321 protein-coding genes, 5 tRNA genes, 3 rRNA genes, 1 other RNA gene and 5 pseudogenes (2 of these 335 only partly in view) are annotated in these 461,373 nt (G+C 38.6%); 201 read left to right on the forward strand and 134 right to left on the reverse strand.

Annotated features, from left to right (window positions below):
* On the forward strand, positions 1–3,985 hold the 3' portion of the coding sequence (locus MS2017_RS10940) for a beta strand repeat-containing protein (protein ID WP_164707552.1). Its footprint begins 104 nt before the window's first position; only the last 3,985 of its 4,089 coding nucleotides appear in the window; the start codon falls outside the window, past its left edge; its stop codon occupies positions 3,983–3,985.
* Positions 3,986–4,034: 49 nt separating this feature from the next.
* Here MS2017_RS10940 and MS2017_RS00385 read toward each other — a convergent pair whose 3' ends face one another.
* Complete coding sequence (locus MS2017_RS00385) at positions 4,035–4,922, reverse strand: phosphoribosylaminoimidazolesuccinocarboxamide synthase (protein ID WP_122950900.1); 888 nt, start codon at positions 4,920–4,922, stop codon at positions 4,035–4,037.
* A gap of 74 nt (positions 4,923–4,996) precedes the next feature.
* On the opposite strand from MS2017_RS00385, the gene MS2017_RS00390 reads away from it, so the two are divergent.
* Complete coding sequence (locus MS2017_RS00390; protein ID WP_071563738.1) at positions 4,997–5,623, forward strand: hypothetical protein; 627 nt, start codon at positions 4,997–4,999, stop codon at positions 5,621–5,623.
* A gap of 49 nt (positions 5,624–5,672) precedes the next feature.
* Here the strand turns inward: MS2017_RS00390 and MS2017_RS00395 are convergent, their stop codons facing one another.
* From MS2017_RS00395 to uppS, 5 genes are all read right to left on the reverse strand, one after another.
* The gene (locus MS2017_RS00395) at positions 5,673–6,095 is read right to left on the reverse strand and encodes a hypothetical protein (protein ID WP_139458462.1); all 423 of its coding nucleotides are present in this window, start codon (positions 6,093–6,095) and stop codon (positions 5,673–5,675) included.
* 316 nt (positions 6,096–6,411) lie between these two features.
* Positions 6,412–7,233, reverse strand: coding sequence for a peptidoglycan DD-metalloendopeptidase family protein (locus MS2017_RS00400; RefSeq protein WP_071563740.1), 822 nt, complete (start codon positions 7,231–7,233; stop codon positions 6,412–6,414).
* Positions 7,226–8,383 carry a 1-deoxy-D-xylulose-5-phosphate reductoisomerase gene (gene ispC / locus MS2017_RS00405; RefSeq protein WP_122950902.1) on the reverse strand — a complete coding sequence of 386 codons (1,158 nt, stop codon included), beginning with the start codon at positions 8,381–8,383 and terminating at the stop codon, positions 7,226–7,228. Before ispC ends, MS2017_RS00400 begins: the two co-directional genes overlap by 8 nt.
* Before the next feature lies 1 nt (position 8,384).
* Positions 8,385–9,194: a phosphatidate cytidylyltransferase gene (locus MS2017_RS00410; RefSeq protein WP_164707553.1), complete on the reverse strand. Its 810-nt coding sequence runs from the start codon at positions 9,192–9,194 to the stop codon at positions 8,385–8,387.
* Positions 9,187–9,876: a polyprenyl diphosphate synthase gene (uppS, locus tag MS2017_RS00415; RefSeq protein ID WP_122950904.1), complete on the reverse strand. Its 690-nt coding sequence runs from the start codon at positions 9,874–9,876 to the stop codon at positions 9,187–9,189. The genes MS2017_RS00410 and uppS overlap by 8 nt, the downstream gene beginning before the upstream one ends.
* Before the next feature lie 38 nt (positions 9,877–9,914).
* On the opposite strand from uppS, the gene hisF reads away from it, so the two are divergent.
* The 4 genes from hisF to MS2017_RS00435 all read left to right on the forward strand — a co-directional run bounded on the left by hisF (position 9,915) and on the right by MS2017_RS00435 (position 12,404).
* Complete coding sequence (gene hisF, locus MS2017_RS00420; RefSeq protein ID WP_071563744.1) at positions 9,915–10,685, forward strand: imidazole glycerol phosphate synthase subunit HisF; 771 nt, start codon at positions 9,915–9,917, stop codon at positions 10,683–10,685.
* 81 nt (positions 10,686–10,766) lie between these two features.
* The gene (locus MS2017_RS00425) at positions 10,767–11,300 is read left to right on the forward strand and encodes a hypothetical protein (RefSeq protein ID WP_071563745.1); all 534 of its coding nucleotides are present in this window, start codon (positions 10,767–10,769) and stop codon (positions 11,298–11,300) included.
* A 14-nt stretch (positions 11,301–11,314) separates the two neighbouring features.
* A complete protein-coding gene (cyoE, locus tag MS2017_RS00430; protein WP_071563746.1) occupies positions 11,315–12,199 on the forward strand; it encodes a heme o synthase in 885 nt (294 codons plus the stop codon).
* A 10-nt stretch (positions 12,200–12,209) separates the two neighbouring features.
* Positions 12,210–12,404 carry a DUF2970 domain-containing protein gene (locus tag MS2017_RS00435; protein WP_071563747.1) on the forward strand — a complete coding sequence of 65 codons (195 nt, stop codon included), beginning with the start codon at positions 12,210–12,212 and terminating at the stop codon, positions 12,402–12,404.
* Here MS2017_RS00435 and MS2017_RS00440 read toward each other — a convergent pair.
* Positions 12,401–13,387, reverse strand: coding sequence for a COX15/CtaA family protein (locus MS2017_RS00440; protein ID WP_122950905.1), 987 nt, complete (start codon positions 13,385–13,387; stop codon positions 12,401–12,403). The two genes, MS2017_RS00435 and MS2017_RS00440, sit on opposite strands and share 4 nt — an antisense overlap.
* A 183-nt stretch (positions 13,388–13,570) precedes the next feature.
* On the opposite strand from MS2017_RS00440, the gene coxB reads away from it, so the two are divergent.
* The 9 genes from coxB (at position 13,571) to MS2017_RS00485 (ending at position 30,112) form a co-directional block, all read left to right on the forward strand.
* Positions 13,571–14,671 (forward strand): cytochrome c oxidase subunit II, encoded by a 1,101-nt coding sequence (coxB, locus tag MS2017_RS00445; protein WP_071563749.1) that lies wholly within the window; start codon positions 13,571–13,573, stop codon positions 14,669–14,671.
* Positions 14,672–14,692: 21 nt separating this feature from the next.
* Positions 14,693–16,300, forward strand: a complete 1,608-nt coding sequence (gene ctaD / locus MS2017_RS00450; protein WP_071563750.1) for a cytochrome c oxidase subunit I — start codon at positions 14,693–14,695, stop codon at positions 16,298–16,300.
* Positions 16,301–16,405: 105 nt separating this feature from the next.
* A complete protein-coding gene (locus tag MS2017_RS00455) occupies positions 16,406–16,927 on the forward strand; it encodes a cytochrome c oxidase assembly protein (RefSeq protein ID WP_071563751.1) in 522 nt (173 codons plus the stop codon).
* A 20-nt stretch (positions 16,928–16,947) separates the two neighbouring features.
* Complete coding sequence (locus tag MS2017_RS00460) at positions 16,948–17,835, forward strand: cytochrome c oxidase subunit 3 (RefSeq protein ID WP_071563752.1); 888 nt, start codon at positions 16,948–16,950, stop codon at positions 17,833–17,835.
* A gap of 219 nt (positions 17,836–18,054) precedes the next feature.
* The gene (locus MS2017_RS00465) at positions 18,055–18,288 is read left to right on the forward strand and encodes a twin transmembrane helix small protein (RefSeq protein WP_071563753.1); all 234 of its coding nucleotides are present in this window, start codon (positions 18,055–18,057) and stop codon (positions 18,286–18,288) included.
* Positions 18,285–18,977, forward strand: a complete 693-nt coding sequence (locus tag MS2017_RS00470) for an SURF1 family protein (RefSeq protein ID WP_071563754.1) — start codon at positions 18,285–18,287, stop codon at positions 18,975–18,977. The genes MS2017_RS00465 and MS2017_RS00470 overlap by 4 nt, the downstream gene beginning before the upstream one ends.
* Positions 18,978–19,701: 724 nt before the next feature.
* Positions 19,702–22,233 carry a calcium-binding protein gene (locus tag MS2017_RS00475; RefSeq protein WP_122950906.1) on the forward strand — a complete coding sequence of 844 codons (2,532 nt, stop codon included), beginning with the start codon at positions 19,702–19,704 and terminating at the stop codon, positions 22,231–22,233.
* A gap of 426 nt (positions 22,234–22,659) precedes the next feature.
* Complete coding sequence (locus MS2017_RS00480; RefSeq protein ID WP_122950907.1) at positions 22,660–25,071, forward strand: calcium-binding protein; 2,412 nt, start codon at positions 22,660–22,662, stop codon at positions 25,069–25,071.
* 1,162 nt (positions 25,072–26,233) lie between these two features.
* Complete coding sequence (locus MS2017_RS00485) at positions 26,234–30,112, forward strand: calcium-binding protein (RefSeq protein ID WP_122950908.1); 3,879 nt, start codon at positions 26,234–26,236, stop codon at positions 30,110–30,112.
* A 388-nt stretch (positions 30,113–30,500) separates the two neighbouring features.
* Here MS2017_RS00485 and MS2017_RS00490 read toward each other — a convergent pair whose 3' ends face one another.
* Both MS2017_RS00490 and MS2017_RS00495 read right to left on the reverse strand, forming a co-directional pair.
* Positions 30,501–31,082, reverse strand: coding sequence for a LolA family protein (locus MS2017_RS00490; protein ID WP_071564529.1), 582 nt, complete (start codon positions 31,080–31,082; stop codon positions 30,501–30,503).
* 3 nt (positions 31,083–31,085) lie between these two features.
* Positions 31,086–33,371 carry a DNA translocase FtsK gene (locus MS2017_RS00495; RefSeq protein ID WP_122950909.1) on the reverse strand — a complete coding sequence of 762 codons (2,286 nt, stop codon included), beginning with the start codon at positions 33,369–33,371 and terminating at the stop codon, positions 31,086–31,088.
* Positions 33,372–33,432: 61 nt separating this feature from the next.
* Between MS2017_RS00495 and trxB the strand changes: the two genes are divergently transcribed.
* Both trxB and MS2017_RS00505 read left to right on the forward strand, forming a co-directional pair.
* Positions 33,433–34,377 carry a thioredoxin-disulfide reductase gene (gene trxB / locus MS2017_RS00500; protein WP_071564531.1) on the forward strand — a complete coding sequence of 315 codons (945 nt, stop codon included), beginning with the start codon at positions 33,433–33,435 and terminating at the stop codon, positions 34,375–34,377.
* Between the two features lie 29 nt (positions 34,378–34,406).
* Positions 34,407–34,482 (forward strand) — tRNA-Phe (locus tag MS2017_RS00505).
* Between the two features lie 349 nt (positions 34,483–34,831).
* Here the strand turns inward: MS2017_RS00505 and MS2017_RS00510 are convergent.
* From MS2017_RS00510 to MS2017_RS00525, 4 genes are read right to left on the reverse strand one after another with little or no spacing between them, the layout of a single operon-like run.
* On the reverse strand, positions 34,832–35,389 hold the full coding sequence (locus tag MS2017_RS00510; protein WP_071564532.1) for a UPF0149 family protein: 558 nt from the start codon (positions 35,387–35,389) through the stop codon (positions 34,832–34,834).
* Between the two features lie 3 nt (positions 35,390–35,392).
* The gene (locus tag MS2017_RS00515) at positions 35,393–36,346 is read right to left on the reverse strand and encodes an aspartate carbamoyltransferase catalytic subunit (RefSeq protein ID WP_122950910.1); all 954 of its coding nucleotides are present in this window, start codon (positions 36,344–36,346) and stop codon (positions 35,393–35,395) included.
* Positions 36,327–36,755 carry a Holliday junction resolvase RuvX gene (gene ruvX / locus MS2017_RS00520; RefSeq protein WP_071564534.1) on the reverse strand — a complete coding sequence of 143 codons (429 nt, stop codon included), beginning with the start codon at positions 36,753–36,755 and terminating at the stop codon, positions 36,327–36,329. The genes MS2017_RS00515 and ruvX overlap by 20 nt, the downstream gene beginning before the upstream one ends.
* Complete coding sequence (locus MS2017_RS00525) at positions 36,755–37,930, reverse strand: lytic murein transglycosylase (RefSeq protein WP_122950911.1); 1,176 nt, start codon at positions 37,928–37,930, stop codon at positions 36,755–36,757. The genes ruvX and MS2017_RS00525 overlap by 1 nt, the downstream gene beginning before the upstream one ends.
* Here MS2017_RS00525 and MS2017_RS00530 point away from each other — a divergent pair.
* Positions 37,929–38,918 carry an FAD:protein FMN transferase gene (locus MS2017_RS00530; protein ID WP_122950912.1) on the forward strand — a complete coding sequence of 330 codons (990 nt, stop codon included), beginning with the start codon at positions 37,929–37,931 and terminating at the stop codon, positions 38,916–38,918. The genes MS2017_RS00525 and MS2017_RS00530 overlap by 2 nt on opposite strands.
* A 7-nt stretch (positions 38,919–38,925) precedes the next feature.
* Here the strand turns inward: MS2017_RS00530 and MS2017_RS00535 are convergent, their stop codons facing one another.
* The gene (locus tag MS2017_RS00535) at positions 38,926–39,795 is read right to left on the reverse strand and encodes a delta-class carbonic anhydrase (protein ID WP_122950913.1); all 870 of its coding nucleotides are present in this window, start codon (positions 39,793–39,795) and stop codon (positions 38,926–38,928) included.
* Between MS2017_RS00535 and MS2017_RS11590 the strand changes: the two genes are divergently transcribed.
* Positions 39,776–40,003 (forward strand): hypothetical protein, encoded by a 228-nt coding sequence (locus MS2017_RS11590; RefSeq protein WP_122950914.1) that lies wholly within the window; start codon positions 39,776–39,778, stop codon positions 40,001–40,003. The genes MS2017_RS00535 and MS2017_RS11590 overlap by 20 nt on opposite strands.
* A 50-nt stretch (positions 40,004–40,053) precedes the next feature.
* Here MS2017_RS11590 and MS2017_RS00545 read toward each other — a convergent pair whose 3' ends face one another.
* The 3 genes from MS2017_RS00545 to MS2017_RS00555 form a co-directional block, all read right to left on the reverse strand.
* Positions 40,054–40,641: a Tll0287-like domain-containing protein gene (locus tag MS2017_RS00545; RefSeq protein ID WP_071564563.1), complete on the reverse strand. Its 588-nt coding sequence runs from the start codon at positions 40,639–40,641 to the stop codon at positions 40,054–40,056.
* Between the two features lie 338 nt (positions 40,642–40,979).
* A complete protein-coding gene (recN, locus tag MS2017_RS00550) occupies positions 40,980–42,641 on the reverse strand; it encodes a DNA repair protein RecN (RefSeq protein ID WP_122950916.1) in 1,662 nt (553 codons plus the stop codon).
* A gap of 5 nt (positions 42,642–42,646) precedes the next feature.
* Positions 42,647–43,465 carry an NAD(+) kinase gene (locus tag MS2017_RS00555; RefSeq protein ID WP_071564564.1) on the reverse strand — a complete coding sequence of 273 codons (819 nt, stop codon included), beginning with the start codon at positions 43,463–43,465 and terminating at the stop codon, positions 42,647–42,649.
* A 64-nt stretch (positions 43,466–43,529) separates the two neighbouring features.
* On the opposite strand from MS2017_RS00555, the gene grpE reads away from it, so the two are divergent.
* From grpE to erpA, 12 genes are all read left to right on the forward strand, one after another.
* The gene (grpE, locus tag MS2017_RS00560; RefSeq protein WP_071564539.1) at positions 43,530–44,123 is read left to right on the forward strand and encodes a nucleotide exchange factor GrpE; all 594 of its coding nucleotides are present in this window, start codon (positions 43,530–43,532) and stop codon (positions 44,121–44,123) included.
* A 291-nt stretch (positions 44,124–44,414) separates the two neighbouring features.
* Positions 44,415–45,053 carry an adenylate kinase gene (locus MS2017_RS00565; protein WP_122950917.1) on the forward strand — a complete coding sequence of 213 codons (639 nt, stop codon included), beginning with the start codon at positions 44,415–44,417 and terminating at the stop codon, positions 45,051–45,053.
* A gap of 114 nt (positions 45,054–45,167) precedes the next feature.
* The gene (locus tag MS2017_RS00570) at positions 45,168–45,698 is read left to right on the forward strand and encodes a DinB family protein (RefSeq protein ID WP_241156943.1); all 531 of its coding nucleotides are present in this window, start codon (positions 45,168–45,170) and stop codon (positions 45,696–45,698) included.
* 284 nt (positions 45,699–45,982) lie between these two features.
* A complete protein-coding gene (locus tag MS2017_RS00575; protein WP_122950919.1) occupies positions 45,983–46,978 on the forward strand; it encodes a thioredoxin family protein in 996 nt (331 codons plus the stop codon).
* Between the two features lie 63 nt (positions 46,979–47,041).
* A complete protein-coding gene (locus tag MS2017_RS00580) occupies positions 47,042–49,267 on the forward strand; it encodes a protein-disulfide reductase DsbD (protein ID WP_122950920.1) in 2,226 nt (741 codons plus the stop codon).
* Positions 49,268–49,745: 478 nt separating this feature from the next.
* Positions 49,746–50,186 carry a type II 3-dehydroquinate dehydratase gene (gene aroQ, locus MS2017_RS00585; protein WP_071564544.1) on the forward strand — a complete coding sequence of 147 codons (441 nt, stop codon included), beginning with the start codon at positions 49,746–49,748 and terminating at the stop codon, positions 50,184–50,186.
* 2 nt (positions 50,187–50,188) lie between these two features.
* Positions 50,189–50,626 carry an acetyl-CoA carboxylase biotin carboxyl carrier protein gene (gene accB / locus MS2017_RS00590; RefSeq protein ID WP_071564545.1) on the forward strand — a complete coding sequence of 146 codons (438 nt, stop codon included), beginning with the start codon at positions 50,189–50,191 and terminating at the stop codon, positions 50,624–50,626.
* On the forward strand, positions 50,623–51,972 hold the full coding sequence (accC, locus tag MS2017_RS00595) for an acetyl-CoA carboxylase biotin carboxylase subunit (RefSeq protein ID WP_122950921.1): 1,350 nt from the start codon (positions 50,623–50,625) through the stop codon (positions 51,970–51,972). Before accB ends, accC begins: the two co-directional genes overlap by 4 nt.
* Positions 51,973–53,289 (forward strand): AAA family ATPase, encoded by a 1,317-nt coding sequence (locus tag MS2017_RS00600; RefSeq protein ID WP_122950922.1) that lies wholly within the window; start codon positions 51,973–51,975, stop codon positions 53,287–53,289.
* Positions 53,289–53,771 carry a hypothetical protein gene (locus tag MS2017_RS00605; RefSeq protein ID WP_143108755.1) on the forward strand — a complete coding sequence of 161 codons (483 nt, stop codon included), beginning with the start codon at positions 53,289–53,291 and terminating at the stop codon, positions 53,769–53,771. The genes MS2017_RS00600 and MS2017_RS00605 overlap by 1 nt, the downstream gene beginning before the upstream one ends.
* Positions 53,764–54,801 carry an N-acetyl-gamma-glutamyl-phosphate reductase gene (gene argC / locus MS2017_RS00610; protein WP_122950923.1) on the forward strand — a complete coding sequence of 346 codons (1,038 nt, stop codon included), beginning with the start codon at positions 53,764–53,766 and terminating at the stop codon, positions 54,799–54,801. The genes MS2017_RS00605 and argC overlap by 8 nt, the downstream gene beginning before the upstream one ends.
* 13 nt (positions 54,802–54,814) lie before the next feature.
* A complete protein-coding gene (gene erpA / locus MS2017_RS00615) occupies positions 54,815–55,168 on the forward strand; it encodes an iron-sulfur cluster insertion protein ErpA (RefSeq protein ID WP_071564550.1) in 354 nt (117 codons plus the stop codon).
* Positions 55,169–55,704: 536 nt separating this feature from the next.
* Here erpA and MS2017_RS00620 read toward each other — a convergent pair.
* Positions 55,705–58,575 carry a cadherin domain-containing protein gene (locus MS2017_RS00620; RefSeq protein ID WP_122950924.1) on the reverse strand — a complete coding sequence of 957 codons (2,871 nt, stop codon included), beginning with the start codon at positions 58,573–58,575 and terminating at the stop codon, positions 55,705–55,707.
* 604 nt (positions 58,576–59,179) lie between these two features.
* On the opposite strand from MS2017_RS00620, the gene MS2017_RS00630 reads away from it, so the two are divergent.
* From MS2017_RS00630 to ychF, 9 genes are all read left to right on the forward strand, one after another.
* Positions 59,180–59,548 carry a transposase gene (locus MS2017_RS00630; RefSeq protein WP_478209811.1) on the forward strand — a complete coding sequence of 123 codons (369 nt, stop codon included), beginning with the start codon at positions 59,180–59,182 and terminating at the stop codon, positions 59,546–59,548.
* Positions 59,549–59,572: 24 nt separating this feature from the next.
* Positions 59,573–60,013 carry a transposase gene (locus MS2017_RS00635; RefSeq protein ID WP_277424511.1) on the forward strand — a complete coding sequence of 147 codons (441 nt, stop codon included), beginning with the start codon at positions 59,573–59,575 and terminating at the stop codon, positions 60,011–60,013.
* 391 nt (positions 60,014–60,404) lie between these two features.
* The gene (locus MS2017_RS00640; RefSeq protein ID WP_071564556.1) at positions 60,405–61,541 is read left to right on the forward strand and encodes a citrate synthase; all 1,137 of its coding nucleotides are present in this window, start codon (positions 60,405–60,407) and stop codon (positions 61,539–61,541) included.
* Entirely contained in the window at positions 61,541–62,284 is a 744-nt protein-coding gene (gene ubiE / locus MS2017_RS00645; protein ID WP_122950928.1) for a bifunctional demethylmenaquinone methyltransferase/2-methoxy-6-polyprenyl-1,4-benzoquinol methylase UbiE, read from the forward strand. The genes MS2017_RS00640 and ubiE overlap by 1 nt, the downstream gene beginning before the upstream one ends.
* 8 nt (positions 62,285–62,292) lie before the next feature.
* Positions 62,293–62,763: an SCP2 sterol-binding domain-containing protein gene (locus MS2017_RS00650; RefSeq protein WP_071564558.1), complete on the forward strand. Its 471-nt coding sequence runs from the start codon at positions 62,293–62,295 to the stop codon at positions 62,761–62,763.
* Positions 62,763–64,367: a 2-polyprenylphenol 6-hydroxylase gene (ubiB, locus tag MS2017_RS00655; protein WP_071564559.1), complete on the forward strand. Its 1,605-nt coding sequence runs from the start codon at positions 62,763–62,765 to the stop codon at positions 64,365–64,367. The genes MS2017_RS00650 and ubiB overlap by 1 nt, the downstream gene beginning before the upstream one ends.
* 185 nt (positions 64,368–64,552) lie before the next feature.
* Complete coding sequence (locus MS2017_RS00660; protein WP_122950929.1) at positions 64,553–65,224, forward strand: 50S ribosomal protein L25/general stress protein Ctc; 672 nt, start codon at positions 64,553–64,555, stop codon at positions 65,222–65,224.
* 56 nt (positions 65,225–65,280) lie between these two features.
* A complete protein-coding gene (gene pth / locus MS2017_RS00665) occupies positions 65,281–65,856 on the forward strand; it encodes an aminoacyl-tRNA hydrolase (protein WP_180334747.1) in 576 nt (191 codons plus the stop codon).
* Between the two features lie 17 nt (positions 65,857–65,873).
* Positions 65,874–66,965 carry a redox-regulated ATPase YchF gene (ychF, locus tag MS2017_RS00670; protein ID WP_071564562.1) on the forward strand — a complete coding sequence of 364 codons (1,092 nt, stop codon included), beginning with the start codon at positions 65,874–65,876 and terminating at the stop codon, positions 66,963–66,965.
* Positions 66,966–67,437: 472 nt separating this feature from the next.
* On the opposite strand, the gene MS2017_RS00675 is transcribed toward ychF, so the two are convergent.
* On the reverse strand, positions 67,438–80,445 hold the full coding sequence (locus MS2017_RS00675; protein ID WP_122950930.1) for a BspA family leucine-rich repeat surface protein: 13,008 nt from the start codon (positions 80,443–80,445) through the stop codon (positions 67,438–67,440).
* A 496-nt stretch (positions 80,446–80,941) separates the two neighbouring features.
* The gene (locus MS2017_RS11595; RefSeq protein WP_122950931.1) at positions 80,942–93,988 is read right to left on the reverse strand and encodes a BspA family leucine-rich repeat surface protein; all 13,047 of its coding nucleotides are present in this window, start codon (positions 93,986–93,988) and stop codon (positions 80,942–80,944) included.
* Positions 93,989–95,143: 1,155 nt separating this feature from the next.
* Between MS2017_RS11595 and MS2017_RS00685 the strand changes: the two genes are divergently transcribed.
* The 4 genes from MS2017_RS00685 (at position 95,144) to MS2017_RS00700 (ending at position 107,349) form a co-directional block, all read left to right on the forward strand.
* Entirely contained in the window at positions 95,144–96,166 is a 1,023-nt protein-coding gene (locus MS2017_RS00685) for a hypothetical protein (RefSeq protein WP_122950932.1), read from the forward strand.
* A gap of 216 nt (positions 96,167–96,382) precedes the next feature.
* Entirely contained in the window at positions 96,383–103,768 is a 7,386-nt protein-coding gene (locus tag MS2017_RS00690; protein WP_164707554.1) for an FISUMP domain-containing protein, read from the forward strand.
* A gap of 117 nt (positions 103,769–103,885) precedes the next feature.
* Positions 103,886–105,490, forward strand: coding sequence for a hypothetical protein (locus MS2017_RS00695; protein ID WP_122950934.1), 1,605 nt, complete (start codon positions 103,886–103,888; stop codon positions 105,488–105,490).
* An 878-nt stretch (positions 105,491–106,368) separates the two neighbouring features.
* Positions 106,369–107,349 carry a hypothetical protein gene (locus MS2017_RS00700; RefSeq protein ID WP_122950935.1) on the forward strand — a complete coding sequence of 327 codons (981 nt, stop codon included), beginning with the start codon at positions 106,369–106,371 and terminating at the stop codon, positions 107,347–107,349.
* 582 nt (positions 107,350–107,931) lie between these two features.
* On the opposite strand, the gene MS2017_RS00705 is transcribed toward MS2017_RS00700, so the two are convergent.
* Positions 107,932–108,936, reverse strand: coding sequence for an IS5 family transposase (locus MS2017_RS00705; protein WP_122950936.1), 1,005 nt, complete (start codon positions 108,934–108,936; stop codon positions 107,932–107,934).
* Between the two features lie 471 nt (positions 108,937–109,407).
* Here MS2017_RS00705 and MS2017_RS00710 point away from each other — a divergent pair, with 471 nt between their 5' ends.
* The 7 genes and pseudogenes from MS2017_RS00710 (at position 109,408) to tsf (ending at position 125,201) form a co-directional block, all read left to right on the forward strand.
* A complete protein-coding gene (locus tag MS2017_RS00710) occupies positions 109,408–110,361 on the forward strand; it encodes a hypothetical protein (RefSeq protein ID WP_122950937.1) in 954 nt (317 codons plus the stop codon).
* 216 nt (positions 110,362–110,577) lie between these two features.
* Positions 110,578–117,963 carry an FISUMP domain-containing protein gene (locus MS2017_RS00715; protein WP_164707555.1) on the forward strand — a complete coding sequence of 2,462 codons (7,386 nt, stop codon included), beginning with the start codon at positions 110,578–110,580 and terminating at the stop codon, positions 117,961–117,963.
* Positions 117,964–118,080: 117 nt separating this feature from the next.
* Complete coding sequence (locus MS2017_RS00720; protein ID WP_122950934.1) at positions 118,081–119,685, forward strand: hypothetical protein; 1,605 nt, start codon at positions 118,081–118,083, stop codon at positions 119,683–119,685.
* 1,174 nt (positions 119,686–120,859) lie between these two features.
* The gene (gene gpmI / locus MS2017_RS00725; protein WP_122952204.1) at positions 120,860–122,398 is read left to right on the forward strand and encodes a 2,3-bisphosphoglycerate-independent phosphoglycerate mutase; all 1,539 of its coding nucleotides are present in this window, start codon (positions 120,860–120,862) and stop codon (positions 122,396–122,398) included.
* An 18-nt stretch (positions 122,399–122,416) separates the two neighbouring features.
* Complete coding sequence (rpe, locus tag MS2017_RS00730) at positions 122,417–123,088, forward strand: ribulose-phosphate 3-epimerase (RefSeq protein WP_071564578.1); 672 nt, start codon at positions 122,417–122,419, stop codon at positions 123,086–123,088.
* Between the two features lie 222 nt (positions 123,089–123,310).
* A pseudogene (gene rpsB / locus MS2017_RS00735) lies at positions 123,311–123,988 on the forward strand (30S ribosomal protein S2); the annotation flags it as partial.
* Positions 123,989–124,322: 334 nt separating this feature from the next.
* Positions 124,323–125,201, forward strand: a complete 879-nt coding sequence (tsf, locus tag MS2017_RS00740) for a translation elongation factor Ts (RefSeq protein WP_122950940.1) — start codon at positions 124,323–124,325, stop codon at positions 125,199–125,201.
* A 102-nt stretch (positions 125,202–125,303) separates the two neighbouring features.
* On the opposite strand, the gene gltB is transcribed toward tsf, so the two are convergent.
* Entirely contained in the window at positions 125,304–129,800 is a 4,497-nt protein-coding gene (gene gltB, locus MS2017_RS00745; RefSeq protein ID WP_122950941.1) for a glutamate synthase large subunit, read from the reverse strand.
* A 198-nt stretch (positions 129,801–129,998) separates the two neighbouring features.
* Here gltB and yaaA point away from each other — a divergent pair, with 198 nt between their 5' ends.
* The 3 genes from yaaA (at position 129,999) to MS2017_RS00760 (ending at position 133,180) form a co-directional block, all read left to right on the forward strand.
* Positions 129,999–130,751 carry a peroxide stress protein YaaA gene (gene yaaA, locus MS2017_RS00750; protein ID WP_122950942.1) on the forward strand — a complete coding sequence of 251 codons (753 nt, stop codon included), beginning with the start codon at positions 129,999–130,001 and terminating at the stop codon, positions 130,749–130,751.
* A gap of 26 nt (positions 130,752–130,777) precedes the next feature.
* Positions 130,778–131,401, forward strand: coding sequence for a ComF family protein (locus tag MS2017_RS00755; protein ID WP_084032349.1), 624 nt, complete (start codon positions 130,778–130,780; stop codon positions 131,399–131,401).
* Positions 131,402–131,845: 444 nt separating this feature from the next.
* A complete protein-coding gene (locus MS2017_RS00760) occupies positions 131,846–133,180 on the forward strand; it encodes a trypsin-like serine protease (RefSeq protein WP_071564570.1) in 1,335 nt (444 codons plus the stop codon).
* A gap of 451 nt (positions 133,181–133,631) precedes the next feature.
* Here the strand turns inward: MS2017_RS00760 and MS2017_RS00765 are convergent, their stop codons facing one another.
* The 3 genes from MS2017_RS00765 to MS2017_RS00780 form a co-directional block, all read right to left on the reverse strand.
* Positions 133,632–133,949 carry a hypothetical protein gene (locus tag MS2017_RS00765; protein WP_071564569.1) on the reverse strand — a complete coding sequence of 106 codons (318 nt, stop codon included), beginning with the start codon at positions 133,947–133,949 and terminating at the stop codon, positions 133,632–133,634.
* A 128-nt stretch (positions 133,950–134,077) separates the two neighbouring features.
* Complete coding sequence (locus MS2017_RS00770) at positions 134,078–134,368, reverse strand: hypothetical protein (RefSeq protein WP_071564568.1); 291 nt, start codon at positions 134,366–134,368, stop codon at positions 134,078–134,080.
* 656 nt (positions 134,369–135,024) lie between these two features.
* A complete protein-coding gene (locus MS2017_RS00780) occupies positions 135,025–135,948 on the reverse strand; it encodes a Nudix family hydrolase (protein WP_122950944.1) in 924 nt (307 codons plus the stop codon).
* 49 nt (positions 135,949–135,997) lie between these two features.
* Here MS2017_RS00780 and gshA point away from each other — a divergent pair, with 49 nt between their 5' ends.
* The 12 genes from gshA (at position 135,998) to rrf (ending at position 170,558) form a co-directional block, all read left to right on the forward strand.
* Positions 135,998–137,548 carry a glutamate--cysteine ligase gene (gene gshA, locus MS2017_RS00785; RefSeq protein WP_122950945.1) on the forward strand — a complete coding sequence of 517 codons (1,551 nt, stop codon included), beginning with the start codon at positions 135,998–136,000 and terminating at the stop codon, positions 137,546–137,548.
* A gap of 422 nt (positions 137,549–137,970) precedes the next feature.
* Complete coding sequence (locus MS2017_RS00790; RefSeq protein ID WP_071564642.1) at positions 137,971–138,432, forward strand: toxin-activating lysine-acyltransferase; 462 nt, start codon at positions 137,971–137,973, stop codon at positions 138,430–138,432.
* Positions 138,433–138,544: 112 nt separating this feature from the next.
* Complete coding sequence (locus tag MS2017_RS00795) at positions 138,545–160,459, forward strand: C80 family cysteine peptidase (protein WP_122950946.1); 21,915 nt, start codon at positions 138,545–138,547, stop codon at positions 160,457–160,459.
* A 97-nt stretch (positions 160,460–160,556) separates the two neighbouring features.
* Entirely contained in the window at positions 160,557–161,897 is a 1,341-nt protein-coding gene (gene mnmE / locus MS2017_RS00800) for a tRNA uridine-5-carboxymethylaminomethyl(34) synthesis GTPase MnmE (RefSeq protein ID WP_122950947.1), read from the forward strand.
* A gap of 33 nt (positions 161,898–161,930) precedes the next feature.
* Positions 161,931–163,415: a GAF domain-containing sensor histidine kinase gene (locus MS2017_RS00805; RefSeq protein WP_071564594.1), complete on the forward strand. Its 1,485-nt coding sequence runs from the start codon at positions 161,931–161,933 to the stop codon at positions 163,413–163,415.
* Positions 163,412–164,041, forward strand: a complete 630-nt coding sequence (locus tag MS2017_RS00810) for a response regulator (RefSeq protein ID WP_071564593.1) — start codon at positions 163,412–163,414, stop codon at positions 164,039–164,041. The genes MS2017_RS00805 and MS2017_RS00810 overlap by 4 nt, the downstream gene beginning before the upstream one ends.
* A 14-nt stretch (positions 164,042–164,055) precedes the next feature.
* Entirely contained in the window at positions 164,056–164,520 is a 465-nt protein-coding gene (locus MS2017_RS00815) for a rhodanese-like domain-containing protein (RefSeq protein ID WP_071564592.1), read from the forward strand.
* A 265-nt stretch (positions 164,521–164,785) separates the two neighbouring features.
* A 16S ribosomal RNA gene (locus MS2017_RS00820) occupies positions 164,786–166,319 on the forward strand.
* Between the two features lie 250 nt (positions 166,320–166,569).
* Positions 166,570–166,646, forward strand: a tRNA-Ile gene (locus MS2017_RS00825).
* A 104-nt stretch (positions 166,647–166,750) separates the two neighbouring features.
* Positions 166,751–166,826 (forward strand) — tRNA-Ala (locus tag MS2017_RS00830).
* A gap of 489 nt (positions 166,827–167,315) precedes the next feature.
* Positions 167,316–170,207 (forward strand): 23S ribosomal RNA (locus MS2017_RS00835).
* A 235-nt stretch (positions 170,208–170,442) separates the two neighbouring features.
* Positions 170,443–170,558: ribosomal RNA gene (gene rrf / locus MS2017_RS00840) — 5S ribosomal RNA — on the forward strand.
* The 16S, 23S and 5S rRNA genes sit together here with 2 tRNA genes alongside, the layout of an rRNA operon.
* Before the next feature lie 1,012 nt (positions 170,559–171,570).
* Here the strand turns inward: rrf and MS2017_RS00850 are convergent.
* Complete coding sequence (locus tag MS2017_RS00850; protein ID WP_071564590.1) at positions 171,571–172,041, reverse strand: SGNH/GDSL hydrolase family protein; 471 nt, start codon at positions 172,039–172,041, stop codon at positions 171,571–171,573.
* Positions 172,042–172,104: 63 nt separating this feature from the next.
* Here MS2017_RS00850 and MS2017_RS10995 point away from each other — a divergent pair, with 63 nt between their 5' ends.
* Positions 172,105–172,347, forward strand: a complete 243-nt coding sequence (locus MS2017_RS10995; RefSeq protein WP_164707556.1) for a hypothetical protein — start codon at positions 172,105–172,107, stop codon at positions 172,345–172,347.
* A gap of 228 nt (positions 172,348–172,575) precedes the next feature.
* On the opposite strand, the gene MS2017_RS00855 is transcribed toward MS2017_RS10995, so the two are convergent.
* Positions 172,576–173,241, reverse strand: a complete 666-nt coding sequence (locus MS2017_RS00855) for a hypothetical protein (protein WP_122950949.1) — start codon at positions 173,239–173,241, stop codon at positions 172,576–172,578.
* Positions 173,242–173,538: 297 nt separating this feature from the next.
* Positions 173,539–173,826 carry a rhodanese-like domain-containing protein gene (locus MS2017_RS00860; RefSeq protein ID WP_122950950.1) on the reverse strand — a complete coding sequence of 96 codons (288 nt, stop codon included), beginning with the start codon at positions 173,824–173,826 and terminating at the stop codon, positions 173,539–173,541.
* A gap of 80 nt (positions 173,827–173,906) precedes the next feature.
* Between MS2017_RS00860 and serS the strand changes: the two genes are divergently transcribed.
* The 4 genes from serS to secF are packed head-to-tail and all read left to right on the forward strand — an operon-like array spanning position 173,907 to position 178,333.
* Positions 173,907–175,193: a serine--tRNA ligase gene (gene serS, locus MS2017_RS00865; protein WP_122950951.1), complete on the forward strand. Its 1,287-nt coding sequence runs from the start codon at positions 173,907–173,909 to the stop codon at positions 175,191–175,193.
* A gap of 12 nt (positions 175,194–175,205) precedes the next feature.
* Positions 175,206–175,544: a preprotein translocase subunit YajC gene (gene yajC, locus MS2017_RS00870; RefSeq protein ID WP_071564586.1), complete on the forward strand. Its 339-nt coding sequence runs from the start codon at positions 175,206–175,208 to the stop codon at positions 175,542–175,544.
* Positions 175,545–175,562: 18 nt separating this feature from the next.
* On the forward strand, positions 175,563–177,416 hold the full coding sequence (gene secD, locus MS2017_RS00875; RefSeq protein WP_071564585.1) for a protein translocase subunit SecD: 1,854 nt from the start codon (positions 175,563–175,565) through the stop codon (positions 177,414–177,416).
* A complete protein-coding gene (gene secF / locus MS2017_RS00880) occupies positions 177,413–178,333 on the forward strand; it encodes a protein translocase subunit SecF (protein ID WP_071564584.1) in 921 nt (306 codons plus the stop codon). Before secD ends, secF begins: the two co-directional genes overlap by 4 nt.
* Before the next feature lie 456 nt (positions 178,334–178,789).
* Here secF and fabB read toward each other — a convergent pair whose 3' ends face one another.
* The 16 genes from fabB to MS2017_RS00960 all read right to left on the reverse strand — a co-directional run bounded on the left by fabB (position 178,790) and on the right by MS2017_RS00960 (position 193,025).
* Entirely contained in the window at positions 178,790–180,007 is a 1,218-nt protein-coding gene (gene fabB, locus MS2017_RS00885) for a beta-ketoacyl-ACP synthase I (protein ID WP_071565240.1), read from the reverse strand.
* Positions 180,007–180,516, reverse strand: a complete 510-nt coding sequence (fabA, locus tag MS2017_RS00890) for a 3-hydroxyacyl-[acyl-carrier-protein] dehydratase FabA (protein WP_122950952.1) — start codon at positions 180,514–180,516, stop codon at positions 180,007–180,009. Before fabA ends, fabB begins: the two co-directional genes overlap by 1 nt.
* Positions 180,517–180,550: 34 nt before the next feature.
* Positions 180,551–181,720 (reverse strand): O-succinylhomoserine sulfhydrylase, encoded by a 1,170-nt coding sequence (locus MS2017_RS00895; protein WP_122950953.1) that lies wholly within the window; start codon positions 181,718–181,720, stop codon positions 180,551–180,553.
* 22 nt (positions 181,721–181,742) lie between these two features.
* On the reverse strand, positions 181,743–183,260 hold the full coding sequence (gene purF / locus MS2017_RS00900; RefSeq protein ID WP_071565243.1) for an amidophosphoribosyltransferase: 1,518 nt from the start codon (positions 183,258–183,260) through the stop codon (positions 181,743–181,745).
* Between the two features lie 14 nt (positions 183,261–183,274).
* Positions 183,275–184,114 (reverse strand): CvpA family protein, encoded by an 840-nt coding sequence (locus tag MS2017_RS00905; RefSeq protein WP_122950954.1) that lies wholly within the window; start codon positions 184,112–184,114, stop codon positions 183,275–183,277.
* A gap of 32 nt (positions 184,115–184,146) precedes the next feature.
* The gene (locus tag MS2017_RS00910) at positions 184,147–185,334 is read right to left on the reverse strand and encodes a bifunctional folylpolyglutamate synthase/dihydrofolate synthase (protein WP_071565245.1); all 1,188 of its coding nucleotides are present in this window, start codon (positions 185,332–185,334) and stop codon (positions 184,147–184,149) included.
* Complete coding sequence (locus MS2017_RS00915; RefSeq protein WP_122950955.1) at positions 185,322–185,771, reverse strand: FxsA family protein; 450 nt, start codon at positions 185,769–185,771, stop codon at positions 185,322–185,324. Before MS2017_RS00915 ends, MS2017_RS00910 begins: the two co-directional genes overlap by 13 nt.
* Complete coding sequence (gene trmB, locus MS2017_RS00920; RefSeq protein WP_241156964.1) at positions 185,768–186,388, reverse strand: tRNA (guanosine(46)-N7)-methyltransferase TrmB; 621 nt, start codon at positions 186,386–186,388, stop codon at positions 185,768–185,770. Before trmB ends, MS2017_RS00915 begins: the two co-directional genes overlap by 4 nt.
* Before the next feature lie 53 nt (positions 186,389–186,441).
* Complete coding sequence (locus MS2017_RS00925) at positions 186,442–186,807, reverse strand: PIN domain-containing protein (protein ID WP_122950957.1); 366 nt, start codon at positions 186,805–186,807, stop codon at positions 186,442–186,444.
* Positions 186,808–187,035, reverse strand: a complete 228-nt coding sequence (locus MS2017_RS00930; RefSeq protein WP_164707557.1) for a hypothetical protein — start codon at positions 187,033–187,035, stop codon at positions 186,808–186,810.
* Positions 187,036–187,143: 108 nt separating this feature from the next.
* Positions 187,144–188,667 carry a tetratricopeptide repeat protein gene (locus MS2017_RS00935; RefSeq protein WP_338134309.1) on the reverse strand — a complete coding sequence of 508 codons (1,524 nt, stop codon included), beginning with the start codon at positions 188,665–188,667 and terminating at the stop codon, positions 187,144–187,146.
* A gap of 3 nt (positions 188,668–188,670) precedes the next feature.
* Positions 188,671–188,922: an exonuclease/endonuclease/phosphatase family protein gene (locus tag MS2017_RS00940; protein WP_122950960.1), complete on the reverse strand. Its 252-nt coding sequence runs from the start codon at positions 188,920–188,922 to the stop codon at positions 188,671–188,673.
* 72 nt (positions 188,923–188,994) lie between these two features.
* Positions 188,995–190,512, reverse strand: a complete 1,518-nt coding sequence (locus tag MS2017_RS00945; RefSeq protein ID WP_084032330.1) for a tetratricopeptide repeat protein — start codon at positions 190,510–190,512, stop codon at positions 188,995–188,997.
* The gene (locus MS2017_RS00950) at positions 190,509–191,270 is read right to left on the reverse strand and encodes an exodeoxyribonuclease III (protein WP_071564220.1); all 762 of its coding nucleotides are present in this window, start codon (positions 191,268–191,270) and stop codon (positions 190,509–190,511) included. Before MS2017_RS00950 ends, MS2017_RS00945 begins: the two co-directional genes overlap by 4 nt.
* 1 nt (position 191,271) lies before the next feature.
* Complete coding sequence (locus MS2017_RS00955; protein ID WP_122950961.1) at positions 191,272–192,597, reverse strand: M14 family metallopeptidase; 1,326 nt, start codon at positions 192,595–192,597, stop codon at positions 191,272–191,274.
* Entirely contained in the window at positions 192,594–193,025 is a 432-nt protein-coding gene (locus tag MS2017_RS00960) for a hypothetical protein (RefSeq protein ID WP_122950962.1), read from the reverse strand. Before MS2017_RS00960 ends, MS2017_RS00955 begins: the two co-directional genes overlap by 4 nt.
* A 117-nt stretch (positions 193,026–193,142) precedes the next feature.
* On the opposite strand from MS2017_RS00960, the gene pyrE reads away from it, so the two are divergent.
* The gene (gene pyrE / locus MS2017_RS00965) at positions 193,143–193,781 is read left to right on the forward strand and encodes an orotate phosphoribosyltransferase (protein WP_122950963.1); all 639 of its coding nucleotides are present in this window, start codon (positions 193,143–193,145) and stop codon (positions 193,779–193,781) included.
* Positions 193,782–193,923: 142 nt separating this feature from the next.
* Here the strand turns inward: pyrE and MS2017_RS00970 are convergent.
* A tRNA-Ser gene (locus MS2017_RS00970) sits at positions 193,924–194,013 on the reverse strand.
* 121 nt (positions 194,014–194,134) lie between these two features.
* On the opposite strand from MS2017_RS00970, the gene rpmB reads away from it, so the two are divergent.
* From rpmB to MS2017_RS00985, 3 genes are read left to right on the forward strand one after another with little or no spacing between them, the layout of a single operon-like run.
* The gene (gene rpmB, locus MS2017_RS00975; RefSeq protein WP_071564213.1) at positions 194,135–194,371 is read left to right on the forward strand and encodes a 50S ribosomal protein L28; all 237 of its coding nucleotides are present in this window, start codon (positions 194,135–194,137) and stop codon (positions 194,369–194,371) included.
* A gap of 10 nt (positions 194,372–194,381) precedes the next feature.
* A complete protein-coding gene (rpmG, locus tag MS2017_RS00980) occupies positions 194,382–194,537 on the forward strand; it encodes a 50S ribosomal protein L33 (RefSeq protein WP_066045648.1) in 156 nt (51 codons plus the stop codon).
* On the forward strand, positions 194,537–194,854 hold the full coding sequence (locus MS2017_RS00985) for a hypothetical protein (protein WP_122950964.1): 318 nt from the start codon (positions 194,537–194,539) through the stop codon (positions 194,852–194,854). The genes rpmG and MS2017_RS00985 overlap by 1 nt, the downstream gene beginning before the upstream one ends.
* Positions 194,855–195,079: 225 nt before the next feature.
* Here MS2017_RS00985 and MS2017_RS00990 read toward each other — a convergent pair whose 3' ends face one another.
* Positions 195,080–197,638, reverse strand: a complete 2,559-nt coding sequence (locus MS2017_RS00990) for a bifunctional aconitate hydratase 2/2-methylisocitrate dehydratase (RefSeq protein ID WP_122950965.1) — start codon at positions 197,636–197,638, stop codon at positions 195,080–195,082.
* Positions 197,639–197,809: 171 nt separating this feature from the next.
* Here MS2017_RS00990 and purB point away from each other — a divergent pair, with 171 nt between their 5' ends.
* From purB to MS2017_RS01010, 4 genes are all read left to right on the forward strand, one after another.
* Entirely contained in the window at positions 197,810–199,186 is a 1,377-nt protein-coding gene (gene purB / locus MS2017_RS00995) for an adenylosuccinate lyase (RefSeq protein WP_122950966.1), read from the forward strand.
* Positions 199,187–199,243: 57 nt separating this feature from the next.
* Positions 199,244–199,720 (forward strand): 30S ribosomal protein S16, encoded by a 477-nt coding sequence (gene rpsP, locus MS2017_RS01000; RefSeq protein ID WP_122950967.1) that lies wholly within the window; start codon positions 199,244–199,246, stop codon positions 199,718–199,720.
* 34 nt (positions 199,721–199,754) lie between these two features.
* Positions 199,755–200,246: a ribosome maturation factor RimM gene (rimM, locus tag MS2017_RS01005; RefSeq protein ID WP_241156944.1), complete on the forward strand. Its 492-nt coding sequence runs from the start codon at positions 199,755–199,757 to the stop codon at positions 200,244–200,246.
* 143 nt (positions 200,247–200,389) lie between these two features.
* Complete coding sequence (locus MS2017_RS01010; RefSeq protein ID WP_071564201.1) at positions 200,390–200,659, forward strand: hypothetical protein; 270 nt, start codon at positions 200,390–200,392, stop codon at positions 200,657–200,659.
* Positions 200,660–201,211: 552 nt separating this feature from the next.
* Here the strand turns inward: MS2017_RS01010 and MS2017_RS01015 are convergent.
* Complete coding sequence (locus tag MS2017_RS01015; RefSeq protein ID WP_122950969.1) at positions 201,212–201,865, reverse strand: carbonic anhydrase; 654 nt, start codon at positions 201,863–201,865, stop codon at positions 201,212–201,214.
* An 83-nt stretch (positions 201,866–201,948) separates the two neighbouring features.
* Between MS2017_RS01015 and MS2017_RS01020 the strand changes: the two genes are divergently transcribed.
* Positions 201,949–203,889, forward strand: coding sequence for an SLC13 family permease (locus MS2017_RS01020; protein ID WP_122950970.1), 1,941 nt, complete (start codon positions 201,949–201,951; stop codon positions 203,887–203,889).
* A 38-nt stretch (positions 203,890–203,927) separates the two neighbouring features.
* Here MS2017_RS01020 and truA read toward each other — a convergent pair whose 3' ends face one another.
* A complete protein-coding gene (gene truA, locus MS2017_RS01025) occupies positions 203,928–204,671 on the reverse strand; it encodes a tRNA pseudouridine(38-40) synthase TruA (RefSeq protein WP_071564195.1) in 744 nt (247 codons plus the stop codon).
* A 210-nt stretch (positions 204,672–204,881) separates the two neighbouring features.
* Here truA and MS2017_RS01030 point away from each other — a divergent pair, with 210 nt between their 5' ends.
* From MS2017_RS01030 to MS2017_RS01055, 6 genes are all read left to right on the forward strand, one after another.
* Positions 204,882–205,238 carry a diacylglycerol kinase gene (locus MS2017_RS01030; RefSeq protein WP_122952205.1) on the forward strand — a complete coding sequence of 119 codons (357 nt, stop codon included), beginning with the start codon at positions 204,882–204,884 and terminating at the stop codon, positions 205,236–205,238.
* Positions 205,217–205,969 (forward strand): biotin--[acetyl-CoA-carboxylase] ligase, encoded by a 753-nt coding sequence (locus MS2017_RS01035; RefSeq protein ID WP_122950971.1) that lies wholly within the window; start codon positions 205,217–205,219, stop codon positions 205,967–205,969. The genes MS2017_RS01030 and MS2017_RS01035 overlap by 22 nt, the downstream gene beginning before the upstream one ends.
* 191 nt (positions 205,970–206,160) lie before the next feature.
* On the forward strand, positions 206,161–206,889 hold the full coding sequence (gene lptB / locus MS2017_RS01040) for an LPS export ABC transporter ATP-binding protein (protein ID WP_122950972.1): 729 nt from the start codon (positions 206,161–206,163) through the stop codon (positions 206,887–206,889).
* Positions 206,882–207,910: a tRNA (adenosine(37)-N6)-threonylcarbamoyltransferase complex transferase subunit TsaD gene (gene tsaD, locus MS2017_RS01045; protein ID WP_420481218.1), complete on the forward strand. Its 1,029-nt coding sequence runs from the start codon at positions 206,882–206,884 to the stop codon at positions 207,908–207,910. The genes lptB and tsaD overlap by 8 nt, the downstream gene beginning before the upstream one ends.
* Entirely contained in the window at positions 207,894–209,402 is a 1,509-nt protein-coding gene (locus tag MS2017_RS01050; protein ID WP_071564187.1) for a YifB family Mg chelatase-like AAA ATPase, read from the forward strand. Before tsaD ends, MS2017_RS01050 begins: the two co-directional genes overlap by 17 nt.
* A gap of 305 nt (positions 209,403–209,707) precedes the next feature.
* Entirely contained in the window at positions 209,708–210,226 is a 519-nt protein-coding gene (locus MS2017_RS01055) for a hypothetical protein (protein WP_122950973.1), read from the forward strand.
* Between the two features lie 27 nt (positions 210,227–210,253).
* Here the strand turns inward: MS2017_RS01055 and MS2017_RS11855 are convergent, their stop codons facing one another.
* On the reverse strand, positions 210,254–210,463 hold the full coding sequence (locus MS2017_RS11855; protein ID WP_420886040.1) for a phage integrase N-terminal SAM-like domain-containing protein: 210 nt from the start codon (positions 210,461–210,463) through the stop codon (positions 210,254–210,256).
* A 183-nt stretch (positions 210,464–210,646) separates the two neighbouring features.
* Between MS2017_RS11855 and MS2017_RS01065 the strand changes: the two genes are divergently transcribed.
* On the forward strand, positions 210,647–211,384 hold the full coding sequence (locus tag MS2017_RS01065; protein WP_122950975.1) for a hypothetical protein: 738 nt from the start codon (positions 210,647–210,649) through the stop codon (positions 211,382–211,384).
* Positions 211,385–211,761: 377 nt separating this feature from the next.
* On the opposite strand, the gene MS2017_RS11755 is transcribed toward MS2017_RS01065, so the two are convergent.
* Positions 211,762–211,887 carry a hypothetical protein gene (locus MS2017_RS11755; RefSeq protein ID WP_257468828.1) on the reverse strand — a complete coding sequence of 42 codons (126 nt, stop codon included), beginning with the start codon at positions 211,885–211,887 and terminating at the stop codon, positions 211,762–211,764.
* Positions 211,888–211,917: 30 nt separating this feature from the next.
* Here MS2017_RS11755 and MS2017_RS11000 point away from each other — a divergent pair, with 30 nt between their 5' ends.
* Positions 211,918–212,100: a hypothetical protein gene (locus tag MS2017_RS11000; protein WP_143108858.1), complete on the forward strand. Its 183-nt coding sequence runs from the start codon at positions 211,918–211,920 to the stop codon at positions 212,098–212,100.
* Here the strand turns inward: MS2017_RS11000 and MS2017_RS01075 are convergent.
* Complete coding sequence (locus MS2017_RS01075) at positions 212,064–212,417, reverse strand: hypothetical protein (protein ID WP_122950977.1); 354 nt, start codon at positions 212,415–212,417, stop codon at positions 212,064–212,066. The genes MS2017_RS11000 and MS2017_RS01075 overlap by 37 nt on opposite strands.
* Before the next feature lie 16 nt (positions 212,418–212,433).
* Positions 212,434–212,904: a hypothetical protein gene (locus tag MS2017_RS01080; protein ID WP_164707558.1), complete on the reverse strand. Its 471-nt coding sequence runs from the start codon at positions 212,902–212,904 to the stop codon at positions 212,434–212,436.
* A 435-nt stretch (positions 212,905–213,339) separates the two neighbouring features.
* On the opposite strand from MS2017_RS01080, the gene MS2017_RS01085 reads away from it, so the two are divergent.
* Entirely contained in the window at positions 213,340–215,733 is a 2,394-nt protein-coding gene (locus MS2017_RS01085) for a CotH kinase family protein (protein ID WP_164707559.1), read from the forward strand.
* A 304-nt stretch (positions 215,734–216,037) separates the two neighbouring features.
* On the opposite strand, the gene MS2017_RS01090 is transcribed toward MS2017_RS01085, so the two are convergent.
* Entirely contained in the window at positions 216,038–217,699 is a 1,662-nt protein-coding gene (locus MS2017_RS01090; RefSeq protein WP_122950980.1) for an FAD-binding protein, read from the reverse strand.
* Positions 217,700–217,925: 226 nt separating this feature from the next.
* Between MS2017_RS01090 and hisA the strand changes: the two genes are divergently transcribed.
* The 5 genes from hisA to MS2017_RS01115 are packed head-to-tail and all read left to right on the forward strand — an operon-like array spanning position 217,926 to position 222,265.
* Positions 217,926–218,657 carry a 1-(5-phosphoribosyl)-5-[(5-phosphoribosylamino)methylideneamino]imidazole-4-carboxamide isomerase gene (gene hisA / locus MS2017_RS01095; RefSeq protein ID WP_122950981.1) on the forward strand — a complete coding sequence of 244 codons (732 nt, stop codon included), beginning with the start codon at positions 217,926–217,928 and terminating at the stop codon, positions 218,655–218,657.
* Positions 218,647–218,943 (forward strand): RnfH family protein, encoded by a 297-nt coding sequence (locus MS2017_RS01100; RefSeq protein WP_071564973.1) that lies wholly within the window; start codon positions 218,647–218,649, stop codon positions 218,941–218,943. Before hisA ends, MS2017_RS01100 begins: the two co-directional genes overlap by 11 nt.
* A gap of 38 nt (positions 218,944–218,981) precedes the next feature.
* Positions 218,982–219,785 carry an HlyC/CorC family transporter gene (locus MS2017_RS01105; RefSeq protein ID WP_237732543.1) on the forward strand — a complete coding sequence of 268 codons (804 nt, stop codon included), beginning with the start codon at positions 218,982–218,984 and terminating at the stop codon, positions 219,783–219,785.
* Positions 219,786–219,789: 4 nt separating this feature from the next.
* Positions 219,790–221,106: a metalloprotease PmbA gene (gene pmbA, locus MS2017_RS01110; RefSeq protein WP_122950982.1), complete on the forward strand. Its 1,317-nt coding sequence runs from the start codon at positions 219,790–219,792 to the stop codon at positions 221,104–221,106.
* Between the two features lie 7 nt (positions 221,107–221,113).
* On the forward strand, positions 221,114–222,265 hold the full coding sequence (locus MS2017_RS01115) for an FAD-dependent monooxygenase (protein ID WP_122950983.1): 1,152 nt from the start codon (positions 221,114–221,116) through the stop codon (positions 222,263–222,265).
* A 315-nt stretch (positions 222,266–222,580) separates the two neighbouring features.
* Here the strand turns inward: MS2017_RS01115 and MS2017_RS01120 are convergent, their stop codons facing one another.
* Positions 222,581–223,132, reverse strand: coding sequence for a 5-formyltetrahydrofolate cyclo-ligase (locus tag MS2017_RS01120; RefSeq protein ID WP_071564980.1), 552 nt, complete (start codon positions 223,130–223,132; stop codon positions 222,581–222,583).
* Between the two features lie 42 nt (positions 223,133–223,174).
* Positions 223,175–223,386: non-coding RNA, 6S RNA (gene ssrS / locus MS2017_RS01125), on the reverse strand.
* Between the two features lie 68 nt (positions 223,387–223,454).
* On the opposite strand from ssrS, the gene dbpA reads away from it, so the two are divergent.
* Positions 223,455–224,834 carry an ATP-dependent RNA helicase DbpA gene (gene dbpA / locus MS2017_RS01130; protein WP_122950984.1) on the forward strand — a complete coding sequence of 460 codons (1,380 nt, stop codon included), beginning with the start codon at positions 223,455–223,457 and terminating at the stop codon, positions 224,832–224,834.
* 627 nt (positions 224,835–225,461) lie between these two features.
* Here the strand turns inward: dbpA and MS2017_RS01135 are convergent.
* From MS2017_RS01135 to MS2017_RS01160, 7 genes are all read right to left on the reverse strand, one after another.
* Positions 225,462–227,582 (reverse strand): hypothetical protein, encoded by a 2,121-nt coding sequence (locus tag MS2017_RS01135; RefSeq protein WP_122950985.1) that lies wholly within the window; start codon positions 227,580–227,582, stop codon positions 225,462–225,464.
* Between the two features lie 35 nt (positions 227,583–227,617).
* Positions 227,618–227,794: a hypothetical protein gene (locus MS2017_RS11005; protein ID WP_158009289.1), complete on the reverse strand. Its 177-nt coding sequence runs from the start codon at positions 227,792–227,794 to the stop codon at positions 227,618–227,620.
* Positions 227,795–228,237: 443 nt separating this feature from the next.
* Entirely contained in the window at positions 228,238–229,113 is an 876-nt protein-coding gene (locus MS2017_RS01140; protein WP_122950986.1) for a discoidin domain-containing protein, read from the reverse strand.
* A 351-nt stretch (positions 229,114–229,464) separates the two neighbouring features.
* Positions 229,465–234,936, reverse strand: coding sequence for a galactose-binding domain-containing protein (locus MS2017_RS01145; RefSeq protein WP_122950987.1), 5,472 nt, complete (start codon positions 234,934–234,936; stop codon positions 229,465–229,467).
* Positions 234,937–235,366: 430 nt separating this feature from the next.
* Positions 235,367–240,838 carry an FISUMP domain-containing protein gene (locus MS2017_RS01150; RefSeq protein WP_122950988.1) on the reverse strand — a complete coding sequence of 1,824 codons (5,472 nt, stop codon included), beginning with the start codon at positions 240,836–240,838 and terminating at the stop codon, positions 235,367–235,369.
* Between the two features lie 52 nt (positions 240,839–240,890).
* Entirely contained in the window at positions 240,891–242,750 is a 1,860-nt protein-coding gene (locus MS2017_RS01155) for a hypothetical protein (RefSeq protein ID WP_122950989.1), read from the reverse strand.
* A 476-nt stretch (positions 242,751–243,226) separates the two neighbouring features.
* Positions 243,227–244,009 (reverse strand): phosphatase PAP2 family protein, encoded by a 783-nt coding sequence (locus MS2017_RS01160; protein ID WP_122950990.1) that lies wholly within the window; start codon positions 244,007–244,009, stop codon positions 243,227–243,229.
* Positions 244,010–244,539: 530 nt separating this feature from the next.
* Here MS2017_RS01160 and MS2017_RS01165 point away from each other — a divergent pair.
* Positions 244,540–245,343 carry a hypothetical protein gene (locus tag MS2017_RS01165; RefSeq protein ID WP_122950991.1) on the forward strand — a complete coding sequence of 268 codons (804 nt, stop codon included), beginning with the start codon at positions 244,540–244,542 and terminating at the stop codon, positions 245,341–245,343.
* Between the two features lie 444 nt (positions 245,344–245,787).
* Positions 245,788–250,659, forward strand: coding sequence for an NACHT domain-containing protein (locus tag MS2017_RS01170; RefSeq protein ID WP_122950992.1), 4,872 nt, complete (start codon positions 245,788–245,790; stop codon positions 250,657–250,659).
* 11 nt (positions 250,660–250,670) lie between these two features.
* Here MS2017_RS01170 and MS2017_RS01175 read toward each other — a convergent pair whose 3' ends face one another.
* The 13 genes and pseudogenes from MS2017_RS01175 to MS2017_RS01235 form a co-directional block, all read right to left on the reverse strand.
* Positions 250,671–251,081: a hypothetical protein gene (locus MS2017_RS01175; protein WP_122950993.1), complete on the reverse strand. Its 411-nt coding sequence runs from the start codon at positions 251,079–251,081 to the stop codon at positions 250,671–250,673.
* A gap of 1 nt (position 251,082) precedes the next feature.
* A complete protein-coding gene (gene purH / locus MS2017_RS01180; RefSeq protein ID WP_122950994.1) occupies positions 251,083–252,621 on the reverse strand; it encodes a bifunctional phosphoribosylaminoimidazolecarboxamide formyltransferase/IMP cyclohydrolase in 1,539 nt (512 codons plus the stop codon).
* A complete protein-coding gene (locus tag MS2017_RS01185) occupies positions 252,622–252,855 on the reverse strand; it encodes a helix-turn-helix domain-containing protein (protein WP_071563643.1) in 234 nt (77 codons plus the stop codon). It lies immediately after the preceding gene.
* Positions 252,842–253,816 (reverse strand): tRNA dihydrouridine synthase DusB, encoded by a 975-nt coding sequence (dusB, locus tag MS2017_RS01190; RefSeq protein WP_122950995.1) that lies wholly within the window; start codon positions 253,814–253,816, stop codon positions 252,842–252,844. Before dusB ends, MS2017_RS01185 begins: the two co-directional genes overlap by 14 nt.
* The gene (gene def, locus MS2017_RS01195) at positions 253,816–254,364 is read right to left on the reverse strand and encodes a peptide deformylase (protein WP_198934552.1); all 549 of its coding nucleotides are present in this window, start codon (positions 254,362–254,364) and stop codon (positions 253,816–253,818) included. Before def ends, dusB begins: the two co-directional genes overlap by 1 nt.
* Positions 254,361–255,917, reverse strand: a complete 1,557-nt coding sequence (gene nadB, locus MS2017_RS01200) for an L-aspartate oxidase (protein WP_071563640.1) — start codon at positions 255,915–255,917, stop codon at positions 254,361–254,363. Before nadB ends, def begins: the two co-directional genes overlap by 4 nt.
* Positions 255,918–256,454: a DUF4760 domain-containing protein gene (locus tag MS2017_RS01205; protein ID WP_122950996.1), complete on the reverse strand. Its 537-nt coding sequence runs from the start codon at positions 256,452–256,454 to the stop codon at positions 255,918–255,920. It abuts the gene before it with no gap.
* Positions 256,455–256,560: 106 nt separating this feature from the next.
* Entirely contained in the window at positions 256,561–258,936 is a 2,376-nt protein-coding gene (locus MS2017_RS01210) for an efflux RND transporter permease subunit (protein ID WP_180334742.1), read from the reverse strand.
* A 3-nt stretch (positions 258,937–258,939) separates the two neighbouring features.
* The gene (locus MS2017_RS01215) at positions 258,940–259,596 is read right to left on the reverse strand and encodes a protein-L-isoaspartate O-methyltransferase family protein (protein WP_071563637.1); all 657 of its coding nucleotides are present in this window, start codon (positions 259,594–259,596) and stop codon (positions 258,940–258,942) included.
* Positions 259,597–259,648: 52 nt separating this feature from the next.
* Positions 259,649–260,479 carry a DNA ligase gene (locus tag MS2017_RS01220; protein ID WP_122950998.1) on the reverse strand — a complete coding sequence of 277 codons (831 nt, stop codon included), beginning with the start codon at positions 260,477–260,479 and terminating at the stop codon, positions 259,649–259,651.
* A 20-nt stretch (positions 260,480–260,499) separates the two neighbouring features.
* Positions 260,500–261,009, reverse strand: a pseudogene (locus MS2017_RS01225) (Fic family protein); the annotation flags it as partial.
* A 16-nt stretch (positions 261,010–261,025) separates the two neighbouring features.
* On the reverse strand, positions 261,026–261,310 hold the full coding sequence (locus MS2017_RS01230; RefSeq protein ID WP_122951000.1) for a hypothetical protein: 285 nt from the start codon (positions 261,308–261,310) through the stop codon (positions 261,026–261,028).
* Positions 261,304–261,522 carry a protein NO VEIN domain-containing protein gene (locus tag MS2017_RS01235; RefSeq protein ID WP_122951001.1) on the reverse strand — a complete coding sequence of 73 codons (219 nt, stop codon included), beginning with the start codon at positions 261,520–261,522 and terminating at the stop codon, positions 261,304–261,306. The genes MS2017_RS01230 and MS2017_RS01235 overlap by 7 nt, the downstream gene beginning before the upstream one ends.
* 118 nt (positions 261,523–261,640) lie before the next feature.
* Here MS2017_RS01235 and MS2017_RS01240 point away from each other — a divergent pair, with 118 nt between their 5' ends.
* Positions 261,641–262,645: an IS5 family transposase gene (locus MS2017_RS01240; RefSeq protein ID WP_122950936.1), complete on the forward strand. Its 1,005-nt coding sequence runs from the start codon at positions 261,641–261,643 to the stop codon at positions 262,643–262,645.
* 177 nt (positions 262,646–262,822) lie between these two features.
* Here MS2017_RS01240 and MS2017_RS01245 read toward each other — a convergent pair.
* The 3 genes and pseudogenes from MS2017_RS01245 to MS2017_RS01255 form a co-directional block, all read right to left on the reverse strand.
* Positions 262,823–263,383, reverse strand: a pseudogene (locus MS2017_RS01245) (protein NO VEIN domain-containing protein); the annotation flags it as partial.
* Positions 263,384–263,496: 113 nt separating this feature from the next.
* On the reverse strand, positions 263,497–264,900 hold the full coding sequence (gene lpdA / locus MS2017_RS01250; protein WP_122951002.1) for a dihydrolipoyl dehydrogenase: 1,404 nt from the start codon (positions 264,898–264,900) through the stop codon (positions 263,497–263,499).
* A complete protein-coding gene (locus tag MS2017_RS01255; RefSeq protein ID WP_122951003.1) occupies positions 264,893–266,437 on the reverse strand; it encodes a dihydrolipoyllysine-residue acetyltransferase in 1,545 nt (514 codons plus the stop codon). Before MS2017_RS01255 ends, lpdA begins: the two co-directional genes overlap by 8 nt.
* 67 nt (positions 266,438–266,504) lie before the next feature.
* On the opposite strand from MS2017_RS01255, the gene MS2017_RS01260 reads away from it, so the two are divergent.
* Together MS2017_RS01260 and MS2017_RS01265 are read left to right on the forward strand one after the other, a co-directional pair.
* Positions 266,505–267,419, forward strand: coding sequence for an ABC transporter ATP-binding protein (locus tag MS2017_RS01260; protein ID WP_071563632.1), 915 nt, complete (start codon positions 266,505–266,507; stop codon positions 267,417–267,419).
* Between the two features lie 2 nt (positions 267,420–267,421).
* The gene (locus MS2017_RS01265; protein WP_071563631.1) at positions 267,422–268,180 is read left to right on the forward strand and encodes an ABC transporter permease; all 759 of its coding nucleotides are present in this window, start codon (positions 267,422–267,424) and stop codon (positions 268,178–268,180) included.
* Here MS2017_RS01265 and plsY read toward each other — a convergent pair.
* The gene (plsY, locus tag MS2017_RS01270; RefSeq protein WP_122951004.1) at positions 268,170–268,754 is read right to left on the reverse strand and encodes a glycerol-3-phosphate 1-O-acyltransferase PlsY; all 585 of its coding nucleotides are present in this window, start codon (positions 268,752–268,754) and stop codon (positions 268,170–268,172) included. The genes MS2017_RS01265 and plsY overlap by 11 nt on opposite strands.
* Before the next feature lie 33 nt (positions 268,755–268,787).
* On the opposite strand from plsY, the gene folB reads away from it, so the two are divergent.
* From folB to hisH, 15 genes are all read left to right on the forward strand, one after another.
* Entirely contained in the window at positions 268,788–269,165 is a 378-nt protein-coding gene (gene folB, locus MS2017_RS01275) for a dihydroneopterin aldolase (RefSeq protein WP_122951005.1), read from the forward strand.
* A gap of 3 nt (positions 269,166–269,168) precedes the next feature.
* Entirely contained in the window at positions 269,169–269,651 is a 483-nt protein-coding gene (folK, locus tag MS2017_RS01280) for a 2-amino-4-hydroxy-6-hydroxymethyldihydropteridine diphosphokinase (protein WP_122951006.1), read from the forward strand.
* A gap of 16 nt (positions 269,652–269,667) precedes the next feature.
* The gene (locus MS2017_RS01285) at positions 269,668–270,399 is read left to right on the forward strand and encodes a thiol:disulfide interchange protein DsbA/DsbL (protein WP_122951007.1); all 732 of its coding nucleotides are present in this window, start codon (positions 269,668–269,670) and stop codon (positions 270,397–270,399) included.
* 2 nt (positions 270,400–270,401) lie between these two features.
* Positions 270,402–271,181, forward strand: coding sequence for a bifunctional hydroxymethylpyrimidine kinase/phosphomethylpyrimidine kinase (gene thiD, locus MS2017_RS01290; protein ID WP_122951008.1), 780 nt, complete (start codon positions 270,402–270,404; stop codon positions 271,179–271,181).
* A gap of 146 nt (positions 271,182–271,327) precedes the next feature.
* Entirely contained in the window at positions 271,328–271,630 is a 303-nt protein-coding gene (locus tag MS2017_RS01295) for a hypothetical protein (RefSeq protein ID WP_122951009.1), read from the forward strand.
* Entirely contained in the window at positions 271,631–272,695 is a 1,065-nt protein-coding gene (gene hisC / locus MS2017_RS01300) for a histidinol-phosphate transaminase (protein ID WP_122951010.1), read from the forward strand.
* Positions 272,688–273,428, forward strand: a complete 741-nt coding sequence (locus MS2017_RS01305; RefSeq protein WP_122951011.1) for a Nif3-like dinuclear metal center hexameric protein — start codon at positions 272,688–272,690, stop codon at positions 273,426–273,428. Before hisC ends, MS2017_RS01305 begins: the two co-directional genes overlap by 8 nt.
* Entirely contained in the window at positions 273,428–274,813 is a 1,386-nt protein-coding gene (locus tag MS2017_RS01310; RefSeq protein ID WP_122951012.1) for a tetratricopeptide repeat protein, read from the forward strand. The genes MS2017_RS01305 and MS2017_RS01310 overlap by 1 nt, the downstream gene beginning before the upstream one ends.
* 334 nt (positions 274,814–275,147) lie before the next feature.
* Positions 275,148–275,816: a CsgG/HfaB family protein gene (locus tag MS2017_RS01315; protein ID WP_071563418.1), complete on the forward strand. Its 669-nt coding sequence runs from the start codon at positions 275,148–275,150 to the stop codon at positions 275,814–275,816.
* A 2-nt stretch (positions 275,817–275,818) separates the two neighbouring features.
* The gene (locus MS2017_RS01320) at positions 275,819–276,184 is read left to right on the forward strand and encodes a DUF4810 domain-containing protein (RefSeq protein ID WP_084032258.1); all 366 of its coding nucleotides are present in this window, start codon (positions 275,819–275,821) and stop codon (positions 276,182–276,184) included.
* Positions 276,181–276,831 (forward strand): DUF799 domain-containing protein, encoded by a 651-nt coding sequence (locus MS2017_RS01325; RefSeq protein ID WP_071563419.1) that lies wholly within the window; start codon positions 276,181–276,183, stop codon positions 276,829–276,831. The genes MS2017_RS01320 and MS2017_RS01325 overlap by 4 nt, the downstream gene beginning before the upstream one ends.
* A gap of 310 nt (positions 276,832–277,141) precedes the next feature.
* Positions 277,142–278,167 (forward strand): aspartate-semialdehyde dehydrogenase, encoded by a 1,026-nt coding sequence (locus MS2017_RS01330; RefSeq protein ID WP_071563421.1) that lies wholly within the window; start codon positions 277,142–277,144, stop codon positions 278,165–278,167.
* A 13-nt stretch (positions 278,168–278,180) separates the two neighbouring features.
* A complete protein-coding gene (locus MS2017_RS01335) occupies positions 278,181–278,414 on the forward strand; it encodes a hypothetical protein (protein WP_071563422.1) in 234 nt (77 codons plus the stop codon).
* 2 nt (positions 278,415–278,416) lie between these two features.
* Positions 278,417–278,995 carry an imidazoleglycerol-phosphate dehydratase HisB gene (gene hisB, locus MS2017_RS01340; protein WP_122952206.1) on the forward strand — a complete coding sequence of 193 codons (579 nt, stop codon included), beginning with the start codon at positions 278,417–278,419 and terminating at the stop codon, positions 278,993–278,995.
* Positions 278,996–279,001: 6 nt separating this feature from the next.
* A complete protein-coding gene (hisH, locus tag MS2017_RS01345) occupies positions 279,002–279,619 on the forward strand; it encodes an imidazole glycerol phosphate synthase subunit HisH (protein WP_084032259.1) in 618 nt (205 codons plus the stop codon).
* On the opposite strand, the gene MS2017_RS01350 is transcribed toward hisH, so the two are convergent.
* From MS2017_RS01350 to sbcB, 4 genes are all read right to left on the reverse strand, one after another.
* A complete protein-coding gene (locus tag MS2017_RS01350) occupies positions 279,616–279,864 on the reverse strand; it encodes a TfoX/Sxy family DNA transformation protein (protein WP_071563424.1) in 249 nt (82 codons plus the stop codon). The genes hisH and MS2017_RS01350 overlap by 4 nt on opposite strands.
* A 107-nt stretch (positions 279,865–279,971) precedes the next feature.
* Positions 279,972–280,391: a DUF1841 family protein gene (locus MS2017_RS01355; protein ID WP_071563425.1), complete on the reverse strand. Its 420-nt coding sequence runs from the start codon at positions 280,389–280,391 to the stop codon at positions 279,972–279,974.
* Positions 280,392–281,024: an endonuclease III gene (gene nth / locus MS2017_RS01360; protein ID WP_071563426.1), complete on the reverse strand. Its 633-nt coding sequence runs from the start codon at positions 281,022–281,024 to the stop codon at positions 280,392–280,394.
* Between the two features lie 269 nt (positions 281,025–281,293).
* Positions 281,294–282,709, reverse strand: coding sequence for an exodeoxyribonuclease I (gene sbcB / locus MS2017_RS01365; RefSeq protein WP_122951013.1), 1,416 nt, complete (start codon positions 282,707–282,709; stop codon positions 281,294–281,296).
* 406 nt (positions 282,710–283,115) lie between these two features.
* Between sbcB and MS2017_RS01370 the strand changes: the two genes are divergently transcribed.
* Genes MS2017_RS01370 through MS2017_RS01380 form a run of 3 tightly spaced genes read left to right on the forward strand, consistent with a single transcriptional unit; the run spans position 283,116 to position 285,758 of the window.
* Entirely contained in the window at positions 283,116–283,538 is a 423-nt protein-coding gene (locus tag MS2017_RS01370) for a DUF2141 domain-containing protein (RefSeq protein WP_122951014.1), read from the forward strand.
* A complete protein-coding gene (locus tag MS2017_RS01375) occupies positions 283,535–285,013 on the forward strand; it encodes a carotenoid oxygenase family protein (RefSeq protein WP_122951015.1) in 1,479 nt (492 codons plus the stop codon). The genes MS2017_RS01370 and MS2017_RS01375 overlap by 4 nt, the downstream gene beginning before the upstream one ends.
* 13 nt (positions 285,014–285,026) lie before the next feature.
* Positions 285,027–285,758 carry a LytR/AlgR family response regulator transcription factor gene (locus tag MS2017_RS01380; protein ID WP_164707560.1) on the forward strand — a complete coding sequence of 244 codons (732 nt, stop codon included), beginning with the start codon at positions 285,027–285,029 and terminating at the stop codon, positions 285,756–285,758.
* Positions 285,759–285,807: 49 nt separating this feature from the next.
* Here MS2017_RS01380 and MS2017_RS01385 read toward each other — a convergent pair whose 3' ends face one another.
* The 3 genes from MS2017_RS01385 to MS2017_RS01395 form a co-directional block, all read right to left on the reverse strand.
* Positions 285,808–286,011 carry a cold shock domain-containing protein gene (locus MS2017_RS01385; protein WP_071564309.1) on the reverse strand — a complete coding sequence of 68 codons (204 nt, stop codon included), beginning with the start codon at positions 286,009–286,011 and terminating at the stop codon, positions 285,808–285,810.
* Positions 286,012–286,335: 324 nt separating this feature from the next.
* Positions 286,336–288,069, reverse strand: coding sequence for a SulP family inorganic anion transporter (locus MS2017_RS01390; protein ID WP_241156946.1), 1,734 nt, complete (start codon positions 288,067–288,069; stop codon positions 286,336–286,338).
* Between the two features lie 6 nt (positions 288,070–288,075).
* Positions 288,076–289,908: a DEAD/DEAH box helicase gene (locus tag MS2017_RS01395; protein WP_122951018.1), complete on the reverse strand. Its 1,833-nt coding sequence runs from the start codon at positions 289,906–289,908 to the stop codon at positions 288,076–288,078.
* A gap of 608 nt (positions 289,909–290,516) precedes the next feature.
* Between MS2017_RS01395 and MS2017_RS01400 the strand changes: the two genes are divergently transcribed.
* The 6 genes from MS2017_RS01400 (at position 290,517) to ccoP (ending at position 295,210) form a co-directional block, all read left to right on the forward strand.
* Positions 290,517–291,293: a Crp/Fnr family transcriptional regulator gene (locus MS2017_RS01400; RefSeq protein ID WP_071564303.1), complete on the forward strand. Its 777-nt coding sequence runs from the start codon at positions 290,517–290,519 to the stop codon at positions 291,291–291,293.
* A gap of 264 nt (positions 291,294–291,557) precedes the next feature.
* Complete coding sequence (locus MS2017_RS01405; RefSeq protein ID WP_071564299.1) at positions 291,558–292,127, forward strand: Yip1 family protein; 570 nt, start codon at positions 291,558–291,560, stop codon at positions 292,125–292,127.
* Between the two features lie 4 nt (positions 292,128–292,131).
* Positions 292,132–293,571, forward strand: a complete 1,440-nt coding sequence (gene ccoN, locus MS2017_RS01410) for a cytochrome-c oxidase, cbb3-type subunit I (RefSeq protein WP_122951019.1) — start codon at positions 292,132–292,134, stop codon at positions 293,569–293,571.
* A 10-nt stretch (positions 293,572–293,581) separates the two neighbouring features.
* Positions 293,582–294,184 (forward strand): cytochrome-c oxidase, cbb3-type subunit II, encoded by a 603-nt coding sequence (ccoO, locus tag MS2017_RS01415; RefSeq protein ID WP_122951020.1) that lies wholly within the window; start codon positions 293,582–293,584, stop codon positions 294,182–294,184.
* Positions 294,184–294,339 (forward strand): hypothetical protein, encoded by a 156-nt coding sequence (locus MS2017_RS11010; protein ID WP_158009311.1) that lies wholly within the window; start codon positions 294,184–294,186, stop codon positions 294,337–294,339. Before ccoO ends, MS2017_RS11010 begins: the two co-directional genes overlap by 1 nt.
* A complete protein-coding gene (ccoP, locus tag MS2017_RS01420) occupies positions 294,332–295,210 on the forward strand; it encodes a cytochrome-c oxidase, cbb3-type subunit III (protein ID WP_122951021.1) in 879 nt (292 codons plus the stop codon). Before MS2017_RS11010 ends, ccoP begins: the two co-directional genes overlap by 8 nt.
* Before the next feature lie 247 nt (positions 295,211–295,457).
* Here ccoP and MS2017_RS01425 read toward each other — a convergent pair whose 3' ends face one another.
* Genes MS2017_RS01425 through MS2017_RS01445 form a run of 5 tightly spaced genes read right to left on the reverse strand, consistent with a single transcriptional unit; the run spans position 295,458 to position 299,046 of the window.
* Positions 295,458–295,856, reverse strand: coding sequence for a hemerythrin domain-containing protein (locus tag MS2017_RS01425; RefSeq protein ID WP_122951022.1), 399 nt, complete (start codon positions 295,854–295,856; stop codon positions 295,458–295,460).
* A 5-nt stretch (positions 295,857–295,861) separates the two neighbouring features.
* Positions 295,862–297,037 carry an NnrS family protein gene (locus MS2017_RS01430; protein WP_122951023.1) on the reverse strand — a complete coding sequence of 392 codons (1,176 nt, stop codon included), beginning with the start codon at positions 297,035–297,037 and terminating at the stop codon, positions 295,862–295,864.
* A gap of 25 nt (positions 297,038–297,062) precedes the next feature.
* Positions 297,063–297,614, reverse strand: a complete 552-nt coding sequence (locus MS2017_RS01435) for a thioredoxin family protein (RefSeq protein ID WP_071564288.1) — start codon at positions 297,612–297,614, stop codon at positions 297,063–297,065.
* A gap of 14 nt (positions 297,615–297,628) precedes the next feature.
* Entirely contained in the window at positions 297,629–298,366 is a 738-nt protein-coding gene (locus MS2017_RS01440; RefSeq protein ID WP_071564286.1) for a tRNA threonylcarbamoyladenosine dehydratase, read from the reverse strand.
* Between the two features lie 2 nt (positions 298,367–298,368).
* Entirely contained in the window at positions 298,369–299,046 is a 678-nt protein-coding gene (locus tag MS2017_RS01445; RefSeq protein ID WP_122951024.1) for a TatD family hydrolase, read from the reverse strand.
* Between the two features lie 275 nt (positions 299,047–299,321).
* Here MS2017_RS01445 and rplM point away from each other — a divergent pair, with 275 nt between their 5' ends.
* Both rplM and rpsI read left to right on the forward strand, forming a co-directional pair.
* The gene (gene rplM / locus MS2017_RS01450; RefSeq protein WP_076982496.1) at positions 299,322–299,750 is read left to right on the forward strand and encodes a 50S ribosomal protein L13; all 429 of its coding nucleotides are present in this window, start codon (positions 299,322–299,324) and stop codon (positions 299,748–299,750) included.
* Positions 299,751–299,779: 29 nt separating this feature from the next.
* Positions 299,780–300,175, forward strand: a complete 396-nt coding sequence (gene rpsI, locus MS2017_RS01455; protein WP_071564280.1) for a 30S ribosomal protein S9 — start codon at positions 299,780–299,782, stop codon at positions 300,173–300,175.
* A 196-nt stretch (positions 300,176–300,371) separates the two neighbouring features.
* Here the strand turns inward: rpsI and MS2017_RS01460 are convergent, their stop codons facing one another.
* The 11 genes from MS2017_RS01460 to MS2017_RS01510 all read right to left on the reverse strand — a co-directional run bounded on the left by MS2017_RS01460 (position 300,372) and on the right by MS2017_RS01510 (position 308,463).
* Positions 300,372–301,055 (reverse strand): glucosaminidase domain-containing protein, encoded by a 684-nt coding sequence (locus MS2017_RS01460; RefSeq protein ID WP_071563498.1) that lies wholly within the window; start codon positions 301,053–301,055, stop codon positions 300,372–300,374.
* Positions 301,052–301,579: a histidine phosphatase family protein gene (locus tag MS2017_RS01465; RefSeq protein WP_122951025.1), complete on the reverse strand. Its 528-nt coding sequence runs from the start codon at positions 301,577–301,579 to the stop codon at positions 301,052–301,054. The genes MS2017_RS01460 and MS2017_RS01465 overlap by 4 nt, the downstream gene beginning before the upstream one ends.
* Positions 301,576–302,553 carry an NAD(P)H-dependent glycerol-3-phosphate dehydrogenase gene (locus MS2017_RS01470; protein WP_071563500.1) on the reverse strand — a complete coding sequence of 326 codons (978 nt, stop codon included), beginning with the start codon at positions 302,551–302,553 and terminating at the stop codon, positions 301,576–301,578. The genes MS2017_RS01465 and MS2017_RS01470 overlap by 4 nt, the downstream gene beginning before the upstream one ends.
* Positions 302,553–302,804: a glutaredoxin domain-containing protein gene (locus MS2017_RS01475; RefSeq protein ID WP_122952207.1), complete on the reverse strand. Its 252-nt coding sequence runs from the start codon at positions 302,802–302,804 to the stop codon at positions 302,553–302,555. The genes MS2017_RS01470 and MS2017_RS01475 overlap by 1 nt, the downstream gene beginning before the upstream one ends.
* Before the next feature lie 8 nt (positions 302,805–302,812).
* Positions 302,813–303,238: a rhodanese-like domain-containing protein gene (locus MS2017_RS01480; protein ID WP_071563501.1), complete on the reverse strand. Its 426-nt coding sequence runs from the start codon at positions 303,236–303,238 to the stop codon at positions 302,813–302,815.
* 3 nt (positions 303,239–303,241) lie between these two features.
* The gene (locus MS2017_RS01485) at positions 303,242–303,823 is read right to left on the reverse strand and encodes an anthranilate synthase component II (protein ID WP_071563502.1); all 582 of its coding nucleotides are present in this window, start codon (positions 303,821–303,823) and stop codon (positions 303,242–303,244) included.
* A gap of 6 nt (positions 303,824–303,829) precedes the next feature.
* Positions 303,830–304,423 carry an NYN domain-containing protein gene (locus MS2017_RS01490; protein WP_158009222.1) on the reverse strand — a complete coding sequence of 198 codons (594 nt, stop codon included), beginning with the start codon at positions 304,421–304,423 and terminating at the stop codon, positions 303,830–303,832.
* 170 nt (positions 304,424–304,593) lie between these two features.
* A complete protein-coding gene (cmoA, locus tag MS2017_RS01495; protein ID WP_122951026.1) occupies positions 304,594–305,307 on the reverse strand; it encodes a carboxy-S-adenosyl-L-methionine synthase CmoA in 714 nt (237 codons plus the stop codon).
* Positions 305,300–305,767: a chorismate--pyruvate lyase family protein gene (locus tag MS2017_RS01500; RefSeq protein ID WP_071563505.1), complete on the reverse strand. Its 468-nt coding sequence runs from the start codon at positions 305,765–305,767 to the stop codon at positions 305,300–305,302. The genes cmoA and MS2017_RS01500 overlap by 8 nt, the downstream gene beginning before the upstream one ends.
* Positions 305,768–306,007: 240 nt before the next feature.
* Positions 306,008–308,074, reverse strand: coding sequence for an ATP-dependent DNA helicase RecG (recG, locus tag MS2017_RS01505; protein WP_122951027.1), 2,067 nt, complete (start codon positions 308,072–308,074; stop codon positions 306,008–306,010).
* Positions 308,074–308,463 carry a RidA family protein gene (locus tag MS2017_RS01510; RefSeq protein WP_071563496.1) on the reverse strand — a complete coding sequence of 130 codons (390 nt, stop codon included), beginning with the start codon at positions 308,461–308,463 and terminating at the stop codon, positions 308,074–308,076. Before MS2017_RS01510 ends, recG begins: the two co-directional genes overlap by 1 nt.
* Before the next feature lie 143 nt (positions 308,464–308,606).
* On the opposite strand from MS2017_RS01510, the gene MS2017_RS01515 reads away from it, so the two are divergent.
* Positions 308,607–308,813 carry a hypothetical protein gene (locus MS2017_RS01515; protein ID WP_122951028.1) on the forward strand — a complete coding sequence of 69 codons (207 nt, stop codon included), beginning with the start codon at positions 308,607–308,609 and terminating at the stop codon, positions 308,811–308,813.
* Here MS2017_RS01515 and MS2017_RS01520 read toward each other — a convergent pair.
* Positions 308,782–309,678 (reverse strand): ADP-ribosyltransferase, encoded by an 897-nt coding sequence (locus MS2017_RS01520; protein ID WP_122951029.1) that lies wholly within the window; start codon positions 309,676–309,678, stop codon positions 308,782–308,784. The genes MS2017_RS01515 and MS2017_RS01520 overlap by 32 nt on opposite strands.
* A 689-nt stretch (positions 309,679–310,367) precedes the next feature.
* Entirely contained in the window at positions 310,368–311,258 is an 891-nt protein-coding gene (locus tag MS2017_RS01525; protein ID WP_071563494.1) for an ADP-ribosyltransferase, read from the reverse strand.
* Between the two features lie 785 nt (positions 311,259–312,043).
* On the opposite strand from MS2017_RS01525, the gene MS2017_RS01530 reads away from it, so the two are divergent.
* The 13 genes from MS2017_RS01530 to MS2017_RS11860 all read left to right on the forward strand — a co-directional run bounded on the left by MS2017_RS01530 (position 312,044) and on the right by MS2017_RS11860 (position 332,948).
* Positions 312,044–313,612, forward strand: a complete 1,569-nt coding sequence (locus tag MS2017_RS01530; RefSeq protein ID WP_164707536.1) for a hypothetical protein — start codon at positions 312,044–312,046, stop codon at positions 313,610–313,612.
* A gap of 30 nt (positions 313,613–313,642) precedes the next feature.
* Positions 313,643–315,703 carry a hypothetical protein gene (locus tag MS2017_RS01535; protein WP_122951031.1) on the forward strand — a complete coding sequence of 687 codons (2,061 nt, stop codon included), beginning with the start codon at positions 313,643–313,645 and terminating at the stop codon, positions 315,701–315,703.
* A gap of 100 nt (positions 315,704–315,803) precedes the next feature.
* Entirely contained in the window at positions 315,804–317,387 is a 1,584-nt protein-coding gene (locus MS2017_RS01540) for a hypothetical protein (protein ID WP_122951032.1), read from the forward strand.
* A gap of 84 nt (positions 317,388–317,471) precedes the next feature.
* On the forward strand, positions 317,472–319,478 hold the full coding sequence (locus MS2017_RS01545; RefSeq protein ID WP_164707561.1) for a hypothetical protein: 2,007 nt from the start codon (positions 317,472–317,474) through the stop codon (positions 319,476–319,478).
* 101 nt (positions 319,479–319,579) lie between these two features.
* The gene (locus tag MS2017_RS01550; RefSeq protein ID WP_122951034.1) at positions 319,580–321,181 is read left to right on the forward strand and encodes a hypothetical protein; all 1,602 of its coding nucleotides are present in this window, start codon (positions 319,580–319,582) and stop codon (positions 321,179–321,181) included.
* Between the two features lie 30 nt (positions 321,182–321,211).
* A complete protein-coding gene (locus MS2017_RS01555; RefSeq protein ID WP_122951035.1) occupies positions 321,212–323,272 on the forward strand; it encodes a hypothetical protein in 2,061 nt (686 codons plus the stop codon).
* 101 nt (positions 323,273–323,373) lie between these two features.
* Entirely contained in the window at positions 323,374–324,957 is a 1,584-nt protein-coding gene (locus tag MS2017_RS01560; RefSeq protein WP_122951032.1) for a hypothetical protein, read from the forward strand.
* Between the two features lie 30 nt (positions 324,958–324,987).
* Positions 324,988–327,024 carry a hypothetical protein gene (locus MS2017_RS01565; protein WP_122951036.1) on the forward strand — a complete coding sequence of 679 codons (2,037 nt, stop codon included), beginning with the start codon at positions 324,988–324,990 and terminating at the stop codon, positions 327,022–327,024.
* Between the two features lie 504 nt (positions 327,025–327,528).
* The gene (locus MS2017_RS01570; protein ID WP_122951037.1) at positions 327,529–329,031 is read left to right on the forward strand and encodes a hypothetical protein; all 1,503 of its coding nucleotides are present in this window, start codon (positions 327,529–327,531) and stop codon (positions 329,029–329,031) included.
* 25 nt (positions 329,032–329,056) lie between these two features.
* Complete coding sequence (locus MS2017_RS01575; RefSeq protein ID WP_122951038.1) at positions 329,057–330,721, forward strand: cell envelope integrity TolA family protein; 1,665 nt, start codon at positions 329,057–329,059, stop codon at positions 330,719–330,721.
* Positions 330,722–330,872: 151 nt separating this feature from the next.
* The gene (locus MS2017_RS01580) at positions 330,873–331,547 is read left to right on the forward strand and encodes an alanyl-tRNA editing protein (protein ID WP_122951039.1); all 675 of its coding nucleotides are present in this window, start codon (positions 330,873–330,875) and stop codon (positions 331,545–331,547) included.
* Between the two features lie 43 nt (positions 331,548–331,590).
* Positions 331,591–332,595 (forward strand): IS5 family transposase, encoded by a 1,005-nt coding sequence (locus MS2017_RS01585; protein ID WP_122951040.1) that lies wholly within the window; start codon positions 331,591–331,593, stop codon positions 332,593–332,595.
* A 152-nt stretch (positions 332,596–332,747) separates the two neighbouring features.
* On the forward strand, positions 332,748–332,948 hold the full coding sequence (locus tag MS2017_RS11860; RefSeq protein ID WP_122951041.1) for a hypothetical protein: 201 nt from the start codon (positions 332,748–332,750) through the stop codon (positions 332,946–332,948).
* An 81-nt stretch (positions 332,949–333,029) separates the two neighbouring features.
* On the opposite strand, the gene MS2017_RS01595 is transcribed toward MS2017_RS11860, so the two are convergent.
* The 5 genes from MS2017_RS01595 to MS2017_RS01615 form a co-directional block, all read right to left on the reverse strand.
* The gene (locus tag MS2017_RS01595) at positions 333,030–333,887 is read right to left on the reverse strand and encodes a DNA adenine methylase (RefSeq protein ID WP_071564647.1); all 858 of its coding nucleotides are present in this window, start codon (positions 333,885–333,887) and stop codon (positions 333,030–333,032) included.
* A gap of 3 nt (positions 333,888–333,890) precedes the next feature.
* The gene (locus MS2017_RS01600; RefSeq protein WP_071564648.1) at positions 333,891–335,447 is read right to left on the reverse strand and encodes an AAA family ATPase; all 1,557 of its coding nucleotides are present in this window, start codon (positions 335,445–335,447) and stop codon (positions 333,891–333,893) included.
* Between the two features lies 1 nt (position 335,448).
* Complete coding sequence (locus MS2017_RS01605) at positions 335,449–336,855, reverse strand: hypothetical protein (RefSeq protein ID WP_122951042.1); 1,407 nt, start codon at positions 336,853–336,855, stop codon at positions 335,449–335,451.
* 151 nt (positions 336,856–337,006) lie between these two features.
* Positions 337,007–337,507 carry a DDE-type integrase/transposase/recombinase gene (locus MS2017_RS01610; protein WP_122951043.1) on the reverse strand — a complete coding sequence of 167 codons (501 nt, stop codon included), beginning with the start codon at positions 337,505–337,507 and terminating at the stop codon, positions 337,007–337,009.
* A gap of 37 nt (positions 337,508–337,544) precedes the next feature.
* The gene (locus MS2017_RS01615) at positions 337,545–337,808 is read right to left on the reverse strand and encodes a hypothetical protein (protein WP_143108777.1); all 264 of its coding nucleotides are present in this window, start codon (positions 337,806–337,808) and stop codon (positions 337,545–337,547) included.
* Between the two features lie 517 nt (positions 337,809–338,325).
* On the opposite strand from MS2017_RS01615, the gene MS2017_RS01620 reads away from it, so the two are divergent.
* The 3 genes and pseudogenes from MS2017_RS01620 to MS2017_RS11640 all read left to right on the forward strand — a co-directional run.
* Positions 338,326–339,375, forward strand: a complete 1,050-nt coding sequence (locus MS2017_RS01620) for a Fic family protein (RefSeq protein ID WP_122951044.1) — start codon at positions 338,326–338,328, stop codon at positions 339,373–339,375.
* A gap of 380 nt (positions 339,376–339,755) precedes the next feature.
* Positions 339,756–339,917: a hypothetical protein gene (locus MS2017_RS11015; protein ID WP_164707562.1), complete on the forward strand. Its 162-nt coding sequence runs from the start codon at positions 339,756–339,758 to the stop codon at positions 339,915–339,917.
* A 17-nt stretch (positions 339,918–339,934) separates the two neighbouring features.
* Positions 339,935–340,012 (forward strand): annotated as a pseudogene (locus MS2017_RS11640) (helix-turn-helix transcriptional regulator); the annotation flags it as partial.
* A gap of 100 nt (positions 340,013–340,112) precedes the next feature.
* Here MS2017_RS11640 and MS2017_RS01630 read toward each other — a convergent pair.
* A tRNA-Leu gene (locus MS2017_RS01630) sits at positions 340,113–340,199 on the reverse strand.
* 108 nt (positions 340,200–340,307) lie between these two features.
* On the opposite strand from MS2017_RS01630, the gene MS2017_RS01635 reads away from it, so the two are divergent.
* Genes MS2017_RS01635 through MS2017_RS01655 form a run of 6 tightly spaced genes read left to right on the forward strand, consistent with a single transcriptional unit; the run spans position 340,308 to position 344,599 of the window.
* Entirely contained in the window at positions 340,308–340,523 is a 216-nt protein-coding gene (locus tag MS2017_RS01635; protein WP_164707563.1) for a PP0621 family protein, read from the forward strand.
* Complete coding sequence (locus MS2017_RS01640) at positions 340,520–341,170, forward strand: inner membrane-spanning protein YciB (protein ID WP_122951046.1); 651 nt, start codon at positions 340,520–340,522, stop codon at positions 341,168–341,170. The genes MS2017_RS01635 and MS2017_RS01640 overlap by 4 nt, the downstream gene beginning before the upstream one ends.
* Entirely contained in the window at positions 341,163–341,321 is a 159-nt protein-coding gene (locus MS2017_RS11020) for a hypothetical protein (RefSeq protein WP_158009353.1), read from the forward strand. The genes MS2017_RS01640 and MS2017_RS11020 overlap by 8 nt, the downstream gene beginning before the upstream one ends.
* Positions 341,318–342,394 carry a glycine cleavage system aminomethyltransferase GcvT gene (gene gcvT / locus MS2017_RS01645; RefSeq protein WP_122951047.1) on the forward strand — a complete coding sequence of 359 codons (1,077 nt, stop codon included), beginning with the start codon at positions 341,318–341,320 and terminating at the stop codon, positions 342,392–342,394. The genes MS2017_RS11020 and gcvT overlap by 4 nt, the downstream gene beginning before the upstream one ends.
* A 9-nt stretch (positions 342,395–342,403) precedes the next feature.
* Positions 342,404–342,778 (forward strand): glycine cleavage system protein GcvH, encoded by a 375-nt coding sequence (gene gcvH, locus MS2017_RS01650; protein ID WP_071564653.1) that lies wholly within the window; start codon positions 342,404–342,406, stop codon positions 342,776–342,778.
* A 9-nt stretch (positions 342,779–342,787) separates the two neighbouring features.
* Positions 342,788–344,599, forward strand: a complete 1,812-nt coding sequence (locus MS2017_RS01655; protein WP_122951048.1) for a ribonuclease catalytic domain-containing protein — start codon at positions 342,788–342,790, stop codon at positions 344,597–344,599.
* Here the strand turns inward: MS2017_RS01655 and MS2017_RS01660 are convergent.
* Together MS2017_RS01660 and MS2017_RS11645 are read right to left on the reverse strand one after the other, a co-directional pair.
* Complete coding sequence (locus tag MS2017_RS01660; RefSeq protein ID WP_122951049.1) at positions 344,576–345,283, reverse strand: UDP-2,3-diacylglucosamine diphosphatase; 708 nt, start codon at positions 345,281–345,283, stop codon at positions 344,576–344,578. The two genes, MS2017_RS01655 and MS2017_RS01660, sit on opposite strands and share 24 nt — an antisense overlap.
* A 275-nt stretch (positions 345,284–345,558) precedes the next feature.
* Positions 345,559–346,038 (reverse strand): annotated as a pseudogene (locus MS2017_RS11645) (peptidylprolyl isomerase); the annotation flags it as partial.
* Positions 346,039–346,139: 101 nt separating this feature from the next.
* Between MS2017_RS11645 and rplU the strand changes: the two are divergent.
* The 4 genes from rplU (at position 346,140) to fabG (ending at position 348,483) form a co-directional block, all read left to right on the forward strand.
* The gene (rplU, locus tag MS2017_RS01670; protein WP_071565399.1) at positions 346,140–346,451 is read left to right on the forward strand and encodes a 50S ribosomal protein L21; all 312 of its coding nucleotides are present in this window, start codon (positions 346,140–346,142) and stop codon (positions 346,449–346,451) included.
* Positions 346,452–346,462: 11 nt separating this feature from the next.
* Positions 346,463–346,720 (forward strand): 50S ribosomal protein L27, encoded by a 258-nt coding sequence (gene rpmA / locus MS2017_RS01675; protein WP_071565400.1) that lies wholly within the window; start codon positions 346,463–346,465, stop codon positions 346,718–346,720.
* An 87-nt stretch (positions 346,721–346,807) separates the two neighbouring features.
* A complete protein-coding gene (fabD, locus tag MS2017_RS01680) occupies positions 346,808–347,737 on the forward strand; it encodes an ACP S-malonyltransferase (protein WP_122951051.1) in 930 nt (309 codons plus the stop codon).
* Positions 347,737–348,483 (forward strand): 3-oxoacyl-ACP reductase FabG, encoded by a 747-nt coding sequence (fabG, locus tag MS2017_RS01685; protein ID WP_122951052.1) that lies wholly within the window; start codon positions 347,737–347,739, stop codon positions 348,481–348,483. Before fabD ends, fabG begins: the two co-directional genes overlap by 1 nt.
* A 10-nt stretch (positions 348,484–348,493) precedes the next feature.
* Here fabG and MS2017_RS01690 read toward each other — a convergent pair whose 3' ends face one another.
* Genes MS2017_RS01690 through MS2017_RS01700 form a run of 3 tightly spaced genes read right to left on the reverse strand, consistent with a single transcriptional unit; the run spans position 348,494 to position 351,713 of the window.
* Complete coding sequence (locus MS2017_RS01690; RefSeq protein WP_122951053.1) at positions 348,494–350,698, reverse strand: thioredoxin domain-containing protein; 2,205 nt, start codon at positions 350,696–350,698, stop codon at positions 348,494–348,496.
* A complete protein-coding gene (locus MS2017_RS01695) occupies positions 350,695–351,183 on the reverse strand; it encodes a hypothetical protein (RefSeq protein WP_122951054.1) in 489 nt (162 codons plus the stop codon). The genes MS2017_RS01690 and MS2017_RS01695 overlap by 4 nt, the downstream gene beginning before the upstream one ends.
* Positions 351,180–351,713, reverse strand: a complete 534-nt coding sequence (locus MS2017_RS01700) for an RNA polymerase sigma factor (RefSeq protein WP_164707564.1) — start codon at positions 351,711–351,713, stop codon at positions 351,180–351,182. Before MS2017_RS01700 ends, MS2017_RS01695 begins: the two co-directional genes overlap by 4 nt.
* Before the next feature lie 495 nt (positions 351,714–352,208).
* On the opposite strand from MS2017_RS01700, the gene MS2017_RS01705 reads away from it, so the two are divergent.
* On the forward strand, positions 352,209–352,649 hold the full coding sequence (locus MS2017_RS01705) for a rhodanese-like domain-containing protein (protein WP_122951056.1): 441 nt from the start codon (positions 352,209–352,211) through the stop codon (positions 352,647–352,649).
* 250 nt (positions 352,650–352,899) lie between these two features.
* Here the strand turns inward: MS2017_RS01705 and MS2017_RS01710 are convergent, their stop codons facing one another.
* Entirely contained in the window at positions 352,900–356,598 is a 3,699-nt protein-coding gene (locus MS2017_RS01710; protein ID WP_122951057.1) for a beta strand repeat-containing protein, read from the reverse strand.
* 183 nt (positions 356,599–356,781) lie between these two features.
* Between MS2017_RS01710 and MS2017_RS11600 the strand changes: the two genes are divergently transcribed.
* On the forward strand, positions 356,782–356,961 hold the full coding sequence (locus tag MS2017_RS11600; protein ID WP_206423660.1) for a hypothetical protein: 180 nt from the start codon (positions 356,782–356,784) through the stop codon (positions 356,959–356,961).
* Between the two features lie 22 nt (positions 356,962–356,983).
* Here the strand turns inward: MS2017_RS11600 and MS2017_RS01715 are convergent, their stop codons facing one another.
* The 5 genes from MS2017_RS01715 to guaA all read right to left on the reverse strand — a co-directional run bounded on the left by MS2017_RS01715 (position 356,984) and on the right by guaA (position 362,618).
* A complete protein-coding gene (locus tag MS2017_RS01715) occupies positions 356,984–357,688 on the reverse strand; it encodes a hypothetical protein (RefSeq protein ID WP_164707565.1) in 705 nt (234 codons plus the stop codon).
* A gap of 581 nt (positions 357,689–358,269) precedes the next feature.
* Positions 358,270–359,067 (reverse strand): hypothetical protein, encoded by a 798-nt coding sequence (locus MS2017_RS01720; RefSeq protein ID WP_071563238.1) that lies wholly within the window; start codon positions 359,065–359,067, stop codon positions 358,270–358,272.
* A gap of 328 nt (positions 359,068–359,395) precedes the next feature.
* Positions 359,396–360,172 carry a hypothetical protein gene (locus MS2017_RS01725; protein WP_122951059.1) on the reverse strand — a complete coding sequence of 259 codons (777 nt, stop codon included), beginning with the start codon at positions 360,170–360,172 and terminating at the stop codon, positions 359,396–359,398.
* A gap of 398 nt (positions 360,173–360,570) precedes the next feature.
* On the reverse strand, positions 360,571–361,044 hold the full coding sequence (gene tadA, locus MS2017_RS01730) for a tRNA adenosine(34) deaminase TadA (RefSeq protein WP_071563236.1): 474 nt from the start codon (positions 361,042–361,044) through the stop codon (positions 360,571–360,573).
* Positions 361,044–362,618 carry a glutamine-hydrolyzing GMP synthase gene (guaA, locus tag MS2017_RS01735; RefSeq protein ID WP_122951060.1) on the reverse strand — a complete coding sequence of 525 codons (1,575 nt, stop codon included), beginning with the start codon at positions 362,616–362,618 and terminating at the stop codon, positions 361,044–361,046. Before guaA ends, tadA begins: the two co-directional genes overlap by 1 nt.
* A gap of 304 nt (positions 362,619–362,922) precedes the next feature.
* Here guaA and clpS point away from each other — a divergent pair, with 304 nt between their 5' ends.
* Positions 362,923–363,219 (forward strand): ATP-dependent Clp protease adapter ClpS, encoded by a 297-nt coding sequence (gene clpS, locus MS2017_RS01740; protein WP_071563234.1) that lies wholly within the window; start codon positions 362,923–362,925, stop codon positions 363,217–363,219.
* 88 nt (positions 363,220–363,307) lie between these two features.
* Here clpS and MS2017_RS01745 read toward each other — a convergent pair whose 3' ends face one another.
* From MS2017_RS01745 to MS2017_RS01760, 4 genes are all read right to left on the reverse strand, one after another.
* Positions 363,308–369,895 (reverse strand): beta strand repeat-containing protein, encoded by a 6,588-nt coding sequence (locus MS2017_RS01745; protein WP_122951061.1) that lies wholly within the window; start codon positions 369,893–369,895, stop codon positions 363,308–363,310.
* A 441-nt stretch (positions 369,896–370,336) separates the two neighbouring features.
* Entirely contained in the window at positions 370,337–371,341 is a 1,005-nt protein-coding gene (locus MS2017_RS01750; RefSeq protein WP_122951062.1) for an IS5 family transposase, read from the reverse strand.
* 77 nt (positions 371,342–371,418) lie between these two features.
* Positions 371,419–372,750, reverse strand: a complete 1,332-nt coding sequence (locus tag MS2017_RS01755; protein ID WP_122951063.1) for an IS5 family transposase — start codon at positions 372,748–372,750, stop codon at positions 371,419–371,421.
* Between the two features lie 316 nt (positions 372,751–373,066).
* Positions 373,067–407,809, reverse strand: coding sequence for an Ig-like domain-containing protein (locus tag MS2017_RS01760; RefSeq protein WP_122951064.1), 34,743 nt, complete (start codon positions 407,807–407,809; stop codon positions 373,067–373,069).
* A 493-nt stretch (positions 407,810–408,302) separates the two neighbouring features.
* Between MS2017_RS01760 and clpA the strand changes: the two genes are divergently transcribed.
* The 10 genes from clpA (at position 408,303) to MS2017_RS01810 (ending at position 420,599) form a co-directional block, all read left to right on the forward strand.
* Positions 408,303–410,522, forward strand: coding sequence for an ATP-dependent Clp protease ATP-binding subunit ClpA (gene clpA, locus MS2017_RS01765; RefSeq protein ID WP_122951065.1), 2,220 nt, complete (start codon positions 408,303–408,305; stop codon positions 410,520–410,522).
* Positions 410,519–411,262: a 5'/3'-nucleotidase SurE gene (gene surE / locus MS2017_RS01770; RefSeq protein ID WP_122951066.1), complete on the forward strand. Its 744-nt coding sequence runs from the start codon at positions 410,519–410,521 to the stop codon at positions 411,260–411,262. The genes clpA and surE overlap by 4 nt, the downstream gene beginning before the upstream one ends.
* A complete protein-coding gene (locus tag MS2017_RS01775) occupies positions 411,241–412,965 on the forward strand; it encodes a phosphoethanolamine transferase (protein WP_122951067.1) in 1,725 nt (574 codons plus the stop codon). The genes surE and MS2017_RS01775 overlap by 22 nt, the downstream gene beginning before the upstream one ends.
* Before the next feature lie 463 nt (positions 412,966–413,428).
* Complete coding sequence (locus tag MS2017_RS01780; RefSeq protein WP_071563264.1) at positions 413,429–413,728, forward strand: hypothetical protein; 300 nt, start codon at positions 413,429–413,431, stop codon at positions 413,726–413,728.
* Positions 413,729–413,829: 101 nt separating this feature from the next.
* Complete coding sequence (locus tag MS2017_RS01785; RefSeq protein ID WP_071563263.1) at positions 413,830–414,234, forward strand: c-type cytochrome; 405 nt, start codon at positions 413,830–413,832, stop codon at positions 414,232–414,234.
* Positions 414,234–415,700 carry a multicopper oxidase family protein gene (locus MS2017_RS01790; RefSeq protein WP_071563262.1) on the forward strand — a complete coding sequence of 489 codons (1,467 nt, stop codon included), beginning with the start codon at positions 414,234–414,236 and terminating at the stop codon, positions 415,698–415,700. The genes MS2017_RS01785 and MS2017_RS01790 overlap by 1 nt, the downstream gene beginning before the upstream one ends.
* A 20-nt stretch (positions 415,701–415,720) precedes the next feature.
* Positions 415,721–418,201: a heavy metal translocating P-type ATPase gene (locus MS2017_RS01795; RefSeq protein ID WP_122951069.1), complete on the forward strand. Its 2,481-nt coding sequence runs from the start codon at positions 415,721–415,723 to the stop codon at positions 418,199–418,201.
* Positions 418,202–418,262: 61 nt separating this feature from the next.
* Positions 418,263–419,111: an acetylglutamate kinase gene (gene argB / locus MS2017_RS01800; protein ID WP_122951070.1), complete on the forward strand. Its 849-nt coding sequence runs from the start codon at positions 418,263–418,265 to the stop codon at positions 419,109–419,111.
* Positions 419,104–419,961, forward strand: coding sequence for a dihydroorotate dehydrogenase electron transfer subunit (locus tag MS2017_RS01805; RefSeq protein WP_071563259.1), 858 nt, complete (start codon positions 419,104–419,106; stop codon positions 419,959–419,961). Before argB ends, MS2017_RS01805 begins: the two co-directional genes overlap by 8 nt.
* Positions 419,958–420,599, forward strand: a complete 642-nt coding sequence (locus MS2017_RS01810; protein ID WP_071563258.1) for a YggS family pyridoxal phosphate-dependent enzyme — start codon at positions 419,958–419,960, stop codon at positions 420,597–420,599. Before MS2017_RS01805 ends, MS2017_RS01810 begins: the two co-directional genes overlap by 4 nt.
* Here the strand turns inward: MS2017_RS01810 and MS2017_RS11025 are convergent.
* The gene (locus MS2017_RS11025) at positions 420,552–420,761 is read right to left on the reverse strand and encodes a hypothetical protein (protein WP_143108558.1); all 210 of its coding nucleotides are present in this window, start codon (positions 420,759–420,761) and stop codon (positions 420,552–420,554) included. The two genes, MS2017_RS01810 and MS2017_RS11025, sit on opposite strands and share 48 nt — an antisense overlap.
* A gap of 354 nt (positions 420,762–421,115) precedes the next feature.
* On the opposite strand from MS2017_RS11025, the gene MS2017_RS01815 reads away from it, so the two are divergent.
* The 31 genes from MS2017_RS01815 (at position 421,116) to MS2017_RS01940 (ending at position 451,224) form a co-directional block, all read left to right on the forward strand.
* Positions 421,116–421,832, forward strand: a complete 717-nt coding sequence (locus MS2017_RS01815) for a complement resistance protein TraT (protein WP_122951071.1) — start codon at positions 421,116–421,118, stop codon at positions 421,830–421,832.
* A gap of 165 nt (positions 421,833–421,997) precedes the next feature.
* A complete protein-coding gene (locus MS2017_RS01820; RefSeq protein ID WP_071564840.1) occupies positions 421,998–422,492 on the forward strand; it encodes an asparaginase domain-containing protein in 495 nt (164 codons plus the stop codon).
* 9 nt (positions 422,493–422,501) lie between these two features.
* Positions 422,502–424,991 (forward strand): YhdP family phospholipid transporter, encoded by a 2,490-nt coding sequence (locus MS2017_RS01825; protein WP_122951072.1) that lies wholly within the window; start codon positions 422,502–422,504, stop codon positions 424,989–424,991.
* Positions 424,988–426,406: a metalloprotease TldD gene (gene tldD / locus MS2017_RS01830; RefSeq protein WP_071564842.1), complete on the forward strand. Its 1,419-nt coding sequence runs from the start codon at positions 424,988–424,990 to the stop codon at positions 426,404–426,406. The genes MS2017_RS01825 and tldD overlap by 4 nt, the downstream gene beginning before the upstream one ends.
* 163 nt (positions 426,407–426,569) lie before the next feature.
* Positions 426,570–426,707, forward strand: a complete 138-nt coding sequence (locus tag MS2017_RS11030; protein WP_164707566.1) for a hypothetical protein — start codon at positions 426,570–426,572, stop codon at positions 426,705–426,707.
* Positions 426,708–426,771: 64 nt separating this feature from the next.
* The gene (locus tag MS2017_RS11035; RefSeq protein ID WP_158009393.1) at positions 426,772–426,930 is read left to right on the forward strand and encodes a hypothetical protein; all 159 of its coding nucleotides are present in this window, start codon (positions 426,772–426,774) and stop codon (positions 426,928–426,930) included.
* 67 nt (positions 426,931–426,997) lie between these two features.
* A complete protein-coding gene (locus MS2017_RS11040) occupies positions 426,998–427,147 on the forward strand; it encodes a hypothetical protein (protein ID WP_158009394.1) in 150 nt (49 codons plus the stop codon).
* A 1,031-nt stretch (positions 427,148–428,178) separates the two neighbouring features.
* Positions 428,179–428,535, forward strand: a complete 357-nt coding sequence (gene ndhC, locus MS2017_RS01840) for an NADH-quinone oxidoreductase subunit A (RefSeq protein WP_071564845.1) — start codon at positions 428,179–428,181, stop codon at positions 428,533–428,535.
* Between the two features lie 15 nt (positions 428,536–428,550).
* The gene (locus tag MS2017_RS01845; protein WP_071564846.1) at positions 428,551–429,030 is read left to right on the forward strand and encodes a NuoB/complex I 20 kDa subunit family protein; all 480 of its coding nucleotides are present in this window, start codon (positions 428,551–428,553) and stop codon (positions 429,028–429,030) included.
* A complete protein-coding gene (locus MS2017_RS01850; protein ID WP_071564847.1) occupies positions 429,031–429,645 on the forward strand; it encodes an NADH-quinone oxidoreductase subunit C in 615 nt (204 codons plus the stop codon).
* 1 nt (position 429,646) lies between these two features.
* A complete protein-coding gene (locus tag MS2017_RS01855; RefSeq protein WP_122951073.1) occupies positions 429,647–430,900 on the forward strand; it encodes an NADH-quinone oxidoreductase subunit D in 1,254 nt (417 codons plus the stop codon).
* A 145-nt stretch (positions 430,901–431,045) separates the two neighbouring features.
* A complete protein-coding gene (gene nuoE / locus MS2017_RS01860) occupies positions 431,046–431,519 on the forward strand; it encodes an NADH-quinone oxidoreductase subunit NuoE (RefSeq protein WP_122951074.1) in 474 nt (157 codons plus the stop codon).
* A complete protein-coding gene (nuoF, locus tag MS2017_RS01865; protein ID WP_122951075.1) occupies positions 431,516–432,784 on the forward strand; it encodes an NADH-quinone oxidoreductase subunit NuoF in 1,269 nt (422 codons plus the stop codon). Before nuoE ends, nuoF begins: the two co-directional genes overlap by 4 nt.
* Positions 432,784–435,036: an NADH-quinone oxidoreductase subunit NuoG gene (gene nuoG / locus MS2017_RS01870; RefSeq protein ID WP_122951076.1), complete on the forward strand. Its 2,253-nt coding sequence runs from the start codon at positions 432,784–432,786 to the stop codon at positions 435,034–435,036. Before nuoF ends, nuoG begins: the two co-directional genes overlap by 1 nt.
* Positions 435,033–436,097 carry an NADH-quinone oxidoreductase subunit NuoH gene (nuoH, locus tag MS2017_RS01875; RefSeq protein WP_071564852.1) on the forward strand — a complete coding sequence of 355 codons (1,065 nt, stop codon included), beginning with the start codon at positions 435,033–435,035 and terminating at the stop codon, positions 436,095–436,097. The genes nuoG and nuoH overlap by 4 nt, the downstream gene beginning before the upstream one ends.
* 24 nt (positions 436,098–436,121) lie before the next feature.
* Positions 436,122–436,616: an NADH-quinone oxidoreductase subunit NuoI gene (nuoI, locus tag MS2017_RS01880; protein ID WP_122951077.1), complete on the forward strand. Its 495-nt coding sequence runs from the start codon at positions 436,122–436,124 to the stop codon at positions 436,614–436,616.
* Positions 436,617–436,810: 194 nt separating this feature from the next.
* Entirely contained in the window at positions 436,811–436,957 is a 147-nt protein-coding gene (locus MS2017_RS11045; RefSeq protein WP_164707567.1) for a hypothetical protein, read from the forward strand.
* A 25-nt stretch (positions 436,958–436,982) separates the two neighbouring features.
* On the forward strand, positions 436,983–437,597 hold the full coding sequence (locus tag MS2017_RS01890) for an NADH-quinone oxidoreductase subunit J (RefSeq protein WP_122951079.1): 615 nt from the start codon (positions 436,983–436,985) through the stop codon (positions 437,595–437,597).
* A complete protein-coding gene (nuoK, locus tag MS2017_RS01895; protein WP_122951080.1) occupies positions 437,594–437,899 on the forward strand; it encodes an NADH-quinone oxidoreductase subunit NuoK in 306 nt (101 codons plus the stop codon). The genes MS2017_RS01890 and nuoK overlap by 4 nt, the downstream gene beginning before the upstream one ends.
* A gap of 2 nt (positions 437,900–437,901) precedes the next feature.
* Positions 437,902–438,681: a restriction endonuclease gene (locus MS2017_RS01900; protein WP_122951081.1), complete on the forward strand. Its 780-nt coding sequence runs from the start codon at positions 437,902–437,904 to the stop codon at positions 438,679–438,681.
* On the forward strand, positions 438,678–439,763 hold the full coding sequence (locus MS2017_RS01905) for a DNA cytosine methyltransferase (RefSeq protein ID WP_071564049.1): 1,086 nt from the start codon (positions 438,678–438,680) through the stop codon (positions 439,761–439,763). Before MS2017_RS01900 ends, MS2017_RS01905 begins: the two co-directional genes overlap by 4 nt.
* A gap of 2 nt (positions 439,764–439,765) precedes the next feature.
* Positions 439,766–441,727, forward strand: a complete 1,962-nt coding sequence (gene nuoL / locus MS2017_RS01910; protein WP_071565171.1) for an NADH-quinone oxidoreductase subunit L — start codon at positions 439,766–439,768, stop codon at positions 441,725–441,727.
* Positions 441,728–441,729: 2 nt separating this feature from the next.
* On the forward strand, positions 441,730–443,235 hold the full coding sequence (locus tag MS2017_RS01915) for an NADH-quinone oxidoreductase subunit M (protein WP_122951082.1): 1,506 nt from the start codon (positions 441,730–441,732) through the stop codon (positions 443,233–443,235).
* Positions 443,232–444,686 carry an NADH-quinone oxidoreductase subunit NuoN gene (gene nuoN, locus MS2017_RS01920; RefSeq protein WP_122951083.1) on the forward strand — a complete coding sequence of 485 codons (1,455 nt, stop codon included), beginning with the start codon at positions 443,232–443,234 and terminating at the stop codon, positions 444,684–444,686. The genes MS2017_RS01915 and nuoN overlap by 4 nt, the downstream gene beginning before the upstream one ends.
* 209 nt (positions 444,687–444,895) lie before the next feature.
* Complete coding sequence (locus MS2017_RS11050) at positions 444,896–445,054, forward strand: hypothetical protein (protein WP_158009467.1); 159 nt, start codon at positions 444,896–444,898, stop codon at positions 445,052–445,054.
* A 49-nt stretch (positions 445,055–445,103) separates the two neighbouring features.
* Positions 445,104–445,253, forward strand: coding sequence for a hypothetical protein (locus tag MS2017_RS11055; RefSeq protein WP_158009466.1), 150 nt, complete (start codon positions 445,104–445,106; stop codon positions 445,251–445,253).
* 54 nt (positions 445,254–445,307) lie between these two features.
* Entirely contained in the window at positions 445,308–445,463 is a 156-nt protein-coding gene (locus tag MS2017_RS11060; protein WP_158009465.1) for a hypothetical protein, read from the forward strand.
* 259 nt (positions 445,464–445,722) lie between these two features.
* A complete protein-coding gene (locus tag MS2017_RS01925; RefSeq protein ID WP_122951084.1) occupies positions 445,723–446,826 on the forward strand; it encodes an HlyD family secretion protein in 1,104 nt (367 codons plus the stop codon).
* A gap of 4 nt (positions 446,827–446,830) precedes the next feature.
* The gene (locus MS2017_RS01930; RefSeq protein WP_122951085.1) at positions 446,831–448,915 is read left to right on the forward strand and encodes a peptidase domain-containing ABC transporter; all 2,085 of its coding nucleotides are present in this window, start codon (positions 446,831–446,833) and stop codon (positions 448,913–448,915) included.
* 3 nt (positions 448,916–448,918) lie between these two features.
* Positions 448,919–449,908, forward strand: a complete 990-nt coding sequence (locus MS2017_RS01935; RefSeq protein ID WP_071565165.1) for a hypothetical protein — start codon at positions 448,919–448,921, stop codon at positions 449,906–449,908.
* The gene (locus MS2017_RS01940; protein ID WP_122951086.1) at positions 449,908–451,224 is read left to right on the forward strand and encodes a TolC family protein; all 1,317 of its coding nucleotides are present in this window, start codon (positions 449,908–449,910) and stop codon (positions 451,222–451,224) included. The genes MS2017_RS01935 and MS2017_RS01940 overlap by 1 nt, the downstream gene beginning before the upstream one ends.
* A gap of 353 nt (positions 451,225–451,577) precedes the next feature.
* Here MS2017_RS01940 and bioC read toward each other — a convergent pair whose 3' ends face one another.
* Both bioC and MS2017_RS01950 read right to left on the reverse strand, forming a co-directional pair.
* Positions 451,578–452,366 (reverse strand): malonyl-ACP O-methyltransferase BioC, encoded by a 789-nt coding sequence (gene bioC / locus MS2017_RS01945; protein ID WP_122951087.1) that lies wholly within the window; start codon positions 452,364–452,366, stop codon positions 451,578–451,580.
* Positions 452,354–453,208, reverse strand: coding sequence for a metal ABC transporter solute-binding protein, Zn/Mn family (locus tag MS2017_RS01950; protein ID WP_122951088.1), 855 nt, complete (start codon positions 453,206–453,208; stop codon positions 452,354–452,356). Before MS2017_RS01950 ends, bioC begins: the two co-directional genes overlap by 13 nt.
* Positions 453,209–453,263: 55 nt before the next feature.
* Here MS2017_RS01950 and MS2017_RS11065 point away from each other — a divergent pair, with 55 nt between their 5' ends.
* A complete protein-coding gene (locus MS2017_RS11065) occupies positions 453,264–453,437 on the forward strand; it encodes a hypothetical protein (RefSeq protein ID WP_164707568.1) in 174 nt (57 codons plus the stop codon).
* On the opposite strand, the gene cmoB is transcribed toward MS2017_RS11065, so the two are convergent.
* Positions 453,415–454,368: a tRNA 5-methoxyuridine(34)/uridine 5-oxyacetic acid(34) synthase CmoB gene (gene cmoB / locus MS2017_RS01955; RefSeq protein WP_241156947.1), complete on the reverse strand. Its 954-nt coding sequence runs from the start codon at positions 454,366–454,368 to the stop codon at positions 453,415–453,417. The genes MS2017_RS11065 and cmoB overlap by 23 nt on opposite strands.
* 71 nt (positions 454,369–454,439) lie before the next feature.
* Here cmoB and MS2017_RS01960 point away from each other — a divergent pair, with 71 nt between their 5' ends.
* On the forward strand, positions 454,440–454,895 hold the full coding sequence (locus MS2017_RS01960) for a hypothetical protein (protein WP_122951090.1): 456 nt from the start codon (positions 454,440–454,442) through the stop codon (positions 454,893–454,895).
* A gap of 78 nt (positions 454,896–454,973) precedes the next feature.
* Here the strand turns inward: MS2017_RS01960 and frr are convergent, their stop codons facing one another.
* Together frr and pyrH are read right to left on the reverse strand one after the other, a co-directional pair.
* Positions 454,974–455,531 (reverse strand): ribosome recycling factor, encoded by a 558-nt coding sequence (gene frr / locus MS2017_RS01965; RefSeq protein WP_122951091.1) that lies wholly within the window; start codon positions 455,529–455,531, stop codon positions 454,974–454,976.
* Positions 455,532–455,533: 2 nt separating this feature from the next.
* A complete protein-coding gene (gene pyrH, locus MS2017_RS01970; protein WP_071565219.1) occupies positions 455,534–456,247 on the reverse strand; it encodes a UMP kinase in 714 nt (237 codons plus the stop codon).
* Positions 456,248–456,329: 82 nt separating this feature from the next.
* Here pyrH and uvrA point away from each other — a divergent pair, with 82 nt between their 5' ends.
* The gene (gene uvrA / locus MS2017_RS01975) at positions 456,330–459,161 is read left to right on the forward strand and encodes an excinuclease ABC subunit UvrA (protein ID WP_122951092.1); all 2,832 of its coding nucleotides are present in this window, start codon (positions 456,330–456,332) and stop codon (positions 459,159–459,161) included.
* Between the two features lie 268 nt (positions 459,162–459,429).
* On the opposite strand, the gene MS2017_RS01980 is transcribed toward uvrA, so the two are convergent.
* Positions 459,430–459,648 (reverse strand): hypothetical protein, encoded by a 219-nt coding sequence (locus tag MS2017_RS01980; protein ID WP_071565221.1) that lies wholly within the window; start codon positions 459,646–459,648, stop codon positions 459,430–459,432.
* A 242-nt stretch (positions 459,649–459,890) separates the two neighbouring features.
* Between MS2017_RS01980 and MS2017_RS11760 the strand changes: the two genes are divergently transcribed.
* A complete protein-coding gene (locus tag MS2017_RS11760; protein WP_277424491.1) occupies positions 459,891–460,025 on the forward strand; it encodes a hypothetical protein in 135 nt (44 codons plus the stop codon).
* A gap of 98 nt (positions 460,026–460,123) precedes the next feature.
* Here MS2017_RS11760 and purN read toward each other — a convergent pair whose 3' ends face one another.
* Together purN and purM are read right to left on the reverse strand one after the other, a co-directional pair.
* Positions 460,124–460,702: a phosphoribosylglycinamide formyltransferase gene (gene purN / locus MS2017_RS01985; protein ID WP_122951093.1), complete on the reverse strand. Its 579-nt coding sequence runs from the start codon at positions 460,700–460,702 to the stop codon at positions 460,124–460,126.
* On the reverse strand, positions 460,677–461,373 hold the 3' portion of the coding sequence (gene purM, locus MS2017_RS01990; protein WP_122951094.1) for a phosphoribosylformylglycinamidine cyclo-ligase. It continues 305 nt past the right edge of the window; the window shows 697 of its 1,002 coding nt (coding positions 306–1,002); its start codon lies off the right edge, out of view; its stop codon occupies positions 460,677–460,679. Before purM ends, purN begins: the two co-directional genes overlap by 26 nt.

The following is a 461,373-nucleotide window of genomic DNA, read 5'->3' on the forward strand; positions in this document are numbered from 1 at the left end:
ACCACAAACTGGCATCGCCTACCAACTAAACCCCAAAGATTTTAATACTAAAAAAACCAGCCTAATCGCCAAAAGAGTAAACGATGATTTAGAAGTCACATTTGCAGAAAGCGTCCTCATCTTTGACAACTATTTCACCCTTTGCAAAACCGACTTATCTTGCCTAGTTTCCCTCCCCACCGAAGACGGTGGTCTTTACCATGTGGTTGCCGATACTTTCTTTACTTTAGAAGACAGCACTCAAGTCGTTTATTTTTATGGCGAACAATCCATTGTTGCCACAGAATCTAGTGCAACAAGCACAGACGGCAATCGAAGTTTCTCTGATGTTATTACCTCAAACATAGGCATCGTGGCTGCCGTTGTGGTTGCAGCCGTTGTGGTTGCAGCCGTTGTGGTAGCCAATAGTGGTAGTGATGGCGATGTCAATGGCGATGTCAATGGCGATGTCAATGGCGATGTCAATAGTGACGATACAACACAGCCACTCGCAATTGCTTTAACGAATGACTCAGGTTCATCAAATAGCGATGGGATTAGCAAAAATGGCGAAATTACGATTAAGCATTTAAAAAGTAGTGACACTTGGGAGTATTCCACTAACGGCGGCAATCGTTTTATCAGCGGCACAGGCAATAGTTTTGTGCTGGCTAGTGGCACTTATGGGGCAAACGATATTCAGATTAAAGTGAGTGGCGGCGCCACAATTATCAAGTACGCCTCCTCTATTACTATAGACACCTTAGCCCCTTCCTTCACCAGTGCAGCAACTGCCAAGGTTGAAGCAAATACCGAAGCATCGACAACAATATATACAGCAGCAACAGACGACAACACGGTAACTTATACTTTAAAAGCGGGAGAGCAACAAGACAAATTTACCATTAGTAATACTGGCGAATTAAAATACAAACAAGCGCAAACGCAAGCAGGCACTCACACAGTGACTATCATTGCCACCGATATTGCAGGCAATACAGCGGAAAAAACTGTTAGCGTATCGGTCGTAGATATCGGTTTGTCAACCTCAATTACTTGGAACAATATCGGCATTGACAATATCATCAATACTGCTGAGATGGCAACGGCTACTTTGAGTGGCACAGTGAGCGTTATTGGCACAGTGAGTTCAATAAGTGTTAGTAGCATTGTTTTTAAACAAGGTGATACTACTGTCCATGTGATTACTACCAATCTTCCAGCTATTGTTAACAATAGCTGGACTTTAGCCAATAACAGTGCTTGGACTTCACAACTTACCCAGGGCGATTATACGGTTATTGTTAATCTTGCTGGCAAAGGTGCTAGCAACCAATATGTTACAGGATTAAACTCAATAACAACAAAGATTGACACAATTCCACCAGCCCAGCCCACATTTATTTTAGTAAATGACACAGGGGTATCAGATGACGATAAGGTTACCAAGATTGGTACACTAACGGTTGGTAGTTTGGAAGAAGACACACCTTGGCAATATTCCACGAATGGTGGTACTAACTGGACTAACGGCACAGGCACCAGTTTTACGCTGACTGAAGGCACCCATGCTATTGATGCCATTCAGGTTAAACAAACTAATGTAGTGGGTAATTCAAGTGTTGGTAAGAATGATGTCGCTATTGTTGTGGACACCTTAGATCCTTTGTTTGGTGTTATAACCACTGTTAATGTAGCGATGAATACTGATATCACTACAATTGTTTATGATGCTCAAGCAAGTAATCTTAATGGTGGCAATGCAGATGATGGTATTACTTATAGCATAAAAAATGCAAGCACCAGTAAGTTTGCAATTACTACTGATATTGGCATCGTTACTTATAAAGCACTACAAACTGCAGTCCACACTGATGTGTTAACTATTATTGCTACTGATGTTGCGGGTAATGCAACAGAGCAGAGGGTTATTGTGTCGGTGGTAGGTTCTATTGCACAAGGTTTTGTTATGAATGGTGAGAGTGCTGGGGATTCTAGTGGTCGATCAGTATCATCAGCAGGCGATGTCAACGGTGACGGCTTGGATGACTTAATTGTTGGTGCTTATCAAGCAGACCCTGATAATAAAGATAAAGCAGGCAAATCTTATGTTGTATTTGGTAAAAATAATGCAAGCGCTATTAACTTATCAGGCATAGCCTCAGGCACAGGAGGATTTGTTATTAATGGCGAGAATGCCAAGGACAAGAGTAGCCTCTCAGTATCCTCAGCAGGCGATGTCAACGGTGATGGATTAGATGATTTGATTGTTGGCGCACATCGAGGTGACGGGAATATAGGCAAAGCTTATGTTGTATTTGGTAAAGATAATGTAAGTGCTATTAACTTATCAGACATATCCTTAGGGACAGGAGGATTTGTTATTTATGGAGAGGTTGATCGTAATTGGAGTGGCCTCTCAGTCTCCTCAGCAGGCGATGTCAACGGCGATGGCTTGGATGATTTGATTGTCGGTTCTATTCAGGGAGCAAGTAACAAAGGTAAATCTTATGTTGTCTTTGGTAAAAAAGACAAAGGTTATGTTGACTTAGAAACCGTAGCCTCAGGCACAGGAGGATTTGTTATTAATGGTGAGTATGCGAATGATCAAAGTGGTTACTCAGTATCATCAGCAGGCGATGTCAACGGTGATGGATTGGATGACTTGATTGTTGGTGCTCATTATGCAAATTATAATAATAGAAGCTTTGCAGGTAAATCTTATGTTATCTTTGGTAAAAACAATAGTTTTGCTGCTACTTTAGCAAATTTAGGCACAGGTGGATTTTCTATTGGTGGTGAGCGTTCATATGATAATAGTGGCCACTCAGTATCATCAGCAGGCGATGTCAACGGTGATGGATTAGATGATTTGATTGTTGGCGCCTTTCAAGCAGATCCTGATAGTAGAAGCAATGCAGGTAAATCTTATGTTATATTTGGTAAAAATAATGCAAGCGCTATTAAGTTATCATCCATAGCCTTAGGGATAGACACAGGCGGATTTGTTATTAATGGCGAGAGTGCCGAGGACGAGAGTGGCAATTTTGTATCCTCAGCAGGTGATGTCAACGGTGATGGTCTGGATGATTTGATCGTTGGTGCTCGTTCTGCCGACCCTGATGGTAAAAGCAATGCAGGTAAATCTTATGTTGTATTTGGTAAAAACGATAGCAGAGCCGTTGATTTGTCAACCATAGCCTTAGGGACAGGAGGATTTGCTATTCATGGTGAGAATACCGAGGATTTGAGTGGCTACTCAGTCTCCTCAGCAGGCGATGTCAACGGTGATGGATTAGATGATTTGATTGTTGGTGCCTTTCAAGCAGATCCTGATAGTAAAAGCAATGCAGGTAAATCTTATGTTGTATTTGGTAAGACAGGCACAGAACCCGTTTATTTATCAGATATTAGTAGTATCAAAGGTGCTACTGCTCATGCAGTTGATTTTTTAGGTGGCGATAATACTGACACACTAACAGGCACCCCTGCCGATGAGTTGTTTGTCGCTGGTTTAGGCGCTGATACTTTAATAGGTAACGGAGGCACCGATGTCTTTAATGCAGGAGCCGGTAACGATACTATTGTTATTAATGCGGACAACCTTGCTAAACTCTCCAGCAAGGTACTGAGTAATCATTTACTCGCTCGTGTTGACGGGGGTGGTAATACCGATACGCTGAAATTAGCAGGTGCGGATCTAAATCTAGATCTCACGCAAATAGACAATGGTCGCATTCAAGACATTGAAATCATTGATTTAACAGGGTCAGGTAACAATACTTTGAAACTTAATCTTAATGACTTATTGGATATTTCCAGTTCAACCAATTTTCTTAAAGTTATAGGTGATACGGGTGACAAAGTTGATATAGAACTTAGTAACAATGCTTTTGCTAAAGATTCTACAAAAATAGAGGACGGCATTACTTATGATATTTATAACAATGTTAATGCTACTGCTACTGTAGAATTATGGGTAGAACAAGATTTAGCGGTGTTTTAGATAATTTTTTTAAAGTTTTTTATTATTTAACCTTGATGCAATATTTCGACTAAATCTTTGTTGTTTGCATTAGCAATTGTTGCACTTGGTGGTATTGTTGTGCAGTTTTTTGGGTGATATTATCTGGTAGGCTTGGTGCAGGTGGGGTTTTGTCCCAGTCTAGTGTTTCTAAATAATCACGCACAATTTGCTTGTCAAAACTTTTTGGACTGGTGCCGATGTGGTAGTCAGATTTTGACCAAAAGCGTGATGAATCAGGGGTTAGAACTTCGTCCATTAGGGTTAAGCAATTGTTTTCATCCAGTCCAAATTCAAATTTGGTGTCAGCGATAATAATGTCTTTTTTCAGGGCGTAGTCGCTGGCGAAATTGTAGAGCGCTAGGCTGGTTTGTTTGATTTGTTGTGCCAAATCTTCGCCAGCGATTGCAATTGTTTGGGCAAAATCAATATTTTCATCATGCGCACCGACAGCGGCTTTGTTTGATGGGGTGTAGAGTGCGGTGGGTAGTTTTTCGGCTAGACGCAAGTTTTTTGGCAATTCGATGCCACATATTTTGCCAGATGCTTGGTAGTCTTTCCAGCCAGAGCCAATGAGATAGCCACGAACAATGGCTTCAATTGCTAGGGGTTTGAGTTTTTTAACGATGATGGCTCGCCCTGCTACTTGCTTGATTTCTGCTGGTGTTAAAACGCTATCAAGTGGCTCGCGTGTTAGATGGTTGGGGACAATGTGTTGTGTTTTTTCAAACCAAAAATTTGCCACTTCGGTCAGCACTTGACCCTTGCCAGCAATAGGTTCTGGGAAAACCACATCAAAGGCACTGAGGCGGTCAGTGGTAACAATTAGTATGCGTTTATCGTCAATAGCATAAATATCTCGCACTTTGCCTTTTTGGATAAGGGGCAGATTGAGTGAAGTTTCAAAAAGTGTTTTCATAGATGTTTTGAGTGGAAATTTAAGTGTTATTTTAACCTAAATTGCATTTTCATTGTCTGTGGTAAAATTTGCCCATGATATGCAAAGTTCTCAGTACAATTAAAAAACTTATCCCAATTTTATTGTTGTTAATGCAGCCTGTGGTAGCCTCATCATTGAGCGAAGGCGCACTGAGGTTGATTCAAACGGGTAATGAAATTAACTCTCCTAGCGTGATTATGAGTGGTCAGAGGTTGTTGCTAAAGGGAATGTTTAAGTTTAATGACTTGGATGCGGCGTATGAATCTTCCAAGCAAGTGCGTTCTGGTAATCGTTTAATGGGCTATTCGCCACAAATACCCATGGCCAATAAAATATTAGCCACTTTGCTTAAAAAAGGTTACGACCCAGCAATTTATGACAGTGCCTTGTACTTATTAGATGGCGACAATGGATTTGTTCAAGATGCGTTGATGGCACTTAATTTATTTGAAGAATCGGTGAGGATGTATGCCAATCCGCAGTCTGCTTTTATTGCTGCGGTTATCAGAAATGAATCTTTAGTGTCGGTTTTGAAAGACAAATGGCGTATCGATGAGCTGATTACTTTTGCTGTATTAAATCGCGTTAAAGGCGCAGTTCAATATCAAGCACAATACATTAACAATAGACAGAATCATTTACAAGTGAAAAATTGGCGCAATTGGCTTGCCAATCAATAATACCAAGCCAATCCAAAAAAAAGCCTTATGAAGACAGGGCTTTTTTCGATTAAAACTTATCAATAACCTTGGAAAGCGTCAAAAAGAATCCCATCATCGCAAACAAAGACCACATATTTCTATTCAATGCCTTCTGAATAGAATGCTCCATTTTTTCAGTGAATAATTCAAACTTCGCCTCAAGTCCAACAAATCTTGATTCAAGCTCAGCAAATCTTGACTCAAGTCCAACAAATTTTGACTCAAGTCCAGCAAACTTTTGGTCAAACTTCGCCTCAAGTGCCATCACACTCTGCGTTACCTCGTTCAACTTTAAATCCAAATGATTGATATGATTATATTGTGATTTCAGCAACAAGGTATTAATATCATCTTGAGAAAGCCCTTCTCCTCGAGAAAACTTCTCCTCAATCTCTTTAACTTTGGGTGTAATCATCTCAATTAGCATATCGTCCACTCTTGTCTTGTCCACCACTTTCCCCGATCTTACAAAAAATCCAATTTTAACACAAAACACGCTTCTTCAAAACCAAGCAAAATCCACGCGAACATTTTTATTCATTAAGAGACCTCTGCATAAATATAAATAATCATCAAGAATCCACTCGCCCATTTGGTAATTTTTTAAACCCAGCCTTAGCCCTGCTAGGACAAGATTTAAGAAAATCATTAATTGGGCAAAAAATGAATTTTGCTAATCATCCATATTTATGCAAAGGTCTCTATTAATACTTGGGTGATTATAAACACTATATTATTTATTTTATTTTTGAAAATGGCATAGCCACTTACATTTTTAGGTTGCGTAAAATGCTATTTGCTCTATTTTGGAAGCGTTTTAAGTCAGAACTTGCTACTTTTTTTTGCTTAGGTAAGCGGTAAGTAAGTGGATTTCTACGAATGCCTTTGTAGCGTAATTCGTAATGCAGGTGTGGCCCAGTTGAGCGGCCTGTTGAGCCTACGAAGCCAATTACTTGACCTTTTTTAACTTTGGACGAAGGTTTGAGGCCACGGGCAAATTTAGACAAATGCGCATAAACCGTGGTGTAGTTGCTACCATGTTTGATATAAACCACCTTGCCTAAAGCGCCCATTCTTTTGTTGTGCTTAATAATGCCGTTGGCAACGGCGTAAACGGGTGCCCCTCTGTTGGCGACATAGTCAACAGCCCTATGTGGTAGGTAGGTTTTTAGGATGGGATGAAAGCGTTTTCTGGTGAATTCTGAGCTAATGCGACTGTATTTCAAAGGTGATCTTGCAAAAGAAGGGTACAGTGTTTTGCCATGGTTGTCGTAGTAACCTAGGCGCCCTCGTTTATCAATATAGGAAAAAACAGCGATTCGTTTTTTGGCACCAATATAAATTATTGCACTTGGGGTGGCACCTCTATTGCCTACAACAATAAATTTATCGCCTTTTTTTAGGTCTCTATTAAAGTCAATTCTCCACGAAAAAATACGCAAAATATTGTCCACAGTCTTTTGGTTGATGTGTGCTTTTTGTGCATCGTAATTAAGTGAGCGGGTAATGTTGATAGTGGTATGCTCCAGTGCGTTGGCGCTACTGATAAGAAATAATAGAAATAATAGAATTGGTGGGAGTTTACGCATTGATGATCCTTTGTGCAGTTTCGCGTGCAATTTTGTCGTTAGTAACAATGGCCTCTAGTGAGGTTATATATGTGTGCTGAACAGTGTTTAGGGTGCGTTCAACAATTTTTGCAATTTCTAAAAAGCCGATTTTGTTGTTTAAAAAATGTTCAACAGCAACCTCATTGGCAGCATTTAGTGTTCCCATGGCGCTACCCCCTTGCTTGAGTGCTTCAAATGCCAACCGCAAACAAGCAAATTTATCTAAATCAGGTGTATAAAATTCCAATGGCGAGTTACCTGCTAAGTCTAATGGTGCAACGCCAGAAGTCATTCTATCGGGATAACTCAGTGCATAGGCAATAACTGTGCGCATATCGGGATTGCCGAGTTGCGATAAAGTAGAGCCATCTTGGTAATAAACTGAGGAATGCACAATAGATTGTGGGTGAATAACAACCTCAATATTTTCCGCAGGTAAATTAAACAAATAATGTGCTTCAATAACCTCTAGCCCTTTGTTCATCATTGTGGCAGAATCTACTGAAATTTTACGCCCCATAGACCAGTTTGGATGGGCGCACGCCTCGTTGGGGGTGATGGTTTTTAGTTGTTCAATGGGCGTGTGTAAAAAAGGGCCACCACTGGCAGTGAGCTGAATTTTGCTGAGTCCAGTTTGTCCGTTTTGTAAGCATTGGAAAATTGCTGAATGCTCAGAATCCACTGGAATAAGTTCGGCGTTATTATCACGCACCGCTTGCATAAACAAATCTCCTGCTAACACCAAAGACTCTTTATTTGCCAACATAATGCGTTTGCCTGCTTTGGCAGCGGCAAGACTAGATGCCATGCCAGCAGCACCAACAATTGCGGCCATAACAAAATCAGTTTCAGCGTGTGCAGCAAGTCCACATAATGCTTCTTCGCCACTGAGCACTGCACAGTTTGAGGCTTGGCTTTGAGTAAGGGATTGTTGCAATTTATTTGCTGATTCTTCTTCTGTCATAACGACAAATTTGGGGTGATATTTTTCACATAATGCCTGCATTTTTTGCCAGTTAGTATGGGCACTGAGTGCAAAAATATTAAATTTATCGGGGTGTAAATCTACCACTGATAGTGTGCTGTCGCCGATAGAGCCAGTTGCGCCTAAGATGACAATGTTTTTCATCTTAAAGATTTAGGGCTATTAGGACTATGGAAAATATTGGCGTAGCAGCCAACAGCCCATCCAGTCTGTCGAACATACCGCCATGTCCTGGCAAAATATTGCCACTGTCTTTTACCCCTGCTTCACGCTTGTAAATGCTTTCATATAAATCGCCTATTACCGAAAAAATGCCAGTTATTAACGCCAGCAATAAGAAACCATAATTGGTATTTTCAGTAACAAACATCCATATACCTGTGATAAGCAACACGCCTATCAAACCACCGACAACACCCTCAATAGTTTTTCCGCCACTTAGATTGGGTGCCAGTTTATGTTTACCAAAGGCTTTGCCTGTGAAATAGGCAAAACTATCTGCCCCCCAGACGATGAACAGTAACAATAAAATAATAGCAACGCTTTGTGCTTGTAATATAGGCAAGAAAGTAAGCGGTGTAATTAATAAAAATAAGTTGGTGGCTTTTCTGAGTTCGGTATTTTTTGGTTTTTTATTGGGGTAATTAAAGACTAAAAATAAGTTTTTAAACCAAAATGCCGTGCTTAAGTAAAGCAATGGCAGTAAATACATTGTTATTGAATAGTGGCTAATATGAAAGATATTAGTTAGAGCATGGGGAACAATAAAAATAAGTGCCATTACCAGCCATAATAAAAGCGGCTTCATTTTGCTCAGTTTGGTAAACTCATATCCCACGATTACCCCCCCTATGCCAACGAGTATTAAAAAGCCAATTTGAGATTTAAAAATCAAAAATAAGACGAGTGGCACCAAGATGCTGGCGGTTAGTATTCTTTTTGTTAATTCATTCATTCCGTCCTCCGTATCGTCTATCACGATGATTAAAACTCTCAATTGCCTTGTCCATTTCCAAGGCATCAAAATCAGGCCACAGTGTATCAGTAAAATATAACTCACTATAAGCAATATCCCACAGTAAAAAATTACTAATACGCTGTTCACCACTACTGCGAATGAGTAAATCCACGGTGTTATTTTTTAGGGATAAATATTGTGAGAATTTTCCCTCATTTAATTCATCAGTAGTTACTTTATTGTCAATTATTTGTTTGCAAGCGTTAACAATGTCCCATTGTCCGCCGTAATTGGCTGCAATGACCAAAGTTAGCCCCGAATTGTCTGCTAACAATGTCTGGGCTTCGACGGCTATTTTCTGCACATCGGTAGGAAATAGTGCCAGTTCGCCAATAATTTTAAGTCGAACATTGTATTTGTTGAGTTTGTTTACTTCTTTTTTAAGTACCGTTAAAAACAATTTAAACAACAGTGAGACTTCTTCATTGGAACGATTTTTATTCTCACTACTAAAGGCGAATAGCGTCAGTGTTTGCACGCCAATTGCGCCACAGTATTTAACGATAGTGCGCACTGCGTCCACCCCTTTTTTATGTCCTACAATGCGAGGCAACTTGTGCTTTTTTGCCCAGCGACCGTTGCCGTCCATAATAATTGCAATGTGTTTTGGAATATTCATAAGCGCAGATTATACCGACTACGGTAAAATCTGCGTTTATGAGTTTAGCAAAAAGAATTATTCCTTGTCTTGATGTGCGTGATGGCCGTGTGGTCAAAGGCACCAAGTTTGTCAATATCAAAGATGCAGGCGACCCTGTTGAGGTGGCAAAGCGTTACGATGATGAGGGTGCAGATGAAATTACCTTTTTAGACATTACCGCTTCACACGAGGGCAGAGATACTACTGTGCATATGGTAGAAGCGATTGCCGAGCAGGTTTTTATTCCACTGACAGTGGGCGGTGGCATTCGTAAGGCGGATGATGTGCGGATGATGTTGAATGCTGGGGCAGACAAAGTTGCGGTTAATTCGGCGGCGATTTTTAATCCCGATTTAATCAATCAGTTGAGTGAAGAATTTGGCTCACAATGTATTGTCATTGCAATTGATGCGAAAAAAGTAGCAGAGGGAAAATGGGAAATTTTTACCCACGGCGGGCGTAATACTACAGGCATTGATGCGGTTGAGTGGGCAGTAAAAATGACACAGGGTGAAAATGGTGCGGGTGAAGTGTTGTTGACTTCAATGGATTGTGATGGGGTTAAAACAGGATTTGATTTAGCGCTTACCAAGGCAGTTGCTGATGCAGTGGATGTGCCAGTGATTGCATCTGGTGGCGTTGGGAATTTAGCACATTTATCGGAAGGCATTTTACAAGGTGGCGCAGATGCCGTATTGGCGGCAAGTATTTTCCATTTTGGCGAATACACCATAGCGCAAGCTAAACAGGCGATGCAAGCACAGGGCATTGAAGTTAGACTGAATTAGAAAAATTCTCATATTGATTGTTTGACTGTTTGGTCATTATAGGCGTATCATCTTGTGCATTGCATTGCAAAATAGGATTGTATGGACTCTAAAAAAGAATTATGGGTATTGCTGGCTTCCTTTGTGTTGCCGATTGCGCTTGGTACGGCATTTTTCTATTGGAATCCGACCGCCTTTACTGGTAGCACTGTGAACTACGGTGTGTTTGTTAATCCAATTATTACCACGGAAGAGCAAGATGTGCGCTTTTTTAACAATACACAAGGCAGTTTGCAAGGTTTGTGGACGCTAACCTATGTGACCAATACTTGTGATGGCGCTTGCAAGAAGACACTCAAAGATATGAAAACCATTCGCATTTTGATGAATGAAAATATGCGTCGTATTCAAAGAATGCTATTGATTAATGGCCCAACTGATATACAAGAAGCAGGGGTTTTGGTTGCACATCCTAGTGCCAAACTTAGTCAACAATTGACCCAATTTCCTAACAATACCTTGTTCTTAATTGACCCATTGGGTAATGTGATGATGCATTACAATCCACAAACGCTTATTATTAAACGCGTGCTCAAAGACTTGAAGCGCTTGTTTAAATACTCGCGCATTGGTTAAGGGGTAGGTGAATAATGATGCCATCACTTCGTAGCTTACTCGGACTTTGCAAACTAAAGGTGGTGGCATTAATTTTACTCACCGCAGTGGTGGGCATGTTTTTATCAGTGCCTGCACCGTATGTGCCAGATGCAATGTTGGTGATGACTGCTTCTATAGGTATTGCCCTGGCATCTGCTTCAGCGGCAGTGTTTAATCATATTGTTGATGAGCATATTGATGTGCAAATGTCACGCACTGACAAGCGCCCTTTGCCACAAGGTAAAGTGAGTCGCAATCAGGCGTTGGTTTGGGGGGTGTTTTTAGGTATTGTTGGGTTGGGAATTTTGCAGTTATTTGTGAATACCATTACCATGGTGCTGACCTTTATTTCACTGATTGGTTATGCCGTGATTTACACCATGTATTTAAAGCGGGCTACACCGCAGAATATTGTGATTGGTGGCGCAGCAGGTGCAGCGCCACCGATATTGGGCTGGACTGCAATTTCAGGCACACAAGGTATTGAGCATGCGTTGTTGTTGTTTTTGATTGTGTTTGTTTGGACGCCACCACATTTTTGGGCGTTAGCAATATTCAGAGTAGAAGAGTATAAAAAAGTTGATGTGCCAATGTTGCCAGTTACTCATGGCTTGGCTTATACTCGGCTACAGATTTTGCTCTATACAATTTTGTTGTTATTGGTAACATTATTGCCTTATTTGTCGGGTATGTCGGGCTTAATCTATCTTGCTTCGGCTTTAATTTTAGGTGTTATATTTTTGGTATACGCCATTAAGATTTATACAAACCCAGATGACAATCGAATTGCATGGCAAACATTTATGTTTTCGGTGAATTATCTCATGTTGTTATTCGTGGCGTTATTGGTTGACCATTATTTTTTGATAACTTTATAAAGGCAGTATTATGAAAGGATTAGGGCAGGTATTCAAAGCGGTAACTTCAGCCATGATTGGCGTGGGAAAAAGAGAAGATCTTATCAAAGATTTTGAACGCACAGAAAAACAGGGGCCGTGGCCTTATATTATTGTTGGCTTTGTTATGACCATTGTTTTTATTGTGGCAGTTATTACCGTTGTAAGGCTGGTATTGCCAAGTTAAGTCATAGTGGCTGGCATTTTCACTACTTTGTGCAGTAATGCCAGTATGCTCAATAACAATAACAATGCTACCGTATTGTGCAGAACTGCGATAGCCATTGGAATTGACAATAACACATTTAAAATACCTAGGGTTACTTGTGTCGCTAATAAGCCACCAATCAGCATTAAGTTTGACCTAAGGTGCTGCTGGTAACTGAATACATAAATTAATAATGCGACAAACAATGTGGTGATTAACGCACCAATGCGATGCATCATTTGAATGCCAGCACGGGCTGAATTTTCTAATACGCCATATTCATAATCATGCTCTACACCAATTGGCCCCCAATGTAATGCGTTGACAAAATCCATTGCTGGCCACCAAGATCCTAAGCATGTTGGAAATTCTTCACCACAAGACAATGCTGCATAGTTGGTAGAAGTCCAGCCACCAAGCGCAATTTGCACACTTAAAATAAATAAAGTTATTAGCAATAAGAATTTATGCCTTTTCAAAATATGCCTATAGGTAATAGTAGGCCTCCCTTGGTTGAGTAGCAGCCATGTTAGTAAAGCAGTGGTAACAAAGCCACCAATAAGATGCGTGGTAACAATACCGGGGTGAACCAACAAAGTAACCGTCCACATGCCAAAAGCACCTTGTAACACAACAAATAAGGTGGTAAATGCTGGCAATGCAAGCGCTTGAGGGCGTTTTGTTTTATCTTTAATGGCTAAGAAAAATAGTGCAAAAATGGCTAGCCCCAATAGGGAGGCGGCATAGCGATGCAGCATTTCTTTCCAGCCTTTGGTGGATTCAAGTGGGCGTTCGTAGCCTGCAAGTTTGGTGCCATCTATTGCATCTGGCACAATGAGTTGACCATAACAAGTTGGCCAATCGGGGCACCCCAATCCAGCATCGCCAAGGCGTGTATAAGCACCTAAGATAACAACAATGAACGCAAGAACAATGGATATTTTTAGTAATTTTTTAAACATTTGAGTTAAGCGAGTTAAAGTGGGGGCTAATATACTTATTTTTTGTTGCTATGGTAATGCATTACTTTATTATTATATTACCACATTATTACATTAATATATTACTAAATTATTATAGACTTGCAAAATATTATTTCTTGTGAATAATGCACATTTAGTTAATTAAAGTTCTGGGGAGAAATAATGAAAAAACTAGTCGTGGCATTTGGATTATTATTGAGTTTTAATGCGTTTGCCGAATACGGACTGAATATGACCGAAGGGGTCACTTCAATCAGCCGTGATATTTATGGTTTACACATGATGGTTTTTTGGGTGTCAGTCGTTATTGCCATTGTAGTATTTGGTGCGATGTTTTATTCACTATACGCACACAGGCAGTCAAAAGGTGCGGTTGCAGCGAATTTTCACGAAAGCACTAAGGCAGAGTTGGTATGGACAATCGTTCCAATTATTATCTTGATTGGTATGGCAATTCCAGCATCAAAAGTCTTGATTGATTTGGAAGACACAACCAAGGCTGAGATGAGCGTTAAAATCACAGGCCATCAGTGGAAATGGCAGTATGATTATCCTCAAGAGGGCATTAGTTTTATTTCAAACTTATCACAAGGCTCTAGAGATGCGGTTAACGGTACAGACGCAGGGCGTGAAAAGGCTGATAACTATTTATTGGATGTTGATAAGCGTCTGGTCTTGCCAGTGGACACCTCAATTCGTTTCTTAATCACTTCTAACGATGTTATTCACAATTGGTGGGTTCGTGATTTTGGCGTTAAACAAGATGCCAATCCGGGTTTTATTAATGATGCATGGGCTAAGATTGACAAAATTGGCACTTATCGTGGGCAGTGTGCTGAGTTATGTGGCAAAGACCATGGTTTTATGCCAATTGTGGTTGATGTGGTTTCTAAGGCAGATTATAAAAAATGGGTATCTAAGCAACAAGCAGCCGCAGCCGCAGCAGTAGCGAGCGCCAGTAAAACTTGGTCTAAAGCAGACTTAATGGCAAAGGGTAAGACAATTTATAACGCCAACTGCGCTGCTTGCCATAAAGCAGATGGCTCAGGCATGCCACCAGTGTTCCCAGCAATGAAAGGTTCGGTTATTGCTAATGGGACGGCAGCAGGACACATTAATATTGTTCTACATGGCAAAGGCGCTATGCCAACCTTTAAGATGTTAGGCGATAGCGACCTTGCAGCAGTAATGACTTATGAAAGAAATGCCTTTGGTAACACAGGTAGCGTTGTTCAACCGTCAGATGTTAAATCTGCGCGATAATTAAAGAATAAGGAGAAGACTATGACAGCAACAACAGCCCCTCATGACGATCATCATCACGGCCCTGAAAAAGGTTTGATGAGATGGGTCAAAACAACGAACCATAAAGATATTGGTTCTCTTTACCTGTGGTTCGCCTTTACTATGTTATTAGTAGGTGGTTCATTTGCCATGGGTATTCGTGCTGAATTATTACAGCCAGGATTACAACTAATGGAGCCACAGTTTTTCAATCAACTGACTACGATGCACGGCTTGATTATGGTATTTGGTGCGATTATGCCAGCTTTTGTTGGTTTGGGTAACTGGCTCATTCCAATGATGATAGGTGCGCCTGATATGGCGTTACCACGAATGAACAACTGGTCTTTTTGGATTTTACCATTCGCTGGTGGCATTTTATTAAGTACCTTCTTTATGGAAGGTGGTGCACCCGCATTTGGCTGGACATTCTATGCGCCATTGTCAACAACTTTTGCCCCAGATAGTACAGACTTCTTTATTTTTGCAGTTCATTTATTGGGTTTCTCGTCTATTATGGGTGCGATTAATATTATTGCCACAGTGCTTAATATGCGTGCCCCTGAGATGAAGTTAATGGATATGCCTTTATTCGTATGGACATGGCTAATCACTTCGTTTTTATTGATTGGTGCAATGCCAGTATTGGCAGGGGCAGTAACAATGATGTTGACAGATCGTAACTTTGGTACCGCATTTTTTGATGCAACTGGTGGGGGTGACCCAGTGATGTTCCAGCATATTTTTTGGTTCTTCGGGCATCCTGAGGTGTATATTATGATTTTGCCAGCGTTTGGTGTGGTTTCTCATATTATCCCAACTTTTGCCCGCAAGCCATTGTTTGGTTATTCTTCAATGGTATATGCAACAGCATCAATTGCATTTTTGTCCTACATTGTGTGGGCGCACCATATGTTTTTGACAGGTATGCCTGTTGCAGGTGAATTGTACTTTATGTATGCCACGATGTTAATTGCAGTGCCCACAGGTGTTAAGGTGTTTAACTGGATATCAACAATGTGGCGGGGTTCAATGACTTTTGAAGCGCCGATGTTGTGGGCGGTTTCATTTGTATTCTTATTTACAATTGGTGGTTTTTCTGGTTTGATGTTGGGTATTGCGCCAGCAGATATTCAATATCACGATACTTATTTTGTGGTTGCACATTTCCACTATGTATTGGTAACAGGTGCATTGTGGTCAATCATTGCAGCAACCTTCTATTGGTTGCCTAAGTGGACAGGCAAGATGTATAACGAAAAATTGGCAAAAATACACTTTTGGTGGGCGGTTATTTCAGTCAATATATTGTTTTTCCCTCAGCATTTCTTAGGTCTGGCAGGTATGCCACGCCGTATTCCTGATTATTCATTACAGTTTGCAGACTTTAACTTTATTTCTTCCATCGGTGGCTTTGCATTTGGTGCATCGTTTATTTTATTAACTTATATTGTGATTGATTGTATTCGTAATGGCGAGCCAGCCAGTTCACGCCCCTGGGAAGGTGCAAAAGGCTTAGAGTGGACATTGGAGCCAAAAGCGCAATACCATAGTTTTAATACGCCACCATCAAGAAAGTTGATAGAGGCGGAGTCGCAGAATTCTTAATGGATAACAGGAAAAAAGGCGTTGTTATTACTGCGGTAATTGTAGGCGTTATAGCAGCAGGAGTATTTATAGCCACCATCGTGTTATTTAATCCGACTGGCTAATATGGAACGAAAAAAAATAACAAAAGGGTTCTGGATAAAGTTAGTGTCAGCACCAATATTAATGTTTGCTTTTGCTTATGCAATGGTACCTATTTATGATGTTTTTTGTGAAATTACTGGATTTAATGGCACCACAGGTAGAGTAGATAGTGAACAACAATATAGGGTTGATGAAAATCGCAAAGTTGAGGTAAGTTTTTTTGCCATGACAATGGGTGGGTTTCCAGTGCAGTTTGGGCCAAAGGTAAATTCAATGGTAATCGTACCGGGTAAGTTTTACACCACCAGTTATATTGCCAAGAATAATACCGATGAGACCATTATTGGACAAGCGATTCCTAGTGTGGCACCGACAGATGCGGCACTTTATTTTAAAAAATTAGAATGTTTTTGTTTTAATAAACAGATATTCAAGCCACATGAAGAGGTTGAAATGACCTTGAGGTTTGTGGTTGAGCCAGAATTGGATAAGCGTATAAAAGATATAAGTTTGTCTTATAATTTTTTTAAACTTGAAAAATAGAAAAAATGAGGAGAGGGGATATGAGTAAAGAGCAAGCATATTATGTGCCACACGGTACATACTGGCCAATTATTGGCTCAATTGGCATCGCAACATTATTTGTTGGTTTTGCTAATCAAATGCATGGGGTAGAATGGGGGGGATCGGCAATGGCACTTGGTTTTGCAATTGTGGTGTTTATGATGTTTGGCTGGCTTGGTCAAGTCGTCAATGAGAGTACTAGTGGCGTTTACAATAATCAGGTTGACCGCTCATTTCGTTGGGGTATGAGTTGGTTTATCTTTTCTGAAGTGATGTTTTTTGCCGCCTTTTTTGGTGCATTGTTTTACGCAAGGCAACTTTCGGTACCGTGGTTAGGTGGTGCAGACAACAATATATATACGCCAGAGTTGTGGAACGGCTTTAAAGCAGGATGGGATGCAGTTGCCTTCACAACACCCGGTGCAACTTTGCAATCAGGTGTTGAAATGTCAGTGCCAACGCAATTGGTTAATACCTGGGGGTTGCCAGCACTTAATACATTGTTGCTGTTGCTATCAGGCGTAACATTAACCTTTGCCCATCATGCATTGCGCACTGGGCATCGCAATCAAATCATTGGTTGGTTAGTGGCAACCATTGCATTAGGATCGGCTTTTCTAGGGTTTCAAATTATGGAATACGGGCACGCTTATCATGATGGCTTAAAACTCACTTCAGGCATTTATGGTTCAACCTTTTATATGCTAACAGGCTTCCATGGTTTTCATGTAACGATTGGCGTCATTATGTTAACAATCATTTTGTATCGTATACAAAAAGGTCATTTTACTGCAGACAACCATTTTGGCTTTGAGGGCGTGGCTTGGTATTGGCACTTTGTAGATGTGGTGTGGTTAGGTTTGTTCATCTTTGTGTATTGGTTATAAGATAAGGTAAATAATCTCAAAAAAGGCTTCAAAATGAAGCCTTTTTTAAAGACATTTGTAGTGATATGAATCATCAAAAATCCATTTTTTATTCACTTGTAAATTCTTTATGAATAGCCTTATCTTTGCCAGGTAAAGGTTTAAAGGATTTTATTTACACAAAGTTTTTTTTAATCTGATACACTTAATCGTATCAAAAAATGTAGTGAGGGCTCGCTAATGGAAATTTTAATCGTTATTGTTATCATTGCTATTCTAGTGGCATTAGGCTTTGGGCTTGTTGGCATGGTAAAAGGTGGGAAACAAGGATCAGACAAAATGTTTAAGTCTTTGGTAACGCGCGTTACACTATCAATTGTCTTGTTTTTATTTGTGATGTTCGCTGGTTATATGGGCTGGATTCAGCCTAATACAGTGATACTTGATGCGCCATCAGCGATACAAAAACAATGAAACGCGCGTTTATTCTACCCACTATATTGATTGTGATAACATTATGGGGCTTGTTGTCCCTTGGTTTTTGGCAATTAGACCGTGCTGCTGAAAAGCGTGCAATAGAGGCTGATATTGTCGCCGCACAGTTGAGCCCTGCTGAGTTTGTGCCAGTGAATGAGCTTGTTAATAAAGAGCATTATCAAGTTTTACTTCGAGGGCATTATGATAACGACAAACAATTTATTTACGACAATCAAATTGTTAATAGCAATGCAGGATATTATGTTTTAACCCCTTTTGTGCTTGAAAATCAAACTGCAATCTTGGTTAATCGTGGCTTTGTGCCGTGGTATGGCAATCGTGATAAATTAATTAATACGAATATTGGCAAAAATATAACCACCATTCAAGTTAAGCTGATTAGCCCTAAAGAGCGCATTAAACTTAAACAACAGAATGCCAGTCCAATCTTTCCATTGTTAATTCAGTCTCTAGATTTAAATCAATTGTCGCAATTGTCAGGTTATTCTATTGTGCCCATGTTGGCACAACTTAATGTGAATGCCAAGCATGGTTTTTATCGAAAATGGCAACCCTTTTATGGCTCTGTTGATAAGCATTTGGGCTATGCCCTGCAATGGTTTTTAATGGCATTTGTACTTGGCATTATTGCCCTTAGGTTGCTGATAAAGAAAAGCGGGAAATAACATTACTTTTTGATAAATTCAAAAGTAGGGTCGTTGCGCTAAAATTTAGCAGGTAATAAACCCCAATATTCAAAGGTAATCTACAGAACAAACATTGCAAAAAAAAAGAAAGTTCTTAATAAAAATTTAGTTCCAACTTACACCATTTTCAAAAATAAAATGGATAACATAGTGCATATAATCACCGATATTTTACTGCTAATATTTGGAATGAGAATAAATGCCAAATTGTTTGATTTATTTTTGAAAATGGCATTATTTATGGATCGAAATTAATTTTATTTTTAAATAACATAGTGAGACCTTTGCATAAATATAAATAATCATCAAGAATCCTCGTTTCACCCACTTGGTAATTTTTTAAACCCAGCCTTAGCCCTGCTAGGACAAGGTTTAAGAAAATTACCAAGTGGGCAAAAATTGAATTTTGCTAATCATCCATATTTATGCAAAGGTCTCATAGTGATAAAAATTAGTATAAAATTAAACACAATCTTTAAAAATAGTTTAATATAGAAGGTAAATTATGGTAAAAGAAAAGCCTTAAGGAAAATTTAATTTTGATAGGACATTGTTGAGGCTGTCCCATTAGAAATAGAAGGTACGCATCTGAGATGAGCCAACATTTTCTTAGTGCAATAGCCTTGCATTCAGACATGAATCAGCCTTACATTAGAATCAAAAATAATTTCAATCGCTTTTAAATGCAACAGAGGAGAGGGTAATGATAGAATACGGACATAAAGATAGTATGATGTATCGTACTTACGATGATGCAGTTCAACATATAATTGAATTGTTAGATAAGGCTATGAAAGATGATAAGGTGCCGTTGTGGGCAAGAAAAAAAGTTGGAGTAAGGTACGCTGATGATACGATTAAAATTAATGTTACTTTTGATAGTGCTGATGATGTCAAAATGGTGACAAAGGTTGGTCATGCTGTTGCTGATGTTTTCAGTCATTTGAATGAAGTGGAAGGGACGATTGTGGTGGCTACTGATACTAAAGTAACTGCACCAGTGATTAGCGTTGAGTTAGTTGTGCAAAAAGATGACAAAACTAAAGACACTATTCCCGATGTCTACGATTATCTAAAACACAAAGACGAGCAAGAAATAGACACTAAAGTCCCAGCAGCCTTTATAAATGGCTTTGAAAAAGGTTTTATAGGCCATCTTTTAGAGACTGACATTCTTGTTTTAAACGCCCTGCTCGAGAATATTCAAGATTTGCTTAGCTCAGCAGCAGATTTTATAAATAACGACCCATTGGCTTTCGATCTAAATGGTGATGGCATTGAAGTAACGCCTATCAATAATGGCGTAATGTTTGACCATAACTCAAATGGCGTTAAAACCAAAAGCGCATGGTTAGGTGAGGATGATGCTTGGTTAGCACTTGATAAAAATGGCAATGGCGTAATTGACAACGGCTCAGAATTGTTTGGCGACAGCACTATATTGTCAAATGGAAACAAAGCCAAGAATGGCATTGAGGCTTTGGCTGATTTGGATAGTTATAAAGATGGCGTTATTGATAATAAGGACGATCAGTTTGAAAATTTTAAATTGTGGCAAGATGCTAATCATGATGGCATTAGCCAAAAAAGTGAACTCAAAACCTTGACGGAACTAAGAATAAAATCTATTGACCTTACTCGCACAGGTAAAACCAATACTTTTGATGGTGCAAAGCAAACTGACGGACTTGAATTTACTAAAGCTGATGGCTCTACTGGAGAGGTGGCTGAGTTACACCTGAATAAGAATGAATTTTATTCTGAATTTTTAGCCGATGTTAAATTTAAAAATGCCGATTTTAATGTCAAGGGCTTGGGCTATGTTCGCGATTTAGCAGGAGCCATGAGTGTGGATGATACTCTGAAATCCTTGGTTACTAATTTGATGAGTAAAAGCACCTATAGTGAGCAATCACAAATTTTTGATCAAGTGCTTTACCAATGGAGCAAAGGTGCCATTCAAACCTCTGCTTTTAATGCTGAGTTTGTTGCTGGTAGTAAAGTACAAAAGTACAAAGAAAGATTAGTTCGTTTTGATATTGACGACACACTTAGGCAGAAACTTGCCGTCCTAGAGACTATGAGTGCTGAGGATATTCTAACAAAGAGCACTTGGGTAAAGGCCTCACAAAAAACAGATATAGGCAAGGCAGTTGATGTATACAGTTTTAACAAGAGCAATAGAGTGGATTCTCAGGCTTTTTATGAGCAAGCTTATGATGCTCTAAAATCCTATCAAATGACTCAAGTTGCAAGGTACACTTTGTTTAAGCCCTTGGTTAATCTTCTTGAACTAACCTTTGTAGAAGGCGAATATCATATTGATACTAGTGCCACTAAAGAATCAATAGTAAAGGATTTTGCGACTGATCACGATAATACTATGGCGTTGACACTTGGTTTTAATGAAGCATATGGACACAATCAAAGTCTATCCGAAGACTTTAATTATTTATCAATACTCAAAAACAATAATTCAATCTTTGCAGATATGACTTTGGAAGAAATAGCAGTGCGCATTGACAATAAACAGATTTTATTTGCCAAAGATACACAATCTATTAGTGCAAGAAACGGCCAGGCACATTGGCTTATTGGGCTTGCCGGGGATGATGTATTGAAGGGTAATGTTGGTGATGACACTCTGGTAGGTGGAGAAGGTAACGACACTCTAAATGGAGGAGAAGGTAACAATATTTTAGTGGGCGGAACAGGCAATGACATTCTCAGTGGCAGTCATCAGGGTAAAGACATTTATTTATTTAACTTAGGCGATGGACAGGATAAAGTTATTAATACATCTTTTGATAAACCACCAGCATTTAAGGATAAAAAGAGCGCCAAATCACTCTTTAGTAGTCTTGATGAAATTGTTTTTGGTGCAGGTATTGACAGCAAGGATATTGTAGCGACAAAATTAGGATGGAATTTGGTTTTATCTAACAAAAACAACACAGATAAAATTACCATCGAAAATTGGTTTAATGGCAAGTACCGGATTGAGAAATTTGAATACGCTGACGGTACAATCATTGACGCTAGCGCTTATAGCGATATTAGCGAGAGCGCACCTCCTGTCCCTAAAGGTTGGTTTTCTGGTGGCGATATTGAGGTATTTGAACATGCTGATGGCGCAAAATTTAGTGCTAGTATTGACCCTCAATATAGTGCTTTAAGCAATGAACAAGATAAAGTTGCTTTTCATCCAGATCTAATAACGACGATATTACACTGATAAATTTAAGGTTAGATTTATTTTTATTTGGCAACAACACAGGTAAAAGTATTACCAAAGATTGCTTTTTCTGATACCGATTTAGATTGAACAATTTGAATGTGCTGACGACATAATTGTTAACGCCAGCGCTTATTTGATATTAATCTTGGATCTGCCAATAATGACATGAATGTTGCACTTATGGTGTGAATTTAAGAGAGTTGAATTCACTGTTTGAGAAAATTTAATTTTGATAAGACGCTTATATTAAAGAATAGACATCGTCGAAACTACTCCATTAATAAGGGAAGGCACGCATCTGAGGCGAGCCAACATTTTCTTGGTGCAATTGCATTGCATTCAGACAGGAATACTGCACATTATCAGTCTTACATTAGAATTAAAAATAATTTTAACTAATTTTAAACAACAAAGGAGAAGGTAGTGATTGAATATAAATGGAATTTTAGTGAGACATTTTATACTTACGATGAAGCAGTTAAACATGTAACTGAATTGTTAGATGAGGCTATGAAAAACGATAAGGCACTATCTCAAGTAGGGCAAAAAGTTGGAGTAGTGTATGTCAAAGGCATGATTAAAATTAACGCTACTTTTGATAGTGATGATGATGTCAAAGTGGTGGCAGAGGTTGGTCGCGTTATTGCTGATGTTGTCAGTAATTTGAGTGTTCTAAAGATTGTGGTGGCCTCTGGATTCACACTTCAACCAAGGGTTGGCGTTAGGTTGGTTGTGCTAGAAACAACAAAAGGAGGTGTCACAGTCAAAGACATTACTGACAATGTTTATGATTATCTAAAACACCAAGACGCTAAAGAAATAAACACCGAAGTCTCGTCAGCCTTTATGAGTGGCTTTGAAAAAGGTCTTATAGGCTCTCTTTTAAAGGCTGATATTTCTGCTTTAGAAGCCCTATTACAAAATATTCAAGGCTTGCTTGGCTTGGCAGGAAATTTTGAATATAACGACCCATTGGCTTTTGATCTAGATGGTGATGGCATTGAAATAGTGCCTATCAAGAATGGCGTAATGTTTGACCATAATTCAGATGGCATTAAAACCAAAAGCGCATGGTTAGGTGAGGATGATGCTTGGTTAGCACTTGATAAAAATGGCAATGGTGCAATTGACAACGGCTCAGAATTGTTTGGCGACAGCACTATATTGTCAAATGGAAACAAAGCCAAGAATGGCATTGAGGCTTTGGCTGATTTGGACAGTAATCACGATGGTATTATTAACAATGAGGATGAACAGTTTAAAAATCTTAGATTATGGCAAGATGTTAATCAGGATGGTGTTGGACAAAGAAATGAAATCAAAACCTTGGAGGATCTAAATATAGAATTTATTAATCTTACTCGCACAGGTGAAGCCAATACTTTTAATGGCGCAAGGCAAACCGACGGACTTGAATTTACTAAAACTGATGACTTTATTGGAAGGGTAGCTGAGTTATCTCTGGATCAGAACGAATTTTATTCTGAATTTTTAGCCGATGTTAAATTTAAAAATGCCGATTTTAATGTCAAGGGCTTGGGCTATGTTCGCGATTTAGCGGGAGCCATGAGTGTGGATGATACCCTGAAATCCTTGGTTACTAATTTGATGAGTAAAAGCACTTATAGTGAGCAATCACAAATTTTTGATCAAGTGCTTTACCAATGGAGTAAAGGTGCCGTCCAAGCCTCTGCTTTTAATGCTGAGTTTATTGCTGGTAGTAAAGTACAAAAGTACAACAAAAAATTAATTCGTTTTGATATTGACGACACGCTTAGGCAGAAACTTGCCGTCCTAGAGACCATGAGTGCTGAGGGTAGTTTTTTAGATAACAACAACACTTGGTTTGTCACACAAGAAACAGATGCAGGTAAGGTTGATGTATACAGTTTTAACAAGAACAATGGAGTGGACTCTCAGACTTTTTATGAGCAGGCTTATGATGCTCTAAAATCCTATCAAATGACTCAAGTTGCAAGGCAAACTTTGTTTAAGCCCTGGGTTCAGTCTCTTAAGTTAACCTTTGAAGACGGCGAACCCAATATCGATACTAGCGCTACTAAATCATTGATAGCAAAGGATTTTTTGACTGATCACGATAATACTATGGCGCTGACACTTGGTTTTAATGAAGCATATGGACAAGCCCTATCCAAAGACTTTAATTATTTATCAATACTCAAAAATAATAGTCCAATCTTTAAAAATATGACCCAAGAAGAAATGGCAGTACGCATTGACAATAAACAGATTTTATTTGCCAAAGATACACAATTTATTAATGCCACAGAAGGCTACGATGTACATTGGCTTATTGGACTTGCTGGGAATGATGTATTAAATGGTGGTTATGGTGACAATATTCTGATAGGTGGAGAAGGTAATGACACTCTAAATGGAGGAAACGGTTATTGCAATACTTTAGAGGGCGGTGCAGGCAATGACATTTTAAATGGAGAAGGGCTTTTCAATACTTTAGAGGGCGGTGCAGGCAATGACATTCTCAATGGCGGTAATTTTTATCGTGAAAACACTTATTTATTTAACTTAGGCGATGGTCAGGATGAGGTTACTGTTTGTAAGGATATTGGATCTGATGTTGGTTATAGGCATAGCAAAATTATTTTTGGTGCAGGCATTAACATAACTGATATTACAGCGACAAGTTTAGAATTGGATTTGGTTTTATCTAACGAAAACAACGCAGATAAAATTACCATTAAAAATTGGTTTGCTAGTGAAGGGTACCAGATTGAGCAATTTGAATACGCTGACGGCACAATCGTTGGTGCTAGTTTTTATGCTGACATTCATGACATGGGTGTTATGATGTAATCGAATAGAGGAATATTAACGACAAACCTTAGGAATTAAAACCTATCAATATATTGATTGTGTGTGGTTTTTGTATAATTTACGAACAATCATTAAAAATCCATCTTTTGTCAACTTAGTGATTTGGTGTACCAGCGTAGTTTTTTTTTGTGGGCGTTGGAAGGCAAGGTTGTGCGCTACTAGCGCTTGTCAATAACCTGCGTTGCTCATGTTGCTGATAACGCCTGAGGTTTCCATATCATCAGGAGCGGTTGGTGGTGGCTTGAAATTGAAGCTTTGCGTGATGAGGTAACAATTTACACTGCTTCATCATAGATTCTAGTTCTGGTGCACCCTTCCCCTTTTCGGCAGTTAATTCATTGAAGCTTGGATCAAGTAATGGCGTTCCTTTTTCTTTGGACTTTTAAAGTTTTTCGTTAAAGCCTTAATGTTTCGAACCTCAAATTTAGCCAGTAATAAGTAGCAGTTCCATTTCATTGACACACCATCACAGTGCAGAGGCAACTTGATTCATACTAGATAAATCCGTATTAAAAGTAGTCTAAAAATAGAAAAAAATATTATGCTAAAAACTATTGAGAGCGTTTTATTAGTAGATAAAATTCAATCATTAGAGCAAACCAAAAGACAATACAAATCCAGCGCTTATTGGTTTTTAGGTTTGAGTTGGCTGACCAGTTTTTTGTTGATTTGGATAATATAACTGGGCAAAGATTTTTTTGGATTTTGTGTGCCGATGGTGGGTAGATTGGAGAATATCAGGCTTTATAGCGTATCTGACCCATTTGTCTGTATTGTTATATTTTGTTTTATTATGTGGCTTTTTAGGTGTATACTTAGGGTGAATGTGCTTTATATGATGATTTTGGTTAAGGGAAATTTTAACTATAATAAAGAGAGCAATTTAAGCGGGGTTATAACAATAAAAGATATTATTAGCAGGTATTACGATAAAAAAATATGTTGCTATTTTGGGATTTTCATGGTTACTACACCGCCAACATTCCTGTGTAAGTGGTGAAGCGTCAACAAATTGGTTTAAAACTAGGTATATTTATTATTCAGTAAGAGCTTTTGGTGCAATATTTACTATAGGAGCACTACTCTCATTGATAATTTTTATATATAGCCACTCTTTAATTAAACAACAGGAGAAAAACCCATGCCAAATAATAATCAAAATTTACCAGAAGACAGCACAATAGTCGAAATTACTAGCAATATAAACGCCGCCTTATATTCTGCAGTTAGTGATGCTATGAGCAAAGCACCACCTTCATTTAAAGCAGGATTGTCTTTAATTAGACAGTCGAGTGGTGTATTGCAAATTGGCATTGCTGCTGATACTGACAATCAAGCACAAGAAATGGCTGAATTTGTTGGTGGTGTGATTGGGGGTTTTTTAGGTAGCTTTGGATCTCCTCTTGTTGGCATTGACTTAGGTTCCGCTGGTGGAGTAGCAGATGAAGCAATCTACGACTACTTCACTGATAGCGCAAGAACTGCTCAAGCCGATCCACGACTTGCTACTGATAAAGGCATTGATTTAGATGCTGCTATTGAACACGCTAGAACTGATAATTCTGAATCTCGTGCTGATGTTAAGGCGTTAGAAGGTTTAGAAAACGGTGACTCCACCGCCATCAAAGGTGACAATACTCTCAGCGAAATCGCTCAAGCCAATAGCATGACCCTCAACGAACTCCTCGCTCTCAATCCTGACTTTTCAGGCAATCCAGAACTTGTCCGCCCAGGAAACTTGGTCCTTTTAAAAGACACACAAGGCACGCAAACCTTCACCCAGTGGCTAAACGATAACCCAGATGTCAGACAAGATGTGATTAACCAAGTTAAAAGAGACTTGGGGCTTGCTACTAATTCTAAAAGTCCACTTGTTTTAGATCTCGATCTTGATGGCGTAGTAGAAACCATTTCTAAAGCAAACTCAGGAGTGTATTTTGATCATGATGGTAACGGCTTTAAAGAGCAATCAGCTTGGGTAGGTAGTGACGATGGTTTATTGGTGTATGACCGTAATAATAACGGTAAGATTGACGATGGATCTGAGTTGTTTGGCAATAACACTCTACTTGCCAATGGTAGAAATTCTGTTAATGGTTTTAAAGCACTGAGTGAGTTAGATAGTAATGGAGACGGCATTATTGACAATACAGATGCTCAATTTAATAACATTAAAGTTTGGCAAGACAAAGACTCTGATGGTGAATTGGATGACGGTGAGCTTTTAAGTCTGAGTGAGGCAGGAGTAGTTTCACTTGGTACTACTTACATCAGTTCAAATGAAGTAGATAGCAACAACAACGCTCATAAACAACAAGGACACTTTACCCGTAGTGATGGCGGTAGTGCCAAGATGAACGATGTTTGGTTTGATGTAAATTTGGCCGTTACCAAGGAAACTAACTTGGTGGCAGTAAGTGATGTTATTAAGAATTTGCCTAATTTACTAGGCTTTGGCAATGTGCGCAGTCTGCACCAAGCCATGGCACTAGATGCCAGTGGTGAGTTGCAAACTCTGGTAGAGCAAGTAATTGGCAGTAGCGATGATGAGCAAGATGCGCTACTTACACAGATGATTTATCACTGGACAGGCGTTGAAGACATAGATCCAAACAGCAGGGAGGCAACAACAAAAAATTACAGTAATGTTATCGACGCTAGAAAACTAGAGGCGCTTGAAGAATTAATGGGAAAAAAATGGCTTGACGCTCGGTGTTTAGGAGGTGATAACGGCCTATATGGGCAAGCGGCACCAGTATTACTCAAAACTTTTGATGATTTCAAAGTGTATATCAAAGAAAAAATGCTTAAGAATATAAGTGATGATTTTCTTGCTAAGATTCGCATTGACACCGATATTGAGGCAGTGTATGTAGATACTCTTGTAAACTATATACACTTTGAATATGCAAGCAATCCAAAAAATATTCTAATTAAACTTAAACAATTAAAATTATTATTGCAGAATATGGGCGCAGAAGGTGAAATGGCTTTACTGGCTATTAGGGCAACTGGTGACATTTATGGCGATGAAATTGCACAAGAGTTAGCAAGGGATTGTGATCAAGTTTTGACTGGAACAAATGGCAATGATATTCTCAATGGCGGTACTGGAAACGATATTTTAAATGGTGTAAATGGTAACAATACCTTAGAAGGTGGCAAAGGTAACGATACCCTGAGTGGCGGTGGTTTTCAGAGTAAAAATACCTATTTATTTAACTTAGGCGATGGTCAGGATAAAATTATTGATTATAGTATTAACTATGCCTCTAGTAAAGATACAATTATTTTTGGTGCAGGCATTAATGTCAATGATATTGTGGCGACAAATCTAGGGCTAGATTTGGTTTTATCTAACAGCAGTAACACAGATGAAATTACCATTAAAAAATGGTTTGTTGGCAATAGATACTGGATTGAAAAATTTGAATACGCTGACGGCACCACCATTGACGCCAGCGCTTATGCTGATATGATCTTTAAAATAAGGGGCACAAATCAAGATGACATCTTGACAGGGAGGATGGATTTTAATAATAGCATTTACAGTTTGGCAGGCAATGATATTTTGACAGGTGGCTATAAGAACGACATTTTGAATGGTGGTAGCGACAACGATATTCTAAGGGGTGGAGAAGGCAACGATACCCTAGTAGGCGGAACAGGCAACGATACTTTAGATGGCGGTGGTTTTCGTAGTAAAAATACCTATTTATTTAACTTAGGCGACGGTCAGGATGAAATTATTGAGGATAGCGCCAACTATGCCTCTGGTGACGATACAATTATTTTTGGTGCAGGCATTAATGTCAATGATATTGTGGCGACAAATCTAGGGCTAGATTTGGTTTTATCTAACAGCAGTAACACAGATGAAATTACCATTAAAAAATGGTTTGCTGGCAATAGATACCGGATTGAAAAATTTGAATACGCTGACGGCACAATCATTGACGCCAGTGCTTATGCTGATATGATCTTTAAAATAAGGGGCACAAATCAAGATGACATCTTGACAGGGAGGATGGATTTTAATAATAGCATTTACAGTTTGGCAGGCAATGATATTTTGACAGGTGGCCATAAGAACGACATTTTGAATGGTGGTAGCGACAACGATATTCTAAGAGGTGGAAAAGGCAACGATACCCTGGTAGGCGGAACAGGCAACGATACTTTAGATGGCGGTGGTTTTCGTAGTAAAAATACCTATTTATTTAACTTAGGTGACGGTCAGGATGAAATTATTGAGGATAGCGTCAACTATGCCTCTGGTGACGATACAATTATTTTTGGTGCAGGCATTAATGTCAATGATATTGTGGCGACAAATCTAGGGCTAGATTTGGTTTTATCTAACAGCAGTAACACAGATGAAATTACCATTAAAAAATGGTTTGCTGGCGATAGATACCAGATTGAAAAATTTGAATACGCTGACGGCACAATCATTGACGCCAGTGCTTATACTGATATGATCTTTGAAATAAGTGGCACAAATCAAGATGACATTTTGACAGGGAGGATGGATTTTAATAATAGCATTTACAGTTTGGCAGGCAATGATATTTTGACAGGTGGCCATAAGAACGACATTTTGAATGGTGGTAGCGACAACGATATTCTAAGAGGTGGAAAAGGCAACGATACCCTGGTAGGCGGAACAGGCAACGATACTTTAGATGGCGGTGGTTTTCGTAGTAAAAATACCTATTTATTTAACTTAGGTGACGGTCAGGATGAAATTATTGAGGATAGCGTCAACTATGCCTCTGGTGACGATACAATTATTTTTGGTGCAGGCATTAATGTCAATGATATTGTGGCGACAAATCTAGGGCTAGATTTGGTTTTATCTAACAGCAGTAACACAGATGAAATTACCATTAAAAAATGGTTTGCTGGCGATAGATACCAGATTGAAAAATTTGAATACGCTGACGGCACAATCATTGACGCCAGTGCTTATGCTGATATTAATCTTGAATCTGTTAATGATGGCATGAGCGTTATGTAATCGAATAGAGAAATATTAACGGCAAACCTTAGGAATTAAAACCTATCAAATATGAGGCCTTTGCATAAATATGGATGATTAGCAAAATTCAATTTTTGTGCCATTGGTAATTTTCTTAAATCTTGTCCTAGCAGGGCTAAGGCTGGGTTTAAAAAATTACCAAGTGGGTGAAAAATGGATTCTTGATGATTATTTATATTTATGTAAAGGTCTCAATATATTGATTGTATGTGGTTTTTGTATAATTTATGAACAATCATTAAAAATCCATCTTTTGTCAATCTGGTGATTTTTTAAATTCAGTTTTAGTTTACTAGGGCAAAGTTTAGAGAAATTGTCAATTCGGTAAAAAATGGATTTTTTAACCATTCATATTTATGCAAAGGCTTTATTTAATAATATCAAAACTTGGGTCAATCGCCAATTCAAAAGTTTTTGGTATGATATTGGGGTTAATGACTAGTTGGTCAAACGAAACGCTAACTGTTTGTTCTAAATCGTTGATTAGCACAATGGCACTCAGTAGTCCGTCTTGAAAGCCAAATTCTACTGATTGAGTGTTACCTTTTGCTAAATACCAGTCAATGCCGCCCGCTTGATGAGAAAATTTTGGCACATTTTTAAGGGTGTTGGGTTTGTTGATTAGCCAGTAGAGGGGTGTTTCTGCAAAATTTTTGGTTTTTTGTAAAACCGCTTGTTCAAGTTCGGTGTCGATTAGCCATAATTCATCGTTGCTCAGTAGCAGTGTTTGTTCGTTGGGCTGGGTGGTGTGCCAGCGTAGTTTTTGTGGGCGTTGGAAGGTAAAGTTGCCGGTTGTTTTGCTTAACAAATTGTAGCCGTCGTCATACACTGTTTGTGAGAAGTTGGCACTGAGTGATTCTATTGAATTGAAAAACTCGGAAAACTGGTTGCGTTCACTGAGCGCTGTATTTGCCCACAAGAAAGATACGATAATAAATATTTTGATCATTTTTTAATCCTTGCCAATTGGTTTTGGCGCTAGTACTTGTCGATTGCCTGCGCTGTTCATGCTACTAACAACGCCTGAGGCCTCCATGTCATCAATAATCCGTGCGGAGCGATTGTAGCCAATGCGTAGGTGGCGTTGTAGGCTTGAAATTGAGGCTTTGCGTGATGAGGTAACAATTTGCACTGCTTCATCGTATAAGGCATCCATCTCGCCTCCAGTTTCGCCAGTGCCCTCGTGGGAGCTGGCAGATTCGCTGTGTGCGTTAACAACGCTATCCAGATAATTGGTTTCAGAGTGTTCGCGTAAAAAGCCTACCACGCGTGCAATTTCATCGTCTCCAACAAAGGCACCGTGTACACGAGTTAAGTGCGAAATGCCGGGTGTCATATAGAGCATATCGCCCATACCTAATAATTGTTCTGCACCGCCTTGATCGAGAATGGTTCGAGAATCAACTTTTGAAGTAACTTTAAAGGCGACACGAGAAGGGACATTGGATTTGATAAGACCTGTAATCACATCAACACTTGGGCGTTGGGTGGCAATGATTAAATGAATACCAGCAGCACGCGCTTTTTGCCCAAGGCGTATGATGAGCGCTTCTACGCGCTTGGCTTTGGCACGGTCTTCTTGTGCTAGCGAGCCTAGCATATCGGCATATTCATCGATGACCAGCATAATCAGTGGCAATGACTCTAGTTCTGGCGCACTTTCTCCCTCTTCGGCAGTTAATTCATTAAAGCTTGGGTCAAGTAATGGCGTCCCTTTTTCTTTGGACTTTTTAAGTTTTTCGTTAAAGCCTTCAATGTTTCGAACCCCAAATTTAGCCAGTAATAAGTAGCGGCGTTCCATTTCATTGACACACCACCACAGTGCAGAGGCGGCTTGATTCATATCGGTGATAACGGGTGTGAGTAAGTGTGGCGTGTCTGCATAACACGATAATTCGACGACTTTAGGGTCAATCATAATCATTCGCACTTGTTCTGGCGTGGCTTTATAAAGCACACTTAGAATCATCGCATTTAGCCCAACTGATTTTCCCATGCCCGTTGCGCCTGCCACTAACAAATGCGGCATTTTTGCTAAATTTGTTACTATGGGTTGTCCGTTAATATCTTTGCCGAGCGCCATGGTGAGCATAGAAGATGAGTTAGCAAACACTTCGCTAGATAAAATTTCTTTTAACCCAATTATTTCTCGTTCGGTATTTGGAATCTCTAAACCAATCACAGGTTTACCAGGAATAACATCAACAATACGCACACTTTCAACCAACAAAGCACGCGCCAAGTCTTTGCTCAAGTTCATAATTTGCGATACCTTAACACCCGGTGCGAGAGAAAGTTCAAATTGTGTAATGACGGGACCCGGTGTTACTGCGGTAGTGGTTACACTAAAGCCAAAGTCCTTGAGTTTGAGTTCTACTTGGCGTGATATTTCTTCAAGTTCTTGTTCAGAATAGCCTTTGGTGCTGACTTTGATTTCATCAAGCAGTGACAAATCAGGTAGTCCGCTTAAAGTTGTGCCGTTAAACAGATTGGAATTTGTTGCTGCCTTGATTTTCTTTGGAGGCATATTCTTTTTGGTCACATTCACTTTATTTATTAGATTGGGCTTTGGGGCTTTGGCTTGTTGTGCCTTAGCAAAGGCTTTGGCGGCTTTTCTTGCTTCAGATTTTGCACGGGATTTTGCACGATATCGCACAAAACTAGCGTACAGCCTACGAAGCACTTTGCCGACAGAAGCAAGAATACTGTTCCATGAAGTGGCACTAGCAACGCTAAAACTAATCATCATAATGCTTAGGTAAACAAGCAACGATGTTGACCCGAATAACGAACCAAAGTAATTGTGTACCATTTCGCCAACCCAACCGCCAGCGGGGGGCAATGTATTTCGTGCTAGTAATGCTGTGCTAGAGGCAAATAATAGAATGGTGGCAACAAGTCGGATGGCAATAGTAAGGTAACTGTTCGATTCTTTCTTAGTGTTTTTGTGAATTTTGTAGCCCAGCCAAGTTAGTGAAATTGGGATTAAATAAGCGCCATAACCTAAGATTGACAAAGAAAAATCACCCAAATAAGCGCCAAACACACCCGCTAAGTTAGTTGCAGTTCCACTGAGGGCAACGCCAGACCAAGGATTTTCCTCTGGTGAGTAAGTAATTAATGCCACAAGATAAAGCAGGCTAAAGGCAATGAGTGCAATAAAAAACACCTCGTTTTTGGCACGGGTGTAGCGAGGCTGAGTGGTATTTTTTGCTTTAGATTTGGTATTTTTTTTCAAGATGATTTACGCTTACTCTATAATATTCATAATTTAGTAATTATAAAGGGTTGGTATATCAATGAGTAAAAATAAACATTGCAAAGTATTAATTGTTGGTTCTGGCCCTGCAGGTTATTCTGCAGCAGTTTATGCAGCTAGGGCAAACCTCGATCCAGTAATCATTAGTGGCATGGAGCAAGGTGGCCAGTTAATGAGTACCACTGATGTGGACAATTGGCCAGGCGACAATGAAGGCGTGCAAGGGCCTGATTTAATGGCACGCATGCAACAACATGCCGAGCGTTTCAATACCGAAATTATTAACGATACCATTACCAAGGTTGACTTTTCTGCTCGTCCCTTTACATTAAACAGTGCCGAAACCACTTATACCGCTGATGCTGTTATCATTGCTACGGGTGCCAGTGCGCGTTACTTAGGCTTGCCTTCGGAAGAAGCGTTTAAGGGCAGAGGCGTTAGTGCTTGTGCGACCTGCGATGGCTTTTTCTATCGAGGGCAAAAAGTTGCGGTGATTGGCGGGGGCAATACTGCGGTAGAAGAGGCGTTATTTTTGTCAAATATTGCAGACCATGTAACGATTATCCACCGTAGAGATAAATTTTCTAGTGAAAAGATTTTGTCCGACCAGTTAATTGAAAAGTCAAAAACGGGCAATATTACCATTGAATACAATTACAATCTTGATGAAGTATTGGGTGATGATGCAGGCGTAACAGGTTTGCGATTAAAAAATAATGATGGCAGTACCAAAGATATTGCAGTGCATGGCGTGTTCATTGCCATCGGACATACGCCTAATACAGGTATTTTTGAAGGCAGTTTAGAGATGAATCATGGCTATATTCAAGTGCAAAGTGGCACGCAAGGCAATGCTACTCAGGCCAGCGTTGAAGGTGTATTTGCCGCAGGGGATGTGGCAGATCATATTTATCGTCAAGCCATTACTTCGGCAGGTTCGGGTTGTATGGCAGCGTTGGATGCCGAAAGGTTTTTAGGAGAGTAATTTTGCAGGTATAATTGCTATTTTTTTAAGGCCACATAGCTCAGTTGGTAGAGCAAGGGATTGAAAATCCCTGTGTCCCTAGTTCAATTCTAGGTGTGGCCACCATTTTTTAAGAAGCCTGTATTTATACAGGCTTTTTTTTTGGATTAAACTCCCGCAACCCCTTCTATTGTGCTGATTTTAATTCATTATTTTTTATATAGGCTATATTAGTATTTATTTATACAATAAACTTGTAATATTATAAAATAATGATATAATTTCTCCTATGCCACCATTCTCCCCCAAGAACTTATCCTCTCCTCAAGAGATAAAAGTGGTGGCATACTTATTCATTGTTAAGTGTTAAACAAAAAAAAGTGTTGGCACTTAATACACCAAAAAGCGTTATTAACCATTTGTTAATAACGCTTTTTTGTGGGAAATTGGTTATTCTTAATTTATTGCTATGTGCTTAGTGTAGTGTATCTGTAGATATATAATCTTGCTTAGAAGGCTGCAAAGTCTCTTGAATAAGTAAGGTGCCCATACGCACAAATTCGATAATTTCGCTCAAATCATTTGCATTTTCTTCATCGTCTAGCACCTCGCTATCTAATTGAGATATTTCACTAAAGTCTTTAATCATTTCCAGTATATCTTCATCATGCGTGGATATTTTTTGTAAACCTAAGCCGACTAAGAATCCTTGACACCACTGAATTAATGTATCGGCTTGCTCTTTTAGTGTGCAGTCTTCATCTGCAATTAACAACTGGAAATTGAGTGTTTCGTCACCCAGTTGTAGGAGTGTACTGTTGTAAATTTGTGCTAATTTCTCATGGGCAGATTTTTCATTAAGATTGTCAAAATCAATGCTTACCAGCACTTCATTTAGCCATTCATCTAACGAAAGATCAGGTTTAACACAGGCAAAGCCACATAAAATACCATGGGCGCTGGCAATCGTGTCATCGGTGTTTAAGTGATGCAGGGTGTTTTTAACTTCATCGTAGTTGATTATAATTTCCATATTTTATGATTTTCCAGCTAAAATTTCCATTACCGCCATACGCACAGCAATACCATTGGTAACCTGTTGAAGAATGACAGATTGATTGCCATCAGCAACAGATGAATCAATTTCAACGCCACGATTGATTGGGCCAGGGTGCATAACAATTGCATCAGGTTTGGCCAGTGCCAATCGTTCAGGCGTTAATCCATAATTGTCAAAGTATTCTTGTTCATTGGGAATGTCAGCCTCAAGCATACGCTCTTTTTGCAAGCGTAATACTATGATCACATCACAATCCTTAATGCCAATTTCAATATTATCAATACATTGCGAGTTGCAGTCATGGTATTGTAGTCCTGTTGGCGCTATTAGGCGGATATCAGTTGTGCCTAGCGTTTTGAGTGCTTGAATATCGGAGTGTGCCACGCGTGAATGCACAATATCGCCTACAATTGCCACTGAAATGTGTTCAAAATTTTGTTTATGTTGGCGAATGGTGAGCATGTCTAATAGTGCTTGTGTTGGGTGTGCATTAATGCCATCTCCAGCATTTAAAATAGCAATATTGTTGATATTTTCAGCCACATAATGTGGCAGGCCACTTTGTTTGTGACGAATAACAAACATATCGATTTGCATGGCTTGGAGGGTGTGCATGGTGTCAAGTAAATCTTCATTTTTTTTGAGCGCTGAGTTAGCAAGATCAACATTAATAACATTGGCGCTACTACGCATCGCAGCAATTTCAAAAGTATTGCGGGTTCGGGTTGAGGGTTCAAAAAACAAGTTTGCCACACTCATATCATCCAGTGCTTTAGATTTTTTTAGATCACCTTGGTCGTCAATTAGATTGTCAGCAACATCCAGAATACGGGTCAGCTGATTTTTGGAAAGGCCTTTAAGCCCCAATAAGTGGATTAATTTGCCAGAAGAGTCTAGCTGAATGTCGTTACTAATCAAGTCTGTTTTCATTGAGCCATGTTTGTAATATTAACTGTGATGATTGTTTGTCAACCTCACCCCGTTTTGCATTTGGGTGATAATGATTGTATTTTAATTGTTTTTTGGCATCAAATGAGGATAAATATTCATCAATAAATACCACTTCAATGTTGTATCTATTGGTGAGTTTGCGCCCAAAGGATTGGGCAATAAAGGTCATTTCTTGTGTCTTTCCATCCTTGTCAAGTGGCAGTCCGATGATAAATTTACTAACATTGTGGGCATTAACAATCTCATCAAAACCTGCAAAATTAGTGGAGCCATCTTTGTTGTTTTTAACCACGCTAATGCCATTGGCTGTATGCGTTAGACTATTGGCGATAGCAACACCTGTGCGTTTTGTGCCGACATCAAAGCCTAGGTAGGTCTCAATATCCACTAAGGTGTTTTTAGTTGTTGAAGTAATTGATAGCCCACATAGCCATCAATTGGAAACCCCAGATAGCGCTGAAATTGGCGTGTTGCTTGACGCGTTTTTGGACCCGAAATGCCATCGGGTTTGCCCGCGTCAAATCCCAAGTCATTGAGTGTTGTTTGAATAAAAGCAACATCTTCTCGATTGAGCAATGGCTCAATAATTGGCTCAGCCACCAGCGCTTGGTTATCCAGCAATCTATCAGACAAATGCCCAACAGACAAAGCATACAAGATTGAACGATTCCATCTAAGAATGGCATGAAAATTACGATATACTAAAAACGCAGGGCCGTTTACACCCATTGGCAAAATCAATGATGCCTTGAGTGATGCTTTGGGTAAATCCTCACCTGCTGCATTGCGAATACCTAGTTTTTGCCATTTACCAATCGGTTTTTTGATTTTTAAGGTTGCCAATGAAAAGTCGAAACCAACAGGGACGGTTACTTCACGCCCCCATTTTTCACCTCTGTGCCAACCAATACGCTTGAGAAAGTTAGAACTTGAATGGAAAATATCTATCTTACTATGCCACAAATCCAGTTTGCCATTGTTGTCCGCATCTATGGCATAAGTTGCAACATTACTAGGCATAAACTGTGTATTACCCATCGCCCCAGCCCATGAACCTTGTGCGTCAAATGGCAATTTACCTTCGTCAATCAATTTAAGTAGTACCAACAATTCACGGGTAAAAAACTTACGCCGACGCAAATCAAAACTCAGTGTTGCTAATGAACGCACTAAATTCATTTTTCCCACATTTTTGCCATAGTTGGTTTCCAAGCCCCAAAATGCTACTAAAATTGAGGGTGGCACGCCATATTTTTGATAAACAGCATTTAATAATACTCGGTTTTCTTTGAGTTTAATTTTGCCTTTTTCTAAACGATTAGCACTTACTCTTGAAGTGATATAACGCCAAAAGTTTAGGCTAAATTCCGCTTGATTACGGTCATATTTGATAACTTTTGGATTTAGTGTCAATCCCGTCAAAGCACGATCAAGTGTAACCTTTGATACGCCTTGCTTCATGGCCTTGACACGAATATCTTGCAAAAACGCCTCAAAACTTTGTGCATTTTCAACGCTAAGGGTATCATCTCTGGCATTAGCAACGCTTGTATACGCTGACATGGCAAAGATAAAAAGGAATATAAATCGAAACATAACAAAATTATACCTTATTGGCATCGTCTTTTTGCTGCTTGGTGGCTGTGGAAAGAATGAAAAAATAAACACTCTTACCGGTTCAACTATGGGGACGACTTGGACGGTAAAAACCATTGGTAATCGCGTTATTTCTCGGCAAGCTGTTGATGCCAGACTGGTGGCAATTAACCAAATATTTTCTACTTGGGAGGCAAAATCTGAATTGTCTTTGCTGAATAAGAAACCAGTACAACAATGGATATCCGTATCTGATGAGTTGTTTTATGTGCTAAAAAAATCCAAAGAAATTTACCAGCAAACCCACGGCTATTTTGACCCAGGTATTGGGCGCTTGATTGATATTTGGGGCTTTGGCGTCAATAAAGTTGCACAAAAACCCAGTCGTTACCAAGTGAAAAAAGCCTTGTATAATAGTTCTATTCGTTATCTAGCGCTTAAAGACGGCACTAATAAGGCAGTTAAAAAAATCAGAGATATTCATATTAATTTATCTGCCATTGCCAAAGGCTATGCCGTTGATGAAATTGCTAAATTATTGAATATTAAAAATTACCTGGTAGAAATTGGCGGTGAAGTGCGAAGCCGTGGTAAGCACAATGGTAAACCATGGGTATTAGGTATTGAGCGACCCAACAATCCCACGCCTATTGCCATCAAGCCTAATAATCAATCAATTGCCACCTCAGGCAACTATCGCAATTATTTTATTTGGGAAGGGCAACGCTATATGCACATTCTTAATTCAAACACTGGATTTCCTGCTAATAGCGACTTAGCCTCAGTCAGCGTTCTGCATTCTCAAACCATGAAAGCAGATGCCTATGCCACCGCAATGATGGCAATGGGCAACAAAAAAGCAACCGCACTGGCAAAACGCCTAAATTTATCAGTTATATTGATTTTAAATCAGCGTGCTAATTTCAAAATCAATAAGATAAACTTTCTTTATTAACTTGGGTTTAACGCTTAATTTTAGAGAGAAGATCGGGGTTTGTAACAAGGTTCCTTACACCATGGGCGTGGTCCTCGTTAAAAACATTGCCTTCACACCACTTGCCAACACTGTTGATATTCACTTTTGCGACATTAGGTCGTACACTCCATGTAACTTGAAAGGGAGAGCCTTTTTCATTATAACCAGGGCCAGTAGTTGATCCTGCATATTGCACGGGTGTTCCAGTGTTATTTGGAATGTTTGTTGCTTGATATAAATTATTCTCTACGCTATATTTAGTTAGGTTGTTGAAATCAAGGGCATTTTTTTGGTTAACCAAAACATATACCTGTGTTTCCACACGCAACTGAGGGTTTTTGATTGCTTCGTTTAAGCACGAACCTAAAGTTGGGCCAGGTTTAACTTGGGAAGTTGAATATACATAATGCACTTCAATGGTATCTCCTGTACTTAGAGCGCTGTGCTTGCTAGGGCAAATATTATGCTTGATTGAGCCCAACTCAGATGTGGACAATTTACCTGAATATTTGTAACCACTTTGGTACCCGTGTCCATCTCCATTGCCAGCATATTTGGTGAACTCACCCCCTTTATGTTCTGCATTCTTATGAAAATGAATATTGCAAAGATTCATTTCTGTAGAGGCAGGAGCGGCAACAAATAAGCGTAAGTTTTTACCTGAAATTGCATCAATATCACGAGGCGCTTGAGGGCCAAATCCCTTTCCTTTTGTGTTTTCTTCAAGAAGGCGCTTTTGTTCAAATATAACTTTATCTGCTACCATTTCATCTGTGTGATGAGCGTTTTGTTGCGCACTGACGCAGATAGGTAACAGTGTTGTTATTGCTAAAGTGATGATTATTTTTCTTTTCATTGTTTTTATTCCTTCATTTAAGGCAAGAAAACTAACTATTAGAGACCTTTGCATAAATATAAATAATCATCAAAAATCCACTTTTCACCCACTTGGTAATTTTTTAAACCCAGCCTTAGCCTTGCTAGGACAAGGTTTAAGAAAATCACCAATTGGGCAAAAATTGAATTTTGCTAATCATCCATATTTATGCAAAGGTCTCTATTAGAGACCTTGCATTTTGTATAACTTGATTTTTTTAACGCAACAATTGCTTATTTATAATTTCTTAGACAGGCTAAATGCACCACGAATTTGACCTAGAGAGTATCCTGTCGCTTTGTCATTTGGATAATGTTTGTCAATTGCACTTTTAATATTTTTTGCAATTTTTTTAGAATGACAACTCAAGCAAGGCATGCCCACACCTTGAGCCTTCATAAATCTAAATTCACCGTCAACCACTTCTGAATAGGCCATTTTTTTTGCACTTTCGCCATTACTTTGTCTTTTATCAAACATTTGTAAAACCTTTTTCTCCCAACTGTCAGGCTTGGCATTTGGATTGCGATTTTTTAAACTTACTCGTTTAATAGTCCAATCTTTGTTTTCTTGATTGATTTTTTTGGTAATTTCAGGCGCTCTAACTGCACAAAACTCAACTGCATGCTCCAGCCCTTTAGTTTTAATTACTTTCTTTAATTCTGGCTTTAAAGCGCCACCAAGTTGTTTCACCAAGCCAATCGCTTCTTTGCTTAATTTTTGTTTTTCAGCGGCGCTTATTTTGTTAGCATCATTTGTTTTTGTTTCGTTGTACATGCAAGAGGTTGATAAGATGGCAATCAGTACAGTAATAAATAATTTCATGGTTTTTCCAATAAAAAAAGAAAAAATTATACCGTAAAAAAACAATGAGGAGACGGAAGTAAACGGGGAACTTGCATTTAGAGACTTTTGCATAAATATGAATAATCATCAATAATCCACTCCCCCACTTGGTAATTTTTTAAACCCAGCCTTAGCCCTGCCAGGATAAGGTTTAAGGAAATTACCAAGTGGGAAAAAATTGAATTTTGCTAATCATCCATAATTTATGCAAAGGTCTCATTTAGCCTTCAAATGCAATATTTTGTAAAAAATGAAATGAAAAAACACCCTAACGAATTGCCTTAAATAACTGCTAAATAGAGTGGTATTTTTGAGTGCTAACTACTGAGCTTAATCATCTCTTCAGCGGCAATTCGTGCCTTATCAGTAATGGTAGAGCCGCCTAAAATACGGGCAATCTCATCTATACGCTGATCATCGGACAACTGTTTAACTGTGGTTTGCGCACCTTCTTCTTCTTGCGCTTTTTGCACGCGCAAGTGTTGATGTCCAAAGGCGGCAACTTGTGCTAAATGGGTGATGCAAATGATTTGATAATGCTGACTGAGTTGCTTGAGTTTTTTGCCAACGATTTCAGCAACTGCACCGCTGATGCCGACATCAACTTCATCAAAAATCAAGGTTGGCGTGTATTCGTTATCGCTACTAACTACTGAAATTGCTAGAGAAATACGGGAAAGTTCGCCACCTGATGCAACCTTTTTTAAGGCTTTGAAGTCGCTGCCCATATTGGTTTGGACTAAAAAATCAACGCTTTCATTGCCATTAAAATGCACCCCAAGTGCTTTTTTCGGTAAATCAACTTTAAATCCACTGCCTGGCATACCTAAGACTTGCATTGCTTCAGTGACTAAGTTTGACAGTAAGTTGGCCTTTTCAAGTCTAACTTTACTTAAAACTTTAGCCTGCTTATGATATTTTTGTGCCAAAAGTTCTTTTTGTTGTTGCAGTCCATGTAGGGATGTTCCTGCACCATCAATGGCGTCTAATGCTGTGGAAATGGTATCTTTCGTGGTGATTAATGCAGTGATTTGACAGGTGTGTTTGCGGGCTAAATCGTGTAATTCACCTAAACGAGCTTCCAGTTCAGTGGTGGATTGTTCGTCAAATGACAAACTGTTTAAATAATTGGTTAACTCATAAATGGTTTCTTGAGTTTGCACTTGTGCGCTGGAAAGCATTTGTGCAATTGGCGTGAGTTTTTCATCGATTTCAAGTGCTTGATTGAGGGCATGTGTTAAATTTAATAATTGTGCATTAGCGCCTGATTCTTGCTCTAGTTGACCCAATATATTTGAAGTTTTCTCAATCAAACTGACGGCGTTGGCACTGGTTTTAAAATCGCTTTCAATTGTATCGAGCTCTTCTTGAACAAGGGTGGTATTGTTTAATTCTTGTAATTGGTGTTGTAATAATTCTTGCTGTTGTTGCTTCAGGTCTTGGTTGTTGCTTAATTCGTCAATCTGGTGGCTAATTGCATTGTATTGCGTTACAATTGCATTAAGTGCATCGCAGGTTGTGGTGTGTTGCGCATAAGTGTCCAGCAAATCACGCTGTTGTTCGGCTCGTAGTAACAATTGATGTTCATTTTGACCGTGCATATCAATTAACAACTCGCCCACACCTCGTAATACTGAAAGTGGCACATTAATGCCATTGACAAAGGCTTTTGAGCGCCCATCATTGCTAATAATACGGCGTAAGATACACTCGCCATCTTCCTCCAATGAATGTGTTTGCAAATAGGCTTGTATTTTTTCTTGATTGTGCACATCAAAAGCCGCACTGACTTCGGCTCTGTTTTGTCCGTGACGCACAAGAGTAAAGTCACTACGATGCCCTAATGCCAAATTCAGAGCTTGTAATAAAATAGATTTGCCCGCACCTGTTTCGCCAGTAACGGTACTCATGCCTGCTTCAAAAGACAAGTCCAGTTTTTCAACGACCGCTAAGTTTTTAACACTTAATTGAGACAGCATTTTGATTAAAGTTTATGCCCCCAATGTAATTTAGAGCGAATAATTTCAAAATAATCATAATTTTTTGGATGTAATAGATGAATTAAATTACGATATTGATGCAGGCAAATATCCTGCCCCACTGAAACCGCCATTGAAGTCTGGCCATCAAAACTAACAATTGCACCATTGTCTAAATCCTTTACTTGAATCACCACTTCACTATCACCCGGCACAAGAAGTGGACGATGACTCATGGTATGTGGGCAAATGGACACCAAGCCAATAGCATTCACACCGGGATGCATGATGGGGCCACCACTGGAGAGTGCATACGCAGTTGAGCCTGTTGGCGTGGTAACAATCAGCCCATCTGCCCGTTGATTATTGACAAATTTGCCATCAATTAATAAATCAAACTCAATCATTTTTAAGGTCTCTGCTCTGTGCACAACCACATCGTTTAGTGCTAAAAATTGCCCTAATATTTTACCATCTTGTTCAATTTTACATGACAATAAATGGCGTTTTTCTTGGGTAAAGTCGCCATTTAGCACCTCAGTAACAATATCCACCATGCTGGTGGCAGGTACATCTGCTAAAAATCCAAGGCGACCTAAATTAATCCCCAATATGGGTATTTTATTATCAACAAAAGTGCGAGCAGTGTTTAGTAACGAGCCATCGCCACCGACCACAATAATTAAATCTGCCTGCTCGGCAATTTGTTTGTCACCTTGCACCACATCTACGCCTTTGCCTTTAAGTAAAGCGCTAAGTTCCTTGGCTTTATCATTGCTACGAGGGTCGTTAGGTTTGGTAATTATGCCAATTGTGTGAAACATATTTGATTTTTCCATAATAGACCTTATATAATGAGCGAAATATACACGAATTGAGTATTAAAAAATGACAAAAAAGAAAACACAAAACAAAAAACCAGTAGAAACTTCTGTAGAGGAAGAGAAGAAAACAGACGCCCCAGTTGAAGCAGTTGACATTGAGGCAGCCATTAAAAATGCCTCAAAAATGCCAGCAAGCGATGATTTAGAATCGCAATTAGCACAGGCACAACAATCTGCCAAAGATAATTGGGATAAAGTCTTGCGTGCTCAGGCGGAAATGGAAAATCTAAAGCGCCGTAACGCTAAGGATTTAGAAAATGCACATAAGTTTGCACTTGATGGCTTTGTTAAAGCATTACTTGAAGTCAAAGATTCTCTGACCATGGGGCTAAAGACCGCCAATGAAGAAACTGCTACGATTGAAAGCATTCTTGAAGGTTTAGAAATGACTGACAAGGTTTTTCTCGCTACTTTTGAAAAATTTGGCGTTGAAGCACTTAATCCAACAGGAGAAGTTTTTAATCCAGAATTTCACGAAGCCGTTACCATGGTGCCGATGCCTGACAAAGAGTCTAATTCTGTTTTAGAAGTTGTGCAAGTCGGTTTTACTTTAAACGGTCGCTTGGTGCGCCCAGCGATGGTGGTTGTGGTTCAGTGATTTTTAGAGATGCTTTTATGGTATAATTCTCGCTCACTTTTAGTCTGACAATATTGGTTTGGTATTTAACTGCCAGATTAATAGAGACCTTTGCATAAATATAGATGAATTAGTAAAATTCAATTTTTGCTCACTTGGTGATTTTCTTAAACCTTGTCCTAGGACTAAGGCTAGGTTTAAAAAAATCACCAAGTGGGTGAAAAGTGGATTCTTGATGATTATTCATATTTATGCAAAGGTCTCTAATTATAAGGCTATATTTTATTCACTATTTTTTAAGGAAATAACATTATGAAACTTATTCTTTTAGGTGCGCCAGGTGCTGGCAAAGGCACAGTTGCAAAATTACTAACTAAAATTGACGGCTCAGTTCAAATTTCTACTGGCGATATTCTGCGTGGCGCAGTTGCTGCTGGCACGGAATTAGGCAAACAAGCACAGGCAGCTATGAAAGCTGGTGATTTGGTATCCGATGACTTAATTATGGGCATTATGGAAGAAAGACTTAAAGAAGACGATTGTAAATCTGGCTATTTATTAGACGGCTTCCCACGCACTATTCCGCAAGCAGAGGCGCTCAAAGCATTACTTGAAAAAATGGGCGAAAAATTAGATGCTGCGGTTGAAATTGATGTGTCTAGAGATGTTATTCTTGACCGTTTAACCACACGCCGTACTTGTTCTGGCTGTGGTGCGATCTACAATGTAAAATCAAATCCAACCAAAGTTGACGGCGTATGTGACAAATGTGGCGAACCAGTGGTTCAACGCGATGATGAAACCGAAGAAGCCATTAGCAATCGCCTTAATGTTTATAGCGACCAAACTGCTCCTTTGGTTGGTTTTTATAAAGAAGAAGGCTTATTGCTTAGTGTTGATGCTACTTCATCTGAAGCAGTGATTAACGCCATTCAAGAAAAAATTGGCTAATTAAGCAATTCATTGAAAAAAGTCAAAAACCCCGAGCACAATGCTTGGGGTTTTTTGTAATAGATTTTTTTATTATAACTTTACATTAAAAAAGAAAGCCATAACTTGCCTACAATGAATCAATTTCCTTTATTGGCCAAATACAATCAACTGATGAACCAACGACAATACGAGGCCGTTACCAGCCTATCTATGTCCGAACTTTATGAAAATAAAGGTGCTTTTTTTAAATCTGTGTTTGGTACACTTAATCATATAATAGTTGGCGATATTATTTGGCTAAAAAGATTTGCTGAACAGTCGTCAAGCCCTAAAGCACTGTCTTATATTTTACAACAAGAAACGCCAAAATCATTAGATGCAGTATTATTTTCTGATTTTGAAGAGTTGAAAAGAGAGCGAATAATAATTGATGAAATTATTATTAACTGGATAAAGTCGTTAACTAGCTATGATTTAAATAAATGTATTACATATAGAAGTATCAATGGAAAATTATTTATTAAGCCACTTGTTAATTTGATTCACCACTTATTTTTACATCAAGTTCACCATAGGGGGCAGGTGACAACCTTGCTTGCCCAGTATGGCGTGGATTTTGGTGAAACGGATCTTGTTGAAATTATTGATGCATGCGGAGTATGATAAGTCCATTGTAATTAGTTTACTTTCGCTTTCAAGCTTTACATAACATCACTTCACAAATTTTTTTTACAAGAGGGATTGAATAAAAAACTAAAAGAGGTGCGTTGTCACGCATAGCGTGAGAACAAGGTATTAAACGACTAAATATTTTTTTATTTTTGGGCAAGAAGTGCATTATTTTTTATACTCTCTTAAGCCACATTGAGTCCCTTATTGGTTCTGATGGTTGCATTATTAATATAAACACTTATAATGTTGTGCGTAAAACAAAATGCAGGGGGAGCATGATGAAAATTTTAAAAACGATTATTTTAATGGTGTTATTTGTCGGGATAGTACAGGCAAAAACAGGTGTGGTAACGGGTGGGGCGACATATACGATGTTGCCTTGGTTTAAAAGTAGTTTTTTGGAACTTGAGGATGATGTTGATGAGGCAAAACAAAACAACAAACATGTGTTATTGTTTTTTCACCTAGCCCAATGCCCGTATTGTGAGCAAATGGTTAAAGATTTTGACCAGCAGCCGCTCAAGGCATTTATTCAAAAACATTTTTCCGTGATTGCCATTAATATTCGGGGCGATAAAGAGGTGGCGATTAATGCGGAATACACCTTAAGTGAAAAAGAATTAGCAGATGAAATTAAGGTGGGATATACACCCACGATGGTCTTCTTGAATCAAAAGAATGAGACGGTAATGCGAACAAATGGCTATCGTTCTCCTGCTAAAATTCGCCAAATTTTGGGCTATATTAGTAGTAAGGCTTATGAAAAATTGACCTTGCAACAATATATTGAGAAAACCAAAAAAGTTGGTAATTATCAATTACAAGATCACGCAATGTTACAAAAAATTACCGATTTTTCTGCCATTAAAACACCATTGGCAGTTATTTTTGAGGATAAAAACTGTGATGCTTGTGCCTATTTTTACAGTACAACGCTTAAAAATAAAAGTGTAAAAAATGAATTTGACGCATTCAAAGTGGTGCGTTTTGATGCGGATTCAACACACGCCATTATTGACAATAAAGGTAACCGAACTACGCCAAAAGAGTGGGTGCAACAACTCAAACTCGCTTATCGACCCGGTATTATTTTATTTAATGAAGGCGGTGAAATTATTCGTATTGATGGATTTTTATACCCCTTTCATTTTAAAGAGGCACTGCGTTTTGTTGGCGGTGATTTTTATAAAAGATTTGCAACTTATGGTGCCTATCTTGCGTATAGACAAGCACAATTGTTAGAACAAGGGATTGATATTAATATCAAATAATTTGTTTTATTGCAACTAAGTGTATAACATAATGCAATTGTATTGATATATCAAGGGGGACACATGAAACGATTTTTATTGCCTTTATTTTTACTGCTATTTTTGCCATTAGCGCAAGCAGAAGATGGGTTGTTGCCTGCTGATGAGGCGTTTGCATTTCAAGCCAAGGTGGCTAATGACAAGATTTTTCTTAATTGGGATATTGCCAAAGGTTATTATCTTTATAAAGAAAAAATCAAAATTTCTTCAGATTATTCTGCTCGTCTAGGCGAAGCGAAGTTTCCTATTGCAAAAATCAAAAATGATGAGTTTTTTGGCAAAATAGGCACTTATCGTGACAATACGCTTGTTGTTGTTCCTGTGCTTGAAGGCGAGGCAAAAACTATTGTATTAACCGTTGAATTTCAAGGGTGTGCAGATTTGGGCGTGTGTTATCCGCCGATTACCAAATCGGTTGAGTTGAATATTGGTGGCATACAGAAGCCTTCTTTGGCACAGGGTGCGTTTAATATGTTCTCTAAAGCTAAGTCTACTATGCAGTCAATAGTTAGTAAAGCAGCGTCAATTTCTGACGAGCCGTTACCCGCAGATGAGGCATTTAATTTTTCAGTAACTGCCATTGATGCCAATACTTTGCGTGCAAGTTGGGTTATTCATCCGGAATATTATTTGTATCATGATAAATTTTTTATTGATATTAAAGGGGCAAAATTTGACGATATCGCCTTTCCTAAGGGCAAAATTAAGGACGATGATTTTTTTGGCAAAGTGGAGGTTCACAAAGGGTTGCTAGAACTTGATATTCCGCTCACCGAAATAAACGCTCAATCCCTTTCATTCAGTGCCAAATATCAAGGTTGCTGGGCAGGTGGCGTTTGTTATCCGCCGCTGAAAAAAATCACAGACATTGTTATGCCGAAAGCAAGCGAAGTCGTTGTGACTAAACCCATTGAGGCGTCGTTAACACCAACATCAAGCACCACAAAGAGTGAGCCACTAAATGAAACTGACAAAATTACCGCTTTATTACAACAAGATAATATGTGGCTTGTGTTGGCAAGTTTCTTTGGTTTTGGTTTATTGCTTGCATTAACCCCTTGTGTGTTCCCAATGATACCGATTTTATCGGGTATTATTATTGGTCAAAAAGGCACAATGACCACCAAAAAAGCACTGATTATGTCCATTGTATTTGTGCTATCAATGAGTGTTACTTATTCAATGGCAGGTGTTTTGGCAGGCTATTTTGGTGAAAATTTACAAGTATTGTTTCAAACGCCTTGGGTATTGATAACCTTTAGTTTGGTTTTTGTCGCCTTGGCATTTTCAATGTTTGGCTATTACGACATTCAATTGCCCTCTAGTCTACAAAGCAAAATTGCCAATATTAGCAATAATCAAGAAGGCGGAAGCCTGATTGGTGTGGCGATTATGGGCTTTTTATCAGCATTAATTGTAGGACCTTGTGTTGCGCCACCATTGGCAGGTGCACTGATTTATATTGGCCAAACAGGTGATGCTCTGCTCGGTGGTTTGTCCTTATTTGTGATGAGTTTGGGCATGGGTGCGCCATTATTGGCAGTGGGTGCTGGCGTGAGTAAACTGCCTAAAGCGGGCGGCTGGATGGACAATGTTAAGTATGTATTTGGCATTATGATGTTAGCTGTGGCAATTTATTTACTAGACCGTATTATTTCACCCTATACTTCGTTGATATTGTGGGCATCGCTATTTACTTTGTCGCCAATGGCAATGGGTGTGTTTAATTCCATTAGCAATACGCCAACGCCGTGGCAACGCATTTTTAAAGGTATTGGCTTATTGATATTAATGTATGGTATGTTGCTCTGGGGGTTGGTTGCTCGTGGTGGTGGCGATATGTTGGTGCCACTGGCTGGTTATGGCACAAATGTCCAAGCAGAAAAAGTACATGTGGCTTTTGAGAAAATCAAATCAAGTGCTGATTTAGACCGTGTGCTCGCTAGGGCGCAAAGCAACAATCAAATAGTAATGTTAGATTTTTATGCGGATTGGTGTATTTCTTGTAAGGAGTTAGAGCGTTTTGTATTTTCAAATACCACAGTGGTTAATGAGATGAAAAATGTCATTGCTTTGCAAGCAGATGTTACCGCTAATGATGAGGATGATAAAGCGTTAATGGCGCGTTTTAGCATTATTGGGCCACCGGGAATTTTATTTTTCAAAGCAGGAGTTGAAAATCGTTCTCAGCGTATTGTGGGTGAAATCAATGCGCAAGATTTTCTTAAGCATTTGAATAATTCAATGTAGTGGAGGTTTTTTTGTATAAATATGAGCAATCATCAAAAATCTACTTTTTACCCACTTGGCAATTTTTCTAGTGGCTTACAGCAAGCCTCTAAGAGGGTAAGTCAGCCATAAGGAGCGGTTTATAACTGTTCCTTTTCTGTCGAAACAAAGTTTAAGAAAATCACCAATTGGGTAAAAGTTGAATGTTATTATTTATCCCTAGAGATCCCTGCATTAGATATGGGTATTGAATAAAGGGCAACTTTTATTCTGTTATAATTTTTTATAAAAGCCTATTCTAGCAGGGCTAAGATGGATTTTATAAGAATTTACCAATGAGTGAAAGCTGATCTTTGATTAAGATTTATGTCTAATACAGAGTCTCCCCCTATTGCATGCAAAGGCTTCTAGTGGTTTAAAGTAGTTAAAATTGACTAACATTCATTAAGTTGGTGGTAAAATTGCCCTTTTTCATAACTTTTAACTTTGGTTGCACATAATGGATATTTTATTTCTTAACGGACCTAACTTAAATATGCTTGGTACGCGTGAGCCAGAACAATATGGCACGCAAACTTTGAGCGATATTGTTGCTCACATAGAAGCATTAGCCACTGAGGCAGGGTTGTCAATTGAGCATCATCAGGACAACTCAGAGGCTGGGTTGATTGATAAAGTTCACGCTGCCAGTAAGAATGGCACAAAATATATGATTATCAACCCTGCGGCATTCACACACACTTCTGTTGCTTTGCGTGATGCAATATTAGCCACAGGTATTGCTTTTACAGAAGTGCATTTGTCTAATGTTTATAAGCGTGAAGAATTTCGTAAGCAATCTTATTTTTCAGACATTGCAGAAGGAGTAATTTTAGGCTTTGGCGCACAAGGCTATGAATTTGCACTTAATGCAGCAATTAAATACATCAAGGAGCGTTAAAAATGGATATTCGTAAAGTAAAAAAACTCATGGAACTGCTAGAAGAATCTGGCATGGCAGAAATTGAAATTGTAGAAGGCAAAGAGTCAGTTCGTATTTCTCGTTATGGCAATGCCCCTGTGGCAGCCGCACCTATTCAAGTTGCAGCACCTGTAGCGGTCGCACCTGTTGCTAATGTCGAAACAACAGAGGCTACAGTTATTGACGGGCATCCAATCACTTCACCAATGGTAGGCACATTCTACGGTGCAGCGTCGCCTACTTCCGAGGCGTTTGTTAAAGTTGGACAACATATCAATCAAGGCGATACTATTTGTATTGTTGAAGCCATGAAAATTATGAATAAAATTGAGGCCACTCAATCTGGCACAGTTACTGAAATCTTGTGCAACGATGGTGATGGCGTTGAATTTGGACAAACCTTAATTATTATAAAATGAATAAAATTAATAAAGTTTTAATCGCCAATCGTGGCGAAATTGCATTGCGCATTTTGCGTGCTTGCAAAGAACTCGGCATCAAAACTGTTGCCGTCTATTCGACTGCTGACAAAAAACTCAAGCATGTGCGCTTGGCAGATGAAGCAGTATGTATTGGCCCACATTCATCAAAAGACAGTTATTTAAACATTCCCGCCTTGATTGCTGCCGCAGAGGTTACTCATGCTGATGCCATTCATCCGGGTTACGGCTTTTTGTCCGAAAGCGCGGATTTTGCACAACAAGTAGAAGAAAGCGGCTTTATTTTTATCGGCCCTCGTGCTGAGAATATCCGTGTTATGGGTGACAAAGTTGCTGCCATTGAGGCCATGCAAGGATCAAGTGTACCTTGTGTTCCAGGTTCTGATGGCGGACTTGGTACCGATGATGCACAAAATATTGCAATTGCCAATAAAATTGGACTGCCAATTATCATTAAAGCCTCTGGTGGCGGTGGTGGACGAGGTATGCATGTGGTTGAAAAGACAGCAGATTTGTTGACCGCTATTGAATTGGCTAAGACCGAGGCACAAAGTTTCTTCGGCAATCCAGAAGTATATATGGAAAAATTTCTAACCACACCTCGCCACATTGAAATTCAAATTTTAGCCGATGAACACGGTAATGCAGTACATCTCGGTGAACGCGACTGCTCAATGCAACGCCGTCATCAAAAAGTGGTAGAAGAAGCCCCTGCCCCCGGCATCACGCCTGAATTGCGCCATAAAATTGGCACAATTTGCGCTGATGCCTGCAAAGCAATTAACTATCGTGGTGCTGGCACTTTTGAGTTTTTATTTGAAAACAATGAATTTTATTTCATTGAAATGAACACCCGTGTGCAAGTTGAACATCCCGTAACCGAGATGATTACTGGCATTGATATCGTGCGCGAACAAATACTCATTGCCGACGGCCAAACACTGTCATTCACCCAAGACGATGTGGCAATCAAAGGCCACGCAGTTGAATGCCGTATTAACGCCGAAGATCCCAACAATTTTATGCCCTCCCCTGGAAAAATCACCCAATATCATGTTGCTGGCGGCTTAGGCGTGCGTGTCGATTCACACATATACAACGGCTACACCGTCCCACCTCACTATGATTCAATGATCGGCAAACTCATCACCTTTGCCGACACCCGCCTAGGCGCCATTATCAAAATGCAAAATGCCCTCGACGAAATGGTCATTGACGGCATCAAAACCAACATCCCTTTACAAACACGCATTATGGAAGATAAAGTTTTCCGCAAGGGTGGTATGAATATTCATTATCTTGAGAAAATGCTGGGAGAGCATTAAATGCAATTTAAATTAGAAAATTTTAAACCCATAAAATCGGCAGAAATCAAAGTTAATGACTTAACTTTGATTTTTGGTGATAACAATACGGGCAAAACTTATATTGCTTATGCTTTGTATGGATTGTTGTCAACATGGGGCGATAGTGTATCTGATATTAAATTTTTTACTAAGCAACAGCGAAAGGATTTATTAAATAACGGGAAACTGTCTGTCGATAAAAGCACTTTAGATAAAAATAAAATCTTGAAAGATATTGCCAACAATTATGTTAATGGAAATCCTTTTGGCAGTATGGCTTCTAATGTATTCTCTAGTCAACCAAAACAAAGCGACACAGCTGTTAGCTTGTCAAATATTAACTTTGTTCAAAATAAACGCCTGAAAAGACAGGTGGGGGCAGATACTTGGCTATATGTCGATATTGACTCAAACAATATTGAAATCAAAATAGACGGTGAAATGTCACTAGATTTTACGAGTACAGACCGTTTAATGCTTAGTGGAATTTTTGAAATACCTAATGTTTTTATCTCTGTTTCTGAAAGATTAGGCATCAGTCTATTTCAAAAAGATTTAGATGAAAATATGGCAAACTTAATGGATCGTTTAAAGAAAAATAAAGACTTAGATCCTTTCAATATGTTAATAGAAAACAGTTCGAGATATGCTCTACCGATTAAAGATAATATTGACTTTATGCGAGCCATTGAGAGGCATCAAAAAACAAAGTCTGAATTAGGGGTAGATTTATCAAGCCATATAGAAAATATGTTTGGAAGCGACGGATATGGTGGAAAATTAAAACATAATGGCACAGAAATTAGATTTTTAAATAATAGAAAGGGCAATAATAAAATGGATATTCCATTACATTTGGCATCTGCTTCAGTTCGCGCCCTATCTAATCTGTATTTTTTCTTAAAACACAAGGCCAAAAAAGGCGATTTAATTATTATTGATGAACCAGAAAGTCATTTGAGTTTAGCAAAACAAAGATTGTTAGCCAAACTCATTGCAGATTGTATCAACAATGATTTAAAAATATTGCTAACTACGCATAGCGATACTTTGGTATTAGAATTGAACAATCTAATGATGTTGAATAGCGATTTTAAGGATAAAAATGTTTTTATGAAAAAGCATAAATACCAACAAGCACATACTATCAATCCCGACAAGGTTAGTGCTTATATTGCCAAAGATGGTAGCGTTAGCGAGTGCAAAGTTGACAAATACGGTATGGAAGTTGAGAGTATGGATAATGCGATTAACGATTTAAACGAAGTTAATGACGGGTTGCTTGCTAGAATCTAATGATGTTTGAGAAATTTTTTGATACGCCTGGTAAATATCAATATCGATATAAAGATTGTTGCAGGGATATTGACTTGATTGAACAGCAACAGAATCAAGAACACACGATTGTTTTTGATGTAGAAAAAAAGATTGAATGTTTTGATCTTAAGCCACTTGTAAGCAACATAAAAAATGTAAAAGTTTGTGATTATGTGCTAATAAATCATACAGATAAAAAGATACTTTTTTGTGAGCTTAAAAATGCTAAAGACAAAAGCGATGCGATAAAGCAACTTCGGCATTCTAAAAATATTGTTGATTGCCTAATTAACATCTTAGATAGCAATATCAGTTATAAGCGAGGATATGTAGTTATCAATAAAAAGTCTTTAAACAAAGGGAACACTAGAAAGAAGTGGAAATTAATATCTGGAAAGCACTTTAAATATATATATACTGGGCGCACATCCATTAACTTCGATAAATTAAATTATGAATAAAATTAAAGTAGGCATCATCGGTGGCACAGGCTATACAGGCATTGAATTGTTGCGTTTATTACACAATCATTCACAAGTAACAGTGATTGCAATTAGTTCTCGTTCAGAGGCTGGGCAACGGGTGGATAAAATGTTTCCCTCTTTGGCTGGGCAGTGTGATTTGGTATTTTCCTTGCCAGATGATGTAATTTTAAACCAGTGTGAGGTAATATTTTTTGCTACTCCCCATGGTGTGGCAATGAAAAGTGTGGGTGGCTTTATTAAACAAGGTATTAAAGTGATTGATTTAGGTGCAGATTTCCGCTTGAATGACACAGTTGAATATCAAAAATGGTACGGCTCAGAGCATACGCAAGATGATTTATTGTCATCAGCAATTTATGGATTGTGTGAGGTTAACCGTGAACAAATTAAAAATGCCACTTTAGTTGCCAATCCTGGTTGTTATCCAACCGCTATCCAGTTGGCACTTAAGCCACTAATTGACAATAAATTAATTGATTTGTCTAACATTATTGCCGATTGCAAATCGGGTGTGAGCGGTGCAGGTCGTGGCGTCAATCAAGCCACTTTGCTATGCGAAGTGAGTGAATCATTTAAAGCTTATGGCGTCAGTGGACATCGACATTATCCCGAAATTAAACAAGAACTAGCGTTGTTAGCAGGCGAGAGCGTTGGGCTAACTTTTGTGCCACATCTGGTGCCAATGATTCGGGGCATGCAAGCCACACTTTATGTGGACTTATTAGATGGCAATACTGAGGTACAATCTGTATTTGCAGAGGCTTATAAAGACGAGCATTTTGTTACTGTGCTTGATGCAGGCATAATGCCCGAAACGCGCAGTGTCAAATCCAGTAATTTTTGCCAAATTGCTGTGCAAAAAGCCCCCGATAGCAACAAATTGATTATCGTCTCAGTGATTGATAATTTGGTTAAAGGCGCCTCTGGTCAAGCCATTCAAAATATGAATATTATGTTCGGACTTGATGAAAATACAGGATTAGAGCAAATTGGCTTATTGCCATAAAAAGGAGAAAAATATGGAAGCAGCACAAATCTTAGAAACAGCAGACATCATTTTTAGCGACAACGCCGCTAAAAAAGTATCCGACCTGATTCAAGAGGAAAAAAACAACGATTTAAAATTGCGTGTGTACATTACTGGCGGTGGCTGCTCAGGTTTTTCCTACGGTTTCACTTTTGACGACAAGCACAAAGAAGGCGACTCTGGTGTCGAAAAAAACGGCGTTCAATTAGTCGTTGACCCCATGAGTTACCAATACTTAATCGGTGCCACCGTTGATTATCTGGAAGACTTACAAGGCTCTCGTTTTATTATTCACAATCCTAATGCTAAAACCACTTGTGGTTGCGGTTCGTCTTTTTCGGTGTAGAGTAAAGGCTTAAGTAGAATTAATATTATTAGTGGTCAAAATAATGTTGGTAAAACTGTATTGTTAGATTCTTCCTTGTTACAAACTCTGAAGTAGCAGTTATTGCAAAAAATAGAAATATTAACGAAGATCAATAATAAGAGACCTTTGCATAAATATAAATAATCATCAAGAATCCTCGTTTTACCCACTTGATAATTTTTTAAACCCAGCCTTAGCCCTGCTAGGATAAGGTTTAAGAAAATTACCAAGTGGGCAAAAATTGAATTTTGCTAATCATCCATATTTATGCAAAGGTCTCAATAAGTTTAAACCCATTATTGATTTTGTATTAACAATTTTTAGTTAAGAACATATAAAATTACCACTTTTACAACACTTTAAATTTTACCAAAGGAGGTTGTTGAAAACAAGAACCTAAATTACTTTGCCCCCATACTCGGCATGAGACCAAAAAAAATCTTACAATAAATCAGGCAAAAAAAAGCCCTATTTTCACAGGGCCTTTTGTCAGTATGTTTACTTGATTTATTTACTTAATGAGAAAATCGGCGCTTTCTTCTGATTAAATAATAAGCGCTCAATGTCATTAATAGGATAAAAACCATATCAAATCTAGCAGATGTATTGGGATTGTAAACACAACCACCACCACTGCTACTGTTGCTATTATCGTCAATATTGCCACTACCACCGACAACAGGTGTTGCTATTGAAACAGTGTTTTCAACCACACCATTTGCATGATTACCGTCAGCGTCATTTTCGCCACCATCTTTAAGGGTTAGTTTAAGGCAAGTTGCACCAGTGATTAATCCAGTTTGCCAAATGCCATCGGTGTCGGTACAGGTATTGCTTGTGTTGGTTTTAGATTGTATGTTATTGTTATCAACTACAAAATTACGCCAGCCAGTTACCAGTGAGTATTGACGCAATACTGCATTTTCAGGGATTGGTGTGGTAAGTTCAATGGTTACTTGGGTGGAGGCGCCACTGGCGCTTAGGCCTTCAATTATATAGTCGTAGATATCGCCAGTGGCTAGGGTGTCTTTGGTGTAGTCAGATAGGTGGTTGGCTGCTCTGTATTGTTTTAGTTGATCGAGGGTTAGTTGTCCGGAATCTTCGCCCATGATGCCAGGTAGTATTCTGGTGTTGTTTGGGCTGGTGATTTTTTTGTTTGTGCTTGCGGGTAATTCGTTGTTGCTATTTCCGGATTCTTTGCTGTCGGAAATGCCGTTGCTGTTTGTGTCTGTTCGTCCATTGGGGTAGGTGTCAACTAATTTAAGTTTTAGCACTCTTTCTGATGAAAAATCGCCAGTTGTTACTTTTAATGTGATTGTTCGGGTGCCGACATTGACGCTTTGGGGGTTAAAGACAAAAGTCTTGTTGGTGTTTGTGCCAGAAAAATCGTCACTGCTCCAAGCGTAAGTGCCTGTGCCTGCTGAGGCGCTGATGGTAACTTCTCCGCCATCTTTGCTAATTAAAGGACCTTTGTTTTCACCCTGGGTTACGGTGAATTGGGCGATTACTGGGGCAGCGATGTGGGTGGCGGTGATGGTGATGTCAAAGGATTGTGGCTCGGAGGTGTGAACGCCGTCGTTGGCGGTAACGATGATTGGATATGTGTGTATTTCGGTGGTTACTTGTTTGATTTTTAGTTTGTTACCAGAAATTTCAAAATTGTTGATGTCGTTGACGGTGTAGGTTAAATCATCATCGTCTGTATCGGTTGCGAATAAGGTGCCTATGACTGTGCCAGCGGGTTCGCCGAGTACAATATTTTTCTTGCTCAGGGTAATGTTGGTGGGAGCGGTATCATTAAGATTGTTGAGGCTAATGGTGATTTCGGCAGTTTCGTCTTTGGCATCGGTGCCTTTGATTTCGACTGTGAGGATGTAGTTTTGTTTGGTTTCGTGATCAAGACCTAGTTTGGCAACTTGGATTTGTCCTGTGCTGTTGATTGTAAAGAAGCCGTCGTTATTACCAGTGGTAATGGCGAAGGATGTTACTGTGCCTACGGTGGCTAGGGGGGTTCCAATGTCGGTGCCGACGGCTGAGTTTTCATTGATAGAGCGGGTTTGATTGGCGATGGTGATGGTGTTTTCTTTGAGGTTGTGGATGGTGATGGTAATGGCTTTAGAGGTAGTGGAAATTGTGTCGTTGACTTTTAACTCTAGGTTGTAGATGTTGTCACTACCATTGTCATTTGGGACTTCATAGTCGGGGGCGACTTTAAAGGTAACGATGTTGCCGTTTAGATTAAAAAGTTCTGCGTCTGCACCTGAGATTTCATAAGTCAAGGTTTGACCGCTAGGCTCATTGGTGGCAGTGATAGTGAGAGCGGTAAGGGCACTGCCTTCGTCACGCACTATATTGACATTGGTGATGTTGATGGGGTTTGGATTAACAGTAAGGGTAAATGTTGTAGCATCAGAGGTATTTACGCCATCATTGGCAGTTATATTAATGTTATAGCTGGATTTAGTTGAATAAACAACATTCTCCGCTATTTTTAATTGATTGCCGTTAATGCTGAAACTGGATGCGTCATCGCCGCTGAGGGCGTAAGTCAATGTGCCAACGGTGTCTGCGTCGGTGGCAGAAAGCGTGGCAATTGTAGTGCCACTTTCTGCGCCATCATTAATAACAGTGGTGCTTAGAATTATGTTGCTGGGATTAGTGTCGTTGGCATCAGTAATGGTGATGGTAAATTCTTTATCAAAAGTTAAGGCGCCGTCTGTGGCACGCACTTTAATGCTGTATGAAGTTTTACTTTCATAATCTGCTGCTGTGTTTAAAGACAGTGTTGCGCCAGTAATGCTGAAACTGGCATTATCGCCAAAGCCTGAAATTAATGAATAAGTCTCTGTGCCTAGTGCGTCATCGGTATTGGTTAATGTGCCAATGGTGGTGGTGTTTTCTATCACGGTAGTGTTGGAAAGTGTGATGTCGGTAGGGGCTTCGTTGATGTCGTTGATATTAACGGTGATGGTTTGTTCGGTGTTTTGGTGGGCTGCTTTTCCTATGGTGGCTTTGACTTTGACAGTGTAGGATTTACTGCCGTTTTTAAAGTCGGTTCCAGTGCCGTTAAAGGTTAGGGTTGTGTTATTAGTGCCACTAAGGCTAAATAAATTTCCAGTGGAATTTTCAGTAATGCTGAAAGTAGCGGCGGTATCGCTGGGGATAAGGGTGTAGGTAGAACTGTCGCCTTCGTTAGCGTTAAAAGTATTGAAGGATAAAATGTTGAGGTTGCTATCACCAGCAAGAACAAGATTATTATGATAAGACTGTTCACCCTGTTCTCCATCTTTATTACGGGGAGACACATTATTAAGATATAGAGTAACTGAATGTTTACCGCTATTATCGGCTAAATTAAAACTGTCTTGATTAAGTGTGATTTTCATCTGTTGAGCGAAACCATCAACTGGGTTTAACGATTCTGGAAAAAAAAATCAGCATTGGCCATAGCAGAGCCTAAATAGTATGTGAGAGTAGAGGCAGGATTTTGGGGGTCCCTTTCGGAATATAAGTTTACTGAGAGGCCTTTATTTACGGGATACTCGGGCATTTTAACAGGCTGGTCAAAAGTAATGAGAATCGTCTTATGGTCTATTCTTTTGGCATTCGTAAGTAAGGGTTTGGTGGCAAATACCTGTGAGGTAAATAAAACTAATAAAGTAGTGATGATAAAACGATTAAACATGTTCATTGGTAAACTCCGAGATTTAAGAATAGAACAAGACATTAATTGCAGATTATTTCATAAAAAGCAATGTTTGTGGGGATTCTTTAATTAGTTGACCCTTAAAAACCACCTAACCATTTAGATATAATAAAAAATTAAAAAACCATAGGCAAATAAACCAATTTTTGGCATAATAACACTCTTTTTTTGGTCGTTTTACCTAAAAATATGCTAACCGAATCTTTACCAATATCCACCAAAAAAAACTTATTTCACTCAGAATTCTTTAATCAATTAGACACCAAAGTGCACTATTCCACACCATAGACTGGCAAGTTTTTAATGATGTCTTCACCAAGCACTATTGCATTAACAATGCCAAACCCTCAAAACCCATTCGCCTAATGGTGAGCTTGCTCATCCTTAAACAACTGGAGAATCTCTCAGATGAAGTCGCTGTTGTGCAGTTCAAAAGAAACCCGTATTACCCATACTTTTGTGACTACAGCGCTTATATTGCCAATGTGCCTTGCAACGCCACTGAGTTAGTGCATTTTAGAAAACGCATTGGCGTTGAAGGCTTCAACCTTATCTTTAAAATGAGTGTTGCATTACACGGTAAAAAAGCACAAGAGTCAGCCGTGTTAATTAGACACCACTGTTCAAGAGAAAAACATCGCTTATCTCACTGACGCTAAATTGGCAATAAAGTCTCAATCGTCTCCACCAAAGACAGCAACATCATCGTTGGTGTAGCAAGTCACGAGACAAACATTCACAATTCGAAAACACTAGATACAGCCATTGCTCACGCTAACGCTAATCGTATCAAGCCCATTCAGAAGGCAGTATGTGATAGAGGGTATGTGGGTGCAAAAGAAGTATTAGGTGCTGAAATCATCTTACCTAAAAAGCCCCTGAAACGAGACAGCCGTTACCAACGAGATAAAAAGCGTAAGTTGTGTAAAAGACGAGCAGCAATAGAACCTATCATTGGACATCTTAAAGCAGATTTTAGATTGTCTAGGAATTTACTCAAAGGGCAAGTTGGTGATGAAATTAATGTTTTAATGGCTGTTATGGCGTGGAATTTGAAAAAGTGGCTGATTGCCACTGTTATTTTTTGTTTTTGCAGAAAGTTGGCTGGTTTTTTGTAAAAAGGGCGAAGATTTTGTGTATTATTGTCTGAAAACTGGTTTGGTTGATTAAGGGTGGCGGGGTTTGGATTTTTTTTGGATTTTGGCTTAGGGTTTTTAAGGGCTGACTAATTAGCAATTTTCCCGGCGACACTCAACAGCTCTTTAGGCGGGTAAACTCAGCCTTAGTTTTGCTAGACAAGGTTTAAAGAAATCAGCAATTGGGCAAAAATTGAATTGTGCTAACCATTCATATTTATGCAAAGGTCTCATTTAGGTGTTTTAGAGCACATAGAGGCGGGGAAATATTTTGCAGGATAAGAGGGTATTTGAGCACTTGTTGCAAAAATGAAATTCGTTCAACGAAGCTGTATTCAGGGTAAAATTTTTAGTTTTTTAGTTACAATTAATTATGATCGAATATATTCCAGGTTTAGCTGGTGTTCCAGCAACAGAGTCGTCCATTTCTTCGATTGATGGGGAAAATGGTATTTTGGCGTATCGTGGCTACTCGATTGAGGAATTGGTAAAATATGGTTCGTTTGAAGAAGTGGCAATGTTGCTTAGAGATGGGGAATTGCCGAGTGCTAATGAGTTAGAGGATTTTCAGCGAGTATTACATGAGCGTTATGAGGTTAAACGGGATATTCGTCATATGATGTGGGCGTTACCTGCGAATGGGCATCCGATGGATGTGTTGCAAACGGCGATTGCGTCAATGGCAACTTTTTATCCAGATGCGGGTGCGGCTGATCCCAATTCGGCTTATACGCAGAGTGCTTTGACCAAAATTATTGCCAATATGAGTACACTGGTGGCGATGTGGGCGCGTATTTCATCGGGCTATGACCCTATTCCACCGAGTAAGGAAATGTCGTATGCGCAGAATTTTTTATATATGTCATTTGGTGAAGATCCGGATGAAGAAATTGTCAAATTGTTTGATGCTTGTTTGATTTTGCATGCGGAGCATACTATTAATGCCAGTACTTTTTCGGCAATGGTAACGGCTTCCACGCTTGCCAATCCGTTTGCTTCGGTATCGGCGGCAGTTGGCACGCTGGCGGGTTCGTTGCATGGCGGGGCGAATGAAGATGTGTTAAATATGTTGGATGACATTGGCGAAGTTAAAAATGTGCGTGGTTACATTGAAAATCGTTTGCAGAATAAGCAAGTGATTTGGGGTATGGGGCATCGGGAATACAGTGTGAAAGACCCACGGGCAAAGATTTTGCAAGGTATGATTGAGACTTATATTAACAAATCTAATATTGCATTGTCTCGGCGTTTTGAGGTTGCCTTAGAAGTGGAGCGAGTTTGTGAGGAATTGTTAAGCGCCAAAGGGGTTTATCCAAATGTGGATTTTTATTCAGGGATTTTGTATGCTGAAATTTTTAAAATTCCAAAAAAACACTTTACGCCGATTTTTGCAATGGCCCGCTCAAGTGGTTGGGTTGCGCATTGGCATGAACAAGTGGCACATAACCGCATTTTCCGACCCACGCAAATTTATACGGGTTCGGATTTTAGAAGCTACCCGAGAAAATAATGGACAATACCACACATTTTGGCTTTAAAGATGTTGCCACACAAGACAAACAAGGTATGGTGCGCAGTGTATTTGACTCAGTTGCCAATAAATATGATTTGATGAACGATGTGCTGTCGTTTGGTGCACATCGACTGTGGAAGCACTATACCATTGCAATGGCAAATGTTAAAACAGGGGATAAAGTTTTAGACATTGCTGGTGGCACAGGAGATTTAGCACGAGCATTTGCGGCGAAAGTTGGCGATACAGGGCAAGTGGTATTGTCAGATATTAACGCCGCTATGTTAAATGAAGGACGCAAAAACTTAATCAACAAAGGGGTTACGGGGGTTGAGTTTGTGCAGTTAAGTGGCGAGCAAATTCCGTTTGCAGACAACAGTTTTGATTGCGTATCAATTGCTTTTGGTTTGCGTAATGTAACTGATAAAGACCAGTGTATTCGGGAAATGTATCGTGTTTTAAAGCCGGGGGGGTGTATGCTCATTCTGGAATTTTCTAAAACCAATATTGTGCCATTAGAAAAGTTTTACGATTTTTATTCGTTTAATGTGATGCCGAAACTTGGGAAATTTATCGCTAATGATGAAGAATCTTATCAATACCTAGCCGAGTCTATTCGCAAACACCCTGACCAAGAAACCCTTAAACAAATGGTATTAGATGCAGGCTTTGGTTTATGTGAATACCACAATTTATCAGGCGGAATTGTTGCCTTGCATAAGGGTATTAAGATCCCATAAGGCGACCGATGAAAACCTTAATTTTAGAAAATGCACTGAATCATTTATTATCAACACACCAAGTTGATATTAGCCCATTAGAGGGCAAAACTATTCGCTTGTCATTGCAAGATTTTCCGTTAGATGTTTATTTTATCTGCACCAATAATCGTTTTTTTGTTGTTACCAGCAGTGATGTTGTTGATGTGGAAATCACGCTAACGGTGAGCGCTTTTTCTGATTTGTTGAAAAAAACAGAATTGCACGATATGCTCAGGCAGGACAAAATTATTATCCATGGCGATGTAAAAACAGCACAGTTGTTAGTAGACATATTGCAACAACTTGATTTTGAAGAGGTGTTGTCTCAGTGGACGGGTGATATTATTGCTCATCAGGCGGGGAAAGTGATCAAACATTTGAAATCTAGTGATCGCCCAATATCGGCATTCAAAGACAAGATTGCCGCTATTTTAATCAATCCCAAGGTGGTGAAATAATGCGTAATTTGGCTCGATTTTTTAAAATTTTACGGGTTTTAATTTATTATCGTATTGATGCATTATTATTGTCCACATCGCTTTTAAGTCGTTTTAAGTTCTTACTTTATATCACGCCGTGGCATTATATTCCCAGAAAAAAACGCACCAGAGGGGAGCGCATTCGTTTGGCGCTTGAAGAACTTGGGCCGATTTTTATTAAATTTGGGCAAACGCTCTCCACACGCCCTGATTTGTTACCTAAGGATATTAGCGATGAACTGGTCAAATTGCAAGATGCTTGCCCTGCCTTTGACGGCAAACAAGCGCAAAAAATGATTGAAGCGTCATTGGGTGATAGCACAGAAGTGTTGTTCAAGGAATTTTCGATTGAGCCATTAGCCAGCGCGTCAATTGCACAAGTCCATACTGCAACAACACATAATGGCGACGATGTGGTGGTGAAAATAATCCGCCCAAAAGTAGGGGAAATAATTCAGCGTGACATTGCCTTAATGTTTGTTTTTGCTCAATTTTTTAATCAGTTTAAAATCAGTGAAAAAATCCGACCAACTGAGATTGTAAAAGAGTTTGAAGATATTATCTTGTTGGAATTAGACATGGCACGCGAGGCGAATAATGCACAACGCCTACGCGATAATTTTGCAGACTCAGATTTGCTGTATGTGCCCAAAGTGTATTGGGATTTATGCACAGCCGATGTGCTAACAATTGAACGAATTTATGGCACGCCAGTGGGTAATATTGCTCAGTTAAAGGCTGATAAGGTTGATATGAAACGCTTGGCAGAAGAGGGGGTGATTATCTTTTTTACCCAAGTATTTGTACACAATTTCTTTCATGCTGATATGCATCCAGGCAATATTTTTGTTGATAAAAATGGCCGTTATGCGGGCATTGATTTTGGCATTATGGGTGTCTTAGACGAGTCAGACAAAGATTTTTTGGCGGATATTTTTCTTGCATTTTTTAATCAAGATTATCACGGCGTGGCAAGTGCTTATATCGATTCGGGGTGGGCGAGTGCTAGCACCGATGTGCAGGCCTTTGAGCGTGCAATTGGTAGAATTTGTGCGCCGATGTTTGAGAAATCTTTGGATGAAATTTCGTTTGGACAAGTGTTAATGGATCTAATGGCTGAGGCAAAAAACTTTGATATTACCGTTCAACCGCAACTTTTGTTGTTGGATAAAACGCTATTAAATATTGAAGGATTGGGCAGGCAACTCTACCCAAAACTTGACTTATGGGCAACCGCCAAACCCTTTTTAGAAAACTTAATGCGTGAAAAGCACAGCTTAAAAAATACAGTTGAAAAATTTAAGAAACAAGTACCACAATTACTTAAAGACATACCAGAGTTGCCAACATTAACCATCAATGCACTGAAAAAATTGGACAAAGTGCAGGATTTCAACCGCCTTAGTGCGCAACAAACCGCACTTATTACTAAGCAACTAAAAATCAACCATAAAAAACAAACTGCGGCTATCTTTGCGGGTACTTTGACTGTCGTATCCAGTATTTTTATTTCTCAATCTTGGTGGATTGCTGGCAGTATTAGTGCTTTCTTCACATTTATATTTTGGCTAAAATCTAAATAAAACTCCTGTGAACCCCTACCTTCTATGTTTATACAAAGGTCTTTATATAAGGGTTTTGGATAAACTTTCATTCTTGGTGGTTTTCGGGTAAAATTCATCCCTTAATGCGTTTGGTCGCAAAACGCATTCAAGCAACATCCAAAAAAAATGGATGTTTTTTTATTTTTCAGAAAAGGAAGAAAAACATGAATATTACAATTAACGCCACAACGCGTAAAGACCAGGGGAAAGGTGCGAGCCGCCGCCTGCGTCATAATGAACAAATTCCTGCTATCATTTATGGTGCAGGCAAAGAACCCGATACAATCACACTAAATATCCATGAGATAACGCATCTTTTGGAAAATGAGGAAACTTATACCTCAATATTAGATTTAACGATTGATAAAAAAACACAGCCTGTGATTATCAAAGACTTGCAGCGTCATCCGGCTAAAAATTTGGTTACTCATGTAGACTTCTTGCGTATTGATATGAACAAGGAAATTGTTACTAACATTCCATTGCACTTTATGGGCGAAGAGGACAACGAAGCAATGCGTCTTGGTGCAATTCTTAACCAATTTGTTACTGCAATTGAAGTTTCTTGTTTGCCAGCAAATTTACCGAATTCTATTGAAGTTGATATTAGTAAACTTGGTATGGGTGACCATATCAGTCTAACAGGTATTAATATGCCAGAAGGCGTTACCATTATTGCACTAACACACGGTGATATTGAAGCGCACGATCAAAGTGTTGTTTCTGTTCAAGAGCCGAAGTTGATGTCTGAAGAGGCTCAAGTTGTTGATTCTGAGACTGAAGAAGGTGCAACTGAAGGTGGTGATGATAAGGCTGAAGATACTTCAGGTTCTTAAAAAAAGCATTTTTGCATAAATTTGATTGAGCGTTTATACACATACAAAAAGATCTGATGGCGATTAAATTGATTGTTGGCTTGGGTAATCCTGGTAAGGATTATCAAGCACATCGTCATAATGTTGGTTTTTGGTTTTGTGATGCGCTTGCACATTTATATGCGGGTATTTTTAAGAAAGAATCTAAGTTTTTTGGTGATGCGACGCAAGTCAATATTGCTGGTGCAAATGTTCGACTGTTAAAACCAGATACTTATATGAACGCTTCTGGTAAGTCAGTTCAAAGTATTGCTAAATTCTATCAAATAAATGCAGATGAAATTCTGATTGTGCATGATGAATTGGATCTTAATCCTGGGGTTGCTAAAATCAAATTTAGTGGCGGACATGGCGGGCACAATGGACTTCGTGATACGATTAAGGCCTTGGGTAGCAAAGATTTTTATCGACTTAGAATTGGCATTGGACACCCAGGTGACAAATCCAAGGTGGCAGATTTTGTTTTGCATGCACCTAACAAGTCTGAATTTGAGCCAATCCAAACGACTTTGGTTGACTCGCTTAATGTAATTGAACAGCTAACAAAAGGTGATGTTGACTCGGCAATGAAAGTGTTACACACACAAAAATAAGAAACAGAGGTAAAGAAATGGGATTTAAATGTGGTATTGTGGGCTTGCCCAATGTAGGAAAATCAACTTTATTTAATGCACTTACCCAAGCAGGGATTGAATCAGCAAATTATCCATTTTGCACTATTGAGCCTAATGTGGGCATTGTGCCAATGAATGACAAGCGCCTTGAGCAATTGGCTGAAATTGTGAATCCGCAAAAAATCTTGCCAACCACCATGGAGTTTGTGGATATTGCAGGCTTGGTTGAAGGTGCGTCAAAAGGCGAAGGGTTGGGCAATCAATTTTTAACCAATATTCGAGAAACAGATGCGATTGTGCATGTGGTTCGTGCATTTGATAACGATGATATTATCCATGTGGCTGGTAAAATTTCACCCCTTGATGATATTGAAATTATCAATACAGAATTGGTTTTGGCAGATTTGACTGCGGTTGAAAAACTGTATCAAAAAGCGATAAAAGGTGCCAAATCTGGGCAAAAAGATGGCTTGCCACTTAAAGCTCTATTGGAAAAAATTTTACCAGTGCTTGAAACAGGGGAAAGCGTCCGTACCTTGTCTTTTGATGATGAAGAAACAAAACTGTTAAAAGGCTTTCAACTACTCACTATTAAACCTGTGTTATATGTTGCCAATGTCAGCGAAGATGGCTTTAGCGATAATCCATATCTTGATAATATTCAAAAATTTGCACAAGCAGAGGGCGCACAAGTTGTGGCAATTTGTGCCGATGTTGAGGCAGAAATTTCTGAATTAGATGCAGAGGAAAAACAAGAATTTTTATCTGAGATGGGACAAGATGAATCAGGTTTGGACCGCCTTATTAAAGCAGGTTACAAGTTACTCGGATTGCAAACTTATTTTACCGCTGGCGTGCAAGAAGTGCGTGCTTGGACGATTAGCATTGGCGATAGCGCACCACAAGCAGCAGGCAAAATTCATGGAGACTTTGAAAAAGGTTTCATTCGTGCCGAAACTATTGCCTTTGATGACTTCATCGAATGCAAAGGTGAAAAAGGCGCTAAAGAAGTAGGGAAATTACGCTCAGAAGGCAAGGAATATATTGTCCAAGATGGCGATGTTGTCCATTTCTTATTTAATGTCTAACCTTGTTACCATGAAGAAATATTCCACACCCCACATATCCCGAAGCACAATTTTCCAATAGAGAACGGTCGTACGCCTCACTTTTTCAGCGTTAGTTAGAGTAATTTACTGCATTTTTCATACTTTCATTTTGTATTAAACATTGAGGTTTAAAAAATAGCTAATTCTATGCGCATTTGTTTCCTTGACTAGGTTTTTAAAATCTTCGTTATAAGAATATTTTAGAAGAAAGCGGGAGTTCTTTACAATATAAGGCAGATGGATGATTAACAAAATTCAATTTTTTCCCTAAAGGATAACCCAATTAGCGATTTTTTTTAAAGCAAGACTAAAACTGAGTTAAAAAATTGTCAAGTAAAAGAGTTCCAGCCAATTTTTATTGTTTACCGAGGACGATGAACACAGCACAATATTCATTGAGCCTTGCCTTAAATCTACACTAGACACATTACAATAACAAGACTTATCACCACTACTCAAGCACTAAGTTACCATAAGTCGCCATATTGCTCACCAAATTAGGATGATAATCAACACCCTCTAAGGTGATGGTTATCAAGATATTCTCTGCTCCAGTGCCATCGTGGTCAATCGTTAGTCTAGTGAAAATGTTATCTGCAGTACTATCAGCAGCGGAGGCTGTTACAAAATCACTTAGATAAGAAGCAGAGCCATATCCTATCAATAAGTCACTCAGGTCGATAACATCTAAATCATATTTATCGCCTACAACAAAGTCTTTGATCCAGTCGTTACCTGCATTTGTAAAGCCGTAATCAAAAGTATCACTACCTCCACCACCAGTTAAGATGTCATTGCCAGCACCGCCAATCAAAATATCGTCTGTGGTGCCTCCATTTAGGTTGTCGTTACCTCCTAAGCCGTGTATGGTGGTTTTTGCGCTAGTGGTAAAGAGTGTGTCACTTTGAGTATTGCTGCCTTGTATTGTTTTGCTGCCATCAAAAGTGCTAGCATCAATAGTCCAGTTGTAAGTGTCTATTAAATATTGTCTAGCAGTGGCATCAGTGTAATTTGCAATATCCCACACAACATCTCTCTGAATAGCAGTCTCTCCTGTGGTGGTATCAAGCTTTGCCCAACCACGCAAAGTGTTATCCATATTGGCAGTAGTCATTGAGGTTGTAACAAACATGTCTTCTGCATCTATTAAACTCGAAATATCCCAACTGCCAATGTCTTGATTAAAGGCGGTTGCTCCATAAAACATCTTATACATATTAATCGCCTTGCTAACATCCCAACTGCTAATATCTTGGTTAAAGGCGGCTGCTTTATTAAACATATATTTAGCAATGGTCATTTCGCCAACATCCCAACCGCCAATGTCTTGATTAAAAGTGGTTGCCTCATAAAACATCGATCCTGCATTAATCATATTGCTAACATCCCACTTGCCAATGTTTTGGTTGAAGCCAGGTGAATCACTAAATGCACCAAGTGCACTGCTTATATGAGACACATCCCAATTCGTTAAATCGGCATCAGCACCAACATGCCCTTCTAAATTGAAAAGTCTGGTTGCATTTTTAGTAGTGACAGTATTGGCATTGCCAGCGCTATCTGTAAAGGTATTTGCTGCAACGGTAATGGCAACATTCCTATGTATTCCACCTAGACTTGGGGTTACTTTAATGGTGTATTGAGTTGCACTTACTCTGGTAAATGAACCTAGGTCAATAGTGCCATTGACAATATCAATGTCATCTACGGTAAATGTTCCATATCCAATGGTTTCATTAAAATTAAATGTGATTATTTTATTAACGGCATGCCTGCCACCACTACCTGTAATCGTTAGGATCGGTTTGACAGTTCCAAGCACCAAGTTACCATTAGCAATCATATCATCCAATAAATTAGCCCTATAAGCAATATTTCCTAAAATAATGGTTACTGGACTATTAAGCTCTCCAGCGCCATCATGGTCAATAGTCAATTTCGTGCTAGCACCATCAGCAGTTGCTGTTATAAAATCACTCAAATTAGAAGTAGATTCATACCCTATCAACAAGTCTTTAAGGTCAACAATATCTGCATCAGCATTTGTGTTTATGTCTCCTACAGTAAAGTCACCAATAAGGTCATTGCCTGCGTTTTCAAAGCCGTAATCAAAGGTATCTCTACCACCTTCACCAATTAAGGTGTCGTTGCCAGCACCGCCAACTAAGGTGTCATCTGTGGTACCGCCAATCAGTGTGTCGTTGCCACCTAAGCCGTGTAGTGTGGTTTTTGCTCTAGTTGTAGCAAATGTGTCGGAGGTGGCAGTGCCCTGTATCGTCTTACTACCATCAAAAGTGCCGTCATTAATAGTCCAGTTATAGGTATTTATTAAATATTGTCTAGCGGTGGCATCGGTGTAGTTTGCGATGCCCCACTCAACATTGTTCTGAATGGCAGTTTCTCCTGTAGTAGTATCAAGCTTTGCCCAGCCACGCAAAGTATTGTCCATATTGGTGACATTCATGCTCCAATCTCTAAAAAACATATGGCCTGCATTTGTTAAACTCGAAATATCCCAACTACCAAAGTTTTGATTCGTATCGTGTGCCGAATAGAACATTTCGAACATATTGACCACTTTGCTAACATCCCAACTACTAAAGTTTTTATTGGTGAAGCGTGAAGACTTAAACATACGAGACATATTAACCACATTGCTAACATCCCAACTGCGAATGTTTTGTCCAAGTCTATCATTATAAAATGCATTACTTGCATCTGTTACATGAGACACATCCCACATTGTTATATCAGTATTATCGTATCCAGAGGAATTCGGTTCAGACTTAAGATCAATCCGCTCTCCTAAACGATTAATTCTAGTCTCATTCTTAGCAACAACAGTATTAACATTACCAACAATATCCGCAAAAGCGCCTGCTGCAACCGTAATGGCAACATTAGAATGCTTTCCGCCTAGGTTTGGGGTTACTTTAATGGTGTATTGAGTTTCATTGATTTTGGTTAATGAGCCTGCATTAATTGTGCCGTTGATAATGTCAATATCATCTACGGTAAATGAGCCATCTTTGATGGCTTTACTAAAATTAAATGTGATTGTGTTGGCGGCGCTATCTTTGCCACCACTGCCGCTAATAAGTAGGGTTGGTCCGGCGGCATCAAGTACTAAGTTGCCGTTAGCAATCAAATCATTTAATAAGTGGGTGTTGTAAGTAATATTTTTTAAGGTAATGGTTACTGGGCTGTTAAGTGTGCCAGTGCCGTCATGGTCGATAGTCAACTTGGTGCCAACGGTGTTAGTGGTGGCAGCAGCGGTGACAAAGGCGTTTAGATTGGAAGTGGTGCTATATCCGATTAACAAATTGCTAAGGTCGATAACATCTGCGCTGGTGTTGGTATTTATATTGCCTACGGTAAAGTCGGTAATGGTGTCGTTGCCTGCGTTTTCAAAGCCGTAATCAAAGATGTCTCTGCCACCTGCACCGGTTAAGGTGTCGTCGCCTGAGCCACCGACTAAGGTGTCATTTGTGGTGCCGCCAATTAGTGTGTCGTTACCGCCTAAGCCGTGGAGTATAGTTTTTGTGCTGGTTGTGTTCAGTGTGTTGCTGGCAGCAGTGCCTTGTGTTGCTATGTAGCGGTCAAAACTGCCCATATTAATGGTCCAGTTGTAGGTGTCTATTAAATATTGTTTGGCGGTGGCATCGGTGTATTGTGCAATGCCCCAAATAACATTTCTTTGAATGGCGCTTTCCCCTGCACTGGTGTCAAGTTTTGCCCAGCCGCGTAAAATATTATCCATGTTGTCGATGCTGATTGCGGTGTCATCAAGCATCCACTCTGCGTATTCTAAATTTGAAATATCCCAGTTGCTAATGTTTTGGTTAAAGGCGCTTGCGGCATTAAACATCGCATGCATACTGATCACTTTGCTGACATCCCAGTTGCTAATGTTTTGGTTAAAGGTGCTTGCACCTCTAAACATCTGAAGCATACCGGTTATCTTGCTGACATCCCAATTGCCAATGTCTTGGTTAAAGCTGGTGTTAATGAATGCATTGCTGGCATTGTTGGCATGTGATACATCCAAATCTGTTAAGTTGTTACTATTGACATTAAGCCAATCTTTTAAATCGCTAATTTCAGTTGTATTTTTAGCAATGGCAGTATTGACATTACCTGCAAGGTCTTCAAAGGTGCCCGCTGCCACTGTGATGGCAACATTGGCATGCTGTCCGCTAGGGCTTGGGGTGACTGTCATGGTGTATTGGTTGGCACTGACTTTGGTCATTGAACCTGCGTTAATCACGCCATTGACAACACTAACATCATAGGCGGTAAATGAGCCGTCTTTGATGGCTTCATTAAAGTTAAATGTGATGGTGTTACTGGCAGTATCTCTACCGCCATTGCCTGTAATTATTAGAGCAGGTCCAATGGACTCAAGTATTAAGTTGCCATTGGCAGCCATATTATTCAACAAATTGGCGTTGTAGGCAACATTGGATAAAGTGATGGTAACGAGGGCATTAAGTGCTTCTGTGCCACCGTAGTTAATGGTTAGTTTGGTGCCAGTACCAGCGGCAGTGGCTGTTATAAAATCACTCAGATAAGAAGTGGATTTACATCCTATCAATAAGTCGCTAAGGTCGATAGTGTCTGCGTTGGCATTTGTCCTGATGTTTCCGACGGTAAAGTCGGTGATGGTGTCATTGCCTGCATTTTTAAAACCGTAATCAAAGGTGTCATTGCCATTGCCACCAGTTAAGGTGTCGTCGCCTGCACCACCGACTAAGGTGTCATCTGTGGTACCGCCAATTAGGATATCGTTACCGCCTAAGCCATGTAGTGTGGTTTTTATGCTGGTTGTGGTGAGTGTGTTGGCAGTGGCAGAGCCTTGTATTGTCTTGCTACCATCAAAAGTGCCAACTTTGATAGTCCAGTTGTAGGTGTTTATTAAATATTGTCTGGCAGTGGCATCGGTGTAGTTTGCAATGCTCCATACAACATTTCTTTGAATGGCAGTCTCTCCTGTAGCGCTATCAAGTCTTGCCCAACCACGCAAGGTGTTGTCCATATTGGCGCTGGTCATTGCTAGGGTATTGGTGAACATGTGATTTGCATTGGTTAAACTTGAGATGTCCCAGTTGCCAATGTCTTGATTAAAGGCGTATGCGTCAAAAAACATTCTATACATACTGGATACTTTGCCAGTGTCCCAATTGCCAATGTCTTTATTAAAGACACTGGCGCTTAAAAACATCTCAGACATATGGGCTACTTGGTCAACTTGCCAATTGCCAATGTCTTGGTTAAAGGCGCTTGCATAGGCAAACATCTTGTACATATTAGTTGCGCTACCCATTTGCCATTTGCCAATGTTTTGGTCAAAGGTGGTGGCTCTATAAAATGCATAACTTGCATCGCTTGCATAAGACACATCCCAATGCGTTAAATCCACATCAGAACTGCTACTATTAATGTTAAACCAATTTTTTAAATTGCTAATTGTGGTTGTGTTGCTAGTAAGGGTGGCATTGGTATTACCTGCAATATCTGCAAAGGTGTTTGCACCAACTATGATGGCAACATTGGCGTGTTCTCCTCCTAGGCTTGGGATTGCGATAACGCTGTATTGGGTTGCACTTATTTTGGTAAATGAGTTTGCATTGAGGGTGCCATTTATAATGTCAATATCACCAATGGTAAATGATCCGTCTTTGATGGCTTCGCTAAAATTAAAGGTGATGGTGTTGGAGGTGTATTTGCCACTACTGCCTGTAATCGTTAGAGTGGGTCGAATGCTTTCAAAGATTAAGTTGCCATTGGCAACCATATTGTTTAACAAATCGGTGTTATATTCAATACCCTCTAAGGTAATGGTTACCAAGATATCCTCTGCTCCAGTGCCGTCATGGTCAATCACCAGTCTGGTGAAAATATCATTTGCAGTACTATTAGCAGCGGAGGCGGTTACAAAATCACTTAGATTGGAAGTGGCACTATACCCTATCAATAAGTCTTTAAGGTCTATAACATCTGCATTGTCGCTTGTTCCCATGGTGAAGTCTTTGATCCAGTCGTTACCTGCATTTGTAAAGCCGTAATCAAAGGTGTCATTGCCAGCACCACCCGTTAAGATGTCATTGCCAGCACCGCCAATCAAAATATCGTTTGTGGCACCTCCATTTAGGTTGTCGTTACCTCCTAAGCCGTGTATGGTGGTTTTTGCGCTAGTGGTAGAGAGCGTGTCATTTTGAGTATTGCTGCCTTGTATCGTCTTTTTGTCATCAAAGGTGTCAGCATTAATATTCCAGTTATAGGTGTCTATTAAATATTGTCTGGCAGTGGCATCGGTGTAGTCTGCAATGCCCCATACAACATTGTTCTGAAGGGCGGTTTCTCCTGCGGCGGTATCAAGCCTTGCCCAGCCACGCAAGGTGTTATCCATATTGGCAACTGTTATGGCACTGTGCTTAAACATATCTTGTCCGTTGGTTAAACTTGAAACATCCCAACTGCCAAGGTCTTGGTTAAAGGTGCTTTTGAAGGCAAACATTCTGTACATACTGGTTACACTGCTAACATTCCAAAAGCCGATGTCTTGGTTAAAGGCAGTGGCGTTTTCAAACATTCGATTCATATTGACTACATTGCCAACATTCCAATTACCGATGTCTTGGTTAAAAGATGTGGCATTGAGGAACATACTTTGCATATTGACTACATTGCCAACATTCCAATGTCCGATGTCTTGTTTAAAGGTGGTGGCATTAAAAAATGCTTGTATTGCACTGCCTGCATGGGACACATCCCAATTTGTTAAATCAACATCAAAGCCGTTGCCATCAATATCAATGTGATTGCTTAGTTGAAAAAGTTTGGTGGTGTTTTTAGCAGTGATATTAGTATTGCCAGCCAAATCTACCAAAGTGTTGGCTGCAATTGTGATGGCAATATTGTCATGTTGCCCCCCTAGGCTTGGGGTAACGATAATGCTGTATTGGGTTGCGCTTATTTTGGTTAATGAATCTGGGGTAATAATACCATTGACAATGATGATGTCATCTATGGTAAATGACCCATCTTGAATGGCTTCACTAAAATTAAAAGTGACTTCACTGCCGCCAGTACCGCCACTACCTATGATTGTTAGTGTGGGTGCTTGTGTGTCAATGTGAATTTCATTGTTGCTGGTATCGGTGATTTTGTTGCCTGCTGCATCGGTTATGGTGGCAACTACACTGTAGTCGCCATCAGTGAGTGCTGTTAAAGTGCCACTGATTGGGTTGATGTTCAAATCAACACGCCAAACACCATTACTATTTGGAACGGCGTTGTAAGTTGCACCAGAGATGGTTACACTTAGGCTTTCACCGGTGGCAAGTGCGGCGTTGGTGCCCATTGTGCCTGTAATTATTGGCAAGGTGTTGTTGGTGATAAGTGTGTCAACTTGTGGTGCTACGGTGTTAACAACAAGGCCTATTGTGGTTCCTAGCAATTGAACAGCATCAATTTCATTAAAGACATCGGTGCTGTCGCCAACTGTTAAGCGAATGGTGTTTGATGAGTAGTCAAGTTTGTTGTTAAGTGAGATTTTTGTGTTGCTAACCTGACCTTCGACAACACCTGACATGATGCCCCCTGTTTCGGCGCCATTAGATTTGGCATAAACTATTACAAAGACACCTTCTCTCATTACCTCTACTTTACTAATGGTTCCTGCATTGTATGTTTCTCTAACGATAATATCTTTGATATAAACCGATTGGTCGTAGGTTAGGATGAGCGTGTTTGCTTTGGCTCTGTCACTGGTGTTTTCTGCCCATGCATTTTTATGTTCGGCCTGAGAATCGCCGACATTTAATCCAGTATCGGGTGCACCTTCTACTTTGTTGTCGCTATAAGAGTCTAGGCTCCATTGGCTACTGGCCACAGTTGTTTTGGCCCATTGCATACTATCATTTGTAATGGCAGGTGTTGTTAGTGAGGCGTTATAACCTATATTATTTTTAAGTGTGCCGCCTGCTAAGAGTAATGCATCAACGCCAGCGGTAATATTGCCAGTGGGGTTGCTGTCGCCAGAAACAATGGTGTAGTTGAAGACCAAAGTAGTGCTAGAGGGGCTTGAGGTGTAAGTAGCGGTTTTTTCTACACCGCCTATGTTAATCGTATAAGTAGGTGTGCCAGTTACCACAACGGCCTCATCCATCGTTAGGGTAACAACAATTTTATCGCCTATACCCAGTGTGCTTGTCTTGGCGGTGCCAGTGGCGTTTGTTGCGGTAATTACTACGGTGCTAACTGTAGGTACATTACTGTCAATGGTAATCTCATTGTGGCTGGTGTCATTGATGCTGTTGCCTACTAGGTTGGTTACAGTGGCAACCACGCTGTAGTTGCCATCAGTGAGTTGTATTAAGGTGCCGTTGGTGGCGGGTGTGCTTAAATCAATGTGCCAAATGCCTTGGTCATTTGGGATAGCACTATAAGTGGCACCAGAGATAGTCACACTTAGGCTTTCACCAGTGGCAAGTGCGGCGTTGGTGCCTGTTGTGCCTGTAATTATTGGTGTGGTGTTATTGGTAATGAGTGTGTTAACTGTTGGTGCTGTTGGAGGGGTGGTGTTTAGTGTAAAGGCTTGAGTGGCATCACTTGTATTGCCAGCAATATCTGTTACAACTACTTTCACTGAATAATTGCCATCTTTGTTGCTGGTGGTGATATAAGTGGTGTATTCTGCTGCTGTCATGGTAGCAAGTGGTGTTCCGTTGTTTTTGGTAACAATGTAGGTTAAGGTTGCATCGTTTGCTACATTGGTCACTGTTAATCTGCCATTGTTGGTAATGCCGTCGTTGTTTAAGCCAGTGTCTGTAAAGGTAAGTGTTGGCGCTGCTAGGGGTGTGGTGTCTAGGGTAAATGTTTTAGTAACATTGCTTGTATTGCCAGCAATATCTGTTGTGACTATTGTTACTGAATAGTTGCCGTCTTTATTGTCTCCAGTTATGTAGGTGTTATACTCTTCTGCTGTCATGGTAAGAGGGTCTTCATTGTTTTTGGTAACAAGGTAAGTAATGGTGTTGTCGTTTGATGCATTGGTAACGGATAATTTGCCATTCTTGGTAATGTTATCGTTGGCGAGTAGTCCGGTGTCTGTAAAGGTAAATACTGGTGTTTCTGGGGGAGTGGTGTCTAAGGTAAATGTTTTGGTTATGCTGCTTGTATTGCCAACAATGCTGGTTGCGACTATGGTTACCGAATAGTCACCGTCTCTATTGTTTTCAGCAATGTAAGTGTTATACGCTTCTATTGTCATGGCAACAGGATCTGCATCGTCTTTGGTAACAAGGTAAGTGATGCTGGTGTTGTTTGATGTATTGATAACAGGCAATTCACCATTTTTGGTAATACCATCGTCACTTGATGAACCCGTGTCTGTAAAGGCAAGTATGGGGGTTGCTGGAGGGGCGGTGTTTAAGGTAAAGGTTTTGGTAACTTGGCTGGTGTTGCCTACCGTGTCTGTTATAACCACTTCTACTGAATAGTCGCCGTCTTTGTTGCTTCCAGTAATGTAGGTGTCATATTCTTCTACTGTTAGGGTAATGGGGCTTTCGTTGTTTTTGGTAACAAGGTAAGTGACAGTGTCGTCGTTTGATGCATTGGTAACGGGTAATTTGCCATTGTTAGTAATGTTGTCGTCATTTAAACCTGTGTCTGTGAAGTTAAATGTTGGTGTTGCTGGAGCGACGGTATCAATTGTTACTGCTGCTGTTGTTACGCCTTGACCTGTAACACTGCTATTGTTGCTATTGTTGCCATTGTTGTTACTGTTGTTATTATTACCAGCAAGATTAACGGTTACTGTGTAACTGCCGTCATTAAGTTGTGAAGTCCAGGTGGCGTTATTGGCTAATGTCCAAGTGCTGTTATCGGCACTTGTAATGATATTTGGGAGGTTGGAGTCAAGTGTATAAGTAGAGTCTGTACCTTTTTGTTTGAAGACGATACTGGTAATGCTTAAGTTGGTTATTGTGCCAATGATATTAACTGTGCCACTTAAAGTGGCTGTTGCCAGTTCACTGCTGTTGATATAATTGTCATCGCCAATATTGTTCCAAGTCACTGAGGTGGATAAGCCGATATCTGTTGCCAATACTTTAACCACTTGTCTGGTCTCATTGCCTGCACTATCGGTGGCAACAATAGTAACATTGTGATTTTCTATTTGAGTTTGTTTTTCTTGATATTTTAATTCACCGGTATCGTGCTTAATCGTAAACTTGTTATTTTGATTGCCATCTAAAGTGTAAGTGACTGGAGTGTCGTCTGTTGCTACGGCTGTGTATATTATTTCTGAAATGGCTGTGTTTATTTCGACCTGAACCGTAGTTGTGCTGGTAAATACAGGACCTGTGGTGTCGACTATAATGGTTGCGGTGTTTTCAGCAATGCTTGAGACATTGCCAGCGATATCGGTTTGTTTAATCTGAATGGCATTCTTAGCGTAAGTGCCTTCATCTAGCGTAAAACTATGACCTGTGCCATCAATAAAGTTGGTGCCGCCATCAACAGAGTATTGCCAAGTGGCACCGGGTTCTAGTTTTTCAACGGTTATTGTGTTGTTATTGGTAATGCCATCATTATCTGATGAACCTGTATCTGTCAACTTAAAGATGGGTGTTGGAGAGTTGGTGTCTAAGGTAAATGTTTTGATTGCATTACTGGTATTGCCAACTGTATTTGTAACAACCACTAGCACAGAGTAATTGCCATCTTTATTGTCCCCAGTAATGTAGGCTATATATTCGGCTGCTGTCATGGTGGCCAGTGGCTCTTCGCTGTCTTTGGTAACAATGTAGGTTATGGTGTCGTCATCTGATACATCGGTAACAGTCAATTGGCCATTGTTGGTGATGTGATCGCTTGTTAATCCGCTGTCTTTTTGTAAAGTGACTATTGGCGAACTTGGGGGAGTGTGGCTTAATGTAAAGGTTAGTGTGTTACTGCGAATACTGATATTACCTGCGTTGTCTATGTCGGTAATAGCAAGTGTGTAAGTGGCTTCATCTGCATTTGCCATATAGGCAATATAGCTTTCTTCATTGGTAACATTGGTAACTTCGACATCGCCTTTTTTTAAGTGATAAGTGCGAGTGCCGTTTACTTCAAGAACTGAGATGGCAACTGCACCGTCTTTGGTGATATTGGGCGTGTTGTTTGTGCTATTCGTTAAAGCAACAGTAGGTTGGGTTGGGGCAATTGTGTCAATTGTTGTTGTTAAGGTGCCTGAGCCTTCAATTGTGGTACTGTCGCTATTGCCAGAGAGGTTAACGACAATGGTGTAATCGCCGTTAATCAGTTTTGAGGCCCAAGTGTCATCATGAGTTAAAGTCCAAGTGTTGTTGTTATCGACATTGGGGAGGTTGGTGTTGATTTCATGAACGGTATTGCCATTTTTTTTGAAGACAATGCTGGCAATGCTGATTGAGTCAACGGTACCAGTAACAAAAACTGTGCCGCTTAAAGTAACTGTTGTTAGGTCACTAGTGCCGATAATGTTGTCATTATTGCTAATATTGCCCCACACAATGGAAGTAGTCAAACCAATATCTTGTACTGAGACAGTAATAAGTTGTTCTGTGGTATTGCCTGCGTTATCGGTGGCAATAATGGTAGCCATATCGTTGTTATGTGCTGATGTTTGTAGGGTTTTGTAGGTTACTTTTCCAGTGTCGGCGTTGATCTTAAATTTACTGCTTGTTGCCTCTTTTAGGCTATAAGTAATGCCATTATCTGCATTGCCACCCTTTAGATTGATTGCTTGGGCGTCATAAACAGGGGTTGTAATGGGGGTGTTGGTGGCGATATTGATTATAGTGGGAAGTGATAGCTCAAATGTGGGGACTGTGGTGTCCACTGTGATGACCTTGGTGTTTGATAGGGTTACTTTTTTGTCAGCATCAGTTGCTGTTGCGATGATACTGACGGTTTTGCCTTCTATGGCAGTAATGTCGGCATTTGTTAAGGTGTAATGCCAAGTTGTGCCTGAGACACTTGTATTTTTGTCTCTGCCATTAATAGACAGTACAACAGTGCTGCCAGCTTTTACTGTGCCGGTGATGCTTGTGTTGTCTTTTTCAGAAAAGTTAATGACATCATCTGTAGCCACTGTTGCAATTACTGGCATAACCTCTATTGCCTGCAGGTTGTTAAAGTGGTCGTTGGGCACCATGTCATATCTTATATCTGCCATGGCCTCTGCCTTTCTGAGTTCCATTCTCATGTTATTATCGGCAATGTTGACCTTTGTAGTACTTGTGTTTGCATTGACAATGTCAATGGCATCAGCAATGTCTTTATTAATATCGCTGGTACTTATGGTGTTGTTGTGTTCTTTGGCATTTTTTTCAAAATAAGAAACAATGGCCAGTGCTTTGCCATAGGCATTACCAGCAACGACTTCTCCCTTGTTGTTGATAACGGTTTTAACCATTTCCGTGGTGACATCACCAAATATGTTAAAGACTTCTCCTACTTGGGCATTAATACTAGCAACAAGTTCTTCGGTAAGACTTGTTTCTTTGTCCATGATTTTGGCAGCAATATCGGTTAATGGTGTGATATTGACTTTTGTATTATTAGATTGAATGACAATAATTGCTTTTAAATCACTGTTTAAGTCTTCGGCAATACCTGAAGCTTCGCTTATATAATCTGCAGTGGTTGTGGTATCTGTTAATTCAAGGGTAACAATCGTACCTTGGCTATATAACTTGTTTAAGGTAATGGTAAATTTACCATTGTCGTCAACGACAAATTTTTCAGAAATGGCAGTTCCATCAACAAAAGCCTGAATCTTTAAACTGTTGCTAGTAACTAACCCCAGATTAACATCACCTGTAATGAGTGTTTTATTCTCATTATCGCCACCACCACTACCACCACTGCCACTACCGCTGTCGCTACCACTACCCACAACAACAGCCGCAATGGCAACAGCCGCAACTGCAGCTACGATTCCCATATTAGCAGTAATCATATCTTCAAATGAAGTAACAACATCCTTTGAACTTTGATTGTCATCTGCACTTACTGCACTAGATTCTGTAGCAATAATAGATTGTTCGCCATAAAAATACACAATTTGTGTACCGTCTTCTAAAGTGAAGAAAACATCGGCAACAATATAATAAAGTCCACCGTCTTCAGCAGGAAGAGAAACTAAGCAAGATAAATCAGTTGTGCAAACTTCAAAATAATTATCAAATATAATAACACTGTCTTCTAGCGTTACTTCTAAATCATCGCCGATTTTTTTGGCAATTAAGTTTAACTTGTTAGTGTTAAAGTCTTCGGTGTTTAATTGATAAACTGTACCTGCTTGGACTTGAATGTGTTGTTTACCTGGGGTGGTGGTGATGACTTCTTGGTTGAGTTGGGTGGCGATTTTTTGTGCTTTGGTTTGTAGTGTTGCAACTTGCTTTGGTGTTTCTACTTGCATGTTTCTTTCCTCTGGGTTTTTACTTTTTTACTTTTTTATATTGTTTAACTTAAATTAAATTTTCTTCTAAGGTTAGAGGAGGTTTAATTGAAAGCTTTGCGTGAGTTGGATAATTACACAAAGACCTTAGACCATTATACAATAACTTTTTTATAGTATTGCACAAAGCCTAAATTCAAAGGTAGGATTTGGCGATAATTTTCTTTACTTAAAAGACCTCTGTATTAGACATAAATATTAATTAAAGCCCAAATTTTGTTCAATATCCATGTCTAATACAGGGGTTTCACCAAGGTTTGAAAAGTATTGACGAAAAAACGATGGATAAAACATTAATTTTCTGCCCCATTAAAAAAGAGTTTCAGCCAATTTTCATTGCCTTTTACCCAAGGTAGTTTTTATTGTTTACCGAGGACAATGAACAAAGCGCAATATTTTTATTGAACTTTGCCTTAAATCTACACTAGACACATTACAATAATAAGACTTATCTCCACTACTCAAGCACTAAGTTACCATAAGTCGCCATATTACTCACCAAATTAGGATGATAATCAACACCCTCTAAGGTGATGGTTATCAAGATATTCTCTGCTCCAGTGCCATCGTGGTCAATCGTTAGTCTGGTGAAAATGTTATCTGCAGTACTATCAGCAGCGGAGGCTGTTACAAAATCACTTAGATAAGAAGCAGAGCCATATCCTATCAATAAGTCACTCAGGTCGATAACATCTAAATCATATTTATCGCCTACAACAAAGTCTTTGATCCAGTCGTTACCTGCATTTGTAAAGCCGTAATCAAAAGTATCACTACCTCCACCACCGGTTAAGATGTCATTGCCAGCACCGCCAATCAAAATATCGTCTGTGGTGCCTCCATTTAGGTTGTCGTTACCTCCTAAGCCGTGTATGGTGGTTTTTGCGCTAGTGGTAAAGAGTGTGTCACTTTGAGTATTGCTGCCTTGTATTGTTTTACTGCCATCAAAACCATCAAAATCAACCTTTATTCTATTTACACTATCATAAGTGACAGCCTCAATAGTCCAGTTATAGGTGTCTATTAAATATTGTTTGGCAGTGGCATCAGTGTAGTTTGCAATATCCCACGCAACATCTCTCTGAATAGCAGCCTCTCCTGCGACGATATCAAGTTTTGCCCAGCCACGCAAAGTGTTATCCATATTGGCAGTAGTCATTGAGGTTGTAACAAACATACCTTCTGCATCTGTTAAACTCGAAATATCCCAACTGCCAAGGTTTTGATTAAAGGCGGTTGCCTCATAAAACATCCATCTCGCAGTAGCCAGTTTGCTAACATCCCAACTGTCAATGTCTTGGTTGAAGGAGACTGTACCTCTAAACATACTTTTAGCATTGGTCATTCTGCCAACATCCCAACTGCCAATGTCTTGATTAAAAGTGGTTGCCCCATAAAACATCGATTCTGCATTAATCATATTGCTAACATCCCACTTGCCAATGTTTTGGTTAAAGCTATATGCCTCATCAAATGCAGCAGATGCATTGCTTACATGGGACACATCCCAGTTCGTTAAATCGGCATCAACATCAACATCCTTCCCTAAATTGAAAAGGCTGGTTGTGTTTTTAGTAATGATAGTATTAGTATTACCAGCACTATCTGTAAAGGTATTTGCTGCAACTGTGATGGCGATATTACCATGTGTTCCGCCTAGACTTGGGGTTACCTTGATGGTGTATTGAGTTGCACTTACTCTGGTAAATGAACCTGGATTAATAGTGCCATTGACAATATCAATATCATCTACGGTAAATGATCCATATCCAATAGTTTCATTAAAATTAAATGTGATTATTTTATTAACGGCATGCCTGCCACCACTACCTGTAATCGTTAGGATCGGTTTGACAGTTCCAAGCACCAAGTTACCATTAACAACCATATCATCCAATAAATTAGCCCTATAAGCAATATTCCCTAAAATAATGGTTACTGGACTATTAAGTTCTCCAGCGCCATCATGGTCAATAGTCAATTTCGTGCTAGCATCATCAGCAGTTGCTGTTATAAAATCACTCAAATTAGAAGTAGATTCATACCCTATCAACAAGTCTTTAAGGTCAATAATATCTGCATCAGCATTTGTGTTTATGTCTCCTACAGTAAAGTCACCAATAAGGTCATTGCCTGCGTTTTCAAAGCCGTAATCAAAGGTATCTCTACCACCTTCACCAATTAAGGTGTCGTTGCCAGCACCGCCAACTAAGGTGTCATCTGTGGTACCGCCAATCAGTGTGTCGTTACCACCTAAGCCGTGTAGTGTGGTTTTTGTGCTAGTTGTAGCAAATGTGTTGGAGGTGGCAGTGCCCTGTATCGTCTTATTGCCATCAAAAGTGCCAATATTAATAGTCCAGTTATAGGTGTCTATTAAATATTGTCTGGCAGTGGCATCGGTGTAGTTTGCGATGCCCCACTCGACATTGCTTTGAATGGCAGTCTCTCCTGCGGTAGTATCAAGTTTTGCCCAGCCACGCAAAGTATTGTCCATATTAGTGACATTCATGTCCTCATTTTTAAGAAACATACGACCTGCATTTGTTAAACTTGAAATATCCCAACTGCCAAAGTTTTGATTCATAGTGTATACCCAATAGAACATTTCAAACATATTGACCACTTTGCTAACATCCCAACTGCTAAGGTCTCTATTGGTGTAGTGCGATTCATTAAACATTTGATGCATATTAACCACATTGCTAACATCCCAACTGCCAATATCTTGTCTAAGGGTATTACTATAAAATGCACTACTTGCATCTGTTACATGGGACATATCCCACATTGTTATATCAGTATTATCGTATGCAGGGTTATCCGGATCAGTCTCAAGATCAATCCACTTTGCTAAATAATTAATTCTAGTCTCATTCTTAGCAACAGCAGTATTAACATTACCAACAATATCCGCAAAAGCGCCTGCTGCAACCGTAATGGCAACATTAGAATGCTTTCCGCCTAGGTTTGGGGTTACTTTAATGGTGTATTGAGTTTCATTGATTTTGGTTAATGAGCCTGCATTAATTGTGCCGTTGATAATGTCAATATCATCTACGGTAAATGAGCCATCTTTGATGGCTTTACTAAAATTAAATGTGATTGTGTTGGCGGCGCTATCTTTGCCACCACTGCCGCTAATAAGTAGGGTTGGTCCGGCGGCATCAAGTACTAAGTTGCCGTTAGCAATCAAATCATTTAATAAGTGGGTGTTGTAAGTAATATTTTTTAAGGTAATGGTTACTGGGCTGTTAAGTGTGCCAGTGCCGTCATGGTCGATAGTCAACTTGGTGCCAACGGTGTTAGTGGTGGCAGCAGCGGTGACAAAGGCGTTTAGATTGGAAGTGGTGCTATATCCGATTAACAAATTGCTAAGGTCGATAACATCTGCGCTGGTGTTGGTATTTATATTGCCTACGGTAAAGTCGGTAATGGTGTCGTTGCCTGCGTTTTCAAAGCCGTAATCAAAGATGTCTCTGCCACCTGCACCGGTTAAGGTGTCGTCGCCTGAGCCACCGACTAAGGTGTCATTTGTGGTGCCGCCAATTAGTGTGTCGTTACCGCCTAAGCCGTGGAGTATAGTTTTTGTGCTGGTTGTGTTCAGTGTGTTGCTGGCAGCAGTGCCTTGTGTTGCTATGTAGCGGTCAAAACTGCCCATATTAATGGTCCAGTTGTAGGTGTCTATTAAATATTGTTTGGCGGTGGCATCGGTGTATTGTGCAATGCCCCAAATAACATTTCTTTGAATGGCGCTTTCCCCTGCACTGGTGTCAAGTTTTGCCCAGCCGCGTAAAATATTATCCATGTTGTCGATGCTGATTGCGGTGTCATCAAGCATCCACTCTGCGTATTCTAAATTTGAAATATCCCAGTTGCTAATGTTTTGGTTAAAGGCGCTTGCGGCATTAAACATCGCATGCATACTGATCACTTTGCTGACATCCCAGTTGCTAATGTTTTGGTTAAAGGTGCTTGCACCTCTAAACATCTGAAGCATACCGGTTATCTTGCTGACATCCCAATTGCCAATGTCTTGGTTAAAGCTGGTGTTAATGAATGCATTGCTGGCATTGTTGGCATGTGATACATCCAAATCTGTTAAGTTGTTACTATTGACATTAAGCCAATCTTTTAAATCGCTAATTTCAGTTGTATTTTTAGCAATGGCAGTATTGACATTACCTGCAAGGTCTTCAAAGGTGCCCGCTGCCACTGTGATGGCAACATTGGCATGCTGTCCGCTAGGGCTTGGGGTGACTGTCATGGTGTATTGGTTGGCACTGACTTTGGTCATTGAACCTGCGTTAATCACGCCATTGACAACACTAACATCATAGGCGGTAAATGAGCCGTCTTTGATGGCTTCATTAAAGTTAAATGTGATGGTGTTACTGGCAGTATCTCTACCGCCATTGCCTGTAATTATTAGAGCAGGTCCAATGGACTCAAGTATTAAGTTGCCATTGGCAGCCATATTATTCAACAAATTGGCGTTGTAGGCAACATTGGATAAAGTGATGGTAACGAGGGCATTAAGTGCTTCTGTGCCACCGTAGTTAATGGTTAGTTTGGTGCCAGTACCAGCGGCAGTGGCTGTTATAAAATCACTCAGATAAGAAGTGGATTTACATCCTATCAATAAGTCGCTAAGGTCGATAGTGTCTGCGTTGGCATTTGTCCTGATGTTTCCGACGGTAAAGTCGGTGATGGTGTCATTGCCTGCATTTTTAAAACCGTAATCAAAGGTGTCATTGCCATTGCCACCAGTTAAGGTGTCGTCGCCTGCACCACCGACTAAGGTGTCATCTGTGGTACCGCCAATTAGGATATCGTTACCGCCTAAGCCATGTAGTGTGGTTTTTATGCTGGTTGTGGTGAGTGTGTTGGCAGTGGCAGAGCCTTGTATTGTCTTGCTACCATCAAAAGTGCCAACTTTGATAGTCCAGTTGTAGGTGTTTATTAAATATTGTCTGGCAGTGGCATCGGTGTAGTTTGCAATGCTCCATACAACATTTCTTTGAATGGCAGTCTCTCCTGTAGCGCTATCAAGTCTTGCCCAACCACGCAAGGTGTTGTCCATATTGGCGCTGGTCATTGCTAGGGTATTGGTGAACATGTGATTTGCATTGGTTAAACTTGAGATGTCCCAGTTGCCAATGTCTTGATTAAAGGCGTATGCGTCAAAAAACATTCTATACATACTGGATACTTTGCCAGTGTCCCAATTGCCAATGTCTTTATTAAAGACACTGGCGCTTAAAAACATCTCAGACATATGGGCTACTTGGTCAACTTGCCAATTGCCAATGTCTTGGTTAAAGGCGCTTGCATAGGCAAACATCTTGTACATATTAGTTGCGCTACCCATTTGCCATTTGCCAATGTTTTGGTCAAAGGTGGTGGCTCTATAAAATGCATAACTTGCATCGCTTGCATAAGACACATCCCAATGCGTTAAATCCACATCAGAACTGCTACTATTAATGTTAAACCAATTTTTTAAATTGCTAATTGTGGTTGTGTTGCTAGTAAGGGTGGCATTGGTATTACCTGCAATATCTGCAAAGGTGTTTGCACCAACTATGATGGCAACATTGGCGTGTTCTCCTCCTAGGCTTGGGATTGCGATAACGCTGTATTGGGTTGCACTTATTTTGGTAAATGAGTTTGCATTGAGGGTGCCATTTATAATGTCAATATCACCAATGGTAAATGATCCGTCTTTGATGGCTTCGCTAAAATTAAAGGTGATGGTGTTGGAGGTGTATTTGCCACTACTGCCTGTAATCGTTAGAGTGGGTCGAATGCTTTCAAAGATTAAGTTGCCATTGGCAACCATATTGTTTAACAAATCGGTGTTATATTCAATACCCTCTAAGGTAATGGTTACCAAGATATCCTCTGCTCCAGTGCCGTCATGGTCAATCACCAGTCTGGTGAAAATATCATTTGCAGTACTATTAGCAGCGGAGGCGGTTACAAAATCACTTAGATTGGAAGTGGCACTATACCCTATCAATAAGTCTTTAAGGTCTATAACATCTGCATTGTCGCTTGTTCCCATGGTGAAGTCTTTGATCCAGTCGTTACCTGCATTTGTAAAGCCGTAATCAAAGGTGTCATTGCCAGCACCACCCGTTAAGATGTCATTGCCAGCACCGCCAATCAAAATATCGTTTGTGGCACCTCCATTTAGGTTGTCGTTACCTCCTAAGCCGTGTATGGTGGTTTTTGCGCTAGTGGTAGAGAGCGTGTCATTTTGAGTATTGCTGCCTTGTATCGTCTTTTTGTCATCAAAGGTGTCAGCATTAATATTCCAGTTATAGGTGTCTATTAAATATTGTCTGGCAGTGGCATCGGTGTAGTCTGCAATGCCCCATACAACATTGTTCTGAAGGGCGGTTTCTCCTGCGGCGGTATCAAGCCTTGCCCAGCCACGCAAGGTGTTATCCATATTGGCAACTGTTATGGCACTGTGCTTAAACATATCTTGTCCGTTGGTTAAACTTGAAACATCCCAACTGCCAAGGTCTTGGTTAAAGGTGCTTTTGAAGGCAAACATTCTGTACATACTGGTTACACTGCTAACATTCCAAAAGCCGATGTCTTGGTTAAAGGCAGTGGCGTTTTCAAACATTCGATTCATATTGACTACATTGCCAACATTCCAATTACCGATGTCTTGGTTAAAAGATGTGGCATTGAGGAACATACTTTGCATATTGACTACATTGCCAACATTCCAATGTCCGATGTCTTGTTTAAAGGTGGTGGCATTAAAAAATGCTTGTATTGCACTGCCTGCATGGGACACATCCCAATTTGTTAAATCAACATCAAAGCCGTTGCCATCAATATCAATGTGATTGCTTAGTTGAAAAAGTTTGGTGGTGTTTTTAGCAGTGATATTAGTATTGCCAGCCAAATCTACCAAAGTGTTGGCTGCAATTGTGATGGCAATATTGTCATGTTGCCCCCCTAGGCTTGGGGTAACGATAATGCTGTATTGGGTTGCGCTTATTTTGGTTAATGAATCTGGGGTAATAATACCATTGACAATGATGATGTCATCTATGGTAAATGACCCATCTTGAATGGCTTCACTAAAATTAAAAGTGACTTCACTGCCGCCAGTACCGCCACTACCTATGATTGTTAGTGTGGGTGCTTGTGTGTCAATGTGAATTTCATTGTTGCTGGTATCGGTGATTTTGTTGCCTGCTGCATCGGTTATGGTGGCAACTACACTGTAGTCGCCATCAGTGAGTGCTGTTAAAGTGCCACTGATTGGGTTGATGTTCAAATCAACACGCCAAACACCATTACTATTTGGAACGGCGTTGTAAGTTGCACCAGAGATGGTTACACTTAGGCTTTCACCGGTGGCAAGTGCGGCGTTGGTGCCCATTGTGCCTGTAATTATTGGCAAGGTGTTGTTGGTGATAAGTGTGTCAACTTGTGGTGCTACGGTGTTAACAACAAGGCCTATTGTGGTTCCTAGCAATTGAACAGCATCAATTTCATTAAAGACATCGGTGCTGTCGCCAACTGTTAAGCGAATGGTGTTTGATGAGTAGTCAAGTTTGTTGTTAAGTGAGATTTTTGTGTTGCTAACCTGACCTTCGACAACACCTGACATGATGCCCCCTGTTTCGGCGCCATTAGATTTGGCATAAACTATTACAAAGACACCTTCTCTCATTACCTCTACTTTACTAATGGTTCCTGCATTGTATGTTTCTCTAACGATAATATCTTTGATATAAACCGATTGGTCGTAGGTTAGGATGAGCGTGTTTGCTTTGGCTCTGTCACTGGTGTTTTCTGCCCATGCATTTTTATGTTCGGCCTGAGAATCGCCGACATTTAATCCAGTATCGGGTGCACCTTCTACTTTGTTGTCGCTATAAGAGTCTAGGCTCCATTGGCTACTGGCCACAGTTGTTTTGGCCCATTGCATACTATCATTTGTAATGGCAGGTGTTGTTAGTGAGGCGTTATAACCTATATTATTTTTAAGTGTGCCGCCTGCTAAGAGTAATGCATCAACGCCAGCGGTAATATTGCCAGTGGGGTTGCTGTCGCCAGAAACAATGGTGTAGTTGAAGACCAAAGTAGTGCTAGAGGGGCTTGAGGTGTAAGTAGCGGTTTTTTCTACACCGCCTATGTTAATCGTATAAGTAGGTGTGCCAGTTACCACAACGGCCTCATCCATCGTTAGGGTAACAACAATTTTATCGCCTATACCCAGTGTGCTTGTCTTGGCGGTGCCAGTGGCGTTTGTTGCGGTAATTACTACGGTGCTAACTGTAGGTACATTACTGTCAATGGTAATCTCATTGTGGCTGGTGTCATTGATGCTGTTGCCTACTAGGTTGGTTACAGTGGCAACCACGCTGTAGTTGCCATCAGTGAGTTGTATTAAGGTGCCGTTGGTGGCGGGTGTGCTTAAATCAATGTGCCAAATGCCTTGGTCATTTGGGATAGCACTATAAGTGGCACCAGAGATAGTCACACTTAGGCTTTCACCAGTGGCAAGTGCGGCGTTGGTGCCTGTTGTGCCTGTAATTATTGGTGTGGTGTTATTGGTAATGAGTGTGTTAACTGTTGGTGCTGTTGGAGGGGTGGTGTTTAGTGTAAAGGCTTGAGTGGCATCACTTGTATTGCCAGCAATATCTGTTACAACTACTTTCACTGAATAATTGCCATCTTTGTTGCTGGTGGTGATATAAGTGGTGTATTCTGCTGCTGTCATGGTAGCAAGTGGTGTTCCGTTGTTTTTGGTAACAATGTAGGTTAAGGTTGCATCGTTTGCTACATTGGTCACTGTTAATCTGCCATTGTTGGTAATGCCGTCGTTGTTTAAGCCAGTGTCTGTAAAGGTAAGTGTTGGCGCTGCTAGGGGTGTGGTGTCTAGGGTAAATGTTTTAGTAACATTGCTTGTATTGCCAGCAATATCTGTTGTGACTATTGTTACTGAATAGTTGCCGTCTTTATTGTCTCCAGTTATGTAGGTGTTATACTCTTCTGCTGTCATGGTAAGAGGGTCTTCATTGTTTTTGGTAACAAGGTAAGTAATGGTGTTGTCGTTTGATGCATTGGTAACGGATAATTTGCCATTCTTGGTAATGTTATCGTTGGCGAGTAGTCCGGTGTCTGTAAAGGTAAATACTGGTGTTTCTGGGGGAGTGGTGTCTAAGGTAAATGTTTTGGTTATGCTGCTTGTATTGCCAACAATGCTGGTTGCGACTATGGTTACCGAATAGTCACCGTCTCTATTGTTTTCAGCAATGTAAGTGTTATACGCTTCTATTGTCATGGCAACAGGATCTGCATCGTCTTTGGTAACAAGGTAAGTGATGCTGGTGTTGTTTGATGTATTGATAACAGGCAATTCACCATTTTTGGTAATACCATCGTCACTTGATGAACCCGTGTCTGTAAAGGCAAGTATGGGGGTTGCTGGAGGGGCGGTGTTTAAGGTAAAGGTTTTGGTAACTTGGCTGGTGTTGCCTACCGTGTCTGTTATAACCACTTCTACTGAATAGTCGCCGTCTTTGTTGCTTCCAGTAATGTAGGTGTCATATTCTTCTACTGTTAGGGTAATGGGGCTTTCGTTGTTTTTGGTAACAAGGTAAGTGACAGTGTCGTCGTTTGATGCATTGGTAACGGGTAATTTGCCATTGTTAGTAATGTTGTCGTCATTTAAACCTGTGTCTGTGAAGTTAAATGTTGGTGTTGCTGGAGCGACGGTATCAATTGTTACTGCTGCTGTTGTTACGCCTTGACCTGTAACACTGCTATTGTTGCTATTGTTGCCATTGTTGTTACTGTTGTTATTATTACCAGCAAGATTAACGGTTACTGTGTAACTGCCGTCATTAAGTTGTGAAGTCCAGGTGGCGTTATTGGCTAATGTCCAAGTGCTGTTATCGGCACTTGTAATGATATTTGGGAGGTTGGAGTCAAGTGTATAAGTAGAGTCTGTACCTTTTTGTTTGAAGACGATACTGGTAATGCTTAAGTTGGTTATTGTGCCAATGATATTAACTGTGCCACTTAAAGTGGCTGTTGCCAGTTCACTGCTGTTGATATAATTGTCATCGCCAATATTGTTCCAAGTCACTGAGGTGGATAAGCCGATATCTGTTGCCAATACTTTAACCACTTGTCTGGTCTCATTGCCTGCACTATCGGTGGCAACAATAGTAACATTGTGATTTTCTATTTGAGTTTGTTTTTCTTGATATTTTAATTCACCGGTATCGTGCTTAATCGTAAACTTGTTATTTTGATTGCCATCTAAAGTGTAAGTGACTGGAGTGTCGTCTGTTGCTACGGCTGTGTATATTATTTCTGAAATGGCTGTGTTTATTTCGACCTGAACCGTAGTTGTGCTGGTAAATACAGGACCTGTGGTGTCGACTATAATGGTTGCGGTGTTTTCAGCAATGCTTGAGACATTGCCAGCGATATCGGTTTGTTTAATCTGAATGGCATTCTTAGCGTAAGTGCCTTCATCTAGCGTAAAACTATGACCTGTGCCATCAATAAAGTTGGTGCCGCCATCAACAGAGTATTGCCAAGTGGCACCGGGTTCTAGTTTTTCAACGGTTATTGTGTTGTTATTGGTAATGCCATCATTATCTGATGAACCTGTATCTGTCAACTTAAAGATGGGTGTTGGAGAGTTGGTGTCTAAGGTAAATGTTTTGATTGCATTACTGGTATTGCCAACTGTATTTGTAACAACCACTAGCACAGAGTAATTGCCATCTTTATTGTCCCCAGTAATGTAGGCTATATATTCGGCTGCTGTCATGGTGGCCAGTGGCTCTTCGCTGTCTTTGGTAACAATGTAGGTTATGGTGTCGTCATCTGATACATCGGTAACAGTCAATTGGCCATTGTTGGTGATGTGATCGCTTGTTAATCCGCTGTCTTTTTGTAAAGTGACTATTGGCGAACTTGGGGGAGTGTGGCTTAATGTAAAGGTTAGTGTGTTACTGCGAATACTGATATTACCTGCGTTGTCTATGTCGGTAATAGCAAGTGTGTAAGTGGCTTCATCTGCATTTGCCATATAGGCAATATAGCTTTCTTCATTGGTAACATTGGTAACTTCGACATCGCCTTTTTTTAAGTGATAAGTGCGAGTGCCGTTTACTTCAAGAACTGAGATGGCAACTGCACCGTCTTTGGTGATATTGGGCGTGTTGTTTGTGCTATTCGTTAAAGCAACAGTAGGTTGGGTTGGGGCAATTGTGTCAATTGTTGTTGTTAAGGTGCCTGAGCCTTCAATTGTGGTACTGTCGCTATTGCCAGAGAGGTTAACGACAATGGTGTAATCGCCGTTAATCAGTTTTGAGGCCCAAGTGTCATCATGAGTTAAAGTCCAAGTGTTGTTGTTATCGACATTGGGGAGGTTGGTGTTGATTTCATGAACGGTATTGCCATTTTTTTTGAAGACAATGCTGGCAATGCTGATTGAGTCAACGGTACCAGTAACAAAAACTGTGCCGCTTAAAGTAACTGTTGTTAGGTCACTAGTGCCGATAATGTTGTCATTATTGCTAATATTGCCCCACACAATGGAAGTAGTCAAACCAATATCTTGTACTGAGACAGTAATAAGTTGTTCTGTGGTATTGCCTGCGTTATCGGTGGCAATAATGGTAGCCATATCGTTGTTATGTGCTGATGTTTGTAGGGTTTTGTAGGTTACTTTTCCAGTGTCGGCGTTGATCTTAAATTTACTGCTTGTTGCCTCTTTTAGGCTATAAGTAATGCCATTATCTGCATTGCCACCCTTTAGATTGATTGCTTGGGCGTCATAAACAGGGGTTGTAATGGGGGTGTTGGTGGCGATATTGATTATAGTGGGAAGTGATAGCTCAAATGTGGGGACTGTGGTGTCCACTGTGATGACCTTGGTGTTTGATAGGGTTACTTTTTTGTCAGCATCAGTTGCTGTTGCGATGATACTGACGGTTTTGCCTTCTATGGCAGTAATGTCGGCATTTGTTAAGGTGTAATGCCAAGTTGTGCCTGAGACACTTGTATTTTTGTCTCTGCCATTAATAGACAGTACAACAGTGCTGCCAGCTTTTACTGTGCCGGTGATGCTTGTGTTGTCTTTTTCAGAAAAGTTAATGACATCATCTGTAGCCACTGTTGCAATTACTGGCATAACCTCTATTGCCTGCAGGTTGTTAAAGTGGTCGTTGGGCACCATGTCATATCTTATATCTGCCATGGCCTCTGCCTTTCTGAGTTCCATTCTCATGTTATTATCGGCAATGTTGACCTTTGTAGTACTTGTGTTTGCATTGACAATGTCAATGGCATCAGCAATGTCTTTATTAATATCGCTGGTACTTATGGTGTTGTTGTGTTCTTTGGCATTTTTTTCAAAATAAGAAACAATGGCCAGTGCTTTGCCATAGGCATTACCAGCAACGACTTCTCCCTTGTTGTTGATAACGGTTTTAACCATTTCCGTGGTGACATCACCAAATATGTTAAAGACTTCTCCTACTTGGGCATTAATACTAGCAACAAGTTCTTCGGTAAGACTTGTTTCTTTGTCCATGATTTTGGCAGCAATATCGGTTAATGGTGTGATATTGACTTTTGTATTATTAGATTGAATGACAATAATTGCTTTTAAATCACTGTTTAAGTCTTCGGCAATACCTGAAGCTTCGCTTATATAATCTGCAGTGGTTGTGGTATCTGTTAATTCAAGGGTAACAATCGTACCTTGGCTATATAACTTGTTTAAGGTAATGGTAAATTTACCATTGTCGTCAACGACAAATTTTTCAGAAATGGCAGTTCCATCAACAAAAGCCTGAATCTTTAAACTGTTGCTAGTAACTAACCCCAGATTAACATCACCTGTAATGAGTGTTTTATTCTCATTATCGCCACCACCACTACCACCACTGCCACTACCGCTGTCGCTACCACTACCCACAACAACAGCCGCAATGGCAACAGCCGCAACTGCAGCTACGATTCCCATATTAGCAGTAATCATATCTTCAAATGAAGTAACAACATCCTTTGAACTTTGATTGTCATCTGCACTTACTGCACTAGATTCTGTAGCAATAATAGATTGTTCGCCATAAAAATACACAATTTGTGTACCGTCTTCTAAAGTGAAGAAAACATCGGCAACAATATAATAAAGTCCACCGTCTTCAGCAGGAAGAGAAACTAAGCAAGATAAATCAGTTGTGCAAACTTCAAAATAATTATCAAATATAATAACACTGTCTTCTAGCGTTACTTCTAAATCATCGCCGATTTTTTTGGCAATTAAGTTTAACTTGTTAGTGTTAAAGTCTTCGGTGTTTAATTGATAAACTGTACCTGCTTGGACTTGAATGTGTTGTTTACCTGGGGTGGTGGTGATGACTTCTTGGTTGAGTTGGGTGGCGATTTTTTGTGCTTTGGTTTGTAGTGTTGCAACTTGCTTTGGTGTTTCTACTTGCATGTTTCTTTCCTCTGGGTTTTTACTTTTTTACTTTTTTATATTGTTTAACTTAAATTAAATTTTCTTCTAAGGTTAGAGGAGGTTTAATTGGAAGCTTTGCGTGAGTGTGCTATACAAAGGCCTTGAACCATTATACACATAAATTTTGTAGCATTTACACAAAATCAAAATTCAAGAATAGAGCTGCCAACACCAACACCCCAAAATAATTTTCCTCATCCAAAAAAAATCATCTAAAAAAACTATCTTCCAGCCAAAAAATCATAAATTTTATCAACAATTACCCGGCTAACACCCCCATATATTTGTTTAAATATTTTTTTGATTGATTATCTTTGTCAATAACAATATCTTTGAAATTGACATATTTTTGCATTATTTTGACACATAGCCTTTGTTTTATTGTAAGTCCACTAGGTGCCTTTATTGGTAATTATCTCGGAGACATAAATATCAAAAGCAATGTTTTGTAATTGTGTAAAGTTGTCTTGTCAGTACAGTTTTATTGACTTCAGATGAGGCTCTGGTACCTTGATTACCTTTGCCTAAACGCTTAAGTTAAATAACCAATGCTTTATGGCGTTGGTATTTGTTGATTGGTAAGCGCTACTCACCTCCATGTTAAGGTGCTGACAAAGGCTGAGACTTTGAGTATACGATTATTATCAAGGTTTGAAAGTGTTGACAGTGGCACTGGACAAGTCCAATGGTGTTGATTGTATAGGTATAGTAAGTAGTCCAATACGAGAGGTTAAAAGTTCATTGATAAGTATTAAGTTTGCAGTTTAAAACTTTCATAAACACAGCAAGTCTTAGTTGCACATGAAAGGGAGGTGGTTATTTTTGTATATTTACTTGTTGAATGAAGTGGTTTTTTGGTTAAAACCATTATATCAACTAGGTTTTCTGCATTTTTAATTTTTATATTTGAATTAGGAGGTTATTTATAATTAACTAGTGTATAATTTTCAAACGAAAAATATATAATACGAACTACAGGTTATACCATTGGGTTTACCCTCTTTAAAAAAGAGGGTTTTTTTATATTTAAATTAAAATTTATTAAAGATAAACCCATAATGATTCGGTAGAGAACTCAATTATTATAGTTTGTAGTTGAGGAGAATGGTGAGAAGAGTGAGAACAGTGAGAACAGTGAGAACAGTAAAGTTAAGTATTTTGAGTTTGTTACTTTTTGGTAGTTTTAATGCGCAAGTTTTAGCCAGTGAATGTAGTCGTGAGACTAGTGAAGGAAATATTCCGCATTCTTTTTATGATGAGAATACGAATCCACCCTCCTGCACATGTATATCTGGGTATGGAGATAACGGAACCATTAAAAGAAACAAAGATGGTAAGTTTAGCGGGACATGCACCCTTGTCGAAGACCCCACAAGTTCATCGTCAGCCACATGGGCTGTTCCTGTTGCTGTAATGGCGATTGCAGGTGCTGGCGGTGCTGGCTATTACATTTATAGAACCAAAATAATGAGCGTAGAGAGTATAGAGAGCGTAGAGACTTCAGGTGCAAGAATTGATATGGATATGTTAGGAGAGACTTTTATGCGATCCATAAATGACGAAGACACTACCTACTTTAGAGCTGGAGATGTAGATGACATGGACTTAGAACTCCCCTCTGAAATTGACCAAATACACTCTGATTTAAGCTCTTCTGAATCCAGCCTAAACATGGTGGATGAGACTTACACACTGCCAAAATCCATAGACCAACTTCCAATTGAAACGCATGAAGTGACGATTCATAATGAACCCTCTTCTGGCGAGCTTCCATCTGATCCAATAGCACCCTCGCCTGGAAATGAGGCCAGTGGTGGTGACTATACATATGTCGAAATAGACGAAAATCATCAAGCAGAGTGGGATTTTCGACTTGAAAGTGATTCAGACGATGAAATAAGTTTAGATGGACTCAGCAATCAAGTGAAAGATGTCCAAGAAAATGTTCTTGAAGACGCTAGATTAGATGAAGTAAATGTCGAAGGAGAGGTAAGGGTAAATGTAGGAGATTATTTTGAAAATCAAACAATTTCCGATCCTGGTGCACCTAATCTTGGTGAAACAGATACTATTATCAGCGATCCCGCATACGAGGACATCAACAAATGGAACAAAGAAAAAACATTAGAAGACAGCGACCCAGAAGAGTGTGGCTAGCATCTCAAATTCAAAATAAGTAACCAAAGGCGTTATACTAAGTTACTCATCGAATTCAACACAACACATTAAACAAAAAATAACGCAAGTTTGATTAGGCTATTTATATTAAAAAAAAGCCTATTCTTTTTAAAATTACAATGTAATTTTAATTTTTTAACAAAGATAGTTTTACTAAACAAAGACAGTTTTACTATTTATAACAGAGATTTAATTATGCAAACAGTTAAAACACTAATTATCGGTTTATTTATTTATGGATTGTCAGGTATTGGTATATCAGCAAAATCATTAGAAAACCCGTTTTATTCTGATGTTGTAACATACCAACCTAATGTGCCAATATTTACCCCTTATGACCTTAACGACCCTGCTGAGTCAATGGTACCAACAGTCACTTCTGACAAACCTAGCAATCCTGTTGACAATTCAACACCAAGCAACTTTGTACCAATACCAATAGCCACCCCTTATAGCGCTAACCCCTCTATTGAATCCACACCAGGAAATACCTCTCCCACATCAGAACTAATATCAGCACCAACACAGACACCAATACAGATACCAACACCAACACCTGCACCAGCACCAGTGCCAACACCAGGCGACACCACTGATACTGATACCGACGCACTTTCTAGAATTATGTCTGAGATGTTTGTGTCCAATATGTTTAAAAACCATGACATATATACAGAATTCCTTGGACATCTACACACATCGTTATCACTTAACGACAACTTCAAAACACTTGACGATTTTTTAAACACAAGGTGTTATGATAAATGTGACACACAATCAATTTTTGCCGTACTTGAAAAATTAAGAGTTAGAAACTTGTTCTTTTGGATTGGAAAATACCACACCAATTTAAAATTTAACGACAAAGGTCAAACATTCACAGTTTTTATAACAAACGGCGCCAAAGTTAATAACGGCAAAGTCGAAGATGGCTCTGTCTTTATAAACAATATCCCCATTTATAATGCCACATTTATAAACAGACAACTAACTTGGGACTACAACCCCAACTTAATACAATCTAATAAATCTAAAGGCAACCTTACCTTCTCTGATTTTTTCCTTGAAGATTCTTACATAGGCCACAGTTTTCTTGGCACACTGATGGTTAACAGCAAAATCACAGGAAAGGAAGAAACCCATAAATTCATAGGTTTCTCTCATGTTCGCACACCCACCAAATTATCAGCAAAGAAAAAAGGTCACTCAAAAAATGACTCAAGCAACAACTCAGGTGGCACCTCAGGAACAGACAACGCCTCAGGAAGTGGAACAGGCAACGCCTCAAACGACCCAGGCATCTCAGACAATAACCCAGAACACGACTCCGACTTTGGCCCAGGCATTAACTACCGTCCAAAACCAATGGGCGTTGGCGCAATTGACTACAAAACCCACATTTTCGGCTCACAAGTATGGACCGTTGAAAACATGCGTCATTTCCCAGACGGACGCATGACAGGTGTGTCACTTGGCAGCAGCGATGATGTCAAATATTATGAATGGTCTGCCGCCATGAACGCAGAACACAAAGAAGAATCACGAGGCATTTGTGCCTCAGGCTGGCATATTCCAACAGATGCAGATTGGAAAAAACTAGAAGGCTACCTCCAAATGAGTAAAGCCAATCAAGATAAAGACAACGCTTATCGTGGCAAGGATCAAGCCAGCATGCTTCACCAAGGTCGTTTTAACGCTGAATTATTAGGATTTTTCCAAAGTAACAACCTAAAGGAAGAAGGCAACAAAGCTTACTTCACCAGTTCCACCAAATCCACCAAGGCAGGAAACTTTACAGGTCGTAAAATCTCCACTGTGCCTGTATCCGCTACGCGTTTTATATTAATCAGACAAGTTACTTTTAGCGAAATGGCAATAGGCGAAGTAGAAGTAATGTACCAAGGCAAAAACATTGCACTCCATAAAAAAACGACCGCCTATGAAAGTAGCCCCTTACCTTCCAAACCCTCCGCCCTTTCCAAATTCTTCTCTCCCACCCCAAGCAAGACAAATGTTGCCACTGGTGGTAACAAAGATTCCCAGAATGACAAGATAGGTCCCGCACCTTTCGTTCGAGCAAATGTAGATGCCATCGTTGATGGCAAAGTAAGCACCGGCTTCTTAGGTAACACTTACTCAAATGACGGATGGATAGCCATTGACCTAGGTGCAGAATACAAAATTGACAGCATTAAAATTAAAGATTTAATCCGTAATTCCAAGCGCATTTCAGCCAAAGAATTAGCCATCTTTACTTCTAAAAAAGCAATAAGCACTCAAAAAACATTACAAGAACTTAGAGTTGACCCTGAAGTTAGCAGTGTTGGAATCAGCATCATGAGACCTTCAACCGACCCTGATCATAATTTTATCATCGCCGACACAACACTAGATTTGTGGCGTGGTGATATAGACAACAGCATTGGCTCCAGTGTACGCTGTGTTCAAGACGACACCACACCAGCCTTAGTTGCCACTAGCACTGAAAACAATCTTCAAATTGGCAGACCCATGAAATCCCCCATTCGAGTTTTTAATCTTGCATCAGGCTTAATTAACAGCTGGTCAATCAAACCCGCACTTAACAATGGCTTAGCATTTGACATTAAAACAGGCACAATCTCAGGCACTCCTAACAAACTTCAAAACAGAACAAAATATGAAGTTACCGCCACCAATGACAAAGGCGCAAGCCCTATTGCCGTGTATATTACAATTTCACCAATATTTGTAAATAGCATTGAAGTATCAGGCAAGAGTGTTCTAAAAATCGGCGAATCCATCCAACTTAGTGCCACTATCAGCCCTAGCGATGCCAGCAATAAAACCCTTTCATGGTTGGTAGATAAAGCAGCAAGTATTGACAGTAAAACAGGTAAAGTAACTGGCCTTAAAGAAGGTATTGCCAGTATCAGAGCTGTTTCTAATAGCGGCCTTGTAGTCGGCAGATTCGAAATACTGGTTGTCAATTCACGAACCGTTACTATCAATAAAAAACCTTATAAAATTATTTTATCCGAAGCAACAGGAAAAGCTTGGCTAGACAGAAACTTAGGTGCATCTCGAACTTGTAAAACCCTCAAGGACGCTAGTTGCTATGGTAATTTATACCAATGGGGCAGAGGCAACGATGGCCACCAGCTTAAAACATATGTGAAAAAAACCGCGATTTTAGCAAGTAGCATTACACCAAATCATGGCAATTTTATAATGAACAGCGCCACGGACACTAATTCAAACGGCCAAATGACAGCCAACACTGAGGGAGGAGACAACAATTCAATCATTATTGTTACCAGCCCAAGCAACGACTGGACAGCAGCAGGCGTTGACGAATCAGGTGACAAAAGAATAGCAGCTTGGAGCAAAACTGGCGTTAACAACATTTGCCCAGCAGGCTTTAAAGTACCAACTTCCGATGAGTTAAAAGCTGAAACTGAAGCCAGCACCGCAGCCGGAAAAACAGGCGTAAACACTTTATTAAAATTACCATTAAGTGGCAATCGCAACACCAAAGGTAAATTAAAGAATCTTGGACAAAAAGGCTTTTATTGGACCAAAAGCATTGTCAATCCAGCACCTGGCAAATATTTGGTCGATAGCCTTGAACTTGATGACAGCGGCAACACCTCCTTTTTAGGAAAAGATCGCGTTCAAGGTTTTAGTGTGCGTTGCATAAAAGACATTGATTCTAGCGCCCCCATTATTCTCCCTAGTACCAATCAGCTAAACACCCAAATTGGCGAAAACATTACCCCAATTACCTTCGCTAATTTTGGCACCGATGTTACTCAATGGTCTATCAGTCCAATGTTTTACAATGGCCTATCTTTTGACAGCCATACCGGCACAATTTCAGGCAAACCAAATAAAGTAACACCAAAAGCCTACTATAGCATTACTGCCACTAACGACTTTGGCACAGACACTGTAACAGTTGGCATTACCATAAACTCTGTTGAGGTACCCGTTACCAATATTCAACTGAGTCACAACACCATGCAAGTCGCAGGCAAGAATGTTCTTAGAGTAGGAGAAACCGTCCAACTTAATGCTGAAATTACCCCTAATAACGCCACCATCAAAGATGTCTTATGGAAAGTAAAATCTGATCATGCAATCATTTCTGGATCACATGGCGTTGCGACACTTACAGGTATTAGCACAGGTATGGCAGAAGTTTATGCCACTTCTCTAGATGGAGAATATGTGGTTGCCAAACTCACTATCCATGTTATTAACACTGTATTTAAAGGAAAAATCTACAACACAGTTGTCTCGCCAAAAACCAAACGAGTTTGGCTAGATAGAAATCTAGGCGCAAATCAAGTTTGTGTCGATAACAACAGCAGTGAATGTTATGGTGGTTTGTATCAATTTGGACGATCTACAGATGGACACCAACGACGCATAAACACAAACATGAAGCGCAAACAAGCAGACTCCATCCAACCGAGTGGAAATACATTCTACACCAATCAAAATCAAATTACATCTTTGACTTATGAAACAGACCCGTACAACATAACAGTTCTAGAGATGCAAAGGCTCAATTATGATGACAAAATACATGCATCACAAAAATATGATTGGACAGTAGCCGACACAGAAGGTTCTTCTCGCATTAAATTCTGGTCCAACAATAAAAACGGCATTTGCCCAGCTGGTTTCGAAGTGCCCAGCATAGACGAACTAAAAGCTGAAATGGGATATTTCTCAGCATCCAGCAGCACCACAGCACTCCAAGGTTTCTTAAAATTACCAGCAGCAGGTAAACGCCGATTGTATGATGGCGCCATAAAAAGCGAAGGTATTGAAGGATATTACTGGAGTAAAACACCCCTTCAATCTCACCACACACAAAGTTTGGTTTTCTCTCCAGCCAGCATGAAGGTATACAATGATTTCAGCGAGGATCCAAATTACTACATGGATAGGCAAAACCTAGGTAACGAAAGCCCTATTGAAGGATTCTTTGCTGATGTTGGTAATTTCTTTACTGGCAACTCATCCCCTATCATTAATAAATCAGTCACAGGAAAATCCCCCGTCAGAACACACACAGCCAACGCCAATGGTTACAGTGTTCGCTGTATAAAAAGTGAAGTAATGACGGCTGGTGGCATTAACTATAGTGCTGTCAAAATTGCCGGTCAAGTATGGACAATCAATACCATGCGTCATGGCGATGGCACGACCCCTAGCTACAGTAGCGCAAAAGCTGGATTAACAGGAAAAGTATATAAATACGGTGCTGCTGTAAACTATTCAGAAGAAAGCAACACACAAGGAATTTGCGCATCAGGTTGGCATATCCCAAGTAAAAAAGATTGGAACACCTTAAAAGAATACATAAGTGCCAGTCATGACAAAATGGCCTCCTCTTTATTTCCTGGCGTGGAAGCAGGTGTACTTAAACAAGGAAACCATATTATATTAGAAGAAGGCAACAAGCATTTCTTCCTATGGTCTTCTGGCTATCAAAAATCAATGATAAATGTAAAAAATGCCCAAGTGCGTTGCATAAAAGATGTAGAAGCAATGGAAGTAGGCGGCATTCAATACAAAACCGTTAAAATTGGCGCCCAAGTATGGACAGCTGAAAATATGCGCCATATTAGTGGCAGCACCAATGGCGTGCATTCCCATAATAACGACGCAAGTAACGACAAAATATACGGAAAATACTACACTTGGCATGCCGCCATGAAAGGCACCATTAAAGAGGGCGCACAAGGAATTTGCGCATTAGGCTGGCACATCCCAACAGCTCGTGATTGGAGAATATTGCAAGAGTATCTAGGTGTAAATGTTGCTGAATTAAATTCAAACAAAGCATCATGGCGCGGTACCGATCAAGGCAAACAACTCAAAGTAGGCGGTGCCAGTGGATTTGGCGCAATTATGACAGGCATCATCAACAATGGCACTGTACAGTTATTCAGCAAGACCATCAAACAAACCTATTTTTGGTCCTCCAGCCAAAAGTCCTCTGATACCAGCACATCTTGGAAACTGGCATTAGACCTCTCAAAATCTGAAGTCTATTACGGAACTGCTTATAAAAATAGCGGTGCCAGCGTGCGTTGCATCAAGAATAGCGAAGCCGAAATGGAAACAGGTGGCATTACCTACAAAACCATCAAGATTGGCGACCAAATATGGACAGCAGAAAATATGCGCCACGGCACCAACAGTGCAGAAAATGGCATTTATTCTTATGACGACAAACCAAGTAATGATAAATTATATGGCAAAATCTACACATGGTCTGCCGCCATGAAAGGCGCCACTGTAGAAGGCTCACAAGGAATTTGTGCAAAAAATTGGCGCATTGCAACAGACAATGACTGGAAAAAATTAGAAAGTTATTTAGGTATGAGCAAAGAATTCACCAACGCAGAAAACGCTTGGCGTGGCACCGACCAAGGCGCCCAACTCAAAGAGAGTAGCGGCATTGGCTTTAGTTCCCTTCTCCGAGAAGGCGACGGTCCTTTCGGTGTCTCCGCCCTAGTAGCATCCATGTGGACCTCAACATCAGCCAGCGATTCTAGTACCGCTTATTCAAGAACATTAGAAGGTGGAAAAGGCCAAATTTATAGAGGCGCTAATTCCAAAATTTTCCCTCTTGGTGTGCGCTGCATAAAACAACAAGCAATGATAGACACCAATGTGGCTTTGCATCAACTAACCACACAATCTTCTTTCCGCAATAATTCTCACAAGGCTATTGATGGCATAACTCACGGTGACTACTTCAAAGCAGGTGCCGGTACCAGCCATACTGACTCAGAAAAAAATCCTTGGTGGATGGTAGACTTAGGCAAAGAGTATCTTATTGACAAAATCAATATCTTCAATCGAACCGACTGCTGTAAAGACAGATTGGATAATTATCGAGTTGCCATCTCTAACAACCCCGGCATTCATGAACCTAGTTATACACATGATTTCCATGGCTCTCCCGATCCCAAGAAAACAATTGATTTATCCAGACATCATGCAAAAGGTCGTTATGTCAGAATTACACTCCTTGGAGACAACAAACGCGTTTTATCCTTAGCAGAAGTTCAAGTTATGGTGAAAGAAAATATTTTCACCATCACCGAAGATGCAAAGAAAGCATTGTCAGCAAGATCAATAAATATGGCATTGAACAAACACACAGCACAGTCTGCCTTTGGATTGTCTGCTAGCAAACGAGCTGTTGATGGCGACACCAATGGTGACTATTTCCATGGCAGTATCTCCGTAACTGGATCTAGTACACATAACACTTGGTGGTATGTTGATTTAGGGGAGCAAGTGCATATTGAAAAAATCAATATCTTCAATCGAACCGACTGCTGTAAAGGCAGGCTGAAAGCTTATAGAGTTACTGTTTCCGATGATGAAGACTTCCTACAGATTAAGTATATAAACGAGTTCCACACTGCTCCTGATCAAAAAGCAACCATTGACTTATCTGAATATAAGGTAATCGGTCGTTATGTTAGAATTGAGTCAATTAAACTTGTTGGCGAAGAATCATTTTTATCTTTAGCAGAGGTTCAAGTGATGGGCGTTCCCGCTCCCGATTAGAAAACGGGTAATATTTGATTTTTGAAACAGTGTTGCCTGTCAGAAATTGCATAATATAAGACAAATCACAGGCACCAAGAAGCGTAATTGTATTTACAAAGTAATATAGGATATTTTATGATATTAACAAAATTTAATTTTTCAACACTCATTTTTAGTGCTTTATTGACATTCAATATTAATGCCACTATATGCACACCATCAGAGAACGATGAATTTGATGAAGAAATATCGCAACAAGAAGGCGCCGATCCAAGCATTGAAGAAGAAATCATGCCCACAGAAAGTGAGTATGTTAGTTCTGTTGAAGAAAATGTCAGCTCAGTAGCAGCAGAAACCTCTGAACTCTTAGAAGATGCCGTAATGGATACAGCCATGATAACAGCAGAAGAAGCCGTAGCAGTTTTAGGCGTTATTGGCATAGTTGTGGTAGTAGGAATAATGGTTTACCGAGTGGTAACAGTCTTTTCAAACCCTGCATCAACCACAAAGGACAAAGTAATAACTGTGCTTTCTGTACTCTCTCCAGTCGCTGACTTCTTTTCGACAATAGTTAACGATTTTGGTCTTTCACCAGGCGACAAGGCAAGAAAAAAAGTTGACGATGCATTATCTGACGCTACCACTGATAGATACAGTTACAAGGTCAACACTCAAGAGACCTCAAACCTAGATTCATTGGTATCAAAAATCGAAAAACACCTTACAGACTCAATAAACAACACAAGCAGCATAAGAGGAGTTCGAATTAATTATGACCAAATATTACTGCGTCATTATGCAGAAAAATATTTGTTAACCGCTAAAAACATGTATAGCAGTTTACCCAATATATACGCAAGACAATGGATGAAAGCCTCACCAGATTTTATCGCCCTAGATAACGCCCTTGAAAGCGCAGTTAAAGGTGAAAAATTTGACTTACCCGATATCATTTCCAGCAAAACGCGCACACTTTGTGGCATCAACGACGACAATGATTCTCTAAGTCTTAGTAACAAATCTGCCAATCAAGTAAAGAGATGTGTAAACGGTATTTTTTATGATTATAAAACCCATTTCAGCGCCTATTCTTTAGACGATTTAATCACAATCAGCACACCTGACCTTGGACAAACCCCTCCCGTGGAAGTTGTTAAAAGTACCACATTTCGTGACTTCCTAGTCGCTTATGCAGGAACTTATAATCATTTTTTAAGCACTATCAAAGTCAGTTATGCCAGTGGCATCTATAAAGAAAAAGCCAGAGTAGAAAGAATGATTTGCGTCAAACAAAAAACTGCCGCAGAGGACTTCTTAGTAAAAGCAAAAGCAAATGTATGGAGCCTAGCAAGCCTTATATTTAGTGCAGCCAATAACATTGATGGCTCTGGACGAAGCAAAGCCCCTATTTGTTGGGATGGTAAACGCTATATGTGTAGCTCATATATCAAATATAATCGCTCTAAGGACCCCTCCGTTCCCCTAGCATTAGATAAAATAGACACACTACAAGTATTAATAGATGACGCATACAATAGCTGTACTGAAGGAGAATATGACGGCGGAGCCTCCCATGGCGCACTTATCTATGCCTTAAATACAGATCGTTTTTACCCCATGCTTGATAAAGGCGATACCGCCAAGTTATTCACCAATATATTCCGTGGCGTCAAAACAAACCTCGTGCTTTCTGTTAAACAAAAACTCAAAATCTTGTATGAAAGCAAAAAACAGAAGTAGTATAGGCAAGTTTGATTCTATAAGTACTGCAAGTGCTGTTTAAATAAATAAATGTAGGTTTTTTAGGGATTCTATTCTATATGGCTTTATGTGAATTTATGTGATTCTATATTGAATTTTGCTAATCATCCATATTTACGCAAAGGTCTCTATATGTTTTATTTGTTAAAGATTTTGAGCTGAATACAACAACAAAGTGTATTGTTGTGTGATGTGCTTATTCCTGAGATTTTGTTTGGGGGTGTTTTTAGTGTGAGGAAATGTAAGGTGGTTTTTTCTTTTGAATATTTGAGTGATTAATTTTAAATTTTGTTGTGCTTATCCAGCATTGTATTTTTAAAAGGTGGATTGATACTTTAATAAAACCTTAAGTATAAAATACTGTTTCAAGTGTGGCATTCGCCTCACTCATAGGTTTAGGTGGTTGTTTTTTTTGTAAATGCTAGACGAAGCAAGAGGTGGCGTTAGGCTTGTGATTTCTATTTTTTGATTCTGAAAATTAAAAGTTTATTGATAATATCAAGTTTAAAATTTTTATAAACGCAGTAAGGTTTGGTTGCGTACAAAAGGAATATTGTTGTCTTTGTATATCTATCCGCTAGATTCAATGTTTTTTGGTTGAAGTCATTATGCCAACTAGGTTTCCTGCGTTTTTAATTTTTATATTTGGATTGAAAGGCTGTTTTTAAATTAACTGGCATTGCGTTAGTTTATAATTTCAAACATTTATAATCTAAATGTAAAAATACACCATTGGGCTTGCCCTTTTTGAAGGGCGTTAAAGAATGTTTTTTTTATTTGAATTAGAATTTAATAAACATAAGTTTGCAATAATTCGGTAGATTGAATTATTATGGTTTGTAATTTAAGGAGAAAAAATGGGAACAATAAGATTAAGTATTTTAAGTTTCTTGCTTTTTAGTAGTTTTAATGTACTAGGTGCCGCATGTATGGATAGGAATAAAGACAGAATTCTAAATTCTTCCTATAATGCAAGCAATAAGTCATGTGTATGCGCCCCTGGGTATAACGGAACTATTTCAGGAAATGGGGACAATGGGTTTAGAGGGGCATGTACCTTCGTTAAAGCCTCTACAGGCGTATCGCCAGCTGCATGGGTTGTGCCTATCGTTGCGATAGGGTTTGCAAGTGTTGCTACTGGTGGCTACTATATTTATAAAACCAGCGCAACTAGCGTAACAAGCACACACAGTTCAGTTGCAAGGGTTAATACGAAAATTTTAGAAAAGACCATTATAGAACTTATGGATAACGAAAGACTTGCTTATCTTGACCCTGAAGAGCAAAACGCTAGCGCCTCTGAGATTAACAATATACGCTCTGATTTTAACCCTGCTAACCCCTTAGGAGTCAAAGTTAGCCCAAATATGATATCAGGTGGCTATTCGCTGGAAAAACCCATAGATGAACTGTCGGTTGAATCGTATTATGTACCCCATGATGAATTTTCAGCTGGACTGTTTGATTCAACAGTAGGATCGCCCCTGTCTAACGATGGGACTGGCGGTAATACTGGTGGCAATGACTATATATATAACACAATACAAAAAAATCATCATAAAGAGTGGAATTTACGAGTTGAAAATTATTCAGACGCAGTAATAAGTTTAGATGGACTTAGCAGTCAGGTGAAAGATGCTAAAGAAAATATTCTTGAAGAAATTAAGTTAAATGCAGCGAGCAATGGAGAAGAGGCAAAAATAGGGGGATATTTTGAAAGTCAAGCAGTTTCTAATCCCGGTATTGCCGATATTATTGAAGCAAATGCTATTATCAGAGACCCTAAATATCGAGACATAGGCAGGTGGAATAGAGCAAGGATTAGAAGGAGAAGGTGATTTAGAAGGTTATAAGTAATGCTTTAAATTCAAAACAAGTAACCAAGGATGTTATATTTAGTTACCTCATTGAATTTGATGCGATACACAAACAAAAAATAACACAAATTTGATTAGGCTATTATGTTGAACAAAGCCCATTCTTTTTAAAATTATGATGTAATTTTAATTTTTTAACAAAGATAGTGTTGCTATTTTACAACAGAGATTAATTGTACAAATAGTTAAGGTGTCAATTATTGGCTTATTCATGGATTGTTGAACCCTTCTTGTTATATTGGCAAAATCATTAGAAGTTCGTTCTATTCTGATGTTGTAACATATTAACCCAACAAGAGCCCCCTACATTAGACATGAATGTTTAATGTAGGGGTCTCATTGTATGAACAGTAGTTGACAACCTAATGCAAAAAAAGACCCCTGCATAGCACCCTAAAACCAACCATCAAAACCCAAAACCCTCAATTTTTGACTTTTCAAAGTCAAAAAACATATAAAACCCAGCTTTCATTAAAAAAATCATCAATATCAACTATAAATCGCTCATTTTTTACTCTTTCCACAAAAAAGACACAATAATCCCTAGGTTGTATTTAATCCCTTGTTAATATAAACATTCGCCGCTCTAACTAGATTATAAGCAATAGCTTTAAGATTAACTTCGCTGGCAACTTTCTCTAAACCAATATAACGACTTCTTGCCAAACCATAAGTGCGTTTGAGCGTACCAAAGGTGCGTTCAACCACAAACCTTCTTTTGCTGATTGCTTTATTGCGTAATTTATTCCAATGACTCATTTGCTTGCCTTTGGGTTTTTTGCGCATAATACCATCTCTTAACTTTTGTGCTTTAAGTGCTTCACTATTAGCTTGAGAGGCTGCTCCTTTGTCGTATAAAACTCTTACGCCTTTTTGATTGCCTGCCTGTTTAACATTTTCTTCAAAATGAGTCATTTCACTATCATTAGCAGGGTGCGTAGTGGCTTTGTTAATTAATCCATTGGCATCAGTTGTTACTACTGATGAATATCCATAAGTGTATTTTCCCGCCTTAAATGTCCATCTTGCATCTTTATCATCTGAATATTGAATTGGGTTACTATCAATCTCATAAACCTCACCAGTTTTGTGTGTTGTAATAATCTTCTTAGTGCGTCTAGCACTTTGAATTAAGGTTGCATCCATGGCAACATGTTTGCCATTAGAGAGTTTGAGTTGATTATTCTCAAGCATAAGATTGATGCTACTCAAAAGTCTATCAAATAGATTTTGTTTGATTAGTTTGGTTCTAAATCTGCCAATGGTTGTAGCATCAGGTTTGTTGCCACTTAGGCTAAAGTTGCAAAAGTTAATAAAGACTAAATCTCTACTAAGACTATCAGCCAACTTCTCATCAGAGAGATTGTGCCATGTGCCTATTAATAGCGCTTTAAACAGACTAACAGCAGAATAGTCAACTTTAATATGAGACAGATCTTTGGCTATAACTTCCCAATCGATAACTTTGTTAATGATGTCTAGTTGGGAGTTTGGTATGTTGATAAAACTATCAGCAAAGGTTTGTTCTTGAGTGGTTTTAACTCGCATTTTTTTGTAAGTGTCTGATAATTATAGTATTTTATCATAAATTCTAATGTTTGCATAAGGTTTTGAGGGTTGATTTGTGATTTTTTGTTGGGTTTTTTAGTTTAATGCAGGGGTCTTAAAAAGTTAAAAGTTCATTGGCGACATTAAGTTTGCAGTTTAAAACTTTCATAAATACAGTAAGACTGAAAAGGAGGTGATTGCTCACCCATTGAACGAAGTGGTTTTTTGATTAAAACCATTATATTCAGCTAGACTCCCTACATTTTTAATTTTTTTATTTAAATTAGGAGGCTATTTAAAGTTAACCAGTGTATAATTTCCAAAAAATATATAATCCAAGTTGTAAAGATGCATTATTGGATTTACCCTCTTCAAAAAAGGGTTTATATTTGAATTAAAATTTAATAAAGATACACCCGTAATAATTTGATAGAGACTAATATTATTATGGTTTGTAGTTGAGGAAGAGCAGTGAGAGCAGTAAAGTTAAGTATTTTGAGTTTGTTACTTTTTGGTATTTTTAATGCGCAAGTTTTAGCTGGCGAATGTAGTCGTGGGGCTGGTAGAGCAGATATTCTGCATTCTTTTTATAATAAGAATACGAATCCACCCTCTTGCACATGTATATCTGGGTATGGAGATAACGGGACTATTAAAAGAAACATAGATGGCAAGTTTAGCGGGACATGCACCCTTATCGAAGACTCCACAAGTTCATCGCCAGCCTCATGGGCTGTTCCTGTTGCTATAATAGGGGCTACAGTGGTTGCAGGTGCTGTTGGTGCTGGCTACTACTTTTATAAAGCCAGTGCAACAAGTGTAGAAACTCCGGCTGTAGAGATTGAAATGAATACTTTAGGGGAAGAGGTTCGATCCATTGCTAACGATAACATTTTCCAAGAAGTAGATGATCCAGAATATGCCTCTATCTCTGATATTAATATGATACGCAATAATTATGACCCCGCTGGCACTCCCTCGGATCCTGATTTGATAGATGGCATTTATTCAGTACAAAAACCCATTGACGAACTTCCAATTGAATCGAATTATTCTGAACCTTGGGATAAGCGACCATTTCCGCCTGAAAATGAGGCTGCTGGCGATGAACCCGCATATGCTACAGTAAATAAAAATCGTAATAAAGAGTGGAGCGCCCAAGATCCAGATGAAGAAATAAATTTAGATAAGTTTAGCGAACAAGTGAAAGATGTCCAAGAAAATGTTCTTGAAGAAGGTCGGTTGAGTGAGGCGAGTGGCGGAGAAGAGTTAAAAATAGATGGACTCTTTGAAGAGCAAGCAGTTTCCGATCCTGGTATTCCTTTTGAAGCAAATGTTATCATTAAAGATCCCGCATACGAGGACATCGACAAATGGAACAAAGAAAAAACATTAGAAGACAGCGACCCAGAAGAGTGTGGCTAGCATCTCAAATTCAAAATAAGTAACCAAAGGCGTTATACTAAGTTACTCATCGAATTCAACACAACACATTAAACAAAAAATAACGCAAGTTTGATTAGGCTATTTATATTAAAAAAAAGCCTATTCTTTTTAAAATTACAATGTAATTTTAATTTTTTAACAAAGATAGTTTTACTAAACAAAGACAGTTTTACTATTTATAACAGAGATTTAATTATGCAAACAGTTAAAACACTAATTATCGGTTTATTTATTTATGGATTGTCAGGTATTGGTATATCAGCAAAATCATTAGAAAACCCGTTTTATTCTGATGTTGTAACATACCAACCTAATGTGCCAATATTTACCCCTTATGACCTTAACGACCCTGCTGAGTCAATGGTACCAACAGTCACTTCTGACAAACCTAGCAATCCTGTTGACAATTCAACACCAAGCAACTTTGTACCAATACCAATAGCCACCCCTTATAGCGCTAACCCCTCTATTGAATCCACACCAGGAAATACCTCTCCCACATCAGAACTAATATCAGCACCAACACAGACACCAATACAGATACCAACACCAACACCTGCACCAGCACCAGTGCCAACACCAGGCGACACCACTGATACTGATACCGACGCACTTTCTAGAATTATGTCTGAGATGTTTGTGTCCAATATGTTTAAAAACCATGACATATATACAGAATTCCTTGGACATCTACACACATCGTTATCACTTAACGACAACTTCAAAACACTTGACGATTTTTTAAACACAAGGTGTTATGATAAATGTGACACACAATCAATTTTTGCCGTACTTGAAAAATTAAGAGTTAGAAACTTGTTCTTTTGGATTGGAAAATACCACACCAATTTAAAATTTAACGACAAAGGTCAAACATTCACAGTTTTTATAACAAACGGCGCCAAAGTTAATAACGGCAAAGTCGAAGATGGCTCTGTCTTTATAAACAATATCCCCATTTATAATGCCACATTTATAAACAGACAACTAACTTGGGACTACAACCCCAACTTAATACAATCTAATAAATCTAAAGGCAACCTTACCTTCTCTGATTTTTTCCTTGAAGATTCTTACATAGGCCACAGTTTTCTTGGCACACTGATGGTTAACAGCAAAATCACAGGAAAGGAAGAAACCCATAAATTCATAGGTTTCTCTCATGTTCGCACACCCACCAAATTATCAGCAAAGAAAAAAGGTCACTCAAAAAATGACTCAAGCAACAACTCAGGTGGCACCTCAGGAACAGACAACGCCTCAGGAAGTGGAACAGGCAACGCCTCAAACGACCCAGGCATCTCAGACAATAACCCAGAACACGACTCCGACTTTGGCCCAGGCATCAACTACCGTCCAAAACCAATGGGCGTTGGCGCAATTGACTACAAAACCCACATTTTCGGCTCACAAGTATGGACCGTTGAAAACATGCGTCATTTCCCAGACGGACGCATGACAGGTGTGTCACTTGGCAGCAGCGATGATGTCAAATATTATGAATGGTCTGCCGCCATGAACGCAGAACACAAAGAAGAATCACAAGGTATTTGTGCCTCAGGCTGGCATATTCCAACAGATGCAGATTGGAAAAAACTAGAAGGCTACCTCCAAATGAGTAAAGCCAATCAAGATAAAGACAACGCTTATCGTGGCAAGGATCAAGCCAGCATGCTTCACCAAGGTCGTTTTAACGCTGAATTATTAGGATTTTTCCAAAGTAACAACCTAAAGGAAGAAGGCAACAAAGCTTACTTCACCAGTTCCACCAAATCCACCAAGGCAGGAAACTTTACAGGTCGTAAAATCTCCACTGTGCCTGTATCCGCTACGCGTTTTATATTAATCAGACAAGTTACTTTTAGCGAAATGGCAATAGGCGAAGTAGAAGTAATGTACCAAGGCAAAAACATTGCACTCCATAAAAAAACGACCGCCTATGAAAGTAGCCCCTTACCTTCCAAACCCTCCGCCCTTTCCAAATTCTTCTCTCCCACCCCAAGCAAGACAAATGTTGCCACTGGTGGTAACAAAGATTCCCAGAATGACAAGATAGGTCCCGCACCTTTCGTTCGAGCAAATGTAGATGCCATCGTTGATGGCAAAGTAAGCACCGGCTTCTTAGGTAACACTTACTCAAATGACGGATGGATAGCCATTGACCTAGGTGCAGAATACAAAATTGACAGCATTAAAATTAAAGATTTAATCCGTAATTCCAAGCGCATTTCAGCCAAAGAATTAGCCATCTTTACTTCTAAAAAAGCAATAAGCACTCAAAAAACATTACAAGAACTTAGAGTTGACCCTGAAGTTAGCAGTGTTGGAATCAGCATCATGAGACCTTCAACCGACCCTGATCATAATTTTATCATCGCCGACACAACACTAGATTTGTGGCGTGGTGATATAGACAACAGCATTGGCTCCAGTGTACGCTGTGTTCAAGACGACACCACACCAGCCTTAGTTGCCACTAGCACTGAAAACAATCTTCAAATTGGCAGACCCATGAAATCCCCCATTCGAGTTTTTAATCTTGCATCAGGCTTAATTAACAGCTGGTCAATCAAACCCGCACTTAACAATGGCTTAGCATTTGACATTAAAACAGGCACAATCTCAGGCACTCCTAACAAACTTCAAAACAGAACAAAATATGAAGTTACCGCCACCAATGACAAAGGCGCAAGCCCTATTGCCGTGTATATTACAATTTCACCAATATTTGTAAATAGCATTGAAGTATCAGGCAAGAGTGTTCTAAAAATCGGCGAATCCATCCAACTTAGTGCCACTATCAGCCCTAGCGATGCCAGCAATAAAACCCTTTCATGGTTGGTAGATAAAGCAGCAAGTATTGACAGTAAAACAGGTAAAGTAACTGGCCTTAAAGAAGGTATTGCCAGTATCAGAGCTGTTTCTAATAGCGGCCTTGTAGTCGGCAGATTCGAAATACTGGTTGTCAATTCACGAACCGTTACTATCAATAAAAAACCTTATAAAATTATTTTATCCGAAGCAACAGGAAAAGCTTGGCTAGACAGAAACTTAGGTGCATCTCGAACTTGTAAAACCCTCAAGGACGCTAGTTGCTATGGTAATTTATACCAATGGGGCAGAGGCAACGATGGCCACCAGCTTAAAACATATGTGAAAAAAACCGCGATTTTAGCAAGTAGCATTACACCAAATCATGGCAATTTTATAATGAACAGCGCCACGGACACTAATTCAAACGGCCAAATGACAGCCAACACTGAGGGAGGAGACAACAATTCAATCATTATTGTTACCAGCCCAAGCAACGACTGGACAGCAGCAGGCGTTGACGAATCAGGTGACAAAAGAATAGCAGCTTGGAGCAAAACTGGCGTTAACAACATTTGCCCAGCAGGCTTTAAAGTACCAACTTCCGATGAGTTAAAAGCTGAAACTGAAGCCAGCACCGCAGCCGGAAAAACAGGCGTAAACACTTTATTAAAATTACCATTAAGTGGCAATCGCAACACCAAAGGTAAATTAAAGAATCTTGGACAAAAAGGCTTTTATTGGACCAAAAGCATTGTCAATCCAGCACCTGGCAAATATTTGGTCGATAGCCTTGAACTTGATGACAGCGGCAACACCTCCTTTTTAGGAAAAGATCGCGTTCAAGGTTTTAGTGTGCGTTGCATAAAAGACATTGATTCTAGCGCCCCCATTATTCTCCCTAGTACCAATCAGCTAAACACCCAAATTGGCGAAAACATTACCCCAATTACCTTCGCTAATTTTGGCACCGATGTTACTCAATGGTCTATCAGTCCAATGTTTTACAATGGCCTATCTTTTGACAGCCATACCGGCACAATTTCAGGCAAACCAAATAAAGTAACACCAAAAGCCTACTATAGCATTACTGCCACTAACGACTTTGGCACAGACACTGTAACAGTTGGCATTACCATAAACTCTGTTGAGGTACCCGTTACCAATATTCAACTGAGTCACAACACCATGCAAGTCGCAGGCAAGAATGTTCTTAGAGTAGGAGAAACCGTCCAACTTAATGCTGAAATTACCCCTAATAACGCCACCATCAAAGATGTCTTATGGAAAGTAAAATCTGATCATGCAATCATTTCTGGATCACATGGCGTTGCGACACTTACAGGTATTAGCACAGGTATGGCAGAAGTTTATGCCACTTCTCTAGATGGAGAATATGTGGTTGCCAAACTCACTATCCATGTTATTAACACTGTATTTAAAGGAAAAATCTACAACACAGTTGTCTCGCCAAAAACCAAACGAGTTTGGCTAGATAGAAATCTAGGCGCAAATCAAGTTTGTGTCGATAACAACAGCAGTGAATGTTATGGTGGTTTGTATCAATTTGGACGATCTACAGATGGACACCAACGACGCATAAACACAAACATGAAGCGCAAACAAGCAGACTCCATCCAACCGAGTGGAAATACATTCTACACCAATCAAAATCAAATTACATCTTTGACTTATGAAACAGACCCGTACAACATAACAGTTCTAGAGATGCAAAGGCTCAATTATGATGACAAAATACATGCATCACAAAAATATGATTGGACAGTAGCCGACACAGAAGGTTCTTCTCGCATTAAATTCTGGTCCAACAATAAAAACGGCATTTGCCCAGCTGGTTTCGAAGTGCCCAGCATAGACGAACTAAAAGCTGAAATGGGATATTTCTCAGCATCCAGCAGCACCACAGCACTCCAAGGTTTCTTAAAATTACCAGCAGCAGGTAAACGCCGATTGTATGATGGCGCCATAAAAAGCGAAGGTATTGAAGGATATTACTGGAGTAAAACACCCCTTCAATCTCACCACACACAAAGTTTGGTTTTCTCTCCAGCCAGCATGAAGGTATACAATGATTTCAGCGAGGATCCAAATTACTACATGGATAGGCAAAACCTAGGTAACGAAAGCCCTATTGAAGGATTCTTTGCTGATGTTGGTAATTTCTTTACTGGCAACTCATCCCCTATCATTAATAAATCAGTCACAGGAAAATCCCCCGTCAGAACACACACAGCCAACGCCAATGGTTACAGTGTTCGCTGTATAAAAAGTGAAGTAATGACGGCTGGTGGCATTAACTATAGTGCTGTCAAAATTGCCGGTCAAGTATGGACAATCAATACCATGCGTCATGGCGATGGCACGACCCCTAGCTACAGTAGCGCAAAAGCTGGATTAACAGGAAAAGTATATAAATACGGTGCTGCTGTAAACTATTCAGAAGAAAGCAACACACAAGGAATTTGCGCATCAGGTTGGCATATCCCAAGTAAAAAAGATTGGAACACCTTAAAAGAATACATAAGTGCCAGTCATGACAAAATGGCCTCCTCTTTATTTCCTGGCGTGGAAGCAGGTGTACTTAAACAAGGAAACCATATTATATTAGAAGAAGGCAACAAGCATTTCTTCCTATGGTCTTCTGGCTATCAAAAATCAATGATAAATGTAAAAAATGCCCAAGTGCGTTGCATAAAAGATGTAGAAGCAATGGAAGTAGGCGGCATTCAATACAAAACCGTTAAAATTGGCGCCCAAGTATGGACAGCTGAAAATATGCGCCATATTAGTGGCAGCACCAATGGCGTGCATTCCCATAATAACGACGCAAGTAACGACAAAATATACGGAAAATACTACACTTGGCATGCCGCCATGAAAGGCACCATTAAAGAGGGCGCACAAGGAATTTGCGCATTAGGCTGGCACATCCCAACAGCTCGTGATTGGAGAATATTGCAAGAGTATCTAGGTGTAAATGTTGCTGAATTAAATTCAAACAAAGCATCATGGCGCGGTACCGATCAAGGCAAACAACTCAAAGTAGGCGGTGCCAGTGGATTTGGCGCAATTATGACAGGCATCATCAACAATGGCACTGTACAGTTATTCAGCAAGACCATCAAACAAACCTATTTTTGGTCCTCCAGCCAAAAGTCCTCTGATACCAGCACATCTTGGAAACTGGCATTAGACCTCTCAAAATCTGAAGTCTATTACGGAACTGCTTATAAAAATAGCGGTGCCAGCGTGCGTTGCATCAAGAATAGCGAAGCCGAAATGGAAACAGGTGGCATTACCTACAAAACCATCAAGATTGGCGACCAAATATGGACAGCAGAAAATATGCGCCACGGCACCAACAGTGCAGAAAATGGCATTTATTCTTATGACGACAAACCAAGTAATGATAAATTATATGGCAAAATCTACACATGGTCTGCCGCCATGAAAGGCGCCACTGTAGAAGGCTCACAAGGAATTTGTGCAAAAAATTGGCGCATTGCAACAGACAATGACTGGAAAAAATTAGAAAGTTATTTAGGTATGAGCAAAGAATTCACCAACGCAGAAAACGCTTGGCGTGGCACCGACCAAGGCGCCCAACTCAAAGAGAGTAGCGGCATTGGCTTTAGTTCCCTTCTCCGAGAAGGCGACGGTCCTTTCGGTGTCTCCGCCCTAGTAGCATCCATGTGGACCTCAACATCAGCCAGCGATTCTAGTACCGCTTATTCAAGAACATTAGAAGGTGGAAAAGGCCAAATTTATAGAGGCGCTAATTCCAAAATTTTCCCTCTTGGTGTGCGCTGCATAAAACAACAAGCAATGATAGACACCAATGTGGCTTTGCATCAACTAACCACACAATCTTCTTTCCGCAATAATTCTCACAAGGCTATTGATGGCATAACTCACGGTGACTACTTCAAAGCAGGTGCCGGTACCAGCCATACTGACTCAGAAAAAAATCCTTGGTGGATGGTAGACTTAGGCAAAGAGTATCTTATTGACAAAATCAATATCTTCAATCGAACCGACTGCTGTAAAGACAGATTGGATAATTATCGAGTTGCCATCTCTAACAACCCCGGCATTCATGAACCTAGTTATACACATGATTTCCATGGCTCTCCCGATCCCAAGAAAACAATTGATTTATCCAGACATCATGCAAAAGGTCGTTATGTCAGAATTACACTCCTTGGAGACAACAAACGCGTTTTATCCTTAGCAGAAGTTCAAGTTATGGTGAAAGAAAATATTTTCACCATCACCGAAGATGCAAAGAAAGCATTGTCAGCAAGATCAATAAATATGGCATTGAACAAACACACAGCACAGTCTGCCTTTGGATTGTCTGCTAGCAAACGAGCTGTTGATGGCGACACCAATGGTGACTATTTCCATGGCAGTATCTCCGTAACTGGATCTAGTACACATAACACTTGGTGGTATGTTGATTTAGGGGAGCAAGTGCATATTGAAAAAATCAATATCTTCAATCGAACCGACTGCTGTAAAGGCAGGCTGAAAGCTTATAGAGTTACTGTTTCCGATGATGAAGACTTCCTACAGATTAAGTATATAAACGAGTTCCACACTGCTCCTGATCAAAAAGCAACCATTGACTTATCTGAATATAAGGTAATCGGTCGTTATGTTAGAATTGAGTCAATTAAACTTGTTGGCGAAGAATCATTTTTATCTTTAGCAGAGGTTCAAGTGATGGGCGTTCCCGCTCCCGATTAGAAAACGGGTAATATTTGATTTTTGAAACAGTGTTGCCTGTCAGAAATTGCATAATATAAGACAAATCACAGGCACCAAGAAGCGTAATTGTATTTACAAAGTAATATAGGATATTTTATGATATTAACAAAATTTAATTTTTCAACACTCATTTTTAGTGCTTTATTGACATTCAATATTAATGCCACTATATGCACACCATCAGAGAACGATGAATTTGATGAAGAAATATCGCAACAAGAAGGCGCCGATCCAAGCATTGAAGAAGAAATCATGCCCACAGAAAGTGAGTATGTTAGTTCTGTTGAAGAAAATGTCAGCTCAGTAGCAGCAGAAACCTCTGAACTCTTAGAAGATGCCGTAATGGATACAGCCATGATAACAGCAGAAGAAGCCGTAGCAGTTTTAGGCGTTATTGGCATAGTTGTGGTAGTAGGAATAATGGTTTACCGAGTGGTAACAGTCTTTTCAAACCCTGCATCAACCACAAAGGACAAAGTAATAACTGTGCTTTCTGTACTCTCTCCAGTCGCTGACTTCTTTTCGACAATAGTTAACGATTTTGGTCTTTCACCAGGCGACAAGGCAAGAAAAAAAGTTGACGATGCATTATCTGACGCTACCACTGATAGATACAGTTACAAGGTCAACACTCAAGAGACCTCAAACCTAGATTCATTGGTATCAAAAATCGAAAAACACCTTACAGACTCAATAAACAACACAAGCAGCATAAGAGGAGTTCGAATTAATTATGACCAAATATTACTGCGTCATTATGCAGAAAAATATTTGTTAACCGCTAAAAACATGTATAGCAGTTTACCCAATATATACGCAAGACAATGGATGAAAGCCTCACCAGATTTTATCGCCCTAGATAACGCCCTTGAAAGCGCAGTTAAAGGTGAAAAATTTGACTTACCCGATATCATTTCCAGCAAAACGCGCACACTTTGTGGCATCAACGACGACAATGATTCTCTAAGTCTTAGTAACAAATCTGCCAATCAAGTAAAGAGATGTGTAAACGGTATTTTTTATGATTATAAAACCCATTTCAGCGCCTATTCTTTAGACGATTTAATCACAATCAGCACACCTGACCTTGGACAAACCCCTCCCGTGGAAGTTGTTAAAAGTACCACATTTCGTGACTTCCTAGTCGCTTATGCAGGAACTTATAATCATTTTTTAAGCACTATCAAAGTCAGTTATGCCAGTGGCATCTATAAAGAAAAAGCCAGAGTAGAAAGAATGATTTGCGTCAAACAAAAAACTGCCGCAGAGGACTTCTTAGTAAAAGCAAAAGCAAATGTATGGAGCCTAGCAAGCCTTATATTTAGTGCAGCCAATAACATTGATGGCTCTGGACGAAGCAAAGCCCCTATTTGTTGGGATGGTAAACGCTATATGTGTAGCTCATATATCAAATATAATCGCTCTAAGGACCCCTCCGTTCCCCTAGCATTAGATAAAATAGACACACTACAAGTATTAATAGATGACGCATACAATAGCTGTACTGAAGGAGAATATGACGGCGGAGCCTCCCATGGCGCACTTATCTATGCCTTAAATACAGATCGTTTTTACCCCATGCTTGATAAAGGCGATACCGCCAAGTTATTCACCAATATATTCCGTGGCGTCAAAACAAACCTCGTGCTTTCTGTTAAACAAAAACTCAAAATCTTGTATGAAAGCAAAAAACAGAAGTAGTATAGGCAAGTTTGATTCTATAAGTACTACAGTGCTGTTTAAATAAATATAGGTTAATAAATATAGGTTTTTTAGGGATTCTATTCTATATGGCTTTATGTGAATTTATGTGATTCTATATGGTCTATATGAAACTCTTGCATGGTTATAAATAATTATCAAGAATCCACTTTTCACCCACTTGGTAATTTTTTAAAACCCAGCCTTGGCTCTGCTAGGACAAGGTTTAAGAAAATTACCAAGTGGGTGAAAATTGAATTTTGCTAATCATCCATATTTGCGCAAAGGTCTCTATGTGTTTTATTTGTTAAAGGTTTTGAGCTGAATACAACAACAAAGTGTATTGTGTGATGCGCTTATTCCCGAAATTTTGCTTGGGGGTGTGTTTTTAGTGAGAAAAGTATTTGCAAGGCGTGGTAGTTATTTTTCCAAACCTTATTATTTGTGGGTGTGGGAAAAATGAAAACACCAATGAGCTTCAAGGTAAAATATGCCAAAGACTGTATTGTATCTTTGGCAAATATCGCTTACAATAAGGTTAAAACAACTGTAAATAAACTCAATTCTAGACCGAAAAAATGTTTGGGGTTGAAAGTTTGTCTTATTAGGTGTTTTTAAAGAAGGTGCTTGCCAATTGAGACCTGCATTAAACATAGATATTAACTAAATTCTAACTTTCACTCATTTGTAAATTTGCCCTTTATTTAATATTTATGTTTAATACAGGGGTCTTCTTAGGCGATTATAGGCACCACATTATTCATTTTATTTTTGTAAATGGCATTACTGTGTTTTTTATACTTTAATTTTATAATTTAATGCCAATTCATCAACGAGTATCCTGCGAATTTTCCAGTTAGGCGTTAGGGATTCAGAAATAGTTATTTCCATATCTTACGCTTCAATATTTGTATACGCTTTGATTATTTTTAATAATAACTTAATAAGTTGAGACCTTTGCATAACTATAAACAATCATCAAGAATCCACTTTTTACCCACTTAGTAATTTTTTTAAACCCAGCTTTAACCCTGTGAGGACAAGGTTTAAGAAAATTACTAAGTGGGTAAAAATTGAATTTTGCTAATCATCCATATTTATGTAAAGGCTTCTGTTGGCAGAAGGTAAATGAAGGGTTACATTATTGAAGGGTGTAATGTATAATTCTGCGCCAATGAACACACAAAAACAAACTAAAGTATTGATCATTTTGGATGGCTGGGGACATTCAGAAGTGGTAGAAAATAATGCCGTTGCGTTAGCGAGAACGCCTGTTTGGGATAAATTTAACACTCAGTTTGCGCATACCTTGATTAACACCAGTGGTAAAGAAGTGGGGTTGCCAGGTGAACAGATGGGTAACTCAGAGGTAGGGCACCTTAATTTAGGCGCTGGGCGTATCGTGAAACAGGATTTTACTCGTATTCAGAATGATATCAGCAATGGGGATTTTTTCAGAAACCCAGTTTTAAAGAATTCTTTAGAGTATGCAAACGATAACAGCAAAGCAGTGCATATCATGGGGCTATTGTCTGATGGTGGCGTGCATTCGCATGAGGAGCAAATGTATGCAATGTTGGAGATGGCCAAGCAATATGGGTGTCAAGAGGTATATTTGCATATTTTTGCTGATGGTAGGGATTGTGCGCAAAAAAGTGCCAAAGCGTATATTCTAAAATTAGAGGACAAGATTACTGAGTTTGGCGTAGGGGAAATTGCCAGTGTGATTGGTCGATATTTTTCTTTAGATAGAGACAATCGCTGGTCGCGTGTGCGTTGTGCTTACGAATTGATTGCTAAAGGCAAGGGTGCGTTTTTGGCACAAAGTGCTATTGAGGCGATTGACATGGCTTATGAGCGGGGAGAGACTGATGAGTTTGTGCAATCAACAGTGATCAAGGCACCGACAAAAATTCAAAAAGGCGATGTGATGATTTTTATGAATTATCGTGCTGACCGTGCCAGGCAAATTACACAAGCTTTTACAGATGAAAATTTCCAAGGATTTTCTCGTGGTACTTTTGTGCCAATGCAATTTTTTTGCTTGACAGAGTATAAAAAAGAGTTCAATTTACCAGTCGCCTACCCCGCCGCTAAATTAAATAATGTGTTGGGTAAATATTTGTCTAATTTGGGTATGACGCAACTTAGAATTGCTGAAACTGAAAAGTATGCACATGTAACTTTTTTCTTGAATGGGGGGATTGAACGCCCATTTTATGGCGAAGACCGGATATTGATTCCATCGCCAGATGTGGCAACTTATGACTTGAAGCCAGAAATGAGTATTTTTGAGTTGACAGATGAGTTGGCTGAAAATATTGAGAGTCAGAAATACGATTTAATCATTTGTAACTTTGCCAATACTGATATGGTTGGGCATTCTGGGAAATTGGATGCAGCGATTAAGGCAGTAGAAGCAGTAGACACTTGTTTGGGTATCGTTTACCAAGCCTTGCGTTCAATTAATGGAGAAATGTTAATCACTGCTGATCATGGCAATGTAGAGCAAATGGTTAACCCTGACACAGGTGAGGCGCACACGGCACATACCAACAATCCTGTGCCATTATTATTTATTGGCGATAGAGCAGTGACAATCGCTGAGCCTGGCACAGGCACGCTGTCTGATATTGCGCCAACGCTATTGCTGATGATGGATATTGAGCAACCTGATGAAATGACGGGAAGTAGCTTAATAACTTTTAATTAAAAAAAAACGGAGAGAATAATGAAACAATCTAATTTTATTGCGCCATCAATTTTGGCAGCAGATTTTGCCAGATTAGGCGAAGAAGTTGACAATGTTTTGCGTGATGGCGCAGATATTGTACATTTTGATGTGATGGATAATCACTATGTGCCAAATCTAACAATTGGTCCATTGGTTTGTGAGGCACTTAGAAATCATGGTGTTACTGCACCGATTGATGTGCATTTAATGGTGAAACCAGTAGATAGAATTATTCCCGACTTTATCGATGCAGGCGCATCTTATATCACTTTCCATCCAGAGGCTTCTGAGCATATTGACAGAACATTGGCGATGATTAAAGAAAGCGGCTGCAAAGCAGGCTTGGTATTCAATCCAGCAACGCCACTTCATGTTTTAGACAATGTGATGGACAAGTTAGATATGATTTTGTTAATGTCAGTTAATCCTGGCTTTGGTGGTCAATCTTTTATTCCACAAACATTAGAGAAATGTCGTCAAGTGCGTCAATTAATTGATGCCAGTGGCAAAGATATTCGTCTAGAAATTGATGGTGGTGTTAAGATTGACAACATTCGTGAAGTTGCGGCAGCGGGGGCGGATACTTTTGTTGCAGGTTCTGCTATCTTTAGTACAGATGATTACAAAGCAACCATTGATGCCATGCGTGCAGAATTAGCCAAGGCATAATTTTTGTTGGTCTGACGCTTGCCGTAACAGCGGTGTTTGGGGTATAATGTTGCATTTTAGATTTTTAATAAAAAATCACAAGTTAAATTAAGCGCCCATTAATGGGCGCTTAATTTTTTTTAATGTATCACGCAACCCGACATATTCATCAGGGTGCTTTTCAGTAGAAAGGTTGATGGATAGGGGGAGCGGAAGTTTTAACCCAAAACAGGAGAAAACAATATGGCAAACACAACCATGAAAAAAATGTTAGAGGCAGGTGTTCATTTCGGTCACCGTAGTCGTTTTTGGCACCCAAAAATGGAGCGTTACATTTACGGCGTTCGTAACGGTGTGCATATCATCAATTTAGAAAAAACCTTACCAATGTTCAACGATGTGCTTAATTTTGCATCAAAAACAGCAGCAAATGGCGGCTCTATTTTATTTGTCGGCACTAAGCGTGCTGCAAGTGATATCGTAAAAGAAGAGGCCATTCGTTGCGGTATGCCTTATGTAAATCATCGCTGGTTAGGTGGTATGATGACTAACTATAAAACGATTAAAGCCTCAATCAAACGCTTAAAAGATTTAGAATTTTTGGCAGAAGAAAACTTTAGCCAATTCGGCAAAAAAGAAGCACTAATGATGACGCGTGAAATGGAAAAATTAGAGCGCAGTTTAGGTGGTATTAAAGATTTAGGCGGTATTCCTGATGTGGTATTTGTTATTGATATCGGTCATGAGAAAAATGCAGTTAAAGAAGCACAAAAACTACACTTACCAATCATTGGCATTGTTGATACTAATTACAACCCAGAGGGCATTGATTATGTCGTGCCAGGTAATGATGACTCAATTAGAGCAGTGAGTTTTTATGCTAGGGAAATTGCCAATGCAGTATTAGAGGCAAAAGCTTCAGCGCCAATAAAAGCAACAGTGAAGAAAGCGGTTTCTATTAAGAAAGCCGTTGCTAAAGAGCCTTCTAATGCTAAAGACCCTGCTGTTAAAGAGTCCACGGCCAAAGAGCCAGTTGCTCAGGAAGTACAGACTACTAAAGAAGAAAAGCCCGTTGTTGTAGAAGCATCAGCCAAAACTGAAAAGCTTAATAAAACAGCACTTAATGCAATGAAAAAAGCAGAGTTAACTGATTATGCAAGCAAGCAAGGTATTGAAGTTGATGCCAACGACACTAAAATAGCAATGATTGAAAAAATTCTTGCATAAAGTAATCATTATAAATTAGGAGATTATTATGGCTATTACAGCATTAATGGTTAAAGAACTGAGAGAAAGAACAGGTGCAGGCATGATGGACTGCAAAAAGGCATTAAGTGAAACTGATGGCGATATGGAAGCAGCAATTGATTTGATGCGTACTTCAGGTGCTGCTAAAGCGGCCAAGAAATCAGGCCGCATTGCCGCAGAAGGTTTGGTCAAAGTGAATGTTACTGACGATGGTAAAACAGCAACTATTTTAGAGGTTAATTCTGAAACAGACTTTGTGACTAAAGGGGAGACCTTTATTGGTTTTGTTGATACTTTAGGCGCATTAGCACTAAAAACGACCCCCGCTAACATTGAAGAGTTTTTAAAGGAATCAATGGAAAACGGCGATTCACTGGAAAAAGCGCGTGAAGATATTATCGCTCAAACAGGGGAAAATGTGGCCATTCGTCGCGTGCAAACTGTGCAAACAGATAGCGGTGTTATCGGTATTTATAAACATGGAGAGCGTATTGCGGTATTAACTCTATTAGAAGGTGGCGATGAAGCCTTAGCCAAAGATATTGCTATGCACATTGCCGCATCTAAGCCTGAATGCATTAGCGAAGACGATTTATCTGCAGACCTTTTGGAAAGAGAAAAAGCAATTTTTGTGGAGCAAGCAAGAGAATCTGGCAAACCAGACGATATCATTGAGAAAATGATTGGTGGTCGTATGAAGAAATTTATTAACGAAGTAACACTTGCTGGTCAAGCATTTGTTAAAGACCCAGACACAACAGTGGCTGCGTTACTTAAATCAAATAATGCAACCATAAAATCATTCATTCGCTTTGAAGTCGGCGAAGGCATTGAGAAAAAAGAAGAAAACTTTGCTGATGAAGTGATGGCACAAATTAAGGGATAATTTCTCCCTTTTATTGCGCTAAGTATTAAAAAAATACTTGCAAAGACATAAAAAAAGACCGCTAATTTAGCGGTCTTTTTTTTACATTTTTTTTGTTAGCGTTTAAGCATTGAGCGCCCGCTTAAACTCTGTAGGAATAACCAGGACAAAATCATTTAGTGCATTTTTCCAATCATCTAAAATGCGCTTGGCGACTGATGATCCAGTTAAGTCATAATGAGTTTGAATATAGTGCTTTAATTCATTTTCATAGGTTTTGTTAAAGGGGTCTAAATCCACCATAGCGCCCGTAGAAAGCATATTATTAAAGGTTTTATTTGGGTTGTAAACAAACGCAACACCACCAGACATGCCTGCTGCGAAGTTACGGCCGATTTCTCCTAAAATGATTGCTTTACCGCCAGTCATATACTCACAGCCGTGATCGCCAATGCCTTCTACAACGGCTATTGCACCAGAGTTACGCACGCAGAAGCGTTCTGAAACACAACCTGATAAGTATAATTCACCGCCTGTTGCGCCGTAGCCACAAACATTGCCGGCAATGATTTCTTCTTCGGCATTGAAGGTGGAATTTTTTGGAGGATAAACGATTACACGACCGCCTGATAAGCCTTTGCCGACATAATCATTGGCATCGCCTTCAATTTCAAGGGTAATGCCTTGTGCTAAGAATGCACCGAGTGATTGCCCTGCGGAGCCGGTAAAGTTAATATGAATTGAGTTATCATCTAGGTTGTTGCCACCACGATTTTTGACGATATATGAAGAGAGCATTGCGCCAACAGCACGGTCAATATTGGTAATTTTAGAATTAAATTTAACTTTATTGTTGCCTTCAATAGCATCTTTTGCTTGTTTAATTAAGGCGTTATCAAGTTGGTATGTTAATTCATGGTCTTGTGCTTTGGTTTGGTAGGTACCTGTATTTTTGTGCGGTTTTTGTGCTGGCGTGAGTAATGCATCAAGATTGATAGAACTTTGTTTCCAATGATCAATGGCTTGATTCATTTCTAACATATCTGCTCTGCCAACCATATCGTTAATCGTTTTAAAGCCTAATTCAGCCATAATAAGACGCAATTCTTGCGCCACCATAAACAAGTAGTTCACCACATATTCTGGCTTGCCAGTAAATTTCTTACGCAATGCTTTGTCTTGTGTGGCAATGCCAACTGGACAGGTGTTAAGATGGCATTTGCGCATCATAATACAACCCATGGTGATGAGCGGTGCAGTAGAAAAACCAAATTCTTCAGCACCCAGTAAAACGCCAATGGCGACATCACGGCCTGTTTTAAGTTGTCCATCTGTTTGAATAACCACGCGTGAACGCAGGTCATTCATAACCAGTGTTTGGTGTGTTTCAGCCAAACCTAATTCCCATGGCAAACCCGCATGTTTAATCGAAGTAAGTGGCGATGCGCCTGTGCCACCATCATGACCAGCGATTACAATATGGTCGGATTTTGCCTTAGTCACACCAGCAGCAATTGTGCCAACGCCCACTTCCGCCACAAGCTTTACGCTAATGCGTGCGACTGGGTTTGCACGCTTTAAATCAAAAATGAGTTGTGATAAATCTTCAATAGAATAAATATCATGGTGTGGTGGTGGTGAAATTAAACCGACACCTGGTGTTGAATGTCTGATTTTAGCAATGCCTGCATCGACTTTAGTGCCTGGTAGTTCGCCGCCTTCACCGGGTTTTGCGCCTTGTGATACCTTAATTTGGATTTCGTCAGCGTTGTTTAAATATTCAATAGTTACGCCAAACCGACCAGAGGCCACTTGTTTGATTGCGCTTCTGCGTGAATCGCCGTTGGCATCGGGTGTCCAGCGTTTGGCATCTTCACCACCTTCACCTGTGTTAGATTTACCACCTAAGCGGTTCATGGCAATTGCTAAAGATTCGTGTGATTCGGCAGAAATAGAGCCAAAACTCATTGCACCTGTGGCGAAGCGTTTAACAATTTCTTTGCAGGATTCTACTTCATCAATAGAAATTGGGTTGCCTTTTTTGAAAGACATTAGACCCCGCAAGGTTGAATTGCGAGTGCCTTCTTTATTGGCATGTTCGGCAAACGCCCAATATGCAAATTCGTCGTTATTGCGAGCGGCCAATTGTAGGTTGGAAATTGTTTCTGGATCCCACATGTGTTTTTCACCACCACTGCGCCAATGGTATTGACCTAGATTGTCTAATGTGTCGCTGCGGTAAGCAAATTGATGGCGTTTTTCACTTTCGTCTTGAAGAATATCAAAACCAACGCCATCAATGCGTGATGCAGTTCCAAAGAAGCATTTATCCATTACCTCTTGTGCCAAACCCACTGCTTCAAAAATTTGCGCCCCCTTGTATGACTCTAAAGTAGAAATACCCATTTTTGCCATCACTTTAAGCATACCTTTACCAACACCTTTACGGTAAGCGTTAATAATGGCTTCATCGCTTTCGCTGTCAATAAGTTGGTCACGGCGTGCTTGCCAAAGTGCTTCAAAGGCAAGATATGGGTTAATGGCATCAGCACCAAAACCCGTCATTAAGCAGAAATGGTGCACTTCGCGTGCCTCGCCTGTTTCAACAATAATACCAACTTGGGTGCGTTCAGAGCAAGCCACAAGGTGGCGATGCAGTGCGCTTGAGGCCAGTAAACTAGAAATGGTCGCACGATTTTCACCAATCTGACGATCTGATAAAATGATTAAACTGTGCCCGTCTTTGATGGCTTGTGAGCCTTGTTGGCAAATATCGTTAAGCAATTCGTCAATCTTTTTGCCTGCATTAGTGTCATAAGTAATATCAATGGTTTTTGAAGTCCAGCCACGGTGATTACAATGCCTGAGGGCTGCCGTCTCTTCATTGGTTAAAATTGGGTGGTCAATGACTAGGCGGTGTGCGTTCTCAGCTTTGTCGTTTAAAAGGTTGCCCTCAGGGCCAATGGAACAACGCAATGACATTACAATTTCTTCACGAATAGAGTCAATTGCAGGGTTGGTCACCTGTGCAAAAAGTTGCTTGAAATAGTCATAAATAATGCGTGATTGGTTGGACAAACAGGCTAAGGCAGAATCATTGCCCATTGAGCCTACTGGGTCACGCAACTCTTTGACTAGAGGTAAAAGCATAAATTGTAGAGTTTCTGTGCTGTAACCGAATGCTTTTAGGCGATGAACTAGGGTTTCAGGATAAAAACCATGTGCTTCTCGCTCACAGTGTAATTCTGATAAGTGGATTTGTTGCTGATTCAGCCATTCTTGGTAAGGATTTTTCTTGGAAAATTCTGATTTAATATTATCGTCATTAAGTAATTCGCCTTTTTCAAAATCGACTAAGAACATTTTTCCAGGACGCAACCTGCCTTTGGTTTTAATGTTATCTGTTGCCACATCAACCACGCCAACCTCACTTGCCATAATCACTCGCTGATCATGAGTGAGATAATAACGAGAGGGACGCAAGCCGTTACGGTCAAGTACAGCACCGATATAATGGCCGTCAGTAAAGGCGATAGAGGCTGGACCATCCCATGGCTCCATAACATTAGAGAAGTATTCGTAAAAGGCTTTTTTCTCATCACTCATATTGGTGTCGTTTTGCCAAGCCTCTGGCACCATCATCAGCACCGCTTCTTGCAAGGTACGGCCGTTCATCATTAAAAATTCTAACACATTATCAAAACTACCCGAATCAGATACTTCGGTCTCAATTACTGGGAGTGTTTTGGCTAAATCATCGTCTTTGAATAAGTCGCTTTGTAATACGCCTTCTCTAGCGTGCATCCAATTATAATTACCTTGGCGAGTGTTGATTTCGCCATTATGTGACATATAACGACAAGGTTGCGCCCTATCCCAAGAAGGGAAAGTGTTGGTAGAAAAACGGGAATGCACCATGGCCAAATAAGTTGAATAGTCAGGGCTGGATAAATCTGTGTAAAAGTCAAGCACCTGAGAGCCCATCAACATACCTTTGTAAATAATAACGCTGGTGGACAAACTGCAAACATAAAACAACAACGCTTGAGACAAAGTATCGTTAGTTCTAATTGCGTTTGAAGCATATTTTCTAATGATGAACAGCGTGCGCTCGAAAGCAAGTGTATCAATGTCATCAGCTTTGGCAATGATTAATTGTTTGATCACAGGCTGAGATTTTTTGGCAATATTACCCACATTTGCCTTGTCAATGTCAATTGGCGTGTCTCTCCAACCGATCAATGTTTGACCTTCGTCAGCAATGGATTTTTCGAGTAAATCCATACAATGAGCGCGCTGTTTATCATCCTGTGGTAAAAACACATTGCCTACCGCATAAGTGCCTTTTTTAACATCAACATTAAACAATGATTTAATTTCTTGAATGAAAAAATTATGTGGAATGTCAGTCAAGATGCCTGCACCATCACCCGTGTTCGTCTCGCAGCCGCAGCCGCCACGATGATCCATTCTGGATAACATTTCTAAAGCATCTGCCGTAATGGCGTGTGATGGCTCACCTTTTATGTGAGCAATAAAGCCAACGCCACAACTTTCTTTTTCATTGCTTGGATGGTAAAGTCCGTGCGCTTTTGGTAAGTGTAATAATGGGTTTTTCATTGCAAATAATAATCAAAAAAAATCCGCTAAATTATAACCTAAAACACCCTGCTAACATTTGAAAATAGTGCAAGGGGTTTAACCTCTTCCAGTAGATAGTTTTTATGCGTGTTTTTTGGTGGATCCCTTAAGGGTTTAAAAGGCATCTTAAGTAAGAAAAATTAAGGTAGAATATTTTTTATTTTTTAAATACATCAAATGCTGGCTGTTATTTCCCCCTCAAAAACGCAGGATTTTAATCCAAGCGATATTATTGATTTTAGTCAAACACGCCAAATGGCACAATCTCAAGCGTTAATTGCGGTGCTAAAAATCAAAACACAAGAAGAAATTGCCGATTTAATGTCAATTAGTGAAAAGTTGTCACTATTAAATTTTGAGCGTTTTCAAACCTTTAAAACCCCACTCACATTGAACAATGCCAAACAAGCCTTGCTTGCCTTCAAAGGTGATGTTTACAATGGTATTGATGTTTCCAGTTTGTCAACAGCAGATTTAGACTTTGCACAAAACACGCTTCGGATGCTGTCTGGTTTATACGGCGTGATTCGTCCGTTAGATTTGATTGCACCCTATCGCTTGGAAATGGGCACTCGACTTGTTACCGACAAAGGCAAAAATCTCTATGAATTTTGGGGTGAACAAATTTCTCAGGTGCTGAATGAAGATGAATCTGAGGTGATTGTCAATTTAGCTTCCAACGAGTATTTCAAAGGTATTGATAAAAAAGCGCTGAATGCCAATATTATCAATATCGTTTTCAAAGAATTTAAGAACGATAACTACAAAATTATCGGCATCTATGCCAAACGCGCCAGAGGTTTAATGGTAAATTATATGATTAAAAACAGAATCACTCAAGCGGAACATTTAAAGAATTTTGACAAAGAAGACTATCAATTCAAAGCCGATATGTCCGATGACACAACATGGGTTTTTACCAGAGGCTAATCTTCAAACAATCTTGCGTATTATGTATGGAACCCGCAAGTTTTTGTATATGCCAAGCATGTGAAGCTGAGTTTTCCAATCAAACAAACCGTTGCCAATCCTGCGCTCATCCCATCAGTGGTAACCTTGATTTTTGCGGACAATGCCTTAGTCATTCCCCTGCCTTTAATCGTGCTTATACCCTGTATGATTATCAAGATTTAGTTGCACAATTGATTAAAATCTTTAAATACAATCAACGATTATGTGTCGGCCATTATTTTGCCCATAAACTGGCTGATAAATACCAAACTATGCAAAATTATGATGCCATTATCCCCATGCCACTCAGTCGGCAACGCATTCGAGAACGAGGGTTTAACCAAGTATCGGAACTCCTTAATATAATCAAGAAAAACCCAAATCACATTATTGACACACATAGCGTCCACCGTATAAAAGCCACTCAACCCCTCGCAACACTCACCCCCGAACAACGCCAAAAAGAAATTAAAGGCGCATTTCACGCCAACACAATCTCCTATCAACGAGTTTTATTAGTTGACGATGTTATGACCACTGGCGTTAGCCTTAACGAACTGGCAAAAACCATCCTTAAGGCAGGTGCTAAAAATTGCGATATTTTGACTTTGTCTAGGGCTAGAGATTAATGGAGTGGCAGGCAATTTTTGTGTTTAACTCCAATTATTCGACTCCAATAAAGTCAAGACAACTAAAAAATTCCTTTTATTTTTTTCATCCTCTTAATTTAACACCATTTTCAAAAATAAACCAAACAATCTAATGCTCGTCCTCACCCCAAGTATTAGCAATAAAAATACCCAAGCCAAAATATCCACTATATTCAAAAATATTGTTGATTCTAGCTTGAAAAACTATGCTAGAATATATATGCGTTATACTTCTATTATCACAGAGAAGTGGGGCAATAAGGTTGTTTGAGTTGATTTGCAGGAGGGGTGTTGGCTTAAGTTAATGGCTGACCTTTGACTTTATTTAAGGAATAATCTAACGCAATCATCGCTATTTACAGACAATTCTGCCCATTAAGTTAGTAAAACTAAACAGTTAATTAACAAAAAAAAGGGGAAAAAATGAAAATGAAATTTATGTTAAAAATGGTATTTGTAGGGTTGCTTTGTAGTAGTAAAGTGTTTGCTATGTTTGGAGGGGTTAAACTTTCTGGTGAGGACGCTCCTGATTGGGCATTGGGAAATTTTTCTTGTGGCGCAACTTTGATAGCGCCTAGAGTTATTTTAACAGCAGCACATTGTCCAATACAAAATAACAATAAAATAGGCTATTATCATAGAAAAACTGGAGATATATTGTCTGGAACAGCATACAAATATGATGGCTATATTGGTGATGGTGCCTCGCTGAATGATGTTGCTATCATATTTTTAGATAAATCATATGATGAACTTAATACAATTAGCCTCCCAAGTTATAATCTTGAAAATACTTTATTAACAGATAATGACTTGCCATTCCCTTATTTTGATGGTAAGGGAGGTGTCGCATTGTATGGCAAAGTACACTACAACGGTCAACCATATAATTTTGCCAGAGATGTGGGATATATGAATAAGTATTACAAATATATTGATGGACACTATGAACCGGGCAACTATAGGATGATCTATATGTCTCTTAATAGGATGTTAAAGGGTCCATATCCTCGTGCTCTAACTTCAAATATAGTCTTGAATTCAGACTATTCAAATTTTTTAATGAATGACAAAAAAATGACAATTAGTGATATAGATAATGAACTTATTATGTTTCCAAGTCGGGTGTCATCCGAAGGTTCTGTTATTTATAACCCTATCGCTAGTGGGGATTCAGGAGGAACAATTGTTTATGAAAAAAATGGAAAGACAAATATGATAGGTGTTATTTCTGGATCGCAAAGTCATGCACGATTAAAGAGTAATTGGAAATGGATTATAGATAAAGTTAGTGCACTATCAAAAGATGATGCATTCTATATTGCAAAGCAAATTATAGGAAATAAATGGGGCGCAAATGATAGAAAAGGAAATACAGGAGATATATTTATTTACAATAATCCATATAATGGAGATATTGAATATTTTAGATTAAGACAATTGGGTTCCGATGATAGATATTGGTATTTCCCTACGGACAAACAAAATAATTATTATTGGGAATACCTTGGCACAGACTATCCTGAGGTTAAAGAATTTGAACTTTTTAATACATTTAATAGATGGGGCGCAAATGATAGAAAAGGAAATATAGGAGATATATTTATTTACAGTGATCCATATAATGGAGATATTGAATATTTTAAATTAAAACAATTGGGTTCTGATGATAGATATTGGTATTTCCCTACGGACAAACAAAATAATTATTATTGGGAATATCTGGGAACAAACTATCCAGATATAGAAAAAAAATAACAGTTACATTGCCTCAAAATCTCTGGCAACTTTTTTAAAATTTCTTATAACTCAATTTAAGAAGTCTTTTTCAGATGATTATTGATGTATTTTCTCTCGCTGTAAATGGGCGTGTGTCCAAATACTTTGTTAATGTGGTTTTTAATGGCTTGTTTAGTATCGTTTGTTCTTGATTTGTAACGCAAAGCCACTTCTGTCAATGCCTAGATTGACACTGATAACTAGCGGATAAAGAAGATGAAGATAAGGACGGTTTGAGTTCGGCTAACACCATTTTTAAAAATAAACCAAACAATCCGCCACCCATCCTCATCCAAGTATTAACAGTAAAAATACCTGGGCGATTATAAGCACTATATTTATGATTTATACAAAGGTCTCAAACTAACTACCAAAAAATTTTCACAAAAAATACCGCCCTCCCAAGCGATATTAATATTTTTTAATTTTTTTATGGCAGTAGCCAAAAACTTCGATCTTTGTAGTCTTGTGTGATAATCCATAAGGCAGAATTAGCGAGAGCCGTTCCTACCCAAGAGACGGTATCAATAACGGCATTTTCTGTCCAACTTATAATGTCTCCGAATATGCCAGCACCTTTAACGCTGTGCATCTGCCCATCATTCATTGCCACTGCACCAGTATTTTGTAAAAATACTGGAGAATCAAGTAAATTTTGATTCAGATTTGAACTTGCCACACTCACACCCGAAAGTGTGACCCCAGCAGTGATGACACATGCTATTACTATACTTTTTAAATTAAGCATTTTACTCCCCTTAAAATTACGACAACTCTGCCGTTATTGGGTTGAAAAACTCAACTAAGTTCTTTGCGAACCCCTCCACATGCAACTGATAATAATATATTTTTTTGAAGCGGTATTAATATTTTTATCTATGGTCTAGGCCTGAAGATGTGAGTGTCTATATAATTGAGTGTCAATATGGTAGCCTTTGCTACATCAAGAGCGGCCTTTTCTATCCAATTTATAATGTCTCCAAATATGCCAGCACCTTTAACACTCTGCATCTGTTCATCATTCATTGCCACCGCACCAGTATTTTGTAAAAATACTGGAGAATCAAGTAAATTTTGATTCAGATTTGAACTTGCCACACTCACACCCGAAAGTGTGATTCCAGCAGTGATGACACATGCTATTACTATACTTTTTAAATTAAACATTTTATTCTCCTTAAAAATTACAACAATTCTACTGTTGTTGGGCTGAAAAACTCAACCAAGTTTTTTTTGAAAACCGATAATAACATATTTTTTTGAATCAATATATTTTTTTGCAAAAAATATTTTTTATTAGCGCAAGCCCTATTTTTTTTATAGTTGAGACCTTTGCATAAATATGAATAATCATCAAGAATCCACTTTTCACCCACTCGGTAATTTTTTAAACCCAATCTTAGCCCTACTAGGACAAGGTTTAATAAAATTACCAATTGGGTGAAAATTGAATTCTGCTAATCATTCATATTTATGCAAAGGCCTCATAGTTTTCATTTGGACTTTCTATTCTTGAGTTAAAAGAAATCGGAGGGCATTCTGGATTCCAAGTTTATGTTGTTAGAATTCCATTCTAAGGTTTAGTAAAAACAAATAAACCAGCATTGGTTGATATTGAAAATGAAAAATTTAAACACTTCGTTGCGTTTCGCAGATTCAAAAAAAAGTAAAGTTTTTTAGCCGACCCTTCAATTGGTAATCGATCAATTCCTCCAAATGATTTTATAAATTTATGGAAATGGAAAACAGCATTTGCATGGCATAAATTTTTGTTTAGTGTTATTTACAGTGCTTAATAAATTAATTGATACGCCCAATTACCCTTAAAAAGCACTAACCCCAGCAATTCCTTGAGCACCAAGCTTCAGTGTTTTGTCTAAATCTTGCTCGCTCATTCCGCCTAAAAAATATACAGGGATATTAAGTTTTCCTACCACTTCTTTGGCGGTGTTCCAGCCAATTGGTGTGGTATTGGGGTGGGTTTGGGTGAGTTGGACAGGGGAAATAACGATAAAGTCGGCACCGATTGTTTGGGCGTTTAGCGCTTCATTTAGGTTGTGTGTGGATGCGCTGAGTAATTTATCTTGGGGGCAGGGTCTGGTGGTTAGTTTTAACATTTCATGAGTGGTGAGATGCCAACCGTCACAATAGGTTTCTTTGAATGATTTATCGATGGTATTAAGTAGTAATTTAATATTATGTTGCTTACATTTGCTATAAAGTTCGGCGATAAACGAGCTATCTAACGATACTTTGCTTCTAAGTTGAATTAATGCTATGTTTTGCGTTAGTTTTTGTTCGAACTTGGACATCCATTCATCGCTTTGATGATTGTTTGCTGGCGTTATCCAATATTTATTGGGCAAAGTGATTGAGTGAATAAAAGCCCTCATTGTTGGCAACAGTTGGTAATCGTTTAATGCATCAATTTTAACCCAAGCAATAGCCTGACCTTCTATACCTGCGGGCGTATTTTGATATTGGTTAATGTTATAAATGCTTAGTTGTACGGTTCTGTCTTCGTAGTGATACACCATGGTTTGATGTAAATTGACTTGGTTAACTTGAATGCCTAGTTCTTCTTTGAGCTCTCTGCTGATGGTTTGTTCTGGTGATTCATTCGCTTCAATTTTACCGCCCGGTAATTCCCAAAATCCGCCCATAAATTGTGCTTTTTGGCGTTGTGCAATGAGTATTTCTTGGTGTTCGTTACGCAAAACGCCAACAACTGCTTTGATTATCTTCATTTTTATATCTTAGTGGTAAAATACTTGTATTTTAGCACTGAGCATTAGTTTGAATTTAATAGATACAATACAGCAACTTAAGCCTTATGGCGATTTGTTAAAAGACAATTTAATGGGATTGGAAAAAGAAGGATTGCGCGTTTCACGCAAAGGCGGCATCTCTCAAGCGCCACATCCAAAGGCACTTGGTTGTGCATTAACACATCCGAATATTACCACTGATTTTTCTGAATCATTGATTGAATTGGTAACGCCGCCGATGCATAGCGCCAAGGAAATGCTGGAATTTTTATCGAAAACGCAACAATATTTATATCATCATTTGCCAAAAGATCAAAGTTTTTGGACCGCAAGTATGCCATGCGTAATTCGAGGAGAAACTTATATTCCAATTGCCCAATATGGCACAAGCAATCAAGGGATGATGAAAACCGTTTATCGGCATGGGTTAGCCAATCGTTATGGCAGTGTGATGCAAACCATTGCCGGCATTCATTTTAATTATTCATTTTCAGCAGATTTTTTCAAGCAATATTATCAGCTTCGAGCGCCAAATGAGACATTCAAAAAATTCAGTGACCAAAATTATATGGCACTAACTCGCAATGTGGTGCGTTATGGCTGGCTTATTCCCTATTTATTTGGCGCTTCGCCTGCTGTGTGTAAATCCTTTCTTAAGGGTTATCATCAGCATTCTTTAGTGGAATTTAGCGCCTCTACTTTATATGAACCGTATGCCACTTCCTTGCGAATGGGGGATATTGGTTATCAAAACTTACGCGAAGACGAGGCAGGTGTAAAAGCAAACTATAATTCTTTAGGGCATTATATCCACAGTTTAAAATCTGGCATGCAAACAGCGTGTTGTGAATATGAAAGCATTGGATTGAAAAAACAAGGGCAATATCAACAGTTGAATACCAATATTTTACAGATTGAAAATGAGTACTATGCGTCTGTGCGCCCTAAGCCAAATATAGTGTCAGATAAAAAACCTTTGGATGCGTTGAATGAAGACGGTATTAGTTATATTGAGTTGCGCTCATTGGATATTAACCCAAATTTAGCATTGGGTATTGACCAAACACAAGTTTTGTTTTTAGAAGCGTTTTTGTTATTTTGCCTACTGGAAGAATCGCCAGTGATTTCAAGCCGAGAACAATTTGAAATTGATAGCAACGATCAGTTGGTTGCCCACAAAGGGCGACAATCGGGTTTGGTTTTAAACCATCAAGGGCAAAGCATTTCATTACAAGCATTGGGTAAGGCGACAATGGATAAAATCGCATTGTGTGCCGAATTATTGGGGTCAGACTGTCAAACAGCCGTTAAAGAAATTGGCAAGCGTATTGACAATGCCGAATTAACCCCTTCAGCAATTACCTTGAGTGAGATGAAAAAACAAGGACAAGGTTTTTTTAATTACACGAATACATTGGCAAAACATCATCAAAAAGATTTTCTTGCTCGAAAAATCGATCAAGCACATTTCGATTATTTAGACCAGCAAGCTAAAAAATCTTGTGAACAGCAATTTAAGATAGAACAGGCAGATACCCTTAGTTTTGATGACTATTTGGCAGATTATTTTAATCATTAATTATCTATACCATTTTCAAAAATAAACTAAACTCTGTGAGACCTTTGCATAAATATAAATAATCATCAAGGATCCACTTTTTTCCACTTGATAATTTTTTAAACCCAGCCTTAGCCCTACTGGGACAAGATTTAAGAAAATTACCAAGTAGAAAAAAATTGAATTTTATTAATTATCCATATTTATGCAAAGGTCTCACTGTATTATTCATTTTATTTTTGAAAAATAGTATTAGACAAAAACCTTTTTACCTACAACCAGTATTTATCAAGAAGAACAATTAAAAAACCAATGAAAACAATGTTTAAGCCAACCCATATTGAGTAATGATGTTTTTTGAATTTAGACGCTGTAAAATTAATACATTTGTAACCAAATAGGTAAAATAATTTGAATTATTAACCCATGAGACTTATAAAACTATGACCCCCGAAAAAATAACCGAAAAAACCTACATGGAAATCTTGGGCAATGCATTTTGGCTGTCCAGACAATCTGAATTACATTGTGAACATTATAGTATTTGCGGTTTTTTTGGTTGTATTTCAGAGGGCATTCTACTCGGTCAATACAAATTAATTCGCAATAGTAGAGACATGCCTTTGGCATTTTCTGTATGGGCAAAAGTTGATGACAAAACACTGGATAAATTATTACACAGTGACCACAAAATCACTGCTAACGAATGGAACAATGGAGACAATATATACTTTTTGGAATACATTTGCCCATTCAAACACATTTTTCAATTTAACAGAGAGGTAAGAAAATCGCTACCTCATAAAGCCAAAATATATGCCTTAAGAGTTAAAGTTGCTAAAGATGAAAACAATCAAGCGATACCAAGGAAGCGAATAATGAAACTTGTTAACAATCTCTACTAAGAAAAACATTTATGATATTTACAGTACACCCTTTTTTTTACAGACAAAACACCAGTCCTCATCAAAAACCCACTTTTAACCCTCTATATTCACCCACAAACCCAAGGCTCCCATGGGCTCCGTAGTAAACATATTCAGATCCGTTGTCGACAGCATTGTATACTTTGTAACCGGCAGTTATGTTGGAGATGATGGCGATAACACACTAACTGCGCTTGGCTTTGCCGTATGGGGGGATGGTGTTTATATGCATGGGGGGAATGACACGGTCTATGCTGCCAGTTTAAAGCTTGATGTTTATGACACTTGGGGAGACTTGAGTATTTATGGTGCTGCTGGCCTTATGAATATCAATAAAAGCGATTGGGGCAATATGTCTGTGACGGGTCTTTCTGGAGCAATGACTTTGCGACATACGGGTCGATCGGGCAATATTAATTTTGATGGTGCAGCGGCAAGTAACGATGTGTATCGTCATGGCAATACAGGTAATATTTCATTTTTAGGTATTGGTATTTCAAATAGGGTGATCAACGATGTCAAGTATGGCAATATTGATTTCACAGGTGCCGGTATGTCGAATGTGGTGGAACGACGAGGTGGAGAGCGTGGCACTATTAATTTCAAAGGTGCTGGTGCGTTAAACAAAGTTACCAACACTGCCAACCAAGGCAATATCTATTTCAGTGGCATAGGTGCTTACAACAAAGTAGAACGACGAGGCATTTCAGGCAACATTGTTTTCACAGGTGCAGGCTTTTACAACAAAGTGACCAATATCACGCACCAAGGCAACATTAACTTTAGAGGCATTGGTGGATACAACAAAGTAGAACGACGAGGCGGATACAAAGGCAATGTCTTCTTCAAAGGTGTGGGCATAGGTAATCATGTTATCAATACAGCCGAATATGGCAACACCGACTTTATTGGTGGTGGTGGTGCCAATGTTGTCAAACATTCTGCCAATGGCAACCTTTCGTTTAAAGGCATTGGCATTATCAACAAAGTTGATCACACAGGGGATTATGGCAATATGACCTTTATGGGCGGTGGCGGTGGTAACTTTATTACCCGTTCTGGCATAAAAGGCAATGGAGATTTAACCATCTTAGGTGGTGGCAATATCGTTACTTGGTCAACAGATGGCAAATTAAAAGCAAAACTCGGCGGCTTCCGTTTAAACAAAATAGACAGATATGGTCGTGGCGATACAAATTTAATACTTATCTCTCTAGGCAATATCGTCAATGTAGATGTTAGCAAAGGTGATTTAAGCTTGACAGGTATTGGCATAGCCAATATTGTTACCTACAAAGGACACGGCACCTTAAGTGCTGAATTGTTCGGTGGTGCCAATATCATCACCAGAGAGGGCACTGGAGATTCCATACTCCATCTTTTGGCTGGTGCCAATGTCTTCACTGATTTTTCTACAGGCAACATTAGCGGCTCTTTACTCGGCGGTTTGAATGTGGTTACCAAAGACGGCAATGGCGACATTAACATATCTATGTATGGCGGTGGCAATGTCCTCACCCACATCGGCGATGGCGATATTCAAACCAGAATGCTTGGCGGCGCCAATGTTATTACCAAATCAGGTAATGGCGATATAATAGCCCTGTTGTTCGGTCTTGCCAATGTCGTTACCCACATCGGCAATGGCAATGTTTATTTACTTATGCTAGGCATAGGCAACATTGCCACCAAAGTCGGTGATGGCGATGTTATTGTCGGTATGTTTGGCACTGGCAATGTCCTCACCCATGTCGGCAACGGCATGACTGCTGCATTAATGATATCCACAGGCGCTAACTTTTTCACCAAAGTTGGCAACGGTGCTACATTGGCAGTTATGTTTTCATTAGGGGGTAATATTTTTACCCACATTGGCGATGGTCCAAGTGCTGTATTGATGATAGGGGGACAAGCCAATATCTTTACTAAAATTGGCAACGGCGCCTCAGTCGCAATCATGCTTGCAGGCACTGCCAATGTTTTCACCCACATTGGCAACGGCTTTAGTGCCGCTTTAATGATAGGCGGATGTACCAATGTCTTTACCAAAGTTGGCAATGGCACCACCTTAGCAACCATGATTGGAGGGGGTAATATTTTTACCCATATCGGCAATGGATTCTCAGTTGCATTTGCCGTTGGTGAAGCCAATATTGTTACCAAGATTGGCGCAGGCAATCTAATAACAGCCGCCATCGGCCAAGCCAACATTGTGACCCATATTAATTTAGCAGGCAGCAGCGATGGCAACACCGTTAGCCTAGTAATAGGCCAAGCAAACATCGTTACCCGAATCTCTTCATTGGCAGACTTCAGCGTTACCGTGTCCCCACTTGACGCTATCGTTTCAGACCCCGTTTTAGAAAGACATCGTCTGTTCCCAAGAGGAGACATCTTCTCTGCCCCACAAAAATTCTTAGAATCAGGCTTTGACGCACTCAAAGCCACTGGCGCTGCATTACTCGGTAGCAACAACGAAGGCAGTATGGTCACATTTGCTGTAGGCCGAGCCAATATCATTACCCATGTCGGTAATGGCGCTATGCTAGGTGTTGGCATTGGCGATGCTAATGTCATCAGCAAAGTCGGTCTCGGTCAAACCATACAAGCTGGCATCGGTCGACTTAATATACTCACCTCAGTTGGCGACAACGACAGTTTGCAAATTGGCATTGGCGAAGGCAATTTGATAACCAAAGTCGGCTCTGGCCACAGCGCAATGGTTGCCATCGGCAAAGCCAATATTACCACCAAAGTCGGCGACGGCTTCCATGTCGGACTTTCCATCGGTAAATTCAATGTCAACACCCTTGTTGGCGATGGCATCGCCGTCAACGCTTTGATTGGTAAATACAACCTCAACACCCGCGTCGGACACGGCGTTAATGTCGCTGTTATGAAAGGCGATTACAACATCAATGTACGCTATGGCGATGGTATGAATGTCGCCTTAGCCGCAGGCAAAGGCAACATCACTGTCAAAATCGGCGACGGCGATTTCTACGGCGCTATGATTGAAATACGCACCAACAAACAAAGCGTTACCGCCAAAATGAAAGCCCTAATGCAAGGCATGCTGTCTAACTTAAAAGAAACCGCCAAAAGTGTCTTAGTCAGCCAAACCATCGGCACAGTCATCAACGGCGATGAAGCAGACACAACCAAACTCCGTGGCACCAGCCACTCCACCCCCAAAACAAAAACCGAATACACCCAAAATGTAAACTCTGCCAATAAAGACATTGACCAATCACAATACCAAGACACAGACGCCAACGAAGATTCAGATATAGACACCCAATCAAGCAAAGACAAGCAAACCGTCAACACTTTAAAATCCGATACACGAGTCAACGAAGAAGACGCCAATCATGACGCACAAACAGTAACAGCCTTTTTAAACAATAACAACAATAGTTTAATACCAACTCAAACTCAAACTCAAACTCAAAGCCAAAGACAAGGACAAGGTCAAAACCAAAGTCAAACACATTCCACCGGACTCGACGAACTAAACCAAAGTGGACAAAGCGATTACCACAACAGTTATACACAATTCGGCAACACCGACAAAATAACAAACGGTGCTAATCAAGACATTGAAAACAGCAAAGGTGGCATTGACAAAAGCAAAAGCAAAACACAACAAGAGCTCAACAATGTCAAACAACGCAACCAAAAGAATCAATTACACCAACAAAAGGAACAACAAGGCGCCAGTCAACGCTTGGGCGATGCCCATCTAAAAAATCAAGAAATCGGCAGCAAAGCCATCAAGCAAAAAGGACCTGCCTTAGTTGCCATGAAAGTCTATCCAACAAGCCAACACCCAGCCACCAAAAGTGTTTTTGAAATAGGCGATAAAGTCATGATTGCCTTAACCATGGACAGAGCCATGAAATACCAAGAAGGCAAAGCAAAATACGCTGCCGACTCCAAGGTCATCATCAACGGCTTGGTCTTCTCCCTTTGTGCCAACAAAGGGTTTGCCGACCCCTCTACCAATCCAGATGAAATCACAGTAAAAAACACACAATTAATCTTTGAACACACCGTCCAAATCAACGATGCCTTTACCCAAGGCAAAAGTTTTGCCATTCAATCCTTCTCCGATCTCATCATCAGTGGCATCTCTGACAACGACGGCTATCCGCCTACTTTTACCAACATCATTTACCCCATCTCACTCAACAACACCATTGCCACTAAATTTGACCAACGCAACTTAAGCGTATCTGGCAATACATTCCAAGGTTATACCATTAGTAAAGAATCAAGCGATGCCTCTTGGAATACCGATGCCTTTTCTCAAGAAAGTTTTGTCGGCGATGGCTATGCCATTTTTACCCTAAACGCCACCTCTGCCAGAAAAGGCTTGATGCTCGGCCTGTCCACCGACAACCCAGACGGCAGTTACAAAACCATTGAACACGCCGTTTTTATTCACAACAACAAAATAAAAGATGTTCGCAACAACAACACCAAATACACCGATTTAAATTATCGCTACCAAGCAGGTGACCAAATTAAGATTGAACGCCACGGCACCACCATTCGCTATTACCACCTCGACCACAACGGCAACACCCTCCGCATACTCGCCACCCAAACCGGCATATCCGCCACCTCAGCACTACACATTGACACCTCCATCAAAGACAAAAACCTTACCCTTACCCATGTAAAGCTAGTCAAGGGACTAAGCAACATAAGCCCATACACCATAGATGTACACGCACCAAAACCCATTGCCGATGCTTGGCACATAAAAGGCGAAACCAGCCACACAAACAACACAGGCAACACAAACAACATCCTAACCATTGGCGACAAAATCAAAGTAACCCTCACCTTAAATGAAGCCGTTACCTTAGCCAAAGTTGGCAGCAACAAAATTATGATTGCTGGCAAAGCCTTCTTATTAACCGGTGAAAACAACACCAGCACCAACACCCTAGAATTTGTCTATACCATTCAAGCAAACGACACAATAGGCACCAAAGACTTTAATATCGATAACCAATACGACATCACCCTAACTGATGTTAAAGACACAGACGGCAACAACATCGACTTCAGCAGTATTACCAGCCCCATACAATTCTCCAAAACATCACTTGACACCAATTTTGATATCGGCGGTGGCAACAGAATAACCCGCACCAACGACACTTATGAAAAAACCTCTGGCGCTGGCTGGAATGCCGATGTTACCTCTGCCAAAGGCTTTGTTAACGACGGCTATGTCATCGCCAAAATTGGTGCCCTTGGCAAAAGCATGATGCTTGGACTCTCCAGTGACGACACCGACAATTCTTACGGCAGCATAGATTATGCTTTGTATGCAGATGGCGGCATCGGCAGTAAGTTTGTCATCTATGAAAATGGCGATCGTAAAAAAGACACCGGTGTTGCTTATGCCATTGGCGACTATATGAAAGTCGTTCGTTCAGGCACCAGCATAAAGTATTACCACATCAAAGCCGCCGACGGCCCCCTTGCCAAAGGCACTTTACTTTACACCTCCAAAAAAACCTCAAATGTCAACACCCAATTGTTCTTAGACAGCGCCTTTCTCAGCGTAGGTGCCAAATTATCAGCAATGCAAATATTCAGCAACAATCATCTGCCATTCTCAGTAGATGTCTACGCACCCAAACCCATCAGCACCAACGCATGGCAAATAGACACCACAACCGCCGATAACAACGGCGTCTTCACCCTCGGTGATAAAATCAAATTAACCCTCACCATAGACGAAGCCGTAACCTTAGCCAAGGTTGGCAGCAACAAAATTATGATTGCTGGCAAAGCCTTCTTATTAACCGGTGAAAATGGCACCGTTACCAACACACTGGTATTCACTTACACCGTTCAAATCAACGACAAAATTGACGCCCAGTACTTTAACATCAGCAACAAAAATGACATTATTCTCAACAATGTCACAGACAGCGACGGCAACAACATTAATTTTGACAGCATCACCTACACCACCCCCGTCAAACTGTCTAACACCTCACTTGACAACAACCTAACCATAAGCAGTGATAAACGCATCACCTTAACCAATGGCGTTTATGAAAAAACCACCAATGCCGGCTGGAACAGCGATGTAACCTCCACCAAAGGCTTTGTTAACGACGGCTATGTCATCGCCAAAATTGGTGCCCTTGGCAAAAGCATGATGCTTGGACTCTCCAGTGACGACACCGACAATTCTTACGGCAGCATAGATTATGCTTTGTATGCAGATGGCGGTATCGGCAGTAAGTTTGTCATCTATGAAAATGGCGATCGTAAAAAAGACACCGGTGTTGCTTATGCCATTGGCGACTATATGAAAGTCGTTCGTTCAGGCACCACCATAAGGTATTACCACATCAAAGCCGCTGACGGCCTCCTTGCCAAAGGCACTTTACTTTACACTTCCAGCAAAACCTCAAATGCCAACACCCAATTGTTCTTAGACAGTGCCTTTCACAGCATAGGTGCTAAGTTATCAGAGATGCAAATATTAAGTGGCAACAAACCCACTCTTTCCGTCGATGTTTACGCACCAAAACCCACTACCAACGCTTGGCACATAGACTGCGAACCCGCCAACAGCAAAGGCATCTTTACCATTGGCGATACCATCAAAGCAACACTCACTTTAGACAAACGCGTTACCCTTGCCAATGTCGGTCGCAATAAAATCGTGGTTGCCGGCAAAGAATTCCTTTTAACAGGTACCAACGGCACCGTTACCAATACCTTAGATTTTACCTACACCATTCAAGCCAACGACAAACTGATTGCCACCAGTATGCGTTACGATGTTCTTTTAACAGGCGTGGTAGATGACAAAGGCAATTCAGTGGATATGAGCAATGCCACCAGCCCTGTTGGACTGAGCAACAAATTGATTGACACCGACCTTGTTATTAACACCAAACCTCTTATTGCCAGTTTTCATTCATTTGTTTTGCCTAACTTGAGCACCATAACACACACTGATGGCGTGTATGAAAAAATCCTTGCAAGCAATTGGAACACCAATATCACTTCCGCCAAAGGCTTTACCAATGATGGCTATGCCATCGCCAAGATTGGCTCCCTTGGCAAACACATGAGAGTAGGGCTCTCAAGTGTCAATACCAACAACAGCACCCATAATATGGATTATGCTTTGTATGTGTCCGACAATACCTTTTTAATCTATGAAAAAGGTCATTACAAAAAAGACACACAAGTGAGTTATGCCGTTGGCGACTATATAAAAATCGCCAGATCAGGCAGCACCATCAAGTACTACCACATTAAGGCAGCTGACGGCGCACTTGCCAAAGGCACCTTACTCTACACTTCAAACAACACCTCAAATGCCAACACCCAATTGTTTTTAGACAGTTCTCTTTATGGTGCAGGTGCCAAATTATCAAACATGCAAATATTTAGTGGCAGTCATGTGGCATTTTCAGTGGATGTTTACGCCCCCAAACCCACCAAGGACGCTTGGCACATCAGTGGTACTGTTAACGACCAAGGTGCTTTTGCCCTTGGCAATGAAATTAAAATAACCCTAAACATCGATGAAGCCGTTACCTTAGCCAAAGTTGGCAGTAACAAAATCATTATTGCTGGCAAAGAATTCCTCTTAACCGGCACCAATGGCACCGTTACCAAAACCTTAGAGTTTGCTTACACCGTTCAACTTAACGACAAAATCAACAGCGCCTTTTTAATTGACAACAAAGACGACATTGTCTTAACCGACATCAAAGACACAGACGGCAACAGCATCGACTTTGGCAACCTCTCTAACGGCATAGACATCACCCCCAACAGCCAAAACCTTGCCCTTAACAACAAAGGACTGGCAACAATCACCACCAACATCACCCGCTGGTATGCCAACAACACCAACAGCAACATTCAACGCATGACCGATGGCAACACCCGTGCAAACGGTGCACTAGATTATGCCACACATCCAAAAAATGCCGATGGCAAACACATCTTATTTGATTTTAAAGGGGTTAATTACAACAACGGCAGTTTTAAGTTGTATAACCGCAAAATCCTAACCAGTAGAATCAACGGCTCAGTCGTTGAGTTCCTCAAAGACGGCGTCGTGGTTTCCATCCGCACCATCAGCGATGCTGGCAATGTTATTGAAATCACCCCCAGCAGCGACATTGTCTTTGATCAAGTCAAACTCACCTTTAATGGCGATTTACAAAACTTCCGTGAAGTTGAAATCTTTGGCAAAAACGCCAGCCTATCAATAGACGCTGGCGCCCCAGAGCCCCTAAAACATAACGCTTGGCGTATCAATAGAGACATTGCCGATAGCGGTGGCGCCTTTACCGTTGGCAATGAAATCAAAGTAACCTTACGCTTAGACGAAGCCGTTACCCTCGCCAAAGTTGACAGCAACAAAATCACCATCGCCAACAAAGACTTCTTTTTAACAGGCACCAACGGCGATACCACCAAGACCCTAACATTCACTTACACCGTACAAGCCAATGACAACATCAACGCCGAAGATTTTAACATCAACAGTAAAAAAGACATTGTCCTAAATGACATCAAAGACACCGACGGTAACAACATCAACTTCAGCAGTATTACCGGCGCCGTCTCACTCGCCAATGCATCCCTTAACACCGACTTTGTCATTGGCGGTAATAATAGAATAACCCACATCAACGGCGTTTACAAAAAAACCGCCAACGCCAACTGGAATGCCGATGTCGCCTCCACCAAAGGTTTTGTTAACGACGGCTATGTCATCGCCAAAATTGGCGCATCCAACAAAAAAGTAATGCTCGGCCTATCAAGCAACAACAGCAACAATTCTTACGACAGCCTAGATTACGCCCTATACGCCGACCCCGGCACCAACAAGACACTTATTGTCTATGAATCCAGCGAACGCATATACTGCACAGGCGTAACCTACGCCAAAGGCGACTACATGAAAGTCGTTCGCTCAGGCACCAGCATAAAGTATTACCACATCAAAGCCGCCGACGGCCCCCTTGCCAAAGGCACTTTACTTTACACCTCCAAAAAAACCTCAAATGCCAACACCCAATTGTTCTTAGACAGCGCCTTCCACGATGTCGGCGCCACATTGTCAGAAATGCAAATATTTAGCGGCAACTATTCAGCACTCTCCATCGATGTACACGCCCCCAAACCCATCACAAACGCCTGGCACACCAACAGCATACCCAACAACAACAATAACGATAACGATAACGATAACAACAGCGACAACAACACCAAAAAAAGCAAAAACATAAGCAAAGGCGTCTTCACCCTCGGCGACCAAATCAAAGTAACCCTAACTCTAGATAAACGCATCACCCTCGCCAATGTCGGCAAGAACAAAGTCATCATTGCCGGCAAAGAATTCCTCTTAACAGGCGTCAACGGCAAAATCACCAACATCCTAGAGTTCGCTTACACCGTTCAAGTCAACGACAAAATTGATACCGCCTTTCACATTAACAACAAAAACAACGACATTGTCCTAATCGACATCAAAGACACAGACGGCAACAACATCAACCTTAACAAGGTTCCCAACAGCATAGACATCATCCCCAACATACAAAACCTAAGCCTCAGCAAACAAGGATTGGCAACCATCAGCACCAATGTTAGCAGTTGGTACACCGATGACGCCGCCACCAACATTCAACGCATGACCGATGGCAACACCAGTGCAAGCGGTGCCCTAGATTATGCCACACACCCCATGTATGCCGACGGCAAACACATTTTGTTTGATTTTGGCGCAGCCAACTACAGCAACGGCAGTTTTAAACTCTACAACCGCGAAAGTTTCACCAACAGAATCAACGGCTCAGTCGTTGAATTCCTCAAAGACGGCGTCGTGGTACTCAGCCGCACCATCAGCAATGCCGGCAACATTGTCACCATCACCCCCGCAACCTATGTTATCTTCGACCAAGTCAAACTCACCTTTAGCGGCGATGCACAAAACTTCCGTGAAATTGAAATCTTTGGCAAAAACTCAAACCTATCCATCGATTCCGGCGCCCCAGAACCCCTAAAAAACAACGCTTGGCACATCAACAGAGATGTTGCCGACAGCAACGGCGAATTCAATGTTGGCGATGAAATCAAAGTAACCCTAACCCTAGACGAAGCCGTTACCCTCGCCAAAGTTGGCAGCAACAAAATTATTATCGCCAACAAAGCCTTCTTCCTCACAGGCACCAACGGCACAACCACCAACACATTAGAGTTCACCCACACCGTTACAATCAACGACCAAATCAACGCCAAAGATTTTGACATCGACAACAAAAACGACATCATTCTCATCAATGTCAAAGACACACACGGCAACAACATTAACTTCAGCAACATCACCCGCTCCATAGAACTCGCCAACATCCCCCTTGACACCAACTTTAACATTAACAACAGTAACGCCAACACCAACGACAACGACAACACCAATAACGATAGCAACAACAATAGCAACAACATAATCCACACCGGCAACCTCTACGAAAAAACCGCCAACACCGGCTGGAACACCAACATCACCTCCGCCAAAGGCTTTACAGACAATGGCAGCGTTATCGTCAAAATAGGCAGTAACAACAAAGCCCTAATGGTTGGATTGTCTACCAACAACAACAGCGACAGCAACAACAATAATAATAATAATAACGACAACAACAACCCAACAACAAGTTTTGCCATCCACATCAACAACACCGGCAACATCAACGCCATCTACGAAAACAACCAATGCGTCAAAGAATTCCCCACCGACCAATACCTCTACTCAGCAGGCGATTATCTAAAAATAGAACGAGACAACACAACCATAAACTACTACCTCATCAAAGCCAACGACCAAGCAACCAAAGGCACCTTACTCTACACCTCAAGCCAAATCTTAAGCGCCAACACCAAACTGTTCTCAAACAGCGCCTTACATGACATCGGCGCCCAAATATCCAACATCCAAATGTTTGACGACAACAAATCCTCACTCTCAATAAAAGCCAAAATGTCCACCTCAACAACCAACCCTCTAGGCGACAACGACACCTTCGACCAAACCTCTGGCAATTACCAACTTAACAACAACTCTAGAACAGGCACCTCCAGCAATAACAACAACCCCAACAATCCCAATAACCCCAACAACCCCCAAAACACCCAAGAAGAACAAAACACCCAAACAGCACAAAAATGGTTCAAACCCACAATCAATCACCACTTCTTCCAAAACTTACCCTCCTCCCAAGCGCCTCAAATCTTTATCATCACCGGCCTATCCAACGCAAATGTTGACCTAGCAATGCAACTCAAAACAAAACACGACATTGTCATCTACTACAACACCAGCACCAACCAAATAGAATACCTCTACGGCCAAGAAAACGACATCGAAGTAACCCGCATAGAATACCACATCATCGCCAACGGCAAATCCATCAACACCCTAGTTGAAGACACCCTCAACAACACCTACACCGTCAACACCGACGACGACCCCGACGACGACATCGACACCCAAGCCATCGTCGCCCAACTACAACAAGCCATCACCACCAACAGAGCCAACACCAGACTCCACGCAAACTGGCTCACCAGACACAGTTTCGCAAAAAGAGGCCTACCCTTCACCCCAACCCCAACAACCCCCAGCACCCAACCCAATACCCAACCCAACCCCCAATCCACCCAAAAAACATCCAAATACCAAAGCAACATCATCGTCCAAAACAGCAACGACCCCACCGTCATCGAAGCAGCCAACGCCTTATTCAACAAACACCCCACCACCAGCATCCTCGTCAAATTCGACCAAAACGGCAACCTCATCACCCTCAAAGGCGCCCCCTACACCCCCACAGGCGACACCCGCATTAACTTTGTCGACCACGGCACCAACCTAAGCCAAGAAGGCGCACAATCACTCGCAAACAAAGCCCAAACACTCCACCAAACCTACAGCAACACCAACATCAACATCAAACGCATCGCCCTAGTAGGATGCAGCACCGACGGCGCCAACCAAGACCTCACCCGTAACTTCGCCAAGACCATTTATAACAACACCCCCGCACTAAAAAGTGCCGAAATAACCGGCAGACATGGAGATATACAAATCAACCCAGACGGCACCAAGACCATGGTTGTGGGGGGTGAAAAGATGATTTATCAGTGGAACAGTGATTTAAACATTGTTACCAAACAAACTGAAGAATCTAAGCGTGTGGCTGAGATATTAAAGGGTTTGAAACTTGGCGGTGCAAATTCTGAAGGTTCGTCTGATACTATTGATATAGACAGTATTCCAGACACATTAAACAGTAAGCAGGTAGACATAGAAGATTCTGTTGACTCGGGTATGCATAAAACTGCCTACAATTTTAAAAATCAACCTGATTTATTGGTGTTGCTATTAGGATCAAGCCATAAAGCCTCCGATATTGAAGAAGAAATAAGGCACTTAGAACAACTAGATTCGCTTGGTATAAAAACACCTAAACGCTATAAACAAATCAAATTTATAGATGAATCTAATACTGAGCGACACGGTTTAGTTGTGCAAAAAATTAAAGGTGCACAAGAGGTAAGATTAACAAACAAAACAACAAGATGTTTGCCAGAAGTGCGTAATAATAGTAATAACCAAACCTTAAAAGATATTAAACATTTACAAAAAATATTTGAAAAAAAACCCAATCTTTTTGTGTTAGATTTTCAAGGGATTGTTGCTGAAGATGGTCAGTTATATATTATGGATCCACAGAATATTGATACTGACTCAAGCAGCGCGCATAATGCGCTTCAGTTAAATGCTTTACAAACATTTGAACAACATATTTTAAAACACCACAAGCGTTTTACTGATAAAACACTCAACCATATTACCTATATTGACAAGCAACTTTGGGAATCATCTGATGATGCATTAAAACAACAAATGCTAAGCGATGCACAGAAAGATGAAAACAAAGTTATTGTTACTTATGATGTTGTAACAGGTCAAAAAGAAGTTGTCCATCAGCCAAGTAATAGTCAAGATTTGACTTTTGATACTATTGAAGTCATTACCCAAAATACCGAAGCCCAAAGTGTTGATTTGAAAAAAGATTGCCTTAATTTTGCCAAAGAACAAGGCTGGAAAAAAAGACTTAAATCTGTTTTTCGTGTAACCACCCCTGAGGGATACGCAGCCTTAAACCTTAAAAGCAACGGCAAAAATAAACACAACATTATTTTGTCAATTGGTGAAGATCAAATTACCAAGGATGCTGTTGAATCGTTATATAAAAAACACCCTGAAAATAGTATTGTTGTGACACTTAACGAACAAGGTGAATTGGTTTTTCCAGACGGTCAAGAATTTATACCTGATTCGAGTGTGCGGATCAATATTGTAGGGCATCCAGAAGAATTGGAAGAAGTTGGTGCTGAAAAATTAGCAAATTACACTGATGGAATAGCTCAACACTATGATATAGATTCAGTGGACAGTCACGCCTACTTAAATCGTGCTGCCCTAGTGGGTTGTAACAACGAAGATCTTAGCAAGCGTTACGCCGAACAACTTTATACACGAGAATACCTCAGAGGTGCCAGTGTTACAGGCAGATCAGGCGATATGCAAATTAATGCAGATGGCTCTAAAACAATGAGTGGTTCAGACCAAAAAATCATTCATAGTTGGGATTATGAAAATAGAAAGACTGTTTGGGCAACAGAAAGCTCTGCGCATATTGGCGAAATTTTAGCAAGTTTAAAATTGGGATTGAGCGATACGCCTTCTGCAGATATACCCGATTCATTGGATCATAACGACATAGGCAAGAAGATTGCTAGTGGCTCTATGAAAGCTGCTTACACTCTAAAAGATCATCCCAATCTATTGTTCTTGCAATTAGACATTGAAACACCAACAAAGGTCAGAAATCTGAAAAATGAAGTTGCCTGGATTAATAAAATGCGAGAACTTGGCATTAAAACACCGGAATACTATAAGACCATTGTTATGACCGACCAGTATCAACAAAAGCACCAAGGAATTTTAGTTGAACATATCCCTGATTCGAAAATTACCAGACCAGATTCACCCAATCTGATGAAAAACGAATACATAACAAAAAGAACTTTGGATGACATTCAAAGTTTGTCGGACAAGTTTGAGCAAAATCCAGATCTGTATATTCCCGATCTCCAAATGCTAATGGGCAAAGATGGACAGCTTTATGTTTTCGACCCAGGATCCGTTAACTCGCCAATAGAGCGACCTGATAGTCCTTCCCATCAAACCATGAGAAGTGTGAATATGAAGGGGCTTAATGAGTTAAATGAAAAGGCAACACTTTTTCTTAGAAAATTCAATGAAAGCAATAGGATGCATGCTATTTTTGTTGATGAGGCATTGCTAAAAAAAGACCCAAAGCTTGAAGAAAAATTAATAAATAAGGCAAAAAAACAACAAGATCTTGCTATTTTCAGTTACAACTTAGAGGACAGAACTGCTAAGCCTGTTATGTTGTATCAACCAGAAAATGCTCGTCCAGTTGATAGAGTCGAATTTATGTCCGATAATGTCAATCACTTTCCCAATCAAAAAAATATATCTCGTTTGGTGAGAAATAGATCTGATATATCTGGCGATATGATTTTTCGTTGCCGACCCGCAGAAAATTTCAGCAACTACCGAACCAATATTATCGTCCAACACGGTAATAGCGACACCGCAATTAAAGCTGCCCAAGACCTTGCTAACAAACACCCTGACAACAGCATCATTGTTCACTTTGATGCTGATAACAAATTAGTCACCTCAGACAATGAGTTTTATACCCCTAAAGGCAATGTGCGACTTAGTTTTGTTGATCATGGGGGAAACTTTGTGACAGACGAAAGTAACATGGATAATTTGATTGACAAAGTCAAGCAAATTAATGACACTTACAGCAATGAAAATACTTATTTTGAGCGCATTGCCTTGGTAGGTTGTGACACCGATGGCGTTGGGAAAACTTTAACCAAAGACTTTGCCCGTGCTGTTTATAACAACATACCTACCCTAAAAAATGCAGACATTACTGGTAGAGCAGGGGAGGTGCAAATTAATGATGATGGCACCAAAACCATGAAAACAGGGGGAGCTAAAACGGTTTATAGTTGGCGTGATGGTAATATTGTTTCAAAAACTGAAGATGCCAAAACCACTGCCGACAATCTTAAGAATCCGTTAAGTTTAACAATATTTGATTTTATTTCTAAACGAATTAGAAAATTAGAGTCGTTAACGGCGTCTGCTAGAACTCCTGCGGAGAATGAATTTTATAAGATTCTTTCCGAGTGCAGGGACTATGTTGACGCTTTCGACTATAAGGATATGAGTGCACAAGAAAAAATATCTTTCTTTCAAGGGATAAAGGAGAAGTTGAGTAATTTTTCCGATACGGGCAACCCTCCACCTTCGATGCAGGCAGATATAGCAACATTTGACAACTATGTTGTGGAAGCTATTTCTAGAAGTGAGCATCGTATTGAAATGAACAATAAGTTTCCAGTTACCATTACAAAGGGCAACAAAATACCTAATATAATTCATTATGTTTGGACGGGTGGCTCAATACCAAAACTCTATTTGGAAAACATTAAAGCCATCAAAAGGCAAAATGATAAATTAACCGTACGCCTCCATTACGATCCTGATTCTTTATTAATGAATGAACTTAAGAAAAGAATGCAGACCCATGTAAATAACAATTTAACTGTAGGTGGTAATCGTAGATACGAAGCAATTAAACTTACAAAAAGATTCTCAGATTATTGTGGAGACCATGACTTAAGCAGTGATGCCATAAAAGGATTTATGGTTGATGTGTTGGGCATTCCGATAGCAGAAATTAATGAGATTGAGGGAAAATCCAACAAATATTGGGGTGATTTTCCTGGGAACAATCCAAATTTAGAATTGGCCCCCATATCATTCGACGACACAGAGTTGTCTGGAATGAAAGAAGCTTACCAATTTGAACTTAAAAATGGATCTATGGCAGGTGCATCTGATGTTGTTAGATTTTCTGTATTACATACTGAGGGTGGCATGTATGCCGATGTTGGACTGATTTCTGATCGCACTGCCCAAGATAATTTTTTGCATAATTATGTCCGAAATTTCCCTGAGAATGGCTTTATCTGGAAACAAGAAGTTGATTCATTTCATCATACTTACCCCTTAATGGCTAATAATAACCTTCTTGTTGCCGCACCTCATTCTGAATTTACAGGCACTTTGGTTCAAGATATCTCCGAAGCGTATAACAGAATAACTTCTAATGAAGTTGAGCGGGCAAGACGAGGCTATGGGAGCAACCAAGTCTTTGATCAATATAATACTAGCATTGTGCCACTTGGTAAGTTTTACCTTGACCATGTAAACCACCTTTCTCTGCAATCACTTGGCAAACATATTCTTGACACTCAAGGCTCTTGGCAATCAAATTGGAATACTAGAGGCGTTGAATTTATTGTTTTTATAGCAGATACTGAAAAGTTGACACCCGCCCAAAGAGAGGGTCTTGTTGATCGTATAGAAAAAAATTTAGATGGTTATAACAATGATGCTTACAAGATTGTTGTTTTAGATTCTCATGCTATTATTGATCCAGTAAGAAGAGAAATTATTGAACACATGAATCCATTTTTTACCATACAAGGATTGCCCTTAAAAGACAATAAAACATCAATAGATTACCCTACATTATTTGAAAGAAGCAGACGGATTGTTGTTTTTGACAATGACGCTGGGAGTGGCAATAGTAATAATTTTGAACCTATGCTAAAAAATTTTAACGAGTCAGTAGAACACAAAAAACTATCAGCATTTGATCAAACATTAAAAGGGGTTGTAGAATCTCGTTGTTTTCAAGTATTTTTATTTGATGATAGGGCGGATTTCAAGCAAACCATACAAGAGCTTGCGCCAGATATTTCTAGAAAAAATTATGTAGCGTTGGTTTACGATAAATCCAATCAAAAATACGATGTGCTAGATGATTATAATTTTGAATTCAAAGATGGTGATCGCTTAAAGGTAAATTTCATTGGAGAATTAAATAATTTAGACGATCCTGCCGAGATACAAAGAAAAATATCCTCTGCTGAAAATGCACTTCCGCAGATTGATATTAGAAAACATACAAAGGAAACAAGGGTGGTTTTAAGCAAAGACATGAGACCCGATCAAAGTTTATTCAAAATACAAAAAACTTTTTCAGAAGGGCCCAATTTTTACACCAATAAAGGCACTGTAGCCATACACGCACAAAATGATGAAGACAAATCTAATGTCACGATACTTGTAAATAATAAGATTGATCGTGTTGCCATACAAGGTAATGAAACATTAACATGGATAACACCTGAAGAACCCCAAAGGACTTCTTTACAAAGAATAGAAAATAGCGCAGACAAGTCTGACAGCGATTCGTTAAATAAATACCATAATATTGTCATTCAGTCTTCTGGCTCTTGGCATACCGCTTCTTATCATTTGGCTTCTCACCCCAATTTTAAGGGCAAGACAAGTATCGTTCAAGTTTCATATAATGGGTTTAGGACTATATATGGAACACCACTTTCTTTAATTACAGGAGATGTTAGGGTTAGTTTTGCCTTTAACGATAGTGATGACATTGTAAACAATATGATTGACATCAGTAAAACACTTGATCCTAATGTAAATATTAAAGATATACGCCTCATTAACAGAATGGAACCTGATGTTTTGAATGAACCTGTGACTCGAATGGAGTATGTGAAAGAAGTTTTGCGAGTAGCGCACAGATACAAAGATGCTCAAGTGAGCATGCAACCAGATATGAAAACCAACAATTATTTGCTTCGTAATTATTCATTCAATTTGCCTTATATACCAAGCTATTCAAGCGTTCATGAAAGAAATATTATTTTTAAAATATCCAATGACAGTGGCGTTGACAAATACGCCGACAGAATGACAATGATATACCCGAATACCAGTTATATTGCTACACTTGATCCCGTAACAAATGAGGTAAGAGTATATGATTCATATGGCAATATAGTTACCAACGCTAATATACAAGGAGAATATGAAATTCATGTGATGGGTCGAGTCTCTGACTTGGAAAGAATAGGTAGTAAAGGTTTATCTGATCATATTATAAATTTGCAAAAAAGCATCAAGGTAAAACCAAAGAAAAAAGTTAGTATTAAATTCACTACTTGCAGCACACAAAAATCAGCAGAAAATGACTTATTGTTTGATTCAAACAGCCATGCACTCGACACTGTTCGTCAATTAAAACGATATAATAAAAAAGTAAAAATATCAGATAATATTAATGTTGTACTTGACACCACTAGGGAAGGCATATCAACTGTAGATACCATTGCAGTCCACCTAGCCGAAACCACCCCCCACCAAGACACCCCCCTCCACAACTGGGCTGACTTAAGCCAAGAGCAAATCAACAAACTAACCACAGAAGCCCAAAAACCCCAACCCAGCCTAGCCAACCACGACCACCAAGTCCTCATTCAAACCGAAGCCGATGGCAATGTTAGAGACAGTACCTTTAGACTTGCCTCTAAACACCCCGCACAAACCACCATTGTGCAAATGCAAAAAGACGGCACTCATCAAGTGGTTTACGGCCTTGATCTTGAGGATATTACCGGCAAAGTCAAAATGGTGGCTGTGGGTTATGGCAGAGAGAAGGACGGCGCACAAACCATGGGTGGCAGAACTGCCGATGAATTAAGTGCAAATATTACCGAACTCAATCGAGCCTTGGCAGGCAATGCAGACATACAACGCATTAGCATCGTTGGTTGTAATATGGAATCAGACAATCCTACTGACAATAACGACAGTCAATACGGCAGAAGAATGGTCGAAAAACTCAGTCAATCAAACATCAAAGCCCCTGTTGCTGTTAGAAGCAGTTATGTTGCTGTTGATGAAAACGGCAGAAAACTAACTTCAAACACAGGTGCAGGCAATTGGATGCACAAAGACAGTGCTGCCAAAACCGTTTACAGTCTTGGCGCAACTGGCGCTGTGGTTAGCAGAGTGTATAACGACGAAGGCACTTTGATTAAATACAATGGCAGACGCTTAAACGAAGACTTGGATAATGACAAAAACACACAAGGTGCAGAAAATCAAGAAACAAGCGACAAGCACGCTCAAGGGCAAGGGCAAGGGCAATCAGAATCGGAAACAGAAACAACCAAACAAAAACTAGACGATATCGACAAACGCCAAACTGATTTTGCCAATTCCGTTAACCAAAATAAACTCAGAAGATTACCCAATGGCAACGCCCCTGCCAATAACGACAATGAAAACACCAAAACAGGCGGTATGTCCGCCCCCGCTCTCAATGTGCAAATCGATATCGGCGGTGGCGACCATGCCTCTCTCTTCGGTGGCTCTACCAATGTAGATGTCAAAGTCGGCAACGGCGCACACCACACACTGATGTACGGCAGCAACAATGTTTTAGTCAGCATCGGCGATATAGGCGACAGCAGTCGTTTTGTTGAAATAGGGGGCTATCGTGCATTAGAAGGTGTGCAAATCTTAATAGGCACTAAAAATGTCGTGGTTAACCACGGCGTTAGAAACGACCTAATCATTGCCACCGACCCTTCTTTCCCCATGATTCCATTTGTCAATCCTTTTGACGGCTCTGCCAATATCTTAGGCTCTTTACAAGGTATGGCAGACATAAGCAACTCTGGACAAAACGCCTTATGGAGTTGGAAGAAAACCAAGAAGTTTGCCACCAGCATGAGTTCCTTAGACAGAACCAGCGACACCAACTATGAGAAAATCTTAATCAGTGGCGGTCAAAACGCAGTCTCTGACCGAGGGTTAAAATACGACATAGAAATGGCACTCAACAAACAAGCCAATAACTTTATGCAGCGTGAAAGCAAACGCCAACAAGCAAAGCAAAACTTCAAAGAACACATCAGCAACTTTAGTTTAAACCTCACAATCGGCGGACAAGGCTCCGACATCCTCATTGGCAACGGCAATTTCAGTTTTATGTTCGGCGATACCTTCTCCTCTGTTTTAGACACCACCGTCGCCTCCTTATTCGGCATTATGCAACAAGGCTACACCTTAGACGGCCAACCCAAAACCACCTTTACTTACACCCCCAGCAATGTCAAAACCAAACTGATTAACGGCATTCTCAACGGAATGGCATCCCAAGCAAAAGACATCACCTTCGGCGACATACTGGGTTACAAATACACCAACTTCGGCCACATCTACAAAGCCGTAGCCAACACCCCCGATTTATCCCTATCAAATTTATTAAAAGAACTCCTGGGCACCGTATCTGACACCTTTAGCAACTCCATTACCGCCTTATCTGAACCAGAACGCATTGTTAAGGCATTAGTCGCTGGAGGAGAATCGTTCAAAGACATGGGTGAAAACACTTTAGATGCATTAGGCATTAAAGACAAAGATAAGGACGATGATGACGACGACGACGATAATAACAATGATAACGATGAAAACAACAAAGACAACAACACAAACACAAACACAGGAGACAACGACAGCGAATCCAAAAAGAACAAAAGCAACAAAGCCTTCGGCTTCAGCGGCCTCAAACTCCCCTCATTGTTTAATATGTTCACACCCAATCTAATCAAAACCCTAAGCAGTTTACCAGAACTGGCAGAAACCCTATCCAGCAGCATCTCCACAGACTCTGCCAACATAAAAGACAAAGCACTTGAGCTTTTCTCCGACATTGGCTTTATGTCCAATGACGGCGATTTGTTCTTCAACATAGGTGCCCAAAACTTCGCATGGGGTGGCGATGGCAAAGACCTATTTGCACTCATGGGCACCAACAACAATGTCTGGGGTGGCAAAGGCGATGATGTCGCCTATGTCATTGGCGAAGGCAACACCATCAGCGGCAACCAAGGCGATGACAGCGCCGTGTATGTCGGACAAAACCACATGTTCATTGGCGGCGAAGGCGATGACATTGGCGTTGCCTCAGGTCGCTACAACACTTTGTTTGGCGGTACCGGCAGAGACCAACTTTGGGCATTTGGAGAGGGCGCCTATATCACCGGCAACGAAGGCGATGACTATCTAGTGTCCACTGGCAATTATGGCAAAATTCACGGTCACACTGGCGATGACATCGGCATTTTAATCGGTGCTCACAATGTCATGGACTTAGGCAAAGGTAATGACCACGGCAAAGTATTTGGCAACAAAAACATCGTTTATCTACGCGATGGCAACGACGAACTAGAAGTCGCCAGCCATCAGTCTTCTATTATGGCAAACGCCGGCGATGATTCTTTATATATGCACAAAAACTCAAGCGACAACAAGATTGACGCAGGATCAGGTGATGACTTATTGTATTTAGGCGGCACAGAAAACAAAGTTACTGGTGGCACAGGCGCCGATATATTCATCGTTGGCAACGACAACATCTTTAGCACAATCATCACCGATAAAGACGATTACATCGCTTTTGATTTAGACAGTTATCAAGACACCATGTATTACAAAAGCAACAACAACCTTTTGATTAAACACCGATCGTTAATAAAACCCAACAAAGCCGACAGCGATTACCAAAGCGACAACACCGGCGTTGACATCGCCAAACAATACCGCAACCAAGAAGGCAGCGTGTTAATTGAAGACTATTTTGCCAATAGCAACAGCAATGAAAGCGCAAAAATCTGCATCAGCATTGACACCAACAACGACCGCTATCACTATTTAGACAAGGCACAAATCAGTAAGTTAGTTGAATACATGTCATCCTTTGATTCCTTTGCTGATACCGAAGGTGTGGCTAACTATAAAAGAGAGGTTAATCAATTGTGGTCTGGTGCGAAGGTTGGCTATAATATGCCTGAAGTTATGAAGAGTTTGGCTTGATAGGCCTTTGTAAATATGAATGATTAGCCATTAATTACAGTCGCATCGCTGATAAAATGCAAGTTAATAGAATTAAATTAGGCTTTAGGCTCTTCTGATGAATAATACAACGACAATTTGTGCATTGGCAAGTGCTTTGGGGCAAGGCGGTATTGGCGTTGTGCGTGTATCAGGTATGCTGGCTGGTGAAATTGCACAAAAGATGTTGGGGAAAATTCCGCAGGCGCGTTATGCGCATTATGGTTCGTTTTTTCATCAGGATGGATATGAGATTGACAAGGGGGTGGCGTTGTTCTTTCCTGCACCACATTCATTTACGGGTGAGGATGTTTTAGAATTGCAAGGGCATGGCGGTATGGTGGTAATGCGTTTGTTGTTAGAGACTTCTATGTCATTGGGTGCGGTGGCAGCTGAGCCGGGGGAATTTTCCAAACGGGCTTTTTTGAATGGCAAGATGGATTTGGTGCAAGCAGAGGCGGTGGCAGATATTATTGATGCCAGTTCGCAGCAATCGGCTCGTTCGGCATTAAGATCTTTGTCGGGGGAGTTTTCTGATCAAGTCAATGCTTTAACTCAGGCGTTGATTGAGTTGCGAGTTTTTGTTGAGGCGACGATTGATTTTTCTGATGAAGAGATTGATTTTTTGGCGTCAGGCGAAGTCAAACAAAAGATTGAACAAATTGAGCAGGATATTCAAGTCATCTTAGGTGCAGCGCAGCAAGGTGCGATTTTAAGAGAAGGTTTAAATGTTGCAATTGCAGGCAAGCCAAATGCAGGCAAATCTTCTTTATTGAATGCATTAACGCAAGTACCGAGTGCGATTGTTACCGACATTGCAGGCACCACACGAGATGTGCTGAAAGAGACAATACATATCCACGGCATGCCGCTGAATATCATTGATACAGCAGGATTACGCACGAGTGAAGACAAAGTGGAACAAGAGGGCATTAAAAGAGCATATTCGGAAATTGAACAGGCAGATGTCGTGTTGCTGGTGTTTGATGCGCAAGATAAAGTGCCAGATTTTTCGATTTTGCCGAGCGGTATTGAAGGTAAACCGATATTATTGATTAAGAATAAAGTGGATTTAACCAGCGATGTTGTAGGTGTGGTGCATTTAGAATGCCACACTCAATTGTCAATTTGCGCCAAACACTCGAAAGGGATTGATTTGTTGAGACAAAAACTTGCAGAAATTGCGGGTTTAAGCGATACTGGTGAAGGCGTTTTGTTGGCACGAAAACGCCATATTATTGCGTTAGAAGCTGCATTAACAGCGGTGCGTGACGCTTTGGCACAACTTGATAATAGTGCCGTTGAACTGCTTGCCCAGGAATTACGCCAAGCTGCTCAGGATTTGGGGAGCATTACTGGTGAGTTTTCATCGGATGATTTATTGGGCGAAATTTTTTCTTCTTTTTGCATTGGTAAATAAGAATGAGAAATCCTTTGCCACACCTTGAAAACTATGAATATTAAAACTAAATTTTATCTTTATTTTTTAATCACAGTTATTTTATCGCCATTGTTGTTATATGAGTTGGTTATGGTTTTCCAAGCGTTTAATGGGGTTGATGTGGCGCTTGTTTTGTTAATATTGTTGGTGTATTTAGGTCTGTATTTGTCTATTCGTAAAGATTTTTTATTGCCATTTAGTGATTTGCAACAATGGGTATATGAATACAATATAGATCAAAGTGCACGCCTAAGTGATACGCAAAAAACTACTTTTCAGCCTGTTGCGGCGGCGATTAACCATTTGATTGAGGAGAATCAGTATCTTTATGACGATATGGAAAATGTTTTGCAAAAACAAATTCAGCGATTGAGTCAAAAGTCTGCCTTTTTAGAAACTTTGTATGGTGTCTCGTCAAAACTTAATACGATGCACTCAAGTGAAGAATTGTTTGAGTATTTTTTGGATATTTTTATGAATATGACGGGTGCTGATTCTGCTGTGGCACGGCGTTTAACCGTTGATGGAGAAATGCATTTGGTCGCACAACGAGGTGTGATTGATAAACAGGGGCAAGTGCTTGATGTGCTTAGTAGCGATTGTTTTTGTGGTGAAGTGGCCATGGCGCAAGACACTTGTGTGCAATTTAGCGTGCATACTTGTGCCAAGTGTGTGGGCAAGAAGTCTGCAACTAAAGCGCATGTTGGTACGATTTTTGTGCCACTTAGGTATCACGGCAAAACGCTAGGTGTGTTTAATTTATTTTTTGACAGTGAGCCGTCACTTGCTTTTGATGAGCGTGCATTGCTTGAATCAATTGCTGAAAATATTGCTATTGCACTTGATAAGGCTCGACTTGATGAAGAAACTAAGCGAATGGAGCTTTCGCAAGAGGGTTTGTTTTTATCGCAAGAAATTCATGATTCTTTGGCACAAACTATTTACAGTTTAAAACTACAAGTCACTGTTTTAGAAGATATGTTAAAGCAAGACAGCAAAGAAGATGCCAGCAAAAAAGTTGCCAGTTTGCAATCCAACATCACTCAAGCCAATCAAGAGCTCAGAGAATTAATGTGTAATTTTCGTGTGCCATTAGACCCTAAAGGCATTGAAGCATCATTAGAAAATTTAGCCAATCGTTTTAGAATTGAAGAAGGTATTGCAACTTATCTCCAAGTAGAAGGGAAATTTGACTTTACACCAGAAACAGAAATGCAAATTATGCGCATTACTCAGGAGGCATTGTCTAATATTCGTAAGCATGCTAAAGCACGCAATGTGCGGATTTTGCTTTCTGCCGAGCCACATTTTCAGTTGTTAATTGAAGACGATGGCATAGGTTTTAAAAAAATCCAGTTTGATGCTGAAGTAATGGGGAATAATATCGGCATGAATATTATGCAAGAACGAGCGACTAGAATTGGTGCGCATATTGAGATTGAATCGGAAGCTGATGAAGGCACTAGAGTGATTGTAACTTTTGGAGAAAATTTATGAAGGTTTATATTATTGATGACCATGCGTTGTTCCGTAATGGGCTGGTTTCATTATTAGAGTCCAGAAAGATTAGCGCCAAAGCAGCGTCTTCGCCCGAACAAGGGCTAAGTGAAATCCCAGATTTGTTAGTAGACATTATTTTGCTTGATTTGCGTATGCCCAGTATGTCAGGCATTGAAGTTTTAAAAGCATTGAAAAAACAAGGCAACAAAACGCCAGTAGTAATGCTCACCACAAGCACAGATGAGAACGATTTGCGTGATTGTTTAAAATATGGCGCACAAGGCTACTTATTAAAAGATATGGATCCAGATGAATTAGTATATGCCCTAGACGAAATAAGAACAGGTTCCATTATCGTTGCACAAGATATGACGCCTATATTGGCAAAGGTATTGCGTAATGAATTAACCGATGGTGATCCTTCTTTTGATTTATTAACGAATCGAGAAAAAGAAGTTGCTTGTCAAATTGCCGGCGGGCATAGCAATAAAGTTATTGCCAGAGAATTAGGAATTTCGGACGGCACAGTGAAATTACATGTTAAATCTATTCTTAAAAAACTATCACTGTCTTCAAGAGTTGAAGTTGCGGTGATGGTAACGAAAAAAAGCTATTGTAAATAAACCCACTTTAAATTATGGATGATTATCAAAAATTAGTAGAACAAGCATTAGAATCTGTAAGCGAGATAATGCCTTGGGATTTAGAAGAAGACATTCCCGACACTGGTTTAATCTTATTAGACATTAGAGAGCAGGATGAGTTTAATAGAATGCACATTCCAAATTCCATTCACATCCCTAGAGGATTGCTTGAAAGTGCTTGCGTTTGGAACTATGACGACACCGTGCCGATGTTAGCCGCTAGTAGAAATCAAAACATTGTATTGATTTGTCGCTCAGGTAATCGTTCTGTACTTGCGGCACAGACTTTACAACAAATGGGCTTTGAAAATGTGCGCTCCCTGAAGCTTGGCATTAAAGGCTGGAATGATAATGATTTCGAAATGCTTGATATAAAAGGCAATATTGTTGATATTGATCAGGCTGATGAATGGCTTAACCGTGCCGTTACAGATGAAAAACGACAGCCTAATTCTTAATTTTAATAATTAATTTAATAAAAAAGTAAAATAGTACTTGACAGCAAGATTCATCTGAGTATAATGACCACCTTTCACTGAGTAGAAACATTTAATTCTTTCAACTTAGTTGCTCTTTAAAAATTTATCAAACAACTTGTGTGGGCACTCGTACATTAAATTGTGCAAGTGCACATAAAAAAACTAAAGCAATAAAGCTTTTAAAAAATTGAACGCAAAGCGCACTTATTTATAAGTGTTGCCAATGTTCTAAATAGTTAGAATTAAACTGAAGAGTTTGATCCTGGCTCAGATTGAACGCTGGCGGTATGCTTAACACATGCAAGTCGAACGGAAACGATAAGAGCTTGCTCTTAGGCGTCGAGTGGCGGACGGGTGAGTAACGCGTAGGAATCTGCCTAGTAGTGGGGGATAGCCCAGAGAAATCTGGATTAATACCGCATAATATCTATGGATTAAAGTGGAGGATCTTCGGACTTCACGCTACTAGATGAGCCTGCGTAAGATTAGCTTGTTGGTGAGGTAAAAGCTCACCAAGGCGACGATCTTTAGCTGGTCTGAGAGGATGATCAGCCACACTGGGACTGAGACACGGCCCAGACTCCTACGGGAGGCAGCAGTGGGGAATATTGGACAATGGGGGCAACCCTGATCCAGCAATACCGCGTGTGTGAAGAAGGCCTGAGGGTTGTAAAGCACTTTCAATTGGGAAGAAAAGCTAATGGTTAATACCCATTAGCCTTGACGTTACCTTTAGAAGAAGCACCGGCTAACTCCGTGCCAGCAGCCGCGGTAATACGGAGGGTGCAAGCGTTAATCGGAATTACTGGGCGTAAAGCGTGCGTAGGTGGTTTGTTAAGTCAGATGTGAAAGCCCTGGGCTCAACCTAGGAACTGCATTTGAAACTGGCAAACTAGAGTATAGGAGAGGAAAGTGGAATTTCAGGTGTAGCGGTGAAATGCGTAGATATCTGAAGGAACATCAATGGCGAAGGCAGCTTTCTGGACTAATACTGACACTGAGGTACGAAAGCGTGGGTAGCAAACAGGATTAGATACCCTGGTAGTCCACGCCGTAAACGATGACAACTAGCCGTTGGGAGGATTTACCTCTTAGTGGCGAAGCTAACGCGTTAAGTTGTCCGCCTGGGGAGTACGGCCGCAAGGTTAAAACTCAAAGGAATTGACGGGGACCCGCACAAGCGGTGGAGCATGTGGTTTAATTCGATGCAACGCGAAGAACCTTACCTGGTCTTGACATACACGGAACTTTCCAGAGATGGATTGGTGCCTTCGGGAACCGTGATACAGGTGCTGCATGGCTGTCGTCAGCTCGTGTCGTGAGATGTTGGGTTAAGTCCCGTAACGAGCGCAACCCTTATCTTTATTTGCCAGCACATCATGGTGGGAACTATAAAGAGACTGCCGGTGATAAACCGGAGGAAGGCGGGGACGACGTCAAGTCATCATGGCCCTTACGACCAGGGCTACACACGTGCTACAATGGGAAGGACAAAGGGTCGCAACCTCGCGAGAGCAAGCTAATCTCATAAACCTTTTCGTAGTCCGGATCGGAGTCTGCAACTCGACTCCGTGAAGTCGGAATCGCTAGTAATCGTAGATCAGAACGCTACGGTGAATACGTTCCCGGGTCTTGTACACACCGCCCGTCATACCATGGGAGTGGGTTGCAAAAGAAGTGGGTAGCTTATCTGGGCGCTCACCACTTTGTGATTCATGACTGGGGTAAAGTCGTAACAAGGTAGCCCTAGCGGAAGCTGGGGCTGGATCACCTCCTTAAGAAAAGTATGAGTGTCCACAACAAGTTGTTTGATAAAAAATAAAGAAGAATGAAATAATATCTTATCTTTTGATTGTAATAGATTTATATTCAATAAAAAAAGTGTGCTAAAGTCAGAAATAGAAACTGGAATTGGTGCATTTTTTGAATTTACAATATTTACTGAAAGTAGAATATTTGAATAATCTATTGCTAACCTAAGCATACTTAGTGTTTTAATATATTTTTTCTCGAAAGATAACATCATTCGGGTCTGTAGCTCAGTTGGTTAGAGCGCACCCCTGATAAGGGTGAGGTCGGTGGTTCAAATCCACCCAGACCCACCAAATTTTCATTTTTGACTGCGTTCTCGGTTCAGTTGTTTATTAACATAAACTCTATTGCCTCCGCTTTACAAAAATAAAAATGACGGTGTTTACACTGTTTTCAAGGGGCCATAGCTCAGCTGGGAGAGCGCTTGCCTTGCACGCAAGAGGTCGGGAGTTCGATCCTCCCTGGCTCCACCACATTGTTTTTGCTTTTGCAAAAAAACTAAGTTTTCATTTTTTTAAAAACTTAAATAAAGTCATATTGTGATTTTATTTAAGTTTTTATACCACGCTTACGGGTGTGGAGCTCTTTAACAATTTAATACATGAAGTAAAGTTTGTAAATATACAATATAACAACGCGAAAACTGTTGTGATGACAGTTTTCATTGGTGTATTGCATTGACACAACAATTTCAAAAAATATGGATTCTCATAGGCGGCATAAAAACCGCCGATGAAATAAAAAAGAATTCACCGATTGTGATTTATCACAATTTGTGACTTCAAGGTGAAATACGAAATCATACAACACCAGGTTACAAGGCTTTGGATTTTGTTTGTTTGTTTGTAAAGCGTTTTTGAATTCTTGAGGGTATTTAGTTTTTCTAGATAACTGATTGAACGAAAAAACAACATAACAAATAGATAAAAGTTAAAGCCATAACAGATACTTTGGGGTTATATGGTCAAGTGAATAAGTGCATACGACGGATGCCTTGGCATTAGAAGGCGATGAAGGACGTGATAATCTGCGATAAGCTTCGGTTAGCTGATAATAAGCATTATTAGCCGGAGATCTCCGAATGGGAAAACCCAGTGGTCATCAGACCATTATCCTTAACTGAATACATAGGTTAAGGAGGCAAACCTAGGGAACTGAAACATCTAAGTACCTAGAGGAAAAGAAATCAACCGAGATTCCCTTAGTAGCGGCGAGCGAACGGGGAACAGCCCTTAAGCATATTTTAAATTACTAGAATGTTCTGGAAAGTTCAACGATACAGGGTGATAGTCCCGTATAGGAAAATTTAATTTATGTGAAATCGAGTAAGGCGGCGCACGTGAAACGCTGTTTGAATATGGGGGGACCACCCTCCAAGGCTAAATACTCTCTAATGACCGATAGTGAACAAGTACCGTGAGGGAAAGGCGAAAAGAACCCCGGGAGGGGAGTGAAATAGAACCTGAAATCGTATGCATACAAGCAGTAGGAGCGGATTTATTCCGTGACTGCGTACCTTTTGTATAATGGGTCAGCGACTTACTTCTCAGTAGCAAGGTTAACCATTAGGGGAGCCGTAGGGAAACCGAGTCTTAAATGGGCGTTTAGTTGCTGGGAGTAGACCCGAAACCGGGTGATCTATCCATGGCCAGGGTGAAGGTTAGGTAAAACTAACTGGAGGCCCGAACCCACTTATGTTGAAAAATGAGGGGATGAGCTGTGGATAGGGGTGAAAGGCCAAACAAACCCGGAGATAGCTGGTTCTCTCCGAAATCTATTTAGGTAGAGCGTCATGTATTACTTCAGGGGGTAGAGCACTGTTATGGCTAGCGGGTCGTCAAGACTTAGTAAACCATTGCAAACTCCGAATACCTGAAAGTATGAGCATGGCAGACACACTGCGGGTGCTAACGTCCGTAGTGGAAAGGGAAACAACCCAGACCGTCAGCTAAGGTCCCAAAATTGTAGTTAAGTGGGAAACGATGTGAAAAGGCCCAGACAGCCAGGAGGTTGGCTTAGAAGCAGCCATTCCTTTAAAGAGTGCGTAATAGCTCACTGGTCGAGTCGGTTTGCGCGGAAGATTTAACGGGGCTAAAACTACATACCGAAGCTACGGATCGCAATTTATTGCGATGGTAGGAGAGCGTTCTGTAAGCCGTTGAAGGTGAACTGTGAGGTTTGCTGGAGGTATCAGAAGTGCGAATGCTGACATGAGTAACGATAAAGGGGGTGAAAAACCCCCTCGCCAGAAGTCCAAGGTTTCCTACGCAACGTTAATCGGCGTAGGGTTAGTCGGCCCCTAAGGCGAGGCAGAAATGCGTAGTCGATGGGAAACAGGTTAATATTCCTGTACTTCATATAACTGCGATGGGAAGACGGAGAAGGTTAGCGCAGCTTGGCGATGGTTGTCCAAGTTCAAGCGTGTAGAAATGAGTTTTAGGAAAATCCGGAACTCTCTATTTCAAGGCGTGATAACGATCCCTCTTTTGGGAGAAGTGCGTGATACCATGCTTCCAGGAAAATCCTCTAAGCTTCAGGTTATATGAAACCGTACCCCAAACCGACACAGGTGGACGAGATGAGAATTCTAAGGCGCTTGAGAGAACTCGGGTGAAGGAACTAGGCAAAATGACACCGTAACTTCGGGAGAAGGTGTGCTCTTGCCGGTGATTTTACTTGCTAAATGAGCTGGTAAGAGTTGAAGATACCAGGTGGCTCCGACTGTTTATTAAAAACACAGCACTCTGCAAACACGTAAGTGGACGTATAGGGTGTGACGCCTGCCCGGTGCTTGAAGGTTAATTGATGAGGTTAGGATTCGTCCGAAGCTTTTGATCGAAGCCCAAGTAAACGGCGGCCGTAACTATAACGGTCCTAAGGTAGCGAAATTCCTTGTCGGGTAAGTTCCGACCTGCACGAATGGCGTAACGAGGGCCACACTGTCTCCACCCGAGACTCAGTGAAATTGAAATTGCTGTTAAGATGCAGTATACCCGCGGCCAGACGGAAAGACCCCGTGCACCTTTACTACAGCTTTGCATTGAACTCTGATCCTACTTGTGTAGGATAGGTGGGAGGCTTTGAAGCTTGAACGCTAGTTTGAGTGGAGCCACCCTTGAAATACCACCCTGGTATGGTTGGGGTTCTAACCTAGGTCCGTTATCCGGATTGGGGACAATGCATGGTGGGTAGTTTGACTGGGGCGGTCTCCTCCCAAAGAGTAACGGAGGAGCGCAAAGGTACCCTCAGCACGGTCGGACATCGTGCAATGAGCGCAAAGGTAAAAGGGTGCTTGACTGCGAGACTGACACGTCGAGCAGGTAGGAAACTAGGTCTTAGTGATCCGGTGGTTCTGAGTGGAAGGACCATCGCTCAACGGATAAAAGGTACGCCGGGGATAACAGGCTGATACCGCCCAAGAGTTCACATCGACGGCGGTGTTTGGCACCTCGATGTCGGCTCATCACATCCTGGGGCTGAAGCAGGTCCCAAGGGTATGGCTGTTCGCCATTTAAAGTGGTACGCGAGCTGGGTTTAGAACGTCGTGAGACAGTTCGGTCCCTATCTACCGTGGGCGTTGGAGACTTGAGGGAAGCTGTTCTTAGTACGAGAGGACCGGAATGGACACACCTCTGGTGTTTCGGTTGTGACGCCAGTCGCATTGCCGAGTAGCTATGTGTGGAAAGGATAACCGCTGAAAGCATCTAAGCGGGAAGCCCCTCCCAAGATTAGGTCTCCCTGATAGTTTAACTATCCTAAAGATCCCTTGAAGACTACGAGGTTGATAGGCAGGGTGTGGAAGCGCAGTGATGTGTGAAGCTAACCTGTACTAATTGATCGTGAGGCTTGACCATATAACACCCAAATTATTTGAATTGAATCTATAATTTTTGTGTTGATGTGTCATGCAATACACTGAGTAAGTGTACAAACTTTATAAATGTATTTTATTGTTATACCTTCTGGTTAGTAATAACCAAGGTATAAAAACTTTTTAATTTGTTTTTTGAGATTTGAAACCAAGACTAAAGGTAACGAAAGATCTGTTACTCTAAAGCTTTGTCAAGCCTTAAAAAAACAACCAGTTTGCTTAGTGACAATAGCGAGTGTGACCCACCTGATCCCATACCGAACTCAGAAGTGAAACCACTTAGCGCCGATGGTAGTGTGGGGTCTCCCCATGTGAGAGTAGGACATTGCTAGGCTTTAATTCAAAAATACCCGACTTCTAAATATAGAAGTCGGGTATTTTTTTGTCTAAGATTTAGCGTTAGGGAATTATAAATATTGCTTTAATCAGCTGTTCTTTCTTGATTTAAGCACAAACACCTGTCCTCTAGTAGTTAGCACTATTGCAAGCCCGAATCTGTTGCCACCAGTTTTTCTGTTTCTGGATTTTTCTAGTCGATAAAAAAGATTGAAAACCTTTTTTATAGATTTTCTGTAATTCCCGATTCGCTGATCTTAATTTGTTTCGTAGCTTGTTGTTCATTGCTGCAGCCAAATAGAATTTCTACAGAGTTTATTACAAGGTTTGTAGATATTCTTTTATATGTTAGGGGCATAATGCTGGTAGCACTTAATACCATTTTCAAAAATAAACCAAACAATCTATTGTTAATATCTGGGTGACTATAAGTGCTATATTGTTCATTTTATTTTTGAAAATGGTACAAATTTTAATAGCTATTTTGGGTTGTTGGTTTTCAATCTTATTGACGATATTGCTTAATTCTTGAAGTGAAGTTGCTCGGATTTTTACTCTCTCTTGCAAGTGCCGCTCCCACTCTCGGAACTTCGTTAATAAAAGAATAAACAAGGTTGCGTTAAAAAGTGTGTATAGATCGTGGGTAATGCCTGATAAAGGCATGATTTTATTAGATTGTTGAGTGAGAAATGAAGTTCTGTTGTTCCATTTTTTTTAATGGAATCTAGTCAATTGCCTTTGTTGACAAGGTAAGATACTTTAACAAGTTTATCTAATGGTTTGATAAGTCGTGTAGTTAGAAATATAGCCCATCTTGTTGAATGGTGCTTTCTTTCAGTACACTTGTTTCAATGATTTTTTAAATAAGTGCAAGGAAAGAGTTGTTTAATGTGGAGGTGTTTTTATTGGCGTTACTTAAAATCACGCCCTATTTATTAGGCACTTGTTTTGCTAGTAGAGTTTTTTATAAAACCCTTTGACTTGGCCATATAATGGCATTATATTGAATGTTATCTATTAATAGATTCTGGCATTTTAAATGTATTGTGACAGGCGATACAATTTTTCATTAAAGCATCAAGTTTTGTGCGTAACAAATGCATATCTTGCTTTTGTTTTGCGAGATCTGAAATTTCATCAAATCTCTTTCGTGTATCAAAACCGAGTATTTTCATGGCAATCGGTATTTTTCTAAAAATTGCCCCAGGTGTTCCTGCCTCTGCTTGCATTCCCGCTTTAGTTGATAAGGTTATTATTTTATCAATGTTTTTTTCTGTAATAGCTTGGCTTATACCCTGTACGCTCACTAAAAAATCACGCATCTCACCTAAAATTAAGTCTCTTTCGTTCTTGTCTAAAATAACCGATACACGATTATCATCAGAAGGCTCAACATTGCCTTTAGTAACTTTATATCCAACAGCAATAAGTATTATTAATAATACAACAATAACACCCCAAAGTATTTTTATATTTTTCATAATTTTTTCCTGTAATTATTTTTAACTTAAAAGAATGTGTTTTTCATATAATGGCAAGAGTTAATGCTTTATCTGTTTGAATGCCATTTCTATTTTGAAATAGAGTTTTCCATATTCAAAATTAATATTACGACCTTTAGAGACCTTTGCATAAATATAAATAATCATCAAGAATCCACTTTTCACCCACTTGGTAATTTTTTAAACCCAGCCTTAGCCCTGCTAGGACAAGGTTTAAGAAAATCACCAAGTGGGCAAAAATTGAATTTTGCTAATCATCCATATTTATGCAAAGGTCTCCTTTAGTATAACGCCAGTTCAATCTAAGGAGTGCTTCTGTTCTATTGTCACTATAATTGCCAGTTTGCGAATCCATGCCCATTATTTTACCTTGTTTTTCATAATTGATTCGTAAGGATGGGACTAATGATGGCTTCTAAGGGCAACCACTAGATACTTTTGGACGCTCAACCTTTGGGGTTAGAGTGAAAGCTAGTGTTAGTGGAGTCCCCTGCATTAGACATATGGGTGACTTTAGGTAAGGTGCTCGCCTGAGGATTTGTTTGTATAGTTAATATCTTTTCTAGTAGATTGACGCTTGGAACGCGGGATTTTATTGGCTTTATTGTCAGACTGTTGTTTTTTAGAAATGATTTTATCAACCGATACTAGGTCATCAACGCTTTGGGCAATTTTTTTAAAGGCTTTGGGTGCTTGGATTTCCACCATTTGTTGCACAATCCACTTTTCATCAACATCCGTCATGGCCAGTTTGATTTTTTCACCGAAGTATCTTAAAAAGCGATAATTAGGCTCATTGCCGATAAATTCGTAGTCAGAGTAATCTTGCGAGCGCTGATTGTAGGTGTTGATGAATGATTTCCAGTGATTGCCTTCGCCAATGCGTTCGGTTTTGTTTTCTTGGTAGTAAAAGGCAGATTGTTTCGCCAGTTTGTTGATTAATTCTTGTCGTTGCTTGCTATTGAGTGTTTTAAATACAAGGCGGTCAATGGACTGAATAAGAAAGCATAGATACTCAGTAATAACATCAAACACTTGTTCTTTTTCAATTACAAAGCCTTCATTGATTAAATCTTCAAGATGGTTTTTGGTGATACGCCAGCAGATAAACGCCATAGCGCCGCCAATATCTTCGATGGTTTTAACTTGGCTTTTGTGCCATTTACTTTTTACTCGCATAATAGGATTTTAACAAAATTAACTTTGCTTGCAATTGTAGTTTTGAAAATAACCACCTAAGGGAGACTTTTGCATAAATTTATGAACAATTGTCAGTAACTTACTTTTTTGCCAATTATTCATATTTATACAAAGGTCTCGTATAATATTTTTTATTTTTGCATTTTCATGGGTAAGCGCAGGCAATGCGAAGTGCGTTACAGCAAGCACATATTATTGATTGGATTGCTACTGGTAAAGAGGAAATGGAGGTTATAGATTTTGCTGAAATTTAGTGCAAGATATCAATCTTTTTGGTTATTCGCAGTTGTAGTTTTTAAATGAGCCTAAGTCATTGACATTATTAAAGCCCATTTTTACTAGATAGTTCTTAGCAGTGGAAGAGCGCATACCTGTAAGGCAATACAAGACAATTGCTTTGTTTTCATCCAATATGTTTTTCGCATTCATGATAGATTGTAGTGGCAAATTGATAGCATTTGGTAATGAACCTTGAGAAAATTCACTGCTTGAGCGCACATCAACCAATTGAGCGCCATCGGCTAAGAGTTTGCAAGCATCACTGCCTGAGAATGAGTTGAACATAGTATAATTCCTTGATAATTTTTTAAGTGAATATGGATTTATCTAATATTCTCTCTATATAAGGATATAATTATATACTAATGTTAAGTGCAAAACAACTAAGAAACGATATTAAATCAATTGAACTGGCGTTGAAAAAACGCAATTTTTCTTTTGATGTTAATGCCTTGTCTGTTTTAGAAGAGCAGCGTAAAAAAAATCAAGTTGAAACGCAAGATTTACAAAATTTACGCAATACACAGTCAAAAGCCATTGGGAAGGCAAAATCTGCTGGCGAAGATATTAAGCCACTATTGGATGCAGTGGCTGACTTAGGCGACAAGCTTACTGTGGCAAAAAGTGAATTAAAAAACATTCAGCAAAAAATTGATGCAATTGTTATGGCCATGCCAAATATGCCACATAAATCAGTACCAGAAGGCAACTCTGAAGATGACAATGTTGAGGTGCTCAAATGGGGTGAGCCACAACAGTATGATTTTAAAGTGAAGGACCATGTTGACTTAGGTGAGTTGCATGGCTTAGATTTTGAAACTGCCGCTAAAATATCAGGTGCTCGTTTTTCCGTAATGACAGGAAAAATTGCACGCTTACATCGTGCCTTAACTCAGTTTATGCTCAATTATCATGTTAATAATGGTTATACTGAAGCTTATGTGCCGTATTTGGTTAATGCAGAGTCGCTTGTGGGCACGGGTCAATTGCCTAAATTTGAGGCGGATTTGTTTAAAACGGTTTTACATGGCGAAGAAGGCGAAGCAAAAACTTTGTATTTAATTCCCACAGGTGAGGTACCCATCACCAATATGATGCGTGATAAAATAGTAAAAGAAAGTGATTTGCCAATTAAGTTTGTTGGGCATACGCCAAGTTTTCGCTCTGAGGCAGGTGCTTATGGGCGAGATACTCGTGGCTTGATTCGTCAGCATCAATTTGAAAAGGTGGAAATGGTGCAGGTAGTCAAAGCACAGGATGCTTATCAGACATTAGAAGAGTTGACAGCACATGCAGAAGGCGTTCTTCAGGCATTGGAATTACCATATCGTAAGGTTAATTTGTGTGCAGGTGATTTGGGTTTTTCAGCGGCTAAAACTTATGACTTGGAAGTGTGGTTGCCAGGGCAAAATACTTATAGAGAGATTTCTTCATGCTCTTGTTTTGAGGATTTTCAGGCGAGACGCTTACAACTTAGGTGGAAAAATCCAGAAACTAATGAGACAGAATTGTTACATACTTTGAATGGCTCTGGTTTGGCAGTTGGAAGAACATTAGTGGCAGTGTTAGAAAACCACCAGCAAGCCGATGGAAGTATTAAAATACCCGATGTGCTGCACAGTTATATGGGCGGCATTACTATTATTAATTAGGAGAAGAAAGCAATGAATTTATTAGATTTAATTATATCGCCAGCGTTTGCGGAGGGCGAAGCAGCAACGATTTCAGGTTCTGGATTAGGTGATTTGGTGCCCTTGGTGTTATTATTTGTGGTTTTTTATTTTTTATTAATCAGACCACAACAAAAACGCGCCAAAGAGCATAAAATTTTGTTGACAGCTTTAAAAAAAGGCGATGAAATCGTAACTAACGGCGGTGTGATTGGCGTAGTGAAGTCGGTGGACGAGTCTTTTGCTATGCTTGAAATCGCTAATGGCGTCATCATCAAAGTGCAAAAGCAAGGGATTAATCAAAAAATGCCTAAAGGCAGTGCAAACATTTAACTTTAAGACAAACAAATTATGAATCATTATTCTAGCTTGAAGAATGCACTTATTGCTTTCTTCTTATTACTTTCTATTTTATATGCACTTCCCAATATCTTTGGTTCAGACCTAGCGGTGCAAGTGTCTAGCGCCGGGGATAAAGTTATTACTGAGAGTGATTTGGCGAAAATCACAGAGGTATTAAAAACCAAAGGTGTTCATTATAAATCGGCTAATCTGTTAAATCGTCGTATTTTGGTGCGCTTTAAAGATAACGCCAGTCAACTTTCTGCCAAAGATGCGCTTAAAGAAAAATTAGGTCGCCATTATGTAATTGCACTTAATCTTGCACCTTCAGTCCCTTCGTGGTTGGCTGGTTTGGGAGGTAAGGCAATGTCGCTAGGCTTAGATCTTCGTGGCGGCGTACATTTTCTATTGGAAGTAGATATGCATTCGGTATTGTCAGTGTCAATTGATAAATATTATAATGAATTACGCACACTATTGCGCACTGAGCGATTGTACAAAAGTATTAAAAAAGAAGGCAGACAAATTGCCATTCGCTTTAAAACTCTTGAGGCAAAGTACAAAGCGTTAAAGATAATCAAATCAGAATTGAGCGATTTGGTAGTTTTAGATACCTATAATCAAGATTCATTGATGGTTCAAATTGGCATAAGTGATAGCGCACAAAAGCAGGCAAAGAGCAATGCGTTAAAGCAAAACATCATTACGCTCAGAAATCGAGTCAACGAACTGGGTGTGGCGGAGCCTATTGTGCAACAACAAGGATTAGAGCGAATAGTGGTGCAATTACCAGGTGTGCAAGACACAGCAAGAGCCAAAGAGATTTTAGGTGCAGTTGCCACATTAGAGTTTAGAATGGTTGACGAAGAAAATGACCCACAAGTGGCCATTAAATCTGGCAGATCGCCAATTGGCTCGAAACTCTATTCTTTCAAAGATGGCAGGCCTTTGTTGCTAAAAAACCGAGTGATTACAACAGGTGAAAATATTACTGGGGCATCGTCGGGCATTGATTCGGAAAGCGGTTCACCAATGGTTAATATTACTTTGGACAGCGCAGGTGGTCGTGCAATGTTAGACGCAACTAAGAAGTATTTGCGCCATCGTATGGCAGTTGTGTTTATTGAAAATAAGGTAGAAACCATTGTTAAAAATGGCAAAACCACCAAAAAGCGCACCACCACCAAAGATATTATTAATGCCGCAACCATTCAAGGCACATTCTCAACACGATTTCAAATTACAGGTATTGACAGTGCACGAGAAGCGCGTAATTTAGCGTTGTTACTTAGAGCCGGTTCTCTTTCGGCACCAATTGAGATTATCGAAGAGCGCACTATTGGTCCAAGCCTAGGTGCGGATAATGTTGAAAAAGGGGTGTTGAGTGTGATCGCTGGTTTTGTGCTGGTTTTGTTATTTATGGCCATGCGTTATCGTGTATTTGGATTGGTGGCAAATGTTGCTCTGATGCTTAATCTGGTGATGATTGTTGCCGTGCTTTCTTTGCTACAAGCGACATTGACTTTGCCAGGTATTGCTGGCATTGTGTTGACTGTGGGTATGGCAGTTGATGCCAATGTGTTAATTTTTGAGCGCATTAAAGAAGAACTTGGCGCTGATAATAACATTCAAAAAGCCATTTCAAGTGGTTATGATAAGGCGGTTTTAACAATTGCTGATGCCAATATCACCACATTGATTGCATCGCTGGTTCTATTTAGTTTTGGCACAGGGCCAATTAAAGGTTTTGCCATTACTTTATCCATTGGTATTATCACTTCAATGTTCACGGCAATTATTGTTTCCAGAGCGATTGTTAATAAAATTTATGGTGGTAAAAAAATTAAGGAGTTATCAATATGAAAGCGTTAAATATCCCTAAAATTGATTTTGTTGGCAGGCGTGTTTACGCCATTATTGCCTCAGCAATACTAATTGTAGTCTCTATATTTTCATTATCAATGAATGGTTTAAAGTTAGGAATAGACTTTACTGGTGGCACTTTGCTTGAAGTTGGCTACCAACAAGAAGTGGATTTAACCGCTGTTCGATCTACGCTTAACAAGGCAAATTTTCACGGTGCTAATGTGCAATATTTTGGCTCAACCAAAGATATTCTCATCCGTCTTAAGCCGCAAGCAACCTCTAGTGCAAAACTTAGTTCTAAAATTATCCACCTGCTGGGTGATGATGTAGACATTCGTCGTGTGGAGTTTGTTGGCCCTAAAGTGGGTGAAGAATTAACCAATGATGGTGGTTTAGCAATGTTGTATGCGTTGATTGGCATCTTAATTTATGTGGCATTTCGTTTTGAATATCGCTTTGCACTTGGCTCAATTTCAGCGCTTATTCACGATGTTATTATTACCCTAGGTATCTTTTCAATTTTACAAATAGAGTTTGATTTAACAGTATTGGCGGCGATTTTAGCCGTGATTGGTTACTCGTTAAATGACACTATTGTTGTGTTTGACAGGATTCGTGAAAACTTTTTATCTACGCGGCATGTGGATTCTGAAAAAATTATCAATAGTGCGCTCAACCAAACACTTTCTAGAACGATTATGACCTCACTAACCACCTTGTTGGTGCTGTTAGCTTTGTTCTTTCTTGGTGGTGAGATTATTCACAGTTTTGCCACAGCCTTATTAATTGGTGTGGTGGTTGGCACTTATTCGTCTATTTATGTGGCCAGTTCAATGATTTTAATGCTGGGTATTAGTAAAGAAGATTTACTGCCATCGGAAAAAGAAGAGCAAGCTGTTGGCAACCGACCTTAGAAAGTCAGAGAGAACAAGTCCACAATAGTAGTTTTTATAGACCTTATTAAGAGTTACACTCTTTTTAATCTAAAGATAAAATTTGTAATCTCTTATCCTTTGGATCAAGAGAATCGCTGTTGATTGCCTTTACTTGATTTGAAGTTTGTATTGCACTCTATAATGCAGGGCTCATTTATACCATTTTCAAAAATGGTATTACTTAGCAAAATAGGTTGATTTTATATTTTGTATTTTTCCAAATACCTTACAGGTCTTCATTAAATGTAATGGAGATAAAGGAGGTTTTTAAATTATTTGATTGCGTATCTTGATCTATAAATAGAAAACATTATGACGATAAGAGGCTACCTGTGCATTCTGTTTTGCTAAAAATCTATCAGTATCGTTATGAAAATAAAAAAAATATCAGTGATTCAGTCCTATATTGCAATAACCAAATTTAGGCACCTAATTTTATTTTTTAAACTTCTCGAATACCAGACACGCATTTGTACCACCAAAACCGAAACTGTTTGACATGACACGATTAAGTGATTGAATAGTTGTGGCTTGAACGATTAGCATACCTTCGGCTGCCTCATCAAGATTGTCAATGTTGACAGATTCTGCCATAAAGTTGTTTTGCAACATTAACAACGAGTAAATAGATTCGTTCACACCTGCTGCACCTAGTGCATGACCTGAGAGTGATTTGGTTGATCCTATATTGGGAATCTCATCGCCAAACACTGCTTTAATAGCGCCCAGTTCTTTAGTATCACCTACAGGCGTTGAAGTGCCATGTGCATTGATATAATCAATCGGGCCATTAACGGTGGAGATGGCCAATTGCATACAGCGTTGAGCGCCTTCACCACTTGGTGCAACCATATCATAGCCATCAGATGTTGCACCATAGCCAGTGAGTTCAGCAAGAATGGTAGCGCCTCGTGCTTCAGCGTGCTCTAATGATTCCAGCACTAATGCGCCACCACCACCAGAAATCACAAAACCATCTCGTTCTGTGTCAAAAGCACGAGAGGCTTGCTCTGGCGTCTCATTGTATTTAGAAGATAGCGCACCCATAGCGTCAAATAGCATTGTTAGTGACCAATCTAGTTCCTCGCCACCACCTGCAAACACCACATCTTGCTTACCCAGTTGGATTTGTTCCATTGCATTGCCAATACAATGCGCACTGGTTGAGCAGGCAGAACTAATGGAATAATTAAGGCCTTTGATTTTGAACATTGTAGACAAACAAGCAGAAGTGGTAGAGCCCATAGTGCGTGGCACTCGATAAGGGCCAACGCGTTTAATGCCTTTTTCTCTTAAAATGTCGGCAGCTTCAACTACATTTTGATTGCTGGCGCCACCAGAACCCATAATAAGACCTGTGCGTGGGTTGGAAACTTGAGCGTCGGTAAGTCCAGATTGTTTAATAGCCTCATCTAGTGCAACTGCATTATAAATAGCGGCATCCGCCATAAAGCGTTTCATTTTTCTATCAATAATTTCACTTGAATCAATTTCGACAACCTGACCAGAAACACGAGACCTAAGTCCCAATTCTGCGTATTTTTCATCAAATTTAATGCCTGATTTGGCGTTTTTCAAGGAGGCTAATACTTCGTCACAATTTGCGCCTAAACTAGAAACAATCCCCATTCCTGTAATGACAACTCTTTGCATTAGAAGTTACTTGTATCTGTAAACAAACCCACTTTTAGGTCGGTGGCTTCATAGATAATTTTGCCATCAACTTCCATAGTCGCATCACCAACCCCCATGTAGAGTTTTCGTGCAATAATGCGGGATAAGTTAATTCTATAAATAACTTTTTTAGAGGTGGGAAGCACTTGACCAGTAAATTTAATATTACCTGAACCTAGTGCACGACCACGACCAGGGCCACCTAGCCAACCTAAATAAAAACCAATCAGTTGCCACATAGCGTCAACACCTAGGCAACCAGGCATTACAGGATCTTCGTTAAAATGGCAATCAAAAAACCACAAATCAGGGTGAATATCAAGTTCTGCAATGATCTCTCCCTTACCGTATTTGCCGTTATTTTGATCAATTTTTGTGATTCTATCAAACATTAACATGGGTGGCTGGGGTAATTGTGCATTGCCAGGGCCGAATAATTCGCCATTGCTACATTTAATAAGTTCTTCGTAAGAATAAGAGTTCTGCATAGTTTTATTTTCTTTTATTAAGATTTTTTTAGGATTATACCAAAAGTCCTTTGTTTATATCCGCTATTAAATCATCGGCATCTTCCAGGCCTATTGAGAGTCGAATTAAGCCGTCAGTAATATGGGCATTTTCCCTTTCTTCATCACTTAAGCGTCCGTGTGTGGTGGTTGTTGGGTGGGTAATGGTAGATTTTGTATCACCTAAATTGGCAGTAATAGAGAATATTTCAGTGGCGTTAATTAATTTAAACGCCGCCACCTGCTCCCCTTTAATTTCAAATGACACAATGCCACCAAATCCCAGTTGTTGGGTTTTTGCGAGTTGGTGGTGCGGATGAGACTTTAAGCCCAAATAGTGTACTTTTTTTACTTGTGGTTGGCTTTCCAACCAAATTGCAATTTTAAGTGCATTTTCACAATGTGCTTTCATTCTAAGGCTAAGTGTGTCTAGGCCTTTTAATACGATCCAAGCATTAAAAGCGCTCAAACTAGGGCCAGTTGCCCGAGTGAAAGCGCTTATTTGTTCAATAATTTCTTGACTGCCCAATATTGCTCCTGCCAAACAACGCCCTTGTCCGTCAATATATTTAGTGGCTGAGTGGATGACGATATCTGCGCCTAATTTTATTGGCGTTTGTAGTGCTGGCGATAAAATGGCATTGTCTACTGCCAATAAAATATTTTTGGCTTGACTGATCTCGCTTAACGCAGTAATGTCTACTACTTCGCCTAACGGATTGGAGGGCGTCTCTAATAAGAATAATTTTGTGTTGTTTTGGATGGCATTTTTCCATTGCAATAAGTCATTTAAATCAACATAACTAATTGTAATATCAAACTTACTTACAATGGTATTGAGCAGCACAATTGAAGTGCCAAACATATTGCGTGAAGCCACAATATGGTCGCCTGATTTAATCAATGCCATAATAGTGGCAAAAATTGCAGCCATTCCTGATGCGGTTGCCACGCAGGCTTGCGCTCCTTCAAGGGCGGCTAGTTTTCTCTCAAAAGCATCTACTGTGGGATTGGTAAATCGTGCATAAATATTGCCCGGCTCTTCTTTAGAAAAACGAGCTGCCGCTTGTTCTGCTGAGTCAAATTTAAAACTGGAAGTTAGAAAAATCGCTTCAGAATGCTCTTGCTCATTCGTCGTTTGATAGCCTTCGCGTATTGCTTTAGTGTCAAATTGTAAGTTTTTCATGTGGTAATTGCCAAAATAATATCTATTCTACATCATTGCAGATCAATTCTGAGTTTTCATTGGTACCGTGTTTTTGTTTGGCAGTATCAGAGCGTAAGTTTTCAATGTCTTGTAAATAGTTTTTATCAACATCTCCGGTTATATATTTGCCGTTAAAACAGGAGCAATCAAATACACTAATATCTGAATTACCTTGTTGCACACACCAAATTAAATCTTGTAAATCTTGATAAATGAGTTTATCAGCGCCAATAGCATGGCAGATTTCGCTGGTGGTTTTATTATGAGCAATGAACTCTTTGCTACTTGCCATATCAATGCCATAAACATTAGGGTGGCGCACCGCAGGGGCAGCTGAGGCAAAAAATACTTTTTTAGCGCCTGCATTTCGTGCCATTTGCACAATTTGTTGACTGGTGGTGCCACGCACGATGGAATCGTCAACCAAAAGGACATTTTTATTTTTAAATTCAAGTCCAATGGCACTGAGTTTTTGCTTGACTGATTTTTTGCGTTGTTTTTGTCCCGGCATAATAAAAGTGCGGGCAATGTAACGGTTTTTAATCAAGCCTTCGGAATATTTCACCCCCAATTTTTGAGCCAATTGTAGTGCCGCTACTCGTGAGGTATCAGGGATTGGAATAACCACATCAATTTGCTCATCATTCCATTCTTCTTGGATTTTATTGGCTAATTTTTCACCCATTCTTAAGCGTGATTTATACACAGAAATATTGTCAATGACAGAATCTGGGCGGGCAAAATAAACAAATTCAAAGATACAAGGTGAGTGTTTGACTGAATTTGAACATTGTTGTGTAAATACATTTCCCTTTCTGTCTATAACAATGCCTTCACCTGGGGCAATATCTCTAGTTACTTTATAGCCTAATGCAGTGAGCGCTACACTTTCTGATGCCAGCATATATTTTGTACCACCATATGTGGTGCGCTTACCAAGGATAAGAGGGCGAATGCCGTTTGGGTCACGGAAGCCAAAAATACCATAACCTGGAATCATGCCAACAACTGCATAAGCGCCTTGTACTCGTTTGTGTACTTGTGTGATTGAGGTAAAAATATCTTTTTCATTAATGCGTTGTTTTTCTAACTTGGCTAACTCTCCAGCAAACACATTGAGTAAGATTTCTGAATCAGAGTTGGTGTTAATGTGGCGTAAATCTTGCTCAAACAATTCTTTTGCTAACGCCTCAGTATTGGTTAAGTTGCCATTATGCGCAAAAGCAATGCCGTAAGGGGAATTAACATAAAAAGGCTGTGCCTCTGCACCAGAAGAACTGCCTGCCGTTGGATAGCGCACATGCCCAATGCCCATATCGCCCAGCAATCCTTCCATATGTTTGGTTTTAAAAGCGTTGCGAACCAAGCCATTTGATTTGCGCATATAAAAACGCCCTTTGTGAGAGGTAACAATACCCGCAGCATCTTGCCCACGGTGTTGTAGAATAGTTAGCGCATCATAAATATAAATTGCTGTGTCTTTCTCAGTGGTGGATAAAATGCCAACAATGCCACACATAAGTTGCCTTCCTGTTATTTAAGAAATATTAGATATTGCGCTAATTTGGGTTGAATGTTTATTGCTATTTCTTGCAATACTCTAAGAGCACCTTGAGATTCAATCCAAAAAAGTTGCAGCGATATGGCGTTAGTATTTTGCAATATTAAAACCACGATAACAATAAACAGGATCCCTTTAATCAAACCGACAACAGCACCCCCTATATTATTGTTTGTGCTGTGAATATGGGTGGCATTGAGTTTGTTATTGATAAAACGCAAGGCGGATAAAATACCGCTAATAGGGTGTTGTAAAATACAGGGAGACACGCTGTGGATTACAGTGTTTGATAATTTTAATATAACAGACGACACACTTATGATTGCGATAAAAATCATGGTAGAGGATAAGCCAATGCGCAAATATTTATTGGCAATGGCTTCTTGCACCACATTAAAGTTGGCAAATATATCAACATAACAACTAAGCCCAATGGCACTCACAAGTAAAATCCCCAACAAAAATGATTTATTCAATACACAGGGGTCAATTATTGTTGATGCTTTTGCAACCAGCAGATACAGGAATTCTTTGGCGAGGTGTATTGAAATAAAAATAGCACCAAAAGCAATTGCCATAGTGGCTTTAGCAGACAACCCCATTTTTATCATCAGCGGATTGCTTGCCAAGTCTTGATAAAACCACCAAGCCATGATAAGGCCAAAGATAGTAAATCCTGAGTAAATTAGCTCTTTTGCCATTCCTCGCTTAAAGCCCAGTGCACTAAAACCAAGCAGGGTGACTACAGTTACCCAACTTGACCAATCTACTTGTGCCAATAAGTTACTAATATTTGTAAAAAATTCACTCATTTTGTTGCTTTAATAATTAATAAGCGTTAATTTTACAAGATTTTGAGTGCATCAGCGACAATATAAAAAGAGCCGAAAATAACGATGCGTTGAATGTGTTTTCTGTTAAACGCCTGATGGGTGGCAGACAACATGTCATCGCACACACTAATTTTGTCTGATAAGTCAAATTTTTTACTTAAATCTTGTATGGCAATCGCACGATTAACTTTAAGGGGAACAAGTAGCCATTCGTCAATCAGTGGCGCAATGGTGTTAATCATGGTTGTGATATTTTTATCTTGTAATGCAGAAAAAATGGCGAGCGTGGGTTGCTCGTTGATTTTAAGCGTATCCGCCAGAACTTGAACGGCCGCTGGATTATGTGCCACATCAAAGACCAGTGTTTTGTCACCCACAGTTTTTATCTGAAAACGAGCCAACAACTGCGCATTTTCAATACCTTTAGCCAGTTGTTTTTGACTAATAGAAAACACCGATTGCAATTGATTGACCGCTGCAATAGCAACCGCAGCATTGGTCTTTTGATGTTCACCTTGTAGGCTAATAGCACCGAGGTAAGGCGTGTCAACAAAGGTTAGCAATGCCCCGATTTTTTCAGCATATTGAGCAATAGTATTTGGCGGATTGGCATCGCCACATACGCAGGGAATATTAGGGCGCATAATGCCTGCCTTTTCAAATCCAATCAATTCACGAGTAGCACCTAAATAATCAACATGGTCAATGTCAATATTGGTAATCACGCCCACATCGCTATCCACCACATTGACAGAATCAAGACGACCGCCTAGACCAATTTCTAACACAGCAATATCAACTTTTTCGTGGGTAAAAATAATGAGCGCCGCTAGTGTTGAAAATTCAAAATAGGTTAAAGAAATATCGCCTCTGGCTTGCTCAATCTCTTCAAATGCTGAACAAATTTTTGCATCAGAAGTTTGCACGCCATCGATAGAAAATCGTTCTCTATATTGTAGAATATGCGGTGAAGTGAATTTTGCCACCCGATAGTTTGATTGTTGATAAATACTATCAATAAAAGCAATGGTAGAGCCTTTGCCATTCGTACCAGCAACTGTAATTACCTGAAAAGAAACCCCATTTGGAAACAGCGTTTGGTAAACCGCTTGAATGCGTTCTAGTCCTAAATCAATCTCATGAGAATGCAGATTTTCTTGGTAATGTAGCCAATCATCAAGGGTACTTAATCTTCCCAAAACTCACCTTCAATGGTGTTGTCTTTATTTGATTTTTTGCTGTCATTGGAAGATGTGCGAATAAAAATAGATTTTTTTTGAGTGAACATCTTAGCGGCATTTTTAGTTAGAATTTTATTAATAAAATAGCGCCTAGAAAAAGGCAACAACCCTAAAAGTCCAATTGTATCAGTAATAAAACCAGGTGTTAATAACAACACACCTGAAATTAAAATCACCACCCCTTCCAGCATTTCAACAGCAGGCGTTTGTCCATTCATCATAGCATTTTGCGCCTTAGCCATGGTTGCCCAACCTTGTTGCTTTAATAAAAAAGACCCGATAAACGCCGTAATAACAACCAATAAAACCGTTGAAAGCCCACCAATCGCATCCCCCACCGAGGCAAGTACATAAATCTCAAGTAAAGTCATCGCTACAAATAAAGGAAATATCATAATATTTTTTCGTTAGTAAAAATTAAATCCCAAACACCATGTCCCAATCGCTCACCTCGTCGTTCAAATTTGGTCATTGGTCGATAGTCAGGCCTTGGTGAATAGATAGGGTCGCTTTGCGTGTTTTTAAAGTGGGGATGACTTTTTAAAGTGTCCATCATCTGTATGGCGTAATGTTCCCAATCAGTTGCCATGTGAATTCCTCCCCCTTGTTTGATTTTCTGCGACAATAAATCCAAAAAATCACCATTCACCAAACGGCGTTTATGGTGTTTTTTCTTATGCCATGGGTCGGGAAAAAACAATTGAAAACGACTCAAACTGTCATTTTCAATATGATCCGTCAACACCTCAACCGCATCCGCTTGGATAATTTTAAGATTGCTTAATTGGCATTTATGCGCCTCATTAATCAACCTACCAATCCCCGCCTCATACACCTCGATCCCCAAAAAGTTTTTATCAGGCATCTTCATCGCCATCTCTAGCAGACTATCCCCATTGCCAAATCCCACTTCCAAAACAACCTCTTGTGGCTTAACAAATAAAGTATCCAAATCAATGTTACCTTTCGGCAAATCCACCCCGTAATCCTGCCAAAACTCCGTCAGCCCCATTTTTTGCCCCAGCGTCAGCCGACCCGAACGGCGCACAAAACTTTGAATTTTTCTCACAACAGTACAAGCCCTGGTAAATAATGAAAATCCTTGCTATTATAAGTCCAAGGGGTGAATTTCCCTTCAATGCAACTGGCTGCAATGAGCGCATCAGGAATATCCAAATGATGACTTTTGGCGTATTTAACAACCAATTTATTTGCTAAATGAGAAGCATTTTTGTCCATATAAATAAGATTAAATTGATTAATAAACGCCATCAATTTAGTTTTCTCCTTATTATTCCTCGCCCCAATAATCAACTCCATGGCACTAATAAACAACACATATAAAGCCGTATTTAGACGAGCTAATTTTTCAATAACTTGTATATTATTCTTAGTAATTTTAATCAAAACATTGGTGTCCAAGCAAATCATTTAACCCCGCCCCCACGCCTTGTCACGCAAAGTTTTTTGACTAATGTCATAATCTCCCCACATACCCGAAACACCAGACACATCAATAGCAGTCGTTGTTTTTTTACGCTCAATTTCCGAGCGCAAAACCTCCCGAATATAAGCAGACATACTTTGACTATTTTGCACCGATATTTGTTTGATTTGTTGAAATAAATCTTGTTCAAAATAAATTTGTGTTCTATGCACAACGCTACTTTTTTTGTTTTTATACATTAAGATTATACATTATACAGCTCAATTCATTTTTGCCAATAATCAACTGAAACAATGCATAAATTTTTTGGTTAAGTGAGGCTAGTTGCCCTTTAATTGATTTAAGACTGATAAATTTTGTTGTTTAGTGGGCGAGTCGGGCAGATTGTTTACCCATGTTTCCAGTTCTCTCCAATTTTGTTTTTCAGAGTGGGCAATGAGGTCAGGTTCATTTCTAATGGCTTTTGCATAGGCATCAATAGCGTTTTGATATTCTTTTAACCCATTATAGGCATCTCCCATAGAGTAAGCACGATGATAATCAGGTTTAATCCTGATAGCTTCTTTATAAGCATCAATAGCTTTTTGATATTCTTTTAACTCACTATAAGCAATCCCCATATTATAACAAGCACGATGATAATCAGGTTTAATCCTGATAGCTTCTTTATAAGCATCAATAGCTTTTTGATATTCTTTTAACTCACTATAAGCAATCCCCATACTATAACAAGCACGATGATAATCAGGTTTAATCCTGATAGCTTCTTTATAAGCATCAATAGCTTTTTGATATTCTTTTAACTTACTATAAGCAATCCCCATATTATAATAAGCACGATGATTAGGTTTAATCTTGATAGCTTCTTTATAGGCATCAATAGCCTTTTGATGTTCTTTTAACTTGTTATAATCAATCCCCATATTATTATGAGCAAAGTGATAATCAGGTTTAATCCCGATAATTTCTTTATAAGCATCAATAGCTTTTTGATATTCTTTTAACTCATCATAAACAGTCCCTATGTTGTAATAAGCACGGTAATAATTAGGATCAATTTCAATGGCTTTCTGGTAAAGTGATATTTTTTGCTCTTGATTCTTTTCTTCGTAACCCTCTTGGAAATAATCACTGGCTATTTTTATGTCGTATTTATGTTCTGTGTTATTCACTTGAGCGAAGCCATAAATATCCTGAAATAGGTTTTTTTCTTCGATGTTGAAATATTGTTTTAATTCTTGCCGAATGGCTTCTTTGTGAGATTCTTTAATGGCGATAGATTCTATATTATCAATTTTTTTATAGCCGAATATAAATACGCCTTTTTGAGCAAAAATGCGTGCAGTGCTTTTAAAGTTTGTGTGTAAATAATACAGTTGATCTTCTTGTGTAAACAACTCCTCCTTTTTCGATTTTGAGTATTTAGACTCCTCCTCTTGTGCGTCCAATGGTTTAAATTCATTTGTTTGCACATTTAGAAAAAATACTTCCCCATCTGTTTTATTTGTATTGTCACAAGCAAACCACAAAGCGATTAAAAAATCTTCACTAAAATCAATTAATCCTGTTGCAGCCCCATAATGCTGTAAATCAATCAATAAACCTGTATCACTTAATTGTGAATCTTGCCCATAACGATAACTTCTGGCATCTTTAATTAAATCCGCATGATATTCAAAATATTTTTCCTTACTAGGGTTTGGAAAACCTGATTTTTTAAGACGCCTACTTGCTGTTGATACCACGCCACCTGGATAATCCTCTGATTGCCCTCGATAAATATAGCGTTTGTCTTTTGAGGTTGCTCCAGCAATTTCCTCAAATATATTTACTAACAGTCGTATTTGTCATAATTGATATTCTACAATCAGTGGCGCATGATCTGAAAAGCGCTTATCTTTATAAACATAAGCGCTTTTAACCGTGCCTTGTAAATTGGCACTGAGGATTTGATAATCAAGGTTGGTGGTCCAGGCTTGCCCATGGTTTAACCACCAAGTGTATTGGCGTGGCTCTTGGTGGTTTTTATGGCGGGTGCCAATAAAGCTTGTTGTTTCGGTGACGCAAATACCGTTGACATTAATCGTTATAATTTTCATAATTTAAGAGGTTTTGTGGGCGGGCTTCTGGTAATTATTCATATTCATGTAAAGATCCCATTTTATTGCCTTTTACTCAAATTCGTTAAAAGTTTTAAAAAATTTAAGTGCTGATTGTAATGCCATTCGGCTTTTAGTTTTATTGTTAATCCAGTCCTCAATATCGCCCCAAACCCAATCTTTAAATTTTGCATTTTTATGCTTAGACCGAAAATTTTGCTGCCATGTTTGTTTGAGCGTCCCATGCATATCAATTTTTTTGAAAATATTGAACACATCAAATGACATTATACGATCTTTATCGCTAGAAAATTTTTTCTTGAATGTGTTTGACAATTTTTGTCCAAAAACTTGATCTTGGATTAATAATAATTCAAATAAATTAATATAAGCACCACCTTGATTGGGATCGATTTTAATTGCTTGTTTATAGGTTTTAGTTGCTTTTTTATATTGCTTCAACTCATTGTAAGTGTGACCCAAGCTGTAATACAGTTTGTAATTATCGGGCTTAACAATAATGGCTTGCTGAAAAACGCCAATGGCTTTTTTATATTGCTTTAAATTAAGGTAGTTAAGTGCCATTCTGACATACGCATCAATATTTTTATTATTAATATTGATCGCCATTTGATAGGCATTAGTAGACTTATTGTATTGTTTTAATATTGCATAGATATTCCCTATATTGTAATAAGCACCTCGAGAGTCGGCTTTAATTTTAATAGCTTCTTGATAGGCGTCAATAGCTTTTTGATATTGTTTTAACTTATAATAAGCAAGCCCTGTATTATGATAGCCATGGTGGTCATTAGGTTTAATTTTAAGTACTTTTTGAAAGGCAGAAAGAGCTTTATTGTATTGCTTTAAATTATAATAACTAATACCTAGTTCTTTGTAGTTAATAAGCTTTTTTGGGTCAAGGTTTATTGCTCTTTTATAAGAATCAATGGCTTTTTTGTGCTTCTTCATAATTTCGTAAGTGTATCCTATTCTAAAATAAATCTCAGGAATGAAATTATTAATATTGGTGGCTTGTTGATAAGCGTCAAGAGCTTTTTGATGTTGTTTTAATTTACTGTAAATAGCGCCCATGCGATAATATGAGTCTAATTTTGGCTTAATTTCAATTGATTTTTGGTATGCTTCAATTGCTTTAACACTTTTACCAAGCATTTCTTGGGTTATACCAATATTATGATAAAAATCCTGATTAGGCATAGCTTTGTTGGCGCGTTGATATAGTTTTAGGGCTTTTTCATAGTGTTTTCTCTCAAAATAAACAACACCCGCATCAAAATATGCCGCAAGGTTTTTAGGATTGATTTCAATGGATTTTTCAAAAGCGCTAATTGCTTTATCTTGCTGATTAAGTTTAAAATAAGACACACCTATTTGATAATATGCTTTATCGTTATTAGGTTCATCAGCCAAAACTTCTTTTAAAATGTTGACCGCCGCCTGATATGCTTGTATTTGATTACAAATGACGCCTCTCATATAAGGGGTAAATGCAAAGCCCTTGTCTTCTGATAAAGACAAAACACTGTATAGGCATATAATGGATACAATTACAATTTTTTTCATCATTGATATTCTACAATCAGTGGCGCATGGTCTGAAAAGCGTTTATCTTTATAAACATAAGCGCTTTTAACCGTGCCTTGTAAATTGGCACTGAGGATTTGATAATCAATGCGCCAGCCGGTGTTGTTGGCCCAGGCTTGTCCACGGTTTGACCACCAAGTGTATTGGTGTGGCTCTTGGTTGATTTCACGGAAGGCGTCAATAAAACCTGCTTCGTTAAATAATTCGTCCATCCAAGCGCGTTCTTCTGGCAGACAGCCTGAGCGGTTTTTGTTGCCGTTGAAATTTTTGATGTCAATTTCTTTGTGTACGATATTAATGTCGCCACAAATAATATATTGGCGACCGTCTTGTTGTATTTTTTTTAAATAAGGCATAAATCGTTCCAGCATAAATGCCATTTTGTAATCTTGGCGTTCTTGTTTGGCAGAGCCTGAGGGGAGATAGATTGAAATAACACTAAGATTGCCAAAATCGGCTTGAATAAAGCGTCCTTCAAAATCAATGTCTTCCCAGGGGCTGAAAATAACTTGGTCGGGCTTGGTTTTGCAATACAAACCTGTGCCACTGTAGCCTTTTTTCTGAGCGGGGTGATAAAAAGTGTGTCTGTCTTTGGGATAGAATTTATCATCTAATTGGTCTTCTTGTGCCCTTAGTTCTTGTATGCACACTACTTCTGCGTTTTGTTTTTTTAGCCAAGGGAAGAGGCCTTTTTTTTCGGCAGCGCGGATGCCGTTGACATTGATTGTTATAATTTTCATATTATTCGTGTTCTTGTGATAATTTAAGAGATTTTATGGGTGAATTTTTAATATTTTGTGCTGCGGATAAGAGGTATTTTATGGCGTTGTAATTTTCCTCAAAAGTGGGCAAAATTTCATCTTTGTGGGGGCTGAACCCATTGATTCCAGTGCTTGGCCATTCGCCTGGCCTTAATTCAATGAGAAAGCTAAGGATGTCTAACGCCCCGTAAGACCAATCAATGACATCGCCATTTGTGTTGTATAGCACTTCAGGGGTGCTACTGGGTTTATATACTTTTCCGTGGACTTCCTTGATTGCCTCAGAAATTTTAGTGGCAATGGCACTTAATTGGGTGTTGTCTTTGCTGGGGTCGTTAATATATCCCCATGGATATAATACTAATTGACTATAACTGTGATAAGAAACGAAGATTTGTGGATGGATTTCTGTGACAAAGCGCTCAATGGCTTGAGTTTCTGGCTCTGATGCTGGCGTCTTACCTCTATAAGTATTCGAACTGGTAGTAGGCGATGATCCAGTATCGTCATACCCCCATTTAAAAGAATGATTACGATTTAAATCTACGCCATAAGTGCCATCGCCATTGTCTCTGCGGTTTTTGCGCCAATATCTTGTACTGGCATTAATTTTTGAATACTCGTGTCCATCTGGGTTGACCATAGGTACTAGCCAAATTTCGCTGTTGTCAATTAAAGCAGTTATTTCAGAATTTGCGCCATAATCTTCCAGTAATTGTTGTGCTATTAAATAGACAACATTAGGGACAATCCACTCTCTGGCATGATAGGTGCCAACCAACACAATTTTTGCTTTTTGTGCTGAATCGGTATTCACTTGACTGCTTATTTTAAAAGCAATAATGTCTCTATTTTCAATGCTTTTGCCGATTACTTTTGTGCTAAAAATAGGGTACTTTGTTGCCAAAGAGAGTGCTTGTTTTTGTAAAAATGCATAATCAATAAAGTTTTCTTCTGCCTTTAATATAATGACGGCTATTGTTGCTTTACTCAAGCGACTTTCGCTGGTATTGTCAGTGTTAGTCCACGAAACCTTTACTGTAATTGTTTTGCCAATCTCATTTGAGGTTAAAGTATAAGTTTTTTCAATGGCGTTATTAATAGGCACATCTGCGGCATACCATTGATATGAAAACACTAAATTGTCTGCCATAGTTGTGGTATCAACGGTTAAAGTGTTTTTTACTGAGACAATGCCAATAATAATGGGTTTGGCAGTAGGTAACTTGGCAACAGATGGCTCATTGCCAAAATTACATCCGAATAAAAAGGTGGCAAAGAACAGGCAAATAACAAGGTTCTTCATAGATTATCGCCGACAAATATTGTGAGACCCAATGCTTCTAGTTGTTTTATTTGGGCATCGAACGCTCTGCCGACTATCTTTTGTTTGGTTTTGTGAAAAATATCAACACCAGCTTTCAAAATATGCGCTAATTGTTGTTTGTCTTGAAAATAAATATCAACCCTTCTTTGGATAAAATCACTCTCTTTTGTTGGTGATAACGATATACCAGGGATAACCGTATTTTTATTGATTTTAACAATCATAAAGTTAGGCTCAACCACTAAGATTTCATTTACATAACTTTCTATGTTGACCAAATTTATTGGTTGAGTTAATAGGATTTTTTTGTAAACAAAGTCAGCGGCTGAACTGTTTTTTGACAAAGCAACGCTAATAATGCACAATAAAAATATTAATCGAGTCCAAGTTTTATTGTGTTTTTTCATTTGTTTGATTTTTCAAATTTTCAACTCAGCGTTTGGCTAAAAACCTTTTTCCTCAGTTTGTAGATAATAGTCGTTATAATTCGCATAACTTTTAAAAATAATTTTACAGGAGAATTTATGGAACTATATCAAAAAGATTTTGTGGATTTTATGCTAGAAATTGGCGCTTTAAAATTTGGAGAATTTACCCTTAAATCAGGTCGTATTAGCCCTTATTTTTTTAACGCAGGCGCTTTCAATACAGGCGAACACCTTTCTAAATTGGGCAAATTTTACGCACAAGCCATTCAAGAAAGCGACTTAGATTTTGATGTATTATTTGGCCCAGCCTACAAAGGCATCCCACTTGCCACCGCTACTGCCATGGCACTGAACGACAGTTTTAATCAAAATATACCTTATAGTTTCAACCGCAAAGAAGCCAAAACCCACGGCGAAGGCGGCGATATTGTCGGACATCCACTCACAGGCAATATTTTAATTATTGATGATGTTATTACCGCAGGCACTGCTATTCGTGAAGCAATGGCTATTATTAAGGCAAATGGCGCTACTGCCAAAGGTGTGATTGTTGCCGTTGACCGCCAAGAAAAAGGCAAAGGTGAGCAGTCAGCCATTCAAGAAGTTGAACAAAATTTCGGCATTCAAGTATTGAGCATCATCAGCTTATCACATCTGGTAGATTACCTGAAGCAAGGCAACGACCAAGCGCTTATTGAACGCATTGAATCTTATCGTAACCAGTATGGGGTCTAATGCCATTATTCAAAATAAACCAAACAATCTAGCGCCATCTTTACATTTTATTTTTGAAAATGGCATAAGTAAGGCTTTTTTCAAAGGCAGAATGATTCTTTAGACAAAAAAATAGCGCCAATAAAAGCGCTATTTTTGTATATGGTGGAGGGATAGGGATTTGAACCCTAGAAGGAGATTAATCCTTGCTGGTTTTCAAGACCAGTGCATTCAGCCGCTCTGCCATCCCTCCGAAGGTGCGTATGATACCGAGAGTTTTGTCAATAGTAAATAGATTTGATAAAATTTAACTATGAAAGTTAAATGATTTTAAGTATAATACTTTCTTTTTAGAATTTCAGAATAGGTGAGTTATGGCAAAGGTATGTCAAGTAACGGGCAAACGCCCGATTAGTGGTAACAATGTTTCTCATGCACACAATAAAACGCGTAGGCGCTTTTATCCAAATCTACACACACATCGTTTTTGGGTGGAAAGTGAGAATCGTTTTGTAAAGTTAAAATTAACTGCAAAAGGTTTGCGCATTGTTGATAAAAAAGGTATTGACACAGTATTAACAGAAATTCGCGCTCGTGGCGAAAAAGTTTAAGGGGTAAATTATGAGAGAAAAAATCAGATTAGTATCATCAGCCAAAACAGGTCATTTTTATACGACAACTAAGAACAAACGACTACACCCAGAAAAGGTAGAAGTTAAAAAGTTTGATCCCGTTGTTAGACAGCATGTGATGTATAAGGAAGCTAAGATTAAGTAATGGATACAGCAGCCTTATACCAAAAAATTATTTCTGTTATTCAAAAATCATTTATTGATCGAGCAGAAAAATATGGATTAACTGTTAATGAATTAAAGGGTCTCGACCCTTCAATTGAGGATCTAATATTGCACTTAAAGGGGCTGAACGCAATATTAAAAGTTGTTGCAGGAGATGATCATATTGAAATAATTTTATCTATTGATGCCAGTCAATGTATTGTTGTTATGGAGAGAATGGCTCAAGCCATTAGGCAAGAAGATCAAAAGGAAATAGAAAGCCTTATGTTGGAATTAAAAAAACATGCAAAGTATTAAAAAAAAATATATAATAACACTAAAATAGGAAAAAAAGGAGAGCATAAAATGACAAACAATGATAAGCAAAAGTTAATCAAAGAGGCGTATGAAATTTTAGATAAAATTGAATTACATTTTGATTTTATTTTTGAAAAAATCCAAGAAAATAGAAAAAAAGTTGCCTAATATTAGGCTAAAATTTTTCAATTAAAAAAGCCACTTTGAAGTGGCTTTTTTATTGCCTTATTTTTCTAGAATTGTATCAAGTGCAATGCACCCAACAGCATCTTGATACTCAGATATTTGGTCAAAGTTAAGATATTGATAAATATTGTCTGACATTGGTTTGATGGTTTGCATTTCTGTTTGATATTCTTCTGGCGTTGGGATTCGTCCGAGTTTTGCGGCAATGGCTGCGACTTCGGCTGATGATAAATACACATCGGCACCATCACCTAGGCGGTTGGGGAAGTTGCGAGTTGAGGTGGAAACTACGGTGGCATTCTCTTTAACGCGTGCTTGGTTGCCCATGCATAGGGAGCAACCTGGTGTTTCTGTGTGTTGGGTGATGGATTCAAACATTTGATAGATGCCTTCTGCTTTCAGTTGCGCTTCGTCCATGCGAGTTGGTGGCGCAATCCAAAGTTCGGTGGATAGGTTTGATTGGTTTTTTAACAGTTGTGCAGCGGCTCTAAAGTGTCCAATATTGGTCATACATGAGCCAATGAAGACTTCGTCAATTTTTGTGTTAGCCACTTCTGATAATAGTTTTACATCATCTGGATCGTTTGGACAGGCGAGAATTGGCTCTTTGATTTCATTGAGGTTGATTTCAATGGTGGCAGCGTATTCGCAATTGGAGTCTGCTGTTAATAATTCAGGTGTATCTAGCCATTTTTGCATCGCTTGAATGCGGCGTGCGATGGTTTTTTTGTCCTCATAGCCCATTTCTATCATGGATGCTAGCAAGGCAATATTTGATTGTAAGTATTCTGCTACAGGTTCTTTGTTGAGTTTGATGGTGCAACCGTTGGCACTACGCTCTGCTGAGGCATCGGTTAATTCAAAGGCTTGTTCAATTTTTAAATCCCCTAGGCCTTCAATTTCTAAAATTCGCCCTGAAAAAATATTTTTCTTATTGGATTTTTCAACGGTTAACAGGTCTTGCTGAATGGCAACATAGGGAATGGCATTAACCAAATCTCGTAGCGTAATTCCGGGTTGCATTTCCCCGCTAAAACGCACCAAAACGGATTCTGGCATGTCTAATGGTAATACGCCAATAGATGCGCCAAATGCCACCAAGCCAGATCCTGCTGGAAAACTGATACCAACTGGGAAACGCGTATGCGAATCGCCACCTGTGCCTACCGTGTCAGGCAGCAACATACGATTCAACCATGAGTGAATAATACCATCCCCCGGTTTGAGTGATACGCCACCACGAGATTGCATAAAATCAGGCAGCGAATGTTGCAGTTCTAAATCAACAGGTTTGGGGTAAGCAGCTGTGTGGCAAAAACTTTGCATGACCAAATCAGCTGAAAAACCTAAGCATGCCAATTCCTTGAGTTCATCACGGGTCATTGCACCTGTGGTGTCTTGTGAACCAACAGTCGTCATACGAGGCTCGCAATAAGTACCGGGTGCAATGCCTGCAACGCCACAGGCTTTACCAACAATTTTTTGCGCCAAAGTGTAACCTGCACCATTATTGTTTGTATCTTGTGGGCGTAAAAATATATCACTGATGTCCAAGTTTAAATCTTGGCGTGTTTTGTCGCTCAATCCTCGTCCAATAATCAGCGGAATGCGTCCTCCTGCACGGATTTCATCTGGTATGGTGGTGGGTGAGAGTTTAAATGAAGAAAGCGTTTTACCGTTAGCATCGGTGATTTTTCCTGCATAAGGATGGATGGTGATTTCATCCCCCATTTGCATTTTAGACACATCACATTCAATGGGCAATGCCCCTGAATCTTGTGCGGTATTAAAGAAAATTGGTGCAATATTGCCCCCTAGCACTACACCGCCACCGCGTTTATTTGGCACAAAGTTAATGTTGTTGCCCATGTGCCATAAAACAGAGTTAATGGCAGATTTGCGTGAAGAACCAGTGCCAACCACATCGCCAACAAAGGCGAGTGGCAATCCTTTTTCTTTAAGTTGTGCAATGGTTTCTAGGGGGGCATCCATCTTCTTAATCAGCATTGATTGTGCATGCAGTGGAATATCGGGGCGTGACCAAGCCTCAGTGGCGGGCGATAAGTCATCGGTATTGATTTCACCTTCAACACGAAAAACTGTGAGTTTAATGGTTTCGGGTAGTGCTTTTTTGCTGGTAAACCAATCGGCATTTGCCCAAGCATCAACCACTTGTTTGGCAAAGGTATTGGTGGCTGATTTTTCTACAATGGTTTGATAGGCTTCGTAAATAAGGAGTGTTTTTGATAAAGCATCACAGGCTGTTTGTGCAGTTGCAGCAACATCCAGTAACTCAATGAGTGGGGTAATATTGTAGCCACCCATCATTGTGCCTAACAAGAAAGTCGCTTGTTGTTGGTTAATGGCATGGCAAGTTTGCTCGCCTTTGGCAACGCTTGTTAAAAAACTGGCTTTAACATAAGCGGCTTCGTCCACGCCGGGTGGCACACGATGGGTAAGTAAATCTAGATAAAAAGCCTCATCGTTGCCATTAATTAAGTTTTTAACAACAGAGTTTGTTTGCTCTGCATTTAATACTAAAGGTGGTAAATTGTCTTTGGCTCGCTCGTCAATATGCGCTAGATAGGCTGTTTTCATCTGCTTGATTAAGGAATAATATAAAGCGTATAATTATACGCCAAGGCGTCAATATGACGGATAAATTATGATAGAAAAATCTATCCAAGTTAATGAAGATTAAACTCAAAAAATTGTATCCAATAGCCACGGTGCAGTTAGAATAATTAATAAAAACCAACCAGAGAAAATATGCAATTAAACCAATTAACCGCAATTTCCCCTATTGACGGGCGTTATTTTGACAAAACTGAAGCATTAAGTGCTATCTTTAGTGAATTTGGCTTAATTAAGTATCGTGTTTTAATTGAGGTCAAATGGTTGCAGGCCATGGCAGATAATGTTGGTATTTTAGAGGTGCCAGCATTCAGCGCTGAGGCAAGTCAATTTTTAGTTAATATTGTGGCGAATTTTTCGCTTGCAGATGCACAAGCAGTCAAAGATATTGAAAAGACTACAAACCACGATGTTAAGGCAGTTGAATATTTCTTAAAAGATAAAATCAAGGACAATGCAGAATTAAATGCCGTCAGTGAATTTTTTCATTTTGCTTGCACTTCAGAAGACATCAATAATTTGTCCCATGCTTTAATGTTAATTGATGGGCGTGATGTGTTAATTATACAAATGCAAAATATTTTGTCTTTAATAATCAGTTTGGCACAAGATAATGCAGCCATTCCAATGCTTTCAAGGACGCACGGTCAAACCGCATCACCAACAACGGTTGGCAAAGAAATGGCAAACTTTGCTTATCGCTTAAAGCGACAAATCAAACATCTAAAAAGCGTCAAAGTAATGGGTAAATTTAACGGCGCAGTAGGCAACTTTAATGCCCACATCTGCGCTTATCCAGATTTAGATTGGCAAAGTATTTCACAAGATTTCATTGAGGGGCTGGGTGTAAATTATGCATCCTATACGGCACAGATTGAAACGCACGATTATATGGCAGAATATTTCCATTCAATGAATCGTTTTAACACCATTTTGATTGATTTTTGTCGTGATGTTTGGGGCTATATTTCCTTGGGCTATTTCAAGCAAAAAACCATTGCTGGCGAGGTAGGTTCATCCACCATGCCACATAAAGTTAACCCCATTGATTTTGAAAATGGCGAAGGTAATCTCGGTATTGCCAATGCACTTAATACACATTTGGCAGATAAATTAGCCGTTTCTCGCTGGCAAAGAGATTTGTCCGATTCGACCGTATTAAGAAATTTGGGCGTTAGTTGCGCACATTGTTTAGTGGCTTATGCGTCAATTGCTAAGGGTATTAGCAAGTTAGAGACCAATGAAGCTAAATTGTTGGCAGATTTAAACAGTTCGTGGGAAGTGTTGGCTGAGCCAATTCAAACAGTGATGCGTCGTTACGGCATTGAGAATCCTTATGAGAAACTTAAAGCGCTAACTCGTGGACAAACTATTAATGCAGAAGTATTGGCAACCTTTGTTAAAGATCTTGATATGCCAGAGGAAGCGAAAGCAGCCCTCTCTAAACTCACGCCAATGACTTATATCGGCGATGCACAAAAATTAGCACGAGACATTGAAAAACTGATATAATGTTGCGTCTTATGCCAATTTTGGCGTAAGTTTTATAAAAAAAGGAGCAAAAAACCCATGGTTAAAATTAGATTAGCTAGAGGTGGAGCCAAGAAAAAACCTTTTTATTCAATTGTAGCAACAGACTCTAGAAAGCGTAGAGACAGTGCCTACATTGAGCGACTTGGATATTTTAATCCAGTGGCTCGTGGACAAGAAGTTAGGCTTACCATCGAAGAAGATAGATTGGCATACTGGATTTCAAAAGGTGCGCAAACCTCTGATCGTGTTAAGCAACTTGTTAAAGAATTTAGAGACCCTGCAATTCGTGAAAAGCGTGTTGCAGCACAGCAGGCACATGCAGAAGCAGTGGCAACTAGATTAGCAGCAGAAGCAAAAGCAAAGGCAGACGAAGAAGCGGCAGCAGAAGCCGAAGCTAAAGCGGCAGCAGAGGCTGAGGCCAAAGAAGCGGCAGCAGCAGAGGCGGCAGCGGCAGCAGAAGCAACCACTGACGACGAAACGCCAGCAACAGAAGAGGAAAAACCTGCTGAGTAATTCAACAGACATTTGCTCAAATTCAAAAAGGCTATTGGTTGGCACAATCAATGGTCTTTTTGGCGTTCAGGGTTGGGTGAAAATTTTTTCTTATACACACCCAAGAAAAAATATCTTATCCTATCAGCCATGGCACATTGACACGGATGGACATTGGCAAACTTTAGAGATTGTTACTGGTCGCGTACAATCTAAAACCATTGTGGCGCAAATTGAAAATATTAACGATAGAGATCAAGCGCGCAAATTAATTGGCACTGATATTTATATTGAAAAATCTCAATTACCAAAACTCAAAAAAGACGAGTATTATTGGGAAGAATTGATTGGTCTAGAAGTTATCAATAAAGAGTTAGTCGCGCTTGGCAAAGTTAGTAATTTGGTCAGCACAGGCGCAAATAGTGTATTGATTGTGCAAGATAAAAAGAGTAAAAAAGAGCATTGGGTGCCTTATATCAAACCCTCGCTAATTAAAGTAGATCTTGATAAGCGACAAATTTTAGTAGACTGGGATGAAAATTTTTAATGGTTAAAATCACGATTTAACAGCCAGGTTAATCAATATGAACAACTTGGTAAACCAGCAAAACTTCTGTTGGCTATTCTCATAGTTTGTGTAATGCTCTCTAGGTATAATCTCTACTTTATATTTAAATAAGAGTAAAAAAAATGACAAAAAATGAAGAAAATAATTTACAAGCAATGGAGATTGCTGATGAAATTTATGCAGATGGCGTGTTAAGCGTTGGCATTCGTCAAAATATTGCTAAGATTGATTTTTATCAGGCTTTTCCAGTGGCTGATGAAAATAATACCAATGAGCAAAGAGAGTTGCGCAAGGCTTCTCGCCGTATAGTCTTGCCAGTAACTGGCTTGATTGAACTTCATGATATCTTAAGTAATATTATGGAAAAAATAAAGAATAACGCTGAAAAGTAGTTGTGTGTGAAATTGCCTTATTTAATCTAGAATTAATATTGTTTCTAAACTAAATAATCTGGCATTTTCCTTTGTTTCGAGACCTTTGCATAAATATAAATAATCATCAAGAATCTACTTTTCACCCACTTGGTAATTTTTTAAACTCAGCCTTAGCCCTGCTAGGACAAGGTTTAAGAAAATCACCCATTGGGTAAAAATTGAATTTTGCTAATCATCCATATTTATGCAAAGGTCTCGCTCCAAGTATTAAGCATAAAAAAACCTATGTTACCAATAAGTAACATAGGTTTTTTTGTGCTTAATGTCTGAATGATTAGGCCATGCTATTTATATTAATTTAGCAGACCAATAAATAATGCCATTTTCAAGTAAACAATATTTTTATTGCCAATATTTGGGCGATTATAAGCACCATATTGTTTCTTTTATGTTTGAAAATGGTAAAAGGATGAGTCTATCTGCTCAGGGAGCGGGCTTGTAACTGTTCTTTCTTCCCCTAGGAAAACAAAAATTGAATTTTACTAACCATATTTATACAAAAATCTGGTGCTAAATATCGTTATTGCGGGAGACGATTCTATCAGCTTCGTCAATGTTGTCAACTGTTATATTTAGATTGTGCAGGCGACCGTCTTTGATGTCATAAATAAAGCCGTGAATTGCGAGCGCTTGACCTGATTTCCATGCTTTTCTAATGGCAGGTATGTGGCAAATATTGCGCACTTGCTCAATAACATTGATTTCACACAACTGGTCAATTCTATCTGTCATTGACAATTTATTTAATTCATTTTTAGAGCGCTGGTAATATTTTCGAATAGGACGAATCCAGTGGTCAATTAAATCTGGATTGCTTTCATTCATTGCCGCTTGAACGCCACCACATCCATAATGTCCGTTGATGATAATATGTTTCACCTTTAAAACTTCCACTGCATATTGAATAACTGATAAGACATTCATATCGCTGGAGTTAACCAAATTGGCAATATTTCGATGTACAAAAATGGTGCCGGGATCCATTTTGACCAATTCATTGGCTGGCACACGGCTATCAGAGCAACCAATCCACAAATATTCAGGCGTTTGTTGATTGCTTAAGTTGGAAAAAAACTCAGGCGTTTTGCGATTAATTTTATCAACCCACGCTAAATTATTGGTAAAAAGTTGTTCAATATCTTGATTGTAATGCTGATTACACATTTATCCCTCTTTGCTTTGGAATTCATATTAGAAACACATTATAATATAGTCCCATTATCCTATAATCAAATATTCCATTGCCTATGTTAAATAAAAAGATTGTTGCGGCTCTCGTATTTTCAACCTTTGCTTTATGGTTATCCACAGTTGCCCCCTCAACCCCAATTGCTTGGATGTTGAGTATTTTACTTTTAACTATTTATTTATTTGCCTTTGAAGTGGTAGAAGTGGATGAGGCGGCAATCACAGTTATGGTGATTTTAGGCTTGACTTCATTACCTTTTGTGCATTCATTGATGGGGCTTGAGGGTGGCTTGGTTGATAGTGAAAAATTATTCACAGGCTTTTCCTCAAATGCGGTAATGTCAATTATTGCTGTTATGATTATTGGTGCTGGGTTAGACAAAACTGGGTTAATGTCAAAAGTAGCAGCCTTTATTTTAAAAGTGGGCGGTCGCTCAGAAACACGCATCATTCCAATCGTCTCGTCAGCAGTGGGTTTTATTTCCTCATTTATGCAAAATGTTGGTGCAGCAGCGTTGTTTATTCCTGTTGTTAATCGTATTTCAACGCGTTCAGGCGTGCCTATGTCAAGGTTGTTAATGCCGATGGGTTTTACTGCGATTTTAGGTGGCACAATGACAATGGTTGGCTCCAGTCCGTTGATTTTGTTGAATGATTTAATCCTAACCACTAATCAAGGACTTTCAGTAGAAAATCAAATGCACACTTGGGGCTTGTTTTCAGTAACGCCCATTGGTATTGCTTTGGTGTTAACGGGTATTGCTTACTTTGTTATTGCAGGTAAATTCGTGTTACCGGCTGCCAAAAAGAAAAAAGAAGGCACTTCTGTCATTAATCACATCAAAGAAGTTTATGACATTGATTACGATTTGTTTGAAGTGAATGTGCCTACCAATAGTAATTTGGTTGGCATGACACTTGACCAAGTGGAAACCATTTATAAGGTACGAGTAATTGCAGTTCGTGATATAGAAAACCACGATTTGATTGGACATGGGTCAGTGGAAAGAAGCACCGAAATTCAAGCAGAAATGACATTAGGGCTTTTAACTTCAATAGAAAGTTTAGAAAGTTTTGTTGAAGGTTTTGGGCTAAAACTGTCAAATAAGATTGAAAAATTTTCAGATATCTTGTCCACTCAAAACTGTGGCACTGCCGAAGTTGTTATTCCACCAAATTCTTCTTTGATTGGCAAAACTGCACGCGATGTTTGGCTTAGAAAAACCTATGGCTTGGCAATGGTTGCCTTGCACCGTGGTGGCGAAACCATGAAAGAGGGCGAAGGCATCCGTGATGTTGCTTTCCAGGCAGGCGATACGCTAGTTGCCTATGTTTGTTGGGATGATTTGGATCGTCTAAGAGACAATTCAGATTTTATTGCTATTACCAATGATTATCCGCAACAAGAAGAAACCCGTCCAGAAAAAGTTAAATGGGCAGGTTTGTTCTTCGGTTTGGCGTTATTTTTAGTATTATTTACTGATATTAGACTTTCTATTGCCTTGTTAACTGGTGCATTGGGTATGATTTTAACCAAAGTTTTGAATATTGAAGAGGCGTATCGAGCCGTGTCATGGAAGACTGTATTTTTACTTGCCAGTTTGATTCCATTAGGGCTTGCCGTGTCTAAAACAGGCACCGCTTTATGGATTGCACAAGAAACAGTTGCCGTAGTTGGTGATATGGCACCATGGGTTATTTTGACCGCTATTGCCGTGTTAGCCACTTTTTTTACTTTGGTTATGTCGAATGTAGGTGCAACCATTTTGTTGGTGCCAATTGCAGTCAATATTGCTATTCAAGTGGGCGCAGACCCAGCAATATATGCATTAACTGTAGCGATTGCAACTTCAAATTCATTCCTTATTCCTACCCACCAAGTGAACGCCCTGATTATGGGGCCAGGAGGCTATAAAGTTGTTGACTTTATTAAAGCGGGTGGCATTATGACAATTTTATTCCTTGTGGTAATGATGACCATGATGAATATTGTTTTTTAAAGGTTTCTACTTGCAAAAGTAAAATGAATAGAGACTGTTTAAAGGTTTCTGTAAAAGGCTTTAATAAAATATAAACCTTGAGGCTGCGCAGTTGCGCCTGCCTCTCTCCTGTCCTTGGAATCCAATACTTCTTGTATCCATTCCACAGGTCGTTCACCTTTGCCGATTTTTAGCAAAGTGCCGACAATATTACGCACCATGTGATGTAAAAAAGCGTTGGCTTTTATGTCTAACAAAATATCATCACCTTGTTTAGTGAGCGTTATAAATTCAATCGTCTTAATGGGGGATTTCGCCTGACAAAGACTGCCACGAAACGCAGAAAAATCATGCTCACCCAGCAGACACTCGCCAGCCTCTTGCATCGCATCTAAATTTAATGCCCTTGGCTCCCATAATGAGTGCTTGTCAATAATGGCAGAGCGAACCTTGGTATTGTGTATTTTGTAATGATATTGCCGTGCATAAGCATTAAAACGCGCATGAAAATCATCGTCAACACATTTTGCCCAAACAAAATTAACATCAGCCGGCAAATTAACATTACCACCAAATAACCACGCCTTATCCTCTCTATCCGCAGTCGTTTCAAAGTGAATAACCTGCTCAACCGCATGCACCCCCGCATCAGTCCTACCCGAGCAAAACACCCGCACAGGATGATCAGCAACCTTTGATAACGCCTCCTCCACCACTTGTTGAACAGTGCGAATACCAGATTTTTGTAATTGCCATCCATGGAAATCACTGCCCATATATTCAACGCCTAATGCTATTTTCATTATAGTTATACCATTTTCAATAAATAATTATATTAACTAAGTGCTTGCCTTTATGGAATTTTAAAAAAAACATAAGTCTTGTTGAATAAGGTCAGATGTTTACCAGCAGAACTGTCGTGTGCAAAGACGAATGATTAACATAATTATTTTTTGAAAATGGCGTTACTTTTTCGGCGTAAAATCCCCTTATTTTATACATTAAATGAAGTTATGAAAAACGAAGCGACAGGATTAAAACGAATTGTTAGTGCATTTGGATTTTCGATGCAAGGGTTAAAGGCTTGTTATCGGTCGGAGGCGGCTTTTAGGCAAGAGGTATGGCTCAGTGTTGTTTTAATTCCTTTGGCGTTTTTTCTTACAGAGTCTGCTGTTGATAGAGTGTTGTTAATTATGCCTGTATTTTTGGTGTTAATTGTTGAGATACTTAATTCTGCTATTGAATCGGTGGTAGATAGGATTGGTGATGAATATCATGTGCTTTCAGGTGTGGCAAAGGATATGGGTTCAGCGGCGGTGTGGTTGTCATTAATGCTACTTATTGCAATATGGTTGATTATTCTCATTTAGAAAATTATTTGAGTGATGAGGTTGAATGCTTTGTTTTTGATTCAATACCTAGTACCAATGGTTATCTTTCATCCTTAGCATTTTCACTGAAAACACAAGTTTGCATTGCTGCGCAACAAACGCAAGGCAAGGGGCAACATAATAGACAGTGGTTAAGTGGCAAGGATAGTAGCGTTTTGCTGTCTATTCGTAGGGTGTTTTCGGTGGATGTTAATTTGAATGGATTAAGTTTGATGGTGGGTTTGGCATTGGTTGAAGTGTTAAAAAAATATGGTGTTACTGAGGCGCAACTCAAATGGCCGAATGATGTTTATTATCAGGGCAAAAAGTTAGCGGGAATTTTGATTGAAAATGTCATACAAAAACATAACCAATCCGTGGTAATTGGCATTGGTGTTAATGTTAATGTGGATATTGATTGTCAAACGCCGTGGACAGATTTGCATTCAATCAATGGGCAAAAATCTATCAATCAATTTAACTTGACCAAAGATTTGATCAATACAGTATTACAATTTTGCCAATTTTTTGAACGCAGTGGTTTTTCTTATTTTGCCAAACAGTGGGCGAATGTGGATTATTTACAAGGTAAACAAGTTCGTTATAAGGACAAAAATCGAGCCTTTTCGGGTGTGTGTTGTGGGGTGAATAATGAGGGTGTATTACTGGTTAAAACTGCAAAGGCGACTGAGTGGGTTTATTCATCTGAGTTTTTAAGTGTTGGTTGTTAGATTGGTATTGATGATAAAATTAACAATTATCTACCAGTTTACACTTAAGGGAGCCTTAAAAAGCCCAGCATGATTTATGAAACACATAAAACAGCACTTTTCTAATGCCACACAACAGTTCTTGGTGAGGGTTTATCCAAAAACTCAGCAAATGACTGGCCATTCTTCGCATTTTTGGAGACTTGTTTAAAATGCCTGCACAGTATTCACTGCAAATCGTCAATATTAGCAAATCTTATTCAGGAAGAAAGGTCGTTGCAGATGTTTCATTCCTAGTGAAAAGTGGTGAAGTGGTAGGGTTATTAGGGCCAAATGGTGCTGGAAAAACCACTTGTTTTTATATTGCTTGTGGATTGGTAAAAACCGATTTAGGGCAAGTGGTCTTAAATAATCAGAGAATTGACCATTTGCCAATGTATAAGCGTGCCAAACTGGGATTAGGTTACCTACCTCAAGAGCCTTCTATTTTTAGAAAATTATCCGTTGAAGATAATATTATGGCAGTGCTAGAACTTAATGATGTTTTGGATAAGAGCGCTAGAAAAGAACGCCTAGAAGATTTGTTAATGGAATTTCATATTACCCACATTCGCCATCTTGATGGATTAAGTTTGTCTGGTGGTGAAAGGCGTCGTGTAGAAATTGCTAGAGCGTTGGCAATGAATCCGAAATTTATCTTATTAGACGAACCTTTTGCAGGTGTTGACCCAATTTCTGTGAGTGATATACAGCAAATTATTTATCATTTAAAGAGAAAAAATATTGGGGTTTTGATCACCGACCATAATTATCGAGAAACATTGGATACTTGTGATCGTTCCTATGTGTTGCACGGTGGCGTGATTATTGCCGAAGGGGATAAAGAGAAAATTTTGGACAACAACAAAGTGCGTGAAGTTTATTTGGGTGAGCGTGATTAAATTTATTACATTAGGAATAGAAAGTTCTTGTGATGAAACAGGCATTGGCTTGTACTCACAACAACATGGATTGATTGCACATCAATTATTTTCTCAAGTTGAAATTCATCAAGAATATGGTGGCGTTGTGCCAGAATTGGCATCTCGTGACCATATACAGCGTGTTTTGCCACTTATTAAAGCCGTGCTTAAAGAGGCTAAAATAAAACTTACTGACATTGATGCCATTGCCTATACCGCTGGACCAGGTTTGGCAGGGGCGTTGTTGGTTGGCAGTGCGGTGGCAAAATCTTTGGCTTGGAGTCTCAAGATTCCCGTATTGGGCGTTCACCACATGGAAGGACACTTACTGGCACCACTCCTGGAAGAAACTCAGCCCAAATTCCCTTTTGTGGCGTTGTTGGTTTCTGGTGGACATACAATGCTAGTTGATGTTGAGGCAATCGGGCAATACAAAATTCTAGGCGAGTCTTTGGATGATGCAGTGGGCGAGGCATTTGATAAAACGGCTAAGATTTTAGGTTTGGGCTATCCGGGTGGCCCAGCATTAGCCACACTTGCCGAACAAGGCACCGAAGGGACTTTTACATTCCCTAGGCCAATGATTGATAGACCCGGACTGGAATTTAGTTTTAGCGGTTTAAAAACATTTGCACGCAACACTTTTGCTAAACACCCAAACGAAAAAGCAGACATTGCCAAAGCCTTTGAAGTGGCTGCCACACAAACGCTTATGATTAAATGCAGAAGGGCGCTAGAGCAAACAGGACGAACAACGCTTGTAGTGGCAGGGGGCGTTAGTGCGAATTTGTCCCTACGCAAAGAATTGAACCACATGGGTAAGAAAATAGGGGCCACTGTTTTTTATCCAAGGCAAGAATTTTGCACTGACAATGGGGCAATGATAGCCTTAGTTGGGCATTTTCGCCTTAGTTGTGGACAACATGACAACCATCATGAAATCAACATCAAGCCCAGGTGGAATTTAGAGGAGTTAACCCACATTGAGCAAATTAAGTAAACTGTTTACCCGTGCATCAACAGGGCTTGATGCGCCATTGGTTACTATTGAAGTACATATTTCAAGTGGTTTGCCCGGATTTTCCATCGTTGGACTGCCTGAAGGCGCAGTGCGTGAAAGCAAAGACCGAGTTCGTAGCGCCATTATGACCTCAAAATTCAAATTCCCCAAAGGACGAATTACCGTGAGTCTCGCCCCTGCAAATTTACCCAAAAGCGGCGGTAGATATGATTTGCCCATTGCCATTGGGCTGCTAATAGCCTCTGAACAAATCAAACCCAATATTAACATCAATGCATTTGAATTTTACGGTGAACTGGGTTTAGACGGCTCACTTCGGGCAACTGAAGGACTGTTACCAGCCATTATTGCCAGCAGTCAAGCCAAGCATTGTCTTATTTTACCAAGTCAAAACTCAGACCAATATACACTGGTAAATGAAGCAATTATTTACCCATGCACACACCTACTTAAAGTATGCGAGTTCCTACAAGGCGTTAGTAATGTTGATAAATTAGTCCATAATTTAACCGACAATCAACCCATTTATCACAATGATTTCTCCCAAGTTAAAGGACAATATCACGCCAAGCGCGCCCTAGAAATTGCCGCTAGTGGCGGACACAATTTACTGTTAGTCGGCCCACCCGGATCAGGCAAAACCATGTTGTCAGAACGCCTCCCTTCAATTATGCCACCCCTCAGCACCGACAAAGCCCTAGAACGCGCCTCAATTTACTCAATCGCCAACAAACCCTTAGACATAACCCAACTAAAAGTTCGCTCATTCCGTAGCCCCCACCACTCATCCTCAGCCGTCGCCCTAGTCGGTGGCGGCTCAAATCCCAAACCAGGGGAAATTTCACTCGCCCACGAAGGCGTGCTATTTTTAGACGAATTACCCGAATTTCCTCGAAGCGTCTTAGAAGCTTTACGCCAACCCCTAGAAAACGGCAAAATCCACCTGTCCCGTGCCGCCCAACAAACCACCTTCCCCGCCAATTTCCAACTCATCGGTGCCATGAATCCTTGCCCCTGCGGTTTTTATGGCAACGGCACCGCAAAATGCCACTGCACCAGCGACCAAATCGACCGCTATAAAAACAAAATCTCAGGCCCTTTATTAGACCGAATTGATATGCTTTTGACCGTGCCACCCCTGCCTAAAGAAATCTTACTTAATCAAAATACCGACAATGTCGAAAACAGCGAAACCATTAGAACAAGAGTCATTAACGCACACAACATCCAACTCAAACGCCAAGCCAAATCCAACGACAAACTTGCCCCCGATGAAATTGAAAAATTCACCAACCTCAACCAAGACAACAAACAACTACTCTCCAGCGTTATAGACAAACTCAGCCTCTCAGCTCGTGCTTATCACCGAATTTTAAAAGTTGCTAGAACAATTGCCGATTTAGAGAATAGCGAAACAGTTGACAAAGCCCATTTAATTGAAGCGATAGGGTATCGGCGGTTTGATAATTAGAATTGTGAAAACTGAAACTATAGCTTACAATTATTATTAGAGACCTTTACATAAATATAGATGATTAGCAAAATTCAATTTTTGCCCACTTGGTGATTTTCTTAAACCTTGTCCTAGCAGGGCTAAGGCTGGGTTTAAAAAATTACCAAGTGGGTGAAAAGTGGATTGTTGATGATTATTTATATTTATGCAAAGGCCTCTTATAATAAAACTTTTGAATCTATATCTGATAAAAATGATATTAACAGTCGTATTAGTATTGAAAATAACCGCTTAAAACTCAGTCCACAAAGTTTAGATAATGTTTGGTTATTAGCAAAAATTCGACAGCAATTACTTCGTTATCAGCAGATATTGAGTTTGTTCCTAAGGCCAAAATAAATCATTTAGGACTAGAAATAGAATTAAATGACGGTAAGTGGATTGAGCGTTTTCGTATTATTATTGCCTATGGGATTAATTATTGTGATACACAAATGCCCTCCTGTGTTGGCATTACTTTCGATTTAGTAGGGGTTACCTATAAAGGAGTGGATTACACAAGGGAGGCATTCAATGGGAATGCCACCTTGTATCAGAGCAGTAATCGCCCTGAATCAGAAAAATATATACCACCACCAGGTTCTTTTAAAGCTAATTTCACTATTGAATTAGACAAAACGGCTAAAAAAGTTGTTATCAAATATGGCAATAAAGGTTATTTTGACATTAGTAAATTATTTATCGACTTTAGTCAATTGCAAGCCAATTTTTTCATCAAAACGCAAGGTCGGGAAAATAGCGACAAATCAGTCTTTGTGGACAATGTTAAAGTCAACGGATAAGACTTTGATGATTTTTCCACCCCAACGCTAGATAGCACTAAATGGAAAATAGGTAAGTTTTCTTATAGAGGATATTAAAATATGCCCAACCGCCAAATCTGTTAAAAACACCTCCACTTTATTTTCAACACCCACAAACAACTCACCCCTATCCTGCATTTGAGAAAATTTGATAAACCGCTTCACCCAATCGCAATAACTATTCTCAGTTTTATAAACATAACTCATCCGCTGCATCGCCCCCGCATTTGTTGAATAATTGGCTTTTTATCTGTTAACATCTATCCTTTGAATTTTGTATAAATTTTTTACCCTGATATTAACTACTAGGTAATGATTAAATTTTGTCTTAAAAATAGAAAGGGCTTTATTGTTTTTTACAGATTATATTTTTAACACAGAGTATCAAGGAGTATGATTATGACAATAAAGAAAGTTTTTAACAAAAAAAATTTTACTGATAATGCAGGAAGTAACAAAGTCTCTTCTTTTAAAACAGATTTAGGTGTTGATAATGGTTGGGTAGTTGACACATACTGGGCATTGTCAGATGCCCAAGAAATAAATATTTTTAATGCTAATTTGACGGTGCCACAGCCACCCAAAGATAAAGAAAATCAAGTCATATTTTTATTTACGGGCTTGCAAGATCAAAAAGGAAGCTTTCTAAACAACCACATATTACAGCCAGTTTTGCAATGGGGTAAAAGCCTTGTGGGTGGCGGGCAATATTGGTCAATTGCTTCTTGGTATGTTGGCCTTACAACAATTTCCGTATCAGAGTTATTACCCGTTAATCCAGGTGATTTAATTACAACAAAGATAAGCGGTGTTTACAATGATGAAAGCAAGTTATATAACTATGATTGCTCTATAGAATCTAAAGACACCAATAGGTCTGTATTACATGTTTATTCCATCCCTAAGTTGCAGGAATTGGTAACTGCATTAGAGGTGTATGGTATTGATCAGTGTAGTCAGTATCCTGCTTCAGCAATGACAGAGTTTAATAATATATTAATTAATGGCAAATTGACCCCAAATAATATTCCATGGGATATTTCAAAATCAATCACAGAGTGTGGGCAAGATATAAAGATAATTAGCGATGCTAGTAACAATGGTAGTATTAAAGTTATTTACCAAAAAGGAAGGTAAAGAAAAAATAATAAGAGGGCGCTGCCTTTTTTTTGGCTTTGACTTAAAAAAGGGTGGCACCCCTTATTTCCTTGAGCAGTTTGGCACGCCATTCTCTTCGGTGTTGCTTGATAATACCAGTGGAATATGACTTTCTCCCATAACAGTTTTGATAGTGCTATTGCTAAAAAAGCCATACTTGTTATCAGTATTTTATAGTTGTGCAGTAGTTCAATCACACCTACCCAGGCACTCTCTACTGAGCGATCGTAGAGATTCAATTCAACTCTTCCTCGCTGTTTTGGGATTTGCTTGTCTCTTGCATTTTTTGAGCTTTCTATAGGTATATTTATTTCATACTCTAAATTAAAGGCTCCAGGTAGGCCATTAAAAGGGTGTCAACCACCACGAATAATGTTTTTATTGCCATTATCATTTTGGCATACTAAATAAAGATGGTCATTACTCCCATCAATATTAAATGGCACATCCACTTCTTTTGATTCAATATAAATTTTTCCCATTTTTATTCTACTAGAGACCTCTGCATAAATATGAATAATCATCAAGAATCCACTTTTCACCCACTTGATAATTTTTTAAACCCAGCCTTAGCTCTGCTAGGACAAGGTTTAAGAAAATTACCAATTGGGAAAAAATTGAATTTTGCTAATCATCCATATTTATGCAAAGGTCTCTACTACTTGACCGTAATTTTTTTAACAATATTGTTTTGATCAAATTCAACTATTACTCTTCGTGCAACATCTAAATAAGCCATAGGGGCAAACCTAGAAAGTGCATCAAATGGAAGCGGGTAAAAATACACTTCTTGCTGTTTGCCCTTTAATTTCTTATATTTGTCATTTTTTGCTTTTTTTAAGTTCAATTTTGTTATGTTTGTAAATGGAAGTTTTAAAAACTTATTAACCTCATTTTGAAATTCTTCAAAAGCCTCTTTAGGTGCAACAGCACCAGTTCCTCTAATATACTTATCAAATTGAGTTTTGTTCATCATGCCGACTGCGTCTCGTTTAAGGATTTTTTCCGCCATTTTTTTATCAAAAAGACTAAAATATGGCGGTCTTTTTTTTGTCTAAAAACGCTTGATGACTGTATTTCCAATATGGGGTATGAATAATATATTTATTATCTTTATTAAACACCATTGAAAGTCCGATTAAGTAGTTTACTCCATCTTTAGTGGTGCATTTTCTACCAAGGGTTACATATTTAATTTTTGTATTTTTATCTTTAGCAAGCCAATCTGAGGCAATCTCTTTATATTTTTTATCAAACTCTTTCTCTAAATCAGTAATTTTTTCATATGAAATTTTATCACCATATTTTTCTTTAATATATTGTCTAAACACATTAGCATCTTCTGGTAAATCGCATAAACTATTCGTTTTTTGACTCTTATTAGCAGTTATTTTGGCGATTGATTGATTGGCATAAATTATCTCTGTTAAAGCAAATATAAACAAAAATACAAAAAAATAATTAAATCTAAAATGTGGCTTGCTTCTTGTAATTTTCATTATTCTTTCAGTTTTGTTAAACAATATTTTCTGATTATACTCATTTTTTTTTGCAGGCATTTTTTTTAAAATTTTTATAAAAAATATCTGATTCAAAATTTCTGAAAGTCGAAAACACCCATAATTCTTATTAGTTCTTTGGTTGTTTTCTCTATAAAACCCCAATAATTCCAGGCAACAATTTAATTTTTCTTATTTCGAAATCAGTAAACTGAACAAAAAATGCGTAAAAAGCGTAGGCTACTAGGGTGCTCTATAAGCAGAAATTTTAAAAAGTTGTTAAAAGTTTTTTGGAATGGCAAAATAATGTTACAATTTACAACAAAAGTTTAGAAAATAGGCGTAAGACTTGGTTAAATGGTGTTGAAAATGAGAAGACAAATTTTATTAGTGATATCCTTGGTATTTTTTTGGATGAGTGGCGTAGTGCATGCTATGCAAAATTTAGACTTAGATTTTGTTTATTGCCATTCTGGTTGTAAGCAAGATGTGTTTACCATAGCCAAAACTAGCGATGGGCATGTTTTCCCTTATGCAAGTTTGAGGCTAAAGTTTGATCGTGCGCTAACTGATATTGAAAAAAGTGCTTTTGTTGATAACTTTAGAATCTTAAAGAGTGGAAAAGAACTCGAACATCTACATGAAAAAATCTCTAGCCTCCCTGCTGAAGGAGTGCACAGTTCATTCAATTGGATAAACAATCAAACGCTTATCTATACAGCGTCTTCATTGCCAGCTGGTAACAACTATACTATTTTATATCCAAATAATTGGTTAGAAAATAATAATATTTCGTCTTTTAACACCATGTCTTTGACAGGCAATGGCATTCGAATTTATGAGTTTTTTTGTCCTAATGAAGCATGTTATAGAAAGTTAACAAATGCAGAGAATGCAATTAATGCAGAGTCCATTGATCAAACTTATGCAGATATGATTTTTAAGGATGTTTATGCCAATAAAACTTATCAAGATACAAAAATGAGAATAAGGGGTCATACTTCTACTTGGGTTGATAAAAAAAGTTACACAGTTAAATTTGATTCAGACAATCTTTTTGAAGGCTTTCAGGATAGTGATGGTGACTATCAAGGGCCTAGAAAGAAATTGGTTTTTATTGCACACAAAGTGTTTAGTGTAAGTGATTTATCAACTAATAAATTAATGAATGATGTTGCTCGAAAACTAGAAAAACAGATTTTTGGTGCGGCATTAGAGGCAGATTCTTATTTTGCTCTTATGGTATTTAATGGGCGATTTTGGGGAGTTTACAATGTTTCTGAGCATATTGATTCAGGAAAGGGTGGCTGGAGTACGACAAAAGCACGCACAAAGGTGCTGGGTTTTAATAAAAAAGGCAAAGGCATGTTGCATAAAGCCGTATTTGGTGGCTTAGAAGATCAATATTCTATTGAACCGAAAACCGATCATGAATATGAATTCCTGACGCGGGGAAATGGGGTGCAAACAGATTGGACTGAAACAATTCCTTTTAATGTTTATTATAAAATGAATGATTTTGATTTTGATTTTGATTTTAAGGTTAAAGCCAAAAGTCCAAAGATGAAGTTACAGCCTGATCTCAGTAAATCCACACCTCCTTCGTTTGAACTTTCGGGAGATGGTAGTGGGTTACTCAGTGTTGACAATACAGAAACACAGGTAATTGTTAGTTTTGAACAACCTGTTGCTAATAATGAAAAGATTGAGGCGGAGTTTAACTCTGTTTCTGATTTTCAAGCCTATTACAATTATATTAAAGATAATCGTAATTATGCATCAATAAAAAAGTGGTTCAATGTGGACAGTAGTTTAATTTCTATGTTTGTCATTAAACTGTCTGGCTCTTTTGATCATGGTACACATAATCGTTATATGTTTTCCAAGGAGAAAAATCTTGAAAGTTTTATAGGCGCAGTTCAGGCGCCAAATGAAAATTATTATTTTGATATTTTATGGGATGGCGATTTGACATTTAGAGCGACTTGTGCCGCTGATTTTATTAATGGTAATTGTACTCGTCCACCCCCTTTACATTGGAAAATTATTGTAAAATCACAAGAGGGTCGCCAGCGCTATATTGATTTGTTTAATCAAGAAAAAGAAGTGGGTGGCGTGTTAACGCCAAAATTTTATCAACAGCAAATCCAATCTCATTTAGATGCATTGGGTAATTCCATTCAATTAGAAGAGTTACGCTGGGACAGGAAATTAGATTATTCCAGCCTAAGAAACTACCTCAAGGATCGCTTTAGTAACAAAGAATTTTTACGAAATAAAATACTTAGTCTAAAGACTGATGACTATATCAGCCCTAGCATTGTCGGCAATCTTTTAAGAAATAATAATGCCCAAGAAGGTTTAAAGCATTGGAATATTATTCAAAATGGCGGTCAAGGCTTTGGTTCTGGTTTTTATAACAATAGTGTTAACAAAGGCTTTAACACTTCGTATGCATGGAGTATTAAAGAGCAAACAATGGACTTGGGTAAGCTTGGTATGTTAGACGATAACGATAAAGTATTGGTTGACGCTGAATTTAGAGATGTATATTGTGGTAACGACTATTTGTTTTTAGAAGTTGAATTGAAAGATGAGAACCATGACATTGTTAAGCGATTCTCCACTGGAAAACGAAAAACAAGAGTGCCGAGACTTTGTGTTTGGGGTAATGGTTCAACAGAAAAAATCTCTGCAATTATCAATATTCCAGCAGGAAAAACTGTGCGTTATATTACTTATAGAGATGGCGGAAAAGATAGCGAGCGGTGGGGCGGAAGATATGGAGTGGTTATTAATAATGCCAAAGTTATTGTAGAAAAAAATTAAAATGTATTTTTTGCTGATGGTTTAATTGTTAGATTATTTTTGATGCCCTTAAAAAGTCATAGAGCTGATTATTAGGCATTTAAAATCAAATTGAGGTACGATTAGCCAGAGGCCACTTTCACTCATTTGTAAATTTTTATAAAGACCATCTTATGCCATTTTCAAAAATAAAATGAATAATATAGTGCTTATCATCACCCAAGTATTAGTGCCAGATTGTTTGGTTTATTTTTGAAAATGGTATGACTAAAACTATATTCTCGTTAAAGTGAAAAATATAAAGCACTCTTAGTCTAATACAAGACTAATCCCCCAGCAGTTTACGCAAATAACTATTGTAGAAACGGTTGTCTCGGTCACAGTATTGTCGATATTTTTTAAACGCCTCTATGGGTGCGCCACGCTCAATCCGCCTTTGGGTAATAAAACTTAAGAAATTTTTATTAAATGGTGGTGTGAAAGAGTCCTTATTTGAGTCTTTCGGGTCGTAAAATCCATACATTTTGCCATTGTGTGGTAAGCCACCCATTTCAATCCATTTACGCTCCACAAAAGCAAAAAACTTTATTAAGGCGCTAGGATACTCTGTACTGGTTGTGGGCTCTATAAAGCCAATAACATCCAAGTTAACGAACCAAGTATTAGGATTTTTTGTATAAGTACCTGACATTACAGAGTCCCCTCCTTTGACAAAACGGAATTCCATCGGTGCAGCAATGTGGAAATTTTTTTCTTGTATAACATAGTCTCCAACAACTTGCAGACCGTCCCAAACTTTTTCAAGACCCGTCTCATCAAGTGCTGGCAACTCAATAAAGTAGGACATAAACATAACTTGAGCTGCCTTTGTTAGCCACAGTTCAGAATGCTTGCTATTTGCGACCTTAACTTGATGTTTGATTTCATTAAGAGCTATGGCGGCGTACCCAGACGGTGGTATTGGTGGCCAATGAAGTAGGCTGTAGGGACTATCAAAATACTGAGATTTACGAGCGAAACTTACTCCATATTTTTCGATACCAGTTACACATGGTGCGCCAAATTTTTTTTCATTTGAAAAAGTACAGGCAGTGGTGTTTTGCCCTAAATCTAAATCCAAGTTTGGCGTTTTTGAATGAGAATTACTATCCACATCCCACCAAAGTACAAGAAAATTCTTCATTGCTGGGATGGGTAAATTGCTTGCTGCAGCATATGGCGTATAGAACACTTCTATGCGATCGTGTTTCAATGGTCTATTTAAAAGTTGTTTGAACTTTATTGTAAAAGCTTGCTTGTCTTTCAGTAAATAATGCGCCTTACCCCCTTGAAGCGTCGTTATTAAAGGGCGAGACAGAGTATCAATGACAACCCGAGTAATAATGCCTAATGCCCCCAGTGAAACTCGAGCAAAAGGTAAAAGTGGATTGCCATCTTGATCTTTTGAGTTGCGGTTGATGATTCTTTCTTGACCGTCTGCATTCATAATGGTGAAAGCGGATATTGTCTCTGCAAAAATGGGTGCATCAATTGTACTGCCATGAACATCAACCACACTCATGCCACCAATGCTAAAGAAACCGCCTGCTGTAACAGTCTTCATCATTAATTTATGTTTAATAAGAAATGCATCAAGATCATCCTCACGCACACCTGGATTTACCGTTACTTGATTTGCACCAAGTCCTAATTCCATTCCATCCTCACCCACATCTACATAACATGACATATCTACTAAATATAATGTTGGATTCAATGGCGGAGATTGATGGCGATTATCGTCAGTAACCAGTGCTGGCTGCGAGTGGCGTTGCCCAGACACTCGAACCGTAACGCCCTTGGCTTTGGCATCGGCGAGCACTGATTTCAAGTCTGCCTTTGTCTTTGGACTAAAGTAGTAGTTTTTGCCATTATATTGAATATTCCCGCTCCAGTTTTCCCACTCTGGCGAGTGAGTAGTAACTTCTGGACTTGTTTGATTACTCATATTTACCCCTTGTTTGTTAATTTCACGCTTATTTCAATTTGGCAATTTTTCATTGAAGTATAAAGACTATTAGAACTTTACACAATACATATTTTTTTCAGAATAGGTTTCATTATTTTGCCAATCATCCATATTTATACAAAGGTCTCTTAAAGTAATTGCTCATTGCCGACTTAATGAATAAAATATTGGTAAAATTCAATTTCAAAGGAAATTTAGGTAAAAAATGATAATAATTCCAGCAATAGATTTAAAAGATGGGCAATGCGTGCGTTTACGACAAGGCTTAATGGAGGACAGTACGGTATTTTCTGATAATCCTGTTGATATGGCGGCACAATGGGTAGCGCAAGGAGCGAAGCGATTACATTTGGTGGATCTTAATGGGGCGTTTGAGGGTAAGCCGATGAATGCTGATAGTGTGATGGCGATTACTCAGGCATTTCCAGAGTTACCAGTGCAGATTGGTGGTGGTATTCGTAATATGGAGGTTGCCAGTGCTTATATTGAAGCGGGTATTGGTTATTTGATTATTGGTTCAAAGGCGGTAACACATCCTCAATTTGTTACGGAATTGTGTGGTGAGTTTGCTGGAAAAATTATTGTTGGCTTGGATGCAAACGATGGTTTTGTTGCGATTGATGGCTGGGCGACCAAGACCGATAAACAAGTTAGTGAGCTGGCTAAACGCTTTGAACAAGATGGCGTAAGTTCTATTGTTTATACCGATATTGCCCGTGATGGGATGATGCAAGGGGTAAATATTGAGGCGACAGCCAATCTTGCCAAACAGACTTCAATTCCGATTATTGCCTCAGGCGGTATTACTAATATGCAGGATATTTCTGGATTATTGGTTGAGGCACATCATGGTATTACTGGAGCAATTACAGGGCGGGCGATTTATGAAGGTACGCTTGATTTTGCCAAAGCTCAAAAGTTATGTGATGAACATTGAAGTGGCTTATGCTTTAGAAGAAAAACAAACGCTACTGCCCTTAGTGGTAGAGGAAGGGGTAACCCTTAAGCAAGCGATTGAGTTATCAGGCATTCTTGATACTTATCCTCAAATTGACCTATCCAAGGATAAAACAGGTATTTTCGGAAAAATTGTTAAATTAAACACGGTTTTGCGTGAAAAAGACCGGGTAGAAATTTATCGACCACTGATTGCTGACCCTAAAAAAGTACGATCTGAACGCGCCGCACAAGGAAAAAAAATGCGTAGTGGCAAACAAACCTGATGTTTGGTAAAATAGATGGAATGAAGCCTCTTTCAACAATGTCTTTTTTACAAAGATTGAAAAAACGATTTTTCCACACACCGATTAATTCAAGCGATGCATTGCTGCAAGCCTTGAAAGAGTCTGAGGAAAGTCATATTATTGATTCTCATAGCCGTAGCCTCATTGAGGGCGTGATGCAACTTGAGAATATGGAAGTGCGTGATGTCATGGTGCCAAAATCAAAAATGGTGATGATTGAACATAATACGAATACCAAAGCATTGTTGGACATTATGATTAAATCTGCACATTCTAGATTTCCAATCATTAACAGCGATAAAAATAAAATTTATGGGGTTGTTTTGGCTAAAGATTTGCTGAGTCACTTGTCTAGTGAACAAGGTAAAGAATTTAGTTTTCAAGAATACTTACGCCAAGTGGTATTAGTACCAGAAAGCAAAACTTTAGGTTCATTGATGCGAGATTTCCAACAGAAAAAATCACATATGGCAGTGGTGATGGATGAGTATGGAGAAATTGCAGGTTTGGTAACGCTAGAAGATGTATTGGAACAAATTGTGGGCGAGATTGAGGATGAACACGATTTAGAAGAAGACAATATTATTGATTTTAGCGGTGGTCGTTATTTACTCAAGGGGCATACGCCAATTGAAGAATTTAATGAATTTTTTGGCGTTAAACTGCAAGCAGAAGGTGTGGATACTATAGCTGGCTTGGTGGTTGCTGGTTTTACTTATTTGCCAGAGCAATCAAGTGAAATTGATTTACAAGGGTTTCACTTTAAAGTTTTAAAGGCGGATTCTCGAAGATTGCGCTCATTAGAAGTAATTAAGGATTAAAAATATGTCTACTTTAGAAAAAACTGCACAATTGGCCATTGAATTATTAAAAAAATATCAGGTTAGTGATTATGAAATAGTGCTTGAGTCAAGTTCTGGCGTTTCTACTGCGGTGCGATTGGGTAAAGTCGAAACTTTGCAATATCATTTGGATCAAAATTTTGAGATTAATGTATTCTTCGGCAAGAAAAAAGGGCACGCATCCAGCGTTGATGTCAGCAAAAACAGTCTTGATCAAACCATTGAATCCGCTTGTTTGATTGCAAAATACACTCAAGACGACCCCTTCAATGGCTTGGCGCCAAAGGAATTAATGGCATTTGATGCACCTGATTTAGACCTTTACCATCCTTGGGATTTGAGTGCACAACACAGTATTGATATTGCTATGGCTTGCGAAGCAGCAGCACTTGCACAGGACGAAATTAACAATTCCGAAGGTGCAGAAGTTTCCAGTTTTCAAGGAGAAAGTTTGTACGCAAATTCTAATGGTTTGATTGCCATGCAAAATAACACCAGCCATTCACTGAGTTGCTCGCTTATTGCCCAACGAGGTGATGATATGCAAACAGCATACGAATACACGACAGCCTTGGATGCAAATGAGTTGGAAGCCTCGCAGAAAATAGGTGAAAAAGCGGCAAAATTTGCACAACAAAAACTCGGTGCACGCTCAATACCTTCGCAAAAATGCCCCGTGATTTTCACTTCACGCCTATCAGGTGGATTGTTTTCACAACTTTTGGGTGCATTAGGTGGAAGCAGGCAATACAAAAAATCCACTTTTTTATTAAACAGTATTGACACACTTGTTTTGCCAAAAGACATCAGTTTGCGCGAACACCCTTTTGCCAAAAAAACACTAGGTGCTAAGGCAATTGACCGTGACGGCGTGCTTAAAAGAGCGCAATATTTCGTTGAGAATGGACGAGTCAAAAGTTTTGTAATGGGGCAATATTCTGCCAATCAATTAGGGCTGAAAACAACCGCTAATGCGGGCGGAGTCAGCAATGCTATCGTTGAATCGAATTTTGATGGCGGTTTAGATGAGATGATTAAGACCATGGGCAAAGGCTTGGTAGTAACGGAATTAATGGGGCAAGGGGTGAATGGCACAACAGGCGATTATTCTCGTGGTGCATTGGGATTTTGGGTAGAAAATGGTGAAATCCAATATCCCGTTTCTGGACTGACCATTGCTGGCAACCTCAAAGATATGCTACTTGGTATTGTGTCCGTAGGCGATGATGTGGATTACCGCAGCAACATAAAAGTTGGTTCAGTGCTGATTGAACAAATGACAATAGCAGGCGAAACTTAGCGATTTTATGAGCGATTTTGATATTATTATCGTGGGCGGTGGCATGGTTGGGCAGGCGTTTGCTTTATCAATGGCAAAACAAGATTTAACGATTGCGATTATTGAGCCAAATAATCCCAACCCCGACATACAAAAAAACTTCCATACTCGTGTGAGTGCAATCACTCCCACTTCAGAAGTATTTTTGCGTCATATTGGCGTGTGGGATTTAATTCAACGCAAGCATATATTTACCGACACCAAAGTTTGGGATGAAAATTCACACGGCAGTTTAGACTTTTCAACAGCCGATGATGATTCAGAATATCTTGGACATATTGTAGAAAATGATTGCATCCAATCCGCCATGCACAGCGCATTAAGTAGTACCAAAGTAGTATTTATCAACGCCAAACTTGACAGCATTAACAAAACTGCACAAGGTTACCAATTGCACCTAGACAACGAACAACCACTGCAATGCACCTTATTGATTGGTGCTGACGGTGCGCGTTCTCGTGTGCGAAATTTGGCAGATATTAAGTTTACTGAAACCAACTATCAGCAACAAGCCATTGTTTGTAATATCTACTCTGAAAAGGGTTTTAATAAGACAACTTGGCAACGATTTTTATCCAACAGCATTATTGCTTTATTGCCATTGAGTGAAAACGAAGCGTCCATTGTTTGGTCAGCGAAAAACCCTCTTGTCGATGAATTATTAGCACTACCACCCATAGCATTTGCCGAACGATTATCAGCAAGCGTAGAATATCGTTTCGGCCACTTTAAAATATTAAGCGACATTGCCGCATTCCCACTCATTGAACGCAGCGCTAAAGACTATGTCAAAGAAAATCTAGCCCTAATTGGCGATGCCGCTCACAATATTCACCCATTAGCGGGGCAGGGCGTTAATTTAGGTTTTTCCGATGTTAATGAATTATCGAAACAATTAAACTCAAGAAATCAATCTTTAGGAGATTATAACACCCTTCGCTCCTACGCCAGATCCAGAAGATTAGACAATGAACTTATGGCAAAAACCATGACAGGGCTAAATTGGATTTACAAAGAAAACAGCGAGCCAATGAGATGGTTACGAGGTTTCGGCATGAACTTAATTAATGAAAATCCAACCCTAAAATCTTTTCTCCAAAAACATGCCACCGGTCGTTAAAACAACAGCCCCATTCTATTTTTTTAAAATTATAGAGGCCTTGCCTCTATAAAACACAAAATAAACTCAATCTGTTGAATTTTTATTTATACCATTTTCAAAAATAGCACCCTTTTCTTTTGTTGTGCGATTATCTTGCCGAAAAGGAGAATATAGAGGCAAGGCCTCTATAAAAAATGGAAATGAAGGGTTTAGGTGTTATATTTTTTGGTTTGTAAGTCTAAATGGAGTTTGTGCTGTTGGGGGCAATTTGATGAGTTTCCATTTGTTGCTTTGTTAGAAACGACGATTCATTGTTGTTAGCAATACAATAGATTATTTGTAAATTGTTGTTGGGGTAATTATCGCATTAAGTGGCACATCCCATGTTTCGACTGCTAATTTATCTATTTTTTGACAATCAAATGCTAGGCCTATTAGTTTTGGATTGGTGTGTTTTTGATGTTTTTTAAAGGCAAGGGTGCGGTCGTAAAAGCCACCGCCCATGCCTAAGCGATTTTTTTGTTCATCAAAGCCAACGAGTGGCATAAAAATAATATCTAATTGCTCGGCATTTAATATTTCAGTGGCAGTGGGCTCATTGATACCAAATTTATTTTTTGTGAATTTTTTACCAAGTTTTGCGAATTTAAGTTTTTTATTGTCTAATATTGGTAGATAGATTTTAATGCCTTTATTTTTTAAGAAGTTTTTTATGTACTTTGGGTTTATCTCTCCATCATTTGCTAAATATAGGGCAATTTTTTGCCCATTTTGAAAATCTGATATTTGCTGTGCTTGGGGTAATAGGCGTTCGGCAAACTTCGCCTGCTCGCTTGTGGAGAGTGCATTTCTTTGATTGCGAAGTGATTGCCTGAGTGCGTTCATAAATAAACTAATGCCATTTTTAAAAATGGTATATTCTTTGAATTTGGGTCTATTATGTCGCAATTGGCAAAAACCTGAACCAGTAAGGTTCAAGGCGGAAAGTCGAGAATTACCGCAGGCTTCCCACTTCCAACACCACGCAGAAAATTTCTGAGAGTGCAAGGCGGGCTTGCTCAATAGCAATCCATCTCATATCCTATTTATTTATTTATCGGCTCAGGGGATAGAGCTAATTACAAACATAATAGACAATTACTATTATAGACTTATGTTATTGCATAGAGCGTAAAATTCAACACATTATTATTTTTTAGGGTTTGCCGTGAATTCAACTGATTTCTCTTCATTAAGTTTAAAACCTGATTTACTCAAAAATCTCAGCAGTTTGGGTTATGAATCAATGACGCCTATTCAAGCATTAAGTTTGCCTATTATTTTGTCAGGTGAAGATGTGATTGGACAAGGTAAAACGGGTTCTGGAAAAACGGCAGCCTTTGGCTTGGGTTTGTTGCAAAAACTCGATACCACATCATTTAAAGCACAATCACTGGTTTTATGTCCAACGCGTGAATTGGCAGATCAAGTGGCAAGTGAAATTCGTAAACTTGCTAGAGCCATTCATAACATTAAAGTGTTAACGCTTTGTGGTGGCACTCCTTTTGGGCCACAAATTGGCTCGTTGGAACACGGCACACACATTGTGGTCGGTACACCGGGGCGTATTGAGGAGCATTTGCGCAAAGGTACGCTTAAATTGGACAATATCAATACGCTGGTGTTGGATGAAGCAGACAGAATGTTGGATATGGGTTTCCAAGATACCATTGACCAAATTATTGAAAAAATTCCCAGTCATCGTCAAACCTTATTATTCAGCGCCACCTATCCTGATGAAATCGCCTCTATTACCGATAGAGTGATGCAAAACCCTACTGTGGTTGAAGCATCTTCTGTTGATGAAGAATCGACCATTAAGCAATATTTTCATTTAACCAATACAGATGATGAGCGTATGATAGCCCTGCGATTATTATTGGTAAAGCACAAGCCCGATTCTGCATTGGTGTTTTGTAACACCAAAAATGACACCCAAGATGTGGCGGATGAATTGGCTTATTATAAGTTTTATGCCATTTCTATTCATGGCGATTTAGATCAACGAGAACGCGACCAAGCACTTATTCGCTTTTCCAACGGCAGCGTCTCCGTATTGGTGGCAACTGATGTAGCAGCACGAGGATTGGATATTGACGATTTAGATATGGTCATCAACTTCAACATTGCCCACGACCCAGAAGTGCACACCCATCGTATTGGACGCACAGGCAGAGCAGGGAAGTACGGCATTGCCTGCACGCTTTATAGCGATAGAGAAATGCGTAAATTAGACGCTTTAGAGATTGATTTGGCAGGTTGTAACGACCCATTGCCAAGTGATAATTATTTAGACAAGCCCCTTAAAAAACCGACCATGACCACACTGAAAATTGATGGCGGTAAAAAACAAAAACTCCGTCCCGGTGATATTGTTGGTGGATTGACGGGAAAAGGTGGCATTCCAGGTGACAAAATTGGTAAGATTAATGTTGGTAGTAACTGGTCGTATGTGGCTGTTAGTTCAGAGTTAGTTAAAACAGCGTTGAAAAAAATTCAAAATGATAAACTTAAGGGTAAAACTTTTAGAGTTCGGATTTTATCTTAGGGAGACCTTTGCATAAATATAAATAATCATCAAGAATCCACTTTTCACCCACTTGGTAATTTTTTAAACCCAGCCTTAGTCCTGCCAGGACAAGGTTTAAGAAAATCACCAAGTGGGCAAAAATTGAATTTTGCTAATCATCCATATTTATGCAAAGGTCTCTTAGGGCTTAATTTAGTTTTTTGCCTGATTTCTTGTTTTCTATTTTTTTTTAATCACCTTGGTTGGCTTGTGTTTTACGCTTGATATACATTCCCAAGCAGAGTTTGGGAACTGTGAAAAAACAGTTAAACTCTATTCATTTTTACTTGATGTGGTTTTGAGGTAAAAAAATTAAGTTGAGTGTGATTTAAATTTAATCTTAGTAAAAAATTACAACAGGTTTCTTGTCATTTTATTAAAAATCAGTTTTTAGTGCCTTATTATAAGGGCTGTTTCTTGGTAAAGAACTTAATAATTAGGGTGCCTTACTCGGTCTAGTATTTTCAAAGGCTTAGACAATTATGCTTCAATGGATAGAATGCTTAAATCACCCTAAAGTGTTAATTTTTAGAAAAGTCAAATTTTTCCACACGCCATTTAAGTAAAAGGGCGACTGTAATTTTTGATTTTCGAAGTAGGTAACTTTTATTGGGTATTTTGCGCTTTGGACAAACGGTGTTTGTTGATATCTTTAACAAATAGTTCTATCAATACTTTTCTCACGCCCCCAAAAATCTCTTCAAACAATACTCTGAAGTCGTTTTTATCAAGATAAAAATTACCTTGTGCAGTTAATTGTCTAGCAAAAATGACAGGTGCATTGTCTTTTTTATCACGGCAAGTTTGAAGGGCGTCATCTACTTGCTGATGAATATCATTTAATGCTCGATCAAGTGCTGGATCTCTTGTTCCGGTATATGTCGTTATACTACACAGATAACGCGTGACTCTCTTGAGGCATTTACCTCCGCCTCCGAGTTTACTTATAGTGATGGGCGCCCATTTTGTACACTCATTTTTCCAGCATGCTGAATCTAAGGATTGTCCTTGGCTATTAATGTTATATTCTTTTCCAAACTCACTTCTTCCAGCCTCGGTCATTCTCCTGTCTACATGGGTTAGGAATCTTTTTGCATTATCGTGATAGAGTTGACAACTTTGATCATTGATGGGCTTTTTGGCTGCATAGAACTTGTTGATGGTGCTAATTTTAGTTTGGGCCAATAGGTGGTTATAAGATTTACCATAAGTATGTAGGAAATCCTTAAAGGTGGCGTTGATAGTTGTTTTGCCAGGAACATCTATTTGAACAATATGGTTTAAATTGTAGGTAGAAAAGTGACTTTTGTAATCTCGAAAGATATCGTCTAAACACTTGCTGATTTTTCGTGATTTTTTGCCTCTTAAAAAGTTGATGCTATTGTCCATGCCACAAAATTCAATGGTTTGTTGGGAGATGACACTGGGTATGGGTACACTAACTCTAAGGGGTCCTGTTCTAAGGCCTGTTGCTGTGTAATCGTAGGTAGTCGTCCAGCCTTCATCTTCAAAATTAGTGGTTGTTGTTAATTTATGAATAAGTGTTGCGATATTGTCAGAGTTAAAGATAGAGTATGCGCGATATTCTACGCCTTTATCTAAGTTAGGCGTGTTTCTCAAGGTAATAACAAAGTAGCGTGCTGCAAGTGTAAGGTTGCTGTCTGCAAGATATTCACTGGGGTCGGATATGTTACCGATAATCCAAGTATTGTCTAGCACCGTAGATTTATTCGTGAGTACATTGCCATTTAGCAACTCTATTTCGTTGCCAAAGTTATTTGTTTTTGGGGCGAGGCTGTCCAAACCGGTGATTTTAATAGAGTCTATTCTGCCGCTATCAGTTAAATTATGCCATTGATCATCTTGAGTTACAATGGTAATCATCTTGCCTGAATTATTTGATGCGTCCATAAAATCAATTAATTTTTTAAAGATTGGAGAGGCTTTAATCCATCTGCTTGCAAAGAGTTGTTTTAAATATGTTTTTAATGAATCAACATTGCGTAAATATTCTGATTGAAAAATTTTGGATAGTTTTGCATTGATATCCGGTGTGATTTTGTTGATAGCCATTGCATCTTTATCAACTAGAGTTTCTAAAGCAGGGCGCGCTCCTTCCAATACTCTTTTTTCTATATTTTCTCCTGACGCATATTCATAATAAGTCAAATGATTAAGGTTGTAGATTCTTTGCTGGGCTTTTGCGAGCGCCTTTTTAGCAAGGTTTGCTCGATCAAATCCACTGAGTATTATGCCTAAAATAGGGTTTGTCCAACCAATAAGGGCGTTTACTTTTTCCAGTGTTGTTGAGTTTGGATTGCTAAAAACATCTGCTATTTGCCATATAACTATTGCCGCCATTACGACTATGCCAATAGGTCCTAGTGCTTCCCCCAATGTTTCTGCTGTTGTAGCTGCCGCTTCTTCTACTAAAGCTTCAGTTGAATCTAATGCTTCTCCCGTTAGTTCTTCTACGCCTAGTTCTGAGTTAGCATTTAAAGTCTCAACATTTCCATTAGCAAAATCGGCATATTCTTCGTTTGTTTCTGGGAAAGTGCCTTCTTCACGAGCATTTTGATACTTTAGATTGGTTTCTTCTTGCTCTGAAAACTTATCTTGAAATTCATTTTTATTGGGTGTGCAAATGCCTGCGGAAAAAACATTGAGACTAAATGTGAGTAAAGCAACCGAAGCCAAGGTTGGAAGTTTAAAATTTGTTAATGCCATATATTGCTCTATTAAGTTAATTACAATTTATAAATCTAAAATATAAAGTTACCAAACTTCAGGTGCCTTGCTCGATAGGGGTTTTTGTATAAGCATGGATGGTTAGCAAAATTCCATATCGGTGATTTCTTTAAACTCTGTCCTAGCAAGACCAAAGTAGGGTTTAAAAATTTTCCAAGTGGGTGAAAAGTGGATTCTTGATGATTACTCATATCTATACACAGGTCTCTGATAATAGAAATTAAATTTCTCGGCTGTAATTATAACATCGTTTGTTATAATTAGGTTGGATTCGTTGGACGCCAATCCAAAAAATAGAGATTAAAAAAAATGCACAAGCCTTAGTTGGCACAATGGTTTAACCCAGAAAAACCTTTTCACCCATCAGATAAAAACTCGAGTTCAACCCAATACTATTTTTAAAAATAAACCAAATAATCTGGTGCCAATACTTGGGTGATTACAAGCCCTATTGTTCATTTTATTTTTGAAAATGGTATAAGTTCAATTGGGTGTATTTTTTTGTAGCGAATTAAGGGATGGCTGATGTTTTTTTTGACTGACTGGCAAAGGTTGTTATGGTTACACCTTTAATCAAAATAAAATATATATTACTTATTTTGGTTTTATAGTGTCGACAGAAATTCTTTTGTTTTTAATGGAAGCCTGTTAAATAAATGCTACTACCTATTACTTGCACTTCTGCTAAAGAAAGAAAATTAGTGTCTAACAATTGAATCTTAACATAACGACCTTTCACATGCTGTATGCCTAAATCAATAATCTGTTTTGGATTGGGATAAAACTTAAAGTCTTGTTGGTAAACAACGAAATTCGAATTATCAGAAATACTTACTCGATAATTAGAAAGTCTATTTTTGCAACAATCGGTTCGATTAAAGATACGAATTTGCTCAATAAATTTGGTGCCGCCTAAATTAACCATCCACCAAGCGCCTTTTTGTTTTTTGGTATGGGAAACACTTTTGTTGCTCTCAATGCCATCAGTATTGCCATCAACTGCTCTTGAAGAGGGGCTATCATTATAAGTGCTAGATTGTGCAGTATTCTTATTAAAGGCTAGATTTCCCAACAGGGTAATCGTTAAATCAAAGATACCATATCCGGGAGTTGCTTGACTGCTGGCGATAGTTGAGCGCTCATCATCAATCGACAAATTTCGGTTTTGACATTCTGAGAGGGAGCAATAACGGGCTGCGGTTGCTACTATTTGAGAATCGCTGTTTATTTTAAAAAATACACCTTTTTTATGTTGACCCGCATCAACTTGAGCTAAGAATGAATTTTCACCTAACTTTGTTGCAATAAAACTAGGTGATTTGGTGCCCATTGAACTGCCACCAAGTTTGCCGGTTATTCTAGTAACCACATTTTTGTTTTGTGCCAAATCAACATCGGGAATAGTAATTGCTTGAGAGGTTACAAAGCCTGAGATAAAACGAGTGGTAGCGTGTGTTGATAAAGCAACAAAAGTAACGCTTATCAACAAAACACGAAAAAAAACAGTCATAAGTTTCTTGTAATAAAATTGGGTTGCGCACCATTATAACCTAACCAATGTTGGGCTAAGGCTATTTATATGCTTGGGTGATATTTTCCGTACTTGCAGTCAATGAGACCTTTGCATAAATAAAACAAACAATTTGCCAATCATTCATATTTATGCAAAGGTCTCCCAAGGTCAATTTTCACTTATTTATAAAAAATTACTGAATAAAATTTGCACTTTATTCGATATTTATGCCTAATACTTGGGTGATTATAGGCGCCCTATTGTTCATTTTATTTTTGAAAATGGTTAGCCTTAAAACACGACTTTATTGCTTTTATAAATCTGCTAAAACCTTGCTTATTGGTGTGATTATTTCTTTGCTGGTATCATGTCGGAGCCCATTATTTGCACTTCTGCTAAAGAAAGGTAATTGTCGTCTAATAATTGAATTCTAACATAGCCACCTTGTACACTTGGAAGGCTTAAATTAATCATTTGTTTTGGATTGGGGAATACATGAAAATCTTGTTGGTAAGTAGTGGTTGCAAAGCCAGCATTGTTAGAAATACTTACTCGATAGTTAGAAAGTCTATCTTTGCAACAATCGGTTCGGCCAAAGATACGAATGGATTTAATAAGTTTAATTCCATCTAAATTAACCTGCCACCAAGCGCCTTTTTGTTTTTTGGTATGGGAAACACTTTTGTTGTTTGAGATGCCATCGGTATTGCCATCAACTGCTTTCGAAGCAACATAATTATCAAGAGTGCTGGATTGCTCAACGGCTTTTCTAAAGGCTAAGTTAGTCAATGAAGCAATCTTTAAATCAAAAATTCCATAGCCAATAACTGTTCGATTGGTGGCTATATTTGTGTAATTGTCAGAGGTAGCCACATTACGATTTCGACAGTCTGTAAGTTCACAATAATGAGCCCCAGTTACCCTTATTTTGCCATTGCTGTCTATGGTAAAGAAGACGCCTTTTTTATGCCTACTTGTGGTAATTTGGGCTAAAAATGAATTATTACCTAACTTTATCGCAGTAAAGTCATATGAGTTAATACCCATCGAACCGCCACCAAGTTTACCTGTTATTTGGGTAAGCTCGCTTATCGGTGAATGGGCAATAAGTTGAGTGGTAACAAAGCCTGGAATGGAAGAAATACGAGAATCAGAATGGGTTAAAACGAGATCAAAGATACCGTAGCCATCGCTATCGTTAGTAGTGGCTACAAACTGAAAATTATCAGTTAAAGCCACATTACGATTTCGACAGCGTGAGAGAGGGCAATAGCGAGATTGGGTTACTTTTACCTTGTTGTCCTCTATTTCAAAAAACACACCTTTTTTATGCCCACTTGTCGTGGTTTGGGCTAAGAATGAATTTTCGCTTAACTTTATTGCAGTAAAGTTAACGGGATTACCTATTGCACGACCTCCTAATTTGCCCGTTATATAAGAAATTTTTTCAATAGCAGTAGGGTTGCTAGTTACAAAGCCTGGGATAGAATGTGTGGTAGGGCTAACAACAGCAGGTACTATTGATAAGATTAGATCGAAGATGCCGTATCCATCAGATTTTTGACTGCCAGCTATGACTTGGTGGGAATCAGTTAAAGCCACATTACGATTTGAACATTCTGTGAGGGAACAATAACGAGCAGCAGTCGTTACTATTGTGCCATTACTGCGTGTTTCAAAGAAGACACCTTTTTTATGCGCCCCTGTAATAGTTTGAGCCAAAAATGAATTTTCACCTAACTTTATTGCAGTAAAATTAATAAATTCATCTGGACTACCTATTGAATTGCCACCAAGTTTGCCTGTTACTTTAGAAACAATATAGTTTATATTTATATTAGGAATAACAACAGGTTGCTCACCTACAAAGCTTGGGATAAAGCGATTTTTAGTGTTTACAGTAGCGTGTTCTGTTAACAAAATAAGATCAAAGATGCCATACCCGTAAGCGTTCTTATTATTGGCAATATGCACTTGATGGTCAGTTAAAGCCACATTGCGATTTTGACATTCTGTAAGAAGACAATAGCGGGCTGCAGTTATGACTAGGTCGCTATTGTTGTTTATTGCAAAAAACACGCCTTTTTTATATTTGTCCGTTACAATTTGCGCTAAAAATGAATTGTAGTCTAATTTTATTGCAGTGAAATCAACTGGCGCGCTTGCTGTGGCGCCACTAAACTTACCTGTTATGTGGGTAACCATATTGTTTTTATTGATCAAATGGCTATTGGGAATGGCAATAGGTTGCGAACTTGCAAAGCTTGGAAAAAAGTGTTCGTTGGCATTAATACGGGTTGTTGATAGAATAAGATCAGAAATGCCATACCCAGAAGTTGTTTTACTACTGGCAATATTCATTTGATAGTCGGCTAAAGTTACTATGCGGTTTCGACAGTTTGCGAGAAAGCAATAACGGGCTGCAATGGTCATTACTCTATTGTCACTTATCATAAAAAAGACGCCTTTTTTATACTTATCCGTCACAGTTTGCGCCAAAAATAAATTATAGTCTAACTTTATTGCAGTGAAATCAACTGGGATGCCTATTGAACTGCCACTAAGCATACCTGTTACATGCGTAACTATATTGGTTTTACTTATCAAATAACCCTTAGGAATGGCAACAGATCGGATGCTTACAAAGCCTGAGACAAAGTGTTCGTTGGCATTAATATGCGTTGTTAATATAGCAAGGTCAAAGATGCCGTATCCGTTAGATGCTCGACTAGTGGATATGCTTAAGGAGGGATCGGTTAGAGCTAGGTTACGATTTTGACATTTTATGAGAGGGCAATAACGGGCTTCAGTTACCATTATATTGCCATTATCTATTTTAAAAAAGACACCTTTTTTGTGAGTATCAGTAATAATTTGAGCCAGAAATGAATTCTCGCCCAAATCTATGGCAGTGAAATTATCTATTGAGGAACTGGAAAATTTACCTGTTATCTGGGTTACTATATTACTTGCATTTATCGAAGGATTATTTGGAATAGCGGTAGGTTGAGTGGTTATAAAGCCTGAAACAAGGTATTCATTGGGGGCGATATGTGTTGTTGATAAAGTAAGATCAAAGATACCATACCCATCAACTGCCTGGCTATCGGCTATGGTTATAGGGGCATCAGTTAAAGACAGATTGCGTTTTTGACACACTGTGAGGACGCAACGACGGGCGGCAGTTACCATTATTTTGGTATTGTCATATATTTCAAAGAAGATGCCTTTCTTATAACCATCGCTGATGGTTTCAGCTAAAAATGAATTGTTACCCAATCCTATGGCAGTAAAATCAACTGGAGCGCCTATTGAAATGCCACCAAGCTTGCCTGTTATACGAGTAATTACATTACTGGTATCAATTAAATAGAATTGAGGGATGCTAACAGGTTGTGTGGTGATAAAGCCTGGAATAAAATGACTGTTAGGGCCAACATGATTGGTTGACAATTCAAGATCAAAAATACCGTATCCATCAGCTGGTTGACTACCAGCTATCACTATAGAAGAATCGGCGGCGGTTAAATTACGCTCTCGACAGGTGGAACAATAACGAGCAGAGGTTGCTACTATTTTAGAATTATTATTGATTTTAAAAAATACGCCTTTTTTATATTGACCTATGTCGATTTGAGCCAAGAATGAATTGTCGCCTAATTCTATTGCCGTAAAACTATACGAATTGGCACCTATGGATCCACCGCCAAGTCTGCCTGTTATCTGCATAATTTTTCTGTTTACATTTATTGAGTTAGGGTTAGGAATAGTAATAGGTTGCGTAGTGACAAACCCCCGAACCAAGCGAGTGTCATAATTTTGATTGGCGTAAGTTGTTGATAAGATGAGATCAAAAATACCGTACCCACTAACCGTTTGACTACTAGTTACGGCTACACGATGGTCGGTTAAGGATAAGTTGCGTTCTTGACATTCTGTGAGGGGGCAATAGCGAGCTTGTGTTACCTTTATGCGATTGCCCTCCATTTCAAAAAATACGCCTTTTTTATACTTATTTGTCGTGGTTTGAGCCAAGAATGAATGGTTGCCTAATTTTATTGCAGTAAAGTCGATTGGGGTGCCTATTGAGGCACCACCAAGCTTGCCAGTTATTTGTGTAATGGTATTATTTGTATTTAACAAATTGAGATTAGGAATAGTAACAAGTTGTGTCGTTATAAAATCTGGAACAAAATAACTTGTTGACAAAATAAGATCAAAGATGCCATAGTCACCTACTGTTTGACTACTGGCTACAGTTGCATGCGTGTCAGTTAAAGCCACATTGCGATTTGGACAATTTGTGAGAAAGCAATAACGAGAGGCGGTTGCCTTTATTTGACCACCCTCTATTTTAAAAAATACGCCCTTTTTACGGATATCTGTCGTGGTTTGAGCCAGAAATGAATTGTTACCTAATTTTATTGCAGTAAAATTATGCGAATTAGCTTCCATCAAATTGCCACTAAATTTTCCCGTTATTTTCGTCACTACGTTATTTGCGTTGAGTAAATGGGCATTAGGAATGGCAACCGGTTGCGTGGTTACAAAACCTGGGATAAAGTGCTCGTTAGGGTTAAAGCGAGTTGTTGATAAAATCAGATCAAAGATGCCATAGTCACCTACGGTTTGACTGCTGGCTACAGTTACATGAATATCAGTTAAAGCCACATTGCGATTTTGACAATCTACGAGAGGGCAATAACGGGCTTCGGTGGCTCTTATCTGATCACCTTCTATTTTAAAAAACACACCTTTTTTATGTTCACTTGTGGTGATCTGAGCCAAGAATGAATTGTTACCTAATTCTATTGCAGAAAAATTAGGTGAATTAATGTCCACTATCTTGCTGCCACCAAACCTGCCTGTTATTTTCGTAATTAGGTTATTTGCGTTTAGTAAATGGGCGTTAGGAATGGTAACCGATTGTGTGGTTAAAAAACCAGGGACAAAATGACTACCAGGATTAAAGCGAGTGGTTGATAAAACAAGATCAAAGATACCATAAGCACCCACGGTTTGACTACTGGCTACAATTACATGAGTGTCAGTTAAAGCTACATTGCGGTTTTGGCAATCTGAGAGCGCACAATAGCGAGCGTCAGTTGCCATTATGTGATCACCCTCTATTTTAAAAAAAACACCTTTTTTATGTCCACTTGTGGTGATTTGAGCCAAGAATAAATTGTCGGCTAATTTTATGGCAGTAAAATCAGGCGAATGTTCACCTGCCCAGTTGCCACCAAACCTACCTGTTATTTTTGTAACTACATTATTTGCGTTTAGTAAATAGGCGTTAGGAATGGCAACAGGTTGTGTGGCTATAAAGCCTGGGATAAAATGATCGTCAGAACGAACATAGGTTATTGATAAAGTAAGATCGAGAATGCCGTATGCACCTATTCTGTGACTCCTAGCTATAGTCACATGAGTATCGGTTAAAGCTACATTACGGTTTTGGCAATTTGAGAGCACACAATAACGGGCTTCGGTTGCTTTTATATGATCACCCTCTATTTTAAAAAAAACACCTTTTTTATGGGCACTTGTGGTAATTTGAGCCAAGAATGAATTGTTGGCTAATTTTATTGCAGTAAAATTAGGTGAATCAGTACTGATCCAACTGCCTCCAAGTTTGCCTGTTATTTTCGTAACTACAATGTTTGTATTTATTAAATGAATATTAGGGATGGCAATTGGTTGAGAAGCCACAAAACCTGGAATAAAACGAGTAATAGAGGCGTGTGCTGATAAAGTAGTGAGAACAATACCTGCGAGTAAAATGCGAGAAAAGCCCTTTCTCAGAGAGAAAATATTCATAAATATATTGTTAATATTAGATTGCTGATTATTATAACCCCAACCAAGATTGGATTGAGAACATTTGCACAGCCATTGGCAGTGTAAATATTTTTAGAAAAAAAATTGCCCAATCCAAGATTCAATTTTTTTAAAAAAAGTAAGAATTGCTAACTTTTTCTGTTTTTGTTAATTATCACAAAAAAAACCTATCATTTTAGGGGGGGCAATACCATTTTCAAAAAGAAACTAAGCAATCTGGCACTCATCCCAAGTATTAAGCCATATTTATGCAAAGGCCTCATATTATTCATTTTATTTTTGAAAATGGTATAACTAAAAAAAACCTTGTGCGATTAATAAAGGTTTTTCTGCGACGCTTGGAATGACAAAGCAAGGGGTGTAAAAGAAATATTGTCTATTTTTTTGATTAGGAAAAATAGACAGGTATTTAGTTTTCATCCTTTATGCAGCGTACACTAAGCTGATAATTGCCCGTATCGGTTCCGCTATAAATTTTAGATGATGTGCTTTTTAACGATCTAAATATAGCCAAGGAAGGGGTCTCAGCACTACGACTAGAAGTCCAAAAATAGGTTTCTTTGCCTTTAAGCGCATGTATAGAACCCTCTTTTTCTCTATTACCAGCCATAAGTGCATTAAACCCAGTGTAACCCATTTTCTTAAGTTGGTAACCTTGATTATTGCCACGCCACGCCCATCGCATATCTCGCTCATCTTTACTCATATGCAAATACGCCTCCAAGACTTTCCAATCATTATTCGTTGGGATATGCCAGCCTATTGCACAAACGCCTTGTGCACCTTCAGTTTTAGAGCCGTTCATGGCGTCTTCCCAGCGATACAATCCATAATTAAGGCCATAATAAGAGGTTGCCTTGTAATCTACATTTTCAGCTGTCCATGTTTGGTTGCCAATTTCAACAGTTGAATATTGGTAATAGTTTATTTTCATTGGTTTTGGGTTATTTTTTATGCAGCGTACACTAAAAGCATGCGCATCCGAATTAAGGGTGCCTTGATAAATTCGAGACAATGAGCTTTTTAACGACTTAAATGAATTATTCTCAGAGGAAGTCCAGAAAAAGGCCTCTTTATCTTTAAGCGTAGAATGTCCACCATCGCTATTATCTTCAACCCTACCAGCCATAATCGTATCAAATCCACTGCCACCCCATAATTTAAGTTGAGTACCTTCTTGATTAGTGCCACGCCACGCCCATCGCCTGCCTTGTTCGGCTCTATCCATGCCCAAGTGCATCTCTAAGATTTTCCAATCATTGTCTGTTGGAATATGCCAGCCTGCCGCACAAATTCCTTGATTGCCTGAAAAACTGTTTGACCCTCTCAAGGCAGCAGATTGAGAGTAATATTTACCATAAAGAATATCATTGCTTGCCTGATTATTATAAGAATATACGCCATGTTTATAGTTGTTAGTGCCATGACGCATATTTTCAGTTGTCCATATTTGAGCGCCAATTTTAATGGTTTTGTATTTAATGCCAGAAACTTCCATTGGGGCTCTGTGATATTTCACATCTTTATATTTTAAATCTTGTATGCAACGCACACTCAAACCCATGCTTCGGAAAGCACTTTCAAAGGTAGCCTTTTTATCTGTAAAACTTAAATTTCGTGTCTTGAAGCCAGAAGAGGTTCTATTCCAGTAAAAACCAGAGATACCGACACCCAGCACTAATGAAAGATCCGATACATGCGGACTTTTATAGCTGCGCTTACCTGCCTTAGGTAACCTTAAGAAATTTTCAAAAACAGTTGAGTTAGCATCTACTTTCTCGTCCTTTAATTCTTGTTCCCTAGGCACAGAAAAACCTATTGGACAAATGCTATTAATGCCCCCATAACCCCAAGCTTCGTTGCGTAATTCGCCCGAGTCATCTGCACTCGTCCAGTCGTCATATTTGACAAAGAATATCTTGGAGTCTGCTACAATTGAGTTTCTACCTAGATGATAATTCCAAGGAGAATGAAGTTTGCGTATTTGATGCCCATCCGCAGCACGCCCAAACTGGTAAAAATCACCAAAGCAATCTCTATCTGTGCTAGTCCTGCAAACCCTAGAAGCGCCTAAGTTTCTGTCTAACCATACTCTGCCAGTTTTGGGGGAAACAATAGAATTATAGGCCATACCCTTAAAATAGTATTCTGCAACAGTAACCGTTACCGCATCAAAAACAGTTGGATTGTCATTGGCACGAACAAAAATTGATACCCTCCCATGAGCCTTAGCGGTTACAAGCCCTGTATTATCAACGGTTGCTAGATTCACATTTGATGATGACCATGAAACACCATTATCGCTAGCATTACTAGGGCTAATAATAGTATTTAACCGAATGCTACCGCCGATCTTTAATGCAACCTTAGAGGCTTTTATTTGAATATTAGCGGTCAATATTGGGATGGGACTTACTGTAATGCGCACCCAGACTGTATCAGCACCAAAAGCATTACTAGCCGTGATGCGATAGCGTATTGCAGACATTTCTTCACTTGGTGCACCTGAAATTGTACCTGTTTTTTTGTCAAAAGAAAAACCGGCTCTTAATTCAGGGATAATTTCCCACTGAGTTGCCATGCGACCGAGATTGGTAAATGTAATAGGTGCAATAGCCACGCCAACAGTCGCATTCAAACTATTGACGCTGGGGCTAATGAAAGGTGAGAGGTTTTTAATACAACGAACACCTAAGCCTGTGGCGCGTGTATGAGAGGAAAACGCATAAGTGTCATCATTGTTAACAACAAGATTTTTAGACAACCCGCTTGATTCAACTATATCTCGAGTCCAGTAATTACCTTGAGTTCCTACGAATTGCAATTGACCTGCTTTGTTACGCAAGCCATTTAGAGGTAATTTTAAGTTTGAAATATTCAACGCTGCGTGCGGACTGTCGTTAACTTCGGCCTTTAATTCCTCTAATGTTGGCAAACTAAAGTTAGTTGGGCAAATATTGGTGTTGCTATTCATCCATGCAAGTTGCCGACTTTTGCCTGAATCATCAACCCCCGGTGCAGTCCAATCATCGGAGTTAATGATGAATTTTCCATCGGTAGGTGTGATGCTTGTTGCCCTAGTGTCGGTTAAAGTGGGCGCTGAACCCCTTGATTGATGTCCATCAGGTCCTCTTCCCCATTGATATAAATCACCATAACAAGCAGTATCTGTAACAGAAGTACAGGCCTGAGAAGTGCCTAAATTCCTGTCTAACCAAACCCTGCCTGTTTTGCCAGAAGTAATTTTTGAATAATGCTCACCGTTATGCTCAACTGTGCCTTCTTGCTCAGCAATAGAAACGGCAAATGTGCCAAAAGTGGCACTGCGATCAGCCGTAGTTGCGATTATCATAACATTGCCCGAACTAAGTGCAGTCAATTTTCCTGTTTTATCAATGGTTGCTTTGCCTGCTTCTCCAGCAATAAACCAAATAAGTTCTTTATTGCTTGCATAACTAGGGTTAATAATTGCATTAAACTGGACGCTATCGCCAACATTGACAATACTTTCACCTGTGATCTGAACACTGTTAATCATTATTGAACCATCAGTAACAGTAATGGCAATAGGAGAGACTGCTTGTGAATCATCAACAGTTTTAACAAGATAATTAGTTGCCCCTTTAACAGCTAAAGGCGTGCCCGACATAATCCCTGTTGCTGTGTCAAACGCCAAGCCATTATCAAGTGCTGGGCTAATAGACCAGTTTTTAGATACTGATGTTGCTGTGTCGCCAAATGCAAGCGGAGTCATTGGTTTTCCAACCTTGAGCATTAATTTTTTAGGGGTGTTATTAGAGATGCTGGCGTCATTGCTATCTTTAACACAACGCACAAGACTACCCATTGATTTTGCCCCAATACCGCGCCATATCATTTTAGAAGCATTCGGTGTATTTAGAAACATAGATTGACGAGGAAAAGGCATTGGAATGCTTATTGAAGAATTGGAATCAGCATTTTTAATATAAAAGATTTTCTGAAAAGCAGGATTCTCTTCATATTCTGTGACTGTTTCTTTGGGATCCAAAAAGTGTTGAGAGATGAATACTGCTATTTGCTCACCTTCAAAATTTTTATTAACTAAGTAGCCATTATTGAGGGCGGGCGGTGAAAATGCTTTAATATTGATATTGTCAAGCGAATACTCTTCACCCAAATCAATTTCTAATGTGCCATTAGAGGATACTGTGAGTCCACCGCCTGGCCAATCATTCCTAAGCCTATCTGAATTATTAGTACGCTTAAAACCAAGGCCTGTCTGTAGCGAACCATCCGTCACAGAAGTTCTTGCGTATTTCTCCATGTCTGAATTATATCTTCTACTAACACCGATAAACCCATAATTAATATACATATATGAGCCATTGAATCTTGTCCACTGATTAAGGGCAACATTGGTGCCATCTACCATTGCTTCAACTTCAGAAAACGACCACCTTTTGTATGATGAAGCACTTTGTTTAAGTACGATATAACGCACAAGGTTAACTGATTTACCTATGTAACGACTAACATAATGAATATCATTGGTAGCGACGCTGGTAGAGCTAATAAACCCAACGCCATAACCTTGGCTTTGGGTTCTGTCACTTGCATTGTATCCAGACAAGTGAGCATTAAAGCCACTAGAGCCATTTGCCAAAAGTTGGGCACCTTGATCCGTGCCACGATACTCGCCATCTTTATCTTGCATGGCGACTGTCATTCCCAGAAAGGCTTCTAATGTTTTCCAATCTTGGTCTGTTGGAACACGCCAGCCCGGTGCACAAATTCCTTGTGCACCTTCTGCAGTTTCTCCATTCATAGCGGCGTTCCAATCATAATATTTGAATTCATCGCCATTTTTGTGCAAGTCACTCCGAAAGCCAGCGCCAACCTTACTTGGGAAATGGCGCATATCTTCAGTAGTCCATACTTGAGTGCCAAATTTTTTGGTTGGATAATTAATAAAACCAATGCTCATTACCTCGTTAACAGGGTCAACATAATTCAAATTATTATCAGATCCATTACCTGAGTTACCATTGTCAGAGCCATTAGATCCACTATCTGAACTGCCATTACTAGAGCCACTACCTGAACTGCCATCGTTAGAGTTGCCACCTGAACTACCATTGCCAGAGCCACCACCTGAATTACCATCGTCAGAATTGCTATTGGCATCTGCTCCAAATGCAGTAACAGATGCAAAACCAATAAAAGATTCCGCCTTTTCTTCAGTGGCTATTTTTCTAATAAGTGTGCCAGTGAACTGATGGCCAATATATTTACCATTCAGAATAACCTCAGAAAAAGTAATGCTGCCTTTGTGTTCATTAAATTGCATATTGGTGCCATAATCCCAAGTGAGCTTGCGATCTTTGAATATTGCGCCAAAAACAGCCTTGCCATCTATGTGGAAAGAAACGCCGTCTATGTTATTAAATCTAGTTTTAACATGCTTATCTATAATCAAGTCTAATTTTTTACCAGTGCCATTATTGCTTATTAGATTCGTCCGATAGTCTCCAGTCCAAAAAATCAAATGTTTGGTTTTTAGTGCTTCAATTGCATAAATAACTTCTTTGTAAGTACAAAGATTACAATTATTGGCAGTTAAAAAATCATCCATAATTTTGAAATCATCTTGGATTCTTATTGATTCTTCAAGGGTTTTTAACCATTTTATATATAAATGAGAGTCTTTAAAAAGCCTTGTTACAAACTTATTTACTTCTAAGTTATTTACCACTATATGGCTCGTTTCTGCAATATTTTCACTCTTGCCAATTGCTGAAAAATCCACATTTGACGCAGAAGAATCGGTCTGATTAGCGGATAAATTCACATTAAGGGAAAAGACCAGTAAACTGGTTATCAGCAATTTAATTATTTGCATTGCAAAACTCCATTAAAAAAATAAATATAGGTGATTTTTGGCAAATACTTAACTAAAGGCATGTTTCATCCTCTTCAAAGCCATGATTAGCCTTGGCTCTAGAGTCAGAAAAAGTTTGGAGATCTATCTCTTCTAATTCTTCCTCTTCTGGCAATGCTTTAAGGGGCTTTTTAGTTCCAACTTTGGCATCTCTAAGAGGCTCATATTCCAGTTCTCCAGATTCAGTTTGTGTCTTTACCTGATTATGAAATACTATCTTTTTGCTGCTGCGTACAGTATTTGCTGCAGCGTTTGTGTCAATACCACTAGGGCCAGCAACATCTTCACTCCAGGTTTCCGCGCCTTCTTTTGTCCATTCAGCTTTATACTCATTTGGATTCAAAAAAACTTCTCCATCTTCATCTTTAGCAATAACCTTGTAACCTAATTTCTTGTTATAAGTCCACCGTTCGGCGCCATCAGCACTCTTCCACTCGCCATCTTTCCACTCAGATAGTAAACGATTTTCTTTATCAACCAACACATTTTCGCCAGTATCAGAATTGTGCATCATGCGAACATCGCCCCCATATTTTCCTTGCGAGCGGAAAGTAATAGAACTTTCTTGCTGTAGAACCACATCATTGTCATTCGTAATGTCGTCTGTTAAATTTTCCATGGGTTCGCCGGCACCCTTTAATTCACGACCAGCAATACCCTTGCTAAAACGATAGGATCTGGATGAGCCTTCCCATGGTTTTATCTCGTCTTGGGGTATCTCTTCAAATTTTTGCGTATTTGGATTGTAATAATTTGTATCAGATTTGGCGATAACCCTGTGTCCTGCGGTTTGACTAAATCTCCACCGTTCAGCACCCTCAGCAGGAACCCATTTTTTATTCACAGAATCCCACTCAGCGAGTAAACGATCATTCTTATCAACTAGTACAGCATCTTCTTGATCTACAGAAAATGCCATTCTAGTTTTTGAAGGATAGTATTGTCTAGATTCAGAAACTTGAAGCTCAAAATCTGGATTCTTAGCAACATGTTGTGCTTCCAGAGGAAGTCGATCTCCAACACCTTCTATATCAAAGGTGCGCTCTTCTCCAAGGGCATCCATATATTCATCTGCACTCCCTTTCCACGGATCCTCTGGGGGTAATTCTGATTGGAAACTATTCGTATTTGGATTAAGATAATCACTCCCACCCCTAGAAACAACTCGATACCCAAGTTTTTCACTGAATCTCCATCGTTCAGCACCCCTAGCAGGGTTCCATTTATTGCCGACCTTATCCCATGTGGCAAGTAAACGATCATCCGAATCAACCAACACATTTACTTTACCAATAGTGCTATATTTCAGAGTAGGCAAAGAATCTTCAATTCCAGAATTTACCAAAGAACTCTCAGGAAGTGTTTCTACTTGAAGTTCAAAATTGGAATCAAGAGAAGTTCGGTCTGTTAAATTTTGTAAATCCATCGAACCTTTTAGCTCATAGCTGGAAATATTGCTATCGCCTAAATAATCCGTTTCTGACCCCTGCCACCTTGTATTCATCCATGCTCTATTGGGTGAGGCAGATTGGTAAAATTTATACCCTAAATAGGCGCCACCACCTACTACGGCACCCGCACCAATTGTCATGCCACTAATGGCTAAGGGGCTTGTCCATGCATTGGTTTCTGCGTTAATGTCTTGGACACATGATCCGCTAAAGCGATTTTGAGCATTGGGAGTGGAGGTAAAATCAGCGTCACCAGAATATCCAACCTGACATTCACATGTATTTTTTTCAGTGTGTATTGAGTGAGCAATCCAGATTAATTTATTGCTTGATTTATTACTTAAGCATTGTTCAAGACTAAATACATTGAAACTACTAAAAATTAACACACTGAATAAAAAAGGTTTTATAATTGGCTGCATTTTATTCTTAAAATTAGGTTAATACTTAAAGAGGGCACTATTATAGAGCAAATCACTACTTCGGTTCAAAGGATTAAGAATTAGTTAATAGGTGAATTTTATTTTTAATTCAAGCAAAATTTGCCCATTCAAGAGGAGTGAAATTTATATAATTTAGAGACTTTTGTATAAAATATGAATAATCATCAAGAATCCACTTTCCCCACTTGGTAATTTTTTAAACCCAGCCTTAGCTCTGCTAAGACAAGGTTTAAGGAAATTACCAAATGGGCAAAAATTGAATTTTGCTAATCATCCATAATTTATGCAAAGGTCTCATTGTATCGGACCTACCTACAACAAGATCTAAAAACACTGTTGTCGCCAAAATCATTGGTTGCTTTTATTGGTCGCCTAGCGCTGAAAAAAAAAGCCAAGCAAAGAACCGATGACACTTTTTTGACAGCCGAGTGTACTTGCCTTGTTATGCTTAAATATCACCATCTTGCGCTAATATTAATGCCGTAATATTCATTGCCAATAAGAGGGGTAAAAGAGATTTTTTCTGATTTTTCATTGGTGTCAAAAACAGACCCTACAGATTCATACGCCATCTGCCAACCGAGTATTGCTTGGTTGGTGTAGTGGCTATTGTCGTTTACCCTTGACCATGCTGTCAGGGTAGATGTTGCATAAAGCGCATATTTGATAAATTTATTGTCATTCATTTGCGCTAAAGTTAAAAATGGAACCGCACCTACAAATGCATGTCCACTCACACCATTGTTATCGTTGAGAGGCCTCCATTTAGAGCCCCTTGATTCATTAGGCCTTGATGCCCCTGTAAGCTTTTGCATCATCCACATAGTGGGTAGGCCTACAGCGTAAGCTCTTGCTGAATTTAATCCCCAGTTACCAATTTCAGACTCTGAATTAAAGTGGTATGCACTACTTGCCAATATAGAAATAGGCAATAAATACTTTCCTTCGCCAAAAAATTTAGCGGTTTTTGAATAACTATCGGTTGCATTACTTCGCACTTCATCTTGATACCAGTCTTGGAGATTTACATCCATTTCTGAATTTGCTATAATGCCCATTGATAGAAATCCAGCGCCCATTCTCATGAGGCGTTCTTTGGCATAAAAATTACTATAATCGTTTGCTATTTTAGTGCCAATAGAGACATCATCCGATGCAGATACTTGATGAGCAGAAAACAAATTTGCGAATACACAAATAAGAATAAAAGTCTTTGTTCTGTTTTGCTTTGTTCTCATTTATACTCCTATACTATTATCATAAGGATACATTTCCTTATATTGCAACATTAAAAACAAATCCTATAAAAAACAGACAAATTTTATCTATTTTTAATTGCATTTTTATCCTAAATATTTGATTTTTAGATAAAAAAATCAACTGAAAGTAATTCAAATTTAATACCAGCAAAAAATTATAACAGAAAGCAAATCAGTTGCCTAATAAATGCGTGAAATAACCCTATTTGCCCTTAAACTTCTAAGTATATTCTCAGGGTTTGTGAATAAGTAAATACTTTAGTGGCAATGAATAATACCATTTTTAAAAAGCAAAACAAACAATCTAACACCCATCCTCATCCCAAGTATTAACAGTAAAAATACCCAAGCTGTCAATAAGTAGCACAGGTATTTTTACCACCAATACTTGGGTGATTATAAGCACTATATTATTCATTTTATTTTTGAAAATTGAATAAAAGGCCTCTATTAATAGGTTAAAATACCCGCTTTGAAAATTAATGAAATACCGTTGTAGGTTTTAAGAAATGAATAAGATTATTTACATAGCGTTAGTTGTACTTTTTTTATATGGATGCACGACAACTTCAGAGACGCAAAAAGTATATCCAAATAGTGAGAAGTTGTTTCATCAAGTTGAAAAGTATAAATCAGTTGAAGATTATAATAATGCTTGTTTGATGCTTAATCAAATTAAAAATAGGCATAAAAACTTATTAGATAAAAAGGAATCAAAAGCGCAGCACGACTTAGCGCAAAAAGACTATAAGAGATTTGGTTGTGATTTGCGTAATCTTATCAAAATTCCAGGAAAATGGGAAGATAGGGTGGTTAAATTGCAATCAAAAGAGATAAAAAACAATCGTTTTTTTGTCTTTTCTAACCAAGTATTTACGAATGACACACAGGAATATATAGATAAAAACCATAGCGTATTTATACATGTATTCACCCCTCCTCTGGATTTGTTTAACGATGAGCAGTTAAAGCCAAAAATATTTTTTACGCATCACAACTATATTACCAACAGAAATTCTCAATATAAATCATATCAAGTGCTTGAAGATTCAGAGTTAAAAATGGCACTTAATGAAAACAAAAGGCCTATGGAAAGAAAAGGGCTGTATCGAAAAAATAGTTATTATGGCGTAGGGATAAAAGGTAAGGATGTTTTCTACATGAAGTTTTTATCATTAAAGTGTGAGAAAGGCCACATTAACTGCCTTGTTAAATATAAAGTTTATAATTACCGTGCAAAAACTTTCAAAGAGTTACGGAACGCCTACAAGAAAAATATTGGAAATTATAAATTCAAAGGATTTAGCAAGTAATAAAGTAAAGGGCGTTATCGCCATTTAGTCCAATACTTTCTCATAAACGCACTTATCAAATCTTTAAAGTCTGAAATAAACTTCGCTGATTGCAAATGACATAAGCGCCTTGCTTTTTGCTTTGTTTAAAATGATAGCGAACGACAAAAAGCGTTAATCCTGCGCCAATCTGCTTTTTTCCATCAACTAATGTGTGATACTGTTTCTAACAGTAACATCTCTGTATTAGTAGTAATTGGTCGTGAGTCTAGCACTGAAAAAAATTCAAAATGACAAACTTAGAAGGCAAAGCCTTCAGGGCTTGGATTTTGTTTTGGGCTTTAATTTGTTGGTGTTTTTCTAGTTTAACAATAGTAATCGTTTTCTAATTCGTTTTTTGAATTGTGAACATTTTGTGATACTTTGTGATAGAATGTTGTTTTATTTTGTAAAATAAGATTGATTATGACTATAAAAACAACAAAAAATAACGATGCACTTGATGAATTGCTAGCAATGGTATTGGGAAAAATAGCAGCCACCCCCGGTAATATATTATCTGCTATCGTAAAAATAGCAAAACACAAAGGCAGTCTTCGTCCTGAAAAAATAGAAGTGAATCAACTGCTGAAAGAAGAGCGTGGCTTGGAAATCACTGATACTAATTTTAGGAAGAATTTACAGAAGATTAACGAGGCATTTAAAGAAGTTGCCAATACACAAACTCCCGCTTCTATTAAAAGTAGAGGTGCGGTTTTAGAAATTGATTTAGGGGATTTTATCGATACCCAAGTTTCTAGAAACATTGAAAGACCATCAAAATCTATCATACCTAGTGAAAGCAATATTCCGCCACAAGTGATTTCTGGCAAAAGGACTGTGTCAATATTTATTAGTCATGCATGGGAAAATGATCCAATATTAGATGAAGTTACCAGGGAATTTCATCAAAAATTAAAAAATAAATTAGAGAATTTGCCAGAATCTTGGCGAGATAAGTATCAATTTAAATTATGGATTGATTTTGAAAATATAAAAGCAGTTGCGGCACCAAATAACAATCTTAAAAGGCAATTCGTGTGTAAAGCACAGGAGGCAGAATTTGGCATTATGTTGTTTTCCGATAAATGGTTTTGTAGTAAAGACTGTCAACTAGAGGCCAGTAAGTTTTATGATAAAAATGGCGAAATTTTAGCGGATAAATTGGTTATACAAATCGCATTAAACCGTAACATTGATAAAAAATATAAAAAGCATCCTATTTTGCCGAAACTTTACGGCAAGTATAAAACTTTACCATCTCTTTTAAAGTCGGATAACTGTAACGATATAACTGACTTCTTTGATAATATTCGAGATGAAATTTGTTGTTCACTTGACAAGCAAACCCCACCAGAACCATCAAAAAACACAATTAAAGAGCGCCTTAAATATAACGATCAATATTGCCATATCGATAAAGTTACAAATAAAGGCACAGAAAGCAACAACAGCAATGAAAAATTTGAAGTCATTCCAAAATTAATACAATGGGCAAAATTTGATGACCCAGAAAAGCCTATCGTAACGGCTTTATTGGGAGATTTTGGTGCGGGCAAGACCACTACCTGTCAAATGCTGACTCAAGAACTTTGGAAGCAACACGCACAAGATGCCAATAATCCTGCCCCTATTTATTTTGATTTACGCAATTTGATTACTTTTTTTGCTGACCAAAACAATGTGGATACTTCGGTAGAGACTTTATTGGAAAAATTGATTGCGGTAACAGGTGCTCAAAAAATCACAGGTATAGAGGTTATAGACTATTTAAAAGACCGCAATACACTGATAATTTTTGATGGATTGGATGAAATTGGTAACAGTTTGGGTGAGGCAAAATTAGCAGAAATTTATCGCAAATTGTTGTCCATCATTCCTGAAAAACATTGGCAACAGCAACCATCAGATAAAGATGCAGAGGTAATCATTACTAAAATTCTTGTTACTTGTCGCACGCATTTTTGGCGTGATAACCTTCAACAACAAAGTGTTTTAAGCGCTCAAGGGCGCTCAAAACTCAATCAAGATAGCCCACAATCCAAGGTCAAGGTGTTTTATTTAGCACCTTTTGATAAAGAGCAAATTGAAGAATTTTTGCGCAAAAAACTACCAGAACAGGAATTAAAATCTGCTTTACAATTTATCAACAATGCCCACGATTTATCTGATATTGCTAAAAAACCTTTAATGCTCAACTTTATTTTTGAACAACTGTCAACTTTACTCCAAGCATACCAATCTGGAAAAATTATTAATGTGGCAACAATTTACCACTTGTTGTTTGCTAAAACCTTAGATCGGGACGAGGGTAAAAATCTGAAAATTATGCCACGAAGCAAAGACAGGATGTTACAAAAACTTGCTTTATATTTATGGCAAGAGCAAAGCAAAAGTCTATCTACTAACGATTTATACGATTGGTTTGATGACTATCTACTCACCGTCAATGATTTAATTATCAACACCCAAGAAGACAGAAATCTATTGTTTACTGAATTACACAATGCCAGTCTTCTGGTCAGAGACGACAGTCATTATCGTTTTTCCCACACTTCATTTTTTGAATATTTTCAAGCACGAAATATTTTTGAAACCCTGTTAAAAACAGACAACAGTTTGGCAGATTTGCCAATTGACAAGCCTATTTCAGCGGAATCGTTAGATTTTGTGCATCAGATTTATGCGGATAGCGGCAACAGCAAGCAAGAAAAATTACAACAAAGTTTAAGCCGTTATTTAACTTACGATGCAAATACAGACAAGCAAGCAAGCAAAGTTTTACGGACATTTTTGGCAAAACTGTTGCTACAAGGGCAATCCTCACCTGCTCCAATACCATTTCCAAAACAAGTTGATTTTAGTTATTTAGACTTGCCCAATCTTGCTTTTATTGGCAGTGAGAAAACCCCTTTAGATTTGCAAAATGCCCATTTTGAACACAGTGATTTGTCAAATACCACCTTCACTTCAGTGTTATTGAATAATGCCGTTTTTACCAACAGCCGTTTAGATTATTGTAAATTTGATTCGTGTTACTTAATAAACAGTTGTTTTGTTAATCAAGATATTGATCAATGCCAGTTAACAGGGGCAAAGTTTCATCAATGTGTTTTAACAGGGGCAAAGTTGGGTCAGGTTGATGATTCTTGTTTTTTTATAGACTCATTAGATGAGCCCGCTAAACAGCGCAGTATAGTGGCTGATAAATTGACAATGAGTTTAGAAGGCAACAGTCAAATCAACTCAGTTGTCATTAGCACCGACAATCGCTTTATTGTCAGTGCTGGCGATGATGGATCCGTATGCCTTTGGGACAGAAAAACCCAGCAATCTATCGGCTCACCTTTACAAGGACACAGTGGCAGGGTTCACTCAGTTGCCATTAGCGCTGATAATCGCTTTATTGTCAGTGCTGGCGATGATGAAACCGTGCTCCTTTGGGACAGAAAAACCCAGCAACCTATCGGCTCACCTTTACAAGGGCACAGTGATATAGTTAACTCAGTTGCTATTAGCATTGATAATCGTTTTATTGTTAGTGCTAGCAGTGATGGATCCGTGCGCCTTTGGGATAGAAAAACCCAACAGCCTATTGGTTCGCCTTTACAAGGATGCAGTGGCTTCGTACATTCAGTTGCCATTAGTACCGACAATCGTTTTATTGTCAGCGCTAGCGGCGATGGATCCGTTCTCCTTTGGGACAGAAAAACCCAGCAGCCTATCGGATTGCCTTTACAAGGACACAGTGGCTCGGTTTACTCAGTTGCCATTAGTACTGATAATCGCTTTATTGTCAGTGCTGGCTATGATAAAACCGTGCGCCTTTGGGATAGAAAAACCCAGCAGCCTATTGGATCGCCTTTACAAGGGCACAGTGGTATGGTTTACTCAGTTGCCATTAGCGCTGATAATCGTTTTATCGCCAGTGCTAGCGATGATAAAACTGTGCGCCTTTGGGATAGAAAAACCCAACAGCCTATCGGCTCGCTTTTACAAGAGCACGGTGGCTCGGTTTACTCAGTTGCCATTAGTGCCGATAATCGTTTTATTGCTAGTGCTAGATTTGATGGATCTGTACGCCTTTGGGACAGAAAAACTCAAAAACCTATTGGCTCACCTTTGAAAGGGCACAATGGCTTTATTCTCTCAGTTGCCATTAGTGCCGATAATCGTTTTATTGTCAGCACTAGCGATAAAACTGTACGCCTTTGGGACAGAAAAACCCAGCAGCCCATCGGCTCGCCCTTACAAGGGCATAGTGACTTGATTCGCTCAGTTGCCATTAGCACCGATAATCGTTTTATTGTTAGTGCTGGCGATGATAAAACCGTACGCCTTTGGGACAGAAAAACCCGACAGCTCATCGGCTCGCCTTTACAAAAACACAATGATCGAGTTTTTTCAGTTGCCATTAGTGCCGATAATCGTTTTATTGTCAGTGCTGATATAGGTGGAACTGTACGCCTTTGGGACAGAAAAACCCAACAGCCTATCGGATCACCTTTACAAGGGCATAGTAGTTCGGGTCTTTCAGTTGCCATTAGTGCCGATAATCGTTTTATTGTCAGCGCTGGCGATGACAAAACCGTATGCCTTTGGGACAGAAAAACCCAGCAGCTCATCGGCTCGCTTTTACAAGGATATGATGATATTAACTCAGTTGCTATTAGTGCCGATAGTCGTTTTATTGTCAGTGCTGATATGGGTGGAGCTGTATGCCTTTGGGACAGAAAAACCCAGCAGCCCATCAGCTCGCCTTTACAAGGATATGATGATAACCCAGCTGCTATTAGTGCCGATAATCGTTTTATTTTCAGTGCTGATATGGGTGGAACTGTATGTTTTTGTGACAGAAAAACCCAACAGACTATTAGTTTGCCTTTACAAAAAGATGGTATCTGCATTAACTCAGTTGCTATTAGTGCCGATAGTCGTTTTATTGTCAGTGCTAGAGATGATAAAACCATACGCCTTTGGGACAGAAAAACCCAACAACCTATTGGTTCGCCTTTACAAGGACACAGTGGCATGGTTTTCTCAGTTGCTATTAGTGCCGATAGTCGTTTTATTGTCAGTGCTGGCGATGATGGATCCGTACGCCTTTGGGACAGAAAAACCCAAAAATGCCTAGGCATTCATTACGCTCTTGATAACAACAGTTCTTTTTGCACTGATGGCAATCACCAAGCCACATACTGGAACCCAAACGATTGGGACAAACTATATGCAACAGGTCAAGACGAAAATGGCGAAACAGTTATTCTATCTCCTAGCGATTTTCCTGGTTACAAATGAATAAACCTTGCTTACTGCTCAAGTGGCTCAATACTGAACGATTCCCAATCTTCGGTGTCGTAGGTGATTTGGAAGCCGTGTAATTTTTGTGAGACTTGTACTTTGGTTTCGTCGGGTAATTGCCAGACTCGATTACATTCGGTGGCGCCTTGGATGTCCATGAAATTGTTGACACGGATAACTTCTTTTTTACTGAGTTCCAGATTGGTGAAAGTGGTGATAACTTCGTTGACAAATTCGGGTTTTGCTAAGTTGTAATATCCCATTTTCTCGTATTTTCTGACTGTTTTGATACATCCTTGTATGTGTGTTTTTACTTTGTCAATGTCATAATATTCTTGAGTAACGGATTCGACGCTACCATCGTCATTAATGATAACGGTGCTTACTTCTGGGAAGGCTTTAATTTTTTCGATGCTCATGTTAGTGTTTGAAGTGACGCATGCCGGTAAATACCATGGCGATGCCGTGTTCGTTTGTTGCTTCGATGACCTCTGCATCACGCATGGAGCCACCCGGTTGGATGATGGCCTTGATGCCGGCTTTGGCGGCGGCATCGATACCGTCTCTGAAGGGGAAGAAGGCATCTGATGCCATGACTGAGCCTTCGACCACTAAGTTTTCATCAGTGGCTTTAATGCCTGCAATTTTGGCTGAATAAACGCGTGACATTTGCCCTGCGCCTACGCCAATGGTCATTTGGTTTTTGGCGTAAACAATGGCGTTGGATTTGACTGTTTTGGCGACTTTCCAGGCAAAGAGTAAGTCGTTAATTTGTGCTTCTGTTGGGGCTAAATTGCTAACGCATTGAATGTCGTTTTTGCCAATAATGCCTAAATCTTTGTCTTGTACTAGCAGTCCGCCCGTAACGCGTTTGTAGTCCAAAGAGGGTTGTGCTATGCCTAAATCACCGCATTCTAAAACACGCACATTTTGTTTGCTTGATAATATTGCTTTGGCATCATCATCAACACTGGGGGCGATGATGACTTCAACAAATTGGCGATCGATGATGTTTTGTGCGGTTTTTTTGTCTAAGTTGCGGTTAAAGGCAATGATGCCACCAAATGCTGAAGTTGGGTCGGTTTTGAAAGCGTCATTATAAGCGGCAAAAATATCATTGCGTACGGCAACGCCACAGGGGTTAGCGTGCTTAACAATCACGCAACATGGTGCATCAAAACTGCGCACACATTCTAAGGCTGCATCTGCATCTGCCATATTGTTATACGACATGGCTTTGCCTTGGCATTGTGTTGAGGAGGCGACACAGGCTTCGGTGTTGTTACTTTCTACATAAAATGCGGCATTTTGATGGGGGTTTTCTCCGTAACGCATTGATTGAACTTTGTTAAATTGGAGGTTCATGGTATTGGAAAAACCATCTTTTTCTTTGCCCAAATAGTTGGCAATAGCGCCATCATAAGCGGCAGTGTGTTCGAAGGTTTTAAGGGCTAATTGGATGCGGGTTTTTAGGGTTGTGTTGCCACTTTCGTTAATTTCATCTATGACCGTTTGATAATCTGCATTGTCAACGATGACGGTTACTGATGCGTGGTTTTTAGCACTGGATCGTAACATTGCTGGACCGCCAATATCGATATTTTCGATTGCCTCTTCTGGTGTGCAATCAGGGTTGGCAATAGTGGCTTGGAAGGGGTACAGGTTGACTATCACTAAATCAATTGGGTGAATGTCGTTTTCTGCCATTACGCCTTCATCAAGTCCACGGCGTGCGAGAATGCCGCCGTGGATTTTTGGATTTAAGGTTTTTACTCGGCCTGCCATCATTTCAGGGAAACCTGTGTAGTCGGATACTTCAATGACGGGGACTTTGTTATCGGACAGTAATTTTGCTGTGCCGCCGGTAGAGAGGATTTCAATATTTTTACTGGCTAAAAATTCAGCCAATTTAAGGATGTCAGTTTTGTCAGAAACACTGATGAGTGCGCGTTTTATCATTTATTTAAGTTTGTAGAGTTCAATTTTTTTCTTTAAAGTACCACGATTCATACCTAAAATTTTAGCGGCTTCGCTTTGATTTTGTTCAACCATATCCAAAACAAATTTAAGAGTGATGGATTCACTCTCTTGCATGACCATTTTATGCACACCAAAAGCTTGCTCGCCATTTAATTGCTTAAAGTAGCGTTTTAATTTGGTGTTAATGCAATCTGGTAAATTAGTTGGACTCATTGAGGCAATTTTTAAATTGTTGGTATTGTTCTTTAGAAGTGTCAATTTTACTAATTTTTGTCCAACAGGTTTGAGGTTTATTTTCAAAATGTTGTAAATACCAAAGAATGTGTTTTCTGGCAATGCGTACACCAAGTCCTTCGCCATAAAATTCGTGGATTTGTTGAATATGTTTGAGTGCGGTTTGTTTTTTGAGGGCAAATGAGAGGGTTTTGGGGTGTTCGTTTGTATTTAGATAATGGTTAATTTCGGCAAAAATCCATGGGTTGCCTTGTGTGGCTCTGCCGAGCATAATGCCACTTGCGCCTGTGTTGTCTAATATTTGTTTGGCTTTTTCGGCGTTGTTGATATCGCCGTTGGCAATAACAGGGATGTTGACTTGGGAGACGACTTCGGCAATGGTGTTGTATTCTGCTTCGCCATTGTATTTGTCTTCTTTGGTTCTGCCATGTATGCTGAGCATTTGGATGCCAGCGTCTTGGGCGATTTTGGCAATGGTGGGTGCATTTTTATTGGCACGATTCCAGCCTGTGCGCATTTTTAAAGTAACAGGGACATTGACACTGTTGACCACAGATTTTAAAATAGTTGCTACCAATATTTCGTCTTGCATTAAGGCTGATCCTGCGGCTTTGTTGCATACTTTTTTGGCGGGGCAGCCCATGTTAATGTCAATAATATCGGCGCCGAATTCTACTGCTTTTTGTGCGGAAATGGCTAATTCGTCCGCTTCTGAGCCGGCAATTTGAATGCTAATTGGTGCTGATTCTCCTTTAAAGTCTAAGCGATATTTGGATTTATTGGTGTTGAGTAAATGTTGTTGTATGACCACCATTTCAGAGGTGGTGAGTGCGGCACCTTGTGCTTTGCAAAGCATTCTAAAGGGCTTGTCGCTGGTGCCTGCCATAGGGGCAAGTAGCACTTGAGAGGGGAGGGTGTAAGCGCCAATTTTGATTGGCATTATTGGCTTTTGTTGATTTTATCTAGTAGGCGTTTTTGTTTGAGTTTGGATAAGTAATCGATAAATAAGATACCTTTTAGGTGGTCTAATTCATGCTGGATGCAAACTGCAAGTAAATTGCGGGCTTCCAGGGTAAATACTTTGCCGTTTTCATCTAGTGCTTCCACCACAATGTGATTAAATCGCTCAACTTCTGCATAATAACCGGGGACTGATAGGCATCCTTCGTTGTGTGTTTCTTGGCCTTCTTTTTTGGTAATTGTTGGATTGATAAAGCACAATGGATGCTTTTCGGTAAGGGGTTTGCTGTTGTCGGTATTGCGATTTTTTAATATAAATTGGTAATCTTCACCTGAATCTGGTACATCCATTACGACAATTTGTAGGTGCTGATCAACTTGCGTGGCTGCTAGACCGATACCATCTGAGGCATACATAGTTTCAAACATATTTTTTACCATTTTTTTAATGTCATTATCCACCGCCTCAACTTTGGCAGCTTTGGTTCGTAGGCGTTTGTTTGGGAATTTTAAAATAGGTAGTATCATAATGTTATAACGGTATTTTGAATGTTAGTAGAAGTGTGTGGGTAGTCTTTATTGTAATGTAAGCCACGGCTTTCTGTTCTTGAAATTGCTGATTTAACGATAATTTGCGCTGTAGCAATCAGATTTCTGAGTTCGATTAAATCGCTTGATATTAGGTAAAGATGGTAATATTCGTTGACTTCATTTTGAATTTGACTTAGGCGCATTCGTGCGGCATGTAAGCGTTTGTTACTTCGCACAATACCGACAAAGTTCCACATAATGCGCCTAACCTCGTCCCATAAGTGCGTTACCATTACTTTTTCTTGAGAGGGGCAGGCTCTGGAGGCATCCCAGTTGTCAAAATTTAGAGACGATTGCTCAAAAGTTTGTTGGTTAATGTGATTGGCACAAGCTTTGGCAAACACAATGCACTCTAGCAATGAATTACTTGCCATACGATTTGCACCATGAACGCCTGTGTGTGCGGCTTCACCAATTGCATATAAGCCCTCTATATTACTGCATGCATTAATATCAGTTTGAATACCACCACAGGTGTAATGAGCAGCAGGTACAACTGGAATAGGTTGCTTGGTAATGTCAATGCCAAAAGAGAGGCACCTTTTATCAATGGTCGGAAAGTGTGATTTTATCCAAGTTTTATCTTTAAAAGAGAGGTCTAAATAAACACAATCAAAGCCATGCGTTTTCATTTCTGAATCAATTGCTCTGGCAACAACATCTCTAGGCGCAAGTTCAAGGCGTTCATCGTATTTGTGCATAAAGGTATCGCCATTTGGCAAAATGAGTTTAGCGCCTTCGCCACGCAGCACCTCAGAGATTAAAAATGATTTTGCGTGTGGGTGATATAGGCAAGTTGGGTGGAATTGGGTAAATTCCATATTGACAATATGACAATGCGCTCGGTATGCCATGGCGATACCATCGCCAGTTGAAGTGTCTGGATTGGAGGTGTAAAGATAGACTTTAGAGGCACCACCTGTGGCAATAACGGTTTTATGTGCAACAAAACTTTCTACTTCGTTACTGGATTTGTTCAAAATATAAGCACCGTAGCAGCGTTTGTTTTTCATGAGTAAATCAATGGCAATAAACCCTTCAAAAAGGTGAATATTTTTCTTCTTTTTGACGCTATTTAGTAAATTGGTTTGGATGGATTTTCCTGTTTTATCAGCCACATGAGCAACACGCCTATTGCTATGCCCACTCTCAGTTGTCAAATGATAGCGTCCTTTTTCTTGAGTAAATAACACGCCTGATTTTTCTAAAGATTGAATCGCAGTGGGCGCTTGTTCAACCATAAAGCGAATTGCTTTTTCATCGCCCAAGTGATTGCCTGTTAAAAGCGTGTCATTAATGTGTGATTGGAAATTATCTTGTGTGTCAAGTACCGCTGAAATACCACCTTGTGCATAATAAGAACTGCCCTCCAAAAGTTTGTCTTTGGCGATCAGTGCGACAGACAACTTATCGGATAGTTGTAGGGCGTTCATTAATCCTGCACTACCTGTGCCGATGATTAAAACATCAAAATAATGCTTGCTGGACATCTATTTTTTCTTATGACATCTAAAAAATTGTGTAATTTTACAAAAAATTCTATAATGCCAAGGTTTGGAAATACATGCAGAAAACCATTCTAAATTTTCAAATAAACAGTGGTTTTTTAATTGTTCTCTAATTTTTTCAATATAAGGCTTTGAGTATTCAAATGTGTGAATAATTTGTTGTTTTCTAGATAGATACATAGTGCACCTATCGTAAATGCCAATGCGAACGCCGATTGAAATTGATTCAAAATAATTAAGAATGGGGTCTATTTGGTCTTGTAAATTTTTATATTCTTCAGAGGTTGCAATTAAAGTAACGCTTTTATTGTTGTCAAAATGGTAATCACGCAGGAATTTTGCACTTTTAATTAATCGTCTATTGGAAGAAAGTTTGTCTAAAAATTCTAATGATGCTTTTTGTCTAGCGGTTTTTCTTTGTGAATAAATAGCAACAACAGAAACAGCAATAATTAGAAAGCCAGCAACTGATGTGCTGGCTCCCGAATAAAAAAAGTTTTGAATGGCATTAATATCCATCAGTTCCTTCTAATAAAAACATATTGTTCTCCTTTCTCCATAGTACAGGGCATTATTTTAACCTTTTTTTAGTACATAATGATATTTTTGCCTGTTTTTTGTTGTGTTAAATTTTCGGCTTCACCATCAAAATCAACTTTGGCAGCAAGGTTAAGTTAGCAAGTAATGCACTAATCATTGCAATGGCAGTGAATACACCAAAATAGATACTGGGAATAAAGTTAGATAAAGCGAGAATTAAGAAGCCTAAGGTAACGGTAATCGAAGTATAAAACATCGCCAAACCAATGGAATTGTGCGAGCGATACATGGTGGCCAAATAATCATGGTCTTTGGCAAATTCAGCTTTAAAACGATGGATATAATGAATCGCATTGTCAACACCGATACCAATTGCAATCGCCGAAATGGTAATGGTCATTAAATCTAGCGGAATATTCATTAACCCCATAATGCCGAGAATAAAAATCGATGGCAAGATGTTGGGAATAAGTGCCAAAATTGACAAACTAAAGGACTTAAAAATAAACAAAAACATCAAGAAAATCATTGCAAATACCACCACAATGGTTTTGATTTGCGAGGCAAACAAACTTTGCAACATATTGTTATATAGCACCAGCATCCCCGTGGTGTGAAAACTGCCTTCTTGAAAACCAATGTCTTTGCTAATGTAAGTTTCAATTTTTTCAATCAGTGCTGCGCGTTTAAGGTTTTTATTGGTTTCACGAATGCGAATGACCATGCGTATTTGACCATTGTCTTCTGATAAATAAGGGTCTAATACATAGGCTTTAGCGCTATCTGGAATCTGGGTTTTAATGACATTTAAAAGGAAACCATTCGGCGCTTGATTGCCATTGGCTTGCGTTAATATCTGCATTAGCGTGTCAATTGAAAGCACTTTTCCAGTTTCATCTAAAGCGTTTAAATATTGGTGAATTTTGTGCATATCAGCACGCAGATCTTCGTCATACCAGTAATCTTCAGCCAGCCCATCAAATATAATTTCTAGTGGAATGGTGCCACCGAGTTTTTTATCAATAAGGGTTAAGCCTTGGTTGATTTCGGTGTTTTCTTTAAAATAGTCAATAAAGCGATTTTCAACGCTGAGTTTATTGATGCCTACTGCCGAAGCCCCGATAAACAGTATTAAAACCACCAGCAAATGATTGCCAAATTTTTCAGTAAACTTTGCCAAGCCATGAGTAAAGCCCAATTCAGTTTTAAATTGTGGAATCTTTGGTTTGGGTAAAAAACTCATTATCATTGGAAAAGCAACAAATGAGAGTATTAATGCAATAGTCACCCCAATTGACATCATCCAGCCAAAGTCAATCACAGGCCTGATACCGCTAATCAGCAATGACCCAAAGGCAACAATAGTGGTGAGCGTGGTGAACAAACAAGGCTTGAGCATTTGCTCTAATGTATTTTGAATCAATGTTCGGTATGCCAAGTCGGGGTTATTTTGTGCCAATTCTCGATAACGCACCACCAAGTGGATCATTACCGATAGCGTCATTACCAGCAACAGTGAAAAGAAATTACTTGAAATAATGGTCACTTTCCAGCCCAAAAATCCCAGTACACCCGTCATCATCAACGCACCTGTGATGCTAATGCCAATAGGCATCAACACCCAACGAATACCCTTAAAAATAATCGCTAAAATCAGTGTCATTAACCCGATTACCGCCAAACTAAAGATAATTAAATCACTGCTAATGTAGCCAATAATATCCGTGGTAATCATCGGCAGCCCACCTAAAAATAGACTGGCATTGTCACGGTATTTGTCAATCGTTGTGCGAATTTGCGCAATGGTTTTGTCTTGTAGGGCGTTTTGTGTTGTTGTGTCTTTTAACACTTGTTTTTCGATGGCACTGAGTTTGGCTAATGCTTCTTTAGAAAGTTCATTATTTGCTTTTTTGACTCGCATTGTATTGCGTTTTTGACGACGATTTTCAAAGGTCTTATTGCCTTTTAATGCCACAAGAATTGCACTGGTTTTACCATCTTTGCTCACCAAATTATCTGCATACAATGGTGATGATTTAAATTCTTCATTGGCAAGCACAAGGTCAGCATTACCATTGTCAATAGAAATATCTTTAGCAGCCAAGTCAATGAGTGACAATGGCGGCGATTGAAACAAAGGCACATCTAAAATAGTAGTAACCGATTTCACTTGGTCAATGGCTTGCAAATCTCGTCTAAAATTCGCCAAATGGTTGATTTGTGCTGGGGCAAGTAGATTGTCTTTAACTTGGTAACTAATGACCAGATAATCATCAGAGCCATAATTTTTCTTAATACTTTGGTAGTAATGCAGATTGTTGTCACCCTCTAAAACCAATGAATCCGATGAAGCATCCAGTTGAAAATGAGGGATTTGCGCAATAAAAAAACCAATGACAAGAAGTAATAGCGCAATACTCACGCCAGATTTATTCAAAACAGAATCATATAAGCGCTTCATAATTTAAAATTTGAAACTTGCCGCTGTTTCCAGCCCTTGCATAGTATTTAAGTGCGTCTCAAACAGCGCTTTGGTTTCCCATTCATTCTCACTAATACGGGTAATGAGTTTTGCGCTCATTGCATTGCCAGAGCCTTCCACCATAAAAATACGACCACCCACATTCAGTAAGTGAAAATAATGCTTTGTAATTTTTGGCACTGCACTACTTACAATTACCACATCAAAAAAATCATTAGATTGCCACCCCTGAGAAGCATCACCTACTTCAAGTTGAACATTGTCAACATTCAACATGTTAAGTTTTTCTTGTGCATTGCCACTCAGTTCTTCGTCAATTTCGATGCTGGTAATGGATTTACAAAGTTTTGCAATCACCGCCGTTAAATAGCCACTGCCTGTGCCTACTTCTAAAACCGTCTCATTTTGTTGGATATTAAGCGCATCAAGCAATCGCCCCTCAATTTTAGGACTAAACATCTTGGCTTTATCACTTAGTGGAATCTCAATATCTGCAAATGCTAAATTTTTATATGCCTCAGGCACAAAAGCCTCTCTGGGAGTGTTTTTTAGCGCATTATTGGCAATATAATTCAAGCCACCCCAAGGGCGAATTTGTGAATCAATGGCATTTTGTCTTGCTTGTTGTATATCAGTCATATTGATTTTCTTCTATAAAAGATAAGGGTAATTTTAATATACTTTCAGGGGCTTACTGCACTAATCTAATACGCAAAAATACAGGGTATTTTGGTTTGCCCTTTTTCGTTAAGCCAAAATATTTAAAAGTAATCGTGGTGCCAATAGGCGGTGGATTCTCACGCTGAATATCTTTAAATCCAGAGCCAATTTTTACCAACATCCCCCCTTTAGTTTTGCACAATAATGCCCCCATTTTTCCTATATATTTCCCTTTACCCGGCAAAATCTTTTTTATTACACACTCCGTATCCAGGTATTGCTTTACCTTTAGCGCCGAACTTAATCGCCCTGTTTGATACGCCGTATTCGGGTTTCTCACCACCACACCCTCGCCACCTTGGCGCACAATATCTTGTAGAAATTGTTTCACTTGTTGCTGTCGATTAATTGGATATTGTTTGATAATTTTAATCGGACTGCCCACCTGCGTTTTTAAATAATCACGCAAAACCGCCAACCTATCCAACAATCCACCTTGTTGCTCTGGCACTTCAAAAATCTGATGGGTAATTTTATGCCACCGTTTATCAGGACTTTTACGCCTCACAATACTACTAATCTCTTCAAAATCCGCTCGCCTCGTCCACAATTCCCCATCAATCGCAAATGGTGGATAATTCTTAATAAACCAATCAGGTGCCATAATTTTTTTTCCACCCCGAGTTAGCAATTGTTTCCCATCCCAAAACCCCCGAATGCCATCTAATTTCTCACTCATCACCCAACCCACCACAGATTTCGTCTCATCATAAGTTTTCAATAAAAACAAATCAGGCTTATCCGCCGCTAACAACAAACTGGGCAAACATAATAAAAATAATATTTTGAGGATTGTTTTCATATTACAAGGTCTCTATAAAGCTAATGTTTTAAACGGTATTTTTGCGTCGGACTGTTTGGACTATTCGGCTGAGTCATTGTCACTAAATTTGCCGAGATAGCAGGCAATAAATATTTTTGACGAAAATTTCGCGCATCTTTTAACCCCAGAGCCAACATCAATTCTTCTTTATTCATCTCACCATTTATAATGGAAATGAGTTGTTTTACTTGGGGGGTTACTTGAGGGGTTACTTGGGGGGTGCAACCCTCTAAAATTATTTGCAACATAAACTCAATAAAAGGTGAGCAATCTGTTCTAGCCGTACTTTTTTGTAACGCCAAATAATAATCTTGTTGATGTAAATAAATCAAACTCTCCACGGGCAAATTACTAAAAATAGGCTTCCACTGACTCAAAATCAAAGTCTGCCACAACCGCCCCATTCTACCATTACCGTCCACAAACGGATGAATAAATTCAAATTCATAATGAAACACACAACTGCGAATCAATGGATGTTCATCAGAATTTTCCAACCAATCCAATAAAATTGCCTTGGTAATGTTATTTTACTTGACAAAAATTGTTTACATAATTGTCTGATAATGTATAGTCAATATAATCATCAACAATGTCATTTATTAAATCTTCTTCGTGCATTATAATTCTATGTTTTAACATATTTATCCATTTTTCTATATCTTCTGTTGAGCGTAATTTTTTTAAAAAAACAAATTCATAGTTTTCAGCGTAAGTAATTATAGAATCATTAAAACTATCACCATAAGAAACCTCTTTGGCATTTAATATCCCAACAAATATTTTTAATTTTTCCTCAAAGTTTAACACTCTATATCGTCAATTAAATGATATTCTTTGACGGATTGAGACCGGGCAATTTTTTCATTAAAAGATAAATTTTTAATAGGATTTTTGATTGTGCAAATTTTTGGAATTTGATCAAGGTTTGTTACAATATTCATAATATAGTCCTCCTCGTATTCTTGTGCTTTTTTGTATTCTTTTTCTGTCAATCTAAACTTCCCTTTGGACTCCCTAATTAAGACCCCTGCATTAAACTAAAAAACCCAACAAAAAATCACAAATCAACCCTCAAAACCTTATGCAAACATTAGCATTTATGATAAAATACTATAATTATCAGATACTTACAAAAAAATGCGAGTTAAAACCACTCAAGAACAAACCTTTGCTGATAGTTTTATCAACATACCAAACTCCCAACTAGACATCATTAACAAAGTTATCGATTGGGAAGTTATAGCCAAAGATCTGTCTCATATTAAAGTTGACTATTCTGCTGTTAGTCTGTTTAAAGCGCTATTAATAGGCACATGGCACAATCTCTCTGATGAGAAGTTGGCTGATAGTCTTAGTAGAGATTTAGTCTTTATTAACTTTTGCAACTTTAGCCTAAGTGGCAACAAACCTGATGCTACAACCATTGGCAGATTTAGAACCAAACTAATCAAACAAAATCTATTTGATAGACTTTTGAGTAGCATCAATCTTATGCTTGAGAATAATCAACTCAAACTCTCTAATGGCAAACATGTTGCCATGGATGCAACCTTAATTCAAAGTGCTAGACGCACTAAGAAGATTATTACAACACACAAAACTGGTGAGGTTTATGAGATTGATAGTAACCCAATTCAATATTCAGATGATAAAGATGCAAGATGGACATTTAAGGCGGGAAAATACACTTATGGATATTCATCAGTAGTAACAACTGATGCCAATGGATTAATTAACAAAGCCACTACGCACCCTGCTAATGATAGTGAAATGACTCATTTTGAAGAAAATGTTAAACAGGCAGGCAATCAAAAAGGCGTAAGAGTTTTATACGACAAAGGAGCAGCCTCTCAAGCTAATAGTGAAGCACTTAAAGCACAAAAGTTAAGAGATGGTATTATGCGCAAAAAACCCAAAGGCAAGCAAATGAGTCATTGGAATAAATTACGCAATAAAGCAATCAGCAAAAGAAGGTTTGTGGTTGAACGCACCTTTGGTACGCTCAAACGCACTTATGGTTTGGCAAGAAGTCGTTATATTGGTTTAGAGAAAGTTGCCAGCGAAGTTAATCTTAAAGCTATTGCTTATAATCTAGTTAGAGCGGCGAATGTTTATATTAACAAGGGATTAAATACAACCTAGGGATTATTGTGTCTTTTTTTGTGGAAACAGTACAAAAAAGAGTAAAAAATGAGCGATTTATAGTTGATATTGATGATTTTTTTAATGAAAGCTGGGTTTTATATATTTTTTGACTTTGAAAAGTCAAAAATTGAGGGTTTTGGGTTTTGATGGTCGGTTTTAGGGTGCTATGCAGGGGTCTTTAATTCCTTTGATTTCGGCTAAATATGAATGTTTATTGGTGCTAATTTGAAAGTCGTAGCCATCGCCATATAGCCTAGCATCTTCTAATGAGCCACCTTTAAAGATGTTAATTGAGTTATAACTATTCATAAAGAATAATTCTGCTTTTAATCCAGTTTCTTGTAGTTTTTTAAATCTACTTATAATAATGGGTTTTTCTTGGTGAGCAATATTTTTCATATTAAAATTATCTTTTAAATGTATTTTGACTATATTGGCATACCCCTCAACATTTTCATTGCCAAACAAATGATCAATTAATTCTTTTCTGTGAATATAAGCATCTCCTTTTTGCCACCAACCTTTTCTGCCATTATTTGGAAAAAAAGGATCAAATAAATCCACTCTATTTTTAACGGTACTTATTGTTTCTGCAACTCCATTATCTACACAAAATTGATAAAAACTGTTTTTAGTTGTAAGTTTAAACTGCTTTATGAAGTCATCATTAAATTTAGATATGCCGTATCCTATTAAATTTAATATTTCATAATTTTTGTGTTTATTTTTTATCATTGGATTACCTTTTTGAATAATATTGCATTAGTTTACACCTGTATTTTTCTGTTCCATTTGTTTTTGGATTCTTGACTGTTTATATTTATGTAAAGGTTTCAGTTTGGTTGTTTTTATCTCTTCTTAGGAGGAAGGAGGTCGGTGATGGTGCCTTCTGCCATTTCGACGGCGAAGGCGGTGGTTTCGCTGAGGGTTGGGTGGGCGTGGATGGTGAGGGCGATGTCGGACATATCGCAGCCCATTTCGATGGCGAGGGTGGGTTCGGCGATGAGTTCGCCGGCGTTGGTGCCGCAGATGCCCATGCCTAATAGGCGGTGTGTGTGTTTGTCGAATAGGGCTTTTGATATGCCTTCAGATCTGCCGATGCTGAGGCTTCTGCCGGAGGCTGCCCAGGGGAATTTGCCGACTTCGTATTGGATGCCTGAGGCTTTGAGTTCTTTTTCGGTTTTTCCTGTCCATGCGACTTCTGGGTCGGTGTAGGCGACTGATGGGATGGTGAGGGCGTCGAAGCCTGATTTGTGTCCGCAGATGACTTCGGCGGCGACTTTGGCTTCGTGGACTGCTTTGTGGGCGAGCATGGGTTGTCCGACGATGTCGCCGATGGCGTAGATGTTGGGGATGTTGGTTTTCATTTGTTTGTCAACTTTGATAAAGCCCCAGTCGTCAACGCTTACTGCTGCTTTTTCGCAGTCAATGAGTTTGCCGTTAGGTGAGCGGCCGATTGAAACGAGGACTTTGTCAAACATGTCGGATTCGGGGGCATTTTTGCCTTTGAAGCCTACTTTGATGCCGTCATTTTGTGCGTCCATGCTGGTTACTTCGGTGCTGAGGAAGATGTTGGCGTATTGTTTTTTAATGCGTTTAAATAGGGGGTTGACGATATCTTTATCTGCTGCTGCGATGAGTTGGTCTGAGCGTTCAACGACGGTGATTTCACTGCCTAGTGCTGCATATACGGTTGCCATTTCTAAGCCAATAATACCACCGCCAACAATAAGTAGGCGTTTTGGTACATTGTCTAAATCTAGTGCATCGGTTGAATCCATAACGCGGGGGTCGTCAAATGGGAAGGCGGGGATTTTGGTAACACGAGAGCCTGCGGCAATAATGGCGTGTTCAAATTCGATGATTTCGTTGCTGTCGTCAATTTTGATTTGCGTATTGGAGATAAATTTAGCATAGCCAGTGATGACTTGCACGCCCCTTGCTTTTGCTAGGGCTTTGATGCCACCTGTGAGTTTGTTGACGATGTTGTCTTTATTTTGTCGTACGCCGTCGATGTCAATTTTTGGTGCTTGAAAAGTTACGCCAAGATGTTGTGCTTCTGCGGCTTCGTTGATGATTTCAGCGGTGTGTAATAGGGCTTTTGAGGGGATGCAGCCTACATTTAGACATACGCCACCGAGGCTTTCATAGCGTTCAATCAGGACGACTTTTTTGCCTAAATCGGCTGCACGAAAGGCGGCGGTGTAGCCACCAGGACCAGAGCCGATAACAATAACTTGTGTTTTAATCATAATTTGCCTCGCTTAAGATGTTGTTAAGTTCCGCCATAAAGCGCCCCCCTTGTGCGCCGTCAATAACTCGATGGTCGTAAGACAGGGCTAAGGGTAGGGTTAATGCTGGCATGAATGTTTTGCCGTTCCAAACGGGTTTGTTGAAGGAGCGGGACACGCCTAAAATGGCAACTTCTGGTGCATTGACAATGGGTGTGAATTGTGTGCCACCGATGCCACCGAGGCTGGAGATGGTAAAACCTGCGCCTTGCATATCTTTAGGGCTGAGTTTGCCGTCGCGTGCTTTGGCAGAGGTTTGTGCTAATTCTGTGGCGAGTTCAACTAAGGATTTTTGTTCAACATCACGAATTACTGGTACGACTAAGCCATTTGGTGTGTCCATGGCAATGCCGAGATTGAAGTATTTTTTAAGAATGAGGTTTTCGTTAGATTTGTCTAATGAGGCATTAAGTCGTGGGTGATTTTTTAAGGCTTCAATGACGCCTTTCATGATGAAAACTAAGGGGGTGAGTTTAATGCCGTTGGCTTTTTGTGCTTGACGGTAGGCTTCCATTTTGTCAATATTAACTTCGTCAAATTGTGTTACATGGGGGATATTGAGCCAGCAGGCGGTTAGGTGTTTGCCTGAGAGCTTGTTGATTCTTGATAAGGCGACAGTTTCAGTATCACCGAATTTGGAGAAATCAATCACAGGGGTTGTGGGTAATGCACTACCTGTGCCACCTGAGGTGATAATTTGTTTGACATAACCTTTAAGGTCGGCGTCTGTTACTCTGTTTTTTTGGCCTGTGCCAGTAACATTGGATAAATTAACGCCCAATTCGCGCGCCAGTTTTCGAATAGAGGGTGAGGCATGAGAGTCGCCTTTGGGTGTTGTTGATATGGATTGGTCTAAGGTTTGTGGTGTTGCTGTGGTTGCCTTGGGTGCTGTTGTGGAGGTTGGTGCAGGGGTGGGAACAGTGGGAGCGGGTGTTTCTTCTTTGGGGGTGTCAATGCTTGTGCTTTCAATATTAAGGATTAAATCCCCCAGTTTGATTTTATCGCCTAATGAGACGCTGATATCAATGACTTTACCTGCAAGAGGCGTTGGGATTTCCATGGAGGCTTTGTCGCTTTCAAGGGTGATGATACTGTCGTCTGCGGACAATTCATCGCCTGCATTAACCAGTACTTCAATGATTTCAACTTCGTCAAAGTCGCCAATGTCTGGTACAACAACGGGGACGATTTGTGGTTCAGAATGTTGGATTTTGGTGTTTTGGTCGGTGTTCTGCTCAGTGTTTTGGGTGTCGTCATTTTCGCTTTTAACGCTTAAAATAATGTCACCTTGTTTGATTTTGTCACCCAGTGTTACTTTTATTTCAGTAACAATGCCAGTAAAAGGCGTTGGGATTTCCATGGAGGCTTTGTCGCTTTCTAAGGTAACAATACTGTCATCTATTTGTATTTCATCGCCAATATTTACTAAAATTTCAATAACTTCAACTTCGTCAAAGTCGCCAATATCAGGTAATTGTATGTTTTTAATCTCAGACATAGTAATGTAAAATTATATTGCATTTAAAGTGGGTAATTATCGCATAAAAAGTGGATAATATGCATCTATGCCAACAGCACTTACAATCAAAACACTTATTAAAATTTATGCCAATGATTTTCATGCCTTAAAAGGGATTGATTTATCAGTGGAGGAAGGGGATTTTTTCGCCTTATTGGGCAGTAATGGCGCGGGGAAAACGACGATTATTGGTATTATTTGCGGATTGTTGGAAAAAACCACGGGTGATATTAATGTGCTGGGTTTGAATCAGGCTGACAATGCTTATGAAATTAAGCGCTTGATTGGGTTGATGCCACAGGAATTTAACTTTAATCCGTTTGAGCCTATTGAGGAAATTTTAATGAATCAAGCGGGTTATCATGGTATTACTCGAACTTGTGCTAAAGCGTATGCTGAAGTTTTGCTAAAACGCATGGAACTTTGGGACAAGCGTTTTGATATGGCTAAATCTTTGTCTGGCGGTATGAAAAGGCGTTTAATGTTGGCAAGGGCGCTTATTCACAAACCTAAAATTTTAATTTTAGATGAGCCTAGTGCGGGTGTTGATGTGGAAATTCGTCGTTCAATGTGGGGTTTTTTAAAAGAGTTGAATGCAGAAGGGGTGACCATTATTCTTACCACGCATTATTTAGAAGAGGCGGAGTCTTTGTGTCGCAATATTGCTATTGTGGACAAGGGAAAAGTGATTGAACAAACCAGTATGAAGCAATTACTTGCTAGGGTTTCGCAACAAACTTTGATTTTAGAAAGTGGTGAAAAATTACCCGAAATTCCTACTAAATTAGGATTTTTACTGACAAAATTAGACGATTATTCATTGGAAGTGGTATTGGAATCTGGCACAAGCATTACCCGAGCATTGCAAATTCTTAGCGAACATAATATTAATATTAACCATGTTAGGAATGCGCAAAACCGTTTAGAAACTTTATTCTTAAATTTGACTTCGGGTAACTAATTATGTGGATTCAATACAAAACTATTGTTATTAAGGAAATCTTGCGATTTTCTCGTATTTGGGTGCAAACAATCTTTCCACCTATTATTACCACTTCACTTTATTTGTTAATTTTTGGTGGTTTGATGGGGGAGCGTATTGGCGATATGCAAGGGGTGGATTATATTCATTTTATTATTCCAGGTATTATATTAATGACGGTGATTCAGAATTCTTATGCCAATACCGTTGCGTCATTTTTTCTGGCAAAATTTAATCACAGTATTGAGGAATTATTGGTTTCCCCTGTTTCTTATTGGGTGATTTTATTGGGCTATATTTCTGGCGGTGTGGCTCGTGGTTTGGCGGTCGGGTCGGGTGTTTTTATTGCGGTTTCTTTTTTTGTGGATTTGCAGATTTATAGTGCTTTTATTGTCTTTGTTATCTTTTTCTTGACCGCTGTATTGTTCTCTTTGGCAGGGTTTATTAATGCTGTCTTTGCTCAGTCGTTTGATGATATTTCAATCGTACCAACTTTTATATTGATGCCTATGATTTATTTGGGTGGATTGTTTTATAGTGTTGAAATTCTGCCAGAGTTTTGGCAAAGTCTCAGTAAATTTAACCCAATTTATTATATGGTAGATGGCTTTAGGATGGGATTTTTGGGCAGTTCTACCACCAATATTGTTGATTCGATATTGGTTTTGTTGGTTATGATTATTTTATTAGGTTTGCTGGCTTTTTATTTGTTAAAAAGAGGCATTAATATTAAGACTTAATGCTCCCTTCATCACCTGTTAATATTCTCTGGATATTGCTTTTATGGGTAAAGAAAATCCAAGCGCAAGTTAGAGTAATAACATAGGTGGCATTTAAATCCTTGTTGCTTAAAAAGTAAAAAATGATAGGGGTTAGTAGGGTGGCAGTTAGTGCAGATATTGAAGATATTTTTAACACTTTGGCGATAAAAATCCAAATTATCATAAAACTTAAACCCACTAAATAGTTTGTAGCAAGTAAAACACCTATGAAGGTTGATACGCCCTTTCCCCCTTTAAAGCCAAAGAAAATGGGGTACACATGACCCAAGAATGCTGCCAAAGCAACCAGTGTCATCGTCAGTAAATCACCCCCCATGGCTTGTGCAATCAATACGGGAACTGCGCCTTTTATCCCATCGCCAATCAAAGTAATGACGGCGGCTTTTTTTCCACCTATTCTTAGCACATTGGTCGCACCTGGATTGTTAGAGCCTTGTGTTCTAGGGTCGGGCAGATTGAGCAGTTTGCAAACAATAATAGCGGTTGAAATTGAGCCAATTAAATAAGCAAAAGTAATTAAAATAGGTAACATAGCAATCCTTAGAAAATTTTGATAAATGTTACTATGGATATTGTATTTATTCAAGGGTTAAAAATTGATTGTGTGATTGGTATTTACGATTGGGAGCGAGAAATTCGTCAAGAGATTACACTGGATATTGAAATGTCTGCTGACATTAAGGCCGCTAGTGAGACCGACCATATCGACCAAACCCTTGATTACAAGGCTGTTTCTAAACGCCTGATTGATTTTGTTAAAACCAGTGAGTTTCAATTGGTAGAAACTTTGGCAGAGAAAATTACACAAATTATCATTCAGGAATTTGGCGTAGAGAAAGTTAAATTAACACTCAACAAAGGTGAGGCGGTAACAGGTGCTCAAGGTGTGGGCGTTATTATTGAAAGGGTAAGGGCATCACATTCCAGTCTTAAACAAGAATAAAAAATGAACGAGATACATATTAATATTGGTTCAAATCAAAATCGTAGGTACAATATTACTCAGGCGATTGAGGCGCTTAAAATGAATTTTTTCAATGTGGTGTGTTCTGATATTTTTGAGAGTGCAGCGGTTGGATTCAAGGGGATGGATTTTTATAATATGGGCGTGAATGCAGACACGGATTTAAGTATTGCTGATGTGTTAAGTGTGCTGCATACGATTGAGAATAATCAAGGTAGAGACAGATCGCAACCAAAATTTTCTTCGCGTCAAATCGACCTAGATTTAGTATTATATGACAAAGTCATTGATGAGAACAACAATCTACCTAGAAATGACATTTTAAAATACAATTTTGTTTTGTTACCATTAGCGCAACTTAGCCCGCAAAGTGTCCATCCAATTGAAAATAAAACTTATAAACAGTTATCTGCAACTGTAAAGCAGTTAAAATCGTATAACATTAAAACTTTAAAAACATCTTGAACGAAAGGAGTACCTTATGAAAACAATATTATTTACTTTATTTATCACATTCTCTAGTTTTGTATTTGCAGTCGATGACTATGACGAAGGCATTGACTACATAGCACTTAATAAACCTGTAAGCACTGTTACAGGCGACAAAGTTGAGGTGCGAGAGTTGTTTTGGTATTATTGCCCACATTGTTATAATCTTGAGCCAACTCTAAATGCGTGGGTTAAAAAATTACCTGCTAACGCACAATTTGTTCGCCAGCCAGCGATGTACTCTGATAGATGGTCAAGTGGTGCGGTCTTTTACTTTGTGCTAGAGGAATTAAACTTGTTGGACAAATTGCACGGACCATTATTTGAAGCCATCCATGCAAAGAAAGAGAAGTTTAAATCTAAAGCCAGTTTTATTGATTGGGTTGCTAGTTTTGGCGTGGATAAAGCCAAAGTAGAAAAAGCCTTCGGTTCTTTTGGTGTGCGTATTAAGACCAATAAAGCCAAGTTAAACACTAGAAAATATCACCTTAAGGGCGTGCCAGCAATTGTAGTTAATGGTAAATATTGGACCGATTCCACACATGCGGGAACCCCCGAAAGAATGTTAAAAGTCGTAGATTTCCTCATCAAAGAAGAAAGCAAAAAAGGTGCTTCTATCAAGAAAGGAAGTAAGGTAGTTCCTCTTACCAAAAAAGGAAGCAAAGTAGATTCTCTTTCTAAGAAAGTAAGTAAAGCGAACCCCCTTACTAAAGAAAAAAAGTAAACTTGAATGAAGCAGTTTTAGTTTTATCAGGACTTGATCCTTGTGGTGGCGCTGGTATTGTTGCTGATATTGAAACTATCAATCAATTTGGATTAACCCCCTTGCCGATTGTAACGACAATGACCGTGCAAAATACTCAATTTGTTGCAGAAGTTCAGCCAGTAGATGTTAAGCTGATGGTCAAACAATTTCATCATCTGCAAGCAGATATTAATTTTAAAGTTGTGAAAATCGGACTGTTAAGTTCTAGTGTGCAAATTAAAGCAATTGCCGACTTAGTAAAGGGTAAAACCATTGTGCTTGACCCAATTGTTAAAGCCAGCACCCAAGAAGTTTTGTTACAAACCCAAGTGATAAGCACGCTAAAACAAGACTTATTGCCTTTGGTGGAAATTCTCACCCCAAATATGGCAGAATTATTCACCCTATCTGGTGAAAAAGACGAACAAAAAGCCATAGAAAAACTAGCCTGTAAATGGATTCTACTCACCACCACTGATGTATCAGAATCCAGCATTGAACATCGCTTGTATCACCGTGCCAAATTAGTAAAAAGTTATACTTATGATAAATTATCAGGCAATTACCACGGCTCTGGCTGTACCCTTTCAAGTGCAATCAGCGCTTTAATCGCCTCAGGTGCTAACATTGAACTTGCTTGTAAAAACGCACTTGATTATACTTACCAAACTTTGTTAAATGCTAAGAATATCGGCAAAATGCAGTGCCACCCTAATCGCATGCCTGTGAAAAATATCAACGATAGGGAAAGTTGGGTGTAATCTACCTTGTTTAAAGATCTTATTGGGTTTTGCGAATCGTCCACACTTGACGAAAAAGTCTCTAATAATATAATTCTATTTACACTATAATGGAACTTTATTTTACATATATGCAATTTTATCTCAATTATACTTATTTATAAGCAATGAAAATAACCTCACTTTTTAACAAAAATTTTGAAAGAAAATTGGTTGCCAGATTGTCAAAAGGCAATATAAGCCTACAACACGGTCTCTATCAAACCGCCCAAGACATTACCAAAAAAGTCAAATGCTTGGAACATTATAACTTTAGTAAAAAATATACCAGTAAGGAAGTAGATGAACTCAAGATGCCATTGAATTTATTTGAACAAGCAGAAGTCAAAATAAAAAATGTTGAGCAAATCACCTCGAAAGGAGTGTTTGTTCCTTCTATTGACCATGTCAAAATTACGGCACTTAAATAAATGAATAACTTTATCAATAACTGGCTACGCCCCGACATTAAAGCAATCAACGCTTATCATGTGCCTGCATCTGAAAATATGGTGAAACTAGATGCAATGGAGTCCCCCTTTCTTTTGTCCGATGAATTAATTGAACAATATTTAGCCTATTTAGCAAATGCACAATTAAACCGTTATCCCAGTCCAAACGCCACAGAGTTACAACAAACTTTGTGTGCACTGATGGATATTCCTGCTGATTGCAGCATGTTGTTAGGCAATGGCTCAGATGAACTGATTCAATTATTGGCATTGGCGTGTGATACCAACGATACTATTTTAAGCGTTGAACCCAGTTTTGTGATGTATGAGATGATTGCAAAATTTACTCGCTTGAATTATCAAAGTGTTGATTTGAACGATGATTTTGAAATTGATTTGAACGCAATGCTATTGGCAATTGAAACCCACAAGCCAAAACTAATTTTCATCGCTTATCCAAACAACCCAACTGGCAATACATTTGACAGAACTGCCATTGAGAAAATCATCACTTCAACCCACGCTTTAGTCGTGTTAGACGAAGCCTATTATGCGCATGCCAACGACAGTTTTTTAGATGATATTAAAAAATACCCTAATTTAGTTTTACTCAGAACTGTATCAAAAATTGGCTTCGCTGGATTGCGTTTAGGCCTGCTCATCGGTGCGCAGGATACGGTAGAGCAATTAGACAAATTAAGACTGCCTTACAACATCAATACACTCACGCAAGTAAGTGCGAATTTCCTACTGCAAGAAAAAGATGAAATCAGCAAAAATGCCCAAATCATCCGCAACGAACGCACTAAATTATCAGCCGCACTTAGTGCCATTAATGCGCTGAAAGTCTATCCATCACAAGCAAACTTCATTTTATTTAAAGCACCAAATGCCAACGAACTGTTTATAACGCTCAAACAAAAAGGCATTTTAATTAAAAACCTTAGTAGCGCACCAAAACTCACCGATTGCCTGCGTGTAACCGTAGGCAGTAACGAGCAAAATCAACAATTTATCGATGTTGTAGAAGCATTTTATGGTTAATCAAAAAACCTTAGCTGACTATTGCCACCAATATTTAACAGTTGATAAATTTGATGATTACTGCCCAAACGGCTTACAAATACAAGGTAAATCTGACATTAAGAAAATCATCTCAGGCGTCAGTGCCAACCAAGCCTTGATTGACAGAGCCATTGACGAAGCAGCGGATGCACTCTTCGTTCATCACGGGTTTTTCTGGAAAAACGAGCCACCCACCCTCACTGGTATTAAGAAAAATCGCATCAAAGCCCTATTGGACAACAACATTAATCTATTTGCCTACCACTTACCACTCGATGCCCACCCCACAATCGGCAACAACGCCCAACTTGCCACTCGTTTTGACATCAAAAACCCCACCCCCATTGGCGACACTTTAGTCTGGCAAGGGGAAATCAACACCACTCTAGCCAATTTTTCCAACACCGTTAAACAAGCACTAAGCCGCACCCCATTAGTCTTCGGCAACGATGAAAAAACCCTAAAACGCATTGCATGGTGCAGCGGCGGCGCACAAACCTACATCCAACACGCCATCAATATTAACGCCGACTGCTTCCTCACTGGCGAAGTCTCCGAACAAATTCCCGCCATCGCCCTTGAAAATAACATCACCTTCATTTCCGCTGGACACCACGCCACCGAACGCTATGGCGTGCAGGCTCTCTGCCAGCATCTCGCCCAAGAATTCAACCTTGATCATCATTTTATTGATATTGATAACTCAGTATAATGTTTCAAAAATTACGGGCACTTCTTGTTACCAGTAAAAATTTATTGCTTTTAGAATTTTTTACAAGTATTGTTGTGCTGCTAACGCTCTTGTCCCAGTGCACACAAACTACAGAAAAAAATACTATTAATAATTATTATGGTGCTTCTCCAGAGCAATATGAGCAAGTATGGAATCGTCGTAAAAAAGAAGTAACAGAGAGGCTACCACAAGCAGACGATAAAGAAAAACAATTGCTGAAAGTGGAGTTAGCAAAAATACAAGTAAAGCAAAATAATTTACACCCAAGTTATGAAAAATATATTACCGAACTTAAAGAACGCATAGCAGAACTAGAGCAATTTAAATCAAGCAACCCGCAACTATTTAATAAAGCAATCGGCGCTCTAAAACAAGGAAAAAATAAAGTAGCAGATGACTTGTTTGCACAAGTAGAAAAAAATAATGTTGATACAATAAAAACAGTCGCAGAAGCCTCCTTTCAACGAGCAAATATTGCCGAAGATGAGATTCGTTATGCAGATGCTTTAGCGCATTACCAAAAAGCCTATCGCTTAACACCAAATAACACGCTTTACCTGAATAAACTGGGATTTATTTATAACATATTAGGCAAGTATAAAGAAGCTATCAAGTATTATGAGTTAGCACTAAAGAATGATTTAAAGGTCTATGGTGAAGATCATCCTAAAGTGGCAATTCGTCGCAATAATTTAGGTCTTGCATGGTATTCATTAGGCGAATATGAAAAAGCGATTAAGTATTATGAGTTAGCACTAAAGAGTGGCTTAAAGATCTACGGCGAGAAGCATCCCGATGTGGCAACTTATCGCAATAATTTAGGTAGTGTTTGGCAATCATTGGGAAAGCATAAAAAAGCAATTGAGTATTATGAGTTAGCACTAAAAAGTAATCTAAAAACCTATGGCGAAGATCATCCCGATGTGGCAATTTATCGTAATAATTTAGGTCTTGCATGGCATTCATTAGGCGAATATGAAAAAGCGATTAAGTATTATGAGTTAGCACTAAAGAGTGGCTTAAAGATCTACGGCGAGAAGCATCCTGAAGTGGCAACTTATCGCAATAATTTAGGTGGTGTTTGGCAATCATTGGGAAAGCATAAAAAAGCAATTGAGTATTATGAGTTGGCACTAAAAAGCAATCTAAAGACCTATGGCGAAGATCATCCTGATGTGGCAATTCGTCGCAATAATTTAGGCACCGCTTGGAAATCATTGGGAAAATATAAAAAAGCGATTGGATATTATGAATTAGCGTTAGTTGCATTGGAAAAAACCTTAGGGATTGAGCATCCAACTACAAAAATAGTGGCTAAAAAATTAGCAAAAGCAAAAGAGGTGTTGGCAAATAAGACGGAGTGAATTTGCCCTCAATAAACACCTGATTTCCAATTAGAAATCCCCAGTTTTTTTTTAAATTCTAAAAATTATCAGGCTACTTTTTATAAAGGATATTTATCATTGTTAGTAACGATAAAAATACCTGCATAGTGCGGTGGCATAACTCGCGAAACTTCCGAACAAATCCCTATCATTTACCCTTCAAAGATAACATTGTCTTTATTTTTTGTCACTGAATGCAGGGTTCAAGTTTTCTGTCAGCATCTTGTTTAAAAATTTAGTTCTATCCATTATTTTATTGACGCTAATAATGAAGTATAATGCTTGAAAAATTAATATAAATAGGAAAAATAATATGAAAAACAAAAGTATCGTTATTGCACTTCTAGTATTTTCTAGTTTAGTGGCATGTACACCAAAAGAAACGCATAAGGTTGTCAAGGAAACTCATGTTGACGCTTATCAACAGCCTTATAGTGGGAAGCGGGCAGATATTGCAATTGGCTCTTTTGAGAATCATTCTGATTATATGCGTGGCTTATTTACTGCCGGTTCTGATAAATTAGGCAACCAAGCAAATACAATTCTAAAAACACATTTGCAACAAAGCAGCCATTTTAATGTAATGGATCGTCAAAACATGAAGGGTAATATGCGAGAAGCAGAGTTTATGGGTACAAAACAAAATATCAAAGGTGCTCATTATATTATTACTGGCAGTGTAACAGAATTTGGTAGAAAAATAACGGGACACAGATTGCTTGGCGGCATCCTAGGTTCAGGTAAACAGCAAACCGCTTATTCAAAGGTGTCACTTAACATTGTTGATGTGCTGACTTCGCAAGTGGTTTATTCTGTACAGGGTGCAGGAGAATATACTTTAGCCCATGAAGAGTTGCTTGGTTTTGGTGGTACTTCGGGCTACGATGCAACTTTAAATGGCAAAGTGCTTAATTTGTCTATCATGGAAGCTGTTAACAATATGACCAGAGATATGCAGAATAATGTTTGGAAGGTTAAATAATAGTGACAATTAGAACTTCTTTATTTGCATTGTTAGTTAGTACACTTCTGTTAAGCAGTTGTGGTGATAAGCGCTTGTATTATTGGGGAAAATACGAAAGTATTGTGCGACAATCTTACACAGAGCCTGATGAAATGGATGTGTCCACTCAAATTTCTGAACTTGAAATTGATTTAATAGATGCCAAAGATTCTGGCAAGAAAATTGCCCCTGGATTTTATGCGCACTTAGGTATGATGTACGCTAAACAAGGAGATATAGTGAGTGCCGAAGAAATGTTTTTACAGGAAAAGGCGTTATTTCCAGAGTCAAGTGTGCTTATTGACGGCATGCTTAACCGTGTTAAGAAAAACCAAGGAAAACAATGAACAAAATATTAAAATCGGGTTTGTTAATTGCCCTTTTGTCTATTTTTGCCACTGGCTGTCAAGAGGTAAAGCCTTATGATTATACGGCATTAAAGAAAAGCAAACCTAGGTCAATCGTTGTTATACCACCAAGAAACAGTTCTATCGAGGTGAATGCACCCTATGTTTATCTATCCACGCTCACAGAACCATTGGCTGAAAAAGGTTATTATGTATTACCCGTTGCAGTTGTTGACCAATTTTTAAAAGAAAATGGCTTGCCGACACCTGCTGAAATGAACGGCATATCGCTGGAAAAAATTAGAGAGCATATGGGGGCTGATGCGGTGTTATATGTTGAAATTAAAGAATTTGGACAAAAATATTTAATCCTCTCTTCTGTGGCCACTGTAATGGCAGAACTCAAATTGGTTGATACAAGAACAGGTGAGCTGCTCTGGAGAGCCACAGCCCATGCTCAAATGGACTCTAGCAATAATAATAACTCTGGTGGACCTGTTGGTATTCTTGTTTATCTAATTAGTGCGGCTATAACTCAAGTTACAGATGACAGAACGCCTGAAGCATCAAGATTGGCAAATCATCTTGCAATCAATGCAGAGAAAATAGGACTACTTAATGGCCCGTACAAAGTGCCTGTTAAATAAGACCTTTATACAAATATAAACAACCATCAGGCATCTACCTTTTCACTTACTTGGCATTTTCCAGCGACACTTAACAAAGTCCTCCCCTAGGAGGGGTGAATCCAGTCGCAGGGAAAAGTTTGTAACCGTTTCTTTTCTGCACAAGATTTAAAGAAATCGCCAATTAAGCAAAAATTGAATTTTGCCAATCCACATTTATGCAATGGCCTTTAAATAAAATACAGTCAAGGTTTTACTGAGATTGTAAAACCTCTGTTATCCTGAAAATAGGTATAATGTATTCATTTTATTATTTTCAAATTTTGACATTATGAATAAGAAGTTTAATGTGTGTGTTGTGGGAGCAACAGGGGCGGTGGGTGAAACCATTTTGTCGATTCTAGAGCAACGGGATTTTCCGATTGATAATTTATACCCCTTGGCGAGTGCAAATTCAGCAGGCAAAAAGGTATTTTGTCAGGGCAAGAGTTGGACGGTGCAAGATTTGGCTTTGTTTGATTTTTCACAAGCACAAGTAGGTTTGTTTTCAGCAGGTGGACATATTTCTGAAAAATATGCGCCAATTGCGGCTGAAGCAGGCTGTGTGGTGGTTGACAATACAGCGCATTTTCGTCGTGATAAAGACATTCCATTGGTTGTGCCAGAGGTAAATCCACATGCGATTGCAGGCTATACACAGCGCAATATTATTGCCAATCCAAATTGCTCTACCATTCAAATGTTGGTAGCACTCAAGCCGATTTATGATGCAGTAGGAATTGAGCGCATTAATGTGGCCACTTATCAAGCGGTATCGGGCTCTGGCAAAGAGGCGATTAGTGAATTAATTGAGCAAACCACTAAATTATTAAGTGGCAATACTGAGGTTGATGTCAAGGTATATCCAAAGCAAATTGCCTTTAATGTAGTGCCACATATTGATGTGTTTCAAGACAACGGTTACACCAAAGAAGAGATGAAAATGGTGTGGGAAACACAAAAGATTTTTGAAGATGAAAACATTTTGGTTAATCCAACAGCAGTGCGTGTACCAGTAATTTATGGGCATTCTGAGGCGATTAATATTGAAACTAAGACCAAAATTACCGCCGCCGAAGCCACCAAGATTTTAGAAAAAGCCAATGGCGTAACAGTGATGGATAAGCGTGAAGATGGTGGCTATGCAACGCCATTTGTTGAGGCGACTAATCATGATGATACATTTGTAAGCCGTATTCGTGAAGATATTTCTTGCGAAAAAGGCCTTAATTTGTGGGTGGTTTCTGACAATATTCGCAAAGGTGCAGCGTTGAATACCATTCAAATTGCTGAGATTTTGATTAAAGAATATTTGTAGGTCATTTTTGTCAATGCAAAAATCACCCACTAAAAGCCTTATTGTTACCATTCTCTTGACGGTATTTTCAGCTCGAATGGGCTTATTTTATGCCAGTGTTGCTAGTGCTTTAGTGTTGTTGGTTGCCACTGTGATTGTTAGTGTTATTACTTTTGGATGGTTATTTATTCCTTATATAATTTGTATTATTTGGGTGATTATGGCAGTTAATTGTTATAATAAAGAGATAATTGAGATTGCAAAATGAATATGATTAAAGTATCTAGAAAAACCAACGAAACCGACATTGTTGTTGAATTAAATTTGTATGGCACAGGCCAAGCGAATATTGATACGGGCGTGCCGTTTTTAGACCATATGTTAGATCAAATTGCACGCCATGGCTTGATGGATTTAAATATTAAATGTGTAGGTGATACACAGATTGATGACCATCACAGTGTGGAAGATATTGGCATTACCTTGGGTCAAGCTTTTGCAAAAGCAGTGGGAGATAAGGCGGGTTTAACTCGTTATGGGCATGCTTATGTGCCACTAGATGAGGCATTGTCTCGAGTGGTATTGGATTTATCAGGTCGTCCAGGTTTGGAGCTTAATGTGAATTTTACTCGTGCATTGATTGGTTCATTTGATGTGGATTTAATATCAGAATTTTTTCAAGGTTTTGTTAATCATGCACTGATTACTTTGCACATTGACAATCTTAAAGGGGTAAATTCCCACCACCAAGCGGAGACGGTTTTTAAGGCATTTGGCAGGGCGTTGCGTATGGCAATCACAAAAGATGAGCGTCAAAAGGGCATTCCTTCAACCAAAGGTTCGCTGTAAAAAATCGTGCAAAGCATTGCAATCATTAATTACGGTATGGGCAATGTGCGCAGTGTGCAAAAAGCGCTGGCACATATTGCGCCCAATGACCAAATTTTTTTAACAGACGATGCAGCGTTAATTCGTGAGGCTGATCGTATTGTGTTTCCTGGGCAAGGGGCGATTGGCGCTTGTATGCAGGCATTGAATGAGCATAATTTGGTTGAGGTGGTTAAACAAGTGGCTTGTGAGAAGCCTTTTTTGGGTATTTGTTTGGGTTTGCAACTGTTGTTTGATCATTCGCAGGAGAATGGCGGTACTGAGGGCTTGTCTATTCTTGCAGGTGATGTTGTGCATTTTCCAAAAAATGAATTGAAAATCCCGCACATGGGCTGGAATAAGGTCAAACAAACACAAGAACATCCGTTGTGGCATAATATTGAAAACAATGCACGCTTTTATAGTGTGCACAGTTATTATGTTGAGCAGGGCGATGCATCGGTGGTTGTTGGATCAAGTGATTATGGCATTGATTTCACTTGTGCAGTTGCTAAGGATAATCTCTTTGCAGTGCAATTTCATCCCGAAAAATCTCAGCATGATGGTTTGCAATTGCTGGAAAATTTTGTCCATTGGCGAGTTTAGTAATTTTTGTAATTGTCCAATTCAATAATGAGTCGAGTTTTGTCATGCTGGGCAACCTCTAGCCAACTTCTATCTTCAAGCGCACCTGTTAATGCATATAAAAAGCATAAATGTGGCTCACCCAGTTTAATATAAGTGGCAATTGCGCCTGTTTTTTGTAAATCTGCTCGTGTGTAGATGCCAATTTTGTTTAATTGTTGTTCGGTCTTTTTACCTAAACCACGAAGTGTTGCTAATTCTCCCATAAGACTATTAAGTTATACCATTTTCAAAAAATAAACCAAACAATCTGGCACTATTTTTATTTCAAGTATGGATGCTAAATTATGCATTTTATTTTTTGAAAATAGTATTATCGTGCTTGCGTTTCCAAACAACAGATATAGGCTTGATGATTCATTGGCGTGTTGTTTTTTTGTGAGGAAAAAATCATCTCGGCAATGCAATCCATCATCTTGTGTTCAGTCTCATGCGGGTCTTTAACCGTATTTAATATTTTTTGATAATGGTCTTTAATGCCTGTTGGCTGGTTGATGGATAGTTGCTCTCTCAGTGATAAATGTAAATTTATGTGTAAAAACGGATTAACCTTGCCTTGTTCTGGAAAATAATCCGATTGGATATTGTTAATCAGAGAATGGTATTCAGGGTGCATCTCAATCACTTGTGTAAGTTGCGCTTCTAAAGGGTCAAGTACCTTTTTATCTAAGAATTTTTGCCAAGCATGGGCAAGGAATTTTCGTTGCTCTGTTCTATCTTGCGTATAAAGCACTTATAAGTTCTTCTCTTCGTATTCACACAAATCAAGCAAAATACACTCTGAACATAATGGCGAACGCGCCTTACAAGTGTAGCGACCGTGCAAAATCATCAAGTGGTGTGCGGGTACACGATACTCATCGGGAATAAATTTTACTAATTTTTTTTCTACTTCTAATACTGTTTTACCGCTGGCGATTGCTGTGCGATTGGCAACACGATAAATATGTGTATCAACAGCAATGGTAGGATGTCCGAATGCTGTATTTAAAACCACATTGGCAGTTTTGCGTCCTACACCGGGTAAGGCTTCTAATTCTTTGCGTGTTTCGGGCACTTGAGAATCGTATTTATCGATTAAAATTTTACAAGCTTGAACAATATGTTTTGCTTTTGAGTTAAACAGGCCAATTGTTTTAATGGTGTTTCTAACTGTATCTTCGCCTAATTCATAAATTGCTTCAGGTGTATTGGCAAGAGGGAATAACTCGTCAGTCACTTTGTTGACACTTTTATCGGTCGCTTGAGCCGACAGAGTTACTGCTACTAGCAACTCAAAAGCGGTTGAATAATTTAATTCTGTTGTTGGATTAGGTATCTTTTTCAATAACCTGTTAAATATCTCACTGCGTGTTTCAGCATTCATTGTTTCTTACTCGTCTTAATTGAGACAGGTATTATACCTAAATTTAGGTCAATAGTAAAACGACACTGCAACAGAATTTACACAAAGATTTTATTGTGAGACCTTTGTATAAATATAAATAATCATCAAGAATCCACTTTTTACCCACTTGGTAATTTTTTAAACCCAGCCTTAGCCCTGCTAGGACAAGGTTTAAGAAAATCACCAAGTGGGCAAAAATTGAATTTTTCTAATCATCCATATTTATACAAAGGTCTCATTGTGAATACTTAGAAAAACGATTTTGCGTATTCTTCTAGTTGTTGCCATAGTTTTTCTTTGTCAGGGTGGGTTTGACGCATGGTATTAATAGAATTAGAATATTCATCAATTGATAAATAGCCATTTTCTCCTGCTTGCACACGACCTTGCACGATTTCAAACCAATCTTCTTGCTCGTCTTGGGTCAAGGTATCGGGATAATTTCTTGCCTTGAAGTGCATCAATAATGTTGAGAGTTTTTCCTCTTTAAATCTAGGGTGAAATGTTTTTAATTGATCTGCACTAAGTGTTTGAATTTGCTCGCCAATGCGTCTATCGGCATTGTCCATAAAGCCGTCATATAAGGATTGGTCAACATCAGCGGTTGGAGGGCGTTTTTGCTCATTGTAATATAAATCTTGTACGATTTTGGTGATTTCGGTTTGATTGTTTTTGATAAATTCTAAGCGTTGTAGGCAGGCGTCCATATCAATTTGTAATTGCTCAATAATTTTAGGCTCAAGTTTGTAAATATTTGGCACAAACATCGGGCTTTTGTTGAATATCAAGTCTTTAATTTGCAATCTTTCCACGCCTTCTGGCAGTTCTGATTGCTTGGTAAACAGTTGTTTTTTCAATGTTTCTTTGTCTGATTCCAAGAGTATAGAAGGGTCTTGGTCAAGATTAAAGACAATCACTCTGTCATTGTATTCTGGATGATATGCCAGTGCAACTGCAAGCCGTGTGCAAGAAAGTGTGGCAGAATACATGCCTGAGGTATGTAACATCGGCTCAAACAATTTAATTTTTTGTTCAACTGTTTTTTTCTGCCTAAGGCTAAAGGCGTATGCAAATAGTTGTGGTTGCGTGTCCTTAATAATCTTAGCAATGGCAATGGTAGCGCGTACATCCGCCAATGCATCGTGGGCATCGCTGTGTTCAATGCCATTAGCGAGTGAAAGTTGGTCAAGTCTAAAAATAGGTTTACCATTTTCGTCGTACACCCATTTAAGGCTGGCCTCTTTTTTAAGTGCATAACACAAACGCACCACATCCAAGATGTCCCAACGCGTGTTGCCATTTTTCCAATGCCAGGCATACGGGTCAATAAAATTACGATACAATGAATAGCGGGTAAATTCATCGTCAAAACGAATAGAGTTATAGCCAACTGTGCAAGTATCTGGCACGCTGAATTCGGTGTTTATTTGCTGCATAAATTGGTGCTCTATTACCCCTTTTTCTGTACACAGTTGCGGACTAATACCCGTTACTGCACAGGCTTCAGGGGAGGGTAGGCAATCATTGGTTGGTTTGCAGTAAAGCATTTTTTCATACAAAATATTGAGATTTTCATCTGTGCGAATGCCTGCAAATTGAGCAATACGCCCAATTTTTGGGCTAATGTCAAAAGTTTCATAATCATACCAATAAAATGTTTTCATTATTTTGTAAATCTCTTGTGGGTAATATTGAGTTTCATTTTACAAGGCTTATTTGGTTGTTAGAAAGTAATGCTATTTTCAAATAGACAAACCCAATCATTCAGTATTTATTTTTTATATAAGGGTTTTAATAAGTTTTATGGTTAATATTTGCGTCATTATGGTGTTGTGTTGTTCATTTTATTCTGAAAATAATGTAAAGTTGCGACAAAAGGTCAAAATCGTGCGGCTGAAAAGTTCATAACCTCTATTTTTATAACACTTCATCCGCAAAAACGACTGTTTGTCTATTGATGGAATAAAAAATTTGCTTCTACTTATAATGGAGGCCTTTGTATGAAAACGAATAACCCGTATTTATGCAAAGATTTTAACAAAACTTTTTTATAATTTAAGGATAATCAAAATGAAAAAAATAATACTTTCTTTGTCGTTGATTTCAAGTTTGTCTTATGCGACAAATATTGAAGTAAATGTTAGTAACATCAAACCAATTGCTGGCAAATTGTTCATCGCACTTGATGCGAAAGACACCTATAACAAAGATGATAAATCAAACAGTGTTTTTAGTGTGAAAAAAAATATATCCAGCTTTAGCCATAAAATTACCATTCATAATGTCAATCCTGGCACCTATGCACTTTCCGTCTTTCATGATATAGATAATGACGATAAACTCAGTACCAATTTTTTTGGCGTTCCTAATGAAGGTTATGGGTTTTCAAATAATGTCGTGGGTAATTTTGGCAAACCAACTTTTAAAGAGACCAGTTTTGTTATTGATGACAAGCAAGAAACGGTTAATTTTAATGTGAAATTGGTGCGATGAATAGAAGGGAATTTATACAGTCAACAAGTGGCTTGGCTTTAAGCAGTTTGGTATTTCCACACTTGTCATTTGCTCAACAAGAGGAATGGACAGCAGCTTTTAATCGAAATCTCAAAATTAAGCCTTGGTTGCTTGGTTGGCAAGGTACAAATCAAGCGGTGCTACAAACTGGAGAACTTGAGGTTAAAGGGAAAATTCCACAAGATTTGACTGGCTACTTTTACCGCAATGGCCCTGCTCAAAATGAAGTCTATGGCAAACGCTACCACCATTGGTTTGATGGCGATGGAATGGTGCAAAAGTTCCATATTGTGAATGGAAAAATCTCACATTTTGGAAAAATGGTTGATACCCACAAATATTTGACTGAGAAACAGCAACAAAAAATGTTATTCCAAACATTCGGCACTTACCTGCCAAAACGCATTAGTAGTGCTGATGAAATCAATGTTGCAAACATCAGTCTTTTGCCATTAAATAACCGTTTATTCGCTTTGTGGGAGGGTGGCAGTGCTTATGAAATAAACCCTAAAAATTTAAAAACGATTGGCATTCAATCGTGGTCACCGCAAACCAAAGGCTTGCCGTTTGGGGCGCATTATCGCCAAGATCAGGACGGCTCTATTTGGAATATTGGTTACGCCAGTTTGAATGATGCTATTGTGTTATGGCATCTTGATAATCGTGGCAAACTTAAGCAATTTAAATCTCTCCCTATTAAAAATGTACCAATGGTGCATGATTTTATGATTACTAAAAAGTATTTGGTTTTGTTGTTGCCATCCTTTCGTTTTGATAAAACCAAAATTATGGCCAAGCGCAGTTTTTTAGATGCACATTATTTTGATAAGCAACAAGCGAGCATTGTTTGGTTAATTGACAAAAATACTTTAGACATTCAGAAAACTTTTGAATTACCAGCACAGTTTGTCTTTCATTTTGTTAATGCTTATGAGCAAGGCAATGAAGTGATTTTTGATTCTATGCGTTATCCTAATGCTGATATTTTTAATGTCTTTACTGGATTGATGCAGGGTGTGGATAATAAGTTTGTGGGTGCATATCCTTATCGAGTGCGACTTAATTTAGAAAAAAATACAGCAACTGAGGAAAAACTCAGTAATATTTACAATGAATTTCCAAGTGTTGATATAAAGGAAACAGGGTTGGCACATACGCAAGTTGTTTCATTACAACAACGAGGCGAACTTTTTTTCAATTCTGTGGCTATTAATAATTATCAAACAGGAACGGCACAACATTTTTCTTATACCAAGCAGTTGGCAGAAGAGCATTTGTTGATTAAAGATGCACGCGGTAATGATTGGGTGATAGGGACAACGCTAGATTATGAAGAAAAATGCACCAAAGTTAACATTTTTAAAGCTAAAAAACTAAATGATGGCCCTGTTGCCGTGGCAAAATTACCTTATGTTTTGCCTTTGGGGCTTCACGGAAAATTTATTAATCTCTAATACGACATTTATTATGCAAAATCGACTTTTAATATCGCTCTTCATTACACTTGTTTTTAATACACTCATTGCGGCGTTGCTATTTTTATTACTTGGTAATATTGACTTTGGCGCTTTGTTGTTGATTTCACACAGTATTGGGCTGAGTGTTTTTGGGGCTAATTCTTTAATACCCTTTGAACAGTATGCAAATAATATTACCAAAATTCTTTGGCATTCTTTGACGGGTTTGTTGTTTGGTTTGGTGGTTGCGTTTATTGGTCATCATTTTATTTTCGGTGTTGATTTAACCTATTCAATCATTTATCCCGCTTTATTCTTTAGCGTGGTTGCTGTTGTTATCTTTTGGTTATATTTCAGTCGTTTAGACAATCAAGAGGCGCTGGATAAAATTAAGAGAAAATTAAATACGGGTCATAAAAAATTGCACTGGATTAAAACAGCTGACAGTAAGGGTAATGTGTTTTTGCTCAATGTAAAAGAGATTGAATATTTTCAAGCACAACAAAAATACACTTGTGTTTATAGTAAAGGTAAAGAATATTTAATTGCCACCAGTATTAAAGTGCTAAGTTTGCAATTAGATGCTAATTATTTTTGGCAAATTCATCGTAGTAGCATCGTCAATATAAGTTTTATTAGTCGAGTGTCTAAAAATGAACAGAATAAATTAATGATTTGTTTTCCTAATGGTAAGACGCTTCCTATTAGTCGTAATTACCTGCATTTATTTAAGAAAATGTAATAAAAAACCCGACCAAGTAAGTCGGGTTTTCTAACTTGTGAACTTTGTATTATCCTAAAACAACATTTGCTGCTTGTGGGCCTTTTTCGCCATCTTCTAAATCAAATTCCACTTCTTGGCCTTCATCTAGTGATTTGTAACCATCACCTTGAATCGCACGAAAATGAACGAATACATCGTCACCACTCTCCTGCTCAATGAAACCAAAACCTTTCTTTGCGTCAAACCATTTGACCTTTCCTGTTGTAGACATATTGTCTCCTGTAAATTATAAAAAAACCATTAAAAAAAACTACCGCCTTTAATTGATAAGGAATATCAAATAATAGGCAAGTAAATATATTCTATTGGCGTGGGTCATTATAATGACAATTTAGTATCTATGTAAAACTTTTTGATAAAACTTTTGAAAGATTGTAAGTGATGCTCAATTGGTATATTTTAATTAAATAACACCTTTTGTAAGTTTTTAAAATTAGAATGTGGATTGTTGGCAATGATCAGCCTTTGGTGAAATCCATAGCAAACAAAAAAGCACGGTATTTAACCGTTATATTTTCCTAGTAGGAAAAAGTATTTAAGGTTGACATTCATCAAAAATAAGAGCTGGGCAGGTGGCGCAAATTTCTCGGTCCAATTTTTTGTAAATATGCTCAATGGCGTGTTTTTTTGTATCAAAAAAGCGCGATATGCCCACCTGTTGGATGAAGTGCGATTTGGCGGCAAATTCATATACAGAAGGCTTTAAACCAACAAAATATAGACAACCACCATTTTTAACCAAGCGATTATTTTCTGCAATTAACGCCTCTGTACCTGCCAAGTCAATAAAGTTAATACCACTGGCAACAATAAGAATGTGGTTAATGCGTTCATTTTCTGAAATGGTAGCGATGCGTTTTTGAATGTGATTAACGGAACCAAAATAAATTGACATATCAATACGAATAATTTTTAGTTGTGGGCATTGTTTGAGTGGCTTCTCATTAATATCAATCAACTTTTTCTTACCGTTAGTTTGGGTTTTATCCAAAGATAAGGTGGGGATGGAGGGTGTAGAAGTTTTACCAAGAAATAGTACCAACGACAGTAAAACACCCAAATAAATAGCAAATTCCAATTCAAGGAAAAGGGTCGCCAAGAAAGTGGTGATTAAGACAGCAGACTCTTCTATGCTAAAACTTAAGGTTTCACGAATATGGTGAAAATCAATAAGATTATAGGCCACGACAAGAATAACACCAGCCATTGCAGCAATAGGCAGGTAGCCCATTAGTGGTGCAACTAATAACACAATCAGCATTAAAATAATTGCTGCAAAGATGGCTGATAATGGGGTTTTTGCGCCAGAAGCATAGTTCAATCCTGAGCGTGTGAATGAGCCAGATCCAGCGTAACTGGATAGAAAACTACCAACTACATTCGACATCCCTTGGCCAATAAATTCTTGATTGGCATGGATGCGTTGGTTGGATTTAGTTGCCACAGCACGACTAATTGAAACTGCTTCAATCAAACCTAATAACGCAACTGCAAACGCCTCAGGTGCGAGCATCTTAATGGTGGCAAATGAAAAATTTGGCATAGACAAAGGCGGCAAATGTGCAGGGATTTCACCTACTAATTTAATATCTACGGTGAATTCTTTAAAATATAAGGCAAGTATGCTGCCGACAACCATACCTAATAATAAATTAGGCAACTTAGGAAAGAATTTTTTGACTAAAATTGTTGTAATTAAGGTTACCAAACCAATGGTAATAAGGTAAAAATTAGCACTGCCAGCACCTTGATACAAATCTAGTAAAGTATGTAGAAAGGACTCACCTTTAGGCACAAAGATACCAGTAATATGCTGTAATTGACTGCTGGCAATTAAAATGGCTGCACCTGCAGTAAAGCCAATAACCACCGTATGTGAAACAAAATTAACCATTGCGCCGAGGCGTGCTAAACCAAATGCTAATTGATAAACACCAGCAAGAAAAGTCAATGTTAGCGCCAAAGAAACAAATTCATCAGACCCCGGTTCCGCATAATGAGAAATCGCTGAGAAAACCACAATAGAAATTGCCGTCGTCGGACCTGAAACTAAATGTAGTGATGAGCCAAATAGAGCGGCAACAATAGGCGTAACCATTGCCGTGTATAGTCCATATTCTGGAGGTAAGCCAGCAATGGTAGCAAAAGCTACGCCTTGAGGTAAAACAATAACGGCGCCTGTTAATCCTGCTATTAAATCTGCCTTGAGAGAGGCCTTGGTAACAAGTTTGAACCAAGTTAAAAAAGGAAAGAGACGCGTAAATATCATTATATTTTATCTCGAGAATTTTGGTTTTCTACTGTGTTTATTATTCTTGTCCCCGTTATTTTGTTTGCGATTTGAATTTCTACCATTGCGATCTTTTGAGAACTTCTTGCGACCAAACTTGCGCCCTTTGTTGCCTTCTGACTTTGATCCACCCACTTTTGCCGTATTGTTTTTGTCTGTGAGTTCAACCATATTTAAGCGCATACTGCAAACCACAGTTTTTCGTAGCATTTCTAACACTTCTTGTGGCATCTCATTTGGCAAATCAATGGTTGAAAAGTTATCAAAAATCTGAATTGAACCAATATATTCGCTATCAATGTCAGCTTCATTTGCCACTGCACCTAAAATATTACCTGGCTTTACATTGTTGTTGTTGCCAACATCAATACGGTAACGACACATTGGAATTTGTGGGTTGTCTTTTAGTGGCGATGCTTCGGTTGAAATAATTTTCTCTTCACCTTGGCGTTGCTCTCTGCCAAAACTTTGAACCTTGTCTGAGATGAGCAAAGGCTCCTTGCCTTGGGCAATAAATGCTAATGCAGAGGCAATCTTTAAGGGTTCAATTTCTGGATTGGACCCTTGAAATTCAGTAACCAATTTCTCAAATATTTCTAAACTTTGATTGTTAATTGTTTGTGAAATATTTTCTTTAAATGTTTCAATGCGTTTGGCATTAATAATTTTTGCACTGGGCAGCTCAATCGGTTCAATTTTTTGTCGAGTAATGCGTTCAATCGTGCTTAACATACGCCTTTCACGGTGCGAAACAAATAAAATGGCTTTACCAGAACGACCTGCACGACCAGTGCGACCGATACGATGCACATAAGATTCTGCATCCTGTGGAATGTCATAATTAATCACATGAGAAATGCGTTCAACATCCAAACCTCGTGCCGCTACATCGGTGGCAATAAGAATATCAATTTTGCCTTTTTTATAGTCGTTAATGATGCGTTCACGCTGATTTTGAGCAATGTCGCCGTTAATAGCGGCAGCGGAGAAGCCACGGGCTGACAGTTTTTCTTCTAACTCAACAGTCATTGTTTTGGTGCGGGCAAAAACAATCATGGCGTCAAAAGTGGTTACCTCTAAGATGCGTGTCAGCGCATCTAATTTTTGCGCCATGTTGCTTACCATCATATAAGATTGTTCAATTGTTGACGCTGTTTCTGTTTTATTTTTAACCTTAACAATTTTTGGATTGTTTAAGAATTTTTCTGCCACTTTTTTAATTACGCTTGGCATTGTGGCTGAAAATAAGGCAATTTGACGCTCTTCTGGAATGCGTTCCATTACCCATTTAATATCGTCAATAAAGCCCATTTTTAACATTTCATCAGCCTCATCTAGGACGAATGATCTTAAGTTGTCCAACTTCAAGGTGCCTTTCTTAATATGATCCATCACCCGACCTGGGGTACCAACGACAGCATGAACACCCCGCTTAAGTGGGCGTAATTGCACATCATAAGATTGTCCACCATAAATTGGCAATACATGAAATCCCTTTATACTGCGTGCATAAGTTTGCACAGCTTCCGCTACTTGAATTGCTAATTCACGCGTTGGCGTTAAGATAAGCAACTGTGGTGCATTGAGTTTAATGTCAATCTTATCAAGCAGTGGCAAGGCAAAAGCGGCAGTTTTACCTGTGCCCGTTTGCGCTTGACCGATAACATCCTTGCCATCTAATAAATAGGTGATGCATTGTTGTTGGATGGGAGAAGGTGTTTCGTAGCCGATTGAATCTAAAACTTTTAAGATTGAATCGGACAGGCCTAAATCGCTAAATTTGACTTGTGGTTTATTATTTTCTTGAATATCAGACATGGGTTAATTTATGAGTAGCACAGAAAGAATGATTATACGCTAATTGTAGATAACATTAGTCTTTCATTATATAGTGCTTGCAAAAACCTTTGATGCACTTTGTAAAACACATAATTAGGGGTGGCCTCAGAAAGATTTAGACAGTTGTGCCCTTAGTTGTTTGTCTGTAAATACCATTTGAGACCTTTGCATAAATATGAATAATCATCAAGAATTCACTTTTCACCCACTTGGTAATTTTTTAAACTCAGCCTTAATCCTGCTAGGGCAAGGTTTAAGAAATTACCAAGTGGGTGAAAATTGACTGTTGCTAATCATTCATAATTTATGCAAAGGTCTCCATTTTTTACACTGCTTAAATTACACTAGAATTTTTTATTTTTTGAATTGGAGGTTTTTGTAATTAGAGATAAATATTAACTAAAGGCCAATTTTTACTCGTTGGTAAACTTCTTATAACACCCATTTTAACACCACTAGAATAGGCTTTATAAAAAAATGACAACTGCATAAAATTTGCCCTTTATTCAACATTCAAGTTTAATGCAGGGGTCTCAATTGGGGTGATATACGGATGTGAGCGTGACTTTTATGGTATCGTTAAGCGTATGACAACTAAAATTAATACAGTTAATGTAGAGTCTGCGGAGTGTAGTCAATGTACAATTAGGTCGCGTACTTTATTTGGTGCAGTTGGTGAGGATAAAATTCGTATAACGCAGAAATATCGTGACAAACATCATTTTTTTTCTGCAGACGATATTCTGCACCTTGAGCAGCAAAAAATCGATTATTCCTTTATTCTGCGCTCAGGTTGCTTGATGTTGTATAACGATTTAGAAGATGGCTCTCGACAAATTTTGCAAATTGCATTACCGGGTGATTTTGTTGGTTTTAGTCGTAATTATAAAGGCGAATTGCCGTATTCTATTAAAGCAGTAACCGATGTTGGAATTTGTTTATTTTCAGACAAAAGTATGCAAAAAATGATTAGCGAACAGCCGGAAATTGCTAAAAAACTGATTGATTTGCAATCGGGTAAATTGATTGTGTGCCAACAACATCTTTTGAATTTAGGCAAAAAAACTGCCGCTGAAAGTTTGGCATATTTGATTATGGAACTACATGCTCGTATTAAAGTGCAAGCACCGGAAATGTTTAACGATGAGGAAAATGAAGCCTTTTTCCCATTAAATCAAGAGGGCATAGGTGATATTTTAGGACTAACCAAGGTGCATATTAATCGTGTGATGACCAGTTTTAGAAAGCAGGGTCTTATCGTTTTTAGTTATAAAAAACTCAAACTACTTGATGAAGAGAAGTTATCTGAGATTGGGAAATTTGACATCAGCCAAGTGCAAGAGCCATTCTGTCATTTTAATTAGTAGAGACCTTTGTATAAATATAAATAATCATCAAGCATTCACTTTTACCAACTTGAATATTTCTTAAAACTGGTCTGTTATTCTTGTCAGGGAAAGGTTTGAAGAAATTATCAACTTGGCAAAAATTGAATTTTTCCAATCCCTTACCACTCATACAAAGGTTTTTAGTGTTAAAAAACAACATAAGTTATTTTTATTTTGTAAATTTGTTAGTATAATATCCGACTGAATAATTAATTCAATTACAAAAATTAAGGTTAATTTATGATTAAAGCAAGTATCGAGCGTTTAGCACAGTCTAGCTATTCACCTGCCAAATTATTTTTTGGTTTTTCCATTTGGCTGATCCTTATTCCGCCTATTAGTGCCTTTTTTGGCATGTATTATTATGGCTGGTCGATGGGTATAGCGGATCCGATTCGTCTGAGTTTAACACAATCACTTATTATTTCTATTTTTTACTTTTTAATGCTTGTTGTTGGCTTTTTTGCTACGGCATTGACTATTAAATGGATGTCCTCTGTATATGCACCTAAGGCTACCTTAAAAGATGCTTTTGCTGTGGTTACTGTGATTACAACACCCATTATGTTAGCTGGCGTGGTGCATTTGTATCCCTCTATTTTATTTCATGTTATTGCACTCTCCCCGATTTTTGCATTGAGTGGATATTTGTTATTTGCCTCTATTCCAATTTTATTAAAAACGGATTACGATCGAGGTATTTTTATGGGTTGTTCGTTGTTTGGTTTTATATCAACTGCTGGCATTTCTTTGTTAGGCATTAGTGCCATTGCTTGGGTTCACGGTATTGGCCCCAATTTAGGAGTTTAATTTTATGAATAAAGATCTTTATTACACGGATTCTGCAACGATATTTTTAATATTTTGCACGATGATTTGGGCGATTGTTGGGATGAGTGCGGGTGCTTATTTGGCATCTGAATTAGTGATGCCATGGCTTAATTTCGATATTGCAGAAATTTCTTTCGGGCGTCTCCGTCCCTTTCATACTAATGCCGTTATTTTTGGTTTTGGTGGTTCAGCATTAATTGCAACTGCATTTTATAGTGTACAACGCACTTGCCATGTGCGTCTTTTTTCACCAAAGTTGGCATGGATTGTAGCAATTGGCTGGCAGATTGGTGTAGCAGTTGGTGTAGCAAGTTTGCTAATGGGTTATACCAGTACCAAGGAATATGCTGAGTTTGAATGGCCAATTGATATTGCAGTGGCCATTGTTTGGGTAAGTTTTGGTGTTGTGTTCTTTGGTACACTTGCTACTAGAAAAATTCGCCCAATTTATGTTTCTAATTGGTTTTATGGTGCATTAATTATTGTAGTAGCGATGTTGCATATTGTTAATAATTTGGCAATACCTTATAGTTGGACTCAGGCGTATCCAGTTTATGAGGGTGCACAAGATGCGATTGTGCAGTGGTGGTATGGACATAATGCGGTTGGCTTTTTCTTGACAGCAGGGTTCTTAGGTATGTTTTATTACACATTACCGAAACAAGCAGACAAACCTGTTTGGAGTTATCGTCTTTCAGTGATCGCTTTTTGGGCGTTCATTTATACTTATATTTGGGTGGGTCCTCATCACTTACATTACACTTCTATTCCCGATTGGCTAATGACTGTGGCAATGGTAATGAGTATTATTCTAATCTTACCTTCTTGGGCAACGATGTTGAATGCAGTCATGACTATGAGTGGTGCTTGGGAGAAGTTACGCACCGATCCAGGCATGAAGTTTTTGGTAGTATCAATGATTTTTTATGCTTTAGCCACTTTTGAAGGTCCAATGTTGGCAATTAAAAGTGTGAATGTTATTAGTCATTACACCGATTGGACAGTAGGGCATGTGCATTCAGGTGCATTAGGCTGGAATGCTTTTGTTACTTTTGGCACACTTTATTTCTTGGTGCCAAAATTAGTGGGTGCATCTGAGTTGTATAGTAAGCGTTTGGTAAATATACATTTTTGGTTGGCATTAATGGGTGTTCTAACTTATATTATTGCATTGTGGGCATCAGGTGTGGCACAAGGCGTTATGAACTTGTCAATTAATGATTATGGACAACTGAATTATAGTTTTATTGATATTGTTGTTGTGACTATTCCTTATCACTGGATGCGTTTAATAGGTGGATTAATGTTCTTATTTGGTGCGTTATTGATGACTTATAACTTATATCGAACTTATGCTGCGAGTAAGCATAACTTACCAGTCTTGGTGAAAATACCAAAAGTTCATCCAGGCAACGAAATTTAGGAGAGTTTAAATGTTAAAACTACATAGAACTATTGAAAGTAATTCAGCGTTATTAATATTTGGCATTTTAATCGTCTCTTCGATTGGCGGTTTTGTGCAAATCGTGCCGAATTTATTTGACGAATCTTTGCATAAAGGCACAGAGAATGTAAAACCTTATTCTGCTCTGCAATTAACAGGTAGAGATATTTATATTCGTGAAGGTTGTGTGGGTTGTCATACTCAGCAAGTTCGACCTTTGGTGGCGGAAGTAATGCGCTATGGCGAGGTTTCATCGTCTGGAGAACATATTTATGATCGCCCGTTTTTGTGGGGTTCAAAACGCACAGGGCCTGACTTGGCAAGATTGGGTGGAAAGTATAGTGATAAATGGCATGAAATGCATTTAAACAATCCGCGTGCAGTAGTGCCTCAATCTATTATGCCTGCTTACCCTTGGTTAACTAAAAATAAAGTTGACTCAAAGGACATTGTTGCTAAGTTGGAATTGCTTAAATGGTATGGGCATCCTTATACTGATGAAGAAATTAAACAGGCAGAGCAAGCCATTAACGGAAAAACAGAGTTGGAGGCAATCATTGCCTACTTACAAGTGTTGGGGACTTTTCGCTAATGTGGCAGTTTATTTTAATTGGCGATATGATAGCCATGGGATTTATGATTGCCTTAGTTGCTTGGATGTCAATGAAACAAAGCAAGGAAGCGCAAGATTATTGTATGAATATTCCATTATTTGATGAAGAAATTGTAGGAGACAAACATGGCTGATTTACCTTTATTATGGCAAATTGTAGTAACTGGACTTATTATTTTAGGGTTAGTATATTTATTAACATTGGGTATCAGTATCTATTTTAGTAAAGAGTCAGATGTTCATGATGTGACCTGGGATGGCAACTTAGAAGAAGGTTCTAATCCAGCGCCAGCATGGTGGTTTTGGCTGGGCATTAGTTCGGCAATTTTTGCAATTTTTTATATGATTTTTTACCCAAGTTTTGGTAATTATAAAGGTTTGTTTGAAATGGATAATGCGCAGCGTTACATTGAAAGCAAGGCGAATATTACACATGATTACTATAAGGAACTTGAAGGTTTAGAGCAATCAGACACAGTAACTTTGCAGTTTAATGCTGATGCAATGAAACTTGCGAGCAATATTTTTGCACAAAATTGTGCCGCTTGCCATAATAAAGATGGCGTAGGACAGGCAAATTTCCCTAATTTAACAGATGATGATTGGATTTGGGGTGGAGAACTTGAGCAAATCACTCAGACCATTACTAATGGCAGAAAGGCAACAATGCCAGCTTGGGGTTCAGTACTGGGCAAGGAGGGAGTTGAAAATGTTGCAAAGTATGTTAAAAGCGTTGCTGATAATGTTTATGACGAGAAAAAGCATGGGGCTGGAAAAGCCAAATATCGTCAGTTTTGTATTGCCTGTCACGGCATGAGTTTAAAAGGCAATCCAATTTTTGGTGCACCCAACCTTGGTGATAGTGTTTGGATTTATGGTGGTGATTTAGAAACAATCAAGCAATCAATTGCTTCTGGTAGGCAAGGCGTAATGCCAGCACATAAAGATAGACTTACACCATTACAAATAAAATTATTAGCCGCTTGGTTGAAGCGTAATAATTAAGCCCAAGGTGAGGCCTCTGTATAAATATGAATAATCGTCAAGCATCCGCTTGGCAATTTTTCTAGTGCTATCCAGGATAAGCCTCGCCGTAGGGAGTGGTTTATAGCCGCCCTCGCTAGAACAAGGTTTAAAGAAATTGCTAATTGGGTTAGCGTTACATAGCAACCCCTCTAGGAAGGAAAATTTTGCTAATCATTTATACTTATGCAAAAGTCTCGGAATAAATAATTGCCGATGCTTTTTAGCGTTATTGATTTTTGACAATAGGGTGGACGGGTATTTCATTTAAGTTGTCTGTAGATATTTTCTTAAACAACACTCTGTCTTCAAATCTAGTGTGCGTTTTGAGCAATTCTCCAAATTCTAATAGATTGCCTGCATTAATGTGTTTTGCTAAGTTTAATAAGCATTTGTGTTCGTCGATTATTCGCTGACAATCTTGTTGATTATGTTGTTTGAGCAAAGGCAGAATATGTTGCTCTTCAAAAACAAAATGGCTTAAAAGATCTCGTTCAAAGGTTTCTATGATCAATTGACATATTGTAGTTTCGTTGCCTAACTTTTTTGCATTAATTGCTTTGTTGGCCAGTGATAACGACAAGTGATGTTCTTTTGTTAAGGTTATTAGTTGCTTAGGCGTTTGCATTTTTGTTATCCAAACAAGCCATCAATTCTTTTTTGAAAAAACATTTTTCCATATATAAAGACAAACATAGTGAAGGCAACAATCCACAATAATTGAGAAATGATGATAAATTGAGGGTAATACTCACCCCAAAATAAGACAGCAATCACTCTAAATACAAACACCAAGACCAACATGGTGAAAATAACACCCAATGCTTTCGGTGGTGAGAAGACATTTCTGCCTGTATGTCCCAGACTGACTCTGCTCATCATGCTGAGTGTTATAAGCCCAATAGCAATAGCAAAACTGTGTGTTGCCGTATTTTGTGGCAGCGTGATAAAATGGTCAATAATAGTTAATAAAAATGCAAAGTTTATCATGCCATAAGCGACATACAAGCCCCAAATCAACGATTTTTCCCAAATCTCATGATGATACCAATAGAACATTCTAATACTGTGAATGATCAATAATAACAGCGCACTAATTAGCGTTATCTGTGTTTTAAAAAAGAGGTTGTCAATGGCAAAAACAACAAATAAAACCAGACTGCCAAGGTCTAAGAATTTAGAATTTTTTAATTGAATATCAGCAGACACAGCATTTTCAATAAAAAATGGAATCAATCTGCGTATCATCATCAAAATAAGCGCAACCACCGTATAAAAAGCAAGGTAAATACCCAGATACTGCCCATTGTCCATATAACCCAAAGCACCAAGATAAAACATAATGTTAGCAATAAAAAAAATCAATAATTTAAAAACGATGGGCAAGTTTTGCCAGTTTTTGGCTTTAACAATAGGCAGAGCTATAAACAACAAAGAAAAGAATAGGAATGCCAAGTCAGTAATCAGTTGATAGAAAATATAATCATGCCCCATTACAGATAGCATTCTAGCCATTAGCCATACCACACCTAAAAACAACAATGGATAGCCATTAATGGTTTTAAGCTTCGTCCAGTTTTGTGTTGCAGTTAATAAAAAACCTACAATAACAGCCATTGCATAGCCAAAAATCATCTCGTGTGCATGCCAATAATAGACATTAAATTCAACATTAATTTGTTGGGTAAAAAACAACAACCAAGCCAGCATTAATAGCGACGATCCCAATCCAGCAGCAAAAAATAAAACCCTAAAGCCTGACCTTAAAAAAGCGGGCATTTTGCTTTTGTTTTCCCCTAGATTAATCATATTTTCCAGGTTAAGATATTGCGTTTTATCGCCATTTAATTGAGCAACCCATTGATGGAATTTGTTTTATCGGACCTTGTCCAGTGGTGGCAATTTGATACATTGCATCAAACAAGTCTCGTTTAACATCTGCGGAGGCAGACTCCTTGCGTGATGCATCTAATCGACCACGATATTGTAAGGCCAAGTCGGCATTATAACCAAAAAAATCAGGTGTGCAAACTGCACCATAAGCTTGTGCCACTTCTTGCGTTTCATCAATCAAATAAGGGAATGGAAAATTCATTTCTTTGGCGATTTTTTGCATATTTTCAAAAGAATCTGCCTCATATTCCACTGGGTCATTAGACATAATAGCCACTGCATTAAGCCCTAATGCTTGTAATGCTTTGGTGTCTCTAATAATACGCTTAACAATGGCTTTAACATACGGACAATGATTACAAATAAACATTATTAACAACCCGTTTTCCCCTGCGCAACTTGCTAAACTGTGTGTTTTCCCACTCACACCTTTAAGGCTAAAGTTAATCGCTGGTGCGTTAAAGTTACAGATTGGCGTTTCAGTGCTAACCATGGTTATTCTCCTTTTTAAGAGTTGAGTAATGTTTGTATTATATGACCTGCCATCATTAAACCAAAAATATTTGGCATATAAGAAATTGCACCATTGACTGCCCTAGGTCTGCCAGCAGGTGCGGTCTTGGTGGCAGTAACGGCTTGGTGTGGCAATGCCTTAATCGGCACTTCGGTAGAATGCACCACAGGAAATTTGAGCGTAGCATGAATGCGCCTAAGTTGTTTGCGCATTTCTCTTGCTAAGGCACAATTCTCGGTTTTATCCATTCGTGAAATTTTTACCTTAGTTGGGTCCAATCGTCCACCAGCACCCATACTGGAAATAATTGGTTTGCCAGATTGATTACAACTGTCAATTAACACAGTTTTATAAGCAATAGAATCGATACAATCGGCAACAAAATCCACCTCTTGTTGAATAGCAATGGCTTGTGCCTTATCCCTATCAATAAATTCGTTGCGCTTAATAATGACAGTGTCAGGGTTAATGTCGTGTAATCTATCTGCCAAAACATCCACTTTATATTTGCCCAATGTTGAATTCAGAGCAATTAATTGTCGATTAAGATCGGTGTTTTCTACGCTGTCAAAATCCACTAAAGTCAATGTCCCAATACCTGCACGACACAAAGATTCGGCACAAGCCCCACCCACGCCACCAAGCCCAACAATTAAAATATGCGACTCAGCCAAGCGTGCCAAACCTTGTTGACCAAGTAATATTTCTGTGCGTGCACAACTACCACCCATTATTATCTTTCCCCAAGTCCAAATAACTCAATGACATTATTATCACATTGTTCTATTAATCTTGCCACTGATATTTGTTTTAATTCAGCGCAACATTGAGCAACAAGGGGTAAATCTTGTGGGTTGTCGTCATCTGTTTCAATTAACAGTGATGTGAGCGGTAGATTTTGCACAAGAGTGCGTAGGCGGGTAGAATTTTGGTTAATTATTTGCACGCCAAAGCCTAAATAAAATCCCATTTTTATCAAGGTGTTTGCCTGTTGTTCGCTGCCAGAGAATCCGTGAATTTCACCCCTCACTTTAGGATATTTTTTTAGTAAGAAAATCACATCCTCAGTGGATTTAACCGCATGAATAATTACAGGCAAATGGTATTTTTGTGCCATTTCCAATTGAGACACAAAGAAATGCAGTTGTTGTTTTTTGTTAATTTCCTTAATATAATCCAACCCACATTCGCCAATGGCAACAGGATTATTGCACTTAATTAAATATTCCAAGTTATTTAAATCTTGTTGCTGATGGTGTTCCACCGTCCACGGGTGAATGCCCAGTGCAAAATAAGGATACATTTGCACATCTGTCCAATTTTGATTACCAATACTGGGTACAATAGCAATTGCATTTTCGGCAATACCGCTTACTTCGTCAAAATCAAGATGTGCATGTGAGTTAATCATAATTCAATATGATACTTTATGGGGCCGTTGCACAGTAAATAAAAAACCTTTCAGATTGGTCTTTTGACTTATGCAAAGGTCTCGTAACAAGATAAACTGAAAAGATTGTACGGGGTAATAGTGCCTATATTAAAAGGTTTGCAAGGTTATTGCATCTAATCCAATACCCCTTTTGTCTTTATTTTTCAAAAATAGCATTAATATCGGTAGATAATCAACATTCTGGTTCAAAAATGATTATAATAGTCCGATTATTTTGTATGAAGATGGATTTTATGAAAACATTTAGCGCTAAGGCACATGAGGTAAAAAGAGACTGGTTATTGGTTGATGCCGATGGCAAAACATTGGGTCGTTTGGCAACAGCAGTCGCTTCTCGTCTTCGTGGCAAACACAAGGCTGAGTTTACACCGCATACGGATACAGGTGACTACATCGTTATTATTAACGCTGAAAAGGTAAAGGTAACTGGCAAGAAATTTGATGATAAAATGTATTATCATCATACGGGCTATGTTGGTAATTTAAAATCAATTGCATTCAAAGATTTACAGGCAAAGAAACCTGAAGAGATTATCAATAAGGCAGTGAGAGGTATGTTGCCAAAGGGTCCCTTAGGAAGAGATATGTTTAGAAAAATGAAAGTATTTGCAGGTGCTGAACATACGCATGGGGCGCAACAACCTCAGCTTTTAGAAATTTAATTTTAGATATTTAGGGTATAAAGAAAATTATGGCAAAGACAGAAACATTTTACGCAACAGGCAGAAGAAAAACTTCAGTGGCTCGTGTTTATATGACAAAAGGTAAGGGTGTATTTACCGTTAATAAGCGCCCGATGAGCGAATATTTTGGTCGTGAAACTTCTTCAATGATTATTAACCAACCGTTAGACACAGTTGAGATGAGAGATAAGTTTGATTTCAACATTATTGTTAAAGGTGGCGGCGATACTGGACAGGCGGGTGCTATTCGTTTAGGTGTTACCCGTGCGTTAATGGAATATGATAACGACCTAAGACCTGATTTGCGTAAAGCGGGTTTTGTTACTCGTGATGCAAGAATTGTTGAGCGTAAGAAAGTGGGTCATAAGAAAGCGCGTAAGAGTGAGCAGTACTCAAAGCGTTAATCTCAATCCAAATAATAATAAAAAACCCGCAAAATGCGGGTTTTTTAATGTCTGCTATTTCGTGAGACTTGGTTGTTTTTTGGAAATGAGAACCTCGTATTAGACATAAATATTAACTAAAGGGCGGCTTTTACTCATTTGTAAATTTTGCCCTTTATTCAGCATCTGTACCTAAGGCAGGAGTTTTTAAATGGTATTAGTCAAATCGAGTTAAATTATTTTGCCTAATGATACTTTGTACTGATTCAATATATTCATAACCAATTACTGAGTATTTATCCAACCCTTCAGCAAGGCTTTTTCCTGTGATTTTAAGATTGTGTTTGCGTTTATAAGCCCTAATTTCTCTGAGTAATTTATAAGCACGGTTACGGTTGATATTCAACAGATAATATTCAATTGATTTTTTGGTTGACGAAAATCTTTTTATTCTGTGCTTGGCGCCTTTATCACGATTCTTAGGAATGACACCGCAGTTCTTTGTAAAGCACCAAATGCCAAAATAATTATTTAATTCCATGGCAAATCGTGATCGCCCCCAATTAGATTCAATTGCTGCCTGTGCCAATACCAAAGAAACAGGAATAACATCTACCATATTTAATAACTTTTCTTTACTTACCCGTTTAAGGTGGTATTTTTTGGCTAATTTTTTCATCTGCAACACGCTTAACTGGTTTTTTTCAATGGATGAGCGAGTGTCTCTAATTTTCTGCTCTTCTGCTTTTACTATTGGCAGTAAGTAATTGAAGAAAGAATCTTTCATTTCCTGAATGCTTTTGGCTTCCTTAAAATTTGGTGGATTGGGAGAGTTAGGCCATAAAGTTATGTGTGCCACCAGAGTTATTGCAATAAGTGCCAATAATATAGAATTTTTCATATTTTAAACTGTTCACAAGATCCAGAAATAACCTCCATTGTAAACATTTTTTCAATAGGTAAATGAAGTAAATGAGATTTAATGACTCTAATAACACCTGCGTGAGCGACGATTAACACCGATTGCATAGTGTCTTGTGTTATTTGCATAAATGCATCCAAGACTCGGGCTTGAAAAGTATGCAAATTTTCTGCACCTAATGGCAAGTTATCCACTGGGTTTTGTTTGAATTTATTAACCGTTTTTTGTCCAATTTGCTGGACATTTTGACCTTGCCAATCGCCAAATCCTATTTCTTTTAAAGATTCAAATACCTGCATTTCTATATGCAGTGTTTGTGATAAATGTTGGGCGAATGCTTGACAACGAATCATGGGTGAAGTGGCAATAAAATCCCAATATTTGCCATTGGTTGATGCTTGCATTTGTTGCCAGCCTTTTTTAGTTAAAGGGTCATCAAGCAAGTTACCACGATATAATCGACCACCTTCAGGCTCTCCGTGCCTGAGTAGATCAAGCGTCATTCGTTAATTTGTACTCTTGACATTAAATAATTTACCGCTTCAGTTGGCGTTGTTTGTTTTTGAATAACTTGATTGACTTGTTCGCAAATTGGCATTTCAATGTGATGTTTTTGAGCAATTGATAAGACCAGTTCCAAGGTATTTAATCCTTCAACAGTCGCATTAATATGATTCAATGCCTGCTCAACACTTTGATTGTTTGCCAGCGCTTTGCCAAATCGACGATTTCTTGATAAATCATCAGAGCAAGTAAGTACCAAATCGCCCAATCCCGATAAACCGTTAAAAGTAGTAATATTTGCACCCAATGCCACGCCTAAGCGCACCATTTCAGCCAATCCTCGAGTAATGAGTGCTGCCTGAGTGTTGGCGCCATAGCCCAAACCTGAGGCAATGCCAGCGGCAATTGCCAAAATATTTTTTATCGAACCACCAACTTCCACACCAATAACATCATCATTGGTATAAGCCCTTAGTGTATCGGTTTGTAATGCTTGCGCCCAATAGTCTCGAGTTTTTTTGTCTTTTGAGGCAACGGCAAGTGCACTAGGTTTGTGACTGGCTACTTCAACAGCAAAACTGGGTCCTGAAATGACACAACTCGGATGTTTGTTTAAAATTGCTTCAAAACTTTCATGCAAAAAACATTGCCCATTGGTATCAAAGCCTTTGGTTGCCCAAGCAACAGGCTGATTATTTGTCAGTACAGGTTGTAATGCTTTGAGTGTGGTCATAAAGCCATAACTTGGTACCGTAATTAAAACACTGTGAGCATCTTGCACGCAGGATAAATCAAAAATGGGTTTGATATTTGGTGCATAATCTACGGATAAGGCAGGGTGCCTTGATTGCAATATATCGACCTCTTTCTTTGTGTGTGTATGCAAATAGATGGTGTCAAAGTTATCTGCCAATGCAATGGATAATGCACTTCCCCAAGCGCCAGCGCCAATAATACTGAGATTGTTATTCATTACTGATTAACAATCTCGTCCAATCTGCCAGATTGGTCAGCAGCAGACAGATCGTCAAAGCCACCTATATGAGTACCATTGATGAATATTTGCGGCACAGTACTTCTACCTGTTTTTTCCACGACTTCATTCCAATCGTTTCGATCTTTGACATATTTCTTGTTAAAAGGAATGCCACGGCGTTCTAGTAATTGGTAAGCTCTTTGGCAGAATGGACATGTATCAGAGCAATAGATAATGTTTTTTTTCATGATGAGCTTTATTTGGTTTTTATTGGTAAATTTGCTTTTTTCCAAGCCGAAATACCCCCTTTTAAGTTATAAACCTGTTCAAATCCATTGCGTGTTAATAGCCCTGAAATGTGCGCTGAACGCGAGCCACTACGACAATAAACCAGTACTTTTTTACTGCTATCCAAGGTATCAAGTTTGTTTTTAACCTGACTCAGTGGAATATGGATAGCATTCGGAATATAACCGTCTTTTTGGTATTCTTTAACTTCACGCACATCTAAAACAATTAAATTTTTCTCATCCATTAGCGTGACCGCATTATTAACATCCACATCCTCATATTTTTTTAATTTATCAGCAATAATATTGCCAATCAATAAAGCAATTAAAACAAATAGCGTGATAGTGGTAAAAATTTGATCGTCATTTAGTAAAAATTCTAATAGTTCCATCTCTTATTTCCTTGTTAAAAAATTATTCAGCATATCGTGACCTTGCTCGGTCAAAATAGATTCTGGGTGAAATTGCACCCCTTCAATTGCCATTTCTTTATGTTGAATACCCATAATTTCATCCATTTTCCCCTGTTCATCCTCAGTCCAAGCAGTAATTTCAAAACAATCGGGCAAACTAAGTTGTTCAGCAACCAATGAATGGTAACGAGTAGCATTTAAAGGATTTTTCAATTCAAAGAATACTCCTTTGCTGGCATGGTGTATTGGTGATATTTTACCGTGCATAATTTTTTTAGCACCAATAATTTTTCCACCAAAGGCCTGAGCCATTGCTTGAAAGCCAAGACATACGCCAAGTATCGGAATTTTGCCAGAAAAATATTCAATCACCTCAATTGAAATCCCCGCCTCACTAGGCGTGCAAGGGCCAGGCGATATAACCAAAAATTCTGGATTAAGTTGTTCAATTTCTTTTATCGTAATTTCATCGTTACGATATACCTTGACCTCTTGACCTAACTCGCCAAAATACTGCACTAAGTTATAGGTAAACGAATCATAATTGTCAATCATTAAAAGCATAATTTATTATTTTTTCCGATATTTGTTAAGGTTGATTTTCCTGATAAAATCAGTGTGCATAGTTAAATCTGATGTTAAATGACATTCTCCTAATTTAGCAATTACAACTTGTATGTTGGCTTTCCTGACATACTTCATTGCAGGAATAAAATCAGTATCTGCGGTAATTAAAATAATTCTATCAATCTTTCCTTGATGGGCAAGGTGAGCCATATCTAATCCAATGCGCATATCTACACCTTTTTGTCTAAACTTTGGCTTGCCTTCTTCACCTTTATGAGTCCAGCCATCGAATTTTAAGACCCCTAGACGAATAGCAAATAAATCTTTTTGTTGTAATTTTGCAATAAGTTTATTTTCTTTTTTGACCAGTTTAGCACCATTTTGGTGTTTGAGTAAATAAAAAAACGGCTTGCCAGTTTTTTTGTCAATTGGATCGAATGAATCACAATCATAGTAGAGGATTTTGTGTAATTCTTCATCGCATATACAGCAATCATTGGCTATTTTTGCAATTATATTCGCATCATAAAGAATACCTTCTTTTCTTAAAATAGAGTATAAATAACCAGCATCAATCAGCAAAATAGTTTTTTTCATTTTTTTTATCATTAAGGGTAAAAAAAAGACCTCCAAAAAAGGAGGCCTTTATGCTTGCCCACAAGCTTTGGTCTTTTATGCTTGCCCACAAGCTTTGGTCTTTTATGCCTGCCTACAAGCTTAACGGATACGGTCTAAATTATACATAAGTTTTTTGTTTGACAACAAATTTATTTAATCGCTAAAAAGGCGGCAAAGTTCAGACATTGAAAATGACAAAAACTTTGGCTGAATCCCGCTGTTTTAAAGCGTTCAAAATGTGTTTGTTCATTGTCCGTTATGAGTACATTTTCAATGGATTGTCTTTTGGCTGCAATTTCTAATTCACTATATCCATTCGCTCGTTTAAAGTCTAAGTGTAGTTTTGTTGTCTCAGTTTGTTTTTGCACATCATTAAAATGAATTTTATCTGATAAGATTAATACGCCGCCTTTGTTTAGCCCTTGATAAATGGTGTTAATTAGCGATTGCCTTTGTTCAGGCTTGATAAATTGTAGGGTAAGGTTAAGCACTACCATGGATGCATTTTGAATGGAAATATCTTCAATGTCAGCACAAATCACTTCAAAATTTTCTATTTTATGGGTCATATTTTTCACACACTTTTTCGTCATTTCTATTGAATTGTCTACTGCAATAATGTGATTATTTTTATGTGGATTGTTTATACCTAAGGCAATCGCCGTTGCACCAGTTGAGGCGCCAAGGTCGTAATAATTGGTATTATTTTGCCCATAAGTTTTTACCATTAAGCCAATCATTTCAATCATGGATTGATAGCCTGGCACCGAGCGTCTAACCATATCGTCAAATACATTCGCAACGCTTGCGTCAAAAGTAAAATCAACCAAATCGTTTTTCTTTAAAAAAATATCATCACGCATACAAAGGCTCCAAGAAAAATTCACACACCAAAAGTTTGCTTGTGCCAATGGTAAAAGTGGAGCGCCTGCCCCAAATCTTTCCCGTATGGGTTATTTGCAATTGACCACGCACAATCTTTGGGTTGTTAAACAATATTTCTCCCAATGGTTTAGAGCCGATATTTAATAAATCTTGGGTGTCGTCGTTGATGGGAATGATTGAGCGTGCAAAAACCACAGCTTGTTGATTGCCTAATAATTCTACTTCACGAATGATACAATCGGCTTGGAAGTTGATCAAATCAGCCTCATTATTGTCCGCTTGTGCTTGCGTTTGTGAGAGGACATTCACTGAGAAATCTGCAAAAATCTGTTTGAGTTTTTTGGTGAGTGATTTGTCGTCGGTTAGCCATGGTTTTACTGTTTCAGGTATGGCTGTTTGCGTGTCTAAATTTTCCCAAATAAGATTTTTAGTGTTCATAAGCCTAACATTTTACTTTAAGAGACCTTTGCATAAATATAAATAATCATCAAGAATCCACTTTTCACCCACTTGGTAATTTTCTTAAACCCAGCCTTAGCCCTGATAGGACAAGGTTTAAGAAAATTACCAAGTGGGTGAAAATTGAATTTTGCTAATCATCCATATATATGCAAAGGTCTCTTTAAGAAAATACCGTGCATACATTTTTAATGCCATTTTCACAAGGATGAGACTTGTTTAAATACTGGCGTATTGGGCTTTGTCTTTGGTAATCCAACGATGAATCAAGGCCTGTTGTTGCGCTTCATCTTCGTTGATAAATTGGTCGCAATAAAAATGTACTTGATTGAGGAGATAGCCATCACGCACAATATTGGCAATTTTCATATCGGCAATACCGGTTTGTTGTGTGCCAAGAATTTCGCCAGGGCCGCGTAATTCTAGGTCTTTGTTGGCAATGATAAAACCATCGTTAGTTTGCCTGAGAATATTTAGGCGTTGTGTTGCATTGGCACTAAGTGGTGGTTGATACATTAGAATGCAGATGCTTTTGTTACTGCCACGCCCCACACGCCCGCGTAATTGATGTAATTGTGCCAATCCCAAGCGTTCTGAATTTTCAATGACCATTAACGAGGCATTAGGTACATTAACGCCAACTTCAATCACAGTTGTTGCCACTAATACATTAATCTTACCTTGTGCAAATTGTTGCATAATAGACTGTTTTTCGTCTTTGTTCATCTTGCCATGAATGAGCATAACAGTATGGTCTGGTAAATTTTCCTGCAAATAGTGGTGGGTATTGGTGGCAGATTCTGCCCGTAATGCTTCCGATTCTTCAATCAAAGTACAAACCCAATATACTTGATTCTTGGCATCACACACTCGTTTGATTTTTTCAATCACTTCATCTTTGCGCTTATTACTAAGTGCGATTGTTTGTACTGGCGTTCTTCCTGGTGGCAATTCATCAATAATAGACGAGTCTAAATCTGCATAGGCGCTCATTGTTAGTGAGCGAGGAATGGGCGTGGCGGTCATTACCAGTTGGTGTGGTGTGTTGTGTGCTTTTTGTGTCAAAGACAATCGTTGATGTACGCCAAATTTATGTTGTTCGTCAACAATCACCAAGCCGAGTTTATTAAACACCACCGATTTTTGAAACAAAGCGTGTGTGCCAATCACGACTTGTGCTTGGCCTAAGCGTATTTTTTCCAGTTGCGCTGCTCTTGTTTGGGTGTTTTGTGAGCCAGTTAAAAACGCTATTTCAATCCCTAAAATGGTTAAATAATTGGTGAAACTTTGTAGATGTTGATAAGCCAAAATTTCCGTTGGTGCCATAATTGCCGCTTGAAAACCATTTTCAATCGCTTGTAAACACGCAAAAACAGCCACAATGGTTTTACCCGAGCCCACATCGCCTTGTAGCAGTCTAAGCATTGGATGATTGGATGATAAATCGGCGTTAATATCTGTGATACTGCGCTGTTGTGCGTTGGTTAGTTTGAAGCCTAGATTTTTATGTAATTGTTTGGAGAGAGCGTCTTTAATCACAAAAACATTGGCTATTTTATTTTTTCGTTGTTTTTTTAATTGTAATAAACTCAGTTGTTGCGCACACAATTCCTCAATAATTAATCGCTGTTGCGCAATGTGTTTAAATGCTTCAATTTGCTCTAAATTTTCATCTTCTTTTGGGTGGTGTAATATTTCTAACGCCTGCTTTAACGACGGCATAGAATGACCAGAAAAACGCTCAAAATTATCCCTCAATGGCGATTCTTTTAACGCCGTCATGGCAGCCCCAACCCATTTTTTCATTTGCGCTTGGTGGATATTGCCAGTTAGTGGATAGATTGGACTTAAAGTCTTTTCTAACAACGAACTTTGTCCCTTAGAAATCAGTCGGTATTCAGGATGGTGCATTTCTAAGCCATCATGGCCGTTTTTTACCTCGCCAAAACATTGGATGATATTGCCACGCACCAGTTGTTGTTTTTGATATTGACTAAAATGGAAGAAACGCAATAATAAGCGGCGATTGTTCTCATCAACAAGATGACACAGTAGTTGGCGCATCCTTGTCGGCGGTGTTTCAACATTTTTAATAGTGAGTTGCAGCAACACTTCATCACCCGCACGCGCTTGATTTAATTTGGCAATAGAGGTTTTATTTTGGTATCGATGTGGCAAATGAAACAACAAATGTTCTAAATTATAAATGCCAATTGCATTTAATTTGTCTTGTGCTTTTGGCCCTAATCCATTAATAGAAATAATGGGATCAGACAACTTACTCATTACTCAATGACCATAACGCCATCCATTTCCACCTGTGCCGCTTTTGGTAATTCTTTGATGCCAACCGCTGCCCGTGCAGGATAAGGCTGAGAAAAATATTGTGCCATAATCTCATTCACAATTGGAAAATGACTTAATTCTGTTAAAAAGATATTAAGTTTTACAATATCATTCAACCCACCGCCTGCTGCCTCACACACCGCTGTTAAATTCTTAAACACTCGATGAATCTGTTCACTAATATCGCCTTCAACCATCTCCATCGTCTCGGGTATCAAAGGAATTTGTCCTGAAAGATAAACAGTTGTCCCGCCAGTTATTGCTACTGCTTGTGAATAAGTGCCAATTGCTTGTGGTGCTTTGTTTGTTGAAATAATGTCTTTTTGCATGATAATCCCTTTAGTGGCAATTTAAATATGACCAAATTTTACTGCATATTTATACCAAAGTCTTGATAGAATGATGCTAAATATCTTTTAGGTTTGAATGAGTTAATTGACTTTTTTTTATACAAAGAGACCTTTGCATAAATATGAATAATCATCAAGAATCCACTTTTCACCCACTTGGTAATTTTTTAAACCCAGCCTTAGCCCTGCTAGGACAAGGTTTAAGAAAATCACCAATTGGGCAAAAATTGAATTTTGCTAATCACCCATATTTATGCAAAGGTCTCACAAAACCAGTCTTATTTATCGTTTATTTTTTTAAGGAGCACACCCTTCTCCCCCAACATTGATATTATTTTTCAACGAGTCGGGAATTAAATGCTCATTGTCAGCCCCTAATCTCTCTTTGAATATTTCAAGTTTTTCTTTATTGATGGCACTGCCTTCACTCATAAAAAATACCTTTGCATCTTCGGGAACCATCTCTTGCTCTGTGAGTTCAACAGTTACCATTCTTTTTTCAATCCCATCATCATCTATAAAACCTTTGTAACTTGTTGTTTTTTTGACTCTGTATATTTGTCCTGGCTTGGTCAATGCCTCCGCTTCGTCCTCAACTGAATAAGGAGCAATCGGGACTGAATTGGCTGAGTTTTCAACGCCAAAAATAACCCCGATATCGTTTTCCACTGCACCTGTCCTTGAAAAATCTGAAGCCTCTTCAAAACTATACGAAAAAGAAGTGAATTTGTCAGTGACGATAAAATCTCCTTCTGTTATTCCAGGGACTTCCCCATCAAGATCGTAATAAGGTTTTCCATTTCCCGATGACCTAGTCGAAGAACTTCCACGATAAATATTGCTATTAGAAGGTGGGAATTTATTCATCGTCTCAGAAAAGTTTTTTATTTTTGCTTGGTAGACTTCTATAGATTCAGGCGCACTACTTCCAGCTCCATCTTTAAGGTAATTATTTATATAACTATTGCTATCAACTGTGTATCCATCAAAGTATAGTTTTTCTTCTGAAGTAATCTCCAGTCCCTCCGTTTGTTTTCTCATTTTCTCAGAATAGACTGATTTTATTTTGTCTCTTTCGCTGGCACTATTGTTGGTAAATATTTCTCGTTGTTTATCTTCACTCGGAAAAATTGTTGCAGAAGCATCTGCAAAAGTCCAAATAAGTAAAGCAATAAGTAGATAATGTTTTTTCATATAGTTATTTTTTTAAGATTTAAGTTATGATAAATAGATATGATTTTGCCAAATACCATATATTTACAAAGCTTAAAGGGTTGCCCTCAAGCGTTAATTTACCGTCATTCATTACACACCGCTGTTACATTCTTAAACACTGATGAGTCTGTTCATTAATATCACCTTTAACCATTTTCATCATCTCAGGCATCAAAGGAATTTGCCTTGAAAGATAAACAGTTGCCTCGCCAGTTACTACTACTGTTTATAAATAAGTGTCAATTACTTTATGGCACTTTGTTTGAGACCTTTGTATAAATATGAATAATCATTAAGAATCCACTTTTCACCTACTTGGTAATTTTTTAAACCCAGCCTTAGCCCTGCTAGGACAAGGTTTAAGAAAATCACCAATTGGGCAAAAATTGAATTTTGCTAATCATCCATATTTATGCAAAGGTCTCTGTTTTGTTGAAATAATGTTTTTTTGCATGATAATTCTTTTAGTGGCGATTTAATGCGACCAAATTTTACTGCATATTTATACCGAAGTCTTGATAGAATGATACAAAACATCTTTTGGATTTTAATTATACCGTTTTCAAAAATAAACCAAACAATCTGGTACTCATCCTCATTCCAAGTATTGACAGTAAAAATACTTGATGATTATAATACCATTGTCAAAAATGGTATCGTTTATTCTTTTAAGGGATGCACTCTTCCTTAACATTGATATTATTTTTCAACGAGTCGGGAATTAAATGTTCGTTTTCATCCCCCAATCGTTCTTTAAATATTTCAAATTTTTCTTGATTGACGGTACTGCCTTTGCTCATAAAAAATACCTTTGCACCTTCGGGTGCTGTCTCTTGCTCTTCAAGTTCAACAGTTACCATTCTTTTTTCAACCCCTTCATCATCTATAAAACCTTTGTAACTTTTTGTTTCTTTGACTTTGTATAGTTGTCCTGGCTTGGTCAACGCCTCTGCTTCGTTCTCAACTGAATAAGGGGCAATCGGAACTGAGCCTTTTGAGTTTTCAACGCCAAAAATAATCCCTATATCATTTGTCATTCCACTGCTTCTTGAAAACTCTGAAGCCTCTTCAAAACTATACGAAAAAGAAGTGAATTTGTCAGTGACGACAAAATCTCCTTCTGTTATTTTAGGGACTTCCCCGTCAAGATCGTAATAAGGTTTTCCATTTCCCGATGACCCAGCCGAAGAACTTCCACGATAAATATTGTTGTTAGCAGGTGGGAGTTTATCCAGTGCCTCAGAAAAGCCTTTTATTCTTGCTTGGTAAAAATCTATGGTGATATCATCGTCATCCTCAGCTCCTTTAAGGTAATCATTGATAAAATCATCACTATTAGTTGTGTAGTCCCTAAAATATGCCTTTTCTTCTTGAGTGAGCTCTATTCCTTGCGTTTGTTCGCTCATTTTTTCAGAATGAGCTAACTTTGCGGCCTCTCTTTCGCTTTCACCATTGTTGGCAAATAGTTCTCGTTGCTCTTCTTCACTTGGAAAAATTGTTGCAGAAGCATCTGCAAAAGTCCAAATAAGCAAGGCAATAAGTAGATAATGTTTTTTCATAAGTTGTTTTTTCAGGGTTTAAGTTATGATAAATAGATATGATTTTGCCAAACACTAGGGATACCTTCAAGCGTCAATTTACCATCATTCATTATCTAATAGAGACCTTTGCATAAATATGAATAATCATCAAGAATCCACTTGGTAATTTTTTAAACCCAGCCTTAGCCCTGCTAGGACAAGATTTAAGAAAATTACCAAGTGGATAAAAATTGAATTTTGCTAATCATCCATATTTATGCAAAGGTTTCTAATAGTAAGTAACATCTTTGTAACTTTAAATATTATACCTTCTGATTCAAAAGCACCAGACAGGGATTTTAGCGCTTTTTTTTAAGTGTTTTCCTAGTAAAGTTGTAATTTCATCCACAAAAGTTATCACTCTAACGAGATTATCCAACGCAATATATTTACTGGTATCTGTTCTAATTGCCTTTTTCGTTTCAAAACAATAAGCTTTAGGTTGCTACCCTCAATTAGTAGAGGAAGATATATTACTCCTCACTTCTATGCACAATGTGGAAAAACCCCTGCATTAGGCATAAATAATTAACTAAAAAGCCAATTTTATTCAACATCCGCGTCTAAAAATAGGGGGCTCAATTAGGATCTTAACAAAAGTAGCGATGAAATTATCCCATCATTTTATTGCATTAACATATATAGCACCTGTTCCAACCCCAAATATCAAAACTCATTAGATTATTAAAAAACTTATAGCAAAAGCCATTAAAGTCTGATATAATCTTTATAGATTTTATATGTAATAATTTTATAAGTTGATAATGAAAGAAGTAACAAGGGTAATATTTTTACCACTGATAGCACTAACGATGTTCGGATGTTCAGATGATAATCCCTCAAAGAATCCTACCAACACTACCACCATCACCGATAGCACTACTGGTGCTATCACTGATGTCGCATCACAAGCAGAACGGCTTGCGTTAACAAAAAGAAACGAAGCAGTATTAGCAAACACAACAGCACGAACAAAATACCAAGAGGTAAAGCAATTTGCTGTTAACGCTCAAAATGCAACAACCGTAAACGATGCAGAAAACGCTAAAAACTCTGCCAATGTAGCCTTAGAAGCAGTGTTAGTCGCTAAAAACAAAACTCATCAAGCCGCAGTAGAATCTCGTAACGCAGCCAATGAAGCCAACACAGACAACGCTAGAGCCTTTGCCGATGAAGCAGAAACTGTTGACACAGGTGCACTTGGATCAACTCATTACCACAACGAAGCTGAGAAAGAAGCAAAAAAAGCAGAAGATGCTTGGACTGCCCTTAATGGCAATGACAATGACAATGACAACGGCAGTGGCAATGACAACGGTAACGGTGGCGGCAATGACAACGGTAACGGTAACGGCAGTGGCAATGACAACGGTAACGGCGGCGGCAATGACGATACTACTGGACTAACTCAAGCACAAATAGACGCAGCAGACGCCCATGTCGATGAAGCAAAAAAGCAAGCAGGACTAGCAACACTATCATTAGTGCCTTTAAGCATTGCAGCTAACAATGCAACTACTGCAGCAACTGTGGCTTTACAATTCTTTAATAGTCAAGATTGGGATGTAGTCGCCAGAGAATACGCTAAAACAGTAAATGCTTACACCGATGCCATTAGAAAAGCACAGAAAATTAAGTCAGCATATGATGCAGCGGTCGTTGCTCACAATTCAGCACAGAGAATTAGACCTAATGAAACCAATGCTCAAGATTATGTGCAATCCGCCAATAGTTCTAATGACTCAGCAATAGAGTATCAAAAGAATGCATTTGATGCTAAAGAGTCCACTAAAATATTATTTGACAGATTGCCAACAGAGCGAAGAGCAATGGCACAAAAGGCAGAAGAGAGAATAGACTACAACGCCAATAAAGCAGCAGGATGGGCACTTATACCCACAGACAAAGGCGTAAAAATAACGCAATTGTTATTTGGATTGTTCAATCGCCCAGGAGTACCATCACCTATCACTTATGTAGAAAACGATAACTGCGCATCGGTAAATGCAGAAAATGCAGCACACCCTAGAGCAGAATTTGGTATTCAACAAATAACAGATGAATTTAACAAAAAAGATTGTGGCTATATCTCTGTACACTTCACAGACGCACAATTACAAGCAACAAAAGACATTGACTTATTTGCTAGTAACGATATAAACACGCAAGTAATCACTATTCTTAGTTCAGGCGTTGCTGGTGGTATCAATACCGATACTGTAAGCACGCCAGATAAGTGTCAATCAGAATTCCTCCTATACTCAGGATGGAAACACTATATCACCAGCAAAAATGATGAGTTCCCAGCAACTTATAATTGCGAAAATAACTAAAACTTAAAGTAAAGATAACAGGAAAATATTATGAAAGAATTTATGAAAAAAACACTACTTGCTGTAGTGCTAATGGCATCGCTAATGCCGGTTGTATCCAATGCGTTTACACCGGGGAATCTTGACAACGCACCAGTAATGGTACAACTCACTTCAGTATGGACATGGTACAACGCCGAAACAAATACGATGAGATTTGGTGCTAATACGAGGCATGGAATAATAAACCTTGAAACCAGCGAGGGAAGTGGACGGGATCATAATGTCTATCAATACAGTAAACTTATGAAGCTTCATGGGCATTATATTACAGTAGATGGGTGGCTAGACGATGCGGGAATAAAATTAACATTTGAATACAAAAATCTCCCACCTTCGCCGAATATAACTATGTCTTGGGGTGATCTTTATCACACATTTTATGACAACTTCCGCCTTTACAATGGAAGACTACTCGATATAACAACAGATGATAATGCTGAAATATGGTGGCATGCTTTGGATTTCCCCAAGAGTCCCAATTCAGAAATAACTGGTGCAAAACTACACTATACAGGAGCAAGTGGAATAAAGTTACAATTAGACTTCTCACACTCGCTATACGGAGACCCAACTCTGTTTTCCAATGCACATGATTATGACCGTGATGCCTTTACTCTTAATGACAATAATGATTTCTTTAAAGTAACCATAGGTAACAATAGAAAAACATTATGGTTCTCGCATAACAACATACCAAGTGCCACAACCCTTAAAGCAAACCTTTCAAAATTGAAAGAAAGCCTAAAAAAATATTATGCTAATTATGATGGCAAAATAAGTTCCGATGCACAAACACAGTTTGACAACTTGTCACTCCCACTGTATGACGGCAACGCAAGTACAATGAAAAACATTAGCGCATCTGATGAAGACAATGTAGTGAAGATTGATATTGAATTTGATAGGATTTTAAGTTGGAAAAATGAAGTTGCCACAACTGCACAATTGAATGAGCTACTTAAAGTAGATGGTTTGTATGTAGGTGCCAGTGTGATTATGACTGATTTAAACGCTGGAAATAAGAATCTCCGAATAACCTATCGAGGGAATGTAGAGCGCTCTACAATGACTATAGATTTAGGAGATTTAAGAGCCAGTTTAAGTAAAATATTTACCAATTTCTACCCACATGTGTCCAGTCATCTTCAAACTCAAATTGATACACTGGATTTACCTAGACTTAAACCTTCTACAATGCAAAGCATTCAGGCCAGCACTTCCCTTTCGGGAAATAGCAAAAGCGGAACACTTGACATGACTTTCGATAAAGATTTAGTTTGGAGTGCTGGCTTTGATTATGGGATGGGTTGTAGTTTGACCGATAATGCTTGTCAAGTTGTTAAGGTAAATGGAGGATATGTTAATATCACTTTAAGTTCCAGCCAAAACGATGATCGCAAGAAACTTGCTCTCATCTATACAATCATGACAGAAGATTCAACCGTAACAGTAAATCTAGCAGACTTAAAAGCCTATTTAAGCAAGGTACTCTATAACTTTAGTGGAGACCTTACTGATGCGGCAAAAGCACAGTTTGACAGTTTAGAATTTCCAAAATCCTTTGAGTTGCAGATGCAGGAAAAATCTATAAAAGCAGAAAGGGATACTGAAATACATACTCAAACTGCCCATACTGCCAAAGAAACCACAAAGTCAGCCACGACTGTTGCCGATGGTTTTGCGGCGAAAAATGACGCCATTGAGGCCGCAAATAAGGCAGAAGAATCCGCAAATGATGTTAGTGAAACAGACACTACCAGAAAACAGTCAGCAAATGCGAACGCACAACTGGCAAAAGAACATGCAGAGGCCGCTAAAGTTGCCTTTAAAGAACTGTATGAGTCAAAGGCAATACAAGGAAACTGGAAGACCCCTGTGATAAAAGGCTTAGGCTACTCAACAGACATTTATAGCTACGAAGGCAAAACTAACAACAAAGGTATGTATAGATGTCAAAGTGGTGAAATGGTTACATTTTCGCTTGGATATATAAAAATTGCAAAAGTTACTTGTCCACCAGCAGTCACACTTGTGAGTGTGCCTGAGTAGTTAACTTGTTGTAATTAACATCCTTAAGCCTCTTCATTGAGGCTTTTGGGTGTAAGCAGGATATAGATTTAATCAATTTTTAAACTAGGAAAGAAGTAACATGAAAAATTTAACAAGAGCAATATTTTTACCACTGATAGCACTAACGATGTTCGGATGTTCAGATGATAATCCCTCAAAGAATCCTACCAACACTACCACTAACACTACCACCACCGATAGCACTACTGGTACTATCACTGATGTCGCATCACAAGCAGAACGGCTTGCGTTAACAAAAAGAAACGAAGCAGTATTAGCAAACACAACAGCACGAACAAAATACCAAGAGGTAAAGCAATTTGCTGTTAACGCTCAAAATGCAACAACCGTAAACGATGCAGAAAACGCTAAAAACTCTGCCAATGTAGCCTTAGAAGCAGTGTTAGTCGCTAAAAACAAAACTCATCAAGCCGCAGTAGAATCTCGTAACGCAGCCAATGAAGCCAACACAGACAACGCTAGAGCCTTTGCCGATGAAGCAGAAACTGTTGACACAGGTGCACTTGGATCAACTCATTACCACAACGAAGCTGAGAAAGAAGCAAAAAAAGCAGAAGATGCTTGGACTGCCCTTAATGGCAACAACAATGACAACGGCAGTGGCAATGACAACGGTAACGGCGGCGGCAGTGGCAATGACAACGGTAACGGTAACGGCGGTGGCAGTGGCAATGACAATGGTAACGGCGGCGGCAATGACGATACTACTGGACTAACTCAAGCACAAATAGACGCAGCAGACGCCCATGTCGATGAAGCAAAAAAGCAAGCAGGACTAGCAACACTATCATTAGTGCCTTTAAGCATTGCAGCTAACAATGCAACTACTGCAGCAACTGTGGCTTTACAATTCTTTAATAGTCAAGATTGGGATGTAGTCGCCACAGAATACGCTAAAACAGTAAATGCTTACACCGATGCCATTAGAAAAGCACAGAAAATTAAGTCAGCATATGATGCAGCGGTCGTTGCTCACAATTCAGCACAGAGAATTAGACCCAATGAAACCAATGCTCAAGATTATGTGCAATCCGCCAATAGTTCTAATGACTCAGCAATAGAGTATCAAAAGAATGCATTTGATGCTAAAGAGTCCACTAAAATATTATTTGACAGATTGCCAACAGAGCGAAGAGTAATGGCACAAAAGGCAGAAGAGAGAATAGACTACGACGCCAATAAAGCAGCAGGATGGGCACTTATACCCACAGACAAAGGCGTAAAAATAACGCAATTGTTATTTGGATTGTTCAATCGCCCAGGAGTACCATCACCTATCACTTATGTAGAAAACGATAACTGCGCATCGGTAAATGCAGAAAATGCAGCACACCCTAGAGCAGAATTTGGCATTCAACAAATAACAGATGAATTTAACAAAAAAGATTGTGGCTATATCTCTGTACACTTCACAGACGCACAATTACAAGCAACAAAAGACATTGACTTATTTGCTAGTAACGATATAAACACGCAAGTAATCACTATTCTTAGTTCAGGCGTTGCTGGTGGTATCAATACCGATACTGTAAGCACGCCAGATAAGTGTCAATCAGAATTCCTCCTATACTCAGGATGGAAACACTATATCACCAGCAAAAATGATGAGTTCCCAGCAACTTATAATTGCGAAAATAACTAAAACTTAAAGTAAAGATAACAGGAAAATATTATGAAAGAATTTATGAAAAAAACACTACTTGCTGTAGTGCTAATGGCATCGCTAATGCCGGTTGTATCCAATGCGTTTACACCGGGGAATCTTGACAACGCACCAGTAATGGTACAACTCACTTCAGTATGGACATGGTACAACGCCGAAACAAATACGATGAGATTTGGTGCTAATACGAGGCATGGAATAATAAACCTTGAAACCAGCGAGGGAAGTGGACGGGATCATAATGTCTATCAATACAGTAAACTTATGAAGCTTCATGGGCATTATATTACAGTAGATGGGTGGCTAGACGATGCGGGAATAAAATTAACATTTGAATACAAAAATCTCCCACCTTCGCCGAATATAACTATGTCTTGGGGTGATCTTTATCACACATTTTATGACAACTTCCGCCTTTACAATGGAAGACTACTCGATATAACAACAGATGATAATGCTGAAATATGGTGGCATGCTTTGGATCTCCCCAAGAGTCCCAATTCAGAAATAATTTCTGCAAAATTACACCATGTAGGAGCAAGTGGAATGAAGTTACAATTAAACTTCTCACATGAATTATATGGAGATCCAACTCTAGATGCCGATGCATATAAATATGAGCGTGATGCCTTTACTTTTAATAGTAATAAGGATTTCTTTAAAGTAACCCTAGAAGACAATAGAAAAACATTATGGCTTTCGCATGAAAATATACCGGATGACGCAACTCTCGAAATGAGTATCCCAGAACTGAAAAAAAGCTTAAAAAAATATTATGCTAACTATGATGGCAAAATAGAACGAAAGACAGAAATACTTCTAGAGCAAATGCAGCTCCCCGTGTTTGACAACAATACCAGCAGAATGAAAAACATTACTGCATCAAGTGAAGGCAATCTAGTAAAGATTGACATTGAATTTGACAGAGTTTTAAATTGGAAAAATGCAGTTTCCACAACTATACAACTAGATAAACTATTTAAGTTAAATGATGTGTATGTAGATGCCACTATGGTCATGTCTGATTTAGGAGCTGGAAATAAGCATGTTCAGATAACCTATGAAGGGAATGTGGAGCGTTCTATAATGACTATAGATTTAGGCAGTTTAAGATCTGGTTTGACTAAAGTATTTACTAATTTTTATTCACATATATCTAGCCATATTCAGAGCCAAATTGATACACTGGATTTACCTAAGCGTAAACCTTCTACAATAGGAAGTATTCAGGCTGATATATTCCCTTCAGGAAACAGAAGGTACGGAGTGATTAACATGACTTTCGATGAAGATTTAGTTTGGCAAGAGGGGTATGGCTATGATTCAAGTTGTAGTTTAGATGGTAACGCTTGTCAAGTTGTTAAGGTAAATGAAGAATATGTTAATGTTACTTCAAGTACCAATCAAGAAGGCGATCGCAAGAAGCTTATTTTGACCTATACAATCATGACAGCAGATTCAACCGTAACAGTAAATCTAATAGACTTAAAAGCCTATTTAAGCAAGGTACTCTATAACTTTAGTGGAGACCTTACTGATGCGGCAAAAGCACAGTTTGACAGTTTAGAATTTCCAAAATCCTTTGAGTTGCAGATGCAGGAAAAATCTATAAAAGCAGAAAGGGATACTGAAACACATACTCAAACTGCCCATACTGCCAAAGAAACCACAAAGTCAGCCACGACTGTTGCCGATGGTTTTGCAGCGAAAAATGACGCCATTGAAGCCGCAAATAAGGCAGAAGAATCCGCAAATGATGTTAGTGAAACAGACACTACCAGAAAACAGTCAGCAAATGCGAACGCACAACTGGCAAAAGAACATGCAGAGGCCGCTAAAGTTGCCTTTAAAGAACTGTATGAGTCAAAGGCAATACAAGGAAACTGGAAGACCCCTGTGATAAAAGGCTTAGGCTATTCAACAGACATTTATAGCTACGAAGGCAAAACTAACAACAAAGGTATGTATAGATGTCAAAGTGGTGAAATGGTTACATTTTCACTTGGATATATAAAAATTGCAAAAGTTACTTGTCCACCAGCAGTCACACTTGTGAGTGTGCCTGAGTAGTTAACTTGTTGTAATTAACATCCTGAAGCCTCTTAATTGAGGCTTTTGGGTGTAAGCAGGAATATAGATTTAATCAATTTTTAAACTAGGAAAGAAGTAACATGAAAAATTTAACAAGAGCAATATTTTTACCACTGATAGCACTAACGATGTTCGGATGTTCAGATGATAATCCCTCAAAGAATCCTACCAACACTACCACTAACACTACCACCACCGATAGCACTACTGGTACTATCACTGATGTCGCATCACAAGCAGAACGGCTTGCGTTAACAAAAAGAAACGAAGCAGTATTAGCAAACACAACAGCACGAACAAAATACCAAGAGGTAAAGCAATTTGCTGTTAACGCTCAAAATGCAACAACCGTAAACGATGCAGAAAACGCTAAAAACTCTGCCAATGTAGCCTTAGAAGCAGTGTTAGTCGCTAAAAACAAAACTCATCAAGCCGCAGTAGAATCTCGTAACGCAGCCAATGAAGCCAACACAGACAACGCTAGAGCCTTTGCCGATGAAGCAGAAACTGTTGACACAGGTGCACTTGGATCAACTCATTACCACAACGAAGCTGAGAAAGAAGCAAAAAAAGCAGAAGATGCTTGGACTGCCCTTAATGGCAACAACAATGACAATGACAATGACAACGGCAGTGGCAATGACAACGGTAACGGCGGCGGCAGTGGCAATGACAACGGTAACGGTAACGGTAACGGCGGTGGCAGTGGCAATGACAACGGTAACGGCGGCGGCAATGACGATACTACTGGACTAACTCAAGCACAAATAGACGCAGCAGACGCCCATGTCGATGAAGCAAAAAAGCAAGCAGGACTAGCAACACTATCATTAGTGCCTTTAAGCATTGCAGCTAACAATGCAACTACTGCAGCAACTGTGGCTTTACAATTCTTTAATAGTCAAGATTGGGATGTAGTCGCCACAGAATACGCTAAAACAGTAAATGCTTACACCGATGCCATTAGAAAAGCACAGAAAATTAAGTCAGCATATGATGCAGCGGTCGTTGCTCACAATTCAGCACAGAGAATTAGACCCAATGAAACCAATGCTCAAGATTATGTGCAATCCGCCAATAGTTCTAATGACTCAGCAATAGAGTATCAAAAGAATGCATTTGATGCTAAAGAGTCCACTAAAATATTATTTGACAGATTGCCAACAGAGCGAAGAGTAATGGCACAAAAGGCAGAAGAGAGAATAGACTACGACGCCAATAAAGCAGCAGGATGGGCACTTATACCCACAGACAAAGGCGTAAAAATAACGCAATTGTTATTTGGATTGTTCAATCGCCCAGGAGTACCATCACCTATCACTTATGTAGAAAACGATAACTGCGCATCGGTAAATGCAGAAAATGCAGCACACCCTAGAGCAGAATTTGGCATTCAACAAATAACAGATGAATTTAACAAAAAAGATTGTGGCTATATCTCTGTACACTTCACAGACGCACAATTACAAGCAACAAAAGACATTGACTTATTTGCTAGTAACGATATAAACACGCAAGTAATCACTATTCTTAGTTCAGGCGTTGCTGGTGGTATCAATACCGATACTGTAAGCACGCCAGATAAGTGTCAATCAGAATTCCTCCTATACTCAGGATGGAAACACTATATCACCAGCAAAAATGATGAGTTCCCAGCAACTTATAATTGCGAAAATAACTAAAACTTAAAGTAAAGATAACAGGAAAATATTATGAAAGAATTTATGAAAAAAACACTACTTGCTGTAGTGCTAATGGCATCGCTAATGCCGGTTGTATCCAATGCGTTTCAATTTTCGGATTTTGCAAAATTTCCAGTAAAGGTAGAACTCACTTCAGTATGGACATGGTACAACGCCGAAACAAATACGATTAGATTTGGCGCCAATACGGAGCATGGAATAAAAAACCCTAAAACCAGCAAGGGAAGTGGATGGGATCATGATGTCCATCAATACAGTAAACTTATGAAGCTTTATGGGCAGTATATTACAGTAGATGGGTGGCTAGACGATGCGGGAATAAAATTAACATTTGAATACAAAAATCTCCCACCTTCGCCGAATATAACTATGTCTTGGGGTGATCTTTATCACACATTTTATGACAGTTTCCGCCTTTACAATGAAAAACTACTCGATATAACAACAGATGATAATGCTGAAATATGGTGGCATGCTTTGGATTTCCCCAAGAGTCCCAATTCAGAAATAACTGGTGCAAAACTACACTATACAGGAGCAAGTGGAATAAAGTTACAATTAGACTTCTCACACTCGCTATACGGAGACCCAACTCTGTTTTCCAATGCACATGATTATGACCGTGATGCCTTTACTCTTAATGACAATAATGATTTCTTTAAAGTAACCATAGGTAACAATAGAAAAACATTATGGTTCTCGCATAACAACATACCAAGTGCCACAACCCTTAAAGCAAACCTTTCAAAATTGAAAGAAAGCCTAAAAAAATATTATGCTAATTATGATGGCAAAATAAGTTCCGATGCACAAACACAGTTTGACAACTTGTCACTCCCACTGTATGACGGCAACGCAAGTACAATGAAAAACATTAGCGCATCTGATGAAGACAATGTAGTGAAGATTGATATTGAATTTGATAGGATTTTAAGTTGGAAAAATGAAGTTGCCACAACTGCACAATTGAATGAACTACTTAAAGTAGATGGTTTATATGTAAGCGCCAGTGTGATTATGACTGATTTAAACGCTGGAAATAAGAATCTCCGAATAACCTATCGAGGGAATGTAGAGCGCTCTACAATGACTATAGATTTAGGAGATTTAAGAGCCAGTTTAAGTAAAATATTTACCAATTTCTACCCACATGTGTCCAGTCATCTTCAAACTCAAATTGATACACTGGATTTACCTAGACTTAAACCTTCTACAATGCAAAGCATTCAGGCCAGCACTTCCCTTTCGGGAAATAGCAAAAGCGGAACACTTGACATGACTTTCGATAAAGATTTAGTTTGGAGTGCTGGCTTTGATTATGGGATGGGTTGTAGTTTGACCGATAATGCTTGTCAAGTTGTTAAGGTAAATGGAGGATATGTTAATATCACTTTAAGTTCCAGCCAAAACGATGATCGCAAGAAACTTGCTCTCATCTATACAATCATGACAGAAGATTCAACCGTAACAGTAAATCTAGCAGACTTAAAAGCCTATTTAAGCAAGGTACTCTATAACTTTAGTGGAGACCTTACTGATGCGGCAAAAGCACAGTTTGACAGTTTAGAATTTCCAAAATCCTTTGAGTTGCAGATGCAGGAAAAATCTATAAAAGCAGAAAGGGATACTGAAATACATACTCAAACTGCCCATACTGCCAAAGAAACCACAAAGTCAGCCACGACTGTTGCCGATGGTTTTGCGGCGAAAAATGACGCCATTGAGGCCGCAAATAAGGCAGAAGAATCCGCAAATGATGTTAGTGAAACAGACACTACCAGAAAACAGTCAGCAAATGCGAACGCACAACTGGCAAAAGAACATGCAGAGGCCGCTAAAGTTGCCTTTAAAGAACTGTATGAGTCAAAGGCAATACAAGGAAACTGGAAGACCCCTGTGATAAAAGGCTTAGGCTACTCAACAGACATTTATAGCTACGAAGGCAAAACTAACAACAAAGGTATGTATAGATGTCAAAGTGGTGAAATGGTTACATTTTCGCTTGGATATATAAAAATTGCAAAAGTTACTTGTCCACCAGCAGTCACACTTGTGAGTGTGCCTGAGTAGTTAACTTGTTGTAATTAACATCCTTAAGCCTCTTAATTGAGGCTTTTGGGTGTAAGCAGGAATATAGATTTAATCAATTTTTAAACTAGGAAAGAAGTAACATGAAAAATTTAACAAGAGCAATATTTTTACCACTGATAGCACTAACGATGTTCGGATGTTCAGATGATAATCCCTCAAAGAATCCTACCAACACTACCACTAACACTACCACCACCGATAGCACTACTGGTACTATCACTGATGTCGCATCACAAGCAGAACGGCTTGCGTTAACAAAAAGAAACGAAGCAGTATTAGCAAACACAACAGCACGAACAAAATACCAAGAGGTAAAGCAATTTGCTGTTAACGCTCAAAATGCAACAACCGTAAACGATGCAGAAAACGCTAAAAACTCTGCCAATGTAGCCTTAGAAGCAGTGTTAGTCGCTAAAAACAAAACTCATCAAGCCGCAGTAGAATCTCGTAACGCAGCCAATGAAGCCAACACAGACAACGCTAGAGCCTTTGCCGATGAAGCAGAAACTGTTGACACAGGTGCACTTGGATCAACTCATTACCACAACGAAGCTGAGAAAGAAGCAAAAAAAGCAGAAGATGCTTGGACTGCCCTTAATGGCAACAACAATGACAACGGCAGTGGCAATGACAACGGTAACGGCGGCGGCAGTGGCAATGACAACGGTAACGGTAACGGCGGTGGCAGTGGCAATGACAATGGTAACGGCGGCGGCAATGACGATACTACTGGACTAACTCAAGCACAAATAGACGCAGCAGACGCCCATGTCGATGAAGCAAAAAAGCAAGCAGGACTAGCAACACTATCATTAGTGCCTTTAAGCATTGCAGCTAACAATGCAACTACTGCAGCAACTGTGGCTTTACAATTCTTTAATAGTCAAGATTGGGATGTAGTCGCCACAGAATACGCTAAAACAGTAAATGCTTACACCGATGCCATTAGAAAAGCACAGAAAATTAAGTCAGCATATGATGCAGCGGTCGTTGCTCACAATTCAGCACAGAGAATTAGACCCAATGAAACCAATGCTCAAGATTATGTGCAATCCGCCAATAGTTCTAATGACTCAGCAATAGAGTATCAAAAGAATGCATTTGATGCTAAAGAGTCCACTAAAATATTATTTGACAGATTGCCAACAGAGCGAAGAGTAATGGCACAAAAGGCAGAAGAGAGAATAGACTACGACGCCAATAAAGCAGCAGGATGGGCACTTATACCCACAGACAAAGGCGTAAAAATAACGCAATTGTTATTTGGATTGTTCAATCGCCCAGGAGTACCATCACCTATCACTTATGTAGAAAACGATAACTGCGCATCGGTAAATGCAGAAAATGCAGCACACCCTAGAGCAGAATTTGGCATTCAACAAATAACAGATGAATTTAACAAAAAAGATTGTGGCTATATCTCTGTACACTTCACAGACGCACAATTACAAGCAACAAAAGACATTGACTTATTTGCTAGTAACGATATAAACACGCAAGTAATCACTATTCTTAGTTCAGGCGTTGCTGGTGGTATCAATACCGATACTGTAAGCACGCCAGATAAGTGTCAATCAGAATTCCTCCTATACTCAGGATGGAAACACTATATCACCAGCAAAAATGATGAGTTCCCAGCAACTTATAATTGCGAAAATAACTAAAACTTAAAGTAAAGATAACAGGAAAATATTATGAAAGAATTTATGAAAAAAACACTACTTGCTGTAGTGCTAATGGCATCGCTAATGCCGGTTGTATCCAATGCAGCAGATGCAGATGTAGATGTCGCTGGAATTAGTGCAGTATATAACGCCGAAACAAACAGTATAAAGCTTATTGCTGACATGGAATACCAATTAAAAAATCCTAAAATCGAAGGAGAAAGTGGATGGGAATATAAAGTCCATCAATACAGCGGACTTATGAGAGTTCATGGGCATTATGTCACAGTAGATGGACAATTATCTCACGCTGGAAAAAGAGTAACATTCGAATATAAAAATCTTCCACCCACGCCAACTGTAACCATTTCTTGGTATAACCTTTATCTCACAATGCTTGAGGGATTCCGTCTTTATGATGGGCGCACATTCGAGATACATCAAGATGGTAATTCTGAACCACAATGGAATAACTTGGCTTTACCTAGTAATCCTACTGCAGAAATAATTTCTGCAAAATTACACCATGTAGGAGCAAGTGGAATGAAGTTACAATTAAACTTCTCACATGAATTATATGGAGATCCAACTCTAGATGCCGATGCATATAAATATGAGCGTGATGCCTTTACTTTTAATAGTAATAAGGATTTCTTTAAGGCAACCCTAGAAGACAATAGAAAAACATTATGGCTTTCGCATGAAAATATACCAGGTGACGCAACTCTCGAAATGAGCATTCCAGAACTGAAAAAAAGCTTAAAAAAATATTATGCTAACTATGATGGCAAAATAGAACGAAAGACAGAAATACTTCTAGAGCAAATGCAGCTCCCCGTGTTTGACAACAATACCAGCAGAATGAAAAACATTACTGCATCAAGTGAAGGCAATCTAGTAAAGATTGACATTGAATTTGACAGAGTTTTAAATTGGAAAAATGCAGTTTCCACAACTATACAACTAGATAAACTATTTAAGTTAAATGATGTGTATGTAGATGCCACTATGGTCATGTCTGATTTAGGAGCTGGAAATAAGCATGTTCAGATAACCTATGAAGGGAATGTGGAGCGTTCTATAATGACTATAGATTTAGGCAGTTTAAGATCTGGTTTGACTAAAGTATTTACTAATTTTTATTCACATATATCTAGCCATATTCAGAGCCAAATTGATACACTGGATTTACCTAAGCGTAAACCTTCTACAATAGGAAGTATTCAGGCTGATATATTCCCTTCAGGAAACAGAAGGTACGGAGTGATTAACATGACTTTCGATGAAGATTTAGTTTGGCAAGAGGGGTATGGCTATGATTCAAGTTGTAGTTTAGATGGTAACGCTTGTCAAGTTGTTAAGGTAAATGAAGAATATGTTAATGTTACTTCAAGTACCAATCAAGAAGGCGATCGCAAGAAGCTTATTTTGACCTATACAATCATGACAGCAGATTCAACCGTAACAGTAAATCTAATAGACTTAAAAGCCTATTTAAGCAAGGTACTCTATAACTTTAGTGGAGACCTTACTGATGCGGCAAAAGCACAGTTTGACAGTTTAGAATTTCCAAAATCCTTTGAGTTGCAGATGCAGGAAAAATCTATAAAAGCAGAAAGGGATACTGAAACACATACTCAAACTGCCCATACTGCCAAAGAAACCACAAAGTCAGCCACGACTGTTGCCGATGGTTTTGCAGCGAAAAATGACGCCATTGAAGCCGCAAATAAGGCAGAAGAATCCGCAAATGATGTTAGTGAAACAGACACTACCAGAAAACAGTCAGCAAATGCGAACGCACAACTGGCAAAAGAACATGCAGAGGCCGCTAAAGTTGCCTTTAAAGAACTGTATGAGTCAAAGGCAATACAAGGAAACTGGAAGACCCCTGTGATAAAAGGCTTAGGCTATTCAACAGACATTTATAGCTACGAAGGCAAAACTAACAACAAAGGTATGTATAGATGTCAAAGTGGTGAAATGGTTACATTTTCGCTTGGATATATAAAAATTGCAAAAGTTACTTGTCCACCAGCAGTCACACTTGTGAGTGTGCCTGAGTAGTTAACTTGTTGTAATTAACATCCTGAAGCCTCTTCATTGAGGCTTTTGGGTGTAAGCAGGAATAGACTTTAATGTAATGAAGGTGGTTTTAATTATGAGAGTCATTATCAGTGAGACTTTTATCAATATTTTCCACTTTAATACTCTTTTTACCACACTGTGTGAGAATATATAAGAGTATGATATAAAGAAATAAAGATGAGAGGCAAGAGACTAAAAAACTATAAAAAGGTATGTGTTCCCCTTGGAAATGCTTCTTTGCAGAAGGTTTAACAATATACATGATTTTAATAAACGGCAAGCGTATTCAAAACTTCTTAATAAAGATAAGGAAATACTTTTGACATTATGGTAAAAAAACACTATAAACTAAAGTGAGATTGCCGTATTATTTAGTGTATTGAGGGAGCGGTATTAATATATCTGACAAATTATCTTTAGAAGCCAAATATCTGGCCTCTAATATAATAACTTTAACAAAAGGAAACAAAATAAGGAAATAAAATGAAAAAATCAACAAAAACAATATTTTTATCTGTAATGGCATTAACGATGTTTGGGTGTGGGGATAATAGTTCTCCAAAGAAGACCGAAACAAACTCCATTCTTGAGTCTACTGAAGAAGCATCATCAGCAGAACAACTTGCATTACTAAAAAGGAATGAGACGATAATGGAAAATTCAAAAGCACGAATAGGATATCAACAAATAAAAGAATTCGCTATTATTGCCCAGAATGCAACAGTTGAAGATGACGCAGAAAGTGTTATGATTGATGTTAATATAGCCTTGGGAATGGTGTTAATTGCTAAAAACAAAGCCCATCAGTCCGCAGTAGAATCTCGTAACGCAGCCGATGAGGCCAATACAGACAATTCCAGAATTTTTGCCGATGAAGCAGAAGATTTTGATGTAGGTGAGTTTGGAGCAACTCATTACTACAATGAGAGCAGAAAAGAAGCAAAAAAAACAGAGGATGCTTGGCTTGTCCTTAAGGAAAAAAATAGGGAACCGACAACGCCACCTGATGATACAACGCCACCTGATGATACAAAGACACCCCCTGATCCAGCGCCAGCTCCTAAACCAGCACACACTGCTGCAGATGCTCATGTGGAGAGAGCAAAAAATCGAGCAGAATTTGCAACCTCCTTATTGTTTCCCTTAAATATGGAATCTAATCGTGTAGCGACTGCAGCGACTGCGACTGCACGGTTCTTTCGTGATAAGAACTGGGATAAGGTTACTGAGAAGTACAATGAAGTAGTAAATATTTATAATATGGTTGTTGATTTGGCAGATAGAGTCAAGTCGGCGTATGAGGAAACGATTGTTGCTAATAATTTGGCGAATGATATTAGGCCAAATGAAGCTAACGCTGAAGATCATGTTGAATCCGCTAAAGGTGCTAATGACTCAGCATTAGGGTATAAGAGTAGTGCCTTTAACTCTAAAGTAGCTGCTAAACTAGTATTTAATAAACTATCAGTAGAGCGAAGAATAGCAGCACAAAAGACACAAGATAGAAAAGCATACAATACTCTCAAGATATCAGGATGGACACATATACCAACAAATAAAGGAGTAAAAGTAACGCAATTGTTGTTTGGGTTGTTCAATCGCCCAGGGACTCCATCGGCTATTATATATCCAGAAAACGATAATTGCGCATCAGTAAATGCTGAAAATGCAGCGCACCCTAGAACAGAGTTCGGTATACAACACATAACAGATGAATTTAACAAAAAGGATTGTGGTTATATAACTGCGCATTTAACAGAAGCGCAATTTCAAGCAACAGAAAATATGGACTTATTTTCTAGTAACGATGTAAATGCACAAGTAATCACCATCCTCAGTGCAGGCGTTAGTGGCGGTATTGATGCCGATACTGTAAGTACGCCAGATAAGTGTGAATCAGAATTCCTTGTATATTCAGGATGGATGCACTATATCACCAGCAAAAATGATGAGTTTCCAGCAACTTATAATTGCGAAAATAACTAAAATTAAATACAATTAGGAAAATATTATGAAAAAATTTATAACAAGAACGCTACTTTCTGTAGCACTAATGACATCATTGATACTAATATCCAATGTAGCGCATGCAGCTGTTTCAGAGATAACTGGTGTGAAGTTGAATTATATAGGTGCAAATGGATTAGAGTTTCAATTCAGCTTTTCGGAACCATTAGAGGGAGATTCAACTCAGCATGAATATAACAAGGGCGCTTTTACTTTTAATGCAATCAGTGATTTCTTTGAAATAACCTTGGGAGATGACAAGAAAACATTGTCGTATTCATATTCTTCTATGCCAGATAATGTAACTGTAGCAGCAGACCTCTCACTAATTAAAGAAGATCTAAAGTTTTATTCTAACTATCAAGGCGGAATAAGTGATGAAGCAAAAATACAATTTGATAACTTATTTTTGCCAGTAAATAACATATCAGTAAGTACAATGAAAAGCATTACGGTATCTGCAAAGAAGGGTTCAGATCAGAAAATTAAAGAAATAAGGTTTGATATTGCACTTAATAAAATTTTAACTTGGAGAGAGTTAGGTAAGGACAATTCACAATTGCATAAGCTAGTTAAAATGGGCGGAACATATGTAACTGTTAATGTCAGCATGTCTGATTTAAATTCTGGAAATAAGAACCTTAAAATAATCTATGTAGGGAATGTAGAAAGTGCGACAATGACTATGGATTTAGGAGATTTAAGGCACAGCCTGACTCAAGTATTTTCTAATTTTTATCCTTTTACATTTAATGGCTTTCGAGATCAATTTGATGCATTGGCATTACCCATTCTTAAACTTTCCACAATGGAGAGCATTCAGTCTAGTACTTTCACTTCAGCAGGTATCAAGTATGAAAAACTTAGCATGACTTTCAACGAGGATTTAATTTGGAAAGAGGGTTATGGTTATGATATGAACTGTAGTTCGAGCAATTGCCAAGTTGTTAAGGCAGATGGAGTGTATATTGATGTTGCTTTAAGCACCGATCAAGTGGATGATAAAAAGAAGCTTATCTTGACCTATTCCATAGAAAACTCTCCAACTATAACAATGAGTTTAGTAGACTTAAAGGCTTATTTGAGAAAAACACTATATAGCTTTAAGGGCGGACTTACTGATGCAGTAAAAGCACAGTATGATTCCTTAGAACTTTCAAAGTCAGCTGCATTACAGGAACAAGAGAAGTCTATACAAGCAGAAAAGGATGCCAAAGTGCATGCTCAAGCCGCTCATGAGGCTAGTGAAATTGCAAAGGCAGCAATTACTATTGCCATTAGTTTTGAAGCGAAGAATAATGCAATTGAAGCAGCAAATAAAACACAAGCATCCGCAGATGATGTTAGTGCAACGGATATTGATAGAAAAAAGTCAGCAACTGACAATGCGAAGCAAGCAAAAGAAGATGCAGAGTCCGCCAAACTTGCTTTTGATACTCTATACGAGGCAAAGGCAATAAAAGGTTATTGGAGGTTTCCCGTGATAAAAGATTTAAACTATGTGACTGACAAGTATAATTATGTAGGAAAAACTGACGATAAAGGCATGTACAAGTGTCAAAACAGTGAAGTAGTTAGTTTTTCAGTTGGACACATAGAAGTTGCAACAATTTCTTGCCCTGGTTTTGGAAGGTTAGCGCGGACAATCACACTTTTTAATATGCCTTAGTAGCATAAACTTGTCGTAAGAAACACCCCTAAGCCTCTTAATTGAGGCTTTTGGGTGTAAGCAAGAATAATTTTTAATATAAATTTTTTTTGTATAGAGAGCTTTCACTATATGATAATGGCGATTCATATATGAACTAAGGAAGCGCTCAATGCAAAAAATAAGTATACAATCAACAGAAAAAATATACTATCAAAATATGCTACTAAGTAGTTGCTCTGCAAAAATTATTGATATTGGAGAAAGTTTCATTGTTACTGATAGAACCATCGCTTTTCCAGAAGGCGGAGGTCAAGAAGGGGATAGAGGCGAAATCATATTTAATGACAATAGCAAGATAGCGTTTATTGATACTAAAAAACGCTATGGAACCCCAGTTTACCTTGATGATTTTCCAACTATAAATATTGACACTCAAATTTGCCATTTTGTCCCACCAGAAGATCAATCAAAATTAAGTGCAATATCAATTGGAGATTCAGTAACTATAAAAATTAATATCAATAGGAGAGAAAAACTAACCATTAGCCACACTGCATCGCATTTATTATATTTGGGGGTTGCCCAATTCAGGCCAGATGCGGTAGAGAATATCATAGGATGCCATATAAAAGAAGAAGGGGCGCGATTCGATTTTTCAATAACTGAAAAATTTGATCAAGATTTGATACAAAAAGTTACTTTATTTGCAAATGAAATGGCAAAGGACAACCTTCCAATAAAGTTATATCCACATGAAAAAAATCCAGACGAAGACCCCTGCATTAAACTAAAAAACCCAACAAAAAATCACAAATCAACCCTCAAAACCTTATGCAAACATTAGCATTTATGATAAAATACTATAATTATCAGACACTTACAAAAAAATGCGAGTTAAAACCACTCAAGAACAAACCTTTGCTGATAGTTTTATCAACATACCAAACTCCCAACTAGACATCATTAACAAAGTTATCGATTGGGAAGTTATAGCCAAAGATCTGTCTCATATTAAAGTTGACTATTCTGCTGTTAGTCTGTTTAAAGCGCTATTAATAGGCACATGGCACAATCTCTCTGATGAGAAGTTGGCTGATAGTCTTAGTAGAGATTTAGTCTTTATTAACTTTTGCAACTTTAGCCTAAGTGGCAACAAACCTGATGCTACAACCATTGGCAGATTTAGAACCAAACTAATCAAACAAAATCTATTTGATAGACTTTTGAGTAGCATCAATCTTATGCTTGAGAACAATCAACTCAAACTCTCTAATGGCAAACATGTTGCCATGGATGCAACCTTAATTCAAAGTGCTAGACGCACTAAGAAGATTATTACAACACACAAAACTGGTGAGGTTTATGAGATTGATAGTAACCCAATTCAATATTCAGATGATAAAGATGCAAGATGGACATTTAAGGCGGGAAAATACACTTATGGATATTCATCAGTAGTAACAACTGATGCCAATGGATTAATTAACAAAGCCACTACGCACCCTGCTAATGATAGTGAAATGACTCATTTTGAAGAAAATGTTAAACAGGCAGGCAATCAAAAAGGCGTAAGAGTTTTATACGACAAAGGAGCAGCCTCTCAAGCTAATAGTGAAGCACTTAAGGCACAAAAGTTAAGAGATGGTATTATGCGCAAAAAACCCAAAGGCAAGCAAATGAGTCATTGGCATAAATTACGCAATAAAGCAATCAGCAAAAGAAGGTTTGTGGTTGAACGCACCTTTGGTACGCTCAAACGCACTTATGGTTTGGCAAGAAGTCGTTATATTGGTTTAGAGAAAGTTGCCAGCGAAGTTAATCTTAAAGCTATTGCTTATAATCTAGTTAGAGCGGCGAATGTTTATATTAACAAGGGATTAAATACAACCTAGGGATTATTGTGTCTTTTTTGTGGAAACAGTACAAAAAAGAGTAAAAAATGAGCGATTTATAGTTGATATTGATGATTTTTTTAATGAAAGCTGGGTTTTATATATTTTTTGACTTTGAAAAGTCAAAAATTGAGGGTTTTGGGTTTTGATGGTTGGTTTTAGGGTGCTATGCAGGGGTCTTAGACGCTTGGTTTTGGGAATGCGATAACAAAAAGATTCCGTGCGGAGGAACGCATCTACAAGCAACTGGCGGGATAGGAAATATAATTGTAAAAAGAAAAAACATAGGAAAAGGCAAGGATAGAATAATGTGCACATTCCCTGATGCATCAATGAATTTAGGGGTAATGTAAAAAATCACCACTTCGTGATTTAATAAATATTTTTGTGATAAGGAAGTTAGTGTTACAAAAAATGGACTTTATCGAAAAATATTAGGTGTTGATATTGAGCGTATTTGGCACCAACAAATTGTCACTAAAAAATAATATCTCTTTCCCTTCTCTTGCTCTATATGCAGAATGGTTAAAAGAATATTTTTTTGTTAATTTTTTTGAAACCCACTTATAGATTTTTTCTATTTCTGGAGTATTGTCATAGGAAATAATCCAATTAATATTTCTAATTTCTTTTATTGCCTCTGAAACCTCTTTATGTTGGTCGTCTTTGTAGTGATTCATATATAAAGAAGAGCCCTTTAGATAATACGGAGGGTCAAAATAAAAAATAGTTTTATTGTTGTTTGATTCTTTTTGTATTTTTTTAATTAATTTAAGTGCATCAAGATTATATAAGTCAATCTGCTTCTTATATTTTGCAATCAATTTGATCCTTCTAATCAAATCTTTTTTATTGAAACGACAATTTATTTTATATTTTCCTTTTTGCTCTATTCCGCCAATAACACCTGCGTTTATAATTCCAGAAATATTTGTCCTGTTAAGAAAAAAGGTAGCAAACCCTAATTCCAAAAGCTTTGCTTTAGATTTATTTTTTTGAGTTTTTTTTGCTTTTTGCCAATTTTCAATATTGATTTCCGTATTTTCAATTAAATAACAAAGTTTTTTTGTATTTTTTAATACTGAGTGCCAAAAAGCATAGATGGAGCGATCAAAATCATTTATTGTAATTTTTTCTACCTTCTGTTCTATGAGTAAATGGAGTGCAACAGCAGAGCCTCCTGCATATGGCTCTACATAATGACTATTAATATTATTATCAACACAAATCTTTGCAATAAATTTTGATAATTTATTTTTGCCTCCAGGGTATCTTAACGGTGAATAAAACATAATCTAAAACTTATTAAATAAATTATCAAAATTTAAAAGAAAATCATCAACAAGAACTTGGTTTTGTTTTTTCCATGGGTTTAATATTTTGCTTGCGTTTCTTCCCCATAATTTAACATGTGAATTAAACCATTCTTTCGCTTTCTCTCTACCTTTATAGCCTTGTATTTCTTTATTTGAAATATTCATAAAACAATATTGCTTAGTAAATGTTCTGTCTATTTTTTGCCATAATTCATCAGATTCAGATAAATTGTTGAGAAAGTTAGAAATTATTTGCTCAGGTGAGCTTTGTGTAGGGAGTAATAAAATATTTTTAATTCTATTAATTCTATTTGGTTTTTCTATATCACCATCTAATATAATAATTGAATTTGGAAAAGTAAATGATGGCACTTTTGATGAAGCGAGCTGTATTAAATTACAACAGCCAAGTTTTACCTCAGTATGAAAATTTAAATATTTTGTGCGACCAGTGCCTAACAATGATTTTGCGAAAATAGCACCCTCAGGGTCTTCTGTAAAAACATCAATTTTTTTAATTTTTGTAGCCCCTGTTAAAGAGACATTTAGGTGGGCTTCTATAAATTTATAATCAATATTATTTTCAACAATTACTTTTTGGTCTTCTTTTCTTAAATATGCTAATTTTATTTGACTTTTTCTATGCACATCTTCTTGGTATCTTGATGCTTTTTTTAATAAAGTTAAAGAATGTGTTGTAAATATAATTTGAATATCAAAATCAGATGCGAATTTATTCAAAGCATCCAATAGTTTTATTTGAGAGCCAGGATAAAAAGTCGTATCAATTTCATCTATGGCTAAAATTCCTCCTTTATAATCGTTCTCATATTTTTCTTTTAAACGCTTAAAAGAAAGTATTGCAAGCAGTATTTTCCCTACATTGTCTTGTCCTGCTGAATTTGATTGCCAATCGTAATAAGGGGTATTTGCTCCTAGTGTTTGTTTATCTACACTCGATAGAGATGTTGGGCTAATTTTTTCATCTCCAAGAATAAGTATTTTATTGTGCCACTCTTTATAAAAATCTTTTTCATCGTCTGCGAGTCCCAAGGATTTATTTTCACTTAGTTTATTATCTTCCCCTATTGGTAATAACCTTTTTAAACTAAGGTAAATAACTGGTAATTGAACAAATCCAGAGCCTTTACTTTTGTCGGGTTTACCAGTTTTTTCGTTTACTTTCCATATGCGAATTTCACCTTTTTTCTTTCCGCCTCTATCTATACTTCCAGCAGTATAATCAGACTTATCATCAAAAAATAGTGTCCATTTATGATCACCTACCTTGTCAAACTTTTTTGAAATCTTAAATTTATCAGAAAAAGCCGATTTAAAATTACCACCAGACAGAGGCTGTTCACTATAAATAGGATTATTTTCATCTGTAATCGTAAATGGCTGGGTTAATAAGCCTAATAAAGTTGTTTTTTGAGTTCCATTTTGCCCTGCAATGACGGTTAAGTGAGAACCTAATGTAAATTCAACATTTTGAAAGCCTCTAAACTTTTCAATAAATATTTTTGTTATTTTCATATTATTTTTTAGAGGTTAAAGAGCTCCATAAGATTTCAAAAAATTCTTCTAAGTTGTCCCATTTTAATTTAAGGTCATTTAAGGTTGGTTGTGTTTTATAGCAATGAACATATCCATGAAAATTTTGAATAGACAGTAAATTATTTTTATCAGTAGCAACTGTTCTAATATTTTTTAATTGTCTACTAGTGGACAAACCTTCTTGCTCCATGTATTGAGAAATGTTAGTTATTTTTCCTGCAAGTTTTGTGTTATCTGAAAAAGTTTCTCCTTTTCTCTTCTCCCAAAAATAATCAATATTTATTTCCAAAAACACTCTGAACAAAACTCCGATAGCATTTGGAACTGAACTATTTGTATCATCAATAAGTAAATTATCTCTCAACTCACGATAAATATTGTTGATTTTTTTTTCGTTAATATTTAAGCGACATGTTTTTGGAATAAGATAATTTCTCGAGGTGCTTTTAGGATTTATTTTTGTTTTCTTTTTCTTTGGAAAAATATCAGTAGATTTTTCTCCGAATAAATTATGAGTAGTGTTTTTTTGAATTTCTTTATCTACTTTTTTGGAATCATTATTTTGAATTGATTTTAAATACTCTTCTTTTTCCTTATTTGTATTTAAAGAGCGTGAATCAATTTTGTTTCCAGAGAAGTCTTCTTTCTTAAGAACATTTAAAATTATCACTTTCAATTTATCTTTGAAATTTGAATCTGTAATTTCTAACTCACCATCATCTTTTAGGTTAAAACCGTATTCTTTCCATGCAACAGAACTATCCAAAATACGCCAAAAATTTGTTACATAACCATGTCCTAGTACCTGATCTTTTAACCCTTCTGGAATATCTAAATCTTTTATAATTTTTGCTATAGCAACTTTAAACTCTTCTTTTTTTGTTGCATTTCCCCTGCGAACATTGTAATGAGTTCTCTCTTGTTCACCCCAGTTGACTTCGTTATTCCCGTTTACATGTTTTCTTTCTATAAAACGAAAACCTTCTGTTTTATTTTCTGTAATAAGGCAATCAAACAAAAAATTATCACTAATATTGATTTCTTTTTTTAGTTTTTGAAATTTATTCTTTAAGGTGTTACTCGGAGCTAATTCAGGATTATGCAATAATTTGTATACAGTCAAGCGACGATTACCTTCCAATACAATTAACTGTTCATCTGCATTGTAAGTAATTAATTTTTCCAATTGGGGCAAATCAAAATCTTTTACGATTTCTTTCGCTAAATTTTCAATTTTAAAAATTCCATTTGTACAAAAATATTCAATCAACTCTTTTTCTGATTTATTAAAATACTTATCAGGAAAACGAGCATTTTCATCCCATAATGACAAATCTTTTAATGATATTTTTTGCTCTTGCCAGTTGATGTTTTCAAAGATATCCATAATTTATTTTAAAAAACCTGAAAAATACATATTCTACATTACCCCCAAACTCTTGACAACTTTTTAAAATTTCTTATATAGCCCTATTTAAGAAGCCCCCACCTTTTCTCGATTTAATTTTACACGCTCCCAATACACATCCATTGGTTTTCTATACCCCCAATGTTTCATGGAATCTTTGATGATTGTAAAACTCAATATAATCATCCACATTAACGATCAACTCACGAATAGATTGATACTCGTTCAGATAAACTCTTTCACATTTTGCACTTCGCCAAAAGCGCTCAATGTAGATATTATCTGTGGCCCTGCCTTTGCCATTCACAGATATTTGAATACCTAAATTTTTTGGTCGTTTAGCGTGTATCTCACTGGTGCATTGGTTACCTTGATCGGTATTAAATATCTCTGGATGTGGGTGCTTTTCTAAAGCGTCATTGAGTACACTCATCACTAACTGAGAATCCATAGTGCTGGATATCCTGTGCGATAGCACCGCTTTAGAATGCCAATTAATAATAGCTGCCATATACATCATACCGCCTGCAACCTTGATATAAGTGATGCCTGTAGACCAAACTTGATTAGCATGATTGATACCAAGACCTTGAAGCTTGTAATTGTACTTCTTGTGCGTTTTGATTGGTATGGTCGTTGACTGCTAATACTGCTTTTAAGTCCAGTTCTTAACGATAGCGTGCAACGGTGTTTAGGCTTACTTTGTAGCCGTCTTCAAGTAATTGTTGATGTACTTTTTTTTCGCCGTAAATAGGTATGTGTTCAAACACTTTGGTAATGTGGTTTTTGATGGCTTGCTTAGTGTTGTTTGTTTTTGACTTGTAATATAAGCCACTTCTGCTAATGCCCAATAATTGACATTGATAATTAACGGATAAAGAAGATGAAGATGGCTTGAAATTAACTAACTGCTTGAGATTAGATGAGTCCAAGCTTTTTAGCTTTTTTTTGCTGGACACTCCCTCCCTGCTGTTACTTTACCTTAAGGTAGTTAGACGCTCATTCTGTTGCTGTGCTTTGACAAGTTCTTCTTTGTGTTCTTTAACAGCTTTAGAGGGCTCTATGGCAATTTCTGCGTTAGTAAAAAAGGTTTTCTTTTAATTTTGTAGGTTCTGAGGAAGGGTATTGCTTGCTAGCAATCTGCACTAAGGTTTGTTCGTTTTGCAATAATTCAAGTGTGAGTTTAGCCTTGAATGCAGATATGTATTTGGTTCGTTTTTTTACCCATCTTTTTACTCCGATTTTTTTGTTTAGTTTAACGGGTTTGGAATAAGAAAAATTAAATTGTTGTCTGGAATTGTTGGGGTTTTATAATAATGAAACTCAATATTTTATCTCTATTTTAATTAGATTTTTATATGCTCAGACCAAGAAAAAATTACCTTTATTGGGTAAAAAAACTTGATTATTGGATAAAATCAGATAATTATTTGACTATTATTTATTTCAATGGACTTAAAAACCTTAAACATCACCCCTGAATTATTAAAAATAATCGCTGAACTTGATGAATTTAATGGCGGTTGGAAAATGCAAAATAACCTTGACCCTGATTTTTTGTCCCGTCTTCGTCATGTGGCTACTATTGAAAGCATTGGATCCTCCACTCGTATTGAGGGGTCAAAATTAACTGATAATGAAATTGAATCTTTGCTTAGTGAAGTTAAAAAACAATCTTTTAGCCATAGAGATGAGCAAGAAGTAGCTGGATATTCTGAAATAATGGAAACCATATTTACTAATTTTGAACATATTGAAATTAGTGAAAATTATATTAAGCAACTACATATTATCTTGCTTAGACATTCAGATAAAGACATTCGGCATCGTGGCGAATATAAAAAACACTCTAATGGTGTTGAGGCTTTTAATGAATTGGGTAAAAATTTAGGTGTGGTTTTTGAAACTACCTCAGCTTTTGATACGCCTAGAAAAATGCAAGAATTGATATATTGGGCTAGAGAATCCTTGAGTGATAAGAGCTATCACCCCCTCATTATAATTGCCGTATTTAATTTGGTATTTTTAGCCATCCATCCTTTTCAAGATGGAAATGGAAGGCTTTCACGCAGTCTAGTGTCTTTGTTAATGCTTAAAGCGGGTTATGGTTATATCCCTTATAGCTCGCTTGAAAGTATTGTTGAAAAAAACAAAGATGGTTATTATCTTGCTCTGCAACGAACTCAAAAAACACTCCAATCAAAAACCGACTGGCTACCTTGGTTAAACTTCTTTTTTCGCTCGTTAAAACGGCAAAAAGACCATTTACAAACTAAGACCAATAATGTTGAAAAATACAGTCACCTGCCTCAAGAAAGTGTGATTATTATGCAATACTTAGAAAAACATAATCGCATTACAATTGCTGAGGCGAGTAATATAATTACCACCATCTCTAAACCAAGTGTTAAAAATAGGTTGAGCGAATTGGTTAAACTGGGTTTAGTTGCCCGCAACGGAAAAGCAAGAGGAACATGGTATAGTAAAAAATTAAACTAATTTGAGGCCTTTGCATAAATATGGATGATTAGCAAAATTCAATTTTTGCCCACTTGGTGATTTTCTTAAACCTTGTCTAGCAAGGCTAAGGCTGGGTTTAAAAAATTACCAAGTGGGTGAAAAGTAGGTTCTTGATGATTATTTATATTTATGCAAAGGTCTCAATTTATATTTTAATGCGATTTTTATGCGTTCAGACTAAACAAAAACCATTGCTATCAGCCAATACTTTGAAACGGTAGAGGGCTTGTTCTCAGCTAATACAAGAATGGGCAGAAAAGAGTTATGGCATCGCAATCCACTTAGGATTGATGATTCTAGCCCGTCTTTTAAGGTGGATGATGAGTTTAATTACATTGGGCTAACTACTAAAAAAAATATTGAATTTTTTTGGCTATCAACTACTGGAATTTTTACTCAGCACTGTTACTCAACATCAAGCCAAGCCTATTATCTCTGAAAACCCTCCTGAGGGCATTATTAGAGTCAAAGAGGTGTCAAGTATGGCAGAGCGCTATCAAGAGCCACTTTATGGCGGTTAGAGAATAAAGGTGAGTTTCCAAAACGAGTAAGCCTTAGTGGAAACAGCGTAGGCTGGAAACTCAGTGAAATAAAACAGTGGATTGACGAGCAATAGAGAAAATTTATTGTGCATACATACTGGTATACATTTTCAATCTATTAACATCAATTATAATATAAGCCTTTGATTTAAAACAAGGTTATAATAAAGAATATGGTGCCCGGGGCCGGAATCGAACCGGCACGCCCGTGAAGGCGCAGGATTTTAAGTCCTGTGTGTCTACCAATTTCACCACCCGGGCAATAAATGTTTAATTGTTATAGACACATTAAAAAGAGGAAATTATATACTAAGCGTCGGTAAAATTCCATTCTTTTGTAGGATAGATAATAAAATGGGGATTATTAAAGTGCTTCCGTTTGTTTTGTTGGCGGTGGGGATGTTTTTGGTGTTTAAAAAAATTAGGCAGGTACCGAGTGAAATGACGACGAAGTCGCCCAGTCGTAAAATGTTGGGGTGTTGTGTTTGTGAAACGCACATTCCTGAGCGTGAGGCGATTATGTATAGAGATAAGGTGTATTGTTCTGAGGCACATTTAAAACAAGGATTAGGAGAAGACGAATGAAGTTATTGTTAGATTTTTTACCGATTGCATTATTTTTTATTGCGTATAAGTCAATGGGATTGTATGCGGCGATTTATGCGATGATTGCGGCGAGTGTAGTGCAGGTATTGGTGGCTCGGTGGCGTACGGGTAAGTTTGAGAAGATGCAGGTGATTACTTTGGCTTTGTTGGTGGTGTTTGGCGGGGTAACGCTGGCAGTGCGGGATCCGGCGTTTTTAATGTGGAAGGTGAGTGTGTTGTATGTGGTGTTTGCTTTGGCATTGATTGGCAGTTTGTGGATTGGTGACAAGTCGTTAATGCAGAGGGCGCTGGGTAAGGAGTTGGATTTGCCTGATTCGGTTTGGCGGTGGCTTACTTGGTTGTGGGGGCTGGGCTTTGTGGGGATTGCGATTGTGAACGGGTATTTTGTGCGATTGGCATTGGCAACCAGAGAAGAATTGTTTGCTATGACCACATTGGATAAGAAGATAGAATTGACAGAATTGGATTGTGTTACTACCGCTGCGGTGCAGTTGTGTCAGAATGCACAGCAGGCAGAAGAATCTTGGGTGAACTTCAAATTATTTGGCACAATGGGATTGACTTTGATATTGATTGTTATTACCGTTATTTTTATAAGTAAATACATTAAGAGACCTTATGAATAATCATCAAGAATCCACTTTTCACCCACTTAGTGATTTTTTAAACCCAGCCTTAGCCCTGCTAGGGCAAGATTTAAGAAAGTCACCAAGTGAGCAAAAATTGAATTCTGCTAATCATCCATATTTATGCAAAGGCCTCAAGGAGAAAGTATGAAACACACACCTTTATATCAAGCGCACTTAGATGCGGGTGGAAAAATGGTTGATTTTGGTGGCTGGGAGATGCCGTTGAATTATGGTTCACAATTAGAAGAGCATAATCAAGTGCGAAAGGATGCAGGGATGTTTGATGTATCGCACATGACAGTGGTGGACTTTAAGGGCAGTGAGGCGAAAAAGTTCTTGCAAATTTTGATTGCTAACGATGTTGATAAATTAAAAACACCAGGCAAGGCGCTGTATAGTTGCATGCTGAATGAAGCAGGTGGCGTGGTAGATGATTTGATTGTTTATTATCAAAATGACACCGATTATCGAATGGTAATTAACGCCGGCACGACAGAAAAAGACATTGCTTGGATTGAAGCACAAGCACAAGGGTTTGAGGTATTTGTTGAGCCAAAATTTGAGTTGGCAATGATTGCAGTGCAAGGGCCAAATGCAAGGGAAAAGGTTTACCAAGCAATGAATGGCGTGGAAGAAATTTGCGGTCAATTAAAGCCGTTTAATGCCGCCAGTGTGGGAAATTTGTTGATTGCCAGAACAGGGTACACGGGCGAAGATGGGTTTGAGATTATGTTGCCTGAAAAATCTGTTGAATTTACCTGGAAAATGTTATTAGAAGCAGGTGTCAAGCCCTGTGGATTGGGCGCTAGAGATACATTGCGTTTAGAGGCAGGGATGAGTTTGTACGGTGCAGAAATGAGCGAAACAGTTTCACCATTAGCAGCGGCTTTGACTTGGACGGTGGATTTGACAGATGAAAATCGTCAATTTGTAGGGCGTGAGGCATTAGAAAAATTAAAGCACAAGGGAGTAGATAAAACCATTGTAGGCTTGGTGTTAGAAGGCAAAGGTGTAATTCGCAATCATCAAAAAGTAATGACCAATTTGGGAGAAGGCGAGGTAACTTCAGGCACTTTTTCACCAACAATGGGTAAAGCGATTGCGCTTGCTAGCGTGCCAAAAGGAGCGCAAGGATTGTGCGAAATTGAGATGCGTAATAAGAAAGTATCGGCTAAAATAGTCAAACCGCCTTTTGTTCGAAATGGCAAGATATTAGTTTAGGAGAAAAATATGAGCGAAGTTAGAGACGATAGACAATATACCAAAACCCACGAGTGGATTTTAGACAATGGCGATGGCACTTATACAATGGGCGTTACCGACCATGCTCAGGCGCTATTGGGCGATATGGTATTTGTTGAATTACCCAGTGCAGGCGATGAAGCATCGGCTGCAGATGAATTTTGTGTTGTAGAATCCGTGAAAGCGGCAAGTGGTGTATATGCGCCTACTGATTTGGAAGTTGTTGAAGCAAACGAGACCCTTGATGATGAGCCAGAATTGGTGAACACCAGTTGTTATGATAATGGCTGGTTGGTGAAATTTAAGTCAGATGCAATTGATGGCTTGATGGATGCTGATGCTTATAACGCAACACTAGACTAACCCCCTGCAATGATTAATTCTTTGGTTGCCTATAAAGGCAAACCTGCACGCATTGCTAACACTGTTGAAAATAAGTTTGAGTTAGAATTTGCGGATGGTGCAACGCTTAAAGTTCGAGAAAAAGACTTTAGATTTATTCATCCTGAATTTATGCAAGTTATTGTTGATTGTCCGCAGGCAGATCTTTCTGTGTTAGTGGATTTTCAAGAAGAAACACTGAGTTTGCAAGACATTACTGAGTGGTTATTTAATGATTTTACAGCGCAAACGGCTTGGTGTACTTGCTTGCTGGTCGAAGATGGATTGTATTTTTATTGGCAGAAAGATGCCGTGTTTGTACGCCCAACAGCACAAGTAGAAAGTGTGCAGGCAAAACGAGACAGCGAAAAATTAGCCGCTGAAAATTTAGCACATTGTGTGGATAATATCGCCAAAAACACCTTTGACGAACAAGATGAGCCTTACTTAAAAGAGATTGCCCGAGTGGCACTCAATCAATCAAAAACTGCCAAAATTCTCAGCCATATTGGCGTAGAAAATTCACCCGAAAGCGCCTATCAATTACTGCTTAAAATACAATATTTTGCACCAAGTTTTAACCCTTATCCAGCGCGTTTTGACATTCCAAAAGACGAAGAAATTGCCGTGCAAGTACCCCCTATTGAACGCCTTGATTTAACACATTTGTCCAGTTATGCGATTGACAATGAAGGCTCAAACGATGCTGATGATGCAATTAGCATTGAGGGCAATACTTTGTGGGTACATGTGGCTGATGTGGCAAATGTTGTGCCATCAGGGTCAGATTTGGATGTTTATGCCCAACAGCGAGGCGCTAATTTTTACTTACCAGAGACGATTATTCACATGTTACCGACTTCAGTAACAGACGCCACCGCCTTAGGGGCAAGCGATACCTCTAATGCTCTGTCATTTAGTTTTGAATTTGATGGTGAAAATATTAACAACATTAAAGTAGTGCAGAGTGTGATTAGCGTTACCAATACCACTTACGAAGAAGTTGATGAGATGTTGGCAGCCAATACTAATGCTGATTTGACCCAGATTAAAGCGATTGGTGCAGCACATAAAAAATTCCGAGACAGTTGTGGCGCTATTAATTTACACCTGCCCAGTGTGGATGTGAAAGTTATTGATAATAAAGTCTCAATCGCACCCCAAGCAAGTAGTGCCAGTAGAGATTTGGTGGCTGAGATGATGGTTATGGCAGGGCGCACAATGGCACAATTTACCAGCGATAATTTGATTCCTGTGCCTTATGCATTGCAGGACAAAGGAGATTTTTCTGAGGAATTTTTAGCCAACAAAGACACCTTAACACTGAGCGAATCATTTTTAGCAATTAAGAACTTTAAACGCTCCGCAACCTCAGTAAAGCCACTACTACATTATGGCTTAGGACTGCCAGCCTATTTACGAGTAACCAGCCCAATGAGGCGTTATTATGATTTGTTAGCACACCAGCAAATTATTAATTTTATTACCAACAAACCCATGTTGCCAGTAAGCCGAGTAAAAGAAATTATTGGCTCAGTTAATATGGCACTAGCAAGCGTTGGCAGAGTCAGCCGTTTTAGCGATGATCATTTCAAATGTGTCTTTTTAATGCAAAATCCACAATGGACAGGCACCGGCGTGGTAGTTGATATTCGAGGTGACAAAGCATTATTTATGATTCCTGAATTAGGCATGATGACACAAATTAAGTTTAAAAATCCCCCCAAATTTGATGCAGAAATACAACTGCAAGTAAGTCGGGTGAATTTGGTGGATAAATCAGCGAATTTCAAGGTAGTTTAATTCGTCGTCAATTTGAATAGCATTACCTTGATCACCCTTCCAATCTCCTAAAACGAAACGCGTGTATTGCTCACCGTGGTGTATATTTTGTCGATGTGTGTGCCCGTGAATTAGGTCTGTATTGGGGTATTTTTGCATCAATTTATCGGTTGTTGATTGGTTGATGTCCATAATTTTATGTGATTTATATTGTTGTGCTTCTATGCTTTTTTTGCGTAATTGCCCACTGAGTTTGAGGCGTGTTTTGTGGGGTAAATGTAAGAAAATAAACCGAGTGATTGGGTGTTGTAATACGCTTTTTAACTGTTGATAATGCTTGTCATCTGTACACAATTCATCACCGTGTATGAGTATATAATCTTGATACTTGGTTTTAAGTAAATACGGTGTATCAAGAAGCACACAGCCTGTTTTTTGAGTAAATTCATTACCCAAAAGAAAATCACGATTACCGCCCGTGATAAAAACTTTGGTCGTGGCACCCAGTGTTTTTAATGCCAAAATAACATCTGAATAAGCGTTAATAGACAAATCATCACCTAACCAAGTGTTGAATAAATCCCCTAGGATAAAAAGTTGATCTGCCTTTGATGCATACACTTGGCAAAATTTGATGAACAAATTGATTTTGTTCGTCTCATCGGGGATAAGATGTAAATCTGCAATGAGTAATATGCGTGCCATAGGGTAAATTGTTATTTGGCTGGTTTTTTAACTACTGCTTTTTTCTTGGTTGGTTTTTTGGGGGCAGCTTTTTTGGTGGTTGTTTTTTTAGTAGCAGTTTTCTTGATAACAGCTTTTTTCGCAGTTGCTTTTTTAACAGGTGCTTTCTTGGTAGTCTTTTTAACAGGTGCTTTTTTAGCGGTCTTTTTAACAGTTGTTTTTTTAACGGCTGTTTTTTTAACAGTCTTTTTAACAACTGCTTTTTTAACAGGTGCTTTTTTCTTGGTTGCCGCCTTAACAATCGCCTTCTCAACAATAACAGCCTCATCTGGTACATCAGCGTGCATACCGTGATGACCCGTTTTCACCAAATTGATTTTATCAACCACAGCATGCCCTTCAACCACTTCACCAAACACACAATAGCCCCAGCCATCTTGTGCAGGATAATCTAAAGAACTGTTGTTCGTGGTGTTAATAAAAAATTGTGAACTGGCTGAATGTGGCATCATGGTTCTTGCCATTGCAATCGTATATTTGGCATTTTTTAAGCCATTTTTTGCCTCATTTTCAATTTCTTTTTTGGTTGATTTTTCACTCATATCCTCGGTAAAACCCCCGCCTTGAATCATAAAATTTTTAATCACACGATGAAAAATTGTACCGTCGTAAAAGCCATTTTTGACATAATCTACAAAGTTTTTGGCAGTAATTGGTGCTTTTTTGGCGTCTACTTCAATGTGAATATCACCCAAGTTAGTTTTTAAGATAATCATAATTAATGTATTTAAAGAAAAAATGTAAATTATACCTTTCGTCAGCAGTTGCCTTAGCGTATAATTGCCCCTTTTTACGACACATAGACAGGTTTTATATTATGTATGCAGTTATCAAAACAGGTGGTCAGCAATTTAGAGTTGAGCAAGGCACAACTCTAAAAGTTGAAAAATTAGAAGTTGAGCCAGGCAAAAGCATTACCTTTAAAGATGTTTTAATGGTTGCTGATGGTGATAAAGTTGAAATTGGTTCGCCCCTAGTGGCAAAAGCCAGTGTTGAGGCAAAAGTGATTTCTCAAGGCAAAGGAAAAAAAGTACACATCCTTAAATTCCGTCGTCGCAAGCACTCAATGAAGCAACAAGGCCATAGGCAGTTGTTTACTGAAATTGAAATTATAAAAATTAATTCATAGGAGCATAACCCATGGCACACAAAAAAGCAGGCGGTAGTACTAATAACGGCAGAGATTCCGTATCAAAACGCCTAGGCGTAAAAAGATTTGGTGGTCAGGTAGTCTTAGCTGGCAACATTTTAGTTCGTCAAAGAGGGACTAAATTCCATCCAGGCGTTAATGTTCGCAAAGGCAAAGACGACACATTATTTGCCATTGCAGATGGTAGAGTAACTTTTGCTAAAAAAGGTAAATTTATGCGTCAAACTGTCTCAATTGAAGCGACATAGTATTGACCAAGTAAGTTATTTAAAAAGCGCCTAATGGGCGCTTTTTTATTGGTTAAAATAGTCTTCAATATTTACAAAGGATTCACTATGAAATATGCACTTATTTTTCCTGGCCAAGGCTCTCAATCATTGGGTATGTTGTCAGATTTAGCAGATAATTTTTCTGTGGTTAAAGATACTTTTGAAGAAGCAAGTGATGCTTTAGGTTTTGACTTATGGGCATTAACGCAAAAGAATCAAGAGGAACTGAATCAAACACAAAATACACAACCTGCAATGCTGGCAGCAGGTTATGCCACTTATCAAGTGCTGAATGGTGAAATGGATTTATCCCCTATTTGCATGGCAGGACATAGCTTGGGAGAATATACAGCATTGGTTGCAGCAGGTGCGTTGCAATTTGGCAATGGCATTCAATTGGTGCGTCAGCGTGCGGAACTTATGCAATCTGCGGTGCCTGCTGGTGTGGGCGCAATGGCGGCTATTTTGGGTTTGGATGATGAGACAGTGGTTAAAATTTGTGCTGATTATTCGGGTGATGGCATTGTTGAAGCGGTAAATTTTAATGCCAATGGGCAAGTGGTTATTGCAGGTAATAAGGCGGCAGTGGATGCAACTTGTGAGACAATGAAAACAGCAGGTGCGAAACGCGCTATCGTGTTGCCTGTGAGTGTGCCATCACATTGCTCATTAATGAATGATGCAGCCACAGTATTTGCCAATGCAGTAGAGTCTGTTCGTTTTAAAATGGGTGTTGTTGATGTGTTGCACAATGTTGATGCGACTAAGGCGGCTAATGTTGATGAAATAAAAGCTAAGATTGTGGCGCAATTACACAAACCCGTCTTATGGACTGGCACAGTGCAGACAATGGCAAATATGGGTGTGGAAAAATTGATTGAATCGGGTCCAGGTAAGGTGCTTACCGGCTTAACCAAAAGAATCGAAAAATCATTAAGTGCAAATGCTGTGTTGGATTCAGCCAGTGTTACAACAATTTTACAGGAGATTAAATAATGAATAATTTAACAGGAAAAATCGTATTGATTACAGGTGCAAGCCGGGGTATTGGACAGGCCATCGCTTTGTCTTTAGGTGCAGCTGGTGCCACTATTATTGGCACTGCAACTAGCGACAAAGGGGCAGATGCAATAAGCAACACTTTGAGCGAAAAAGGGGTAACTGGCATAGGTATGACACTGAATGTGACCAATAATGAGCAAATTTCTGAGGTTATTCAATCTATTGTTGACACCTATGGCACAATTGATATTTTGGTTAACAATGCAGGTATTACTCGTGATAACTTATTAATGCGGATGAAAGAAGAGGAATGGGAAGATATTATTAATACCAACCTTTCCTCAGTTTATAAAATGTCCAAAGCGGTACTGCGTGGAATGATGAAGAAAAAAGCAGGGCGCATTATTTCCATTGCTTCCGTGGTCGGCGCAATGGGTAATGCAGGGCAAACTAACTACGCTGCTGCCAAAGCAGGTATTATGGGTTTTACCAAATCACTTGCTCGTGAAGTGGGTTCTCGTGGTATTACTGTCAATACCGTTGCTCCTGGTTTTATTGAAACCGATATGACCAATGCCCTACCTGAAGTGCAAAAAACAGCCTTAGCCCAGCAAATCCCTATGAATCGTTTAGGTTCGGCTGACGAAATTGCCAATGCAGTGTTATTTTTAGCAGGAGAGGGCAGTGCCTACATTACCGCTCAAACGCTACATGTAAATGGTGGTATGTACACGGTTTAGCGTTCCTAATTTAGTTTAAGAGTAATGTAATCTGCTGCGGTGGCAGGCACACTTTATCGCTACACGCTTGTAAAGTCAATTCAGCAAGGGTAAATCTTTTGTCTTTTAGTGAGAAATTGAGTGTAATTTCCTCATCATATACGGCTAATTTATCTTGACTAAAGCCCAAATTGATGTGTTTTGCTGGCGGATAGTTAATCGTTTTTATGTTATCACTAATAAGCTGGGTGGCAATTAAACTTTTTTGTAAAACCTTGTTGGCGTTAATGTGCCAGCCTTTTTGAATGTTAAGAATGATTTGATTATGGTTGGATTGAATTTTAATTCTGCCATCATACGCATAGACGGTATTTGCCAAAATCCCTTGTTGTTTGTTGCTATAATTTTTGACAATACTGGCATAAGCACTGGGTTTTTTATGAATTTTTGTGCTGAAACTTAAGAGTAATTGTTGAGCGAGTTGCTGATATTTTTTATCTTGAGTGCGAGCAGATAATTTATTAAGTGCGCCATAAGCAACGCCATTGGCATTAAAAATAGCGCCATCGTAAATTTCTTTGTTATTATTAAGGCGTTTGTTGTTGCTGATTTTGAAGCCAAAATTTTTCTTATCCCAAAAATTGTGAATGGCCTCATCAGTTAATTTTTGCGCTGTTATTAGATATTTCTGATGACCAGTTGCATCATACAAATCAATTAATCCATCGACAAAATAAGCGTAATCTTCAAAAATTGCTTGTTGTGAAGTTTGACCCTCAATTTGTACGCGCTGTAAAGATTGCTGATAAAAATTATCCAGTAAAAAATCAGCCAAATTTTGTGCCACTTTTAAATATTTACTGTCAATTTTGCTAGCAACGACAAATGCTTTTAATAATAATGCATTCCATGAAAGCAAAATTTTGTTATCCAACAGAGGCTTTTCACGGCTCTGTCGTACTTGGTAAAGCTTTGCCAATAGGGCGTCAATTTTTATAAAATCAGGTGCTTGAATGTTGTTAATATTTTTAAAGTGAATGACAAAATGCCGCTCAAATTCAGTGGTGCTTGACAACTCAAAATAGCGTTGAAATTCGACAAAATCAGCGCCTAAAACTGCCTTTAATTCTTGAATATCCCAAATAAAAAACAACCCCTCTTCGCCATCACTATCCGCATCAGTAGCACTATAAAATCCACCATTTTGCATCTCACGAATGACATAATCTAGCGTTTGTTTGGCAATGCGCCGATAAAGGGGCTTGCGAGTCAGTTGGTAGGCTTTGCTGTAAACCAAAGCCAATTGCGCCTGATTGTAGAGCATTTTTTCAAAATGTGGAAATAACCAAGCGTTGTCAGTGGCATACCGATGAAACCCGCCACCAACCACATCATAAATCCCACCACTTGCCATGCTGTCAAGCGTTGTCGTAATAACACTTAATTTATCATCGCTGGGGCGGCGCATTTGCTCATCAATCAACATAAGTAATTGTGCCTCGTGAGGGAATTTGGGCGCATCGCCAAAACCGCCGTCAAATTCATCAAAAGTTTGGCGTAAATTTTGCACTGCTAATGATTGTAAATTTTGCGGTAATTTTGTGGTTGATGCTGTTTTTTCAAGTAGGGCAACTTTAACGCTGGCAACTGTTTTTGTAATGAGATTTTGCTTATATTGCCAAATATTTTGCAGATGCTTAAGATTGGTAATCAGTGTGTTTTTAGGAAAATAAGTACCCGCAAAAAAACCATCACCTGCTGGCGTTAGCACCACATTTAGTGGCCAGCCACCACTGCCTGTTAACAATTGAGCAATCCCCATAAAATGACTGTCCACATCAGGCAACACTTCCCTGTCCACCTTAATGGCAATAAAGTTTTTGTTCAGCACCTTGGCAACGGCTAAATCTTCAAAACTTTCCTCCTCCATCACATGGCACCAATGGCAAGTAGCATAACCAATAGACAAAAATATCAGTTTATTCTGTTGTTTTGCCAATTTAAAAGCCTCATCATTAAAGCCATACCAATTCACAGGATTGTGCGCATGTTGTAACAAATAAGGGGAATTGGCTAAAATCAAATGATTGGTAAATTTGGCCTTAGCATTTTCAAGGTGCCTAGTGCGTGGCTGATAATCTGCATTTTTTTGCTGATAAGCCGCTTGTAAATCTTGATTTGAATGCGCCATAAGTAGTGTGGGAAAAAGAAAAATGAGTGCTTTAAGGAATGTCATAACTGCTTTGTATATTCTATTGTTTTTGGCAATGAAATATCCGTTTCGCTTTCAATCGAAATTATTATCAAAGCTCCTTTGAAATTGGCGAGCATAATTTCATTTAAAATGATGTTTTTTACCCCGTCATCAGGCAATTCAGTAACTTTAAAAAATTGACCCTTCTTTTTAATCCACAATATACACACTTCATTTTTATCAACCACCATTGGATTGATCGCCTTGATAGACAACTGTTGGTTTTCTAAAGTTGCTTCCCAACCAGTGTCACTGGCATTTAGAATCGTGTTAGCGTTGGGCGCTAGTGAAGTGAAAATTATGATTGGAATGAACAAAAATAAGGCATACCAAAGTTTGAGTGTTTTTTTAATTCTACCCCTAAATCCCAACTCAAGATCGTTGGCAATATTACACCAAACCCGATCTTTTACTTTTTTATCCAAAGGGGCAATGGTATTTAACAGCACCAGTTCTTTATGATTCATAAGGCCTCCAAGCAGTTTTTTAGTTTGGGTAGGGCGCGTGCCACCCAGCTTTTAATGGTGTTTTCTGATTTATCAAAAATTTTGGCAGTTTGCGCATAGGTTTTGCCATGAAAATATTGCATAAAAACTGCATCTCGAACACGGTTATCCAGCGTTTTTAAACAATCAATAATGCGTTTTTTATTCTCAGCCTGTTCTAATTTTTCCAACAGTTGAATTTGTTCATCATCAATCACACTTAAATCAAAATCATCAGCAATCGGCAGTTGTTTTTTGCGATAAAAATCAATTGCATAGTTGCGTGCAATCGTTACCATCCAAGTGAGTGGTTGCGATTTTTCTGGGTCGTAGCGTTCAAAATTATGATAAATTTTCACAAATACCTCTTGCAAACAATCCTGAGCTAATTGCTCTTGTTTTAAGATACGAAAAATCACCCCATAAAGTTGCGTGGCAGATAATTGATAAATACAGTGAAAATTTTTATCATTGAGTGGTTGTATAAAATAATAATTAATATTTTCTTTCATAAAATCATTATACGATTCCTTTGCAAAATTGTTGCAACTAATTAGAGACCTTTGCATAAATATAAATAATCATCAAGAATCCACTTTTCACCCACTTGGTAATTTTTTAAACTCAGCTTTAGCCTTGATAGGACAAGGTTTAAGAAAATCACCAAGTGGGCAAATTTTGCTAATCATCCATATTTATGCAAAGGTCTCTATTAATTAAAAAGATTCGCACATCATCTTTTTCAATTAGAAGAGTAAGGGGATTTATTAGAGCGTGTTTATTTTAATACAAGTAACCTTGGGTGTTAAGAGAGGCAATGTTGGCAAATGCCTCCATCCAAAGGACGCTCATTTAAATTGGTTTTTTGGCAAACTGAGCCAAATAATTAACATAATCTTTGTATAATACAGAGGTCTTAAAGGGAAGAAGTATAAAAAAATATAGGCTCACTAAGCTGGTGTGCACTTTATACTTTGTTTTTAATGTGAAAATTGTAAGGAAAAACCATGAATAAATTAATTTTAATACTGTGTTTATTGTCGTTAGAGACATTGGCAGATTTTACAACACTTTCAACCAGCGAAGTGCAAGCGAAAATTAAGCAAGGTGTTGCTATTATTGATATTCGCCGACAAGATGAGTATGATAAATATGGCGTTATTCCGGGTGCACATAAATTGACATTTTTTGACAACAAGGGTAATTACAATACGCAGAAGTGGTTAAAAGATTTGTCTGGTATTGTTAAAAGCAAAAATACCCCATTTATTTTGGTTTGTGCGCATGCAAATCGGAGTAAGACTATTGGTAAGTTTTTAAACGCAAAAACTGGTTATAAAAATATTTTCGAGTTGGCTGGTGGCATTAATTATGGCTGGATTGACAAAGGATTAAGCACTACAAAAACCCCTACTAGTGGTACAAAACCTTGGTATAAGATTTGGTAAAAAAAATTGGTGGAAATGCATTGAACATAAAAATTGTGAGTTATGCAAAGACCTCTAATGGACAATAAAGACAAGCACCCAATATTTTAAATCCACTAATGCCATTTTCAAAAATAAAACATCTTATTCAATAGTACCGATTTAGAGCGTTAATCAATAATGACTGCTATACTTGGGTAATCTATATTATTTTTGAAATGGCTAAGACAAAATAACAAAGCGACAATCAAGGGTAATGAAAAGATGGTCGTTAAATTACCTCTAAATCTTGATCTATCCATAATTTTGCAGTAAGGGCGTTAGCGCTACTATAAGTATCATAGCCAGACTCTGTTTGTTGAGAATCCTTAGTAAAGATATTTCCTATATCAACTTTATCACCTGTATCACCAATAACTTTAAGAACATTGGTTTCACTGGAAATATCTAACAAGTCATTAAGATTAAGTTTTAAGGTGTTATTGCCTGAACCGGTTAAATCAATAATTTCAATATCTTGAATACGACCATTGTCTATTTGGGTAAGATCTAGACTTAGATCAACACCCGCTAATTTCAGCGTATCGGTATTACCACCCCCGTCAACACGAGCGAGTAAATGGTTGCTAAGTGCCTTGCTGGAGAGTTTAGCAAGGTTGTCATCATTAATAATAATGGTATCGTTACCTTTGCCTGCGTTAAAGACATCGGTGCCACCATTACCTATTAAAATATCATTACCCAAACCAGCGACAAACAACTCGTCAGCAGAGGTACCTGTTAATGTGTCATCTGTATTGATATTGACATCACCTTGAAAATTAATTGCATGAGCAACAATACCTTTGCCAGCACTAATATCAGTTAAATTAATGGCTTCTGTGTCAGTTTTGCCAAATATTACATAAGATTTACCTAGATTATCAGCACCAGCAATGTCTGCCCAAGGAGCGCCAACAATCAAATCATCCAAACCATCGCCATTGACATCACCTGCTGAGGAAACTGAGTTGCCACTCTTGTCTCCAGCATTCTCACCATTGATAACAAAGCCACCCGTACCAGATGCTATGTCTGATAAATTAACGGCAGTCATATTGGTCTTGCCAAATACCACATAAGATTTACCTGTAGAAGAGTCTGCGTAAGAAGAGCCAACAATCAAATCATCTAAGCCATCGCCATTGACATCACCTGCTAAGGAGACTGAGGAGCCATTCCTATCACTACTTTTCTCGCCATTAATAACAAAGCCACCCGTACCAGATGCTATGTCTGATAAATTAACGGCAGTCATGTTGACCTTGCCAAATACCACATAAGATCTACCTGACGAACCTTGTGCTTTATCAGCGCCAACAATCAAATCATCCAAACCATCGCCATTGACATCACCTGCTGAGGAAACTGAGGTGCCACTCTCATCCTTATCATTTTCACCATTAATAGCAAAGCCACCCGTGCCAGCTCTTATGGTTGATAAATTAACAATATTGCTGTCAATTTTGCCAAATATCACATAAGATCTACCTGACGAATTTTGTGTTCTATAAGCACCAACAATCAAATCATCCAAACCATCGCCATTGACATCACCTGCTGAAGAGACTGAAGCACCATTCAGAGCACTATTACCTTCACCTTCTGTTATATCGTTGTTGATAACAAAGCCACCTATGCCAGAGGCTATGTCTGATAAATCAATAGCAGTTGTGTCAGTCCTACCAAACACCACATAAGATTTACCTAAAAAAAAATTTGCTCCGTACGCACCAATAATCAAATCACCTAAGCCATCACCATTGACATCACCTGCTGAGGAGACTGAGATACCACTAGAATCAAGAGTCGCCTCACCATTGATAACAAAGCCACCCGTGCCAGAGGCTATCTTTGATAAATTAACAGCAGTTGTGTCAACCTTACCAAACACCACATAGGATTTACCTGCTCCTTCAACACCAGTAGAAAGATTTGCCCAACGGGAGCCAATAATCAAATCATCCAAGCCATCGTCATTAACATCACCTGCTGAGGAGATTGAAATACCACTTATAGACTCAGACTCCTCGCCATTGATAACAAAGCCACCCATGCCAGAGGTCACCTCTGATAAATTAACAGCAGTTGCGTTAGTTTTACCAAACACCACATAATTTTTGCTTACCCCGCTATCATCGTCATTATTAGAGCGGCTATCATAATAAGCGCCAACAATCAAATCATCCAAGCCATCGCCATTGATGTCGCCTGCTGAGACTGAGATTCCACTTCCACTTAGATTTTTAGAACTCTCACCATTAATAACAAAGCCTTGTGCTAGGAGAATTTTTACTGATACAGTAATGGATTTCTCTGTTTTGTTGCCTGCAAGATCGGTAGCAACAATAATAACTGTATCATTGTGTTTTGATGTTTGTATTGCTCGATAGGTTAGTATTCCAGTGTCGGCAACAATCGAAAATTTGCTGGCATTTGCACCTTTTATGCTATAAGTAATATTTTCGTCTGCATTGCCACCGTCAGTTGCTTGAGCGTTATAAATAGTAGTTGCAATAGGGGTATTGAGAGAAACATTAATTTTAGTTGCACCAATAAACGAAGGATCTGTAGTGTCCACAACAATAGAGAAAGTATTCTTAACAACGCCTGAGGAGTTACCTGCTACATCGGTTTGTCCAATTTGAATGTCATTAACACTATAGTTTTTTTCAGCTAGCGTAAAACTACTACCTGTGCCGTTAGTAAAATCAGCACCACCATTAATGGAATACTGCCAAATTGCATCTTTTTCCAAACCAGTAACCGTAATTGTGTCATTCTTGGTAATATGATCTTCATCTGATGAACCTGTATCTGTAAAGGAAAATATTGGTGTTGCTGGAGGGGCGGTGTCCACAATAATAGGTGAAGTATTCTTCAAGACGCTTGAGGTGTTACCCGCCATATCGGTTTGTTTGATCCAAATGGTATCTTTAGCATAAGTGTCTTCAGCTAGCGTAAAACTATCACCTATGCCGTTAATCCAGGCAGTGCCACCATCAGTGGAATACTGCCAAGTTGCATCTGTTTCTATATTGCCGATATTGACTTTGCCTTTGTTAGTAATCCAATCTGTTTTTACAAGCCCGGTGTCATCGTCAAGGGTCATTGTTAGATTGGCAATTGTAGTATCAACGGTAATAAGGGAGGCATTTTTCACAATGTCTAAAGTTGTGCCAGTTGCATCAATTTGCTTAATTTGAACAACATTAGCATCATAAGTGCCATCAGGCAGCGTAAAACTACTGTTTGTACCATTAGTAAAGGTAACACCATTATCAATGGAATACTGCCAAGTTGCACCTGCCTTTAAGCCATTGATAGTAATTGCGTCATTATTGGTAGTACCACCTGTATTTGCAAAGGTAAATGTTAGTGATTCTGGCGGTGTATCATCATCACTACTACTACCAGCAACCACTACAGCTGCAACCACAACTGCGGCTACAATTCCTATATTTGAAGTGACAACATCGAGGAAACTTTGATTACCATCTGTGCTTACCGCATTAGATTCTGTAGTACTAGATTCTGTAGTAACAATAGATTGCTCACCATAAAAATATACAATTTGCGAACCATCTTCTAAAGTGAAGAATGCGTCAGCAACAATATGGTAAAGTCCACCGTCTTCAGTGGGGAGGGAAACTAAGCAAGATAGATTAGTTGTGCAAACCTCAAAATAGTTGTCGAAGATAATAACACCTTCTTCTAGCGCTACTTCTAAATCATCGCCGATTTTTTTAGCAATTAAGTTTATTTTTGTAGCGTCAAAAACTTTAGCATTTAATTGATAAATTGTACCTGCTTGAACTTGAATGTGTTGTGTGCCTTTGGCAATAGTAACAACTTCTTCGTTAAGTTTATCGGCTAATTTTTGCGCTTTATTTTGTAATGTTGCAATTTGTTTTTGTGTTTTTACTTGCATGTTTTCTTCTCCTGGTTTTTATTTTTTTTATTCTTGCACGCTTAATTCAAATTAATTGAATTTTCTTTGAAGTGCAAGCAAAACTAATTAACTAATTTATGAGATTTTTGCATACTTATAAAAAAAAACCCCTAAAAGAAGTTGACATTATAACCTTTGTTTATTTCGAATAATATAAATCAGGTGCTTAAGATTTATATAAGAGACCTTTGCATAAATATAAATAATCATCAAGAATCCTCGTTTTACCCACTTGGTAATTTTTTAAACCCAGCCTTAGCCCTGCTAGGACAAGGTTTAAGAAAATTACCAAGTGGGCAAAAATTGAATTTTGCTAATCATATTTATACAAAGGTCTCTTAACATTATTAATTTATTAACTTTTCTATTGTCCTCCGCAGGCACCCTCAGGTTCAAAGTCAAAGTCAAAATCATGCTCATAATCAAAATCATGTCCAACATCAAACTCATAATCAGAATCAAATTCAGGGTCAAGATCAGGATCAAAGCCAGACTCAGATTTGGGTTCATTTTGCCAGCCTCGTCCACGATAATAATCGTCGTCTAGAGAATACAGCCGAACTTTTTCTACGCCGTTTTCTTTAAATTGTCGAAGTTCATAGTCTAGGAGTGCCGATCCCCCTCCTTTAGGGTAGGTTGTTTGACCAGTCGTTAACCCCTTGGGGTTTGCTATCAGTGTATCAATTTCAGGTCTCTCTACCTCCGCATTGGTGGTATAAGACACACCTTCTATATTGCCTTTGTAAGTAGTAACATGAATTTCTTTTGAAAGCGAACCTTTTAAAAGGTCTTTATTAACATTTTCCAACATACTTTTTGAAAGACGCGAGGCCAAGGCAGACCGATATTGAAACGGTCTGATTGTTTCTGACCATTCAAGCAGAGTAGGCTGGACTTCCGTTCTAAATAAGGCCATATCAGCTTCTGAGTCCAAACTATAGGTTTTAAATTGAAAATTATTTTCTGTGTCGAATACTTTTACTACATTACCTGTGTTCGGATCTTCTATAAAAGTGTAAGGGCGAAACTCATCAGCTGTATGTGAATAATCCTGAAGCGTAATAAACATATAGCGTTCAGCATAAAGCAAGCCGCTGTAAAATAGGGTCGCTAATAACCAGATTTTTAAAAAACCAACAACAATATTTTTAAATTTCATTTATGCACCTTTAGGCTTTTTTTAACACGATTTTAAGAATATAGAAAATTAAGCCACACTGAGTTAATGTAGCAAGCTCATTTAAATGAAGATATTATGAGACCTTTGCATAAATTATGAATAATCATCAAAAATCCTCGTTTCACCCACTTAGTAATTTTTTAAACCCAGCCTTAACCCTGCTAGGACAAGGTTTAAGAAAATCACCAAGTGGGTAAAAATTGAATTTTGCTAATCATCCATTTATGCAAAGGTTTCATTATAAAGGATGAGCATCTGGTTAGCGTCATTATTTAGTCCAACTTGGATAAGTCAAACCCCATTGATTTAATAAAAAATCGTCATTTACTTTAGCAAAAATTGCAGATTTTTTTGATATGCAACTTCTAAAATGTGCCAACTTAATGGTGTTGCAAGTCATGAATCTGTTTTTAAAAGCCGACTAATTTATCCATATTTATGCAAAGGTCTCTTATTATTTATTAACTTATTTAACTTCCCCCGCAGGCACCCTCACCTTCGCCTTCAAGTTTAAAATCAGAATCGGAATCAGAATCGGAATTATATTCAACATCAGAATCAGAATCAAAATAAGAGTCAAAATTAAAATTAAACTCAGGTTCAAAATCAGATTTGGGTTCAATTTGCCAGCCTCGTTCTTGATAATACTTGTCGTCTATAGAATAAAGTTGAACCCTCTCTGCACCTCCCTCTTTAAATTTTCGAAGCATATGGCTTAGGAGTGATGACCCTCCTCCTTTGGGTTTTACTGTTTGATTGACTCTTAATCCCTCGGGATTTGCTACTAATGAACCAATGTTAGGTTTTGTCACTCCTGCACTGTCTGCATAAGATATGGCCTCTATATTGCCTTTGTAAGTAGCAACATGGATTTCTTTTGAAAGCGAATTTTTTAGGTCTTGACCAACATTTTCCAACATATTTTTTGAAAAACGCGAGGACAGGGTGGAGCGATATTGTAATGGTTTGATTGCCTTTGCCCATTTAAGCAGAGTGGGCTTAACTTCGATTTCAAATAAGGACATATCGGCTTCTGAATTTAAACTATAAGTTTTAAATTGAAAATTATTTTCTGTGTCAAACACTTTTATTAAGTTACCTGTACTCAGATCTTTTTCAAAAGTATAAGGGAGAAACTCATCAGCTGTATGTGAATAATCTTGAAGAATAATAAACATATGGTTATAGGCATAAAGCGAGTTGCTGTAAAACAGGGCTACCAATAACCAAGTTTTTAAAAAACCAAAAACAATATTTTTAAATTTCATTTGCGCACCTTTAAATTTTCTTAAACCTTGTCCTAGCAGGGCTAAGGCTGGGTTTAAGAAAATTACCAATTGGACAAAAATTGAATTTTGCTAATCATCCATATTTATGCAAAGGTCTCTAAGAATATAGAAAATCGTGAATTTTCTAAGCCGTATTGAATGATACCATTTTCAACAATAAACTGAATAATCTGGCACTCATCCTTATCCCAAGTATTAACAGTAAAAATATCTATGCTAGCAATGAGTAGTATAGATATTTTTATCGTTAATACTTAGGTGATTACAAGCACTATACTATTTATTTTATTTTTGCAAATAGTATTATTTAGTTCCACCCACAGGCGCCTTCATTATTAAAATCAAAATCAGGATCGAAATCAGGATCAGGATCAGAATCAGAACTAGAACTAGAGTCAGGATTAAAATCAAAATTAACATCGAATTCGGGTTCAGTTTTCCAGCCTCGTGAAAGATAATACTCGTCTTCTACAGAATAAAGCCGAACTTTCTCCACATCTCCCGCTTTATATCTTTGGAGTTCATAGTTTAGGAGCGCTGATCCCCCTCCTTTAGGGTATGTTGTTTGACCAATCGTTAACCCTTTGGGGTTTGCTGTCAGTATAGTAATTTCAGGTCTCTCCGCCTCTACACTGCTTGCATAAGAAACGCTTTCTATATTGCCTTTGTAAGTAGCAATATGGATTTCTTTTGAAAGCGAACCTGTTGAAAGGTCTACTTCAACATCTACCAACATATCCTTTGAAAGACTTGAGGACATGCTGGATTGATATTGAAATGGTGTGACCTCTTCTGTCCATTCAAGCAGAGTAGGCTTAACTTCGATTTCAAATAAGGCCATATCGGCTTCTGAGTCTAAACTATAAGTTTTAAATTGAAAATTATTTTCTGTGTCGAACACTTTTATTAAGTTACCTGTATTCGGATCTTTTTCAAAAATGTAAGGGCGAAACTCGTCAGCTGTATGTGAATAATCTTGAAGGATAATAAACATTTGGCTACCAGCATAAAGCGAGCCACTGTAAAATAGGGCTATTAATAACCAAGTTTTCAAAAAACCAAAAACAATATTTTTAAATTTCATTTGTGAACCTTTAAACTTTTCTAACACGATTTTAAGAATATAGAAAATCGTGAATTTTCTAAGCCACACTGAGTGATATCATTTTTACAAATAAACCAAACAATCTAGCGCTAATACTTGGGTGATGATAAGCACTATATTATTCGAGACCCTTGCATAAATATGAATCGAAGGACAACTTTTATTTGGTTGTAAATTTACCCTTTATTCAACATCCATGCCTAGCAGGGTCTCGGTTTAATGTAGTGGACTCATTTAGGCAAAGACATTATAAGGGCAAATACTTGGTTGGCGTCATTATTTATTCAATCTGAATAAGTCAAAATCCATAAACGCATCCTAACTGTCCAAAATAATTTAAAAGGTTTTTAAAGGTCTCATTATATTTAATGGGCAAATCAATGTCTTCGTTGTCGGAAAAATTGTTGCAACAACTGCTTGCATTCATCAGCAAGCACACCCCCCTGAGTGTCAATAGAATGGTTAAAGCATTGACTGCTTACAAGGTCTTGGCAAGAGCCACAAACGCCTGTTTTTTCATCGTAAGCACCAAATACCACTTTAGACACACGCGCATGAATCATTGCCCCTAGGCACATGGCACAAGGCTCAAGAGTAACGAAAAGGGTGGTATTTGGTAGGCGATAATTACTTAATGTTGCACCTGCTTTGCGTAATAGTTGTATTTCTGCGTGGGCGGTTGGGTCGTTGTTGCCAATAGGTTGATTGTGTGCACTGGCAATTAATTGTTCTCCTTGTACCAAAATTGCACCCACTGGCACTTCTCCCAGTTTCTGAGCGAGTAGGGCTTGTTCAAAAGCGAGTGCCATCCATCTTTCATTGGCTGTTTTGAGCAAGTCTTGCTTGCTCATTATTCCCACTCGATAGTGGCAGGGGGCTTACCTGAAATATCGTAAACGACACGGGAGATGCGAGGGATTTCGTTCATAATACGGTTAGAAACGAAATCTAGGAAATCGTAGGGCAAGTGCGCCCAACGAGCGGTCATAAAATCAATGGTTTCAACCGCACGAAGTGCCACAACAAAATCATAACGGCGTTCGTCACCTGTTACACCAACTGATTTAACGGGTAAAAATACGGCAAAGGCTTGATTGACTTTATCGTATAACTCATAATTGTAGAGTTCTTGCATAAAAATAGCATCGGCTGCCCGTAGAATATCAGCATATTCTTCTTTAACTTGACCTAAAATTCGCACCCCCAATCCAGGACCTGGAAAAGGGTGGCGATAGAGCATATGTGCGGGGATGCCAAGTTTTACGCCGATTTCTCTTACTTCATCTTTAAACAATTCCTTTAATGGCTCGACCAATTCAAAGGACAAATCTTCGGGCAAACCGCCAACATTATGATGAGATTTAATGACTTTAGCTTTGCCCGAAGCAGCACCTGCTGATTCGATTACATCGGGGTAGATGGTGCCTTGTGCCAAGAATTTAATATCATCAAGGTTGCGTGCCTCTTCTTCAAAAACTTCAATAAAAGCATGGCCAATGATTTTGCGTTTTTTCTCAGGGTCGTTTTCATTGTCTAAAGCCTTGTAGAATTTCTGTTGAGCGTTAGCACGAATGACTTTCACACCCATATTCTGAGCAAAGGTTTGCATTACTTCATCCCCCTCATTAAGGCGTAACAAGCCATTATCAACAAACACACAAGTTAGTTGATCGCCAATCGCCTCGTGGAGTAGGACTGCCACCACAGATGAATCAACACCGCCTGAAAGCCCAAGTAAAACATTGTTACTACCGATTTGATTTTTTAAGTTTTGGATTGAATCTGAGATAATATTGTCAGTTGTCCAGTTTTTCTTACAGTGGCAAATGTCAGCAACAAATCGCTCTAATATAGGCAAGCCTTGCTTGGTGTGTGTTACTTCTGGATGAAATTGTAAGCCGTAATAATGTTTTTCCACATTGGCAAATCCAGCTATGTCACAGTTTTCTGTAGAGGCAATTAACTTAAATCCCCCTGGCAATTGCTTAACTTCAATGCCATGACTCATCCATACATCTAACAATCCACAACCTTCGGTATTGACCTCATCCACAATATCCTTTAATAGTGGCGAGTGATTTCGAGCCCGAACTTTGGCAAAGCCATATTCGTGCTTGCCCGCTGAAGTGGCTTGTCCGCCGAGCTGTATCGCCATAGTTTGCATACCGTAGCAGATGCCTAAAATAGGCACATTTAAATCGAATATGATTTGCGGCGCTCTAGCAGCATTATTCTGTGTTACAGTGTCAGGTCCACCTGAGAGGATAATGCCTTTTGGGTTAAATTTTTTGATAAAATCGTCATCAACATCAAATGGCAGTAATTCACAATAAATGCCAATTTCACGCACCCGTCGTGCAATAAGTTGTGTATATTGTGAGCCGAAATCAAGAATAAGGATTTTATCGCTGTGAATATTTGTCATAATAATGCCGTTTATAAATTTATTTCAAGAGAGGGTCATTTTAATGAAAATTTTAGACCGTTACCTTATTAAAATGACACCTTTGTATAAATATGAATAATCATCAAGAATCCACTTTTTACCCACTTGGTAATTTCTTAAACCCAGCCTTGGTTCTGCTAAGACAAGGTCTAAGAAATTACCAAGTGGGTAAAAATTGAATTTTGCTCATCATCCATATTTATGCAAAGGTCTCAATATGGATAATTAATAAAAATTTATATTTACAAAGGTCTCTAAAAAATAGAATAAACAAGGTACCCTAATGTCAAAAACACTCATTGAAACAACGAAGCCAAAACTTAAAAAACCTAAGCGCTTTCAAGTATTGTTACTTAACGACGACTATACCACCATGGATTTTGTCATTCAAGTCTTGCAACAATTTTTTGCCAAAACCGAACAAACTGCACATGCTATTATGCTTAAAATACATATTGATGGCGAAGGTGGGTGTGGTATTTATTCGTATGATGTTGCACAAACAAAAGTATCACAAGTCATTAACTTTTCTCGCAAAAATGAACAGCCATTAATGTGTGTTATTCGCGAAATAGAATAACATCATTTTCAAAGATAAGCCAAACAATCTAAGACTGGGTTTAAAAAATTACCAAGTGGGTGAAAACTAGGAGAGCAATAGCACGGTTTTAAATCACCGTCCCTGAATCGTACACTCCTAAATCTTTCTCTATCCACAATTGTGCAGTAGCAGCGTTAGTATCACTATAAATATTATAAATTATAGTGCCATCTCCTTTGCTCAAAGGGTTTTTTTCAAAGGCGCTAAGGTCTATATTGACTTTATCGTCTGTGCCACCAATAACCTTAAGAATATTGGTTTCACTGGAAATATCTAATAAATCATTGAGATTAAGTTTTAAGGTGTTGCTACCTGAATTCAAATCAATAATTTCAATGCCTTGAATGCGACCCTTGTTTATTGTAGTGAGGTCTAAGAGTAGATTGCCACCTTCTAATTTCAGGGTGTCAGTATCGCTACCCCCATCAACACGAGCAAGCAAATGACTGCCAAGTGTGTTGCTATAAAGTTTAGCAAGGTTATCACCATTAATAATAATAGTGTCATTACCTACACCTGCATTGAAAACATCATAGCCACCGTTACCTTTTAAAATATCATTACCCAAGCCAGCAACAAACAACTCATCGGCAGAGGTGCCTGTTTGAGTGTCGTTTTTATCAGTATCATTGGTATCACCTTGAAAATCAATTGCATGAGCAACTTCACCTGTGCCATTGCTAATATTTGCTAAATTGACGGCTCTCGTATTGGTTTTACCAAACACCACATAAGATTTACCTGCATTATCGTTGTTAGCGGGGTCTGCCAAATATGCACCAATAATCAAATCATCTAGACCATCGCCATTCACATCGCCTGCTGATGAGACTGAAAAACCACTTCGATCACGAATATTTTCGCCATTAATAACAAAGCCACCTGTGCCAGATGCTATGTCTGATAAATCAATAGCAGTTGCATCAGTTTTACCAAACACCACATAAGATTTACCTGCGTTAATTTTATTAGTGAGGTCTGCTAAATAAGCACCAACAATCAAATCGTCCAAGCCATCGCCATTCACATCACCTGCTGAGGAGACTGAGTAGCCACTACGATCAAAACCATTTTCGCCATTGATGACAAAGCCATCTTTGTTAGAGGTTATATTTAATAAATCAATGGAATTTGTGTCATTTTTCTTACCAAATACCACATAAGATTTACCTGCTTTATTACTTGATAAATAAGCGCCAACAATCAAATCGTCCAAGCCATCGCCATTCACATCACCTGCTAAGGAGACTGCGTAGCCACATTTATCCGAAGCACTCTTGCCATTAATAACAAAGCCACCTGTGCCAGATGCTATGTCTGATAAATTAATGGCAGTTGCGTTAGTCTCGCTGCCAAATATTACATAAGATTTATCTATTTTAGAATTGTTAGTAGGGTCTATCCAATAAGCGCTAACAATCAAATCGTCTAAACCATCGCCATTAACATCACCTGCTGAGGAAACCGAATGTCCATTTTTATCCGCAGCATTCTCACCATTAATAACAAAGCCACCTTTGCCAAATACTATGCTTGATAAATTAATGGTAGTTGTGTTAGTCTTACTGCCAAATATCACATAAGATTTACTGATTGGGGTATCGGCGGCGTTTTTCCAATACGCACCAACAATCAAATCATCCAAACCATCGCCATTCACATCACCTGCTGAAGAGACTAGGTAGCCATTTTGCTCTAAGGCGCTCTCGCCATTGATAGCAAAGCCACCCGTGCCAGATGTTATGCTTGATAAATTAATAGCAGTTGTATTGGTTTTGCCAAACACCACAAAAGTTTTGCCGATATTGCTATTGCTATTGGGGTTCGTTTTATTAACGCCAATAATTAAATCATCCAAACCATCACCATTCACATCACCTGCTGAAGAGACTGAATAGCCACTTTGATCTGAAGCATTTTCACCGTTAATCACAAAGCCACCCGTGCCAGATGTTATGCTTGATAAATTAATAGCGGTTGCGTTAGTTTTGCCAAACACCACATAAGACTTACCTGCATTATTGCCACCAGTGGGGTCTGCCAAATAAGCACCAATAATTAAATCATCCAAACCATCGCCATTCACATCACCTGCTGAAGAGACTGAATGGCCACTTCTATCTGCATTCTTTTCGCCATTGACAACAAAGCCTTGTGCTAGAGTTGTTACCGATACAGTAATGAGTTGCTCAGTCTTGTTGTCCGCAATATCAGTGGCAATAATAGTCACTTTGTGAACCCCTGTTTGAGTCTGTTGTTCTTGGTATTTTAATTCACCAGTGCTGCTAATCGTAAATTTGTCTTTTTGGTTGCCCTCTTTTAAAGTGTAAGTAACTGAATGATCGTCTGTTGCTACTGCCATATATATTATTTCTGATACAGCCATATTTTTTTCAACATCAACGGCAGTTGGACTGGTAAACAAAGGCCCTGTGGTATCTACGACAATTGGTAAAGTATTTTTACTTAAGTTTGAAACATTGCCAGCAATATCGGTTTGCTTGATCTGAATGGCATTGACAGCATAAGTGCCATTAGGTAGCGTAAAACTACTGTTTGTGCCATTAATAAAGTTAGTGCCACCGTTAATAGAATACTGCCAAGTTGCATTTGAGTCTAAATTGCCAACAGTAATCGTGCCATTATTAGTAATACCATCGCTATCTGACACACCTGTGTCTATAAGATTAAGTGTTGGCACTGTTGGAGGGGTGGTATCCAAAACAAATGTTTTGACCGTATCACTTGTATTGCCCGCAGCATCTGTCACAATAACTTTCACTGAATAATTGCCATCTTTATTGTCGCTAGTAATGTAAGTTGTATATTCTCCTGCTGTCATAGCAATAAGTGGCGTTCCGCTGTCCTTGGTAACAAGATAAGTTATCGTATCACCGTTTGACACATTGGTAACAGTTAATCGACCATTATTGGTAATGTTGTCGCTTGTTAATCCGCTGTTTGTTTCCAAAGCAAGGGTTGGTGAGTTCGGAGGGGTTTTGTCTAATATAAAAGTAAGTGCATTGCTACTAACACTAACATTACCCGCATTATCAGTATCGACAATAGTAAGTGTATAAGTAACTTCATCTGCACCTGCCATATAAGTAGCATAAGTTGCCTCATCGGTAACGCTAGTAACTTCGACTTCCCCTTTTTTCAGGTGATAAACACGGGTGTCATTAGTGTTAAGAGTTGAGGTTGTTATTGTGCCGTCTTTTGTGTTGCTTGTGCCATCTGTTAAAGCGATAGTAGGTTGATCTGGAGCGACTGTATCAATCGTTACTACTGTTGTTATTCCTTGACCCGAAATACTGCCATTATTACCAGAAAGATTAACAACCACGGTGTAATCGCCATTGCCAAGTTTTGAAACCCAAGTGTCACTGTGGGCTAAAGTCCAAGTGTTGTCGCTACTAATACTTGGGAGATTAGAGGTAATTTTATGAACAATATTATCGCCTTGTTTAAAGGTGATATCGACAATACTTATACCAGTAACTGCGCCAATGGTAGCAACTGTGCCACTTAAAGTAGCCATTGCCTTCTCATTGATATTGACAATGTGATCATTGCCAATGCCATTCCAAGCAATTGAGGTGGATAAAGCGATATTTTTCACTGATACAGTAATAAGCTGCTCTTTTTCGTTGCCTGCGGTGTCAGTGGCAATAATGGTAGCGGTATCGTTATCATGTGTTGATGTTTGTATTGTTTTGTAAGTGACTATTCCAGTGTCAGCAGTAATCAAAAATTTACTGGCATCGGCATTCTTTATTTTATAAGTAATGCCTTTATCTGTATCACCATTAAGATCAGTTGCTTGAGCATCATAGATAATAGTGGTAATAGGCACATTGATAGGAATATTGATTGTAGTAGACTGCTGGTCAAATATTGGATTTGTGGTATCCAAGACAAATGTTTTGAGCGCATCACTTGTATTGCCCGCAGCATCTGTCACAATAACTTTCACTGAATAATTGCCATCTTTATTGTCGCTAGTAATGTAGGTTGTATATTCTTCTGCCGTCATAGCAACAAGTGGCATTCCGTTGTCTTTGGTAACAAGATAAGTTATCGTATCACCGTTTGACACATTGGCAACAGTTAATCGACCATTATTGGTAATGTTGTCGCCTGTTAATCCGCTGTCTGCTTCCAAAACAAGAGTTGGTAAATTCGGAGGGGTTTTGTCTAATATAAAAGTAAGTGCATTGCTACTAACACTAACATTACCCGCATTATCAGTATCGACAATAGTAAGTGTATAAGTAACTTCATCTGCACCTGCCATATAAGTAGCATAAGTTGCCTCATCGGTAACACTAGTAACTTCGACTTCCCCTTTTTTCAAGTGATAAACACGGGTGTCATTAGTGTTAAGAGTTGAGGTTGTTATTGTGCCGTCTTTTGTGTTGCTTGTGCCATCTGTTAAAGCGATAGTAGGTTGATCTGGAGCGACTGTATCAATCGTTACTACTGTTGTTATTCCTTGACCCGAAATACTGCCATTATTACCAGAAAGATTAACAACCACGGTGTAATCGCCATTGCCAAGTTTTGAAACCCAAGTGTCACTGTGGGCTAAAGTCCAAGTGTTGTCGCTACTAATACTTGGGAGATTAGAGGTAATTTTATGAACAATATTATCGCCTTGTTTAAAGGTGATATCAGTAATACTTATACCAGTAATCGCACTATTGGTAGTAACTGTGCCACTTAAGGTAACTGTTGACAGATCACTGGCATTAATGATGTTGTTATCATTAATATTGTCCCAAATAATTGAGGTAACCAAACTAACGCTCTTCACAGACACGGTAACAAGTTGTTGTGTTGTGTTGCCTGCATTGTCAGTGGCAATAATGGTAACGGTATCGTTATTATGTGCTGATGTTTGTTTTACTTTGTAGGTTACTATTCCCGTGTTAGTAATCAAAAATTTACTGGTATCTGCCTCTTTTATGCTATAAGTAATACCGTCATCGGCATTACCACCTCTAAGATTGGTTGCTTGAGCGTCATAAATGGTGGTTGTAATGGGGGTATTGACAACGATATTGATTGTCGTGGGTGATGAATCAAATGCTGGAGCTATGGTATCAACTGTGATGATTTTAGTATTTGATATGGATATCTTGTTATTTATGTCAGTTGCGGTGGCAATGATATTTATTGTTTTTCCCTCTATGGCAGTAATGTCAGCATTCGTTAAGGCGTAATGCCAAGTTGCACCTGAAACACTTGCATTTCTGTTACTACCATCAATGGATAAGACAACAGTGCTGCCAGTTTTTACTGTGCCAGTAATACTTGTGTTGTCTTTCTCAGAAAAATTAATGACATCGTCTGTGGCCACTACTTCAATTACTGGTATGACTTCCGTTGTGTCAAAGTGGTTGTTAGGCGTTATGTCATATTTTATATTGGCTGTAACTTCTGCTGCTTTAAGCTTCGCTTTTATGTCATTGTCAGTAATACTTGCTTCTTCAATATTGATGCTATCAGCGATTTTTTTATTAGTGTCGCTTGTTTTGATAGTAGTGTCGCTTGCTTTAGCGTCTTTTTCAAATTGAGAAACAACAGCCAGCGCTTGGCCATAGGTATTGCTTGTTGTGATAATGACACCTTCTTTGTTTATAACGGTTTTAACTTCTTCCGTGGTAACATTGCCTGATATACCAAAGACTTTGCCTACTTGCGTATTGGTATTATTAACAAGTTCCTCGGTAATGATTGTTTGTTCGGATATTATTTTGGCAGCAATGTCGGTTAATGGTGTAATGTTGACTTTTGTGTCAGCTGATTGAATAACAATGATTGCCCTTAGATCGCTGTCTAAGTCTTTGACGGCATTTAAAGCTTCGTCCAAATAATCTGCAGTATCCGTTGTATCGGTTAATTTAAGGGTAATAATTGCACCTTGATTATATGACTTGTCCAAGGTAATGGTAAATTCGCCACCGACATCAACGATAAATTCCTTAGAAATGGTGGTTTTACCAACAAAGGCTTGCACTCTTAAACTGTTGCTGGTTATCGGCCCCAAATTAACGGCACCAGTAATGATTGTTTTACCGGCAGTGCCATCATCTTCCTCATTTTCATTATTACCATTATCGTTACTACTGCCATTACCAGCAACAACGGCTACAACTAAAACTACAGCCACAATCCCTATATTTGAAGTAACAACATCGAAGAAACTTTGATTGTTATTTGTGCTTACTGTGCTAGATTCTGTGGAAACAATAGATTGCTCGCCATAAAAATATACAACTTGTGTGTTGTCCTCTAAAGTGAAGAAGGTATCGGGTACAATGTGATAAAGCCCACCGTTTTCAGCAGGCAAGGAAACCAAGCAAGATAAATCAGTGGCACAAACATCAAAATAGTTGTCAAAGACAACAACACTTTCTTCTAATGCTACCTCCAAATCATTGCCGACTTTTTTGGCAATTAAGTTTAATTTCTTGGTGTTAAAATCTTGAGTGCTTAATTGATAAACTGTACCCGCTTGCACTTGAATATGTTGAACGCCTTTGGTGAGAATAACAGCTTCTTCGTTGAGTTTGTCAGCGATTTTTTGAGCCTTATTTTGTAGTGTTGTGATTTGTTTTTTCGTAATTACCTCTGTTTTTGTATTTTTCATGGCGTTTATCCTTTCTTTTTTCTACTACTAATGCTTGAGCGGACATAAGCACTATTTTATTTTTGAAAATGGTATGAGAACAGTTTTTTGCTGTTGGAAAATATTGTAACACAATTTTTGCTATTTACACATACTTGAAAAATTAAATTATTGCACTGTAAGGCTTTTACAGCAGTCTTTTATCTTATTGACACCCATCGTTTTATTTTTGAAAATGGTATAAGTTGGTCTTTCGTTAATATTGATGTCTAATACAAAGGAAGACCCCTGCATAGCACCCTAAAACCAACCATCAAAACCCAAAACCCTCAATTTTTGACTTTTCAAAGTCAAAAAACATATAAAACCCAGCTTTCATTAAAAAAATCATCAATATCAACTATAAATCGCTCATTTTTTACTCTTTTTTGTACTGTTTCCACAAAAAAAACACAATAATCCCTAGGCTGTATTTAATCCCTTGTTAATATAAACATTCGCCGCTCTAACTAGATTATAAGCAATAGCTTTAAGATTAACTTCGCTGGCAACTTTCTCTAAACCAATATAACGACTTCTTGCCAAACCATAAGTGCGTTTGAGCGTACCAAAGGTGCGTTCAACCACAAACCTTCTTTTGCTGATTGCTTTATTGCGTAATTTATGCCAATGACTCATTTGCTTGCCTTTGGGTTTTTTGCGCATAATACCATCTCTTAACTTTTGTGCTTTAAGTGCTTCACTATTAGCTTGAGAGGCTGCTCCTTTGTCGTATAAAACTCTTACGCCTTTTTGATTGCCTGCCTGTTTAACATTTTCTTCAAAATGAGTCATTTCACTATCATTAGCAGGGTGCGTAGTGGCTTTGTTAATTAATCCATTGGCATCAGTTGTTACTACTGATGAATATCCATAAGTGTATTTTCCCGCCTTAAATGTCCATCTTGCATCTTTATCATCTGAATATTGAATTGGGTTACTATCAATCTCATAAACCTCACCAGTTTTGTGTGTTGTAATAATCTTCTTAGTGCGTCTAGCACTTTGAATTAAGGTTGCATCCATGGCAACATGTTTGCCATTAGAGAGTTTGAGTTGATTGTTCTCAAGCATAAGATTGATGCCACTCAAAAGTCTATCAAATAGATTTTGTTTGATTAGTTTGGTTCTAAATCTGCCAATGGTTGTAGCATCAGGTTTGTTGCCACTTAGGCTAAAGTTGCAAAAGTTAATAAAGACTAAATCTCTACTAAGACTATCAGCCAACTTCTCATCAGAGAGATTGTGCCATGTGCCTATTAATAGCGCTTTAAACAGACTAACAGCAGAATAGTCAACTTTAATATGAGACAGATCTTTGGCTATAACTTCCCAATCGATAACTTTGTTAATGATGTCTAGTTGGGAGTTTGGTATGTTGATAAAACTATCAGCAAAGGTTTGTTCTTGAGTGGTTTTAACTCGCATTTTTTTGTAAGTATCTGATAATTAGTCAACCCTTAAAAACCCCAAACCCCACCACCCCTAATCAACCAAACCAGTTTTCAAACAATAACACACAAAATCCTCGCCCTTTTCACAAAAAACAAACCAATTTTTTGCAAAGACAAAAAAATAACAGTGGCAATCAGCCACTTTTTCAAATTCCACGCTATAGCAGCCATTAAAACATTAATCTCATCACCAACTTGCCCTTTGAGTAAATTCCTAGACAATCTAAAATCTGCTTTAAGATGTCCAATGATAGGTTCTATTGCTGCTCGTCTTTTACACAACTTACGCTTTTTATCTCGTTGGTAACGGCTGTCTCGTTTCAGGGGCTTTTTAGGTAAGATGATTTCAGCACCTAATACTTCTTTTGCACCCACATACCCTCTATCACATACTGCCTTCTGAATGGGCTTGATACGATTAGCGTTAGCGTGAACAATGGCTGTATCTAGTGTTTTTGAATCATGAATGTTTGTTTTATGGCTTGCCACGCCAACGATAATGTTGCTGTCTTTGGTAGAGACGATTGAAACTTTGTTGCCATATTCATATTTCTTATGGTCTTTGCCTTTGGCAATAACATAAACATCAGGCTCATGTAGGGCGTAAATTTTGTTTTTGTCTCCAGGTTGTTGAGCGAGCACTTTTTGGTAGAACAAGAAGTCTTTTTGATAGATTTCAAACAAAGAATAGGCTGGAAGTTTGCGTTGCAGTTCACGGATAAGCTTGTTGGCAATGGTTCTGAGTCTTTTAAGGGCTTTTTTGGCTTTGGCACGCTTTTTGACATGGCGAAAGTGGCGAATGCTAAGACGACAGTTTTTAACTTCTTTGACATAAGTTCTTCGCTGTTTGATGCTGTGTTGTTTTGCCAGTTTGTTTAAGCGATTAATTATCTTAATTGCCAGTTTGGCGTCAGTAGGATAAGTGATGTTTTTCTCTTGAACGGTGGTGTCAATTAACACAGTTGACTCTTGTGCTTTTTTACCGTGTAACTCAACGCTCATTTTAAAGATAAGATTAAAACCTTTAACGCCAATGCGTTTTCTGAAATGCACTAACTCAGTGGCGTTACAAGGTACATTAGCAATATAAGCACTGTGACCACAAAAGTATTGGTAATACGGGTTTCTTTTAAACTGCATAACAACGGCTTCATCTGATAGATTCTCTAACTGTTTGAGGATAAGCAAGCCTACCATTAGGCGAATGGGTTTTGAGGGTCTGCCATTGTTAAGGCAATAGTGCTTGGTGAAGGCATCATTGAAAACTTGCCAGTCTATGGCGTGAGATAGTGTAATGAGTGGGTCTTTGATGTCTAATTGATTAAAAAGCTCTGAATGGAATAAATTGTTTTGGGTGGATATTGGTAAGGATTCGGTTAGCATATTTTTTAGGTAAAACGACCAGTAAAAGAGTATTGTTATACCAAAAGTTGGTTGATTTGTCTATGGGTATTTGATTTTTTATTGTTATAAATCAAATTGTTGTGTGGTTTTTAAGGGTTGACTAATTATAGTATTTTATCATAAATTCTAATGTTTGCATAAGGTTTTGAGGGTTGATTTGTGATTTTTTGTTGGGTTTTTTAGTTTAATGCAGGGGTCTTAAAGGTTGTCTAAGAAGAGTTGTTGTTTTTAATTGCTATGGGCGAAAAAAAACCACCCCAAGGGGTGGTTTTTTTGTTTACTAAGGAAAGATACACTACGATAAGATATATTCACCTAGGTTACTATCAACAAGCGCCGCCACAAGCGCACTTTGAGCCGTGGCATCAACTACAGTGAGATTAATCAGCATATCTGCATCAGAATCACTGACAGTACCAGTGCTAACACCATCACTCTTAATGTAGAGTTTAACATTAGTGTCAACATCAGCATCAGCTTCAGCATAGATATATTTAGCCAAACTGGCGGCATCTGTAATATTACCATTGGTACCAGTTGTTATTATATCTTTAAGATTTAATTTATCTATTGCAACTTCAAAATCAGTAATGGTATCAGCGTTATCTTTAGTGCTGTCTGCAACAACATTATAGTTAAAGATATCTGCACCTGCACCACCTGTTATCACATCTGCACCTGCACCACCTGCAATGGTATCTATGTCTGCATTACCTGTTATGGTATCTGCACCTGTGCCACCTATGAAGTTACTTACCTCTGCATCATTTTGATATGTCGATGCTAATGAGCCATAGTTAATATTACCTATGTCGTGTGACAAGGTATTGCCACCAATGATTATAAGGAGATCGTCAACCTCACTACCTACGAAATTACCCGCCTCATCAAGGAAAAGCAGCTTATAACGCTCACCTGTTTTTAATTGGCTAATTGATAAATCTGCAAAGGTATCGGCCAAAACATCTATCTTAACACCATAAGGAATGCCATCAGGGTCAGTAGTAGTCACCACTTGATCAAGCTTTTGTTTGTAGGTTAAAACAGAGCCAGAGCTAACAAAAGTAGATATTTGATATTGAATTAAATAAGCCGTTCCATTCTCACTGCTTTTCACTTTAATACCGTCAGCTGAATCTAAAATTTTTGTTGCTTCTGCATTTATTACTGAGGGTGTGTTGTCTATTGTGATATCCGTAACAGTAATATTAGGTGCCGATATGGTTAAGTCGGTATTGTTGCCAATAGCATCTTTAAGCGTGTCAGCACCTAGTGATAATGCATTGATGGGTGATGTGATATTTGTCGTATTAATATTATCTTCAACTGCATAACTAAAGATCAAAGTGTTGGAATCAGAGCCACTTACATAAGTAGCAACTTTATCCACACCATCAATCTTAATGGTGTAAGTTGCTGGGTTTGAAGCATCTGTTGTTGTCAAGTGAACCACTTCACTCATCGTTACTTTGACAATAATTTCATCTCTGACTCTCAAGATACTTTTGGTTTCATTGAAAACGAAATTTGGATCAGTGGTGACGCCAGAACCAGTAAAGAGCTGCCCATCACCGCGTTTTTTGCCGTTAATAATAACACTGTCTATGGTTGGATCCTTGGTGTCTATCGTGACATGAACAGGATTGGTAATGCCACCAGATGTTGAAAAATTGTTTTCACGATTGGTGCTAGTCATGTTACTGGTTTTACCAATATAAGCGATATTAACATCATTTTTAAGCTGATCAATTGTTAAATCGCCACCAATGTCATTTCTTGAGGTAAGTACAACTAAATTATTCGTATTGTCGTAAGTATCCACAGCAGATTCCACTCTAATGCTGTCAATATCATATTCTTGACCCAAGTCAATTTTCACCCAGCCATTTTGTGTTTCTGCGGTATTTTGGCTTTTCATGCCAGTAGTACTTACGCCATCAACAATTGCATTTGCAGGCCAATTAAGCCAAGGAATTACACCACCCCCGACAGTTACTGCTTTTCCTAGAGCAACATTGATATCGTCAACCCATACTTCAACTTCACCAATATAGACTTGCTGTGGATTGGTAAAATTGTCTTGCTTTAATAAAATATAGCGAGCATTAGAAACAATGGCTTTTGTATTTAAATTAAGAACTTGTTCGCTGGCGTCTTTAATGGTAGCACCATTTACCAATACTATCTGATCGTCAAATGCTTCAACATCACCCTCTACTTCAAAGTTTTCTTCAATTTGATACTTAAAAATTAAGGAATTTGAGTCATTGGTTCCTGTATAAGTGGCAATTTTATTTTGACCATTAACATTAATGGCGTAAGTTATGGTTGATGTTGATACTGGTAAAGTTACAATAACATCTTTATTTATAGCAATTGTTACAACAATATAATCGTTTACCGACAATGCACTTGTTTTTACAATTGAATTACTGTCAGTAGCACTCAAGGTAACGCTTTCTATAACTGGAATTAGAGTATCTATTGTATAGTTGCTAGATTTTGTGGGTCCTGTGGCTGCGTTACCTATTGAATCTGTCCAATCAGTACCAATATGAATCATATTGCTGCTGTCCGTTATATCTTCTGTTGGCGTGAAGGTGGCGGTATAGACTGTATTAGAAGCATTGGCTGTTAAATCAGTGATAGTACCATTAGGAGAGGTAATATCAGATTCGTCAAAAATATCAGTACCTAGAATCTTGGATCCAATACCTGAGACAGTATAGTAAGTATTTCCACTGCCCCAACCTGCATTGATAAAATTTGAGGTGCTTGCTAGTGAAGAAATACGGCTTAAGTGTGCAGCTCCATCAGAAGCCCTACTAAAAATAGAGTTTGCTATGTAATCAACACCATCACCACTGGCTTTGTCAAATAAACTAACCACAAGATAGCGAGCTAAAATAGAGTCTACAGCGCCGATAATCCAGGTATTGGCTATTGCTGTGGATTTAATAACATCATCAGTGCCATAAGGGGATCCGCTACTTGAATTTTTAAAACTATCTAGGCCAGTAATAACCACATTATTTGCTTTGCCATCGTCACTCCAGTGACTTAGAGTGGACATGGTCATATTGCCTATGTTTTTCTCAACTGAAACTGCTTTACTAAAGGTAAAGGTTACTGTTGTGGTTTCACCTGTGATTAATGCGGTATCACTCATGGTAATAGTTGGCACTGGAGCCACGGCATCAACAGTCAGCGTATTAACACTTGCAGCGGCAACGGCGTCAAGGTCAAGGTTGTTACCAGCAATATCTTTCAAGGTACTGGTTCCATTTGCAGTTAGTTTGTTTGCGCTAGCGGTAATACCTTCTGTTGTATCGGTCTCACCCAAAGTAACAATGTATTCAAATACCAAAGAAGTTGAACCTGAACCTGATTTATAGATAGCTTGCCTTGCGACATCACCAATCATAATTTCATATTGCGGGGTATTGGCATCGTCACCTTTAGTAACATTGACTATTTTATCTGTTGTTAGTGTAACGGTAACCGCATCATTCCTTTTAAGGAAATTGTTTTTTGCGGTAATTGTTACAGCTGTTACAGTTGGATTTGTAGTGTCGACAATATAACTATTATCGCTTAAGGTGAGGGCAACAATATTGCCTGACATATCAATTACCCGAGCAGTTAAGGTGGTATCTGCTTCTGTTACTAAGGTGACAGCACCATTTGCGGTTGCCCATGCTGTGTGAGTGCTGTCTGTATTTTCGGCTCTTACCCAAGTTACACCATCGGCGCTGACTTGTAGTATTTCATCAGTGGCTAAGATGAGTTCATTAGCTAAGGTTAAACTAACCTTGACGACACTATTATTAGTAATACGATCATTGTCCAGTATGCCCGCATCATCACTAATAGCCACAGTGTGTGTGCCTGCTAGTGTGGACACTATTGTGTTGTCAATTATTACGCCCGAGGATTGGCTTAAACTGCTCACTATGTTGCCTGAGAAGGTGCCTGATAACTTAACTTCCACGATATATTCTTTGTCGCTATCTAGCACAGAAGTCCAACTATTGTCATTTGCCAATGTCCAATGACCATTAGCATCTACATTTATTGCATTAACTAAAGCACTGCTAACAATATGTTTGGCACCACCATTTATTGAAAAGAACTTGATTTCCAAAACAGATACTTCACTAACATTACTTAGATTTCCCACGGTACCTGTGATGACGGCAGCAGATAATTCGTTTGCATTAATATAACCATCAGTGGCATTAACATTGTTACCAGACCAAGCAACTGTTGTGCTCAAATTGACAATGTTAAATGTCCAATTACTAACATTATTAATACCTGCAAAAATATTACCTGCAAGATCTGTTAATGCACCAGAGGGAATCTCTATATAGTAAGATTTGTCATACTCTAAATCGGCGCTTGGGTTTATGACTAAGGTTTGGTTGTTTGCACCACTAATGGTTATGTTGTTAGAGAGAATATCCAGCGTTTCAAATACAACACCACTCACACTCTCTTTAATGACAATATTGCCCGTTCCTTTAGCAATGCCTTCGTCGAAGGTTGCCATAAGGTTACTATCTGGAGATATTCCACCTATGGTTTTTAAGATGATTGTAGGCATGCTTGTATCTACTGTAATAGCCAAAGTGGTAGAAATATCACTCACATTGCCAGCTATATCAGTTGCGATTGCGGTAATATTGTGTACTGAGCCAGCTGATAAATTTATATCTATGGTAAAGTTGCCATCTTCATCAGTATTTTTTGTTCCTAATGACAGTGAACCATTAAATAATTCTACTGTGACATCCTCTTCTGTTGTTCCAGAAATACTTAAACCATTGGTTTGACTAGTGATATTATCGCTGTTACTCCCTGTGTTGTCTTCATCAGCCAAGCTCAAACCTATTGGGGCGTTTGGTTTTTTGCTGTCAATGAAGTAATTGTTAGAACTTGTAATTCCTGCAGGGATATTGCCTATAGTATCTGTCCAGTTGGTGTTAATAGTGATGACATTAGTGGTATCTTCTGTGTTTGCTGCTGGAGTAAAGGTAGAGGTATAAACTTTATGAGTGCTGTCAACCGTTAAGTTGGTGATAGTACCATTAGGGGCAGTGATATCGGCAATATCAAAAGTACTAACATTAAGGCCTATAAGTTTATAGTAACTATCTCCACTCGTCCATCCTGAAAAACTTGAGGCGGTTGCCAGTAAGGCAATATCGTTTTCGCTGGCGCCTGTTTTGTATATAAACCTCTCTTGGTATTCAATGCCGCCCCCTTCTTTGTCTGTTAAAGTAAGCACAAGGTAGCGAGCTGTTCCACCCGTCATATCACCAATAATCCAGGTATTGGCTAATGTTGTGGATTTAATAATATTGTGGCTATCATCGTAAATATTGCCGTTTAGATTTACAAAACTATCAAAACCAGCAATAACCACATCACTTGCTTTGCCAGTGTTGCTCCAAGTTCTTAAGCCACTTGTGTTAATGATGCTATCAATAGCCTGTTCGGCTTTGACTGCTTTATCAAAGGTAAATGTTACTGTTGTGGTTTCACCTGCCATTAATTCAGTGTCATTTATAGTAATGGTTGACACTGGGGCAATGGCATTAACAACCAGTGTATTAACGCTTGCAGCGACAACATTAAGGTCAATGTCATTACCAGCAGCATCTTTCAAGGTGCTGGTTCCATTTACAGTTAGTTTGTTTATGTTGGAAGTAATGCCCCCTGTTGCATCAGCCTCACCCGGAATAATGGTGTATTCAAATACCAAAGAAGTTGAACCTGAACCTGATTTATAGACAGCTTGCCTTGCGACATCACCAATCATAATTTCATATTGCGGAGTATTGGCATCATCACCTTTAGTAACATTTATTATTTCATCTGTTGTCAGGGTAACGGTAACTGTATCACCTATTACAAGAAGATTGTTATTTGCAGTAATTGTTACAGCTGTTACAGTTGGTTTTACAATGTCTAAAGTGTAACTATTGTCATTCAAGGCGAGGGTAGTAACATTACCTGCTGTATCAGTCACCCGAGCAGTTAAGGTGGTGATTACTCCTGTTACCAAGGTAACGGCATCGTCTGCGGTTTCCCATGCTGTGTTAGTGTTAGTGTTGATATTTGTGGTTGTTACCCAAGTTGTACCATTAGCGCTGACTTGTAGTATCTCATCAGTGGCTAAGATGAGTGCATTGGCTAAGGTCAAACTAACCTTGACTAAGTTATTATTAGTAACACGATCATCTTCCAGTATACCCGTGTCATTACTAATGGTTACAGTGTGTGGGCCTGCTGGTGCACTTGTTATTACATTGTCAATGCGATAATTTTCGGAACTTGCGTTGTCTGTAGGAGCATTGCCCACAGTATCCGTCCAGTTAGCGTCAACAGTGATGACATTAGTAGTGTCTTCTATATTTGCTTTTGGGGTGAAGGTGGCAGTATAGACTTGATGGGCGCTATCAACCGTTAAGTTAGTAATGGTACCATTAGAAGAAGTGATGTTGGAAATATCAAAAGTACTGACATTAAGGCCTACAAGTTTATAGTAGTTATCTCCATTCGTCCAGCCTGAAAAACTTGAAGAGGCTGTTGCTAGTAAGGCAATATCGTTTTCGCTGACATTCGTTTTGTATATAAAATTCTCTTGGTATTCAATGCCACCACCACTTTTGTCTGTTAAAGTAAGCACAAGGTAGCGAGCTGTTCCACCCGTCACATCGCCAATAATCCAGGTATTGGCTAATGTTGTGGATTTAATAATATTGTGACTGTCATTGTAAACATTGCCGTTTAGATTTACAAAACTATCAAAACCAGCAATAACCACATCACTTGCTTTACCAGTATTGCTCCAAGTGTTTAAGTTGGTTGTATTAACAATGCTAACAATAGCTTGTTCGACTTTAATTACTTTATTAAAGGCAAATGTTACCGTTGCGGTTTCACCTGTTGCTAATGCAGTATCACTCATGGTAATAGTTGGTATTGGGGCAATGGCATCAACAATCAGTGTATTGACACTGGCAGCCGCAACGGCATTTGGGTTAATATTATTACCAGCAATATCTTCCAAAGTACTGGTTCCATTTGCAGTTAGTTTGTTCGCACTAGCAGTAATGCCTCCTGTTGTGTCGTTATCACCCGGCATAACGGTGTATTCAAATACCAAAGAAGTTGAACCTGAGCCTGATTTATAGATAGCCTGCCTTGTGACATTGCCAATCATAATTTCATATTGTGGGGTATTGCCATCATCGTTGCCTTTGGCAACATATATGACTTTATCTGTTGTCAATGTAACGGTAACCGTATCACCTATTATAAGCAGATTTTTACTTGCTGTAATTGCTACGGCTGTTACAGTTGGCTTTATAATGTTTAGGATATAATCATTGTTACTTAAGGCAAGAGCCGTAATATTGCCTGCCGTATCAATCACCCGAGCAGTTAAAGTATTTGCTCCTGTTACCAAGGTAACAGCATCATCTGCGGTTGCCCATGCGGTGTTAGTGTTGGTATCGGTGTTAGTGGTTGCCACCCAATTTGTGCCATCAGCACTGACTTGTAATGTTTCATCATTTGCCAAGGTAAGTGCATTTTCCAAGGTCAAACTAACCTTGACTGCACTATCATTAGTAATACGATCATTGTCCAATATGCCTGCATCATTACTAATGGTAACTGTATGCGTGCCTGCTAGTGTGCCGGTGATGGTGTCGTCAATGGTGACGATTGAGGCTTGGCTTAAGCCACTCATGGCATTGCCTAACAAAGTACCTGATAAAGTAACCTGCACGATATATGCTTTGTCACTATCCAATGCAGAAGTCCAACTAGCGTCATTAACCAATGTCCAATTGCCATCAATATCTATGCTTATTGCATTCTTTAAAGCATCGCCAACAATATGTTGTGCACCCCCATTGCCTGAAATAAACTTAATCTCTGCAATAGACACATCACTAGCATTACTTTGATTTGTAATCTTACCTGTGATAGTAGCCGCTGCCAATTCATTGGCATTGATATAACTATCAGTAGCATCAACATCAATACCAGACCAAACAACTGTCGTACTTAAACTCGCCGCACTGAAAGTCCAATCAGTAGCATTATTAATACCTGCAAAATTATTTCCTGCAACATCGGTTAATACACCAGTAGCAATCTCTATATAGTAAGACTTATTAGGCTCTAAATCAGCACTTGGATTAATAGTTAAAGTACGGTTGTCTACACCACCAATGGTAATGTTATTCCCAAGAATACTGAGTGTTTCAAACACAGTACCATCGCTACTTTCTTTAATGACGATATCACCTGTTCCTTTGGCAATGGCTTCACTAAATGTGGCAACAAGATCACTACTTGACGCTATTTGACCTGTGGTGGTTAAGGTAATTGTTGGCAAAATTGCATCAATCACTGGCAATGCAATTCCATCAATATTAGCAATACTACCATCATTCACGGTATAAGTAAATGTATTGTCTGCTGCATCTTTAATGCTTGCAACTAACGCCGCCTTTAAGGCAGTCTCATTAATGGCAGCTTGACCATTTTGGCCACTAGCCACAGTGTAAGTCAAAGTGCGCGTGGCTGTGTCATTTGTGCCAGACCAAGTTGCTGACACGCCTGTACTTGCAACAGTAAAGACAGTGCTGTTTACACCAGAAGTTAAGCCATTCACATTACCATCAAAAGTAATGGTTAAAACAATGGTATCGCCAATAGAGTTGCCGCCATTTGCGTCAAGGGTAACCGTTGGTGCAGTTAATGCATTTAGTGTGGGCGCTAAAGTATCTGGAGTATCTACCGTTAGGTTGCTCGTAGTATTGCTTAAGCCTTGCTCATCGGTCACGCTTAAGGTAACGGTTTGTGCAGATCCTGTGTAAGTTACGGCGTTGGTAACAGCATTAACAGCATCTTGTGTGGCATCGGCATTAAAGGTGATTTCTAGGTCGCCAATGTCGTCGTAACCCATTTTTACATTGGTAATCGATGAGCCCACTGTGTAGAATGCAGTATCAAAATATAAGGTGTCTGTTGTTTTGTTCAACGATTCATAAAACTGAACGCCGTTTTTAAGATAACTGATGGTGTCACCTATCCTTTGAACGCTAAAGACATCGTCGGTAGTGAAACTACCATAGTCTCCTTTCTTAGATCCGTTTTCATATATGTGGATACTATCGATAACTATATAAATTGCATAATCAATCCCTTCATAACTAACTATATCGTTATTAGCGGACAGCCCAAACATACGGTAAGAATGTGCATCTATTTCACCTGCCTGCGCAGAAACAAAACCATCATTACTTATACCAGTGGCTGAAAAACCATTACCATCGTCATTCCAACCATTCGTACCTGTTTTTGTCAGTGTGTTCCCATCTATAGTTAGTCCGCTTATTTCTGAAAAATCTGGTGTTATTGCTTTCACTATTACACCTACTGCAGTGCCGTTATAACTCACTGTTGAGTCGCTGATGGTCACTTTGTTGGCATCAGTGCCAGTTACGCTAAAAGTGGCTTCTTTCGCATTGGTAACAGTAAAGTTAACATTAAAATCTTTGTAACCACCATCTTCGGTAATAGTAATGGTTTTGCCAAATAATGAACCAGAAGCCTCTGCACCCTCCACAAGAGTTGGTGCTTTGGCGTCAACTATTATTGTATTCGTACTCTCTGCTGGTGTAGTTACTGTTGCGGCATTGTCTGCAATATCTTTTATGGTGCCACTGTTTAGTAATAAGGCATTTGTAGTAGCCGTTATGCCTGTTGTTGCATCGGTAGTATCACCTGTTGCTACTGTGTAAGTGAATACCAAGGTATTGCCGCTGCTAGAACCCGATACATAAGTAGCGACTTTGTTGTCACCACCTATGTTAATAGTGTAGGTGGGCATACCAGTTACCAAGATGGCTTCACTCATAGTAGCAGTGACAACAATTTTATCACCGGCTACCAGTGTGCTGGTCTTAGCAGTATCTGAACTATCTGTTGCACTGATGACGACGGTGCTGACTGTGGGGGTGGCGGTATCAACGGTAATTGCTAAGGCACTGGAGGCTAAACTCACATTGCCTGCGGTATCACTCGCTTTGGCGGTGATAGCATGAGCAGTAGCTGTCAATGTAATTTCTTTTGAAAAACTAGTCGCACCCATAGCAACGATAACGGTACCTAACGAGGTGCTACCACTGAATAACTCCACACTTGTAGTGCCTGTTTGTATGGTGCCTTCAATGGTCAGAGTGGTTTTGTTGGTGATGTTGTCGCTATCAGATGAGCCGGTATCGTTTGCTGTTATTAAATTCAGGGCTGTTGGTGCTGTTGGTGCTGTGGTATCAATTGTTACTGTACCCGCAGAAGCAGTTGAAATATTGCCTGCAATATCAACCGTATAAACCTTGTATTCACCATCAACTAAATCAGTTGCCGCTAAATCAGTTGCAGTATCAACAGTTGCAATAGTAACTTTGTTTACTTTGTCTGCCAATGCAAAGGCGTCAAGGTTAGCTTGAGTAGTATTTGCATTAACTGTTATTGAACTGTGAACCAAATATGCCGTGCCAGTTTCAGAACTTTGAACAGATATATTACCTGTATTTTTAGTTGCAACTGTGGTGTTTAAAGTTGCAGAAGATCCAGCAGTGTCTAAGGTGTAATCATTGTCACTTAAGGCAAGAGCCGTAACATTACCCGCCGTATCAATCACCCGAGCAGTTAAAGTATTTGCACCTGTTACCAAAGTAACAGCATCATCTGCAGTTGCCCATGCGGTGTTAGTGTTGGTATCGGTGTTGGTGGCCTCTACCCAATTTGCACCATCAGCACTGACTTGTAGTGTTTCATCATTTGCCAAGGTAAATGCACTGGCTAAGGTTAAACTAACCTTAACTGCGCTGTCATTAGTAATACGGTCATTGTCCAATATACCTGTATCATTGCTAATAGCAACCGTATGTGTACCTGCTAGTGTCGCTGTTATTGTATTGTCAATGGTTACGCTTGAGGTTTGACCTAAGCCACTCATAGCATTGCCTAACAAAGTACCTGATAAAGTAACTTGCACGATATATGCTTTATCACTATCCAATGCAGAAGTCCAGCTAGCATCATTAACCAATGTCCAATTGCCATCAGTATCTATGCTTATTGCATTCTTTAAAGCGTCACTAATAATATGTTGAGTGCCTCCATTGTCTGAAACAAACTTAATCTCTGCAATAGACACATTGCTAGCATTACTTTGATTTGTAATCTTGCCTGTGATAGTAGCCGCCGCCAATTCATTAGCATTGATATAACTATCAGTAGCATCAACATCAGTACCAGACCAAACAACTGTCGTACTTAAACTCGCCGCACTGAAAGTCCAGTCAGTAGCATTACTAATGCCTGCAAAATCATTTCCTGCAACATCGGTTAACACACCAGCAGCAATCTCTATATAGTAAGATTTGTTAGGCTCTAAATCAGCACTTGGATTAATAGTTAAAGTTCGGTTGTCTGCACCACCAATGGTAACATTATTCCCAAGAATACTGAGTGTTTCAAACACAGTGCCATCGCCACTTTCTTTAATGACAATATCACCTGTACCTTTGGCAATGGCCTCACTAAATGTAGCAACCAGATCACTACTGGATGCTATTTGCCCTGTGGTGTTTGTAGTCATTGTAGGGGCAACCGTATCAACCGTAATAGCCAAAACAGCAGAAGCATCACTGGTATTGCCCGCCGTATCCGTTGCTTTTGCAGTAATATTATGCGTTGTGTCAGCACTTAAATCTATATCTTTAGAGAAGTTACCACCATTATCAGCCGTCACAGTTCCTAATGAAGTTGCACCATTAAATAACTCTACTGTGGCATTTGCTTCTGCAGTTCCAGAAAGGGTTAAAGCACTGGTTTGGCTAGTAATATTATCATCGTTACTTCCTGTGTTACTACTATCAGCCAAACTTAAACCTGTTGGCGCACTTGGATTTGTCGTGTCAATTGTCACTGTACCTGTTGAAGCAGTTGAAATATTGCCTGCAATATCAACCGTATAAACTTTGTATTCACCATCAACTAAACCAGTTGCCGCTAAATCAGTTACAGTATCAACAGTTGCAATAGTAACTTTGTTTACCTTGTCTGCCAATGCAAAGGCGTCAAGGTTAGCTTGAGTAGTGTTTGCATCAACTGTTATTGAACTGTGAACCAAGTATGCCGTTCCAGTTTCAGAACTCTGAACAGATATATTACCTGTATTTTTAGTTGTAACCGTGGTGTTTAAAGTTGCAGAAGACCCAACAGTGTCTAAGGTGTAATCATTGTCACTTAAGGCAAGAACCGTAACATTGCCAGCCGTATCAATCACCCGAGCAGTTAAAGTATTTGCTCCTGTTACCAAAGTAACAGCATCATCTGCAGTTGCCCATACGGTGTTAGTATTGGTATCAGTGTTGGTGGTTGCCACCCAATTTGTGCCATCAGCACTGACTTGTAGCGCCTCATCAGCACTCAAAGTGAGTGCACTAGCCAAAGTTAAACTAACTTTGACCGCACTGTCATTAGTAATGCGGTCATTGTCCAATATACCTGTATCGTTACTAATGGTAACCGTGTGTGTGCCTGCTAGTGTCGCTGTTATTGTATTGTCAATAGTTACGCTTGAGGTTTGCCCTAAGCCACTCATGGCATTGCCTAACAAAGTACCTGATAAAGTAACTTGCACGATATATGCTTTGTCACTATCCAATGCAGAAGTCCAACTAGCATCATTAACCAATGTCCAATTACCATCAGTGTCTATGCTTATTGCATTCTTTAAAGCATCACTAATAATATGTTGTGCACCTCCATTACCTGAAATAAACTTAATCTCTGTAATAGACACATCGCTAGCATTACTTTGATTTGTAATCTTACCTGTAATGGTAGCAGCCGCCAATTCATTAGCATTGATATAACTATCAGTAGCATCAACATCAGTACCAGACCAAACAACTGTCGTACTTAAACTCGCCGCACTGAAAGTCCAGTCAGTAGCATTACTAATGCCTGCAAAATCATTTCCTGCAACATCGGTTAACACACCAGCAGCAATCTCTATGTAGTAAGACTTATTAGACTCTAAATCAGCACTTGGATTAATAGTTAAAGTACGGTTGTCTACACCACCAATGGTAATATTATTCCCAAGAATACTGAGTGTTTCAAACACAGTGCCACCACTTTCTTTAATGACAATATCACCTGTACCTTTAGCAATGGCCTCACTAAATGTAGCAACCAGATCACTACTAGATGCTATTTGTCCTGTGGTATTTGTAGTCATTGTAGGGGCAACCGTATCAACCGTAATAGCCAAAACAGCAGAAGCATCACTGGTATTACCTGCCGTATCCGTTGCTTTTGCAGTAATATTGTGCGTTGTGTCAGCACTTAAATCTACATCTTTGGAGAAGTTACCATCACTATCGGCTACCAGAGTTCCTAATGAAGTTGCACCATTAAATAACTCTACTGTGGCATTTGCTTCTGCAGTTCCAGAAAGGGTTAAAGCACTGGTTTGGCTAGTAATATTATCATCGTTACTTCCTGTGTTACTACTATCAGCCAAACTCAAACCTATTGGCGCACTTGGATTTGTTGTGTCAATTGTCACTGTACCCGTTGAAGCAGTTGAAATATTGCCTGCAATATCAACCGTATAAACTTTGTATTCACCATCAACTAAACCAGTTGCCGCTAAATCAGTTGCAGTATCAACAGTTGCAATAGTAACTTTGTTTACCTTGTCTGCCAATGCAAAGGCGTCAAGGTTAGCTTGAGTAGTGTTTGCATCAACCGTGATTGAACTGTGAACCAAATATGCCGTGCCAGTTTCAGAACTTTGAACAGATATATTACCTGTATTTTTAGTTGTAACCGTGGTGTTTAAAGTTGCAGAAGACCCAACAGTGTCTAAGGTGTAATCATTATCACTTAAGGTAAGAGCCGTAACATTGCCTGCCGTATCAATCACCCGAGCAGTTAAAGTATTTGCTCCTGTTGCCAAAGTAACAGCATCATCTGCAGTTGCCCATGCGGTATTAGTGTTGGTATCGGTGTTGGTGGTTGCCACCCAATTTGTGCCATCAGCACTAACTTGTAGCGTTTCATCATTTGCCAAGGTAAGCGCATTTTCCAGGGTCAAACTAACTTTAACCGCACTATCATTAGTAATGCGATCATTGTCCAATATGCCTGCATCATTGCTAATGGTAACTGTGTGTGTACCTGCTAGTGTACCTATTATTGTATTGTCAATGGTTACGCTTGAGGTTTGCCCTAAGCCACTCATGGCATTGCCTAACAAAGTACCTGATAAAGCAACCTGCACGATATATGCTTTATCACCATCCAATGCAGAAGTCCAGCTAGCGTCATTAACCAATGTCCAATTGCCATCAGTATCTATACTTATTGCATTCTTTAAAGCATCACTAACAATATGTTGCGTACCTCCATTACCTGAAATAAACTTAATCTCTGCAATAGACACATCGCTAGCATTACTTTGATTTGTAATCTTACCTGTAATGGTAGCCGCCGCCAATTCATTAGCATTGATATAACTATCAGTAGCATCAACATCAGTACCAGACCAAACAACTGTCGTACTTAAACTCGCCGCACTGAAAGTCCAGTCAGTAGCATTACTAATACCTGCAAAATCATTTCCCGCAACATCGGTTAACACACCAGCAGCAATCTCTATATAGTAAGACTTATTAGACTCTAAATCAGCACTTGGATTAATAGTTAAAGTACGGTTGTCTACACCACCAATGGTAATATTATTCCCAAGAATACTGAGTGTTTCAAACACAGTGCCACCACTTTCTTTAATGACAATATCACCTGTACCTTTGGCAATGGCCTCACTAAATGTAGCAACCAGATCACTACTGGATGCTATTTGCCCTGTAGTATTTGTAGTCATTGTAGGGGCAACCGTATCAACCGTAATAGCCAAAACAGCAGAAGCATCACTGGTATTACCTGCCGTATCCGTTGCTTTTGCAGTAATATTGTGCGTTGTGTCAGCACTTAAATCTACATCTTTAGAGAAGTTACCACTATTATCAGCCGTCACAGTTCCTAATGAAGTTGCACCATTAAATAACTCTACTGTGGCATTTGCTTCTGCAGTTCCAGAAAGGGTTAAAGCACTGGTTTGGCTAGTAATATTATCATCGTTACTTCCTGTGTTACTACTATCAACCAAACTTAAACCTGTTGGCGCACTTGGATTTGTCGTGTCAATTGTCACTGCACCCGCAGAAGCAGTTGAAATATTGCCTGCAATATCAACTGTATAAACTTTGTATTCACCATCAACTAAACCAGTTGCCGCTAAATCAGTTGCAGTATCAACAGTTACAATAGTAACTTTGTTTACTTTGTCTGCCAATGCAAAGGTGTCAAGGTTGGCTTGAGTAGTGTTTGCATCAACTGTTATTGAACTGTGAACCAAGTATGCCGTTCCAGTTTCAGAACTTTGAACAGATATATTACCTGTATTTTTAGTTGTAACCGTGGTATTCAAAGTTGCAGAAGACCCAACAGTGTCTAAGGTGTAATCATTATCACTTAAGGTAAGAGCTGTAACATTGCCTGCCGTATCAATCACCCGAGCAGTTAAAGTGGCGCTTGCACCTGCTACCAAGGTAACAGCATCGTCTGCAGTTGCCCATGCGGTGTTAGTATTGGTATCGGTGTTGGTGGTTGCTATCCAATTTGTACCATCAGCACTGACTTGTAGCGCCTCATCGGCACTCAAAGTGAGTGCACTAGCCAAAGTCAAGCTAACTTTGACCGCACTGTCATTAGTAATACGGTCATTGTCCAATATACCTGTATCATTACTAATGGTAACCGTGTGTGTACCTGCTAGTGTCGCTGTTATTGTATTGTCAATAGTTACGCTTGAGGTTTGCCCTGAGCCATTCATGGCATTACCTGACAAAGTGCCTGATAAGGTAACCTGCACGATATATGCTTTATCACCATCCAATGCAGAAGTCCAACTAGCATCATTAACCAATGTCCAATTGCCATCAGTGTCTATACTTATTGCATTCTTTAAAGCATCGCCAACAATATGTTGTGCACCCCCATTACCTGAAACAAACTTAATCTCTGCAATAGACACATTACTAGCATTACTTTGATTTGTAACCTTACCTGTAATGGTAGCAGCCGCCAATTCATTAGCATTAATATAACTATCAGTAGCATCAACATCAGTACCAGACCAAACAACTGTCGTGCTTAAACTCGCCGCACTGAAAGTCCAGTCAGTAGCATTACTAATACCTGCAAAATCATTTCCCGCAACATCGGTTAACACACCAGCAGCAATCTCTATATAGTAAGACTTATTAGACTCTAAATCAGCACTTGGATTAATAGTTAAAGTACGGTTGTCTACACCACCAATGGTAATATTATTCCCAAGAATACTGAGTGTTTCAAACACAGTACCATCGCTACTTTCTTTAATGACAATATCACCTGTACCTTTAGCAATGGCTTCACTAAATATGGCAACAAGATCGCTACTAGATGCTATTTGCCCTGTGGTATTTGTAGTCATTGTAGGGGCAACCGTATCAACCGTAATAGCCAAAACAGCAGAAGCATCACTGGTATTACCTGCCGTATCCGTTGCTTTTGCAGTAATATTGTGCGTTGTGTCAGCACTTAAATCTATATCTTTAGAGAAGTTACCACTATTATCAGCCGTCACAGTTCCTAATGAAGTTGCACCATTAAATAACTCTACTGTGGCATTTGCTTCTGCAGTTCCAGAAAGGGTTAAAGCACTGGTTTGGCTAGTAATATTATCATCGTTACTCCCTGTGTTACTACTATCAGCCAAACTCAAACCTGTTGGCACACTTGGATTTGTCGTGTCAATTGTCACTGCACCCGCAGAAGCAGTTGAAATATTGCCTGCAATATCAACTGTATAAACCTTATATTCACCATCAACTAAACCAGTTGCCGCTAAATCAGTTGCAGTATCAACAGTTGTAATGGTAACTTTGTTTACTTTGTCTGCCAATGCAAAGGCGTCAAGGTTAGCTTGAGTAGTGTTTGCATCAACTGTTATTGAACTGTGAACCAAATATGCCGTGCCAATTTCAGAACTTTGAACAGATATATTACCTGTATTTTTAGTTGTAACCGTGGTGTTTAAAGTTGCAGAAGACCCAACAGTGTCTAAGGTGTAATCATTGTCACTTAAGGCAAGAACCGTAACATTGCCAGCCGTATCAATCACCCGAGCAGTTAAAGTATTTGTTCCTGTTACCAAAGTAACAGCATCATCTGCAGTTGCCCATGCGGTGTTAGTATTGGTATCGGTGTTGGTGGTTGCTACCCAATTTGCACCATCAGCACTGACTTGTAGTGTTTCATCATTTGCCAAGGTAAATGCACTGGCTAAGGTTAAACTAACCTTAACTGCGCTGTCATTAGTAATGCGGTCATTGTCCAATATACCTGTATCATTACTAATAGTAACCGTATGTGTACCTGCTAGTGTCGCTGTTATTGTATTGTCAATAGTTACGCTTGAGGTTTGACCTAAGCCACTCATGGCATTGCCTGACAAAGTGCCTGATAAGGTAACTTGCACGATATATGCCTTATCACCATCTAATGCAGAAGTCCAACTAGCATCATTAACCAATGTCCAATTGCCATCAGTGTCTATACTTATTGCATTCTTTAAAGCATCACTAACAATATGTTGTGCACCCCCATTACCTGAAATAAACTTAATCTCTGCAATAGACACATCGCTAGCATTACTTTGATTTGTAATCTTACCTGTAATGGTAGCCGCCGCCAATTCATTAGCATTGATATAACTATCAGTAGCATCAACATCAGTACCAGACCAAACAACTGTCGTGCTTAAACTCGCCGCACTGAAAGTCCAGTCAGTAGCATTACTAATACCTGCAAAATCATTTCCCGCAACATCGGTTAACACACCAGCAGCAATCTCTATATAGTAAGACTTGTTAGGCTCTAAATCAGCACTTGGATTAATAGTTAAAGTACGGTTGTCTGTACCACCAATGGTAATATTATTCCCAAGAATACTGAGTGTTTCAAACACAGTGCCATCGCCACTTTCTTTAATGACAATATCACCTGTACCTTTGGCAATGGCCTCACTAAATGTAGCAACCAGATCACTACTGGATGCTATTTGCCCTGTAGTATTTGTAGTCATTGTAGGGGCAACCGTATCAACCGTAATAGCCAAAACAGCAGAAGCATCACTGGTATTACCTGCCGTATCCGTTGCTTTTGCAGTAATATTGTGCGTTGTGTCAGCACTTAAATCTACATCTTTAGAGAAGTTACCACTATTATCAGCCGTCACAGTTCCTAATGAAGTTGCACCATTAAATAACTCTACTGTGGCATTTGCTTCTGCAGTTCCAGAAAGGGTTAAAGCACTGGTTTGGCTAGTAATATTATCATCGTTACTTCCTGTGTTACTACTATCAACCAAACTTAAACCTGTTGGCGCACTTGGATTTGTCGTGTCAATTGTCACTGCACCCGCAGAAGCAGTTGAAATATTGCCTGCAATATCAACTGTATAAACTTTGTATTCACCATCAACTAAACCAGTTGCCGCTAAATCAGTTGCAGTATCAACAGTTACAATAGTAACTTTGTTTACTTTGTCTGCCAATGCAAAGGTGTCAAGGTTGGCTTGAGTAGTGTTTGCATCAACTGTTATTGAACTGTGAACCAAGTATGCCGTTCCAGTTTCAGAACTTTGAACAGATATATTACCTGTATTTTTAGTTGTAACCGTGGTGTTTAAAGTTGCAGAAGACCCAACAGTGTCTAAGGTGTAATCATTGTCACTTAAGGCAAGAACCGTAACATTGCCAGCCGTATCAATCACCCGAGCAGTTAAAGTATTTGCTCCTGTTGCCAAAGTAACAGCATCGTCTGCAGTTGCCCATGCGGTGTTAGTGTTGGTATCGGTGTTAGTGGTTGCTACCCAATTTGTGCCATCAGCACTGACTTGTAGCGTTTCATCATTTGCCAAGGTAAGTGCATTTTCCAGGGTCAAACTAACTTTAACCGCACTATCATTAGTAATGCGATCATTGTCCAATATGCCTGCATCATTACTAATGGTAACTGTATGCGTGCCTGCTAGTGTGCTGGTGATGGTGTCGTCAATGGTGACGATTGAGGCTTGGCTTAAGCCACTCATGGCATTGCCTAACAAAGTACCTGATAAAGTAACCTGTACGATATATGCTTTGTCACTATCCAATGCAGAAGTCCAACTAGCATCATTAACCAATGTCCAATTACCATCAGTGTCTATGCTTATTGCATTCTTTAAAGCATCACTAATAATATGTTGTGCACCTCCATTACCTGAAATAAACTTAATCTCTGTAATAGACACATCGCTAGCATTACTTTGATTTGTAATCTTACCTGTAATGGTAGCAGCCGCCAATTCATTAGCATTGATATAACTATCAGTAGCATCAACATCAGTACCAGACCAAACAACTGTCGTACTTAAACTCGCCGCACTGAAAGTCCAGTCAGTAGCATTACTAATGCCTGCAAAATCATTTCCTGCAACATCGGTTAACACACCAGCAGCAATCTCTATGTAGTAAGACTTATTAGACTCTAAATCAGCACTTGGATTAATAGTTAAAGTTCGGTTGTCTGCACCACCAATGGTAACATTATTCCCAAGAATACTGAGTGTTTCAAACACAGTGCCATCGCCACTTTCTTTAATGACAATATCACCTGTACCTTTGGCAATGGCCTCACTAAATGTAGCAACCAGATCACTACTGGATGCTATTTGCCCTGTGGTGTTTGTAGTCATTGTAGGGGCAACCGTATCAACCGTAATAGCCAAAACAGCAGAAGCATCACTGGTATTGCCCGCCGTATCCGTTGCTTTTGCAGTAATATTATGCGTTGTGTCAGCACTTAAATCTATATCTTTAGAGAAGTTACCACCATTATCAGCCGTCACAGTTCCTAATGAAGTTGCACCATTAAATAACTCTACTGTGGCATTTGCTTCTGCAGTTCCAGAAAGGGTTAAAGCACTGGTTTGGCTAGTAATATTATCATCGTTACTTCCTGTGTTACCACTATCAGCCAAACTTAAACCTGTTGGCGCACTTGGATTTGTCGTGTCAATTGTCACTGTACCTGTTGAAGCAGTTGAAATATTGCCTGCAATATCAACCGTATAAACTTTGTATTCACCATCAACTAAACCAGTTGCCGCTAAATCAGTTGCAGTATCAACAGTTGCAATAGTAACTTTGTTTACCTTGTCTGCCAATGCAAAGGCGTCAAGGTTAGCTTGAGTAGTGTTTGCATCAACTGTTATTGAACTGTGAACCAAGTATGCCGTTCCAGTTTCAGAACTCTGAACAGATATATTACCTGTATTTTTAGTTGTAACCGTGGTGTTTAAAGTTGCAGAAGACCCAACGGTGTCTAAGGTGTAATCATTATCACTTAAGGTAAGAGCCGTAATATTGCCAGCCGTATCAATCACCCGAGCAGTTAAAGTATTTGCTCCTGTTGCCAAAGTAACAGCATCATCTGCAGTTGCCCATGCGGTGTTAGTGTTGGTATCGGTGTTGGTGGTTGCCACCCAATTTGTGCCATCAGCACTAACTTGTAGCGTTTCATCATTTGCCAAGGTAAGTGCATTTTCTAGGGTCAAACTAACTTTAACCGCACTATCATTAGTAATGCGATCATTGTCCAATATGCCTGCATCGTTACTAATGGTAACTGTGTGCGTACCTGCTAGTGTACCTATTATTGTATTGTCAATGGTTACGCTTGAGGTTCGCCCTAAGCCACTCATGGCATTGCCTAACAAAGTACCTGATAAAGTAACTTGCACGATATATGCTTTATCACCATCCAATGCAGAAGTCCAACTGGCATCATTAACCAATGTCCAATTGCCATCAGTATCTATGCTTATTGCATTCTTTAAAGCATCACTAACAATATGTTGTGCACCCCCATTGCCTGAAATAAACTTAATCTCTGCAATAGACACATCACTAGCATTACTTTGATTTGTAACCTTACCTGTAATGGTAGCCGCCGCCAATTCATTAGCATTGATATAACTATCAGTAGCATCAACATCAGTACCAGACCAAACAACTGTCGTACTTAAACTCGCCGCACTGAAAGTCCAGTCAGTAGCATTACTAATACCTGCAAAATCATTTCCCGCAACATCGGTTAACACACCAGCAGCAATCTCTATATAGTAAGACTTATTAGGCTCTAAATCAGCACTTGGATTAATAGTTAAAGTTCGGTTGTCTGCACCACCAATGGTAACATTATTCCCAAGAATACTGAGTGTTTCAAACACAGTACCATCGCTACTTTCTTTAATGACAATATCACCTGTACCTTTAGCAATGGCCTCACTAAATGTAGCAACCAGATCACTACTAGATGCTATTTGTCCTGTGGTATTTGTAGTCATTGTAGGAGCAACCGTATCAACCGTAATAGCCAAAACAGCAGAAGCATCACTGGTATTACCTGCCGTATCCGTTGCTTTTGCAGTAATATTATGCGTTGTATCAGCACTTAAATCCACATTTTTAGAGAAGTTACCACTATTATCAGCCGTCACAGTTCCTAATGAAGTTGCACCATTAAATAACTCTACTGTGGCATTTGCTTCTGCAGTTCCAGAAAGGGTTAAAGCACTGGTTTGGCTAGTAATATTATCATCGTTACTTCCTGTGTTACTACTATCAACCAAACTTAAACCTGTTGGCGCACTTGGATTTGTCGTGTCAATTGTCACTGCACCCGCAGAAGCAGTTGAAATATTGCCTGCAATATCAACTGTATAAACTTTGTATTCACCATCAACTAAACCAGTTGCCGCTAAATCAGTTGCAGTATCAACAGTTACAATAGTAACTTTGTTTACTTTGTCTGCCAATGCAAAGGTGTCAAGGTTGGCTTGAGTAGTGTTTGCATCAACTGTTATTGAACTGTGAACCAAGTATGCCGTTCCAGTTTCAGAACTTTGAACAGATATATTACCTGTATTTTTAGTTGTAACCGTGGTATTCAAAGTTGCAGAAGACCCAACAGTGTCTAAGGTGTAATCATTATCACTTAAGGTAAGAGCTGTAACATTGCCTGCCGTATCAATCACCCGAGCAGTTAAAGTGGCGCTTGCACCTGCTACCAAGGTAACAGCATCGTCTGCAGTTGCCCATGCGGTGTTAGTATTGGTATCGGTGTTGGTGGTTGCTACCCAATTTGTACCATCAGCACTGACTTGTAGTGTTTCATCATTTGCCAAGGTAAATGCACTGGCCAAAGTTAAACTAACTTTGACCACACTGTCATTAGTAATGCGGTCATTGTCCAATATACCTGCATCATTACTAATAGTAACCGTATGTGTACCTGCTAGTGTCGCTGTTATTGTATTGTCAATAGTTACGCTTGAGGTTTGCCCTAAGCCATTCATGGCATTGCCTGACAAAGTACCTGATAAGGTAACTTGCACGATATATGCTTTATCACCATCCAATGCAGAAGTCCAACTAGCATCATTAACCAATGTCCAATTGCCATCAGTGTCTATACTTATTGCATTCTTTAAAGCATCGCCAACAATATGTTGTGCACCCCCATTACCTGAAACAAACTTAATCTCTGCAATAGACACATTACTAGCATTACTTTGATTTGTAACCTTACCTGTAATGGTAGCAGCCGCCAATTCATTAGCATTAATATAACTATCAGTAGCATCAACATCAGTACCAGACCAAACAACTGTCGTGCTTAAACTCGCCGCACTGAAAGTCCAGTCAGTAGCATTACTAATACCTGCAAAATCATTTCCCGCAACATCGGTTAACACACCAGCAGCAATCTCTATATAGTAAGACTTATTAGACTCTAAATCAGCACTTGGATTAATAGTTAAAGTACGGTTGTTTACACCACCAATGGTAATATTATTCCCAAGAATACTGAGTGTTTCAAACACAGTGCCACCACTTTCTTTAATGACAATATCACCTGTACCTTTAGCAATGGCTTCACTAAATATGGCAACAAGATCGCTACTAGATGCTATTTGCCCTGTGGTATTTGTAGTCATTGTAGGGGCAACCGTATCAACCGTAATAGCCAAAACAGCAGAAGCATCACTGGTATTACCTGCCGTATCCGTTGCTTTTGCAGTAATATTGTGCGTTGTGTCAGCACTTAAATCTATATCTTTAGAGAAGTTACCACTATTATCAGCCGTCACAGTTCCTAATGAAGTTGCACCATTAAATAACTCTACTGTGGCATTTGCTTCTGCAGTTCCAGAAAGGGTTAAAGCACTGGTTTGGCTAGTAATATTATCATCGTTACTTCCTGTGTTACTACTATCAACCAAACTTAAACCTGTTGGCGCACTTGGATTTGTCGTGTCAATTGTCACTGCACCCGCAGAAGCAGTTGAAATATTGCCTGCAATATCAACTGTATAAACTTTGTATTCACCATCAACTAAACCAGTTGCCGCTAAATCAGTTGCAGTATCAACAGTTACAATAGTAACTTTGTTTACTTTGTCTGCCAATGCAAAGGTGTCAAGGTTGGCTTGAGTAGTGTTTGCATCAACTGTTATTGAACTGTGAACCAAGTATGCCGTTCCAGTTTCAGAACTTTGAACAGATATATTACCTGTATTTTTAGTTGTAACCGTGGTGTTTAAAGTTGCAGAAGACCCAACGGTGTCTAAGGTGTAATCATTGTCACTTAAGGCAAGAACCGTAACATTGCCAGCCGTATCAATCACCCGAGCAGTTAAAGTATTTGAACCTGTTACCAAAGTAACAGCATCGTCTGCAGTTGCCCATGCGGTGTTAGTATTGGTATCGGTGTTGGTGGTTGCTACCCAATTTGTACCATCAGCACTGACTTGTAGTGTTTCATCATTTGCCAAGGTAAGTGCATTTTCTAGGGTCAAACTAACTTTAACCGCACTATCATTAGTAATGCGATCATTGTCCAATATGCCTGCATCGTTACTAATGGTAACTGTGTGCGTACCTGCTAGTGTACCTATTATTGTATTGTCAGTGGTTACGCTTGAGGTTTGCCCTAAGCCACTCATGGCATTGCCTAACAAAGTACCTGATAAAGTAACCTGCACGATATATGCTTTATCACTATCCAATACAGAAGTCCAACTAGCATCATTAACCAATGTCCAATTGCCATCAGTATCTATGCTTATTGCACTCTTTAAAGCATCGCCAACAATATGTTGTGCACCCCCATTGCCTGAAATAAACTTAATCTCTGTAATAGACACATCACTAGCATTACTTTGATTTGTAATCTTACCTGTAATGGTAGCAGCCGCCAATTCGTTAGCATTAATATAACTATCAGTAGCATCAACATCAGTACCAGACCAAACAACTGTCGTACTTAAACTCGCCGCACTGAAAGTCCAGTCAGTAGCATTACTAATACCTGCAAAATCATTTCCCGCAACATCGGTTAACACACCAGCAGCAATCTCTATATAGTAAGACTTATTAGGCTCTAAATCAGCACTTGGATTAATAGTTAAAGTTCGGTTGTCTGCACCACCAATGGTAATATTATTCCCAAGAATACTGAGTGTTTCAAACACAGTACCATCGCTACTTTCTTTAATGACAATATCACCTGTACCTTTGGCAATGGCCTCACTAAATGTAGCAACAAGATCGCTACTAGATGCTATTTGTCCTGTGGTGTTTGTAGTCATTGTAGGAGCAACCGTATCAACCGTAATAGCCAAAACAGCAGAAGCATCACTGGTATTACCTGCCGTATCCGTTGCTTTTGCAGTAATATTGTGCGTTGTGTCAGCACTTAAATCTATATCTTTAGAGAAGTTACCATCACTATCGGCTACCAGAGTTCCTAATGAAGTTGCACCATTAAATAACTCTACTGTGGCATTTGCTTCTGCAGTTCCAGAAAGGGTTAAAGCACTGGTTTGGCTAGTAATATTATCATCGTTACTTCCTGTGTTACTACTATCAGCCAAACTCAAACCTATTGGCGCACTTGGATTTGTTGTGTCAATTGTCACTGTACCCGTTGAAGCAGTTGAAATATTGCCTGCAATATCAACCGTATAAACCTTATATTCACCATCAACTAAACCAGTTGCCGCTAAATCAGTTGCAGTATCAACAGTTGCAATAGTAACTTTGTTTACCTTGTCTGCCAATGCAAAGGCGTCAAGGTTAGCTTGAGTAGTATTTGCATCAACTGTTATTGAACTGTGAACCAAATATGCCGTGCCAGTTTCAGAACTTTGAACAGATATATTACCTGTATTTTTAGTTGTAACCGTGGTGTTTAAAGTTGCAGAAGACCCAACAGTGTCTAAGGTGTAATCATTGTCACTTAAGGCAAGAACCGTAACATTGCCAGCCGTATCGATCACCCGAGCAGTTAAAGTATTTGAACCTGTTACCAAAGTAACAGCATCATCTGCAGTTGCCCATGCGGTGTTAGTGTTGGTATCGGTGTTAGTGGTTGCCACCCAATTTGTGCCATCAGCACTAACTTGTAGCGTTTCATCATTTGCCAAGGTAAGTGCATTTTCCAGGGTCAAACTAACTTTAACCGCACTATCATTAGTAATGCGATCATTGTCCAATATGCCTGCATCATTACTAATGGTAACTGTATGCGTGCCTGCTAGTGTGCTGGTGATGGTGTCGTCAATGGTTACGCTTGAGGTTTGGCTTAAGCCACTCATGGCATTACCTAACAAAGTACCTGATAAAGTAACCTGCACGATATATGCTTTATCACTATCCAATGCAGAAGTCCAACTAGCATCATTAACCAATGTCCAATTGCCATCGGTGTCTATGCTTATTGCATTCTTTAAAGCATCACTAATAATATGTTGCGCACCTCCATTACCTGAAATAAACTTAATCTCTGTAATAGACACATCGCTAGCATTACTTTGATTTGTAATCTTACCTGTAATGGTAGCAGCCGCCAATTCATTAGCATTAATATAACTATCAGTAGCATCAACATCAGTACCAGACCAAACAACTGTCGTACTTAAACTCGCCGCACTGAAAGTCCAGTCAGTAGCATTACTAATACCTGCAAAATCATTTCCCGCAACATCGGTTAACACACCAGCAGCAATCTCTATATAGTAAGACTTATTAGGCTCTAAATCAGCACTTGGATTAATAGTTAAAGTTCGGTTGTCTGCACCACCAATGGTAACATTATTCCCAAGAATACTGAGTGTTTCAAACACAGTACCATCGCTACTTTCTTTAATGACAATATCACCTGTACCTTTAGCAATGGCCTCACTAAATGTAGCAACCAGATCACTACTAGATGCTATTTGTCCTGTGGTATTTGTAGTCATTGTAGGAGCAACCGTATCAACCGTAATAGCCAAAACAGCAGAAGCATCACTGGTATTACCTGCCGTATCCGTTGCTTTTGCAGTAATATTATGCGTTGTATCAGCACTTAAATCCACATTTTTAGAGAAGTTACCACTATTATCAGCCGTCACAGTTCCTAATGAAGTTGCACCATTAAATAACTCTACTGTGGCATTTGCTTCTGCAGTTCCAGAAAGGGTTAAAGCACTGGTTTGGCTAGTAATATTATCATCGTTACTTCCTGTGTTGCTACTATCAGCCAAACTTAAACCTGTTGGCGCACTTGGGTTTGTCGTGTCAATTGTCACTGCACCCGCAGAAGCAGTTGAAATATTGCCTGCAATATCAACCGTATAAACCTTATATTCGCCATCAACTAAATCAGTTGCCGCTAAATCAGTTGCAGTATCAACAGTTGCAATAGTAACTTTGTTTACCTTGTCTGCCAATGCAAAGGCGTCAAGGTTAGCTTGAGTAGTGTTTGCATCAACTGTTATTGAACTGTGAACCAAGTATGCCGTTCCAGTTTCAGAACTTTGAACAGATATATTACCTGTATTTTTAGTTGTAACCGTGGTGTTTAAAGTTGCAGAAGACCCAACAGTGTCTAAGGTGTAATCATTGTCACTTAAGGCAAGAACCGTAACATTGCCAGCCGTATCAATCACCCGAGCAGTTAAAGTATTTGCTCCTGTTGCCAAAGTAACAGCATCGTCTGCAGTTGCCCATGCGGTGTTAGTGTTGGTATCGGTGTTAGTGGTTGCTACCCAATTTGTGCCATCAGCACTGACTTGTAGCGTTTCATCATTTGCCAAGGTAAGTGCATTTTCCAAGGTTAAACTAACCTTGACTGCACTGTCATTAGTAATGCGGTCATTGTCCAATATGCCTGCATCATTACTAATGGTAACTGTGTGTGTACCTGCTAGTGTGCCTATTATTGTATTGTCAATGGTTACGCTTAAGGTTTGACCTAAGCCATTTATAGTATTGCCTGACAAAGTGCCTGATAAGGCAATTTGCACGATATATGCTTTATCACTATCCAATGCAGAAGTCCAACTGGCATCATTAACCAATGTCCAATTGCCATCAGTATCTATGCTTATTGCATTCTTTAAAGCATCGCCAACAATATGTTGAGTGCCTCCATTGTCTGAAACAAACTTAATCTCTGCAATAGACACATCGCTAGCATTACTTTGATTTGTAATCTTACCTGTGATTGTGGTAGCTGCCAATTCATTGGCATTGATATAGCTATCAGTAGCATCAACATCAGTACCAGACCAAGCAACTGTCGTACTTAAACTCGCCGCACTGAAAGTCCAATCAGTGGCATTATTAATACCTGCAAAATCATTCCCTGCAACATCGGTTAATACACCAGTAGCAATCTCTATATAGTAAGACTTATTAGACTCTAAATCAGCACTTGGATTAATAGTTAAAGTACGGTTGTCTGCACCACCAATGGTAACATTATTCCCAAGAATACTGAGTGTTTCAAACACAGTGCCATCGCCACTTTCTTTAATGACAATATCACCTGTACCTTTGGCAATGGCCTCACTAAATATGGCAACCAGATCACTACTGGATGCTATTTGCCCTGTGGTGTTTGTAGTCATTGTAGGAGCAACCGTATCAACCGTAATAGCCAAAACAGCAGAAGCATCACTGGTATTGCCTGCCGTATCCGTTGCTTTTGCAGTAATATTATGCGTTGTGTCAGCACTTAAATCTATATCTTTAGAGAAGTTACCACTGTTATCAGCCGTCACAGTTCCTAATGAAGTTGCACCATTAAATAACTCTACTGTGGCATTTGCTTCTGCAGTTCCAGAAAGGGTTAAAGCACTGGTTTGGCTAGTAATATTATCATCGTTACTTCCTGTGTTACTACTATCAGCCAAACTCAAACCTGTTGGCACACTTGGATTTGTCGTGTCAATTGTCACTGTACCCGCAGAAGCAGTTGAAATATTGCCTGCAATATCAACTGTATAAACCTTATATTCACCATCAACTAAACCAGTTGCCGCTAAATCAGTTGCAGTATCAACAGTTGTAATGGTAACTTTGTTTACCTTGTCTGCCAATGCAAAGGCGTCAAGGTTAGCTTGAGTAGTATTTGCATCAACTGTTATTGAACTGTGAACCAAGTATGCCGTGCCAATTTCAGAACTTTGAACAGATATATTACCTGTATTTTTAGTTGTAACCGTGGTGTTTAAAGTTGCAGAAGACCCAACAGTGTCTAAGGTGTAATCATTGTCACTTAAGGCAAGAACCGTAACATTGCCAGCCGTATCAATCACCCGAGCAGTTAAAGTATTTGCTCCTGTTGCCAAAGTAACAGCATCGTCTGCAGTTGCCCATGCGGTGTTAGTGTTGGTATCGGTGTTAGTGGTTGCTACCCAATTTGTGCCATCAGCACTGACTTGTAGCGTTTCATCATTTGCCAAGGTAAGTGCATTTTCCAGGGTCAAACTAACTTTAACCGCACTATCATTAGTAATGCGATCATTGTCCAATATGCCTGCATCATTACTAATGGTAACTGTATGCGTGCCTGCTAGTGTGCTGGTGATGGTGTCGTCAATGGTGACGATTGAGGCTTGGCTTAAGCCACTCATGGCATTGCCTAACAAAGTACCTGATAAAGTAACCTGTACGATATATGCTTTGTCACTATCCAATGCAGAAGTCCAGCTAGCATCATTAACCAATGTCCAATTACCATCAGTGTCTATGCTTATTGCATTCTTTAAAGCATCACTAATAATATGTTGCGCACCTCCATTACCTGAAATAAACTTAATCTCTGTAATAGACACATCGCTAGCATTACTTTGATTTGTAATCTTACCTGTAATGGTAGCAGCCGCCAATTCATTAGCATTAATATAACTATCAGTAGCATCAACATCAGTACCAGACCAAACAACTGTCGTACTTAAACTCGCCGCACTGAAAGTCCAGTCAGTAGCATTACTAATACCTGCAAAATCATTTCCCGCAACATCGGTTAACACACCAGCAGCAATCTCTATATAGTAAGACTTATTAGACTCTAAATCAGCACTTGGATTAATAGTTAAAGTACGGTTGTCTACACCACCAATGGTAATATTATTCCCAAGAATACTGAGTGTTTCAAACACAGTGCCACCACTTTCTTTAATGACAATATCACCTGTACCTTTAGCAATGGCCTCACTAAATGTAGCAACCAGATCACTACTAGATGCTATTTGTCCTGTGGTATTTGTAGTCATTGTAGGAGCAACCGTATCAACCGTAATAGCCAAAACAGCAGAAGCATCACTGGTATTACCTGCCGTATCCGTTGCTTTTGCAGTAATATTGTGCGTTGTGTCGGCGCTTAAATCTACATCTTTAGAGAAGTTACCACTATTATCAGCTGTCACAGTTCCTAATGAAGTTGCACCATTAAATAACTCTACTGTGGCATTTGCTTCTGCAGTTCCAGAAAGGGTTAAAGCACTGGTTTGACTAGTAATATTATCATCGTTACTTCCTGTGTTACTACTATCAGCCAAGCTTAAATTTGTTGGCGCAGTTGGCCCTTGTGTATCAAGAACAAAGTTACCTGCGTTGCTTATTGTCGTATTGCCTGCTTTATCAGTTACAGTAGTTTGAACACTTATTGCACCTTCGCCTAAAGTGGTTAAATCATTCGCAACCAAGGCAATGGATTCTGCAGTACCTGAAGCAGAAGCAATGTTTCTGGTTATTGTGCCATTTGTGCCTGTGAACACAACTTCTACAGTGCTGCCTGTCTCAGCAGTAAAACTAAGAACATTGGCCATGGCTTCGGCAGCAGTTTTGTTGGCATCGCCCACTAGCATCACATCCGTTAAGGTTGGATTGATGGCGTCTAGGACAATATTTTGCACATCACTGATCGCACTTGTATTGCCTGTAACATCGGTAATAACAGCAGTAATCGCTACTGTGTTGTCATTTGAGCCTAAGTCTGATTTGGCAATATTGATGGTTGCCTTACCCGCATTAACTTCAATAGTTGTTACAGTGTGGGCAGCATTAAAGTTAACACCATCCTTTTTAAGTTGAATGGTATCGCCAGCAACCATTTCTGTAGATGAAATTTCTAAATTAACACTGGTTTCAGTCGCATTAATATATTTATCTTCTCCTGTTGCAAAGCCAATCACTGGTTTTGCAGTTGCAACGGTGTCAATAATAATTGAATGCTCTATTAAAGTTTCTGGATTGCCAGCAACATCGCTAACTCTGGCGGTAATTTTACTGGTGGCATTATCAGCGGGTACTTCGTTGGCTGTATAAGTAAGAGACCAATCGCCATTGTCGTCAACTACTACAGTTTTTTCTGTGCCATTGTCCCAAGAGACGGTAACAGTTTGCCCAATGGCATCCGAGGTACCAGAAATAACAATGCTGGCATTTTTATCGCTAAGATTGATTTTGTCATCAGTGCTAACGGCGTTAATAGTAAGTGTTGCTGGAGAAGTGTCAAAAGTAACGGCATCACTGTATTGGTTGATTTCAGTGTTACCACTTTTAAGGTAAATTCTAGCTTTGTAAGTTACGCCATCTACAAACTCTATATTGCTTAAGTTTTGCGACCAATGTTTATTACTGTTAACTACAACATTGGTAATAGTAAGATCTGGAACTAATGTTAATACATCGTTTGCAGTTACTGTATAAAACTCAATTTTATCTACAGTAGCTTGGACACCTATTAGGTCACCTGATAAAACGGCATTAGATTTTTCACTGGCATTGATATAGGTATCAGTGCTACTTACGCCTGTTAAATTGATAGAAGTAGAGAGTGCTTTGACTTCAAACGCCCATTGATTGTTGTCTTTAGTAATGGCTGCGGCATCATTACCTGCCATATCAGTGATTACCCCACTTGCCATTTTTAGATAAAAAGAACCTTCAGGTAGGTCATTTGTTGGATTTATGGTTAGTATGTTGCCATTAATATCACTGTTGCTAATGGCAATGGTTTCAACTTTGCTATTAGTATTCCAAATTTCGACATTGCCACCTTGGGTTTTAATGTTTTCATTGAAACTAATCGTTAGATCTGATTCGCTGTTTAGTATAGCGTTGACTTGTGTTGTTAAACTAGGGGCAACAGTGTCAATTTTCAATGTTTGAATATCATTGCTTGTATTGCCTGCAGCATCTGTTGCGATTACCAGCACTGCGTTATCAATAACAAGTGTCAAAGTACCAGAATCAGGTACTGTATTCGTATCAATAGACCAGTTGCCATTAGTGGCCACAGTGGTGTAAGTTGCGCCAGCTACAATCACTCTTATTGCAGCATCCACTTCAGCAGTACCGCTAATTTCTGGCGTGGCATCGTTGGTTAATGCACTTGAAGTAATATTGACTTCGGGCGGCGTTTCATCAAATTTTTGGATAAATTCAAATGCAGCAATATTTGATCGCCCTGAGGTTTGACCTGTTGCCATACCATCTGCAATGTTAACGGTAATATTGCTGTTTTCTAGTGCATCTTTTGGTGTTACAGTCAAGGTAAAGACTTTGTTTGCTGTAGTTGGCGTAAGTGTGCCTTTGATAAGGTTTGCATCTGCATCACCAAAGTCGATGTCGGTAAGTTCAAATCCACTAACTGCTTCGGTAAATGCAAAGGTTAGCGTAAATGCACCATTAGTTCCATCAGGTTTGTCACTTGTTATGGTAATTACTGGACGATCTACTATCGTAATGGCGACTTCATGAGTTTTGGCATTGCCAGCGGCGTCAGTTGCAGTAATAACAATGTTATCTGCTTCGGTTGTGACTGTGGTGGGGGTAACTTTATAGGTTACAACGCCAGTGTCCTTGTCAATGTTAAATTTGTCGCTATTAATTGTATATTCAACATTGTCATCTCCATTACTAACATTGGCATCATAAACGGCAATATCTTGACCAACAGCACCCACACCTTTTTCACTACTGGTAAAGATTGGGTCAATGGTATCAATAATAACGCCTGTGGCAATATTATTGGTAATTACAACGGCCGTCATGGCGTTGCCAGCAATATCTGTTGGTGGCATAGAATTGTCAATGGCAAAACTGTCAACACTAAGGTTGTTATTATTTTGAGATGCTTCAACTGTATAAGTACCTGTTAAGGTTGTGCCTTCTACGGCAGCCGTTAATTCAACAGCAGTACCTGTATTTAAGGTTATGGTTATTTTGGCACCTGCTTTAACAGATTCGCTAACAGTGGCAGTAAGGCTAATTTCCGCCCCTTCTTTGTAAGCACCAGGTGCTGCACTAAAGGCAGTAATAACTGGTGCAATAGTATCCACTTTAAATATTTGATCAGCACTGGCGATATTATTGACATTGCCAGCAAGGTCGGTAATGCTTTTAACTGAAACTAAGATGTTATCTGCTGACAGGGTGCTTAAATCAGTTTGCTGAATAGCAATGGTTGCCTTGCCATTCTCAACATCAAGAGAAGTTACTGTATAAACAGAACCTAGGTCGGTTTTATTATCACCACCTTTTTGCAATTGAATGACATCACCCGTTGTTATGTTGTCATAAGTTACTTCAAGATGGGCAACCTTATCTGCGCCAACAAGATTGCTTTCACCTGATTTGATAGCAATAGTTGCCTCAGTAGGGGCAATGCCATCGTAGATATAGTCGTGACGAGCAATGCCACCGTCTTTATCAGCCATAATTTTTTCGGCAGTGGCAGTGGTGGTAATTATTGTTTTGGTAATAACAAATTGAATAGAACTGTTTGTATTTTTTGTGAAGGTTTGAGACCATGCAACCGTTTTATTGTCATTACTCCAAACAATATTTGTGCCTGTAGTGCTAATATCTGTCCAAGTTTTACCGCCATCAACAGAGCCCCAAAGTTTTTTGCCACCAGATAGTGCGTCATCCAGAGTAGCGCCAATCACTAAAGTGTCGTCATTTGTGATGAAATCAGCGGCACCTGTATCGCTTGTAATCGTGATGTCTGAGACGGCTATTTGCAAGCTATTAAAACGGTCAATAGTTTCAATAGCCATTTTAATAAAATTTTGAGCCTCTAGATTTTTCGCAACAGCCTGATCGTATGCTTTTTGCGCAGCATCAAGCGTTTGTTTTTGGGCACTTGTAGCGTTATCACCAGCAGCATCAACTGCATCTTGGGCAGTTTTTAATGCTTTTTCTGCGTTATCAACATCAGCTTCAGTAATAACTTTATCTGCTTCTGCTTTTGCCTTAACGGCAATAGCGCCAATAATCAGTGCATCAAAGGCGGTTTTGTTTAAAGCGCCAGTGCTGGCAATGATATCAGCCATTTTTTCAATTACTTTTTCGAATGTGTTGGTAGCAGGGGTATTTCTCATGCCAGAAAGTGCGGCAGCTACTTGACCTGCTTGTTCTGCTTGTGCATTGCTTTCATCGCCTGAACTGTTAATTGTATCAATATCTGTATTAATTGCACTGCCCAATAAATCAAAAGACGCATTGACTTTTTCATTCCACTTGTTGATATCTGTTGCGCTTAATGCGATAGTTGTGGTGGTTTTATCTACGCCAAGAATTTTAGCAACCACAGAAGAGCGAACGCTAATATCAATTGTATTTTCACCTGAACTAATATAAGCAACAGCAAACAAATCACTGTCTAATACTTCACGACCATTGAGTTCATCTACATGGCGTATGTCAGATTTTGTTAATTTTACATAAACAGCCCCTATGTAATCAGCATTGTCACCTGTCAAGATGATTGTGTACTGACCATTCTCATTAAGCGCACTAGATCCTATTAATGTGCCAGTGCCATCGGCTTTATATACCTTAATTGAGTCGTTTGTGCCACCGTCTATATATTTACCTGCTGAGATGGTTCCCGCAATGACAGTGTTAGCACTATCACCATCATCATTGCCACCATTATTACTAGCAATCATTATAGCCAAAAATGCGATTACACCTGCAATATTCGAAGTAACCGTATCGTAGAAACTTTGTGTACTGGTGCTTACTGCGCCAGATTCTGTAAAAACAATGGATTGTTCACCATAAAAATACACAACTTGTGTGCCACCTTCTAAAGTAAAGAATACATCGGCAACAATATAATAAAGTCCACCACTTTCAGTAGGTAGGGAAACCAAACAAGCTAAATCAGCGGCGCAAACATTAAAATAGTTGTCAAAGATGATAGTGCTATCTTCTAGCGTTACCTCTAAATCATCACCTATTTTTTTGGCAATTAGGCTCGGCTTTTTGGTGTCAAAATTTTCAAAATTTAGTTGATAGGATACGCCTGCTTGAACTTGGATATGCTGAACACCTTCGGTAACAACAACAGCCTCTTTATTAAGTTTATTGGCGACATTTTTTGCTTTGGTTTGCAATGTTTTAATTTGTTTTTGTGTTTTTACTTGCATAGCTATTCCTCATGTTATGTTCGTATCGTTCTAGTTTCTGGTATTCGCACATCCTTTTCTATAGAAATAAAATGCCTTTTGATGGCAATTGCATGAATTTATTTCTATGTTTACAGCTAATTTAATCGGTGTTAATTTTTGTAAATTTTGTGATAGCAAGAGTTAATGCTGTTCACATTTTTCTATACTTTGGATCGGAGTTAATTTTGTTACTTACCAATATTATATACAGGTTAAAACGCATTTTTTGCAAGTTTATTTAATTTTTATCGCGATGGAATCGGTAGAATTGTGTTATTTATTCAAAGGTCTCATCGTATTTATATTCTTTTCTCGTTAAGATTTTGGCAACAGTTTTTTGCTTGTCAAAAAGACACACTACAAGAAGATATATACAGCTCAATAAGTACACTTGGCTAAAACTTCCATAAAAATACACAATTCGCTTGTCATCTTCTTAAGTATTGTATGAAAGGTCTCGTATAATAATGCGATGATTGAAGTAAGCTTACAACAAGAAATTAATGCCATTATGGCACAAGCGCGTAATAACCGTCTAGAGTTTGTGACGGTTGAACATTTATTGATTGCCTTACTTAGCATTGATGAGGTGGTAGGTTTTTTAAGAAGCAAACGGGTGAATGTTGAAGAAATGCAGGCGGAGTTAGAAGATTATATTGATTCACATACGCCGCTTATCCCACAGGCTTCAGAAGTTGATATTGTGCCAACGGTTGGTTTCCAGCGGGTATTGCAACGCAGTGTTTATCAGGCACAAGCAGCACAGAAAAATACTGTGTATGCGATGAATGTGTTGGTGAGTATTTTTGCTGAGAAGGAGTCTCATGCGGTTTATTTATTAAAGTTGAATAATATTTCTCGCCTTGAGGCAATGGAGGCGATTTCAACACAAATACCAGAATTAGAAGCAGAATCAGCGACAGTAGAATCTCGTCCCAAGAAGGGCAAGAAAAGTGCATTAGAAAGTTACACAATTAATTTATGTGAAAAAGCAAAAACAGGGAAGATTGACCCGCTTTTAGGGAGAGAAGAAGAGGTTTTGAGAACCGTTCAAATTTTATCCAGACGGCGTAAAAACAACCCTTTATTTGTGGGTCAAGCAGGCGTTGGAAAAACAGCAATTGCACAAGGTATTGCCAAGAAAATTGTGGACGGTAAAGTGCCTGAGGTTTTACAAGAGGCCAGTATTTATTCGCTGGATATTGGGGTGTTAATTGCGGGTACAAAATATCGGGGTGATTTTGAAAAGCGTTTAAAAGCGGTGCTGAATGATTTGGAAAAAATCCCACACGCCATTTTGTTTATTGATGAAATCCACACAATGATTGGTGCAGGCAGCGTCTCTGGGAGTGCATTGGATGCCTCAAATTTACTTAAGCCAGCATTGGCAGATGGCTCGTTAAAGTGTATGGGTTCAACGACTTATGAAGAATATCGAAAGATTTTTGAAAAAGACCATGCGCTTTCAAGACGCTTTCAAAAAATTGATATTGACGAACCATCGGTGCACGATACCATTAAAATTTTGCATGGTTTAAAGCGGTATTATCAAGACCATCACAAGGTTAAATATTCAAAAGCAGCGTTGACTTGTGCAGTTGAACTTTCGCATCGCTATATAAATGACCGTTGTTTGCCAGATAAGGCAATTGATGTAATTGATGAGGTTGGCGCATTGCAACAAATTCAACCAAAATCTAAGCGCAAAATTAATATCGGTGTGAGTGATATTGAAGATATTGTGTCCAAGTTAGCACGCATTCCATCACGACAGGTGACCAATGACGATAAGTCGTTACTTAAAAATTTAGCAACAGACCTTAAACTCAGCGTATTTGGGCAAGATGCAGCAGTGGAGAGCCTATCTACTGCTATTAAACTGGCTCGTTCTGGCTTGGCGTATAAAGACAAGCCAATGGGTTCGTTTTTATTTGCAGGGCCAACAGGCGTGGGAAAAACTGAGATTTGCAAGCAACTTGCTCGTATTATGGGGGTTAAATTATTGCGTTTTGATATGAGTGAATACAAGGAAGGGCATTCAGTGTCTAAGTTAATTGGCTCACCACCGGGTTATGTGGGTTATGATGAAGGGGGATTGTTGACCGAAGCAGTTAATACCAATCCATACGCTGTTTTATTGCTTGATGAAATTGAGAAAGCCCATCCTGATATTTTTAATCTGTTGTTGCAAGTGATGGACAACGGCAAACTCACTGACGCTAATGGCAGAGAAGTTGATTTTAGGAATGTGATTTTAGTAATGACTTCTAACGCAGGCGCACAAGCAGTTGGGCGGGCATCAATTGGCTTTAATAAGCAAAACCATTCACTGGATTACGAAGGCGAATTAAAGAAATCGTTTACGCCAGAGTTTAGAAATCGCTTGTCTGAAGTGATTTATTTTAATACATTGAATGAAGAGACCATTGTTTTTGTGGTGAATAAATTCCTATTTGAGTTGGAAGCCACTTTAGAAGATAAAAAGGTGGCTTTAATTGTATCTGAGGCGGCAAGAAAATGGTTTTCCGTGAATGGTTATGACGCTCAAATGGGGGCTAGACCCATGTCGCGTTTAGTGGAAAAAGAAATCCGCAAGCCACTGGCTGATGAGTTGTTGTTTGGTAAATTGGTGAATGGTGGCAGAGTTAAAGTGGATGTTAAAAAAGATAAAATCACACTCAATATAAAGTGAAAATTCTTGTTAGCAATGACGATGGTTTTGATGCACAAGGTATTAAAATACTGAGACAATATCTATCAAAAGACCATATAGTAGTAGTGGTAGCACCGAATGAGAATAAATCGGCTTCTAGCAGTTCTTTGACGCTAAATAGAGCGTTACAACCCATTGAGATTGAAAAAAATATTTACAGCGTAGATGCCACGCCAAGCGATTGTGTGCATTTGGCGCTCAGTGGGTTTTTAGAGGAATCGTTTGATTTGTTGGTTACAGGCATCAATTTTGGTGCAAATTTAGGGGACGATGTCATTTATTCTGGCACGGTTGCAGGGGCAATTGAAGGGCGTTTTTTAGGTTTGCCTTCTTTGGCAATTTCGCTTGCCAGTTGGGAAGGTGCGCATTTTGATACGGCAGGCATTATTGCCAGGAAAATAGTCAATCAAATTGCTCACGCACAGGTATCGCATGACACGGTGCTGAATGTCAATGTGCCTGATGTAGCAATTGATGAGATCCAGGGCTTTCAAACCACACGACTCGGCAAACGGCACAAATCAGAAAACAGCATACCTGACAAGGACAACCCATCTAAATTTTGGATTGGAGAAAATGGCAAAGAAGCCGACAATGGCGTCGGCACAGATTTTCATGCGATTGCCAATCGTTTTGTGTCGGTAACACCTTTGCAAATTGATTTGACTAAATACAGTGAAATGGACACAGTTTCTACATGGCTAGAAGCACTACAATAAAATCACTACTTTGGGTTTGGCTTGGCTTAAGTCTGCTGGATATTTTTGTGGTGCGTGATTTTGCGTGGTTACTAGAACATTGGGACAGCAAGCGTGTTGTTGTTAATTTTGGTTTGACTTCGCTGGCAATGTTATCTTTGTTGTTTATGCTTAATCCGATTATTACCCGCTCAAGGGTTGGAAAAAACCTTATTTTTATGCTAATTGTTGTACCAATGCTGGTGCAGTCATCACATTACGAGGTGTATCGTAGTTTTGCCTCAAGTTTTGGTTTTCGTGAATTTTCACAGGATCCAATGTTGGTGTTGGATTTGTGGCTAGCACAGTTTAATTACTTAAAATCTGGCATTCTCCTGCTGTCGGTTTATGGTTTGTTAAGTCTGCTAATTGCCCCTATTAAAACAGTGAAATGGCGTTATGGACTAAATGTCATCGGCTTTGTGTTGTTGTATTTGCTCACCACATTTATTTGGTATGGGGTGGGCAATTTTCAAAATTCAGTCTTGGCATATTATTCAACTTTGTTGCAAATTTCACGCACTCAAGTATTAGAATTTAAACACGAAAAACCGCCCGTCACACCAAGCCAGTTACCCACTGATAATTTGCCAAATATTGTTTACATCATCGGCGAATCCTTAACCCTTTCACAAATGGGCATTTATGGCTACAAACGAGATACCACACCCAAACTCGCCCAACTGGAAGCAGACAAAAAACTGATTAAATATAACAACGCCCTGAGCATTGGCACCCACACACGCCTAAGTGTGCCGTATATGTTAGTAGGCATAGAAGGCATTGATCCAACAGGCAGATTTTATCAAACGCCAACCGTTTTTAACTACGCCAAAGCTCGGGGTTATACAACTGCATTTATCAGCGCACAAGACACACATTGGGGGCATATTAAAGATTTATTTGTCGATAAAGATGTGGATTATTTTTGGCACGGTGTGAGTATGAATAAAAATACTTCCGTGCACAAGGGTGCAGATGATATGCGTGTGTTAAATGAGATTGCCTTGCCATATATTGACAAGATTACCCAGAAAAAACCTCCTTTTTTTCTAGTATTACAAATGGACGGCTCTCACTATCCATACACAGCACATTCCACCCAAAAGCACAAAAAGTTCTTACCTGAAAATAAGCCAAATTCCATTAATGCGTATGACAATACCGTGGTTAAAACCGATGACTATCTAGCAACAATCATTAACAAAATGCGCCAACAATACCCCAATAGTTGGGTATTTTATTCTTCCGATCACGGGCAAGGTTTGGGTGGAAAATCAGGCAGATTTAATTACAATCCACATTTAAAAATCATTCACAACCCATTGCTAATTTCCCCGCCAAATTCTCATTATGCACAATTACTTAGTAACCAAGATTTGCCAATTTCACAAGCAGATATTGTGCCAAGTATTTTGGCAATTATTAATATGAAGCCACACCCAAATATCAATGGAAAATCTTTACTCAATACGCAAAACCCTAAACGCCTAAGAGTGGCAAGTCAATATATGCCCACGCAACACAACGACCCAAATGCGGTGCTAGTTAATCCCGACTTAAGCCTTTACACGCTTGATTTTGAAAAAATGAGCGTCGTGCTACCCAATGGCAAACAAACCATTCGTTTTCAAGATTGGGATGAAAAATATCAGAAAATATTTTTAGATAAATTACCAAAGTGAGGTCTTTGTATAAATGTGGGTGATTGGTGAAATTCAATTTTTACCAATTTGGTGAAAAGTGGATTTTGATGATTATTTATATTCACGCAAAAAGCCTTTATTTAATAAAAAAGACGACAAACATTATTTTTTATTGAATAATGTACGCCTTTATTGCTATACATTTTTCAAATCCCTGTGAATATCGCAACTGCACTGTAAATTTAGCAAAATTTGGATTTAATTCAAACTAAATACCTCTTGTTACAATTACTCATTGGCAAATGGCTGGAGTAGTTTTGTGCTTGATTTTTATACCATTTTCAAAAAATAAACCAAACAATATGGCGTTCATCTTCATCCCAAGTATTGGCACTATATTATTCATTTCATTTTTGAAAAATGGTATCCTTGATAGGTGTAGATTGACGAAGGTTTCATTTAAATGATTTCCAATCAAATTTTTTATGATAAAATCCAATTTATGAAATTTATTATATCCTTATGTTTTTTAATGTTAATTTCTTTGGCGAGTGCCAAAGATATGAATGTGATGGATAAAAATATGCATTCCATGCAACAAACAACGATGCAATTTGCAGATAAAAGTGCAGATTGTTGTTCTGAAAATATTCACATTAGTTGCAGTTCGGTTGTGGCAATTGATGTTTTAACGATTTTTTCACAAAAAATAATCAACAGCATGCATTTATCAGTGCCTGTTTTTGAAGCTTCTTATTCCTCTTTTATTGCCAAAACCCCCACGCCACCTCCTACGGTTTAATCGGTATAGCGTCCGCTATAAGCATTTATAAAACGGCGATTTTTGTCGCCCATTAAAAATCAATCAATTTTTATAAAAGTTGATAAAATCAAGGAAAAAAAATGAAAATATTAATCACATTAAGTGTATTGCTTTTAACAAGTTGTTTCGACAGCGACAATGCACAAGCAAAAGAGATAGAAAGTGTTGCTTTAGGTAAAGCAGTTTTTGATAAAAACTGTGTATCGTGCCATGGCAAAGGGGCAAAAGGAACGGTAAGAAATTGGAAAAAAACTTTACCCAATGGTAAATATCCAGCACCCCCATTAAATGGAACGGCACATGCTTGGCACCATTCGCCAAAATTATTGTTAAGTACCATTAATGACGGTGGCAAACGGTTGGGTGGCTGGATGCCTGAGTTTAAAGACAAACTAAGTGATCAAGAAAAACAGGCGTTATTGGATTATTTACACAGTCTTTGGCCAAAAGATATTCAACAAAAATATAATGCGAGGTTCAAATAATGTTTTCAAGAAGAAAATTTATTCAAGCAAGCGCCATACTGGCTGCAATGCCGGCGAAAATTGTCTTGGCAAGCAAGCAATTATTGGGCAATAAATTTCAGGTTCCAGCGTTGTATGTTGGCACCAGAAAAGGCAATAATGTTTATTTTGATTTGCAAATTCAATCAGGTTTGAGTCAGATTTTGGCCAATAAAAAAACCCCAACTTTGGGTGTTAATCAAAATTTCTTGGGAGTAACTTTGCGGGCAAGTAAGGGTGACAAGGTGCATATTCGGGTTAAAAACAGCATCAATAAAACCAGCACTCTGCATTGGCATGGCATGAAATTGCCTGCCAAATCTGACGGTGGGCCACATCAAGCAATTCAGCCTAATAAAACTTGGGAAACACAGTTTGAAGTCATTCAAGATGCTGCCACACTTTGGTATCATTCTCATCAACTGCACGAAACTGCACCACAGGTGTATCAAGGGTTAGCAGGTATGTTTATCCTTGATGATGACAAAGCGAGTGCGTTGAATTTACCCAGTGAATACGGGGTAGATGATATGCCAGTGATTATCCAAGACAAAGATTTTAAGCAAAATGGGGCACTGCGTTATTTGGGCGGTATGATGGATTCCATGATGGGCAAAAAAGGCGGTACGGTTTTGGTGAATGGTGTGATACGCCCCGTGTTAAAGGCAAAAAAATCGCTGTTGCGTTTGCGCTTGCTTAATGGCTCAAATGCACGCACTTATTTCTTGGCATTTAACGACAATCGTGTTTTTTATGTCATTGGTAGTGATGGCGGGCTTTTAGAGCAAACACAAAAAACCAATCAACTGCGTCTTGCACCTGCAGAACGGGCTGAAATTTTGGTGGATGTGTCTGATGGCAAGATGCCTATTCTACAGCATAAAAGCGGGCAAGAAAAATCTGGTATGCGCGGCATGGGAATGATGCGTTCGATGATGTCAGGCACTGACAATGACCTAAATATTATGCAAATAGATGGCAGCAATGCCAAAAAAAGCAATCGTGACATTCTGAAAAAATTGGTCACACATGATAACCCCAGTATGAAGCAGGTCAGTCGTCAGCGTTTGATGCGTTTGGAAATGGGTATGGGCATGATGGGCGGCGGCAATATGTTTAGTATCAACGGTAAAACAATGAATGCCAAACGCATTGATGAAGTGGTTAAGGCAGGCAGTGTTGAGGTTTGGCGTATTGAAAACGCCTCAATGATGGCACATCCCTTCCACATTCATAATGTGCAATTCAAAATCGTTAGCAAAAGTGAAGGTGTCATCAGCACTCACGAACTGGGTTTTAAAGATGTGGTGCTGGTGAATCCGCATGAGCAGGTTGATGTGATTATGAAGTTTCCTGAATTTCGTGATAAAAACACCCCTTATATGTATCATTGCCATATTTTGGAACATGAAGACAGGGGTATGATGGGGCAGTTTGTCGTGGTTTAAGTTTAAAAGTGGGGTGCAATATGAAACACACTTATCAAGTTTTAGATATGTCTTGTGGCGGATGTGAAGCCAATGTAAAAAAAGCATTATTAGCGTTATCCGATGTTTGTAAGGTGGAGATTGATTTAGCCACCAAAGCCGTGGTGATTGAAATGCAGAGCCATTTATCATTGGATATTTTGCAACAAGCCTTGTTAACGGCTGGACTGCATTATACGATTACTCTGCCAGAACATGGCTTTGCACACCATTCGAAACCAGCAAGCAATATTGAGAATGGGAATGGCGTGTTTTATTGCCCAATGTTTTGTGAGGGGGAGAAAACTTATTCAACGCAAAGCGGTTGCCCAATTTGCGGTATGGATTTAGTAGAACAGCCTAGCACGACACAAGCCACGCAATTTACTTGCCCAATGCATCCCGATGTCGTTCAGGATACGCCAGGAAATTGTCCTATTTGTGAAATGGATTTGGTGGTGCTAGAAAGTGAGAATGGTGAGCAAAAAACTTATCAAGAATTGCTTAAAAAAATGAAAATATCGGTTTTATTTGCATTGCCAGTTTTTGTTATTTCTATGTCTGATTTAATCCCTAACAATCCACTTAACACTTTAATGAGCGTTCAGAACTTAGGTTTTATGCAATTTGCTTTAACTTTACCCATTGTTTTTTGGACTTGTTGGGTATTTTTTAAGCGTGCTTATCGGTCTATTGTCACTTGGAATCTTAATATGTTTACTTTGGTGGGTATTGGCACAGGTGCGGCATTTATTTTTAGTGTAGTGGGGTTGTTTTTTCCTGAGATTTTCCCTGATAATTTTAAAGCTGAAAACGGCACAGTTTTGCTTTATTTTGAAGCCACAGCCGTTATTTTAACTTTGGTTTTATTGGGGCAATTATTAGAAGCAAAGGCACACAGTCAGACCAGCAGCGCCTTAAAAGCATTGTTGCAATTAGCACCTGCAACCGCAATATTGCTTAAAAATAATACAGAAGTTGTGATAGCAATTGATAAGATTAAACGAGAGGATTTGTTAAGGGTTAAACCTGGAGAAAAAATTGCTGTAGATGGCGTTATTACCGAAGGCGAAAGCAGTCTTGATGAATCAATGATTTCTGGCGAACCTATTCCTGTTGATAAATTTAAAGGGGATAAGGTAACTGCGGGCAGTATTAATGGCAATCAATCTTTTGTAATGCGTGCACAAAAAGTAGGGTCAGAGACCTTACTTGCTCAAATTATTGAAATGGTTAAAATTGCCTCCCGTTCACGCGCACCGATTCAAAAATTAGCGGATACAATTGCTAAATACTTTGTGCCAATTGTGGTTTTAATGGCAATTTTGACCTTTATAGTTTGGGTTTGGTTCGGGCCAGAGCCTGCACTGGCGTATGGTTTTGTGAATGCAGTGGCAGTTTTGATTATCGCCTGCCCTTGTGCCTTAGGTTTGGCAACACCGATGTCAGTCATGGTTGGAGTGGGCAAAGGCGCACAGGCAGGGGTGTTGATTAAGAATGCCCAAGTTTTAGAAATAATGGACAAAGTTGATGTGCTGATCACGGATAAAACTGGCACGCTTACTCAAGGCAAACCCTCGGTGGAAGAGGTGTTTTCTCAAAGAGGCAGTGCTGATGATTTATTGTGCAAAATTGCCTCACTTAATCAATATAGCGAGCATCCTTTGGCACAAGCTGTTGTGCAATTTGCCCAAGAAAAAAATATCAATCTCACTAAAGTAATAGATTTTAAAGCGATTATTGGCAAAGGTGTGGTTGGGGTGATTGACAAACAAAAAATCACATTGGGCAATTTAGCATTAATGACAACCAATAAGATTGATATTAGCGATGTGTTGATGGAAAAAGTGATTGTCGCACAAAGCCAAGGTAAGACCGTTTCTTATATCGGCGTTGATGATAAAGTATTGGGTTATGTTGCCATTAGCGACAGTATCAAATCAAGCAGCAAAAAAGCCATTACTGAGTTAATGTCTCAAGGCGTACAGGTTATTATGATGACAGGTGACAATCAAAATACTGCCAAAGCAGTGGCTGATGCACTGAATTTAAGTGAATTTCAAGCACAGTGCCTACCAGAAGACAAACTGAATAAAATCAAACAACTTCAGGCACAAGGGAAAATTGTTGCTATGGCAGGTGATGGGGTGAACGATTCACCTGCTTTGGCGCAGGCAGATGTTGGAATAGCAATGGGTACAGGGACTGATGTGGCAATTCAAAGTGCGGAAATTACTTTAATACAAGGGGATCTGTATGGCATTGTTAAGGCCAAAAAATTAAGTTATGCGGTCATGAAAAACATTAAACAAAATTTATTTTTTGCCTTTATTTATAATATTTTAGGCGTACCAATAGCTGCTGGGGTACTGTTTCCCGTGTTCGGTGTGTTACTTTCTCCCATGATTGCTGCTACAGCGATGAGTTTTAGCTCAGTGTCGGTGATTGCAAATGCACTTAGACTTAGAAAGGTCTCTTTATAAAGTTCAAAGAATACTTGTTAGGTAAAATAGGATTTTTTTTAATCTTTTATAAAGTACCAATATGTCCGAAATCACACGCGTTTTAATTGAAGCGTTACCGTATATTCAAAAATTTAAAAGCAAAACCATTGTCATTAAATATGGTGGTAATGCGATGATAGATGAGCGTCTAAAATCCAGTTTTGCACGCGATATTGTCTTGATGAAATCAGTTGGTATGAATCCGATTGTGGTGCATGGCGGTGGCCCTCAAATTGGTGAAATGTTAGATAAAATTGGTAAAAAAAGTGAATTTATTCACGGTATGCGTGTTACCGATGCAGAAACCATGGCAGTGGTTGAGTCTGCGTTAGGCGATGTGGTTAATAAAGAAATTGTTGAACTTATTCAGCAACATGGTGGATGTGCAAAAGGGCTGGTGGGTAAAGACAGTGGCTTGGTTTCTGCAACAAAATTAAATATTGGCGATGACATTGATTTGGGTTATGTTGGCGAAGTGGACGGCGTGGATACTTCAGTAATTGACGCCTTAGAAGTTGGCGTTATTCCAGTGATTGCACCGATTGGTGTGGGCAAAAATGGTGCTTCTTATAATATCAATGCAGATTTGGTTGCAGGTGCGATTGCACAAGCATTGAATGCTGAGAAATTGATTTTACTCACCAATACTCAGGGTTTGTTAGATGCAGAAGGCAGATTATTAACTGGATTGGATGCCAATACAGTGGATAAATTAATTATCAACGGAACAATTTACGGGGGAATGTTGCCAAAGATTGGCTGCGCATTAACTGCCGTCAAACATGGTGTTAAGGCCGCCCATATTATCGATGGGCGTGTTTCTCACGCTGTGCTTTTAGAAGTCTTCACTGATGATGGTGTCGGCACATTAATTACGAGCAATGAGTAAATTACATAAAAATATGATTAAAGTTTGTGATTGCCAGATTTTGGCACATTATCAATTTGAGGGCGAGCAATATATTTTGACCTTGGCGTCAGATGTTATTGCCAGAGAAACCAAGCCGGGGCAGTTTGTCCACATTACCGTTTCCGATGCTTTATTAATGAGACGACCAATTTCAATTATGTCAGTGGATGTGGAAAACGGTACTTTTGATTTGCTTTATAAAGCGGTGGGCGAAGGAACTCGTCAATTATCACAACGCAAAGTGGGCGATATGTTGTCTGTTATTGGGCCGATTGGCAATGGCTTTAACATAACAAATAAAAAGCTGCCCTTGTTGATTGGCGGCGGCGTCGGAATGCCACCGATGATTGCGATTGCACAACAGATGAAAGACAGTGAGCTTGACCCTTTTGTTATTTTGGGCTCAGAAGTGCCGTTTCCCTTTACGCCAGTAGTAAGTGCAATGGGTAATGCTTGCCCACGAGCAAGCCATACTATGCCTCTCTTAGAAGATTGGGGTGTGGCTTGCAGATTGGCGAGTTTGCAGGATTTTGAAGGTGTGTTTAAGGGGTTTGTTACTGATTTAGCGCGTATTTATTTAGACAGTTTGTCAGCAGATGAATTGGCTGAAGTTGAAGTTTATGCTTGTGGCCCTCACCCAATGCTTGAAGCGGTGGCTACTTTGGCTAAGGAATATGCGCTCCCTTGTCAAGTATCACTTGAAGAATATATGGCGTGTGCTGTGGGTGGTTGTGCAGGTTGTGTGGTGGCGGTGCAAACAGAACAAGGGACGGCAATGAAGCGTGTTTGCGTTGATGGCCCCGTGTTTGATGCGCAAACAGTCTTTTGATTAAAGACAACCTAAAGCAGGTTCAACAGCGCATTAAAGCCGTTGATAAAAATCAACAAGTAACCTTAATTGCCGTTAGCAAAACTAGACCTGCTAGTGATTTACAACAGGCAATTGATGCGGGGCAACGCCATTTTGGCGAGAATTATTTACAAGAAGCTTTAGACAAGATTCAAGCCTTGAAAAAACAGGGTTTAATCTGGCATTTTATTGGTGCCATTCAGTCTAACAAAACGCAACAAATCGCCCAAAATTTTGATTGGGTGCATAGCGTTGATAGGTTTAAAATCGCCAAACGGCTTAATGACCAGCGCCCAGATAAGTTGGGTAAACTTAATGTTTTATTGCAAATTAATATTGACAATGAATCAACCAAATCAGGCATTTTGCCCGAGCAAATCGCTACAATTCTTGCTCAGTTTGAGCATTTGGACAAACTTTCTTTAAGGGGATTTATGTGCATTCCGAGCCCCTCCAACTCAGACATCAGTTTTGCAAGAATGGCAAATATTTTTAAACAATATCCCAATTTGGACACTTTGTCCATGGGTATGAGTGGTGATTTGGAATTGGCTATTCAAAATGGCGCTTCATTTGTGCGTATCGGCACGGATATTTTTGGCGAAAGAAAACAATAGAGAATTTTTACATAAATAGAGACCTTTGCATAAATATGGATGATTAGCAAAATTCAATTTTTGTCCACTTGGTAATTTTCTTAAACCTTGTCCTAGCAGGGCTAAGGCTGGGTTTAAAAAATTACCAAGTGGGTGAAAAGTGGATTCTTGATGATTATTCATATTTATGCAAAGGCCTCAAATATATTGATTAATTTGGCAAATTTTTTACCCCCATTTTTGCTTAAGAGGTTTGGCGCTAATGCTATTTTGCATGCCACAGGAAAAGGTCTTTGTCTTTGTAAATACTTGGTATAATCACTCCCTTAGATTATATATTTAGTAAAGCCTTTATCTAGATATAAATCATCAAACATTTACTTTTTACTCATTTGGACATCTTAAATTTGGCCTTAGTTTTCCCCTAGGACAGGTTTTTTTTAAAAACTAGCAAGTAAGTAAAAAATTGAATTTTACGAATCATTTGTATTTGCATGTAGGTTTTGGTCGTTAAATTGAACTTTTTTTGGAGAAAAAATGAAAAAGATAGCAAGTTTAATTATAATATTAATGATATCAATGGGCTTAACAAGTTGTGCCATTACAACAATGATTAAGAAGTCAGATCTAGACACTCAAACTAAGATGAGTTCGACACTTTTCTTAGAGCCAGTATCACAAGATAAGCGGGTGGTTTTTATTAGTATCCGTAATACATCGGACAAAAAGTTGAATATTGTTACTAGAATTAAAAACACATTGATTGCCAGAGGTTATGTCTTAACACAAAACCCCGATGACGCACATTTTATGTTACAAGCTAATGTCTTGAAAGTCGGAAAATCAGATGCAAGAGCATCAGACGATGCTTTATCTGGTGGCTTTGGTGGCGCATTACTTGGTAGCGCCCTGTCAGGTAATAGCCCTACAGCGGCAAAAAACGCCACCATAGTCGGTGGTATAGTCGGTTTTGCTGTTGATGCAATGGTGTCAGATATTTATTACACTATGGTTACCGATTTGCAAATTAGAGAAAGGCCGTTGGCTGGTGAGATTGTTAGCCAAAGACAAAAAACCAGTGTTGATCAAGGATCTGGCACTCAACTAATACAAAATATATCGGGTGGACAGGCTAAATGGAAGACCTATCGCACTCGTATTGTTAGCACGGCAAATCAAGTGAACTTAAAGTTTGATGAGGCAATAAAGTCATTAGAGGACGGTTTGGTTCGTTCCATTAGTGGTATTTTTTAAACTTATTGATTGTCAAGTGAAACAACCGCCTTTTTTGGCGGTTGTTTTGTTTTTAAAATACCTGAAAGGAACCTCTAAAAGTCTCAGTATAATTGATGAAATATGTGGGACAGCACTTTTTGCATTGCATCTTAGGACTTTTAGAAACGCATTAAATTTATCATTATGAAAATCAAATTTTTAATTACAGGTGGCACGATTGACAAAGTTTACAATGAGTTAGACGGTCAACTGGTGTTTAAAAAAACGCAACTTGTTGATATGCTTAATCGTGCACATTCAATGGTAGATACCTTATCAGAAGTATTATTTTTGAAAGACAGTTTGGAGATGAATGACGCTGATCGGTCGTTGATTTTGTCTAAATGCCTTGCCTGTGAAGAGCGTGCTGTTGTTATCACACATGGTACTGATACAATGGTGGAAACAGCGAAGTTACTGGGGGAAAACATTCAAGATAAAACCATTGTTTTGTTTGGAGCGATGGTGCCTTATTCCGTTAATCAATCGGATGCTTTGTTTAATTTAGGCTTTGCACTTAGTAGTGTGCAAAATCAGCCATCGGGTGTTTATATTGCCATGAATGGCAAATTGTTTGATTTTGACAAAGTGCAAAAAAATAGGGCTTTGGGTGTTTTTGAAAACATTCAAGTTTTGTAATCTCTATCAATGCATAAAATAATAATACATCACAGCGCTAAAGTCATTAAGTTTGGCATTTGGATAGCAGGATTTCTAATACTTTTTGTTGCTTTGGTGGCGACATTCCCGGTATTAATTAAAGCACCTATTGAGGTAGGGTTGTCCGAGCTTAGTGGTTTGGATGTTGAGTCATCTGTGCCTCATTTTAGTTTTAAGCAAGGTAAACTTTCTTTGAGAATAAATACTTTGAGGGCGTTCACTGCTGGGTCATTGACACATCGTCCAAAGGCTGGGTTGAGTCCAGTGGCCAGTATTGACAACCTAAGATGGGATATTAATTTAAATTTATTGTGGGCAGATATTTATCGTCCCAATAAAATTTTTGTTAAGACTTTGGTGTTTTATTCACAGCACAATGGATTTGACATTGAGCGTATTCAGCAACTGGTATTGTTGTCAAATTCAGGGTTATTTGATTTTTTCAAGGTATTGAGTATTGATAAAACCTTGATTAAGGGTGATCAAGAACTTAAAATTGAGCCGATATTGCTTGTTCGTCACAAAAGGCAATTGTTGCTTAAAGTCATGGGGCAAGATATCGCCTTTGACCCGTCAAATATGAGTGAAAATAAGGTGGATATTGCTGTTACCTTGCCCCTTGGTCACTATAACAACAATATGTTTTCCTTGCCAATCGTGATTAGTAACGAAGAGTTACTCATTGAGGCTAAGATTAAACTTTTTCATCAAAAGGGCGATGATTTTGTTGAATTTGAAGCTTATGTGGCGGAGGTGAAAGCCAATAATTTGAGTAAATATTTACCTGTGCAATTGTTGGGTGATGATGTCTATGCTTGGATAAAGCGCGGTTTTATTGCTGGCACATTGCAAGATCTAAAGTTAAATGTTAAAGAAAATTTAACAACAGCAAGTGATACTGAAATACAAATTAGCGCACAAGCAACAGCATTAGAATTGTTGTTTGATTCTGACTGGAACCCCCTTCAGCAGCTTAATGCCAATTTTGCATTTGATGGTAAGAAAATCACAGTAATAGCACATGATGGCAAACTGAATAATGTGGATTTAAAAGCGATTAAAGTGCAGATTAAGGATGTAGGCCAGCAAGATGCAAAAGTAGAAATTACCGGTAAAGTCAATTCGCAAAGTGAGCTTTTGATTGAATTTTTAAAGCGTTCCCCGCTTGGAGAATCTGTGCACAAGGTGTTGAATCAAATTAATCTGTCTGGCAAAGCTGATGGCAATTTAGCGTTGGTGATTCCATTGGGTGAAGAATCGTCAATAATAGACATTGATTTAACCATTCAAAACAATCGCTTAAGCGTTTTAAAAGGCGCTATTGTTGTTGAAAATTATAATTCAAAACTGGCATTTCATCATAATGAAGTTACCGGTAAAGGCACAGGTAACATTCGCAACCTCCCTGTTGATATTCGTGTCAATCCAAGCAATCGCCATGACAGTAAAACGCGAATTTTCGGTGTAGAATTGATGAATAGTGGACTAAAGGCCTATATCGTCAAGCGCCCTGATGAATCTTGGCATGGGGTAATTGATTCTAAATCAGTAACGGGTAATGTCATTGTTACTCTTGATAAAGAGGATATGCCACATGTCCAATTGTCGGATATACGAGTAACAACATTGGATGCAATTAAAGGCGATTGGAACATCACGCCGCAAGATTTTCCAGATATGTATCTGAAGACCAAAGACATTTATGTTGATGACAGTGTTTTGCCAGATTTTAAAGTTAAATTGACTGCTAAAGATAAGTTGCTTGTTATTGATAATTTGCAATTTAAAGGGATTGAAGTTGATGACAAAATATTGAATTTTCAAGGTTCTTGGGACGGTAGCAAGACGCAACTTTATGCCAAAGCAAAAGGCAAAAGTTTGGCTGAATTTTTACAAAAATTAAAAGTTAAAGAAAAAATCACAGGTGGAAAATTTAATTTCGACATTAGCCTTGCTTGTGAATGCGCCCCGTGGAATATGAATTATCAAGATATTACAGGCTATTTTGATATGAATGTTAAAGAGGGCGTATTTACCGACAAAGACCCTAATATTGGGCGAATTTTGTCGTTACTAAATATTAAATCAATTGTTAAACGCCTGCAACTAAATCTCTCCGATGTGACCAACAAAGGCTTTGCTTATGAAAATATAACAGCAAAAATCCACCTACAAAATGCGATAGCCAAGATTGAAAAATTTGATCTTGAGGCCTCATCAAGCAGCATCGTCTTAACTGGAGAAGGGAATATTGTTGATAAACAATATAATTTGGTGGCAAAAGTAACCCCTGCCATTAACGATGCTGTGCCTATAGCAGCCTATCTTACAGGTGGCGGACTGGTTGCTTTAGGTGTGTGGTTAGTCGATGAAGCACTATTTGATGGTGAATTAGTTGGTGCAATTGTTAACGGCGCAGCAGAATTTGAATATAAAATTACGGGTTCATGGGACAACCCTATTATTGAAAAATTATGATTGAACAACTATTAAATGAACATCACTTAAATCCAGAAAAAATTAGCAATCTGCTTTCAGATTTGTTTGTTAAAGGCACTGATTATGCCGATTTGTATTTCCAACATTCCGTGGCTGAGTCGTGGTTTTTAGAGGAAGGCATCGTTAAATCTGGCACTTATCACATTAGCCATGGCGTTGGCACACGAGCCGTTAAAGGCGAACAAACTGGTTTTTCCTATTCAGATAATTTAAACATCAGTGCAATTCAGCAAGCCGTTGATTTTGCCAAAGGTATTTCTGAACACCAAACGCCACAAGCCATCCAATCATTCCAATCCATTCCTCAAGTGGCAAAATACAGCGGACTCAGTCCTCTAGGCAGTTTAACCTCAGCAGAAAAAGTGGATTTGTTAAAGAAAATTGACCACATTGCCCGCCAAGAGCCTAAAGTTAAGCAAGTCAGCGCTTCGTTATCAGGCGCTTATACCGAAGTGTTAATTGTTTCAACAGACGGCGTTTATCAAAAAGATTATCGCCCAATGGTGCGTGTTAGCGTCAGTGTGATTGTTGAACACAATGGCCGTATTGAACAAGCTTCTAGCGGTGGCGGCGGTCGTTATGATTATCGTTATTTTATTGATCATAATTTAGCCGAAATTTATACACATGAAGCAATTCGTCAAGCCCTAGTTGCCTTAAAAGCACAAGAAGCCCCCGCTGGAAAACTCCCCGTGATACTAGGCTCAGGCTGGCCGGGGGTATTGTTGCACGAAGCCATTGGACACGGACTAGAAGGGGATTTTAATCGCAAAGGCACCTCAGTTTTCACAGGTAAAATCGGCGAACAAGTTGCCAGTGAAAAATGCACCATCGTTGATAATGGCACCTTAGCCAATCGTCGTGGCTCACTCACCATTGACGATGAAGGTACCCCAACCCAAAATACCACACTCATTGAAAATGGCATTCTAAAAGGTTATTTATTCGACAAAATGAACGCAAAATTAATGGGCAACAATTCCACAGGCAACGCACGACGCGAATCCTATGCCCACATCCCCATGCCCAGAATGACCAACACCTATATGCTCAATGGAAAAGACACCTTAGAAGAAATGCTTGCCTCAGTCGATGACGGGCTATATGCCGTTAATTTTGATGGCGGTCAAGTTGATATCACCTCAGGCAAATTCGTCTTTTCAGCCAACGAAGCTTATCTGGTTAAAAATGGCAAAATCACTCACCCAGTCAAAGGCGCCACTCTTATCGGCTCTGGCGATGAAGTGTTAAAAAAAATCTCCATGGTCGCCAATGATCTAAAACTCGACAGCGGCGTCGGCGTCTGTGGCAAAGACGGTCAATCCGTCCCAGTCGGCGTTGGACAACCCAGTCTAAAAATTGATGAACTTACCGTGGGCGGTACGCAAGTATAATTAACATACTGCACATATTTGTTAATGAGAATGAGTGCCAGTTTATTTGCGAAGATGTATAATATTTTTATCCATTCGTGTTACAATAATTCTGTTATTGCACTCTACAATGTAAGATAATTTCTAAGGGGGAAGCATGAAAACTACAATTGGTTTAGATGAAATGAAAAATGTTAGAGGTGGTCTAGCGGGGGTTCTACTTGTCGCTTACGGTGCCTTAATAATCTCAGCTGTAGTGGCATGGGCTTCGACTGCTGACAAGGCTGGCGTGGATTTTAATGATCCTTCCGCCCTTAGTTAAAGTTTGTAAAAATTTTAGTTTGCATTCAAAGCAATTGGCATTGTGACCAAATTCTTGAGAGAGTATGAAAACTACAATTGGTTTAGATGAAATGAAAAATGTCAGAGGTGGCGTTGCCCCAATTGTTTTGGGTATTTTGCTTGTCGTTTCTTGGTCTTTTGCAATTGCATTTATAGTAGCGTGGCTTACAACTTTCAACAAGGCTGGCGTCTCTATTAGTTAAGACTTGTGGAAATTTTAGTTTTCGCTAAAAGTAACCGGTATTCTAGCAAAACATTTAAGGGGAAAATATGAAAACTACAATTGATTTAGATGAAATGAAAAATGTTAGGGGTGGCAACAGCAACAATACCATCATTCTCTTGGGTACTTTGATTATGCTTGCTCCTGCTCTTGGGATTGTACTTACAATAGTCAAGATTAGCATTTCTGTTTCATAGTTAAAACTTGTAGAAAATTTAGCCATTCCAACAAAAATAATTTAAGGGAAAAACATGAAAACTACAATTAATTTAGATGAAATGAAAAATGTTAGGGTGGCAACAACAATATCCTAATTCCCTTGGGTGCTTTGCTTATGCTTGTTCCTATGGTTGGGGTTGTGCTTGGAATAGTTGGGCTTGTTAAACCCATCAAGCACTCGTTTTAATAACAATAAAGATATAAAAATCTCTAATCTAAAGCGACAAATATTAAAATTAAAGGCAGTGATTATTACCCAAAATTAGATTTTGTATTTAACTATAACAAGGTATTTAATGGCGCCAATGATTTAAAAGAAGAATCCCACGCCTACGGCTTACAATTAAATTCTCCACTATACAAGCTAGGGTACACACTAGGAAAAATAATTTCACATAACCGCATAAAACGATCAACATACAATTTAAGAAAAGTTAATTTACAGGTTAGAGATAACTGGTCAAAGCTTATTAATAACTATAAAAATAATATTCATTTGTTAAGTGATATTGACCATCAATATAACAGATTAAAACTAGAAATAAGTCGCAACGACATTATAAAAAAAAGAACGCATTAAAAGCAGTGGCTCTAAATATACAATTGATTTATTAAAGTTAGAAAAAAAATATTTACCCCAGGAAATGGCGTTAATAATATTGAAAATTGCAACTCTTGGATTGGCACCCCTATGAACCAGATTTTGTATCCCCCGTTAAAAATCAAACACAACCTTAAAAGTAAAGTTATCATGATTAAAACTTTTTGCTTTAGATGGATTTTTTAATCACTGAATTTAATGATATTACTGCTTGCCGCTTTAATAATTTCAATTTTTTTTCTTTCATTATATTACGAAAATTGTTTAAATATAGCCTTAATATTGCTAAAACAGGGCTTAATAAATCATTAATTTGGCAAAAGTTGAATTTTATTAATCATTCATATTTATGCTAATCTCCAATAAATTGATTATAATGCCTTAATTCTATTAATTAAGAGAAGCGAAGTGTTAGAGAACTATTTGCCAATTGTGGTTTTTATTTTTTTAGGGGTTGCCTTTGGTATTGGGCCGATGTTAATCGGTTATTTATTAGGGCCAAGTAAACCAGATGAAGAGAAAAATTCGCAATTTGAGTGCGGGTTTCCTGCGTTTGATGATTCGAGAATGTATTTTAATGTGCGCTATTATTTAGTGGCAATTTTGTTTATTTTGTTTGATTTAGAAGTTGCTTTTGTCTTTCCATGGGCGGTGGTTCAATCTCAACTTGGCTGGTTTGGCTTTGTGGCTATCAGCATCTTTTTACTTTTATTGGTGGTGGGCTTCATTTTCGAATGGAAGAACGGTGCGTTAGAGTGGGAATAACCAAGGAAACTGATTATGGCAATTGAAGGTTTAATGAAAGAAGGGTTCGTAACCACTTCGCTGGACAAAGTCATTAATTGGGCAAGAACAGGCTCGTTGTGGCCAATGACTTTTGGTTTGGCATGTTGTGCGGTCGAGATGATGGAGGCGGGGTCGTCGCGTTATGATTTGGATCGTTTTGGCATTGTTTTTAGACCAACGCCACGCCAATCGGATTTAATGATTGTGGCTGGCACGCTGACCAATAAAATGGCACCCGCTTTGCGCAAGGTTTATGACCAAATGCCTGAGCCTCGCTGGGTTATTTCTATGGGTTCGTGTGCAAATGGTGGTGGTTATTATCATTATTCTTATGCGGTTGTGCGGGGCTGTGATCGTATTGTACCTGTGGATGTGTATGTGCCGGGATGTCCGCCGACTGCGGAGGCGTTGTTGTATGGTATTTTGCAATTGCAGGATAAAATTAAACGCACCAATACTATTGCGAGAACTTAAATGCAAGATTTAAAAGCACAATTAATTGAAGAATTTGGCGCAAACAATATTGTTGAAGCGTTTGGTGAATTGACTGTAACGGTAACCACTGCTGATATTATTAAGTCGTGTTTAGCGCTTAGAGACCTTTTCTTTTTTGATACTTTGATTGATTTGTGTGGTGTGGATTATTTGACTTACGGACAGTCTGATTGGGAGGCTGATGCCAGTTCTTCAGGTTTTGGTAGAGGTCGTGAGGCGTGTGGTGGTGAGGATAGGCACGAAAAACGCTTTGCTGTGGTTTATCATTTATTGTCAGTGAGTAAGAATTATCGACTTCGTGTAAAGGCATTTGTTGACGAAGCACAACCAATGATTGAAACAGTAACAGGCATTTGGGCAGCAGCAGATTGGTATGAGCGAGAAGCCTTTGATTTGATGGGTATTTTGTTTGAAAATCATACAGATTTACGCCGTCTTTTGACAGATTATGGTTTTGTTGGGCATCCATTGCGCAAAGATTTCCCTATGATTGGTGAGGTTGAAATGCGTTATGATGAAGCGTTGGGCAGAGTGGTTTATGAGCCAGTGAGTATTGAACCCAATGTGAATATTCCACGGGTAATTAGGAAATAAAATGGCAGAAATTCGCAACTATACGCTTAACTTTGGCCCACAACATCCAGCGGCACACGGTGTGCTCCGTCTAATTTTAGAGATTGATGGCGAAGTGATTGAACGCGCTGACCCGCATATTGGCTTGTTACATCGTGGCACAGAAAAACTTGCAGAATCCAAGCCTTATAATCAGTCTATTGGTTATATGGACAGATTGGATTATGTGTCCATGATGTGTAATGAGCATGCTTATGTGCGGGCAATTGAGACTATGTTAGCACTGGAAGTGCCACAACGAGCGCAATATATTCGGGTAATGTTTGATGAAATTACTCGCATTCTTAATCATTTAATGTGGCTGGGTACGCATGGGCTTGATGTTGGGGCAATGAGTATTTTCTTATATGCATTTCGCGAGCGGGAAAAATTGATTGATTGTTATGAGGCGGTATCGGGCTCCCGAATGCATGCGACTTATTATCGTCCGGGTGGCGTGTATCGTGATTTGCCCGATAAAATGCCAAAATATCTTAAAAATAATTTCCGCAAATCCAAGGAATTGGAAGTGATGAATAAGAATCGTCAAGGTTCGTTATTGGATTTTATTGATGATTTTGTTAAAGAATTTCCGAAAAGTATTAAACAATATGATGATTTGTTAACAGACAATCGTATTTGGAAGCAACGCTTGGTAAATATTGGCATTGTTTCCGCTAATCGTGCCAAGCAATTGGGTTTTACTGGGCCTATGTTGCGGGGGTCTGGCGTGGCGTGGGATTTGAGAAAAAATCAACCGTATGCAGTTTACGACCAATTAGAATTTGATATTCCAGTGGGCGTTACAGGTGATAGTTATGATCGCTATTTGGTGCGTATGGAAGAGATGCGTCAATCTAATCACATTATTAAACAGTGTGTTGATTGGCTAAAAAATAATCCAGGTTCGGTTATGAGTGACGACCACAAAGTAGCACCACCAAATCGTGAGGATATGAAAGACGATATGGAGTCGCTCATCCATCACTTTAAACTCTTTACCGAAGGCTACTGTCTGCCAGAGGGTGAAGTTTATTCAGCCATTGAGCACCCCAAAGGGGAGTTTGGCATTTATTTGATTTCTGATGGTGCAAACAAACCTTATCGTGTGAAAATTCGCGCCCCCGGTTTTGCCCATTTGGCAGCCATGGATGAGATGACAAAAGGACATATGCTTTCAGATGTTGTTACCATTATTGGCACGCAAGATATAGTTTTTGGAGAGATTGACCGATGAGAAACTTCGCCTTTTCCTTTTTAACTGTGCTGGACTTGAAAAATATTCAGTTGCACAATGTTCGCTGTATTTTTTTGTTTGCGCCTGCGTTTGCCATGTTAAAAGGAAAAACACTTGTTTTTATAAGGATGAAAGATTTAGCACTATGATTTCTAAGCAAGCAAAAGAACACATCGATATTTGGGTGGCAAAATATCCAGCAGGATGCCAAAGTTCTGCGGTAATGGAAGCATTAAAGATTGTGCAGGCAGAAAATGAAAATCGTTTGAGTGCAGATGTCATTCAAGCGGTAGCCGATTACCTGGAGATGCCAGGTATTGCCGCTCAAGAGGTGGCAACATTTTATGAAAATTACAATCATAAGTCTGTAGGAAAGCACACCATTCGTTTTTGTCATAATATTTCTTGTATGTTGAATGGTGCGGATGATTTGATTGCTTATTTAGAGGAAAAATTAGGCGTTAAAACGGGGCAAGTGACGGAAAATGGTTTGGTTAATGTTAAAAAAGTTGAGTGTTTAGGGGCTTGCGTGGGTGCGCCGATGTTTCAAATTGGTGACCAATATTATGAAAATTTAACCCAACAAAAAATTGATGAAATTGTGGATAATTTAAAATGAATGAAGTTTGTTTTAAAAACTTAGATAAGAAAAATTGTTACTCGCTTGAAGTGTACGAGCAAAATGGCGGCTACAGCGTTTGGCGTAAAATTCTAAAAGGCGAACTAACGCCCGAAGACATTATTAATGAATTAAAAGCCTCGGGTTTGCGTGGCCGTGGTGGTGCAGGTTTTCCCACTGGACTTAAATGGAGTTTTATGCCACGCAATTCTGAGATGCAAAAATATGTGGTTTGCAATTCAGACGAAGGCGAACCGGGTACTTGTAAAGACAGAGATATTCTTAGATACAATCCTCACGCTGTGATTGAAGGTATGGCTATTGGGGGATTTGTTATGAATGCCAGCGTGGGTTACAACTATATTCGTGGTGAATTTATGGAGCCATTTAAGCGCTTTGAAGGTGCATTAAAAGAGGCTTATCAAGCGGGTTTATTGGGAAAAAATATTGAGGACAGTGGCGTGAATTTTGATTTGCACACGCATTTAGGTGCAGGCGCTTATATTTGTGGCGAAGAAACCGCATTGTTAGAATCTATTGAGGGCAAAAAAGGCCAACCTAGATTTAAACCACCATTTCCTGCAAATGTAGGCTTGTTTGGACAGCCAACTACGATTAACAATACAGAAAGTTTCGCCTCTGTGCCTGAAATTTTGGCACAAGGTGGGCAGTGGTTTGCAGATATTGGCGTGGCAAATGCTGGCGGTTGTAAATTGTTTTCTGTTACAGGTCATGTGCAAAACCCATCTAATTTCGAAGTGCCAATGGGCATGCCGTTTAAAGAATTATTAAAAATGGCGGGTGGCATTAAAAAGGGCAGAAAGTTAAAAGCCGTGATTCCCGGTGGCTCATCAACCCCCGTATTAACAGCCGATGTTGCCATGACAATGACCATGGATTATGACGGTATTGAAAAAGTAGGCTCTATGTTGGGCGCAGGTTCGGTGATTGTGATGGACGATTCCACTTGTATGGTGGCAACACTTACCCGATTGGCACATTTTTATTATGATGAATCTTGTGGTCAGTGCACCCCTTGTCGTGAAGGCACAGGTTGGTTGTATCGTGTGTTAAAGCGCATTATGGACGGTGAAGGTAAGGCGGATGACATTGATTTATTATTAGGTGTGAGTGATAAAATTATGGGCAATACGATTTGTGCGCTTGGTGATGCGGCTGCTATGCCAGTAGAGAGTTTTTTGCGATGTTTCCGTGAAGAATTTGAATATTATATTGAACACGGCAAGAGTATGGTGGAAGGATAATGGCTGATATTGAAATTGAAATTGATGGTAACTTAGTCAACGCCAAAGCAGGCGAGATGCTGATTGCTGTTACAGACAGAGAAGGCATTAGTGTGCCAAGATTTTGCTATCATAAAAAACTCTCAGTTGCAGCAAGTTGCCGGATGTGCTTGGTGGATGTAGAAGGTGCACCAAAGCCACAACCTGCTTGCTCCACACCTGTTAATGAGGGTATGAAGGTGCATACTCAAAACGAGAGAGCCAAGGCTTCGCAACAAGCAGTAATGGAATTTTTGCTTATTAATCATCCACTTGATTGCCCAATTTGTGATCAAGGTGGCGAGTGTGAATTACAAGATGTGGCAATGGGCTATGGCTCAGATGTTTCACGATTTAGCGAAGGCAAGCGGGTGGTTAATGATGGCGATATTGGTCCTTTAATTCAAACCGATATGACCCGTTGTATTCATTGCACCCGTTGCGTGCGTTTTGGCGCTGAGATTGGTGGCATTATGGAAATGGGCGGTACGGGTCGTGGTGAAGATTTGAAGATTGAACCATTTTTAGCCGAGGGCATTCAATCAGAACTTTCGGGTAATATGATTGATGTTTGTCCAGTGGGTGCGTTGACTTCCAAGCCATTTCGTTATGAATTAAGGACATGGCAGATGAATTCTGTCGCCAATATTGCCAGACACGATTTGGTTGGTTCCAGTATTTATACGCAGACTTATAAAGGTAAGGTTAAACGCATTGTTGCTAAAGACAATGAGAATGTGAATGAAACTTGGATTTCTGATAAAGATCGTTTTTCCTATGAAGGTTTGGCACATGAAAACAGATTGCTTACTCCACAAATTAAAGTAGAGGACAGATGGCAAGAAGTTGAATGGAGTGTGGCACTTGATTTTGCTGTGCGTGGTTTGGCTAATAATGTGCTGAATACTCGTCAAGCTAATAAATTGGGTGCATTGGCTTCAAATACAGCAACGCTTGAGGAATTTCATTTATTGCAAAAACTGTTAAGAGAAGTAGGTTCTGAAAATATTGACTATCGCCTGAATGTCAAGGATTTAAATAATACAATTGCCCTAGAATCCAATATCAAATTAGTGGCATTAGAAGGCGTTGACCATGCATTAATTATTGCCTCTAATCCAAGGTTGGAGCAGCCTATGATTAACCATCGTTTGCGCAAAGCGTCATTGTCTGGTGCTAGCATTGATGTGATTAATGTCATGGCATTTGATTTTAATTATCGCTTAAACAGTGAAAATATCATTGCGCCAAATCGGACAGCACTCATATTGGCAGAGGTGTTAAAGTCAATTTTACAAACCTCTAATGCGGAAATTCCAGAATTTTTAAGCACAATTAAAGTGAGTGATGTGGCAAAAAAATTGGCAGATAATTTAGTAAATTCAGACCACTCAACCATTATTTTGGGTGAACATATTATTAACAACCCTCAAGCCTCAAGCATTGCACAATTAATCAGTAAAATTGCCCAACAAACCAATTCTACAACGCTAAATATGAGTGCAACGGCAAATTCAATGGCAGGTGCATTAACAGGATTTGTCCCTGGCAAAGGGGGCTTAGATGCAAATGCAATGTTGGCAACGGATTTAAAGGCCACTGTTTTATTAGATGTGTATCCGCAGTTTGATTTTCATAATTCTGTTCAAGCGCTTGAGGCGTTAAATAATAAAGACAATTTCGTTATTTCTTTAAATAGTTTTAAAGACGAGGCAATTGCTCAATATTCGGATGTATTATTGCCAATCGCAAGTTTTTACGAAACCTCAGGATCTCATGTTAATATTGAGGGTGCAGTGCAGTCATTTTCAGCATCTGTTAGTGCACCAAGTAAGGTTAAGCCAGCGTGGAAAGTGCTAAAAGTATTAGCAGATTTGCTAGAGTTACCGGGGTTCCATTTTGCTAATTCTGTGCAAGTTGCTAATGAAATCTCAAATCAGAGTCATAAGCAACAAGAAGATGACAAAGATATTGATACAACAGTTAAACAAGGTGTGAGTGTAATTTGGCAAAAATCACCTTATGCGACGGATGTTTTGTCCCGACATGCAAATTCATTGCAAGCCACTAAAATTGGGAAAATACACAGTGCATCAATGAACAAAGCCACCGCTAAAACGCTGGAAGTATCCGTAGGTGAGCATTATTTGGGTGTGCCAGTTTTGATTAGTGAAGCAGTTGCTGATTATTGTGTTTTTGTTAATGCAAACCAATCAACTGGAGGTAAATCATGATAGAAATTTGGCAATGGATACACGACTTAATACCTTGGTTTGATGGGGCAATTGCCACTATTTTAATTATTTTAATTAAGGCCATTGCTTTAGTGGTGCCGTTAATGCTGGTAGTGGCTTATTTCACTTATGCTGAGCGCAAGGTGATTGGTTATATGCAATTGCGCATCGGCCCTAATCGTGTTGGGCCAAAAGGCTGGCTACAGCCAATTGCAGATGCTTTAAAGTTGATGACTAAAGAAATTATATTTCCAAGTAAAGCGAATATTTATCTGTTTTTATTGGCACCAGTATTGGCGATTGCGCCTGCGATTGCAATTTGGGCGGTGATTCCTTTTGACGAAGGTGTTTATGTTGCTAATTTGGATATTAGTTTGTTGTATGTGTTGGCAATTGGTTCGGTAGGGGTTTATGGTATTATTTTAGCAGGTTGGGCATCAAATTCTAAGTATCCGTTATTAGGTGCATTGCGTAGTGCATCGTTGCTGGTTTCTTATGAAATTGTCATAGGTTTTGCTTTGGTAACTGTGGTTATGATTGCAGGCAGTGTGAATCTGAATGATATAGTAATGGCACAAAAAGGGGGGATTTTAAATTGGTATTGGATCCCCTTATTTCCGATGATGATTATCTTTTTTATCTCGGCTTTGGTGGAAACCAATCGGGCGCCATTTGATGTGGTTGAAGGGGAATCTGAGATTGTCGGTGGCACACATGTTGAATATTCGGGCATGACCTTTGCCGTGTTCTTTTTGGCGGAATATGCCAATATGATTTTTATGGCAGTGTTGGCAGTGATATTATTTTTTGGCGGTTGGCACTCTCCATTTGAGGGTGTTGCTTATTTAGAGTCGGGTTTTGCTTGGGTGCCGGGTATTATTTGGTTGTTGGCAAAATCAACTTTCTTTATGTTTTTATATTTATGGGTGCGTGCAACCTTTCCGCGTTTTCGATATGACCAAATTATGCGCTTGTCTTGGAAAGTATTTTTACCTTGGACGATTGTTTGGATTTTTGTGGTGGCGTTAATGACGCAACTTAAAATAGGACCTTGGTTCTAGCCTTGGGGCTTGGAGATGTAACTTATGATAAATAACATTAAAAAATTGGTTAAAAACTTTAGTTTGAGCGAATTGCGTAGTGGCATGAAAATCACAGCCAAAGAATTGGTCAACAAAAAAATTACCGTTCAATTTCCTGAAGAAAGAACCCCAATTTCACCAAGATTCAGAGGTTTACACGCCTTGCGTCGTTATCCAGATGGTGAAGAGCGATGTATTGCTTGCAAACTTTGTGAAGCCGTTTGTCCAGCGAATGCCATCACCATTGAATCTGAAATGCGTGAAGATGGCACAAGACGCACCACGCAATACGACATTGATTTGTTTAAGTGTATTTTTTGTGGTTTTTGTGAAGAGGCTTGCCCTGTTGATGCCATTGTAGAAACACAAATTTTTGATTATGCTTTTGTCGGCTCAAGAGACGGTAGCATTATTGATAAAGCGCATTTGCTGGAAATCGGCGATAAGAATAAAAAGATGATTGATAAGACCAAATTAGAGGATGCTAAATACAGATAATGAATACTAAGGTCAATGAAATTATTAATATTGCCATTGGGACTTTATCAGTCTTGGTGCAACGCATTCAGAATAGAATGATAAAGGTGGGTAAAAATATGGCGGCGTATAAATGGCAACAACACAGAAAGACAAATGGCGGAAGTTTATGTGTTCTTGAGACAAAGGTTATTAAAAGAGACCTTTGCATAAATATGAATAATCATCAAGAATCCTCGTCTCACCCACTTGGTAATTTTTTAAACCCAGCCTTAGTCCTGCTAAGACAAGGTTTAAGAAAATCACCAAGTGGGCAAAAATTGAATTTTGCTAATCATCCATATTTATGCAAAGGTCTCTAAAAAAAGTAATTAATAAAGGTAGGTTATGACATTTGATCAAATATTATTTTATGTTTTCTCGTTTTGGTTTATTGCCAGTTCGTTAGCAATGATTTTTTCGCGTAATGCAGCAAAAGCTGTGTTATTTTTAATTTTGTCTTTCTTTTCTGCAGCAAGTATTTGGATTTTATTGGAAGCAGAGTTTTTGGCAATTACTTTAATTTTGGTGTATGTTGGTGCGGTGATGGTGCTGTTTTTGTTCGTCATTAAGATGCTGAATATTGATAAATCTACCCTGCGAGCGAAGTTTGCAGGGTATTTGCCACTGGGTTTGGTTGTGGCAATCATTATTGTGGCTGAAATGGCATTGGTATTGGGCTCTAATCAATTTGGTTTAGAGGTAATAGCAGCACCAGAAAGGCATGCAGCGGATTATAGTAATATTACCGTTTTGGCAATGCAACTTTATACTGATTATGTGTATCCGTTTGAATTGGCGGCGGTATTGTTGTTAATTGCAATTATTGCAGCGATTACCTTGGTGCATAGAAACGAAGGCAATCGCAAGAGTCAAAATATTGCAGAGCAGGTTGGCGTTAAAGCCAAAGACAGAGTGCGCTTGGTTTCCATTGCGACGCCGAATAAGGGAGAAAAATCATGATTAGTTTGAGTGATTATTTAATTTTGAGTGCCATTATTTTTTGCATTGGCTTGGTTGGTATTTTTGTCAATCGAACCAATATTATTACTTTATTAATGTGTGTTGAGTTGATTTTGGTGGCAGTCAATACGAATTTTATTGCTTTTTCTCATTTTTTAGGCAATGAGGCGGGGCAGATTTTTGTTTTCTTTATTTTAACGGTGGCAGCGGCAGAAGTTGCAATTGGGTTGGCGATTCTAACTTTATTGTTTAGAAACAAAGGCTCTATTAGTGTTGATGTTACTAATAGTTTGAAAGGATGATTATGGAAAATTCAGCAGATTATTTTAAAAAATATCGTTTAGAATTGGGATTTTCTAATCAGGATGATGCTAAGTCTTTTTTAGCAGTAAAAGACATTAAACCTGATATAGATTATGCGTATATAGAACTTCTTAACAAGCAGTTAATTGAAATTTTAGAGAACCTTAATAAAATATTGGTTGACGACTTAAAAAATAATAATTTAGATTTATTTAGTAAGGAATACATTGCCCGCCCTTATAAAATTCTTAAAAATAATGACATGATATTAAAACTAAACAACCAAGGCAGAAGGCCAGAACAGGTTTTGTTTTCATGGTTAAGAGGATTTGCTCTTGTAGAATTATTTAAACCTATTTTTGCCAAACTATTTGAAATAGATGCGAATCTAATGACTAATATTGGTGATGATGATTTAAAAAATATCGATACTTTTAAAAGAACACCAACAGCAGATTTACAAATCCAAAAGAATGGAGAGGTTATTAATATTGAAGTGCAGGCTGGATTTCAAGGTGTTAATGACATTAAAGAACATAAAGTAAGAGAAGCTAAAAAAGTTTTTCAAAATGAAAACATCAAAACTGTTTGTATACATATAGATGTTTTTAATGGTCAAGTTGCTTTTATTAGATTAGATAGCATTAAAGACAATGATGTTAATTTTGTAACAAGACAACAAATGGAAGGACAGAGTGTTTTTTCTATCGATCAAAGCTATTTTAAATGGCGGTTATTAGATGCTTTGCCGTCATTAAAAAATTTGGGGTTAGATATATGAATGATTTATATGCAGTAGAATTATTCTCAGGCGCTGGTGGCTTAAGTTTAGGACTAAATAAAGCAGGATTTAAAGTTGTTTTGGCGAATGAAATAGAAAAAGATTTTGCGCAAACTTATGTGAATAATCATCCAAATACAAAAATGCTTAATGGTGACATTCGTAAAATCGATTTTAAGAAAGAATTGCAAAAACTTAATATTAAAAATATTTCTCTCGTTTCAGGTGGCCCACCTTGTCAAGGATTTAGCACTTTGGGTTCTAAAAATGAAAAGGACAGTCGCAACAATCTTTTTTATGAATTTTTAAGAGTTGTGACTCAACTAAATCCAAATTATGTAATATTTGAGAATGTTGCAGGCTTTAAAACCATGTATCAAGGTAAGGTTTATAAAGAACTGTTATCAAAACTAGATAATTTAGGCTTTAATAGTGCCACAACTATCTTAGATGTTTCTGATTTTGGATTGCCGCAAAAACGATTAAGAACAATCGTTTTAGCTTGGAAAAAAGAGCTGAATAAAGTATTTCTACCAACTGCAACACATTTGTTTGGCAAGATATCCTTAATAGAGGCTATTTCTGATTTGCCACCTATTAAAACAAACGGATCATCGAAAAAATATCATCAAGTTGTTAATCGTTATCAAGAAAAATTAAGAGGGAATTGTCAAATACTAACTGAACATAATGCTTCTAACTATGGCGCAAAAATGCAAGAAATTTTATCGCTTGTGCCCCAAGGTGGTTCAGTTAATGATTTACCAAAAAGATTGAGGCCAAAAAGTTATTTTAGTAATACCTATGCTAGATTATTGCCTTATACAGTTGCTCCAACGATTACCAGGAACTTTGGAACACCTTCTTCTTCAAGGTGTATTCATCCTTTTCAAAATAGAGCTTTAAGCACCAGAGAAGGGGCAAGGCTACAAGGTTTCCCCGACAATTATGTGTTTTATGGTAGCAAAACTTCTAAAAATTTACAAATTGGCAACGCTGTTCCGCCAGTGTTAGGTGAGGTAATAGGACAACAAATTATTAATAGTATGCAAAATTTTGTTAAACAAAAGATGGTGAATTGATTATGGAAAATTTTTACTTAACAATTGCACTTTCACCTTTATTGGGTGCTATGATTGCAGGCTTTTTTGGTCGCACACTAGGTCGCACAGCAACGCATACTATTACGGTTTTAGGCGTGCTGGTTTCTACGGTGCTGGCACTTATGGTTTTTAATTATCATGTGCTAGAACAAGGTGCGATTTTTAATCAAAATCTTTATACTTGGATGCAGATTGGTGGATTAAATATCAGCGTTGGATTTTTGGTGGATAATTTAACCGCAGTAATGTTGGTAGTGGTGTCATTTGTATCGTTAATGGTGCATATTTATACCATTGGCTATATGCACGATGACAAAGACTATACCAAATTTTTTAGTTATATTTCCTTGTTTACTTTTTCAATGTTTATGCTGGTTATGAGTAATAACTTTATGCAGTTGTTCTTTGGTTGGGAGGCGGTAGGCTTGGTTTCTTATTTATTGATTGGTTTTTGGCATCACAAAGAAAGTGCTGTTGAGGCGAATTTGAAAGCCTTTTTGGTGAATCGTGTGGGTGATTTTGGTTTTTTATTGGGCATTGGTTTGGTGTTGGCATTTAGCGGTTCACTTGATTATGCAGAAGTTTTTTCCAGTCTCGATAACACGCTCAATCAACAACTTTGGGGTATGGATTTAATTACCGTGATTTGTTTGTTGCTATTCGTTGGTGCTATGGGAAAATCAGCGCAAGTGCCCCTCCATGTTTGGTTACCAGGTTCAATGGAAGGCCCTACGCCAATTTCAGCACTTATTCACGCTGCCACTATGGTAACAGCAGGTATATTTATGGTATCACGCATGTCGCCGATGTTTGAAATGAGCGATGTGGCACTTACTGTGGTTATGATTGTGGGTGCCATTACCGCTTTGTTTATGGGATTGCTTGGCATTGTGCAGAATGACATTAAGAAAGTGGTGGCGTATTCCACTTTGTCGCAGTTGGGCTATATGACGGTTGCTTTGGGTGTGAGTGCTTATTCAGTGGCAATTTTTCATCTGATGACTCATGCATTTTTTAAGGCATTGTTATTCTTGGGTGCAGGTTCGGTGATTGTGGCAATGCATCACGAACAAGACATTCGTAAGATGGGTGGTTTGCGTAAAAAAATGCCTATTACTTATTGGACAGGTTTGATTGGTACTTTGGCACTTATTGGCTTTCCGGGTTTTTCTGGGTTTTATTCAAAGGATATGATTATTGAAGCAGTGCATTTTTCTAATTTACCGTATGCCAATTGGGTTTATTATGCTGTGGTTGCAGGTGTTTTTATTACGGCGTTTTATTCATTTAGATTGTTTTTCTTGGTGTTTCACGGTGAGTCGCGTGTTGATTCTCATACTGAAAGCCATTTGCATGAGTCGCCGTTATCAATTACGCTTCCGCTAATAATGTTAGCCATTCCTTCGGCAATTATTGGTTATTTTACGATTGAGCCGATGTTGTTTATGGGTTGGTTGGACAATGCTATTACCGTTACATCGAGTCATGTGTCAATGGCTGGGCTGAGTGATGGATTTCATGGGGCGACAGCGATGATTTTTCATGCCGTGCAAACTGTGCCATTTTGGATGATGATTGGCGGTATTGTTACTGCTTGGGTGTTCTCAATTTATCGAACCAAGTGGGCGGACTGGGTGCAGAAAAAATTCTCTATTATTGATTATGTATTGCAATCTTTATACGGATTTGATCGTTTTAATGAGATTGTATTTGTGCAGGGCATTAAGAAATTGGGTAATGTTTTATGGAAAGTTTCAGATTCTACCCTTATTGATTCCATTATCGTAAACGGTAGCGCTAAGTTTGTTGGCTTTGTTGCTTCTATTGTTCGTCCCATTCAAACGGGCTATGTTTATCATTATGCCTTCTTTATGATTTTTAGTTTATTAATTATTTTGACTTGGACGCTGTTTATGGGCGACAAGCCATTACTGGTGATTTAATTATGGAAAATTCTATACTTAGTTTGTTAATTTGGTTGCCAATTTTTGGTGGCGGATTGGTTGTTTTGTTGGGCAATGAGCGGGCAGTTACCGCTCGTTGGGTGAGTTTGGCGATTTCGATTTTGGTGTTTGTGATGTCGTTAAGTTTATGGACGGGCTTTGATTCATCAACACATTTGATGCAGTTTGTCGAAAAAAGCAGTTGGATTACACACTTTAACATTCATTATCATTTGGGGGTTGATGGCATTTCTATGCCGTTGATTATTTTAACAACTTTTTCTACTATTTTAGTGATTGCCGCAGGTTGGGAAGTGATTCAAAAACGACCGGCACATTATATGGCGGCATTTTTGATAATGGAGGGTTTGATTATTGGTGTATTTTCCTCCCTTGATGCAATTTTGTTTTATGCTTTTTGGGAGGCGTCGCTTATTCCTATGTTGCTGATTGTGGGTATTTGGGGGGGTGATAATCGTGTTTATGCGGCGATTAAGTTCTTCTTGTATACTTTTTTAGGGTCGGTATTTATGCTGCTGTCTTTGATTTATATGTATAACAAAAGTGGCTCGTTTTCAATTTTAGATATGCACGACCTTAGTTTGACAGTGGCAGAGCAGGCATGGATTTTTTGGGCATTCTTTATGGCATTTGCGGTGAAAGTGCCGATGTTCCCTGTGCATACTTGGCTACCTGATGCACATGTGCAGGCACCAACTGGTGGTTCTGTTATTTTGGCGGCAATTATGTTGAAGATGGGTGGTTATGGTTTCTTCCGTTTTTCATTGCCAATCACGCCTGATGCATCTTTACAATTTTCGGGTGTAATGATTGCCTTGTCATTGATTGCTATTGTTTATATTGGTTTTGTGGCTTTGGTGCAGCGAGATATGAAGAAATTGATTGCCTATTCGTCAATCTCACACATGGGTTTTGTTACGCTTGGTGTATTTGCTTTGTTTTTAGCTTACAATCCAAATAGTCCAGAAGGTGCATTTCTTGGCTTGGAAGGGGCAATGGTGCAAATGATTTCGCATGGCTTTATTTCAGCTGCCATGTTCTTGGTGGTTGGTGTGTTGTATGACCGTTTACACTCGAGAGAGATTTCAACTTATGGGGGCGTGATTAACACCATGCCTAAGTTTACTGGTTTTGCTGTTTTATTTGCAATGGCGAATGTAGGATTGCCAGGTACCTCAGGTTTTGTGGGTGAATTTATGATAATTTTAGGCGCTGTGCAGGCGAATATTTGGTATGCCGTATTGGCAGCCACAACGCTGATTGTTGGTGCGGCTTATACGCTGTGGATGGTAAAACGAGTATTTTGGGGTAAAATTACCAACCCAGCTGTTCAAACGCTTAACGATATTAATGGCCGTGAATTTTCAATCTTAGCAATCTTGGCACTGGCTGTGCTAATTATGGGTTTATACCCACAACCAGTGATTGAGGTTATGCATGTTTCAATTGACCACTTATTACATCAGGCATTAGCCTCAAAATTATGATAAATACTTTCCAATTTGATACCACTTCGTTAACGGCAATTGTGCCGGAAATCTTTTTATTAAGCGCCATTGTTATTGTCTTGTTATTAGATTTATTTTTAACCAAGCCATTCAAACAAGTTACTTATTATTTAACGCAAATAAGTTTGTTTATTACTGGCGTATTAGCGTTTAATCTGATTGGACAGCCTGAAACCATTATTCTAGGAAACTCATTTGTATTGGATGATATGGCATCAGTGTTTAAAGTCTTTATGATGGTGGCAGCCATGGTAACAATGGTTTATTCACGCCATTATCTGTTGCAACATGCCTTATTTAGGGGCGAGTATTTTGTCTTGGTGATGTTGTCAGTATTGGGCATGATGGTGATGGTATCGGGTTATAGTTTGCTAACTTTGTATTTGGGTTTAGAGATTTTATCTCTATCGCTTTACACATTAATCGCCATTGCTCGTAATAGGTCGGAAGCAGTTGAAGCGGCACTTAAATATTTTGTATTAGGCGCAATCGCATCAGGTTTGTTGTTGTATGGCATGAGTATGATTTATGGCATTAGTGGCAGTCTTAATATTGGCGAGGTTATGGCATTCTCCAGTGGTGCAACTTTAGCCTCAAGAGACATTTTGGTGCTTAATTTTGGCCTGGTGTTTTTGGTTATTGGCATTGCCTTTAAACTGGGCGCTGTGCCGTTTCACATGTGGGTGCCAGATGTATATCAAGGTGCACCAACTTTGGTAACAATGTTTATCGCAACTGTACCAAAAATTGCCGCAGTTGCAATGTTGGTGCGTTTGTTGGTTGATGGCTTGGGGACGATGCAAACTTATTGGTCAGATTTGTTTATGATGTTGGCAATTTTGTCTATTGCATTAGGCTCAATTGTCGCATTACTACAAACTAACATCAAGCGCCTGCTGGCCTATTCCACCATCTCCCATATTGGCTTTGTTTTATTAGGTTTTTCCACAGGCGTGATCGGCGGTTATGGCGCAGCAGTATTCTATATTTTGGCGTATGTATTAATGAGTTTAGCAGCATTTGGCATTATCATTTTGCTCAACAAAAAAGGCTTTGAAGCAGATTTGATCAGCGACTACAAAGGGCTCAGTAAGCACTCACCTTGGTTCGCCCTAATGATGCTAATTGTAATGTTATCAATGGCAGGTATGCCACCATTCATCGGCTTTTATGCAAAATTATTTGTCTTGCAACAAGTCGTTTCTAATGGCATGATTGTGGTAGCAATTATTGCCGTTGTGTTTGCTGTTATCAGTGCTTATTATTATCTACAAATTATCAAATCTATGTATTTTGAAGCACCTGATAAAGAAATCAGCATCTCAGCACCGATAGACATAAAGCTGATTCTATCTATTAACGCTGTGCTGATTTTGGTGGTGGGTTTGTTCCCAGATTTTTGGATAAAGTTGGCACTGTCTCTTTTTTAGATTTGTCCTGTTGAATTTAAGTGAGTAAAGTTTTTTAAAACAGTGTAATACCTTTATTCTTGATGATTATTTATATGTATGCAAAGGTCTCAATTTAACAGTCTTATTATTTATTTTATTTTTGAAAATAGCGTTAATGTCATTATTTAACAGTATTTTTATGTTATCATTGCCTTGCAGTCTTTTAATTATTTTCAAACGGGGCAAGCATGAAAACTACAATTAGTTTAGACGAAATGAAAAATGTTAGGGGCGGTGCTGTCCCAATTGTTTTGGGTGTTGTTCTTGTTGTTTCTTGGGCTTTTGTAATTTCATTTCAAGTAGCGTGGTTTACAACTATTGAAAAGATTCACATTTCTATTAGTTAAGATTTAAAAAGTAACCAGCATTTTAACAAAATAATTTAAGGGGAAAAATATGAAAACTACAATTGGTTTAGACGAAATGAAAAATGTTAGGGGTGGCAACATCAACAGTATCATAATTCCCGTAGGTGTTTTGATTATGCTTGTTCCTGTTCTTGCTCCTGCTCTTGGAATAGTTGAGGTTGGACTTGCTGTTTCATAGTTAAAACTTGTGGAAATTTTAGTTATTTCAACAAAAACAATTTAAGGGGAAAATATGAAAACTACAATTAGCTTAGATGAAATGAAAAATGTTAGAGGTGGAAGTGGCGACATTAATGTCCTAATTTTCTTGGGTGCCATGCTTATATTTATTCCTATGGTTGGGGTTGCACTTTCAATAGCCGGGCTTGTTAAAGCTGTTGTTTCATAGTTAAAACTTGTAGAAAATTTAGCCATTCCAACAAAAATAATTTAAGGGGAGATATGAAAACTACAATTGGTTTAGTCACAATGAAAAATATTAGAAGTGACCCCTCCGCTTATTGTAATTCTTGGGGCTATAATATTTTTTAATTGTAGTGACATAAATCATAACTATTAGCAAAAATGCTAGTTAAATAGAATAAGATTTTTGAAAAAGCTACTTTTTGCATTAAAGCGGTTGTTTTTATACAAAGTATTTTTACTTTATGAAAAAATATAATACCAATGAAGAGTACAGAACATTCCAAATTGTAGAGCATAAAGATAGCCATTGGTATCTTAAGTTTACTATGTTGATTGTAGCTATCGTTATCGTTGCCTTATTTTTTCTTCTGAATGGAAAATACAGCAAGAAAACAATGGTCAATGGATACCTATCTCCAGTCGTAAAAACGAGCAAGATATTTGCCAATGAAGTGGGGATTGTTTCTGATATTCGTGTTAAAAACGGATATTTTGTAAAGGCAGGGGATGTCTTGGTTAAACTTAACAAAATATCAAAATCACATAACACCAATACCCTTTTAGGCAATATTAAACTCTTAGACAAAGACCTGCAAAAAAATATAGAATTACTAAAAAACTTTAACAATTTGCAAGCCAAGGTTTTTAAATACCACAAAAAAAACAAGAAAGCATTTAAGTTGGGACTGATATCTTATAACGAGTTAATATCATCCGAGCAAAAACTCATAGAATTAAGTGGGAAAATTAAAAAACACGATCTGGATATAGAAAAAATTAATAGCAATCTTAAAAAACAGAGAAGTATTTTAGCATCAACAAAAGACAAAGTTCAGAATCAAAATGAGAACGCTCTAGACAGTTCCTTTGTCCGTGCACCAATATCTGGATATGTGTCTATATTACAACTTAATATTGGCGATGCTTTAAGGCCTAATAAATTTCTAATGAATATTGTGCCTGCATTAAATGCAGAATTAGAGGCCATACTTTATGTTCCTGTTTCCGATATTGGCTTTGTCTCTATAGGGCAGGAGATTGGCATTCATTACGATACCTTTCCATATCAAAAATTTGGCTCATTTGGTGCGACAATCTCTAATATCACCAAAACACCTACCAGTTATAAGAATATTCTCTTCTTAGAAAACAGCAAAAAGAAGGTGGAATTTTTTGAAGTCAAGGCAAGGCTCAAACAACAAAAGGTGCCCATATATTCTAAAGATGTTAATTTGATAGAAAAAATGACATTTTCAGCAGATTTAATATTAGATACCAGAACTTTGATAGAGTGGCTTTTCGAACCTTATTTTGGTGTTTATAGAAGAATTAACATTAAGGGCTAAAGGTATGAGAGTAATACAACAAGAGGAAGTTGCAGATTGCGGACACGCTTGCTTACTAATGATTGCCGATCATTTTGGCCTGCAAATGGACTTAAGCACCTACAAAAATGAGTTTTTTATTTCCTCTGAAGGCTCTTCGTTTCAAGATTTAAAGAGCAATGCTGAACAAATGAATTTATCAGCGAGAGGCTTTAAAGTTGATTTAAAAGACATTAGCTCTTTAAGTGTTCCTTGTATTGTAAATTTTTATTCAGAGCATTTTGTTGTGCTTAAAAAAATTACTAAAAATTTTATCCACATAATAGACCCTGCTTCTGGCCCTAGAAAAATACCTATTACACTGTTGCCACCAATAATAGGAGGGAACTTATTGTATGCATTGGAAATTAAAAAAGAACAAGATTTTGCAGTCAAAGATTTGAGAAAAAAATACACCTTGCTGAATTATATTAAATCTATAAAGGGAATATTTAACACTTACACCCAGGTGTTTTTGTTTGCTTTAATTGTTCAATTGGCACTGATTGCCCAGCCATTTTATGTGCAATTAGCAATGGATGATGTGGTGGTTAACAACGATATGGAATTAATGTTGTTATTGTTAACGGCATTTATTTTCATCGGGGTATTTGATGTTATAGCGCAGTTTGTTAGAGAAAGCTTGATTATCAATTTAGAAAAAAGCGTTATTAAAAGTTTTTATCATAAATTATTGGCAAGAATATTGAAGCTGCCTATAGAATATTTTCACAGTCGCTCAGCAGGTGCGATAATGCAAAAGTTTGACAGTTTGAGCGTTATTGTCGCCAATATATCACGATCAATAACCACTATTATTTTAGATGGAATTTTGTCTATGATTATGCTCGCACTTATGTTTGTTTATAGTGTCAAGTTAACATTAATAATCTTAGGTATCGTTACCTTGTATATCATTTTAAAACTCATTACTTATTCGGTTTTTTCAAAGATTAATTCGGTACTCATTCACGATTCCAGTAAAGAGAAGGGAGCGCTAATACAGATAATAACAAATATAACCAGTATTAAGGGATTGAATGTTAGCAATCATTATTTAGACAAGTTTGATGAAAGTGTTGGAAAGCGTTTAGCAACTGAAAAAAAGATAAATAACTGGAGGAATACTTTTTTATCTATTGGTAATGTTATACAACATGCAGATACTTTGATTATAGTTTATATTGGTGTTATTATGATTGCAGAAGGGAAATTTACCGTTGGAATGCTCTATAGTTTTATCTTTTATAAGACAAGATTTGTGTCTAGTATAATTGGATTGTTAGATTCCTCTATTGAATTATTCCTCAGCAGAGTACATATGAAATATATGGCTGATATAATCAATACAGAATCTGAGGAAGAGAGAGAAAATATTGGTATATCAGAGCCTGAAAATGTAGTCATCAATAAATCATTAGAACAAATACATGATTTAACAAAACGCATCGAATTTAAGGGCTTCACTTATTCTTACCCCAAAACCAAAGCCAAAGTTTTTGAGAATTTCTCCTATGTCATTCCAGCCAACGAATCAGTGTGTATAAAAGGCAAAAGTGGCAAGGGAAAATCAACAATTTTAAATATAATATCTGGGTTGTATAGACCTCAAGATAATCAGGTTTATATCAATGATATAGATATTAATAAAACCCCATTGAAATATTTGCGTAGCCAAGTGTCATATTATGCACCCACTGAAGAATTTTTTGATGGTAGTTTATTGAGCAACATAGCGGTAAGTAAAAGCATAAATATTAATAAAATAATAGATATCCTTAAAGGTTTAGATTTGTATGACTGTATCTTAAACGAAGTTCCGGGGGGACTAGAGGGACATATTGGATCCATCAAATACCGATTTTCTACGGGGCAAAAACGCAGAATAATGTTGGCAAGAGCGCTTTATAAAGATTCTAGTTTACTACTATTGGACGAACCTACAGAATCACTGGATGTCGTAACAGAAGATATTGTTATAGATTACATACTAAAAACCAAAAAAAGACTGATACTGGTAACGCATAAAAAAGCAATTTCCGATAGATTTAAAAATATTATTGAGTTGTAAAATATGTTTTATATAAAAATTATTTTTAATACGACTATTTACCTAATAACAAGATTGTTATTTTGGCCATTATTTCTTTTCTTTTCTAGGTACGGAGGTCGAAAAGGGCTGTTTACAATACACCGCCTTTATTTTTGGTTACTGTCTAAAATATCTATACAAGTTAAAAATGATATTTATAATGCCAAATGCAATATAAAAGAGTTTTTAAAAATTAGTAATGTGAGTCAAATTAATGATATAGCGTACAAAGCCAGCCGCCTTCGATCTTTAGAAGTTGAGAAAATTCTATTTTATAAAGTTATATCAAAATATCGCAATCATCAAGAAGATATAGATAAAATTCAAATTGTTAGCAACAGCATCTCTATGCAAGATATTTCTAAACTAAGTACAAAGCGCAAAATATTGTTTGTTCACACGCATAGCTCTGACCGTATAGCGAGCATAGAAGGCATTTTGTATAAATTTTCTAGGGTGGCAACATCAGACACAAGTCATTTGTTTATCCACAGAGGATTCCCTGAAAAGACTTTAAAAACCTTGCAATCTTTGAATGCAAAAAATAATAAAAATATAGGGCTTCTTGATTTAAATACCGATTCTAAAAATTACAAACGCAGTTTTAGGCAAAAAACCAAACAAGCAAATTGCATTCATTTATTTTTTGACTTGCCTTTGGCAGATAGTTTTGATAATTTTAAACACATAAAAGTTTCTTTGTTTGCTAGAAAAGCAATATTGATCAGAAGCCCTATTGATATTAGCATAATGTATGACGCTGTCATTATTCCTGTTGTACTTACAAATCAAACGATTGAAATGCAAGCACCCATGTATCCCGATAACTATAAAGTAGATAATAAATATAGCGTATTTGACATGGGGTCAGATTTAATGAAAAAAATTGAATTGTTAGCGTTGAATAATCCAGAATGCTGGTCTATTCTGAATAGATTACATCTTTTTTTTGTAAAAAGTAAATTTAAATAATGAAAAAATATTTTTTATTAATACTTTTTTTTATATCAAATCAAGCCCTTTCTTTGGTTATAAAAGAGGATATATTGACTGTTCTTTATAGCAATATAGAAGCATTAATTGCCAAAAACTCTGTAGATGAGTACAGGCTGTTAATGCAAGAAGTGCATGATAAAGAATGGCACCCCTCTATTGACGCATCTGTCGTATCGTTAAACAAAAAAATAACTGGAAGTATAGCCAACTCAATTGATAGGTCTATTCAAGGATTGGATAATTTTCTTACCATTCCCAATAGGGTGGACAGAGCAGATCAATATACAGAAAATAAATTCAATTTATTGTTGTCATACAATTTGTATAACGGTTACCAATCAAGTAATCTCATTAAAATCCAAAAACTTCTATTTGACAAAGAGGTCTATGCTTTCAAAAAAATCATACACAATTTATATATTGAAGCACTGGAAAATAACATCAAGCTCTGCAATGAGATTCAAAAAAAGAGAGTGATGTTTGAATACCAAAAAAAGTTAATGAATCACATCAGTAGTGTTGATAAATTTACCAATAATAAAATCAATAAAATGTTACTGAACGAGGATTTAAGCAAGTTAAAAAAAGACCTAAAGCGCAGTATGTCCAGAAAAAATGATATAAAAACTTGGTTTAATCTATCATTTGAGTCCACTTACCCCATTAATTGCAATGCTTTGTCAGTAAAAACCAGCGCATATAAAAACATTGAAAATGAGATTAGGTCTAAAACCTATCAAGCGTTAATCAATATATCAAGCACTCGTTTTAATAACAATAAAGATGTAAAAATCTCTAATTTAGAACAACAAATATTAAAATTAAAATTAAAAATTAAAGGCAGTGATTATTACCCAAAATTAGATTTTGTATTCAACTATAACAAGGTATTTAATGGCACTAATGATTTAAAAGAAGAATCCCACGCTTACGGCTTACAATTAAATTTTCCACTATATAAACCAGGACACACATCAGGAAAAATAATTTCACATAACCGCATAAAGCGATCCACATACAATTTAAGAAAAGTTAATTTACAGGTTAGAAATAACTGGTCAAAGCTTGTTAATAACTATAAAAATAATATTCATTTGTTAAGTGATATTGACCATCAATATAACAGATTAAAACTAGAAATAAGTCGCAACGATATTATAAAAAAAGAACGCATTAAAAGCAGTGGTTTTAAATATAGAATTGATTTATTAAAGTTAGAAAAAAAATATTTACACCAGGAAATGGCGTTAATAATATTGAAAATTGCAGCTCTTGGATTGGTGCCTTTATAAGTCATTACACAAAATCTCCATTAAAAATCAGACGCAACCCCTTTGTCATTTTATTTTTAAAAATGGCATCAATATTATTATTTAACAGTATTTGCATGCTAAAAGTTCCATGTAGTTTTTTTTTGATTACCCTCAAAGGAGCAGATATGAAAACCACAATTAGTTTAGATGAAATGAAAAATGTTAGAGGCGACAGTATTTTACTGTTTTTATTGTGGTTACTTGTGCTGTTGCAATTTCACTTACAGTAGCATGGATGACAACTTTTAACAAGGCTAGCATTCTTACTATTTTTCACAAGGTTGGCACCCTTATTTCCTAGTTAAGACTCGTGTTAATTTTGGTGGTTAGTGCTATCTTTGTTCTAGTGCGATACCATTTACTTCGTTAATTTTTTTCCAAGCATGCCCATAAATCACTTCATAGGTGGCAGGCAGTTTTCCATTTTGACGATAGGATTCATACATTTTAATCATGGATTGGAACTTGTTTTTACCTGTGAGTGATTTGGAACGGGTGTGGACGGTTTGTGCGCCGATGGCTTTTAGGTCTTTTAATAAATCCATTACTGTTTGGTAGGTTAGGGTTAGGGTTTCCATTTCCATTACTGGTGATTGGAAGCTGTTTTGCAATAACTGGTCGCCGATGTCGTGCATATCGGTAAATGAATTTACATGGGTTTGATTGTCGACCACTGCCCAGCTTTTTTTAAGCTCTTTGAGCGTGTTGGGGCCAAAGGTGGAAAATAGTATTAAGCCATCATTTTTAAGGACGCGATGGCATTCTGAGAACAGTTGATTGAGGTCGCTACACCATTGCATCATTAAGCTGGAAATAACAATATCCACGCAATTGTTTGCTAAGGGCAAGTGGTTGGCGTTAGCGCATAATTTATTTTTTGCTGGATTTTTTTTAAGGGCTTCTTGGGCGAAATCTAAACAAATAACTTTTGAGCTTGGAAAGCGTGTTAATAAAGGTTGAGACAGCAAACCTGTGCCTGCACCTAGATCTAAAACAATGTCTGTGTTGCCAGCGATGACTTCCAATTTTGCGTCAAGACGACGGGCGATTTCTTTTTGCAAAAAAGCACTCTCGTTATATCGAGAAGATGCTTTGTTAAATGCCGATCTTATTTGAAACATTGGGTGACTTTATTGGTGATATTGTGCATTAGTTTAAAATAGTGTTCAGAGCCTTGTGCGACATCAAAGCCCATAATATCTATATTTGTTGAATTTATAGTCAGGCCTTCGGTCAGTGAATGGAGGCGTTTTTTTGATACTTCTGTGGTAGCAAGCAAGCATTTTGTTTGTGTATTTTTCATGGTCTTTTTGGCTTTAATCATTTTAAATATACTTAACTTTTCATCATGGTAATTGGTGATATTGACTGATTTTTTTAACTGATTGGCATGGGTATAATAATCAAAAGTATCGGCATAACTGGCAAGAGTTTTAGACTTATAAGCGGATAATTTTTGCCCAATGGTTTGTTTGAGTGTATTTGAATTTTTATTAAAGTTGTTTAAATTGGTTGTGTATTTTGAGCGGTTATCAGGGTCAATTTCAATCAATTTTTCAATCAATTTTTTGGCAAATATTTGCATATTGTTGATATCTAGCCACAGGTGATAGTTAATTGCTTTTTGATGCTGATTGTGAATAAGAGATATCTTTTTCATATTGCCAATAATTAGTGTTTTACCAACATCAAGATTGGCTAACACTTTTTTAAGTCCCTCTTCAAAGTCAGGATGAATAAAAATAGCCAAATCTGCCTGGTTTAACAAAGATAATTGAGAGGGTTTTAAGTGAGCGTGGTGTGCGGATTGGTTGGCTTTTAGCAATAATTTTGGCTCTGTTATTCCTTGCGTTAGACTGCTAACAATGGAGTGAATGGGTTTGATGCTAACCACAATATTTGGCGCTGCAAAGATATTTGTAGAAAACCAGAGCATTGCCACTAAGAATGTGCGAAAAATCATAATAATTTATACCCAAAAAAAGAAAGTAATTATACTGAGAGACCTTTGCACAAATATGAATAATCATCAACAATCCACTTTTCACCCACTTGGTAATTTTTTAAACCCAGCCTTAGCTCTGCTAGGACAAGGTTTAAGAAAATTACCAAGTGGGCAAAAATTGAATTTTGCTAATCATCCATATTTATACAAAGACCTGATTGCATTTATTTTTGACAAACAAAAATAGCCCGTTTGGGCGCAGGCAAGCCTTCAATGGTTAAATGATCATTGTTAGGGTCTAAAAAATCTTTAAGCGATTGCGTGTTGTCGCCAATCCAGTGTGTGGCTCGCTGTTCTTCGGGCGTAGTTTTTTTCACATCAACCAATTTTATTGTTTTAAAGCCAGCTTTTTTTAGCCAAGTGTGCAATGTATTGGTTGATGGTAAACACCAAACATTACGCATTTTGGCATAACGCTCTTGGGGAATGATTTGCTCGCCATATTTTTCATCAATAATCAAAGTTTCTAAAATCAGTTCGCCACCTTCTGCCAATACAGTTTTAAGTTGTTGTAAATGCAATAGGTGGTCTTTTTGATGATACAAAACTCCCATTGAGAAGACGGTATCAAATAATGGCTTTTCTGGTATTTGCTCTAGTTTGAGTGGCAGGACAAACGCATTTGGTGGGTTGTTGATTAAAGTTTGTATTGCTTGAAATTGGTAATTGAATAACAAAAATGGCTCAACTCCCAAGGCAATTTCTGCCCCTGCTAGTGCCATTAAATAAGTGAAATAACCGTTGCCAGAGCCAACATCTAGCACGGTTTTTCCTTTTAGTGGTTGAATGTGTGGCAATACCCTGTCCCATTTTAGGTCGCCACGCCATTCGCTATCAAGTGGCAAATCGCCTATTTGATAGGGGCCTTTGCGCCATGGCATCAACAGTTTTAGGGATTGTTGTAAGGCTTCAATATTATTGTCTTGAGCATGAATGGTTAAGTAGGGCGCTTGGTAACCAATGTTGCCTTTGGGTTGGCTTTTAATTTCGTTAATAGCGGCTTCCCATTTGGGAATGTTGCCATTATTAACAGCCAATGCTTGCCTTGACAGATCAAGCAATTCGTCACTTATGGGTGACAGTTTTGATGCTAGGCATTGTTTTTTAAAATTATTCATCAGAGGGTATATAGTAATATAAAATACTGCCTTATAAATATTATAATTTTAAATTACTTGGAGAGATAAAAATGATGAAATATACTTTAAACTTTGTGGTGGCAATTACTTTAGCAACGGGCGTTATGGCGGGTGGTGATGATCGTGATAAGGGCCCAGTGGAGTCATTAGAGGTAATAATACCAAGCACCGAGTTACTTGTTGGTAATCAGGCTCCTTCTGTTGTTGATGAACAAGCCCCTTTTGTTGTTAGTAACCCACTTGTTGTTGGCAATCAAAGTCTTTCTATTGACAGTCAAGCTCTAGGAACAGCGAAATTAACGGTAGGCGGTAGAACTGTTTCTGTTGGTTCGCATATTGCTTGCCAAGAAAAACTGGGTTTGTCTGATGACAATGTTACTATTTTTAGAAAAGCAAAAATTGGCGATTATTTATACAGCATGGGTCCAGTAGATTCGCTTGGTACAGTATTTTCTCCCAACAGATGGAGTACATATTTTTCTTGTGTTGATGCCAATGGCGGTTAATCGTTTTTGCTGTTAATATAAACATTAAAAAAGCCCGCAAATGCGGGCTTTTTTATTGCCTAAGGTATTGGGTATTTTTTAAATTTCAAGCAATGAGCTTTCCTTTTCGTTTAACTTTTCATCAATAGATTTGATGTGTGTATCTGTCATTTTTTGCACATTTTCTTCTGCCTTGCGTGCATCATCTTCTGATACCTCTTTATCTTTTAACAGTTCCTTAAAATCAGAATTGGCATCACGGCGAATATTACGCACCGCAACTTTGGCTTGCTCGGCTTCATCTTTAACCACGCGTATCAATTCACGGCGACGCTCTTCTGTGAGTGGTGGCAATGGGATGCGCATTACTTGCCCCATGGTTTGTGGATTAAGCCCAAGATCCGAAGTCATAATGGCTTTTTCAACGACTGAAACCATTTCTTTTTCCCAAGGTGATACTTTTAGTGTGCGTGAATCCTCTGCACTAATATTGGCAACTTGTGAAATAGGCACCATTGAGCCGTAGTAATCAACTTGAATTTGTTCCAGTAGCGAGGGGTGTGCACGGCCTGCTCTAATTTTACTAAAGTTGTTTTCTAATGCAGCGATGCTTTTACTCATGCGCTCATTAGCATCTTGTTGGATTTCATTTAACATAATTAGTTTCCTATAATTGTGCCAGCAGGCTTGCCGTTTAAAATATCAGACAGTGTATTGGTATTTTCAAGCATACTAAATACACAAATATCTAGACCGTGTTCACGGCACAGGGCAAAGGCCGCTGTGTCCATAATTTGTAGATTTTTTTCAATTGCTTCATTAAAACTCAGTGTTTTGTAGCGTGTGGCATCAGGGTTTTTCATTGGATCATCCGTATAAACGCCATCCACTTTGGTGGCTTTAAATACAACATCCGCCTCAATCTCAATGCCACGCAATACCGCACCTGTGTCAGTGGTAAAGCACGGAGAACCTGTGCCTGCTGAAAAAATCACCACTTTGCCTGCACTGAGTGCTTGTTTGGCTTTGTTGTGGTCAACAGGGTCACAAACACCGCCACCAATTGGAAAACCCGACATAACCAGCGCATCAATATTGGCGCGTTTGCACGCATCACCAATCGCCAAAGCGTTAATCACAGTTGCCAACATTCCCATGTGGTCGCCAGTAACACGATTCATACCTACTTGTGCCAGTGCTGCACCTCTAAAAATATTGCCACCACCAACAACAATACCAACTTCCACCTTTTGATCAAGTGCAGATTTGATAATACCAACCACTTTACTGAGTGTTGCTGGGTCTAGTGTATTATCGCCTTTAGCAAGCGCTTCACCGCTTAATTTTAAGAGAATACGCTTATACTTATTCATATTGTTGTTTTGTTGGTAAAAAAGTTATAATTTTACCGTGTATGAGCGTTATAATTAATCCTTTGTTTGACATAATTTTATTATGGATAAAATTAGTATTCGTGGCGCTAGAGTTCACAATCTAAAAAATATTGATATTGACATTCCTCGCAATAAATTGGTGGTGATTACTGGCTTGTCTGGTTCAGGTAAATCATCCCTTGCATTTGATACCATTTATGCAGAAGGGCAACGCCGTTATGTTGAATCGTTATCAGCATACGCACGGCAATTTTTATCGTTGATGGAAAAACCTGATGTGGATCATATTGAGGGCTTATCGCCTGCTATTTCAATTGAACAAAAGGCCACTTCACACAATCCTCGTTCAACCGTCGGTACCATTACTGAAATTTATGATTACTTAAGGTTGTTGTTTGCTCGTGTGGGTTTGCCCAAATGTCCGAAGCATGGCATTGATTTGGTCTCGCAAACCATTTCACAAATGGTGGACAGTATTATCAATTTACCAGAAGGTAGAAAGATTATGATATTGGCACCGGTGGTGCAAAATCGTAAAGGCAGCCATATTAAGATGTTAGAAGAGCTTTCTCATCAGGGATTTTTGCGTGCTAGAATCGATGGCGAAGTGGTTTATTTAGACAGTATGGATGAGCTTGATGGCAAAATACGCCACACCATTGAGATTGTTATCGACCGTTTAAAAGTACGAAAAGATATTGCCTCGCGTCTATCCGAATCTCTAGAAACAGCATTAAATTTGAGTGCTGGTTTGGTGCGTATTGCTTCGCTAGATGCAGATTCAACTCAAGAAGAATTGGTGTTTTCAGCCAAGTTTTCTTGCACAAAATGTGGTTATTCTTTAACTGAACTTGAGCCAAGGTTATTCTCATTTAACAACCCTGTTGGCGCTTGCCAAAGTTGTGATGGCTTGGGCATTAAAGATATTTTTGATGAAAGTAAAGTGGTGAGCAATCCGAGTGCCAGTTTGAGCGAGGGTGCAATTTATGGTTGGGGACATTCTAACGCTTATTTTTATCAAATTTTACTTTTGGTCGGACAACATTATGGTTTTAGCGTTGACACGCCTTATGAAGAGTTAGGTGAAGCGCATAAAAAAATTGTGCTACATGGTAGTGGCAAAGATGTCATTGATTTTTCAAAAATTAAAGGACGCAAAGGCTGGTCAAATAAAGCCAAACCTTTTGAAGGTGTTGTGCCTAGAATGATGCGCCGTTATGAGGAGAGTGAAATCCGCTCAGTGCGTGAAGAACTGTCTCGTTATGTGGTGAGTAAAGATTGCACCAGTTGTCAGGGTGGGCGATTAAATGAGTCGGCTAGAAATGTTTTTATCGAAGAATACAATTTACCTGATATTAGTAAACTTTCTATTGCCAATGCGCATGATTTTTTCAAGCATTTAAAACTTGATGGAGTGCGAGGTGAAATTGCTAAGAAAATTCTAAAAGAGATTGTTCAGCGTTTAGAATTTTTACTCAATGTTGGCTTAGAATATCTAAATTTAGAGCGTCGCTCTGGCACATTGTCAGGGGGCGAAGCGCAACGAATTCGCCTTGCCAGTCAGATTGGTGCTGGATTGATGGGCGTCTTGTATGTATTAGATGAGCCATCTATTGGCTTACACCAACGAGACAATCAAAAATTGCTCAATACTTTGATTTACTTACGAGATATTGGCAATACGGTTATTGTGGTTGAGCATGATGAAGATGCTATCAAGCAAGCAGATTTTGTGATTGATATTGGCCCTGGTGCAGGCGCACATGGTGGTGAAATTATTGCTATGGGTACGCCACAACAAATTAGCGACAATCCTAATTCTATTACTGGAGACTATATCAGTGGTCGCCAGAGTATTGAGATTCCAAAAAAACGCAAAAAAGCAAAAAAATGGTTGCGCATTAAAGGGGCAACGGGCAACAATCTTAATCAAGTGGATTTGTCTATTCCCGTCGGTGTTCTCACTTGTATTACGGGTGTTTCTGGTTCTGGAAAATCCACCTTGATTAACGATACTTTGTATTCGTTGGCCGCCAAACACCTGAATCGTGCACAAGCCACGCCATCGCCGTATAAATCTATAACGGGTTTGGAATATTTTGATAAAGTAGTGAATATCGATCAAAGTCCAATTGGACGCACACCACGCTCAAATCCTGCGACTTATACAGGTGTGTTTTCTTTAATTCGGGATTTATTTTCACAAACATTAGAGGCGCGTTTGCGTGGTTATAAAGCAGGGCGTTTTAGTTTTAATGTCAAGGGAGGGCGTTGCGAAGCTTGTAAAGGTGATGGCTTGATTAAAGTGGAAATGCATTTTTTGGCAGATATTTATGTGCCTTGTGATGTTTGTAATGGCGACCGTTATAATCGAGAAACCTTGGAAATCTTTTATAAAGGCAAAACCATTGCGCAAGTGCTAGATATGACAGTTGAAACAGCCGTTCTGTTCTTTGAGCCCATTCCAAAAATCAAACAAAAACTACAAACTTTGATGGATGTTGGCTTGTCTTATATTACTCTAGGGCAAAATGCCACAACCTTATCTGGCGGTGAGGCGCAACGCATTAAACTTGCCAAAGAATTGTCAAAGCCCGATACAGGACAGACACTCTATATTCTTGATGAGCCAACCACAGGCTTACATTTTCACGATATCAAACAACTGTTATCCGTGATTACCCGTTTGCGCGATCGCAAGAATACCATCGTTATTATTGAACACAATCTCGATGTCATTAAAACGGCTGATTGGATTGTTGATTTAGGCCCCGAAGGTGGCGACAAAGGCGGTAATATTATTGCCTTTGGCACCCCTGAAGCAGTAACAAAAGTTAAAGGGTCTTATACAGGACAATATCTAAAAACTATTTTAAGCCCTTCTCAAAAATAAACCAACCCACTTGACGCTTGTTTGCCCCAAGTATTTTTTACGATTAACAGTTGAACAACAGAATCTATAAGACCTTTGTGTAAATATGAATACTTATCAAAACACACACTTTTAACCCTGATCATTCTTTAAACTTAATGCTAACTTTATCAGCGCAAGGTTTAAAAAAAATCATTAAATGGGTAAAAATTAAATTTTCTGTTAATGATAGAATATTGGCACAAAGGTTTCTATCTATTGAAAAAGGGCGGCTAAACCCAATTTGAGTTTATTGCCCGGAAGCTGCTAAAAATTTGTTAACCAAGTCGTCACATTCTTCCAATGAAAGCGTTGCAGAAGAGAGTGATTTGTATTTACCACCATCAAGCTCAAAGCAAACACGCGCCTCTTGATCTTCTTCATCAATATAACACACTCGGACGCTAATCACTTTGTTTGTGTTGATCCAAATGGTATCGTTCTTAGTTTCTAGTTCAAAAAAATTCATAAGTAAAGTTGCTACCGTAAAATAAATTGGGCTATTATACCTATTTTTAAACGCTTAAGGTTTTTATGGATAATCATTGGAAAAAGCCTACTGCACAATAAAAAAACCTCATTATTGTCGCCATGGCAAATTAGTGTGTTAGCACTAAAGACGGTAATAATACCATTTTCAAAAATAAATCAAGCAATCGGGTATCTCCATCCTTGCCCAAGTATTAAACACTATGAGACCTTTACATAAATATGAATAATCATCAAGAATCCACTTTTCACCCACTTGGTAATTTTTCCAGCAACCCCAACAATAGCCCCCTTCAAAGGAATAAGCCCAACCGTAGGGAACGGTTTGTAATCGTTCCTTCTCTGTATAAGTTTTAAAGAAATCACCAATTAATTTGTCACCACACCACTATCTCTTAGGAGGGAAAAAATTGAATTTTGCTAACCACCATATTTATGTAAAAGTTTCAATAAATTTATTTTTGCAAAACTTTCTTAATGGCAATTGGGTAAAGAATGTGTTCTTGTTCTAAAACTTTGGCGGCTAAACTCTTCGCAGTATCGTTTAACTCAATAGCCACTGATTTTTGCAAGATTATCGCACCAGAATCTAATTCGTTAGTCACAAAATGGACAGTAGCGCCTGCAAACTCTTCATGTGCATCAATGGCACGCTGATGTGTGTTCAATCCCTTGAATTTTGGCAAGAGTGCGGGGTGAATATTTAGGATTTTACCTGCAAAGGCATTGATAAAATCTGCTGATAAAATACGCATAAAGCCTGCCAGTATCACCAATTTTGGGTTAAGTGTGTCGATGTGTTGTATTAAGGCTTGGTCAAATGCTTCACGGGTTGAAAATTGAGTGTGGTCAATGAATTGAGTGGCGATACCTGCTTTTTTTGCACGCTCTAAGCCGAATGCATCGGCTTTATTGCTAACAACAGATTGAATTTTTATGCCAATATTATCGGCATTATCAATAATAGATTGCAGATTTGAGCCTGAGCCCGAAATCAACACAACAACATCAGATAATAACTTGTGTGCCATCATTTTTAACGATTTTACCGATTAACCATGCATTTTCACCCTGTGCCTTAAGATGTTGAATGGCATCAGCACTGGCGTCGGCATCTAATATTAACACCATGCCAACACCACAATTAAAGACCCGATACATTTCCGTCATTTCAATATTACCACTGTCTTGCAAAAATTGAAAAATATCCGGTAACTGCCATGAAGTATCGTCTAATTCTGCCGCTAAATCATCCGGCAACACTCTAGGAATATTCTCTAACAAGCCACCACCGGTAATATGCGAAATAGCGTGAATTGAGTGTTTTTCAAGTAAAGATAAAACGGATTTCACATAAATTTTAGTCGGCTCAATCAATTGTTGCAATTGCGTTTCAGTGGGTTTGGATTTTTCTAATACTTTGCGAATCAGCGAGTAGCCGTTAGAATGTGGACCAGATGAGCCAAGCGCAATAATGTGATCCCCTTGTTTGACTTTACTGCCATCAATTACATCTTCTTTGTCAGCAATGCCAACACAAAAACCCGCCAAATCGTAATCTTCACCTGCATACATACCCGGCATTTCAGCAGTTTCTCCGCCAATTAATGCACAACCTGATTGCTTACACCCCTCTCCAATGCCTGAAATCACAGAAACGGCAATATCGGTATTCAATTTTCCCGTGGCATAGTAGTCTAAGAAG

Source organism: Bathymodiolus thermophilus thioautotrophic gill symbiont, assembly GCF_003711265.1.
Taxonomy (GTDB): domain Bacteria; phylum Pseudomonadota; class Gammaproteobacteria; order PS1; family Pseudothioglobaceae; genus Thiodubiliella.

What these genes read in the sequence shown, in the direction of transcription:
- MS2017_RS00385 (WP_122950900.1), bottom strand. Translation starts at nt 4,922, where the DNA reads ATGAAAACACTTTTTGAAACTTCACTCAATCTGCCCCTTATCCAAAAA.
- MS2017_RS00390 (WP_071563738.1), top strand. Translation starts at nt 4,997, where the DNA reads ATGATATGCAAAGTTCTCAGTACAATTAAAAAACTTATCCCAATTTTA.
- MS2017_RS00400 (WP_071563740.1), bottom strand. Translation starts at nt 7,233, where the DNA reads ATGCGTAAACTCCCACCAATTCTATTATTTCTATTATTTCTTATCAGT.
- ispC (WP_122950902.1), bottom strand. Translation starts at nt 8,383, where the DNA reads ATGAAAAACATTGTCATCTTAGGCGCAACTGGCTCTATCGGCGACAGC.
- MS2017_RS00410 (WP_164707553.1), bottom strand. Translation starts at nt 9,194, where the DNA reads ATGAATGAATTAACAAAAAGAATACTAACCGCCAGCATCTTGGTGCCA.
- uppS (WP_122950904.1), bottom strand. Translation starts at nt 9,876, where the DNA reads ATGAATATTCCAAAACACATTGCAATTATTATGGACGGCAACGGTCGC.
- hisF (WP_071563744.1), top strand. Translation starts at nt 9,915, where the DNA reads ATGAGTTTAGCAAAAAGAATTATTCCTTGTCTTGATGTGCGTGATGGC.
- MS2017_RS00425 (WP_071563745.1), top strand. Translation starts at nt 10,767, where the DNA reads ATGGACTCTAAAAAAGAATTATGGGTATTGCTGGCTTCCTTTGTGTTG.
- cyoE (WP_071563746.1), top strand. Translation starts at nt 11,315, where the DNA reads ATGATGCCATCACTTCGTAGCTTACTCGGACTTTGCAAACTAAAGGTG.
- MS2017_RS00435 (WP_071563747.1), top strand. Translation starts at nt 12,210, where the DNA reads ATGAAAGGATTAGGGCAGGTATTCAAAGCGGTAACTTCAGCCATGATT.
- MS2017_RS00440 (WP_122950905.1), bottom strand. Translation starts at nt 13,387, where the DNA reads ATGTTTAAAAAATTACTAAAAATATCCATTGTTCTTGCGTTCATTGTT.
- coxB (WP_071563749.1), top strand. Translation starts at nt 13,571, where the DNA reads ATGAAAAAACTAGTCGTGGCATTTGGATTATTATTGAGTTTTAATGCG.
- ctaD (WP_071563750.1), top strand. Translation starts at nt 14,693, where the DNA reads ATGACAGCAACAACAGCCCCTCATGACGATCATCATCACGGCCCTGAA.
- MS2017_RS00455 (WP_071563751.1), top strand. Translation starts at nt 16,406, where the DNA reads ATGGAACGAAAAAAAATAACAAAAGGGTTCTGGATAAAGTTAGTGTCA.
- MS2017_RS00460 (WP_071563752.1), top strand. Translation starts at nt 16,948, where the DNA reads ATGAGTAAAGAGCAAGCATATTATGTGCCACACGGTACATACTGGCCA.
- MS2017_RS00465 (WP_071563753.1), top strand. Translation starts at nt 18,055, where the DNA reads ATGGAAATTTTAATCGTTATTGTTATCATTGCTATTCTAGTGGCATTA.
- MS2017_RS00470 (WP_071563754.1), top strand. Translation starts at nt 18,285, where the DNA reads ATGAAACGCGCGTTTATTCTACCCACTATATTGATTGTGATAACATTA.
- MS2017_RS00475 (WP_122950906.1), top strand. Translation starts at nt 19,702, where the DNA reads ATGATAGAATACGGACATAAAGATAGTATGATGTATCGTACTTACGAT.
- MS2017_RS00485 (WP_122950908.1), top strand. Translation starts at nt 26,234, where the DNA reads ATGCCAAATAATAATCAAAATTTACCAGAAGACAGCACAATAGTCGAA.
- MS2017_RS00490 (WP_071564529.1), bottom strand. Translation starts at nt 31,082, where the DNA reads ATGATCAAAATATTTATTATCGTATCTTTCTTGTGGGCAAATACAGCG.
- trxB (WP_071564531.1), top strand. Translation starts at nt 33,433, where the DNA reads ATGAGTAAAAATAAACATTGCAAAGTATTAATTGTTGGTTCTGGCCCT.
- MS2017_RS00510 (WP_071564532.1), bottom strand. Translation starts at nt 35,389, where the DNA reads ATGGAAATTATAATCAACTACGATGAAGTTAAAAACACCCTGCATCAC.
- MS2017_RS00515 (WP_122950910.1), bottom strand. Translation starts at nt 36,346, where the DNA reads ATGAAAACAGACTTGATTAGTAACGACATTCAGCTAGACTCTTCTGGC.
- MS2017_RS00530 (WP_122950912.1), top strand. Translation starts at nt 37,929, where the DNA reads ATGGCAAAGATAAAAAGGAATATAAATCGAAACATAACAAAATTATAC.
- MS2017_RS00525 (WP_122950911.1), bottom strand. Translation starts at nt 37,930, where the DNA reads ATGTCAGCGTATACAAGCGTTGCTAATGCCAGAGATGATACCCTTAGC.
- MS2017_RS11590 (WP_122950914.1), top strand. Translation starts at nt 39,776, where the DNA reads ATGATTATTTTTCTTTTCATTGTTTTTATTCCTTCATTTAAGGCAAGA.
- MS2017_RS00535 (WP_122950913.1), bottom strand. Translation starts at nt 39,795, where the DNA reads ATGAAAAGAAAAATAATCATCACTTTAGCAATAACAACACTGTTACCT.
- MS2017_RS00545 (WP_071564563.1), bottom strand. Translation starts at nt 40,641, where the DNA reads ATGAAATTATTTATTACTGTACTGATTGCCATCTTATCAACCTCTTGC.
- recN (WP_122950916.1), bottom strand. Translation starts at nt 42,641, where the DNA reads ATGCTGTCTCAATTAAGTGTTAAAAACTTAGCGGTCGTTGAAAAACTG.
- MS2017_RS00555 (WP_071564564.1), bottom strand. Translation starts at nt 43,465, where the DNA reads ATGTTTCACACAATTGGCATAATTACCAAACCTAACGACCCTCGTAGC.
- grpE (WP_071564539.1), top strand. Translation starts at nt 43,530, where the DNA reads ATGACAAAAAAGAAAACACAAAACAAAAAACCAGTAGAAACTTCTGTA.
- MS2017_RS00565 (WP_122950917.1), top strand. Translation starts at nt 44,415, where the DNA reads ATGAAACTTATTCTTTTAGGTGCGCCAGGTGCTGGCAAAGGCACAGTT.
- MS2017_RS00570 (WP_241156943.1), top strand. Translation starts at nt 45,168, where the DNA reads ATGAATCAATTTCCTTTATTGGCCAAATACAATCAACTGATGAACCAA.
- MS2017_RS00575 (WP_122950919.1), top strand. Translation starts at nt 45,983, where the DNA reads ATGATGAAAATTTTAAAAACGATTATTTTAATGGTGTTATTTGTCGGG.
- MS2017_RS00580 (WP_122950920.1), top strand. Translation starts at nt 47,042, where the DNA reads ATGAAACGATTTTTATTGCCTTTATTTTTACTGCTATTTTTGCCATTA.
- aroQ (WP_071564544.1), top strand. Translation starts at nt 49,746, where the DNA reads ATGGATATTTTATTTCTTAACGGACCTAACTTAAATATGCTTGGTACG.
- accB (WP_071564545.1), top strand. Translation starts at nt 50,189, where the DNA reads ATGGATATTCGTAAAGTAAAAAAACTCATGGAACTGCTAGAAGAATCT.
- accC (WP_122950921.1), top strand. Translation starts at nt 50,623, where the DNA reads ATGAATAAAATTAATAAAGTTTTAATCGCCAATCGTGGCGAAATTGCA.
- MS2017_RS00600 (WP_122950922.1), top strand. Translation starts at nt 51,973, where the DNA reads ATGCAATTTAAATTAGAAAATTTTAAACCCATAAAATCGGCAGAAATC.
- MS2017_RS00605 (WP_143108755.1), top strand. Translation starts at nt 53,289, where the DNA reads ATGATGTTTGAGAAATTTTTTGATACGCCTGGTAAATATCAATATCGA.
- argC (WP_122950923.1), top strand. Translation starts at nt 53,764, where the DNA reads ATGAATAAAATTAAAGTAGGCATCATCGGTGGCACAGGCTATACAGGC.
- erpA (WP_071564550.1), top strand. Translation starts at nt 54,815, where the DNA reads ATGGAAGCAGCACAAATCTTAGAAACAGCAGACATCATTTTTAGCGAC.
- MS2017_RS00620 (WP_122950924.1), bottom strand. Translation starts at nt 58,575, where the DNA reads ATGAAAATCACACTTAATCAAGACAGTTTTAATTTAGCCGATAATAGC.
- MS2017_RS00640 (WP_071564556.1), top strand. Translation starts at nt 60,405, where the DNA reads ATGATCGAATATATTCCAGGTTTAGCTGGTGTTCCAGCAACAGAGTCG.
- ubiE (WP_122950928.1), top strand. Translation starts at nt 61,541, where the DNA reads ATGGACAATACCACACATTTTGGCTTTAAAGATGTTGCCACACAAGAC.
- MS2017_RS00650 (WP_071564558.1), top strand. Translation starts at nt 62,293, where the DNA reads ATGAAAACCTTAATTTTAGAAAATGCACTGAATCATTTATTATCAACA.
- ubiB (WP_071564559.1), top strand. Translation starts at nt 62,763, where the DNA reads ATGCGTAATTTGGCTCGATTTTTTAAAATTTTACGGGTTTTAATTTAT.
- MS2017_RS00660 (WP_122950929.1), top strand. Translation starts at nt 64,553, where the DNA reads ATGAATATTACAATTAACGCCACAACGCGTAAAGACCAGGGGAAAGGT.
- pth (WP_180334747.1), top strand. Translation starts at nt 65,281, where the DNA reads ATGGCGATTAAATTGATTGTTGGCTTGGGTAATCCTGGTAAGGATTAT.
- ychF (WP_071564562.1), top strand. Translation starts at nt 65,874, where the DNA reads ATGGGATTTAAATGTGGTATTGTGGGCTTGCCCAATGTAGGAAAATCA.
- MS2017_RS00675 (WP_122950930.1), bottom strand. Translation starts at nt 80,445, where the DNA reads ATGCAAGTAGAAACACCAAAGCAAGTTGCAACACTACAAACCAAAGCA.
- MS2017_RS11595 (WP_122950931.1), bottom strand. Translation starts at nt 93,988, where the DNA reads ATGCAAGTAGAAACACCAAAGCAAGTTGCAACACTACAAACCAAAGCA.
- MS2017_RS00690 (WP_164707554.1), top strand. Translation starts at nt 96,383, where the DNA reads ATGCAAACAGTTAAAACACTAATTATCGGTTTATTTATTTATGGATTG.
- MS2017_RS00695 (WP_122950934.1), top strand. Translation starts at nt 103,886, where the DNA reads ATGATATTAACAAAATTTAATTTTTCAACACTCATTTTTAGTGCTTTA.
- MS2017_RS00700 (WP_122950935.1), top strand. Translation starts at nt 106,369, where the DNA reads ATGGGAACAATAAGATTAAGTATTTTAAGTTTCTTGCTTTTTAGTAGT.
- MS2017_RS00705 (WP_122950936.1), bottom strand. Translation starts at nt 108,936, where the DNA reads ATGCGAGTTAAAACCACTCAAGAACAAACCTTTGCTGATAGTTTTATC.
- MS2017_RS00715 (WP_164707555.1), top strand. Translation starts at nt 110,578, where the DNA reads ATGCAAACAGTTAAAACACTAATTATCGGTTTATTTATTTATGGATTG.
- MS2017_RS00720 (WP_122950934.1), top strand. Translation starts at nt 118,081, where the DNA reads ATGATATTAACAAAATTTAATTTTTCAACACTCATTTTTAGTGCTTTA.
- gpmI (WP_122952204.1), top strand. Translation starts at nt 120,860, where the DNA reads ATGAACACACAAAAACAAACTAAAGTATTGATCATTTTGGATGGCTGG.
- rpe (WP_071564578.1), top strand. Translation starts at nt 122,417, where the DNA reads ATGAAACAATCTAATTTTATTGCGCCATCAATTTTGGCAGCAGATTTT.
- tsf (WP_122950940.1), top strand. Translation starts at nt 124,323, where the DNA reads ATGGCTATTACAGCATTAATGGTTAAAGAACTGAGAGAAAGAACAGGT.
- gltB (WP_122950941.1), bottom strand. Translation starts at nt 129,800, where the DNA reads ATGAAAAACCCATTATTACACTTACCAAAAGCGCACGGACTTTACCAT.
- yaaA (WP_122950942.1), top strand. Translation starts at nt 129,999, where the DNA reads ATGCTGGCTGTTATTTCCCCCTCAAAAACGCAGGATTTTAATCCAAGC.
- MS2017_RS00755 (WP_084032349.1), top strand. Translation starts at nt 130,778, where the DNA reads ATGGAACCCGCAAGTTTTTGTATATGCCAAGCATGTGAAGCTGAGTTT.
- MS2017_RS00760 (WP_071564570.1), top strand. Translation starts at nt 131,846, where the DNA reads ATGAAAATGAAATTTATGTTAAAAATGGTATTTGTAGGGTTGCTTTGT.
- MS2017_RS00765 (WP_071564569.1), bottom strand. Translation starts at nt 133,949, where the DNA reads ATGCTTAATTTAAAAAGTATAGTAATAGCATGTGTCATCACTGCTGGG.
- MS2017_RS00770 (WP_071564568.1), bottom strand. Translation starts at nt 134,368, where the DNA reads ATGTTTAATTTAAAAAGTATAGTAATAGCATGTGTCATCACTGCTGGA.
- MS2017_RS00780 (WP_122950944.1), bottom strand. Translation starts at nt 135,948, where the DNA reads ATGAAGATAATCAAAGCAGTTGTTGGCGTTTTGCGTAACGAACACCAA.
- MS2017_RS00790 (WP_071564642.1), top strand. Translation starts at nt 137,971, where the DNA reads ATGACCCCCGAAAAAATAACCGAAAAAACCTACATGGAAATCTTGGGC.
- MS2017_RS00795 (WP_122950946.1), top strand. Translation starts at nt 138,545, where the DNA reads ATGGGCTCCGTAGTAAACATATTCAGATCCGTTGTCGACAGCATTGTA.
- mnmE (WP_122950947.1), top strand. Translation starts at nt 160,557, where the DNA reads ATGAATAATACAACGACAATTTGTGCATTGGCAAGTGCTTTGGGGCAA.
- MS2017_RS00805 (WP_071564594.1), top strand. Translation starts at nt 161,931, where the DNA reads ATGAATATTAAAACTAAATTTTATCTTTATTTTTTAATCACAGTTATT.
- MS2017_RS00810 (WP_071564593.1), top strand. Translation starts at nt 163,412, where the DNA reads ATGAAGGTTTATATTATTGATGACCATGCGTTGTTCCGTAATGGGCTG.
- MS2017_RS00815 (WP_071564592.1), top strand. Translation starts at nt 164,056, where the DNA reads ATGGATGATTATCAAAAATTAGTAGAACAAGCATTAGAATCTGTAAGC.
- MS2017_RS00850 (WP_071564590.1), bottom strand. Translation starts at nt 172,041, where the DNA reads ATGAAAAATATAAAAATACTTTGGGGTGTTATTGTTGTATTATTAATA.
- MS2017_RS10995 (WP_164707556.1), top strand. Translation starts at nt 172,105, where the DNA reads ATGCTTTATCTGTTTGAATGCCATTTCTATTTTGAAATAGAGTTTTCC.
- MS2017_RS00855 (WP_122950949.1), bottom strand. Translation starts at nt 173,241, where the DNA reads ATGCGAGTAAAAAGTAAATGGCACAAAAGCCAAGTTAAAACCATCGAA.
- MS2017_RS00860 (WP_122950950.1), bottom strand. Translation starts at nt 173,826, where the DNA reads ATGTTCAACTCATTCTCAGGCAGTGATGCTTGCAAACTCTTAGCCGAT.
- serS (WP_122950951.1), top strand. Translation starts at nt 173,907, where the DNA reads ATGTTAAGTGCAAAACAACTAAGAAACGATATTAAATCAATTGAACTG.
- yajC (WP_071564586.1), top strand. Translation starts at nt 175,206, where the DNA reads ATGAATTTATTAGATTTAATTATATCGCCAGCGTTTGCGGAGGGCGAA.
- secD (WP_071564585.1), top strand. Translation starts at nt 175,563, where the DNA reads ATGAATCATTATTCTAGCTTGAAGAATGCACTTATTGCTTTCTTCTTA.
- secF (WP_071564584.1), top strand. Translation starts at nt 177,413, where the DNA reads ATGAAAGCGTTAAATATCCCTAAAATTGATTTTGTTGGCAGGCGTGTT.
- fabB (WP_071565240.1), bottom strand. Translation starts at nt 180,007, where the DNA reads ATGCAAAGAGTTGTCATTACAGGAATGGGGATTGTTTCTAGTTTAGGC.
- fabA (WP_122950952.1), bottom strand. Translation starts at nt 180,516, where the DNA reads ATGCAGAACTCTTATTCTTACGAAGAACTTATTAAATGTAGCAATGGC.
- MS2017_RS00895 (WP_122950953.1), bottom strand. Translation starts at nt 181,720, where the DNA reads ATGAAAAACTTACAATTTGACACTAAAGCAATACGCGAAGGCTATCAA.
- purF (WP_071565243.1), bottom strand. Translation starts at nt 183,260, where the DNA reads ATGTGTGGCATTGTTGGCATTTTATCCACCACTGAGAAAGACACAGCA.
- MS2017_RS00905 (WP_122950954.1), bottom strand. Translation starts at nt 184,114, where the DNA reads ATGAGTGAATTTTTTACAAATATTAGTAACTTATTGGCACAAGTAGAT.
- MS2017_RS00915 (WP_122950955.1), bottom strand. Translation starts at nt 185,771, where the DNA reads ATGATATTTCCTTTATTTGTAGCGATGACTTTACTTGAGATTTATGTA.
- trmB (WP_241156964.1), bottom strand. Translation starts at nt 186,388, where the DNA reads ATGGGGCTGACGGAGTTTTGGCAGGATTACGGGGTGGATTTGCCGAAA.
- MS2017_RS00925 (WP_122950957.1), bottom strand. Translation starts at nt 186,807, where the DNA reads ATGATTTGCTTGGACACCAATGTTTTGATTAAAATTACTAAGAATAAT.
- MS2017_RS00940 (WP_122950960.1), bottom strand. Translation starts at nt 188,922, where the DNA reads ATGAAAATTATAACGATTAATGTCAACGGTATTTGCGTCACCGAAACA.
- MS2017_RS00945 (WP_084032330.1), bottom strand. Translation starts at nt 190,512, where the DNA reads ATGATGAAAAAAATTGTAATTGTATCCATTATATGCCTATACAGTGTT.
- MS2017_RS00950 (WP_071564220.1), bottom strand. Translation starts at nt 191,270, where the DNA reads ATGAAAATTATAACAATCAATGTCAACGGCATCCGCGCTGCCGAAAAA.
- MS2017_RS00955 (WP_122950961.1), bottom strand. Translation starts at nt 192,597, where the DNA reads ATGAAGAACCTTGTTATTTGCCTGTTCTTTGCCACCTTTTTATTCGGA.
- MS2017_RS00960 (WP_122950962.1), bottom strand. Translation starts at nt 193,025, where the DNA reads ATGAAAAAACACAATAAAACTTGGACTCGATTAATATTTTTATTGTGC.
- pyrE (WP_122950963.1), top strand. Translation starts at nt 193,143, where the DNA reads ATGGAACTATATCAAAAAGATTTTGTGGATTTTATGCTAGAAATTGGC.
- rpmB (WP_071564213.1), top strand. Translation starts at nt 194,135, where the DNA reads ATGGCAAAGGTATGTCAAGTAACGGGCAAACGCCCGATTAGTGGTAAC.
- rpmG (WP_066045648.1), top strand. Translation starts at nt 194,382, where the DNA reads ATGAGAGAAAAAATCAGATTAGTATCATCAGCCAAAACAGGTCATTTT.
- MS2017_RS00985 (WP_122950964.1), top strand. Translation starts at nt 194,537, where the DNA reads ATGGATACAGCAGCCTTATACCAAAAAATTATTTCTGTTATTCAAAAA.
- MS2017_RS00990 (WP_122950965.1), bottom strand. Translation starts at nt 197,638, where the DNA reads ATGAAAACAGCCTATCTAGCGCATATTGACGAGCGAGCCAAAGACAAT.
- purB (WP_122950966.1), top strand. Translation starts at nt 197,810, where the DNA reads ATGCAATTAAACCAATTAACCGCAATTTCCCCTATTGACGGGCGTTAT.
- rpsP (WP_122950967.1), top strand. Translation starts at nt 199,244, where the DNA reads ATGGTTAAAATTAGATTAGCTAGAGGTGGAGCCAAGAAAAAACCTTTT.
- MS2017_RS01010 (WP_071564201.1), top strand. Translation starts at nt 200,390, where the DNA reads ATGACAAAAAATGAAGAAAATAATTTACAAGCAATGGAGATTGCTGAT.
- MS2017_RS01015 (WP_122950969.1), bottom strand. Translation starts at nt 201,865, where the DNA reads ATGTGTAATCAGCATTACAATCAAGATATTGAACAACTTTTTACCAAT.
- MS2017_RS01020 (WP_122950970.1), top strand. Translation starts at nt 201,949, where the DNA reads ATGTTAAATAAAAAGATTGTTGCGGCTCTCGTATTTTCAACCTTTGCT.
- truA (WP_071564195.1), bottom strand. Translation starts at nt 204,671, where the DNA reads ATGAAAATAGCATTAGGCGTTGAATATATGGGCAGTGATTTCCATGGA.
- MS2017_RS01030 (WP_122952205.1), top strand. Translation starts at nt 204,882, where the DNA reads ATGAAAAACGAAGCGACAGGATTAAAACGAATTGTTAGTGCATTTGGA.
- MS2017_RS01035 (WP_122950971.1), top strand. Translation starts at nt 205,217, where the DNA reads ATGGTTGATTATTCTCATTTAGAAAATTATTTGAGTGATGAGGTTGAA.
- lptB (WP_122950972.1), top strand. Translation starts at nt 206,161, where the DNA reads ATGCCTGCACAGTATTCACTGCAAATCGTCAATATTAGCAAATCTTAT.
- MS2017_RS11855 (WP_420886040.1), bottom strand. Translation starts at nt 210,463, where the DNA reads ATGCAGCGGATGAGTTATGTTTATAAAACTGAGAATAGTTATTGCGAT.
- MS2017_RS01065 (WP_122950975.1), top strand. Translation starts at nt 210,647, where the DNA reads ATGACAATAAAGAAAGTTTTTAACAAAAAAAATTTTACTGATAATGCA.
- MS2017_RS11755 (WP_257468828.1), bottom strand. Translation starts at nt 211,887, where the DNA reads ATGGGAAAAATTTATATTGAATCAAAAGAAGTGGATGTGCCATTTAAT.
- MS2017_RS11000 (WP_143108858.1), top strand. Translation starts at nt 211,918, where the DNA reads ATGAATAATCATCAAGAATCCACTTTTCACCCACTTGATAATTTTTTA.
- MS2017_RS01075 (WP_122950977.1), bottom strand. Translation starts at nt 212,417, where the DNA reads ATGGCGGAAAAAATCCTTAAACGAGACGCAGTCGGCATGATGAACAAA.
- MS2017_RS01080 (WP_164707558.1), bottom strand. Translation starts at nt 212,904, where the DNA reads ATGAAAATTACAAGAAGCAAGCCACATTTTAGATTTAATTATTTTTTT.
- MS2017_RS01085 (WP_164707559.1), top strand. Translation starts at nt 213,340, where the DNA reads ATGCAAAATTTAGACTTAGATTTTGTTTATTGCCATTCTGGTTGTAAG.
- MS2017_RS01090 (WP_122950980.1), bottom strand. Translation starts at nt 217,699, where the DNA reads ATGAGTAATCAAACAAGTCCAGAAGTTACTACTCACTCGCCAGAGTGG.
- hisA (WP_122950981.1), top strand. Translation starts at nt 217,926, where the DNA reads ATGATAATAATTCCAGCAATAGATTTAAAAGATGGGCAATGCGTGCGT.
- MS2017_RS01100 (WP_071564973.1), top strand. Translation starts at nt 218,647, where the DNA reads ATGAACATTGAAGTGGCTTATGCTTTAGAAGAAAAACAAACGCTACTG.
- MS2017_RS01105 (WP_237732543.1), top strand. Translation starts at nt 218,982, where the DNA reads ATGTCTTTTTTACAAAGATTGAAAAAACGATTTTTCCACACACCGATT.
- pmbA (WP_122950982.1), top strand. Translation starts at nt 219,790, where the DNA reads ATGTCTACTTTAGAAAAAACTGCACAATTGGCCATTGAATTATTAAAA.
- MS2017_RS01115 (WP_122950983.1), top strand. Translation starts at nt 221,114, where the DNA reads ATGAGCGATTTTGATATTATTATCGTGGGCGGTGGCATGGTTGGGCAG.
- MS2017_RS01120 (WP_071564980.1), bottom strand. Translation starts at nt 223,132, where the DNA reads ATGAACGCACTCAGGCAATCACTTCGCAATCAAAGAAATGCACTCTCC.
- MS2017_RS01135 (WP_122950985.1), bottom strand. Translation starts at nt 227,582, where the DNA reads ATGGCATTAACAAATTTTAAACTTCCAACCTTGGCTTCGGTTGCTTTA.
- MS2017_RS11005 (WP_158009289.1), bottom strand. Translation starts at nt 227,794, where the DNA reads ATGAGTAATCATCAAGAATCCACTTTTCACCCACTTGGAAAATTTTTA.
- MS2017_RS01140 (WP_122950986.1), bottom strand. Translation starts at nt 229,113, where the DNA reads ATGACTGTTTTTTTTCGTGTTTTGTTGATAAGCGTTACTTTTGTTGCT.
- MS2017_RS01145 (WP_122950987.1), bottom strand. Translation starts at nt 234,936, where the DNA reads ATGAATATTTTCTCTCTGAGAAAGGGCTTTTCTCGCATTTTACTCGCA.
- MS2017_RS01150 (WP_122950988.1), bottom strand. Translation starts at nt 240,838, where the DNA reads ATGCAAATAATTAAATTGCTGATAACCAGTTTACTGGTCTTTTCCCTT.
- MS2017_RS01155 (WP_122950989.1), bottom strand. Translation starts at nt 242,750, where the DNA reads ATGCAGCCAATTATAAAACCTTTTTTATTCAGTGTGTTAATTTTTAGT.
- MS2017_RS01160 (WP_122950990.1), bottom strand. Translation starts at nt 244,009, where the DNA reads ATGAGAACAAAGCAAAACAGAACAAAGACTTTTATTCTTATTTGTGTA.
- MS2017_RS01165 (WP_122950991.1), top strand. Translation starts at nt 244,540, where the DNA reads ATGAATAAGATTATTTACATAGCGTTAGTTGTACTTTTTTTATATGGA.
- MS2017_RS01170 (WP_122950992.1), top strand. Translation starts at nt 245,788, where the DNA reads ATGACTATAAAAACAACAAAAAATAACGATGCACTTGATGAATTGCTA.
- MS2017_RS01175 (WP_122950993.1), bottom strand. Translation starts at nt 251,081, where the DNA reads ATGAGCATCGAAAAAATTAAAGCCTTCCCAGAAGTAAGCACCGTTATC.
- purH (WP_122950994.1), bottom strand. Translation starts at nt 252,621, where the DNA reads ATGATAAAACGCGCACTCATCAGTGTTTCTGACAAAACTGACATCCTT.
- MS2017_RS01185 (WP_071563643.1), bottom strand. Translation starts at nt 252,855, where the DNA reads ATGAGTCCAACTAATTTACCAGATTGCATTAACACCAAATTAAAACGC.
- dusB (WP_122950995.1), bottom strand. Translation starts at nt 253,816, where the DNA reads ATGCCAATCAAAATTGGCGCTTACACCCTCCCCTCTCAAGTGCTACTT.
- def (WP_198934552.1), bottom strand. Translation starts at nt 254,364, where the DNA reads ATGATACTACCTATTTTAAAATTCCCAAACAAACGCCTACGAACCAAA.
- nadB (WP_071563640.1), bottom strand. Translation starts at nt 255,917, where the DNA reads ATGTCCAGCAAGCATTATTTTGATGTTTTAATCATCGGCACAGGTAGT.
- MS2017_RS01205 (WP_122950996.1), bottom strand. Translation starts at nt 256,454, where the DNA reads ATGGATATTAATGCCATTCAAAACTTTTTTTATTCGGGAGCCAGCACA.
- MS2017_RS01210 (WP_180334742.1), bottom strand. Translation starts at nt 258,936, where the DNA reads ATGAAGCGCTTATATGATTCTGTTTTGAATAAATCTGGCGTGAGTATT.
- MS2017_RS01215 (WP_071563637.1), bottom strand. Translation starts at nt 259,596, where the DNA reads ATGACTGATATACAACAAGCAAGACAAAATGCCATTGATTCACAAATT.
- MS2017_RS01220 (WP_122950998.1), bottom strand. Translation starts at nt 260,479, where the DNA reads ATGAAAACAATCCTCAAAATATTATTTTTATTATGTTTGCCCAGTTTG.
- MS2017_RS01240 (WP_122950936.1), top strand. Translation starts at nt 261,641, where the DNA reads ATGCGAGTTAAAACCACTCAAGAACAAACCTTTGCTGATAGTTTTATC.
- lpdA (WP_122951002.1), bottom strand. Translation starts at nt 264,900, where the DNA reads ATGATTAAAACACAAGTTATTGTTATCGGCTCTGGTCCTGGTGGCTAC.
- MS2017_RS01255 (WP_122951003.1), bottom strand. Translation starts at nt 266,437, where the DNA reads ATGTCTGAGATTAAAAACATACAATTACCTGATATTGGCGACTTTGAC.
- MS2017_RS01260 (WP_071563632.1), top strand. Translation starts at nt 266,505, where the DNA reads ATGCCAACAGCACTTACAATCAAAACACTTATTAAAATTTATGCCAAT.
- MS2017_RS01265 (WP_071563631.1), top strand. Translation starts at nt 267,422, where the DNA reads ATGTGGATTCAATACAAAACTATTGTTATTAAGGAAATCTTGCGATTT.
- plsY (WP_122951004.1), bottom strand. Translation starts at nt 268,754, where the DNA reads ATGTTACCTATTTTAATTACTTTTGCTTATTTAATTGGCTCAATTTCA.
- folB (WP_122951005.1), top strand. Translation starts at nt 268,788, where the DNA reads ATGGATATTGTATTTATTCAAGGGTTAAAAATTGATTGTGTGATTGGT.
- folK (WP_122951006.1), top strand. Translation starts at nt 269,169, where the DNA reads ATGAACGAGATACATATTAATATTGGTTCAAATCAAAATCGTAGGTAC.
- MS2017_RS01285 (WP_122951007.1), top strand. Translation starts at nt 269,668, where the DNA reads ATGAAAACAATATTATTTACTTTATTTATCACATTCTCTAGTTTTGTA.
- MS2017_RS01295 (WP_122951009.1), top strand. Translation starts at nt 271,328, where the DNA reads ATGAAAATAACCTCACTTTTTAACAAAAATTTTGAAAGAAAATTGGTT.
- hisC (WP_122951010.1), top strand. Translation starts at nt 271,631, where the DNA reads ATGAATAACTTTATCAATAACTGGCTACGCCCCGACATTAAAGCAATC.
- MS2017_RS01305 (WP_122951011.1), top strand. Translation starts at nt 272,688, where the DNA reads ATGGTTAATCAAAAAACCTTAGCTGACTATTGCCACCAATATTTAACA.
- MS2017_RS01310 (WP_122951012.1), top strand. Translation starts at nt 273,428, where the DNA reads ATGTTTCAAAAATTACGGGCACTTCTTGTTACCAGTAAAAATTTATTG.
- MS2017_RS01315 (WP_071563418.1), top strand. Translation starts at nt 275,148, where the DNA reads ATGAAAAACAAAAGTATCGTTATTGCACTTCTAGTATTTTCTAGTTTA.
- MS2017_RS01325 (WP_071563419.1), top strand. Translation starts at nt 276,181, where the DNA reads ATGAACAAAATATTAAAATCGGGTTTGTTAATTGCCCTTTTGTCTATT.
- MS2017_RS01330 (WP_071563421.1), top strand. Translation starts at nt 277,142, where the DNA reads ATGAATAAGAAGTTTAATGTGTGTGTTGTGGGAGCAACAGGGGCGGTG.
- MS2017_RS01335 (WP_071563422.1), top strand. Translation starts at nt 278,181, where the DNA reads ATGCAAAAATCACCCACTAAAAGCCTTATTGTTACCATTCTCTTGACG.
- hisB (WP_122952206.1), top strand. Translation starts at nt 278,417, where the DNA reads ATGATTAAAGTATCTAGAAAAACCAACGAAACCGACATTGTTGTTGAA.
- MS2017_RS01350 (WP_071563424.1), bottom strand. Translation starts at nt 279,864, where the DNA reads ATGGGAGAATTAGCAACACTTCGTGGTTTAGGTAAAAAGACCGAACAA.
- nth (WP_071563426.1), bottom strand. Translation starts at nt 281,024, where the DNA reads ATGAATGCTGAAACACGCAGTGAGATATTTAACAGGTTATTGAAAAAG.
- sbcB (WP_122951013.1), bottom strand. Translation starts at nt 282,709, where the DNA reads ATGAAAACATTTTATTGGTATGATTATGAAACTTTTGACATTAGCCCA.
- MS2017_RS01370 (WP_122951014.1), top strand. Translation starts at nt 283,116, where the DNA reads ATGAAAAAAATAATACTTTCTTTGTCGTTGATTTCAAGTTTGTCTTAT.
- MS2017_RS01375 (WP_122951015.1), top strand. Translation starts at nt 283,535, where the DNA reads ATGAATAGAAGGGAATTTATACAGTCAACAAGTGGCTTGGCTTTAAGC.
- MS2017_RS01380 (WP_164707560.1), top strand. Translation starts at nt 285,027, where the DNA reads ATGCAAAATCGACTTTTAATATCGCTCTTCATTACACTTGTTTTTAAT.
- MS2017_RS01385 (WP_071564309.1), bottom strand. Translation starts at nt 286,011, where the DNA reads ATGTCTACAACAGGAAAGGTCAAATGGTTTGACGCAAAGAAAGGTTTT.
- MS2017_RS01390 (WP_241156946.1), bottom strand. Translation starts at nt 288,069, where the DNA reads ATGATATTTACGCGTCTCTTTCCTTTTTTAACTTGGTTCAAACTTGTT.
- MS2017_RS01395 (WP_122951018.1), bottom strand. Translation starts at nt 289,908, where the DNA reads ATGTCTGATATTCAAGAAAATAATAAACCACAAGTCAAATTTAGCGAT.
- MS2017_RS01400 (WP_071564303.1), top strand. Translation starts at nt 290,517, where the DNA reads ATGACAACTAAAATTAATACAGTTAATGTAGAGTCTGCGGAGTGTAGT.
- MS2017_RS01405 (WP_071564299.1), top strand. Translation starts at nt 291,558, where the DNA reads ATGATTAAAGCAAGTATCGAGCGTTTAGCACAGTCTAGCTATTCACCT.
- ccoN (WP_122951019.1), top strand. Translation starts at nt 292,132, where the DNA reads ATGAATAAAGATCTTTATTACACGGATTCTGCAACGATATTTTTAATA.
- ccoO (WP_122951020.1), top strand. Translation starts at nt 293,582, where the DNA reads ATGTTAAAACTACATAGAACTATTGAAAGTAATTCAGCGTTATTAATA.
- MS2017_RS11010 (WP_158009311.1), top strand. Translation starts at nt 294,184, where the DNA reads ATGTGGCAGTTTATTTTAATTGGCGATATGATAGCCATGGGATTTATG.
- ccoP (WP_122951021.1), top strand. Translation starts at nt 294,332, where the DNA reads ATGGCTGATTTACCTTTATTATGGCAAATTGTAGTAACTGGACTTATT.
- MS2017_RS01425 (WP_122951022.1), bottom strand. Translation starts at nt 295,856, where the DNA reads ATGCAAACGCCTAAGCAACTAATAACCTTAACAAAAGAACATCACTTG.
- MS2017_RS01430 (WP_122951023.1), bottom strand. Translation starts at nt 297,037, where the DNA reads ATGATTAATCTAGGGGAAAACAAAAGCAAAATGCCCGCTTTTTTAAGG.
- MS2017_RS01435 (WP_071564288.1), bottom strand. Translation starts at nt 297,614, where the DNA reads ATGGTTAGCACTGAAACGCCAATCTGTAACTTTAACGCACCAGCGATT.
- MS2017_RS01440 (WP_071564286.1), bottom strand. Translation starts at nt 298,366, where the DNA reads ATGGGTGGTAGTTGTGCACGCACAGAAATATTACTTGGTCAACAAGGT.
- MS2017_RS01445 (WP_122951024.1), bottom strand. Translation starts at nt 299,046, where the DNA reads ATGATTAACTCACATGCACATCTTGATTTTGACGAAGTAAGCGGTATT.
- rplM (WP_076982496.1), top strand. Translation starts at nt 299,322, where the DNA reads ATGAAAACATTTAGCGCTAAGGCACATGAGGTAAAAAGAGACTGGTTA.
- rpsI (WP_071564280.1), top strand. Translation starts at nt 299,780, where the DNA reads ATGGCAAAGACAGAAACATTTTACGCAACAGGCAGAAGAAAAACTTCA.
- MS2017_RS01460 (WP_071563498.1), bottom strand. Translation starts at nt 301,055, where the DNA reads ATGAAAAATTCTATATTATTGGCACTTATTGCAATAACTCTGGTGGCA.
- MS2017_RS01465 (WP_122951025.1), bottom strand. Translation starts at nt 301,579, where the DNA reads ATGACGCTTGATCTACTCAGGCACGGAGAGCCTGAAGGTGGTCGATTA.
- MS2017_RS01470 (WP_071563500.1), bottom strand. Translation starts at nt 302,553, where the DNA reads ATGAATAACAATCTCAGTATTATTGGCGCTGGCGCTTGGGGAAGTGCA.
- MS2017_RS01475 (WP_122952207.1), bottom strand. Translation starts at nt 302,804, where the DNA reads ATGAAAAAAAACATTATCTATTGCTCTGATACATGTCCATTCTGCCAA.
- MS2017_RS01480 (WP_071563501.1), bottom strand. Translation starts at nt 303,238, where the DNA reads ATGGAACTATTAGAATTTTTACTAAATGACGATCAAATTTTTACCACT.
- MS2017_RS01485 (WP_071563502.1), bottom strand. Translation starts at nt 303,823, where the DNA reads ATGCTTTTAATGATTGACAATTATGATTCGTTTACCTATAACTTAGTG.
- MS2017_RS01490 (WP_158009222.1), bottom strand. Translation starts at nt 304,423, where the DNA reads ATGAAAAAAACTATTTTGCTGATTGATGCTGGTTATTTATACTCTATT.
- cmoA (WP_122951026.1), bottom strand. Translation starts at nt 305,307, where the DNA reads ATGCGTGATGATATTTTTTTAAAGAAAAACGATTTGGTTGATTTTACT.
- MS2017_RS01500 (WP_071563505.1), bottom strand. Translation starts at nt 305,767, where the DNA reads ATGAACACTAAAAATCTTATTTGGGAAAATTTAGACACGCAAACAGCC.
- recG (WP_122951027.1), bottom strand. Translation starts at nt 308,074, where the DNA reads ATGAGTAAGTTGTCTGATCCCATTATTTCTATTAATGGATTAGGGCCA.
- MS2017_RS01510 (WP_071563496.1), bottom strand. Translation starts at nt 308,463, where the DNA reads ATGCAAAAAGACATTATTTCAACAAACAAAGCACCACAAGCAATTGGC.
- MS2017_RS01515 (WP_122951028.1), top strand. Translation starts at nt 308,607, where the DNA reads ATGAATAATCATCAAGAATCCACTTTTCACCCACTTGGTAATTTTTTA.
- MS2017_RS01520 (WP_122951029.1), bottom strand. Translation starts at nt 309,678, where the DNA reads ATGAAAAAACATTATCTACTTATTGCTTTACTTATTTGGACTTTTGCA.
- MS2017_RS01525 (WP_071563494.1), bottom strand. Translation starts at nt 311,258, where the DNA reads ATGAAAAAACATTATCTACTTATTGCCTTGCTTATTTGGACTTTTGCA.
- MS2017_RS01530 (WP_164707536.1), top strand. Translation starts at nt 312,044, where the DNA reads ATGAAAGAAGTAACAAGGGTAATATTTTTACCACTGATAGCACTAACG.
- MS2017_RS01535 (WP_122951031.1), top strand. Translation starts at nt 313,643, where the DNA reads ATGAAAGAATTTATGAAAAAAACACTACTTGCTGTAGTGCTAATGGCA.
- MS2017_RS01540 (WP_122951032.1), top strand. Translation starts at nt 315,804, where the DNA reads ATGAAAAATTTAACAAGAGCAATATTTTTACCACTGATAGCACTAACG.
- MS2017_RS01545 (WP_164707561.1), top strand. Translation starts at nt 317,472, where the DNA reads ATGCCGGTTGTATCCAATGCGTTTACACCGGGGAATCTTGACAACGCA.
- MS2017_RS01550 (WP_122951034.1), top strand. Translation starts at nt 319,580, where the DNA reads ATGAAAAATTTAACAAGAGCAATATTTTTACCACTGATAGCACTAACG.
- MS2017_RS01555 (WP_122951035.1), top strand. Translation starts at nt 321,212, where the DNA reads ATGAAAGAATTTATGAAAAAAACACTACTTGCTGTAGTGCTAATGGCA.
- MS2017_RS01560 (WP_122951032.1), top strand. Translation starts at nt 323,374, where the DNA reads ATGAAAAATTTAACAAGAGCAATATTTTTACCACTGATAGCACTAACG.
- MS2017_RS01565 (WP_122951036.1), top strand. Translation starts at nt 324,988, where the DNA reads ATGAAAGAATTTATGAAAAAAACACTACTTGCTGTAGTGCTAATGGCA.
- MS2017_RS01570 (WP_122951037.1), top strand. Translation starts at nt 327,529, where the DNA reads ATGAAAAAATCAACAAAAACAATATTTTTATCTGTAATGGCATTAACG.
- MS2017_RS01575 (WP_122951038.1), top strand. Translation starts at nt 329,057, where the DNA reads ATGAAAAAATTTATAACAAGAACGCTACTTTCTGTAGCACTAATGACA.
- MS2017_RS01580 (WP_122951039.1), top strand. Translation starts at nt 330,873, where the DNA reads ATGCAAAAAATAAGTATACAATCAACAGAAAAAATATACTATCAAAAT.
- MS2017_RS01585 (WP_122951040.1), top strand. Translation starts at nt 331,591, where the DNA reads ATGCGAGTTAAAACCACTCAAGAACAAACCTTTGCTGATAGTTTTATC.
- MS2017_RS01595 (WP_071564647.1), bottom strand. Translation starts at nt 333,887, where the DNA reads ATGTTTTATTCACCGTTAAGATACCCTGGAGGCAAAAATAAATTATCA.
- MS2017_RS01600 (WP_071564648.1), bottom strand. Translation starts at nt 335,447, where the DNA reads ATGAAAATAACAAAAATATTTATTGAAAAGTTTAGAGGCTTTCAAAAT.
- MS2017_RS01605 (WP_122951042.1), bottom strand. Translation starts at nt 336,855, where the DNA reads ATGGATATCTTTGAAAACATCAACTGGCAAGAGCAAAAAATATCATTA.
- MS2017_RS01620 (WP_122951044.1), top strand. Translation starts at nt 338,326, where the DNA reads ATGGACTTAAAAACCTTAAACATCACCCCTGAATTATTAAAAATAATC.
- MS2017_RS01640 (WP_122951046.1), top strand. Translation starts at nt 340,520, where the DNA reads ATGAAGTTATTGTTAGATTTTTTACCGATTGCATTATTTTTTATTGCG.
- MS2017_RS11020 (WP_158009353.1), top strand. Translation starts at nt 341,163, where the DNA reads ATGAATAATCATCAAGAATCCACTTTTCACCCACTTAGTGATTTTTTA.
- gcvT (WP_122951047.1), top strand. Translation starts at nt 341,318, where the DNA reads ATGAAACACACACCTTTATATCAAGCGCACTTAGATGCGGGTGGAAAA.
- gcvH (WP_071564653.1), top strand. Translation starts at nt 342,404, where the DNA reads ATGAGCGAAGTTAGAGACGATAGACAATATACCAAAACCCACGAGTGG.
- MS2017_RS01655 (WP_122951048.1), top strand. Translation starts at nt 342,788, where the DNA reads ATGATTAATTCTTTGGTTGCCTATAAAGGCAAACCTGCACGCATTGCT.
- MS2017_RS01660 (WP_122951049.1), bottom strand. Translation starts at nt 345,283, where the DNA reads ATGGCACGCATATTACTCATTGCAGATTTACATCTTATCCCCGATGAG.
- rplU (WP_071565399.1), top strand. Translation starts at nt 346,140, where the DNA reads ATGTATGCAGTTATCAAAACAGGTGGTCAGCAATTTAGAGTTGAGCAA.
- rpmA (WP_071565400.1), top strand. Translation starts at nt 346,463, where the DNA reads ATGGCACACAAAAAAGCAGGCGGTAGTACTAATAACGGCAGAGATTCC.
- fabD (WP_122951051.1), top strand. Translation starts at nt 346,808, where the DNA reads ATGAAATATGCACTTATTTTTCCTGGCCAAGGCTCTCAATCATTGGGT.
- fabG (WP_122951052.1), top strand. Translation starts at nt 347,737, where the DNA reads ATGAATAATTTAACAGGAAAAATCGTATTGATTACAGGTGCAAGCCGG.
- MS2017_RS01690 (WP_122951053.1), bottom strand. Translation starts at nt 350,698, where the DNA reads ATGACATTCCTTAAAGCACTCATTTTTCTTTTTCCCACACTACTTATG.
- MS2017_RS01695 (WP_122951054.1), bottom strand. Translation starts at nt 351,183, where the DNA reads ATGAATCATAAAGAACTGGTGCTGTTAAATACCATTGCCCCTTTGGAT.
- MS2017_RS01700 (WP_164707564.1), bottom strand. Translation starts at nt 351,713, where the DNA reads ATGAAAGAAAATATTAATTATTATTTTATACAACCACTCAATGATAAA.
- MS2017_RS01705 (WP_122951056.1), top strand. Translation starts at nt 352,209, where the DNA reads ATGAATAAATTAATTTTAATACTGTGTTTATTGTCGTTAGAGACATTG.
- MS2017_RS01710 (WP_122951057.1), bottom strand. Translation starts at nt 356,598, where the DNA reads ATGCAAGTAAAAACACAAAAACAAATTGCAACATTACAAAATAAAGCG.
- MS2017_RS01715 (WP_164707565.1), bottom strand. Translation starts at nt 357,688, where the DNA reads ATGTTTATTACGCTTCAGGATTATTCACATACAGCTGATGAGTTTCGC.
- MS2017_RS01720 (WP_071563238.1), bottom strand. Translation starts at nt 359,067, where the DNA reads ATGAAATTTAAAAATATTGTTTTTGGTTTTTTAAAAACTTGGTTATTG.
- MS2017_RS01725 (WP_122951059.1), bottom strand. Translation starts at nt 360,172, where the DNA reads ATGAAATTTAAAAATATTGTTTTTGGTTTTTTGAAAACTTGGTTATTA.
- tadA (WP_071563236.1), bottom strand. Translation starts at nt 361,044, where the DNA reads ATGAGCAAGCAAGACTTGCTCAAAACAGCCAATGAAAGATGGATGGCA.
- guaA (WP_122951060.1), bottom strand. Translation starts at nt 362,618, where the DNA reads ATGACAAATATTCACAGCGATAAAATCCTTATTCTTGATTTCGGCTCA.
- clpS (WP_071563234.1), top strand. Translation starts at nt 362,923, where the DNA reads ATGTCAAAAACACTCATTGAAACAACGAAGCCAAAACTTAAAAAACCT.
- MS2017_RS01745 (WP_122951061.1), bottom strand. Translation starts at nt 369,895, where the DNA reads ATGAAAAATACAAAAACAGAGGTAATTACGAAAAAACAAATCACAACA.
- MS2017_RS01750 (WP_122951062.1), bottom strand. Translation starts at nt 371,341, where the DNA reads ATGCGAGTTAAAACCACTCAAGAACAAACCTTTGCTGATAGTTTTATC.
- MS2017_RS01755 (WP_122951063.1), bottom strand. Translation starts at nt 372,750, where the DNA reads ATGCTAACCGAATCCTTACCAATATCCACCCAAAACAATTTATTCCAT.
- MS2017_RS01760 (WP_122951064.1), bottom strand. Translation starts at nt 407,809, where the DNA reads ATGCAAGTAAAAACACAAAAACAAATTAAAACATTGCAAACCAAAGCA.
- clpA (WP_122951065.1), top strand. Translation starts at nt 408,303, where the DNA reads ATGATTGAAGTAAGCTTACAACAAGAAATTAATGCCATTATGGCACAA.
- MS2017_RS01775 (WP_122951067.1), top strand. Translation starts at nt 411,241, where the DNA reads ATGGCTAGAAGCACTACAATAAAATCACTACTTTGGGTTTGGCTTGGC.
- MS2017_RS01780 (WP_071563264.1), top strand. Translation starts at nt 413,429, where the DNA reads ATGAAATTTATTATATCCTTATGTTTTTTAATGTTAATTTCTTTGGCG.
- MS2017_RS01785 (WP_071563263.1), top strand. Translation starts at nt 413,830, where the DNA reads ATGAAAATATTAATCACATTAAGTGTATTGCTTTTAACAAGTTGTTTC.
- MS2017_RS01790 (WP_071563262.1), top strand. Translation starts at nt 414,234, where the DNA reads ATGTTTTCAAGAAGAAAATTTATTCAAGCAAGCGCCATACTGGCTGCA.
- MS2017_RS01795 (WP_122951069.1), top strand. Translation starts at nt 415,721, where the DNA reads ATGAAACACACTTATCAAGTTTTAGATATGTCTTGTGGCGGATGTGAA.
- argB (WP_122951070.1), top strand. Translation starts at nt 418,263, where the DNA reads ATGTCCGAAATCACACGCGTTTTAATTGAAGCGTTACCGTATATTCAA.
- MS2017_RS01805 (WP_071563259.1), top strand. Translation starts at nt 419,104, where the DNA reads ATGAGTAAATTACATAAAAATATGATTAAAGTTTGTGATTGCCAGATT.
- MS2017_RS11025 (WP_143108558.1), bottom strand. Translation starts at nt 420,761, where the DNA reads ATGAATAATCATCAAGAATCCACTTTTCACCCACTTGGTAATTTTTTA.
- MS2017_RS01815 (WP_122951071.1), top strand. Translation starts at nt 421,116, where the DNA reads ATGAAAAAGATAGCAAGTTTAATTATAATATTAATGATATCAATGGGC.
- MS2017_RS01820 (WP_071564840.1), top strand. Translation starts at nt 421,998, where the DNA reads ATGAAAATCAAATTTTTAATTACAGGTGGCACGATTGACAAAGTTTAC.
- MS2017_RS01825 (WP_122951072.1), top strand. Translation starts at nt 422,502, where the DNA reads ATGCATAAAATAATAATACATCACAGCGCTAAAGTCATTAAGTTTGGC.
- tldD (WP_071564842.1), top strand. Translation starts at nt 424,988, where the DNA reads ATGATTGAACAACTATTAAATGAACATCACTTAAATCCAGAAAAAATT.
- MS2017_RS11030 (WP_164707566.1), top strand. Translation starts at nt 426,570, where the DNA reads ATGAAAAATGTTAGAGGTGGTCTAGCGGGGGTTCTACTTGTCGCTTAC.
- MS2017_RS11035 (WP_158009393.1), top strand. Translation starts at nt 426,772, where the DNA reads ATGAAAACTACAATTGGTTTAGATGAAATGAAAAATGTCAGAGGTGGC.
- MS2017_RS11040 (WP_158009394.1), top strand. Translation starts at nt 426,998, where the DNA reads ATGAAAACTACAATTGATTTAGATGAAATGAAAAATGTTAGGGGTGGC.
- MS2017_RS01845 (WP_071564846.1), top strand. Translation starts at nt 428,551, where the DNA reads ATGGCAATTGAAGGTTTAATGAAAGAAGGGTTCGTAACCACTTCGCTG.
- MS2017_RS01850 (WP_071564847.1), top strand. Translation starts at nt 429,031, where the DNA reads ATGCAAGATTTAAAAGCACAATTAATTGAAGAATTTGGCGCAAACAAT.
- MS2017_RS01855 (WP_122951073.1), top strand. Translation starts at nt 429,647, where the DNA reads ATGGCAGAAATTCGCAACTATACGCTTAACTTTGGCCCACAACATCCA.
- nuoE (WP_122951074.1), top strand. Translation starts at nt 431,046, where the DNA reads ATGATTTCTAAGCAAGCAAAAGAACACATCGATATTTGGGTGGCAAAA.
- nuoF (WP_122951075.1), top strand. Translation starts at nt 431,516, where the DNA reads ATGAATGAAGTTTGTTTTAAAAACTTAGATAAGAAAAATTGTTACTCG.
- nuoG (WP_122951076.1), top strand. Translation starts at nt 432,784, where the DNA reads ATGGCTGATATTGAAATTGAAATTGATGGTAACTTAGTCAACGCCAAA.
- nuoH (WP_071564852.1), top strand. Translation starts at nt 435,033, where the DNA reads ATGATAGAAATTTGGCAATGGATACACGACTTAATACCTTGGTTTGAT.
- nuoI (WP_122951077.1), top strand. Translation starts at nt 436,122, where the DNA reads ATGATAAATAACATTAAAAAATTGGTTAAAAACTTTAGTTTGAGCGAA.
- MS2017_RS11045 (WP_164707567.1), top strand. Translation starts at nt 436,811, where the DNA reads ATGAATAATCATCAAGAATCCTCGTCTCACCCACTTGGTAATTTTTTA.
- MS2017_RS01890 (WP_122951079.1), top strand. Translation starts at nt 436,983, where the DNA reads ATGACATTTGATCAAATATTATTTTATGTTTTCTCGTTTTGGTTTATT.
- nuoK (WP_122951080.1), top strand. Translation starts at nt 437,594, where the DNA reads ATGATTAGTTTGAGTGATTATTTAATTTTGAGTGCCATTATTTTTTGC.
- MS2017_RS01900 (WP_122951081.1), top strand. Translation starts at nt 437,902, where the DNA reads ATGGAAAATTCAGCAGATTATTTTAAAAAATATCGTTTAGAATTGGGA.
- MS2017_RS01905 (WP_071564049.1), top strand. Translation starts at nt 438,678, where the DNA reads ATGAATGATTTATATGCAGTAGAATTATTCTCAGGCGCTGGTGGCTTA.
- nuoL (WP_071565171.1), top strand. Translation starts at nt 439,766, where the DNA reads ATGGAAAATTTTTACTTAACAATTGCACTTTCACCTTTATTGGGTGCT.
- MS2017_RS01915 (WP_122951082.1), top strand. Translation starts at nt 441,730, where the DNA reads ATGGAAAATTCTATACTTAGTTTGTTAATTTGGTTGCCAATTTTTGGT.
- nuoN (WP_122951083.1), top strand. Translation starts at nt 443,232, where the DNA reads ATGATAAATACTTTCCAATTTGATACCACTTCGTTAACGGCAATTGTG.
- MS2017_RS11050 (WP_158009467.1), top strand. Translation starts at nt 444,896, where the DNA reads ATGAAAACTACAATTAGTTTAGACGAAATGAAAAATGTTAGGGGCGGT.
- MS2017_RS11055 (WP_158009466.1), top strand. Translation starts at nt 445,104, where the DNA reads ATGAAAACTACAATTGGTTTAGACGAAATGAAAAATGTTAGGGGTGGC.
- MS2017_RS11060 (WP_158009465.1), top strand. Translation starts at nt 445,308, where the DNA reads ATGAAAACTACAATTAGCTTAGATGAAATGAAAAATGTTAGAGGTGGA.
- MS2017_RS01925 (WP_122951084.1), top strand. Translation starts at nt 445,723, where the DNA reads ATGAAAAAATATAATACCAATGAAGAGTACAGAACATTCCAAATTGTA.
- MS2017_RS01930 (WP_122951085.1), top strand. Translation starts at nt 446,831, where the DNA reads ATGAGAGTAATACAACAAGAGGAAGTTGCAGATTGCGGACACGCTTGC.
- MS2017_RS01935 (WP_071565165.1), top strand. Translation starts at nt 448,919, where the DNA reads ATGTTTTATATAAAAATTATTTTTAATACGACTATTTACCTAATAACA.
- MS2017_RS01940 (WP_122951086.1), top strand. Translation starts at nt 449,908, where the DNA reads ATGAAAAAATATTTTTTATTAATACTTTTTTTTATATCAAATCAAGCC.
- bioC (WP_122951087.1), bottom strand. Translation starts at nt 452,366, where the DNA reads ATGTTTCAAATAAGATCGGCATTTAACAAAGCATCTTCTCGATATAAC.
- MS2017_RS01950 (WP_122951088.1), bottom strand. Translation starts at nt 453,208, where the DNA reads ATGATTTTTCGCACATTCTTAGTGGCAATGCTCTGGTTTTCTACAAAT.
- MS2017_RS11065 (WP_164707568.1), top strand. Translation starts at nt 453,264, where the DNA reads ATGAATAATCATCAACAATCCACTTTTCACCCACTTGGTAATTTTTTA.
- cmoB (WP_241156947.1), bottom strand. Translation starts at nt 454,368, where the DNA reads ATGAATAATTTTAAAAAACAATGCCTAGCATCAAAACTGTCACCCATA.
- MS2017_RS01960 (WP_122951090.1), top strand. Translation starts at nt 454,440, where the DNA reads ATGATGAAATATACTTTAAACTTTGTGGTGGCAATTACTTTAGCAACG.
- frr (WP_122951091.1), bottom strand. Translation starts at nt 455,531, where the DNA reads ATGTTAAATGAAATCCAACAAGATGCTAATGAGCGCATGAGTAAAAGC.
- pyrH (WP_071565219.1), bottom strand. Translation starts at nt 456,247, where the DNA reads ATGAATAAGTATAAGCGTATTCTCTTAAAATTAAGCGGTGAAGCGCTT.
- uvrA (WP_122951092.1), top strand. Translation starts at nt 456,330, where the DNA reads ATGGATAAAATTAGTATTCGTGGCGCTAGAGTTCACAATCTAAAAAAT.
- MS2017_RS01980 (WP_071565221.1), bottom strand. Translation starts at nt 459,648, where the DNA reads ATGAATTTTTTTGAACTAGAAACTAAGAACGATACCATTTGGATCAAC.
- MS2017_RS11760 (WP_277424491.1), top strand. Translation starts at nt 459,891, where the DNA reads ATGAATAATCATCAAGAATCCACTTTTCACCCACTTGGTAATTTTTCC.
- purN (WP_122951093.1), bottom strand. Translation starts at nt 460,702, where the DNA reads ATGATGGCACACAAGTTATTATCTGATGTTGTTGTGTTGATTTCGGGC.